Origin of the sequence: Ornithinimicrobium flavum (assembly GCF_004526345.1) — a bacterium.
Taxonomy (GTDB): domain Bacteria; phylum Actinomycetota; class Actinomycetes; order Actinomycetales; family Dermatophilaceae; genus Ornithinicoccus; species Ornithinicoccus flavus.
In genome coordinates, this window is the sequence record NZ_CP038213.1 from 2,438,405 (window position 1) to 2,887,939 (window position 449,535).

414 protein-coding genes, 7 tRNA genes, 3 rRNA genes, 1 other RNA gene, 25 pseudogenes and 1 riboswitch (1 of these 451 running past the window's edge) are annotated in these 449,535 nt (G+C 72.8%); of the genes and pseudogenes, 145 read left to right on the plus strand and 305 right to left on the minus strand.

Annotated features, from left to right (window positions below):
• Positions 1-93: 93 nt before the first annotated feature.
• From E3Z34_RS20300 to E3Z34_RS11400, 3 genes and pseudogenes are all read left to right on the plus strand, one after another.
• Positions 94-1,259 (plus strand): annotated as a pseudogene (locus tag E3Z34_RS20300) (pyridoxal phosphate-dependent aminotransferase).
• Positions 1,260-1,272: 13 nt separating this feature from the next.
• Positions 1,273-1,851, plus strand: coding sequence for an RDD family protein (locus E3Z34_RS11395; protein ID WP_134773689.1), 579 nt, complete (start codon positions 1,273-1,275; stop codon positions 1,849-1,851).
• Positions 1,848-2,756 (plus strand): tyrosine recombinase XerC, encoded by a 909-nt coding sequence (locus E3Z34_RS11400; protein WP_134773690.1) that lies wholly within the window; start codon positions 1,848-1,850, stop codon positions 2,754-2,756. The genes E3Z34_RS11395 and E3Z34_RS11400 overlap by 4 nt, the downstream gene beginning before the upstream one ends.
• A gap of 28 nt (positions 2,757-2,784) precedes the next feature.
• On the opposite strand, the gene E3Z34_RS11405 is transcribed toward E3Z34_RS11400, so the two are convergent.
• The 14 genes and pseudogenes from E3Z34_RS11405 to E3Z34_RS11470 all read right to left on the minus strand — a co-directional run bounded on the left by E3Z34_RS11405 (position 2,785) and on the right by E3Z34_RS11470 (position 14,078).
• Entirely contained in the window at positions 2,785-3,555 is a 771-nt protein-coding gene (locus tag E3Z34_RS11405) for a M23 family metallopeptidase (protein WP_134773691.1), read from the minus strand.
• The gene (gene dprA, locus E3Z34_RS11410) at positions 3,552-4,679 is read right to left on the minus strand and encodes a DNA-processing protein DprA (protein ID WP_134773692.1); all 1,128 of its coding nucleotides are present in this window, start codon (positions 4,677-4,679) and stop codon (positions 3,552-3,554) included. Before dprA ends, E3Z34_RS11405 begins: the two co-directional genes overlap by 4 nt.
• Complete coding sequence (locus E3Z34_RS11415) at positions 4,676-6,205, minus strand: YifB family Mg chelatase-like AAA ATPase (RefSeq protein WP_134773693.1); 1,530 nt, start codon at positions 6,203-6,205, stop codon at positions 4,676-4,678. The genes dprA and E3Z34_RS11415 overlap by 4 nt, the downstream gene beginning before the upstream one ends.
• Positions 6,205-6,567 (minus strand): YraN family protein, encoded by a 363-nt coding sequence (locus E3Z34_RS11420; protein ID WP_134773694.1) that lies wholly within the window; start codon positions 6,565-6,567, stop codon positions 6,205-6,207. The genes E3Z34_RS11415 and E3Z34_RS11420 overlap by 1 nt, the downstream gene beginning before the upstream one ends.
• A 152-nt stretch (positions 6,568-6,719) precedes the next feature.
• Positions 6,720-7,043: a DUF2469 domain-containing protein gene (locus E3Z34_RS11425; RefSeq protein ID WP_134773695.1), complete on the minus strand. Its 324-nt coding sequence runs from the start codon at positions 7,041-7,043 to the stop codon at positions 6,720-6,722.
• A gap of 1 nt (position 7,044) precedes the next feature.
• A complete protein-coding gene (locus E3Z34_RS11430) occupies positions 7,045-7,800 on the minus strand; it encodes a ribonuclease HII (RefSeq protein WP_134773696.1) in 756 nt (251 codons plus the stop codon).
• Positions 7,797-8,600, minus strand: a complete 804-nt coding sequence (gene lepB, locus E3Z34_RS11435; protein WP_238695135.1) for a signal peptidase I — start codon at positions 8,598-8,600, stop codon at positions 7,797-7,799. Before lepB ends, E3Z34_RS11430 begins: the two co-directional genes overlap by 4 nt.
• Before the next feature lie 142 nt (positions 8,601-8,742).
• Positions 8,743-9,141 carry a 50S ribosomal protein L19 gene (gene rplS, locus E3Z34_RS11440; RefSeq protein WP_134773697.1) on the minus strand — a complete coding sequence of 133 codons (399 nt, stop codon included), beginning with the start codon at positions 9,139-9,141 and terminating at the stop codon, positions 8,743-8,745.
• A 247-nt stretch (positions 9,142-9,388) separates the two neighbouring features.
• The gene (gene serB, locus E3Z34_RS11445) at positions 9,389-10,270 is read right to left on the minus strand and encodes a phosphoserine phosphatase SerB (RefSeq protein ID WP_134773698.1); all 882 of its coding nucleotides are present in this window, start codon (positions 10,268-10,270) and stop codon (positions 9,389-9,391) included.
• A 22-nt stretch (positions 10,271-10,292) separates the two neighbouring features.
• Positions 10,293-11,014 (minus strand): annotated as a pseudogene (gene trmD / locus E3Z34_RS11450) (tRNA (guanosine(37)-N1)-methyltransferase TrmD).
• 3 nt (positions 11,015-11,017) lie between these two features.
• Entirely contained in the window at positions 11,018-11,542 is a 525-nt protein-coding gene (gene rimM / locus E3Z34_RS11455) for a ribosome maturation factor RimM (protein ID WP_134773699.1), read from the minus strand.
• Positions 11,543-11,630: 88 nt separating this feature from the next.
• Positions 11,631-11,873 carry an RNA-binding protein gene (locus E3Z34_RS11460; RefSeq protein WP_134773700.1) on the minus strand — a complete coding sequence of 81 codons (243 nt, stop codon included), beginning with the start codon at positions 11,871-11,873 and terminating at the stop codon, positions 11,631-11,633.
• Positions 11,874-11,875: 2 nt separating this feature from the next.
• Positions 11,876-12,379 (minus strand): 30S ribosomal protein S16, encoded by a 504-nt coding sequence (gene rpsP / locus E3Z34_RS11465; protein ID WP_134773701.1) that lies wholly within the window; start codon positions 12,377-12,379, stop codon positions 11,876-11,878.
• Between the two features lie 157 nt (positions 12,380-12,536).
• A complete protein-coding gene (locus E3Z34_RS11470) occupies positions 12,537-14,078 on the minus strand; it encodes a helix-turn-helix transcriptional regulator (protein WP_134773702.1) in 1,542 nt (513 codons plus the stop codon).
• Positions 14,079-14,198: 120 nt separating this feature from the next.
• Here E3Z34_RS11470 and aceA point away from each other — a divergent pair, with 120 nt between their 5' ends.
• Both aceA and E3Z34_RS11480 read left to right on the plus strand, forming a co-directional pair.
• Positions 14,199-15,500, plus strand: coding sequence for an isocitrate lyase (gene aceA, locus E3Z34_RS11475; protein WP_134773703.1), 1,302 nt, complete (start codon positions 14,199-14,201; stop codon positions 15,498-15,500).
• A gap of 11 nt (positions 15,501-15,511) precedes the next feature.
• Entirely contained in the window at positions 15,512-17,167 is a 1,656-nt protein-coding gene (locus tag E3Z34_RS11480) for an aldolase/citrate lyase family protein (protein ID WP_134773704.1), read from the plus strand.
• A gap of 32 nt (positions 17,168-17,199) precedes the next feature.
• On the opposite strand, the gene E3Z34_RS11485 is transcribed toward E3Z34_RS11480, so the two are convergent.
• The gene (locus tag E3Z34_RS11485) at positions 17,200-18,282 is read right to left on the minus strand and encodes an amidohydrolase family protein (RefSeq protein WP_134773705.1); all 1,083 of its coding nucleotides are present in this window, start codon (positions 18,280-18,282) and stop codon (positions 17,200-17,202) included.
• A gap of 105 nt (positions 18,283-18,387) precedes the next feature.
• On the opposite strand from E3Z34_RS11485, the gene E3Z34_RS11490 reads away from it, so the two are divergent.
• Positions 18,388-19,188, plus strand: a complete 801-nt coding sequence (locus E3Z34_RS11490) for a maleylpyruvate isomerase family mycothiol-dependent enzyme (protein WP_134773706.1) — start codon at positions 18,388-18,390, stop codon at positions 19,186-19,188.
• A gap of 49 nt (positions 19,189-19,237) precedes the next feature.
• On the opposite strand, the gene E3Z34_RS11495 is transcribed toward E3Z34_RS11490, so the two are convergent.
• From E3Z34_RS11495 to ffh, 4 genes are all read right to left on the minus strand, one after another.
• Positions 19,238-19,843, minus strand: a complete 606-nt coding sequence (locus E3Z34_RS11495; protein WP_134773707.1) for a mismatch-specific DNA-glycosylase — start codon at positions 19,841-19,843, stop codon at positions 19,238-19,240.
• A complete protein-coding gene (locus E3Z34_RS11500) occupies positions 19,840-21,033 on the minus strand; it encodes a M4 family metallopeptidase (RefSeq protein WP_134773708.1) in 1,194 nt (397 codons plus the stop codon). The genes E3Z34_RS11495 and E3Z34_RS11500 overlap by 4 nt, the downstream gene beginning before the upstream one ends.
• 33 nt (positions 21,034-21,066) lie before the next feature.
• Positions 21,067-22,059: an LLM class flavin-dependent oxidoreductase gene (locus E3Z34_RS11505; RefSeq protein ID WP_134774872.1), complete on the minus strand. Its 993-nt coding sequence runs from the start codon at positions 22,057-22,059 to the stop codon at positions 21,067-21,069.
• A 107-nt stretch (positions 22,060-22,166) separates the two neighbouring features.
• Positions 22,167-23,795 carry a signal recognition particle protein gene (gene ffh, locus E3Z34_RS11510; RefSeq protein WP_134773709.1) on the minus strand — a complete coding sequence of 543 codons (1,629 nt, stop codon included), beginning with the start codon at positions 23,793-23,795 and terminating at the stop codon, positions 22,167-22,169.
• Positions 23,796-23,817: 22 nt separating this feature from the next.
• Here ffh and E3Z34_RS11515 point away from each other — a divergent pair, with 22 nt between their 5' ends.
• Positions 23,818-24,735: an oxygenase MpaB family protein gene (locus E3Z34_RS11515; RefSeq protein ID WP_134773710.1), complete on the plus strand. Its 918-nt coding sequence runs from the start codon at positions 23,818-23,820 to the stop codon at positions 24,733-24,735.
• A 166-nt stretch (positions 24,736-24,901) separates the two neighbouring features.
• Here the strand turns inward: E3Z34_RS11515 and ftsY are convergent, their stop codons facing one another.
• From ftsY to E3Z34_RS11540, 6 genes are all read right to left on the minus strand, one after another.
• A complete protein-coding gene (gene ftsY / locus E3Z34_RS11520) occupies positions 24,902-26,101 on the minus strand; it encodes a signal recognition particle-docking protein FtsY (protein ID WP_134773711.1) in 1,200 nt (399 codons plus the stop codon).
• A 60-nt stretch (positions 26,102-26,161) separates the two neighbouring features.
• A complete protein-coding gene (locus E3Z34_RS11525; protein WP_134773712.1) occupies positions 26,162-26,497 on the minus strand; it encodes a hypothetical protein in 336 nt (111 codons plus the stop codon).
• A gap of 83 nt (positions 26,498-26,580) precedes the next feature.
• Complete coding sequence (locus E3Z34_RS11530) at positions 26,581-26,889, minus strand: hypothetical protein (RefSeq protein ID WP_134773713.1); 309 nt, start codon at positions 26,887-26,889, stop codon at positions 26,581-26,583.
• Positions 26,890-27,103: 214 nt separating this feature from the next.
• Positions 27,104-28,174, minus strand: coding sequence for an AAA family ATPase (locus E3Z34_RS20305; protein WP_420818951.1), 1,071 nt, complete (start codon positions 28,172-28,174; stop codon positions 27,104-27,106).
• Positions 28,123-30,744, minus strand: coding sequence for a chromosome segregation protein SMC (smc, locus tag E3Z34_RS11535; protein WP_420818952.1), 2,622 nt, complete (start codon positions 30,742-30,744; stop codon positions 28,123-28,125). Before smc ends, E3Z34_RS20305 begins: the two co-directional genes overlap by 52 nt.
• Positions 30,745-30,853: 109 nt before the next feature.
• Positions 30,854-31,093: an acylphosphatase gene (locus tag E3Z34_RS11540; protein WP_238695136.1), complete on the minus strand. Its 240-nt coding sequence runs from the start codon at positions 31,091-31,093 to the stop codon at positions 30,854-30,856.
• Positions 31,094-31,190: 97 nt separating this feature from the next.
• Here E3Z34_RS11540 and E3Z34_RS11545 point away from each other — a divergent pair, with 97 nt between their 5' ends.
• Positions 31,191-32,228: a Gfo/Idh/MocA family protein gene (locus tag E3Z34_RS11545; RefSeq protein ID WP_134773715.1), complete on the plus strand. Its 1,038-nt coding sequence runs from the start codon at positions 31,191-31,193 to the stop codon at positions 32,226-32,228.
• A gap of 24 nt (positions 32,229-32,252) precedes the next feature.
• Here E3Z34_RS11545 and E3Z34_RS11550 read toward each other — a convergent pair whose 3' ends face one another.
• Positions 32,253-32,627 carry a VOC family protein gene (locus tag E3Z34_RS11550; protein ID WP_134773716.1) on the minus strand — a complete coding sequence of 125 codons (375 nt, stop codon included), beginning with the start codon at positions 32,625-32,627 and terminating at the stop codon, positions 32,253-32,255.
• Between the two features lie 35 nt (positions 32,628-32,662).
• On the opposite strand from E3Z34_RS11550, the gene E3Z34_RS11555 reads away from it, so the two are divergent.
• A complete protein-coding gene (locus E3Z34_RS11555) occupies positions 32,663-32,965 on the plus strand; it encodes a hypothetical protein (RefSeq protein ID WP_134773717.1) in 303 nt (100 codons plus the stop codon).
• A gap of 7 nt (positions 32,966-32,972) precedes the next feature.
• Here the strand turns inward: E3Z34_RS11555 and mutM are convergent, their stop codons facing one another.
• The 12 genes from mutM to E3Z34_RS11610 form a co-directional block, all read right to left on the minus strand.
• Positions 32,973-33,899, minus strand: coding sequence for a bifunctional DNA-formamidopyrimidine glycosylase/DNA-(apurinic or apyrimidinic site) lyase (mutM, locus tag E3Z34_RS11560; RefSeq protein ID WP_134773718.1), 927 nt, complete (start codon positions 33,897-33,899; stop codon positions 32,973-32,975).
• A complete protein-coding gene (gene rnc, locus E3Z34_RS11565; RefSeq protein ID WP_134773719.1) occupies positions 33,892-34,623 on the minus strand; it encodes a ribonuclease III in 732 nt (243 codons plus the stop codon). Before rnc ends, mutM begins: the two co-directional genes overlap by 8 nt.
• Before the next feature lie 14 nt (positions 34,624-34,637).
• Positions 34,638-34,832, minus strand: coding sequence for a 50S ribosomal protein L32 (gene rpmF, locus E3Z34_RS11570; RefSeq protein WP_134773720.1), 195 nt, complete (start codon positions 34,830-34,832; stop codon positions 34,638-34,640).
• Between the two features lies 1 nt (position 34,833).
• A complete protein-coding gene (locus E3Z34_RS11575; RefSeq protein ID WP_134773721.1) occupies positions 34,834-35,424 on the minus strand; it encodes a YceD family protein in 591 nt (196 codons plus the stop codon).
• A 107-nt stretch (positions 35,425-35,531) separates the two neighbouring features.
• Entirely contained in the window at positions 35,532-36,023 is a 492-nt protein-coding gene (gene coaD / locus E3Z34_RS11580) for a pantetheine-phosphate adenylyltransferase (protein ID WP_134773722.1), read from the minus strand.
• Between the two features lie 19 nt (positions 36,024-36,042).
• On the minus strand, positions 36,043-36,591 hold the full coding sequence (locus E3Z34_RS11585; RefSeq protein WP_134773723.1) for a hemerythrin domain-containing protein: 549 nt from the start codon (positions 36,589-36,591) through the stop codon (positions 36,043-36,045).
• Between the two features lie 46 nt (positions 36,592-36,637).
• Positions 36,638-37,528, minus strand: a complete 891-nt coding sequence (locus E3Z34_RS11590) for an NAD(P)H-hydrate dehydratase (RefSeq protein WP_134773724.1) — start codon at positions 37,526-37,528, stop codon at positions 36,638-36,640.
• The gene (locus E3Z34_RS11595; protein ID WP_134773725.1) at positions 37,525-38,301 is read right to left on the minus strand and encodes a histidine phosphatase family protein; all 777 of its coding nucleotides are present in this window, start codon (positions 38,299-38,301) and stop codon (positions 37,525-37,527) included. Before E3Z34_RS11595 ends, E3Z34_RS11590 begins: the two co-directional genes overlap by 4 nt.
• Before the next feature lie 54 nt (positions 38,302-38,355).
• Positions 38,356-38,937 (minus strand): 16S rRNA (guanine(966)-N(2))-methyltransferase RsmD, encoded by a 582-nt coding sequence (gene rsmD / locus E3Z34_RS11600; protein WP_134773726.1) that lies wholly within the window; start codon positions 38,935-38,937, stop codon positions 38,356-38,358.
• 7 nt (positions 38,938-38,944) lie between these two features.
• On the minus strand, positions 38,945-40,996 hold the full coding sequence (locus E3Z34_RS11605) for an ATP-dependent DNA helicase RecG (protein ID WP_238695137.1): 2,052 nt from the start codon (positions 40,994-40,996) through the stop codon (positions 38,945-38,947).
• Positions 40,948-41,271: a hypothetical protein gene (locus E3Z34_RS19020; RefSeq protein WP_238695138.1), complete on the minus strand. Its 324-nt coding sequence runs from the start codon at positions 41,269-41,271 to the stop codon at positions 40,948-40,950. The genes E3Z34_RS11605 and E3Z34_RS19020 overlap by 49 nt, the downstream gene beginning before the upstream one ends.
• Entirely contained in the window at positions 41,271-43,034 is a 1,764-nt protein-coding gene (locus E3Z34_RS11610) for a DAK2 domain-containing protein (protein ID WP_158288668.1), read from the minus strand. Before E3Z34_RS11610 ends, E3Z34_RS19020 begins: the two co-directional genes overlap by 1 nt.
• A gap of 211 nt (positions 43,035-43,245) precedes the next feature.
• Here E3Z34_RS11610 and rpmB point away from each other — a divergent pair, with 211 nt between their 5' ends.
• Entirely contained in the window at positions 43,246-43,431 is a 186-nt protein-coding gene (gene rpmB / locus E3Z34_RS11615; protein ID WP_084617151.1) for a 50S ribosomal protein L28, read from the plus strand.
• A gap of 59 nt (positions 43,432-43,490) precedes the next feature.
• Here the strand turns inward: rpmB and thiL are convergent, their stop codons facing one another.
• The gene (gene thiL, locus E3Z34_RS11620) at positions 43,491-44,513 is read right to left on the minus strand and encodes a thiamine-phosphate kinase (RefSeq protein WP_238695139.1); all 1,023 of its coding nucleotides are present in this window, start codon (positions 44,511-44,513) and stop codon (positions 43,491-43,493) included.
• A 48-nt stretch (positions 44,514-44,561) separates the two neighbouring features.
• On the opposite strand from thiL, the gene E3Z34_RS11625 reads away from it, so the two are divergent.
• The 4 genes from E3Z34_RS11625 (at position 44,562) to ygiD (ending at position 47,819) form a co-directional block, all read left to right on the plus strand.
• On the plus strand, positions 44,562-44,795 hold the full coding sequence (locus tag E3Z34_RS11625; protein WP_134773728.1) for an Lrp/AsnC ligand binding domain-containing protein: 234 nt from the start codon (positions 44,562-44,564) through the stop codon (positions 44,793-44,795).
• Positions 44,774-45,241: a DUF3515 family protein gene (locus tag E3Z34_RS11630; RefSeq protein WP_134773729.1), complete on the plus strand. Its 468-nt coding sequence runs from the start codon at positions 44,774-44,776 to the stop codon at positions 45,239-45,241. Before E3Z34_RS11625 ends, E3Z34_RS11630 begins: the two co-directional genes overlap by 22 nt.
• Positions 45,242-45,310: 69 nt before the next feature.
• Positions 45,311-46,906 carry an acyl--CoA ligase family protein gene (locus E3Z34_RS11635; RefSeq protein ID WP_134773730.1) on the plus strand — a complete coding sequence of 532 codons (1,596 nt, stop codon included), beginning with the start codon at positions 45,311-45,313 and terminating at the stop codon, positions 46,904-46,906.
• A 13-nt stretch (positions 46,907-46,919) separates the two neighbouring features.
• Complete coding sequence (gene ygiD, locus E3Z34_RS11640) at positions 46,920-47,819, plus strand: 4,5-DOPA-extradiol-dioxygenase (RefSeq protein WP_238695140.1); 900 nt, start codon at positions 46,920-46,922, stop codon at positions 47,817-47,819.
• 4 nt (positions 47,820-47,823) lie between these two features.
• Here ygiD and E3Z34_RS11645 read toward each other — a convergent pair whose 3' ends face one another.
• Together E3Z34_RS11645 and E3Z34_RS11650 are read right to left on the minus strand one after the other, a co-directional pair.
• Positions 47,824-50,181, minus strand: coding sequence for a cell wall-binding repeat-containing protein (locus E3Z34_RS11645; protein WP_134773731.1), 2,358 nt, complete (start codon positions 50,179-50,181; stop codon positions 47,824-47,826).
• Between the two features lie 175 nt (positions 50,182-50,356).
• Positions 50,357-51,508 (minus strand): D-alanine--D-alanine ligase family protein, encoded by a 1,152-nt coding sequence (locus tag E3Z34_RS11650; protein ID WP_134773732.1) that lies wholly within the window; start codon positions 51,506-51,508, stop codon positions 50,357-50,359.
• 117 nt (positions 51,509-51,625) lie between these two features.
• On the opposite strand from E3Z34_RS11650, the gene E3Z34_RS11655 reads away from it, so the two are divergent.
• Complete coding sequence (locus tag E3Z34_RS11655; protein WP_158288669.1) at positions 51,626-51,991, plus strand: DUF4342 domain-containing protein; 366 nt, start codon at positions 51,626-51,628, stop codon at positions 51,989-51,991.
• Between the two features lie 9 nt (positions 51,992-52,000).
• Here E3Z34_RS11655 and E3Z34_RS11660 read toward each other — a convergent pair whose 3' ends face one another.
• Together E3Z34_RS11660 and E3Z34_RS11665 are read right to left on the minus strand one after the other, a co-directional pair.
• Positions 52,001-53,002, minus strand: a complete 1,002-nt coding sequence (locus E3Z34_RS11660; protein ID WP_134773734.1) for an NAD(P)H-dependent glycerol-3-phosphate dehydrogenase — start codon at positions 53,000-53,002, stop codon at positions 52,001-52,003.
• Positions 52,999-53,772, minus strand: a complete 774-nt coding sequence (locus E3Z34_RS11665) for a lysophospholipid acyltransferase family protein (protein WP_238695141.1) — start codon at positions 53,770-53,772, stop codon at positions 52,999-53,001. Before E3Z34_RS11665 ends, E3Z34_RS11660 begins: the two co-directional genes overlap by 4 nt.
• Before the next feature lie 45 nt (positions 53,773-53,817).
• Here E3Z34_RS11665 and cofC point away from each other — a divergent pair, with 45 nt between their 5' ends.
• Both cofC and E3Z34_RS11675 read left to right on the plus strand, forming a co-directional pair.
• The gene (cofC, locus tag E3Z34_RS11670) at positions 53,818-54,480 is read left to right on the plus strand and encodes a 2-phospho-L-lactate guanylyltransferase (protein WP_238695142.1); all 663 of its coding nucleotides are present in this window, start codon (positions 53,818-53,820) and stop codon (positions 54,478-54,480) included.
• A 10-nt stretch (positions 54,481-54,490) separates the two neighbouring features.
• Positions 54,491-54,721 (plus strand): hypothetical protein, encoded by a 231-nt coding sequence (locus E3Z34_RS11675; RefSeq protein ID WP_134773736.1) that lies wholly within the window; start codon positions 54,491-54,493, stop codon positions 54,719-54,721.
• Between the two features lie 98 nt (positions 54,722-54,819).
• On the opposite strand, the gene E3Z34_RS19025 is transcribed toward E3Z34_RS11675, so the two are convergent.
• The 6 genes and pseudogenes from E3Z34_RS19025 to clpS all read right to left on the minus strand — a co-directional run bounded on the left by E3Z34_RS19025 (position 54,820) and on the right by clpS (position 58,666).
• Positions 54,820-55,707 (minus strand): HU family DNA-binding protein, encoded by an 888-nt coding sequence (locus tag E3Z34_RS19025; RefSeq protein ID WP_238695143.1) that lies wholly within the window; start codon positions 55,705-55,707, stop codon positions 54,820-54,822.
• A gap of 164 nt (positions 55,708-55,871) precedes the next feature.
• A tRNA-Glu gene (locus E3Z34_RS11685) sits at positions 55,872-55,944 on the minus strand.
• Positions 55,945-56,030: 86 nt separating this feature from the next.
• Positions 56,031-56,102, minus strand: a tRNA-Gln gene (locus tag E3Z34_RS11690).
• A gap of 85 nt (positions 56,103-56,187) precedes the next feature.
• Positions 56,188-57,741 (minus strand): glutamate--tRNA ligase, encoded by a 1,554-nt coding sequence (gltX, locus tag E3Z34_RS11695; RefSeq protein WP_134773737.1) that lies wholly within the window; start codon positions 57,739-57,741, stop codon positions 56,188-56,190.
• A 49-nt stretch (positions 57,742-57,790) separates the two neighbouring features.
• A pseudogene (locus E3Z34_RS11705) lies at positions 57,791-58,374 on the minus strand (DUF2017 family protein).
• A 31-nt stretch (positions 58,375-58,405) separates the two neighbouring features.
• Entirely contained in the window at positions 58,406-58,666 is a 261-nt protein-coding gene (gene clpS / locus E3Z34_RS11710) for an ATP-dependent Clp protease adapter ClpS (protein WP_134774876.1), read from the minus strand.
• A gap of 139 nt (positions 58,667-58,805) precedes the next feature.
• Here clpS and E3Z34_RS11715 point away from each other — a divergent pair, with 139 nt between their 5' ends.
• Positions 58,806-60,062, plus strand: a complete 1,257-nt coding sequence (locus E3Z34_RS11715; RefSeq protein WP_238695493.1) for a nicotinate phosphoribosyltransferase — start codon at positions 58,806-58,808, stop codon at positions 60,060-60,062.
• 122 nt (positions 60,063-60,184) lie between these two features.
• Here the strand turns inward: E3Z34_RS11715 and E3Z34_RS11720 are convergent, their stop codons facing one another.
• The 10 genes from E3Z34_RS11720 to E3Z34_RS11760 all read right to left on the minus strand — a co-directional run bounded on the left by E3Z34_RS11720 (position 60,185) and on the right by E3Z34_RS11760 (position 71,033).
• A complete protein-coding gene (locus tag E3Z34_RS11720) occupies positions 60,185-60,757 on the minus strand; it encodes an isochorismatase family protein (RefSeq protein ID WP_134773741.1) in 573 nt (190 codons plus the stop codon).
• A gap of 46 nt (positions 60,758-60,803) precedes the next feature.
• Complete coding sequence (locus E3Z34_RS17715) at positions 60,804-61,751, minus strand: RDD family protein (RefSeq protein ID WP_158288733.1); 948 nt, start codon at positions 61,749-61,751, stop codon at positions 60,804-60,806.
• An 82-nt stretch (positions 61,752-61,833) separates the two neighbouring features.
• Positions 61,834-62,457, minus strand: coding sequence for a hypothetical protein (locus E3Z34_RS17720; protein ID WP_158288670.1), 624 nt, complete (start codon positions 62,455-62,457; stop codon positions 61,834-61,836).
• 61 nt (positions 62,458-62,518) lie between these two features.
• Positions 62,519-64,384 carry an HNH endonuclease gene (locus E3Z34_RS11730; protein WP_158288671.1) on the minus strand — a complete coding sequence of 622 codons (1,866 nt, stop codon included), beginning with the start codon at positions 64,382-64,384 and terminating at the stop codon, positions 62,519-62,521.
• Positions 64,385-64,556: 172 nt separating this feature from the next.
• The gene (locus E3Z34_RS11735) at positions 64,557-66,062 is read right to left on the minus strand and encodes an ABC1 kinase family protein (RefSeq protein WP_134773744.1); all 1,506 of its coding nucleotides are present in this window, start codon (positions 66,060-66,062) and stop codon (positions 64,557-64,559) included.
• 286 nt (positions 66,063-66,348) lie between these two features.
• Entirely contained in the window at positions 66,349-68,103 is a 1,755-nt protein-coding gene (locus tag E3Z34_RS11740) for a DEAD/DEAH box helicase (RefSeq protein WP_134773745.1), read from the minus strand.
• A gap of 108 nt (positions 68,104-68,211) precedes the next feature.
• Positions 68,212-68,547, minus strand: a complete 336-nt coding sequence (locus E3Z34_RS11745; protein ID WP_134773746.1) for a DUF3039 domain-containing protein — start codon at positions 68,545-68,547, stop codon at positions 68,212-68,214.
• Positions 68,548-68,608: 61 nt separating this feature from the next.
• The gene (locus E3Z34_RS11750) at positions 68,609-69,199 is read right to left on the minus strand and encodes a YqgE/AlgH family protein (RefSeq protein ID WP_134773747.1); all 591 of its coding nucleotides are present in this window, start codon (positions 69,197-69,199) and stop codon (positions 68,609-68,611) included.
• Positions 69,199-69,534 carry a hypothetical protein gene (locus E3Z34_RS11755; protein WP_158288672.1) on the minus strand — a complete coding sequence of 112 codons (336 nt, stop codon included), beginning with the start codon at positions 69,532-69,534 and terminating at the stop codon, positions 69,199-69,201. Before E3Z34_RS11755 ends, E3Z34_RS11750 begins: the two co-directional genes overlap by 1 nt.
• 86 nt (positions 69,535-69,620) lie before the next feature.
• Positions 69,621-71,033 (minus strand): NAD-dependent malic enzyme, encoded by a 1,413-nt coding sequence (locus E3Z34_RS11760; RefSeq protein ID WP_134773749.1) that lies wholly within the window; start codon positions 71,031-71,033, stop codon positions 69,621-69,623.
• Between the two features lie 89 nt (positions 71,034-71,122).
• Between E3Z34_RS11760 and trxA the strand changes: the two genes are divergently transcribed.
• Positions 71,123-71,488 (plus strand): thioredoxin, encoded by a 366-nt coding sequence (gene trxA / locus E3Z34_RS11765; protein WP_134773750.1) that lies wholly within the window; start codon positions 71,123-71,125, stop codon positions 71,486-71,488.
• A 49-nt stretch (positions 71,489-71,537) separates the two neighbouring features.
• On the opposite strand, the gene E3Z34_RS17725 is transcribed toward trxA, so the two are convergent.
• A complete protein-coding gene (locus E3Z34_RS17725) occupies positions 71,538-71,714 on the minus strand; it encodes a hypothetical protein (protein WP_158288673.1) in 177 nt (58 codons plus the stop codon).
• 701 nt (positions 71,715-72,415) lie between these two features.
• On the opposite strand from E3Z34_RS17725, the gene E3Z34_RS11770 reads away from it, so the two are divergent.
• From E3Z34_RS11770 to E3Z34_RS11780, 3 genes are read left to right on the plus strand one after another with little or no spacing between them, the layout of a single operon-like run.
• Positions 72,416-72,847 carry a cyclic nucleotide-binding domain-containing protein gene (locus tag E3Z34_RS11770; protein WP_134773751.1) on the plus strand — a complete coding sequence of 144 codons (432 nt, stop codon included), beginning with the start codon at positions 72,416-72,418 and terminating at the stop codon, positions 72,845-72,847.
• Positions 72,828-74,576, plus strand: coding sequence for an adenylate/guanylate cyclase domain-containing protein (locus tag E3Z34_RS11775; RefSeq protein WP_134773752.1), 1,749 nt, complete (start codon positions 72,828-72,830; stop codon positions 74,574-74,576). Before E3Z34_RS11770 ends, E3Z34_RS11775 begins: the two co-directional genes overlap by 20 nt.
• Positions 74,549-75,445: a tetratricopeptide repeat protein gene (locus E3Z34_RS11780; RefSeq protein ID WP_134773753.1), complete on the plus strand. Its 897-nt coding sequence runs from the start codon at positions 74,549-74,551 to the stop codon at positions 75,443-75,445. Before E3Z34_RS11775 ends, E3Z34_RS11780 begins: the two co-directional genes overlap by 28 nt.
• 45 nt (positions 75,446-75,490) lie before the next feature.
• Here E3Z34_RS11780 and E3Z34_RS11785 read toward each other — a convergent pair whose 3' ends face one another.
• The 8 genes from E3Z34_RS11785 to E3Z34_RS11820 form a co-directional block, all read right to left on the minus strand.
• Entirely contained in the window at positions 75,491-79,231 is a 3,741-nt protein-coding gene (locus tag E3Z34_RS11785; RefSeq protein WP_134773754.1) for an ExeM/NucH family extracellular endonuclease, read from the minus strand.
• Positions 79,232-79,365: 134 nt separating this feature from the next.
• Positions 79,366-81,498 (minus strand): DEAD/DEAH box helicase, encoded by a 2,133-nt coding sequence (locus tag E3Z34_RS11790; protein ID WP_134773755.1) that lies wholly within the window; start codon positions 81,496-81,498, stop codon positions 79,366-79,368.
• 377 nt (positions 81,499-81,875) lie between these two features.
• Positions 81,876-82,196, minus strand: a complete 321-nt coding sequence (locus E3Z34_RS11795; RefSeq protein WP_134773756.1) for a HepT-like ribonuclease domain-containing protein — start codon at positions 82,194-82,196, stop codon at positions 81,876-81,878.
• Positions 82,193-82,513 (minus strand): nucleotidyltransferase family protein, encoded by a 321-nt coding sequence (locus tag E3Z34_RS11800; RefSeq protein WP_134773757.1) that lies wholly within the window; start codon positions 82,511-82,513, stop codon positions 82,193-82,195. The genes E3Z34_RS11795 and E3Z34_RS11800 overlap by 4 nt, the downstream gene beginning before the upstream one ends.
• A gap of 73 nt (positions 82,514-82,586) precedes the next feature.
• Positions 82,587-83,327: a hypothetical protein gene (locus tag E3Z34_RS11805; protein WP_134773758.1), complete on the minus strand. Its 741-nt coding sequence runs from the start codon at positions 83,325-83,327 to the stop codon at positions 82,587-82,589.
• Between the two features lie 168 nt (positions 83,328-83,495).
• Complete coding sequence (locus tag E3Z34_RS11810; protein WP_134773759.1) at positions 83,496-83,708, minus strand: hypothetical protein; 213 nt, start codon at positions 83,706-83,708, stop codon at positions 83,496-83,498.
• The gene (locus E3Z34_RS11815; protein ID WP_134773760.1) at positions 83,705-84,223 is read right to left on the minus strand and encodes a SigE family RNA polymerase sigma factor; all 519 of its coding nucleotides are present in this window, start codon (positions 84,221-84,223) and stop codon (positions 83,705-83,707) included. Before E3Z34_RS11815 ends, E3Z34_RS11810 begins: the two co-directional genes overlap by 4 nt.
• Before the next feature lie 137 nt (positions 84,224-84,360).
• Positions 84,361-84,864, minus strand: a complete 504-nt coding sequence (locus tag E3Z34_RS11820; protein ID WP_134773761.1) for a hypothetical protein — start codon at positions 84,862-84,864, stop codon at positions 84,361-84,363.
• A 389-nt stretch (positions 84,865-85,253) separates the two neighbouring features.
• Here E3Z34_RS11820 and E3Z34_RS11825 point away from each other — a divergent pair, with 389 nt between their 5' ends.
• The 4 genes from E3Z34_RS11825 (at position 85,254) to E3Z34_RS11840 (ending at position 88,470) form a co-directional block, all read left to right on the plus strand.
• Complete coding sequence (locus E3Z34_RS11825; protein WP_134773762.1) at positions 85,254-86,438, plus strand: IS110 family RNA-guided transposase; 1,185 nt, start codon at positions 85,254-85,256, stop codon at positions 86,436-86,438.
• 146 nt (positions 86,439-86,584) lie between these two features.
• Complete coding sequence (locus tag E3Z34_RS11830) at positions 86,585-86,815, plus strand: hypothetical protein (protein WP_134773763.1); 231 nt, start codon at positions 86,585-86,587, stop codon at positions 86,813-86,815.
• 164 nt (positions 86,816-86,979) lie between these two features.
• A complete protein-coding gene (locus tag E3Z34_RS11835) occupies positions 86,980-87,183 on the plus strand; it encodes a hypothetical protein (protein WP_134773764.1) in 204 nt (67 codons plus the stop codon).
• 927 nt (positions 87,184-88,110) lie between these two features.
• Entirely contained in the window at positions 88,111-88,470 is a 360-nt protein-coding gene (locus E3Z34_RS11840) for a hypothetical protein (RefSeq protein ID WP_134773765.1), read from the plus strand.
• 297 nt (positions 88,471-88,767) lie between these two features.
• Here E3Z34_RS11840 and ssrA read toward each other — a convergent pair.
• Together ssrA and smpB are read right to left on the minus strand one after the other, a co-directional pair.
• Positions 88,768-89,134: a transfer-messenger RNA gene (ssrA, locus tag E3Z34_RS11845) on the minus strand.
• A 113-nt stretch (positions 89,135-89,247) separates the two neighbouring features.
• Positions 89,248-89,724 carry an SsrA-binding protein SmpB gene (smpB, locus tag E3Z34_RS11850; protein ID WP_134773766.1) on the minus strand — a complete coding sequence of 159 codons (477 nt, stop codon included), beginning with the start codon at positions 89,722-89,724 and terminating at the stop codon, positions 89,248-89,250.
• A 141-nt stretch (positions 89,725-89,865) separates the two neighbouring features.
• Between smpB and E3Z34_RS11855 the strand changes: the two genes are divergently transcribed.
• Positions 89,866-90,285 (plus strand): CBS domain-containing protein, encoded by a 420-nt coding sequence (locus E3Z34_RS11855; protein WP_134773767.1) that lies wholly within the window; start codon positions 89,866-89,868, stop codon positions 90,283-90,285.
• Between the two features lie 27 nt (positions 90,286-90,312).
• Here the strand turns inward: E3Z34_RS11855 and E3Z34_RS11860 are convergent, their stop codons facing one another.
• Genes E3Z34_RS11860 through ftsE form a run of 3 tightly spaced genes read right to left on the minus strand, consistent with a single transcriptional unit; the run spans position 90,313 to position 93,597 of the window.
• Positions 90,313-91,971 (minus strand): M23 family metallopeptidase, encoded by a 1,659-nt coding sequence (locus E3Z34_RS11860; protein WP_134773768.1) that lies wholly within the window; start codon positions 91,969-91,971, stop codon positions 90,313-90,315.
• Positions 91,972-91,981: 10 nt separating this feature from the next.
• On the minus strand, positions 91,982-92,905 hold the full coding sequence (ftsX, locus tag E3Z34_RS11865) for a permease-like cell division protein FtsX (RefSeq protein ID WP_134773769.1): 924 nt from the start codon (positions 92,903-92,905) through the stop codon (positions 91,982-91,984).
• Positions 92,902-93,597, minus strand: coding sequence for a cell division ATP-binding protein FtsE (ftsE, locus tag E3Z34_RS11870; protein WP_134773770.1), 696 nt, complete (start codon positions 93,595-93,597; stop codon positions 92,902-92,904). Before ftsE ends, ftsX begins: the two co-directional genes overlap by 4 nt.
• A 256-nt stretch (positions 93,598-93,853) precedes the next feature.
• Between ftsE and E3Z34_RS11875 the strand changes: the two genes are divergently transcribed.
• Complete coding sequence (locus E3Z34_RS11875) at positions 93,854-95,395, plus strand: M28 family peptidase (RefSeq protein ID WP_134773771.1); 1,542 nt, start codon at positions 93,854-93,856, stop codon at positions 95,393-95,395.
• Positions 95,396-95,478: 83 nt separating this feature from the next.
• Here E3Z34_RS11875 and E3Z34_RS11880 read toward each other — a convergent pair whose 3' ends face one another.
• Together E3Z34_RS11880 and prfB are read right to left on the minus strand one after the other, a co-directional pair.
• Complete coding sequence (locus E3Z34_RS11880; RefSeq protein WP_134773772.1) at positions 95,479-96,942, minus strand: aldehyde dehydrogenase family protein; 1,464 nt, start codon at positions 96,940-96,942, stop codon at positions 95,479-95,481.
• A gap of 18 nt (positions 96,943-96,960) precedes the next feature.
• A complete protein-coding gene (prfB, locus tag E3Z34_RS11885; RefSeq protein ID WP_134773773.1) occupies positions 96,961-98,073 on the minus strand; it encodes a peptide chain release factor 2 in 1,113 nt (370 codons plus the stop codon).
• Positions 98,074-98,135: 62 nt separating this feature from the next.
• Between prfB and E3Z34_RS11890 the strand changes: the two genes are divergently transcribed.
• Positions 98,136-98,690, plus strand: coding sequence for a DinB family protein (locus E3Z34_RS11890; RefSeq protein WP_134773774.1), 555 nt, complete (start codon positions 98,136-98,138; stop codon positions 98,688-98,690).
• A 24-nt stretch (positions 98,691-98,714) separates the two neighbouring features.
• Here the strand turns inward: E3Z34_RS11890 and E3Z34_RS11895 are convergent, their stop codons facing one another.
• Positions 98,715-100,220 carry a beta/alpha barrel domain-containing protein gene (locus E3Z34_RS11895; protein WP_338043726.1) on the minus strand — a complete coding sequence of 502 codons (1,506 nt, stop codon included), beginning with the start codon at positions 100,218-100,220 and terminating at the stop codon, positions 98,715-98,717.
• Between the two features lie 196 nt (positions 100,221-100,416).
• Between E3Z34_RS11895 and E3Z34_RS11900 the strand changes: the two genes are divergently transcribed.
• Entirely contained in the window at positions 100,417-101,076 is a 660-nt protein-coding gene (locus E3Z34_RS11900; protein WP_134773775.1) for an arsenate-mycothiol transferase ArsC, read from the plus strand.
• Positions 101,077-101,093: 17 nt separating this feature from the next.
• Here E3Z34_RS11900 and E3Z34_RS11905 read toward each other — a convergent pair whose 3' ends face one another.
• Genes E3Z34_RS11905 through E3Z34_RS11940 form a run of 8 tightly spaced genes read right to left on the minus strand, consistent with a single transcriptional unit; the run spans position 101,094 to position 106,339 of the window.
• Positions 101,094-101,747, minus strand: a complete 654-nt coding sequence (locus tag E3Z34_RS11905; protein WP_238695144.1) for an HAD-IA family hydrolase — start codon at positions 101,745-101,747, stop codon at positions 101,094-101,096.
• A 19-nt stretch (positions 101,748-101,766) separates the two neighbouring features.
• Positions 101,767-102,258: a hypothetical protein gene (locus E3Z34_RS11910; RefSeq protein WP_134773776.1), complete on the minus strand. Its 492-nt coding sequence runs from the start codon at positions 102,256-102,258 to the stop codon at positions 101,767-101,769.
• Positions 102,255-102,707: a pilus assembly protein gene (locus E3Z34_RS11915; protein WP_134773777.1), complete on the minus strand. Its 453-nt coding sequence runs from the start codon at positions 102,705-102,707 to the stop codon at positions 102,255-102,257. Before E3Z34_RS11915 ends, E3Z34_RS11910 begins: the two co-directional genes overlap by 4 nt.
• Positions 102,707-103,099 (minus strand): TadE/TadG family type IV pilus assembly protein, encoded by a 393-nt coding sequence (locus E3Z34_RS11920; protein ID WP_238695145.1) that lies wholly within the window; start codon positions 103,097-103,099, stop codon positions 102,707-102,709. Before E3Z34_RS11920 ends, E3Z34_RS11915 begins: the two co-directional genes overlap by 1 nt.
• A complete protein-coding gene (locus tag E3Z34_RS11925; RefSeq protein ID WP_134773778.1) occupies positions 103,092-103,280 on the minus strand; it encodes a hypothetical protein in 189 nt (62 codons plus the stop codon). Before E3Z34_RS11925 ends, E3Z34_RS11920 begins: the two co-directional genes overlap by 8 nt.
• Positions 103,281-103,305: 25 nt before the next feature.
• Positions 103,306-104,241 (minus strand): type II secretion system F family protein, encoded by a 936-nt coding sequence (locus E3Z34_RS11930; RefSeq protein ID WP_238695146.1) that lies wholly within the window; start codon positions 104,239-104,241, stop codon positions 103,306-103,308.
• Entirely contained in the window at positions 104,238-105,107 is an 870-nt protein-coding gene (locus E3Z34_RS11935) for a type II secretion system F family protein (protein WP_134773779.1), read from the minus strand. The genes E3Z34_RS11930 and E3Z34_RS11935 overlap by 4 nt, the downstream gene beginning before the upstream one ends.
• The gene (locus E3Z34_RS11940) at positions 105,104-106,339 is read right to left on the minus strand and encodes a TadA family conjugal transfer-associated ATPase (protein ID WP_134773780.1); all 1,236 of its coding nucleotides are present in this window, start codon (positions 106,337-106,339) and stop codon (positions 105,104-105,106) included. Before E3Z34_RS11940 ends, E3Z34_RS11935 begins: the two co-directional genes overlap by 4 nt.
• A 222-nt stretch (positions 106,340-106,561) precedes the next feature.
• On the opposite strand from E3Z34_RS11940, the gene E3Z34_RS11945 reads away from it, so the two are divergent.
• From E3Z34_RS11945 to E3Z34_RS11955, 3 genes are read left to right on the plus strand one after another with little or no spacing between them, the layout of a single operon-like run.
• On the plus strand, positions 106,562-108,826 hold the full coding sequence (locus E3Z34_RS11945; RefSeq protein WP_134773781.1) for an FtsK/SpoIIIE domain-containing protein: 2,265 nt from the start codon (positions 106,562-106,564) through the stop codon (positions 108,824-108,826).
• A complete protein-coding gene (locus E3Z34_RS11950) occupies positions 108,823-109,851 on the plus strand; it encodes a hypothetical protein (RefSeq protein ID WP_134773782.1) in 1,029 nt (342 codons plus the stop codon). Before E3Z34_RS11945 ends, E3Z34_RS11950 begins: the two co-directional genes overlap by 4 nt.
• Complete coding sequence (locus E3Z34_RS11955) at positions 109,824-110,339, plus strand: P-loop NTPase family protein (RefSeq protein WP_134773783.1); 516 nt, start codon at positions 109,824-109,826, stop codon at positions 110,337-110,339. Before E3Z34_RS11950 ends, E3Z34_RS11955 begins: the two co-directional genes overlap by 28 nt.
• On the opposite strand, the gene E3Z34_RS11960 is transcribed toward E3Z34_RS11955, so the two are convergent.
• Positions 110,317-110,730 (minus strand): hypothetical protein, encoded by a 414-nt coding sequence (locus tag E3Z34_RS11960; RefSeq protein WP_134773784.1) that lies wholly within the window; start codon positions 110,728-110,730, stop codon positions 110,317-110,319. The two genes, E3Z34_RS11955 and E3Z34_RS11960, sit on opposite strands and share 23 nt — an antisense overlap.
• A gap of 43 nt (positions 110,731-110,773) precedes the next feature.
• A complete protein-coding gene (locus E3Z34_RS11965) occupies positions 110,774-111,565 on the minus strand; it encodes a GNAT family N-acetyltransferase (protein ID WP_134773785.1) in 792 nt (263 codons plus the stop codon).
• Positions 111,566-111,611: 46 nt separating this feature from the next.
• Between E3Z34_RS11965 and E3Z34_RS11970 the strand changes: the two genes are divergently transcribed.
• Positions 111,612-112,211 (plus strand): PGPGW domain-containing protein, encoded by a 600-nt coding sequence (locus tag E3Z34_RS11970; protein ID WP_134773786.1) that lies wholly within the window; start codon positions 111,612-111,614, stop codon positions 112,209-112,211.
• Positions 112,212-112,253: 42 nt separating this feature from the next.
• Here E3Z34_RS11970 and E3Z34_RS11975 read toward each other — a convergent pair whose 3' ends face one another.
• The 3 genes from E3Z34_RS11975 to E3Z34_RS11985 are packed head-to-tail and all read right to left on the minus strand — an operon-like array spanning position 112,254 to position 115,106.
• Entirely contained in the window at positions 112,254-112,811 is a 558-nt protein-coding gene (locus tag E3Z34_RS11975) for a P-loop NTPase family protein (RefSeq protein ID WP_134773787.1), read from the minus strand.
• A 7-nt stretch (positions 112,812-112,818) separates the two neighbouring features.
• The gene (miaB, locus tag E3Z34_RS11980) at positions 112,819-114,348 is read right to left on the minus strand and encodes a tRNA (N6-isopentenyl adenosine(37)-C2)-methylthiotransferase MiaB (RefSeq protein ID WP_134773788.1); all 1,530 of its coding nucleotides are present in this window, start codon (positions 114,346-114,348) and stop codon (positions 112,819-112,821) included.
• 8 nt (positions 114,349-114,356) lie between these two features.
• Positions 114,357-115,106, minus strand: coding sequence for a YoaK family protein (locus E3Z34_RS11985; protein WP_134773789.1), 750 nt, complete (start codon positions 115,104-115,106; stop codon positions 114,357-114,359).
• A gap of 139 nt (positions 115,107-115,245) precedes the next feature.
• On the opposite strand from E3Z34_RS11985, the gene E3Z34_RS11990 reads away from it, so the two are divergent.
• Complete coding sequence (locus E3Z34_RS11990) at positions 115,246-115,797, plus strand: DUF5709 domain-containing protein (RefSeq protein WP_194092410.1); 552 nt, start codon at positions 115,246-115,248, stop codon at positions 115,795-115,797.
• A gap of 39 nt (positions 115,798-115,836) precedes the next feature.
• On the opposite strand, the gene E3Z34_RS11995 is transcribed toward E3Z34_RS11990, so the two are convergent.
• From E3Z34_RS11995 to E3Z34_RS12005, 3 genes are all read right to left on the minus strand, one after another.
• Complete coding sequence (locus tag E3Z34_RS11995) at positions 115,837-116,418, minus strand: regulatory protein RecX (RefSeq protein WP_134773790.1); 582 nt, start codon at positions 116,416-116,418, stop codon at positions 115,837-115,839.
• The gene (gene recA / locus E3Z34_RS12000) at positions 116,418-117,515 is read right to left on the minus strand and encodes a recombinase RecA (protein ID WP_134773791.1); all 1,098 of its coding nucleotides are present in this window, start codon (positions 117,513-117,515) and stop codon (positions 116,418-116,420) included. The genes E3Z34_RS11995 and recA overlap by 1 nt, the downstream gene beginning before the upstream one ends.
• A 266-nt stretch (positions 117,516-117,781) precedes the next feature.
• Positions 117,782-118,924: an NYN domain-containing protein gene (locus E3Z34_RS12005; RefSeq protein ID WP_134773792.1), complete on the minus strand. Its 1,143-nt coding sequence runs from the start codon at positions 118,922-118,924 to the stop codon at positions 117,782-117,784.
• 303 nt (positions 118,925-119,227) lie between these two features.
• Between E3Z34_RS12005 and E3Z34_RS12010 the strand changes: the two genes are divergently transcribed.
• Together E3Z34_RS12010 and E3Z34_RS12015 are read left to right on the plus strand one after the other, a co-directional pair.
• Positions 119,228-120,499 (plus strand): aspartate kinase, encoded by a 1,272-nt coding sequence (locus E3Z34_RS12010; protein WP_134773793.1) that lies wholly within the window; start codon positions 119,228-119,230, stop codon positions 120,497-120,499.
• A 5-nt stretch (positions 120,500-120,504) separates the two neighbouring features.
• On the plus strand, positions 120,505-121,608 hold the full coding sequence (locus E3Z34_RS12015) for an aspartate-semialdehyde dehydrogenase (RefSeq protein ID WP_134774881.1): 1,104 nt from the start codon (positions 120,505-120,507) through the stop codon (positions 121,606-121,608).
• Positions 121,609-121,636: 28 nt separating this feature from the next.
• Here the strand turns inward: E3Z34_RS12015 and E3Z34_RS12020 are convergent, their stop codons facing one another.
• The 3 genes from E3Z34_RS12020 to E3Z34_RS12030 are packed head-to-tail and all read right to left on the minus strand — an operon-like array spanning position 121,637 to position 123,327.
• Positions 121,637-122,134 (minus strand): cyclin family protein, encoded by a 498-nt coding sequence (locus E3Z34_RS12020; protein WP_134773794.1) that lies wholly within the window; start codon positions 122,132-122,134, stop codon positions 121,637-121,639.
• Between the two features lie 42 nt (positions 122,135-122,176).
• Positions 122,177-122,392 carry a DUF3046 domain-containing protein gene (locus tag E3Z34_RS12025; RefSeq protein ID WP_134773795.1) on the minus strand — a complete coding sequence of 72 codons (216 nt, stop codon included), beginning with the start codon at positions 122,390-122,392 and terminating at the stop codon, positions 122,177-122,179.
• A 17-nt stretch (positions 122,393-122,409) separates the two neighbouring features.
• The gene (locus E3Z34_RS12030) at positions 122,410-123,327 is read right to left on the minus strand and encodes an AEC family transporter (RefSeq protein WP_238695495.1); all 918 of its coding nucleotides are present in this window, start codon (positions 123,325-123,327) and stop codon (positions 122,410-122,412) included.
• An 85-nt stretch (positions 123,328-123,412) separates the two neighbouring features.
• Here E3Z34_RS12030 and E3Z34_RS19030 point away from each other — a divergent pair.
• A pseudogene (locus E3Z34_RS19030) lies at positions 123,413-125,110 on the plus strand (carboxyl transferase domain-containing protein); the annotation flags it as partial.
• Between the two features lie 251 nt (positions 125,111-125,361).
• Here the strand turns inward: E3Z34_RS19030 and E3Z34_RS19035 are convergent.
• Together E3Z34_RS19035 and E3Z34_RS12045 are read right to left on the minus strand one after the other, a co-directional pair.
• Complete coding sequence (locus tag E3Z34_RS19035; RefSeq protein ID WP_238695147.1) at positions 125,362-127,308, minus strand: ABC transporter ATP-binding protein; 1,947 nt, start codon at positions 127,306-127,308, stop codon at positions 125,362-125,364.
• Positions 127,305-129,236 carry an ABC transporter transmembrane domain-containing protein gene (locus tag E3Z34_RS12045; RefSeq protein WP_134773798.1) on the minus strand — a complete coding sequence of 644 codons (1,932 nt, stop codon included), beginning with the start codon at positions 129,234-129,236 and terminating at the stop codon, positions 127,305-127,307. Before E3Z34_RS12045 ends, E3Z34_RS19035 begins: the two co-directional genes overlap by 4 nt.
• A gap of 151 nt (positions 129,237-129,387) precedes the next feature.
• Between E3Z34_RS12045 and E3Z34_RS12050 the strand changes: the two genes are divergently transcribed.
• The 3 genes and pseudogenes from E3Z34_RS12050 (at position 129,388) to E3Z34_RS12060 (ending at position 135,244) form a co-directional block, all read left to right on the plus strand.
• The gene (locus tag E3Z34_RS12050) at positions 129,388-129,588 is read left to right on the plus strand and encodes a hypothetical protein (protein ID WP_134773799.1); all 201 of its coding nucleotides are present in this window, start codon (positions 129,388-129,390) and stop codon (positions 129,586-129,588) included.
• Between the two features lie 95 nt (positions 129,589-129,683).
• Positions 129,684-134,767, plus strand: a pseudogene (locus E3Z34_RS20310) (Lhr family ATP-dependent helicase).
• A gap of 33 nt (positions 134,768-134,800) precedes the next feature.
• Positions 134,801-135,244 carry a PaaI family thioesterase gene (locus E3Z34_RS12060; protein ID WP_202976947.1) on the plus strand — a complete coding sequence of 148 codons (444 nt, stop codon included), beginning with the start codon at positions 134,801-134,803 and terminating at the stop codon, positions 135,242-135,244.
• A 61-nt stretch (positions 135,245-135,305) separates the two neighbouring features.
• Here E3Z34_RS12060 and E3Z34_RS12065 read toward each other — a convergent pair whose 3' ends face one another.
• The 4 genes from E3Z34_RS12065 to E3Z34_RS12080 form a co-directional block, all read right to left on the minus strand.
• Entirely contained in the window at positions 135,306-136,409 is a 1,104-nt protein-coding gene (locus E3Z34_RS12065; protein WP_134773800.1) for an ABC transporter ATP-binding protein, read from the minus strand.
• Between the two features lie 3 nt (positions 136,410-136,412).
• Positions 136,413-137,735, minus strand: coding sequence for an ABC transporter substrate-binding protein (locus E3Z34_RS12070; protein WP_134773801.1), 1,323 nt, complete (start codon positions 137,733-137,735; stop codon positions 136,413-136,415).
• Positions 137,736-137,839: 104 nt separating this feature from the next.
• Complete coding sequence (locus E3Z34_RS12075) at positions 137,840-138,694, minus strand: carbohydrate ABC transporter permease (RefSeq protein ID WP_238695148.1); 855 nt, start codon at positions 138,692-138,694, stop codon at positions 137,840-137,842.
• Complete coding sequence (locus E3Z34_RS12080) at positions 138,691-139,590, minus strand: carbohydrate ABC transporter permease (RefSeq protein WP_134773802.1); 900 nt, start codon at positions 139,588-139,590, stop codon at positions 138,691-138,693. The genes E3Z34_RS12075 and E3Z34_RS12080 overlap by 4 nt, the downstream gene beginning before the upstream one ends.
• Before the next feature lie 125 nt (positions 139,591-139,715).
• Between E3Z34_RS12080 and E3Z34_RS12085 the strand changes: the two genes are divergently transcribed.
• Genes E3Z34_RS12085 through E3Z34_RS12095 form a run of 3 tightly spaced genes read left to right on the plus strand, consistent with a single transcriptional unit; the run spans position 139,716 to position 142,041 of the window.
• Positions 139,716-140,657: a DMT family transporter gene (locus tag E3Z34_RS12085; RefSeq protein ID WP_238695149.1), complete on the plus strand. Its 942-nt coding sequence runs from the start codon at positions 139,716-139,718 to the stop codon at positions 140,655-140,657.
• A 10-nt stretch (positions 140,658-140,667) separates the two neighbouring features.
• Positions 140,668-141,246 (plus strand): peroxidase-related enzyme, encoded by a 579-nt coding sequence (locus tag E3Z34_RS12090; RefSeq protein ID WP_134773803.1) that lies wholly within the window; start codon positions 140,668-140,670, stop codon positions 141,244-141,246.
• 6 nt (positions 141,247-141,252) lie between these two features.
• Positions 141,253-142,041 (plus strand): DNA-formamidopyrimidine glycosylase family protein, encoded by a 789-nt coding sequence (locus tag E3Z34_RS12095; protein ID WP_134773804.1) that lies wholly within the window; start codon positions 141,253-141,255, stop codon positions 142,039-142,041.
• Positions 142,042-142,056: 15 nt separating this feature from the next.
• On the opposite strand, the gene E3Z34_RS12100 is transcribed toward E3Z34_RS12095, so the two are convergent.
• Genes E3Z34_RS12100 through E3Z34_RS12120 form a run of 5 tightly spaced genes read right to left on the minus strand, consistent with a single transcriptional unit; the run spans position 142,057 to position 147,832 of the window.
• Positions 142,057-142,395 (minus strand): helix-turn-helix domain-containing protein, encoded by a 339-nt coding sequence (locus E3Z34_RS12100; RefSeq protein ID WP_134773805.1) that lies wholly within the window; start codon positions 142,393-142,395, stop codon positions 142,057-142,059.
• Between the two features lie 12 nt (positions 142,396-142,407).
• A complete protein-coding gene (locus tag E3Z34_RS12105) occupies positions 142,408-142,980 on the minus strand; it encodes a CinA family protein (protein WP_134773806.1) in 573 nt (190 codons plus the stop codon).
• Positions 142,981-142,983: 3 nt separating this feature from the next.
• Positions 142,984-143,595 carry a CDP-diacylglycerol--glycerol-3-phosphate 3-phosphatidyltransferase gene (gene pgsA, locus E3Z34_RS12110; RefSeq protein WP_134773807.1) on the minus strand — a complete coding sequence of 204 codons (612 nt, stop codon included), beginning with the start codon at positions 143,593-143,595 and terminating at the stop codon, positions 142,984-142,986.
• Positions 143,592-145,124 (minus strand): 30S ribosomal protein S12 methylthiotransferase RimO, encoded by a 1,533-nt coding sequence (rimO, locus tag E3Z34_RS12115; RefSeq protein ID WP_134773808.1) that lies wholly within the window; start codon positions 145,122-145,124, stop codon positions 143,592-143,594. Before rimO ends, pgsA begins: the two co-directional genes overlap by 4 nt.
• A gap of 29 nt (positions 145,125-145,153) precedes the next feature.
• The gene (locus tag E3Z34_RS12120; RefSeq protein ID WP_134774886.1) at positions 145,154-147,832 is read right to left on the minus strand and encodes an FtsK/SpoIIIE family DNA translocase; all 2,679 of its coding nucleotides are present in this window, start codon (positions 147,830-147,832) and stop codon (positions 145,154-145,156) included.
• A gap of 341 nt (positions 147,833-148,173) precedes the next feature.
• Here E3Z34_RS12120 and E3Z34_RS12125 point away from each other — a divergent pair, with 341 nt between their 5' ends.
• Positions 148,174-148,548, plus strand: coding sequence for a 2TM domain-containing protein (locus E3Z34_RS12125; protein WP_134773809.1), 375 nt, complete (start codon positions 148,174-148,176; stop codon positions 148,546-148,548).
• Positions 148,549-148,569: 21 nt separating this feature from the next.
• Here the strand turns inward: E3Z34_RS12125 and E3Z34_RS12130 are convergent, their stop codons facing one another.
• Positions 148,570-150,255 (minus strand): ribonuclease J, encoded by a 1,686-nt coding sequence (locus E3Z34_RS12130; protein WP_134773810.1) that lies wholly within the window; start codon positions 150,253-150,255, stop codon positions 148,570-148,572.
• Positions 150,256-150,471: 216 nt separating this feature from the next.
• Between E3Z34_RS12130 and E3Z34_RS12135 the strand changes: the two genes are divergently transcribed.
• The 5 genes from E3Z34_RS12135 to E3Z34_RS12155 all read left to right on the plus strand — a co-directional run bounded on the left by E3Z34_RS12135 (position 150,472) and on the right by E3Z34_RS12155 (position 156,041).
• Complete coding sequence (locus tag E3Z34_RS12135; RefSeq protein ID WP_134773811.1) at positions 150,472-151,293, plus strand: thymidylate synthase; 822 nt, start codon at positions 150,472-150,474, stop codon at positions 151,291-151,293.
• Positions 151,290-152,273, plus strand: coding sequence for a dihydrofolate reductase (locus tag E3Z34_RS12140; protein WP_134773812.1), 984 nt, complete (start codon positions 151,290-151,292; stop codon positions 152,271-152,273). Before E3Z34_RS12135 ends, E3Z34_RS12140 begins: the two co-directional genes overlap by 4 nt.
• The gene (locus tag E3Z34_RS12145) at positions 152,270-152,728 is read left to right on the plus strand and encodes a hypothetical protein (RefSeq protein ID WP_134773813.1); all 459 of its coding nucleotides are present in this window, start codon (positions 152,270-152,272) and stop codon (positions 152,726-152,728) included. The genes E3Z34_RS12140 and E3Z34_RS12145 overlap by 4 nt, the downstream gene beginning before the upstream one ends.
• Before the next feature lie 66 nt (positions 152,729-152,794).
• Positions 152,795-154,747, plus strand: a complete 1,953-nt coding sequence (locus tag E3Z34_RS12150; protein ID WP_134773814.1) for an alpha/beta hydrolase family protein — start codon at positions 152,795-152,797, stop codon at positions 154,745-154,747.
• Positions 154,748-154,778: 31 nt separating this feature from the next.
• Positions 154,779-156,041 carry a threonine/serine exporter family protein gene (locus tag E3Z34_RS12155; RefSeq protein WP_158288676.1) on the plus strand — a complete coding sequence of 421 codons (1,263 nt, stop codon included), beginning with the start codon at positions 154,779-154,781 and terminating at the stop codon, positions 156,039-156,041.
• Positions 156,042-156,060: 19 nt separating this feature from the next.
• Here E3Z34_RS12155 and E3Z34_RS12160 read toward each other — a convergent pair.
• A pseudogene (locus E3Z34_RS12160) lies at positions 156,061-157,643 on the minus strand (acyl-CoA carboxylase subunit beta).
• A 23-nt stretch (positions 157,644-157,666) separates the two neighbouring features.
• The gene (locus tag E3Z34_RS12165; RefSeq protein WP_134774887.1) at positions 157,667-158,848 is read right to left on the minus strand and encodes an acyl-CoA dehydrogenase family protein; all 1,182 of its coding nucleotides are present in this window, start codon (positions 158,846-158,848) and stop codon (positions 157,667-157,669) included.
• Positions 158,849-158,975: 127 nt separating this feature from the next.
• Between E3Z34_RS12165 and E3Z34_RS12170 the strand changes: the two genes are divergently transcribed.
• Entirely contained in the window at positions 158,976-159,362 is a 387-nt protein-coding gene (locus E3Z34_RS12170) for a MerR family transcriptional regulator (protein ID WP_238695150.1), read from the plus strand.
• 43 nt (positions 159,363-159,405) lie between these two features.
• Positions 159,406-161,184 (plus strand): acetyl/propionyl/methylcrotonyl-CoA carboxylase subunit alpha, encoded by a 1,779-nt coding sequence (locus E3Z34_RS12175; RefSeq protein ID WP_134773816.1) that lies wholly within the window; start codon positions 159,406-159,408, stop codon positions 161,182-161,184.
• A gap of 485 nt (positions 161,185-161,669) precedes the next feature.
• Here E3Z34_RS12175 and E3Z34_RS12180 read toward each other — a convergent pair whose 3' ends face one another.
• Entirely contained in the window at positions 161,670-163,139 is a 1,470-nt protein-coding gene (locus E3Z34_RS12180; protein WP_134773817.1) for an NAD(P)H-quinone dehydrogenase, read from the minus strand.
• A 31-nt stretch (positions 163,140-163,170) separates the two neighbouring features.
• On the opposite strand from E3Z34_RS12180, the gene E3Z34_RS12185 reads away from it, so the two are divergent.
• From E3Z34_RS12185 to E3Z34_RS12230, 10 genes are all read left to right on the plus strand, one after another.
• On the plus strand, positions 163,171-164,004 hold the full coding sequence (locus tag E3Z34_RS12185) for a purine-nucleoside phosphorylase (protein ID WP_238695151.1): 834 nt from the start codon (positions 163,171-163,173) through the stop codon (positions 164,002-164,004).
• A gap of 13 nt (positions 164,005-164,017) precedes the next feature.
• The gene (locus E3Z34_RS12190; RefSeq protein WP_134773819.1) at positions 164,018-165,709 is read left to right on the plus strand and encodes a phospho-sugar mutase; all 1,692 of its coding nucleotides are present in this window, start codon (positions 164,018-164,020) and stop codon (positions 165,707-165,709) included.
• A complete protein-coding gene (locus E3Z34_RS12195; RefSeq protein WP_134773820.1) occupies positions 165,706-166,332 on the plus strand; it encodes a hypothetical protein in 627 nt (208 codons plus the stop codon). Before E3Z34_RS12190 ends, E3Z34_RS12195 begins: the two co-directional genes overlap by 4 nt.
• A complete protein-coding gene (locus tag E3Z34_RS12200) occupies positions 166,329-166,997 on the plus strand; it encodes a uridine kinase family protein (RefSeq protein WP_134773821.1) in 669 nt (222 codons plus the stop codon). Before E3Z34_RS12195 ends, E3Z34_RS12200 begins: the two co-directional genes overlap by 4 nt.
• Positions 166,994-168,175 (plus strand): DUF7847 domain-containing protein, encoded by a 1,182-nt coding sequence (locus tag E3Z34_RS12205; RefSeq protein ID WP_134773822.1) that lies wholly within the window; start codon positions 166,994-166,996, stop codon positions 168,173-168,175. Before E3Z34_RS12200 ends, E3Z34_RS12205 begins: the two co-directional genes overlap by 4 nt.
• A 7-nt stretch (positions 168,176-168,182) precedes the next feature.
• Positions 168,183-168,881: a DUF4129 domain-containing protein gene (locus tag E3Z34_RS12210; RefSeq protein WP_134773823.1), complete on the plus strand. Its 699-nt coding sequence runs from the start codon at positions 168,183-168,185 to the stop codon at positions 168,879-168,881.
• Positions 168,878-169,489, plus strand: coding sequence for a DUF4350 domain-containing protein (locus E3Z34_RS12215; RefSeq protein WP_134773824.1), 612 nt, complete (start codon positions 168,878-168,880; stop codon positions 169,487-169,489). Before E3Z34_RS12210 ends, E3Z34_RS12215 begins: the two co-directional genes overlap by 4 nt.
• Positions 169,477-170,040: a hypothetical protein gene (locus E3Z34_RS12220; RefSeq protein WP_134773825.1), complete on the plus strand. Its 564-nt coding sequence runs from the start codon at positions 169,477-169,479 to the stop codon at positions 170,038-170,040. The genes E3Z34_RS12215 and E3Z34_RS12220 overlap by 13 nt, the downstream gene beginning before the upstream one ends.
• 84 nt (positions 170,041-170,124) lie before the next feature.
• Entirely contained in the window at positions 170,125-171,087 is a 963-nt protein-coding gene (locus E3Z34_RS12225; protein ID WP_134773826.1) for an AAA family ATPase, read from the plus strand.
• A gap of 12 nt (positions 171,088-171,099) precedes the next feature.
• Complete coding sequence (locus E3Z34_RS12230) at positions 171,100-172,401, plus strand: DUF58 domain-containing protein (protein WP_134773827.1); 1,302 nt, start codon at positions 171,100-171,102, stop codon at positions 172,399-172,401.
• 97 nt (positions 172,402-172,498) lie between these two features.
• Here E3Z34_RS12230 and E3Z34_RS12235 read toward each other — a convergent pair whose 3' ends face one another.
• Complete coding sequence (locus E3Z34_RS12235) at positions 172,499-173,494, minus strand: stage II sporulation protein M (RefSeq protein ID WP_134773828.1); 996 nt, start codon at positions 173,492-173,494, stop codon at positions 172,499-172,501.
• 384 nt (positions 173,495-173,878) lie between these two features.
• Between E3Z34_RS12235 and E3Z34_RS12240 the strand changes: the two genes are divergently transcribed.
• On the plus strand, positions 173,879-174,697 hold the full coding sequence (locus E3Z34_RS12240; RefSeq protein ID WP_134773829.1) for an RDD family protein: 819 nt from the start codon (positions 173,879-173,881) through the stop codon (positions 174,695-174,697).
• Here the strand turns inward: E3Z34_RS12240 and E3Z34_RS12245 are convergent.
• Positions 174,688-175,830, minus strand: a complete 1,143-nt coding sequence (locus E3Z34_RS12245; protein ID WP_238695152.1) for an adenosine deaminase — start codon at positions 175,828-175,830, stop codon at positions 174,688-174,690. The genes E3Z34_RS12240 and E3Z34_RS12245 overlap by 10 nt on opposite strands.
• Complete coding sequence (locus E3Z34_RS12250; protein ID WP_134773830.1) at positions 175,827-176,195, minus strand: cupin domain-containing protein; 369 nt, start codon at positions 176,193-176,195, stop codon at positions 175,827-175,829. Before E3Z34_RS12250 ends, E3Z34_RS12245 begins: the two co-directional genes overlap by 4 nt.
• 23 nt (positions 176,196-176,218) lie before the next feature.
• On the opposite strand from E3Z34_RS12250, the gene deoC reads away from it, so the two are divergent.
• The gene (gene deoC / locus E3Z34_RS12255; protein WP_134773831.1) at positions 176,219-176,986 is read left to right on the plus strand and encodes a deoxyribose-phosphate aldolase; all 768 of its coding nucleotides are present in this window, start codon (positions 176,219-176,221) and stop codon (positions 176,984-176,986) included.
• Positions 176,987-177,019: 33 nt separating this feature from the next.
• Here deoC and E3Z34_RS12260 read toward each other — a convergent pair whose 3' ends face one another.
• Both E3Z34_RS12260 and E3Z34_RS12265 read right to left on the minus strand, forming a co-directional pair.
• Positions 177,020-178,309 (minus strand): thymidine phosphorylase, encoded by a 1,290-nt coding sequence (locus E3Z34_RS12260; protein WP_134773832.1) that lies wholly within the window; start codon positions 178,307-178,309, stop codon positions 177,020-177,022.
• Positions 178,302-178,958: a hypothetical protein gene (locus E3Z34_RS12265; RefSeq protein WP_134773833.1), complete on the minus strand. Its 657-nt coding sequence runs from the start codon at positions 178,956-178,958 to the stop codon at positions 178,302-178,304. Before E3Z34_RS12265 ends, E3Z34_RS12260 begins: the two co-directional genes overlap by 8 nt.
• A gap of 45 nt (positions 178,959-179,003) precedes the next feature.
• On the opposite strand from E3Z34_RS12265, the gene E3Z34_RS12270 reads away from it, so the two are divergent.
• A complete protein-coding gene (locus E3Z34_RS12270; RefSeq protein ID WP_134773834.1) occupies positions 179,004-179,657 on the plus strand; it encodes a hypothetical protein in 654 nt (217 codons plus the stop codon).
• A 1-nt stretch (position 179,658) separates the two neighbouring features.
• On the opposite strand, the gene E3Z34_RS12275 is transcribed toward E3Z34_RS12270, so the two are convergent.
• From E3Z34_RS12275 to E3Z34_RS12310, 8 genes are all read right to left on the minus strand, one after another.
• Positions 179,659-180,000: a cytidine deaminase gene (locus E3Z34_RS12275; protein ID WP_238695497.1), complete on the minus strand. Its 342-nt coding sequence runs from the start codon at positions 179,998-180,000 to the stop codon at positions 179,659-179,661.
• A gap of 64 nt (positions 180,001-180,064) precedes the next feature.
• Positions 180,065-181,351 (minus strand): ABC transporter permease, encoded by a 1,287-nt coding sequence (locus E3Z34_RS12280; protein WP_134773836.1) that lies wholly within the window; start codon positions 181,349-181,351, stop codon positions 180,065-180,067.
• Complete coding sequence (locus E3Z34_RS12285) at positions 181,348-182,700, minus strand: ABC transporter permease (RefSeq protein ID WP_238695153.1); 1,353 nt, start codon at positions 182,698-182,700, stop codon at positions 181,348-181,350. Before E3Z34_RS12285 ends, E3Z34_RS12280 begins: the two co-directional genes overlap by 4 nt.
• Positions 182,697-184,355 (minus strand): ABC transporter ATP-binding protein, encoded by a 1,659-nt coding sequence (locus tag E3Z34_RS12290; protein ID WP_134773837.1) that lies wholly within the window; start codon positions 184,353-184,355, stop codon positions 182,697-182,699. The genes E3Z34_RS12285 and E3Z34_RS12290 overlap by 4 nt, the downstream gene beginning before the upstream one ends.
• 152 nt (positions 184,356-184,507) lie before the next feature.
• The gene (locus tag E3Z34_RS12295; RefSeq protein WP_134773838.1) at positions 184,508-185,707 is read right to left on the minus strand and encodes a BMP family ABC transporter substrate-binding protein; all 1,200 of its coding nucleotides are present in this window, start codon (positions 185,705-185,707) and stop codon (positions 184,508-184,510) included.
• 144 nt (positions 185,708-185,851) lie between these two features.
• Positions 185,852-187,159: an amidohydrolase gene (locus tag E3Z34_RS12300; RefSeq protein ID WP_338043729.1), complete on the minus strand. Its 1,308-nt coding sequence runs from the start codon at positions 187,157-187,159 to the stop codon at positions 185,852-185,854.
• 91 nt (positions 187,160-187,250) lie between these two features.
• Positions 187,251-188,834 carry an acyl-CoA mutase large subunit family protein gene (locus E3Z34_RS12305; RefSeq protein WP_134773840.1) on the minus strand — a complete coding sequence of 528 codons (1,584 nt, stop codon included), beginning with the start codon at positions 188,832-188,834 and terminating at the stop codon, positions 187,251-187,253.
• 9 nt (positions 188,835-188,843) lie between these two features.
• Positions 188,844-189,971, minus strand: a complete 1,128-nt coding sequence (locus tag E3Z34_RS12310) for a quinone-dependent dihydroorotate dehydrogenase (RefSeq protein ID WP_134773841.1) — start codon at positions 189,969-189,971, stop codon at positions 188,844-188,846.
• 24 nt (positions 189,972-189,995) lie between these two features.
• Between E3Z34_RS12310 and E3Z34_RS12315 the strand changes: the two genes are divergently transcribed.
• The 3 genes from E3Z34_RS12315 (at position 189,996) to E3Z34_RS12325 (ending at position 192,976) form a co-directional block, all read left to right on the plus strand.
• Positions 189,996-191,108, plus strand: coding sequence for a mannose-1-phosphate guanylyltransferase (locus E3Z34_RS12315; RefSeq protein ID WP_238695154.1), 1,113 nt, complete (start codon positions 189,996-189,998; stop codon positions 191,106-191,108).
• A gap of 291 nt (positions 191,109-191,399) precedes the next feature.
• Positions 191,400-192,410 carry a glycosyltransferase family 4 protein gene (locus tag E3Z34_RS12320; RefSeq protein WP_338043731.1) on the plus strand — a complete coding sequence of 337 codons (1,011 nt, stop codon included), beginning with the start codon at positions 191,400-191,402 and terminating at the stop codon, positions 192,408-192,410.
• Positions 192,411-192,436: 26 nt separating this feature from the next.
• Complete coding sequence (locus E3Z34_RS12325; protein ID WP_170213013.1) at positions 192,437-192,976, plus strand: 2'-5' RNA ligase family protein; 540 nt, start codon at positions 192,437-192,439, stop codon at positions 192,974-192,976.
• 69 nt (positions 192,977-193,045) lie between these two features.
• On the opposite strand, the gene E3Z34_RS12330 is transcribed toward E3Z34_RS12325, so the two are convergent.
• Positions 193,046-193,396 (minus strand): LysM peptidoglycan-binding domain-containing protein, encoded by a 351-nt coding sequence (locus tag E3Z34_RS12330; protein ID WP_202976948.1) that lies wholly within the window; start codon positions 193,394-193,396, stop codon positions 193,046-193,048.
• A gap of 228 nt (positions 193,397-193,624) precedes the next feature.
• Between E3Z34_RS12330 and E3Z34_RS12335 the strand changes: the two genes are divergently transcribed.
• The gene (locus tag E3Z34_RS12335; RefSeq protein WP_134773844.1) at positions 193,625-194,611 is read left to right on the plus strand and encodes a malate dehydrogenase; all 987 of its coding nucleotides are present in this window, start codon (positions 193,625-193,627) and stop codon (positions 194,609-194,611) included.
• A gap of 45 nt (positions 194,612-194,656) precedes the next feature.
• On the opposite strand, the gene E3Z34_RS12340 is transcribed toward E3Z34_RS12335, so the two are convergent.
• From E3Z34_RS12340 to pcrA, 10 genes and pseudogenes are all read right to left on the minus strand, one after another.
• Entirely contained in the window at positions 194,657-194,965 is a 309-nt protein-coding gene (locus E3Z34_RS12340; protein ID WP_134773845.1) for a DUF3017 domain-containing protein, read from the minus strand.
• Positions 194,962-195,825, minus strand: a complete 864-nt coding sequence (locus E3Z34_RS12345; RefSeq protein ID WP_134773846.1) for a bifunctional methylenetetrahydrofolate dehydrogenase/methenyltetrahydrofolate cyclohydrolase — start codon at positions 195,823-195,825, stop codon at positions 194,962-194,964. Before E3Z34_RS12345 ends, E3Z34_RS12340 begins: the two co-directional genes overlap by 4 nt.
• 63 nt (positions 195,826-195,888) lie before the next feature.
• Entirely contained in the window at positions 195,889-196,434 is a 546-nt protein-coding gene (locus tag E3Z34_RS12350; protein WP_134773847.1) for a glycine cleavage system transcriptional repressor, read from the minus strand.
• Between the two features lie 61 nt (positions 196,435-196,495).
• Positions 196,496-198,079 carry a bifunctional phosphoribosylaminoimidazolecarboxamide formyltransferase/IMP cyclohydrolase gene (gene purH / locus E3Z34_RS12355; RefSeq protein ID WP_134773848.1) on the minus strand — a complete coding sequence of 528 codons (1,584 nt, stop codon included), beginning with the start codon at positions 198,077-198,079 and terminating at the stop codon, positions 196,496-196,498.
• Positions 198,080-198,104: 25 nt separating this feature from the next.
• A riboswitch (ZMP/ZTP riboswitch) is annotated at positions 198,105-198,182 on the minus strand.
• 1 nt (position 198,183) lies between these two features.
• Complete coding sequence (purN, locus tag E3Z34_RS12360) at positions 198,184-198,816, minus strand: phosphoribosylglycinamide formyltransferase (protein ID WP_202976949.1); 633 nt, start codon at positions 198,814-198,816, stop codon at positions 198,184-198,186.
• Between the two features lie 192 nt (positions 198,817-199,008).
• Entirely contained in the window at positions 199,009-200,352 is a 1,344-nt protein-coding gene (locus tag E3Z34_RS12365; protein ID WP_134773850.1) for a cell division protein PerM, read from the minus strand.
• A gap of 34 nt (positions 200,353-200,386) precedes the next feature.
• Entirely contained in the window at positions 200,387-201,277 is an 891-nt protein-coding gene (gene sucD / locus E3Z34_RS12370) for a succinate--CoA ligase subunit alpha (protein ID WP_134773851.1), read from the minus strand.
• Positions 201,278-201,315: 38 nt separating this feature from the next.
• Positions 201,316-202,496, minus strand: a pseudogene (gene sucC, locus E3Z34_RS12375) (ADP-forming succinate--CoA ligase subunit beta).
• A gap of 84 nt (positions 202,497-202,580) precedes the next feature.
• The gene (locus E3Z34_RS12380; RefSeq protein ID WP_134773852.1) at positions 202,581-202,982 is read right to left on the minus strand and encodes a coenzyme B12-dependent isobutyryl CoA mutase small subunit; all 402 of its coding nucleotides are present in this window, start codon (positions 202,980-202,982) and stop codon (positions 202,581-202,583) included.
• 62 nt (positions 202,983-203,044) lie between these two features.
• Positions 203,045-205,567: a DNA helicase PcrA gene (gene pcrA / locus E3Z34_RS12385; protein ID WP_134773853.1), complete on the minus strand. Its 2,523-nt coding sequence runs from the start codon at positions 205,565-205,567 to the stop codon at positions 203,045-203,047.
• A gap of 107 nt (positions 205,568-205,674) precedes the next feature.
• Here pcrA and E3Z34_RS12390 point away from each other — a divergent pair, with 107 nt between their 5' ends.
• Genes E3Z34_RS12390 through E3Z34_RS12400 form a run of 3 tightly spaced genes read left to right on the plus strand, consistent with a single transcriptional unit; the run spans position 205,675 to position 207,613 of the window.
• Positions 205,675-206,085, plus strand: a complete 411-nt coding sequence (locus tag E3Z34_RS12390) for a hypothetical protein (RefSeq protein WP_134773854.1) — start codon at positions 205,675-205,677, stop codon at positions 206,083-206,085.
• Entirely contained in the window at positions 206,082-206,522 is a 441-nt protein-coding gene (locus tag E3Z34_RS12395; protein WP_134773855.1) for a hypothetical protein, read from the plus strand. Before E3Z34_RS12390 ends, E3Z34_RS12395 begins: the two co-directional genes overlap by 4 nt.
• Positions 206,519-207,613, plus strand: coding sequence for a lysylphosphatidylglycerol synthase transmembrane domain-containing protein (locus tag E3Z34_RS12400; RefSeq protein ID WP_134773856.1), 1,095 nt, complete (start codon positions 206,519-206,521; stop codon positions 207,611-207,613). The genes E3Z34_RS12395 and E3Z34_RS12400 overlap by 4 nt, the downstream gene beginning before the upstream one ends.
• On the opposite strand, the gene E3Z34_RS12405 is transcribed toward E3Z34_RS12400, so the two are convergent.
• The 11 genes and pseudogenes from E3Z34_RS12405 to E3Z34_RS12455 all read right to left on the minus strand — a co-directional run bounded on the left by E3Z34_RS12405 (position 207,603) and on the right by E3Z34_RS12455 (position 218,151).
• The gene (locus tag E3Z34_RS12405) at positions 207,603-208,385 is read right to left on the minus strand and encodes a type 1 glutamine amidotransferase (RefSeq protein WP_134773857.1); all 783 of its coding nucleotides are present in this window, start codon (positions 208,383-208,385) and stop codon (positions 207,603-207,605) included. The two genes, E3Z34_RS12400 and E3Z34_RS12405, sit on opposite strands and share 11 nt — an antisense overlap.
• Positions 208,382-209,720: pseudogene (locus E3Z34_RS12410) on the minus strand (MurT ligase domain-containing protein). Before E3Z34_RS12410 ends, E3Z34_RS12405 begins: the two are co-directional and overlap by 4 nt.
• Positions 209,721-209,725: 5 nt before the next feature.
• A complete protein-coding gene (gene guaA / locus E3Z34_RS12415) occupies positions 209,726-211,339 on the minus strand; it encodes a glutamine-hydrolyzing GMP synthase (RefSeq protein WP_134773858.1) in 1,614 nt (537 codons plus the stop codon).
• On the minus strand, positions 211,336-211,680 hold the full coding sequence (locus E3Z34_RS12420) for a DUF3817 domain-containing protein (protein ID WP_134773859.1): 345 nt from the start codon (positions 211,678-211,680) through the stop codon (positions 211,336-211,338). The genes guaA and E3Z34_RS12420 overlap by 4 nt, the downstream gene beginning before the upstream one ends.
• Positions 211,677-212,438 carry an SURF1 family protein gene (locus E3Z34_RS12425; RefSeq protein ID WP_134773860.1) on the minus strand — a complete coding sequence of 254 codons (762 nt, stop codon included), beginning with the start codon at positions 212,436-212,438 and terminating at the stop codon, positions 211,677-211,679. The genes E3Z34_RS12420 and E3Z34_RS12425 overlap by 4 nt, the downstream gene beginning before the upstream one ends.
• Positions 212,439-212,455: 17 nt before the next feature.
• Positions 212,456-213,421: a YncE family protein gene (locus tag E3Z34_RS12430; RefSeq protein ID WP_134773861.1), complete on the minus strand. Its 966-nt coding sequence runs from the start codon at positions 213,419-213,421 to the stop codon at positions 212,456-212,458.
• Positions 213,382-213,804: a hypothetical protein gene (locus E3Z34_RS12435; RefSeq protein WP_134773862.1), complete on the minus strand. Its 423-nt coding sequence runs from the start codon at positions 213,802-213,804 to the stop codon at positions 213,382-213,384. The genes E3Z34_RS12430 and E3Z34_RS12435 overlap by 40 nt, the downstream gene beginning before the upstream one ends.
• Before the next feature lie 13 nt (positions 213,805-213,817).
• The gene (locus E3Z34_RS12440; protein ID WP_134773863.1) at positions 213,818-214,939 is read right to left on the minus strand and encodes a GuaB3 family IMP dehydrogenase-related protein; all 1,122 of its coding nucleotides are present in this window, start codon (positions 214,937-214,939) and stop codon (positions 213,818-213,820) included.
• 84 nt (positions 214,940-215,023) lie between these two features.
• A complete protein-coding gene (gene guaB, locus E3Z34_RS12445) occupies positions 215,024-216,541 on the minus strand; it encodes an IMP dehydrogenase (protein ID WP_134773864.1) in 1,518 nt (505 codons plus the stop codon).
• 9 nt (positions 216,542-216,550) lie between these two features.
• On the minus strand, positions 216,551-217,498 hold the full coding sequence (locus tag E3Z34_RS17730) for a hypothetical protein (RefSeq protein WP_158288677.1): 948 nt from the start codon (positions 217,496-217,498) through the stop codon (positions 216,551-216,553).
• Positions 217,495-218,151: a sigma-70 family RNA polymerase sigma factor gene (locus E3Z34_RS12455; RefSeq protein ID WP_238695155.1), complete on the minus strand. Its 657-nt coding sequence runs from the start codon at positions 218,149-218,151 to the stop codon at positions 217,495-217,497. The genes E3Z34_RS17730 and E3Z34_RS12455 overlap by 4 nt, the downstream gene beginning before the upstream one ends.
• Before the next feature lie 171 nt (positions 218,152-218,322).
• On the opposite strand from E3Z34_RS12455, the gene E3Z34_RS12460 reads away from it, so the two are divergent.
• A complete protein-coding gene (locus tag E3Z34_RS12460; protein ID WP_134773866.1) occupies positions 218,323-218,610 on the plus strand; it encodes a WhiB family transcriptional regulator in 288 nt (95 codons plus the stop codon).
• Between the two features lie 63 nt (positions 218,611-218,673).
• Here the strand turns inward: E3Z34_RS12460 and groL are convergent, their stop codons facing one another.
• From groL to E3Z34_RS12475, 3 genes are all read right to left on the minus strand, one after another.
• Complete coding sequence (gene groL / locus E3Z34_RS12465) at positions 218,674-220,287, minus strand: chaperonin GroEL (RefSeq protein WP_134773867.1); 1,614 nt, start codon at positions 220,285-220,287, stop codon at positions 218,674-218,676.
• A 107-nt stretch (positions 220,288-220,394) separates the two neighbouring features.
• Complete coding sequence (groES, locus tag E3Z34_RS12470; RefSeq protein WP_134773868.1) at positions 220,395-220,691, minus strand: co-chaperone GroES; 297 nt, start codon at positions 220,689-220,691, stop codon at positions 220,395-220,397.
• Between the two features lie 339 nt (positions 220,692-221,030).
• Complete coding sequence (locus E3Z34_RS12475; RefSeq protein ID WP_134773869.1) at positions 221,031-222,299, minus strand: phospholipase D-like domain-containing protein; 1,269 nt, start codon at positions 222,297-222,299, stop codon at positions 221,031-221,033.
• 51 nt (positions 222,300-222,350) lie between these two features.
• On the opposite strand from E3Z34_RS12475, the gene E3Z34_RS12480 reads away from it, so the two are divergent.
• Positions 222,351-223,613 carry a class I SAM-dependent methyltransferase gene (locus E3Z34_RS12480; protein WP_238695156.1) on the plus strand — a complete coding sequence of 421 codons (1,263 nt, stop codon included), beginning with the start codon at positions 222,351-222,353 and terminating at the stop codon, positions 223,611-223,613.
• Here the strand turns inward: E3Z34_RS12480 and tsaD are convergent, their stop codons facing one another.
• Genes tsaD through E3Z34_RS12510 form a run of 6 tightly spaced genes read right to left on the minus strand, consistent with a single transcriptional unit; the run spans position 223,614 to position 228,433 of the window.
• Complete coding sequence (gene tsaD / locus E3Z34_RS12485; protein ID WP_134773870.1) at positions 223,614-224,657, minus strand: tRNA (adenosine(37)-N6)-threonylcarbamoyltransferase complex transferase subunit TsaD; 1,044 nt, start codon at positions 224,655-224,657, stop codon at positions 223,614-223,616.
• On the minus strand, positions 224,650-225,135 hold the full coding sequence (gene rimI, locus E3Z34_RS12490) for a ribosomal protein S18-alanine N-acetyltransferase (RefSeq protein WP_238695157.1): 486 nt from the start codon (positions 225,133-225,135) through the stop codon (positions 224,650-224,652). The genes tsaD and rimI overlap by 8 nt, the downstream gene beginning before the upstream one ends.
• Entirely contained in the window at positions 225,132-225,812 is a 681-nt protein-coding gene (gene tsaB / locus E3Z34_RS12495; RefSeq protein ID WP_134773871.1) for a tRNA (adenosine(37)-N6)-threonylcarbamoyltransferase complex dimerization subunit type 1 TsaB, read from the minus strand. Before tsaB ends, rimI begins: the two co-directional genes overlap by 4 nt.
• A gap of 34 nt (positions 225,813-225,846) precedes the next feature.
• The gene (locus E3Z34_RS12500) at positions 225,847-227,079 is read right to left on the minus strand and encodes an HD-GYP domain-containing protein (protein WP_134773872.1); all 1,233 of its coding nucleotides are present in this window, start codon (positions 227,077-227,079) and stop codon (positions 225,847-225,849) included.
• Positions 227,076-228,068, minus strand: coding sequence for an HD-GYP domain-containing protein (locus tag E3Z34_RS12505; RefSeq protein ID WP_134773873.1), 993 nt, complete (start codon positions 228,066-228,068; stop codon positions 227,076-227,078). The genes E3Z34_RS12500 and E3Z34_RS12505 overlap by 4 nt, the downstream gene beginning before the upstream one ends.
• The gene (locus tag E3Z34_RS12510) at positions 228,029-228,433 is read right to left on the minus strand and encodes a hypothetical protein (RefSeq protein ID WP_134773874.1); all 405 of its coding nucleotides are present in this window, start codon (positions 228,431-228,433) and stop codon (positions 228,029-228,031) included. Before E3Z34_RS12510 ends, E3Z34_RS12505 begins: the two co-directional genes overlap by 40 nt.
• Positions 228,434-228,844: 411 nt before the next feature.
• Between E3Z34_RS12510 and E3Z34_RS20315 the strand changes: the two genes are divergently transcribed.
• On the plus strand, positions 228,845-228,919 hold the full coding sequence (locus tag E3Z34_RS20315) for a 50S ribosomal protein bL37 (protein ID WP_419866509.1): 75 nt from the start codon (positions 228,845-228,847) through the stop codon (positions 228,917-228,919).
• A 102-nt stretch (positions 228,920-229,021) separates the two neighbouring features.
• Here E3Z34_RS20315 and rsrA read toward each other — a convergent pair whose 3' ends face one another.
• From rsrA to E3Z34_RS12525, 3 genes are all read right to left on the minus strand, one after another.
• Positions 229,022-229,303 (minus strand): mycothiol system anti-sigma-R factor, encoded by a 282-nt coding sequence (gene rsrA / locus E3Z34_RS12515; RefSeq protein WP_134773875.1) that lies wholly within the window; start codon positions 229,301-229,303, stop codon positions 229,022-229,024.
• A complete protein-coding gene (locus E3Z34_RS12520) occupies positions 229,300-229,962 on the minus strand; it encodes a sigma-70 family RNA polymerase sigma factor (RefSeq protein WP_134774895.1) in 663 nt (220 codons plus the stop codon). The genes rsrA and E3Z34_RS12520 overlap by 4 nt, the downstream gene beginning before the upstream one ends.
• A 149-nt stretch (positions 229,963-230,111) precedes the next feature.
• A complete protein-coding gene (locus E3Z34_RS12525) occupies positions 230,112-230,972 on the minus strand; it encodes an SGNH/GDSL hydrolase family protein (RefSeq protein ID WP_134773876.1) in 861 nt (286 codons plus the stop codon).
• 101 nt (positions 230,973-231,073) lie between these two features.
• On the opposite strand from E3Z34_RS12525, the gene E3Z34_RS12530 reads away from it, so the two are divergent.
• From E3Z34_RS12530 to E3Z34_RS12555, 6 genes are read left to right on the plus strand one after another with little or no spacing between them, the layout of a single operon-like run.
• Positions 231,074-232,318 carry a pyridoxal phosphate-dependent aminotransferase gene (locus tag E3Z34_RS12530; RefSeq protein ID WP_134773877.1) on the plus strand — a complete coding sequence of 415 codons (1,245 nt, stop codon included), beginning with the start codon at positions 231,074-231,076 and terminating at the stop codon, positions 232,316-232,318.
• A gap of 7 nt (positions 232,319-232,325) precedes the next feature.
• Complete coding sequence (locus E3Z34_RS12535; RefSeq protein ID WP_134773878.1) at positions 232,326-233,162, plus strand: SOS response-associated peptidase; 837 nt, start codon at positions 232,326-232,328, stop codon at positions 233,160-233,162.
• Entirely contained in the window at positions 233,159-233,938 is a 780-nt protein-coding gene (locus E3Z34_RS12540; RefSeq protein ID WP_134773879.1) for an alpha/beta hydrolase family protein, read from the plus strand. Before E3Z34_RS12535 ends, E3Z34_RS12540 begins: the two co-directional genes overlap by 4 nt.
• 48 nt (positions 233,939-233,986) lie before the next feature.
• Positions 233,987-235,354: a 3-phosphoshikimate 1-carboxyvinyltransferase gene (gene aroA, locus E3Z34_RS12545; protein ID WP_134773880.1), complete on the plus strand. Its 1,368-nt coding sequence runs from the start codon at positions 233,987-233,989 to the stop codon at positions 235,352-235,354.
• Positions 235,351-236,376, plus strand: a complete 1,026-nt coding sequence (rsgA, locus tag E3Z34_RS12550; protein ID WP_134773881.1) for a ribosome small subunit-dependent GTPase A — start codon at positions 235,351-235,353, stop codon at positions 236,374-236,376. Before aroA ends, rsgA begins: the two co-directional genes overlap by 4 nt.
• Before the next feature lie 27 nt (positions 236,377-236,403).
• Positions 236,404-237,219: an inositol monophosphatase family protein gene (locus E3Z34_RS12555; protein ID WP_134773882.1), complete on the plus strand. Its 816-nt coding sequence runs from the start codon at positions 236,404-236,406 to the stop codon at positions 237,217-237,219.
• A gap of 9 nt (positions 237,220-237,228) precedes the next feature.
• Here the strand turns inward: E3Z34_RS12555 and E3Z34_RS17735 are convergent, their stop codons facing one another.
• The 5 genes from E3Z34_RS17735 to E3Z34_RS12575 form a co-directional block, all read right to left on the minus strand.
• On the minus strand, positions 237,229-237,834 hold the full coding sequence (locus E3Z34_RS17735) for a M16 family metallopeptidase (RefSeq protein ID WP_158288678.1): 606 nt from the start codon (positions 237,832-237,834) through the stop codon (positions 237,229-237,231).
• Entirely contained in the window at positions 237,816-238,616 is an 801-nt protein-coding gene (locus E3Z34_RS17740; protein ID WP_158288679.1) for a M16 family metallopeptidase, read from the minus strand. Before E3Z34_RS17740 ends, E3Z34_RS17735 begins: the two co-directional genes overlap by 19 nt.
• Positions 238,613-239,887: a M16 family metallopeptidase gene (locus tag E3Z34_RS12565; protein ID WP_134773884.1), complete on the minus strand. Its 1,275-nt coding sequence runs from the start codon at positions 239,885-239,887 to the stop codon at positions 238,613-238,615. Before E3Z34_RS12565 ends, E3Z34_RS17740 begins: the two co-directional genes overlap by 4 nt.
• Before the next feature lie 129 nt (positions 239,888-240,016).
• Positions 240,017-240,090, minus strand: a tRNA-Met gene (locus E3Z34_RS12570).
• Between the two features lie 64 nt (positions 240,091-240,154).
• Complete coding sequence (locus tag E3Z34_RS12575) at positions 240,155-243,319, minus strand: UPF0182 family membrane protein (protein WP_238695158.1); 3,165 nt, start codon at positions 243,317-243,319, stop codon at positions 240,155-240,157.
• A gap of 63 nt (positions 243,320-243,382) precedes the next feature.
• Here E3Z34_RS12575 and E3Z34_RS12580 point away from each other — a divergent pair, with 63 nt between their 5' ends.
• A complete protein-coding gene (locus tag E3Z34_RS12580) occupies positions 243,383-243,931 on the plus strand; it encodes a PPA1309 family protein (RefSeq protein WP_420818953.1) in 549 nt (182 codons plus the stop codon).
• A gap of 23 nt (positions 243,932-243,954) precedes the next feature.
• Here E3Z34_RS12580 and E3Z34_RS12585 read toward each other — a convergent pair whose 3' ends face one another.
• Positions 243,955-245,085 carry a YlbL family protein gene (locus tag E3Z34_RS12585; protein WP_134773885.1) on the minus strand — a complete coding sequence of 377 codons (1,131 nt, stop codon included), beginning with the start codon at positions 245,083-245,085 and terminating at the stop codon, positions 243,955-243,957.
• The gene (locus E3Z34_RS12590; RefSeq protein WP_338043732.1) at positions 245,082-245,510 is read right to left on the minus strand and encodes a molybdenum cofactor biosynthesis protein MoaE; all 429 of its coding nucleotides are present in this window, start codon (positions 245,508-245,510) and stop codon (positions 245,082-245,084) included. Before E3Z34_RS12590 ends, E3Z34_RS12585 begins: the two co-directional genes overlap by 4 nt.
• A gap of 207 nt (positions 245,511-245,717) precedes the next feature.
• Here E3Z34_RS12590 and E3Z34_RS12595 point away from each other — a divergent pair, with 207 nt between their 5' ends.
• On the plus strand, positions 245,718-247,103 hold the full coding sequence (locus E3Z34_RS12595) for a zinc-dependent metalloprotease (protein WP_134773887.1): 1,386 nt from the start codon (positions 245,718-245,720) through the stop codon (positions 247,101-247,103).
• A 71-nt stretch (positions 247,104-247,174) separates the two neighbouring features.
• Positions 247,175-247,888 carry a hypothetical protein gene (locus tag E3Z34_RS12600; RefSeq protein ID WP_134773888.1) on the plus strand — a complete coding sequence of 238 codons (714 nt, stop codon included), beginning with the start codon at positions 247,175-247,177 and terminating at the stop codon, positions 247,886-247,888.
• 5 nt (positions 247,889-247,893) lie between these two features.
• On the opposite strand, the gene E3Z34_RS12605 is transcribed toward E3Z34_RS12600, so the two are convergent.
• Together E3Z34_RS12605 and E3Z34_RS12610 are read right to left on the minus strand one after the other, a co-directional pair.
• Complete coding sequence (locus E3Z34_RS12605) at positions 247,894-248,145, minus strand: WhiB family transcriptional regulator (RefSeq protein WP_238695499.1); 252 nt, start codon at positions 248,143-248,145, stop codon at positions 247,894-247,896.
• 229 nt (positions 248,146-248,374) lie between these two features.
• Positions 248,375-248,581, minus strand: a complete 207-nt coding sequence (locus tag E3Z34_RS12610) for a hypothetical protein (RefSeq protein WP_134773890.1) — start codon at positions 248,579-248,581, stop codon at positions 248,375-248,377.
• 193 nt (positions 248,582-248,774) lie between these two features.
• On the opposite strand from E3Z34_RS12610, the gene E3Z34_RS12615 reads away from it, so the two are divergent.
• Positions 248,775-249,752: an SPFH domain-containing protein gene (locus tag E3Z34_RS12615; RefSeq protein ID WP_134773891.1), complete on the plus strand. Its 978-nt coding sequence runs from the start codon at positions 248,775-248,777 to the stop codon at positions 249,750-249,752.
• A 5-nt stretch (positions 249,753-249,757) separates the two neighbouring features.
• Positions 249,758-250,000: a type II toxin-antitoxin system antitoxin gene (locus E3Z34_RS12620; RefSeq protein ID WP_134773892.1), complete on the plus strand. Its 243-nt coding sequence runs from the start codon at positions 249,758-249,760 to the stop codon at positions 249,998-250,000.
• A 26-nt stretch (positions 250,001-250,026) separates the two neighbouring features.
• Here the strand turns inward: E3Z34_RS12620 and E3Z34_RS12625 are convergent, their stop codons facing one another.
• Both E3Z34_RS12625 and nudC read right to left on the minus strand, forming a co-directional pair.
• On the minus strand, positions 250,027-252,132 hold the full coding sequence (locus E3Z34_RS12625; RefSeq protein ID WP_170212974.1) for an ATP-dependent DNA helicase UvrD2: 2,106 nt from the start codon (positions 252,130-252,132) through the stop codon (positions 250,027-250,029).
• Positions 252,129-253,106 (minus strand): NAD(+) diphosphatase, encoded by a 978-nt coding sequence (gene nudC, locus E3Z34_RS12630; protein WP_134773894.1) that lies wholly within the window; start codon positions 253,104-253,106, stop codon positions 252,129-252,131. Before nudC ends, E3Z34_RS12625 begins: the two co-directional genes overlap by 4 nt.
• A gap of 92 nt (positions 253,107-253,198) precedes the next feature.
• Between nudC and E3Z34_RS18000 the strand changes: the two genes are divergently transcribed.
• Both E3Z34_RS18000 and E3Z34_RS18005 read left to right on the plus strand, forming a co-directional pair.
• On the plus strand, positions 253,199-254,428 hold the full coding sequence (locus tag E3Z34_RS18000; protein WP_238695501.1) for a phosphotransferase: 1,230 nt from the start codon (positions 253,199-253,201) through the stop codon (positions 254,426-254,428).
• A complete protein-coding gene (locus tag E3Z34_RS18005) occupies positions 254,377-254,814 on the plus strand; it encodes a hypothetical protein (protein WP_158288680.1) in 438 nt (145 codons plus the stop codon). The genes E3Z34_RS18000 and E3Z34_RS18005 overlap by 52 nt, the downstream gene beginning before the upstream one ends.
• A 105-nt stretch (positions 254,815-254,919) precedes the next feature.
• Here E3Z34_RS18005 and E3Z34_RS12645 read toward each other — a convergent pair whose 3' ends face one another.
• From E3Z34_RS12645 to E3Z34_RS20320, 3 genes and pseudogenes are all read right to left on the minus strand, one after another.
• Positions 254,920-258,216 (minus strand): ATP-dependent helicase, encoded by a 3,297-nt coding sequence (locus tag E3Z34_RS12645; protein WP_238695159.1) that lies wholly within the window; start codon positions 258,214-258,216, stop codon positions 254,920-254,922.
• Positions 258,213-259,463, minus strand: a complete 1,251-nt coding sequence (locus E3Z34_RS12650; protein WP_134773896.1) for a RecB family exonuclease — start codon at positions 259,461-259,463, stop codon at positions 258,213-258,215. The genes E3Z34_RS12645 and E3Z34_RS12650 overlap by 4 nt, the downstream gene beginning before the upstream one ends.
• Before the next feature lie 1,117 nt (positions 259,464-260,580).
• A pseudogene (locus E3Z34_RS20320) lies at positions 260,581-261,390 on the minus strand (UvrD-helicase domain-containing protein); the annotation flags it as partial.
• Positions 261,391-261,448: 58 nt separating this feature from the next.
• On the opposite strand from E3Z34_RS20320, the gene E3Z34_RS12660 reads away from it, so the two are divergent.
• From E3Z34_RS12660 to E3Z34_RS12675, 4 genes and pseudogenes are all read left to right on the plus strand, one after another.
• Positions 261,449-262,111, plus strand: coding sequence for a TetR/AcrR family transcriptional regulator (locus E3Z34_RS12660; RefSeq protein WP_134773897.1), 663 nt, complete (start codon positions 261,449-261,451; stop codon positions 262,109-262,111).
• 61 nt (positions 262,112-262,172) lie between these two features.
• A complete protein-coding gene (locus tag E3Z34_RS12665; RefSeq protein ID WP_134773898.1) occupies positions 262,173-262,400 on the plus strand; it encodes a DUF3107 domain-containing protein in 228 nt (75 codons plus the stop codon).
• Positions 262,401-262,578: 178 nt separating this feature from the next.
• The gene (locus E3Z34_RS12670; RefSeq protein WP_134773899.1) at positions 262,579-262,860 is read left to right on the plus strand and encodes a GlsB/YeaQ/YmgE family stress response membrane protein; all 282 of its coding nucleotides are present in this window, start codon (positions 262,579-262,581) and stop codon (positions 262,858-262,860) included.
• A gap of 254 nt (positions 262,861-263,114) precedes the next feature.
• A pseudogene (locus tag E3Z34_RS12675) lies at positions 263,115-264,636 on the plus strand (DEAD/DEAH box helicase).
• On the opposite strand, the gene E3Z34_RS12680 reads toward E3Z34_RS12675, so the two are convergent.
• Positions 264,609-265,406: a PHP domain-containing protein gene (locus E3Z34_RS12680; protein ID WP_338043733.1), complete on the minus strand. Its 798-nt coding sequence runs from the start codon at positions 265,404-265,406 to the stop codon at positions 264,609-264,611. The pseudogene E3Z34_RS12675 and the gene E3Z34_RS12680 overlap by 28 nt on opposite strands.
• Before the next feature lie 165 nt (positions 265,407-265,571).
• On the opposite strand from E3Z34_RS12680, the gene E3Z34_RS12685 reads away from it, so the two are divergent.
• Positions 265,572-266,288 (plus strand): DcrB/PsbP domain-containing protein, encoded by a 717-nt coding sequence (locus E3Z34_RS12685; RefSeq protein ID WP_134773900.1) that lies wholly within the window; start codon positions 265,572-265,574, stop codon positions 266,286-266,288.
• 22 nt (positions 266,289-266,310) lie between these two features.
• Here the strand turns inward: E3Z34_RS12685 and E3Z34_RS12690 are convergent, their stop codons facing one another.
• Positions 266,311-267,810: a threonine/serine exporter family protein gene (locus tag E3Z34_RS12690; protein WP_134773901.1), complete on the minus strand. Its 1,500-nt coding sequence runs from the start codon at positions 267,808-267,810 to the stop codon at positions 266,311-266,313.
• A 93-nt stretch (positions 267,811-267,903) separates the two neighbouring features.
• Between E3Z34_RS12690 and E3Z34_RS12695 the strand changes: the two are divergent.
• Positions 267,904-269,415 (plus strand): annotated as a pseudogene (locus E3Z34_RS12695) (aminopeptidase P family protein).
• A gap of 9 nt (positions 269,416-269,424) precedes the next feature.
• Here E3Z34_RS12695 and E3Z34_RS12700 read toward each other — a convergent pair.
• Positions 269,425-269,919 (minus strand): YflT domain-containing protein, encoded by a 495-nt coding sequence (locus E3Z34_RS12700; protein ID WP_134773902.1) that lies wholly within the window; start codon positions 269,917-269,919, stop codon positions 269,425-269,427.
• Positions 269,920-270,299: 380 nt separating this feature from the next.
• Between E3Z34_RS12700 and E3Z34_RS12705 the strand changes: the two are divergent.
• From E3Z34_RS12705 to E3Z34_RS12715, 3 genes and pseudogenes are all read left to right on the plus strand, one after another.
• A pseudogene (locus E3Z34_RS12705) lies at positions 270,300-271,600 on the plus strand (magnesium transporter MgtE N-terminal domain-containing protein).
• Complete coding sequence (locus E3Z34_RS12710; RefSeq protein WP_134773903.1) at positions 271,593-272,177, plus strand: DUF1003 domain-containing protein; 585 nt, start codon at positions 271,593-271,595, stop codon at positions 272,175-272,177. Before E3Z34_RS12705 ends, E3Z34_RS12710 begins: the two are co-directional and overlap by 8 nt.
• 72 nt (positions 272,178-272,249) lie before the next feature.
• A complete protein-coding gene (locus E3Z34_RS12715; RefSeq protein WP_134773904.1) occupies positions 272,250-273,392 on the plus strand; it encodes an Mrp/NBP35 family ATP-binding protein in 1,143 nt (380 codons plus the stop codon).
• 4 nt (positions 273,393-273,396) lie between these two features.
• On the opposite strand, the gene E3Z34_RS12720 is transcribed toward E3Z34_RS12715, so the two are convergent.
• From E3Z34_RS12720 to sigE, 3 genes are read right to left on the minus strand one after another with little or no spacing between them, the layout of a single operon-like run.
• Positions 273,397-273,807, minus strand: coding sequence for a twin-arginine translocase TatA/TatE family subunit (locus E3Z34_RS12720; protein ID WP_134773905.1), 411 nt, complete (start codon positions 273,805-273,807; stop codon positions 273,397-273,399).
• A 53-nt stretch (positions 273,808-273,860) separates the two neighbouring features.
• Positions 273,861-275,054 (minus strand): S1C family serine protease, encoded by a 1,194-nt coding sequence (locus tag E3Z34_RS12725; protein ID WP_134773906.1) that lies wholly within the window; start codon positions 275,052-275,054, stop codon positions 273,861-273,863.
• 43 nt (positions 275,055-275,097) lie between these two features.
• A complete protein-coding gene (gene sigE, locus E3Z34_RS12730; protein ID WP_134773907.1) occupies positions 275,098-275,682 on the minus strand; it encodes an RNA polymerase sigma factor SigE in 585 nt (194 codons plus the stop codon).
• A 65-nt stretch (positions 275,683-275,747) separates the two neighbouring features.
• Here sigE and E3Z34_RS12735 point away from each other — a divergent pair, with 65 nt between their 5' ends.
• Complete coding sequence (locus tag E3Z34_RS12735; protein ID WP_134773908.1) at positions 275,748-276,380, plus strand: O-methyltransferase; 633 nt, start codon at positions 275,748-275,750, stop codon at positions 276,378-276,380.
• A 67-nt stretch (positions 276,381-276,447) separates the two neighbouring features.
• On the opposite strand, the gene E3Z34_RS12740 is transcribed toward E3Z34_RS12735, so the two are convergent.
• Positions 276,448-276,615, minus strand: a complete 168-nt coding sequence (locus E3Z34_RS12740) for a DUF3117 domain-containing protein (protein ID WP_131105430.1) — start codon at positions 276,613-276,615, stop codon at positions 276,448-276,450.
• Positions 276,616-276,747: 132 nt separating this feature from the next.
• Between E3Z34_RS12740 and E3Z34_RS12745 the strand changes: the two genes are divergently transcribed.
• Positions 276,748-277,578 carry a PaaX family transcriptional regulator gene (locus E3Z34_RS12745; RefSeq protein WP_134773909.1) on the plus strand — a complete coding sequence of 277 codons (831 nt, stop codon included), beginning with the start codon at positions 276,748-276,750 and terminating at the stop codon, positions 277,576-277,578.
• A gap of 9 nt (positions 277,579-277,587) precedes the next feature.
• Positions 277,588-278,385 (plus strand): enoyl-CoA hydratase/isomerase family protein, encoded by a 798-nt coding sequence (locus E3Z34_RS12750; RefSeq protein WP_134773910.1) that lies wholly within the window; start codon positions 277,588-277,590, stop codon positions 278,383-278,385.
• Between the two features lie 41 nt (positions 278,386-278,426).
• Here the strand turns inward: E3Z34_RS12750 and E3Z34_RS12755 are convergent, their stop codons facing one another.
• The 12 genes and pseudogenes from E3Z34_RS12755 to E3Z34_RS12805 form a co-directional block, all read right to left on the minus strand.
• Positions 278,427-279,686 (minus strand): hypothetical protein, encoded by a 1,260-nt coding sequence (locus E3Z34_RS12755; protein WP_238695162.1) that lies wholly within the window; start codon positions 279,684-279,686, stop codon positions 278,427-278,429.
• A complete protein-coding gene (locus E3Z34_RS12760) occupies positions 279,683-280,324 on the minus strand; it encodes a DNA-3-methyladenine glycosylase I (protein WP_134773911.1) in 642 nt (213 codons plus the stop codon). Before E3Z34_RS12760 ends, E3Z34_RS12755 begins: the two co-directional genes overlap by 4 nt.
• Positions 280,321-280,668, minus strand: coding sequence for a DivIVA domain-containing protein (locus tag E3Z34_RS12765; protein WP_158288681.1), 348 nt, complete (start codon positions 280,666-280,668; stop codon positions 280,321-280,323). The genes E3Z34_RS12760 and E3Z34_RS12765 overlap by 4 nt, the downstream gene beginning before the upstream one ends.
• A complete protein-coding gene (locus tag E3Z34_RS12770) occupies positions 280,665-281,465 on the minus strand; it encodes an LOG family protein (RefSeq protein WP_134773913.1) in 801 nt (266 codons plus the stop codon). Before E3Z34_RS12770 ends, E3Z34_RS12765 begins: the two co-directional genes overlap by 4 nt.
• Positions 281,466-281,556: 91 nt before the next feature.
• The gene (locus E3Z34_RS12775) at positions 281,557-282,858 is read right to left on the minus strand and encodes a citrate synthase (protein ID WP_134773914.1); all 1,302 of its coding nucleotides are present in this window, start codon (positions 282,856-282,858) and stop codon (positions 281,557-281,559) included.
• Between the two features lie 40 nt (positions 282,859-282,898).
• Entirely contained in the window at positions 282,899-283,225 is a 327-nt protein-coding gene (fdxA, locus tag E3Z34_RS12780) for a ferredoxin (RefSeq protein WP_134773915.1), read from the minus strand.
• 90 nt (positions 283,226-283,315) lie between these two features.
• Positions 283,316-285,163 (minus strand): VanW family protein, encoded by a 1,848-nt coding sequence (locus E3Z34_RS12785; protein ID WP_134773916.1) that lies wholly within the window; start codon positions 285,161-285,163, stop codon positions 283,316-283,318.
• 77 nt (positions 285,164-285,240) lie between these two features.
• Positions 285,241-285,480 (minus strand): flavin reductase family protein, encoded by a 240-nt coding sequence (locus E3Z34_RS19520; protein ID WP_338043811.1) that lies wholly within the window; start codon positions 285,478-285,480, stop codon positions 285,241-285,243.
• 76 nt (positions 285,481-285,556) lie between these two features.
• Positions 285,557-285,697, minus strand: a pseudogene (locus E3Z34_RS19525) (flavin reductase); the annotation flags it as partial.
• A gap of 62 nt (positions 285,698-285,759) precedes the next feature.
• Positions 285,760-286,728 (minus strand): N-acetyl-1-D-myo-inositol-2-amino-2-deoxy-alpha-D-glucopyranoside deacetylase, encoded by a 969-nt coding sequence (gene mshB, locus E3Z34_RS12795; protein WP_238695163.1) that lies wholly within the window; start codon positions 286,726-286,728, stop codon positions 285,760-285,762.
• A 5-nt stretch (positions 286,729-286,733) separates the two neighbouring features.
• Positions 286,734-288,662, minus strand: coding sequence for a translational GTPase TypA (gene typA, locus E3Z34_RS12800; protein WP_134773917.1), 1,929 nt, complete (start codon positions 288,660-288,662; stop codon positions 286,734-286,736).
• A gap of 31 nt (positions 288,663-288,693) precedes the next feature.
• On the minus strand, positions 288,694-289,122 hold the full coding sequence (locus E3Z34_RS12805; protein WP_134773918.1) for a (deoxy)nucleoside triphosphate pyrophosphohydrolase: 429 nt from the start codon (positions 289,120-289,122) through the stop codon (positions 288,694-288,696).
• Between the two features lie 159 nt (positions 289,123-289,281).
• On the opposite strand from E3Z34_RS12805, the gene E3Z34_RS12810 reads away from it, so the two are divergent.
• The 6 genes and pseudogenes from E3Z34_RS12810 (at position 289,282) to E3Z34_RS12835 (ending at position 296,098) form a co-directional block, all read left to right on the plus strand.
• Entirely contained in the window at positions 289,282-290,988 is a 1,707-nt protein-coding gene (locus E3Z34_RS12810; RefSeq protein WP_134773919.1) for an ABC transporter substrate-binding protein, read from the plus strand.
• Between the two features lie 76 nt (positions 290,989-291,064).
• Positions 291,065-292,074 (plus strand): annotated as a pseudogene (locus E3Z34_RS12815) (ABC transporter permease).
• 10 nt (positions 292,075-292,084) lie between these two features.
• Entirely contained in the window at positions 292,085-293,110 is a 1,026-nt protein-coding gene (locus E3Z34_RS12820) for an ABC transporter permease (RefSeq protein WP_134773920.1), read from the plus strand.
• Positions 293,111-293,181: 71 nt separating this feature from the next.
• On the plus strand, positions 293,182-294,192 hold the full coding sequence (locus tag E3Z34_RS12825) for an ABC transporter ATP-binding protein (RefSeq protein ID WP_476703880.1): 1,011 nt from the start codon (positions 293,182-293,184) through the stop codon (positions 294,190-294,192).
• The gene (locus E3Z34_RS12830; RefSeq protein WP_134773922.1) at positions 294,189-295,403 is read left to right on the plus strand and encodes an ABC transporter ATP-binding protein; all 1,215 of its coding nucleotides are present in this window, start codon (positions 294,189-294,191) and stop codon (positions 295,401-295,403) included. Before E3Z34_RS12825 ends, E3Z34_RS12830 begins: the two co-directional genes overlap by 4 nt.
• Positions 295,400-296,098, plus strand: a complete 699-nt coding sequence (locus E3Z34_RS12835) for a type 1 glutamine amidotransferase (protein ID WP_134773923.1) — start codon at positions 295,400-295,402, stop codon at positions 296,096-296,098. The genes E3Z34_RS12830 and E3Z34_RS12835 overlap by 4 nt, the downstream gene beginning before the upstream one ends.
• Positions 296,099-296,114: 16 nt before the next feature.
• On the opposite strand, the gene E3Z34_RS12840 is transcribed toward E3Z34_RS12835, so the two are convergent.
• Complete coding sequence (locus tag E3Z34_RS12840; protein ID WP_158288682.1) at positions 296,115-297,008, minus strand: universal stress protein; 894 nt, start codon at positions 297,006-297,008, stop codon at positions 296,115-296,117.
• A gap of 103 nt (positions 297,009-297,111) precedes the next feature.
• On the opposite strand from E3Z34_RS12840, the gene E3Z34_RS12845 reads away from it, so the two are divergent.
• Together E3Z34_RS12845 and E3Z34_RS12850 are read left to right on the plus strand one after the other, a co-directional pair.
• The gene (locus tag E3Z34_RS12845; RefSeq protein WP_134773925.1) at positions 297,112-299,331 is read left to right on the plus strand and encodes an NADP-dependent isocitrate dehydrogenase; all 2,220 of its coding nucleotides are present in this window, start codon (positions 297,112-297,114) and stop codon (positions 299,329-299,331) included.
• Complete coding sequence (locus tag E3Z34_RS12850; protein ID WP_238695165.1) at positions 299,324-300,607, plus strand: MFS transporter; 1,284 nt, start codon at positions 299,324-299,326, stop codon at positions 300,605-300,607. The genes E3Z34_RS12845 and E3Z34_RS12850 overlap by 8 nt, the downstream gene beginning before the upstream one ends.
• Before the next feature lie 12 nt (positions 300,608-300,619).
• Here E3Z34_RS12850 and E3Z34_RS12855 read toward each other — a convergent pair whose 3' ends face one another.
• The 3 genes from E3Z34_RS12855 to E3Z34_RS12865 are packed head-to-tail and all read right to left on the minus strand — an operon-like array spanning position 300,620 to position 303,652.
• On the minus strand, positions 300,620-302,125 hold the full coding sequence (locus E3Z34_RS12855; RefSeq protein ID WP_134773926.1) for a tripartite tricarboxylate transporter permease: 1,506 nt from the start codon (positions 302,123-302,125) through the stop codon (positions 300,620-300,622).
• Positions 302,126-302,129: 4 nt separating this feature from the next.
• Entirely contained in the window at positions 302,130-302,645 is a 516-nt protein-coding gene (locus tag E3Z34_RS12860) for a tripartite tricarboxylate transporter TctB family protein (RefSeq protein WP_134773927.1), read from the minus strand.
• Complete coding sequence (locus E3Z34_RS12865; RefSeq protein ID WP_170213015.1) at positions 302,642-303,652, minus strand: tripartite tricarboxylate transporter substrate binding protein; 1,011 nt, start codon at positions 303,650-303,652, stop codon at positions 302,642-302,644. Before E3Z34_RS12865 ends, E3Z34_RS12860 begins: the two co-directional genes overlap by 4 nt.
• 104 nt (positions 303,653-303,756) lie before the next feature.
• Between E3Z34_RS12865 and E3Z34_RS12870 the strand changes: the two genes are divergently transcribed.
• Positions 303,757-304,110, plus strand: a complete 354-nt coding sequence (locus E3Z34_RS12870) for a universal stress protein (protein ID WP_134773928.1) — start codon at positions 303,757-303,759, stop codon at positions 304,108-304,110.
• Positions 304,111-304,137: 27 nt separating this feature from the next.
• Here the strand turns inward: E3Z34_RS12870 and ychF are convergent, their stop codons facing one another.
• From ychF to E3Z34_RS12925, 12 genes and pseudogenes are all read right to left on the minus strand, one after another.
• Complete coding sequence (gene ychF, locus E3Z34_RS12875; RefSeq protein WP_134773929.1) at positions 304,138-305,223, minus strand: redox-regulated ATPase YchF; 1,086 nt, start codon at positions 305,221-305,223, stop codon at positions 304,138-304,140.
• 73 nt (positions 305,224-305,296) lie between these two features.
• On the minus strand, positions 305,297-306,610 hold the full coding sequence (locus E3Z34_RS12880; RefSeq protein WP_338043812.1) for a GntP family permease: 1,314 nt from the start codon (positions 306,608-306,610) through the stop codon (positions 305,297-305,299).
• A gap of 192 nt (positions 306,611-306,802) precedes the next feature.
• Positions 306,803-307,738, minus strand: coding sequence for an alpha/beta hydrolase (locus E3Z34_RS12885; protein WP_238695166.1), 936 nt, complete (start codon positions 307,736-307,738; stop codon positions 306,803-306,805).
• A pseudogene (locus E3Z34_RS12890) lies at positions 307,735-308,389 on the minus strand (SDR family oxidoreductase). The gene E3Z34_RS12885 and the pseudogene E3Z34_RS12890 overlap by 4 nt, the downstream one beginning before the upstream one ends.
• 76 nt (positions 308,390-308,465) lie before the next feature.
• On the minus strand, positions 308,466-308,657 hold the full coding sequence (locus tag E3Z34_RS19045) for a hypothetical protein (protein WP_238695167.1): 192 nt from the start codon (positions 308,655-308,657) through the stop codon (positions 308,466-308,468).
• 4 nt (positions 308,658-308,661) lie between these two features.
• Positions 308,662-309,108, minus strand: a complete 447-nt coding sequence (locus E3Z34_RS12895) for a TetR/AcrR family transcriptional regulator (protein ID WP_238695168.1) — start codon at positions 309,106-309,108, stop codon at positions 308,662-308,664.
• A complete protein-coding gene (locus E3Z34_RS12900; protein WP_134773930.1) occupies positions 309,105-310,691 on the minus strand; it encodes a class I adenylate-forming enzyme family protein in 1,587 nt (528 codons plus the stop codon). Before E3Z34_RS12900 ends, E3Z34_RS12895 begins: the two co-directional genes overlap by 4 nt.
• A complete protein-coding gene (locus E3Z34_RS12905; protein WP_134773931.1) occupies positions 310,688-311,797 on the minus strand; it encodes a branched-chain amino acid ABC transporter permease in 1,110 nt (369 codons plus the stop codon). The genes E3Z34_RS12900 and E3Z34_RS12905 overlap by 4 nt, the downstream gene beginning before the upstream one ends.
• Positions 311,794-312,672 carry a branched-chain amino acid ABC transporter permease gene (locus E3Z34_RS12910; protein WP_134773932.1) on the minus strand — a complete coding sequence of 293 codons (879 nt, stop codon included), beginning with the start codon at positions 312,670-312,672 and terminating at the stop codon, positions 311,794-311,796. The genes E3Z34_RS12905 and E3Z34_RS12910 overlap by 4 nt, the downstream gene beginning before the upstream one ends.
• Positions 312,669-313,328 (minus strand): ABC transporter ATP-binding protein, encoded by a 660-nt coding sequence (locus E3Z34_RS12915; RefSeq protein ID WP_238695169.1) that lies wholly within the window; start codon positions 313,326-313,328, stop codon positions 312,669-312,671. The genes E3Z34_RS12910 and E3Z34_RS12915 overlap by 4 nt, the downstream gene beginning before the upstream one ends.
• A gap of 106 nt (positions 313,329-313,434) precedes the next feature.
• Positions 313,435-314,226 carry an ABC transporter ATP-binding protein gene (locus E3Z34_RS12920; protein ID WP_134773934.1) on the minus strand — a complete coding sequence of 264 codons (792 nt, stop codon included), beginning with the start codon at positions 314,224-314,226 and terminating at the stop codon, positions 313,435-313,437.
• The gene (locus tag E3Z34_RS12925) at positions 314,223-315,479 is read right to left on the minus strand and encodes a substrate-binding domain-containing protein (protein WP_134773935.1); all 1,257 of its coding nucleotides are present in this window, start codon (positions 315,477-315,479) and stop codon (positions 314,223-314,225) included. Before E3Z34_RS12925 ends, E3Z34_RS12920 begins: the two co-directional genes overlap by 4 nt.
• Before the next feature lie 181 nt (positions 315,480-315,660).
• Here E3Z34_RS12925 and E3Z34_RS12930 point away from each other — a divergent pair, with 181 nt between their 5' ends.
• Positions 315,661-316,890, plus strand: a complete 1,230-nt coding sequence (locus E3Z34_RS12930) for a DNA recombination protein RmuC (protein WP_134773936.1) — start codon at positions 315,661-315,663, stop codon at positions 316,888-316,890.
• 114 nt (positions 316,891-317,004) lie between these two features.
• Here the strand turns inward: E3Z34_RS12930 and E3Z34_RS12935 are convergent, their stop codons facing one another.
• The 3 genes from E3Z34_RS12935 to E3Z34_RS12945 all read right to left on the minus strand — a co-directional run bounded on the left by E3Z34_RS12935 (position 317,005) and on the right by E3Z34_RS12945 (position 319,955).
• Positions 317,005-318,084, minus strand: a complete 1,080-nt coding sequence (locus tag E3Z34_RS12935; protein WP_134773937.1) for a 4-hydroxy-3-methylbut-2-enyl diphosphate reductase — start codon at positions 318,082-318,084, stop codon at positions 317,005-317,007.
• Positions 318,085-318,311: 227 nt separating this feature from the next.
• The gene (locus tag E3Z34_RS12940; RefSeq protein WP_134773938.1) at positions 318,312-319,082 is read right to left on the minus strand and encodes an SDR family NAD(P)-dependent oxidoreductase; all 771 of its coding nucleotides are present in this window, start codon (positions 319,080-319,082) and stop codon (positions 318,312-318,314) included.
• A 105-nt stretch (positions 319,083-319,187) separates the two neighbouring features.
• Positions 319,188-319,955, minus strand: coding sequence for an alpha/beta fold hydrolase (locus E3Z34_RS12945; RefSeq protein ID WP_134773939.1), 768 nt, complete (start codon positions 319,953-319,955; stop codon positions 319,188-319,190).
• Positions 319,956-320,036: 81 nt separating this feature from the next.
• On the opposite strand from E3Z34_RS12945, the gene xseA reads away from it, so the two are divergent.
• Positions 320,037-321,269, plus strand: a complete 1,233-nt coding sequence (gene xseA / locus E3Z34_RS12950; RefSeq protein ID WP_134773940.1) for an exodeoxyribonuclease VII large subunit — start codon at positions 320,037-320,039, stop codon at positions 321,267-321,269.
• Positions 321,270-321,321: 52 nt separating this feature from the next.
• On the opposite strand, the gene E3Z34_RS12955 is transcribed toward xseA, so the two are convergent.
• Positions 321,322-321,663, minus strand: a complete 342-nt coding sequence (locus E3Z34_RS12955; RefSeq protein ID WP_134773941.1) for an exodeoxyribonuclease VII small subunit — start codon at positions 321,661-321,663, stop codon at positions 321,322-321,324.
• Between the two features lie 84 nt (positions 321,664-321,747).
• Positions 321,748-322,353 carry a DUF4245 family protein gene (locus tag E3Z34_RS12960; protein ID WP_134773942.1) on the minus strand — a complete coding sequence of 202 codons (606 nt, stop codon included), beginning with the start codon at positions 322,351-322,353 and terminating at the stop codon, positions 321,748-321,750.
• A gap of 66 nt (positions 322,354-322,419) precedes the next feature.
• On the opposite strand from E3Z34_RS12960, the gene glpX reads away from it, so the two are divergent.
• The 4 genes from glpX to E3Z34_RS12980 are packed head-to-tail and all read left to right on the plus strand — an operon-like array spanning position 322,420 to position 326,017.
• Positions 322,420-323,442 carry a class II fructose-bisphosphatase gene (gene glpX, locus E3Z34_RS12965; protein ID WP_134773943.1) on the plus strand — a complete coding sequence of 341 codons (1,023 nt, stop codon included), beginning with the start codon at positions 322,420-322,422 and terminating at the stop codon, positions 323,440-323,442.
• A gap of 10 nt (positions 323,443-323,452) precedes the next feature.
• Positions 323,453-324,382 (plus strand): carbohydrate kinase family protein, encoded by a 930-nt coding sequence (locus E3Z34_RS12970; protein ID WP_134773944.1) that lies wholly within the window; start codon positions 323,453-323,455, stop codon positions 324,380-324,382.
• A 32-nt stretch (positions 324,383-324,414) separates the two neighbouring features.
• Entirely contained in the window at positions 324,415-324,927 is a 513-nt protein-coding gene (locus E3Z34_RS12975) for a beta-class carbonic anhydrase (protein WP_134773945.1), read from the plus strand.
• Between the two features lie 31 nt (positions 324,928-324,958).
• Complete coding sequence (locus tag E3Z34_RS12980) at positions 324,959-326,017, plus strand: MauE/DoxX family redox-associated membrane protein (protein ID WP_134773946.1); 1,059 nt, start codon at positions 324,959-324,961, stop codon at positions 326,015-326,017.
• 12 nt (positions 326,018-326,029) lie between these two features.
• On the opposite strand, the gene glmM is transcribed toward E3Z34_RS12980, so the two are convergent.
• Positions 326,030-327,376, minus strand: a complete 1,347-nt coding sequence (glmM, locus tag E3Z34_RS12985) for a phosphoglucosamine mutase (RefSeq protein WP_134773947.1) — start codon at positions 327,374-327,376, stop codon at positions 326,030-326,032.
• Positions 327,377-327,629: 253 nt separating this feature from the next.
• On the opposite strand from glmM, the gene E3Z34_RS12990 reads away from it, so the two are divergent.
• Entirely contained in the window at positions 327,630-329,363 is a 1,734-nt protein-coding gene (locus E3Z34_RS12990; protein WP_202976950.1) for a S8 family serine peptidase, read from the plus strand.
• 95 nt (positions 329,364-329,458) lie between these two features.
• On the opposite strand, the gene rpsI is transcribed toward E3Z34_RS12990, so the two are convergent.
• Together rpsI and rplM are read right to left on the minus strand one after the other, a co-directional pair.
• Entirely contained in the window at positions 329,459-329,959 is a 501-nt protein-coding gene (gene rpsI, locus E3Z34_RS12995) for a 30S ribosomal protein S9 (protein ID WP_134773948.1), read from the minus strand.
• Positions 329,960-329,975: 16 nt separating this feature from the next.
• Positions 329,976-330,419, minus strand: a complete 444-nt coding sequence (gene rplM, locus E3Z34_RS13000) for a 50S ribosomal protein L13 (RefSeq protein WP_134773949.1) — start codon at positions 330,417-330,419, stop codon at positions 329,976-329,978.
• A gap of 201 nt (positions 330,420-330,620) precedes the next feature.
• Here rplM and E3Z34_RS13005 point away from each other — a divergent pair, with 201 nt between their 5' ends.
• Positions 330,621-331,796, plus strand: a complete 1,176-nt coding sequence (locus E3Z34_RS13005; RefSeq protein ID WP_134773950.1) for an AI-2E family transporter — start codon at positions 330,621-330,623, stop codon at positions 331,794-331,796.
• Position 331,797: 1 nt separating this feature from the next.
• The gene (locus tag E3Z34_RS13010) at positions 331,798-332,352 is read left to right on the plus strand and encodes a helix-turn-helix domain-containing protein (protein WP_134773951.1); all 555 of its coding nucleotides are present in this window, start codon (positions 331,798-331,800) and stop codon (positions 332,350-332,352) included.
• Between the two features lie 45 nt (positions 332,353-332,397).
• Here the strand turns inward: E3Z34_RS13010 and E3Z34_RS13015 are convergent, their stop codons facing one another.
• The 5 genes and pseudogenes from E3Z34_RS13015 to E3Z34_RS20325 all read right to left on the minus strand — a co-directional run.
• The gene (locus E3Z34_RS13015; RefSeq protein WP_134773952.1) at positions 332,398-333,591 is read right to left on the minus strand and encodes a S8 family peptidase; all 1,194 of its coding nucleotides are present in this window, start codon (positions 333,589-333,591) and stop codon (positions 332,398-332,400) included.
• A gap of 131 nt (positions 333,592-333,722) precedes the next feature.
• Complete coding sequence (gene pulA / locus E3Z34_RS13020; protein WP_158288683.1) at positions 333,723-336,410, minus strand: pullulanase-type alpha-1,6-glucosidase; 2,688 nt, start codon at positions 336,408-336,410, stop codon at positions 333,723-333,725.
• A complete protein-coding gene (locus E3Z34_RS13025) occupies positions 336,407-338,722 on the minus strand; it encodes a 6-phosphofructokinase (protein ID WP_238695170.1) in 2,316 nt (771 codons plus the stop codon). Before E3Z34_RS13025 ends, pulA (E3Z34_RS13020) begins: the two co-directional genes overlap by 4 nt.
• Before the next feature lie 85 nt (positions 338,723-338,807).
• Positions 338,808-342,419: a pullulanase-type alpha-1,6-glucosidase gene (gene pulA / locus E3Z34_RS19050; protein ID WP_420818954.1), complete on the minus strand. Its 3,612-nt coding sequence runs from the start codon at positions 342,417-342,419 to the stop codon at positions 338,808-338,810.
• Between the two features lie 449 nt (positions 342,420-342,868).
• A pseudogene (locus E3Z34_RS20325) lies at positions 342,869-344,545 on the minus strand (alpha-amylase family glycosyl hydrolase); the annotation flags it as partial.
• 200 nt (positions 344,546-344,745) lie between these two features.
• On the opposite strand from E3Z34_RS20325, the gene E3Z34_RS13035 reads away from it, so the two are divergent.
• The 6 genes from E3Z34_RS13035 to E3Z34_RS13060 are packed head-to-tail and all read left to right on the plus strand — an operon-like array spanning position 344,746 to position 351,820.
• Entirely contained in the window at positions 344,746-345,528 is a 783-nt protein-coding gene (locus tag E3Z34_RS13035) for an ABC transporter ATP-binding protein (RefSeq protein ID WP_134773955.1), read from the plus strand.
• Positions 345,525-346,334 carry an ABC transporter ATP-binding protein gene (locus E3Z34_RS13040; protein WP_238695172.1) on the plus strand — a complete coding sequence of 270 codons (810 nt, stop codon included), beginning with the start codon at positions 345,525-345,527 and terminating at the stop codon, positions 346,332-346,334. Before E3Z34_RS13035 ends, E3Z34_RS13040 begins: the two co-directional genes overlap by 4 nt.
• Positions 346,331-348,199: an AMP-dependent synthetase/ligase gene (locus E3Z34_RS13045; protein ID WP_134773957.1), complete on the plus strand. Its 1,869-nt coding sequence runs from the start codon at positions 346,331-346,333 to the stop codon at positions 348,197-348,199. The genes E3Z34_RS13040 and E3Z34_RS13045 overlap by 4 nt, the downstream gene beginning before the upstream one ends.
• Positions 348,196-349,113, plus strand: a complete 918-nt coding sequence (locus E3Z34_RS13050; RefSeq protein ID WP_202976951.1) for a branched-chain amino acid ABC transporter permease — start codon at positions 348,196-348,198, stop codon at positions 349,111-349,113. Before E3Z34_RS13045 ends, E3Z34_RS13050 begins: the two co-directional genes overlap by 4 nt.
• A complete protein-coding gene (locus tag E3Z34_RS13055; protein ID WP_134773959.1) occupies positions 349,110-350,339 on the plus strand; it encodes a branched-chain amino acid ABC transporter permease in 1,230 nt (409 codons plus the stop codon). The genes E3Z34_RS13050 and E3Z34_RS13055 overlap by 4 nt, the downstream gene beginning before the upstream one ends.
• A gap of 35 nt (positions 350,340-350,374) precedes the next feature.
• A complete protein-coding gene (locus tag E3Z34_RS13060) occupies positions 350,375-351,820 on the plus strand; it encodes an ABC transporter substrate-binding protein (RefSeq protein WP_134773960.1) in 1,446 nt (481 codons plus the stop codon).
• 30 nt (positions 351,821-351,850) lie between these two features.
• On the opposite strand, the gene E3Z34_RS13065 is transcribed toward E3Z34_RS13060, so the two are convergent.
• The 50 genes and pseudogenes from E3Z34_RS13065 to E3Z34_RS13310 form a co-directional block, all read right to left on the minus strand.
• On the minus strand, positions 351,851-352,957 hold the full coding sequence (locus E3Z34_RS13065) for an NADH:flavin oxidoreductase/NADH oxidase (protein WP_338043734.1): 1,107 nt from the start codon (positions 352,955-352,957) through the stop codon (positions 351,851-351,853).
• Positions 352,958-353,061: 104 nt separating this feature from the next.
• Positions 353,062-353,178 (minus strand): 5S ribosomal RNA (gene rrf / locus E3Z34_RS13070).
• A 106-nt stretch (positions 353,179-353,284) separates the two neighbouring features.
• Positions 353,285-356,420 (minus strand): 23S ribosomal RNA (locus tag E3Z34_RS13075).
• A gap of 399 nt (positions 356,421-356,819) precedes the next feature.
• A 16S ribosomal RNA gene (locus E3Z34_RS13080) occupies positions 356,820-358,342 on the minus strand.
• Together the 16S, 23S and 5S rRNA genes form the textbook arrangement of a ribosomal RNA operon.
• Before the next feature lie 424 nt (positions 358,343-358,766).
• Positions 358,767-359,738 carry a zinc-binding dehydrogenase gene (locus E3Z34_RS13085; RefSeq protein ID WP_134773962.1) on the minus strand — a complete coding sequence of 324 codons (972 nt, stop codon included), beginning with the start codon at positions 359,736-359,738 and terminating at the stop codon, positions 358,767-358,769.
• 9 nt (positions 359,739-359,747) lie between these two features.
• Positions 359,748-360,593, minus strand: coding sequence for a tRNA pseudouridine(38-40) synthase TruA (truA, locus tag E3Z34_RS13090; protein WP_134773963.1), 846 nt, complete (start codon positions 360,591-360,593; stop codon positions 359,748-359,750).
• A gap of 79 nt (positions 360,594-360,672) precedes the next feature.
• Positions 360,673-361,389, minus strand: a complete 717-nt coding sequence (rplQ, locus tag E3Z34_RS13095; protein ID WP_134773964.1) for a 50S ribosomal protein L17 — start codon at positions 361,387-361,389, stop codon at positions 360,673-360,675.
• Positions 361,390-361,392: 3 nt separating this feature from the next.
• Positions 361,393-362,415 carry a DNA-directed RNA polymerase subunit alpha gene (locus tag E3Z34_RS13100; RefSeq protein ID WP_134773965.1) on the minus strand — a complete coding sequence of 341 codons (1,023 nt, stop codon included), beginning with the start codon at positions 362,413-362,415 and terminating at the stop codon, positions 361,393-361,395.
• 257 nt (positions 362,416-362,672) lie between these two features.
• Complete coding sequence (gene rpsD, locus E3Z34_RS13105; RefSeq protein WP_134773966.1) at positions 362,673-363,281, minus strand: 30S ribosomal protein S4; 609 nt, start codon at positions 363,279-363,281, stop codon at positions 362,673-362,675.
• Between the two features lie 27 nt (positions 363,282-363,308).
• The gene (gene rpsK, locus E3Z34_RS13110) at positions 363,309-363,716 is read right to left on the minus strand and encodes a 30S ribosomal protein S11 (RefSeq protein ID WP_134773967.1); all 408 of its coding nucleotides are present in this window, start codon (positions 363,714-363,716) and stop codon (positions 363,309-363,311) included.
• Between the two features lie 208 nt (positions 363,717-363,924).
• A complete protein-coding gene (rpsM, locus tag E3Z34_RS13115) occupies positions 363,925-364,299 on the minus strand; it encodes a 30S ribosomal protein S13 (RefSeq protein WP_134773968.1) in 375 nt (124 codons plus the stop codon).
• A gap of 201 nt (positions 364,300-364,500) precedes the next feature.
• Entirely contained in the window at positions 364,501-364,614 is a 114-nt protein-coding gene (gene rpmJ / locus E3Z34_RS13120) for a 50S ribosomal protein L36 (protein WP_010148647.1), read from the minus strand.
• Between the two features lie 64 nt (positions 364,615-364,678).
• Positions 364,679-364,900, minus strand: a complete 222-nt coding sequence (gene infA, locus E3Z34_RS13125; RefSeq protein ID WP_134773969.1) for a translation initiation factor IF-1 — start codon at positions 364,898-364,900, stop codon at positions 364,679-364,681.
• Between the two features lie 102 nt (positions 364,901-365,002).
• The gene (gene map / locus E3Z34_RS13130; protein WP_134773970.1) at positions 365,003-365,878 is read right to left on the minus strand and encodes a type I methionyl aminopeptidase; all 876 of its coding nucleotides are present in this window, start codon (positions 365,876-365,878) and stop codon (positions 365,003-365,005) included.
• Positions 365,879-365,898: 20 nt separating this feature from the next.
• Positions 365,899-366,489: an adenylate kinase gene (locus E3Z34_RS13135; RefSeq protein ID WP_134773971.1), complete on the minus strand. Its 591-nt coding sequence runs from the start codon at positions 366,487-366,489 to the stop codon at positions 365,899-365,901.
• A complete protein-coding gene (gene secY, locus E3Z34_RS13140; protein ID WP_134773972.1) occupies positions 366,489-367,814 on the minus strand; it encodes a preprotein translocase subunit SecY in 1,326 nt (441 codons plus the stop codon). The genes E3Z34_RS13135 and secY overlap by 1 nt, the downstream gene beginning before the upstream one ends.
• A gap of 218 nt (positions 367,815-368,032) precedes the next feature.
• Positions 368,033-368,497 carry a 50S ribosomal protein L15 gene (gene rplO, locus E3Z34_RS13145; protein WP_134773973.1) on the minus strand — a complete coding sequence of 155 codons (465 nt, stop codon included), beginning with the start codon at positions 368,495-368,497 and terminating at the stop codon, positions 368,033-368,035.
• Between the two features lies 1 nt (position 368,498).
• Positions 368,499-368,681, minus strand: coding sequence for a 50S ribosomal protein L30 (gene rpmD / locus E3Z34_RS13150; RefSeq protein WP_131105548.1), 183 nt, complete (start codon positions 368,679-368,681; stop codon positions 368,499-368,501).
• Positions 368,681-369,337, minus strand: coding sequence for a 30S ribosomal protein S5 (rpsE, locus tag E3Z34_RS13155; protein ID WP_134773974.1), 657 nt, complete (start codon positions 369,335-369,337; stop codon positions 368,681-368,683). Before rpsE ends, rpmD begins: the two co-directional genes overlap by 1 nt.
• Before the next feature lie 32 nt (positions 369,338-369,369).
• The gene (gene rplR / locus E3Z34_RS13160) at positions 369,370-369,744 is read right to left on the minus strand and encodes a 50S ribosomal protein L18 (RefSeq protein ID WP_134773975.1); all 375 of its coding nucleotides are present in this window, start codon (positions 369,742-369,744) and stop codon (positions 369,370-369,372) included.
• Positions 369,745-369,747: 3 nt separating this feature from the next.
• Positions 369,748-370,287: a 50S ribosomal protein L6 gene (rplF, locus tag E3Z34_RS13165; RefSeq protein WP_134773976.1), complete on the minus strand. Its 540-nt coding sequence runs from the start codon at positions 370,285-370,287 to the stop codon at positions 369,748-369,750.
• A gap of 23 nt (positions 370,288-370,310) precedes the next feature.
• A complete protein-coding gene (rpsH, locus tag E3Z34_RS13170) occupies positions 370,311-370,709 on the minus strand; it encodes a 30S ribosomal protein S8 (protein ID WP_134773977.1) in 399 nt (132 codons plus the stop codon).
• 133 nt (positions 370,710-370,842) lie between these two features.
• On the minus strand, positions 370,843-371,028 hold the full coding sequence (locus tag E3Z34_RS13175; protein WP_134773978.1) for a type Z 30S ribosomal protein S14: 186 nt from the start codon (positions 371,026-371,028) through the stop codon (positions 370,843-370,845).
• 4 nt (positions 371,029-371,032) lie between these two features.
• Positions 371,033-371,620, minus strand: coding sequence for a 50S ribosomal protein L5 (rplE, locus tag E3Z34_RS13180; protein ID WP_134773979.1), 588 nt, complete (start codon positions 371,618-371,620; stop codon positions 371,033-371,035).
• A gap of 2 nt (positions 371,621-371,622) precedes the next feature.
• A pseudogene (rplX, locus tag E3Z34_RS13185) lies at positions 371,623-371,966 on the minus strand (50S ribosomal protein L24).
• Between the two features lie 4 nt (positions 371,967-371,970).
• On the minus strand, positions 371,971-372,339 hold the full coding sequence (gene rplN, locus E3Z34_RS13190; RefSeq protein WP_134773980.1) for a 50S ribosomal protein L14: 369 nt from the start codon (positions 372,337-372,339) through the stop codon (positions 371,971-371,973).
• Positions 372,340-372,447: 108 nt separating this feature from the next.
• The gene (gene rpsQ / locus E3Z34_RS19530) at positions 372,448-372,783 is read right to left on the minus strand and encodes a 30S ribosomal protein S17 (protein ID WP_275106661.1); all 336 of its coding nucleotides are present in this window, start codon (positions 372,781-372,783) and stop codon (positions 372,448-372,450) included.
• 2 nt (positions 372,784-372,785) lie between these two features.
• Positions 372,786-373,037 (minus strand): 50S ribosomal protein L29, encoded by a 252-nt coding sequence (gene rpmC / locus E3Z34_RS13200; protein ID WP_134773981.1) that lies wholly within the window; start codon positions 373,035-373,037, stop codon positions 372,786-372,788.
• Complete coding sequence (gene rplP / locus E3Z34_RS13205) at positions 373,037-373,399, minus strand: 50S ribosomal protein L16 (RefSeq protein ID WP_238695173.1); 363 nt, start codon at positions 373,397-373,399, stop codon at positions 373,037-373,039. Before rplP ends, rpmC begins: the two co-directional genes overlap by 1 nt.
• Positions 373,294-374,057, minus strand: a pseudogene (rpsC, locus tag E3Z34_RS13210) (30S ribosomal protein S3). Before rpsC ends, rplP begins: the two are co-directional and overlap by 106 nt.
• A 237-nt stretch (positions 374,058-374,294) precedes the next feature.
• A pseudogene (rplV, locus tag E3Z34_RS18275) lies at positions 374,295-374,661 on the minus strand (50S ribosomal protein L22).
• Positions 374,662-374,687: 26 nt separating this feature from the next.
• Positions 374,688-374,967 (minus strand): annotated as a pseudogene (gene rpsS / locus E3Z34_RS13220) (30S ribosomal protein S19).
• Positions 374,952-375,820 (minus strand): annotated as a pseudogene (rplB, locus tag E3Z34_RS13225) (50S ribosomal protein L2). Before rplB ends, rpsS begins: the two co-directional pseudogenes overlap by 16 nt.
• 36 nt (positions 375,821-375,856) lie before the next feature.
• A complete protein-coding gene (rplW, locus tag E3Z34_RS13230) occupies positions 375,857-376,165 on the minus strand; it encodes a 50S ribosomal protein L23 (RefSeq protein WP_134773982.1) in 309 nt (102 codons plus the stop codon).
• On the minus strand, positions 376,162-376,818 hold the full coding sequence (gene rplD / locus E3Z34_RS13235) for a 50S ribosomal protein L4, sunset domain variant (protein WP_134773983.1): 657 nt from the start codon (positions 376,816-376,818) through the stop codon (positions 376,162-376,164). The genes rplW and rplD overlap by 4 nt, the downstream gene beginning before the upstream one ends.
• Before the next feature lie 5 nt (positions 376,819-376,823).
• Positions 376,824-377,480 (minus strand): 50S ribosomal protein L3, encoded by a 657-nt coding sequence (gene rplC / locus E3Z34_RS13240; protein ID WP_194092412.1) that lies wholly within the window; start codon positions 377,478-377,480, stop codon positions 376,824-376,826.
• A gap of 13 nt (positions 377,481-377,493) precedes the next feature.
• Positions 377,494-377,802, minus strand: a complete 309-nt coding sequence (gene rpsJ / locus E3Z34_RS13245; protein ID WP_006946210.1) for a 30S ribosomal protein S10 — start codon at positions 377,800-377,802, stop codon at positions 377,494-377,496.
• 418 nt (positions 377,803-378,220) lie between these two features.
• Positions 378,221-379,414, minus strand: a complete 1,194-nt coding sequence (gene tuf / locus E3Z34_RS13250) for an elongation factor Tu (RefSeq protein ID WP_134773984.1) — start codon at positions 379,412-379,414, stop codon at positions 378,221-378,223.
• 124 nt (positions 379,415-379,538) lie between these two features.
• Positions 379,539-381,641, minus strand: a complete 2,103-nt coding sequence (gene fusA / locus E3Z34_RS13255) for an elongation factor G (protein WP_134773985.1) — start codon at positions 381,639-381,641, stop codon at positions 379,539-379,541.
• A 107-nt stretch (positions 381,642-381,748) separates the two neighbouring features.
• A complete protein-coding gene (gene rpsG / locus E3Z34_RS13260; RefSeq protein ID WP_134773986.1) occupies positions 381,749-382,219 on the minus strand; it encodes a 30S ribosomal protein S7 in 471 nt (156 codons plus the stop codon).
• Entirely contained in the window at positions 382,219-382,593 is a 375-nt protein-coding gene (gene rpsL / locus E3Z34_RS13265; RefSeq protein ID WP_134773987.1) for a 30S ribosomal protein S12, read from the minus strand. The genes rpsG and rpsL overlap by 1 nt, the downstream gene beginning before the upstream one ends.
• Before the next feature lie 384 nt (positions 382,594-382,977).
• Entirely contained in the window at positions 382,978-386,901 is a 3,924-nt protein-coding gene (locus E3Z34_RS13270) for a DNA-directed RNA polymerase subunit beta' (RefSeq protein WP_134773988.1), read from the minus strand.
• Between the two features lie 111 nt (positions 386,902-387,012).
• On the minus strand, positions 387,013-390,486 hold the full coding sequence (gene rpoB / locus E3Z34_RS13275; protein ID WP_134773989.1) for a DNA-directed RNA polymerase subunit beta: 3,474 nt from the start codon (positions 390,484-390,486) through the stop codon (positions 387,013-387,015).
• Positions 390,487-390,947: 461 nt separating this feature from the next.
• Positions 390,948-391,343 (minus strand): 50S ribosomal protein L7/L12, encoded by a 396-nt coding sequence (rplL, locus tag E3Z34_RS13280; RefSeq protein ID WP_134773990.1) that lies wholly within the window; start codon positions 391,341-391,343, stop codon positions 390,948-390,950.
• Positions 391,344-391,421: 78 nt separating this feature from the next.
• Entirely contained in the window at positions 391,422-392,039 is a 618-nt protein-coding gene (rplJ, locus tag E3Z34_RS13285) for a 50S ribosomal protein L10 (RefSeq protein ID WP_134773991.1), read from the minus strand.
• 369 nt (positions 392,040-392,408) lie between these two features.
• On the minus strand, positions 392,409-393,122 hold the full coding sequence (rplA, locus tag E3Z34_RS13290; RefSeq protein WP_134773992.1) for a 50S ribosomal protein L1: 714 nt from the start codon (positions 393,120-393,122) through the stop codon (positions 392,409-392,411).
• 109 nt (positions 393,123-393,231) lie between these two features.
• Complete coding sequence (rplK, locus tag E3Z34_RS13295) at positions 393,232-393,660, minus strand: 50S ribosomal protein L11 (protein ID WP_134773993.1); 429 nt, start codon at positions 393,658-393,660, stop codon at positions 393,232-393,234.
• A 147-nt stretch (positions 393,661-393,807) separates the two neighbouring features.
• Positions 393,808-394,671 (minus strand): transcription termination/antitermination protein NusG, encoded by an 864-nt coding sequence (gene nusG / locus E3Z34_RS13300; RefSeq protein ID WP_134773994.1) that lies wholly within the window; start codon positions 394,669-394,671, stop codon positions 393,808-393,810.
• 80 nt (positions 394,672-394,751) lie between these two features.
• Positions 394,752-394,997, minus strand: coding sequence for a preprotein translocase subunit SecE (gene secE / locus E3Z34_RS13305; RefSeq protein ID WP_420818955.1), 246 nt, complete (start codon positions 394,995-394,997; stop codon positions 394,752-394,754).
• A gap of 87 nt (positions 394,998-395,084) precedes the next feature.
• Positions 395,085-395,157: transfer RNA gene (locus tag E3Z34_RS13310), tRNA-Trp, on the minus strand.
• Positions 395,158-395,265: 108 nt separating this feature from the next.
• On the opposite strand from E3Z34_RS13310, the gene E3Z34_RS13315 reads away from it, so the two are divergent.
• Positions 395,266-396,480 carry a pyridoxal phosphate-dependent aminotransferase gene (locus tag E3Z34_RS13315; protein ID WP_158288684.1) on the plus strand — a complete coding sequence of 405 codons (1,215 nt, stop codon included), beginning with the start codon at positions 395,266-395,268 and terminating at the stop codon, positions 396,478-396,480.
• Positions 396,481-396,603: 123 nt separating this feature from the next.
• On the opposite strand, the gene argG is transcribed toward E3Z34_RS13315, so the two are convergent.
• From argG to E3Z34_RS13340, 5 genes are all read right to left on the minus strand, one after another.
• Positions 396,604-398,055 carry an argininosuccinate synthase gene (gene argG / locus E3Z34_RS13320; protein WP_134773996.1) on the minus strand — a complete coding sequence of 484 codons (1,452 nt, stop codon included), beginning with the start codon at positions 398,053-398,055 and terminating at the stop codon, positions 396,604-396,606.
• Between the two features lie 76 nt (positions 398,056-398,131).
• The gene (locus E3Z34_RS13325) at positions 398,132-398,839 is read right to left on the minus strand and encodes an ABC transporter permease (RefSeq protein WP_134773997.1); all 708 of its coding nucleotides are present in this window, start codon (positions 398,837-398,839) and stop codon (positions 398,132-398,134) included.
• Positions 398,836-399,759, minus strand: coding sequence for an ABC transporter ATP-binding protein (locus tag E3Z34_RS13330; RefSeq protein ID WP_134773998.1), 924 nt, complete (start codon positions 399,757-399,759; stop codon positions 398,836-398,838). The genes E3Z34_RS13325 and E3Z34_RS13330 overlap by 4 nt, the downstream gene beginning before the upstream one ends.
• Positions 399,756-400,637: an ABC transporter permease gene (locus tag E3Z34_RS13335; RefSeq protein ID WP_134773999.1), complete on the minus strand. Its 882-nt coding sequence runs from the start codon at positions 400,635-400,637 to the stop codon at positions 399,756-399,758. The genes E3Z34_RS13330 and E3Z34_RS13335 overlap by 4 nt, the downstream gene beginning before the upstream one ends.
• Positions 400,634-401,629: an ABC transporter ATP-binding protein gene (locus E3Z34_RS13340; protein ID WP_134774000.1), complete on the minus strand. Its 996-nt coding sequence runs from the start codon at positions 401,627-401,629 to the stop codon at positions 400,634-400,636. The genes E3Z34_RS13335 and E3Z34_RS13340 overlap by 4 nt, the downstream gene beginning before the upstream one ends.
• Positions 401,630-401,755: 126 nt before the next feature.
• Between E3Z34_RS13340 and E3Z34_RS13345 the strand changes: the two genes are divergently transcribed.
• Positions 401,756-402,826, plus strand: a complete 1,071-nt coding sequence (locus E3Z34_RS13345; RefSeq protein ID WP_134774001.1) for an adenosine deaminase — start codon at positions 401,756-401,758, stop codon at positions 402,824-402,826.
• 264 nt (positions 402,827-403,090) lie between these two features.
• Positions 403,091-403,597, plus strand: coding sequence for a helix-turn-helix domain-containing protein (locus E3Z34_RS13350; RefSeq protein WP_134774002.1), 507 nt, complete (start codon positions 403,091-403,093; stop codon positions 403,595-403,597).
• 72 nt (positions 403,598-403,669) lie between these two features.
• Here E3Z34_RS13350 and E3Z34_RS13355 read toward each other — a convergent pair whose 3' ends face one another.
• From E3Z34_RS13355 to E3Z34_RS13395, 9 genes are all read right to left on the minus strand, one after another.
• Positions 403,670-404,734 (minus strand): UDP-N-acetylmuramate dehydrogenase, encoded by a 1,065-nt coding sequence (locus E3Z34_RS13355; RefSeq protein WP_238695507.1) that lies wholly within the window; start codon positions 404,732-404,734, stop codon positions 403,670-403,672.
• A gap of 134 nt (positions 404,735-404,868) precedes the next feature.
• Positions 404,869-405,279 carry a MaoC/PaaZ C-terminal domain-containing protein gene (locus tag E3Z34_RS13360; RefSeq protein ID WP_134774004.1) on the minus strand — a complete coding sequence of 137 codons (411 nt, stop codon included), beginning with the start codon at positions 405,277-405,279 and terminating at the stop codon, positions 404,869-404,871.
• Positions 405,276-405,725 carry an FAS1-like dehydratase domain-containing protein gene (locus E3Z34_RS13365; protein WP_134774005.1) on the minus strand — a complete coding sequence of 150 codons (450 nt, stop codon included), beginning with the start codon at positions 405,723-405,725 and terminating at the stop codon, positions 405,276-405,278. Before E3Z34_RS13365 ends, E3Z34_RS13360 begins: the two co-directional genes overlap by 4 nt.
• A gap of 83 nt (positions 405,726-405,808) precedes the next feature.
• A complete protein-coding gene (gene rpmG, locus E3Z34_RS13370) occupies positions 405,809-405,976 on the minus strand; it encodes a 50S ribosomal protein L33 (RefSeq protein WP_134774006.1) in 168 nt (55 codons plus the stop codon).
• 42 nt (positions 405,977-406,018) lie between these two features.
• Positions 406,019-406,095: transfer RNA gene (locus E3Z34_RS13375), tRNA-Met, on the minus strand.
• Between the two features lie 33 nt (positions 406,096-406,128).
• Positions 406,129-406,201 (minus strand) — tRNA-Thr (locus E3Z34_RS13380).
• A gap of 105 nt (positions 406,202-406,306) precedes the next feature.
• Positions 406,307-407,230, minus strand: coding sequence for a MaoC/PaaZ C-terminal domain-containing protein (locus tag E3Z34_RS13385; protein ID WP_134774907.1), 924 nt, complete (start codon positions 407,228-407,230; stop codon positions 406,307-406,309).
• Positions 407,231-407,232: 2 nt separating this feature from the next.
• Positions 407,233-408,654: a 3-oxoacyl-ACP reductase gene (locus E3Z34_RS13390; RefSeq protein ID WP_134774007.1), complete on the minus strand. Its 1,422-nt coding sequence runs from the start codon at positions 408,652-408,654 to the stop codon at positions 407,233-407,235.
• A 2-nt stretch (positions 408,655-408,656) separates the two neighbouring features.
• Complete coding sequence (locus E3Z34_RS13395; RefSeq protein ID WP_134774008.1) at positions 408,657-409,946, minus strand: acetyl-CoA C-acetyltransferase; 1,290 nt, start codon at positions 409,944-409,946, stop codon at positions 408,657-408,659.
• A gap of 107 nt (positions 409,947-410,053) precedes the next feature.
• Between E3Z34_RS13395 and E3Z34_RS13400 the strand changes: the two genes are divergently transcribed.
• The 4 genes and pseudogenes from E3Z34_RS13400 (at position 410,054) to E3Z34_RS13410 (ending at position 412,780) form a co-directional block, all read left to right on the plus strand.
• Positions 410,054-410,422, plus strand: coding sequence for a TetR/AcrR family transcriptional regulator (locus E3Z34_RS13400; RefSeq protein ID WP_134774009.1), 369 nt, complete (start codon positions 410,054-410,056; stop codon positions 410,420-410,422).
• A gap of 58 nt (positions 410,423-410,480) precedes the next feature.
• Positions 410,481-410,762 (plus strand): annotated as a pseudogene (locus tag E3Z34_RS13405) (hypothetical protein); the annotation flags it as partial.
• Between the two features lie 204 nt (positions 410,763-410,966).
• On the plus strand, positions 410,967-411,476 hold the full coding sequence (locus E3Z34_RS19060) for an acyl-CoA dehydrogenase family protein (protein WP_238695174.1): 510 nt from the start codon (positions 410,967-410,969) through the stop codon (positions 411,474-411,476).
• On the plus strand, positions 411,371-412,780 hold the full coding sequence (locus E3Z34_RS13410; RefSeq protein ID WP_238695175.1) for an acyl-CoA dehydrogenase family protein: 1,410 nt from the start codon (positions 411,371-411,373) through the stop codon (positions 412,778-412,780). The genes E3Z34_RS19060 and E3Z34_RS13410 overlap by 106 nt, the downstream gene beginning before the upstream one ends.
• Positions 412,781-412,784: 4 nt before the next feature.
• On the opposite strand, the gene E3Z34_RS13415 is transcribed toward E3Z34_RS13410, so the two are convergent.
• Together E3Z34_RS13415 and E3Z34_RS13420 are read right to left on the minus strand one after the other, a co-directional pair.
• On the minus strand, positions 412,785-413,585 hold the full coding sequence (locus E3Z34_RS13415) for a sulfite exporter TauE/SafE family protein (protein WP_202976953.1): 801 nt from the start codon (positions 413,583-413,585) through the stop codon (positions 412,785-412,787).
• Positions 413,586-413,600: 15 nt separating this feature from the next.
• On the minus strand, positions 413,601-414,185 hold the full coding sequence (locus tag E3Z34_RS13420; protein ID WP_134774011.1) for a DinB family protein: 585 nt from the start codon (positions 414,183-414,185) through the stop codon (positions 413,601-413,603).
• A gap of 62 nt (positions 414,186-414,247) precedes the next feature.
• Between E3Z34_RS13420 and E3Z34_RS13425 the strand changes: the two genes are divergently transcribed.
• The gene (locus E3Z34_RS13425; RefSeq protein ID WP_134774012.1) at positions 414,248-415,201 is read left to right on the plus strand and encodes a helix-turn-helix transcriptional regulator; all 954 of its coding nucleotides are present in this window, start codon (positions 414,248-414,250) and stop codon (positions 415,199-415,201) included.
• Here E3Z34_RS13425 and rocD read toward each other — a convergent pair.
• From rocD to E3Z34_RS13440, 3 genes and pseudogenes are all read right to left on the minus strand, one after another.
• The gene (gene rocD / locus E3Z34_RS13430; RefSeq protein WP_134774013.1) at positions 415,179-416,402 is read right to left on the minus strand and encodes an ornithine--oxo-acid transaminase; all 1,224 of its coding nucleotides are present in this window, start codon (positions 416,400-416,402) and stop codon (positions 415,179-415,181) included. The two genes, E3Z34_RS13425 and rocD, sit on opposite strands and share 23 nt — an antisense overlap.
• Before the next feature lie 92 nt (positions 416,403-416,494).
• Positions 416,495-417,832 (minus strand): annotated as a pseudogene (locus tag E3Z34_RS13435) (MFS transporter).
• 37 nt (positions 417,833-417,869) lie between these two features.
• Positions 417,870-418,367 carry a YajQ family cyclic di-GMP-binding protein gene (locus tag E3Z34_RS13440; protein WP_134774014.1) on the minus strand — a complete coding sequence of 166 codons (498 nt, stop codon included), beginning with the start codon at positions 418,365-418,367 and terminating at the stop codon, positions 417,870-417,872.
• An 87-nt stretch (positions 418,368-418,454) separates the two neighbouring features.
• On the opposite strand from E3Z34_RS13440, the gene E3Z34_RS13445 reads away from it, so the two are divergent.
• The 3 genes from E3Z34_RS13445 (at position 418,455) to E3Z34_RS13455 (ending at position 420,801) form a co-directional block, all read left to right on the plus strand.
• Positions 418,455-418,537 (plus strand) — tRNA-Tyr (locus E3Z34_RS13445).
• 147 nt (positions 418,538-418,684) lie between these two features.
• A complete protein-coding gene (locus tag E3Z34_RS13450) occupies positions 418,685-419,227 on the plus strand; it encodes an RNA polymerase sigma factor (RefSeq protein ID WP_134774015.1) in 543 nt (180 codons plus the stop codon).
• Between the two features lie 74 nt (positions 419,228-419,301).
• The gene (locus tag E3Z34_RS13455) at positions 419,302-420,801 is read left to right on the plus strand and encodes a hypothetical protein (protein WP_134774016.1); all 1,500 of its coding nucleotides are present in this window, start codon (positions 419,302-419,304) and stop codon (positions 420,799-420,801) included.
• Positions 420,802-420,823: 22 nt separating this feature from the next.
• Here E3Z34_RS13455 and htpX read toward each other — a convergent pair.
• The 8 genes and pseudogenes from htpX to E3Z34_RS13500 form a co-directional block, all read right to left on the minus strand.
• Positions 420,824-421,698: pseudogene (gene htpX, locus E3Z34_RS13460) on the minus strand (zinc metalloprotease HtpX).
• Positions 421,699-421,754: 56 nt separating this feature from the next.
• On the minus strand, positions 421,755-423,272 hold the full coding sequence (locus E3Z34_RS13465; protein ID WP_134774017.1) for a proton-conducting transporter transmembrane domain-containing protein: 1,518 nt from the start codon (positions 423,270-423,272) through the stop codon (positions 421,755-421,757).
• Positions 423,269-424,317, minus strand: a pseudogene (locus E3Z34_RS19065) (complex I subunit 4 family protein). The gene E3Z34_RS13465 and the pseudogene E3Z34_RS19065 overlap by 4 nt, the downstream one beginning before the upstream one ends.
• A gap of 554 nt (positions 424,318-424,871) precedes the next feature.
• Positions 424,872-426,908, minus strand: a complete 2,037-nt coding sequence (locus tag E3Z34_RS13475; RefSeq protein ID WP_238695178.1) for an NADH-quinone oxidoreductase subunit 5 family protein — start codon at positions 426,906-426,908, stop codon at positions 424,872-424,874.
• Positions 426,905-427,864, minus strand: coding sequence for an NADH-quinone oxidoreductase subunit NuoK (gene nuoK, locus E3Z34_RS19900; protein ID WP_338043735.1), 960 nt, complete (start codon positions 427,862-427,864; stop codon positions 426,905-426,907). The genes E3Z34_RS13475 and nuoK overlap by 4 nt, the downstream gene beginning before the upstream one ends.
• Positions 427,851-428,483 (minus strand): 4Fe-4S binding protein, encoded by a 633-nt coding sequence (locus E3Z34_RS13490; protein WP_134774019.1) that lies wholly within the window; start codon positions 428,481-428,483, stop codon positions 427,851-427,853. Before E3Z34_RS13490 ends, nuoK begins: the two co-directional genes overlap by 14 nt.
• Positions 428,480-429,454: an NADH-quinone oxidoreductase subunit NuoH gene (gene nuoH / locus E3Z34_RS13495; RefSeq protein ID WP_134774020.1), complete on the minus strand. Its 975-nt coding sequence runs from the start codon at positions 429,452-429,454 to the stop codon at positions 428,480-428,482. The genes E3Z34_RS13490 and nuoH overlap by 4 nt, the downstream gene beginning before the upstream one ends.
• A gap of 63 nt (positions 429,455-429,517) precedes the next feature.
• A complete protein-coding gene (locus tag E3Z34_RS13500; RefSeq protein WP_134774021.1) occupies positions 429,518-429,928 on the minus strand; it encodes a VOC family protein in 411 nt (136 codons plus the stop codon).
• Positions 429,929-430,063: 135 nt separating this feature from the next.
• On the opposite strand from E3Z34_RS13500, the gene E3Z34_RS13505 reads away from it, so the two are divergent.
• Positions 430,064-430,870: an SDR family NAD(P)-dependent oxidoreductase gene (locus E3Z34_RS13505; protein WP_134774022.1), complete on the plus strand. Its 807-nt coding sequence runs from the start codon at positions 430,064-430,066 to the stop codon at positions 430,868-430,870.
• 32 nt (positions 430,871-430,902) lie between these two features.
• Here E3Z34_RS13505 and kce read toward each other — a convergent pair whose 3' ends face one another.
• Both kce and E3Z34_RS19905 read right to left on the minus strand, forming a co-directional pair.
• The gene (gene kce, locus E3Z34_RS13510; protein WP_134774023.1) at positions 430,903-431,835 is read right to left on the minus strand and encodes a 3,5-dioxohexanoate:acetyl-CoA acetone transferase; all 933 of its coding nucleotides are present in this window, start codon (positions 431,833-431,835) and stop codon (positions 430,903-430,905) included.
• An 18-nt stretch (positions 431,836-431,853) separates the two neighbouring features.
• Complete coding sequence (locus E3Z34_RS19905; protein ID WP_338043736.1) at positions 431,854-432,939, minus strand: DUF427 domain-containing protein; 1,086 nt, start codon at positions 432,937-432,939, stop codon at positions 431,854-431,856.
• 207 nt (positions 432,940-433,146) lie between these two features.
• Between E3Z34_RS19905 and E3Z34_RS13525 the strand changes: the two genes are divergently transcribed.
• On the plus strand, positions 433,147-435,288 hold the full coding sequence (locus tag E3Z34_RS13525; RefSeq protein WP_134774025.1) for a hypothetical protein: 2,142 nt from the start codon (positions 433,147-433,149) through the stop codon (positions 435,286-435,288).
• A gap of 52 nt (positions 435,289-435,340) precedes the next feature.
• Here the strand turns inward: E3Z34_RS13525 and E3Z34_RS13530 are convergent, their stop codons facing one another.
• Genes E3Z34_RS13530 through E3Z34_RS19080 form a run of 7 tightly spaced genes read right to left on the minus strand, consistent with a single transcriptional unit; the run spans position 435,341 to position 441,286 of the window.
• On the minus strand, positions 435,341-435,937 hold the full coding sequence (locus E3Z34_RS13530) for an NADH-quinone oxidoreductase subunit B (RefSeq protein WP_134774026.1): 597 nt from the start codon (positions 435,935-435,937) through the stop codon (positions 435,341-435,343).
• The gene (locus tag E3Z34_RS13535) at positions 435,937-436,293 is read right to left on the minus strand and encodes an NADH-quinone oxidoreductase subunit A (protein ID WP_134774027.1); all 357 of its coding nucleotides are present in this window, start codon (positions 436,291-436,293) and stop codon (positions 435,937-435,939) included. Before E3Z34_RS13535 ends, E3Z34_RS13530 begins: the two co-directional genes overlap by 1 nt.
• 54 nt (positions 436,294-436,347) lie before the next feature.
• Positions 436,348-437,619 carry a class I SAM-dependent methyltransferase gene (locus E3Z34_RS13540; protein ID WP_134774028.1) on the minus strand — a complete coding sequence of 424 codons (1,272 nt, stop codon included), beginning with the start codon at positions 437,617-437,619 and terminating at the stop codon, positions 436,348-436,350.
• Positions 437,616-439,013, minus strand: a complete 1,398-nt coding sequence (locus tag E3Z34_RS13545; protein ID WP_134774029.1) for an FAD-binding oxidoreductase — start codon at positions 439,011-439,013, stop codon at positions 437,616-437,618. The genes E3Z34_RS13540 and E3Z34_RS13545 overlap by 4 nt, the downstream gene beginning before the upstream one ends.
• Before the next feature lie 46 nt (positions 439,014-439,059).
• Positions 439,060-439,977 carry an amidohydrolase family protein gene (locus E3Z34_RS13550; RefSeq protein WP_134774030.1) on the minus strand — a complete coding sequence of 306 codons (918 nt, stop codon included), beginning with the start codon at positions 439,975-439,977 and terminating at the stop codon, positions 439,060-439,062.
• Positions 439,974-440,783, minus strand: a complete 810-nt coding sequence (locus E3Z34_RS19075; RefSeq protein WP_238695179.1) for a fructosamine kinase family protein — start codon at positions 440,781-440,783, stop codon at positions 439,974-439,976. The genes E3Z34_RS13550 and E3Z34_RS19075 overlap by 4 nt, the downstream gene beginning before the upstream one ends.
• Positions 440,780-441,286 carry a low molecular weight protein-tyrosine-phosphatase gene (locus tag E3Z34_RS19080; protein WP_238695180.1) on the minus strand — a complete coding sequence of 169 codons (507 nt, stop codon included), beginning with the start codon at positions 441,284-441,286 and terminating at the stop codon, positions 440,780-440,782. Before E3Z34_RS19080 ends, E3Z34_RS19075 begins: the two co-directional genes overlap by 4 nt.
• Positions 441,287-441,372: 86 nt before the next feature.
• Here E3Z34_RS19080 and E3Z34_RS13560 point away from each other — a divergent pair, with 86 nt between their 5' ends.
• From E3Z34_RS13560 to E3Z34_RS20465, 8 genes are all read left to right on the plus strand, one after another.
• Positions 441,373-441,696 (plus strand): TraR/DksA family transcriptional regulator, encoded by a 324-nt coding sequence (locus E3Z34_RS13560; protein ID WP_134774032.1) that lies wholly within the window; start codon positions 441,373-441,375, stop codon positions 441,694-441,696.
• Positions 441,697-441,769: 73 nt separating this feature from the next.
• Complete coding sequence (locus E3Z34_RS13565; RefSeq protein ID WP_134774033.1) at positions 441,770-443,668, plus strand: 2-oxoacid:acceptor oxidoreductase subunit alpha; 1,899 nt, start codon at positions 441,770-441,772, stop codon at positions 443,666-443,668.
• Entirely contained in the window at positions 443,665-444,864 is a 1,200-nt protein-coding gene (locus E3Z34_RS13570; protein ID WP_134774034.1) for a 2-oxoacid:ferredoxin oxidoreductase subunit beta, read from the plus strand. The genes E3Z34_RS13565 and E3Z34_RS13570 overlap by 4 nt, the downstream gene beginning before the upstream one ends.
• Before the next feature lie 13 nt (positions 444,865-444,877).
• Positions 444,878-445,909 (plus strand): EamA family transporter RarD, encoded by a 1,032-nt coding sequence (gene rarD / locus E3Z34_RS13575; protein WP_134774035.1) that lies wholly within the window; start codon positions 444,878-444,880, stop codon positions 445,907-445,909.
• A gap of 303 nt (positions 445,910-446,212) precedes the next feature.
• The gene (locus tag E3Z34_RS13580) at positions 446,213-446,848 is read left to right on the plus strand and encodes a TetR/AcrR family transcriptional regulator (RefSeq protein WP_134774036.1); all 636 of its coding nucleotides are present in this window, start codon (positions 446,213-446,215) and stop codon (positions 446,846-446,848) included.
• A gap of 17 nt (positions 446,849-446,865) precedes the next feature.
• Entirely contained in the window at positions 446,866-447,846 is a 981-nt protein-coding gene (locus E3Z34_RS20455; protein WP_238695181.1) for a hypothetical protein, read from the plus strand.
• Positions 447,843-448,808 (plus strand): MMPL family transporter, encoded by a 966-nt coding sequence (locus E3Z34_RS20460; protein WP_238695508.1) that lies wholly within the window; start codon positions 447,843-447,845, stop codon positions 448,806-448,808. Before E3Z34_RS20455 ends, E3Z34_RS20460 begins: the two co-directional genes overlap by 4 nt.
• A 38-nt stretch (positions 448,809-448,846) precedes the next feature.
• On the plus strand, positions 448,847-449,535 hold the 5' portion of the coding sequence (locus tag E3Z34_RS20465; RefSeq protein WP_238695182.1) for an MMPL family transporter. The gene runs 178 nt beyond the window's last position; 689 of the gene's 867 nt are visible here — the first part of the coding sequence; it begins with the start codon at positions 448,847-448,849; its stop codon lies off the right edge, out of view.

The following is a 449,535-nucleotide window of genomic DNA, read 5'->3' on the forward strand; positions in this document are numbered from 1 at the left end:
ACGTGCGCACCATCGTACGTCAGGGGGGACACCGCCCCGAAATCGCGGCCGGCCACGGTTCGCGGCGCAGGGCGCCTCGCTACCGTGGCACCCATGTCCTCGCCGCTGGTTCCCCGTATGCAGCCGTTCGGCACCTCGGTGTTCGCCGAGATGACCCAGCGCGCCCTGCGCTTCGACGCCGTCAACCTGGGTCAGGGCTTCCCGGACACCGACGGCCCGGAGGAGATGCTGCAGATCGCGGCCCGGGGGCTGCGGGAGGGCCTGAACCAGTACGCCCCCGCCCGCGGGATGCCGGTCCTGCGGGAGGCGGTGGCCGAGCACCAGGCCCGCTTCTACGGCATAGACCTGGACCCCGCGACGCAGGTGCTGGTGACCGTCGGGGCGACCGAGGGCATCGCGGCCGCCCTGCTCGCCCTCGTCGGGCCCGGTGACGAGGTCGTGGTCATCGAGCCGAGCTACGACTCCTACGACGCGGCGATCGCCCTGGCCGGGGCCACCCGTCGGGCGGTGCCCCTGCGCTTCCCCGACCTGCACCTCGACCTGGACGCGGTCCGGGAGGCGGTGACGGACCGGACCAGGGTGCTGCTGGTCAACACGCCGCACAACCCCACCGGCAAGGTATTCGACCGCAGCGAGCTCGAGGGCCTGGCCCGGATCGTCCGGGCGCGGGAGGACCTGTGGGTCCTGTCGGACGAGGTCTACGAGCACCTCGTCTTCGACGGGCTGACCCACGTCCCGTTCGCCACCCTGCCTGGATGGCGGAGCGGACGCTCACCGTGTCGTCGGTGGGCAAGACGTTCTCCCTGACCGGGTGGAAGACCGGCTGGGTCACGGGCCCGGCGCGGCTCGTCGACGCGGTCGCGGCCGTCAAGCAGTTCCTCACCTTCGTCGGTGTCACCCACGTGCAGCCGGCCGTGGCCCACGGCCTGCGGCTGCCCGAGGAGTTCTTCTCCGGCTTCGCCCGCGAGCTGCAGGGGAAGCGGGACGTGCTCGTGGAGGCCCTGGGCGACGTCGGCGTCCCCGTGTCCCCCTGCCAGGGGACCTACTTCGTCATCGCCGACCTCGCCCCCCACGGGGTGACCGACGCCGTGGACTTCTGCCGCCGGCTCCCGGAGGAGGTCGGGGTCGTCGGGGTGCCGGTGTCGGTCTTCGTCCAGGACCCGGCGCCGGTGGCCTCGCTCGTGCGCTTCGCCTTCTGCAAGAAGGAGGAGGTCCTGCGGGAGGCGGCGCGCCGTCTGCGATCGCTCGGGCGTGCGTGACACGGTGACGGGTATGCCGCCCGCCCCGCACGCTCCCTGGCGGCCCCGCCCCACGGCCCGGGTCCGCTCCTGGCTCGGGGACTGGGTGGTGGTGGCGCTGTGGCTCGCGATCCTGACGGTGGTCGGCCTGCTCGTCGGTCAGCGCCTCGCCGACGCGGCGGGACCGTCCTCGACCGGGGCCGTGCCGCTGCTCGCGGCGGACCTCGCGATCACGCTGGCCACCGTGGTCCCCTACGTGGTCTACCTGTCGGTGACCGAGTCCTCCACCCGGCGGGCGACGCTGGGCAAGCGCTGGTCGGGCCTCGTCGTCGCCGACGCCGAGGGAGGTGTCGCGCGGACGGGGCAGATCTGGCTGCGCAACGTCGTCAAGGCGTTGCCCTGGCAGCTCGCGCACCTGGGGGTGAGCCGGGCGATCCTGGAGGTCCAGCTGCCGCTGGCGACGACGCTCACCGTGGTGTCCCTCCTGCTGGCCGGTGCGTGCATGGCCCCGGCGCTGGTCGGCGGGCGGGGCCTGCACGACCGGCTGGCCGGCACCAGGGTGGAGCGGATCCCGGCTGAGCCCGCCGAGCCCGCGAAGGGGGCCGACCGGTGATCCGGGAGGAGGAGTCGCTCGAGGCCTTCGCCCAGCACCTCCGGGTCGAGAAGGGCCGGTCGGTGCACACGGTGCGCGCCTACCTCGGTGACCTGCGCAGCCTGCTGGCCCATCTCGAGCAGCAGGGCGTGGAGGCCCTGTCCGAGGTGCGGCTGGCGGACCTGCGCTCCTGGCTGGGGGCCCAGGGCGGCAGCGGGGTCTCCCGGTCCACCGTCTCCCGCCGGGCCGCGGCGGCCAGGACCTTCTTCCGGTGGCTCACCCGGACCGGTGCGGTGACCACGGACCCGTCCCTGCGTCTAGCCGCGCCCGGCAAGGACCACCACCTCCCCGGGGTCCTGCGGCAGCCGCAAGCCACGGAGCTCCTGGACCTGGCCGCCGTGGCCGCCGACGACGAGGACCCGGTGCACCTGCGCAACCGGGCGATGCTGGAGCTGCTCTACGCCTCCGGGATGCGGGTCGGCGAGCTGACCGGTCTGGACGTGGACGACCTCGAGCTGCAGACCCGCACGGCCAGGGTGCTCGGCAAGGGTGACCGCGAGCGCATCGTGCCCTTCGGGCAGCCTGCCGCGGACGCCCTGACGGCCTGGCTGGCCTCCGGACGCCCCCGGCTCACCACCGGGGACTCCGGGCCGGCTCTCTTCCTGGGTCGCCGTGGCCGACGGGTCGACCAGCGCCAGGTCCGCTCCTCCCTGCAGGACCTGCTCACCCACCTGCCCGACACACCGGCGATGGGTCCGCACGGCCTGCGGCACAGCGCCGCGACGCACCTGCTGGAGGGGGGCGCGGACCTGAGGACCGTGCAGGAGCTGCTGGGCCACGCCAGCCTGGCGACCACCCAGATCTACACCCACGTGTCGGTCGACCGGCTCCGGGCCGCCTACCAGCAGGCCCACCCGCGCGCCTGAGCCGAGGCATGGGCCAGGCGCAGGCCCCTCACGGTCCCACCGGCAGCAGCGTGAGCTCGACCCCCAGCAGGAGCGGCGTCGGGTCGACGTAGGTGTCCCGGTCCCGCACCGCCCCGAGGTGCAGGCAGACGCGGGGGGCGCAGTGGCTGCCCGACGCCTCGAGGCCACCGATGCGGGCGCCGCGCCGCACCCGCTGGCCGCGGTCCGGGGCCTCGGACACCGGCTGGTAGGTGCTCCGCAGACCGCTCGCGTGGGTCACGCTGACCACCCCGACACCTGCGACCTCCCCGCTGAAGGTCACCACACCGTCGGCCACCGCCAGCACGGCCTCCCCCTCGATCCCCGCCAGATCGATCCCCCGGTGGCCGGGCAGCCACCGACGCGCCGGGGGGTCGAACCCCCGGACGACCGACGGACGGCCTGCCAGGGGCCAGCCCCAGGCTGCGGTCTCCTCGCGCCCGGCAGGCCTGCTCACCGGCACCTGCTCCCGGATCCCGAGGAGCGTGGAGGCCCACACCCCGGCCCGCTGCTCGGCAGGACGGTCGGGACCGGCCACCGCCGTCCCCGGCAGCGCCCCGGCCAGCAGCTGCCCCACCACGACGGCTCCGCACGCCACCCAGCGGGTGAGCGCCCGCCGGGCCCGCTTCCCCCCGCCGAGCGGGGCCGGCCGGACCTCCACGGCGGCGCGTGGTGTCGACGCGTCCGGCGCCGGCCGCACCCCGTCCGGGGCCGGTCGCACCCCGTCCGGGGCCGGTCGCACCCCGCCCGGCGACCGAACCCCCGCCCCTCCCGGCCTCATCTCGCCGACCTCCGCCGCCAGCCGTCGAGCAGCTGCTCCGCCAGGCCCAGCTCCTCCAGCTCGCCCAGGGCGGACAGGACCTCCCGGACCGCCAGCCCGGAGCGGACCATCACCTCGTCCACGGAGGAGGAGGCCCGGGGCCGCAGCCACTGCCAGACCCGGCGCAGGTCCTCGGTCAGGTCGTCCTCGTCCCGGACCACCCCCCGCTTGAGGGGGGCGAGGTCGTCCCCGATCCGGCCGACCGCCTCGGCCACCTCGCCGGCGTCCGTCACCAGGGTGGCCCCCATCCGGATCTCGGCGTGGCACCCGGCCGACATGAGGCTGCTGACCGGCCCCGGCACCGCCAGGACGTGCCGGTCGAGCTCGCGTGCGTGCCTGACCGTCGTGCGGGCGCCCGAGCGCAGGGCGGCCTCGACCACCAGGGTGCCCGTGGTGAGGGCGGCGATGAGGCGGTTGCGGGCCAGGAAGCGCATCCGGGCCGGAGCGCCACCCGGCGGGGTCTCGCTCACCAACGCGCCGACCCGGCCGATCCGGGCGATCAGGTCGCTGTTGGCCCGGGGGTAGGGCACGTCGACACCGCCCGCCAGCACCCCGACCGTCCGGCCGTCCACGGCGAGGGCCGCCCGGTGCGCCGCCGCGTCGATGCCGTAGGCGGCTCCCGACACGACGACGAAGCCCTTCTCCGCCAGCTCCACGCAGATCTGGGCGGTCACGTGCTCGCCGTAGGCCGTGCAGGCCCGCGCCCCCACGACCGCCACGCTGCGCCCCGGCACCTCGTCCAGCCGCTGCGGTCCCCGCACCCACAGGCACCACGGCGGGGCCAGCAGCTGGTCGACCTCGACGGGCCACTCCTCGTCGCCCGGCACGAGCACCCGGGCCCCCAGGGACCGGGCGATGTGGGCGTCGTCCGCCTCCAGCGCCCGCTCCCTGCGCCCCACCAGCCGGTCCAGACGCACACCCTGCGGGGTGCGCCCGTCCCGCAGCGCGTAACCCACCAGGTCCTCGACCCCGTGCTCGGCCACCAGCGCCTGGACCCACTCGTCGTAGGGCTCGCCCATGCGGGCCAGCAGCAGCCGGGCCCGCCGCTCCCCCAGCGCCCCCTGGGCGCTGCCCGCCCGGCTCACGCGACCCTCACCGCCTCCGGCGTGCGCAGCAGCAGGGCGTGCTCCACGTCCGAGCGTCGCGGTCGGGCCTGCCCCTGGAGGTCCGCGACGGTCCAGGCCACCCGCAGCGCGCGGTCCAGGCCGCGCAGTGTGAGCTGGCCGAGGTCCATGGCGCGGTCCAACGGTGCCCGGACCGACCCGGGCAGGCGCCAGGGTCCCTCCCGCAGCACGGAGCCGGGGACCTGGGCGTTGAGCCGGTAGGGCAGGTCCCGCCACCGGGCGGCCTGGATCTCCCGGGCGGCCCGCACCCGGGCCGCGACGACGCTCGTCCCCTCCCCCCGCGGGAGGGTGAGGTCGGCGCGGGTGACGGCGCTCACCGCGAGCTTGACGTCGATGCGGTCCAGCAGCGGGCCGGAGAGCCGCGTGAGGTAGCCGTTGCGCCGGAACGGCGGGCAGACGCACCGCGCCCCACCGCTCCCGCAGGGGCACGGGTTGGCCGCGAGGACCAGCTGGAAGCGGGAGGGCAGGCGCACGTGCCGGTCGGCCCGGGCGATGACCACCTGGCCCGACTCCAGCGGCTGCCGCAGCCCGTCGAGGACGTCCCGGCGGAACTCGGGGGCCTCGTCGAGGAAGAGCACGCCGTGATGGGCCCGCGAGACCGCACCCGGGTGGATCGCGCGCGACCCGCCGCCGATGACGGACGCCGTCGAGGCGGTGTGGTGCGGTGCGACGAAGGGGGGACGGGTCACGAGCGCGCCGTCCTGGGGCAGCACCCCGAGCACGGAGTGGATGGCGGTCACCGCCAGCGCGTCCGGCTCCGCGAGCGCCGGCAGCAGTCCGGGCAGCCGCTCGGCCAGCATGGTCTTGCCCGCCCCCGGTGGACCCACGAGCATCAGGTGGTGCCCGCCGGCCGCGCAGATCTCCAGCGCCTCGCGGGCCACGGCCTGGCCGACGACCTCGGCCAGGTCCGGCACCGGCGCAGCGTGGGCCACCACGGGAGGAGGGTCGGCCAACCGGTAGGAGGCGCCGGCCGCCCGGGCCAGGTAGAACTCCCTCACCTCGCCCAGGGTGCGCACGGGATGCACCCGGACGCCGTCCACCAGGGCCGCCTCGCGGGCCGCGGCCGCCGCGACGAGGACCTCACGGACGCCACCCGCGGCGGCGGCCACCACCATGGGCAGCACCCCCGGGACGGGCCGGACCTCGCCGGCCAGACCCACCTCGCCCACGTGGCACACCGGGGCCACCACCGAGGCGGGGACGTGCTCGTCGGCCGCCATCATGGCCACGGCGATCGCGAGGTCGAGCCCGCTGCCGGCCTTCGGGATCCCCGCCGGGGACAGGTTGACGGTCCACCGGGCGGTGCTGACCGGCATCCCGCAGTTGCGCAGGGCCGGTCGCACCCGGTCGGGGGCCTGCCGGCAGGCGCTGTCGGCGAGCCCGGTGAGGATCGTGGCGGGCAGCCCGTCGGCCCACTGCGCCTCGACCGTCACCAGCTGACCCTCCACCCCCGCGAGCGTGACGGCGTACGTCCGGGCCAGGCCCATCACGCCACCCCCCGCAGGTGCTGGAGCCGCGGTGGGTCACCGGCCCGGCAGAGCACGCCGACGACGTCGATGCGGAAGCTCTCCCCACGCCGCCCGTGCTCGGCCAGCCAGGCCCACGCCAGCCGCCGCAGGCGCCGCGCCTTCGCGACCGTGACCGCCTCGGCGGGTGAGCCGAAGCGCTCGCTGCGGCGGGTCTTCACCTCGCAGAAGACCAGCAACCCGTCGTCGCGGGCCACCACGTCCAGCTCACCCTCCCGGCACCGCCAGTTGCGCTCGAGCACGTCCCACCCCAGCGCCACCAGGTGCCGGCAGGCGAGCTCCTCCCCGTGGTCGCCCACCGCCCGGGCGCGCGCCCACGGCATACCCCCAGCCCCCATGTCCCCTCCTCGGCTCCGCAGCGCCCCTGCGGTCGCCGCTCCCCCATGTCAGCCGAGGGGCCGGCGGCGGGCAAGAGGAGGTCGGGGGCCTGTGCACCGCCCGCGCGGCGGGGGGGACGGGTGTGGACGACGACGCCTCAGCGTCCGAAGCGCGCGTCCTTGGGGATCTCGATGTCGCTCTTGGACAGCTCCTCGACGTTCACGTCCTTGAAGGTGATGACCCGGGCCCGCTTGACGAACCGGGCCGGCCGGTAGACGTCCCACACCCACGCGTCGGCCATCGTCACCTCGAACCACGTCTCGCCGTTCCCGGTGCGCACCTCCACCTCGACCTCGTTCGCGAGGTAGAAGCGCCGCTCGGTCTCCACGACGTGGGTGAACAGCCCGACCACGTCGCGGTACTCGCGGTAGAGCGCGAGCTCCATGTCGGTCTCGTACTTCTCCAGGTCCTCCGCGCTCACCTCAGGCGCTCCCTTCCTCGTGCACGTCCGTCGTCGTCACCGCGGCGGTCCGCCCCGGCTCCCCGGCGCACCCCGCCAACCGCCAGCTGCGCCGGTGCCACCGGCTGGGCCCCCGCTCGCGCAGCGCCTCCTGGTGCTCCGGGGCGGCGTAGCCCTTGTTCTGGTCCCAGCCGTAGGGCCGGTACTCCTCCTGCGCCGCCGCCTGCACCATGAGCCGGTCCCGGGCCACCTTGGCCAGCACGGAGGCGGCGGCCACCGAGGAGCAGCGCAGGTCGGCCTTGATCATCGTGCGCACCGGGGGCGTCGGCGGAGCATCGCCGAGCAGCCCGAGCAGCCCGACCCGGGCGGGGTCGGTGAGCCAGTCGTGGTTGCCGTCGAGCAGCACCAGGTCGGGGCGCAGCCCCAGCTCGGCCAGGGCGCGCTCCCCCGCGAGCCGCAGCGCCGTCATGATGCCGAACGCGTCGATCTCCTCGGGCCAGGCGTGCCCGACCCCGGAGCCCAGGCACCACCGCCGGATCCGGGGCACCATCTGCTCGCGGGCCGCGGGAGCCAGCAGCTTGGAGTCACGCACCCCCTGGGGCGCGCTGCGGCAGCCGGCGTCGATGGCGACCACCCCGACGCTCACCGGGCCGGCGAGGGCCCCGCGCCCCACCTCGTCCATGCCCACGAGCACCGCATACCCTTCGCGCTGCAGCGTGCGCTCGACGCGCAGGCTGGGACGCCCCGAGGGGGCGCGACGGGTCGGGGTCGCCGTCACGGCGCCGAGTCCTCCGGGACGGAGGCGAAGGTGTCGGGGACGGTGAACCAGGTGAAGTGGTCGAAGGGGTAGAGCAGCACGAACGCCTGGCCCACGACGGCGTCCAGCGGTACTGACCCGGCCTGCCCCGTGCCGTCGTCGTTGGCGCGCGAGTCGCGGCTGTTGGAGCGGTGGTCCCCCATGAGCCACACCGAGTCCTCCGGGACGGTGATCTCGAACTCCGAGGTGCTCGGGACGTCGCCGGGGAAGAGGTAGGCCTCCTCGTCCAGCGGCTGGCCGTTGACCGTCAGCCGGCCCTCGGCGTCGCAGCAGACCACGGTGTCCCCCGGCATCCCGATGACCCGCTTGATGAGGTGGTTGCCCTGGCTGGCCGGCGCGACCCCGATGAACTCCAGGGCCCGCACCGCCGCCCCGACCACCGGCCCGCGGTCGACCTGCTGCGAGGGCGGGAGCCATCCGCCCGGGTCCTCGAAGACCACGACGTCCCCCCGGTCGACGGCCATCGGACCGGCCTGGATCTTGCTGACCATGACCCGGTCGCCGTAGACCAGCGTGTCCTCCATGCTGCCGGAGGGGATCCAGAAGGCCTGGGCCAGGAAGGTCTTGATGAGGAAGGAGATGACCAGCGCGGTCGCGGCGATCCCCAGCAGCTCCTTCAGGGCCGCCCAGGGGCCACCGCCCCTACGCCTGCGGCGCCCCTGCGGCGCCGACCCGGCACCGTCCTCCGGTGCGCCCGCGGACGCGTCGCGGGGACCGGTGGGGTGCCCGTGCACCGTCTCGTCCCGGGAGGGATCGCTCACCTGCTGCCGTCCTTGCTCGCTCGTCTGCCCCTGCTGACCCTAGCTCCCCGCGCCGGGGAAAGACCGATCCCCCGCCGAGCCGAGGTCGGGCGGGGGATCGGACGCCTCGGGGAGACCCCGGGGCGGAGGTATGCGGTGCCGCTCAGGCGTCCTGGGCGCTCGCCGGGGCGGCGGGCGCGGCCTTCTTCGCCGGGAGCGCGTCGCGGCGCTCGCGGATCTTGGCGGCCTTGCCGCGCAGGTCGCGCAGGTAGTAGAGCTTGGCGCGGCGGACGACGCCGCGGGAGACGACCTCGATCTTCTCCACGTTCGGGGAGTGCAGCGGGAAGGTGCGCTCGACACCGACGCCGAAGGACACCTTGCGCACGGTGTAGGTCTCGCCGATGCCCCCGCCGTGACGCCGGATCACGACGCCCTTGAAGACCTGGATCCGGGAGCGCGTGCCCTCGATGACCCTCACGTGCACGTCGACGGTGTCGCCGGCGCGGAAGTCGGGCATGTCGGTCCGCAGGCTGGCTGCGTCCAGGTCGCTGAGCTTGTGCATGTTGTCTCCTGCTGCTCGTGGGTGCCACAGGTCACCCGCGGCGGTTCGGTCCCCGGCCGGCGCGGGTGCGGCGGTGGGGGCTACGTCGTCGTGGTGCGGGCCCGGTGGTCCGTCGCCCAGGCGGAACCCCCTGTGGCAGGGGCGTGGGCGTGCGTGACGGGATCCTCGGGACGCGACGGTCAAGTCTGCCAGACGCCGACCCCGGCGGCCAAACCCGGGGCGGCGGGGCGGGCGCCGCCCCTGCGGCTCACGCCGGGTGGACGAGGTCGGCCTCGGCGTAGCCCTGCAGGAAGAGGGCGGCGGTGAGGTCGCCGTGGTTGACGCGGACGGGCACCTGGGCGCTGACGACCGGCTTGGAGTGCAGGGCCACCCCGGTGCCGGCGAGGCGCAGCATGGGCAGGTCGTTGGCGCCGTCGCCCACGGCGAGGACGTCCTGGTGGGCGTGCCCGAGCCGGGCCGCGATCTGCTCGAGGGCGGCGGCCTTGGCCTCCTGGCCCAGGACGGGCAGCACGACCCGGCCGGCGAGCCGACCGTCCTCGACCTCCAGGGTGTTGGCGCGGTGCTCGTCGAAGCCCAGGCGCCCCGCGACGACCCGGGTGAACTGCGTGAAGCCGCCGGACACCAGGGCGGTGTACGCCCCGTGGGCGCGCATCGTGGCCACCAGCACCTCGCCCCCCGGCGTGAAGGTGAGCCGGTCCCGGATCACCTCGTCCACGACCGTCTCCGGCAGCCCCCGCAGGAGGGCGACGCGCGCGTGGAGGGCCTCGGCGAAGTCGAGCTCGCCGTTCATCGCGCGCGCGGTGATGGCGGCGACCTGCTCCCCCGCCCCGGCGCGGGCGGCGAGTTCGTCCACGCACTCCTGCTCGATCATCGTCGAGTCCATGTCGGCCAGCAGGACCCGGCGGCGGCGCTCGCCGTCCGGCTGCACGACGACGTCCACGCCCAGCTCCTGCCACCGGGCCCACACCTGGTCGTCGACGGTGTCCGGCCCGTCCACGGGAGCCTCCACGGCGGCGCCCGGCGCCAGCCAGCGGATCTCCCCCACCCAGCGTCCGGCGGCGGCCTCCCGCACGGCGGCCTCGGTGAGATCGCGACGGGCGGGTGAGGAGAGGAGCGTGAGGACCGGCACGGCGCCGATCGTATGCGGTCGCTCAGGGCTGCGGGGCGTCGCCGTTCTCGTAGCGCTGCAGCAGGTCCGGCCGCCGGGCCCGGGTGCGGGCCAGGCGCTGCTCGTGCCGCCAGGCGGCGATCGCCCCGTGGTGGCCCGAGAGCAGCACGTCGGGGACGGCGTGCCCGCGCCAGGTGGCCGGCTTGGTGTAGACGGGGTACTCGAGCAGGCCGCCGGTGTGCGACTCCTCCTCCAGCGACGCCTCGTTGCCGATCACCCCCGGGAGCAGCCGCGCGACCGCCTCGGTCATGGCCAGGACCGCCACCTCGCCGCCGTTGAGCACGTAGTCGCCCAGCGACAGCACGGACAGCGGGTAGCGGCGCCCGAACTCCTCCGAGACGCGCTCGTCGATCCCCTCGTACCGTCCGCAGCAGAAGACCAGCCAGTCGTCCTCGGCCGCGATCCGTCCTGCCGTCTCCTGCGTGAACAGCTCACCCCCCGGCCCCGGCACGATGAGGTGCGGGGTCCGCCCGGGCAGGGCACCGCATACCTCGTCCAGGGCCTCGCCCCAGGGCTCGGGCCGCATGACCATGCCGGCACCTCCCCGTAGGGGGTGTCGTCGACGGTGCGGTGCCGGTCGTGCGTCCAGCTCCTCAGGTCGTGGACGTGCACCTCCAGGAGCCCGTCCTGCTGCGCCCGGCCCAGCAGGGACAGGCCCAGCGGCGCCAGGTAGTCCGGGAAGATCGTGATGACGTCGATGCGCACGCGCTACTCCCCCAGCTCAAGCAGCCCGGCCGGCGGGTCCACGACGACGGTGCGGCGCTCCTCGTCGACCTCGGGCACGAGCTCGGCCACGAAGGGGACCAGCACCGTGCGCCCCTCGAGGGTGCGGACCTCGAGCAGGTCCTGCACGTCCCGGACGTGCAGGGCGCTCACGGTGCCCAGGGGGGTGCCGTCCGGCAGCCGGACACCGAAGTCCAGCAGGTCCTCCTCGCGCCACCCCTCCTCGTCGTCGGCGGCCTCGTCCTCGTCGTCGACCAGCAGGCGGGTCCCCCTCAGGGCCTCGGCGGCCTCGCGGTCGGCGTGCCCCGTGAAGCCGAGTAGGTAGATCCCCTGGTGGACGCGGACGCTGGCCAGGGTCAGCGGGCCCCTCCCGGGCGGGTCGGTGTCGAACACCGCCCCCGGCACGAAGCGTGACTGCGGGTCGTCGGTGTGCACCTGCACGGTCACCTCGCCGCGCAGGCCGTGGGGCCTGCCCACGCGGGCCGCCACGAAGGCGTCGGGCTGGGTCATGGGTCCTCCTGGGTATGCCGTCCGCGACGCGCACGACCCGCCTCGCGCCGGGGCGCGGGGCGGGTCGGGACGGCGGTCGTGCTGGTGGTCAGCGCACGCGGTCGGTGTCGACGATGTCGACCCGGACCTTGCTGCCTCCGGCCAGGGCGCCGACCACGGTGCGCAGCGCGCTCGCCGTGCGGCCCCGTCGGCCGATGACCCGTCCGAGGTCGTCGGGGTGCACCCGGACCTCGAGGATGTCGCCGTTGCGGGAGCTCTTGGTGCGGACCGCGACGTCACCGTCGTGGTCCACGATGCCCTTCACGAGGTGCTCCAAGGCCTCCTCGAGCACGATCAGGCCTCGCCCTTGGTGTCACCCTCGGCGGCGGCGGTCTCCTCGGTGGGAGCCTCGGCGGCCGGAGCCTCGACGGGCGCCTCCGGAGCGGCCTCGGGGGCGGGTGCCTCGTCCTTGGCCTTCTTGCGACGGGTCTGCGGGGCGGAGCCGTCGTCCTCCTTGTCGGCGGCGGCGAGCGCGGCCTCGTAGAGGGAACGCTTGTCGGGCTTGGGCTCCTTGGTGCGCAGGGTGCCCTCGGCACCCGGCTCACCCTTGTGCTTCTGCCAGTCACCGGTGACCTTCAGCAGCGCGAGGACCTGCTCGGTCGGCTGGGCGCCGACCCCCAGCCAGTACTGCGCGCGCTCGGAGTCGATGTCGATGAGCGACGGCTCCTCGGTCGGGTGGTACTTGCCGATCTCCTCGATCGCCCGGCCGTCGCGCTTGGTGCGCGAGTCCATGACGACGACACGGTAGAACGGTGCACGGATCTTGCCCATGCGCTTCAGACGGATCTTGACTGCCACGGAAGTGGTGTCTCCTGCTTCTGTCTCGTGGGCACGGCAAGACCGCACGCGGATCGGTGCGGGGAGTCGTGGCCCGGTGTGTAGGCGTCCGGTCCAGCCGACGGCCGGACGGGTACAGCGATCCATTGTGCCACAGCGCCGGCCCGCCCCGGTCGGCTCAGGACCGCGCGGGGTCCTCGTCCGCCGGCTGCACGGGGGCGTGGCCCGCGACGAAGCGCAGCACCTCGGTCTCGTCCACGCCGGGGAACACCCCGGGCGGCATGACCGCGAGCAGGTGGGAGTGCGCCCGGGCGCTGGGCCAGACCCGTCCCTCCCACGCGCGGGCGAGCTCGGCCGGGGGACGCGTGCAGCACCGGGGGTCGGGGCAGCGGGACACCCGTCGGTGCGTGGTCTCCCGGCCCCGCATCCACCGGACCTGGTCGAAGGGCACCCCGAGGCTCACCGAGAAGCGCCCGGCCGAGGTCTGCTCCACCACGGACGTGCACCAGAAGGTGCCCCTGCCGGTGTCCGTGTACTGCGCGTAGACCTCCCCCGGCGGCCGGTCGAAGACGACCCGGGCCGTCCAGTGGCGGCAGACCCTCGCTCCCTCGATGGCTCCGGTGGCGTCCTTGGGGAAGCGGATCCCGTCGTTCTCGTAGGCCTTGTAGACGACCCCGTCGGAGGAGATGCGCAGGAAGTGCACGGGCAGGTCCAGGTGCCGCGTGGCCAGGTTGCAGAACCGGTGGGTGGCCGTCTCGTAGGAGACGCCGTAGGCGTCGCGCAGGTCCTCCAGCGCGATGTCGCGCTCCCCCTTGGCGCGCTGCAGGAAGGGGACGGCGCTGACCTCCGGCACCAGCACGGCCGCGGCGAAGTAGTTGATCTCCACCCGCTGGGCGAGGAACTCGGCGTAGTCGCGCGGCGGCTCGTGCCCCAGCACCACGTGCCCCAGGGCCTGCAGGGCCGCGGCCCTCGGGTCGTGCCGGCCGTGGGCGGGCAGGTAGATCCGGCGGTGGGCCAGGTCGGTGACCGAGCGCGTCGAGGCGGGCACGTCCGGGACGAGCTCGATGTCGAAGCCGATGTGCCGTGCCATGCGGTTGACGGCCTCCCTCGTCACGGGACCGTGCCGGTGCTCGACGATCCGCACCAGCTCGGCGGCCCGCGCCTCGATGTCCGGGAAGTAGTTGTCGGCCGACCGCATGAGCTGGCGCAGTTCGGCGTTGGCCAGCCGGGCGAACTCGGGGGTGGCCGCCCGCTGCTGCTGCAGCCCCGCCACCGTCTCGTAGAGCCCGACCAGCGCCTCGAGGGCCTCGTCGGGCAGGCCGGACCCGGCCCGCACCTGCGGGATGCCCAGGGTCTCGAAGCCGTCAGAGCGCTGCGCCCGCTCCCAGCGCATCTCCAGGGCCGCCCGCCGGGTCGGGGGGCCGCCGGTGAGCAGCGCGGTCACCTCGACCCCGAGGGCACGCGCCACCTCACCGAGGGTGGAGACCCGAGCCTCCCGACGGCCGTTCTCGATGAGCGAGAGCGCCGAGGCCGACAGCCCGACGCGGGCGGAGAGCGCGTCGAGGGTCAGCCCGGCCTGCTTGCGGTGGTGCCGGATCCGCCGACCCACGGCGAACGGGTCCTGCGCCCCGCCCACCGCCCCCCCGGAGGAGCCCGGCTCGGTGCCGTCGAGGCGGACCGACGGACGGAAAGGGAGCACCCGACCCTGGGGAGACGACATACCTCCACGATAGCGAAAGAAGCAGCGTTCTTGACACACCTTGGTCCTTCCCTGCCCCCGAAGGCGCCGCCAGAGTGGTCAACAACACCGAACCTCCTCCGACGACGAAAGGGGTCGATCATGACCACCACCACTCCCCGGACCACCCCCCTGGCGCAGCAGGCGCTCGACATCGAGCACGACTGGCAGACGAACCCGCGGTGGAAGGGCGTCCGGCGTCTCTACTCCGCCGAGGACGTCGTCCGCCTGCGCGGGTCGGTCGTGGAGGAGCACACGCTGGCGCGCCGCGGGGCGGAGCGCCTCTGGGAGGCCCTGGAGACCAGGAGCTTCACCCGCGCCCTGGGCGCCCTCACCGGCAACCAGGCCGTGCAGATGGTCAAGGGCGGGCTCGAGGCCATCTACCTCTCCGGGTGGCAGGTGGCCGCCGACGCCAACCTCGCCGGCCAGACCTACCCCGACCAGAGCCTCTACCCCGCCAACTCCGTGCCGGCCGTCGTCCGCCGTATCAACAACGCGCTGCAGCGGGCCGACCAGATCGCCTGGATGAACGGTGAGACCGACACCGACTACTTCGTGCCGATCGTCGCGGACGCCGAGGCCGGCTTCGGAGGCCCGCTCAACGTCTTCGAGCTGATGAAGTCGATGATCCAGGCCGGCGCGGCGGGGGTGCACTGGGAGGACCAGCTGGCGTCGGAGAAGAAGTGCGGCCACCTGGGCGGCAAGGTGCTCATCCCCACCGCCCAGCACGTCCGCACCCTCAGCTCGGCCCGCCTGGCCGCCGACGTCCTGGGGGTCCCCTCCGTCGTCATCGCCCGCACCGACGCGCTCGCGGCCGACCTGCTCACCAGCGACGTGGACCCGATCGACCAGCCCTTCACGACCGGGGAGCGCACCTCCGAGGGGTTCTTCCGGGTCCGGAACGGCATCGAGCCGGTCCTTGCCCGGGCCAAGGCCTACGCGCCCTACGCGGACCTCATCTGGGTCGAGACCGGCACCCCGGACCTGGGTCTGGCGCGCGAGTTCGCCCAGGAGCTGCACAAGGACTTCCCGGACCAGAAGCTGGCCTACAACTGCAGCCCCTCCTTCAACTGGAAGGCGGCCCTGTCCGACACCGAGATCGCGCAGTTCCAGGACCAGCTGGGCGAGCTGGGCTACGCCTTCCAGTTCATCACCCTGGCCGGCTTCCACGCGCTCAACCACTCGATGTTCAACCTGGCCCACGGCTACGCCCGCGAGGGCATGACCGCCTACGTGAGGCTGCAGGAGGCGGAGTTCGCCGACGCCGAGCTCGGCTACACGGCGGTCCGGCACCAGACGGAGGTCGGCACCGGGTACTTTGATGCCGTGAGCACCGCGGTCAACCCGGACTCGTCCACGACGGCCCTGTCCGGCTCCACGGAGTCCGAGCAGTTCCACTCCTGAGCGACACCGGGGTGATCGCACCCGGGTCCGCACCGGCCGTCTGCCGGACGCGGGCCCGGGTGCGGTGTCTCACCGACGACTTCGACGCAGCCGAGGACGAGGACATGGAGCAGTACCCGACCGCCCTGCTGGACGAGACCACCACGGAGCAGCTGCACGCCCTGGAGCGGGCCACCCGCGAGGAGCGTGCGGAGCTGCTGCGCGCCCGGCGTGAGCGCTCCCGGGCCGTGCGTGCCGGGGCCGAGCTGGAGGTCCCGGCGTCGACCCGCGCGGTCAGCGCCGACGACTCGTGGCGCGCCGAGCCGCACCCGGCCGACCTGACCCACCGTCAGGTCGAGCTGGCGACCCCGGCCACCCCGGAGCAGGCCAAGACCGCGCTGAGCTCCGGGGCCGACGTGTGGGTGGCGGACCTGGAGGACATGCTCGTCCCGTCCCGGTCCCGGTTGCTCGCGGCGCACCGGGTCATCGAGGAGGTGGCGGCCACGCGGACCGGTGACACCCGTCCGGGGGTGCCCACCCTCATGGTCCGCCCCCGGGGGCTGCACCTGGTCGAGGCCTACCTCACCGTCGACGACGCCCCCGTCAGCGCGCCGGTCGCCGACTCCTTCCTCTTCCTCGCGCGCTGCGCCCGCACCCTGCTCGACAACGGCACCGCCCCCTACCTCTACCTCCCCAAGCTGGAGACTGCGGCTGAGGCCCGCTGGTGGGACCGGATGATCGGGCAGGCCGAGGAGCTGCTGGGCCTGCCGCCCGGCTCGGTGCGGGTGAGCGTGCTGGTGGAGACGGTGCAGTCGATGTACGAGCTGGAGGAGATCGTCCACGACCTCCGGGAGCGGATCACCGGGCTCGCTGCCGGCCGCTGGGACTACGTCTTCTCCCACGTGCGCACCTACGGGCACCGTCCGGAGCACCTCCTGCCCGACCGTGACTCCTTCACGATGAACACCAAGTTCCTGCGGACCTACACCGACGTCATCGTGCGGATCGCGCAGCGCCGCGGCGTCCAGGCCATCGGTGGCCCCGTGGCCCTGGCCACCGGTGGGCTCTTCGACGAGTCGCTGGCGATGACCCAGGCCCAGATCGCCCGGGACAAGGCCCGGGAGGCCCGGCAGGGCTTCGACGGCGCCTGGGTCCTCCACCCGGGGCTGGTGCCCGTGGCCCGTGCCCCGTTCGCCGAGCGCGACCGCCGCCGGGCCCGCGGGGAGGAGCCGGAGCCCGCCCGCCCCTCCGGGGAGATCGACCCCGTGGCCCTGCGCGACGTGCGCTCGGTCTTCGGGTCGGCCACCATGACCGGGGTCCGCAACGCCATGCGGTCCTCCCTCACCTATCTCGCCGGGTGGCTCGCAGGCGAGGGGACGACGACCCTCGCCGGTCACATCGAGGACTTCGGCACCGTGGAGCTCGCCCGGATGCAGCTGTGGCAGTGGCTGTCCCACGGGGAGCGCCTGGCCGAGGGACCCCAGATGTCCCCGCTGCTGCTGCGGCGGATGATGGAGGACGAGGAGGCCCTGCTGCGCCGCCGCGGGGTCCGGGCGGACCTGCTCCAGCACGCCGTCCGGCTCTTCACCGAGGCCGTCGGTGCCGAGGACCCTCCCGCCTTCCTCTCCCAGAAGGCCTACGAGGTCCTGGTCGGCCTGGAGCAGGGGACCGACGCGCAGGTGGCCTGACCCGAGGGACCTCGGGGGGCGAGGGCCGGGGCTCAGACCACCCGTCCGCGCAGGATGATCCGGTGGGGGGCGGCGAGCACCCGGACGTCCTGTCGCGGGTCCTCCTGGTAGACCACCAGGTCCGCCGACTCCCCCTCGGCGATCCCGGGGCGGCCCAACCAGGCACGAGCTCCCCAGGTCGCCGCGTCCAGCGCCTCCAGCGGCGTGAGGCCGGCGCGGGTCAGCGCCTCGACCTCCGAGGCCACGAGCCCGTGCGGGAGCTGGCCGCCCGCGTCGGTCCCCACGTAGATCGGGACCCCCGCCTCGTGGGCCTTGGCCACCGTCTCGTGGCGCCGGTCGTACAGGTCCATCATGTGGTCGGCGTAGGTGGGGAACTTCCCTCGGCCGGCGTCGGCGAACTTCGGGAAGTTGTCGATGTTGACCAGGGTGGGGACGATGGCGATCCCCTGGGCGGCGAAGGTGTCGATCGTCCCGTCGAGCAGACCTGTCGCGTGCTCGATGCAGTCGGTGCCCGCGGCCGCGAAGTCGACGAGGGACTGCTCCCCGAAGCAGTGGGCCGTCACCCGAGCACCCTCCTCGTGCGCGGCGGCGATCGCGTCGGTGAGCACGTCGACGGGCCAGCAGGTCCCCAGGTCGCCGGTCTCCCGGTCGATCCAGTCGCCGACGAGCTTGACCCAGCCGTCGCCGTTGCGTGCCTCCTGGCGGACGTGGTCGACGAGGTCCTCGGGCTCGATCTCCCAGGCGAAGTTCTTCAGGTAGCGCCGGGTGCGCGCGATGTGACGGCCCGCCCGGATCAGCCGGGGCAGATCCTCGCGGTCCTGGACCCACCGGGTGTCCAGCGGCGATCCGGCGTCGCGCAGCAGCAGGGCCCCGGCCTCCCGGTCCGCGAGCGCATGCTCCTCGGCGCGCTCCCGTGAGACCGCGCCGTGGGCCTCCAGGCCCACGTGGCAGTGGGCGTCCACCAGCCCCGGCACGGCATACCCGGAGACCGTCTCGACCTCGCCCGACGCGGGCGGCGAGAGACTGATGAGCCCGTCGATCACCCAGACCTCGTCGAGCACCTCCTCCGGTCCCACCAGGACCGAGCCCCTGACGTGCAGCACCGGGTCGCTCATGTCGCCTCCTCGCGCGTGTGCGGTGGACCCAGGCTAGCGAGACCGGCACCACCGGGTGCGACGCGGCCCTCGACGCGCCCCACGCCCGGGTCTAGGTTGATCGGCATGGACCGAGAAGCCGTGATCCGTGCCGAGTCCGACCGCTTCGGCGAGGTGCTCGCCGGCACCGACCCGGCCGCGCCGGTCCCCACGTGCCCGGGCTGGAGCGCCCACGACCTGCTCGACCACCTCGTGCAGGTGCACGACTTCTGGGCAAGGGTCCTGGGTGAGGACGTGAGGGAGGAGCGGGACGTCGCGGCGCTCGAGGAGTCGGCTCCCCCACGGCCGGACAGCCTCCCGGAGCTCCTGGCGGCCAGGGAGGCGGCGACCACGGCCCTGCTCGCGCAGCTCGCGGTCCTCGAGGACCAGGAGCCCCGGTGGTCGTGGTGGCCGCCGGACCAGACCGTCGGTTTCACCCGCCGTATGCAGACGAGCGAGGCCACGATCCACCGGGTCGACGCCGAGCTCACCGCCGGCCTCGCCCCGACGCCCCTGACGCCGGAGGTCGCGGCAGGCGCGGTCGACCAGTGCGTCGACGTCATGTGGGGCTACGTGCCTGCGTGGGCGCAGGACGAGTCGACGGCCCTGGTCGAGCTCGTCGCCACCGACACGGCGGACCGGTGGACGGTCGACGTGGGCCGGTGGCACGGGACGGGCCCGGAGTCCGGCAACGCCTTCGACCTCGCCCGTGGTCGTCGTGCGCAGGGAGACAGCGCGGGGTCGCTCCCCACCGCCACGGCGACCGCCACCGCCCACGACCTGGCGCTGTGGGCCTGGGGCCGCGGACCGCGCTCGGCGGTCGGGATCACCGGCGACCCGGTCGCCGTCGCAGCGCTCGACCGGCTCGTCGAGCAGGGCATCCAGTAGTCCACCAGGTCGGTCAGGCCGGCCAGGCCGGCCAGGTCGGCCGGGTCGGTCACCCGGCGTCGGCCCCGGCCAGACCCGGGATGCCGGCCTCGGCGGCCGGTGCGGCGTAGGCCCGGGCCAGCGAGTCCACCGTCTCGTGCGCGTTGAGACCGCTGGGGTTCGGGACCACCCAGAGCACCGCTCCCTCCAGCGGGTGCGGCTGCCGCCCGGCCCCGGCCGCACGCACGCCGAAAGCGCTGCGGTAGGCGGTGATGCCGGCGACCGCGACCACCGCGGGCGCCACCCGCCGCACCGTGGCCCGCAGCCGCCGGGCGCCCTCGCGCAGCTCCTCGGCGGACAGCTCGTCGGCCCGCGCGGTCGCCCTGGGCACCAGGTTGGTGATCCCGATCCCCCGCCCCAGCAGGTGCTCACGGTCCTCGGGGCTCATGCCGGCGGCCGGATCGACCGGCCGCGTGATGATCCCGGCCCGGTGCAGCGCCGGGTAGAAGCGGTTGCCGGGGTGGGCGAAGTGCGCCTGCGTCGCGGCGGTCCACAGACCCGGGTTGATGCCGACGAAGAGCAGCCGCAGCCGCGTCCCCTCGCGGGGCAGCAGGTCGGGGACCACGGCGTCCCGGAAGGACTCCAGCTCCGCGCGGGAGAACCGGCGGGTCGTCACCGGGCGGGCGTCCCCGACCCGACCGGCAGACCCACCTGGTCCCAGGCGGCCCGGAGAGCCTCCTCGACCTCCGAGCCCGTGCCGTAGCGGCGGACCGCGGAACGGACGGTCGCCGTCGCGAAGCCGTCGAACTCCACGTCGCGCGGCACCAGACCGGGTGTCGTCATGGTGTCGTGCCACACCATCCCCGCCCGCTCCCACGAGAACCCGCCGAGGGACGTGGCGAAGAGGTGGAAGGCCCGGTTGGGGATGCCGGAGTTGATGTGCACGCCGCCGTTGTCGCTCTGCGCGTCGTGGGGCAGCCGCACGTAGTCGTCCATGTGCCCCGGCTGCGGGTCGCGGCCCAGCGCCGGGTCGTCGTAGGCCGTGCCGGGTGCGGCCATCGACCGGAGCGCGACCCCCTGCACGCGGTCGGTGAACAGCCCCGCCCCGATCAGCCAGTCCGCCTCCCGGGCCTGCTGCCCCAGGACCCACTGGCGCACCACGGCACCCCAGACGTCCGACACCGACTCGTTGAGGGCGCCGGACTGGCCGACGTAGGTCAGCCCCGCGGAGTACTGCGTCAGCCCGTGCGCGAGCTCGTGCGCGATGACGTCCACGTTGGCCGTGAACCGGTTGAAGTAGATGCCGTCCCCGTCACCGAAGACCATCTGGCGACCGTCCCAGAAGGCGTTGTCGTAGTCGCGGCCGTAGTGCACGCTCGCCACCAGCGGCAATCCCCGGCCGTCCAGGGAGTCCCTCCCGTAGATCCGCGCAAGCACCTCCCAGGTGGCGCCCAGCCCGTCGAAGGCCTCGCTCACCGACACGTCGGCGGTCTCGGGGTCGCCCTCCCCCCGCACGAACCGACCCGGCAGGACGCTGCCGTGCTCCGCGTCGTGCACCCTGCGGTCCGGCCCCGCCTCCTCCGGCAGCGGCTCGGGCCCGCTCACGTCCGGCTCGGACTGCCCGACCTGCGGCAGGGCCGACGACATCCGTCGCAGCAGGTCGCTGCGCCCCCCGGGCTCCGGCGGGTGCCCGCCCGGCCACCTCGTCGCCTGGATCTCGCGGCGGCCGCGGGTCACCTCCCCGTCGCGCACGGCGAACTCCAGCGCGGGCGCGAGGTCCGGCTCCGCCGTGGCCAGCCGCCGCAGCAGGTAGCCGGGCACGATGCCGCAGCGTGTCGTGGTCGTGGTCGGGGTCCCCGGGATCATGGGGACGACTCTGCCAGAGCCGCCCGACAGACCTCAGCCCTCGGCGAGCAGCTCACGGACCAGGGGGATCACCCGGGTCCCGTAGAGCTCGACCGACCTCATGAGCTGCGAGTGCGGCATGGGTCCGCTGGCGTACTTGAGGTCGAAGCGGTCCAGCCCCAGGGTGCGGACGGTCGCGGCGATCTTGCGCGCCACCGTCTCGGGCGACCCCACGTAGAGCGCCCCGTGGGTGATCTCGGAGTGGAACTCCTCCAGGCTCATCGGCCCCCAGCCCCGCTCGGCCCCGATGCGGTCGCGGTTGGCCTTGAAGTGCGGGTACAGCTCCTCGCGCGCCTGCTCGTCGGTCTCCGCGACGTGCCCCGGGGAGTGCACACCCACCGGCAGCGGCTCGGCCCCCAGCTCGGTCAGCGCCCGCCGGTAGAGGTCGGCAAACGGGGCGAACCGCTGCGCCGGGCCGCCGATGATCGCCAGCATGAGCGGCAGCCGGTAGGACGCGGCGCGGACGACCGACTGCGGCGAGCCGCCGACGGCGATCCACGCCGTGAGGCCGGCCTCGGTCCTGGGGAAGACCTCCTGGTCGCGCAGCGGCGGGCGCACCGTGCCCTCCCAGGTCACCGGCTGCTCGGTCAGCAACCTGCTGAAGAGGTCGAGCTTCTCGCTGAAGAGCCGTTCGTAGTCGCCCAGGTCCAGCCCGAAGAGGGGGAAGGACTCGGTGAAGGAGCCGCGGCCCAGGATGACCTCGCCGCGTCCGCCGCTGAGGGCGTCGATCGTCGCGAACCGCTGGAAGACCCGGATCGGGTCGTCCGAGCTGAGCACCGTGACGGCCGAGCCGAGCCGGATCCGCTCGGTGGCGGTGGCCAGCCCGGCCAGCACCACGTCGGGCGCGCTCACGGCGAAGTCCGGGCGGTGGTGCTCACCGATGCCGAGGAAGTCCACGCCCACCTGGTCGGCGAGCACCCCTTGCGCGACCAGGTCGCGGAGCACCTGCGCCCCGCTCCTCGGCGTCCCGTCGTCGCCGACGGTCATGTCCCCGAAGGTGTCCAGGCCCAGCTCCACGCTCACGTCATACTCCTCGTCCGGATGTAGTTGACCAGTCAACAACCGAGGGTGGGCCGTGTTCCCGGGGAGGTCGGTCACTTCCCCTTGGGGTCGAGGAACTTCTCGAAGCCCGGCGGCAGCTTCAGCCCGGACAGGTCGGCGTCCTGGCCCGAGGGCAGGCCGCTCCCCTGGTCCGCCCCTCCGCCGAAGGCGCTCTCGAAGGACGCCTCGCGCGCGGCCACGGCCTTCTGCTGCGCCTCACGCTCCTGCTGGGCGCGCTTGGCGGGGTTGCCGGACTTGCCCTTCTTGCGCTGCGGCGCCTTGCCCTTCTTGGCGCCGCCGCCCATGCCGGGCATGCCCGGCATCCCGCCCAGGCCGCCCTTCTTGAGCTGGCGCATCATCTTCTGGGCCTCGCCGAAGCGCTCGATCAGCTGGTTGACCTCGCCGACCGAGACGCCCGAACCGCGCGCGATACGGGCCCGTCGCGACCCGTTGATCTGCTTGGGGTGGTTGCGCTCGAACGGGGTCATGGAGCGCACCATCGCCTCGACCCGGTCGAACTCCCGCTCGTCCAGGGAGTCCAGCTGGGCCCGCATGCCCTGCATACCCGGCATCATGCCGAGCATCTGCTTCAGCGAGCCCATCCGCTTGATCGCGGCCATCTGGTCGAGGAAGTCGTCGAAGGTGAAGTCCTCGTCGGAGAGGAACTTGCGGGTCATCTCCCGCGCCTGCGCCTGGTCGAAGGCCTGCTCGGCCTGCTCGATCAGGGTCAGGACGTCCCCCATGTCCAGGATGCGCGAGGCCATCCGGTCGGGGTGGAAGAGCTCGACGTCCTTGACCCCCTCACCGGTGGAGGCGAAGAGGATGGGCTGACCGGTCACGGTGGCCACCGACAGCGCGGCACCACCGCGGGCGTCACCGTCCAGCTTGGTCAGCACCGACCCGGTGATGCCGACCCCGTCGGCAAAGGCCTTGGCGGTCTCCACCGCAGCCTGACCGATCATCGCGTCGATGACGAAGAGCACCTCGTGGGCGCCGGTCTCGATCCGGATGTCGCTGGCCTGACGCATCAGGTCCATGTCGACCGCGAGCCGACCCGCGGTGTCGATGATGACCACGTCGTGGCCCTTGGTGCGCGCCTGCTCCACACCGTCCACGGCCACGTCCACCGGGTCCCCGAAGGAACGTGTCCCCTCACCGGACTCCATGGCGGCGTCGTGGCCGAAGACGTTGCCCCGCTCCGGGGCGAAGACCGGCACCCCGGCCCGTTGCCCGACCACCTCGAGCTGGGTCACGGCGTTGGGGCGCTGCAGGTCCGCCGCCACGAGCAGGGGGGTGTGGCCCTGGTCGGCGAGCAGCTTGCCCAGCTTGCCCGCGAAGGTCGTCTTGCCCGAGCCCTGCAGGCCCGCCAGCATGATGACGGTCGGCGGGTTCTTGGCCAGGTTCAGCCGCCGGGTCTGCCCACCGAGGATCGAGACGAGCTCCTCGTTGACGATCTTGACGATCTGCTGGGCCGGGTTGAGGGCCTGGTGCACCTCCGCCCCCAGGCCGCGCTCGCGGATCCGGCCCGTGAACTCCTTGACGACCGGCAGGGCGACGTCCGCGTCGAGCAGCGCCAGGCGGATGTCGCGGATCGTCGCGTTGAGGTCGGACTCGGTGACGGTGCCCTTGCGCTTGAGGTTCTTGAACGTGTGCGCGAGCCGGTCGGAGAGGGAGTTGAACACCCGGCAAGGATACGTTGGACCCATGCCATCCCCGATCTCCACCGCCCGGCAGCGTCTCGCGCAGGCCCTGCGGGACCGGGTGGCCGGGCCGGACGCGGAGCGCAGGGCCCACGCCATCTGGCTGGCTCCCGGCGAGCGCCGGTTCGCCCCGGACGACCCCATCTGCCGGGTCCAGGGCCACGCGGCCATGTATGCCGGCGGCATCCGCGCGCTGCTCCTGCAGTCCCTCCACCCGCTCGCGATGGCCGGGGTCGGGGAGCACTCCGGCTACCGCGGCGACCCCTGGGGAAGGCTGCAGCGCACGAGCGAGTTCCTGGCGATGACGACCTTCGGCCCCGTGGAGTCCGCGGAGCGGGTGCTGGACCGCATCAACCGCGTGCACGAGACGGTCGTCGGCCAGGCCGCCGACGGCCGGCCCTACGCCGCCAGCGACCCGCACCTGCTGCGGTGGGTCCACGTCGCCGAGGTGGACAGCTTCCTCACGGCCCACCAGCGCTACGCCCGGACACCGCTGACCCCCGGGGAGGCCGACCGGTATGTCGATCAGGCCGCCTGGGCGGCCGGTCGGCTCGGGGTCCCGGACCCCCCGACGACCGTCGCCGAGCTGGAGGAGCAGCTCGGCTCCTACCTCCCCGAGCTCGAGGCCACCCCCGGCGCCCGGGACGTCGCCCGGTTCCTGCTCCACGAACCGCCGCTTCCCGTCCTCGCCCGACCCGGGTTCTGGATGCTCGCCGCGGGGGCGGTCGAGATGCTGCCCGGCTACGCCCGTGAGCTGCTCGACCTCCACCTGCCCGGACCGCTGAGGGCCCTGGACGGTGTGGCCCTGCGCACCGTCGCCGCCCCCCTGGGCCGGCTCGGCACGGCCGCGGTCGGGTGGGCCCTGGCGGACCCCCGCGACCCCCGCAACAGCCCGGCCAGCTCCCAGGTCAGCGCGCGGTAGCGGGTCCTCCCCGGCCTGTCAGCCGACACATCCCCCGTCGACTTCCGCGGCCGGGTCCGGTCCTCGCTCCGCTGCGGGTCCTCCCCGGCCTGTCAGCCGACACATTTCCCGTCGACTTCCGCGGCCGGGTCCGGCCCTCGCTCCGCTGCGGGTCCTCCCCGGCCTGTCAGCCGACGATCGCGTCGACGAAGGCCTCCGGGTCGAACGGCGCCAGGTCGTCCGGACCCTCACCCAGGCCGATGAGCTTGACCGGGACGCCCAGCTTGCGCTGGACGTTGACGACGATGCCGCCCTTGGCGGTGCCGTCCATCTTGGTGAGGACGATCCCGGTGATGGCGACCTCCCGCGCGAACTCCTCGGCCTGCCGCATACCGTTCTGGCCGGTGGTGGCGTCCAGCACCAGCAGGACCTCCCCGACGGGGGCCTGCTTCTCGATGACGCGCTTGATCTTGCCCAGCTCGTCCATCAACCCCTTCTTGGTGTGCAGCCGCCCGGCCGTGTCGATGATGACCACGTCGGACTCCAGCTCGACGCCGGCCTTGACCGCCTCGAAGGCCACCGAGGCCGGGTCCGCACCCTCCTGGTGCGAACGGACCGTGGGCACACCGACACGCTCGCCCCAGGTCGCCAGCTGGTCGGCCGCCGCGGCGCGGAAGGTGTCGGCGGCGCCGAACAGGACGTCCTTGTCCTCGGCGACCAGCACCCGTCCGAGCTTGCCGACGGTCGTGGTCTTGCCCGTCCCGTTGACGCCCACGACCAGGATGACCGCCGGGTGCCCGTCGGTGCGGGAGGCGGCGATCCGACGGTCCAGCGTCGGATCGACCAGCCTCAGGAGGTCGTCGTGCAGCCACTGCCTGACCTGGGACGGGTCGCTGGTGCCGTCCACCTTGACCTGGGTGCGCAGCGCGTCCACCAGCTCGGTGGTCGCCTCGACCCCGAGGTCGGAGGCGAGCAGGGTGTCCTCGACCAGCTCCCAGTCGGCCTCGTCCAGGCCGCCCCGGGAGAGCAGCGCCAGCAGGGCGTTGCCGATCGCGGAGTTCGACCGGGCGAGGCGGGCGCGCAGTCGCTGCAGCCGCCCCCGCGCCGAGGCCGGGCGTTCGAGGGTGGGAGCCTCCTCGACGACGGGCTCCTCGACCGCGACGCCGCCGCCGCGGTCATCGACCTCGACGTCGTCGCCCGGGCGCCGGTCGGCTTCGCGGTCGTCGGTGAGGACCTCGCCCTCCGGTCCCGGACGCCGGTCGGTCCGGGGCAGGGTGGTGGTGCCACCGCCGCGTCCACGGACCAGCGCGATCAGCGCAGCGAGGCCCGCGAGGACGACGACGCTGACGAGGGCAAGGATCTCCCAGAGTTCATTGATGGGTCCCACGCCGGTCAGTCTCCCAGATGGGCGCACCCGCCTCGTCAGGGGCGGGCCGCAGACCCGTCGTCAGCGGGCGGCGCGGTAGGGCGCGCCGGAGCCCCCGGCGTCGCCGTCCTGCTCCTCGACCCCGACGCTCGGACGCCCACCGGTCGCCGCGCGGGCGGTCCGGCGCTCGGGCAGGCGGGCAGCGAGGTCCTTGGTCACGCCCCCTGCGGAGCGGCCGATCCGCTCACCGCGCGCCCGGACCTTGGCGGTCGTGCGCCGGGCCCCGGCGATGAGCTCCTCCCCCTCGGGGGTCCAGAACTCCCCCCGACCCTCGCGCCGCGCCTCCACCATCACGTAGCCGACCACCCCGGCACCGAGGGCGACGCAGAGCAGCATGACGAGGACGAGTGCAAGCATGGCTCCAGTGTGCCCGTCCGACCCCTCGCGGGACGAACCGCGCGGCGGCGTGTGCGTGCCCGGACGCCCGATGGTGAGCAGTCTCACACGGCGGCCGGTCGCCCCTCCTCGCCCAGGGTCCGCTCGATCCGTCCCAGCAGCTCCCGCCCCGCCGCGGCCCCGTCCGGGTCGCCCGCCGACTCCCGGAGCGCCACCTCGCGGACCGTCTCGGCGCGCGCCTCGTGCGGGAGGCCCTGGTCGAGCAGGGCCTTGGCCCGCGCGTGGAGGACCGCGCCGAGGACCGTCGCGTCGTCACCGGCCAGCTCCTCGACGGCCGTGAGGAGCTCGTGGGCCTCGGGGTACTCCCCCGCCAGTGGTGGACCTGCGCCAACCGGACCGCGGCGGCCGACCACGAGGACGTGCCGGGCTCGGCCTCGGCGAGCCGTGCCTCGCCCGTCTCCAGCGCCGTGCCCAGCTCCCCCAGCATCCGCCAGAACGAGGGGGCGTGCGGGTCGTCCGGGACCTCCTGGAGCCACTCCAGGGTGTCCTCCTCCGAGAGGAGCTCCTCGCGCAGGGTGTCGGGGTCCACGATGTAGGCGGGGTAGGCACCACCTCCGTAGACGCGCATCAGACGGGAGCCTCCTCGGCCGTCGGGGACAGGGCCTCGGGAGCCGGGTCGGGGGCCACGTCACGCACGCGCTGGCTGATGACGGTGGTGACGCCGTTGCCCTGCATGGAGACGCCGTAGAGCGCGTCGGCGATCTCCATCGTTCGCTTCTGATGGGTGATGACGATGAGCTGGGAGGAGTCGCGCAGCTCCTCGAACAGCGTGATGAGCCGGCCCAGGTTGGTGTCGTCGAGGGCCGCCTCGACCTCGTCCATGATGTAGAAGGGGCTGGGCCGCGCCTTGAAGATGGCGACCAGCAGCGCGACCGCGGTGAGCGAGCGCTCACCGCCGGACAGCAACGAGAGCCGCTTGATCTTCTTCCCCGGCGGGCGCGCCTCGACCTCGATCCCGGTGGTGAGCATGTTGTCGGGGTCGGTGAGGGTGATGCGCCCCTCGCCCCCGGGGAAGAGCCGCGCGAACACCCGCTCGAACTGCGCGGCCGTGTCGTGGAACGCCTCGGCGAAGACGCGCTCGACCCGCTCGTCCACCTCCCGGACGATCTCGAGCAGGTCGGCCTTGGAGCGCCGCAGGTCCTCGACCTGCTCGGCCAGGAAGGTATGGCGTTCCTCCAGGGCGGCGAACTCCTCCAGCGCGAGGGGGTTGACCCGGCCGAGGGCGGTGAGCTGTCGCTCGGCCTTGCGCAGGCGCTTGTCCTGCTCCTCCCGCACGAAGGGCCGGGGCTCGGGGTGCTCGGCCTCGTCGACGGGGTCGTCCGGGCCGGGGATGAACGGCACCGGCAGGTGCGGGCCGTACTCCTCCACCAGCGTCTCGGGGTCGACCCCCAGCTCCTCGACCGCGCGGGTCTGCAGCGCCTCGATCCGCAGCCGCTGCTCGGCCCGGGCGATCTCGTCGGCGTGGACGGAGTCGGTCAGGTCGCGCAGCTCCGCGCCGAGGGTGCGGGCCCGGCTGCGGGCCTCGGCCAGCGCGCGGTCGCGGTCGGCCTGCTCGGCCTGGGACTGCGAGCGCTCCGCGGTGGCGGTCAGGAGCAGCTCCTCCGTGCGGGCCAGGACGTAGGCCGCGCCCGCGCCCACCGCCTCGGCGGTGGCCCGCTCCTGGGCCCGGCGGGCCCGACGCTCGGCGGCACGCTGCCGTGCCGCCAGCTCGTTGCGGGCGGCAGCCTCCAGCCCCTCGGCGCGGCCCGCGAGGGCCCGGGCCCGCTCCTCCTGCGTCCGCAGCGCCAGCCTCGCCTCGGTCTCGGCCGACCGCGCCCGGGCGGCCTGCTCGGCCAGCTGCTCGCGCCGGGAGGTGTCCGGCTCCTCGGTGCCCTCCTGCGAGGCCAGGGCCTCGGCGTCGGCGAGCCGTCCCTCCAGCTCGGCCAGCTCGGCCCGGTGGCGGCCAGGCCGTCCTCGGCGGCGGCGATGGCGGCGGTGGTGCGCTCGTGCTCGGCCTTGGCCGAGCGCAGGGTCTGGCCCAGCTGGGAGAGCTGCTCGGCCACCGCCGTCATCCGGGCGTCGGAGTCGTGGAGGGCGTCCAGCGCCTGCTCCGCGGCGTCGGTGGCCGACTCGAGGTCGGAGCGCGCCCCGGTGAGCGCGAACGTCGCGCTCTCGGCGCGGGCGGTGGCCCGGCGCACCCCCTCCTGCGCCTCCTGCAGGGCCGTCTGCAGCTCCAGCAGGCTGGGGGCCGACGATGACCCGCCCCGCACCCAGCCCGGCCCGTAGACGTCACCGTCCGGGGTGACGGCCGTGATCCCGGGGACGGCCCGCACGAGCAGCGCCGCGTCGTCCCCGTCGTCCACCAGCGCGACCCGGGCGAGCAGCCCGTGGACGGCGCCGGTGAGGCCGGGGTCGGAGGCACGGACCACGTCCGCCGCCCACACGGCATACCCCGGCAGTGCGGGCCAGCCCTCCCTGGTCGCGGCGGCCAGGCCGGGCACCAGCATCCCGGCGTGCCCCTGGTCCTGCTCCCGGAGCCAGGTCAGGGCCTGCCGCGCGGGGTCCAGGCCCTCCACCACGATCGCCTCGCCCGCCCAGCCGAGAGCGGCGGCGACCGCCGCCTCGCGCCCGGGCTCCACGGCCAGCTCACCGGTGAGGGTCCCGCGGATCCCCGGCAGGTCCGACCCCCCGGCCTCCAGGAGGGCGCTGGCGCCGTCCGAGCGCCGCAGGGAGAGCGACAGCGCCTCGACCCGGGCACCCATCGCCGCCTGCTCCGCCTGAGCCTCCCGCACCTCCGTCTCGAGCCGGGCCACCTGCTGGGCGGCCTCGGCGCGGCGCTCCTCCGCCTGCTCGTAGGAGGCGTCCAGCCCCTCCTCACCCTGCTCGACGTCGAGCACGGTCGCCTCGAGGGCGGCGAAGTCCCGCTCCGCGCTCTCCGCCCGGGCGACCACGGCCTGCGCGGCGGACCGCAGGCGCTCGATCTCGCCCTCCCCCGCCTCGATCCGTGAGCGTCGCGACCCCACCTGCCCCGCCAGCCGCGCCAGGCCCTCCCGCCGGTCGGCGGCGGCTCGGGCCAGCCGCTGCAGCCGGGCCTGCTCCTCGGCGTGCGCCGCCTCGGCGGCCCCCCGCTCCCGCTCCGCCCCGGCCAGGGACTCGGCGAGCTCGGCGACGCGGGCCAGCAGGGTGCTCTCCTCCGCCCGGACCTGCTCGGCCTGGGCCCGCAGCTGCTCGGGGTCGCGGGCCCCGGCGCCACGCCCACCCCCCGGCTGCTCGTCCTCCTCCACCCCCAGCAGGCGCACCCGCTCCGCGGCGAGATCACGCAGGGCACGCAGCCGCTCCAGCAGGGAGGACAGGGCGTACCACCGGTCCTGCAGCGCGGTCAGCGCGGGTGCGGCCTCGGCCCGCTCCGCCTCCAGCTCGGCGACCTGGGCCTCGGCGGCCTGCGCGGCCTGCTCCACCCGCGTCCGTCGCTCGACCAGGGCTCGCTCGTCGGCGAGCTCCTGCTCCAGCACGCTCGTCAGCTGGACGAGGTCGTCGGCCAGGATGCGCAGCCGGGCGTCGCGCACCTCCGCCTGGATCGTGGCGGCGCGGCGCGCCGTCGCGGCCTGGCGCCCCAGCGGGCCCAGCTGACGGCGGATCTCGGCGGTGAGGTCGGCCAGCCGGGTGAGGTTGCCCTCCATCGTCTCCAGCTTGCGCAGCGCCCGCTCCTTGCGCTTGCGGTGCTTGAGGACCCCTGCGGCCTCCTCGATGAAGCCGCGCCGCTCCTCGGGGGTCGCCCGCAGCACCGTGTCGAGCTGCCCCTGGCCCACGATGACGTGCATCTCCCGCCCGATCCCGCTGTCGGAGAGCAGCTCCTGGACGTCGAGCAGCCGGCACGAGGTGCCGTTGATGGCGTACTCGCTGCCGCCGGAGCGGAACATCGTCCGGGTGATCGTCACCTCGGTGTAGTCGATCGGCAGCGCCCCGTCGCCGTTGTCGATCGTCATCGACACCTCGGCCCGGCCCAGGGGGGCCCGGCCGGAGGTGCCGGCGAAGATGACGTCCTCCATCTTCCCGCCGCGCAGGCTCTTGGCCCCCTGCTCCCCCATCACCCAGGCCAGCGCGTCGACGACGTTGGACTTGCCCGAGCCGTTCGGCCCCACGATGCAGGTGATGCCCGGCTCGAGGCGCAAGGTCGTCGACGAGGCGAACGACTTGAACCCCTTGAGGGTCAGGCTCTTGACGTACACGTGAGGGCGGCTTCTCTTCTCGTCCGGACGCTGGTGCGGTCACGATACCCGCGGGGTCCGAGGCCGCCCGGGAGGCTGGCCCGTCCGCGACGGCCCGCCGCCGCGGCCCTCACCGCTCGGCGAAGCCTGTCAGGCCCTCCCGCGGCGCGTGCCGCTGCGTCGTCACCCCGTCGACGCGACCGGGGCGGCTGCGCGTGGACGGGTCCTCGCGCAGCAGCTCGACCAGCTGCCCGACCGCGGCCTCCTCCCCCTGCGCGCAGACCTCGACCCGTCCGTCGGCCAGGTTGCGGGCGTGCCCCACGAGGCCCAGCTCCAGGGCCCGCGCTCGGGTCCACCAGCGGAAGCCCACCCCCTGCACCCTCCCCGGACGAAGATCAGCGCGCGTTCCATCCGACCACCGTAGGCGGTGCCTGCCGCACCCCCCGACCCGGCACTACGGTGGGAGGGTGAGCGAGACCCACGGCACCCCCTACCCCCCGATCCCCGACCGGCCGGTCCGCTGGGGCCTGCTGGCCGCCGGCAGCATTGCCGGCGCGATGGCGCGGACCGTCCGCGACACCTCCGGCGGCGAGGTCGTCGCCGTCGCGGCCCGGGACGGCGCGCGTGCCGCCAGCTTCGCGCAGGAGCACGAGGTCCCCCGGTCCTACGGCTCCTACGCCGAGCTGCTGGCCGACCCCGACGTGGACATCGTCTACGTCTCCTCCACGCACCCCTTCCACGCCGAGCAGGCGATGGCCAGCCTGGAGGCGGGCAAGCACGTGCTCGTGGAGAAGCCCTTCGCCCTCACCGTCTCCGACACCGAGCGGGTCCTGGAGACCGCCCGGGGCCGGGGCCTGTTCGCGATGGAGGCGATGTGGACCCGCTGCCAGCCCCTCGTGCGCGAGCTGGTCGAGCGGGTCCGGGGAGGGGCCCTGGGCGACGTGCGCAGCTTCGCCGCCGCCTTCACGGTGCCGTTCGCCTACGACGAGGGCCACCGCCTCTTCGACCTGGCCAACGGTGGCGGCGCCCTGCTGGACATCGGGGTCTACCCCGTCACGCTGGCCCACCTGCTCCTCGGTCACCCCACGGACGTCCAGGTCCTCGGGGCCACCGTCCCCACGGGGGCGGACGCTCAGGTGGCGCTGCAGTGGCTCACGGCGGACGGCGCCGTGGCGCAGGTCCTGTGCGACTCCCGCAGCCACGGGTCCTCCCGCACCGTCGTCCGTGGCACCGAGGGCTGGATCGAGGTGCACGGCCCGGTCAACGACCCGGAGGGCTTCACCCTCCACCGGGGTGCCGACCCGGACGAGGGCGAGCACGTCACGGCCGACCGGCGAGGCCTGGCCCACCAGGTCGAGGAGGTGCACCGCTGCCTCAGGGAGGGGCTGCTGGAGTCGCCGCTGGTCCCGCACGCCGACACGGTGGCGATCATGACGATCCTGGAGTCGGCCCGCCGCGAGCTGGGGGTGCAGTACCCCCAGGAGGACGAGCCGCTGCACACCTGACCGTGGGGCGCCTGCCCCGGGCTGTCAGTCCTCGTGCAGCTGCAGGTGGTTGCCGCACCCGTCGTCGAAGACCGCCAGCGTGCCGCTGGGATCCGTGCGCGGCTCCACCCCGAAGACGAACCCGAGACCCCTGAGCCGCTCGTACTCCGCGCGGACGTCGGGGACACCGAGGACGAGGACCGGCAGCCCCTCGTCATACATGGTCCGTCGGTAGTGCCCCGCGGCCTCGTGGTCGCTGGGCTCCAGCAGCAGCCCCACCTCGGGGCTGTCGGGGGCCGCGACGATGAACAGGTCGGCCTCCGGCACGGCGAGCACGCCGGTGAAGCCGAGGCTGCCGGTGTAGACCTCGTAGGCCCGGGCCGGGTCGTGCACGTGGATGCTGCACATCTTGATCCGCATGACACGACCATAGGCCGGTGGGGCAGGCTAAGGGGATGACCCAGACGCTCGTCTTCCTGGCCGGTGCGGCGCTGGCCCTCATGCTGCTGGGCCACGCCTTCACCCCGCCTGCGGAACGACTGCCGCTGCGGCAGTGGACGCCGGTCTACCTCATGGACCGGGTCGGCCACGGTTTCCGGGCGCTGTGGGCGATCAGCCAGGCCCGGGGCGAGCGCTTCGAGGAGGTGCGCCGCGAGCAGCTGACGCAGGAGCAGCGGGACGCCGAGGACGAGCGACGGCGACGGCGGGGCCGCAGTCCGGAGGATCCCGAGGGGCCGCAGGACCCGGGCCGGCCCTAGGAGGCGGTCACCGACGCGGGGCGCGCACGACCCGCGGACGCACCTGGCACCGGGGGCAGAAGTGGGACGACCGGTTGGCGAACGCCTCCCGGCGGATGGGCGTGCCGCAGCGGGGGCATGGGCGGCCGGTCCGGCCGTAGGCCGAGAGGGACCGGTCGAAGTAGCCGCTGGCGCCGTTGACGTTGACGTAGAGCGCGTCGAAGCTGGTCCCACCCTGGACCAGCGCCTCCCGCATGACGTCCTCGGCGTGGCCCAGCAGGCGCCCGAGCGCGGGACGGGTCAGGGCGGAGGCAGGCCGGCGGCCGTGGATCCCGGCCCGCCACAGAGCCTCGTCGGCGTAGATGTTGCCGATCCCGCTGACCACGGTCTGGTCCAGCAGGACCCGCTTGACCTCGGTGTCCTTGCCCTTGATGCGCCGGGCGGCGAGCCCGCGGTCGAAGGCCGGCTCGAGAGGGTCGGGGGCGATGTGCGCCACGGGCTCCGGTATGCCGTGCGCGTGGGCCGGCGGGGCGTGCGGGCCCGGCGGCGGGGCGTGCGGGTCGGGGCGCAGGGTGGTGAGGGCGAGGCCGCCGAAGGTGCGCTGGTCGACGAACCGCAGCTGGGGCCCGTCGTCGGCGAAGTCGAAGGCGGCGTGCAGGTGCTTCTCCCGCGGCGCGTCGGCGGGCTCGACGAGCAGCTGCCCGCTCATCCCCAGGTGGACGACCAGGGCCTGGGGGTCGTCGTCGGGCGGGTCCAGGACCAGCCACAGGTACTTCCCCCGCCGGTCCGCGGCCCGGACGACCGCCCCCTCGACGCGGGCCATGAGATCCTCCGGGCCCGCCGGATGACGCCGGGCGACGCGGGCACCGGTGAGGACGGCCCGGGTCAGCGTCCGCCCGACGACGTGCGCGTGCAGGCCGCGGCGGACGACCTCGACCTCGGGGAGCTCAGGCACGGGGCGAGGGGGGAACCCCGACGACCTGGGCGGCCCGGTCGGTGAGCAGCGCCCAGCCCGCCTCGGCGGCGCGCTGCTCGGCGACCTTCTTGGACCGCCCCACGCCGGTGCCGACGACCTCGTCGGCCAGGACCACGCGGGCGGTGAAGGTCTTGTCGTGGTCGGGCCCCTCGTCGTCGACGAGGTAGGACGGGCTGCCCAGGTCGCCGGCCGTCGCGACCTCCTGCAGGCTCGTCTTCCAGTCCAGCGCCGCCCCGAGGGTGGCGCTGCGCGACATCAGGGGGTCGAGCAGGTGGTGCACGAAGGTGTCGGCCGCCGCCAGGCCCACGGAGACGTAGACGCAGCCGATGACCGCCTCCATGGCGTCGGCCAGGATCGAGTCCTTGTCGCGCCCGCCGGTGGCCGTCTCCCCCTTGCCCAGCAGGAGGTAGTCCCCCAGCGACATGCTGCGGGCGACCTCGGCGAGGGCACGGGAGTTGACGACGGCGGCCCGCAGCTTGGCCAGCTGACCCTCGGGCAGGTCCGGGTTGTCCCGGTAGAGGGTGTCGGTCACCACGAGCCCCAGCACCGAGTCGCCGAGGAACTCCAGGCGCTCGTTGTGCGGGGCACCGTCGTTCTCGTAGGAGAACGACCGGTGGGTCAGGGCACGCAGGAGCAGCGCCTCGTCGCAGCGCTCACCGACGACCTCGGCGAGGTGGTCGATGAGCTCGGCGACGGGGCGCATGCCGTGCGGGGTGCTCAGCCCTGGTGCTCGGTGCGCTCCGCGGCGGCGTAGTGCCGGCCCGCGTAGCTCCCGCAGGAGGGGCAGGCCTGGTGCGGCACGCGCACGGCCTGGCACTGCGGGCAGGTCGACAGCGCCAGGGGCGCAGCCTTCCACTGGGAGCGGCGGTGCCGGGTGTTGCTGCGGGACATCTTCCGCTTCGGGACGGCCACGTCAGGTCCTTCTCTCGTCGTTGTCGGTCGGGGTGACCAGGTCGGCCAGGGCCGACCATCGGGGGTCGATCACGTCGTGGTGGTGCTCCGGGTCGTCCGCCAGGCGCGCTCCGCACTCGGAGCACAGTCCCGGACAGTCGTCCTGGCACACCGGTTGGAAGGGTAGCGCGGTCACGACGGCGTCCCGGACGATCTCCTCGAGATCCATCAGGTCCTCGTCGAGCTCGCGCTGCTCCTCCTCGGTGTCCGGGTCCTTGCTGCCACCAGCCACCTTCTGGTGGTGGGCGGCCCGCTCGGGGTAGACGAACAGCTCCTGGAATCGGACGTCGAGGGGCTCCTCGACCTCGTCCAGGCAGCGGACGCACTCCCCGCTCGCCACGGCCCGGACCGTACCCGTCGCCAGGACCCCCTCGACGACCGACTCCATACGCACGTCCAGCTCGACCGGCTGACCGGTTCGGACGGCGATGACGTCGGTGCCGATCGGCTCCGTCGTGGTCACGACGCGGGTGACCTCACGCATGCTGCCGGGCCGTCGGACCAGTTCCCGGGTGTTGAGCACCCAGGGCTGTTCCGTCTGCTGGGCAGCCATGATGAGTTCCTCGTGTCGTGTCCGTGGTGGCGTCGGGTGCGGACCTCGACCGCGGGAGACGCGGAGGGACGCAGACCGACGCACCAGACTACCGGAGCGGGACCGCCTCACTCAAGTTCGCGCAGGGCCGCCAGGACCGGGGCGGGCACCAGGTCGGACACGTCCCCGCCGTAGCGGTGCACCTCCTTGACCAGCGAGCTCGAGACGTGCTCCAGGGTGGGGTCGCCGGGGAGGAAGACCGTCTCGATGCCGGTGAGGTGCCGGTTCATCAGCGCCATGGGCAGCTCGTAGGCGAAGTCGGTGCCACCGCGCAGGCCCTTGACCACGGCGTCGGCCCCCACCTCGCGGCACACATCGACGAGCAGCCGCTCGGCGAAGGCCTCGACCCGCACCCGGTCGGCGATCGGACCGGGCAGGGAGGAGCGGACGAGCTCGATGCGGACCGGCACCTCGAAGGTCCCCCGCTTGGCCGGGTTGTGCAGGATCGCCACGACGACCTCGTCGTAGAGCCGGGCGGCGCGCTCGAGCACGTCGAGGTGGCCGTTGGTGACCGGGTCGAAGGAGCCGGGGCACACGCAGCGTCGGGGAGCGGGCGTCATACCCGACGACCCTAGCGACTCACTCCTCGTCGGAGGCGGGCAGCAGCCCCTCCTTGTGGGCCTGCTCGACGAGCGCGCGCACCGTCTGGATCGTGACGCCCTCGTCCAGCAGCGCCCCGCGCACCTCCAGGAAGGCCGCCCCCAGGGTGGCGCGGTCCTGCTCCGACACCTCCTCGCGGGCGGGGTTGAGGATGCTCAGCTCCTCCTCGGTGAGGTGGTGCTGGAGGACCTCGTTCATCGTCTCCACGGCGTCGTCGAACTTCTGCGTGTCGGTGCCCTTGCACTCCAGGAGCGCGAGCAGCGCCTCGTTGATCTCGGCGTGCTCCTCCTCGCCGTGCTCCTGCTCCTCGGCGTCGATCGCGTCCTTGCGACGCAGCCGGGGGTAGACCTTCTGCTCCTCGGCCTCGCCGTGGGCGACCAGGGCGGCGGCGAACGCCTCCCGGGCGGCGGCCCGGTCGGAGGTGCTGTCGCGCATCTCGCGCATGAGGGTCTCGAAGAGGCGGTGGTCGTCGAGGATGAGGTCGACGACGTCACCAGACACGGGGCGGGGGATCGGGTATGTGGTCACGCGCCGATCCTCGCACCGTCACCTCCGCCCCGCTCGCCGGGGCCGGTCAGACCTCGAGCTCGGACAGGACCGAGGGCACCCGGTGCGCCAGCTCCCGGGCGAGGAACCCCGTGGGGCCCAGCTCGGCGGACAGCCGGTCCCCGGCGCTGCCGTGCAGGTGCGACCCCCAGACGGCGGCCTGGCACGGCTCGGCCCCGCGGCCGAGCAGTCCGGTGACCAGCCCGGCCTTGACGTCGCCGGACCCGGCGGTGCCCAGCCCGGGCCCGCCGACGGAGCCCTGCCAGGACCGGCCGTCCGGGGAGGCCGTCCAGGTGGTCGAGCCGCCCGAGGAGACGCACACCCCCGTCCGGGCCGCGAGCCGCAGGGCGGCCTCCCGCGGGTCGTCCTCGACCTTCGCGGGCTCCCAGCCCAGGGTGAGGGCCAGCTCGGAGAGGTTGGGGGTGAGCACCGCCCTCCCCTCCAGGTGGCTCAGGCAGGTGGGGTCCTCGGTCACCGCGGAGAGGGCGAGCGCGTCCAGGGCCACCGAGGTCGAGGGACCCACGCACGGGAGGGCCCGGGCGGTGAGCTCCTGCGCCGCCGCGACCGCGCCGATGCCGGGGCCGACGAGCAGCGCCTCGCACTCGGGGACCATCTCCTCGACCGCCTGCACCGCCTCCGTCGCGAGCTCGCCGTCGTCCCCCTCGGCGACGCCCCGGACGAGCACCTCGGGCAGCGCGACCGCCAGCTGCACGGCCGTGGAGCGGACGGTGACGAGCTGGACCTTGCCGGCGCCCACACGCAGCGCGGCCTCGGCCGCGAGCAGCACCCCTCCGGGGTTGTGCCGGCTGCCGCCCACGATGAGCACGCGCCCCCGGGACTCCTTGTCGTCCTGCAGCCGCGGCAACGGCCAGGCGGTGAGCAACCGGTGGGTGACGATCTCGGGCTGGGGGCGGCTCACGAGGCTCCCGTCTCCTCGGTCCCGTGCGAGGGCTCGTGGGTGACGGCCCCGCCGGCCCGGTCCACCGCGGTGGTGTCGCCGTAGCTGACCAGCTCCAGACCGTCGTCCCCCGGCCGGTAGATGGTCATCGAGCAGTTGGCCAGGGGTTGCTCGCGTCCTGCCGCGAGGACGTCCGCCTCCTGCATCCCCTCGATCGCGACTCGGAACGACATGATGGTGGCCTGGTGGGAAAAGATCCACAGCCGCTCCCCGGCATACCTCTCCTGCAGCTCCAGCAGCACCTGCCGCACGCGCAGGACGACGTCGCACCAGCTCTCGCCGCCCGGCGGCCGGTAGTAGAACTTGCCCACCCGCTGGCGGCGCGCGGACTCCTCGGGGAACTGCTGCTCGATGCCGATCCACGTCAGGCCGTCGAACGCCCCCAGGTCGCGCTCCCGCAGCCGTTCGTCCACGACCAGCGGCACGTCGACCCCCTCCAGGGCGATCTCCGCCGTCTGCCGCGCCCTCCGGTAGGGGGAGGTCACGACCACCGTGGGGCAGTCCTCGCCGGACAGGCCGGCGAGGTGCTCCCGGACCGCCCGGGCCTGCTCCCGGCCGGTCCCGGACAGCTCGACGTCCGCGTCGCGGACGTCGAGGTCCAGCGTCGGCTCGCGGGCCTCCAGCGCGGCCTCGTCGGCGAGGTTGCCCTCGCTCTGCCCGTGCCGGACCAGGACGAGCGCCGCGAGCCCCCGCTCCGAGGAGGCGCTGTGCAGAGATTCGCGTCGACGTGTCATGGCCCGATCCTGCCAACCCTCGCGGCGTCGTGGCGGCTGGGCCGCCACCTGCCCTCAGGGTGGGGGCTCGGCCAGGTGCAGGCTCGTCTCGCCGTAGGTGCGCGTGTCGAGGTGCTCCAGGCCTGCGGGCCACGTCGGACGCGGCGACCTCGCCCCGCGCTCGAGGACGACCAGCGCGTCGGGATGCAGCCACCGGTGGTCGACGAGGGCGGCGAGCACGGCCGTCAGGGCCTCCTCCTCGAGGGGGTAGGGAGGGTCGGCCAGCACCAGGTCGTAGGCCAGGTCCGGCGGGGTCGCTGCCGCGTCCCTCGCGCGCAGGACCTGCTCGACGGCCCCGGCCTCGACCTGGACCCGGTCCTCCAGCCCCAGCGCACGGGCGTTCTCCCGGACCAGGCGGGCTGTCGGCCCGTGCCGCTCCACGGCCAGGACGTGGCTCGCCCCCCGGGAGGCGGCCTCCAGCCCGAGCGCACCCGACCCGGCGTAGAGGTCGAGGACCCTCGCCCCGTCCAGGGTCAGCAACGCCTCCACCCGGGAGAACAACGCCTCCCGCACCCGGTCGGTCGTGGGTCGGGTGCCCTGCCCCCGGGGCGTCCGGATGGTGCGCCCTCCGACGGAGCCGGCGATGATCCTGGTCACGGGCGGTTCACCCCCGCTCCAGGAAGGCGGCGCTCGTGGCGTCGATCCGCCGCAGCTCCGCCTCCAGCTCGGGGTGCCGCTCCAGGTCGGGGTCGTGCTCGACCGTGGCCCACGCCGCGTCGTGGGCGGCCACGATGAGGGTCTCGTCGCGGGCCAGGCGCAGGAAGCGCAGGCCGCTGCGGCCCCCGCTCTGGCTGGCGCCCAGGACGTCACCCTCCCGCCGGGTCTCCAGGTCCAGCCGGGCCAGCTCGAAGCCGTCCGTCGTGGCGGCCACGTGCCCCAGCCGCTGCACCGCGCCGGGGTCGACACCCTCCCCCTGGGTGACGAGGAGGCAGAGACCGGGCTTTCCTCCACGACCGACCCGGCCGCGGAGCTGGTGCAGCTGCGAGATCCCGAACCGGTCAGCGTCCAGCACGACCATCATCGTCGCGCGGGGCACGTCCACACCCACCTCGATGACGGTGGTGGAGACGAGCACGTCGATCTCCCCCGCCCCGAAGGCCCGCATCACCGCCTCCTTCTCCTCGGCCGTCATCCGGCCGTGCAGCTCCCCCAGGACCAGGTCGCGGGTCGCCACCAACGAGCGCAGGGAGCGGGCCACCTGGTGCACGCCGTGCAGCTGCTGCCGGCCCCGCTCCCCCGCCGGGCCGTCGACCGGTCCCAGGGGCAGCTCCAACGGGTCGAAGCCGTCCTCGGCCGCCGCCGGCGGCGGGGCCTCCTGCGGGTCCGGGGGTATCGGCAGACCGGGTCCGTCGTCGTGGGCGCTCGGCAGGTCCGGGTCGTCGGGCTCGCCGATGCGTGGGCACACGACGTAGACCTGACCGCCGCCCTCCACCTCCTCGGCGACCCGCCGCCAGGTCCGCCGGACCCATCCCTCCCGCTGACCCTCGACGACGAAGGAGCTGATGGGCGCGCGACCCGCGGGGAGCTCGCGGAGCGTGGAGATGGCCATGTCCCCGTAGACCGTCATCGCGACCGTCCGCGGGATCGGGGTCGCCGTCATGACCAGCACGTGGGGCGACGCGCTGCCCGCCTTGGCCCGCAGGGCGTCCCGCTGCTCGACGCCGAAGCGGTGCTGCTCGTCGACGACCACCAGGCCGAGCTCGGCGAAGCTGACGTGCTCCTGGATGAGGGCGTGCGTGCCCACGACGATCCCGGCCTCCCCCGAGGCGGCCAGGAGCAGGTTGGACCGGCGGTCGGCCGCCGACTGGCCGCCGGTCAGCAGCGCCACCCGGGTGCCCCCGTCGGCGCCGCCGAGCAGCCCGCCCTCGGCGAGCGGCCCCAGCAGGGCGGTGATCGAGCGGTGGTGCTGGGCCGCGAGCACCTCCGTGGGGGCGAGCAGGGCTGCCTGGCCGCCCGCGTCGACGACGGCCAGCATCGCCAGCAGGGCCAGCACGGTCTTGCCCGAGCCGACCTCGCCCTGGAGCAGCCGGTGCATGGGGACCGGCCGGGCGAGGTCGCCGGTGATCTCCTCCAGCACCGCCCGCTGCCCCGTGGTCAGCTCGAAGGGCAGCTGCTCCCGGAGCCCCTGCACCAGGCCGCCGGTCCGCACGGGGCGCGGGACCGCCGGCACGGCGTCGGTCGAGCGTCGGGCCTGCGCCAGCCGCGCCTGGACCACGAACGCCTCCTGGAACTTCAGGCGCCACCGTCCGCGCCGCTGGTCCTCCTGCGTCGCGGGCCGGTGCACCAGGTGATAGGCCTCGCGGAGACCGGGCAGGCCGTGCTCCTCCCGGACGGAGACCGGCAGCGGGTCGGGGATCGGGGGCAGGCTGTGGAAGACCAGGTCGAGGCAGTCGCCGTGGACGATCGGGGACAGCCCCTTGGTGGCGGTGTAGACGGGCACCAGCCCGCCGAGGAGCCACTGCCCCGAGGTGGCACCCTGGCTGCCCAGCACCGCGTAGTCGGGATGGGTCAGCTGCAGGGTGCCGCGCCAGTCCCCGATCTGCCCCGAGCAGACGACCCGGGTGCCCGGGCGCAGGCGTTCCTCGTGCCCGAAGGGCTTGAAGAAGGTCAGCTGGAGGGTGCCGCCGGCGTCGTCCTCGACGTCCACGACGAGCATGCGTCCCCGGCGGCTGCGCATCTGGTGGGTGCGCGCGGAGCGCACCGTCCCACGACGACGACGTCCTCCCCGTGCGGCAGCGCGGTGAAGGCGTCGGGCCGGGCGGGGTCGAGGTAGGTCCGGGGCAGCCAGTCCAGCAGCTGACCCACGGTCCGGATGCCCCGGCCCTTCTCCAGCGGCCGGGCGCTGGTGCCCACGACGTCCCTGAGCTGGATGTCGAGCGGGTTGAGGTCACCCGGCGCCACCGCGCGCAGGTGGGGTCGCCCCGCCGCCATCACTCGACCCCGAGCAGCACGGGATAGGTCGGCTGGTCCCCCCGCAGCGTGACGATCTCGGGCCGGTCGGTGCAGGTCGCGGCCCGACGGCCCACCGCACCGGCGACCAGGGCCGAGACCCGTTCGTCGGCGTCCTGGCCCAGCAGCACGGTCACGACCTCGCACCCCTGCGCCCAGATGCCCTCGAGCACCGTGTCGGCCACGACGTCGAGGTCGTCGTCCACGGCCACGATCCCGTGCTCCAGGATGCCGAGCCACTGCCCCGGCCGGCACGCACCCACCGGGGTCTGCGCCGGGCGGTCGGCCCGGGTGAGGACGCCGGCCCGGACGCCTCCGGCGGCCTCGGTCATGGCCCTGACGACCTCGTCGTGGTCCCCCTCCGGGTCGAGCACCGCGACCGCGGCCAGACCCTCCACCAGCGTGCGGGTCGGCACCACGTCGACCCTGACCCCGGCGGCGCGGGCCTCGACGGCGGCGGCCCGGGCCACCATCACGGTGTCGGCGTCGTTGGGGAGCACGACGACCCGCTCGGCACCGCAGGCGCTCACCGCGGCGAGCAGCTGGCCGGCCGACGCGCGGTGCCGCGGGCCGCTGGAGACGACGGTGGCGCCGGCCGAGGAGAAGAGCTCGCTGACCCCCTCCCCCAGGGCGCACGCCACCACGGCCAGGCCACCGGCCGCGCACGAGGCGCCCACCTCCGCCCCCTCGGCTGCGACCTCCGCGCCGTCGGCCAGGGAGGTGACCCGCACCTGGGTCACCAGACCCGCCAGGCTCCCCGCCTCCACCGCGGCCCGCGGGTCGCGCAGGTGGACGTGGACGCTGAAGTCCTCCGGACCGCCACCGACCACGACGGAGGTCCCGAGCCGGGCCAGGTGGCTCCGCAGCCGGTCGGCGCGCTCACGGTCGCTGGCCGTCAGGAGGTACATCACCTCCACCTCGTCCGGGTCCCCGTCGGCCCCCTCGCACGTCGAGCCCCCCTGCCCGGCCACCGGGTCCTCTCCGGGCACCCGGTCGGATGCCTGCGCGGACCCGCCGGGGCCGCCCGTGCGGCGTGCACCGGGCAGCTCCCACCAGTCGGGCAGGTCCTGCCCGGCGCCCGGGGGACGGTCCTCCAGGATGGCCTGCAGGGCCTCCACGACCAGGACCAGCCCGGCACCGCCCGCGTCGACGACACCCGCGGCGTCGAGCTCGGGCAGCTGCTGGGGGGTGCGGGCCAGCGCCTCCTCGGCGGCGTCCAGGGCCTCGGTCACGACGTGACCCACCTCGAGGGGACCGTCACCGGCCGCGGGTCGGCCCCGACTCACCGCACCGCGGGCCCCCTCGGCGGCGGCGCGGGCGACCGTGAGGATGGTCCCTTCCACGGGGTCCGCGAGGGCGTCCCACGCGGTCCGCGCGGCGGACTCGAAGGCCTGCGCCACGTCCTCGGGCCCGGCCTCCTCCACCTCGGGGCCCACCGCGTCGGCGAGCCCACGCGTCAGCTGGGACAGGATCACCCCGGAGTTCCCCCGGGCCGACAGCAGCATGCCGCGGGAGATGAGCGCCAGGCCCTCCTGCAGGCGATCGGTCCCCGCCCCCAGCTCGAACTGGCCGCGCACGTAGTCCAGCGCCCCGTCCATCGTGAGGTACATGTTGGTGCCGGTGTCGCCGTCGGCCACGGGGAAGACGTTGAGCGCGTCGATCCGCTCGCGCGCGGCACCGAGCATCAGCCGTGCCGTCATCGCCCAGCGGCGGGCGGTGACGAGGTCGAGGACGGGACGGGGCACGTGGCCAACGCTAGCCTCTCCCCCGGACGGGCCCGGGGTCCGTCCCCAGGGGTCAGACCGGGGTCGGCCCAGGGGTGGCCCCGGACAATTTGGGTCACCCCCGGCGCGTCCGGTACTCTGGACCGGTTGCCTGAGCGCCCGGTGCACGCCTCGAGCTGCGCCCGGCGACCGGCGGAGAACCATCCCACTCATTCGACCTAGGAGTTACACCGTGGCTGCCACGTGCGACGTCTGCGGCAAGGGACCGAGCTTCGGTCACAGCATCTCTCACTCGCACCGTCGCACCAAGCGTCGGTGGAACCCGAACATCCAGCGGGTGCGCGCCATGGTGGGGGCCACCCCCAAGCGCCTCAACGTGTGCACCTCCTGCCTGAAGGCCGGCAAGGTCACCCGCTGACCTCGGCCTCCTCGGCCAGACCCGGGCCGGCGTCCACCTCACGGTGACGCCGGCTCTCGTCATCCCCCGAAGTGGTCCCAACCACCCTGCCGGGGGTCGACGAGCTCGCCCCGCCACCGCACGCCCGGGGTCCGGCCCTCCAGGACCTGGCCCAGCACCGTCCATCCCGGTGGCACCGCGCCGGCGGGGAGGCTGGCGAGCAGCTCGTGCTCCTCACCACCGCGCAGCACCGCGCCGAGCGCCGTCTGCTGCCCCGGTGCCCCGTCGTCGACCAGCCGGCGCGCGAGCCCGGTGACGACGTCCTCGTCCAGCTCCAGCACGACCCCGCTGGCCCGGGCGATCCGGTCGGCGTCCCGCAGCAACCCGTCCGACACGTCGATCATGGCCGTGGCGCCGGCCCTGGCGGCCAGCACGCCCTGCCCCAGGTCGGTCACCGGCCGCCGGTGGTGGTCGACGAGCGGGCCGCTGCGCCGACCCGCCCGCAGCAGCTCCAGCCCCGCGCCGGACCGGCCCAGGGGCCCGGAGACCGCCAGCACGTCCCCGGCCCTGGCCCCCGAGCGGAGCACGGGCTGCGCCACCCCCTCGCCCAGCTCCCCGAGCGCGGTGACCGAGACCGCGACGGTACCCTCGGGGGCGGCGCTCAGATCGCCGCCCAGGACGGGCACCCCGGTGCGGGAGGCCCCGGCGGCCAGCCCCTCGGTGAGCTCACGCGCCCAGGACAGCGGCAGGGACCGCTCGGCGACGAGGGTGAGGAGCAGACCGGTGCCCACCCCACCCATCGCGGCGAGGTCCGCGAGGTTCTGGGTCACGGCCTTCAGCCCCACGTCCCGGGCGGTCGACCACTCGTCGAGCCAGTCCTCCCCGCGGACCATCGTGTCCGTGGTGGCCAGCACCGCACCACGACCCACGGTCAGCAGCGCGGTGTCGTCCCCCGGGCCGACCACCACCCCCGCACCCGGAAGGTCCCGGAGCGCGGCGAAGACCTCGGTGAGCACCCCCCGCTCCCCCACCTCCCCCAGCCGCGGACCGCGTGCGGCGTCCTCGGCCGCGGCGCGCGGCATACCGTCCGACGTGGAGCTCACCCCGGCACGGTAACCTCCGAGGCACGCGATCGCCGATCGGAGGCTGCCATGATCAAGGCGTACATCCTCGTGCAGACCGAGGTCGGTGCCTCGGCCCAGGTCACCCGGTCGATCCGGGAGATCCCCGGCGTCGTCACGGCGGAGGACGTGGCCGGGCCCTACGACTGCATCGTCGAGGTCCAGGCCCCCACCGTGCAGGACCTGGGGCGCGAGGTCATCTCGCGGGTGCAGGCCGTCCCGCGCATCACCCGCACCACCACATGCACCGTCGTCGAGCTCTGAGGGCACCCCTCGCGCTGACCGTGCTCGCGCTCGTCGGCTGCGGGGAGCCGGCGGTCAGGGCCGTGCCCTTCGGCGGGTCCGACTCGATCCCCTGCCAGGCGGTGGCCGAGCGCTGGCCGGACACGATCGGCCCCTACGAGCCCCGGGTCACCGCCGTGGCCTCGGACGGGGTCGCGGCCTGGGGCGAGCCACCGATCGTGGCGCGCTGCGGCAAGGCCCCGCCTGGCCCCACCACCGACCCGTGCATCGACGTCAACGGCGTCGACTGGGTCGCCACCTCGCTCGACGACGGGGGCACCATGTTCACCACCTACGGCAGGGACCCCGCCGTCGAGGTGCTCGTCCCGGCGGCCTACGAGGCACCTCCTCTGCTCCTGCCACCCTTCGGGGAGGCGGTCGGCGCGATCCCGCAGAGCCTCGGGGAGTGCTCGTCGGTGGGCGACTGACCGGCCGGGTGCTGACGCGACGTCACCCCTAGACTGCAGCGCACGACCCGCACCTCCCGAGGAGCCTCGATGAGCACCAACGCCACCCAGCTGACACCCCTGTCCTTCCTCGAGCGCTCCTCGCAGGTGTGGGGCGGCACGGTCGCCGCGGTCCTGGACGACCGGCAGCTGACGTATGCCGAGCTCGCCGAGGAGGCCCAACGCCTCGCCCGGGCCCTGGAGGGCGCCGGCGTCGCGCGGGGCGACCGGGTGGCCTACCTCATGCCGAACGTGCCCGAGATGCTCGTGGCCCACTTCGGGGTGCCGTTGGTCGGCGGGGTCCTGGTGGCCGTGAACACCCGCCTGTCCGCGGACGAGATCGCCTACATCCTCCAGCACTCCGGCGCCAAGGTCCTCGTGGCCGACCCGCAGCTGGCCGAGCTCGGGCAGCGGGCGCTGGGCGGGTCCGGCACGGACGCCCCGCTCGTGGTCACCGGCCCGGCGGGCGAGGTGCCCGGGGGCGGCACGCCCTACGCCGACTTCCTCGCGGCCGGCAGCTCGACGGTCTTCGACTGGACCGTCCCGGACGAGCACGACCCGATCACCCTCAACTACACCTCGGGCACGACCGGTCGCCCGAAGGGCGTCCTCTACACCCACCGCGGGGCCTACCTCAACGCCCTGGGCGAGCTGCTCCACTCGCGGCACGGCACCGACTCGGTCTACCTGTGGACCTTGCCGATGTTCCACTGCAACGGCTGGTGCACGCCGTGGGCGATCACGGCGATCGGTGGCCGCCACGTCTGCCTGCGGGAGGTCAGGGGGGACCGGATCTGGGAGCTGGTCCGGGAGCAGGGCGTCACGCACCTCAACGCCGCGCCGACCGTGCTCACCGCGATCATGACCTCGCCGCTGGCGGCACCGCTGGACCACCCTGTCATCGTCACGACCGCCGGCGCGCCCCCCAGCCCGACCACCATCGCCCAGATGGAGGATTTGGGCTTCGACCTCGTCCACGTCTACGGGCTGACCGAGACCTACGGGCCCTACGCCGTGTGCGAGGTCCAGGCCGGCTGGAGCGGGCTGGAGGGCCCGGAGCGGGCCCGGCTCAAGGCGCGCCAGGGGGTCGGGATGATCCAGGCGGAGCGGCTGCGGGTCGTCGACGAGCAGATGCAGGACGTCCCGCGGGACGGGGAGACGATGGGCGAGATCGTCATGCGCGGCAACAACGTCATGGCCGGGTACTTCCGGGACGAGGAGGGCACGGCCGAGGCCTTCCGCGGCGGCTGGTTCCACTCCGGCGACCTGGGGGTCATGCACCCCGACGGCTACGTCGAGCTGCGGGACCGGGCCAAGGACGTCATCATCTCCGGCGGGGAGAACATCTCCACCGTGGAGGTGGAGCAGGCCCTCATGAGTCATCCCGACGTGCTGGAGGTCGCGGTCGTCGCCGTGCCCGACGAGCGCTGGGGCGAGCGTCCCAAGGGCTTCGTCGTCGTGCGCCCGGGCAGCACCCCCACCGGCGAGGAGCTCGTGCAGCACGTGCGTTCCCGGATCGCCCACTACAAGGCCCCCCGGGAGATCACGGTCGTGGAGGACCTGCCCAAGACCTCGACCGGCAAGATCCAGAAGTTCGTCCTCCGCGAGGCGGAGTGGCAGGGTCACGAGACCCGCATCCAGGGCTGAGGAAGGACCCGGCGTGAGCACGACCAGCACCCGCATGCCGGCGGCCTTCCTGGGCCACGGGAACCCGATGAACGCCCTGGAGCGCAACCGCTACACGCAGGCGTGGCAGCTCTTCGGGCGCTCGGTGCCGACGCCCCGGGCCATCCTGGTCATCTCGGCGCACTGGTACACCAACGCCACCGCCGTCACCTCCATGCCCCGCCCGCGCACCATCCACGACTTCTACGGGTTCCCCCAGCAGCTCTTCGACGTGCAGTACCCCGCGCCGGGGGCCCCCGACGTCGCCGAGCTCGTCGCCGACGTGGTCAGGCCGACCTGGGTCGGGCAGGACATCGACAGCTGGGGCATCGACCACGGCACGTGGTCGGTCCTGCTCCACGCCTTCCCCGACGCCTCGGTGCCGGTCGTCCAGCTGTCGCTCAACGCCTTCAAGGACTTCGACCACCACCTCGAGCTGGGCCGCAAGCTCGGGGCCCTGCGGGACGAGGGGGTGCTCATCGTCGGCAGCGGCAACATCGTGCACAACCTGCGCGCCGTCGACTTCTCGCGCCCCGACGAGGGCTACGACTGGGCCCGCCGGTTCGACGACGTGGCCCGGGAGACGCTGACGCAGGACCCGGCCGGGGTGGCGGCCCTGGACGGGCATGCCGACTTCGAGGCGGCCGTCCCGACCCCCGACCACTACCTGCCCCTGCTGTATGTCGCCGGCCTGGCTGACGGGGAGCCGCTGGACCTCTTGGTCGACGGGCACGCCGCGGGGTCGATCTCGATGGCGGCCTACACGCTGGGGATGGACCTCGACCAGGCCCGCCGGGCCGCCGCGGACGCGGACGGGGAGAGCGACGCGGCCGGCTCCGACGCCGGCGCGGCGGACCTCCCTCCTGGGTTCCCGGCCCTGGACAGCAACCTCTGAGAGCTCACCGGAGGTACTCCGAGAGCCGTGCGAGCGTCGCGTCGGTCACCCCTCCCGGTCCGCCCAGGACGAACATCGCCCACGGGTCCTGCCGGGTCAGCGCCGCTCCCGTGCTGCCGGGCACGCGCTCGTCGGCGGTGAGGACGACGGGCACCCCGCGCAGGCCGCCCGCGAGGGCTGCCGCCACCAGGGCGTCGGGGAAGTCCTCGCCGGAGGCGACGTAGGCGGGGGACCGACCGGCCGGGAACTGCTCCGCCACCCGGGCCATCGTCGCGTAGCGGTCGGCTCCGGAGAGCCGCCGGGACGACCCCCCGCTGTGCACGGCAGCCTGCTCGGCGACGGCGTCGGAGACCGCGGAGACGCCCCCGAGCACGACGACCTCCGTAGCGCCGAGACGGCGCAGCTGGGAGATGGTGGCCGCGTCGAGACGATCGCCGCGGGTGAGGAGCATGGGTGCCCGCTCGTGCGCCGCCAGGGCCGCCCCCGCCAGCGCGTCCGGGAAGTCCTCCCCGCTGGCGAGGTAGACGCGCGGGCGGCCTGCGGGGTAGTAGGAGGCCATGGCGGCCGCCGTCCCGTAGCGGTCCGCCCCGCTGACACGCGTGACGTCCCCGCTGGTGGTGTGCCCGCGCAGCTGCTCCGCCACGGCGGAGGACACCGCCCCGGGTCCCCCGACCACGACGATGCGCGTGGGAGCCAGCCGGCCGAGGGCGCTCACGGTCGCCGCGGGCAGGCTGTCGGGGCGCGTGAGCAGGACGGGCGCCTGGTAGACACCGGCGCGCGCCCCGGCCGCCACAGCGTCCGCGTGGTCCCGGCCGCTGGCGACGTAGACGACCTCCGTGCCCGCCCCCCACGACCGACTGACCTCCGCCGCCGTCGCGTAGCGGTCCTCCCCCGTGATGCGCTCCGCGGTCCGCTCCTGCACGACGGTGAAGTAGTGGGACGACAGACCGTTCGGGTTGCCCGGCCACGGGTTGGCCATCTGCAGGCCCCCGCCGGAGGCGTAGGCCCAGGTGTAGACCCCGTCCGCGGTGAACCCCTCCACGCGGGCGTCCAGGATCCGGCCGCCCCACTGGCCGTGACCGTCGCGGCGCAGGATCTGCAGACGCTCCACCCTGTGGATGCCGTAGCGCTGCTGGAGGTGGCCGGCCGACAGCTCGGCGGACCAGGAGCTGCGGGGGTTGCTCGCGACCGCGTCGTAGGGGTCGGGCCGGGCGACGAGGTAGCCGTGACCCGCGCCGCCGGTCGTGGTGTGCCCGCCGGTGGACGAGGAGTACATGGTCGTGGCCAGCTGCCGGGTCCCGCCGCCGAAGTCGTAGGTGAGGACCTGGCCGGACGTGGCGTCGACGGCTGCGGTGGTGCTGGCGTGCTCGTACCACGAGATCGTGCCGTCGGCCCTGCGCACCCCCAGGCCTCGGTAGGCCTGGCACGCGGTCGTGTCGCAGGTGTCGTAGTGGGCCGTGCCGCCGGCTCCCCGCAGCGCGTAGGTGCGGGCGGCCACGGCCTGGGCCCGCAGCGCGTGGGCGTGGAAGGTGACCGGCATCTCGGCCATGGTCACCGAGCGCAGGTAGTGCTGCATCGGGAGGTGGTTGACGGTGAGCAGGCTCGTCGTCCCGCGGAAGGTCGCGGTCAGCGTGTCGCGGTAGATGCGTCGTGAGCCGTCGGGCAGGACGAGGTCGACGGAGCCGTCCGTCGGGGAGCTGAACGAGACGGGGCACGACCGGGTCATCCCTGCCGGCCAGCCGGTGCGCCATACCCCCTCGGCGTCCAGACCCTCGAGCGTGCACCCGTCGGCCGAGGCAGCGGTGCTCCGGACGCGCCACTGGCTGTGGCCGGACGGCAGGGGGTAGGTGGTGGCGCCCGGCGCGCCGCTCACCACCAGCCCCGGCCGGTGGGCGACCTGGGTCACGCCGTCGTGGTCGAGCGTGATGCCAATCCGGATCGTGCCCGTGGGCCGTGTCTCCAGGACCGTCCCGGGGTAGTAGAAGTCCAGGATCTCCTCGTGGCCGAGACCCTGCGTCCCTGCGCCGTGCGCGCCGTACTGGGACATGCCGATGCCGTGGCCGAAGCCGCCGCCGACGAGGCGGTACACCCCGCTCTCCGGGAGGGGGTACACCTCTGCCCCCGGCTCGGGGGCAGGCAGGGACGTGATCCCGGGCTCGACGACCGCCTGGGGCCCGGTGAGCAGGTCGTCCCCGGCCTGCAGCAGACCGAAGCGCTGGTCCTGCTCCTGGACCGGTGCGTCGTGGTCGATCACCGGGGCCGTGGCAGGGCGAGCGCGCTCGCTCTCCTCGGCGGCGGCCACCGTGCCCGGTGCGAGGAGGAGAGTCAGGGCGGAGCAGAGGGCGATGACGCGACGGCGCACGAGGGCTACCTCCGGAGGGGTAGGCGAGTCGAGGGACAGATGTGACAGGTGTGACGAATGAGGCAAGAGTAGTCTTCTAACGGGTCACATCCGCGGACCCGGCACACCCGGGGCGTGCTCGCACCGAACGCCGGGAGTCACCACGACGGCGGCCCGAGGCCGCAGGACCAGGCGCTCAGCGCAGGCCGAGCGGCCGCTCCAGCGCCAGGGCCACCAGCTCGTCGACGAGCTCGGGGTAGCTCAGCCCCGAGGCGGCCCAGGCCTGGGGGTACATCGAGAACGGGGTGAAGCCGGGCATCGTGTTGATCTCGTTGAGCAGCACCTCGCCACGGTCGGTGACGAAGCAGTCGACCCGGGCCAACCCCTCGCAGCCGGCCACCTCGAAGGCCGTGCGCGCGATCTCCTGGACCCGCGCCCGGACCTCGTCGTCGATCTGCGCCGGGGCGGTGATCCGGACGCTGTCCTCGTCGAGGTACTTCGCCTCGAAGTCGTAGAACTCGTGCCCGCTGACCACCTCGATCTCGCCGCACTCGCTCACCCGCGGCGCATCGGTCCCCCGCCCCTGCAGGACACCGCACTCGATCTCCCGGCCCACGATCCCCTGCTCCACGAGCACCTTGGGGTCGTGGTCGCGAGCCTTGTCGATCGCGACCTCGAGGTCCTCGGGCCGGTCCACCTTGAACACGCCCACCGAGGACCCCGCCCTGGCGGGCTTGACGAAGACCGGGAAGCTCAGGGCTTTGGCGGCGTCCAGGGCGGCGGCGCGGTCACGGCGCCACTGCACGTCGGGGATGACGACGTAGGGCCCGACGGGCAGACCGGCGGAGGCGAAGACGACCTTCATGATGTGCTTGTCCATCATGGCCGCGGAGGCCAGCACACCGCACCCGACGTAGCGGATGTCCGCCAGCTCCAGCAGGCCCTGGATGGTGCCGTCCTCGCCGAAGGGCCCGTGCAGCAGCGGGAAGACGACGTCCACCTCACCGAGATCCTCCAGCCCGTCGGGTCCCACGGCCCGCCACACGGTCTCCACCCCGCCGAGCGGGACGATGACCGCGCGTCCGGTGTCCTCGACCTGCGGCAGCCGGCCGTCCCGGATCTCCAGCGCGTCCGGGTCGTCGGGGACGAGCACCCATGCCGACGGGCACCACGTCATTATGCCGACCCCGTCATACCGGGTCCGGTCGAGCGTGCGCAGGACGCTGGCCGCGGTGGCGCACGAGATCGCGTGCTCCTCCGAGCGGCCGCCGAAGACGACGGCGACCCGGATGCGACCGGATCGGGGCACGGGGTCGACGTCGGTCTGGGTGCGGGGCTGGCTGTCCATCGGGCCCGAGCCTAGTCGGGTGCCGGACGGTGCCCCGGTATGACGCGCCCCTCGGGCCGGTCAGGGGGCAGGGGTACCGTCGGGAGGACACGTATCCCGTCGTCGTCGGAGGAGAACATGACCAGGGAGCCCTGGACCCAGCGCATCGACGTGGCCGGCAACCAGCTCGTCGACCGCGTCAAGGAGATCGCCAAGGACGCCAACGCGCGCCGTGTCATCATCCGTGACCAGCACGGCACGCAGATCCTGACCGTCCCCCTCGGCTGGGGCGTCGCCGGCGGGGCCGTGGCCGTGATGGCGGCGCCGGTGCTCGCCGTGCTCGCCGCCGTGGGGGGCGCTGCGGCGAAGGTGCGCATCGAGGTGGAGCGCGTCGACCCCGGGCCCACCCCGTTCCCCGGCGGGGGCGAGGGCGGGACCGACGGTATGCCGGTCATCCGCACCGAGGCGCCGCGGTGGGAGTCGGCGCCCGACGACCGGCCCTGACCCCGCGGCTCAGCCGCGCTCGTGCTTGCGGGCCCGTGACATCAGGGCGGCCGTGAGCTGCTCCGGGGTGACCTGGCCCTCCACCACGCCGGTCACTCCCTGGCAGATCGGCATGTCGACCCCGTGCCGACGCGCCAGGTCCACCACGCTGCGGCACGACTTCACGCCCTCCGCGGTCTGGTGGGGCACGGCCAGGATCTGCTCGACCGTGGTCCCCTGCCCGAGCGCGACCCCCACCCGGTGGTTGCGCGACAGGGGGGACATGCACGTGGCGATGAGGTCGCCGACACCGGCCAGCCCCATGAGGGTGCTCGGGTCGGCCCCGAGCCGCTCGCCGAGGCGGGCGGTCTCGGCCAGCCCCCGGGTGATGAGGCTCGACTTGGTGTTGTCGCCGTAGCCCAGGCCCTCGGCCATTCCCACGGCGAGCGCGATGACGTTCTTGACCGCCCCGCCGATCTCGGCCCCGACCACGTCCGTCTGGGTGTAGGGCCGGAAGTAGGGGGTGGCCACGGCGCTCGCCACCTGCTCGGCGGTGGCGAGGTCGGCCCCCGCCACGACGGTCGCGGCCGGCTGCCGGGCGGCGATCTCCTTGGACAGGTTGGGCCCGGAGACGACGACGACCCGGGCGGGGTCCAGGCCCGAGGCGACCATGACCTCGCTCATCCGCAGGCCGGTCCCGAGCTCGATGCCCTTCATGAGCGAGACCACCGGCGCCCCGGCGGGGATGGCCCGGCCCCAGACCGCGAGGTTGTCCCGCAGGCTCTGCGAGGGGACCGCGAGGACGACGAGGTCGGCCCCGGCCGCGGCCTCCGTGGGGTCGGCGGTGGCGGTGATGGCCGGCGGGAGCTCGAGGTCCCCCAGGTAGTCGGGGTTGCGGTGCCCGTCGCGGATGGCTGCGGCGACCTCCTCCCGACGGGCCCAGAGGGTGACCCGCTCGGCCCCCGCGTCCGCGAGGACCTGGGCGAAGGCGGTGGCCCAGCTGCCGGCGCCGTAGATCGTGGCCCGGGTCATGAGTCGCGCTTCGAGCCCCGTCGGCGCCCGCCCGGCCTCGGCCTGGCCGAGCCGTCGCGCGCCATGTCGTAGGGCCGGGCCGGCGGGTCCTCCCCCCGGATCTGCGACAGCAGGTCGGTGATGGCCGCCATGACCCGGCGGGTCGCCTCGGCGTGGGCGCGGGGGTCGTCGGCGCGCTCGTAGAGGTCCGTGAGGTCGACGGGCGGCCCCACCCTCACGTGCTGCACCGGGCGCCGCAGCACGTTGCCGGGGCGACGCGCGTAGCGGTCCAGCACCTCCTGGGCCCCCCACTGCGCGAGCGGGATGACCGGCGCCCGCGAGGTGAGCGCCAGGCGACCCACCCCGGACTTGCCCTTCATCGGCCAGAGGTCCGGGTCCCGGGTCAGCGTGCCCTCCGGCGTGATCCCGATGACCTTCCCCTCCGCCAGGGCCGCCCGGGCGGCCTCGAGGGCGTCACCGGCCTGCGACGTCGCCCGGTAGACCGGCACCTGCTCCAGGTGCCGCAGCGCGTGCCCGAGACCGGGCACCTGGAAGAGGTTGGACTTGGCCAGGAAGAACGGAGGATGGCCGTGGTCGACGAGGAAGTGGGCCATGGTGAAGGGGTCGACCTCGGAGTAGTGGTTGGCCGCGACGATGAAGCCACCCTCCTCCGGCAGGTGCTCGCCGCCGGACCAGTCGCGCCGGGTCAGGCCCATGAGCATCGGGCGCAGGACCCCGATGACGGCGTGGTAGGACCAGGGCAGCGGATGACGGCTGGGGCGGCGCTTCACGTGGTCATCTTTGCATCCGGCGTGCGCGCTCGCGAGGATGCTCCGGTGAGCCCCGCGCCCCCCGATCGCCCCCTCCCGCCGGTGACGTGGCACCTCGTCGTGCCGGTCAAGGAGGCCGTGCGGGCCAAGAGCCGCCTGGAGGCCCCTCACCCGCTGTCGCGCCCGGTGCTCGCCCGGGCCGTCGCCGAGGACACCCTCGAGCAGGCATGCCGTGCCGTCCCGCCCTCGCAGGTGGTCGTGGTGACCTCGGACCCTCACGCGGGGCGCTTCGCCCGCGGGTCGGGCGCCGTCGTGGTGCCGGACCCCGGAACCGGCCTGAACGCCGCCGTGCGTGCTGGCCTGGCCTCGGCGGGCCCGGCCACCCCGACCCCCGGGGCGCGGGACGGGTGGGCGGTGCTGCTCGGGGACCTCCCCGCCCTGCGCGCCGAGGACCTGCTGGCCGCCCTGGCGAGGTGTGCCGCATACCCTGCCTGCGTCGTCCCTGACGCCGACGGCACGGGCACGGTGCTGCTCACCTCCACCGTCGGTCCGCCACGACCTCGATTCGGGTCCGGGTCGGCACGACGGCACGCACTGTCCGCGACGGTGCTCCCGCTGGACCTTCCGCACCTGCGCCGCGACGTGGACACCGCGGCCGACCTGAGGACCGCCGTGGCGCTGGGGGTCGGGCCGCGGACGGCCGCCGCCCTGGGCCTCTCCGACGCATAGGGTGGGGAGCATGCAGGCCAGCGTGCACTCCTTCGACCCGGAGACCGGGGCCGGCCAGGTGCTGCTCGACACCGGCCGGCTGCTGCCCTTCGACGGACAGGTCTTCGCGGCCAGCGAGCTGCGGCACCTGCGGTTGGGGCAGCGGGTGAGCGTGGAGGCGTCCGGCAACCCTGAGGAGGAGGGGACGGTGCTCACGCGCCTGTGGATCGTCGGGATCGGGGCGGGAGAGGTCATCCGGTAGGGCTCGCCCCTGCCGCCAGCAGAGCCTCACTCCGTCGACCCGGCTCGTCGGTCAGCCCGTTCCCGTCGACCGGGCTCGTCGTCCGACCCCGGCCCGGGTCAGCCCTTCTTTCCCTTCCTGCCGGTGCTGCCCTTGGTGCCGGTCCCCTTCCCGCGGCCGCTCCCGCCCTTCGCGCTCCCCTTGCCCTTGGTGCCCTTGGTGCCCTTGGTGCCCTTCGCGCGGTCCTTGCCCGGCGAGTCGGTCCTGTCCTTCTTCGTCCCGTGCTTCCGCGCCTTCTTCCCCCTCGCCCGCTCGTCCCGTGCCCTGGCCAGCTGCGCCTTCTTCGCCGAGATCATGCTCTGGGTGATGTCCTCACCGCCCACGAGCATGCGACCGGCTTCGTCCTTCCTCGCCGCAGGCTGCCCCGCCGGCGCTGCCTGCGCCGCGTCCGGCTCCGTCTGCGGCCCGGGAGGCGCCTTGCGCACGGTCTCCGGTGCCCCCGACGTCACCTCCCGGACCCGCCGGCCTCCCGGGCGGGGCCCGTCGGAGGGCCGGTGCGTGTCCGGGCCCGTCGCGTCCGCGGTGCTGCCGTCGCCCTCGCGTGAGGGGCGTCCACCCCGGGGCACCTCCCCCTCGGTCCCGGTGCGCCGGACCGTGGCCGGCGCGCCCGCGCGCTCGACCTCCTCGTGCGTGGCCACCCGGACCCCCGCCAGTCCCTCCTCGGGCAGGGTCGACGGGTCGGCCACGACCTGCTTGAAGTAGGTGGCCGGACGGAAGCGGGCGGACCGGGTCCCCGCGATGGGGACGGCCTCCCCCGTCCTCGGGTTGCGACCGGTGCGGGGTGCGCGTTCCACGCTCTCGAACACCCCGAAGCCGGTGATCCCGACCGTCCCCCCGGCCGCGACCTCCCTCAGGACGACGTCGACCAACGACTCGAGCGCCGCGGTGGCCTGCGCGCGGCCCCCCAGCCGGGGGGCCATGGCCTCGATGACATCAGCCTTGTTCACGACGTCCTCCTCGTGCTCCCCGACCCCTCGGGCGAGGGGTCGCGCGGTCCTCACACGCTACGCCCCGCCGCTGCTCGTCGTCCATGCGGCACAGCGCATCTCGGCACGAGCGGGCATGACGAAAGGCCTCCACCCCGCACGGGGTGGAGGCCTTTCACTCGACGTAGCCCCGACGGGATTCGAACCCGCGCTACCGCCTTGAGAGGGCGGCGTGCTAGGCCACTACACAACGGGGCCGAGTGCGCGGCGCGACCTGCGCGCCGAACGGAGACACTACCTCATGGGCCGTGCTCCTGCGAAATCACCAGAACCGGTGATCTGCGCTGGGGTACCAGGACTCGAACCTAGACTAACTGAACCAGAATCAGTCGTGCTGCCAATTACACCATACCCCAAGGGGTATCGCTGACCCCCGTTCCGGGGAGCGAACCGAGGCGTTACTCTACCCGCTACCGACGGCTTGCCCAAATCCCCTGGCGCTCACAGGGAGCCACGCAACCGGCGGAGCCGCTGCAGGGTCTCGTGCTTGCCGAGGATCTCCATCGACTCGAAGAGCGGCGGGCTGATCCGCTGCCCCGAGACCGCCGTGCGCAGGGGGCCGAACGCGAACCGGGGCTTGAGCCCGAGACCCTCGATCAGGGCTTCCCTCAGCACCTGTTCGATCCGTTCGGTCGTCCACTCCACGCCGCCACCCAGAGGCTGGGGGAAGGCCCCCGAGACCTGCTCCAGGGCGGAGACGGCCGCGTCGAGCACCGCGGGGGCGTCCTCCTTGAGCTGGGCCCGGGCGTCGTCGGCGACGACGAGGTCGTCGGCCGCGACGTAGAAGGGGGCGACCAGCGGCACGGCCTCCGAGAGCACCTGGATGCGCGTCTGGATGAGGTCGGCGACCTGCTCCAACCGGGCGAGCTCGCCCATGTCGGACTGCGGACCCAGCACCCCAGCACCGCGCAGGACGGGGAGGAGGCGGGCAGTGAACTCCGGCAGGGGCAGCCGGCGCAGGTGGTCGCCGTTGATCGACTCCGCCTTCTTCTGGTCCCACCGCGCCGGGTTGGGGTTGACGTCGCGCACGTCGAAGGCCTCGACCAGGTGCTCGGGGTCGAAGAGGTCACGGTCCGGCCCGATCGACCAGCCCAGGAGCGCGAGGTAGTTGATCATGCCCTCGCGCACGAAGCCGCGCTCCCGGTGCAGGAAGAGGTTGGACTCGGGGTCGCGCTTGGACAGCTTCTTGCTCCCCTCCCCGAGCACCAGCGGCAGGTGGGCGAAGGTCGGGACCCTCTCGGCCACCCCGATCTCCATGAGGGCGCGGTAGAGCGCGATCTGGCGGGGCGTGGAGGACAGGAGGTCCTCACCGCGGATGACGTGGGTGATGCGCATCATCGCGTCGTCGGTGGGGTTGGTCAGGGTGTAGAGGGGCTGCCCGTTGCCCCGGACGATGACGAAGTCCGGCACCGAGCCGGCGCGGAAGGTGACCTCCCCACGCACCAGGTCGTGGAAGGTGAGGTCCTCGTCCGGCATCCGCAGGCGCAGCACGGGGTCGCGACCCTCACGCCGGAAGGCCTCGCGCTGCTCGGGGGTCAGGTCGCGGTCGTGGTTGTCGTAGCCGAGCTTGACGTCCCGGCCGGCCGCGCGACGCCGCGCCTCGACCTCCTCCGACGTGCTGAACGACTCGTAGGCCAGGCCGGAGCGCAGGAGACGCTGCGCGACGTCGGCGTAGATCTCGCCCCGCTCGCTCTGCCGGTACGGGCCGTAGGGACCGCCCACGTCCGGGCCCTCCTGGTAGTCCAGCCCCAGCCAGTCGAGAGCCTCGACGATCTGGTCCATCGACTCCTGGGAGTCGCGGGCGGCGTCGGTGTCCTCCACGCGGAAGACCAGGGTGCCACCGTGATGGCGGGCGAAGGCCCAGTTGAACAGCGCGGTGCGCGCCAGTCCGACGTGGGGCGTGCCCGTCGGGCTGGGGCAGAAGCGGGCGCGGACGTCGCTGCCGGTGACCTCGTCGTGCTCGGTGGGGCTGGGCGGCGCGGAGTGAGTCGTCATGATGGCGGCCAGTCTAGGGACATCCCCCGGGGGACGGCCCCGACGGCCCTCAGCGCGACAGCATGGCGGTGGTGAGCGACTCCTGGACCCAGGAGAGGAAGTCGTAGTACGCCATCATCTGGGCGGCTCCCGGGTCCAGCTCCCGCTCGCCGGCGAGAGCCGCCTCGAGCTCCTCGTGCAGGCGTTCGGAGTCCTCGTCGGTCCGCATGCCCAGCCGTTCACCAGGATGAGCCGGGCGTCCGTCAGGCCGATCGCCAGCGCCCGTGCCTGGTCGAGGTCCAGGTCGACCCGGGGTGGGGAGGCCTCCTCGAGGGCGGCGATCGCGGTCGCCAGGGTGGCAGCCTTGCGCGAGCGCAGACCGTGCTCGGTCATCCTGCGGAAGTCGGCCGCCTGCTCCGGATCCTCGCGCGAGGCCGAGGGCAGCAGCCTGGCCAGGGCGGGATCCTCGGGCTCGGTGGGGTCGACCTCGTCTCCCAGGCCGGCCACGAGGTCGAGGAACGGGTCCCCCGTGTCCGGGCGCTCGGGCGCGACGAAGGCATGGGTGAGGCCGAGCACGTGCACGATCACCGCGATCTCCTCCTCGTCGAACCCCCCGACCAGGCGGGATCCCTTGCGGCGGAACGCTGTCGCCATACCTGTCCTTCCTCGTCAGGCCCGGGCCGGCTCAGCGGTCCTGCTGGAAGGTGGCCCACAGGCCGTAGCCGTGCATGGCCTCGGTGTCGGCCTCCATCTTCTCCCGCGTCCCGGTCGAGACGACCGCGCGGCCCTCGGTGTGCACGTCCATCATCAGCTTCTCCGCCTTGGCTCGGGAGTAGCCGAAATGGCTCTGGAACACCCAGGTGACGTAGCTCATGAGGTTGACCGGGTCGTTCCACACCAGGGTGACCCAGGGAGCGTCCTCGTCGGGGCGCTCGAGCAGGCCCACCGAGCTCTCCCTCCGGGGCGTCGTCCCGGGCCCGGCGGGTGGCGGGGGCGGCTCAGGCGTGTCGATCGGCACACCGCCACTCTAGGCTGACGGGGTGAACGCGAGCACCGCCCTGCTGACCGACCACTACGAGCTGACGATGATCCAGGCCGCCCTGGCCAGCGGGCACGCCGAGCGGCGGTGCGTCTTCGAGACCTTCGCCCGTCGGCTTCCGGACGGGCGCCGCTTCGGCGTCCTGGCCGGGACGGGGCGCTTCCTGCAGGCGCTGCGGGACTTCCGGTTCGCGGAGGAGGCGCTCGACTTCCTGGGCGCCCGGCGCGTGGTCGACGAGCGGACGTTGGCCTGGCTGGCGGACTTCCGCTTCAGCGGGGACATCTGGGGGTATGCCGAGGGCGAGATCTACTTCCCGGGGTCCCCGGTGCTGGTGGTCGAGTCGACCTTCGCCGAGGGTGTGGTCCTGGAGACGCTGGCGCTGTCGATCCTCAACCACGACTCCGCCGTCGCCTCGGCCGCCTCGCGCATGACCGCGGCCGCCGGTGACCGGCCGTGCATCGAGATGGGCTCACGGCGCACCCACGAGCAGTCCGCCGTGGCGGCCGCCCGGGCCGCCTACCTCGCCGGTTTCGCCTCCACGTCCAACCTCGAGGCCGGGCGCCGGCACGACATCCCGACGGCCGGCACGGCGGCGCACTCCTACACCCTCCTGCACGACCAGGAACGTGAGGCCTTCTCCAACCAGCTCGCCTCGCTCGGGCTGGACACGACCCTGCTCGTGGACACCTACGACGTGACCGCCGCGGTGGAGCTCGCGGTCGAGCTCGCCGGGGCCGGGCTCGGCGGGGTCCGTCTGGACTCCGGCGACCTGGTGGGTCAGGCCCACGAGGTCCGGGCCCAGCTGGACCGGCTGGGGGCCACGGACACCCGCATCGTGGTCACCTCCGACCTGGACGAGCACGCCATCGCCGCGCTCGCCGCCGCCCCCGTGGACGTCTACGGCGTGGGGACCAGCGTGGTGACCGGGTCGGGACACCCGGCCGCGGGGATGGTCTACAAGCTGGTCAGCAGGGAGAACGTCGGCGGGGAGATGGAGGGGGTGGCCAAGGCGAGCAAGGACAAGACCTCGGTCGGTGGCCGCAAGTACGCCCTGCGCCGCCGCGACGCGGACGGTCGCGCCCAGGCCGAGATCGTCGGCATCAACGAGCAGCCGCGGGACGACGGCGACGACCGCCAGCTCCTGGTCCCGCTCGTCCGCGGTGGCGAGGTCGTCGGGCCCACGGACGTCCGCACGGCCCGGGAGCACCACGCCATGGCCCGTGCCGAGCTGCCGCTGCGGGCTCTGAGGCTCTCGCACGGTGAGCCGGCGATCCCCACGACCTACCTGGACGACTGGGGCTGAGCGCCCACCCGGGTGGCTCGACCGTCGGTCAACGGCGTGACAGGCGCAGGTCTGCCGCCCGCTCGGGTCGGTCGCCCGTATGGCTCAGGCCGGCCACCCGCCCGTGTCGGTCGCCCGCGCCATCAGCCCACGTGCACGCCGGCGGCACGAAGCTCGGCGAGCGCGTCCTCGGTGGTCCGCGGGTCCACGCCCGCGCACAGGTCCAGGAGCACGGTGGTGTCCAACCCCTCCCGCCGGGCGTCCAGCGCGGTGGCCCGGACGCAGTGGTCGGTCGCGATGCCGCAGACGTCCACCTCGCTGATCCCCCGCTCACGCAGCCACTGCCCCAGACCGACGCGCGTGCCGTGCACGTCGGTGCTGCCCTCGAAGCCCGAGTATGCGGCCTCGTGCTCGCCCTTGCGGAACACCGCATGGACGTGCGCGAGAGCCGGGTCCAGCTCGGGACGAAAGTCCGCGCCCCGGGTGCCTACCCGGCAGTGCACCGGCCAGGAGGTGCGGTAGTCGGGCTGCTCCGACCAGTGCTCCCCGGGGTCGACGTGCCAGTCGGCCGTCGCGACGACGGCGGCATACTCCTGGCCGTGCTCGTCGACGTGCCGGCTGATGCCGGTGGCGACGGCCGTGCCACCGGCCACGGCCAGGCTCCCGCCCTCGCAGAAGTCGTGCTGGACGTCGACGATGATCAGCGCTCGGCTCATGCGTCGAGCATGCCACCATCTCGCGCTGAGGACGTCCTCCTGGGGGCTAGCGCTTGCGGACGACGTTGGTCTTGGCGACCTTGTCGTGCAGGGCCTGACGGTTCTTGTCCCACAGCGGCCACAGCACGTTGACCAGGGTGAACAGGCTGACGAAGCTCAGGGCCGGGTTGAGGTTCCCGAGGATTCCCGGGCCCTGGTAGACCAGGGCCCGCAGCAGGGACGGGAGCCAGCCGACGTTGCCAGGCTCGTCGCGCAGCCGCACGCGCAGCCCGGTGGCCAGCTTGCCCAGCGTCCCGCCCAGCAGGGTCACCAGGACGACCTCGTACGCCAGGCCCACGACGCCCACCAGCATCGTGAACATCGCCAGCCCGCGCGACAGCTCGGCCGGTGGAAGGGCGAAGGGATCGGTGCCGGTCTGGGTCAAGGACCAGTCGAGGTAGTCGGCGAAGAAGCCGGGCATCAGGAGGTTGCCGAGCACAAGACCCAGGATGGCCAGGACGATGCCGTCCAGGATGCGCGCGGCGACCCGGTGCCACCACCCGGCCAGCGGCTGACCGTCCGGCGTCGACGACCGCGGGTCGACCTGCGGCTGATAGCCGCCACCCGGCATCGGCGCCCCCTGCCACTGGCCCTGGTACGGGTTCTGGCCCGTCTGACCCGCGTAGGGGTTCTGGCCGCCCTGGCCGTACGGGTTGCCCTGGCCCTGCTGGCCGTACGGGTTGCCCTGGCCCTGCTGACCGTACGGGTTGCCCTGGCCCTGACCGCCGTACCCGGACTGGCCCCCATAATCCACAGGCCCCTGCGCCCCGCCGGCCTGGCCCGGCCCCGCCTGCTGGCCCCACCCCGAACCGGCGTCCCCCTGCTGCCCCTGGCCTGCCCGCTCCAGGCCGGGCTTCTGCTTGGGGGACGTGTGGTTGGTCCACTGGACGCCGTCCCAGTACCGGAGGTTGCTGTCGTCCTGTGGGTCGTCGTACCACCCTGCCTGCTGACTCATGGTCGTAAGCCTGCCACAGCGCACAGTGCTCCTTGGCCCACGCCACCCTGGCCACCCCGTGACACCCCACCCTGCCCCACCATCAGGTGGATGCCGTGACCTCACCACCCGCGATCCGCTGCAGCTCGGCGACGACCAGGTGCTGGTCGGCCCGGAAGATCTCGGCCGGAACGGGTGGGAGCAGCTCGTCCCAGTGCGAGAGGAAGGTCCCGCGCAGCTGGAGCATGCCGGTCGGCCGCGCGTAGAGCCACCAGTGCAGGTGCTCACCCCCGTCGCCCCACCGGGCCACCTGGATGCGGGGCACGGGGAGCACCGCGCAGGCGGCCTGCTCCACGGCGCTGAGCAGCTCACCCTGACGACGTGCCTCCTCGGTCGTGAGGTCCTGGAGGTCGGCATGCCGCCTGGGCATGAGGAACAGGGCGAAGGGCAGGGCCCGCGACTCGAGGGGCAGCCCGAGCATCCACTCGGAGTCGTGCCAGAGGACGTACCCGGGGTCGAGCGAGCGGGCCGACTCACACGTGCGGCAGTCCCGTCCCCCGGCACCCCCGCGTGGGGGCTCCTCGTCGGCCGGTGGGTCCAGCGGCTTGGCCCGCAGCTTCCCGGTCCAGGGCCACGACGACCAGGACTCCAGGTCGGCCTCGCGGTACCCGGAGGTGTCGATCGTGGACCTCGTCCGGGCGTACCACTCCTGAGGGGTCTCCGGCATGGCAGGACACTACCGGTCCGGGTGCACCACCAGGGGTGATCGGCCGGCCGGAGCGTCAGGGTCATTGATGCTCCGGATCCCCCTCGTCACCGTCCCGCCTGTCCTGGCCACCGGCAGGCGGACCTCCGGACCGCGACCTGGGGGCGACCGGGACGGCACGAGTCGCGGGCGGGACCGGAGTCGTCGCATGCGTCGGAGGTGGAGCTGCTGGTAGCTGTGGAGCCGCTGGTGGCTGTGGAGGGGTGGGTGGCGGTGGAGGGGTGGGTCGCGACCGCGACTCGGAGACCCCAGGAGGCGCGGGCAGCGAGGGAGCTGAGGGGATCGAGGGAGGTGCCGGGAGCGGGGGAAGAGCCGGGAGCAAGGGAAGAGCCGGGAGCAATGGAGGCGCCGGGAGGTAGTGGTCCGGCCCCGTCCTGAGGGCACGCGGACGTTCGCGCGCGAGGTTGCAGCGCTCGCACAGCCCTTGTCCGTTGTCGACGTCCGTGGGCCCTCCGTCGGCATGCCGGCGGATGTGGTCGACGGTCCTGATCGGGGCCCCGCACCACCGGTTGCGGCAGCTGCGGTCGCGGGCGACGACCAGCTCGCGCAGGGCATCGGTGAAGAAGCGCCGGCGCGGGTCCCGCTGGGTCAGGACACCGGTCACCGGATCGGTGTAGAGCCTGCGGATCCACACCCGGGCCGCGCGGAGCGCGGATCGTGCCGGCTCCTGCCGCGCGCCGTCGAGCTGGGCCTTGTCCGCCCCACCGGCCGACGCCACCGAGCCGGGCATCCCGGAGCCAGGATCTCCGTGGACGTGCGGGCACAGGGCGTCGGCGCAAGCCCCTCCGTCCGGGCAGCACGTCGGCGCCGTCCCTGTGCCGGCCGGGCCGGACGTCGGTCCCGCCCCCTCGCGGGCCGGGCCGGCCGTCGGTCCCGCCCCCTCGCCAGCCGGGCCGGACGTCGGTCCCGCCCCCTCGAGGGCCTGATCGGTGGTGGACGGCTCCGGCTCCTCCGCGGTGCCGGGATCGGCGAGCCGGGGTCGCAGAAGCTCACGGGCGTAGTCAGCGGGGACAGGACCGTGTCCGAGGAGCTCGGCCGGGTCGCTGGTGCCGGCAAGGAGCGCGGCGTCGGTGATGACCAGGCCCACCTCGACGTCCACCCCGTCCACCACGCGGCGGCCGGTCGCGCGCTCGAAGAGCTCGTCCGCCCGGAGCTGGTCGACCGTCCGGGGGTCGCCCGAGGCGCGCTTGGCCCGGGCGGCACCGTCCAGGCTCTGGTAGACGGCGATGGCCTGCGGGGCAGGCAGCCGAGCGGTGAGGATGCCCATCACGTCCGGGGCCGGTCGCACCGAGACACCTCGGTCCGAGGCGGCCCTGCGTGCCCGGGCCACGAACCCGGACGGGTCGACCTCGTAGACCAGAGCACGCACGGCCGCCTCCAGCTCACGGTTGGAGATGCCCGGCAGCCGCGGCTCCAACCGCTCGTCGATCTCGGCCCGGTGCTCGGGGTCGACGCACGTGGTGCCCTCGGCCACCAGCCGGGCCTGGTAGGGCGAGATCACACCGGCCACGAGAGCCCGAAGGGTGCGGGGCAGGTGCTCGCACAGGCCCTTGGCGGCCGTGAGGTCGCGCGAGCCCCAGTAGGGCGAGCACATGCGGGCCGTGGCCAGGTCGTCCGGCACCGCGCCGCCGGCTCGCCTCGGGGACACCCCGGCCTGCAGCTGCGCGCCGACCTGCGACGCGTGGAAGGCCACCTGCACCGTGGCCGAGACGGCCGCCAGCGTGCGGGTGAGCAGCTCGATCTGGTGCAGCAGCTCCAGACGTCCGTCGTCGGAGAGCCCACGCAGGTCCGCAGCGGGCAGCCCCTCCCGGAGGGCGACCACCCGTCGGATCACCTCGTCCGGCTGCGCGCCCTCGCGGGTGAGATCGGTGGCGGTATCGGTCGTCATCGGCCTCGAGGACCCGCCCGCCGGACCTCGGCCCTCGTCCCCCCGCCCTGACGGTCGCCGCATCGCCCCCACCCCCTCGGTGTCCCTCCGGCCGACCCACCTCGACCTCGTACACACATGCTAGACGGGGGCTCCGACATACCCCTTCGTCCGACACCACGCCTGCCCCTGGTCAGGGGCGACGGTCCCCCGGACGGACCGCGCGGCGGCGGGCGTCCTTGCGGTCGGTGACGACCACGTAGACCACCAGCGCCAGCCCGCCCACGGCGGCGAGGAGGAAGAAGACGATGGCGACCGCCGGATAACCGAGCAGCGTGTCGGCGGTCTCGACCTGCATGGTGAGAGCCGCGCCCACGATGATGGCGGAGAGCACCATGCCGACGACGACGCGGGTGGTCAGGTGCTGCGCCACCCGCAGGAGGCGCTCCTCGTCGAAGGCGTCGACCCGCAGGGTGAGCTCGCCGTCGCCGAGGGCGTCCATCAACCGGTTGGCCCGGCGCGGCAGCTGGGAGGCGAACTCCTTCGCCTCGATGGCCGAGGCCATCAGCCGGCCGGGCGCCAGGCTCAGCCCGCCCCGCAGGATCTGGTCGATGTTGCGCCGCACCGCCGCCGACGGCTCGAACGAGGGGTCGAGGTGGGTCGTCGCCTGGTCCAGGTTGAGCAACGCCTTGCCGATCATCGCCATCTCCGGCGGCGGACGCAGCCCGTGGGTCCCGGACAGCCGGGACAGCTCGAGCATGATCCCACCGGCCTCCAGGCCACCACCCGCGGCGACCGCCGAGGAGACGAGGTGCCCCACGTCGTCCCGGAAACGGGCGGCGTCGTAGTCGTCCAGCGGATGTCCCATCTCGGACAGCACCCGCGCGCTCTCCTCCCCGTCCCCGTCCGAGATCGCCAGGAGCAGCTTGACGATGTGCTCCTGGACCCGGCGGGGGACGGTGGCGACCATCCCCAGGTCGATGAGGGCCAGCCGGCCGTCAGGGGTGAGGATCATGTTCCCCGGGTGGGGATCGGCGTGGAGGACGCCGTCCTCGAGGATCATCACGAGGTAGGCCCGGAAGAGCTCCTCGCTGAGAGCCTGCCCGTCGACCTCGAGCATGCCCACCCCGCCGATGTCGGTGACCTTGCGACCCTCGACCCGCTCCATCGTCAGGATCCTGGAGGTGGAGTAGTCCTCCAGCGGCTGCGGGACGAACAGGTGGTCGTAGGCGGCGGTGAGCTCGCCGAAGGCGCGCAGGTTGCGGGCCTCCTGGACGTAGTCGAGCTCGCCGGTCAGCGACCGGCGGAACTGCTCCAGCAGGTCCCGCGCACCGAAGCGACGGCCCAGGTCGGTATGCCGGTCGGCCGCCCTGGCCAGCTTGCCCAGCACCTCCATGTCCTCGGCGATGGTCTCCCGCACCCCGGGCCGCTGCACCTTGACCACGACGTCCTTGCCGCTGCGCGTCCGGGCCCGGTGCACCTGGCCCAGGGAGGCGGCGGCCATGGGCGCGCGGTCGAACTCCGCGAACAGGTGGCGCAGGTCGCTGCCCAGCTCCTCCTCCACGATGGCCACGGCCTCGTCCCCATCGAAGGGCTCCACCTCGTCCTGCAGCCGACCGAGCGCCTCGGTGTAGGCGGACGGCAGCAGGTCGTGGCGGGTGGACAGCAGCTGGCCCAGCTTGATCCAGGTCGGGCCCATCTGCTCCAGGTCGGGCCAGCTCCGGTCGGCGGCCAGGTCGCCCGGGTGCCCGGCTCCGCCGCCGCCCCGGGGACGGCCGAGCCGTCCAGACCGATGCTGGAGACCAGGTCGGACCGGCCGTAGCGCACGAGCAGGCGCGCCAGGTCGGCGTAGCGGGTCAGGGAGCCCGCGGCAGGCTGGGTCACGGGGAACGCTCCTCGGAGACGTCGGGGACGGCGTCGGAAACGGCGTCGGAACGGCGACGGGACGCCAGCGTCAGACTACCGTCGGCGCCCCGGGGTGGCGCTCAACGGCGCCCGACGAACCAGTGACGGATGCGTTCGACCCGGGCCTGCACCTGCTCGGTCGTCGCCGTGGCCAGCTCGGGCCCGCCGCACACCCGACGCAGCTCCGCGTGGACGACGGCGTGGGGCTGCCCCTTCTTCTGCGCGTAGGCGGACACCAGCTTGTTGAGCTCCTTGCGCTGCTCGGCCAGGGCGCGGTGCGCCGAGACCGCCTCGGCACGCTCCTTGCCCCCGCCGCGGCCCACCTGCTTCTTCTGCCGCTCGCGCAGCACGTGCGCCACCTGGTCGGGCTCCAGCAGCCCCGGCAGGCCGAGGTAGTCCTCCTCGTCCTCGGACCCCGGCAGGCCGCCGAGGCCGAACTGCTCGGCGTCGAAGAGCACGTGGTCGAACTCGGCGGCCGAGTGCAGTGCCTCGAAGGATCCCTCGAGCTCGTCGGAGGCGGAGTCCGTGGCGTTGGCGGCCGCGAGGAGGCCGTCCTCCTCGGACCACAGCAGCTCCTCGTCATCACCTGTCGCCTTCTTGCTGAGGGCGTGGTCGCGCTCGGCCTCCATCGACCCCGCGTGGGCGAGCAGGAGCGAGACGTTGGGCAGGAAGATCGAGGCGGTCTCACCACGACGCCGGGCCCGCACGAAACGGCCGACCGCCTGCGCGAAGAAGAGGGGTGTCGAGGTGGACGTGGCGTAGACACCGACGCACAGCCGTGGCACGTCGACACCCTCGGACACCATCCGCACGGCCACCATCCAGCGGGAGGTGTCCTCGGCATACTCCTCGATCTTGGCCGAGGCGCCCGCGTCGTCGGACAGCACGACCGTCGGCCGTTCGCCCGTGATCTCGTGCAGCTGCCTGGCGTAGGCGCGGGCCGAGCGCTGGTCCGAGGCGATGACCAGCCCTCCGGCGTCCTCGACGTGCCGGCGCACCTCGGTGAGCCGCTTGTCGGCGGCCCGCAGCACGGAGGGCACCCACTCCCCCGCCGGGTCCAGGGCGGTGCGCCACGCCTGCTTGGTGACGTCCTTGGTCAACGGCTCCCCGAGCCTGGCCTCCAGCTCGTCGCCGACCTTGGTGCGCCAGCGCATCGTGCCGCCGTAGGACAGGAAGAGGACGGGGCGCACGACGCCGTCGCGCAGGGCGTCGGCGTAGCCGTAGGTGTAGTCGGCGGAGGACCGCAGGATGCCCTCGCCGTCCATCTCGTAGCGGACGAAGGGGATGGCCACGGTGTCGGAGCGGAACGGCGTGCCGGTGAGCGAGAGCCGCCGCTGCGCGGGCTCGAACGCCTCCCGGATGGCCTCCCCCCACGACAGGGCGTCGCCGCCGTGGTGGATCTCGTCGAGGATCACCAGGGTCCGCGCGGCCTCGGTGCGGGCGCGGTGCAGCAGCGGCTTGCTCGCGACACCGGCGTACGTGACGGCGATGCCGTCGTAGTCCCGGCCGTGCCTGCCCTGGGCATTGGCGAAGCGCGGGTCGATCCGGATGCCGACCTTGGCGGCCGCCTCGGCCCACTGGACCTTCAGGTGCTCGGTCGGGGCGACCACGGTGATGCGCTGCACCTCGCCGCGGTCGAGCAGCTCGGTCGCCACGCGCAGGGCGAAGGTCGTCTTGCCAGCCCCCGGCGTGGCCACGGCGAGGAAGTCGCGGGGCCGCTCGGCGAGGTAGCGCTCGAGCGCCGCGGCCTGCCAGGCACGCAGCTTCCCCGCCGTCCCCCAGGCTGCGCGTTCGGGATAGGCGGGCGAGAGATGGGAGGCGGCGGCTGTCGACATGGCCCGGTCAGTCTAGGTCGTCCCGCGGACAGACTCACCGCGCCTGACGCGCCCGGGCGGTCGGCCGACGGCGTGGTATGGCGTGTCGCCCCCGGCGCCGACGGGGTGTCAGCCCTGGCCGTCGCCGGGCCCCCCGGAGCCGCCGTCCTGAGGCTCGCGCAGCCCCTCGTAGATCTCCTTGCACATGGGGCAGACGGGGAACTTCTGGGGGTCGCGACCGGGGATCCAGACCTTGCCGCACAGGGCGATGACCGGGTTCCCGGTCATCGCCGACTCCATGATCTTCTCCTTGCGCACGTAGTGCGCGAAGCGTTCGTGGTCGCCCGGCTCCTGCAGGTCGGGCGAGACCCTCGTGTCCTCTCGCTCCAGCAGCGCCGTCTGCGTGGACGGGGCGGTCGGGGCCTCGGGCGCGTCGAGGGGCTGGTCGGACATCCGGCTGCTCATACCGCCAGTGTAGGCAGCGCGGGGTCGCCGCGCCCCCGGCCGGACGCCCGGCGGGTGCGGGTCAGTTGCGCTCGGGGTCCGCGGTCCAGGTGGTGGCGAAGGAGACCGCGGACCGCTGCCGCAGCAGGACCGCCCGCCACAGGTCGGTGGTGTCCTCCTGGAAGGGGTCGCGGGGCTCCCGCGGGAGGACGTACCAGGCGCCCTGGCGGATCTCCTCGTCGAGCTGCCCCGGGCCCCACCCGCTGTAGCCCACAAAGATGCGGAAGGCCCCGAGCTCCGGGACCACCAGCGGCGCGGGTGCGTCCAGGTCGACCAGACCGATCCCGCCGAAGAGCAGCTGGGTGCCGAGCGGGGCGTCGCCCGGGTCGTGCCCCGGCACGCTCACCAGGCCCATGGCGGTGTCCAGGCCCACCGGCCCGCCTCGGAAGAGCACACCGGGCTCGGTGACGAAGGGCTGCCACTGGGGCAGCACCACGTCGACCGAGGCGTCGAGCGGGGCGTTGAGGACCAGGCCGTGCGCGCCCTCCTCATCGTGGTGCAGCACGAGCACGACCGCCCGCTCGAACGGCTCCCCCGTGAGGGGCGTGGCCACCAGGAGCCGCCCGGAGACGTGCCCCGTCGGGGCCCACGGCCCTCGCTGGGTGCGGGCCATCACCTCTCCTGCGTTCCCGAAGGCATACCTCCATGATGACGTCTCGCACGGGCCGCCGCCGCCGCGAACGCCACCCCCAGGGCCAGGCCGAGCAGGTTGGCCAGGGTGTCGCGCCAGTCGGTCATCCGCTCTGGTGAGATGCGCTGCTGGACGGGCTCGCTGACCAGGGCGTGCACGACCATGGTCGCCACCCACCACCGGCCGCCGAGCCACCAGGCCAGCGCGGCCGGAGCACCGAACCCGATCAGGTGCCCGAGCTTGTCCGTCCCGGCGGGACCGGTCGTGGGCGGGGAGGGTGTGTAGAGGCCCCATACCTGGACCAGAAGGAGCACCACCAGCAGCGCCCAGCCGACCAGTCGAACGGGCCTCGGCCCCACCCGGCGACGCGGAGAACCGGAGGGAGCCCGGTCGTCGCGGACGGTCAGCTCCGCGCCCTCCGCGACAGGGCGGCCTGCTTGACCGCCTCGGCGACGGCGGTCGTCGCCTCGGGGTTGAAGACGCTCGGGATGATGTAGGTGGGGTTCAGCTCGTCGGGGGCCACCACGTCGGCGAGCGCGGACGCCGCCGCCAGCAGCATGTCGTCGTCGATGTGGTCGCTGGCGGCGTCGAGCAGGCCGCGGAACACACCGGGGAAGACGAGGACGTTGTTGATCTGGTTGGCGAAGTCGCTGCGCCCCGTGGCCACGACCGTGGCGTGCCGGCCCGCCTCGACCGGGTCGACCTCCGGCACCGGGTTGGCCATCGCGAAGACGATCGCCTCCTCGTTCATCTGCGCGATGTCCTCGCCGGTGAGGATGTTGCCGGCGGAGACGCCGACGAAGACGTCGGCGCCCACGAGCGCCTCCTTGAGGGTGCCGGTCTCCATCGCCCGGTTGGTCTGGCTGGCGATCCAGGCGAGGTTGCCGTTGTGGCCCGACATGACGTCGGGCCGACGGGCGTGGATGACCCCGTCGACGTCGGCGACGACCAGGTCGGTGGCGCCGGCGCGCAGCAGAAGGCGGATGATGGCCGAGCCGGCGGCCCCGGCGCCGGACATGACGATCTTGACGTCGTCGAGCTGCTTGCCGACGACGCGCAGGGCGTTCTTCAGCGCCGCGAGCGCGACGATCGCGGTGCCGTGCTGGTCGTCGTGGAAGACGGGGATGTCCAGCTCCTCGCGCAGCCGCTGCTCGATGTGGAAGCACCGCGGTGCGGAGATGTCCTCCAGGTTGATGCCGGCGAAACCGGGCGCCAGGGCCTTGACGATCCGGACGATCTCGTCGGCGTCGTGGGCGTCCAGGCAGATCGGGAAGGCGTCGATGTCGGCGAACCTCTTGAACAACGCGGCCTTGCCCTCCATGACTGGCAGCGCCGCGAGCGGGCCGATGTTGCCCAGGCCCAGGACGGCCGTGCCGTCGGTGACGACCGCCACCGTGTTGCGCTTGATGGTCAGGCTGCGGGCGTCCTCGGGGTTCTCGGCGATGGCCTGGCAGATCTTGGCCACGCCCGGGGTGTAGACGAGGGAGAGGTCGTCACGGTTGCGGATCGGCAGCTTGGACCTGACCTCGAGCTTGCCCCCCAGGTGCGCGAGGAAGGTGCGGTCGCTAACCCGACCGATCTCCACCCCCGCCACCTTGCCGATCGCGTCCACGACCTCGGCCGCGTGGTCGGTGCCCCGCGTGGCCACGGTGAGGTCGGCCTGGAGACGCTCGGTGCCCGACTCGCTGATGTCGACGGCCGTCACCATGCCCCCTACGTCCGAGACGGCGGTGGTGATCTCGGAGACGGCGGTGACCCGGGCCGGCAGCTCCAGCCGTACGGTGATCGAGTTGGACACGGAAGGCACGGGGCTCATGACCGACCATTCTCCCTCACGTCCCTGCGCGCCCCTCAGGTGCGTACCACCGGCGGAAGAGATCCCCGGGAATCGGTGTTGAACGCGCCATGAGCACCGTGAACCTGACCGCCGACACCTTCGAGCAGACCGTCACCGGCAACGACATCGTGCTGGTCGACTGGTGGGCCGAGTGGTGCGGGCCGTGCAAGATGTTCGCCCCGATCTACGACAAGCTGGCCGGGCAGCACGACGACGTCGTCTTCGGCAAGGTCGACACCGAGGACCAGCAGGCGCTGGCCGCCGGGGCCGGGATCACCTCGATCCCCACGATCATGGCGTTCAAGGACGGCATGCTCGTCTTCCGTCAGTCGGGCGCTCTGCCCGCGCGCGACCTGGAGTCGGTCATCACCCAGGTCAAGGCCCTGGACATGGACGACGTCCGCGCCAAGCTGGCGACGCAGCAGGAGGCCTGAGCCACCGCCCCCGCCGAGGTCAGGGAGCGCGCCTGCGGGTGGAGCAGCCTCAGGTGCGGTCCTGCTTGTTGCGCTCCGAGGTGATCCGGCGGCCCCCGCCGGCCCCGTCGTCCTCGCTCTCGTCGTCGTCGGCGGTGATGACCACCTGGACGTCCACGTCGTACACGCGCCGGATCTCGGCCAGGACGTCCTCGAGGGGGACGTCGTCGCTGATGGTGAAGGTCATCCCCGCAACCTAGGGCATCCCCGCCCCGCTGTCACCCGGTCCTGACACCTGCGTGCCCGACGCCGGGAAAGGTCTTCCCTTCCAGGTCAGGCGGTGCTTGACTGCCTCCATGCGTGCGCAGGGGCAGGCGATGACGGTCTCGTGGATCCCCTCGGCCTCGGTCGAGGGCTGGCTGAAGAGCGGGTTCGACGTGGGTCTGTCCCACTACGACGACCCGCCCACGGACGTGATCGCCGGGGCCGAGGACCTGCGCGCGCTGCGGGACGACGACAGGTTCCGCTTCGCGAACCTGCTGCAGGGGTGGGCCGAGTTCTCCCCGGAGGGCACCACGGGCGGGTATGCCGAGGGCTCGGACCTGCTCATGGGCAGCACGACCGTCCGGGTCGGGGTCGCCGCCGTGAGCTTCCTCGGCTACTCCCTGCCCGTGCTGCGCTCCGAGCCCGTGGTCGAGCAGGACCGGGTCGTGCTGCGGCAGACGGTGGGCGGCCGCACGGGGGTCCCGCTCCCCCGCCGGGTGAAGCACCCACCCTTCGTCCGCTGGCACGCCCCCCATCGTCTGGACGACGCTCCAGCTCACCCTCACCCGGGACGGGGAGCGGCTGGTCGAGCTGGTCGGGGCCTCCGCCTTCCCGCGGCACTGGGTCTACGACAGCGACGGCCGGCTGAGCCGCAAGAGCGGTCTGACCCAGCTGCAGGACTGGATGGACCACAGCTTCGGGGACCGCACGCCCTGGGGGGACCAGGACTCGACCGCCCTGACCGTGGCTGCGGAGTCGGGGGCGGAACGACGCCTGTCCGGGGTCATCATGGGCGGCCGGCCCGAGATCGTGCGTCTCGGCGAGGGCGTTGAGCTCCTACGCCAGGGCGAGGAGGGGACCGACGTCTTCCTCGTCCTCGACGGCGTCCTGGACGTGAGCGTGGACGGGGACGTCGTGGCCGAGGTGGGGCCCGGAGCGGTGCTCGGGGAGCGGGCGGCGCTGGAGCACGGTCGCCGGTCCGCGACGGTGACCACCCGGACCGCGGCGCGTCTGGCGCGGGTGCCCGCCTCCTCCCTCGAACCGGGCGGGCTCGGCGAGGTGGCGCAGGAGCACCGCCGCGAGGAGCAGGGGCCCGGTGGTGGGAACGGGGGCTGAGGACCCGGCCGGGGATCCGCGCGAGGCCCCTGGGGCCCTGCCGGACGGCACCCTGACGCTGCTCTTCACCGACATCCAGGGCTCGACCCTCCTGCTCGACCGGCTGGGGCTGGACTACCGGGAGGTGCTGAGCCGGCAGCGTCAGATCATGCGGCAGGCCATCGACGACCACGGCGGTCGGGAGATGGGGACCGAGGGTGACTCCTTCTTCGTCGTCTTCCGCACCGCCCCGGCCGCCGTGGCCGCCGCCGTCCAGGCGCAGGAACGGCTCGCGGCCACCGACTGGCCCGAGCAGGTCGACGTGCGCGTGCGGATGGGGATGCACACCGGATCACCGACGTTGCACGAGGACGGGTACGTCGGGATGGACGTCCACCTCGCGGCCCGGGTCGCCTCCACCGCGACCGGGGGCCAGGTGCTCCTCAGCGACGCCACCAGGGCGCTGCTGTCGGGGGACCCCGCGATCGAGCTCCGGGACCTGGGGCTGCACCGGCTCAAGGATGTGGCGACACCCGTGCGGCTGCACGAGGTGGTCCTCCCCGGCGTGCCCGAGCGCCGGCCGTCGGTGCGGTCCCTGGGCTCCCTGGCGGACCTGCCGGCGGTCCACGGAGGCCTGGTCGGCCGGGACGAGGAGGTGGAGCAGGTCCTGCGGTTGCTGACGCCGGGGCGGGTCGTCACGGTCGTGGGGCCCGGCGGGGTGGGCAAGTCGCGCCTGGCGATCGAGGTCGCCCGTCGTCGGGACGACCTGCCGGACGGTGTCTACTTCGTGCCGCTGGCCGGTGCGTCCACGCAGGAGGAGGTATGGGGCTCGCTCGCCGCGGCGGCCGGGCTCACCGCAGGCGCGGCCGCCTCGAGGGAGCAGGTCCTGGGCGGGCTCGCCGACCGCCGTCTGCTGCTGGTGCTGGACAACCTCGAGCACCTCCCCGGGGCCGCGGACGCCGTCGGCGCGATCGTGAGGTCCGCGACCCGGGCCGAGGTCCTGGTGACGTCCCGGTCGCCCCTGCGCCTCCAGACCGAACAGCTGCTGCCCCTGCAGCCCCTCGGGCGGGAGCACGCGAGCCGACTCTTCGTCGACCAGGTCCGCCGGCAACGGCCGGGGTGGACCCCTGCCCGGGAGGACCTGCAGGTCGTCGGTGACATCTGCGACCGCCTCGACGGGCTGCCCCTGGCCGTCGAGCTGGTCGCCGCCCGGAGCCGCCTGCTCACCCCCCGGGCGATGCTGGCGCACCTCGACGGCGCCCTCGACGTCAGCGGCCGCGCGACGGACCGCTCGGTGCGGCAGCACACCCTGCGCAGCACCCTGGACTGGAGCTGGCGGCTCCTCGCGCCCGACACCGCTCGGGCCCTGGCCCGGCTGGGGGTCTTCCGGGGCCCGTTCGGCATCGAGGCCGCCGCGGCCGTCATGGACCGCCCGGTAGACGACGCGGTCGACACCCTGCTCGACCTCGTCGACGCCAGCCTCGTCCAGGCCGACGAGTCCTCCGGTGACCCGAGGTTCCGCATCCTGCGGGTCGTCCGCAGCTACGCCCAGGAGCGGCTCGCAGAGCAGCGTGAGGAGGTCGCGGACGCCAGGACCCGGCACGCTGAGGTGGTCGCGGCGGTCGTCCGACGCGAGTGCCCCCGACTGCGCGGCACCCACCACGTGGCGGCGGTGGACGTGCTGGACGAGCAGCACGGCAACATCGCCCACGCTCTCGACTGGTGCCTGCGGGAGGGCTGCCGCAGCTGACCACCGGGATGGACCTGTGTCGGCTGCTGAGCTGGCACTGGCACACCTCCTGGCACCATCCGGAGGGCCTGCGCTGGCTGACCAGGGCGTGCGAGGTGGTCGGCGAGACGGAGGACCCGGCGGCGCTGGCCACCTGGCACGGACTCGGCATACTCCTGGACCAGCACGGCGAGCTCGACCGGGCTGCGGCCATCCTGCAGCGGTGCCTCGACGCGGCGGTGGCCCGCGGCGACCGGGTCGGGCAGGGGCGGGAGTCCAACAGCCTGGCGCTGGTCCAGATGCGTCGCGGCGACCCCGTGCGGGCGCGGGAGCTCTTCGTCGACGCGCACCGGCTGGCGCAGGAGGACGGCGACGAGGAGAGGATCTCGACGTCCCTGAGCAACCTGGCGATGCTCGAGCTGGACCTCGGCCACGGCGAGCGGGCCCTCGCCCTGCTGCAGGAGGTCCTGGGTATCGACCGGCGGCTGGGTGACGTCTGGGGCGAGGCCGTCGACCGGCTCAACCTGGCCCAGGCCCAGCTGGCGGTCGGAGACCTGGCCTCGGCCCACGGCACGCTTGTCGGCCGGGGAGGGGAGCTGCTGGCGCTCGCGGACGCCGAGGTCGACGCGGAGCTCCTGGAGCAGCTCGGCGTGCTGGCGACCGCCGGGGGTCATCATGAGACCGTGCCGGTCCTGCTGGGTGCCGCGGACGCTGTGCGCCTCGCCGCCGCCGTGCCGCGGGCCGACGCCTATGACCGTCGGCTGGAGGAGTCGACCCGCGAGGCCCGCGCCGCGCTCGGGGAGCAACGGTGGTCCGAGCTGCTCGCGCAGGGGGCGTCCGTCAGCCCGCAGGAGGCCTGGCGCACCTGCGCCGCACTGCTGCCGGCATGACGGAGCCCGACCCTGCCGGGAGGCAGGGCCGGGCTCAGCCGATGTTCAGCGGCGCTGGTTCAGGGTGCCGCCGGTGTTGAAGGTCTCCTCGAGCTGGGCCTCGACGGCCTCGCTGAGGGCGACCTCGCCACCGAGGATGAAGACCGCGGCGGGGCTGATGCCGACCATCGCGCTCAGGACACCGCTGGGCACGCTGTCCTGCCGGCTCAGCATGACCGGCACGTCCTGCGAGCCGGCGAGAGCCGACCCGGCCAGGGCGTCGGGGTAGTCCTCACCGGTCGCCACGTAGACGGCGTCGGCCGGGTTCTCCTCGGAGTAGCCGAAGCGCTCGGCCACGGCCACGGAGGTCAGGTACCGGTCCGCGCCCGCGAGCCGGTCGGTCGCGCCGAGCTCGTCGGCCACGTCCTCGCTGACCGCGACCTCGCCACCGAGGATGGTGACCGCGGGGTCGCCCAGGTGGGCGAGGACCTGGGTCACCGCGCCGGGGACGCTGTCACCACGGACCAGGAGCACCGGCACACCCTCGGAGCCGGCCAGGGCACCACCGGACAACGCGTCCGGGAAGTTCTCACCCTCGCCGGTGGCCACGTAGACGTGGTCCACCTCGCCGTACTGGGCAGCCAGCAGCGCGGCCGTGTGGTAGCGGTCCTTCCCGGCGATCCGGGTCACCGTGCCGTAGGCCTCCAGCTCGGCCTCGACAGCCTCGGAGACCGCGACCTCGCCACCGAGGATCACGATGTTCGAGGGGTCGATCGCCTCCAGGGCGGCCTCGGTCGCGCTCGGCAGGCTGCCGACGCGCGTCAGCAGGACGGGAGCCGGCGAGCCGTCGGGGGCGACGGTCATCTGCTCCATACCCGACCCGGCGGCACCGCTGGGCACGAGACCCTTGGCGGCCGGGGCCGCACCCGCGAGGGCGTCGGCGAACTGGTTACCGGTGGCGATGTAGACGGTGTCCACGTCGGTCGGGTACTCCATGGCGATCTTCGCCGCCGTGGCGTAACGGTCCTTGCCCGCGATCCGGTCCACGATGTCCGTGACTTCGGGGCCGCCCAGCGACAGACCCACGATGACGGGGTCGTGGTCGCTGGTCCGGTAGGCGTCGGCCTCGTAGAGCGGGAGCGCGTCGGACTCCCGCTCGAAGGCAGCCTCGCCGAGGTCGCGGATGTCGTCGTTGTAGTCGAACAGGGGCACCTCGTCGGCGTTGATCTTCCACCCGCCGGCACCGGTGACCTGCTCGGTGAGCGACGCGTTGGCCAGGGCGTGGTCGAGGTTGCCCAGGAGACCGTCGAAGAGGTAGCCGTAGAAGCCCGTGCCGGCGAAGGCTTCGAGCAGGTCCACGTACCCGGCGGCCTCGAGGGTGGTGATCGGGCGCTCCATGGAGTAGGAGTTGAGGTCCCCGATGACCAGGACGTCGGGGTCGCCGCTGCCCGTCGGGTCGCCGGCCAGGTAGTCCGCGAGGGCGGCGGCCGCCTCCGTGCGGGTGCCGTCGCAGTTGCCGGACCCGTCCTGCGGCGAGTCGTCGCCCTCGCCGCAGCCGGAGCCCTTGCTCTTGAGGTGGTTCACCGCGACGGTGAAGCGCTCGCCGGTGGCGATCTCGTCGAAGGACTGGACCAGGGCCGGACGGTTGCGGTCGTCGTCGAAGCGTGCGTCGACCGCCTCCGTCAGGAGGGCGAAGTCACCCACCGGCTCGACGGTCGTCGTGTCGTAGACGTAGGCCTGCTTGATGGCGTCGGTGCCGATGAAGCCCGTGTCGATGAAGTCGTACCGGCCCGGGGCCGTCGCGGCGTTGAGCGCGTCGACGATCTGCTGGGTGGCCTCACCCTCGTCGTTCTGGATCTCGATCAACCCGTAGACGTCGGCGTCGATCTCGGTCAGAGCTGCGGCGATCTTGGCCAGCTGACGCTCCCGCTCGACCTCGGAGTCGGCACCGCGGCAGTCCATGGTGCCGCTGGGACCGCAGGTCCCGACGTCGTTGGACGACGTGGTGTCGATCGTGGCGAAGTAGTTGAGCACGTTGAAGCTCGCGACCTGCAGGCGACCACCGACCTCGTCGGGGGTGGCAGGGCGCGGGTTGGCGGGCTCGAAGGTGTAGTCCAGGCCCGGCACCGGGCGCAGCTTCCAGGCGCCGAAGGAGTACTCCATGGCACCAGTGAGGTCGGTGATGGTGTCACCGCCGCGGAAGTAGTTGCCCGTGCTGAGGCCCGGCGTGGGGTAGTAGTACGGCTCGTTGTCCATCGGGCCGCTGGTCGCGTCGTTCTGGTCGTTGCTGTCGTCGTCCAGGACGATGCGACGGGTGGCCAGGTCGTCCAGGAACGCCTGGTACCCCTCGACGCTCGGCGCGTTGGTCTCGGTGTACTGGTACTCCCGCTCGTCCGCCGTGAGCACGATCTCGCCGTAGCGGGCGAGGTTGAAGTACTCGCTGACGGCGAGCGTGGTCGAGAACGTCGTGAGCATGCCCTCGACGGCCTCGAAGGTCGCGGGGTCCTCGGTCGAGGAGCCGGCCGGGAGTGTCACGACCGCGGCGGTCGGCAGTGCCAGGCCGCTCTCCACGACCTCGATCGACCCGCCGGTGGCGTTGATCTGCGTGTTGTCGAAGAACTCGTCGACCGTGCCGATGACTTCCACCAGGTCGCCCGACGACAGGTCGGCCGGGCAGGTCGAGCCGCAGAAGACGTAGACGCCCTCGGACGTGGCGGGATCGGCGTCAGCGTCCTCGTCCTCCTCCTGCACGTAGAAGCCGTTGAGCGCGTCGGCGGACGTGATGAGTGAGGTGACGACCGCCTCGACCTGCACCTCCTCACCGTCGAGCGGGGAGGACGCACCGGAGCCCTGCACGTCGGAGATCAGGGTCGGGGCCAGCGGCTCGGAGACGGTCACGGCGACGGTGCACGTGGCCTGGGCGCCGTCGTCGGACGTCGCGGTGATCTCCACCTGGTAGTCGCCGAGGGCGGTCGTGGGGGCGATCGTCAGCGTCGCGGTGGCCGCCACGCCCTCCGCCGTCGGAGCGGTGACGTCCTCGAGGGTGATCCCGTCGACGGGCTCGGAGGTGATGACCAGGGTCTCGATGCCGCTGTCCTGGTCGACGGCCGACAGCGGGGAGGTCGCTCCCTCACCCTGGGTGGCGCTGACAGCGGTCTGGCAGGACATCGTCGGCGGCAGCGGGTCCCCCGACGCCACGAACACCTGGTCGTTGTTGGTCGCACCGGGCGTCTCGACGGCCGGTGCCTGCCAGGTGAAGTCTCCGTAGGAGTCGCCGGTGCCGCTGAGCTGGAGGGAGTGACCAACCGGAGTAGTGTCGGGCTCCGAGACCCCGATGTCCGTGCTCGTCTGACCGTCGGCGGCCCCACCCACGGCATCGAATGTGCCCTCGTAGGAGAGGAACTGTACGAGGGAGTCCGAAGCATCGACCAGCGCGACGCCATCCGGTGAGCCGTTCTGCAGGACGATCGGCAACGAAAGGTATCCGAAGCCGGTGCCGCTGTCGTCCCCCAGCGTGCCGGACAGGGCCTCGGTGGCGTACACGGCTCCACCGTTGCCGTTGTAGAGGACGATCGACCAGCCGGTCAGGTCCGTTCCCGCCGGTCCGGCGACCTCGACGAACTCACCGACATCGGTGCCGACGTTGTCGTAGTGCAGCTCGTTGATGAAGACGGCGGAGTCGGGGGCGACGGCGGCCGCCGGTGGGACGACGGCGAGCATGCTGCCGAGCACCGCGAGGGATGCGCTGGCCGAGACGGCCGTCGAGGCCCGCCTGCGTCGTTGCAGGCGAGAGGGTAGAGCGGTCATGGGTGGTCCTTTGGATCGGGGAGGGATTTTCGCATGCTAGTCCGCCCCGATGGACCGTGGCCAGAGACACAACGACAACAGGGAGAACTCAACGGCAACAAGTCCCCTCGTGCCTGACCGGCGTCGGAGGCTCCTCAGGACGCCTGGAGGCTGAGCCGCTCCCCCAGGGCGTCCTCGAGGAGGGCGACGAGGGCCTCGAGCTGCACGTCGGAGGAGTCGGTGATCTCCTCGTCAGCGCCGTCGAGCGCCCGGGCGGCCAGCCCCGCCTTGGCGTCGATGAGCTCGGCGATCCGGGCGTCCATCGTCTGCGCGGCGATGATCCGCCACGCGGTGACCGGCTCCTCCTGCCCGATCCGGTGGACCCGGTCGATCGCCTGGGTCTGCTCGGCGTCCGTCCACGACAGCTCGGCGAGGACCATGTTGGAGGCGACCTGGAGGTTGATGCCGACGCCGGCGGCCGTCAACGAGCACACGGCGACGGCGACGTCGGGGTCGGAGGTAAACGCGTCGATGTTCTTCTGCCGGGCCGAGCTGGTCTGGTCGCCCCGGATGGAGGCGTAGCGAAGGCCCCGCTGGGCGAAGGTCGCCTCGGCGGCGTCCATGACGTCGATGTGCTTGGCGAAGAAGACGACCTTCCCGGCGCTGCGCGCGAGCTGTGCCGCGTAGTCGGCGGCGAGGCCGGCCTTGGCCTCCCCGATACGTCGCATCATCGTGAAGACGTTCTCGCCCGACTTCTTGGAGGCGGTGCTGGCCCGCTCCCGCGCGGCGACCTGACGCACGAGGTCGTGGTCGATGCCCTCGACGACCGCCCCCGTCCTCCGGGTCTCCAGCGCCTTCTCGTAGCGCGTGACGAGGCGACGGGCGAGCCTCTGCTCGGCGGCCCGGACCGACCGCCCGGCCTCGTCGTCGATCTCGACGGGGACGTCGGCCACCCTGCGCGCGGGCAGGTCGGCGGCCACGTCCACCTTGCGGCGCCGGACGATGCCTCGTTCGATGACCGCCGACCGGGCGGCGGCGGAGAAGCCGCGGTCCGCCGGCGTCAGCCCGGTCTCCTCGAGCGCGGTCATGAGCTCGCCGAGCGGCCTGGTCTCGTCGATCCAGCCGAGGAACTGCCAGATCGCCGTGAAGTCCTCGATGTCGTTGATCAGCGGTGTGCCCGTCAGCGCCATGAGCAGCGGGTCGGCGGTCCGCGTGCGGATGCGCTCGGACAGGCGCAGCACGTTCTGGGACCGCTGGGACTTCCGGTTCTTGATGTAGTGCGCCTCGTCGACGACCATCCCGCGCAGGCCCAGGTCGCCGAGCCAGCCCACGTGGCGGTCGAGGATCTCGTAGTTGACGACGATGATGTCCGCGAAACCGTCGATGGTGTCGCCGTCGCCGTGGACGACCGTCGCGGGGTGGTTCGGGGTCCAGAGACCGGCCTCGCGCGCCCAGTTCATCTTGACGACGTTGGGCACGACGACGAGCAGGGGGTAGGCGTCAGCCGCCTCGGCGGCGAGCAACGCCTGAGCCGTCTTGCCCAGGCCCGGCTCGTCGGCGAGCAGGAAGGTCCGGTGACCCTCGGCCGCGGCGGCGACCAGCCGCGCCTGGTGCGGCATGAGCTCCAGCGTCCCCGCGGCGCGGCGCGCGACCGGCTCCGGCAGCTCCATGCAGGACAGGGTGCCGCCGTCCTCGAAGGAGCGCAGGAGGGGCTCGATGAGCTCCCACCCGGCCAGGCGCCGGGGCTTGGCGTTGGCCCTGGCCACGGCGGAGTAGTCCGGCGGGAGAAAGGGGTTGGCGAGCTGGCGGGACACCACGGACCGGGGCACCACCCTGCGCTGGGCCTCGGCCGGGGCTTCGGCCGGCTCCTCAGGCTCCTGCGGCTCGTCCGGGACCTCGACGCCGGCGTCCTCGAGGAGCTCCCGGCGCAGCGACCGGGCACGGTCGGAGAGGACGGCGTCGTCGGCGAGCAGCCCGAGCAGCGAGCTGTCGCGGGCGGCCGTGGTGGCGAGGATGGTGGCGATGCCGTCGAGACGCTTGAGCTCCTCCGTGCGCCGCGCTGCCGAGATGGCCTCGTCGCTCCTGACGCGGGCGCGCTCCTCACGCATGAGCAGGGCGACCACCTGGAACTTCGTCCGGGTGGAGGGCACGGAGCGGCCGCGCTGCACCGCGGACTCGACCTCGCGGACCACCCTGGCGAGCACCGGGATGATGCCGTCGTTGTCCGGGCGGGGTCCCCGCCGGGTGCGCGTGCGTGCGCCGTGCTGGCGCTGGGCTCCTCGAGCCACGAACTCCTCCTCGGAGCGATCGGTTCTTCCCCGGCGGCGGGACGGGCCCGCACCGCACCAACAGCGGGCGACGACGAGGAGCAGCTCGGCTGCCCGACGTCCCCGGCGCCCAGGCTGGTCCGGCGGATCTGCAGGAGATCGACGCGTCGAACGGGTCCAGCCGCGATGGCCTCACCAGCGTACCTCCTGCTGGACCGCAGGGGGTACAGGACGTGCCGGGCGACAACGGCACAGCGTGAGACACGAGGGGCGGAGGTGGCGGGAATCTCCCCGCCAATGCGCTGAACAGCGTCTTCGCGCGATTCTGCTCACCTGTGTCAGTCCTGTGTCAGTTTCAGGTTGCCGGATTCCCGCACGCGGGACACGGGCGAGGTGCTTCAGAGCTGACGTAAGCGGTCGGCCAGGGGCCCGAGGTGGTTGTCGACGATGTCGAGGATCAACTCGGCATCCACACGGAAGTACTCGTGCACGACGACGTTGCGCAACCCCGCGATCGCTCCCCAGGGGACGTCTGGCGCGCGGTCGCGGGTCTCGCTGGGTAGCGCCCGGACCGCTTCCCCGATCACGGCCAAGTTGCGCAGCACCGCGTCGTAGGCCATCGCGCGGAACTCTTCGGAACCAAGATGCTGCGTGTAGTTCTGACAGCGCTCGATCGCGTGCAGGATGTCGGCGAAGCGTTCTCGCTCGGATCGGGTCACACCGGCACCGCATCGTTGAGCGCGGTAGTCGACACCTCATCGCGCAGAAGGGCCGTCGTCACCACATCGACGCGGCGTCCCACTACCTCGCTGAGCTCCTCGCTCATGCCTGCCACGCGCAACAGGGGGTTCCCAGCGTCGGGCAGCAGATCCACGAGAAGGTCGAGATCGCTGTCCGCGTCGGCGTCGCCTCGGGCGACCGAGCCAAACATTCTCGGATTCGTCGCGCCGTAACGCTTGAGGATCTCGTCGAGAGCGTCACGATGCGCGGCCACAACCGCTCGGAGGGCGGCGCTGTCGGACGTGACGGTGCTCATGGCTCAAGGGTAGAGGGCTGTCACCACGCACGAACCGGACTCGCCTCGCGGGAGATGCGCGCGTGTGGTCGGGTCAGGGCTGGATGACTGGCACCGGTCGCGGGTCGGTGTCCGTGTCGGTCACCCAGGCCAAGTCCGGCAGTGGCTCGTCGGGGGTCAGGCTCGCCAGGGTGACCAGGGCGGCGTGCAGCGTCGGTTCTCCCTCCTGGGCGTCCAGCCTGAGGGTCGTGAGCGTAGTGCCGTCCTGAAGGCGCAGTTCGCCGATGTCTTTGGGGAGCACCACCACGACCTCGACCCCGTCGGTGGTGTCGGTCGGGAAGGCGACGGCGTAGGGCTCGGCCGAGACGGGAAACGGTCCGTTCACCTTCCCGTCGCGCATGACCCACTGCTGCTCCTGCCGGTCCTGACCCACCCAGGTGTCCGTGATCCGGGCAGCAGGGTCGTGCCCCTGCCACACACGTGAGGTGATCCCTGCGCTCCAGGAGGTGTGGACCAGCCCGTCGGTGCCTCGCCAGACCTGGGCGAGGTCCTCACCATCGGGCCAGGAATCCTCGAAGACGACCGCGTCCAGGTTCGTCCCCGGGACCCGTACGGGACTGGTCGAGGGCGCCTCCACACTGTCCGGGCCTACGCGGACCAAGTCTGTCGCGCCGTGCGACAGCATGACCCCCGTGACCCGTCGACCGTCCGGAAGCTGCAGGCCGCTCCACCATGAGGACAACTCCTCCATGTGCGGGTCGACATCGTTGCCGAGGGCGCCCTGGACGGGCACGGTCGCGGGCAGTGCGTCGGCCGGCTCCGGGGTGGCAGACATGAGCAGAAGGTCACCTTCGGGACACCCCTGCGCCAGCCCGGCCACCACGGTGCTGCCGTCCCGCAGGGGGATGGCCACGTGCTCGAGGTCGGCGAGCTGAATGGCTCGCTCACCCGAGAGGGAACCGGAGATAGGACACCCCGACCACGGGGAGGCGGGCAGGGCACGCTACACCTCGCCTGGCAGCCAACCCCCGGCCCAGGCGACAGGTCCAAGAACTGCGAGGGAGGCCATACCTGCCACCAGGGCCTGGCCGGTGCGCCGGCGACGGTGGCTGCGAGAGGCGACCCGGGTCACCGCGTCGGCGTCGAGCCGCAGCCCGGCGGGGTCAGGGGCGCTCGCGAGGCTGGCGCGGACGCGCTGCTCGATGTCGGTGCTCACGGGTGGACCTCCTGTGTCGCGAGGTGTTCCCGCAGGCGGGCAAGCCCGCGGGAGGCCGCGCTCTTCACGGCCCCGGTGGAGATGCCGAGCTCGTCGGCGCACTGCTGCTCGGACAGGTCGCCGTAGCAGCGCAGCACCACGACCGTCCGTTGCCGCTCGGGCAGCAGGCGCAGGCCTCGCACCAGCCGGTCCTGCTCACCGGTGACCTCGGCGTGGTCCGGGGTGTGCGGCAGCAGGTCACCGGCGTCGGCGTCCGGGCGCACGCGGCCCCGGCCCTCACGCCGCCAGTCCTGACGGGTGAGGTTCAGCATGACGGTGCGGGTATAGGCGACTGCGCGGGGCGGGTCGACGCGGTGCCAGGCACGGTAGGTGCTCAGCAACGCACCCTGCACCAGGTCCTGGGCACGGTGCACGTCACCGGTGATGAACCAGGCGATGCGCAGCAGTTCCGGGCTCGCCTGCTCGACGAACTCGGTGAACTCCGCGTCGCGCTGACGCCGCCCGCGTGCTCCCACGCCAACCTCCTGTGTCGGACCTCACCCTCTCCTAGTCACCCACGGCGACAAAGGTTGCCTTCGGCTGAGCGGCACCCCTGAAGAACCGGTGCTGGCCGAAGTGACACCGTCGGTGACAGAAGAATGCGCCGTTGGGCTCAGTCAGCGAACGGCTCAGCCCAGTTGGGCAGAGTGCCTAGGTGTGCAAGGAGCACCCAGGGTCCTTCGATCGTGAGGTTGTACTCCTCGTCGTTGACCAGGAGTGTCCAGCGCGCTTCGACCGCCTTCTTGGGGCGCCACCAGGGACCGAGGTGCTGGGCACCTTGCAGCCGAAGGCCGGACACCGGCAAGTCCATCTCTGCCCAGCGGGGTGTAATCGTCAGCCGATCCCGGCGGACGGTGCCAAGTTGCGGTCCGAAGCTGGCCGCTGGCATTGCTGGTCCACCCCCGCCGACCAGGACGTGGCCATAGCTGTCGGAGTCGATGCGAGGGTCGATCTCGTCCTCGGTGGCAATGACACCAGCGCCTCCAGAGCCACCTGTCGCCACGGACTGCAGCAGGCCAAGAGCGGTGAAAAACCCCAGCTTCGCGGCCCGGTTCATCCCTAGACGTGGCACGTGCGACCAGGTAATCGTCTGCGACAACCGCGGAGCCCGGCTCATGGCCTGAGAGTAGGGCCCCAACTTCGATGAGGCGCTCCTGGAAGGACTGGAGTGTTAAGGCCGCAGCTACGCGGTACACCTCGAGAACGTGCGGAGGTGTCGACCACGACCGGCTCACCTGCCGTGCGGCGACTCGGCTCGAAGGAGCGCTCAGCGGCTACGTGTTTCATTGACGTCAGGATTGGGCCGGCCAGGCTCGGTTCTAGGTGACCGGGACGGTCGTTCTCTTTGCGGCTGCCCACGCTCCTGGCGTGAGGCTCACAATTGGCGTGCGTCGTCCCGGTCACCGCCAGGGCTGCGAGAGGCTCAAGAGGGGTATGCCCAGCCGTACGTAGCGGTGCCCTCCCAGCTCGACACCACCAGGGTTGGCACGAGCAAGGGAGCAGAGCATGGACGAGCAGGAGTCACCGCGGGTCGTGATCGGGATGGACCCGCACAAGCGCAGCGTCACGATCGAGGTCATGACCGCCGACGAGAGCATCGTCGGCGGGGGCCGGTTTCCCACCGACGCCGACGGGTACGGACGGCTGCTGGGGTACGCCCGCCAGTGGCCTGAGCGGGTCTGGGCGGTCGAGGGTTGCGCCGGCATCGGCAAGCACGTGGCCGACCGGCTGGTCGCCGACGGTGAGGACGTCGTGGACGTGCCGGCGAAGATGTCGGCGCGGGTGCGGATCTTCACCACCGGGCAGGGGCGTAAGACCGACGTCACCGACGCCCACTCCATCGCCCTGGTCGGGGTACGCATGTCCGGGCTGCGCCCGGTCATCAACGACGAGCAGCTGGAGGTGCTGCGGATGTGCGTGGACCGGCGCCGGTCCCTGGGCGAGGAGCACACCCGCAAGGTCTGCCAGCTGCACAAGCTCCTGCTCGAACTCATCCCCGGCGGGGCCAAGACGTTCCTGTCCGCGGCCCAGGCCAAGGAGCTGCTCAAGAAGGTCCGCCCCACCACGGCGGCCGGTAAGGTCCGCAAGGCCCACGCCCTGGAGCTGACAGCTGACCTGGCCACGATCTACGCCCGAACCAAGGCTGCCGACAAGGAGCTGAAGACGCTGGTGGAGGCGACCGGGTCCTCGCTGCTCGGCCTGCACGGCATCGGACCCTCCGGCGCCGCCCGACTCCTAGTGGAGGTCGGCGACATCACCCGCTTCCCCGACCGCAACCACTTCGCGTCCTGGACCGGCACCGCCCCGATCGACGCCTCCTCCGGCGAGCACGTCCGTCACCGCCTCTCCCGGGGCGGGAACCGTCAGATCAACCGGGTGCTGCACATCATGGCCATCGTTCAGCTGCGCACCAGGACCACCGAGGGCCGGGCCTACTACGACCGGAAGAAAGCCGCCGGCAAGACGTCCATGGAAGCGCTGCGCTGCCTGAAACGACGCCTGTCCGACCTGGTGTACAAGCAGATGCTCAACGACCTTGCCGGGCACACGGCGACGGGCCCGGGAGGGCACCTGGGCGACGACTCTGACTCCAGCGCGACCGGCTCACAACCCGACACCGGCTCTTCGGACAAGCCACTTCCCGGACCCGCCACCACCGAGCCTAGAACGACACTCCCGACGGCGTCTTGACATAGAGGGGTGCCAGATGCGCGTCTGGTGGGCCGCAACCGCCAAGTTGAACCGTCACGCGGTCAGGATCCAGTTGCCGTCGTCCACCATCCGGAGGAGACCGCTTGCTGCCACTCCTCTTCGGTCGGCACAAGCAGACCTGCATAGTGACCGTCTTCATCGTGGTCGAAGCCCACCGCAAAGCTGATCGGCTCATCCTCGAGTCCGACAAACTGAACGATGCAATGATTGCCTCCCGGGCCGTAGAACTTCTGGACGACGCCGGGGTGGTGGCGCACCAGAATGTGCCCACGCTGCAGCAGATCAGGGTCAGCAATTGCGAGGGTGTCCGCGGGCCCCGCGTACAACACGCGCTGCCCGACAGACACCTCGTCTGAATGCAAGAACCGCATGTCTCAGTCTGTCACCGAGAGCACGAAGATCGGCGGTACCGCGCGCCCTGATGGGGGGGGTACCTTCGGTGCCGGAGGTGTCGCCGCGATCGGCGCTGGACAGGAACCTCTGAGACGTGTCATACCTAAGGGGCGGTAAGGAGCACAGCATGAAGTTCCGCTTGGCCCCTAAAGGGGAGCACACGATCTACATCGAGCACGGCGTCTGGTACGACCATTCGACCAAGCACATCCACGTCACTGTTCACGGCGCCAAGGGCGCCCACTGGGCCTATGGCAAGTCCGATAAGCGCTACCTGCAGTACAAAGCGATGCTGCAGGAGGCCGGCCGCTGGCCGGAACGTATCGACTAGGGGGCGTTCAGGACGACACACCGGCCGCGGCACGGTCGGACGCTACGCGACCGCAGCGGCATAGGTGAGTCTCGCTCGTCGGACTCTTGACGCCGTGGTGTGCGGGGAGTATCGTCCCGCCTCACCGGAGCGTGGAATCTCGTGCACGTTCTACTTACGCAGGGGGGGCTATTGAGATGCGGGTGCAATCCTTCGTGGGCGCACCGAACAAGTCAGGGCAGTCCACCTACTCCTTCGGAAATCGGCAAACCACATCCTGGCCGGGCAATGCGGACATCTACGGTGACTTCACATTTCTGGGCGTGCACCAGGGTACGATGCCAGCATCTGGACTTCGAACACGACCACGGATTCCATCAAGGCGGCCTACTGGCACCCGCGTAGTGTTGACTCGCAATTGTGCGCTAGCGGCCGAAGCGCCACGAAGTGCCGCTATCACATCATCAGCATTGAAGGCACGGTGTGGCTGGGCGCCCCCCCCTTCCTGACGGAAGTCTGGCCGGTGACGATGATGAGATACCGCCCCGACCATGTCAACGACTCCTGTGACGGGTGGATAGGGGGCGACTCCGGGGGTGCGGTGTATTTCAGCCATTGGTCTGGCTCGGGTCGGGTGGCACACGGTCTCATCACAGGGTCCACAGACTCTTGCCCACCACTCTCCAAGAAGAATTATTACTCCTCAGAACTGTGGGGTGTCGGACGTTGGGGTGACACCGCCGGCAGGTCTGTAGGTATCCCCCTCGACGGTGGCGGCTATTCATGGTACTGACGCGCAGTGAAGCGGCCCTGCGACCGTCTCGCAAGCTAGGGGGCGCGGCCTGCCTTCGACTCCTCTTGATCGGCGTCGCCGGGGCTGCCCTCGCAGGGTGCGGAGACCGGAGCAGCCCCGAGCCCGCGGCTTGGACGCTCGACCCCACAGACGGCGTGATCTCCGCGGAGTCATTCACCGTTCCCGACCAGGTCGCGGCCGGTGACCAGTTCGACGTGACCTTCGAGGAGTCGGTGGACCGGGAGATGGTGTACGACCTCTACCACGACGACGCCGAGGTCTGGACGGCGCGCTACCAGCTGTTCCCCCCGGGATCCGGCTCCGGGTCGTCCGAACCGTCCTGGGTCGCTGCGGGCGAGGAGGTCAACATCGCCTCTGTCGGCCTGACAGGCACGGGCCCGGACCGCCTCGTCATCCCACAGGACGCAGATCCTGGACGCTACGTGCTGTGCGTCCGCGAGGCCGTCGACCCGCCCCGGACCCGGTGCGCACCGCTGGAGGTGGTGGCACCCTGAGGGGACGCGACCCCGAGCGATTGGGTCGTGCCCTGGTAGTCCATCCGGACCCGGTAGCGGCCCCTGAACCGGGCGATGCCACGAGGCAGGCGGGCCCCCGCGTCCTTCGCGCTCACGTCATCCCCCTCCGGGTCGAGCCAGGGTGTGTCAGCCCTGTGTCAGTTCTGTGTCAGTTTTTCTGCCAGCTTGAGGCTACTCCTGACCACCCGTGTCCAGACGCACGAAACCCCCAGATCCGCGTCCTGATGCGGCATTCTGGGGGTTGACGTGCGACAACTCGCACAGCGTGAGACACGTGGGTGGAGGTGGCGGGAATTGAACCCGCGTCCGTTACCGGGAAATCAGGGCTTCTCCGGGTGCAGTGCGCTAGGGATTTTCTCGGCCCCAGGGCTCGCGCGCACACGTTCCCTGACAGGCCCAGTCACGTAGGAGTCCCGCACCGTCCCGTGACCTGACGGTGAAGCAAGTCCTCTAGCTGATGCCAGACACTGAGTCGAGGACTAGCTCAGGCTGACAGACTTCGGGCTCGCTCAGGCGGCGAGGGCGAAGTCGCTGCGCTTGGAATTGGCAGCTATTGGTTTCGCAAGGAGCGTTGACGAGATGACCTTGCATCCTCGACCCGCTTCCCCTGAAGTGCCGTGCAACGTCGAAACCGATCACCCCCATGGGGGTGTCTCACGCTGTGCAGTTGTCAATCGACCCGCCTCGCAGGAGGCGGACGTCTCAGTCTAGTGCGTCAACGCCGTCCGGTCCACGACCATTCCCCGTGCGCGTGCCTCAGCCGTGCTGCTTGAGGTGGGCGGACATGGCCCGCTCCGCCTCGCGCCGGTCCTGGCGCTCGCGCAGGGTCTGTCGCTTGTCGTGCAGCTTCTTGCCCTTGGCCAGCGCGATCTCGACCTTGGCCCGCCCGTCCTTGAAGTAGAGGGACAGCGGCACGATGGTGTGGCCGGCCTGCTCGGCCTTGCTCACCAGCTTGTCGATCTGGTCACGGTGCAGGAGCAGCTTGCGCCGACGCCGGGCGGAGTGGTTGGTCCACGTCCCCTGGGAGTACTCCGGGATGTGCACCCCCTCCAGCCACAGCTCGTCCCCGTAGACGGTGGCGTAGCCGTCCACGAGCGAGGCCCTCCCCTGACGCAACGACTTCACCTCGGTCCCGGTCAGCACGAGGCCGGCCTCGACCGTGTCCTCGATGAGGTACTCGTGCCGGGCCTTCTTGTTGCTCGCGATGAGCTTGCGACCGGTTTCCTTGGGCATGACCGCCCCAGTCTACCGACCCGAGGTATGTCGTTCCTCCGGTTTGACCGGCGGCACCACCGTGGCCGTTGCGCTTGCCCGCCCTCCGGGGAGCGGGCAGGGTGAGGCGCACCGCATACCCCACCCCGAAGGAGAACCGCCATGACGACCGCCCGAGACATCATGAGCACCCAGGTCCGCACCGTCTCCGAGGACCAGTCCCTGGTGGACGCCGCAGTCCTCATGCGCGACCACAGCGTCGGGGCGGTGCCGGTGACCGCCGCCGACGGCCGCCTGGTCGGCATCGTCACCGACCGGGACATCGTCGTCTCCGGGGTGGCCAGCGGCCGGGACCTGGCCGCGACCGCCGCGGGCCAGCTGGCCCAGGGCATCGTGTCGACCGTCTCCCCCGACGAGGACATCGACCGCATCGTGGCCACGATGGGCGACCAGCAGATCAAGCGGCTCGTGGTGATGGAGGGCACCCAGCTGGTCGGCATGATCAGCGAGGCCGACCTGGCACGCCACGTCGCCGACGACAAGGTCGTGGACTTCGTGAAGATGGTCTACGGTCGCGGCTGAGCCTCCACAGCCCTGGGACCCGGGGGGCTAGAGCCAGGTGCGCGGGTTGACCGGCGTGCCGTTCTCCCGGGTCTCGAAGTGCAGGTGGCATCCCGTGGAGTTGCCGGTGGTGCCCACGTAGCCGATCACCTGGCCGCGGGAGACGCTCTGCCCCGACGACACCGCAAAACTCTCCAGGTGCAGGTAGCTCGTGGTCAGGTTGACCCCTCGCTGCACCCCGTGGTCGACGATGACGGTGTTGCCGCCCCCGCTGTCGAAGAACGTGCTAAAGACGACGCCGTCGGCCGCCGCCATGACCGGGGCACCGCACGGGGCACCGAAGTCCATCCCGGCGTGGAGCCGGTAGGTGCCGAGGATGGGGTGCAGCCGCATGCCGAACTCGCTGGTGACCGGACCGTTGACGGGGTAGGACAGGGTGAAGCCCACGGGCGGGGGCTCGGGCGCCGGGGCGGGTGGCTGCGGTGCCGGGGCGGGCGGCGGCGGCGGGGTGGGCTGGCTGCGCTCCTGCTGCCGGCTGGCCCGGGCCTGGTCCTCGCGGGCCTTGCGTGCCTCCTCCTCGGCGGCAGCCTCCCGGCGTCGCGCCTCCTCGGCCGCCTGCTCGTCCTGGCGCCGCTGAGCCTCCGCGGCGGCCTGACGCTGCCGCTCGGCCTCCCGCTCCGCGGCCCGGGCCCGGGCCGCGTCCTCCTCCGCCTTCTTCCGCGCCGCCTCCTCCGCGGCCTGCCGCCGGGCCTCCTCCTCAGCCCGGAGGCGGGCCTCCTCGGCGCGGATCCGCTCGATCTCGTCGGCCTCGGCCACCTGCAACCCGTGCTTGGTGCGGGCCAGCTCGGCCAGCTGCGTCTCCAGGTCCGTGGACAGCTGCTCCTCCGCCGCGAGGTCGGCCTCGACCTTGGCCTTCTCCTGCTCCAGGGCGGCCTTGTCCTGGGCCTGCTGCGCCTCGAGCGCCTCGAGCTCGCTCTTCGCCTCGTCGGCGGCCGCGCGGGCCTGGTCCTTGGCGACCACGACGGCTTCCGCCCGCGCCAGCAGGAAGGCGATGTCCGTGCGCACGCCGGCGAGCCGGTCCTGCTCGGCCACCTGCTCGGCCTCCTGGGTCGCCAGCGACCGGATCTGCTGGTCCTGCACCCGCAGGACGGTGCGGGCCATCGCCATCCGGTCCACCGCGTCGTCCTCGCCCGAGAGCAGCTCCAGGGTCGAGGCGAGTGTCCCCATACCTCCCTGCTTGTAGTTCTCCCGTGCGATCGCCCCCACCGTGCTCCGGCTGGTCTCCTGCTCCTGGGCGTTCACGGCCAGGGAGTCCTCGATCTGGGCCTCGTCGGCCCGGGCGAGCGCGAGCTCGGTGTCGATCCGGTCGGCCTCCGCCTCGGCGTCCGCCAGGTCGAGCTCGGCCTCCTGCAGGTCGATCCGGGCCTGGTCGACCCGTGCGGTGGTCTGCCTCAGCCGCTCGTCGGCGGCGACGAGCTCGGCCGTCGTGTGCTCAAGGTCCTCCCCCAGCTCGGCGCTGCGGCGCTCCGCGGCGGCCCGGTCCTGCGCCGTGCGTCCGGTCTGCTCCTCGACCTCGTCGATGCGGTCGCGGATCTCGTCGAGGTCCGCGGCCAGGGCCGGGGAGGACAGCCCGATCGCCCCGGCGAGGGCGAGGCTGACGGCGCGCCGGTATGAGGTGCGGCGGCGGGCGGCGGGTGGGACGGGCATCGGTATCTCCTTAGACCCTGACGTGGCGCCGCAGCGCCGACCAGGCGGTGACCACGGCCAGCAGCAGCGCGCCGCCGACCAGGACAGGGGTGATGAGCCACAGGTCGGTCGTCCCGACCAGGCTGATCAGGCCGCTCTCCCCCGCGAGCAGCTCGGACAGGAAGCCGCTGATCCCGAAGCGCACCGTGGCCCACAGCAGTCCGACCGCCAGGGCGGCGCCGACGAGGGTCGCGATGATGGTCTCCAGGATGAACGGCAGGTGGATGGAGAAGGCGGAGGCCCCGACCATCCGTTGGATCGCGGTCTCCCGGCGCCGGGTCCAGGCGGTGAGGCGGATCGTGGTCGAGATGAGCAGGACGGCGCAGACGACCATGGCGACGGCGAGGGCCAGCGCCCCCAGGCTCAGCACCTGCAGGAAGGTGAAGAGCTTGTCGACGACCTCGCGCTGGTCCTCCACCGAGTCGACGCCCGGGGCCTGCTCGAAGGCCGCGCGGATCACCTCGTACTTGCCCGGGTCCGACAGGTTGACGCGGAACGAGGCGGGGATGGACTCCTTCGGCACCGAGTCGATGACCGAGGAGTTGCGGAACTGCTCCTGGAAACGTTCGTAGGCCTGGTCGTTCGACTCGTAGTAGACGTCGGTGACCAGCGGTCGCAGCGCCTCGAGGTCCTGCTCGACCTGGGTGCGCTGCTCGGGCGTCACCGCGCCCTGCGTGCAGCCGGCGGCGTCGGTGGAGTCGGGCGTGCACAGGAAGATCGAGACCTGGACCCGGTCGTACCAGTAGCCCTTGGCGGTGCTCACCTGCTGCTGCGCGAGCAGGCCGATGCCCAGGAAGAAGAGCGAGACCATCGTCACCAGGACGACGGAGACGAACATCGCCCCGTTGCGCCGCAGGCCGTTGCCGACCTCGCCCAGCAGGAAGCCGGCCCTCACGGGGCGACCACCTCCCGGTAGCCACCCTCGGCCTGGTCCCGGACCACCCGGCCCTGGTGCAGCTGGACGACCCGCTTGCGGAACTGGTCAACGATCGTGGTGTCGTGCGTGGCCATGAGCACGGTGGTGCCGGCGCGGTTGATGCGCTCCAGGATGGCCACGATCTCCTGGGAGGTGTCCGGATCGAGGTTGCCGGTCGGCTCGTCGGCCAGCAGGATCGGTGGCTTGTTGACCATGGCCCGGGCGATCGCGACGCGCTGCTGCTCACCACCGGAGAGCTCGTGCGGCAGCCGGCGGCCCTTGTCCTCCAGCCCGACCAGGGCCAGGGTCTCGGGCACCCGCTGGCGGATCTCGTGCCGCTTGGCGCCCAGGACGTTCAGGACGTAGGCGACGTTCTGGTAGACGGTCTTGCCGGACAGCAGCCGGAAGTCCTGGAAGACGGTGCCGATCTGGCGACGCAGCAGGTGCACGCGGCGGTGCGGGAGGGCGCCGAGGTCGTGGCCGGCCACCAGGATCCGACCGGTGGTCGGCGCCTGCTCCAGGATGACCATCCGCAGCATGGAGCTCTTGCCCGAGCCGGACTGGCCGACGACGAAGCAGAACTCCCCGCGCGTCACGTCCAGGTCCACGTCCTGCAGCGCCCAGGGGTCACCCTTGGCGTAGCGGAGGCTGACGTGCTCCAGGGTGATCATGGGACGAGCTCCCGGGTGCGGCTAGAGGGACAGGTGCGGTGCAGGTGACGAGTGGGGCGGCTGGGATGGCCGGGCATCACCGTAACCGACCTACGGGGCACGGCCAAGGACCCACGCCGCCAGGCCCGGGGCCCGAAGGTCAGGCGCTGGTCAAGGGAGGGTAAAGAACGGGTAAGGAACGCGAGCGGACCCTTCCGAGCGGCGCCGGAGAGGCCTGTGGTGCGGCGGACCCCCCATCCGTCAAAGGAGACGACACATGCGCAACCCCCGTGCCGTGGCGGTGTCCGCCGCCACCGCCTTCGTGGTCGCCGGCCTCGCCAGCCCCGCCCTCGCCGGACCCGGCAAGGGCCCGGGCAACAACAACGGCAACCCCAACAACCCGACCAAGATGGCGCGGGCCATCCAGGTCGACAACGTCATGGCCCACCTCGAGGCGTTCCAGGAGATCGCCGACGCCAACGGCGGCAACCGCGCCGTCGGCACCCCGGGCTACCAGGCGAGCGCTGAGTATGTCGAGCAGGTGCTGGAGGCCGCCGGCTACACCCCGGAGCGGCAGTACTTCACCATCGACCTCTCACGCACCGAGTTCCAGCTGCTGCGGGAGAACTCTCCCGAGCAGCGGGAGATCACCCACCGCGCCATGAGCTACAGCCCCAGCACGCCCGAGGGCGGTGTGACGGCTGACCTCGCCGCTCCGTCGGTCGACGCGCAGGGCTGTGACGCCGACGCGTGGGGCGGCACGGACCTCACCGACAAGATCGCCCTGGTCAGCCGCGGCACCTGCGCCTTCGGCGTCAAGTCGCTGGTCGCGGGCAGCCTCGGCGCCGAGGGCGTCATCGTCTACAACAACACGGCGGGCATCCTCAACGGCACCCTGGGCGGGCTGGACGACGACCACGTGCCGGCCACGGGGATCACCCAGGCCGAGGGCCAGGTGCTGCTGGGCAAGATGGCGAACGGCGCGGTCAACGTCACGCTCGACATCCAGGCCTTCGCCGGTGAGGTGGAGACCTTCAACATCATCGCCGAGACCAGCAAGGGCCGCACCGACAACGTGGTCATGGCCGGTGCTCACCTCGACGGCGCCTTCGAGGGGGCCGGGATCAACGACAACGGCTCCGGCTCCGGCTCGATCCTCGAGGCGGCCGTGCAGCTGGCGAGGGTGAACACGCTCAACAACCAGGTGCGCTTCGTCTGGTGGGGCGCCGAGGAGAACGGTCTGCTCGGCTCCAACCACTACGTCGCCGACCTCGCGGCCAACGACCCGGACGAGCTGGACAACATCGCGACCTACCTCAACTTCGACATGGTCGCCTCGCCCAACTACATCATCGGGGTCTACGACGCCGACGAGTCGACGTATGACGCGAGCGTGCCCCCGCCCGCGGGGTCCATCGCCACGGAGAAGGTCCTCACCGACTGGTTCGACGCCACCGGTCAGCCCTGGGTCGACACCGCCTACTCGGGCCGCTCGGACTACCAGGCCTTCATCCTCAACGGGATCCCGGCCTCGGGCCTGTTCACCGGTGCCGACGGCACCAAGACCGCGGCGGAGGCCGAGCTCTTCGGCGGCACCGCGGGCATCACCTACGACCCGAACTACCACACCGCGCTCGACGACATCGACAACGTCGACGAGACGGCGCTGGAGATCATGTCCAAGGCGATCGGTGCGGCCGTGATCTCGCTCGCGCAGGACACCTCGGCCATCAACGGTGAGCGCAGCGCCGGCAAGTCCGGCAAGCCGCACCCCGGCGGCCCGGTGCCGGTCGAGGAGGAGGCTCCCGACGCGGCCTGACGGCACGCCGGGAGGCGCACGCCTGACGAGGGGCCCCACGCACCTGGTGCGTGGGGCCCTTCCCCGTCCGGGGGTGGGTCGGGCTAGCGCCTGCCGGTGACGCGCCGGAGGAGACCGCGGACCGGGCCGGGCAGCGCGGGCCGCTGCAGCGGCAGGGCGACCCGGCGGACGAGGGTCTGCTTCCAGGCCGGGTAGGGCGGGTAGACGACCCGCAGGGTGTCAGGCGTGGCCGGCTTGGTGAGGACGGAGCGGTGGTGGCTCAGCTCCTCCAGGGAGCGGCGGCCGTGGTAGCTGCCCATGCCGGAGGCGCCGACCCCGCCGAAGGGGAGCTCCGGGGTGGCGAGGTGCAGGAGCGGCACGCCGACCGCCATACCCCCCGAGGTGGTGCGCCGCTCGAAGGTGCGCCGCACCGCCTCGTCGTCGGAGAAGACGTAGAGCGCCAACGGGTGCTCCCGCTCGCGGACGAAGGCGGCGGCCGCCTCCGCGTCGGCGACGGTGACCACCGGCAGGACCGGGCCGAAGATCTCCTCGGTCATCAGCGGCGAGGCGAGGTCAGGGTCGACCACCACGGTGGGCGCGAGGTAGAACCGGTCGGCGGCGTCGTGCTCGCCGCCGAGGACCACCCGGCCGCCGTGACCGTCCAGCAGACCGACCAGCCGCTCGTGCTGGGCTGCGTCGATGACACGGCCCAGATCGGGGCTGAGCTGCGGGTCGGCCCCGAAGAGCTCCTCGACCGCCTCCCGCAGCGCGGCCAGCAGCGGCTCCCGGGCGCCGGGCGTGACCAGCACGTAGTCGGGCGCGACGCAGGTCTGACCGGCGTTCGTCAGCTTGCCCCACACCAGCCGGCGCGCCGAGACGCGCACGTCCATCGTCCCGTCGACGAAGGCCGGCGACTTGCCGCCGAGCTCCAGGGTCACGGGGGTGAGGTGCTCGGCGGCGGCCCGCATGACGATCCGGCCGACCCGGGTCGACCCGGTGAAGACGATGTGGTCGAAGCGCTCGGCGAGCAGGGCGGTCGTCTCCGGCACTCCCCCGGTGACCACGCGGGCCACCTCGGGCTCCAGGTGCTGCGGCGTCAGGCGGGCGAGCAGCTCGGAGAGGCGGGGCGTGAGCTCGCTGGGCTTGAGGACCACGGTGTTGCCGGCCGCGAGCGCGCCCGCGACCGGGGACAGGAGGAGCTGGAGGGGGTAGTTCCACGGGGCGATGACCAGCACCACACCCTTGGGCTGGAGGTGGATCTGCGCCGTCGCGGGCCGCAGGGCCAGCGGGACGCCGACCCGCCGCGGCGCGGTCCACTCCCCCAGGTGGGCCAGCAGCTCGTCGATCTCCTGGACGACGAAGGAGGTCTCGGTCGTCCGCACCTCGAGCGCGGGCTTGCCGACGTCGGCGGTGACCGCCGCGGTGATCTCCTCCTCGTGCTCGGTGACGAGGCGGCGCAGCGCGAGCAGCTGGGTGCGGCGCCAGTCCAGGTCCAGGGTGGCACCGGAGGTGACGGTGCCGCGCAGAGCGGCGAGGTCGAGGGCGAGGTCAGGGGTGGCCGACGGCATACCCCCTAGCGTATGAGGTCAGTCCTCCGCCTTCTCCAGCGACCGCTTCCAGCGGATGCCGGCGTCGATGAAGTCGTCGATGTCCCCGTCCAGCACCGCCGCCGTCGAGCCGACCTCGTGGTTGGTGCGCAGGTCCTTGACCATCTGGTAGGGGTGCAGCACGTAGGAGCGCATCTGGTCCCCCCAGCTGGCCTTGACGTCACCCGCCATCTCCTTGCGCTCGGCGGCCTCCTCGGCCTTCTTGAGCAGCAGCAGACGGGACTGCAGGACGCGCAGCGCCGCCGCCCGGTTCTGGATCTGCGACTTCTCGTTCTGCATGGAGACGACCGTCCCGGTCGGGATGTGCGTCATACGGACGGCCGAGTCGGTGGTGTTGACCGACTGCCCACCGGGGCCCGAGGACCGGAAGACGTCGATCTTCAGGTCGCTCTCCGGGATCTCGATGGAGTCGGTGCTCTCGATGAGTGGGATGACCTCCACGGCGGCGAAGCTGGTCTGGCGCCGGCCCTGGTTGTCGAAGGGGCTGATGCGCACGAGCCGGTGGGTGCCGGCCTCGACACCGAGCGTGCCGAAGGCGTAGGGCGCCTTGACCTCGAACGTGGCCGACTTCAGCCCGGCCTCCTCGGCGTAGGAGGTGTCCAGCACGGTGGTGGGGTAGCCGTGTCGCTCGGCCCAGCGCAGGTACATCCGCATGAGCATCTCGGCGAAGTCCGCCGCGTCGACCCCGCCCGCCCCGGCGCGGATCGTCACGACCGCCTCGCGCTCGTCGTACTCCCCGTTGAGCAGGGTGCGGACCTCGAGCATGGCGACGTCCTTGCGCAGCGTGGCCAGGTCGCGCTCCGCCTCCTCCAGGGTCGCGGCGTCGCCTTCCTCCACCCCCAGCTCGACCAGCGCCTCGAGGTCGTCGATGCGGACGTCCATCCCGACGACCTTGTCGTGCTCGGCCTTCGTGCGGGACAGCGTGGAGGTCACCTGCTGGGCCCGCTCGACGTCGTCCCACAGGTCGGGGGCGGAGGCCTGGGTCTCGAGCTCGGTGATCTGCTCCTGCAGCCGGTCGAGGTTGGTCACCTCGCGCACGGACGCCATGGTCGCGCGGAGGTTCTTGATCTCGGTCTCGAAGTCGACTGCCACGAGGGTCAAGCCTACGCGCTCGCAGCCGTCCGGAGGACCCACCAGGCCCTACCCTGGCCGGTATGCCGCAGCACAGCACCGACGAGCAGGGCCGGCCCGAGCCGCCGCTGGTGGCCGACGAGGCCGCCACGCTGGTCGGCTTCCTGGACTTCCAGCGGGCAACCCTGGAGTGGAAGACCCGGGGTCTGGACGAGGCGGGTCTGCGGCGCCGGCTCGACGCCCACCCGTCGGAGCTCACGCTGGCCGGGCTGCTGAGCCACCTCGCCTGGGTGGAGGACTTCTACCTCGCCTCCGGGGCCACCGGCTCGCCGATGCCCGCCGAGTGGGGATCCACCGACGACGGGTCGGACTTCGTCAGGGCCTGGACGTCGGCGGCGACGCTGCCGGCCGAGGAGGTCCGCCGGCGGTGGGAGGGCGCGGTGGCCCGGTCCCGGGCGGTGGTGGCGGAGCTGCTCGGGCACGGGCCGGACGCGCTGGACCTCACCTACCCCGCCTGGGACGGCCGGGAGCAGGTGACGCTGCGCTGGCTGCTCACCCACCTGGTGGAGGAGTACGCCCGGCACAACGGCCACGCCGACCTGCTGCGCGAGCTCGTGGACGGCCGGACCGGGGAGTGAGGTGCCGGAGCGGCCGACGACCGGTCAGGCGATCGCGACCAGGTGGGCCGACGCGCTGGCGGCGACGGCCTCCTGCAGGTAGGACAGTGCCTGCCTGGCGGTCCACCCCTCGGGGTGCCGCGCGATCAGCGCCTGAGCACCCTCGAGGTCCTGCCCCAGCGTGACCAGGGTGTCCTCGACGTAGCCGTCCTTGCGGTGCTGCTCCAGGCCGATGTTGGCCATCAGCCCGTTGCACAGGCACTTGCGCCCGACGGTGTCCTCCAGGTCGCCGCCCTTCTTGAGGTACATGTGCACCGGCTCGGAGGCGCAGCGGTAGCCGACCTCGCCGTCCTCGCGTTCGTAGGGCTGGCGCAGGTAGGACAGGTCGCACAGGCGCGGGCGCGCCTCATAAACCTCGACCTGGCTGGCCGTGCCCTCCAGCGTGGCAACCTTGAAGGGGAAGCCGGTCGGGCTGGCGCGGGGGTCGTTGCGCACCTCGAGGCCGCCGGCCCGGAGCCTGTCGAGCATCTGGGCCCTCATGCGGTCGGCGAGACCGGAGTCGCGGGACATGGCGAAGAGGGTGCCGACCTGGACACCGACGGCGCCGGCGGCCACGGCCTTGGCGACCCGCTCGGGCGTCCCGTAGGCACCGGCCAGCCAGAACGGCAGTCCCAGGGCGGCCATCTTCTCCAGGTTGGCCTCGTCGCGGGCACCGTAGACGGGGTCACCGTGCTCGTCGAGCTGCATCCTGCCGCGCGGAGGCGCGGAGTGGCCACCGGCCGGCGGCCGCTCCACGACGAAGCCGTCGGGGCGGATCTCGGGGTCGCGGTGCAGGTATGAGGCGAGCTGGTCGACCGAGACGATGGCCAGGAAGTCGGGGCGGACGAGGGCGGGCAGCTCCTCCCCCAGCAGGTCGACCGGGTCGACCTCGACGTAGCGGCGCAACCGTCCCCCGGCGACGTCGGCGCTGATCCGGCCGACGGTCCCGGCGGCCAGCGCGCGCAGCAGGGCGGGGATCTCCCGCGGGATGCCCGCGCCCATGAGCACGTAGTCGACACCGGCCAGCATCGCCCCGAACAGGGCCGTGGGGGTCGCCATCTGGACCTTCTCGAGGCAGTTGATGCCCACGACGCCGTCGTGGCCCTCCTTGGCCAGCCACACCTCGGCGAAGTTGCCGAGCACACCCAGCTCCTGGCCCGCGCGAGCGGTCTCCAGGGTCAGCTTGGGGATGGGCTTGTAGGGCGCGTCGGGGTGGCGCCCACCCTCGACGAAGTACTTCTCCAGCACCCGCTCGACCATGGCCGGCGACGGGAAGTGGGCCAGGGCCCGCCGGTAGTGCCCGCCCGGGTCCCCGTCCTGCAGCACCCGCGACAGCACGGCGTCCATGGCGGTCCCGGAGACGACCCCCAGGTGGCCCGCGGTGGAGACCTCGCGGGCCAGGCGCCAGCCGGAGACGGCCACCCCCATGCCGCCCTGGATGACCATGGGGCGGTGACGGACGGGGTGCCCGGGCGAGGGCGCGTGCTGGTGCTCGGTGGGGACAGCAGCCATACGAGGGGAGACCTCTCGTGTCGGGGGAACCTACGGACACGTAGGTTTCGCTTGCGTAAGTTACGGTAACGTAGGTTGGCCCTCCTGTCGCATCACGCAGGTCAGGCGCGTCGGCGCGCATCCGCACAACCCCGGGCGTACACTGGTTGTTCACCTGGCGTTCACCTAGGGTGGAGTTTGCAGGAGGAGCGCGACGATGAGGCTGCACAGCCGGATGTACGAGCAGACGGTGGGGCGTGTGCTGGAGGAGCTGACCGAACGCTTCTCCGACGGCTTCACCGCCGACGAGGTCGCGGCCGTCGTGGCCCGCGGCCGGGCCGAGCTCGAGGCCGGGAGGCACCCCGAGTTCATCCCCGCGCTGCTCGACCACTGGGCCCGTGACGAGCTGCTCCGCATCGCGCGGGAGGAGGGTCGGGCCCTGTCGCCGCTGCCCAAGATCCTCTTCGTGTGCGAGCGCAACGAGGGCCGCTCCCAGGTGGCGGCCGCGCTGGCCGAGCACCTCTCCGACTGCGGGGTGCTGACCCGTTCCGCAGGAGTGCATCCCACCGGCCGGCTCAACCCGCACGCCCGCACCGTCCTGGCCGAGCGTGGTATCGAGCTGCGCAACCCGCTGCCCTCGGAGGTGCAGGCGGACGCCCTCGACGCGGCGGACGTCCTCGTCCTCATCGGGTGCGGGTCGTGCGACCTGGCCGGTCGCCGGACCGTGCGCTGGGACGTGGAGGACCCTCACGCCCAGGACCTGGAGACGACCCGCCGGATCGCCGACGACCTCGAGGTGAGGGTGCGCGAGCTGCTGGCCGAGCTCGAGGTGCCGGTGGTGGACCGGCGGCCGGCGGCGCACCCCGTCGCCGGCTGAGCCAGGAAGCCCGGGTCTCAGACCGCGCGCACCCGGACGCCGGAGGCGACCGCCACCAGCTCCACGGCGGACAGGTCCGCCACGACCAGGTCGGCCAGCGGCACCAGCTGCGCGGCCCGGCTCGTCGTCGTGAGCGCCAGCGTGGCCGCCCCGGCGGCCCGCGCCGAGGCCAGCCCGGCCGGGGCGTCCTCCACCACCAGGCAGCGTGAGGGCTCCACCCCGAGCCGGTGAGCGGCGAGGAGGTAGGGCTCGGGGTCGGGCTTGCCGCGGGTGATGTCGTCGGCGGCGACCAGCACGGCGGGTGGCCGCAGCCCGGCGGCACCCAGGCGCAGCAGCGCCAGCTCGCGGGACGCGGAGGTCACCAGGGCCGCCCGCCCGCCCACCGCGGCGAGCGCGTCCGCCGCACCCGGCAGCGCGGCGACGCCGTCGAGGTCCGCGAGCTCGCGGGAGTCGATGTCGGCCGTGGCGGCGGTGACGTCCAGCTGCGGCGCCACCGCCCGGACGATGGAGCTGGTGGGCACCCCGTGGAAGGCGACGAGCACGGCCGGGTCGACCCCGTGGTCGACCGCCCACGCGACCCAGGAGCGCTCCACCGCTGCCCGGGAGTCGGTGAGGGTGCCGTCGTTGTCGAAGAGGACGGCGGCGAAGGTCCGGGTGGTCAGGTCGCTCACCCGGTCATCCTGGCAAGCCTCAGGGGAGGATCTCGGACCGGGCCGTCGAGGTGACCGTGATGTCCACTCCCCCGCCGAAGGCCGACAGGACGGGGGTCACGACCGGGATCCGGGCCGTGCCCGTCACCGTCACCACGGCGGTCCGACCGTCGGGCGTCCCCGCGCTCGCCACCGACCACCCGCTCAGGCGGCCCGGCAGGGGTCTGACCGCGAGGTGCTCCGTCGCGGCCCGGGCCACCGTGGCGTCGGTGACGGGCACCCCGGACCCCAGGCCCTCGGCATACGCACGTTGCTCGGCGAGGGCGTCGCTCGCGTCCAGGGCGGCGGCGTCCGCCGCGTCGAGCAGATGGATCCGGCTGAGCTGCACCGAGGTGGCGCCCACGATCCCCAGGACGATGCTGAGCGTGACCGAGACCAGCCCCACGAGCAGGACGCTGATCTGACCGCTGTCCGTCCGGTCCCGGACCGGGGAGCGGCGACCGGTGCGCCGTGCTCCGGCCGACGGTGTCACCTCGAGCCCCCCTCGCGGAAGGCGTCGACCGGCTCGAGGTGACGGGCGGTGAGGGTGACGGTCGCGGGCACCGCTGAGCGGACGAAGTCCGGGACGAGAGGGAGCGGGACGACGACCTGCGTGTCCACCTGCACGGTCGACCCGGGGGCCAGGCAGGGACCGCCGCACCCCACGGTGACCACGCCCTCGCCCCCATCGAAGCCGTGCGCGGCGTACACGAGGTCCGCGGCCACCCTGGCCCGCCCCGGTGCCAGGTCGGCCGAGTCGGCGGTCGCGAAGGCCCGACCCGCCTCCCGTGCGGCGGCGGTCACGGCGTACGCGCCGGCCTGGACCCGACCGAGGGTGCCGACCAGGTAGAACAGCGGGACCACGAGGAGAACCAGGAGGAAGGCCACCTCGACCGTCATGGACCCCCGGTCCAGGTGACGGAAGGACGCTCCGCCGGCCATCACTGGTCCTCGGCGAAGGCGTGACCGGTGACCGTCATGGCCTCGGCGGGACCGAAGGGGCCGAAGACGGGGAGACTGATGCGGGCGGTGACCTCGACCACCGCGATCCCGCCGACGGTCGACCGGCCTGCCTGCACCGCGACCCCACCGGACGAGGGCAGGCTCCCACCGAGCAGCTCGCGGGCCCGCTGTGCGCCTGCGGCCGGTGAGCTGTCGGCACGGGCTCCCAGGCGAGCCCCTTCGACGACGTGGGCCGTCGCCGTGTTGTGGACGTGCAGCGCGAACGCCAGCTGCATCGCGGCCAGCAGGATGACGCTGACCAGCCCGGCCAGCAGGGCGAACTCGGGTGCGGCGGCCCCCCGGTCGCTCCGCAGTCCTCGACCGCTAACCACCGACGCTGTTGATGGCGCTCGCGAACAGCGAGGTCAGCAGGGGCTCCGCGACGAGCCAGAGCGCGGCGACCAGACCGGCCGTCATGATCGTGATGAGCACCCAACCGGGCACGTCACCGCGGTCGGGCTCATCCAGCCAGGACTCGACCCGGCGACGCAGGACCGTGAGGCGTGGGGACATGATCGTTTCTCCTTCGTGGGGTGGTTCAGACAGTCAGGCGGAGCATCGTGACGCCGGGGTAGACGGCGAAGAGGACGGTGACGGGCAGCACGAGGAAGACGACGGGGACCATCATCGAGATCTCCTTCTTGCCGCCCTGCTCGATGAGGCTCTGACGCGCGGCCTCCCGGGCGTCGGCCGCCTGGGCGCGGAGGACCTCGCCCAGGGGTGTTCCCCGCTGGATGGCGATGACCAGGCCGTCGACGAATCGCACGAGCGGTGGCAGTCCGGTGCGGCGACTCATCCCCAGCAGCGCCTCGGGCAGGCTGGCTCCCGTCCTGGCCTCCGCAAGACAGAGGTCCAGCTCGGAGGACAGCTCCCCCCGGGACAGGCGGGCGACCCGCTCCAGGGCCTGGGCGGTCCCCTCACCGGCGGTGACCGACAGGGCGAGCAGCTCGGCGATCGAGGGGAACTCGGCCATGATCTGCGCCTCACGGCGCTCGGCCGCCCGCGTGAGAAGCATGTCGCGCAGCACCACCCCGCCGAGGAACGCGCACCCGACGAGGACGGCGAGCGCGACGACCGAGGCCCCCCTTGCCCACCACAGGACGGTGCCCGCCGCCAGGGCGAGGGTCGCCGTGCCGGTGCCCCAGAGCACCTGCTGGACGCGGAAGCTCTCCGGGTCCGGAGCAGCACCCGCCCGTTGCTGCCGGGTTCTCACCGACTCCGTGCCGCCCAGGACGCGGTCCAGGGCGGCGGCCAGCCTCCGGGTCAGAGGCGTGGCCAGGTCGGACAGGCGCCAGGGTGACGGGTCGTCCAGCGTCAGCAGCCGGGACCTGCGGGGAGCCCGATCCAGGTAGGGCTCGATCCGCTGGTCCAGGGCGACCTGCCGGTTCACCGGCAGCCCCTTCCACACCAGGACGAGACCGACCCCGAGCAGGAGGCCGAGCAGGGCGCCCCACCAGGGCGTCACCGCGGTCACCGCAGCACCCGTTGCTCGACGGGCAGCCGACCGAGGGTGAGCATGAGGCGGTAGGCGACGATGCTGACGGCACCGCCGATCCCGAGCACCAGGGCACCGGCGGGGGTGCCGTAGGCGTCCAGGGTGCTGCCGCGGGTGGCCAGGAGGAGCAGGACCGCCCACGGGGCCGCGAGAGCCAGACGCGCGGCGTTGACCGTCCACGACTGACGCGCCTCGAGCTCAGCCCTGGCCCTCGCGTCGTCACGCAGGAACCCCGACAGGGTGCGCAGGACCCGTCCCAGGTCCGTGCCCCCGACGTCCCGGGCGATCCGCAGGGCCTCGACGAGCCGGTCGGCGACCGGGTCGGAGAGCCTCTCCTTGAGCAGGTCCAGGCTCTCGGAGAAGCGGCCGGTCGCCCGGTAGTCGTGGGCGAACTCCTGGAAGGCCGGGCGGAGCTCGGCCGGGCCACGGTCCCCGAGCTGGACCAGCGCCTCCGGCAGAGCCAGCCCCGCGCGCACCGCCGAGCTGACGTGGTCGACCACGTCCGGCCAGACGTCACGCAGCCTGGTCCGCCGGCGGCGTGCCCGACCGCGCACCACGAGAACGGGCCCGCAGGCCGCCATGACGGCGAAGCACAGGCTGACCGTGAGGACCTGGGTGACGGCATACCCGAGCAGCAGCACCACGAGGGCCGCCAGCGCGGAGAAGCCGAGGAGGGTCCGTGCCCCGACGCCACGCAGGCCGGCCAGCACGATCTCGTCCTGCAGCTGGTCGATCCGACGCCGGCCCGTCGGGGCCGGTCCGGCGCCGCCCGCACGGGGCCAGAACGACCACCACACGGACGCGAGCCCCAGTCCCAGGACCAGACCCCAGCCCGCACCGCTCACCGGGCGACCGCCAGGAGCTGCGCGAGGTCGTGGCCCGCGCGCACGAACCGCTCCGGATGGGGCGGGAAGCCGTCGGCGCGGACGAGGTCGCCCGACTCGTCGCGGACGAAGAGGTCGGAGACCTCCACGACCTCACCCTCCGACCGCCCGGGGAGCCCGACGATCTCCCGGACCCTGCGGCTGCCGTCCGCCTCCAGGCCGAGGTGCACGACCAGGTCGATCGAGCTGGCCACGGTGGGCACCACGAAGCTGCTGGAGACGTTGGACCCCGCCAGCAGCGGAAGGGTGCACATCTTCGTGACCGCCTCGCGCGCGGAGTTGGCGTGCAGGGTGCACATGCCCGGAAGACCGCTGTTGAGGGCGATCAGCAGGTCGAGGCTCTCCTCCTGGCGGACCTCCCCCACGATGATGCGGCCCGGACGCATCCGCAGCGCCTCCTTCACGAGCCTGCGGAGCGGCACCTCGCCCGTTCCCTCCAGCGAGGGCTGCCGACACTGCATCGCGGCCACGTCCCGCAGGTTGATCTTCAGCTCGAAGACCTCCTCGCAGGTCACGACGCGCTCCTGGGCGGGGATGGCGGCCGCCAGGCAGTTGAGCATCGTCGTCTTGCCCGCCTGGGTCCCGCCCGCCACGAGGATGTTGAGGCCGGCGACCACCGCGGCCTGCAGGAAGTCCGCCGCCTGACGGGTGAGGCTCCCCATCCGCACGAGGTCGTCCAGCTCGTCGGCGGCGACGACGAACTTGCGGATGTTGACGGCCCAGTGGCGCCGCGTGATGTCGGGGATGGTCACGTGCAGCCGGCTCCCGTCCGGGAGGCTGGCGTCCACGAACGGGCTGCTCAGATCGACCCGTCGACCGGAGCTGCGCAGCATCCTCTCGACGAGGTCGTGAACCTGCTGCTCGGTGAGCAGGGTCGGGGTCAGCTCGGAGCGGCCGTGCCGGGCGACGAAGACCTTGGTCGGCTCGTTCACCCAGATCTCCTCGACCGTGGGGTCGTCGAGGTAGGGCTGGAGCGGGCCGAAACCGGCGACCGACTCCCGCAGCAGCCGTTCCGCCTCACCGCGGTCTGCCAGGGGCACGAGCCCACCCACCAGGGCGCGGTCGTCGTAGTCGTCGAGGACCTCGTCGATCAGGTCCCGGACCTGTGCCTCGTCACGGCTGGGGTCGAGGCGTCGTCGTCGGATGAGCTCCCGGACGTCCTCCTCGAGCAGCTGCAGCGCAGTCGTCTGCATACCCCCGGCCCTCCCCTGGTCGTCCGCCTGGTCCCCGGCTGATGTCCCTGACACCCGCCCCAGCACATGGAAGTCATCGCCCGGCCGCCGGTCAAGCGTCTTGGTCAAGTCCTTACCGAATGCTGACCAAATCTATGCCTGCAGCCTCGCCGGCCGGCCGGATCCCGGCGACCCCTGTGGACAACTCCGAGAGCTCGGGCCGGGCTGGGTCAGCATGTGGACATGAAGGTCATCGTCACGACCAGGCACGGGGGGGCCGAGCGCCACGTCGTGGTCGAGGGGCCTCCCGGGGTGAGCGTCGAAGAGGTGCTCAGCACGGTCGGGGCGAGGGCTGCGCACGCCCCTGGTCCGCGCCCGGCCCGCCCGGTCCTGCACGGGGACGACCTGGCGGTCGGCCGGGCGCGGGAGGCAGCCGGCGCGCCCCCGTGGATCGTCGCGGCCGACGGGCCGGACGCCGGGATGGTGACGTCCCTCCCCCCGGGGCGTTGGGTCAGCATCGGCAGGGACCCTGCGTGCGACCTCACGGTCGGGGACCCGAGCCTGTCGCGCCTCCACGTGCGGGTGCGGCTCGAGCGCTCCGGGGTGAGGGTCCAGGACATGGGCTCGACCAACGGCGTCGCCTGGGAGAGCGGTGCGGAGGGAGACGTCTGGGCCGCCGACGATCGGTTGCTCCTCGGGAGCACCTCGCTCGCCCTGGTGACCCGCCCTCCGGCGCCCGCTCGCACGACCGTCGCCGACGGTCGCGTCGAGATCGTCCCGTGGCCGCGGGAGCCGCGGACGATCGAGGAGGTCCGGCTGCACCGACCGCCCCACCCCGAACGGCGTCGGGTGCGACGCCCGAGCACCTGGTCCTGGGGCCTGCCGCTGGCCGTCGCCGTGGCGGTCGCCCTCGTGCTCCGTATGCCGTGGCTGCTGATGTTCGGTCTGCTCGGACCGGCCATGGTCCTGGGGCAGCACCTCGCCGAGCGGCGCGCCGCCCGGGAGGAGTTCGAGGAGGCCTGCCAGGACCACCGGGTCAGGACCCGGGCCGTCGAGGAGACCGCACGGTCCGCGCTCGCGGCCGAGCTGCGGGTGCGTCGCGACGCGGACGGCGGCCTCACGGGAGTGGCGGGGGCGCTGGTCTGCGGCGACCCGGCGTCGTCCACCGTCTGGGCGTGCCTGGAGGAGGTGCCGTCCCTCGTCGTGGGGACGGGCGCCGTCGCCTCAGGGGTGAGCCTGGACGGCGAGGTGCTGCGGCATTCCTGCGCACCCGTCGTGGTCCCCCTCGACGCGCCGCTCGCCGTCGCCGGGCCGAGGCCGCTGCGGGACGGCGTCATGCGCAGCCTGCTCCTGCAGCTCGCCAGCCGGCATCCCCCCGACCAGGTGACCGTCTCGGTGGACCCGGGGAGGTTCGGCGACCCCGGGCACGACCTGGGGGCGCTGCTGGCCTGGCTGCCGCACACCGTGACGGTCTCCGCGGCCGCCGCCCCCGGGCCGACCTCCCCCGAGCGGAGAACGATCGGCTGGGGCCACGACCTGCTGCTCGTCGAGGACCCCGCCGCGGTCCCGGCCGGAGCGACCCTGGTCGTGGTCCACTCCGCCACCCACGCGGCCGTGCACGGACCCGACGGCAGGGTCCGCACCTGCGCGCCGACTCTTCTCGGGCCGTCCGCGGCCAGGAGCATGGTCCGACGGCTCGCCCCGCTCCGGCTGGCCTCCGGCCACGACACGCCCGCGACACGGGAGGAGGGCCTCGACTCCCCCGACCTCCTGCGGTGGCCGGCGGACGTGGACGACGTCCTGGCGGGCTGGACGCGACCCGGCCTCGACGTGGTCCTGGGGGTGGATCCCGGCGGTGCGCCGGTGCGGATCGACCTGGTCCGGGACGGGCCGCACGCCCTCGTGGCCGGCACCACCGGCTCGGGCAAGTCCGAGCTGCTCCGCACCCTCGTGGCCGGGCTGGCGCTGCGCTGCTCCCCGGCCGACCTCGCCCTGCTGCTCGTCGACTACAAGGGCGGGTCGTCGCTGGGCGACTGCGCGCGGCTGCCCCACGTGACGGGACTGGTCACCGACCTCGACCCCCACCTGGCCGAGCGGGTCCTGATGTCGCTGCAGGCCGAGCTGACCCGCCGGGAGTCCGTCCTGCGGAGCGCGGGGGCCCGTGACGTCCGGGAGTACTCCGGCGGGGATCTCCCGCGGCTGGTGGTCGTCATCGACGAGTTCCGCGTCCTAGCGGAGGAGGTGCCGGAGGTCCTGACCCGGCTGGTCCGCCTCGCCGCGGTCGGTCGGAGCCTGGGTGTGCACCTGATCCTGGCGACGCAGCGGCCGGCGGGAGTCGTCAGCGCGGACCTGCGCGCCAACGTCAACCTCCGGATCGCCCTGCGGGTGCGGGACGTGGCGGACAGTCATGACGTCCTCGACTGCGGGACGCCGCCGCACTGCCGGAGGGCCGCCCGGGCCTGGCCCTCGTCCGGACGGGACCGGAGACACCCCGCCAGGTGCAGGTGACCAGGCTCACCCGGCCGGCGACCCCGACCGGCCCGGAGCACGCTGCGCCCCTCCGCGTCCGGGGGCACCGGGACATCTGGGCCGCGCGCGCGGACCTTGAGTCCGCCCCGGAGACCGCCGGCGAGGACGCGATCGGCGAGCTCGTCGCCCTGACGCAGGAGGCCGCGACGCGGGAAGCCCTGCGGCCACCCGTGGTCTGGCTGCCTCCGCTCCCCGACCGGCTGGACCATGCACAGGCCTCCGGCGCGGCCTGGGTGGTGCTGGACCGGCCGGCCGAGCAACGCCGGCAGGAGCTGGTCTGGCCGGTGACCCACCACCTCGGCGTCGTCGGCTCGGCGCGCAGCGGGAGGTCCACCGCGCTCCGGTCGGTGCTGAGCCGTCTCCAGGACTGCTGGACCGTCGTGCTCGACCTGGGTCAGGGGCTCGGCGACGAGGCCCTGCGTCGGTCCAGCGCCTGCTGCGCCTGGGTCGGACCCGACGAGGCCGCCCACGGGTTGCGGGTCCTCGACCTCCTGGAGGACCTGGTCCGACGACGGCAGACCGGGCAGGAGGACCGCTGGGCCCCCGTGGTGGTGGCGATCGACGGGTGGGACCGCCTCGTCGAGCAGTACGGCGAGGTCGAGCGCGGTCGCGGCGTCGACAAGGCGCTCCGGCTGCTGCGCGAGGGTCCGGCCGTCGGGGTCGTCGCGGTGGTGTCCGGGGACAGGTCGCTGCTCGTGGGCAGACTCGCCGCGCTGCTGCCCGAGACCTGGGCGCTGCCGCTCAACGACCCGTCCGACCTGCTCCTCACCGGGCTGCGCTCCGCCCAGGTCCGCGGGACCGTCCCCCCGGCCGCGTCGTGGGTGTCCGCGACGGCATCGTCGCGCAGGTGGTCCTGCCCGAGCCGGGTCGCGGACCCCGCCCCCCGGCCGGTATGGAGCCGCCCCTGCGGTGCGTCGCCCTCCCCCCACGGGTGGGCCCGGACGCCGGGCCCGGGTCGGACGACGTGGTCTGGGCGGTGGGAGGGGACGTCGCCGAGCCGGTGACCCCACCCGACGGCTCGGTGCTCGTGCTCGGGCCACCGGGGTCGGGACGGTCCTGGACGCTGCAGGTGCTGGCCTCCCTCCGCCAGGGCGCAACCCTGCGCGTCGACGGGCTCGACCCTCCTGACGTCGACGACCTCCGGGAGCGTCTGAAGGATCCTGCCTGCCTGTCCACCGTCGTCGTCGACGACGCGCACCTCCTCGCCGGCACCGCGGTCGAGGACCTCCTGCTCGACCACGCCACGAGCACCGGCGCCGACCTGCTCGTCGCGGCCGACCTCGAGTCCGCGGCCGGGAGCTTCCGCGGCCTGGTCCCGGCCACCGCCCGGGCCCGGTGCGCCGTTCTCCTCCAGCCGGAGGCACCGGCCCAGGGCGGGGTCGTGGGCGTCCAGCTGCCGGTGGGTGACCTGCGCGTCCCGGGGCGGGGCGTGCTCGTGCGCCGGGGGCGGTGCACCCGTGTGCAGGTGGTCAGTCCTCCAGCCGCCCCATGAGGAAGACCGCGGCGATGGTCGTCACGCCCAGGACGAGGATGCCGGCGGCGAGCCACCAGGGGGCGAACTGGAACATCGCGATGCCGAGCGGCACGAGGAGGAAGTTGAAGGCGATGGCGGGCGCCTGCGCTCGGGGGTGCCGCGCCAGCAGACCCTTGGCCGTGTAGGAGAGCCCGATGACGAAGACCACCATCGTCACGACGGACATGATCACCACCATGAGGTCCTGACCCTCACCGATCGCCAGCTCGTAGAGGTAGAAGACCGCGAAGCCCGCGATGATCACCGCCTCCAGCGCCACCAGGGCCGCGGCCGCCCTCCCGGTGCTCAGCTGGCGCGGCGTGGGGGCCACCCGGGAGGTCGTGACACGGGTCGGTTCCGGGCTGGGCATGACCTCATCGTAGGTCGCGCCGGGTCGGCTCCCCGGGGACCGGTCAGAGCTGTGCCGTCGGACCTGGGTCGTCCACGGCACGGGGCACCAGGGTGCGGGTGTGGAAGTGGTGGGCGGCGGCATACCCGAGCCGGTCGTAGAGCGAGACCGCCACGGCGTTGGAGGAGGAGACCCCCAGGGTGGCGACGCCGTGCCGGGAGACGGCCGCACGGGTCAGCTCGGCGGTGAGCGCGGCCCCCAGCCCGCTCCCCCGCCGGTCGGTGCGCACCACGATCCCGGCCAGGTGCGGCGCACCGGAGCCGAGCACGTGCAGTGCCCCCACCGCCGCCGGGCCGGTGGCGTCCCGGACCCCCAGCCAGAGGGAGGCGAGACCGTGGCCGGGGAAGCCCTCGAAGGCGGGGTTGTGCCCGCGGCCGAACGCCTCGATCTCCTCGGCGTCGGTCGTGTCGTCCAGCTCGACCAGCCCGGCCGGCCCCGGCGGCAGGTCGTCGACCCGGGTGGTCCACAGAAAGGCCCACCTGCCCTCACCCTGCACCTGCAGCCCGGCGGGCGCGCGCAGCTCCCGGTCCCCCACGGTCGAGAACCACTCGGGCACCACGCCTCGGGCGGCGGCCAGATGGGTGAGCTCCTGCAGTGCCTCGGACTCCGCCCCCCGGGGCGCGTCCGGGGCGACGACCGCACCCCCGCCCCAGTGGCCGTGGGGGCGCCAGCGCACCAGCACGGCCCAGCCGTGGGGCCCGGTGAGCGCCAGTGTGCCCGGTGGGGCGGCATACCGCACGAACGGGTCGGACGTGAGCTGCAGCAGCGCCGACGGCTCCACTCGTCCCCAGGTCACGACGGACAGGATCGCACCTGTCAGGTTGACGACCTACCCTGTCCCCATGCGCGACTTCGCCGCGGGGGCAGCCAAGCGCCTCTTCCTCGAGATCCTCGGGTGGACGGTGCTGGCCCTGGGCGTGCTCGCCCTCTTCCTGCCCGGTCCGGGCCTGATCCTCACGTTCGCGGGACTGGCCATCCTGTCCACGCAGTACACCTGGGCCCGGCGGGTCATGGAGCCGGTGCGCATCAAGGCGTGGCGGGGGGCCGCGGAGGGTGTCGAGACACCGCTGCGGATCGTCGTGTCGGCCGGAGCCGCGCTGACCGTCACCGCCACCGGGGTCCTGTGGCTGCTGCAGCCCCCAGCCCCCGGATGGTGGCCGCTGCGCGAGGAGTGGTGGCTCTTCGGCGGGCCGGCTGTCGGGATCACCCTCGTGGCCTCCAGCATCGTGGGCCTCGGCCTGCTGGCCTTCGCCGTCCACCGCTTCACCGGCAAGCCGGCGGCCGTCGAGGCCATCGACCGGATGGAGGAGCTGCACCGGGTGCGGGTGGCGGCGCGCAAGCGAGCCCACAGGCGGCTGAAGGCCATGAAGGCCGACCGGCGCGCCGAGCGGCGCGACGCCCGCCCGGTCGGGGCCGTCAGCCCCTCCAACGACGCGGCCTGAGGACTCCCTGGGCGAAGGACCGACCCCGAGGCCTGGACCGGCCTACCCCGCGGACAGCTCGCGCAGGACGCGGTCCAGCTCCCTCGGGTGGCGCACCACGAGCACCGGGACCCCGTCGGTGTCCGCCGCCCAGCCGCGGATCTGCTCGGTCTTGCGCCGGTAGGACCGGACGTGCCACACGAGGACCGAGTCGTGGGACAGCACCTTGCCCAGGGTCTCGACGTTGCCGTTGCAGACCCGCTCGCGGGTCGCCCACCGCCGCGCGGTGCGTCGCACCAGACGGCCCAGGCTGAGCCAGCGGGGGTAGTCCAGCCCCAGGACGACCTGCGCCCGCGGCACCACCACGTCCCGGAACGTCCCGTAGGCGGAATCCAGGACCCAGTCCTCACGCGCGACGATGCGGGCGGCGAGGGCCCGCTGCTCGTCGCCGTCGCGCTGCCGCCAGCCGGGCAGCCAGCCGATCTCCTCGTCGACCAGGTGCGCGGGCAGCCCCAGCCGCTCCCCCAGGGCGAGGGCCGCGGTGGACTTGCCCGAGCCGGTCACGCCGTAGACGAGCACCCGACGGGCGGCGGCCAGGTCGGCGACGGTGGCGCGGGGCACGCCCCGGTCAGTCCAGGACCCCGCACGCGGGGACGTCGGTCGTCCTCGGGGCGGGGGCGCCGACCGTGGGTATGCCGAGGCTCACCGCAGGCTTCCTCGTGGTCCCCGGGGTGCCCCCGTCCTGGAGGGCCGCCCAGGCGTCGCCACCCCGGGTGCGGCGCACGGCGTACGTGCCTCCGCGGACCCCGGAGTCGGCGATGAGGTGGTGGGGGGCGCCGTAGGTGACCTCGACGCTCACCTCGTCACCGGGGCGGGGCCGCTCCGCGCCGGCGGGCACGGCGAAGTGCACGAGCCGGTTGTCCTGGGCCCGGCCCGACAGCCGCTCGGTCTCGACGTCCTTGCGGCCCTCCCCCGGTGCGACCAGCACCTCGACCTCGCGGCCCTCGAGCTCGCGGTTGCCCGCCCAGGAGACCTCCTCCTGCACGGCGAGCAGGCGGTCGAAACGCTCCTGGACGACCGCCTTCGGGACCTGCTCGGGCATCGTCGCGGCGGGCGTGCCGGGGCGGATGGAGTACTGGAAGGTGAAGGCGCTGGAGAACCGGGAGGCCCGGACGACGTCGAGCGTGGCCTGGAAGTCCTCCTCGGTCTCACCCGGGAAGCCGACGATGAGGTCGGTCGTGATGGCCGCGTCGGGGATCTGCGCGCGGACCCGGTCGAGGATTCCGAGGAACTTCTCGGAGCGGTAGGAGCGGCGCATGGCCCGCAGCACCCGGTCCGAGCCGGACTGCAGCGGCATGTGCAGGCTCGGCATGACGTTGGGCGTCTGCGCCATCGCGGTGATGACGTCGTCGGTGAACGCCGCCGGGTGGGGGCTGGTGAAGCGCACGCGCTCCAGCCCGTTCACCTCTCCGCAGGCGCGGAGCAGCCTGCCGAAGGCCAGCCGGTCGCCGAACTCGACGCCGTAGGTGTTGACGTTCTGCCCCAGCAGGGTGATCTCCACGACCCCCTGGGCGACGAGCGCCTCGACCTCGGCGAGGATCTCTCCGGGGCGGCGGTCCTTCTCCTTGCCGCGCAGGGCCGGGACGATGCAGAAGGTGCAGGTGTTGTTGCAGCCGACGGAGATCGAGACCCAGGCGGAGTAGGCCGAGTCGCGTCGGGTCGGCAGGGTGGAGGGGAAGACGTCCAGGGCCTCGAGGATCTCCACCTCGGCGGCCCGGTTGTGCCGGGCCCGGTCCAGCAGCGCGGGCAGCGACCCGACGTTGTGGGTGCCGAAGACGACGTCGACCCAGGGGGCGCGCTCGACGATGGTCGAGCGATCCTTCTGCGCCAGGCACCCGCCGACGGCGATCTGCATGTCGGGGTTGGCCTGCTTGGCCGGACGCAGCTGGCCGAGGTTGCCGTAGAGCTTGTTGGCGGCGTTCTCGCGCACGGCGCAGGTGTTGAACACGACGACGTCGGCGACGTCGGGCCGCGCGGTCACGGGGAGACTCGCGAGGTCGACGTACCCGGCCGTCTCGAGGAGCCCGGCGAGCCGCTCGGAGTCGTGCACGTTCATCTGGCACCCGTGGGTGCGTACGTCATAGGTCCTGGTGCTCATGGCGCCTTCTAGGGTACGTGCTTCCACGGACGGTTCCCGCCCGCGAAGAGCGGCGGCACGGAGACCCCGAGCAGGAGGACGGCCGGCACCAGCAGGACGGGGAAGCCGAGCGCCAGGAACCCGAGGGCGCCCAGCACGCCGCCGACGAAGAAGAGCCCGACGATCGTGGCGAGCATGAGCAGCTTCGGCAGGTCGCCACGGACCGGGTCAGGGTCGGCGGGGCGTCGTGGATAGGCCATCTTGCCCAGCTCGATGCCGATGTCGGTGACCATCCCGGTCACGTGCGTCGTGCGGATCGTGGCGCCCGACACCTTCGTGATGAGGGCATTCTGCTGACCCATGACGAAGCCCAGCACGGCGACGATGAGCCACTCGCGATGGGCCCACGTGACGCTCTCCGCCAGCCCGCCCACGATGAGGACGAGCACGGCCTCCACGAGCAGGACGAGCGCGAACCGGTCGTGCCGCAGCCGGCGGCGTGCCCAGTTGAACTGCAGCGCGCAGGCCATGGCACCCAGGACGAAGGAGGTGATGGCGACCAGGCCCATGAGGACCACGGTCAGGCCGCCGAGCACCAGCCGGTCGGCGACGAGAGCGACCAGACCGGTCATGTGGGAGGTGTAGAAACCGACGGCGACGAACCCGACGGAGTTGAGCACGCCGGCGACCCAGGCCAGCAGGTAGGCGAGGTGCCGGTTGAGACGCTCGTCCCGGTCCCCCGCGGCGAGGTGCAGCAGGTGGGTGCCGCGAGAAGTCACGGGTCAAGGACTATCAGGTCGGTCACGATCCGGGCCGGCCGGTGGGTCGCCCAGGACACGTCGAGGCCTCGGCACCGGCGGGGGGGTGTCAGGCGTAAGGTGAGGACAGCAGTCCATCGCGAAGCAAAGGAGCGACGCCATGAGTGAGCAGACCGACCGAGAGACGATCGGCGACGACCTCGGCGTGTGGAGCGTGGACGCGGAGGACCAGCTGCAGCCCGAGGACACCCTGGACGGCGAGGGTGACGTGCTGGACCGGGGCTTCCGGGTGGGGGACGGCTACCGCGGGGTGACGGCCTTCGGCGTGACCGCCGAGGAGCAGTCGCACGAGGAGACCATCGACCAGCGCATCCGCCAGGAGGAGCCCGACCCCTGGTCCGCCTACGGCGCGCCGGACAACGAGTCCGGGTTGGAGGACGACGGCCTGATCGGCGGTGACGACCCGGACGCGATCCGGCCCGAGCTCGACTACTACGGCGGACCCAACCACCGGGTGGGTCGCATCATCGCCCCTGACGAGGGACGCTTCCCCGACCGTGAGTCACGGATGGTGGCGCGGGAGGGCCGGGCCACCAGCTGGGACTCCCCCGAGGAGTCGGCGATGCACTTCGTGGACGGCGACGAGGGGCTCGACGACCTTACCGAGGTCGAGTGGGAGCCGACGGACCGGTCAACCTCCGAGGAGGAGTGAGCGGCCGGGATCACCGCACCCGCTGACCGGTGCGCGGCGTCAGTCGCGCGCGTGCTCGGGCAGCCCGTCCAGCGCGTCCCGGATGACCTGGAGGGCGACGCCGGGACCGTAGCCCTTGCGGGCCAGGAAGCCCGCGAGACGACGGGTCTGCACCTCACGGTCCAGGCCCCTCATCGTCCTCAGCCGACGAGCCACCAGGGCCCTGGCCTGCTCCCTCTCCCGCTCCGGGTCGATCTCCTCCAGGGCGGCGTCGACGATGTCGTCCGCGACCCCTTTGTGCCGGAGCTCGTGACGCAGGGCGCCTGCGGCCAACCCCTTGGTCTCCTGGCGCGAACGCACGAACATCTCGGCATACGCCTCGTCGTCCACCAGCCCGACCTCACCCATCCGGTCCAGGACCCGGGCGGCGACGTCGGGCTCGCACCCTCGCTCGCGCAGCTTGTCCTCCAGCTGGCGACGGGTCCGGGGGCCCATCGCCAGCTGGCGCAGCACGATCCTGCGCGCGACCGAGTGGGGGTCCGGCTCCGCCTCCCGGGTGGGGCGCAGCCCGGAGGGGCTCGCTGCCGCCTCGGCCTCGGCCAGGGCATCCCGGGCCGCGGACAGGCGGTCCGCCGCCGCCATCAGAAGTCGACCGAGACCTCACCGGTGACCGGGTCGACCCCGGCCGGGAGGTCCTCGAGCGCCTCGACCGGCCGGGCGCCGATGCCGAGCTTCTCCTTGATCTTGCGGTCGATCTCGTCCGCGAGGTCAGGGTTGTCCTTGAGGAACTGCCGGGCGTTCTCCTTGCCCTGGCCCATCTGCTCGCCCTCGTAGGTGTACCAGGCGCCGGACTTGCGGACGAAGCCGTGCTCGACCCCCATGTCGATGAGGCCCCCCTCCCGCGAGATGCCCTGGCCGTAGAGGATGTCGAACTCGGCCTGCTTGAACGGCGGGGACACCTTGTTCTTGACGATCTTGGCGCGGGTGCGGTTGCCGACCGCGTCGGTGCCGTCCTTGAGCGTCTCGATGCGGCGGACGTCGATACGGACCGAGGCGTAGAACTTCAGCGCCTTGCCACCGGTCGTCGTCTCCGGGGAGCCGAACATCACGCCGATCTTCTCGCGCAGCTGGTTGATGAAGATCGCGGTCGTGCCGGTCGAGCTGAGGGCACCGGTGATCTTGCGCAGCGCCTGGCTCATGAGCCGCGCCTGCAGACCCACGTGGCTGTCACCCATCTCGCCCTCGATCTCGGCGCGGGGCACCAGCGCGGCCACGGAGTCGATGACGATGATGTCCAGGGCACCGGAGCGGATCAGCATGTCGGCGATCTCCAGCGCCTGCTCACCGGTGTCGGGCTGGCTCACCAGCAGGGCGTCGGTGTCGACCCCGAGCTTCTTCGCGTACTCCGGGTCGAGCGCGTGCTCGGCGTCGATGAAGGCGGCGATGCCGCCGGCCTTCTGGGCGTTGGCCACCGCGTGCAGCGCGACCGTGGTCTTGCCGCTGGACTCCGGGCCGTAGATCTCCACGACCCGCCCGCGGGGCAGTCCTCCGACCCCGAGGGCGACGTCGAGGGCGATGGAGCCGGTGGGGATGATCTGGATGGGAGGACGCTCCTCGTCACCCAGGCGCATCACCGAGCCCTTGCCGTGCTGCTTCTCGATCTGCGCCATGACGGTGTCGAGCGCCCGCAGCTTGTCGTTGCCCGCCGCCTGCGGGTTCCTCGTGGTGGTGTGTGCCATGTGCCCTGCTCCTTGGTCTCGTGGGTGAGCGCGCCTACCTGCGACCGGCCTGCTGGCGCCGTCCCCCTCGGGTGCGAGGGGCGCTTCACCGCCGTCCGGTCAGACGCTAGATGCCCGGACCGACAGACCCGGCCGACACACCCCTACCTGTGGACAACCAGGTCGGGACGAGGACACCTGTGAGCAGGATACTCGCACCTGTGTACGAGTCTTCGGCGACACGCCGCGGCGCAGGAGTGGACAGGTGAACGGACCCGCTGACCCGCTCACTCCTCGGCGTGGACGAGGTACCCGCCCTCCACCCGCTCCAGACGCACGACACCCTGGGCGGCCGCGCCCCGCACGAACTGCAGGAACGAGCCGTAGCCGAGGGACTTCTCCGAGAAGCCCTCGCGGCGCTGCCGGAGCTGGTCCTTCAGGCCTGACAGCGCGACGCCCTGGCCGTCCTCGTCCAGGTCCTCGACCGTCGACCGCAGCAGCGAGAACGCCCCGGGCCGCTCCCCCTCGGGGAGGGTCACCTCCGGATCACCCTTGGCGGGACCCTCGGTCAGCTCGATGATGCCTCGGTCCGCGAGGTGCTGCAGCAGCTCGCCGAAGGCCCGGAAGCCGTGCGCCGCCTCGGAGAAGGTGGAGTCCTTGCGCAGCAGGGTCCGCTTGAGGACGGAGGCGGTCACCGCTCCTCCGGAGCTGCGCTGCAGGCCCGAGACCGTCTGGGCGACCAGGACGTCCAGGGCCGGCTGCTCCTGCTCCGGCTCCCGACCCTGGTCCTCCTCGCTCTCCGGCACGACGGCCTCCGGCCCGGACCGCGCGCCGCCCGGCCGCTGGTCGCCCTGGCCGTCGGTCGTCCGCGCGCCGGTGCCCTCCTTGGCCGAACCGCCCCGACCCCCCTTGCGCGAGCGGCCGCGGGCCGCGGGTCCGCCGCTCTCCTCGGCCGGCACGACGCCGTCGAGGTCGTCGTAGTAGAGGAACTCGTCGCACGCCGGCGGCAGCATCGTGGAGGTCGAGTCCCGCACCCCGAAGCCGATGACCCGCTTGTTGAGCTCGCGCAGCTTGTGCACCAGCGGGGTGAAGTCACTGTCCCCGGTGCAGATCGCGAAGGTGGTGAGGTAGTCCCGCTCGTAGGCCAGCTCGATGGCGTCGACCGCCATCTTGATGTCCGCCGCGTTCTTGCGCGAGGCCCCCATCCGCTGGGTCATCTCGATGAGCTCGACGTGGTTGCGGGTGAGCATGCGCCTGTCCTCGTCGAAGTACGACCAGTCGGCGTAGGCCCGGCGGGTGACCACGCGCCCGCGCTCGGCCAGGGCGTCGGCGACCGGCCGCAGGTCGAAGGGGACCCCCAGGTGGTCCCGCGAGCCGAGCGCGAGGTTCTCGTAGTCGATGAGCAGCGCGATCCGGTCCTCGTCATCCATGTCCGCGAGCCTAGTCCGCGGGGTGAGGCACCCACGTCAACCGCCCCGGCAGGGCCTCGCCTCCGGCCCGCGCTGGGCCCGCTGCTCCTCGCCGCCTTCTGGCTCACGGGCTACCCGGCCCTTCTTCGTCACAGGCCCGGATCGGGGTGGGCGAGGTCGTCGCCACCGCGGTCGTCGCCGGCTCGGCGCTGTCATCCTCCGAGCACCGGCGGCCCGGGCGTCGGCGCCGGCCCCTAGACTGATCTTCCACGGGACCCGACGCCGACGTCTTCCCTTCCCCTGCACCTCCGGCAAGGAAGTCTCATGGCCCTGCTCGTGATGAAGTTCGGCGGTTCCTCCGTCAGCGACGCCGAGGCGATGCGCCGCGTCGCCCAGCGGGTGGTCGCCGCCCACCGCGCCGGTCATCGGGTCGCGGTCGTGGTGTCCGCCATGGGTGACACGACCGACGACCTGCTGGACCTCGCATCCCAGATCGCCCCCGGGACGCCGCCGCAGCGGGAGATGGACATGCTGCTCTCGGCCGGCGAGCGCATCTCCATGGCGCTGCTGGCGATGGCCATCCAGCAGCTCGGGGTCCCCGCCAAGAGCTACACCGGCGCGCAGGCCGGGATGCGCACGGACACCGCCCACGGCCGGGCCCGCCTCCTGGACGTGCAGCCCGACCGGGTCCGCGGGACGCTGGAGGACGGGGCGGTCGCGATCGTGGCCGGCTTCCAGGGCATCTCCACCGACGACGACATCACCACCCTGGGGCGGGGCGGCTCCGACACCACGGCCGTGGCCCTGGCCGCGGCCCTCGGAGCGGACGTGTGCGAGATCTACACCGACGTCGACGGGCTCTACACCGCCGACCCGCGCATCGTCCCCAGCGCCCGCCGGGTCACCCGGCTGACCATCGAGGAGACTCTCGAGATGGCGGCCCACGGGGCCAAGATCCTGCACCTGCGCGCTGTGGAGTACGCCCGCCGGTTCCACGTACCGCTCCACGTCCGCAGCAGCTTCTCCGACCAGGAGGGCACCTGGATCCTGGTCGGCCGACCCCTCACGGAGGACACCATGGAAGAACCCATCATCTCGGGCATCGCCCACGACCGTCATCTGGGCAAGGTGACGGCGGTCGGCATACCCGACCGTCCCGGCGCCGCGGCGGCCGTGGTCGGCGCCGTGTCCCGTGCCGGGGTCTCGATCGACATGATCGTCCAGAACGTCTCGACCTCCAACGCCGAGACCTCGGACATCTCCTTCACCCTCCCCGAGTCCGACGGCCTGGCCGCGGTGGCCGCCGTCCGGGAGCTGCAGGGCGAGATGGGCTTCGACGACGTCCTGTTCACCAGCCACGTCGGCAAGCTCTCCCTCGTGGGGGCCGGCATGCGCTCCAACCCCTCCGTCGCGGCGCGCCTCTTCTCGGCGCTGGCCGAGGCCGGGGTCAACATCGAGATGATCAGCACCTCCGAGATCCGGATCTCGGTCATCTGCGACCAGGCCGACCTCGAGGACGCCGTGCGTGCGGTGCACACCGCGTTCGACCTGGACGCCGAGGACGAGGCCGTCGTCTACGGCGGGACGGGGCGGTGAGCGGCATGACGGGGCAGCAGCGCCAGGTGCACGTCGCGGTCGTGGGGGCCACCGGTCAGGTGGGGGCCGTGCTGCGGCGTCTGCTCGCCGAGCGCGACTTCCCGGTGGCCTCGGTCCGCTACCTCGCGTCCGCCCGCTCGGCGGGCACCGAGCTGGCCTGGGAGGGATCGGCGCACGGTGCCCCCGGGTATGACGAGCCCCGCCAGGTCGTGGTCGAGGACGTCGGGACCGCGGACCTCACCGGCATCGAGGTGGCCCTCTTCTCCGCCGGCGGCGCGGCCAGCCGGGAGCACGCGACCCGGTTCGCCGAGGCCGGGGCCGTCGTGATCGACAACTCCTCCGCCTGGCGCACCGACGACCGGGTGCCGCTCGTGGTCAGCGACGTCAACCCCGACGACCTCGGTCTCGCGGTGCGCGAGGGCGGCCCGCGGATCGTCGCCAACCCCAACTGCACCACGATGGCCGCCATGCCGGTGCTGCGGCCCCTGCACGAGGAGGCCGGGCTGGAGCGGCTGCGGATCGCGACCTACCAGGCCGTCTCGGGGTCGGGCCTGGCCGGGGTCAGCGAGCTGGCCGACCAGGCGCGGGCCGCCCTCGGCGGGGAGGTGCCCGTCGAGGCCCTCACCCACGACGGGCACGCGGTCGCGATGCCCGCCCCGTCGGCCTACGTCGCGCCGATCGCCTTCAACGTCGTGGCGCTGGCCGGCGACCTGGTGGACGACGGGGAGACCTCCGAGGAGGTCAAGCTGCGGCAGGAGTCGCGCAAGATCCTCGGCATACCGGGGCTGGCGGTCTCGGGCACGTGCGTCCGGGTGCCGGTCTTCAGCGGGCACAGCCTGGCGGTGCACGCGGAGTTCGGCTCCCCGATCACGCCGGAGCGCGCCACCGCGCTGCTGCGGGAGGCTCCCGGGGTCGAGGTGGTCGACCTGCCCACCCCCCTGGACGCGGCCGGGCGCGACCCGTCCTTCGTCGGACGGATCCGGGTCGACCGTTCGGTCCCGGACGGGCGCGGCCTGGTGATGTTCGTCAGCAACGACAACCTGCGCAAGGGCGCGGCGCTCAACGCCGTGCAGATCGCCGAGGTCATGCTGGAGCGCGGCCTGGTCTGAGCCCGCAGGGCGAGGGCGGAGCCCCTGCTCAGCCGAGCGGCCCGGGCTGCGAGGGGCCGTCCGGCCCGGGAAGCTGGGGCGCCTCGGCGGAGGCTGCCGCCGGCCCACCACCGGCGAGCGCCTGCCGGATCGTGTCGATCACGGCCTGCTCCTCGGGGGCGACGCCGTCCGAGGCCGAGGCGACCTGGTCGGCGGCGGCCAGCACGACGTCCCGGAAACCCTGCACGTGCTCGGGGTCCTTGGCCTCCAGGACCTGCACGGCCTGCCTGAGGTCCTCGACGGTGGCCGCCTCGATCTGCTCCGGGCTGCCGGTCGGCGGGGTGGGGAACCCGCCGCCACGGAGCAGCTCCTGCACGCCGGCCGGGGCGGCGGCGAAGGCACGGGAGCCGGCCATGGACTCCTTGAACATCGAGAAGAAGCCGGGGTCGGCACGCGAGACGAGCGCGATCGCGCCGAAGGCGGACCGCTTGACAAGGGCCTGCTCGTCCTCGGTGAGGTCGGGGGCTGCGCTGGGGTGGTCGGTCATGCGGCGAGTCTGCCCGCCCCGCGCGGGTCTGTCCTGTCGAGGTCAGGCCCGGTGGTGCTGCAGGTGGTGGTGCTCGGGCGGGACCGGCATGTCGCGGCAGACCGCCTCCCACACCACCCGCACGCGCTCCCCGTCCTCGATCGCCTGGTCGGCCGTGCGCCCCTGCAGCGAGCCGAGCGACTGGGTGGAGGCGACGACGGCGGCATACCCCCGCCCGAACTCCTGCTCCATCAGCGCCCAGAACTCACTCACCCGCATCGTCCCAGGCTAGGTCATCAGGTGAGCAGGACCACCACGGCGAGCATCGCCGGCATCGCCAGGGCGGTGGTGACGAAGACCGCCTCCCTCGCCACCTGGACGCCCCGCCCGTAGGCGACCGCGAGGATGAAGACGTTCTGCGCCGTCGGCAGCGCGGCCAGGACGCCCGCGGCCAGGACCTCCCGGTCGCTCAGCCCGAGCACCGGCCCGGCCACCAGCACGGCGACCGCCGGCATGAGCAGGAGCTTGAGCGCCGCCGTGGCGAGCAGCTCGCCCCGCCCTCCGGCCCGTCCCGGCACCGGTGACAACCGCAGGGAGATGCCGAAGGCGATGAGCATGCAGGGGATGGCCAGCCCGCCGATGGTCTCGACCGGGTCCCGCACCAGCGGGGGCAGCGGCAGGCCGGCGAGGTTGACCGCCAGGCCCAGCAGGGTCCCGACGGTGAGCGGGTTGGTCAGGGGCGAGCGCAGCACCCGTCCCAACGAGACGCGCCCGCCCCCGCTGGCGTCCAGCGCCGCCAGCCAGACGGGCTGGAGCAGGACCAGCTGCAGCAGCAGGATGGGGGCGGCCCAGCCCGCGTCGCCCAGCACGTAGATCGCGATCGGGACGCCGAGGTTGTTGCTGTTGACGTAGCTGACGCTCATCCCGCCCATGAGCGAGTGCGTCCAGTCGCGCCTCCAGACCAGCCGGGCCAGGAGCAGGTAGCCGGCCGCCGTCACCACCACCGCCGCGAGGCTCGCGACCAGGAAGCCGGAGAAGACCACCGCCACGTCGGCGTCGGCGACGACGAGGAAGAGCAGGGCCGGCGAGCCCACCCGGAAGGTCAGCGTGCCCAGCATCTTCTGCTCGGCGGGCCCGAAGAGCCCGACGTGCGCCACCAGCCAGCCGACACCCACGACGACCGCGATGAGCGAGAAGCCCTGGAGCACTGCCATCACGAGCAGCCATGATGGCACCCCGGGCCGGGCCGGCCGCCGCCCGTGCCCGGACCTCCCCGCATCCGCTGCTACCGTTCCCGCCATGACCGAGTCCGGACCCGACGACGAGGACCTGACCCTCGACCCGTACGCCGACTACGTCACCGGTGACGGCGGGGTCACCACCGACCTCGTCGACCGGCGCCCCGTCCAGACGCGCACGGTCGCCGACCTCTACGAGGGCCGCCCCGGGCTGAACCCCACCCGCTGCATCTCGGCCTTCGTCGAGGCCGTCGGTCTGCAGGAGCGCTACGGCCACCTGCGCGTCGTCGACGACCTCGTCGGCCTCCAGCGGCGTGTCGGCGACCGGATCGAGCGGTACACCGACAAGCTCCGCAACGCCGAGGACCGCTCCGGCTCCACCGAGTCCGCGAAGTTCGGCATCGGGCACTTCCACGGGGAGCGCGCGGTCGTGTATGTCGTGGACTGGGCCTTCTTCGCGGGCTCGTTGGGCGAGGTGGCGGGCGAGAAGTTCGTCCAGGCCGCCGAGCTGGCCGAGCGGGAGCGCCTCCCGCTGGTGAGCATGGGGGCCTCCTCCGGCGTCCGGCAGCACGAGAACGTCCTGGGCCTGGTGCAGATGCAGCGCATGGCGGCGGCGGCCAACAAGTTCCAGCACACGACCAACCGGCCCTACATCTCCGTCCTCGCGGGGCAGGTCTGGGGCGGGATGTCGGCCAGCGCCGTGCCGGTCGCCGACCTCATCATCGCCCTTGAGGGGACGGACTACGGCTTCGCGGGCCGCCGGGTCATCGAGACCTTCGAGGGCCGTGAGGTCCCCAAGGGCCTGCAGAGCGCCGAGGCGAACCTGCTGGACCGCAACATCGACGTCCTCGTCAAGGACGTGGACGAGCTGATGGTCCTGCTGTCCCGGGTCTTCGCCTCCGGCCGCTCCCACTCCCGCCTCCGCGACCGGGCCCGGCCCGGGGGCCGCACGGCGCTGGAGCCCGGGTCGCGCCCGGTGACGGTGGGACCGGAGGGCTTCTCCGCCGCCCTGTGGGACCACCAGGAGGTCCGGGAGACGATCCAGGTGGCGCGGGACCGGCGGGACAAGGGCCAGCCCTCGACCCGCGAGGCGCTCATGGCGCGCTACAACGAGATCGCCGCCGGGTCGGGCCGGCTGGACACCGAGTTCTTCCTCCAGCACGTCTTCGACCACGCCGTGCCCCTCTACAACCACGTCCAGTTCGAGCAGGACAAGGTCTACCCCAACATCATCGGCGCGCTCGCCACGATCGGGGACCACTCCTTCATCGCCATCGGCGACCAGCCGTCCTACAAGGTGTCCTCCGGCTACGTCGGCAAGCGGCCGCCCAACCCGAGCCCCGAGGACTTCGAGTACGCCGTGCGCCTCATGGACGCCGCGGAGCGCTGGGAGCTGCCGATCGTCTTCTTCACCGACACCCTGGGCGCGCTGCCCACCATGGCGGCCGAGCGGCGCGGACAGTCCCGGGCGATCGCCCAGTCGATCAAGCGGGCCGCGTCGCACCCCTACCCGACCATCTCGGTCATCACCGGGGCGATGGGCTCGGGCGGTGGCCTGGCCACCACCCCCTTCGGCCGGGAGACGATCATGCTCGACTCGGCGCTCGGCTTCGTCTCCGAGCCCCGGTCGACGGCGACGATCCTCTACAACGAGTCCAACCCGAGCGTCGAGCAGGTCGCGATGACCCTGGAGACGATGAAGGCCTCGGCGACCGACCTGCGGGCCCAGGGCCTGGTCGACACGATCGTGCACGACGACGACGACCCGCAGGTCACCGCCCGGGAGCTGCGGCGGGCCATCGTCGAGGGTTACAACCGGCAGCAGGGCCTGTCCCCCCCCGGCTGCGCCAGCGCGCCAACGACCGCCTGCGTCCGCGCACCCTGGGGAGCTGGCGACCGACCAGCCGGCCAACGTCACCCAGATCGAGCCGGCCACCGCCGAGCCGACGGCCGCCGACCCGACCTAGCGGGACGCCGGGCCGGGCCGCCCGCCCGACGGCCCGGCCGGTCTCAGCTCGTCCACGCCCGCCACAGGGCGGCGTACTCCCCGTCGGCGGCCAGCAGCTCCTCGTGGCTCCCGAGCTCGACGATGCGGCCGTCCTGCACGACCGCGATCCGGTCGGCGTCGTGGGCGGTGTGCAGCCGGTGCGCGATCGCCACCACCGTCCTGCCGGTGAGCAGCGCGCTCATCGAGCCCTCCAGGTGCCGGGCGGTGCGCGGGTCGATGAGCGAGGTCGCCTCGTCCAGGACCAGGGTGTGGGGGTCGGCCAGGATGAGGCGGGCGAGCGCCACCTGCTGCGCCTGCGCAGGGGTCAGCTGGTGGTGCCCGGAGCCGAGCACCGTGTCCAGGCCGCGCGGCAGGGCCCGCACCCAGGCGTCGGCGTCGACCGTCGCCAGGGCACGCCATACCGACTCCTCGCCCGAGCCCTCCCGGGCGAGCTCGACGTTGTCGCGGACACTGCCGCGGAAGACGTGGTGCTCCTGGGTGACGAGGGCGACCTCGGCGCGCAGCCGCTCCAGGGGCAGCTCGACCAGCTCGACGCCGCCCAGGGTCACCGACCCGGCCCGCGGTCCGTGGATCCCGGACAGCAGCCGGCCGAGCGTGGACTTGCCGGACCCGGAGGGACCGACGACCGCCAGCCGCTCCCCCGGCCGCAGCGCGAGGTCCACACCGTGCAGGACGTCGTGGCCCTCCCGGTAGGCGTAGCGAAGGTCGCGCCCCACCAGCTCGGAGCCGGACGGCTCGGCGGTGCCGGCCACGCGGTCGGCGGGCACCTCGGCGATCCCCAGCAACCGGGTGGTCGAGGCGATGCCGACCTGGAGCCGGTCGATCGTGCCGATCAGCCGGTCGAAGGGGCCGTAGAAGGTCTCGATGTAGAGCATCGCGGCCGTCAGCTGCCCCAGCGTGACCTGGCCCTGGACGTAGAGGAGGGCCCCGAGGACCAGGGTGATGACCCGCGGCATGGAGAAGGCCATGTCCATCACCGCGAACAGGATGTTGCGCAGGAAGAGCCCGTAGCGCTCGGCCTGGGCCGACACCTCGATGTCGTCCGCCCCGGCCCGGCGGCGCCGCTCCTGCAGGCCGTAGGCCTCGACGGTGCGCACCCCCTCCACCGTCTCGGTGAGGGTGGAGTTGATCCGGGAGTAGGTCGCGCCCTCGAGCAGGTAGGCGGCCGGTGCCTGCTGCAGGTAGCGGCGCACCTGCAGCAGCGACAGCGAGGCGGTGAGCACCGTGGGGACGGCCAGCGCCCACGAGTTGAGCACCATCGCGACCACCGTGAGCAGCACGGTGACGATCCCGATGATGAACTCGGGGAGGGCCCAGCGCACCGCACCGCTCATCGAGCTGACGTCGCGGGTGACCCGGGTGACCAGGTCGCCGGTGCTGGCCGACTCCACCCGGCCCAGGGGCAGCCGGAGGACGGCCCGCACCACGTGCTCACGGGCCTCGGCGAGCACCCCGTGGCCCAGGACGGCCGCGAGCCACTTGGCGAGGAAGGTCAGGACCGCCTGCGCCACCAGCACCCCGGTGACGACCAGCACGAACGTCGTGATCGTCCCCGGGACGGGTCGGCCGGAGGACTCCACCATGGTGTCCACGAGACGACCCAGCAGCAGCGGCACGGCCAGCCCGGCGGCCGCCGCGAGCGCGTTGGCCAGGGTCACGGTGAGGACCAGGCCCGCGCGCCGGCGCAGCAGCCCGCGCAGGTAGTCGAGGACCGTGCGGCTGCTTGCGACCGGAAGACCCCGCCGGGGGTCGAGCGCCTCGGCGAGGTGGTCCTCCGCACGCTGCCGGCGCAGCGAGTGCCGCTCCCACAGCAGCCGGTGGCGCTCACGCCGGGTCACCGAGCCGGGTGCCGGCGGCCGGAGGGCCACGGGGACGGCCGGGGGCCGCTGCGGCTCCTGGCTCCAGGTGCGCGCCGAGTCGGCGCGCAGCCGCTCATCCAGCGAGCTCATGTCCTCACCTCCTCCGGGTGCAGGTCGTGCGGGGCAGGGGGTATGTCGTCAGGGCCGTCGTCGTCGCCGCGCAGCACGGTGGACCGGTAGCCGGCGTGGGTGGCCACGAGCTGGTCGTGGGTGCCGGTCGCGGCGACGCGTCCGTCCACGAGGTAGGCGACCTCGTCGGCGTGGTGCAGCAGCAGCGGCGAGGCGGTCATGACCACGGTGGTCCGGCCGCGGCGGTGGGCGGGCAGCCGGTCGGCGATGCGGGCCTCGGTGTGCGCGTCCACGGCCGAGGTGGGCTCCACGAGCACGAGGACGGGGGCCCGGGCGGACAGCGCCCGGGTCAGCACCAGTCGCTGGCGCTGGCCGCCGGACAGCCCGCGTCCACGCTCATCGAGGACGCCCTGCCACCCGCCCGGGAGGATGTCGTAGACGTCCTCCGCCGCCGCCGCGTGCAGGGCCGCCTCGGCCTCCTCGCGGGTCAGCCGCCCGTGCGGGTCGACGGCCTCCTGGAGGGTGCCGGCGAAGACGTGCGCCGCGGTGTCGCTCACCAGGATCAGCTGCCGGGTCTGCTCCAGCGGGAGGTCGGCGAGATCGACGCCGCCCAGCGTCACGCCCCAGGACCCGCCGGCCCGGGCCCGGTCGCGGGCGGCCAGCTCCCGGCGGGCGCGGTCACGGGCGAGCTGGGCGCGGCGGGCGGTCCGCCCGCTGGCCTCGTCGTCGCTCTCGTCGTCGGGCAGCGTGTCGCCCGCGGGGAGGTAGCGCCCGAGCCGGTCGGCGAGCGCGGCCGAGTCGTCCGGGACGGCACTGACGACCATCGTGAGCCGCCCGGCCCGCACGCGCAGCCCGGAGGCGTCGTCGACGAGGTCGCCCGCGGCCAGGAGCAGCAGGTCGGTGGTGGGCCGGGGCTCGGGCTGCGGCCAGGGGTCGGGCGTGCCGAGCACCCCGATCGTCTTGCGGGCCGAGACGACCGACCGGGTGATCTGCTGGAAGGACTCGAAGACCACGCGGATCGGCTGCACGAGAAAGAGGGCGTAGCCGAGGAAGGTCACCAGCTCACCGATGCGCGGCCCGCCCTGGCGCACCTGCTCCACGCCCATCGCCATGAGGGCGACGACGAACAGCCCGGAGAGCAGCACGCCCACCGCCTCGACGAAGGCCGCCCAGCCGCCTGCCTGCACCCCGGCGCGGCGGACCCGCTGGCTCTGGCCGGCGTAGTTGTCGCCGAAGATGCGCTCGCCCCCGATCCCGCGGAGGATGCGCAGCCCGGCCACGATGTCGGTGGCCAGCGAGGTCAGCTCGGAGTCGCGCGAGCGCTCCCGCGTCTGGGCTGCGGTGAGGGGGCGCAGCAGGACGCTCGAGAGCAGGACGAGCAGCGGGGCGACGAGGAGCACGACCAGCCCGAGCGGCACCGAGATCTGCAGCACGATCGCCGCGACGACCAGGTAGGCCACCAGGTTGCCCACGGTGCGGGAGACGATCTCGACGAAGTGGCCGAACTGCTCGCCGTCACCCCCGTTGACCGACAGGACCTCCCCGGTGGGCGCCCGCCGCGGCAGCACGTGCCCCAGGGCGGCCGCCTTGTGGGTGACCAGCCGGGTCTGTCCGTAGGCGGCCACGAGCCAGGACCGGACGACGACGGTGTGGTAGAACACGCCGCTGCCGGCACCGATCAGGGTGACGAGCAGCAGCACCCCGCTCCACAGGGCGATCTGCCCGGTGTCGCGCGGCAGGATCCCCTCGTCGATCGCCCGTCCCAGGACCCACGGGGTGAGGGCGGTCGGCAGCATCCAGGCCAGGCTGCACAGGCAGCCGATGACGACCAGGTCCGCCTGGCGGCCCAGCAGCCACAGCAGGTGCCGGCTGGGTGAGCGGGTGTCGGGCTCGTCGAGCGGCCCGGACCCAGGGGTCCAGGCGGTGACGGTGGGGGGGAAGTCGCGCATGGCGAGGAGCAACACTAGGCCCTCCCACCGACGGACCACGAACGGTTTTCGGGCGCGAGCGGCCCCGTCCGGCACCGTCCCCGGCCGGACCGGCAGCCTCGGGCGTGAGAGGATGACGGGCAGTACCCGTCATCCGCGCTCTGGAGGCATCGTGAGCACTCGTCCGGACCTCGCCTGGTGGCAGAAGCTGCTGGTCTTCCTCAAGATGTGGCGTCCTCCGCACCGCACGCTGCACCACGAGCTGCGCGAGGCCCAACCGCCGCCGGTGCCGCCGGTGACCGGGGCCCACGGCAACCGGGTCGACACCACCACCCGGCGTCGTCTGGTCCCTCAGCGCGCCGACCGCGACTGAGCCGCCGGCCCCTCCTCGCCGGAGCCGGCCGGGGACGCTGCCCGGCGGTGCTGTCGACCGGGACGTCTGTCACCGCCGGGTGACAGAGTGTGCCCGTGACCTCAGCGCACACCGCTCCGGCCCCGTCGACGGTCCTCGACCGGTTCTCGCCGGCGACCCGGGCCTGGTTCGACGCCTCCTTCCGCGAGCCCACCACCGCCCAGGTCGGCGCCTGGTCCGCGATCAGCCGGGGTGACCACACGCTGGTCGTGGCTCCGACGGGGTCGGGCAAGACGCTGTCCGCCTTCCTATGGGCGATCGACCGGATCGTCACCGACCCGCCCGCGCCCGCCGCGTCACGGCCCGCCAGGCCCAGGTCCGGCGAGCGCAGGTCCGACGGGCGCAGGTCCGACGGGCGCAGGCCCGCTGCGGGCACGGCGGGCACGGCTGATGGTGGCGGCCGCGCCGCCCGGTGCCGGGTCCTCTACGTCTCCCCGCTGAAGGCGCTGGCCGTGGACGTCGAGCGCAACCTGCGATCACCCCTGGTCGGCATCGCGCACGCCGCCACGCGCCTGGGCCTGCCCGCGCCGTCGGTCTCGGTGGCGGTGCGCTCCGGAGACACCCCCGCCGCGGACCGCCGCGCCTTCGCCCGTGACGGCGCCGAGATCCTCATCACGACCCCCGAGTCGCTCTTCCTCCTGCTCACCTCGCAGGCCCGCGAGGCCCTCAGCGGCGTCGAGTCGGTCATCGTGGACGAGGTCCACGCCGTCGCGGGCACCAAGCGCGGCGCGCACCTGGCGCTCACCCTGGACCGGCTGGACGCGCTGCTGGACCGACCGGCCCAGCGCATCGGCCTGTCGGCCACCGTGCGTCCGGTGGAGGAGGTGGCGCGCTACCTGACCGGCGGTCGTCCGGTCACCACGGTGCAACCGGCGTCCACCAAGGAGTGGGACCTCCGGGTCGCCGTCCCGATCCCCGACATGTCCGACCCGGGTGCCACCGAGCGTCCCACGGTCCCTGGCAGCAGCCCGGCGCAGCGCCGCACGGTCTCGGGCGGGCCCGACGGGGCCGGCGGGGTCGGGGCGGCAGCCGCGGACCGGTGGGTGGTCGGTGCCGACAGCACCGACCACCCCGCCGAGCCACCCGGTCGCGGCCCCGTCCTGCCCGACCTCGACGGCGACGGTGGCGGCGACGTCTGGGCCCCGGCCCAGGACCCCGAGGAGCGCGCCTCCATCTGGCCGCACATCGAGCGACGGGTGGTCGACCTGGTGGAGCAGCAGACCTCCACGCTGGTCTTCACCAACTCCCGTCGGGTGGCGGAGCGGTTCACCTCCCGGCTCAACGAGGAGTGGGCCGAGCGCCAGGCCCCGCCGGAGGAGGACGCCGGGGACGGCCCCGGCGGACCGCATACCCCGGGGCCCGCGGAGCGTCCGGCCGCCCAGGTCATGGCGCAGTCCGGGGCGAGCCAGGGCGCGCCCCCGGCCCTGGCCCGGGCCCACCACGGCTCGGTGAGCAAGGAGCAGCGCGCCGTGATCGAGGACGCGCTCAAGACCGGCCAGCTGCCGGCCGTGGTGGCGACCAGCAGCCTCGAGCTCGGCATCGACATGGGTGCCGTCGACCTCGTCGTCCAGGTCTCCAGCCCGCCCAGCGTCGCCTCGGGGCTGCAGCGCGTCGGGCGCGCCGGGCACCAGGTGGGGGCGGTCAGCCACGGTGTCTTCTTCCCCACCCACCGCGCCGACCTCGTGCAGACCGCCGTCGTCGTCGACCGGATGCGCGCCGGGATGATCGAGTCGCTCCACGTGCCGGCGAACCCGCTCGACGTCCTCGCCCAGCAGGTCGTGGCGATGGTCGCCATGGACGACTGGACCGTCGCCGACCTCCACGACCTCGTGCGCCGCTCGGCCCCCTACGCCGCCCTCCCCCGACCGCTGCTGGAGGCCGTGCTCGACATGCTGGCCGGACGGTACCCGGGTGAGGACTTCGCCGACCTGCGCCCCCGGATCGAGTGGGACCGTCTCACCGACACGCTCACCGCGCGCCGCGGCGCCCAGTTGCTGGCCGTCACTTCCGGCGGCACCATCCCCGACCGGGGGCTGTATGCCGTCATGCTCGCCACCGGGGACGGGCCGGGCCGGCGCGTCGGCGAGCTCGACGAGGAGATGGTCTACGAGTCCCGCGTCGGCGACGTCTTCACCCTGGGCACGACGAGCTGGCGGATCGAGGACATCACCCACGACCAGGTGCTGGTGACGCCCGCACCGGGCCAGATCGGGCGGCTGCCCTTCTGGAAGGGCGAGGCCCAGGGACGACCGGCCGAGCTGGGCGCCGCGGTCGGCGCCTTCGTCCGGGAGACGGCGGCCCTCCCCCGCGCGGAGGCGCTCGCCGCGCTCACCGGGCCCGGGCGGGGTCTGGACGCGTGGGCCGCCGACAACCTCGTGACCTACCTGGAGGAGCAGGCCCAGCACACCGGCGGGCACGTCCCTTCCGACCGGACGGTCGTGGTCGAGCGTTTCCGCGACGAGATCGGGGACTGGCGCGTGGTCGTCCACTCCCCCTGGGGTCGCCCGGTGCACGGGCCGTGGGCGCTGTGCCTGGCCGCACGGGCCCGCGAGCGGTACGGCACCGACGTCCAGGCTCTGGCCGCCGACGACGGGATCGTCCTGCGCCTGCCCGACCTGGGTGGCTGGGACGACGAGGGCGGGAACGAGCGGTCGCAGGGCGCGCGGCTCGACGCCGAGGTGGCCGAGCTGCTCACCCTCGACCCGGACGAGGTCGCCGACCTGGTGACCCAGGAGATCGGCGGGTCGGCGCTGTTCGCCTCCCGCTTCCGGGAGTGCGCGGCGAGGGCGCTGCTCCTGCCCCGGCGCAACCCGGGGCGACGCAGCCCCTGTGGCAGCAGCGCCAGCGCTCGGCGCAGCTGCTGGAGGTCGCCTCGCGCTACCCCACCTTCCCGATCGTGCTGGAGGCCGTCCGGGAGGTCGTCCAGGACGTCTACGACGTGGCGGCCCTGACCGACCTCATGCGGCGCATCGCCGCCCGGGAGGTCCAGGTCGTCACCGTCGCCAGCCAGAGCCCCTCACCCTTCGCCCGCTCTCTGCTCATGGGCTACATCGCCCAGTTCCTCTACGAGGGCGACTCCCCGCTGGCGGAGCGGCGGGCGGCCGCCCTCTCCCTCGACCCGGCCCTGCTCGCCGAGCTCCTCGGACGGGGCGAGGGAGCCGCGCTGCGCGACCTGCTCGACCCGCAGGTCGTGGCCCGGACGGAGGCGGAGCTGCAGCGGCTGACCCCCGAGCGGGCGGCGCGCGACCAGCAGGACGTCCTGGACCTGCTGCGGGTGCTGGGCCCGCTCAGCACCCCGGAGATCCTGGCCCGTGCGCAGGAGGAGGTGCGCGGGTCGGTCGCCGGCTGGCTCGCCGAGCTCGCGGCGGCCCGCAGGGTCATCGAGGTGAGGGTGGCCGGGGAGCAGCGGTGGGCCGACGCCCAGGACGCCGCCCGGCTGCGCGACGCCCTGGGCACCGCGATCCCGGTGGGGATCCCGGCCACCTACCTGGAGCCGGTGGACGACCCGCTGGGCGATCTCGTGGTCCGTTATGCCCGCACCCACACGCCGTTCACTCTGGCCGAGCTGGCCGGCCGGCTGGGTCTGGGGGCCGCGGTGGTGCGGGACGCCGCGCGGCGCCTCGTCTCCTCGGGCCGGCTCGCCGAGGGTGCGCTGGTGCCGCACGGCACCGGGCACGACGACCTGTGCGACGCCGAGGTCCTGCGGCTGCTGCGTCGCCGGTCCCTCGCCGCCCTGCGTCAGGAGGTCGAGCCGGTGCCCCAGCGCACGTACGCCCGCTTCCTCCCCCGGTGGCAGGCGGCGACCGGGCTCGGGTCCGGCGGTGGGGACCGAGCAGCAGCTGCGGGGCGGTGACGGTGTGCTGCGCGCGGTCGAGCAGCTCGCCGGGGCACGGCTGCCCGCCTCCGCGCTGGAGTCCCTCGTGCTGCCCGCCCGGGTCCGTGACTACACCCCCGCGCTGCTGGACGAGCTGATGACGGCCGGGGAGGTGCTCTGGCAGGGCCACGGCAGCATGCCCGGTGACGACGGATGGGTCTCGCTCCACCTGGCCGACGCGGCGCACCTCACCCTGGCCGGGCCGGAGCCGGTGGAGGAGGGTCCCGGGGCGCCGCTGCTCGAGCTGCTCGAGCGGGTCCCCGGCGGGCCTACCAGTTCCGGTCGCTGTCCGACGCCGTGGGCTCCACCGACGACCCGGGGCTCACCGCCGCCCTGTGGCAGCTGGTCTGGGGCGGGCGCGTCACGGCCGACACCTTCGCCCCGGTCCGGGCCCTGCTCGGGGGCGGCCGGACGGCCCACCGCGCGCGCCGGAGCCCGACGCGCTCGTCCCGGTGGTCCCGGTCCTCGGTGGCGCTGTCGCAGCGGGCGGCCCGGCCTGCCCTCCCGCTGCGGTCGGGCCCCCCGAGCACGGTCGGGCGCTGGTCGCTCCTGCCGCCGGTGGAGACCGACCCGACGGTCCGCGCCCTGGCCACGGCCGAGCAGCTGCTCGACCGCTACGGCGTGCTGACCCGCGGCTCCGTGGTCGCCGAGGGCATCGCCGGCGGGTATGCCGGGGTCTACCGGGTCCTGGCCGGCGCCGAGGAGGCGGGCCGCGTCCGGCGGGGGTATGTCGTGGAGGGTCTCGGCGCGGCGCAGTTCGGCTCCGCCGGGGCGATCGACCGTCTCCGCGCCCTGGACGGCCAGGCCCGGGACCAGGACGGCCAGGACCCCGAGGTGGTCCTCCTGGCCGCGACCGACCCTGCCAACCCCTACGGGGCGAGCGTGCCCTGGCCGGAGCGGGGCCCGGGCGAGGGCGACCCGGACCGTGACCCCGCCCGTGGCGCGCCCGACACCGGTGGCGCGCACCGGCCGGGGCGCAAGGCCGGTTCGATGGTCGCCCTGGTCGACGGGGCCCTGGCCCTCTACCTCGAGCGCGGCGGCCGCACCGCCCTGACCTTCCCCGTGCCCGAGCCGCAGGACGGGCACCAGGTGTGGACGACGGTCGCCCACACGCTGGCGGGAGCCGTGCGGTCTGGGTCGCTCGCCGGGCTGACGATCAGCAAGATCGACGGCGCGGGAGCCCTGGGGGCAGGCTCCCCCCTGGCCGCGGCGCTGGTGGAGGCCGGCTTCCACACCGCACCCCAGGGCCTGCGCCTGCGGCGCTGAGGGCCCGGCAGACACCACCGTCGAAGGAGCACCGTGAGCCCCCAGCGTCCCCACCACCCGCAGTTCGACGCGCTGGTCCGCGCGTCCTTCGAGCGTCAGGGCATCATGCGGACCCTCGGTGCCGACCTCACCCGGGTCCTGCCCGGCCAGGTCGACATCGCGGTCCCCTACCACGAGGGGCTGACCCAGCAGCACGGGTACTTCCACGCCGGCGTCGCGACAACCCTGGTGGACTCCGCCTGCGGCTACGCCGCCCTCACCCTCATGCCCGAGGGGTCGGAGGTCCTGTCGGTGGAGTTCAAGACCAACTTCCTGGCGCCCGCCCGGGGCGAGTTCCTTCGCGCCGAGGGCAGGGTGCTCCGCGCGGGCCGCACGATCACCGTCTGCCACGGCGACGTCTACGCCGTGGCGGACGGGGAGCAGACCCACTGCGCCACGATGATCGCGACGATGATCCGCGTCGACAGCACGGCCTGAGGCCGTCCCCGGGCGACGACGGACGTCACCGGCTACGTCGCCCGGGTCGGCGAGCTCGCTCCTACTCGTGCGGCACCCGGACGCCCTCGGCGTCGAAGACCAGCTCCTCCTCCGGGTGGACGCGCAGCCGGAGCCGGTCGCCCTGCGAGATCTGCTCCCGCTTGTCCAGGCGCACCACGAGGTGGTCCCCGCGGACGGACACACCCTCCGACACCTCCGGCGTGCCGAAGACGAAGGTCTCCGACCCCAGCCGCTCCAGCCGGTCGACGACGACGACCAGCTCGTCCCGGCCGGGCGAGCCCCCGGTCCCGACGACGTCGAAACCCTCCGGTCGCAGCCCGACCGTGACCGGCGAGGCGACCTCGGTCGGGCGCAGCGGGATGTCCAGGCCCGGGGCCAGCAGCGCGCGGCGCTCGCGCACCTGCACCCCGTCGAGGAAGTTGATCGCCGGTGAGCCGATGAAGCCGGCCACGAAGGCGTTGACCGGCCGCTCGTAGAGCTCGGTCGGTGAGCCCACCTGCTGCAGGACGCCGTCCCGCAGCACGCAGACCCGGTCGCCCATGGTCATCGCCTCCGTCTGGTCGTGGGTGACGTAGACGGTCGTCGTGCCGAGCCGGCGCTGCAGTTCCGCGATCTGGCCACGGGTCGACACCCGCAGCTTGGCGTCCAGGTTGGACAGCGGCTCATCCATGCAGAAGACCTTGGGCTGGCGCACGATCGCCCGGCCCATGGCCACCCGCTGGCGCTGACCGCCGGACATCTTGGCCGGCTTGCGGTCCAGCAGGTCCTCCAGCTGCAGGATGCGCGCCGCCTCCGCCACCCGCTCCCGGATCTCGGCCTTCGGGGTCCCGGTGTTGCGCAGGGCGAACGCCATGTTCTCGGCGGCCGTCATGTTCGGGTAGAGGGCGTAGCTCTGGAAGACCATGGCCACGTCCCTGTCCCGGGCGCGCACGCGGGTGACGTCCTCGTCGTCGATGAGCAGGCGCCCGGAGGTCACCGGCTCCAGGCCGGCGAGCATGCGCAGCGAGGTCGACTTGCCGCACCCCGACGGACCGACGAGGACGACGAACTCACCGTCCTCGATCTGCAGGTCGAGAGCGTCGACCGCCGGACGGTCCGCGCCCGGGAAGGTCCGGGTCGCCTGCTCGTAACTGACGCTGGCCATCGGTCAGCGCAGCTCGGGCTCGACGTCCCGCTCCACGACCTGCTGCAGCTCCTGGGCCAGCTCGGTGAAGACCTCCGTCACGTCCTCGCCACCGGTGGTGATCCGGTCCAGGGCGGCACCGATGCGGGCACCACCGCCGGGGACGAAGACGCGCGCGTAGTCCTGGGACTGGGTGTTGGGCAGCTGCTCCAGCGCGGTCTCGAAGTTGGGGTTCTCCTCGAGGTAGCCCTGGACCTCCTCGGTGTCGATGGCGTCCTTGCGGACGGGCACGTACCCCGTGGCCTGGCTGAAGGTCACCGTGTTCGCGGTGTTGGTGTACCAGTCGACGAACTCGGCCGCGGCCGCCTTGCGGGCCTCGGAGATGTTGTTGGAGACCGCCAGGCCGGCGCCACCGGTGGTCACGCCCGGCTGCGGGCCGGGGAGGAAGGCGGTGCCGAAGTCGAAGGTGGCGGTCTCGACCAGGCCGCCGAGCGAGCCGGTCGACTGGAGCAGGGCTGCCGCCTGACCGGCGGCGAAGTCGCTGTTCGGGTCGGTCGCGATGACGAAGTTGCCGGACTCGACCTGCTCCTGGAGGAACTCCCCGGCGGCGATCGACCCCTCCGAGGTGAGGACCGAGGTGTCCCACTCCTGCGAGTAGGCGCCGTCGAAGGTCCAGATCATGCCCTGGAAGTACCAGTCGAGGTAGTTGGAGCCGTCGGGGATGGTGAGGGCCGGCATACCCGGGTTGGCCTCACGCAGGTCGGTCGCCCACCCGGCGAACTCCTCCCACGTCTCGGGGCCGCGGTCCGGCAGTCCCGCCGCCTCCCACATGTCCTTGTTGTAGTAGAAGAGGGGGGTCGAGCGGGCGTAGGGGACGGCGTAGTGCTGGTCCTCGAAGACGTAGTCCTCACGCAGCGAGTCGACGTAGCTGCTCGTGTCCACGTCCGCGGCCTCCCACAGCTCGTCCAGCGGCGCGATGGCGTCGTTGAGCATCATCGGGAACCAGGTGACGTCCGAGGCGACGACCACGTCGGGCACGTCGCTGCCGGCCTGGGCGGCGTTGAAGCGGTTGGCGACCTCCTCGTAGTTGGCGCCGGCGGTCACCAGCTGGATGCTCACCCCGGTCTCCTCCTCGTAGGCGGCGATGAGCTCCTCCTCGGTCTCCTTGGACCCACCGGGGTGGTTGGACCAGAACACCAGGCTGGTGACCTCCTCGTCCGCGCCGCCGCCGGCGGCACCGGTGGCGCCGTCGTCCTCGTTCGTGCCGCCGCCACCGGTCCCGGCGCAGGCGGTCAGCAGGCTGGCGGTCAGGGCCAGGCCCAGGATCGTGGGGATGGGACGGGTCATGTTCTCTCCTCGGCAGGTGCCCGGCGGGCGGGCGCGGTGGTGGACGGGGTCGATGGGTGCGGGGTCGGTGGGTCGGGGGTGGACGGGTATGCGGTCATGGCGGCTCAGCCCTTGACCGCCCCGGCGGTCAGGCCCTTGATCATGTGACGCTGCAGCAGCAGGAAGACCAGCAGGATGGGCAGCATGGTCAGCACGGTGCCGGCCATCACCGGCCCCCAGTTCGTGAAGCCCTCGGCGTCCTGCAGCTGGGTCAGGCCGACCGGCAGCGGCGCGGTCGAGGCGTCGTCGGCCATGAGCAGGGGCCACAGGTACTGGTTCCACTCGTTGACGACGGTGATGAGCGTGAAGGCGATGACGGTGGGCCAGGACATCGGCAGCACCACCCGCCAGAGCAGGGTGAACGGGCCGGCGTGGTCCATCTCGGCGGCCTCGATGATCTCCCCGGGCAGGGAGATGAAGTGGTTGCGCATGAGGAAGGTCCCGAAGGCCACCCCGGCCAGCGGGATCATGATGCCCTGGAAGGTGTTGCGCCAGCCCAGCTCGGCCACGAGCGCGTAGTTGCTGATCCAGGTGATCTGGCTGGGGACCATGAGCGCCGCGATGATGAACAGCAGCGCCAGCGTGCGACCGGGGAAGCGCAGGAAGGACAGGGCGAAGGCCGACAGCACCCCGATGACCACCTGGACGATCGTGAGGGTGCCGGTGATGAAGACCGAGTTGCGCAGGTAGCTCAGGAACGGCACGCCCTGCCGGACGCCGTCGTAGTTCTCGAAGGTGACCGGGTCCGGGACCCACGTCACCGGGACCGAGTAGATGTCGCTGCGCTCCTTGAGGGAGGCCGCGAGGATCCAGTAGAGGGGCAGGGCCACCACGACCACGACCAGCACCATGGCCAGGTAGCCGCTGACGGCCGACACGGGGCTGCGCCGTTCGTGGGGCGCGATCTGGGCGGTGCTCACTTCTCCCGGCCCCTCTCCATGACCCACACCTGCATGAGGGTGATGACGAGCAGGGCGAGGAACATGACCGTGGCGACGGTGGCGCCGTACCCGGCCCGCAGGTTGACGAAAGTCTCCTGGTAGATCTGGTAGACCATCGTGGTCGTGCCGTTACCGAAGGGTCCGCCCCGGGTCATCGTGTGGATGACGTCGAAGACCTGGAAGCTGTTGAGCATCACGGTGATGAGCAGGAAGAAGGTCGCGCCCCGGAGCTGGGGCCAGATGACCATCCGGAAGCGCGTCCAGGCGGAGGCGGAGTCGATCTCGGCGGCCTCGTCCAGGTCGCGTCGCCGGGCCTGGAGGGCCGCCAGGTAGATGACGAAGGTGTACCCGAGGTTCTTCCACACGTAGGTGATGGTGACCATGAACAGCGCCCACCCGGCCGACTGGTAGAAGTTGGGCGGGGTGATGCCGATCGTGCGCAGCAGGTCGGGCACCAGGCCGAAGGTGGGGGTGAAGATGAACTGGAAGGCCACGCCGATGGCCGCGCCCGACAGCACGAACGGGGCGAAGACCAGCGACCTCACCCCACCACCGCGGCCGAAGAGCTTCTGGTCCAGGAGCAGGGCCAGCGCCAGGCCGATCACCATGGAGCCGATCACTGCGGCACCGGTGAAGATCAGCGTGTTCCACAGGACCGTCCGGCTCGAGTCGCTGGTGAAGAACTCGACGTAGTTGTCCCACCCGATGAAGGTGGACCGCGGGCTGCCGAGGTTCCACCGGAAGAAGCTGAGCCGGATGTTGTCGACGAGGGGCCGGTAGGTCCAGACCAGGAGCAGGAGGACGTTGGGCAGGAGCAACGCCGCGGCGAGCAGCGCCTCCTTGCCCCGTCCAGGTCGTTCCTCGATCCGGCTCACGCGGCGCGACGCTACTAGACCTTCGGCAACGATGCGCACCCGGGCCGGTGGACAGCAGGTGGCGCCCGCGTGTCCGCCGCGTGACCGGCTGCGTGACCCAGCCCGGGCCGTGGTCCAATCGGGCGGTGACGACCCGGCCCGCCCACGCAGCCCTGGCCGCCCTGGGGGCGGCGACGCTGTGGGGGACCACGGGGACGGCCCAGGCACTGGGGCCGCAGGGGACGGACCCGACGTCCGTGGGCGCTGCCCGGGTGGGCCTCGGTGCGGTGGTGCTGGTCCTGCTGGCCCTGGTCCACCGTCGGCGTCGTCCGGGCGGGCCCGACCGCCCCGCCGCGCTGCTGGGGGCGACGGGGGTGGCGGGCGGCCCGGTCGGCCGTGTCCCGGGCCCGGTGGTGCTGGTCGTCGGGGGGCTCGCCGTGGCGGCCTATCAGGCGTTCTTCTTCCTGGGGGTGGCACGGGCCGGCGTCGCGGTGGGCACGGTCGTGGCGCTCGGCGTCGCGCCCCTGGCGACGGGCTTGCTGGGGACGGGGCTGGGTGAGCGACCGACGGCCCGCTGGCTGGTCGCGACGGTGGGTGCCGTCGGGGGGATCGGCCTGCTCGTCAGCGGCTCCGCACCCGGCGGGGGTGACGTCGACCTTGTGGGGCTGGGCGCGGCCCTGGGTGCCGGGGTGTCCTACGCCGTCTACACCGTGGCTGCCCGCGCCCTGCTGGTGCGCGGCGCGGACGGGAGGAGCGTGGTGGCCGGCTTCTTCACGATCGCGGCGGTGCTGCTGGCCCCCGCCCTGGCCCTCGGCGACCTGGGCTGGCTGGCCACGGGCGCGGGCGCGCTCATGGTCCTGTGGCTGGGGGTGGCCGCCACCGGGGTGTCCTACGTGCTCTTCCAGCAGGGGCTGGCCGGGCTCCCCGCCGGGACCGTCGCCACCCTCTCCCTCGCCGAGCCTGTGACCGCGACCCTCCTCGGGGTCCTCCTGCTGCGCGAGGACGTCACCGGTCTCACGGCGGTAGGCATCCTGGTGGTCCTGGGCAGCCTGTCGGTCATGGCCGTGCGGCGGCGGACGCCGGGCTAGGGTGGCCACCATGAGCGAGCGCACCGACGCGTCCATCTCCGCCCTCCCGCTCCCCGCCGAGGAGGACGTGCCGGAGGGTGTGCAGCGGCTGTGGGCCAGGTCGCGCGAGGTCTTCGGCTTCGTGCCCAACGTCTTCGTGGCGCAGGCCTACAACCCCGAGCAGTTCCAGGCCTGGTGGGCCTACTTCAACCTGCTGGTCAACAAGCCGGGCCACCTGAGCAACGCCGAGCGTGAGCTCCTGGCCGTGGTGGTCAGCGGCGTCAACCGCTGCACCTACTGCGCCGTCTCGCACGGGGCGGCCCTGCGGCACCACAGCGGCGACCCCGTCACCTCCGACCTGGTCGCCGTCAATTGGCGGCAGGCCGACCTGCCCGAGCGGGAGGCGGCGCTGGCCGCCTACGCGGAGAAGCTCACCCTCACCCCCGCCGAGGTGACGCCCGAGGACCTCGACCCGCTGCGGGGCGTGGGGCTGGACGACCACGCCATCCTCGAGGCGATCCAGGTCATCGGCATGTTCAACATGACGAACCGGATCGCGACGGCCATCTCCATGGTGCCCAACGTCGAGTACCACTCCCAGGCCCGCTGAGCCCCGATGCCCGAGGGTGACGCCGTCTGGCGCACCGCCTCCCGTCTGCACGGGGCACTGGCCGGTGAGCTGATCGCCGGCTGCGACCTGCGTGTGCCGGCCCTGGCCACGAGCGACCTGTCGGGGAGGCGCACGCTGGAGGTGGTCCCCCGGGGCAAGCACCTCCTGCACCGTGTCGAGGGCGGTCTCACCCTGCACAGCCACCTGCGGATGGACGGCTCGTGGCGGGTGCAGCCGGCCGGTGCGAGGTATGCGGCGGCGCGCCGCCACACCACGCGCGCCCTGCTGTGGACCGCCGCGGTCGTGGCCGTCGGGGACAGGCTGGGGATGCTCGACCTGGTGCGGACGGTGGACGAGGGTCGGGTCGTGGGACACCTGGGGCCCGATCTCCTGGATCCGGGCTTTGACCTGGACCTGGCCGTGGCGAACCTGCTCGCCGAGCCCGGCCGGGGGGCCGCGGAGGCGCTGCTGGACCAGCAGAACCTGGCCGGGATCGGCACCATCTGGGCCAGCGAGCCCCTCCACCTGCACCGGATCTCCCCCGCCACGCCCGTCGGCGAGGTCGGGGCCGAGCGGCTGCGCGAGCTGCTCACCACGACCCGGCAGCTCATGGTGCGCAGCTGCCGGCTCCCCCGGACCACGACCACCGGGTCCACCACCCCCGGGGAGGAGACGTGGGTCTTCGGCCGGCCCGACCGACCCTGCCACCGGTGCGGGTCCCTCGTGCGGCAGCTCACGGTGGGGTCGGCCCCCCGGGAGCGGATCGTGAGCTATTGCCCCACCTGTCAGCGGTGAGCGACCGGACTCGGCTCAGGCGGCGGAGACGACGGCGCGGCGCCGGGTGGTGACCTCGCTGCGCCGGATCGGCTGGGCCAGCCCGTCGGTCAGGACCGCGGTCATCTGCTGCTGGGCGGCCTCGGCCAGGCTGACGCGGTCCGCGACGTCGGAGAGCATGTCGGACAGGGGCACGTCCAGGGCCCGGCAGATCGAGGCCAGCAGCTCGGAGGAGGCTTCCTTCTCACCGCGCTCGATCTCGGACAGGTAGCCGAGGGAGCACGAGGCCGAGGCGCTGACCTCCCGCAGCGTCCGACCCTGGGTCTGGCGGGTCTCGCGGAGGGCGTCGCCCAGCTCGCGTCGCAGCAGCACCATGGTCGTCCCTCCTCAGCAGCTCGTCGACCGGGCGGTCTCTCCCGGATGGTCTCCTACGGTACATCCCCGGTCCGACAGTGTCGGGGGGAGCGTGTCGTGCAGCAGCCGCAGCGCGGCGCTCACGCTGGCGGTGCGGATCTGCGCCCGGTCACCCTGCAGCCTCAACGCGCGGTGCGCGGTGATGTGTTCCCCGTCCCGGTGTCCGCAGACGGCCACGTGCACGGTGCCGACCGGTCGACCCTCGCTCGGGTCGGGGCCGGCCACCCCGGTCGTCGCGACGGCCCAGTCCGCGTGCAGCATCCTGCTCGCCCCGGCCGCCATGGCCTCGGCGCACTCGCGGGAGACGGTCCCGTGGCGGCGGACGACCTCGGCGGGCACGCCCAGCGCCTCGTGCTTGACCTCGGGGGCGTAGGCCACCACCCCTCCGCGCACCACGGTGCTGGCTCCGGGGACGCCCACGAGCGCCGCGCAGACCAGACCGCCGGTGAGGGACTCGGCCGTGGCCACGGTGGCGCCGAGGGCGCGCAACCTCCCCACCACCTCCGGGGCGCCCGGGACCGAGGCACGCGACCCGGCCGGCGTCATACCTCAGGCCCGTCGCGCGGCGCCGGGGGCGAGGGCCTGCCGGACGTAGTCGACGCCGGTGAGGACCGTGACCAGGACCGCGGCGTACATGACCCACAGGCCCAGGTCGCCCAGCCACCCCACCAACGGTGCCATCACCAGGGAGAGACCGACCGCCTGCAGGACGGTCTTGAGCTTGCCGCCCTTGCTGGCGGGGATCACCCCCCGCCGGATGACGACGAACCGCATGAGCGTGATGCCGACCTCCCGGACCAGGATGACCACCGTGACCCACCAGGGGAGCAGGTCGATGAGGGACAGTCCCACCAGGGCGGTGCCGATCAGCGCCTTGTCGGCGATGGGGTCCATGAGCTTGCCGAAGGCCGTGATGAGGCCCTGTCGTCGGGCGAGGTGACCGTCCACCCAGTCGGTGAGGATGGCGACGAGGAAGACCAGCAGCGCCCACCAGCGCATCGACGTGTCCTGCCCACCCTCGGTCAGCAGCAGCCACCCGAAGAGCGGGACCAGGAGGATCCGCAGGACGGTGAGGGCGTTGGGCAGGTTCCACGGCGAGGCCTGCGGGGTCTCCGGGGCCGTGGCGATCTCGGGGCCGTCGGGGTCGTGGGGACCGATCACAGGGGTCTGGCCTCCTGGGGGCGGGACGGGGCGGGCAGGAGCGGGACGGCCACGAGGTCGACCCCTTCGGTGGCCACCACCTCGGCGGTCACGATCGTGCCGGGGGCGAGGTCCGGTGCGGCCCCGTCGGGGGTGACCAGGTAGGTGACCCCGTCGACGTCGGGCCCCTGCTGCCCGGCCCGGCCGACGAGCCGGTCCTCGCCGCCGTCGGTCTCCACCCCCTCGACCAGGACCTCGACGAGGGTGCCGACGCGCTCCTCGGCACGCTGGGCGGTGAGCTCCTCGACCAGCGCGGTGACGGCCGCCACCCGCTCGGCGATGATCGCCTCGTCCAGCTTGCCGCCGAGGCCCTCGGCCTCGGTGCCGTCCTCGTCGGAGTAGCCGAAGACCCCGACCACGTCCAGCCGTGCCTCCTCCAGGAAGGCGGTCAGCTCGGCCAGGTCCTCCTCGGTCTCCCCGGGGAAGCCGACGATGACGTTGGTGCGGATGCCCGCCTCGGGCAGGCGCGTGCGGACCTGCTCCAGCAGCGTGAGGAACGAGGCCCGGTCGCCGAAGCGCCGCATCCGGCGCAGGAGCGGACCGCTGGCGTGCTGGAAGGAGATGTCGAAGTAGGGGACCACCCCGGGGGTGCTGGCCATGGCGTCCAGCAGGTCGGGGCGGATCTCCGCCGGCTGGAGGTAGGACACCCGGACCCGCTCGATGCCGGGGGTCGTCGTCAGCTCGGGCAGGAGCCGGTCGATGAGGCGCAGGTCCCCCAGGTCCTTGCCGTAGGAGGTGGTGTTCTCGCTGACGAGGAAGACCTCCCGGACGCCTCGCTCCCCCAGCCAGCGCGCCTCCTGCAGGATCTCCTCCGGGCGGCGGGAGACGAAGCTGCCCCGGAACATGGGGATGGCGCAGAAGGCGCACCGTCGGTCGCAGCCCGAGGCGATCTTCAGGGGCGCCCACGGCCGGTCGTCGAGCCGGGAGCGCACCACCCGCGGGCCGCTGGCGGGTGCGACGTCGGCCAGGGGGGTGCTGGGCTCGGGCGTCGGGGGCAGATCCGCGGGCGCCGTGGGCTGCTGGTGCCCCGGGAGCGCGACCGCCCCGGAGGCACCTCCCCGTGCCGCGGGGGCGAGCGGGAGCAGGGTGCGGCGGTCCCGCGGCACGTGGGACGCCGGGCGCTCCCCCGCCAGGATGCGCTGCAGGTGCCCCGACATGTCCGCGTAGGAGTCGAACCCGAGGACGGCGTCCGCCTCGGGCAGCTCCTCGGCCAACGAGCGACCGTAGCGCTCGGCCATGCACCCCACGGCCACGACCTTCTGGGTCCGCCCGGTGCGCTTGAGGTCGTTGGCCTCGAGCAGCGCGTCGATGGAGTCCTTCTTGGCCTGCTCCACGAACCCGCAGGTGTTCACCACCGCCACGTCGGCCTGGGCCGCGTCGTCGACGAGGGTCCACCCCTCGGCGGCCAGACGTCCGGCCAGCTCCTCGGAGTCGACCTCGTTGCGGGTGCAGCCGAGCGTGACGACGGCGACGGAGCGGGCCAGGGACATGACGGCCAGTCTACGGTGGCAGGCCGTGGTCAGTAGCGGTCGCGACCGCCGCGGTCGGTCAGCTCCCAGGCGTCCTCGGACTCCTCGTCGTCCTCCTCGACCACCCGGCTGCCGGAGACGGGGTCGTCGTCGTAGCGGCTGTCGCGCACAGCGGGGCGGATCTCCCCGGTCTCCCCGCCCTCGTCGGACAGCACCTCGTCCTCCTCGTCGACGACGACCACCTCGGCCGCGCCGGCGTCGAACGGCTCGCTGACCGTCTCCGGCTCGGGACGGGGGGCGGGCTCCTGGCCCTGGAGCAGCGAGAGCGTCTCCTCGAGGTCGTCGGGCTTGACGAGGACGTCGCGGGCCTTGGACCCCTCGGAGGGCCCCACGATCCCTCGTGACTCCATGAGGTCCATCAGCCGACCGGCCTTGGCGAAGCCGACCCGCAGCTTGCGCTGGAGCATGGACGTGGAGCCGAACTGCGTGGTGATGACCTGCTCGGCCGCCTGGAGCAGCAGGTCGAGGTCGTCGCCGATGTCCTCGTCGATCTGCTTCTTGGCGGGGGCCGCGACGACCTCCTCGACGTACTTCGGCTTGAGCTGACCGGTGACGTGGGCGACGACGTCGTGGATCTCCGACTCGCTCACCCACGCCCCCTGGACGCGCATGGGCTTGGAGGCCCCCATCGGCAGGAACAGGGCGTCGCCCTGGCCGATGAGCTTCTCGGCGCCGGGCTGGTCCAGGACGACCCGGCTGTCGGCGAGCGAGGAGGTGGCGAACGCCATCCGGGACGGGACGTTGGCCTTGATCAGGCCGGTGACCACGTCGACGGAGGGTCGCTGGGTCGCCAGGACCAGGTGGATGCCAGCGGCACGGGCCAGCTGGGTGATGCGCACCACCGACTCCTCGACGTCGCGCGGGGCGACCATCATGAGGTCCGCGAGCTCGTCGACGACGACGAGCAGGTAGGGGTAGGGCTGGATGACCCGCTCCGAGCCGGGGGGCGGGGTGACCTTGCCCGCGCGGACGGCCTTGTTGAAGTCGTCGAGGTGCTTGTAGCCGTACGCCGCCAGGTCGTCGTAGCGGTGGTCCATCTCCTTGACCACCCAGGCCAGCGCCTCGGCGGCCTTCTTCGGGTTGGTGATGATCGGGGTGATGAGGTGGGGGATGCCCTCGTAGGCGGTGAGCTCGACCCGCTTGGGGTCGACCAGGATCATCCGCACCTCGTCCGGGGTGGACCGCATGAGGATCGAGGTGATCATCGAGTTGACGAAGCTCGACTTGCCCGAGCCGGTGGCACCCGCGACCAGCAGGTGGGGCATCTTGGCGAGGTTGGCGATGACGTAGCCTCCCTCGACGTCCTTGCCGACGCCCATGACCATCGGATGGGTGTTGTTGCGCGCCGCCTGGCTGCGCAGGACGTCCCCGAGGTTGACGTTCTCCCGGTCGGTGTTGGGGATCTCGACGCCCACCGCGGACTTGCCCGGGATCGGCGAGAGGATGCGCACGTCGGCGGAGGCGACGGCGTAAGCGATGTTCTTGGACAGGGCGGTGATGCGCTCCACCTTCACCCCGGAGCCGAGCTCGACCTCGTAGCGCGTGACGGTCGGCCCGCGGGTGAAGTCGGTGACCTGCGCGTCGATGTTGAAGTCGTCGAGGACGCCCGTCAGTGCCTCGACCACCCGGACGTTGGCCTCCGAGCGCTCCTTGTGCGGGCTGCCGGGCCGCAGGATGGTGGAGTCCGGCAGCGTGTAGGTGACGTCGCCGGCCAGCTGCAGCTGCTCCACGCGCTGGGGCAGCTGCGCGGTCGGCGGCGCCTGCAGCTCGTTCTTGGCGGGCGTGGCCGCGGCCTCCCGGAGCTTGTCCACGGCGCTCTTGTCCTGCGGGCGCTTCTGGCCGGGACGCAGCGCGGGGATCTCCTCGGTCGAGTCCCCCGTCCCGGGCTCGGACGCCCGCGCGGCCGGTCGCGTCGACCGCCGCTCGGGCGCGGCCTCCGCCTCCGCCCCGGGCTGCTGGTCCGGCGCGGGGCGGGTGCGGCTGCGGGTGCGCGGGGACGAGGCCGCCCTGGCCCGCTCGACCTCCGCAGCCTGCTCGAACGCGACGTCACCGTGACGCTCGTCGAGGTCGGCAGCACGGCGGCGGGGCCGGCGCTGCCGTGGCAGCACCTCGCCGGTCACGGGGTCCACGTCGTCGAAGCGCGCGGAGTCGAAGAGGTGCTGCTCCACCTCACGGAGGCGGTCGGGGATGCGGTGGACGGGGGTCCGGGTGAGGACGAGGAAGCCGAAGACGCCCAGGAGGGACAGGACGATGTAGGCACCGGTGACGGTGATCGCGGACGCGGGGATCGAGGAGGCGATGAAGCCCAGGACTCCGCCGGAGGCCTGCATGGCCGCCGGTCCCTCCCCGTAGTCGGGGTTGCCGGTGGCCAGGTGCGTGATCCCGCTCGCGGCGACGAGCATGGCGGTGGTGCCGATGCTCATCCGGTTGGTGGCCTGCTGCTGGTCGGGGGCCCGGAAGAGCCGGACGGCGAAGAAGAGCAGGACGACGGGCAGCACGAGGGCCACGCGACCGAAGGTCCCGGCCGCGACGGCGTGGACCGCGTCGCCGAACATGCCGTCCAGGCCCCACCACTCCCGCAGCGCCACGACCAGGGCCAGGGCCAGCAGCAGGAAGCCGGCGCCGTCACGACGGTGCTCGGGCTCCAGGTCGCGGGCCGTGTCCGTCATCGCGCGCACGGTGCCCCCCGTGACACCGGCGATGCCGCGCGCGGCCCGGCCGGGCAGGGAGGGGCCGGGGTCCTTGGCGCCCTTGCCCCCGGCCCGCGCGGGGCGGGCGCCGCCTCCCGACCGTGCGCCGCCCGCGGACCGTCCCCCCGAGCGGTCGGCCGGTCGCGAGGACGACCCGCGGGTGCCGCCGGCGCGGGTGCTGGTCGAGGTCGTCGCAGTCTTGGCCACGGTGGCACGCTACCCAACGACCACGCCCGTCACACGTGTCCCACGCCGGTCCGGGCCGGACGGGGCCCGTGAGCCCCCTGCCGCGAGCAGGCCCGGGTCGCTAGATTGGCGGGATGACCGAGGACGACCCCCGCACCCCGCCGCCGCTCCCGGCCTACCAGCCGCCGACGGACCCGGCGACCCGCTCGGACCCGGCCGCCGACCCGGCCCTGCGCGCCAAGGCTCTCGAGCGGCTCGAGGCGGTCAAGGGCTTCCGGATCCACCTGACCGTCTACCTCGCGGTCATCGGCTTCCTCACGGCGATCTGGGTGGTCAGCGGCGGGGGCTTCTTCTGGCCGGTCTGGCCGGCCCTCGGGTGGGGGCTGGGCCTGGCCCTGCACCTGGCCTCCCTCACGTGGGACAAGGAGCCCACCGAGGCGCAGATCGAGGCCCAGGCGCGCCGGATGGCCAGGGACCGAACCCGGCCCCCCGGGGCCATCGAGGACTGAGTCGCGCCGGAGCCCTCCGCGTCAGGCGTCGATGACCAACGGGATGATCATGGGCCGACGGCGCAGCGTGCTGCCGACGAAGGACCCGACGGTGCGCCGCATGATCTGCTGCAGCTGGTAGGCGTCCTGCACCCCGTTGCGCTGCGCCTCCCGCAGCGCGTCCTCCAGCCGGGGCCGCACCCGCTCGAAGGCCTCCTCGCCCTCGGCGAACCCTCGCGTCTGGATCTCCGGACCGGCCGCGATCGCCCCGGTGGAGGAGTCCCGGACCACGATGATCGTCACGAAGCCCTCGTCGCGCAGGATGCGCCGGTCCTTGAGCAGCGTCTCGTCGGTGGCCCCGACCAGGGAGCCGTCGACGTAGACGTACCCGCAGTCGACGGCGCCCGCGATGCGCGCCACACCGTCGACCAGGTCGACCACCACCCCGTCCTCGGCGAGGACGACGTTCTCCCGCGGCACCCCGGTCGCGACCGCCAGGTCGCCGTTGGCCACGAGGTGACGCCACTCCCCGTGGACCGGCAGGACGTTGCGGGGGCGGACGATGTTGTAGCAGTAGAGCAGCTCGCCGGCGCTGGCGTGACCGGAGACGTGCACCAGGGCGTTCTCCTTGTGGACGACGACCGCACCGCGGCGGGTGAGCCCGTTGATGACGCGGTGGACGGCGTTCTCGTTGCCCGGGATGAGCGAGGAGGCCAGGAGCACGGTGTCGCCCTCCCCCACGTCGATCCGGTGGTCCCCGTTGGCCATCCTCGACAGGGCCGCCATCGGCTCCCCCTGGGATCCGGTGCAGATGAGGACCTGCTCGTCGTCCGGCAGCTGGGTGAGCCGTCCCAGGTCGACCAGGACGCCGTCGGGGACGTGCAGGTAGCCCAGGTCCGCCGCGATCCGCATGTTGCGGACCATGGACCGTCCGACCAGGGCGACCTTGCGCCCGGACCCGGTCGCGGCGTCGAGGACCTGCTGCACCCGGTGGACGTGCGAGGCGAAGGAGGCGACGATGATCCGTCGCCGGGCCTGGTGGAAGACCCGCTCGATGGCCGGGGTGATCTGCCGCTCGGGGGTCGTGAAACCGGGGACGTGGGCGTTCGTGGAGTCGGTCATGAACAGGTCGACCCCTTCCTCGCCGAACCGGGCGAAGGCGCGCAGGTCGGTGATCCGCCCGTCCAGGGGGAGCTGGTCCATCTTGAAGTCGCCGGTGTGCAGGATCGTGCCCCCCGAGGTGCGCACGAAGACCGCGAGCGCGTCCGGGATGGAGTGGTTGACGGCCACGAACTCGCAGTCGAAGGGACCCAGCTGCTCCCGGTCCCCCTCGCGCACCCCCAGCGTGAGGGGGGCGATCCGGTGCTCCTTCAGCTTGGCCTCGACCAGGGCCAGGGTCAGCTGCGACCCGACGACCGGGATGTCGGGCCGCAGCCGGAGCAGGTAGGGCACCGCCCCGATGTGGTCCTCGTGGCCGTGGGTGAGCACGACGGCGACGATGTCGTCCAGCCGGTCCTGGACGGGCCCGAAGTCCGGGAGGATCAGGTCCACCCCCGGGTGGTGCTCCTCCGGGAAGAGGACCCCGCAGTCGAGGACGAGCAGTTTGCCCAGGTGCTCCAGGACCGCCATGTTGCGCCCGATCTCACCCAGGCCCCCCAGCGGGATCACCCGGACCCCGCCGTCGACCAGGGGGGCGGGCTCGGCCAGCTCGGGGTGGGGGTGACTCATGGCCGCCAAGGATAGACACGTGCCCCCGACCGGACCGGAGAAGACCGCGCTGCTGCCCGCTCGGGGGGTCCGGGCAGCAGCGCGGTCAAGGGTTCTATCGGCCCCGGGCGAGGAATGTTACCGACCGGTCGTGTGATCTGGGTCACATCCCCCCGGGTCCGCGGGCACGACCGCGGGCCCCCGGTCGCACGCCGGACCGGCGTCTAGGCTGCTGCCATGCAGGCCTACCTCGACCTCCTCCGGCGGATCCGCACCGAGGGCGTGCGCAAGGACGACCGCACCGGCACCGGCACCCTGTCGGTGTTCGGGCACCAGATGCGCTTCGACCTCACCGCCGGCTTCCCCGTGCTCACGACCAAGCGGCTGCACCTGCGCTCGGTCGTCGGGGAGCTGCTGTGGTTCCTGCGCGGCGACACCAACGTGCGCTGGCTGCAGGAGCGCAGCATCCGGATCTGGGACGAGTGGGCGGACGAGTCCGGAGACCTGGGCCCCGTCTACGGGCACCAGTGGCGCTCGTGGCCCACGCCGGACGGGGGCACCGTGGACCAGATCGAGCGCCTCGTCGCCGGGCTGCGCACCAACCCTGATTCGCGGCGTCACATCGTGTCGGCGTGGAACGTCGCCGAGGTCGACCAGATGGCGCTCCCTCCGTGCCACACCCTGTTCCAGTTCTACGTGGCGCCGCCCGCCGCGGACGACGAGGACGGCCGGGGGTGGCTGTCCTGCCAGCTCTACCAGCGCAGCGCCGACACCTTCCTCGGGGTCCCCTTCAACATCGCGTCCTACGCCCTCCTCACGCACATGGTGGCCCAGGTCACCGACCTGCGGCCCAAGGACTTCGTGCACACCCTGGGCGACGCGCACCTCTACCTCAACCACCTCGAGCAGGCGGACGAGCAGCTGCGGCGCACGCCGGGTCCCCTCCCCACCCTGTGGCTGAACCCCCAGGTCCGGGAGATCGACGCCTTCGAGCTGGAGGACGTGGAGGTGCGCGACTACGTCGCCGCCCCGACCATCCCCGCCCCGATCGCGGTATGACGTCCCGCTTCCAGGTGGTCCCCGCCGCCTATCTCGCCCTGGTCCGGGACACAGGACCGGCGGGGCCGGAGGTGCTGCTCCAGCTGCGCCGGGGCACGGGCTACATGGACGGTCGCTGGGCGCACGGAGCGGCGGGGCACGTCGAGCTGGGCGAGAGCGTCCTGGACGCCGCGGCTCGGGAGGCGGCCGAGGAGCTCGGCGTGGTGGTCGGGCTCGGGGAGCTGCAGCACGTGGCCACGGGGCACCGCACCGTGGCCGCCCACGAGCCCTCGGAGGAGAGGATCGACGTCTTCCTCAGCACGACCAGCTGGAGCGGGGACCCGGTGGTCCGGGAGGTCGACAAGGTGGCCGAGCTGCGCTGGTGGCCGCTGGCCGCGCTCCCAGACGCGGTGGTGCCGCACGAACGCGGGGCCCTGGAGGAGCTGGCGCGGCGGCATACCCCGGGCCTGGCGGAGGGACCCGCGCGGCCGACGCCGGCGCTCCTGACGCGCGGCTTCCGCCAGAGGCTCACCCTGGTGGCCGCCGTCGGCCGCAACGGGGTCATCGGCGACGGGTCGACGATGCCGTGGCACCTTCCCGCCGACCTGCGCTTCTTCAAGGACACCACGATGGGCGGGACGATGCTCATGGGCCGGGGGACGTGGGACTCGATCGGGCGGGCTCTGCCGGGGCGGCGGACCATCGTCCTCACCCGGCGGGAGCACTGGCAGCCCGAGGGCGCCGACGTCGCCCGATCGGTGCCCGAGGCCCTGGCGCTGGCCGGTGACGGTGAGGTCTTCGTCGTCGGGGGTGGGCAGGTCTACGCCCTGACGATCGAGCACGCCTCCCGCCTCGTGGTCACCGAGGTCGACCTCGAGCCCGAGGGCCCGACCCGCTTCCCCCGCATCGACCCCGGTCGGTGGCACGTGGTCGACCGGGTGCCGGGCGAGGAGCCGGTCCGCGCCTGGGTGACCTACGAGCGGATCGCGGGGCGGGTATGAGGTCCCGCTACCTCGTCGCGTGCCTGCTGGCCGGTGTGGCGACCAGTGCCACCTACGGCGCCGTGGCCGGACTCGCCGGGTCGCTCACGGGCGGGGGCGATCAGGCCGGGCCCGTCCTGGGCGTGGCCTTCGGGGCGCTGCTCGGCGGGCTGATCATCGGCGCCGCCCTGGGTGCCCTGCTCGGCGGGCTCTCCGGTCTGGTGGCGACGGCCGTCGCCCGCGGCACCACGGACCCCCGCGCCGCGGCCGTCCGGGTGGGCGGCACGGTGCTGGTGACCTGGCTGCTGGCCCTCCTGGCCCTCTCCGGGGTCAGCGGGTCGGTCCTTGGAGGCGGGTCGAGCTGGGACCTGCCCGGCGGCGAGCGCTGGGTCGCGGTGGTCGTCCCCAGCGTGCTGGCGGCCGTCGTCTCGGGCTGGGCGGCCCGGTCCGTGGCCGACCTGCGCGACCCGGCCTGACCGCGCCGGTCGGGCCGGCGGCCACGGCAGGTCGCCGCCCGCGCCCCCTGGCGTAGGGTCGCGCAGGTGAAGCCGTCCGACCTCGCCCTGGTCCGCACCCTGTCCTCCCCCACCGTCCATCCGGACGGGCGGGACGTCGTCGTGGTGATGAAGCGCCCCGACGTCGACGAGAACCGCTACCGCACCAGCCTGTGGCGCCTGCCCCTGGGTGGCGACCCGGCGGGGGACCCCGGCGGGGCCGACCCCCGGCGACTGTCGCGGCTGACCCGCGACACCCGTGACTCCGCGCCCTGCTACTCCCCCGACGGCACCCTCATCGCCTTCCTGCGCGCTCCCGAGGACGGCCCGGCGCAGCTGCACGTGCTGCCCGCCGCAGGGGGTGAGCCGCGAAGGCTCACCGACCAGCCGCTGGGCGCAGGTGCCCCCGCGTGGTCCCCGGACGGCCGCCGAATCGCCTACGCCGCACGGGTGCCCGAGCAGGGCCGGTACGGCACCGACGAGGCGGTCAAGCCCGACCAGGAGGCCCCGCGGCTCATCGAGCACAGCCGCTACCTCGCCGACGGGCTCGGCTACGTGCTGGACCGGCCCTCGAAGATCTTCGTGGTCGACCTCGACACCCTCGGGGCGGACGACTCGGCGGAGGCCGAGACGGTGCCGGAGAGCCGGCAGCTGACCACGGGTCCGGGTGACGACTCCTCCCCCGCGTGGCTCGCGGCCGACCGGGTGGCGTTCGTCGCCTCCCGTGACCGGCGTGGGGCCTGGCGGCCCGACAGCCTGGTCTCCGACGTGTGCTCGGTGGACCTGCGCGGCAAGGGTTTCCGCCGGCACACCGACGGGACCGGCATGGTGGGGAGCCTCAGCACGGCCGCGGACGGCACGGTCGTCCACGGTGTGGCGGACCTCGGGCCGAGCGGGCAGGACTTCGTGGCACGGAACGCCGTGCTGCGCCGGCTGGGCGGGGACCCGCTCACCGACGCCGAGTCCGACCACCTCGCCTGCGCCCCGGCCCTGGGTGCCGGGGGCACGCTGGTGGCGGCTTTCGAGGTGCGCGGCGACACGGTCGTCCGGGACGTCGGCACCGGTCAGGTCCTCCTGGACGGCCAGGTGAGCGTCACCGACGTCGCCGTGGGCGGCGGGGTGGTCGTGGCGGTGGCCGGGACCCGCGACTCCTTCTCCGAGCTCTTCGTCGGACCCACGGGGGGCCGCCTGGTGCAGGTGACCGATGTCGGGCGGCACCTGAGGGAGGTGGCGGCGCCGATCGAGCCGGAGGAGCTGCGGACCACGGCGCACGACGGCTACCCGGTGCACGGCTGGTTGCTGCGCCCCCCGACCGGGCCGCGTCGCAAGGCCGGGCACCCGGTCGTCCTCATGATCCACGGCGGGCCCTACACGCAGTACTCCGGCAACCTCTTCGACGAGGCGCAGGTCCTGGCCCGCGCCGGCTACGCGGTGGTCATGGGCAACCCCCGGGGCGGGTCCGGCTACGGCGCCGCCCACGGCCGGGCGGTCAAGGAGGCCATCGGCACGGTGGACGTGGCCGACCTGACCGCCCTGCTCGACCACGCCCTCACCCTTCCGGGCCTCGACGGCTCCCGGGTCGGGGTGCAGGGCGGCTCCTACGGGGGCCTCATGACCACCTGGCTGGTCGCGCACAGCGACAGGTTTACCGCGGCCATCAGCGAGCGGGCCGTCAACGCCTGGGACTCCTTCGCCGGCACCTCCGACATCGGCTGGTTCTTCGCCGACGAGTACGCCGGGCAGTTCGCGCACCAGCAGTCCCCCCTCACGTGGGCCGACCGCATCCGGACCCCGACGCTGGTGATCCACTCCGAGCGTGACCTGCGCTGCCCGCTGGAGCAGGGCCAGCGGTTGTTCGCCCGGCTCCGCGCCAACGGCGTCCCCACCAGGCTGCTGGTCTTCCCCGGTGAGGGGCACGAGCTCTCGCGCACCGGCCAGCCGCGTCACCGGGTCCAGCGCTTCGAGCACATCCTGGCCTGGTGGGACGAGCACCTGCGGTGAGCCGCGGGCCCCGGCACGCAGGATGGTGCCCGTGCCAGGCGAGGTGACGCCGGAGCGTTCCCGCCAGCTGCTCGCCTGGCTGGGGGCCGGGCTGCTGGCGGGTGGGATGCCGACCCAGGAGGTCGAGGAGGACGTGCGGCAGGCGGCGCGCGCCCTCGGCCACCCCCGGGCCCAGGTCGCCTGCCTGCCCCGGGGGATCCACGTCGGCCTGGCCCCCGGGGACGCGGCCACCTTCGAGCAGGTCGACGGGGCGGTGCGGCTGGACCAGCTCGCGGACGTCTCGACCGTCCTGGCCGGCCTGCGCGCCGGGCGCCTGCCCGCGGACGAGGCGCTGTCGCGCCTGGGTGCCCTGCGCGCCGCGCCGCACCGGTATGCCGTCCCCGGGCTGGTCGTGGGCGGCGTGCTCTCCGGGGTCGGGATCGCGCTGGTCCTGGCCCCGGCGTGGCCCTCGGTGCTCTTCGCGGCGCTGGTCACCCCGCTGACGGTCCTGCTCATGCTGCTGGCCGGCCGCTACCGGACGGCCGCGACCCTGACCCCGTTCGTCGCGGGCTTCGTCGCCGCCCTGGCCGCCTTCTGGGCAGCGGACGCCGGGCTCGTCACCGCCCCGCTGTGGACCCTCGTGGCCCCGATCGCGGTGCTGCTGCCGGGGGCCACCCTCGTCACCGGCCTGGTGGAGCTGGCGGCGGGCTCGATGGTGGCCGGCACCTCCCGGCTGGGTCACGGCACGGTGCAGCTGCTGCTCTTCGCCCTCGGCGTGGGGGCGGCGGCGGCCCTGCTGGACGTGCCCCCCTCGCTGCTCGACCCCGCCCGCCCGGTCGGGTTCGGGTGGTGGGCCCCGTTGCTCGGGGTCGCGGTCGTCACCGTCGCGATCTCGCTCCTGGAGGGGTTGCGCCTGGCCCTGGTGCCCTGGGTGATGCTCACGGCGCTGATGACGTACCTCGCCCAGCTGCTGGGGCAGGGCGTCGTGGACGCCCGGTGGGCCGGGGCCTTCGTGGGCGCGGTCGTGGCGATCCTCGTGGCGACGCTCGTGGAGCTGGCGCGTCCGGCCCTGCCGAGGTCCGTGGTCTTCCTGCCGAGCTTCTGGCTGCTCGTGCCGGGATCCTTCGGCCTGGTGTCGGTCGCCCAGCTCGAGGTGGGACCGGAGGCGGCGATCGCCTCCGTCGCCTCGGTGACGCTGGTCCTGGCCGCGATCGCCCTGGGCGTGGTGGTCGGCGCCAGCCTGGCCCTCCCCCTGCGCCAGGTCGCCCGGCGCGCCGGCCTGGTGCACCTGCTGGCCCGCCTCCGCCGCCGCTGAGGCCGCGCCGAGGCCCTCCTCAGACCGGGGGGATCGAACGGTGCCGGGTGGAGAAGTGGCGGTCGCGACGCGCGGCATACCGGAGCCGGTGCTCGACCTCCGCCCGCAGCTCCTCGGGCTCGACCACGGCGTCGATGACCAGGTCGGCGGCGAGCCGCTCGAGGTCGACGTCCTCGAGGTACTCGGCGCGACGGGCCTCGACGAAGGCCGCCTGCTCCTGCGGGTCCTCGATCTGGGCGATCTTGTTGGCGTAGACGGCGTTGACCGCCGCCTCCGGGCCCATGACCGCGATCCGCGCGGTAGGCAGTGCGATGGTCGCGTCGGGGCCGAACCCCGGGCCACCCATCGCGTACAGGCCGGCGCCGTAGGCCTTGCGCACCACGACGCACAGCTGGGGGACGGTCGCCTCGGAGACGGCCGACACCATCTTGGCGCCGTGCCGGATGATGCCCCCCGCTCGACCTCCGACCCGATCATGAAGCCCGGCACGTCGGCCAGGTAGAGCAGGGGGATGCCGTAGGCGTCGCACAGCCAGATGAAGCGGGAGGCCTTGTCGGCGCTGTCGGTGAAGAGCACCCCACCCTTGACCGCGGAGTTGTTGGCCACGATGCCGACCGTCTGCCCCTCGACCCGCCCGAGCCCCACGACGAGCTCGGCGGCGAAGAGGGGCTTGATCTCGAAGAAGCTGTCGGCGTCGACGAGACCCTCGATGACGTCGTGGACGTCGAAGGGGACCGACTCGGCCTCCGGGACCGTGCTGCGGTCCAGGGGCGCGGCCGGAGGCTCGGGGGCGTAGTGCGGCAACGGGTCGTGCCAGGTCTCGGGCAGGTAGGAGAACAGGTGCTTGGCGAGCTCGATGGCCTCCTCGTCGTCGCCGGCGAGCAGGTCGCCCACGCCGGAGACGGTGCAGTGCATGCGGGCCCCGCCCATCTCCTCCAGGCTGACCTTCTCCCCCACGACCATCTCGGCCATGCGGGGGCTGCCGAGATACATCGACGCGTTCCCCTCGACCATGATGATGACGTCGGTGAAGCTGGGGATGTAGGCACCGCCGGCCGCGCTGGGGCCGAAGAGGCAGCAGATCTGGGGCACCTTGCCCGAGAGCGCGACCTGGTTGTGGAAGATCCGCCCGGCGCCGCGACGACCGGGGAAGAGGTCGACCTGGTCGGTGATGCGGGCGCCGGCGGAGTCGACGAACCAGAAGATCGGCAGCTCCTCGCGCAGCGCCGCCTCGGTGGCCCGGATGATCTTCTCCACGGTTCGCGCGCCCCAGGAGCCGGCCTTGACCGTGGGGTCGTTGGCGACGACGATCGCCGCCCGCCCGTCGACCTCGCCCCGGCCGGTGACCACCCCGTCGGCGGGCAGCCCCTGCGCCGTGGCGTTGGCGTAGCGACCGTCCTCGACGAAGGTGCCCTCGTCGAAGAGCAGGGCGATCCGGTCGCGGACGTACATCTTGCCCTGGGAGTCGAGCTTGGCCTTCGCCTTCTCCGGAGGACGTGCCGAGGCCGCGTGGGCCGCCTCGAGACGCTCCCGCAGGTTCTCCACGCGGGGGTCGGGGTGGGAGTTGCCCACCGACCCGGCTCCGGTGCCCGAGCTGCGCATACCTGTCATCGTGCCGGCCCCCGTCAGGAGGGGAGGCCCAGCCCTCGCGCGATGACCATCCGCTGCACCTCCGAGGTGCCCTCGCCGATCTCCAGGATCTTGGCGTCCCGGAAGAAGCGCGCCACGGGGTACTCCTCCATGAAGCCGTTGCCGCCGAAGACCTGGGTCGCGATGCGGGTCGCGGTGACCGCGGCCTCGGTGGAGTAGAGCTTGGCGATCGCCGCGGCCTGCTTGACCTCGGCCGCCGACCGGCGGCCCGCCTCCCGCTCGTCGTTGAGCCAGGCGGCCTTGTAGGTCAGCAGGCGGGCGGCCTCGACCATGACGGCCAGGTCGGAGATCTGGAAGGAGACGCCCTGGTTGACCGCGATCGGGCGACCGAAGGCGATCCGCTCCGCGGCGTAGGCCGTGCTCTCCTCGAGCATCCGCTGGGCGCAGCCGACGGCCAGCGCCGAGATGGCGATGCGGCCGTCGTCGAGGGTCTTGAGGAACTGCTTGAAGCCCTCGCCGCGGGCGCCCAGGAGGTTGCCCTCCGGCACGCGGCAGTCCTCGAAGGTCAGGCCGTGGGTGTCGGAGATGTGCCAGCCGAGCTTGCGGTAGGCCGGCTCGACGACGAAGCCCTCGGTGCCCGAGGGCACCATGATCGCGCTGATCTCGGGCCGCCCGTCGGCCGTCTCCCCCGTCCGGGCGGTGACGGTCACGACCGAGGTGATGTCGGTGCCCGAGTTGGTGATGAAGGCCTTGGCGCCGTTGACCACCCACGAGCCGTCCTCGAGCCGTGCGCGCGTCCTGGTCGCCCCGGCGTCGGAGCCGGCCTCCGGCTCGGTCAGGCCGAAGCCGGCGAGGGCGCGACCGGCGACCAGGTCGGGCAGGAACCTCTCCTTCTGCTCCTGGGAGCCGAAGGACAGGATCGGGTTGATCCCCAGACCCACACCGGCGGACAGGGTGATGCCGACGGACTGGTCGACCCGGCCCAGCTCCTCGATCGCCAGGCACAGGTAGGTGAACCCGCCCTCGTCCAACCCCGCCCCGCCGAACTCCTCGGGGGCGTTGAGGCCGAACAGCCCGAGCTCGCCCATCTTGGGCACCAGGTCGGTCGGGAAATGGGCCTCCCGGTCCCACTGCTCGACGTGGGGGGCCACTTCGGCCTCGGCGAAGTCGCGGACGAGGCGGCGGAAGTCTTCGTGGTCCTGGCTCAGCTCGAACATCGGTGTCCGGGTCCTCTTTCGGGCGGTGGTGAGGGGGCGTACGGGTCGCAGGAACATGGTGCTTGACCTTTGCGTCAACGTCAAGCACGATATGGCCCGACCCGACGTGCTTGACGTGAGGACAACCGTGACCGACCCCGACGCGACATGGACGATCGCCCAGACGGCCGCCGACTTCGACGTGACCCACCGTGCCCTGCGCCACTACGAGCACCTGGGCCTGCTGTCCCCCGAGCGCGTCGGGCAGCGTCGCGTCTACCACCGTCGCGACCGCACCCGGCTCGCCCTGATCCTGCGGGGACGGCGGCTGGGCTTCTCCCTCGAGCAGATCGCCACCATCCTGGACATGTACGACGACCAGCCGGGTGAGGTGGGTCAGCTGCGCTACCTGCTGTCCCAGATCGGGGAGCGGCGCCAGGACCTCGAGGGCCGGCGCAGGGACATCGAGGAGAGCCTGCGGGAGCTGGACGAGCTCGAGCGGCGGTGCGCCCAGGACCTGCGCCGGCTGGGGTGACCTTCCGCCGGGGCGGGGTGTGGCTGGGTCTAGGGTGTGCGCTATGCCGATCAGCAAGGTCCTCATCGCCAACCGCGGCGAGATCGCCGTCCGCATCGCCCGCGCCTGCAAGGACGCCGGCCTGGGGTCGGTGGCGGTCTACGCCGAGCCCGACCGTGACGCCCTGCACGTCACCGTGGCTGACGAGGCCTACGCGCTCGGCGGCACGACGCCCGGCGACTCCTACCTCGTGCAGGAGAAGCTGCTCGAAGTGGCCCGGCAGGCCGGTGCCGACGCGGTCCACCCCGGCTACGGCTTCCTGGCCGAGAACGCCTCCTTCGCCCAGGCCGTCCTCGACGCCGGGCTGGTCTGGATCGGCCCCGGGCCCGAGGCGATCGACGCGCTCGGCGACAAGGCGAAGGCCAAGCACATCGCCGTCCGGGCGGGCGCCCCGCTGGCCCCCGGCACCAAGGACCCCGTCCAGGACGCCGACGAGGTCGTCGCGCTGGCCGAGGAGTTCGGCCTCCCCGTGGCCATCAAGGCCGTCTACGGCGGTGGCGGTCGTGGCCTGAAGGTCGCCCGCACGATGGAGGAGATCCCCGAGCTCTACGAGTCCGCGGTCCGCGAGGCGGTCACCGCCTTCGGGCGCGGCGAGTGCCTGGTCGAGAAGTTCCTGGACCGCCCCCGCCACGTCGAGACCCAGTGCCTGGCCGACCAGCACGGCAACGTGGTGGTCGTCTCCACCCGCGACTGCTCGCTCCAGCGGCGCAACCAGAAGCTCGTCGAGGAGGCCCCGGCCCCGTTCCTCACGCAGGACCAGCGCGCCGAGCTCGTCCGGGCCTCCAAGGCCATCCTCAAGGAGGCCGGTTACGTCGGCGCCGGCACCTGCGAGTTCCTCGTGGCCCAGGACGGCACGATCTCCTTCCTCGAGGTCAACACCCGCCTGCAGGTGGAGCACCCGGTGACGGAGGAGGTCACCGGCGTCGACCTCGTGCGCGAGCAGTTCCGCATCGCCGACGGCGAGGAGATCGGGTATGACGACCCGACCCCGCACGGGCACTCCTTCGAGTTCCGGATCAACGGCGAGGACGCCGGCCGGGACTTCCTTCCCGCCCCCGGCACGGTCACCCGGATGGTGGTCCCCCACGGGCCGGGTGTCCGCTGGGACGCCGGGATCGTCGAGGGCGACACCGTCGCCGGCGCCTTCGACTCCATGATCGCCAAGCTCGTCGTCACCGGGCGCACCCGGCAGGAGGCCCTGGAACGCTCGCGCCGCGCGCTGGACGAGCTCGTGGTCGAGGGCATGCCCACCGTCCTGCCCTTCCACCGGGCCGTCGTCTCCGACCCGGCCTTCGCGCCCGAGGACCCCTCCGCGGGCTTCACGGTGCACACCCGGTGGATCGAGACGGAGTTCGACAACCAGATCGCCGCCTACTCCGGGCCGACGGCGGACGCGCCCGCGCAGGACGAGGGCCGCCAGACCGTGGTGGTCGAGGTCGGGGGCCAGCGCCTCGAGGTCTCGCTGCCCGCCGGGCTGTCCCTGGGCGGAGGCAACGGTGGCGCCGCCGGCGGCCGCAGGAAGGCGCCCAAGCGCTCCCGCGGGGGCGGCGGCGGGGCCGCGGCCTCCGGCGACGCGGTCACCGCGCCGATGCAGGGCACCATCGTCAAGATCGCGGTCGAGGAGGGCGCCGCCGTCGCCGAGGGCGACGTCGTGGTGGTGCTGGAGGCGATGAAGATGGAGCAGCCGATCAAGGCGCACAAGGCCGGCACCGTCACCGGCCTGTCCGCCACCGTCGGCGAGACCGTCTCCAACGGCGCGGTCCTCTGCGAGCTCAAGGGTTAACCGTCCCGACCCCCCTTCGCTCCCCTCCCCACCGACCGCGCCGCCTGGTTGCTCCTAGCCCCACCGACCGCGCCGCCTGGTTGCTCCTAGCCCCACCGACCGCGCCGCCTGGTTGCTACTAGCCCCACCGACCGCGCCGCCTAATTGTTCCTAGCGCCACCGAGCGCGCCGCCTGGTGCCGGCAGCGATGCGGGAGCAGCCACCCGACGCGTGCGGTGATCCTCATACCAACCACACCAGGCGGCCGGTCGGGTCAGAGGCAACCACACCAGGCGGCCGGTCGGGTCAGGAACAACCACACCAGGCGGCCGGTCGGGTCAGGAACAACCACACCAGGCGGCCGGTCGGGTCAGAGGCAACCACACCAGGCGGCCGGTCGGGTCAGAGGCAACCACACCAGGCGGCCGGTCGGGTCAGGAACAACCACACCGGGCGGCCGGTCGGGTCAGGGCCAACCACACCACGCGGCCGGTGGGGGTATGGGGTCAGTCGCCGAAGCCGTGCAGCTGCCGGGCGGCCTCGGAGAGCGACCCCGACAGCGACGGGTAGACCGTGAACGTCGAGGAGAACTGGTCGACGTTGAGGCGGTTCGCGACCGCCAGCGCGATCGGGAAGATCAGCTCGCTTGCCCGGGGCCCGACGACGACGCCCCCGACGATGGTGCTGCTCCCCCGCTTGGCGAAGAGCTTGACGAAACCGTCCTGGACGTTCTGCATCTTGGCCCGGGGGTTCTTCGACAGCGGCAGCATGACCGTGCGGGAGTCGCTGCGGCCCTCGTCGACGTCCGCCTGACCCACCCCGACGGTGGCGATCTCGGGGTCGGTGAAGATGTTGGAGCTCACCTTGCCCAGCGACAACGGCGCCACGGCGTCACCCAGCGCGTGCGCGACGGCGATGCGCCCCTGCATGGCGGCGATCGAGGCCAGGGGGAAGACTCCCGTGCAGTCGCCCGCGGCATACACCCCCTGGGCGCTGGTGCGGGACACCCGGTCGACGTCGACGTGCCCGGACGGCGTGACGGCGACCCCGGCCTCCTCCAGGCCCAGGTCCTCGGTGTTGGGCAGGGAGCCCACGGCGAGCAGGCAGTGCGAGCCCTCGACCTCCCGCCCGTCCTCCAGGGTGACGACGACCCCGTCCCCCTCCCGCCGCACGGCCGACATGCGGGAGCGGTTGAGGACGTTCATCCCCCGGCGGCGGAAGACCTCCTCCAGCACGTTCGCGGCATCCGGGTCCTCTCCCGGGAGCACCCGGTCACGGGAGGAGATCAGGGTGACCTCGCAGCCCAGCCCGAGGTAGGCGTGGGCCAGCTCGGCGCCGGTGACGCCGGACCCGACCACGACGAGGTGGGTGGGGAGCTCGGTGAGGTTCCAGATCTGCTGCCAGGTGAGGATTCGCTCCCCGTCCGGCATGGCCGTCGGCATCACGCGGGGCCGGGCCCCGGTCGCCAGCAGGACGAGGTCGGCGTCGACGACCCGGTGCCGGGTGCCCGGCGAGCGCTGCTCCTCGGAGTGCGGCGCGGGCGTCTCCCCCGACGGCACGTCACCCACCCCCTCGAGGATCTCGACCCGCCCCTGGCCGAGCAGCCGGCCCGCACCCTGCACGACCTGGACGCCGGCCGACTCCAGCCGCTCGCCGATGTCGCGGCTCTGGGCGACGGCGAGCTCCATGATCCGCTGGTTGACGTCAGCGATGTGGGCGGTCACGCCCTGGTCGCCGGGGACGTGCTCGCCCTCGAAGTGCACCCCGATCCGCTTGGCGGCGCTGAACCGGTCCATGAAGTCCGCGGTGGCGATGAGGGCCTTGCTCGGCACGCAGTCGGTCAGCACGGCGGCCCCGCCCAGCCCCGACCGCTCGGCGAGGACGACCTCCGCCCCCAGCTGTGCCGCGGCCAGGGCGGCCTCGTAGCCACCAGGGCCGCCACCGATGACGACGACGGACTTCCCTGCTGCACTCACGGCCCTATCCAACCATCGTTACCCTAGGCCCGTGACCCACGGTGCAGAGTTCGACCTCGCAGACCCCCGGACCGACCCCGCCGCGGTGGCCAGGGCCGCCGCCGACGTGCTGGCGCAGCGCACCGGCGCCGCCCGGCACGACATCGCGCTCGTCCTCGGCAGCGGCTGGAAGCCCGCCGCCGAGCTGCTCGGCGAGGCCGACGCCGAGATCGACAACACCGACGTGCCCGGCTTCGCCGCCGCAGCCGTCGAGGGGCACAGCGGGACCATCCGGTCCATCCCGCTGGCCGACGGCCGGCGGGTGCTGGTCTACGGCACGCGCACCCACTTCTACGAGGGCCGCGGTGTCCGCTCGGTGGTGCACGCCGTCCGGACGGCCGCCGCCGCGGGCTGCTCCACGATCGTGCTGACCAACGGCTGCGGCGGTCTGAGGCCCGAGTGGGCCCCCGGCACCCCGGTGCTCATCCGCGACCACATCAACCTCACGGCCACCTCCCCACTCGAGGGGGCGACCTTCGTGGACCTCACCGACGTCTACACCCCCCGTTTGCGGGACCTCGCGCGCGAGATCGACCCCTCCCTGGACGAGGGCGTCTACGTGCAGTTCCCCGGGCCGCACTACGAGACCCCGGCCGAGGTGCAGATGGCCAGGGTCATCGGCGGCGACCTCGTCGGCATGTCCACCACCCTGGAGGCGATCGCCGCCCGCGAGGCCGGGATGGACGTCCTGGGGATCTCGCTCGTGACCAACCCCGCCACCGGCATCAGCCCGACCCCGCTGGACCACCAGGAGGTGATCGAGGCCGGGCAGGCCGCGGCGCAGCGGTGCGGAGACCTCCTCGCCCGCATCGTGGACCGGATCTGAGCCAGGAGGCACGATGAGCGACAGCGACCGCACCCTCGTCGACCGGGCCCGCGCCTGGCTGACGGACGACCCCGACGACGCGACCCGGGCCGAGCTCGAGGACGTCCTGCGGCGAGCCGAGGACGGGGACGAGGCGGCGCAGGATGACCTGGCCGACCGCTTCTCCGGGTTCCTGGAGTTCGGCACGGCGGGGCTGCGCGGCGCGCTGGGCGCCGGTCCTCACCGGATGAACCGCGCGGTCGTCATCCGCACCGCCGCCGGGCTCACGGCATACCTCACGGAGCAGGCGCGGGCGCGCGGCGACCGCACCCCGGCCCCCGCCGTCGTCATCGGCTTCGACGCCCGGCACAACTCCGACGTCTTCGCGCGGGACACCGCCGCGGTCGTCACGGCGGCCGGGGGCCGGGCCATGGTCCTCCCGCGGCCCCTCCCCACCCCGGTCCTCGCGTTCGCGATCCGGCACCTGGGCGCCGACGCCGGGGTCATGGTGACGGCCAGCCACAACCCGCCCCAGGACAACGGCTACAAGGTCTACCTCGGCGACGGCAGCCAGATCGTGCCGCCGGCCGACAGCGACATCGCCGCCTGCATCGACGCGGTCGCCTCCGTCGCCGACGTCCCCCGCGCCGACGACGGCTGGGAGACCCTCGACGACACCGTGCTGCAGGCCTACCTCCGGTCGGCCGTCTCCGTGCTGGCGCCGGACGGCCCCCGGGACCTGTCCGTGGTCCACACGGCCCTGCACGGCGTGGGGTCGGAGGCAGTCCGTCAGGCCTTCGACCTGGCCGGCTTCCCGGCTCCGCGCCAGGTGGGCAGCCAGGCCGACCCGGACCCCGACTTCCCCACCGTCGCCTTCCCCAACCCCGAGGAGCCTGGGGCGATCGACGCCGCCCTGGCGCTGGCCGGGGAGGTGGGGCCGGACCTGGTCATCGCCAACGACCCCGACGCGGACCGGTGCGCCCTGGCGGTGCGGGACGGCCAGGAGTGGCGCATGCTGCGCGGGGACGAGGTCGGCGCCCTGCTCGGCCAGCACGTTCTCGACCGAGGTATGGCGAGCCCCGAGCGACGCGTGCTCGCCCGCTCGATCGTCTCGTCCCGGCTGCTGGGCGCGATGGCCCGGGCCGCGGGGCTGGAGGGGCAGGAGACCCTCACCGGCTTCAAGTGGATCGGTCGCGTGCCCGGGCTCCTTTACGGCTACGAGGAGGCGCTCGGCTACTGCGTCGACCCGGGGAACGTGCCGGACAAGGACGGTGTCACCGCCGCCCTCCTGGCCGCCGAGATGGCCGCCACCCTCAAGGCTGGCGGACGCACGCTCCTGGACGTGCTGGACGACCTCGCGGTCGCCCACGGGGTGCACCAGACTGACGCGTTCTCGGTGCGTGTCGACGACCTGGCGCAGATCGCCCCCGTCATGACCCGGCTGCGCGAGGACGGCCCGCAGGAGCTCGGCGGCGTGCGCGTCACCAGCACCGAGGACCTCTCCCTCGGCGACGGCGCCCTCCCGCCGACCGACGGGCTGCGCTTCCTGCTCGAGGACGACACCCGGATCATCGTGCGGCCCAGCGGCACCGAGCCGAAGCTCAAGGTCTACCTGGAGGCCGTGGTGCCGCTCGCGGGGCCGCAGGAGCTGGTCGCGGCCCGCGCGGAGGCCGCCCGACGGCTCGCCGCGGTCCGCGCCGGCATGGAGGAGCTCACCACCGTATGAGCGACGCCCCCTCCGGCCCGGCCCTCACCGGTGAGGTGATCGCCGACTACCGCACCCTGCCCGCCCGGATCATCGGGTGGTCCATGGTGGCCGGGGCGGTCGTGCTGGCCACGCTCACCGTGATCGACGTCTCGATGGGCCGGGACGAGGGGCTGCTCTTCCCCGTGGCACTGATCTGCGGGATCGCGGCGCTGTCCTGGGCGCTCTTCCTGCGCCCCAGGGTGCGGCTGCGCACGGACGGCGTGGAGCTCGACAACGTCGTGACCGACACCGTGGTGCCCTTCGGTGCCGTCGAGGAGGTGACCCACCGCTGGGCGCTGGAGCTGCACGACGGCGAGGGCCGGCGGCACAGCGCCTGGGCGGTCCCGGTCCGGCGGGAGCGCTCGCGCCGGGGCGCCCTCGACGACTTCGCCGAGACCACGCGTCGCCGGGGATCGGCCGGCACGACCGCCCAGGGGGTCGCCGACGAGGTCCAGCGGGCGCTGCAGCGGTGGCGGCTCGACGGCGGGCAGCTCGGAGAGCAGGACGCCTCCCGGACGCGTGCCGTGCAGACCGTCTCGTGGCCGGCGGTGACGGTGCTGTCGGTGGCGGTGGTCCTCAGCGTCCTGGCGGTCCTGGCGTGAGCCCGCGGGTCCTGGTGCTCGCCGGGCCGAGCGGTGCGGGCAAGTCCAGGCTGGCGCGTCGGCTCCATGCCCTGCACGGCTGGCCGGTGGTGCAGCTCGACGACTTCTACCGCGAGCTCGGCGACCCGGGGCTGCCGATGAGCCCGCTGGGCCTGCCCGACTGGGACGACGCCCGCTCGTGGAACCTCCCGGAGGCCCTGGACGCCCTCGAGCAGCTGTGCGCCACGGGCCGCGCCGAGGTGCCGGTCTACGACATCGCCACCTCCGCGGTCACCGGCCGCGCCGAGCTGGAGCTGGACGGGCACCCCGTCGTCGTGGCGGAGGGCATCTTCGCCGCCGAGAGCATCCCGGGGCTGCGGGAGCGGGGCCTGCTCGCGGAGGCCTGGTGCATCCGCAACAGCCCGTGGCTCACCTTCGGCCGCCGGCTCGCGCGGGACCTGTCCGAGCGACGCAAGCCGCCGGTGACGCTGTGGCGACGGGGGCACATCCTGCGCCGTGCCGAGCCGGGTATCGTGGCCGCGCAGGCCGCGCTCGGGGCCGTCCCGATGACGGTGCGGGAGGCCGAGGCCCGGGCGCACCGGCTCCTCGTGGGGTCCGGCCCGCAGGCTCCCGGCGCTCAGGCCGGACGCGACGAGCACGGGACGACGAGGGAAGCCGGGGGATGAGCGAGACACCGCAGCACGGCAGCTTCCCCCCGCCCGGGTCCGGCGCCCCGCAGCACGGGGGCTTCCCCCCGCCCGGGTCCGGCGCCCCGCGGCACGGGGGCTTCCCCCCACCCGGGTCCGGCGCCATCCAGCACGGCAGCTTCCCCCCACCCGGTCCCGGGGCCGCGTCAGGACCTCCCCCGGGTTCGCCGCCCGCCCTCCCCGGACCGCCCGGCTGGCACCGGCTGCCGCCCGAGCAGCTGGCGCGGCTGCACCAGCCCGGGGTCGTGCCGCTGCGTCCGCTCACCCTCGGGGACGTCTTCTCGGGCGCCCTGCAGACCCTGCGCCGCAACCCCGAGGCCACCATCGGGACCGGTCTGGTGGTCCTGGCCACCCTGCTGGTCCCGTCGCTGGTGATCTCGCTCCTGCTGACCCGGTGGCTGACCACCGTCGCCCCCACCGACCTGCAGTTGCTCACCACCGGGGTCAGTGCGCTGTCGGCCATGCTCGCCTCCGTCGCCCTCACCGGCATGATCGTGCACGTGGTCGGGGAGGCCGTCCTGGGCGATCGCGCGCGGCTGGCCGACACCTGGCGGGCGACCCGGGGACGGCTGCCGGCCCTCCTCGGCAACCTGGTGCTGCTCATCCTGCTCCTGCTGGCCTTCGTGGTCCTCGGGGTGCTGGCCGTCGTCGCCCTGGTCGCCGTCGCGGACGCGGGAGGGGTGACCTGGCTCGCCGTGGTCCTCGGCATCCTGCTCGTCCTGGGCATGGTCGTCGTGCTGACCTGGGCCGGGTGCCGGTTGTCCCTGGCACCGGCTGCGGTCGTGCTGGAACGCATGGGACCCCTGCGGTCGCTGGGCCGGGCCTGGTCCCTGACCCGCGGCGGCCAGGGGTGGCGGGTCACCGGCATCACCCTGCTGGCCGGTCTGGTCGCCAACATCTTCACCGCGATGGTGCAGACCCCGGTGATCTTCGCGGCCATGCTGCTGCTCGACCCGACGGGCCTGGTCGACAGCCCGGTCTCGCCCGCCCTGCTCGTCCTGGACCACCTCACGCAGCTGGTCGTCAACACCCTGGTCATCCCCTTCACCGCCGGGGTGGCCGCGCTGCTCTACCTCGACCAGCGGATGCGCCGCGAGGGCCTGGACGTCGTGCTGGTCCGCGCCGCGCAGGACCGCGCCGCCACGCGGTCCGGCTGAGGCCCCCATGGCCCGTCCCGCCGGACCGCCCGCCAGCGCCACCAGCCTCGGCGCTCCGCTGGACCCCGACCGCGACGAGGCCCGACGGCTGCTGCAGGAGGAGCTGGACTCCGGCACCTACCAGCTGCAGGAGTCGCTCGTCAGCCGGGTGTGGCGCTGGTTCACCGACCTCCTGCCGGACCTGGGCGCCCTCGGGCCGATGCCGCCCTGGGTCACCTGGGCCGTGCTCACCGGCGTCGTCGTGGCCGTCCTGGCGGTGCTGGCCTTCGCCGGCCGTGACCGCTGGCGCGCCGCCCGCCTGAGCGACCCGGCCAGCCCCGGTGCCGTGCTGGAGGGCCGGCGCCGCCCGGCCGCGGAGCACCGTGCCTCCGCCCGCGCGGCGCTGGCGGCGGGTGACGCCGGGACCGCCCTGCTCGAGGCCTACCGAGCCGTGGCCAGCGGTGCCGTCGAGCGCGCCCTGCTGGACGACCGCGCGGACAGCACCGCCCACGAGATCGCCCTCGCCCTGGCCCCCGTCTTCCCGGCCGAGGCCACGGCCCTGGCCGACGCCGCGGACGGTTTCGACGCGGTCCGCTACGGCGGGCGTCGTGCCTCGGAGGGCCGGGCCCGGGCCGTGGTCGACCTCGACGAGCGGTTGCAGCGGACCTCGCCCGCCCCCGCGACGGCCGCCCGGCCGCAGGGCCCGGCCTTCCCGGTGCCCCGATGAGGACGCGCGCGCGCCGGCTCGCCCCCTGGGTGCTGCTTCTCCTGGCGACGGCGGTCCTCGCCTCCCTCCTGGCCACCCCCCGCTCCGGCGAGCCCTTCGGGCCGACCAACCCCGGCCCCGACGGCGCGCAGGCGCTGGCGCGCGTGCTCGCGGGGCAGGGCGTCGACGTCGAGCTCGTGACCGGCTCGGCCCCGCTCGCGGAGGGCGAGGTGGTAGCCGGCCCGGGCACCACGGTCCTGCTCCCGCACACCTCATACCTGGGACCGCGCAGCGGCCCCGACCTGGTCTCCCGGCTCGCCGACGCCGACCGTCTGGTCGTGCTCGTCCCCGGGGCCGAGCAGGACCCCGGGCCCGTGCTCGGGCTCGACCTCGACGTGTCGTGGGGCAGCTCCACCACGGTCGCCGCGGACTGCGTCGACCCGGTGGTGCGGCCCGGCGACCTGATCACCCGCTGGGACGTGCTGCTCGCCGCCGGCGGGGAGGACCGTGCGACGGTGAGCGCCTGCTACCCGCCGGGGCTGGGGCACAACGCCGGCGGAGCCCGGGAGGGGCGCTGCTCACCTTTCCGGCGACCGCCGGGCGACCGGTCATCACGGTGGCCGGGCTGACGACCAGCTGGACGAACGAGGCCATCACCGAGGAGGCCAACGCGGCCCTCGCGCTGCGGCTGCTCGGCGGCTCCGAGCGCCTCCTCTGGGTGCTGCCCCAGCCCGGCGACGCCGAGCTGGACGCGGCGACCTCCCTGTGGGAGGTGCTCCCCCGCTTCCTGACCTCCTGGGTCTGGCTCCTCGGCACCGCCGTCGTGGTCCTGGCCTTGTGGCAGGGCCGACGACTGGGACCGGTCGTGACCGAGCCGCTCCCGGCCGTCGTGTCGGCCGCGGAGACCACCCGCAGCCGTGGGCGGCTCTACCGGCAGGCCAAGGACCGGGCGCACGCGCTGGCCGCGGCCCGCGCCGGCACCCGGCGTCGGCTCGCCCCCCGGCTCGGGCTACCCCGGTCCGGCGACCCGGACCTGCTCGTCACCGCCGTGGCCGACGCCACCGGGAGGCCGGCCCCGGAGGTGCGCGCCCTCCTGGTGACGGGGAGGGCCGACGACGACCAGACCCTGGTCGCGACCGTCCGCGCCCTGCGGTCCCTGGAGGACGAGCTGCAGGTCTAGGCGCCCGAGGCGTGCGAGGGACGGTCGTGGACGACGACTAGGGTGGGCCGCGGGGTTTCCGAGCACCGGCCGAGAGGATGCAGCATGACCGAGTCCGCCCAGGGGGCCCGCGACGCCCTGCACGCCGTCCGGCAGGAGGTCGCCAAGGCCGTCGTCGGGCAGGACCAGGCGGTCTCGGGTCTGATCGTCGCCCTCCTCGCCCGCGGTCACGTCCTGCTGGAGGGCGTGCCCGGGGTGGCCAAGACGCTGCTGGTCCGCTCCCTGGCGGCGGCGTTGTCCGTGGAGACCCGGCGCGTGCAGTTCACCCCCGACCTCATGCCCGGCGACGTCACCGGGTCGATGGTCTACGACAGCGGCCGCAGCGACTTCACCTTCCGTCCCGGGCCGGTCTTCACCCACCTCCTGCTCGCCGACGAGATCAACCGTACGCCGCCCAAGACCCAGTCCGCGCTCCTGGAGGCGATGGAGGAGCGGCAGGTCACCGTGGACGGCACCACCCACGCCCTCCCCTCGCCCTTCCTGGTCGCGGCGACCCAGAACCCCGTCGAGTACGAAGGCACCTACCCCCTCCCCGAGGCCCAGCTCGACCGCTTCCTCCTCAAGGTCACGCTCCCGCCGCCGCCCCGGGAGGACGAGATCCAGGTCCTCACCCGGCACGCGGAGGGGTTCGACCCCCGCGACCTTGTAGGCGCCGGGGTGCGGCCGGTGGCGACGCCGCAGGACCTCGCCGCCGGGTCGGCCGCGGTGCGCACCGTCCAGGTGTCACCGGAGCTCATCGGGTATGTCGTGGACCTGGCCGCCGCCACGCGCGTCACCCCCTCGCTGCAGCTGGGCGTGAGCCCCCGAGGCGCCACGGCCCTCATGAGCACCGCGCGCGCCTGGGCCTGGCTGCAGGGTCGCGACTATGTCACCCCCGACGACGTGAAGGCCCTGGCCCGGCCGACACTGGAGCACCGCGTGGCCCTCCGGCCGGAGGCCGAGCTCGAGGGCGTCACCGCAGCGTCTGTGCTCGAGTCGGTCCTGGCCGCCGTGCCCGTGCCCCGCTGAGGCTGCGCGACGATGATCGTGCGCGGCCCGGTCCTGGTCCTGGTGCTCCTGGGGCTGCTCCCCACCGCGCTCCTGCCGGACCGGGCGGGGGTGGTGGCCGCCTGGTGGGTGGCGGGCGTGGCCGTCCTGGTCGCCGCCGACGTGCTCCTGGCGGCCGCACCCCGGTCGTTGCAGGTCAGCCGCGGTGGGGTGCCCCAGGTGCGGCTCCACGAGGAGACCTCCAGCACCCTCACCCTGACCAACCCCGGGTCCCGCAGGGTGCGCGGCGTCGTGCGGGACGCCTGGGTGCCGTCCGCCGGGGCCGACGGGGTGCGGCATACCGTCGACCTGCCGGCGGGCGAGCGGCGTCGCCTGACCACCACGCTGCGCCCGACCAGGCGCGGCGACCGGCCCGCCACGGGCGTGACCGTCCGCACCCACGGCCCCCTGGGGCTGGCCGGCCGGCAAGCGACCCTCGAGGTGCCGGGGGCGGTGCGCTCGCTGCCCCCCTTCCGCTCGCGCCGGCACCTGCCCGGCGCGCTGGCCCGGTTGCGGCAGCTCGACGGCCGCTCGGCCGTGCGCACGCGCGGCCAGGGCACGGAGTTCGACTCGCTGCGCGACTACGTCGAGGGTGACGACGTGCGGTCGATCGACTGGCGCGCCACGGCCCGGCGGCAGCACGTCGTGGTCCGCACCTGGCAGCCGGAACGGGACCGTCGCGTCGTGCTGGTCCTGGACACCTCCCGGACCAGCGCGGCCCGCGTCGGTGACGAGCCCAGGCTGGACGCGGCGATGGACGCCGCCCTGCTCCTGGCCGCCCTCGCCTCACGTGCCGGTGACCGGGTCGACCTGATCGCCGGTGACCGGGTGGTGCGGGCCAGGGTGGGCGGCGGCAGCGACCGGGGCGCCCTCCTGCACCAGCTGGTCAGCGCCCTGGCCCCGCTGGAGCCGGTGCTCCTGGAGGCGGACTGGCGGCGGCTGGCCGGTGCGATCACGGCGATCACGCGGCGGCGCGCCCTCGTCGTGCTGCTCACCCCGCTGGACCCGGCGGCGGTCGAGGAGGGTCTGCTGCCGGTCCTGCCGTCGCTGACGGCCCACCACCGGGTGGTGGTGGCCTCGGTCGCCGACCCCGAGCTGGCCCGGCTGCGCACCGACCTCTCCGGGCTGGAGCAGGTGTACGACGCCACGGCCGCCGAGCGCACGGAGGAGCTGCGGCACCGCACGGCCCTGGGCCTGTCGCAGCTGGGGGTGACGGTGCTCGACGAGACCCCCGAGGACCTTCCGCTGGCGCTGGTCGACCACTACCTGGCGCTCAAGGCCCAGGGCCTGCTCTGACCGAGCCCGCTCCGACCGGCCTGCTCTGACCGGGCCGACTACGGCCGGCCCCGATCCCACCGGCCCGGGCCGACCGAGCCGGTTCCGACCGGCCCGGTCAGCCCGCTGTCGGCGCCGAGGCCGACTGCAGGTCCTCACCCACGTCGCCGGTGGCCCCCCGCCGCACCGCGCGCCGACCCAGCGTGAAGACGTAGACGAAGAACAGCGCGAGCGCGAGCACGCCGATCCCCACCCGGGCCCAGGTGGGCAGCGGGGACGGGGTGACGAAGCCCTCGATCACCCCGGACACCAGCAGCACCAGGACCAGACCGAGGGCGACCCCGGCGGCGGTCCGCCCCTCCTGGGCCAGGTTGGCCAGCCGCCCCCGCCGGCCGGGGGCGACCCAGGCCCAGAAGAGCCGCAGCCCCACGCCGGCGGCGACGAAGATGGCCATCAGCTCCAGCAGACCGTGCGGGGTGATGAGGCCCCAGAAGACCTCCGCCCGACCGTGCCGGTGCATGAGGGAGCCGATGACGGCGACGTTGGTGATGTTCTGCCACAGGACCCAGACGACGGGGAAGCCCAGCACCCCCATGCCGATGCACCGGGCGGCGACCCAGGCGTTGTTGACCCAGACCAGCGTCGAGAAGCTGCTGGCGGCGTTCTCGGAGTAGTAGGACTCGAACTGCACGTTGACCAGCGCCTGCACCTGCTCGGTCGACAGCAGCGACTGCTCCACCACCGGGTTGCGCACCAGCCACCACCCAAGCACCAGCCCGACCACGACGTTGACGAGGGCCGTGATCCCCCACCACCGGCGCAGGCGGTAGAGCGCGGCCGGGAAGTCCTCGGCGAGAAAGCGCCCGACGCCCGCCCAGCTCACCGTCGGCACCCGCGCCGCCCGGGCCCGGGCCCGCGTCACCAGGACCGACAGGTGCGTCACCACCCCGGCGTCGGGGGCACCGGAGCGCACGAGCGACAGGTCGGTGGCCGCGCGCTGGTAGCCGTCGAGGAGCTCGTCCGCCTCCGCCCCGGACAGCCGGCGCCGACGGGCGAGCGCGTCGAGGCGTGCCCACGCCCCTGAGCGACGTCCCACCAGCGCGTCCAGGTCCACGGCGCCACTGTATGCGGTGCGGCCGGCACGGCCCGGGCCCGGCCCGGTCCTGCACGGCCCGGTCGTCGGGGGACGCCGTCCGGGCCAGCCGTGGACGCCCGACGGGAGGGTCCGTCTGAGGGTGAGGGCCGAACCCCGGAGGGGTGATGCACGCTCGTGCACCACATACCCCGTCGTCGACCGTGCACGAGGTGCAGGAACGTGCATCCCAGCCGGCTCCACCGTGCATGAGGTGCAGGAACGTGCATCCCAGCCGGCTCGACCGTGCACGAGGTGCAGGAACGTGCATCCCAGCCGGCTCCACCGTGCATGAGGTGCGGAAGCGTGCATCCCGGTCGGCCCACCGCGTCGTCGGGCGACTGCGCTCCCGTTAGGCTCTCGATCATGGCGGGCGCACGGGGCATCTTCGACGCCGAGCGGTTCGTCACGAGCGAGGCCGTCGAGGTCGAGCTGCCGGCCGCCAGCCTGCCGCTGCGCATGGCCTCCGGACTCATCGACCTCCTGCTCCTGGCCGTCCTGGCCCTGCTCGCGGTGTGGCTGCTGCCGTTCGAGCTGCTCGCGGACGACCCGGCGCTGGGGCAGGCCGCCGTCATCGCCCTCATGGTCCTGGGGATGGCCGGGATCCCGATCGCCCTGGAGACGCTGACCCCGGGCCGCACGGTGGGCAAGATGGTCACCGGCCTGCGGGTGGTGCGGGACGACACGGGGCCGATCGGGCTGCGGCACGCGACGATCCGGGCGCTCGCCGGCACGGTCGAGCTGTGGCTGACCCTCGGCGGGCTGGCGGTGCTGGTCGCGGCCACCAACGAGCGCGGTCGACGGCTGGGGGACCTGCTGGCCGGCACCTACGTGGTGCGGGACCGCGTCCGGCTCCGGCTCACGCCCGCCCCGCAGGCGTCCCCGCGGCTCGAGGGCTGGGCCAGGGGGGCCGACCTCGGGGTGATGCCGGACGCCCTCGTCGTCGCCACCCGGCAGTTCCTCGCCCGGGCGGCCAGCCTGTCGCCCGACGCGCGGGTGCAGACCGGGACCGACCTCTACACCGCCCTGCTGTCCCGGGTGGCCCCCGCTCCCCCGGCGGGTGCGCACCCGGAGGAGGTCATGGCGACCGTGCTGGCCGAGCGCCGCCGCCGCGACGAGGAACGGCTGGAGCGCGAGGACGCCCTGCGGGCCCGCGTGCTGGGGGGCTCCGGCCCTCAGGAGTAGGCCGGCTTGAGGACCGTCTCGATGAGCGCCACGCGCTCCGGGTGCGGCAGGAAGGCCGACTTCATCGCGTTGATCGCCATCGTCCGCAGGTCGTGCCGGGTCCACCCGACCCGCTCGACCAGGAGCATCGCCTCCCGCGTCATCGAGGTCCCGCTCATGAGCCGGTTGTCGGTGTTGAGCGTCACCCGGACGTCGAGGTTCTTCAGCAGGGTGATGGCGTGCTCCTCGATCGACGGGGCGGCACCGGTCTGGACGTTGCTGCTGGGACACATCTCCAGGGCGATGCGGCGGTCGCGCACGTAGGAGGCGAGGGGCCCCAGGACGAAGGCACCCGGGTCCGAGCGGGAGAGCGCCACCGCGGCCCCGAGGTCCTCGGTGACCGGCCGTCCGTCCACCGTGACGTCGTCGACGAGACGGATCCCGTGGCCGAGCCGCTCCGCCCCGCACCACTGCACGGCCTCCCAGATGCTCGGCAGCCCGAAGGCCTCGCCCGCGTGGATCGTGAAGTGGGCGTTCTCGTGCCGGAGGTACTCGAAGGCGGCCAGGTGGCGGGTGGGGGGAAAACCGTCCTCCGCCCCCGCGATGTCGAAGCCGCAGACGTCGTCCCGGTGCCGCACCATGAGCTCGGCGATCTCCACGCTGCGGGCGGCGTGCCGCATGGCGGTGACCATCGAGCGGACCTGGATCCGGCCCCCGGCCCCGCGCACCTCGTCCTCGCCCTCACGCAGGCCGGCGTCGACCGCCTCGACGACCTCGTCCAGGCTCAGACCGCCCTCCAGGTGCTGCTCGGGGGCGTAGCGCACCTCGGCGTACACGACGCCGTCGGCGGCCAGGTCGAGCACGCACTCACGCGCGACGCGCCGCAGCGCCTCGGCGGTCTGCATCACCGCCACGGTGTGCGCGAAGGTCTCCAGGTAGCGCACCAGCGAGCCGCTGTCCGCGGCCTCCCGGAACCACGCACCCAGGATGTCGACGTCGTCCGCCGGCAGCCCGGCATACCCCTGCTCCTGCGCCAGCGCCAGCACCGTCGAGGGTCGCAGCCCCCCGTCGAGGTGGTCGTGCAGGAGCACCTTGGGCAGGGCGCGGACGTCCTCCTCGCCCAGGGCCGCCCGGGGACCGGCAGCCGCGCTCACGCGAGGTCGCCCGGGGAGCGGTCGATCCGCGCACCGTCGACGGTGAACGCCGGCGAGCAGACGGAGATGTAGTCGGCCCCGCTGTCCCCCACGGAGTAGCGGACCCACTCCCCCGCCCGGGCCAGGACGCACTCCCCGGCACCGACGCGGATCTCCCCACCCTCGTGCTCCACGCACATCTCGCCGGCCAGGACGTAGGTCACCTCGTCGAACTCGGGCCGCTGCCCGGGCTCGTCCCACCCCGGGGGCGCCGTCATCCGGGCGAGCGAGACGCCCTCGTGCCCCGAGCTGGCCGCCCCGGCGAACTCCTGGATGAGCTTGTCCCCGGCGCCGGGCACGCGGACCGGCTTCAGCATCGTCGGCATGGGATCGATCATAGAGTGGGGGTATGTCGAACACCTTCGCCCCCGGCGCGACGCTCACCGTACAGGACGTCGCCGACCTCATCGACCACGCGCTGCTCAAGCCCGAGCTGACCCCGGCCGAGGTGGAGGCCACCTGCCGGGAGCTCGCGACCGACGAGATCTGGTCGGTCTGCGTGCGTCCCTCGGACGTCGCGCTGGCCCGGGGCGCCGTCGAGGGCCACACGACCCGGGTGTGCACGGTGATCGGCTTCCCCCACGGCACGACCTCCACGGCGGCCAAGGTCGCCGAGTCCCGCCAGGCGCTCGAGGACGGGGCGACCGAGCTGGACATGGTCCTCAACATCGGCCGGCTCATCGGTGGTGACCTGGACGCGGTGCGGGAGGACATCGCGGCGGTGGTCGAGGTGGGGCACGGCGCCGGGGCGCTGGTCAAGGTGATCTTCGAGACCGCGCTGCTCGACGAGGACCAGAAGGTGGCGGCCTGCCGCGCCAGCGAGGAGGCGGGTGCCGACTTCGTCAAGACGTCCACCGGCTTCGCCGGCGGCGGTGCCACCCTGCCGGACGTGCGGCTCATGCGGGCCAACGTCGGGAGCGGCGTGCAGGTCAAGGCCTCCGGCGGCGTGCGCGACATCGACACCCTGCTGGCGATGGTGGCCGAGGGCGTCACCCGGATCGGGACCTCCTCCACGGGGGCCCTGCTCGCCGGGGCGCGCGAGCGCGAGGCTGCCGGGACGCTGGTCGTGCCCGAGCCCGGTCAGGACCTCGACAGCGCCGACGGCCAGGGGTACTGACCCTGGGTCGGCGTGCGCCGGACCCCGCTCAGGTCAGCCGACGCGGTCGAGAACGATCGAGTCGGCCGTCTGCACGTCCTGGGCCCCCCCGATCGACCAGCAGCCCTCCAGGGCGGCCAGCGAGCGGTCGAAGCGCTCGGGCGTGTCCGTGTGCAGCGTCATGAGCGGCTGACCCTTGCTCACCGCGTCGCCGGGCTTGGCGTGCAGCTCCACGCCGGCCGCCGCCTGCACGGGGTCCTCCTTGCGGCCGCGACCGGCACCGAGGCGCCACGCGGCGACCCCCACGGCGTAGGCGTCGAGCCGGGTCAGGGTGCCGTCGGCGTCCGCGACGACCTCCTGGGTCTCCTTCGCCGTCGGCAGCTCGGCGTCCGGGTCACCGCCCTGGGCCGAGATCATCGCGCGCCAGACGTCCATCGCCCGGCCGTCCTTCAGCGCCTCCGCGGGGTCGACGTCGGTGACGCCCGCACCCTCCAGCATCTCCCGGGCCAGCGCCACGGTGAGCTCCACGACGTCCTGCGGCCCACCGCCGGCCAGGACCTCGACCGACTCCCTCACCTCCAGGCCGTTGCCGGCCGTGAGGCCCAGCGGCGTGGACATGTCGGTGAGCAGGGCGACGGTGTGCACGCCGGCGCCCTGCCCCAGCGCGACCATGGTCTCGGCGAGCTCGCGCGCGTCCTCCTGCGTCTTCATGAACGCGCCGGACCCGACCTTGACGTCGAGCACCAGCACGCCCGTCCCCTCGGCGATCTTCTTGCTCATGATCGAGGACGCGATGAGCGGGATGGCCTCCACGGTGCCGGTGACGTCGCGCAGGGAGTAGAGCCGCTTGTCGGCCGGCGCCAGCCCGGAGCCGGCCGCGCAGATGACCGCGCCGACGTCCTCCAGCTGACGCAGCATGTCCTCGTTGGACAGGGCGGCCTGCCACCCCGGGATCGCCTCGAGCTTGTCCAGGGTGCCTCCGGTGTGGCCCAGCCCCCGGCCGGACAGCTGCGGCACGGCCACCCCGCACGCCGCCACGAGCGGGGCCAGCGGCAGGGTGATCTTGTCGCCGACGCCGCCGGTGGAGTGCTTGTCGGCGGTCGGGCGGGACAGGGAGGAGAAGTCCATCCGCTCGCCCGAGGCGATCATCGCGTTGGTCCAGTCACCGATCTCCCGGCGGTTCATCCCGTTGAGCAGGATCGCCATCGCCAGGGCCGACATCTGCTCGTCGGCCACGACCTCACGGGTGTAGGCGTCGATCACCCACGCGATCTCCTCGCTGCTCAGCTCCCCGCGGTCGCGCTTGGTCCGGATGATGTCAACGGCGTCGAAGGACTCACTCATGACGCCCAGTCTGGCCCATCGACGTCGCGCCCCGCACGACCTGGGCGACGCGCGGCCCCGGCGGGGTCTCCTCGAGCGCGGCCTCGGCCTCGCGCTGGAGCCGGCGCAGGCCCGCCCCGAACTCGCGCAGACCGGACCCCGGCCGGCCGCCCGCGCCGTCCACCATCGGCAGCAGCCGGGTGCCGACCTCGATGATCTCCCGCAACGTGCGCGCGACCTCGGCGTCGTCCCCCGCCCGGGCCGCCGCGTCCAGGTCCTGGGCGCACCGGGCCAGGGAGAGCTGCCCGAGGGAGACGACCGGGTCGGTGGCCGGGACGCCGCCGGCCGGGCCGGGCGGCGGCGGGGGCGGGTCCACAGGACCGGGGTGAGCGGTGCCCACCGAACCGGGGTAGCGGGGCACGTCGATCGTCGGCATACCGGGCTCCACCGCCGGGGGCGGCTGACCCGTGAGGACGGGGCCGCCGGAGGACGCCCCGGGCGGCGGGGTCACCGGGCGGCGCGCTCCCGGGCGAGGACGGCCCAGCACGCTCGCCAGGACGACCCCGATGACGATGAGCGGCAGGATGCTGACGTCCCGGTCCAGCAGGACGTTGAGGACGACGAAGGCCACGACGGCCCATCCGAACCACGGCAGCCTGGGCACCCTCACCTCGTCACCGTAGCCCGGCCGGGCACGTGTGACATCCTGTGCCCCGTGCGTATCGCTGAGATCATGGCCATGGTCGTCCCTCCGGTCACCGAGCTGGCGCGTCGCGCCCGCGACGTCCCGGGTGGGACGCAGGCGCGGCAGCCGATGTTCCCCACCCTGGTGGCCGTGCGCAACGACCGGGTGGTGGCCACGCTGAGTTCCCCGCGGGTCGGCACCACGCTCACCGGGGCGATCACGATGGCCGTCGGGCTGGCCCCGCAGGTGCTGGTGCTCGCGGCCGAGGGCACGGTGGACGGCCGAAGCGCCATCACCTACTCGCTCATGACCCGTGAGCTGAAGGCCGCCTGCGCGGTCCAGGACATCAACGAGGAGGACGGGCAGGTCACCTTCGGCGTCCCCCAGCAGGCAGGCGAGCTCGACCCGACGGCGCTGCGCGTGCTGGCCGACGCCCTGGCCCAGGAGCCGGTCGACGTCACCCGGGTGGCCCGCCAGGACATGGGCGGCACCTTCGGCGAGCGGACCTTCCTCCCGCCCGAGCAGGGCCGGGTGGTCGTGGACGCCGGGACGGTCAAGACCCTCCATGACCGCGTGGAGGGCATCGCCGGCCGGGCGCTCTACCTCGCCCGCAGCCAGGAGGCCGGCCAGCTCGCGCTGGAGGCCGGCCTGCCGCGCGCGTGCCTGCTGCAGCCGCAGGGCTGACTCAGACCAGGTTCTCCGGTCCGAAGGCCTGCGGCAGCACCGCGCTCAGCGGGAGGACCCCCTCCGGGGTCTGCAGCTGGCAGTCCGGCGCCCCGAACTCCCACAGCAGCTGCCGGCAGCGCCCGCACGGCATGAGGGTGCGTCCCTGCCCGTCGACGCACCAGACGGCGACCAGCCGGCCGCCGCCGGTGGCCGCGAGCTCGGAGACCATCCCGCACTCCGCGCACAGCCCGACGCCGTAGGAGGCGTTCTCCACGTTGCAGCCGCTGACCACCCGCCCGTCGTCGACCAGGCCGGCGACGCCGACCGGGTAGTGCGAGTAGGGCACGTAGGCCCGGCCCATGACCTCCGTCGCCCGCCGGCGCAGAGCCTCCCAGTCGACCTCGGGTGCGCTCACGTCATACCTCTCAGCTCTTGGTGTAGGGGATGCCCTCGGCCGCGGGCGGGCGGACCCGGCCGACGAAGCCGGCGACGGCCAGGATGGTGATGACGTAGGGCAGCATGAGCAGCAGCTCGGAGGGGATGCCGGCGCCGATCGTCGACATGACGTTGCCGAGGTTCCGGGAGAAGCCGAAGAGCAGCGCCGCGGCCACCGCACCCCAGGGGTTCCACTTGCCCAGGATCATCGCGGCGAGGGCGATGAAGCCGTTGCCAGCCGACATGTCGCGCCCGAAGGCCAGGCCGGACCCGACGGTGAAGAAGGCGCCGCCGAGGCCGGCGATCGCGCCGCCGAGGATGGTGTTCCACACCCGCCGCGGGTTGACCTTGATGCCCACCGTGTCGGCCGCCTTGGGGTGCTCTCCGACGGCGCGGGTGCGCAGGCCCCAGCGGCTGCGGAAGAGCATGAAGTTCAGCACGATGACGATGACGTACATCAGGTAGACCAGGATCGTCTGGTTGAAGAGCACCGGGCCGACGAGGGGGATCTCGGACAGCACCGGGACCTGGATGCGGGGCAGCGGGGCACGGGTGTTCCACACCTCCCGGTTCTGCGAGAGCACCGTGGAGAAGAGGAAGCCGGTCAACCCGATGATGAGGGTGTTGAGGACGACGCCGACGATGATCTGGTTGACCCGGTAGGCGACGGCGAACCAGGCCAGCACCGCGCCGACCAGCGCGCCGGCCAACGGTGCCGCGGCCAGGCCGGCGTAGCCGCTACCGACGGCGGAGCCGACCACCGCCGCCGCGAAGGCGCCGAAGAGCAGCTGGCCCTCGATCGCGATGTTGATGATGCCCGACCGCTCGCACACGACGCCGGAGAGGGCGCCGAAGACCAGCGGCACCGACAGGGTGAGCGCGCCGGCGAGCAGGGAGACCATCGGGATGAGCTTGCCGGCACCGATGAAGGTGAGGAAGGCCATGATGAAGGCCGTGCCGACGATGATGTGCAACCACCACGGGGGCCGGCGGCGCTGGCGCACCATCAGGAAGGACACGACCGCCGCGGCCGCCATCACCAGGGCGAGCACCACGATGATGAGCAGCGAGGGCACCTCGATGTTCGGGATGGTGACCCAGGCCTCGCGCGTGCCGAACTGGAAGGTGGTGGACTCGTCGGCGTTCGTGCCCCGCAGCAGCAGCAGCGAGAGGAGGGCGGCGAGCGCGTAGACGACCGGTGTCTTGAGACCGACCTTGGGACGGAGCAGGAGGTGGTCGCCCTCGACGGGGGTGGTGGGGCTGGTGACGGTGCTCACGCGGTCGCCTCCTTCGCTGTGGTGTTCCGAGGTCGCTGGCGGCGGGGCCGCGCGCCCGGGGCGGGCAGACGGAAGACCGAGCGCACCAGCGGCGGCGCCGCGATGAGGAGCACGATCAACGACTGGACGACCAGCACGATGTCGATGGGGGTGGAGGTCAGGGACTGCATGAGGAAGCCGCCGGACTTCAGGGCGCCGAAGAGCAGCCCGGCGAAGAACGTGCCCCACGGTCGGGAGCGGCCGAGCAGCGCCACCGTGATGGCGTCGAAGCCGAAGGACGCGGCGACCCCGGCGGTGAGGGCCCGCTCGGTCCCGAGCACCTGCCCCGAGGCGGCCAGGCCGGCCAGGGCGCCGGCGATGACCATGGTGATGACCGTCACCCTGCCCACCGACATGCCGGCCGTGCGGGCCGCCGCCGGGTTGGCCCCGGCCGCGCGGATCTGGAAGCCGATCGTGGAGCGCTCCAGGAGCCACCAGACGAAGACCGTGGCGAGGATGGCGACCACGAAGCCCCAGTGCAGCCGGAAGGTGTTGCCGGGGACCAGCCAGTCGGGGATGAGTGCCGGGAAGAGGGCGTTCTCCTCCACCGGCGGGCTCTTCTGACCGGTGCGCCCGAGGTTGAAGGCAGGCCGCTTGAGCATGTAGCCGATGAGGTTGACGGCCACGTAGTTGAGCATGATCGTGACGATCACCTCGTTGGCGCCGAACCGGGCCTTGAGGATGCCGGGGATGAAGGCCCAGACCGCGCCGCCTATCGCGCCGCCGAGGATGGCCGCGAGCAGGTGGATGACGGGCGGCAGGTCCCAGGCGAAGCCGACGTAGGCGGCCACGATGGCCCCGACGATGATCTGGCCCTGCGCACCGATGTTGAACAGGCCGGCCCGAAAGCCGACCGCGATGCCCAGACCGGCGAGGATCAGCGGGATCGCGAAAACCATCGACTCGGTGAGCGGCTTGATCATGCCCGCGAAGGTGGTCGCGCGCCAGTCGAGCACGGAGCCCCGGAACATCGCCACGTAGGCGTCGCTGACGGCGCTCCAGGCGGCGGCGAAGGTGTCGCCCGGCCGCGAGAAGAAGTAGCCGGTGGCCGCCCGGGTAGCCTCGTCGGCGAAGGCGATGAGCACCCCGCCGAGGACGAGGGCGAGCACCACCGCCAGCACCGACATCAGCGCGCTGCCGGACAAGATCTGGTGCAGGAGGGAGGCTGGCTCCTCGTCGCGGTGGGTCGGGCCGTCCCCGGTCGGCGCTCCGCCCTCGGTGCCGGTCTGCGCCGGCGGGGTGGCGGCGACGGACTGTTCGGAGCCGGCGTCGGTGCCGCGGGACTCGTTGTCGTGCGGCTTCTCGCTCACGGGTGCTCCTCGGTGCTCGCCGGGTCGGGGGTATGAGGTGCCGCCGGCTCCTGGTCGACGTCCGGGACGCCGTCGCCGTCGAGGTCCGCCATGCCGAGCACGGAGTGGTGCTCCGCGGCCTGGGCCCGGGCCTCGTCCATGGGCACCCCGGCCATCATCAGGCCCAACATGTCGCGGGACACACCCCCGCGGCCGGCCTCCTCGGCGACGTCCACGATGCCGACGATGCGGCCGCGGTACATCACCGCGATGCGGTCGGCGAGGTTCAGCACCTCGTCCAGCTCGGTGGACACCACGATCACGGGGGTGCCCTGGTCGCGCTCGGCGACGATCCGCTTGTGCACGAACTCGATCGAGCCGACGTCGAGACCACGGGTCGGCTGGGAGGCGACGAGCAGCCGCAGCGGCCGGGACATCTCCCGGGCCAGGACGACCTTCTGGGCGTTGCCGCCGGAGAGGGTGGAGATCGGGTCCTGGACCGAGGTGTACCGGACGTCGAACTCCTGGGTCCGCTGCTCGGCGTTGGCCGCGACCCGGGCGGGGCTCATGGAGATGCCGCGGGCGAAGGGCTCGGTGTCGAAGAGGTCGAGCACGAGGTTCTCCGCGATGGAGAAGCTGGCGACCACCCCGTCGGTGGACCGGTCCTCGGGCACGAAGCCGATGCCGGCCCGCAGCCGCTGCCGGACGCTGCGCCCGCGCAGGTCGGCGCCGTCCAGGACGAGGCGGCCGGCGTCGGCCTCCTCGAGCCCGAGAATGACCTCGGCCAGCTCGGTCTGGCCGTTGCCCTGCACCCCGGCGACGCAGAAGATCTCGCCGTGCCGGACGTCGAAGGAGATGTCGTCGACCAGCACGGTGCCGTTGGGCGCCACCACCGACAGCCCCTCGACGGTGAAGGCCGCCTCGCCGGGGGTGGCCGCGGCCTTGTCGACCGCCAGGTTGACCGAGCGCCCGACCATGAGCGAGGCCAGCTCGGTCTCGGTCGAGGTGGGGCTCGCCTCCCCCACGACCTTGCCGCGCCGGATGACCGTGATGCGGTCGGCGATGGCCCGGACCTCACGCAGCTTGTGGGTGATGAAGACGATGGAGGTGCCGGCCTCCTTGAGCTCCCCCATGATGCCGATGAGCTCGTCGGTCTCCTGCGGCGTCAGCACGGCCGTGGGCTCGTCCAGGATGAGGACGCTGGCGTCGCGGGAGAGAGCCTTGATGATCTCGACCCGCTGCTGGACGCCCACGGGCAGGTCCTCGACGAGCGCGTCCGGGTCGACGTGGAAGCCGAACCGCTCGGAGATCTCGGTCACCCGGCGGCGGGCCTCGTCGAGCTTGAGCACCCCGGCCGGCCCTGCGGGCTCGTAACCGAGCGCGACGGACTCCGCCACGGTGAAGACCGGGACGAGCATGAAGTGCTGGTGCACCATGCCGATGCCCGCGGCGACCGCGTCACCGGGCCCCTTGAAGGAGACCGGCCGGCCGTCGAGGAGGATCTGGCCGTCGTCGGGGTCGTAGAGGCCGTAGAGCACGTTCATCAGCGTGCTCTTCCCGGCGCCGTTCTCCCCGAGCAGGGCGTGGATCTCCCCCGGCTCGACGACCAGGTCGATGTGGTCGTTGGCCACGAGGGGACCGAACACCTTGGTGATGCCCTGGAGCTCCAGCTTCATCGCCGCTCCTGCCTGCGCGTCATTGCGTGCCTATCTCACGGGTCGTCCGAGGTCGTGGGACCACCTCGGGTGGACAGCGTAGCGGCCCGACCCTGGTGGGCCGGGCCGCTACGGAGGTGGGTCGTCAGCGGGGACGTGGACGACCCGTCAGCTCACTGCTGGGGCGAGTTCGGGGACTCGACGACCAGCTCGCCGGAGATGATCTGCTGGCGGTACTCCTCCAGCTTGTCCTTCAGCTCCTGCGGCACGTCGGCCTCCATGTCGTGGAACGGGGCCAGACCGACACCCTCGTTCTCCAGGGTGCCGACGTACGGCTCGTTGCTGAAGCCACCCTCGACGGTGTCCGTGATGGCGCCCTCCACGGCCGCGCCGATGCCCTTCATGACCGAGGTCAGCATGAGTGCCGAGTAGTCGGGGGCGGTGAGGAACCCGTCGGAGTCGACCCAGATGATCTTCACGTCGCCGGCGGACTCGGCGGCCGCGGCCGCACCCAGCCCGACCGGACCCGCGACGGGCATGACGATGTCGGCGCCCTGGGCGATGAACTGCTCGGTGAGCGTCTGGCCCTGCGCCTGGTCGTCGAAGCCGCCGGAGAAGGAGCCCTGCTGGGCCTCCTTGTCCCAGCCGAGCAGCTGGACCTCGGTGCCGTTGTCCTCGTTGTACTTGTCGATGCCGTCGGAGAAGCCGTCCATGAAGATCTGCACCGAGGGGATCGGCAGGCCGCCGAAGGTGGCCACGGTGCCCGACTCGCTCATGCCCGCGGCCAGGTAGCCGGCCAGGAAGGAGGCCTCGGCGGTGTTGAAGAGGATCGGCCGGGCGTTCTCCAGCTCGATGGGCGCGAAGTCGGCGTCGCTGAAGGCGGAGTCGACGAGGGCGAAGTTGGTGTCCGGGTTGGCCTCGGCAGCCTCCTGGATGGCGTCCTCGAGGAGGAAGCCGACGCCGATCGTCAGGTTGCACCCCTGGGAGACCAGGTTGTTGACGTTGTTGGCGTAGTCGGTGTCGGCCTGGGACTCGACCTCGACGGTCTCGATGCCCAGCGCGTCCTTGGCCGCGTCCATGCCCTCCTTGCCCGACTGGTTGAAGGACTGGTCGTCGAAGCCTCCGGCGTCGGAGACCATGCAGGCCTTGAAGTCGGCCGGGTCGACCGCGGCACCCGTGGTGCCCTCGTCGGTGGAGGCCGAGTCGTCGGTGGAGGCGGAGTCGTCCGTCGAGGCCGAGTCGTCGGTCGCCCCGGAGTCCTCGGTCTCGGCGGCGGTCGAGCCACTGTCGTTGTCGTCAGGGGCCTCGCCGCAGGCGGCGAGGAGGAGGGTGGCGGCCGCACCGGCGGTCGCGAGCTTAAGAACCCGGCGCACGGGATACTCCTTTGTCACAGGTGGGTTGACGGGCCCATGCTAACCCGCGCCGGTCCCCGGTGAGTACGCTGCGCGCCGCGGTGTGACCAAAGAGTGATCAACTCGTCATCGAAGGCTCCGAAGGACGACCCGCGGAGCCCTGTTTCACTGCAGGCCCTGCGGCCCCAGGGAGGTGAAGACCGAGGACGCCAGCAGGCTGGCGGCGACCAGCACCGCCTCCTCGTCGACGACCAGATCACCCTGGTGCAGCTCGTAGGTGGCCCCGCCGGGGACCCTCGTGCCGAGCCGGGCCATCGCCCCGGGCACCTCCTGGAGGTACCACCCCAGGTCCTCGCCCCCCATCGACTGCTTGGTGGGCTGCACGCCGGAGGTGCCGAGCAGCAGCATGGCCGCCCTCGACAGCGCGACGACGGAGGCGTTGTCGTTGTCCACGGGGGGCACCCCGCGGGTGTAGGTCACGGTGGCGGTGACGCCGTAGGGCCGCACCACGGACTCGACCACCTCGGTCACCACGGGACCCACCGTGTCCCAGGTGTCGGCGTCCAGCATGCGGAGGGTCCCCATCGCCTCACCCTTGCCCGGGATGACGTTGGGCGCCGACCCGGACCGCACGACACCCCAGACCAGCACCGCCGCCGCCCGCGGGTCCAGCCGGCGGGTGAGGGCGGCGGGCACCTCGGTGACCACCTTCGCGAGGGCGAAGGTCAGGTCCTGGGTGAGGTGGGGACGCGAGGTGTGGCCACCGCGGCCGGTGAGGGTCACGTGCACCATGTCGGACGCGGCGGTGATGGGCCCGACCCGCAGGCCGACCTGCCCCACGTCCACGGACGGGTCGCAGTGGACCGCCAGGACCCGGTCCAGACCCTCCAGCCCCCCGTGCTCCATCACGGCCAGCGCCCCGCCCGGGTGGGTCTCCTCGGCGGGCTGGAAGATCAGGCGCACCGCGGCTCCCCGGGCGGTCAGCTCGTCCTGCAGGTCCAGCAGCGCCAGCCCCGCCCCCAGCACGCCCACGGTGTGCACGTCGTGACCGCAGGCGTGGCAGACCCCCGGCTCCTGCGAGGCGTACGGCAGTCCCGTGAGCTCGTCGACCGGCAGGGCGTCCAGGTCGGCCCGCAGGCCGATGCGCACCCGGGGCTCCTCGTGGCCGATCTCGACCAGGGCGCCGGTGCCGGGGAGTCTCCGCACGCGTGCCCCGGCCTGCTCGAGGACGCCGGCGACGAGGTCGGTCGTCCGGTGCTCCTCCCACGACACCTCCGGGTGCTGGTGCACCTGCCGGCGCCAGGACAGCAGCTGCTCCCTCCGGCTCCCGACCGCCGCCCGCACCCGCTCCACCAGCTGGTCCACCGAGGCCTCCGCCCGGGGGGCGGTCGCGGTGGTGCCGTTCGCACCGCCACCGGGTGGCGGGGTGTGCGCCGCGGTGATCGGGAGGGCGGACGAGGTCTCAGGCGTCACAGGGGGGCTCCGGTCGAGGACAGGGACCATTCCAGGGTACGCGCCGCAGCAGAGGCGACCGACCCGCCACCCGTGGCGCGCACCGCAGGCCTCAGAATGTCTCGCGGGGCTCGTACCGGCCCCAGACCTCCCGCAGGGCGTCCGCCACCTCACCGCCGGTCGCCCGGGCCCGGTGCGCCTCCCGCATGGGGTAGAGCACGTTGTCCTGGCCCTCGGCCGCCCTCCGCAGCTCGTCCAGCCGCCGGGTGACCTCAGCCCGGTCGCGCCCGGCCCGCAGTCGTTCCAGACGCTCCGCCTGCTGGGCCTCGATCGCCGGGTCCACGCGCAGCGGCTCGTACCGCTCCTCCTCCTCGACGGTGTAGCGGTTCTGCCCCACCACCACGCGCTCGCCGGAGTCGATCTGCTGCGCCGTCAGGTAGGCGGAGCGCTCGATCTCCCCCTTCTGGAAGCCCTCCTCGATCGCGGCCACCGCTCCCCCGCGGTCGTCCACCGCCCGGATGAGCGCGAGCGAGGCCTCCTCGAGGTCGTCGGTGAGGCTCTCCATGACGTAGGACCCGGCGAAGGGGTCGACCGTCGCGGTGACGTCCGTCTCATAGGCCAGCACCTGCTGGGTGCGCAGCGCCAGCCGGGCCGCCTTGGCGGTCGGCAGCGCGATGGCCTCGTCGAAGGAGTTGGTGTGCAGGGACTGGGTGCCGCCCAGGACGGCCGCCAGACCCTGCACGGCGACCCGCACCAGGTTGACCTCCGGCTGCTGGGCGGTGAGCTGCACCCCGGCGGTCTGGGTGTGGAAGCGCAGCATCATCGACCTCGGGTCGCGGGCGCCGAACTCCTCCTTCATGATCCGGGCCCAGATCCGCCGGGCGGCCCGGAACTTGGCGATCTCCTCCAGCAGGGTGGTGCGCGCGACGAAGAAGAACGAGAGCCGGGGGGCGAAGTCGTCCACCGCCAGGCCGGCGTCGACGGCTGCCTGGACGTATGCCTTGGCGTTGGCCAGCGTGAAGGCCACCTCCTGCGCGGGCGTCGCCCCGGCCTCGGCCATGTGGTAGCCGGAGATGGAGATGGTGTTCCACCGCGGGATCTCGGCACGACAGTAGGCGAAGATGTTGGAGATCAGGCGCAGGGACTCCGCCGGCGGGTAGATGTAGGTGCCGCGGGCGATGTACTCCTTGAGCACGTCGTTCTGGATGGTGCCCGTCAGCCGGTCGGCCGCGATGCCGTTGCCCTCGGCCACGAGCTGGTACATCAGCAGCAACGAGGCCGCCGGGGCGTTGATCGTCATCGAGGTGGACACCTCGTCGAGCGGCAGCCCGTCGAAGAGGACCTGCATGTCCTCCACGGAGTCGATCGCGACGCCCACCTTGCCGACCTCGCCGGCGGCGAGGGCGTGGTCGGAGTCGTACCCCATCTGGGTGGGCAGGTCGAAGGCGACCGACAGACCACCGGTGCCGTTGGCGACGAGCTCGCGGTAGCGGGCGTTGGACTCGGCCGCGGTGCCGAAGCCCGCGTACTGCCGCATCGTCCACGGTCGACCGGTGTACATCGAGGGGTAGACCCCTCGGGTGAAGGGGTAGGCCCCCGGCTCCCCCAGCTGCGTCGCCGGGTCGAAGTCCACCAGGTCCTCGGGTCCGTAGACCGCCTTGAACGGCAGCCCCGACTCGCTCGTCGCCTCAGCCATGCGTGCAGCCTACTGCGGTCGGTCGGACACCGGTCCGGTGGCCGCGACCGCCTCGCCGACCAGGGCTGGACCGGCGTAGACCAGCCCGGTGTAGAGCTGCACCAGGTCGGCACCCGCGTCCACCAGGGCCCGGGCGTCCGCGCCGGTCATCACCCCGCCCACCCCCACGAGCGGCGCGTCGGTGAGGCGGCGCACCCTCCGCACGACGTCCCGCGCGCGCAGGGTCAGCGGGGCGCCCGACAACCCACCTGTCTCCGCCTCGGCCCGGACCCGCTCGGCGGGGTGCACGCCCTCCCGCGACAGGGTGGTGTTCGTCGCGACGAACCCGCTCGCCCCGCTCCCCAGCGCGACCCCCACCGCCTCCTCCAGCGCCTCGTCGCCGAGGTCGGGGGCCAGCTTGACGAGCACGGGGACCCCCGCGGCGGACCGCACCACCTCGCCGATCAGCTCCGCCAGGGGACCCGCGTCCTGCAGGGACCGCAGACCCGGGGTGTTGGGGCTGGACACGTTCACGGCGAGGTAGTCGGCAAGCCCGTCCAGCGCGCGGACGCAGGTCCGGTAGTCCTCGACGGCCCGCTCCACCGGGGTGTCCTTGTTCTTGCCGATACTGACCCCCACCGGGATCCGCACCAGGCCGGCCCGGCGCGCGGCGCGCAGCCGCCCCGCGAGCGCCTCGACACCCTCGTTGTTGAAACCCATCCGGTTGATGACGGCCCTGCTGGCCGGGAGGCGGACCAACCGGGGCCTGGGGTTGCCGGGCTGCGGGCGGGGTGTGACCGTGCCCAGCTCGACGTGCCCGAGGCCCAGGGCCGACCAGGTGGCGACGGCGCGACCGTCCTTGTCCATGCCGGCAGCCAGCCCGACCCGGTGCGGGAACCTCAGCCCGAGCAGATCCACAGCACCGTCATCCACGCCCCCCGGGACGACGGCATACCCCCCGAGGGCGGCGAGGCCGCGCGTGAGCGCCGTCCGCCCCAGCAGGTCGGCCGCCACCACGGTGCCGTGGTGGGCCCGCTCGGCGTCGACCCGCCACAGCACGGGACGCGCCACGGCCCGGTAGCCGACCCCCGCGGCCCGACGCAGGACCCGACGACCGTCGGTGCGTCGCGGACCGGGCGAGGAGTCGTGCGCCTGCATGTCCCCAACCCTAGACTGGCGCAGGTGAGCACCCGTGGCGACGACGAACCCGAGGAGGTCCCCGACCTCACCGTGGTGATCCCCGCCGGCGGCGCCGGCACCCGCCTGTGGCCGCTCTCGCGGCAGTCGTCGCCGAAGTTCCTCCACGACCTCACCGGCACGGGGCGCTCGCTGCTGCAGTCGACCGTCGACCGGTTGGCGCCGCTGGCCCCCGACCGGGTCCTGGTCGTCACCGGGGCGAGGCACGCGGACGCCGTGCGGCAGCAGCTCCCCGACCTGCCGCCCGAGCACCTGCTCGTCGAGCCCTCCCCCCGGGACTCCATGCCGGCCATCGGTCTGGCGGCCGCGGTCCTGGAGCGACGCGACCCCGGGGCGGTCCTGGGCTCGTTCGCCGCCGACCACGTGATCGGGGACGTGGCCGCCTTCCAGGAGAGCGTGCGCGAGGCGGTGGCCGCGGCCCGCCGGGGGTCGTTGGTGACGCTGGGCATCACCCCACCTCCCCCGCCACCGGCTTCGGCTACATCAAGGTGGGGAGAGCCCCTCTCGATGCCCGGGGCCCGCTCGGTCCGCCACGTGGAGGCGTTCGTCGAGAAGCCGGACGCCGCGCGCGCGGCGGAGTACGTGCAGGGCGGCTATCTCTGGAACGCCGGGATGTTCGTGGTGCAGGCGGGCGTCCTGCTGTCGCTCCTGGCCGAGGGGCACCCCGACATGGTCCGTACCCTGCGCCAGATCGCCGCGGACCCGGGGCAGACCGCCGCGCTCTGGCCCTCCCTGACCACGATCTCGATCGACCACGCCGTGGCCGAGCCCGCCGCCGCGGCCGGGCGGGTCGCCGTGGTGCCGGCCCGCTTCCCGTGGGACGACGTCGGTGACTTCGCCTCGCTGGCCAGCCTCCTGCAGGAGGAGTCCGACGACCCGGGGCTCCGGGTGCTGGGCCGCCGGGAGCTCGTGGTCAACGAGGGCTCCACCGGGATCGTCGCCGCCCACGGCGGTCGCACCGTCGTGACGCTGGGGATCGACGACGTCGTCGTGGTCGACACGCCCGACGCCCTCCTCGTGACCACCCGGGCGCACTGCCAGGACGTGAAGACGGTCGTGGCGACCCTGCAGCGCATCGGCCGGGAGGACCTGACCTGAGCACCCTCCCAGCCGCCCCCGGCCCCGCCAGGGGGGTCCGTCGCCGTCTGCGTGACGGCCTCGGTCACCCGCTCGTCACCCGCCGCTCACGCGACGCTCCCCCGCCCGTGGCCGTGCCCACACCGGCGGGCGGCAGGCTGGAGCACGTGAGGGTCGTCATCGTCACCGAGTCGTTCCTGCCCGCGCTCAACGGCGTGACCACCAGCGTCTGCAAGGTGCTCGAGAACCTGCGGGCCCGCGGCCACGGCCGCCCTGGTCGTCGCCCCGGGCACGAGCCCCTGGAGCCCGGTGATGACCCCGGAGTTCTACGCCGGCTTCCCCGTCCACGCCGTGACCAGCCTGCCGGTCCGGCAGTTCCGCGTCGGGCTGCCCTCCTACGAGATCGAGACGGTCCTGCACCGCTTCCGTCCGGACGTCATGCACGTCGCCTCGCCGTTCGTCCTGGGCGTGCGCGGGCTCACCGCCGCCCGGGCCCTGGGCATCCCCTCGGTCGCGGTCTACCAGACCGACATGCCCTCCTACATCCGTCAGCACGCCGGGCCGGCCGGCAATCTCACCGCCCGGGCCGCCTGGCGGTGGATCCGCCGGATCCACGAGCAGGCCGACCTCACGCTGGCGCCCTCCCGCGCCGCCCTGGCCGACCTCGCGGCCCACGACGTGCCCCGGATCGCGCTGTGGGGTCGGGGGGTCGACGCCGAGCTCTTCCACCCCGACCGGCGCGACGACCCGGCGGTGCATGCGTTGCGGGCCCGGCTCGCGCCGCACGGGGAGACCCTGCTGGGGTATGTGGGGAGGCTTGCTCCCGAGAAGGAGCTCCACCGCCTCACGGAGCTGGCCACGCGACCGGGCACGCGGCTGGTCCTCGTCGGCGAGGGCCCCAGCCGCGAGCTGCTGGAGACCCAGCTGCCGGGCGCGGCCTTCCTCGGGCGGCAGGAGGGGCGCGCGCTGGCGCAGGCCTACGCCGCGTTCGACGTCTTCGTCCACACCGGCACCCGGGAGACCTTCGGGCAGACCCTCCAGGAGGCGGCCGCCGCCGGGCTCCCGGTCGTCGCCCCCGCCCGCGGCGGACCGCTGGACCTCGTGGCGGACGGGCGCTCCGGACGGCTCTTCGACCCCGACCGTCCCGGTGCCCTGACCGCCGCGGTGGCTCCGCTCCTCGGACCGCAGGCGCAGGACCTCCGGGAGCGGATGGGCGCCGTCGGTCGGCAGCGCGTGGAGGACCGATCCTGGCCGGCCCTCGTCGACCAGCTGGTCGGCCACTACGCCTCCGCGATGAGCGGTGCGGCCGTCTCGGTGGCCTGAGGACCGGCCGCAGTAGGGTGGGCGGCGTGCCTGCAAGCCCCGAGCAGACGGTCGTGGGTGTCGCCCTGCCCGTCCCCCAGCCCTGGGGCGACCACGTCCAGCGGCTGCGCGTCCTCTACGGCGAGGACCGGGCCCAGCACATCCCCACCCACATCACGCTGCTGCCCCCCACCCCGGTGGCCAGGGGGGAGGTCGCGGCGCTGGTCGACCACCTGCACGAGGTGGGGCGTTCCCACGAGCCCTTCGACGTCATCCTGCGGGGGACGGGCACCTTCCGACCGGTCTCGGACGTCGTCTTCATCCAGGTGGCCCAAGGGGTGTCCAGCTGCGAGCAGCTGGAGCGGCACATCCGGTCGGGGCCGGTGGAGCGCGGGCTCGACTTCCCCTACCACCCGCACGTCACGGTGGCCCACGACATGCCGGGGCCGGTGCTGGACCGGGCGTTCGCCGACCTGGCCGGCTTCAGCTGCGCCTTCCGCGCCGAGGCGTTCCGGCTCTACACCCACAACGGTGACGGGGTGTGGCGGACGACCGACGACTTCCCGCTCGGCGAGCCCCGACCCTGACCCCCGTCCGCCCCGGGACGCGGACGGGCCCGCAGCGGTGAGCTGCGGGCCCGTGCGTCGCGCCGGTGCTCAGCCGTGGGGCAGCTTGAAGACCTGCCCGGGGTAGATGAGGTCCGGGTTGTCGAGGTTGTTGAGGGCGGCCATCTCCTGCCAGGACACACCGTGCTCCTCGGCGAGACCGGACAGGGTGTCCCCCGGCCTGACGGTGACGGTCCGGTATGCCGCAGCACCGGCCGCCGGCGCCTCGGACCCCTGCGTCCCACCGTCGGCCGGCTCCCCGGCCCCGGCCGGCGTGCCCGCCGACGGCGCCGCCGCCGCGTCGTCGCTCGTCACGGACCGGTCCGCGGTCCCCCGGTCGTCCTGGGCGGCCCGCCGCCTTCTCCTTCTCGGCACGCTCGGCGTCGGAGGAGGTGAGAGCATCCTTGACCTTGTCGAAGAATCCCATGAGCGTCTCCATTCCTGCGCGACCGGGTGGGCGACGGGCGCCGATGACGACCGGTTGCGCTCGCCCGGCAACATAGCCCGCCCCGGGCGTGACGGCCAGCGCAGGGCCCACCGGTCCGGGGTGCTAGCGTCGATCTCGGCGACGCCCGGACCCGCCCGCGGAGCTGGGGGCGCCCCCCATACCGTCGAGCGAAGGGTCCTTTCGTGAACACCCCCGTCAAGGTCGCCGTCACCGGAGCCGCCGGTCAGATCGGCTACAGCCTCCTCTTCCGCATCGCCTCCGGCGAGCTGCTCGGCAAGGACACCCCGGTGGAGCTGCGGCTGCTGGAGATCACCCCCGCGCTGAAGACCCTGGAGGGCGTCGTCATGGAGTTGGACGACTGCGCCTTCCCCGCGCTGGCTGGCATCGAGATCGGTGACGACCCGAACACCATCTTCGACGGGGCCAACGTCGCCCTGCTGGTGGGGGCCCGACCGCGCAGCAAGGGGATGGAGCGCGGCGACCTGCTCGAGGCCAACGGCGCAATCTTCACCGCCCAGGGCAAGGCCCTGAACGACCACGCCGCCGAGGACGTACGGGTGACGGTGACCGGCAACCCCGCCAACACCAACGCCCTCATCGCGATGTCCAACGCCCCCGACATCCCCACCGAGCGGTTCACCGCACTCACCCGTCTGGACCACAACCGGGCCATCGCCCAGCTGGCGGCGAAGGTGGGGGCCCCGGTCACCGACATCTCCCGGATGACGATCTGGGGCAACCACTCGGCCACGCAGTACCCCGACCTGTTCCACGCCCAGGTCGCGGGGCGGAACGCCGCCGAGGCCGTGGGCGACCAGGAGTGGCTGGAGAACACCTTCATCCCCACCGTCGCCAAGCGCGGGGCGGCCATCATCGAGGCCCGCGGGTCCTCCTCGGCCGCCTCGGCCGCGTCGGCCACGATCGACCACACCCGCGACTGGCTGCTCGGCTCGGCGCAGGACGACTGGGTCTCCATGGCCGTGCGTTCGGACGGCTCCTACGGCGTGGCCGAGGGCCTCATCAGCTCCTTCCCCGTCACCACCCGGGACGGTGGCTGGGAGATCGTCCAGGGCCTGGACATCGACGACTTCTCGCGCGGGCGGATCGACGCCTCGGTCGCCGAGCTGGACGAGGAGCGTCAGGCGGTCCGGGAGCTCGGTCTGATCTGAGCCGCGCGGCGGCCCGGCCGGGGCCGCCGCCGCCGTGCTCGCGGCCTAGCCCAGACGCAGGTAGGCCGCGAGCACGGCGACCGCCACCCCGAGACCCAGCATGGTGGCGGCGTCGAGCACCCGGCCCCGGACGGCCAGGCCGCCCGCCCGCTCCTCGGGTGCTACGAGGCGCACCACCGCCAGGACGACCAGCGTCCCCCCCAGCGCGTAGCCGTAGTGGCGCAGACCCCCGGTCACGAGCAGCACGGCCGCCGCGACCATCCCCACCACCGCCAGCCACCAGAGCCCGAGCCGCTGACCCGGGCGACCGGCCGTGAGCTCCTCGTCCAGGCCGTGGCCCGGGTCCGGGCTCACCCTCTCGCCGGTGCCATGCCGGCGGCGCGCTCCGCGGCCTCGACGACGTTCTGCAGCAGCATCGCCCGGGTCATCGGGCCGACCCCCCCGGGGTTCGGGGTGAGCCACCCGGCGACCTCCGCCACGTCCCGGTGCACGTCACCGGCGATCTTCCCGTCGCGTCGCGCCACGCCGACGTCGAGGACCGCGGCACCAGGACGGACCATGTCCGGCGTGATGATGTCCGGGACGCCCGCCGCGGCGACCACGACGTCGGCCGCCCTGGTGTGGGCGGCCAGGTCCCGGGTGCCGGTGTGGCACATCGTCACCGTGGCGTTCTCCGAGCGGCGGGTGAGGATGAGGCCCAGGGGGCGACCGACCGTCAGGCCCCGGCCCACGACGACCACCTCGGCGCCGTCCAGGGGGACGTCATACCGGCGCAGGAGCTCCACGCACCCCACCGGGGTGCACGGCAGCGGCGCCGCCTCGTTCATCACCAGCGAGCCCAGGTTGAACGGGTGCAGCCCGTCGACGTCCTTGCGGGGATCGACGCGGGAGAGGATCGCGAACTCGTCCAGCCCCGTGGGCTGCTGGACCAGGAAGGCGGTGACCTGAGGGTCGGCGTTGAGCTCGTCGACGACCGCCAGGACCTCCTCCTGGCTGGTGCCGGCGGGGAGGTCCTTGCGGATCGAGGTGATGCCGATCTCCGCGCAGTCCTTGTGCTTGGCCCCGACGTACCAGCTGCTCGCGGGGTCCTCCCCCACGAGGACGGTCGCCAGCCCCGGCACCACCCCCCGCTCGGCCAGGACCGCCAGGCGCACCCGGAGCTCGTCCTTGATCGTCCGCAGAACCGCCCTGCCGTCCAGCACCGTCGCGCTCATGCCGCCGAGTCTAGACGGCACGCTCGCGCCCGGAGCGGTACGGGCCGCGGCCTGTGTGGGGGGCTACTCCCAGACCGCCGCCTCCTCCCCCGGGTCCAGGGTCACGTCGACCTGCAGCTCCCGGGCGAGCTCCTCCAACGCCGACCTCAGGTGCATCAGGTCGGCGTCCTCGGGGGCGCGGAACACGGCCCTGGCCTCGAAGAGGCTCCCGCCGGCCTGCGGCGCCGGGACCACCCGGGTGTCGAGCCGTTCCACGGAGACCCCCTGCTGCGCCAGGACCCCGCTGACCTGCTGGACGATGCCCGGCTGGTCGTGGCCGACGAGGTCGAGGTGGAAGGTGGCGCCCTCCTCCGGACCACCCCCGCCGTCGAGGGTGCCGACCGCGCTGCGGACCGTCGTGTCGAGCCCCTCCAGGTCCCCCACGGCCCGGGCCAGGGCCTCGGCCCGGTCGCCGGGGACGTCGACCGTGACGATCCCGGCGAAGGTGCCGGCCAGCTGGGCCAGCTGGCTGCGACCCCAGCTGCCGCCGTGCGCGGCGACGACGTCGGCGAGCGAGGAGACGAGGCCGGGGCGGTCCTCGCCGAGGACGGTGATCACGAGAGTGGCCATGCCTGACCTTAGCGAGCCAGGACCCTCGGTGGGGAGGGCACGGACCGACCGGGGGGTCCGGTCAGTGCGCGAAGTGGCGGGTGCCGGTGAAGTACAGCGTCGCGCCGGCCCGGGCCGCGGCCGCCACGACCTCCTCGTCCCGGACCGACCCGCCAGGGGCGACGACGGCGCTGACGCCGGCGTCCAGGAGCACCTCCAGCCCGTCGGCGAAGGGGAAGAAGGCGTCCGAGGCCGCCACGGATCCCCTCGCCCGGTCCCCCGCCCGGTTGACCGCGAGGTGGCAGGAGTCCACCCGGTTGACCTGACCCATCCCGACCCCGACGGAGGCCCCGTCGCGGGCGAGCAGGATGGCGTTGGACCTGGTGGCCCGCACCGCGCGCCAGGCGAACTGCAGGTCGGCGAGGACGGCCGGGTCCGCGGCGTTCCCGGCCACCAGGCGCCACCGTGAGGCGTCGTCCCCACCCCCGTCGACCTCGGCGTCGACCGTGTCGACCGACTGCATGAGCAGGCCGCCGGAGACGGGGCGGGTCTCGACCCCGCCGCGGGCGGGCGGGGCCACCCGGAGCAGCCGCAGGTTGCTCCTGCTCCGCAGGATCTCCAGCGCCTCGGGCTCGAAGTCGGGGGCGAGCACCACCTCGGTGAAGACCTCCTTGACCTGCTCTGCCATCTCGGCGGTCACGGGGCGGTTCGCCGCGATGATCCCCCCGAAGGCCGAAAGCGGGTCGCACGCATGGGCCTTGCGGTGCGCCTCGGCGATGTCCGCCCCGACCGCGATCCCGCACGGGTTGGCGTGCTTGATGACGGCCACCGTGGGCTGGTCGCCGTGGTCGTGGGCGGCCCGCAGCGCGGCGTCGGCGTCGAGGTAGTTGTTGTAGGACATCTCCTTGCCGCCGAGCTGCTCCGCCTGGGCCAGCCCGGGCGAGGTGGAGAACCCGTCGGTGTAGAGGGCGGCCCGCTGGTGCGGGTTCTCGCCGTAGCGCAGCACGGCCTTGCGGTCCCAGGTGGCCCCCACCCACGCGGGGAAGCCGGTGCCGTCGCTCGTGTCCGTCACGACGTTGCCCATCCAGGAGGCGACGTGCACGTCGTAGGTGGCGGTACGCACGAACGCCTCCGCCGCCAGCTGCCGCCGCTCGTCGAGGGTGAATCCCCCGGCCCGGGCGGCGTCGAGGACCCGCGGGTAGGCGGTGGGGGTGGTCACCACGGCCACGCTGCGGTGGTTCTTGGCCGCCGCCCGGACCATGGACGGGCCGCCGATGTCGATCTGCTCCACGCACTCGTCCTGACCGGCGCCGGAGCGCACCGTGTTGGTGAAGGGATAGAGGTTGACCACGACCAGGTCGAACGCCTCGATCCCCAGATCCTCCAGCTGGGCCAGGTGCTCCGGTCTGGTCGTGTCGGCGAGGATGCCGGCGTGCACCCGCGGGTGGAGCGTCTTGACGCGGCCGTCCAGGCACTCCGGGAAGCCCGTGAGGTCCTCCACCCGGGTCACGGGGACGCCGGCGCCCTCGATCCGCCCGGCGGTGGACCCGGTGGAGACGATGCTCACGCCGGCCTCGTGCAGCCCCAGGGCCAGGTCCTCCAGACCGGTCTTGTCGTGCACGGAGACGAGGGCACGGCGCAGGGGACGGCGGTGGGTGTCGGTCACGGGGGCTCCTGAGGTCGCAGCGTGGGGCGGGCACCCAGGCGGGCGATGCCCACGATCCTCACTCCCCGGTGGTGTCCCACCCGCGCCAGTCGTGTGCCACCAGTCTAGTGCGCGACGTGCCCGCCGTGCCGACCCCCCGGTCGGTCCTGCGCAGGCCTCCCGACCAGGCGGGGCAGGTGCTCGACGAGCATCTCGCGCTCGGCCACCTTGATCCGCTCGTGCAGGCTCTCCTCCGTGTCGCCGTCGTGCACCGCCACGGTGCGCTGCGCGAGGACCGGGCCGGTGTCCACCCCGGCGTCGACCTGGTGCAGGGTGCACCCCGTCACCTCGACCCCGGCGGCCAGGGCGTCCCGGACCGCGTGCGCCCCGGGGAAGCTGGGCAGGAGGGCGGGGTGGGTGTTGACGATCCGGAAGCGCTCGAGCACGGGCTCGCCCAGGATCTTCAGGAACCCCGCGGACAGCACCAGGTCGGGCGCGTATGACGCAATGGCCGTGGCGAGCTCCCGGTCCCAGGCGGTGCGGTCCGGGTGGTCGCCGAGGCGCACCACGAACGTGGGTATGCCGAACCGCCGCGCCCGGACGAGTCCCTCGATGCCCTCCCGGTCCGCCCCGACGGCGACCACCTGCAGCCCGTAGTCGTCGTCCTGGCAGGCGTCCAGGAGGGCCTGCAGCAGGGTCCCGCTGCCGGAGACGAGCACGACGACCCGCGCAGGGGCCGGCGTGTCAGTGGTACTCACGGTGCGCAGTCTAGGGGCCGCGCCCGGCAGCCCGCGGGGGCAACCACGCGGGGCGGTCGGTGGGCCTCAGGGCAACCACGCGGGGCGGTCGGTGGGCCTCAGGGCAACCACGCGGGGCGGTCGGTGGGCCTCAGGGCGGCCAGACGGGGCGGCCGGTGGGGTGGTGTGGAGGGTTGGGGGGGTGGGGGGTGGTCAGAGGCGGCGGGCCCGCAGGTGGAGCACGCTCACGACGAGCAGTCCCCCGGCGGCGAGCTCCGCGAGCAGCAGGCCGGCGACGTTCCACGGCTCGACACCCACCGTGCCGAGGAGGCCGGGGGTGAGGCCCCCGGTCGACAGCCACGCCAGGACGAGCACCGTGGCGGACACCGCCGCGCACGAGGCCAGGGTGATCTGGACCTTGGTCCACCACGAGCTCAGGCGTGAGGCCGATCCGGCGCACCGGTAGCCGATCCACCCTCCGGCCACGAGCGGCACCAGGGCCATGGCCCACAGGCCCGGCGGCAGCGCACCGGGCTCGGGGAGCGCACCCAGGACGGGCAGGAGGGGAAGGTCGCCGGGGGTCGTGGCGACCCAGTCGACGTGGACCGTGCCCACGGTGACGCCCGCCCCGGACAGCCAGCCGAGCGCCCACACCATGAGGTTGGGCAGCGCCGCCAGCTGGGCCAGCGTCAGGGTGAGGGTCCCGACCAGGCCGGCGTCCAGGGCGTCGTAGAGCGTCAGGATCCGCTCCCCGCGGACCAGCAGCAGACCCAGGACGAGCAGGAAGCAGACGGCCGCCAGCGCGACGAGAGCCTCGACCGCCGGAGCCAGGGCACGCCGCAGCAGCACGGGGATGCGGTCGCGCACCCAGCTGAGCGCCACGTCGACGCTCGGGTGCTGCTCGCGCCGGTGCTCGGACCACCAGACCACCGCCACGGCGGCCACGGGAACGAGCAGCGCGCCGGGCACGAGGCTGGGCAGGACGACCTGCGCGATGCCGAGGCCGGCGACATAGCTCACCGCCAGGCCGGTCGCGAGGTAGGCCAGGGCGAAGGCCGTCACGTCGGACCCGCCCAGGGCGTGCCAGGCGGGGCGCCAGCTGGTGACGGTGGCGCCGCGGGCGAGCAGATGGGGGCGGGCCAGGACGATCTGACGCACGGCGTACCAGCACAGGGCGAAGGGGATCGCCGTCAGCAGCAGGGGGGCCAGCACGACCGAGGCGGCCGGGGTGTCGACCTGGGCGCGGTGAGCCAGCGCCCACAGGTCGACGGAGACGCCGAGGGTCTGCCACAGGCCGGCCGAGCTGCGCTCGTCGGCCACCCAGGCCAGCAGCGTCGGCACGGCAACGGCGACCACCCCCAGCAGCACGCACAGCGCGCCGGCCAGACCGGCCCCCAGGACCTCGGCGACCCGACGCGGGGACAGAGCGGGGGCCCGCCGCGGCGGCGGCTCCTCGCTGAGGGGATCTCGGCACGGTCCAGGACGGTCATCGCGCTCATCGTCACCGACCGGGCAGGGGCAGCGTGGGAGGCGCGCCGACGACGGACGGGCGGCCACCCCCGAGGGGTGCCGCCCGTCCGCTCCGGCCCGCTCAGCCGAGGTTCGCGACGATCTCCCGCATCAGGGTGGCCGTCTCCGACGGGGTCTTGCCGACCTTGACCCCGGCGGCCTCGAGGGCCTCCTTCTTGGCCTGGGCGGTCCCGGAGGAGCCGGAGACGATGGCACCGGCGTGGCCCATCGTCTTGCCCTCCGGCGCGGTGAAGCCCGCGACGTACCCCACGACCGGCTTGGTCACGTTGGCCTTGATGTACTCGGCCGCCCGCTCCTCGGCGTCGCCGCCGATCTCGCCGATCATGACGATGGCGTCGGTCTCCGGGTCGTCCTGGAAGGCCTGGAGGCAGTCGATGTGGGTGGTCCCGATGATCGGGTCCCCGCCGATGCCGACCGCGGTGGAGAAGCCGATGTCCCGCAGCTCGTACATCATCTGGTAGGTCAGCGTGCCCGACTTGGACACCAGGCCGATCCGGCCCGGACCGGCGATGTCCGCCGGGATGATGCCCGCGTTGGACTTCCCGGGGCTGATCAGGCCGGGGCAGTTCGGGCCGACGATCCGGGTCGTGCCCTTGTCCCGGGCGTAGGCCCAGAACTCAGCCGTGTCGCGCACGGCGATGCCCTCGGTGATGACCACGAGCAGCGGCATGGCGGCGTCGACGGCCTCGATGACCGCGTCCTTCGCGAACTTCGGCGGGACGAAGACGACCGACACGTTCGCGCCGGTGGCCTCCATCGCCTCGGCCACGGAGCCGAAGACCGGGACGGTCGTGCCGCCCTCGAAGCCGACCTCGGTGCCGGCCTTGCGGGGGTTGACCCCGCCGACCACCTGGGTGCCGGAGCTGAGCATCCGCTGGGTGTGCTTCATACCCTCGGAGCCGGTCATGCCCTGGACGATGACCTTGGAGCTGTCGTCGAGAAAGATTGCCATAGGAGTCAGTGGTCCTTCGTTGTCGGTCTCGTCGGGGCTTACTTGGCGGCCAGCTCGGCGGCCTTGCGGGCGGCGCCGTCCATCGTGTCCTCGATGCTCACGAGGGGGTGGGCGGCCTCGGCGAGGATGCGGCGCCCCTCCTCCACGTTGTTGCCGTCGAGCCGGACCACGAGCGGCTTGGTCTCCTCGTCACCCAGGATCTCCAGCGCCTTGACGATGCCGTTGGCGACCGCGTCGCAGGCGGTGATGCCGCCGAAGACGTTGACGAACACCGATTTCACCTGCTCGTCGCCGAGGATGACGTGCAGGCCGTTGGCCATGACCTCGGCCGAGGCGCCGCCGCCGATGTCGAGGAAGTTCGCGGGCCTGGCGACCCCACCGGTGAACTCCTCCCCTGCGTAGGCCACGACGTCCAGGGTGGACATGACCAGCCCCGCCCCGTTGCCGATGATGCCGACGTTGCCGTCGAGCTTGACGTAGTTGAGGTCCAGCTCCTTGGCCTGCGCCTCGAGCGGGTCGGTGGAGGCCTTGTCCTCCAGCTCGGCGTGGTGCGGCTGGCGGAAGTCGGCGTTGGCGTCGAGGGTCACCTTGCCGTCGAGGGCGACGATGTCACCGTCCTCGGTCCTCACCAGGGGGTTGACCTCCACCAGCGTGGCGTCCTCGTCGCGGTAGACCGCCCACAGCTTCTGCAGGACGGGGACGATCTTCTCCCCGGTCCCGGCGTCGAAGCCGGCCTGCTCGACGATCTCGCGGGCCTTGGCCTCGTCGATCCCGGTGTTGGCGTCCACCTCGACCCGGGCCAGCGCCTCGGGGCGCTCGACCGCCAGCTGCTCGATCTCCATACCGCCCTCCTTGGAGCACATGGCGAGCAGCGAGCGGTTGGCGCGGTCCAGCAGCACGGAGAAGTAGTACTCCTCCGCGATCCTGGCGCCCTGCGCGATCATCACGCGGTGGACGGTGTGGCCCTTGATGTCCATGCCGAGGATCGCGGCGGCGTGCTGCTCGGCCTCCTCGGCGGACTTCGCCACCTTGACACCGCCCGCCTTGCCTCGTCCACCGGTCTTGACCTGGGCCTTGACCACGGTGACGCCACCGGACTCCGCGCCACCCGCTCGGCGGCCGCGCGCGCCTCCTCCGGGGTGTCCGCGGTGGCGCCGGCCAGCACGGGGACGCCGTGCTTCTCGAACATGTCACGTGCCTGGTACTCGAACAGATCCACGAGTCGCTTCGCCTTCGCTCTCTGGGTAGGGGGACGGTGGGCTGGAACGGAACGGGTCCGGCGCCCCGGCGCCGGACCCGAGGATCAGTGGGCGGCCAGGTGCTCCCGCACCCACCGGGTGATCTCGGAGGTGGTCGTGCCCGGGGTGAAGACCTCGGCGACGCCCATCTCCTTCAGGAGGGGGATGTCGTCCTGGGGGATGATGCCCCCGCCGAAGACGACCACGTCGGACGCGTCCCTCTCGGCCAGCAGGTCCACGACCCGCCGGAAGAGGGTCAGGTGCGCCCCCGAGAGGACCGACATCCCGATCGCGTCGGCGTCCTCCGCCACCGCCGCCTCGACGATCTGCTCCGGGGTCTGGTGCAGCCCGGTGTAGATCACCTCGACGCCGGCGTCCCGCAGGGCCCGGGCCACGACCTTGGCTCCGCGGTCGTGCCCGTCCAGACCTGGCTTGGCCACGACCACGCGCAGCGGGGATGAGGTCATGGCGCGCAGGATATCGCAGGCCCCACCGCCGCACCGAGGCAGGCTGGCGGTCGCGGACGCGCCTAAAGCCGCACCAGCGGGGCCACCCGGACCAGAAGCCTCTTGACCCCGGCCTCACCGAAGTCCACGTGCGCCATCGTGTGCCTGCCGGTCCCCTCGACCCGGACGACGGTCCCCAGCCCGAAGGAGTCGTGGCTGACCCGGTCGCCCGGGGACAGGGCCTCCAGGTCGGCCGTCTCGGCGTCCGTGCGCTCGCGCCGTGCCGCGCTGCCGCGCGGGTCGAGGCGGACGACGGGTGCACGGCCGGGACCCGTCGACCCCCACCCCCGGCCCGGACCGGACGATCCCTGGCCCCAGGTGCCGAGCCCCATACCCTCGGCCGCCGACCGGCGACCCGTCATGCTCATGCGGTCGGCGTCCGTGCGCTCCCACGTGACCAGGTCGTCGGGGATCTCGTCCAGGAACCGGCTGGGCGGGAACCACTGGGGCGCCCCGAAGGAGGCCCGGCTGCCGGCCCGGGAGAGGTGCAGGCGCTCCCTGGCCCGGGTGATGCCGACGTAGGCCAGCCGTCGCTCCTCCTCCAGCTCCCGGGGGTCGTCCAGGCTCCGCTGGTGCGGGAACGTGCCGTCCTCCAGCCCGGTGAGGAAGACGACGGGGAATTCCAGCCCCTTGGCGGTGTGCAGGGTCATCAGGGTCACCACGCCACCGCCCCCCTCCTCCTGGGGGATCTCGTCGGCGTCGGCCACGAGCGAGACCTGCTCGAGGAAGTCCACCAGCCCACCCTCGGGGTAGTTGTCGTCGAACTCGCGCGCCACGGTGATCAGCTCGGTGAGGTTCTCCACCCGGGTCTCGTCCTGGGGGTCGGTGCTCGCCCGGAGCTCGGCGAGGTAGCCGGTGCGCTCCAGGACGGCCTCGAGCAGGCCCCCGATCCCGCTGGAGCCGTCGGCCGCGAGATCGCCCAGCTCCTCCAGCAGGGTGGTGAAGCCCCTGATCGCGGCCACCGAACGGCTGGCGATCCCCGGCGCGTCCTCGGCCCGGCCCAGCGCCGCGACGAAGGGGATGCGCTCTCGCTCGGACAGGGCACCCACCGCGGAGACCGCCCGGTCGCCGATCCCCCGTTTGGGCGTGTTGAGGATGCGCCGCAGGTTGACGTCGTCGGCGGGGTTCGCGAGGACCCGCAGGTAGGCGAGGGCGTCCTTGATCTCGCGCCGCTCGTAGAAGCGGGTGCCCCCGACCACCTTGTAGGGCAGCCCGGTGCGGACGAGCACCTCCTCCAGCGCGCGCGACTGGGCGTTGGTGCGGTAGAACACCGCCACGTCCCCGGGCCGCACACCGTGCCGGTCGCCCAGCTCGTCGATGGTGCGCGCCACGAAGGAGGCCTCGTCGTGCTCGCTGTCGGCGACGTAGCCGACGATCCCCACCCCCGCGTCCGCCTCGGTCCACAGCCGCTTGTCCCGACGGCCGGGGTTGCGGGCGATCACGGCGTTGGCGGCCGTCAGGATCGTCGACGTCGAGCGGTAGTTCTGCTCCAGCAGGATGGTCCGGGCGTCGGGGTAGTCCTGCTCGAACTCGACGATGTTGCGGATCGTCGCCCCCCGGAAGGCGTAGATCGACTGGTCGGCATCACCGACGACGCACAGCTCCGCGGGGGGCAGGACCCGGTCCTGGCCGTCCACGACGTCCCCGGCCACGCCGACCAGCTCCTTCACCAGCACGTACTGGGCGTGGTTGGTGTCCTGGTACTCGTCCACCATGACGTGCCGGAAGCGGCGCCGGTAGTGCTCGCGCACCGCGGGGAAGGCCTGCAGCAGGTGGACGGTCGTGGTGATGATGTCGTCGAAGTCCAGGGCGTTGGCGGCGCGCAGCCGCCGCTGGTACAGCGTGTAGGCCTCCGCCACCTTCTGCTCGTAGGTGTTGCCACCCACGGCGGCGGCGAAGGCCTCCTCGTCCACCAGCTCGTTCTTCGCCGAGGAGATCTTGGCCAGGAAGGCCCGCGCCGGGTAGCGCTTGGGGTCCAGGTCGAGGTCGCGGACCACCATCCCCATCAGCCGCTGGCTGTCGGCCGCGTCGTAGATCGAGAAGGAGGACTTCAGCCCGGCCGTGGCCGCCTCCCGCCGCAGGATCCGCACGCAGGCCGAGTGGAACGTCGAGACCCACATCACCCGCGCACGAGGCCCGACCAGGGAGGTCACGCGCTCGCGCATCTCGGCCGCCGCCTTGTTGGTGAAGGTGATCGCCAGGATCTGCCCCGGGTGCACGTGCCTCTTCGCCAGCAGGTAGGCGATGCGGGAGGTGAGCACCCGGGTCTTGCCGCAGCCCGCACCGGCCACGATGAGCAACGGGCTGCCCTCGTGCGTCACCGCCTCGCGCTGCGGTCCGTTGAGCCCTGCGAGCAGCTGCTCGACCGAGGGCCCCCGGTCCCCCGGGTCCTCGACGCGCCGGCCGGACCCGCCCGGCTCCACCGCCCACGCGGGCACGCCGCGGTCGTCGACGGCACCGGCCTCGGAGGCGTGGCCGCTCGCGGCCGACGGGGTCATGGAGGGGACCGGCTGGTCGAAGGGCAGGTGGTCGAACAGTCCGCTCATCGGGTCCATCCTAGGTCGGCGCGCCGACCGGGCCGGTCCGTCGTGCACAGCGGGGCCACCTACCCTGGGAACGTGCGCTCCCCCTGTCTGCTGCCCGGTGCCCGCCCGTGACCGGAGCCTCCTCGTCCTACCTCGACGCCCCCACCCTGGTCATCCTCGTGGGGGGTCTGGTCGTGGCCCTCGTCTGCCTCGTGAGCGGGCTCAACGGCCGGCCGCCGGGCCGGGGAACGGTCACCCTCACCTGGGTCCTGCAGGTCGCGGTGGTGGGCTACGCCGGCATCTACCTGGGCCGGCAGCTCACGGGTGCCGCCCCCCAGGGGCCCACCTGGGAGCTGTGGGCCTACCTCGTCACCATCGTCTTCCTGCCGGGCCTGGCGCTGCTGTGGGCGCGGGAGGAACCGACGCGGTGGAGCACCTTCGTCCTGGCGGTGGCCGCGTTCACGGCCGCGGTGATGGCCGCCCGGACCGCACAGATCTGGGCCGGCGTGGGCATGATGCCCGCGGGGCCGGCCTCGTGAGGCGCCCCACGGCGGACGCCGGCGACCGACGCCACGGGCCGGGCCGCGTCATCCTCGCCCTCTACCTCGTCTTCGTCATCGGCACCGTGTCGCGCTCCGCCGCCCAGATCTCCACGCGCTGGGACCAGGCACCCCTGGCCTACGGCCTGTCCGCGTTCGCGGCCGCCGTCTACGTGGTGGCGCTCGTCTCCCTCTCCCTCCGCGGCCGGGCCGCCTGGTGGGTGAGCCTGGTGGCGCTGGGCGTGGAACTGACCGGCGTCGTGCTGGTCGGCGCCTGGAGCTACCTTGCCCCGGAGCGGTTCCCGGACGCGACCGTCTGGAGCCACTTCGGCCGTGGCTACCTCTACATCCCCCTCGTCCTGCCGGTCGTCGGTCTCTGGTGGCTCCTGTCCGAGCGCGGCGCCCGGGCCCGTGGCGACCAGGGGCGGTCCGGGTGAGCACCGACCCGCCGGCCGAGCCCGAGGCCATCGGCCGCCGGCTCACCTGGAGGGACGCCGTCAGCTCGGTGCTGGGCCTGGCAGTCAGCGGCGTCCTCATCGTCTACGGGATGCCCCTCGTCCTCGACACCACGTGGGCCGAGATCGGCACCCAGCTGGCCCGCGTCCGTCCCGGCAGCGCCGCCCTCATGGCCCTGCTGCTCGTGGCCGGTCTCTTCTGCTACACCTGGGTCCTCATGGGCTCCCTGCCCGGGCTCAGCCACCTGCAGGCCCTCAAGGGCAACGCCGTGACCTCGCTCATCGGTAACCTCATCCCGCTGGGCGCGGCGGTCGGGGTCGCCGTCTGGGTCATGATGACCCGCAGCTGGGGCTTCCCCCGCCGCGCGGTCTCCGCGTCCCTGCTGGTCACGAGCCTGTGGAACCTCCTGGCCCGCATCGCGCTGCCGGTGATCGGGTGCCTGCTGCTCGTGGCCGGACCCGTGGATGCGCCCCAGCTCCTGGTGCGCGGGGCCGTCATCGCCGGGGCCGTCGGCACCGCGGCGATCGGCATCACCTCCGCGATGGTCCTGTCCGACACGGTCGCCAGGGGGGTCGTGCTGGGCCTGGACCGGGTCGCCGGGCTGCTGCGGCGCAGCGGCACCCGGGTCCGCCGGCTCGAGACCCTCATGACCGACCAGCGGGCCCGGGTCCGGGACCTCGTCCGGGGAGGCTTCTGGCCGATGACCCTCGGGATGACCGGTCAGTTCACCCTGCTCTTCTGCCTCTACTGGACCGCCGCCCGCACCGTCGGCGTCGACCTGCCCCTGGTCGGGCTGATCTGCGCCTACGCCTTCCGCCAGCTGCTGACGGTCTTCGCCGTGACCCCGGGTGGCCTGGGCGTCACAGAGGTGGGGACGGCCGGGATGCTGGTGCTGCTCGGCGCCGGTGCCGGGGCCGCGTCAGCGACCGCCCTGCTGTATGCCGTCTACGCCCACCTGGTCGTGGTGCCCTTCGGGCTCGCGGCCCTCGGCAGCTGGTGGTACGGCTCCGGCCCGGGAGGTCGGGGCAGCGACCCCGCCGGACGGGTGACCGGGTCCCCCGTCAGCTCCTGAGGAGCCGCCGGATCTGACGGCCCTGCGCCTCGAGCGCGAGGGTGTCGTCGACCGTGCCGGGCGCCCAGCCCCCCGTCGCCCGCCGGGCGGCGAGGGACAGCAGGCCGTCCGCGAGGGCGGGGTTGGCGGGCAGCACGGGCCCGTGCAGGTAGGACCCGACGACGTTGTGGGTCCGGGCCCCCTCGGTGCCGTCGGTCCCGTTGTTGCCGCTGCCGTGGCGCACCCGGCCGAAGGGAGCCTGACCGGCGCCGAGCTCGGTGGAGCCCGAGTGGTTCTCGTAGCCGACGACGGGGCCGAACCCGGTCTCCAGGACCACCGGGCCGATCATCCGGGTCCGGTTGCCGCGGGTCGTGACGCCCAGGATGCCGAGACCGGGCAGCCGGACCCCCTCCACGGTGATGAAGGCCTCGCCGAAGAGCTGGTACATCCCGCAGATCATGAGCATCGGCACCCCCTCGGCCGCCAGCTCCCGCAGGCGGTCGGCCTGGACGGCGAGGTCGTGCTGGACGCGCACCTGCCCGCTGTCCTGGCCGCCCCCACCCACGACCAGGTCGACGCGCCGTGGGAAGGGTGCGCCGGGGTGGTGGTCGTGGACGACCGGGCTGTAGCCGTGCCAGCGCAGCCGGGCCGCGAGGCACCGGGTGTTGCCCAGGTCCCCGTAGATGCTCATCTCCCGCGGGTAGAGGTGCACCACGTGGACCTCGCCCTTGTCGGCGGGCACCCCGGCCAGGGCCGCCACGTCGACGGGCAGGGTCGGCGACGACGTGCTCATGCGGCCGGGTCCTCCCCGAAGCGGGCCAGTCCGTAGCGGTCGGCCAGCCGGCGCCGCAGGTGCATCATGGCCGTGTAGGTGCAGAAGATGCGGGCCGGCTCCCCCTTGTGCTCGGCGAGGAAGCGGTCGAGCGCGAGGTCCAGGTCGGTCTCGACCTGCCCGACCTCCACCCCGTCGTAGCGCAGCCGCAGGGCCATGTCCCAGCCGCGCACGCCGGAGGTGATGGCCACCCCCTTGTGGCGCAGGGACTCGAAGGACACGTCGTACAGCCAGGACACGTCCCGGCCGTTCGGCGTAGTTGTCGTTGATGGCGATCATCGTCGCGACCGGTTCGGCGCCGTAGGTGCCGAGGGCGACGGTGAAGCCCGCGGGGTTCTTGACCAGCACCAGCTCCAGCGGCGCGCCGCCGGCGTCGATCACCTCGCCCCGGCCGAAGGGCGGGTGCACGGCGGCCAGCGCCGCGGCCGCGACGGACGGCGAAAAGTCCTCCCCCAGCAGCTGCCGTGCCATGCAGGTGGCGGCGGTGGCGTTGATCATCGCGGCCAGGCCGCGCTGGCGCAGGGTCACCGGGCCGACGTCGTGACCACCGGGGAACCGGACGGTGAAGGCCCGGCCGTCGTCGTCGGGGAGCAGCAGGGCGTCCCCGCCGCCCCCCGTCAGCTCCGGTCTGCCCTCGTCCTCGTCGAAGCGGACGTCCGCCTCCTGCAGCTCGGGCAACCGGTCGGCGACGGAGGGGTCGACCCCGAACCAGCGCACCTGCACGTCGGCGGCCAGGGCGTCCCGGATGCGGGAGACGAAGGAGTCGTCGGCGTTCAGCACGACGCTGCCCGAGGTCTGCTCGGCCAGCCGGGTGAGCAGCCCCGCGGTCGCGTCGATCTCGGCGAACCGGTCCAGCTGGTCGCGGGCGACGTTGAGCAGGAGCGCGTGGGTCGGCGGCACCTGGGCGGCGAAGTGCAGCGCGTGGGCCTCGTCCAGCTCGACGACGGCGACGTCGGCGTCGAGCCTGCCCCCCAGCCCGACCTCACCCAGCAGGGAGGAGATGACCCCCCGGGTGAAGTTGGACCCCGTGGGGTTGGTGAACACGCGCAGGCCGTGCTCGCGCAGGACCGCGACGAGCATCTTCGTCGTGGTGGTCTTGCCGTTGGTCCCCGAGACGACGACGACCCCCCGCGGCAGCGACCCGAGGGTATGCCGCAGCACGGCGGGGTCGATCCGCTCGGTCACCAGACCGGGCAGGGCCGAGCCGCCGCCCCGGAGGCGGGAGACCGCACGGGCGGCCTTCCCGGCCGCCAGCGCCGCGCTGGTCCGGGTCCGCCCGAGCGGGCCGCGCGGCATACCCCTCACTCCCACTCGATGGTCCCCGGGGGCTTGGAGGTGATGTCCAGCACCACCCGGTTGACGTCCTCCACCTCGTTGGTGATGCGGGAGGAGATCCGGGCCAGGACGTCGTAGGGCACGCGCGTCCAGTCGGCGGTCATCGCGTCCTCGCTCGAGACCGGGCGCAGCACCACCGGGTGCCCGTAGGTGCGGCCGTCGCCCTGGACGCCGACCGAACGGACGTCGGCGAGCAGCACGACGGGGCACTGCCAGATGTCCCGGTCCAGACGGGCCGCGGTGAGCTCCTCCCGGGCGATGGCGTCCGCCCGACGCAGGATGTCCAGCCGCTCGGCGGTGACCTCGCCCACGATGCGGATCCCCAGACCCGGGCCGGGGAAGGGCTGGCGCCACACGATGGCCTCGGGGACGCCGAGCTCCAGCCCCACCTGGCGGACCTCGTCCTTGAAGAGGGTGCGCAGCGGCTCGATGAGCTCGAACTGCAGGTCCTCCGGGAGACCGCCGACGTTGTGGTGGCTCTTGATGTTCGCCGTCCCGGTGCCGCCCCCGCTCTCGACCACGTCGGGGTAGAGGGTGCCCTGGACCAGCCACCGGACAGGATGATCGTGCTGACCGTCACCGTCCTGGCCCGTGCCCTCGTGGGCGTGCACGATGTCACGGGCGGCCTGCTCGAAGACCCGGATGAACTCCCGGCCGATGATCTTGCGCTTCTCCTCCGGGTCGCTCACCCCCGCCAGGGCCGACAGGAAACGCTCCCGCGCGTCGACCACGACCAGGTCGACACCGGTCGCCTCGACGAAGTCCTGCTCCACCTGCTCGGCCTCACCCTGACGCAGCAGGCCGTGGTCGACGAAGACGCAGGTGAGCTGGTCGCCGACGGCGCGGTTGACGAGGGCGGCCGCCACCGAGGAATCCACCCCGCCCGACAGACCGCAGATGACGCGGTCCTCGCCGACCTGGGCCCGGATCTGGTCCACGAGCTCCTCGGCGACGTTCTCGCTGGTCCACGACGGGCGGATGCCGGCCCCGCGCGTGAGGAAGTTCACCAGGACCTGCTGCCCGTGGGCCGAGTGCAGCACCTCGGGGTGCCACTGCACGCCGTAGAGCCGACGCTCGTCGTCCTCGAACGCAGCCACCGGGGCCCCGGGCGTGTCCGCCGTGACCGTGCACCCCTCCGGCGCCTCGAGGACGGCGTCGCCGTGCGACATCCAGACCACCTGCTCGGGGGGCTGACCGTCGAAGAGCGTGCTCCCGTCCACCCGCACCCGGGCCGTGGTCTGGCCGTACTCTCGCCGTCCGGTGCGCTCCACGCTCCCGCCCAGGGCCCGGGCCATCACCTGGAAGCCGTAGCAGATGCCCAGCACCGGGACACCTGCCGTGACGACGGCCTCCTCCAGCGCGGGGGCGCCGTCCGCGTAGACCGAGGACGGGCCGCCGGAGAGGATGATCGCCGCGGGCTGCCGGGCCAGCATGTCCTCCGCCGACATGGTGTGGGGGACGATCTCGCTGTAGCAGTCGGCCTCGCGCACACGACGGGCGATGAGCTGGGCGTACTGCGCCCCGAAGTCGACGACGAGGACGCCGCCGGGACGGGACGTGGGAGGGACGGGCTCGGTCACGCGGTCAGCCTACCTGCGGCGACCTCCCGGACCTCGCGGGCCGCGAGCTCGTCGCGGGCCTGCGCGCTGACCCTGTGCTCGACCCAGAACGACAGGAAGGGCACGCAGCCGGCGAGCATGACGCCGACCATCTTCCCCAGACCCCACCGGAGCTCGAAGCCGAGCAGCGCGGTGGCGACGAGGTAGATCATGTAGAACCAGCCGTGGGGCGCCGGCCACCAAGCCAGGACGTCGTTGTCGAAGCCGTAGCGCAGCACCATGTGGGTCGCCAGGACGAGCAGGAAGATGCCCACCAGGAAGGCCATCACGCGGAAGAACGTGAGCTTGGCACGGGGCGTCATACGGGCTCTCCTTGTCGGGTAGGGGCGGCCGCGGAGCGGTCCCGCTCGGTCGCGTCCTTGAGGAAGCGGTAGTACATGTAGCAGGCGAAGGCGGCGAAGACGAACCACTGGATGCCGTAGCCGAAGTTGCGCCAGACGATGCCGGACTCGCCGAACACCGGTGGGGGCACCCGCTCCACGACCCCCGCGGTGAGGCTGGGTGCCTCCTCGACGAGGAAGACGAAGCCGTTGTAGACCGGGTCGGTCCAGTCGTTGACCAGGTCGGCGGTGTCGATCGCGCCGCGCTGGCCCTCCGGCAGGTCGCCGGACACGGGTGACTCGGCGGGCGCGAGGGTCCCCACCAGGGTCACCGGGGTCGCCGCCGGGGCGTCCGCGGAGGCCGGGTCGGTCACGAACCCGCGCACGACCGGGAGCAGGCCCGCCGGAACGTCCCCGCTGGTGCGCAGCGGGGTCACCACCCAGTACCCCTCCCGCCCCTGCAGCAGGCGGTCAGGCACCAGGAACTGCAGCTCCGCGACGTAGGTGCCCCGGGCCCGGACCGACAGCCCGGCACCGTCCTGCGGGAACGCCTGCTGCGGTGCCATGACCTGGCCCAGCGGCTCGGTCGGGCGCGCGGCCTGAGCCTGCGCGTGCTCCCGGGACGCCTCGTTGGAGCTCACGCCGAGCTGCCACATCCCGAGCTGGTAGAAGGACACGAGGATCACCACGAGCAACGCCAGCAGGAGCAGCCAGGTCGGCTTGAGGGCGGTGCGGATCACCCCCTCAGGGTAGGCGATCAGCCTGCGTCGGCCAGCAGCGTGCTCTGGTCGTCGAAGACGTAGATGGATCCTCCGTAGCAGGCCACCCAGACGGTGTTGGTCACCGGGTCGTAGTCGATGCCGATCGGGCTGGCGTCGACCTGGACCGTGTCGATGACCTCCATGTCGGAGGTCCGGATCTTGGCGACGGACGCCTCGTCGTAGTTGACGACGTACAGCGCCGACTCGTCCGGGGACATCGCCACGGACCGCGGCTCCAGCCCCGGCGTGCCCTGGTCGACGATCTCCTCGGTGGCGGTGTCGACCTTGTAGACCGTGTTGGCCCCGCTGACCGTCAGGTACATCGTCGAGCCGTCCTCGGTGAGGTTCAGGTGACGGGGGCGCGAGCCGATGTTCATCACCACCTCCGAGCTGCGGCCCGGGATGTCGATCCGGTAGAGCTCGTCGGCGTACATCGCCACCGAGTAGGCCGTGGTGTTGTCCGGCATGATGACGATCCCGCGCGGGGCCGCGTCCATGGGGACCACGCCCACCTCCTCCCCCTTCTCGGTGTCCACGACCGACAGGGTGGCGTCGCACCAGTTGCTCACCAGCAGCGTGCTCTGGTCCGGGCTCAGGGCGACGTACTTGGGCACGGCCCCCACCTTGATGACCTGGTCCCAGGCCATCTCCTGGGCGTCGAAGCGGTAGACGAAGGAGGGTCCGACGCCGCTGTCGACGGTGCACGCGTCGAAGCCCGCGACCCCGAAGTTCTCGCCGTACATCGTGTACTGGGAGACGTAGGCGTACCGCCCGTCGTCGGTCCACACCGCCTCGACCGGGGACCCCTGGGAGATCCCGGGGTGCCCCTCGACGCCGAAGGCCTCGAGGTCGACCGAGTCCTCGAGCACGGCGACCTGCTCACGGGTGACGACGTCGAAGACGGTCGAGGTGTGGGAGTACATCATGTTGTTGGCGATGGCCAGGCCGTGCCCGGAGGCCATGACCGACTGGGGGTCAGCCCGCCGGTGAGGTAGTCGATCTGCTCCATCGCCGTGCTGTCGCTGGGGTGCTCGGCCTCCGCGGGCGTCCGCTGCCACGGCTCGTCGCCCTGGTCGGCCTCCTCCGGCTCCGCCTGAGAGGTGGCCGCGGCGTCCTGGTCGGGCGCGGCGGCGTCCGCGGTCTCCTCCTGCCCGTCCGGCGGCGGCGCGGGGGCGGCGCTCGGCGCGGTGCTCTCGCCAGGGCCGGTCTCCGTCGGGGCCTGGGCACCGGGCTCGTCGTCCGAGCCGAGCAGGGCGCCCGCACCGCACCCCCCGAGCAGCAGCGTGAGCGCCAGCCCGGCCGCCGTGACCCGCCGGCGTCGGACGTGGACCGGGTTCCTGCTCATCCTCATCCTGGGCTCAGCGCTCCCCGTACGGTGCCACGACCACTTCCACTCGCTGGAACTCCTTGACGTCGGTGTAGCCCGTCGTCGCCATCGCGCGGCGCAGGGCGCCCATCATGTTCGTCGTGCCGTCCGCCGTGCGGCCCGGGCCCAGCAGGATCTCCTCCAGCGTGCCGACGGTCCCGACGTGGACCTTCTCGCCGCGCGGCAGCACGGGATGGTGCGCCTCCGGCCCCCAGTGATAGCCCCCGCCCGGCGCCTCCTGGGCGCGCGCCAGGGCGGAGCCGAGCATCACGGCGTCGGCGCCGCACGCGACCGCCTTGACCACCTCGCCGGACACGCTGATGCCGCCGTCGGCGATGACGTGGACGTAGCGACCGCCGGACTCGTCGAGGTAGTCCCGACGGGCTGCGGCCACGTCCGCGATGGCCGTCGCCGCGGGTGCGTGGATGCCCAGGGCCGCGCGGGTGCGGTGGGTGGACCCGCCCCCGAACCCCACGAGGACGCCCGCCGCGCCGGTGCGCATCAGGTGCAGGGCCGCGGTGTAGGTGCCGGCGCCGCCGACGATGACGGGGACGTCCAGCTCGTAGATGAACCGCTTCAGGTTGAGCGGCTCGGCCTGGCTGGAGACGTGCTCGGCGGACACCGTGGTGCCGCGGATGACGAAGAGGTCGACACCGGCGTCGACCACGTGCCGCCACAGCTGCTGGGTCCGCTGCGGGGACAACGAGCCGGCCACGGTGACCCCGGCGTCCCGGATCTCCCGCAGCCTGGCGGCGATCAGCTCCGGGCGGACGGGCGCCGCGTAGAGCTCGCGCATCCGGGCGATCGCCGGCTCCGGATCGAGACCTGCCACCTCCTCCAGGGCCGGTCCGGGATCGTCGTAGCGCGTCCACAGACCCTCGAGGTCCAGGACGCCCAGACCCCCCAGACGGCCGATCTGGATGGCGGTGCGGGGCGAGACGACGGAGTCCATCGGGGCCGCGAGGATGGGCAGGTCGAAGTGGTAGGCGTCGATCTGCCAGCTGACGGAGACGTCCTCGGGGTCCCTCGTCCGCCGTGACGGCACCACTGCGACGTCGTCGAACCCGTAGGCCCGACGACCGCGTTTCCCGCGTCCGATCTCGATCTCGCTCACCGGTTCAGGCTACCTACCGCCGAGCCGTGCTCCGGTCACCGCCACGCTCCCGATGCCGCGAGCGGGGCCGACCGGCCCTGCCGGTCAGCCGTAGTTGGGCGCCTTGGTGGTCATCTCGATGTCGTGGGGGTGCGACTCCTGCAGGCTGGCCTGGGTGATGCGCACGAACTGCCCCTTCTCCTGCAGCTCGGGCACGGTCCGGGCCCCGACGTAGAACATGGACTGCCGCAGGCCCCCCACCATCTGGTGCACGACGGCACTGACCGCGCCGCGGTAGGCGACCTTGCCCTCCACGCCCTCCGGGACGAGCTGGTCGTCGCTGGCGACCTCGGCCTGGAAGTAGCGGTCCTTGGAGAACGACTGCTTGCCGCGCGAGCTCATCGCCGCCAGGGAACCCATGCCGCGGTAGGCCTTGAACTGCTTGCCGTTGACGAAGATCAGCTCGCCGGGGCTCTCCTCGCAGCCGGCGAGCATCGAGCCCATCATCACCGTCTCGGCCCCCGCCACCAGCGCCTTGGCGATGTCACCGGAGTACTTCAGCCCGCCGTCGGCGATGACCGGGACACCCGCCGCCCGAGCCACCTGGGCGGCCTCGTGGACCGCGGTCAGCTGCGGCGCCCCCACCCCGGTGACCACCCGGGTGGTGCAGATCGCCCCCGGGCCGACGCCGACCTTGACCGCGTCGGCCCCGGCCTCGACGAAGGCTCGGGCCCCCGCGCCGGTGGCGACGTTGCCCCCCACCACCTGGACGTGCCGGGTGGCCGGGTCGGTCTTGAGCCGTCGGACCATGTCGATGAGCAGCCGCACGTGGCCGTGGGCCGTGTCCGCGACGAGGACGTCGACACCGGCGTCGACGAGAGTGGTCGCCCGCTCCCACGCGTCGCCGAAGTAGCCGATGGCCGCACCGACCAGCAGCCGGCCCTGGTCGTCCTTGGAGGCCCGCGGGAACTGCTCGCTCTTGACGAAGTCCTTGACGGTGATGAGGCCCTGCAGCCGGCCCTGGTCGTCGACGAGCGGCAGGCGCTCGCGCTTGTGCGCCCGCAGGATCGCGGTCGCCTCGTCGTGGCTGACGTCGGCGGGGGCCGTGACGAGGGGCGTCGGGGTCATGATGTCCCGGACCAGGGTGCGCTCCCACTCGGCCACGGGGGTGAAGCGCAGGTCACGGTTGGTGCAGATGCCCAGGAGCAGCCCGTCCGGGGCCACGACCGGCAGGCCGGACACGCGGTACTGCCCGCAGACGTTGTCGAGCTCCTCGAGGGTCGCGTCCGGACCGATGGTGATGGGGTTGGTGATGCGTCCGGTCTGGGTCCGCTTGACCAGGTCCACCTGGTAGGCCTGGTCCGCGGTCGACAGGTTGCGGTGCAGGATGCCGATCCCGCCCTGCCGGGCCATGGCGATGGCCATCCGGGCCTCGGTCACGGTGTCCATGGCGGCCGACACGAGCGGCACCCGGACCGACAGCTCACGGGTCAGCCGCGAGGTCGTGTCGATCTGGTCCGGCGCCAGGTCGGTCTCCCCGGGCAGCAGCAGGACGTCGTCGTAGGTCAGGCCGACACGGGCGAACGCGGGAGGCAGGTCGGGCACGTCGTCGCCAGGGATCATGCCGCGATTCTACGGCTGGGCCGTCGGAGGGGCGGGCACGGGAGGCGGGGCGGAGGTGGACCCCGGGGGCGCGGTCGGGATGGGCGGGGCCGGTGAGCTCGGGGGCGGTGGTGCGGGCGTCGGCGGGGTCGGGACGGGAGGTGCCGCCGGCGGACGGGTCGGGACGGGAGGTGCCGTCGGCGGACGGGTCGGGACGGGAGGTGCCGTCGGCGAACGGGTCGGGACGGGAGGTGCCGCCGGCGGGTGGGTCGGGTGCGGGGGGACGGCCGGGTGCGTGCCCGGCCCGGGGGCACGCGTGGGACCGGGCTGCGGCGGAGCCTCGCCGGGCGGGCCACCGGCAGGCGGGGGGCCGCTCCGGGTGGTCGGTGCGGACCCCCCTGGCCCGGAGCCCGGCCGGGCGACCTCGTTCACGACGGTGGCCGCGGGCGTGGCGGTGTCCTGTCCTGCCGAGGGCGAGGACGCGGGCGTGACCGCCCTCGACTGCGTCGACGGGACGGTGGTCCGGGACGGTTCCGCTCCTCGACCCTCGGACGGGTCCGGGACCGCCAGGGCGCCGCCCGGCCCCGGATCCGTGCCACGACCGGGTTGCGGCCCCAGGGGGAGGACGTCGCCGGCCGGTGGCCGCACCGACTCCGGCAGCAGGTGCACGAGGGCCCCGCCCACCGAGGAGACCACCGGCACCTGGGCAGCGGTCAGGGCGGCCGCCACGGACGACCCGGTCATGAGGGCCACCACGAGCATCCCACCCGCGGCGAGCCTGCCCCGGGAGCGCGCGGCCGGCGACCCCGGGCTGCGGGCGGGCCGGGCCGCGCCCTCCGAGGTCGGCCCGTCGACCTCGGCCGCCCAGACCGCCAGGGCCAGCACGAGCGGGTCCGGGTCGGCCGCGGGAAGGGGACGGCGAGCCGCGACCAGGTCCAGGAGGCGGTCGGAGTCGTGGAGCGGGCCCAGGTCGTTCACAGTCCCTCCCTCGCCCAGCGCTCGCGCAGTTCACGCAGGGCCCGGTGCTGCGCCACCCGGACCGCCCCGGCCGACATCCCCAGCGCGTCGGCCGTCTCCTGCGCGGAGAGCCCCACCCCCACCCGGAGCACCAGGATCTCCCGCAGCCGGGACGGCAGTGAGGAGAGCATCGACCAGGCCCGCGCCGCCTGGTCACCCTCGACGACGGTGCGCTCCGCGCTCTCGGCCACCGAGTCGAGGAGGTCGGACCGGTGGTGGTCCACCGGCACCGGTTGACGGGCCTGGGTGCGCCCGGCGTCGGCCACCTTGTGCGCCGCGATGCGGTAGACGAACGCCTCGAACGGCACCCCGCGGTCCTCGTAGCGGGGCAGTGCCGTCATGACGGCCATGCACACCTCCTGCGCCACGTCGGCCGCCAGCTCGGCCGCCGCGGGGTAGGTCCCCAGCCGCGCCCGGGCATACCGGTGGGCCATCCGGTGGACACCCTCGAAGAGATCCCGTCGGGCGTCCTCCTCCCCCGCCCGCGCCAGGTGCACCAGGGGGGCGAGCCCGCCCGCGGCCGGCCCGCCGGTCTCCGCGACGAGTCCGGCGAGGGGCGCGGCGGTCCGCGCATCCCCCTCGGGCCCCCAGGACGCTAGTTCGGGCAGCCCCACGTGGCCCACCTCCCTCGAGTCCTCCGCCACGGCTGATCGGCCCCACGATAGCGACCCTACGGCCCGGCGGGGAGGAGACACAGATCACACCGCGAGCCCCACCCCCGCCCCCGGCCACGCGGTAGACATGGCGGGTGAGCACTACCGCTGCGCCCGAGCAGCCCTGAGACCGTGGTCGAGACCGCCCGGCAGCCGGGACCGGTGGCCGACCTGTGGGAGTGGCAGTTCCAGGGTGCCTGCCGCACCACCAGCCCCGAGGTGTTCTTCCACCCCGAGGGTGAGCGAGGGCCGGCACGCCGGCACCGGGACGAGCGCGCGAAGCAGGTGTGCGCCTCCTGCCCCGTCCTGGAGCAGTGCCGTGCCCACGCCCTCAGCGCGCGGGAGCCCTACGGCGTGTGGGGCGGGATGACCGAGGACGAACGGCTGGCGTACTACGCGGCCACCGACCCCCCGGGCTGAGGACGCCGGAGGGCCCCGGACAGCCGTGCTGTCCGAGGCCCTCCTGGATGCCCGTGCGAGGGGTCAGTGGCTGTGACCGTGCCCGTGGGCGTGGTCGTCCTCGTCCTCCTCGGGCTTGTCCACGACGAGGGTGTCCGTGGTCAGCACCATCGAGGCGATGGAGGCCGCGTTGCGCAGGGCCGAGCGGGTGACCTTCACCGGGTCGATGACCCCGGCCTGCAGGAGGTCGCCGTACTCCCCCGTCGCCGCGTTCAGGCCCTGACCCGCGGACATCTCGGCGACCTTGGCGGTCGCCACGTAGCCCTGGAGACCGGCGTTCTCGGCGATCCAGCGCAACGGCTCCACGGCCGCCTTGCGGACGATCGCGGCACCAACGGCCTCGTCACCGGACAGGTCGAGCTCGTCGACCGCCACGGAGGCGTGGATGAGGGCCGAGCCGCCACCGGCGACGATGCCCTCCTCGATCGCGGCGCGCGTCGCGGACACGGCGTCCTCGATGCGGTGCTTCTTCTCCTTCAGCTCCACCTCGGTGTGCGCACCGACCTTGATGACGCAGACACCGCCGGCCAGCTTGGCGATGCGCTCCTGCAGCTTCTCCCGGTCCCAGTCGGAGTCGCTGGCCGACGCCTCGGCCTGCAGCTGCGCCACGCGGTCCTGGACCGCGGCGTGGTCCCCGCCGCCTTCGACGATCGTCGTCGCGTCCTTGGTGCACACGACCCGACGCGCGGAGCCCAGCACCTCGAGGCCGACGGTCTCCAGGGACAGCCCGACCTCCTCGGCGACGACCTGGCCACCGGTGAGGATCGCCATGTCCTGCAGCATCGCCTTGCGGCGGTCCCCGAAGCCGGGGGCCTTGAGGGCCACCGCGTTGAAGGTGCCGCGGATCTTGTTGACGACGAGGGTCGAGAGAGCCTCACCCTCCACGTCCTCGGCGATGATGACCAGCGGCTTGCCCGCGCCGACGACCTTCTCCAGCAGCGGGAGCAGGTCGGCGACCTTGGAGACCTTGCCCTGGTGCAGCAGGATCAGCGCGTCCTCGAGGACGGCCTCCATCCGCTCGGTGTCGGTGACGAAGTAGGGCGAGAGGTAGCCCTTGTCGAACTGCATACCCTCGGTGAAGTCCAGCTCCATCGCGGTCGTGGAGGACTCCTCGACCGTGATGACGCCGTCCTTGCCCACCTTGTCGAAGGCGTCGCCGATGAGCTCGCCGACCGTGGTGTCCTGAGCCGACAGGCTCGCGACCTGGGCGATCTCGTCGCGACCCTCGATCTCCCGGGCGGTCTCCAGCAGGCGCGCGGAGATCGCCTCGACGGCGCGGTCCATGCCCCGCTTCAGGCTGCCGGGGGCGGCCCCGGCGGCGACGTTGCGCAGGCCCTCCTTGACCATCGCCTGGGCCAGCACGGTCGCGGTCGTCGTGCCGTCACCCGCGACGTCGTTGGTCTTGGTCGCGACCTCCTTGGCCAGCTGGGCACCGAGGTTCTCGTACGGGTCGTCCAGCTCGACCTCACGGGCGATGGTCACGCCGTCGTTGGTGATCGTGGGGGCGCCCCACTTCTTGTCGAGCACGACGTTGCGGCCCTTGGGGCCCAGCGTCACCTTGACGGCGTTGGCCAGGGCGTCGACGCCCCGCTCCAGCGCCTTGCGGGCGTCGTCGTTGAACTGCAGCTGCTTCGCCATGGGCAAACAGCTCCTTTCACAGGTATGGGGTGGGAAGCGCGAGCGCCCCGCCGCACCACGCCCGTGGGGCGGGTGTGGCGGGGCCGCTCACCGGTGCTGAGAGGTCGTCAGCCGACGATCGCGAGGACGTCGCGCGCGCTCAGGATCAGGTACTCCTGGCCGCTGTGCTTGATCTCGGTGCCGCCGTACTTGCTGTAGATGACGCGGTCGCCGACCTTGACGTCCATGGGGACGCGCTCGTCGCCGTCCTCGTTCCAGCGACCCGGGCCGACCGCCAGGACCTCGCCCTCCTGGGGCTTCTCCTTGGCGGTGTCCGGGATGACCAGGCCGGAGGCGGTGGTCTGCTCGGCCTCGACGGCCTGGACGACGATGCGGTCCTCGAGCGGCTTGATGGAAACCGACACGGTTACCTTCCCTTTCGTGGGGTCGGCCGGTGGGTGGTCCACCGGCCCTGTGGTCTGGTGCGTGAACACCACTCCCTCCGCTCCCGCCCACCGCCGTCGCGGGGATCGGTCGGCGCTCGCGGCTGGCACTTGCGTGCCGGGAGTGCTAAGTCGAATCTAGGCACGGATTAGCACTCGGTCAAGCCGAGTGCCAACAGGCGGGGGGCTCCGCCCCCCGACCACCCCCCGACACCCACCAGCAGTCGGGGGGCTCCGCCCCCCCGACGACCCCCCGACACCCACCAGCAGTCGGGGGGCTCCGCCCCCCGACCACCCCCCGACACCCACCAACAGTCGGGGCTAAAGCAGCACCTGCAGCGGACGGAGGAACCGGCCGATCGCCTTGCGCGGCCAGGGGCGGTCCTCCCAGTCCTCGAGCAGCACCTCGTCACAGTTCTCCAGGTCGGTGCGGAAGATGTCCTCCATGACCGCGGCCTGGTCGGGGTCGGTGACCTCCAGGTTGATCTCGTAGTTGCCCTGCAGCGAGAGCCGGTCGATGTTGGCGGTGCCGATCGTGGCCCACCGGCCGTCGACGGTCATCGTCTTGGCGTGGACCATGACGTCGCGGTAGAGGTGCAGGTGCACTCCCCCCTCGAGCAGCTCGGAGTAGTAGGAGTGGGACACGACGTCGGCCAGCACGTGGTTGGAGCGCGCGGGCATGATGACCCGGACGTCCACCCCCCGGTTGGCCGCGGCCAGCAGCGCACCCTTGATCTCACGGTCCGGGATGAAGTAGCCCTGCGTGATCCAGACCCGGTGCCGGGCCCGGTCGATGGCCTCCAGGTAGAGCGCGCGCACGGGGTAGATGACGCGGCTCGGCTCGTTGCGGGCGGCCACGATGGAGGGGTCCCACACGTCGGTGCCGCTGTCGGGAAGGATCGGGCCGTGGCCCCTGGCCCGGTGCCGGTTCCAGAAGTCGACGAAGGCGTTCTCGAGCTCCCACACCGCCTGCCCGGTGACCCGGACGTGCGTGTCCCGCCAGCTGTCCGCATACGTCGACCCGATGTTGTAGCCGCCGACGAAGCCGACCCGCCCGTCCACCACCAGGATCTTGCGGTGGTCGCGGCCGGTGCTGCGGATGTCGATGATCGGCAGCCAGGTGCGCATGACGGGGAAGCGCAGGACGTGCACCCCCTCGGGGAACTTCTGGAAGGCGCGCGGCACGACCAGGTTGGCGAAAGCGTCGTAGACCACGCACACGAGCACGCCCCGCTCGGCGGCCCGCACGACGGCGTCCTTGATGGTCTGCCCGACCTCGTCGCCCTTCCAGATGTAGGACGCGAGGTAGACGAAGTCCTGGGCGGCGTCGATGGCCTCGACCATGTCGTCGTACAGGTGCTGCCCGAAGGTGTAGGTCCTGAGCTCGTTGTCCTCGACCCGGGCGGTCTGCGGAGCGTGCTCCGGCACGAGGTGGGGATCTACCTCGCGCCTCTTGCGCAACGCGTCCGCCGCCACGATCCCCGCGGCCAGCGTCAACTGACCGGCCAGCGTCGCCGCCGCCACCCGCAGCGCCGCGGTGCGGCTGCGCCGGATGGCTCGGTGGACCTCGGGCGAGAGCAGACGGGGCATGACGCCAATCTAGTGGTCGGCCGCGGCCGACCCGCACCGCACAATGGACCGGTGAGCCCTGACGCCCTGACACCGGCCGCCGAGCTGATGCGCCGGCTGCGGGACGGCCCGGCCCGCACCCTCCTGGACACGCTGCCGCCCTACGACCCCGACGAGGTGCTGAGGCTGACGTCCAGGCTGCGGGCGGAGGGCCACGACACCGAGCTGGTCGCGGCCGTGCTGACCCAGTCCCGCCTCCGGACCCGCGCCGCCGCGCGTCTCGGGCCGCTCGCGCGAGGGCTGCTCCTCACGGCCGACGGTCTGGAGCAGGCCACCCGACCCGCCGTGGCCGCGCGTCACGCGGCACGTCTGCGGGCGGCAGGTGTCGCCCACGTGTGGGACCTGGGCGCCGGGCTCGGGCTGGACGCCGTCGCGCTGGCCGACGCCGGCCTGGCCGTGACCGCGGTGGAGCGGGACCCCGAGGTGGCCGAGGCGGCCGCCGCCAACCTCTCCGCCTTCCCCCGGGCCCGGGTCGTCCGCGCCGACGTGGCGGACGTCCCGGTCGGCCCCGAGGACGGCGCGTGGCTCGACCCGGCGCGCCGGACGCCGGGGGTCGCCGACAGCACGGGACGGACCCGGCGCCTCTTCCGGCTCGACGACCTGTCCCCCTCGTGGCAGGACGTGCAGGCGGTGGCCGCGACGGCCGCGGCCACCGGCGCCAAGCTCTCCCCCGGGTTCTCGGCCTCCGACCTCCCTCCGGGGGCGGAGGCGGAGTGGGTCTCGATCGACGGCGACGTCGTGGAGTGCGCGGTCTGGTGGGGCCGCGCGGTGCGCGCCCCGGGTGTGAGCGCCGTCGTGGGCACCTCCGCCCCGGACGGCTCGAGCTGGGTCACCGTCGCGCCGGTCGACGACCCACCTCCCCCGCTGGCCGCGGGTGCAGCGGTGATGCCGTGGCTGGCGGAGCCGGACCGGGCCGTGCTGGCGGCCGGCCTTCCGGCCAGCCTCGCAGCCCTGGTGTCGGGGCAGGAGCTCGACCCCGGCGTCGGGTATGTCGCCGCACCGGAGGTCCTCGACGTCCCGTGGGCGCGGTGGTATGCGGTGGAGGAGGTCCTGCCCCTGCACGCGCGGACCGTCGGGGCCTGGCTGCGCGCCCGTGGGGTCGGCCGGGTCACCCTCAAGAAGCGGGGGGTGCCGACGCGACCCGACCGCTTCCGTGCCGACCTGCGCCTGCGGGCGGGCCGGTCCGCGGCCGAGGCGACGATCGTCCTGACCCGGGTCGGCGGCACCCCCTCCGCCCTCGTCGTCCGCCCGGTCGGGACACCCGGGGACGGGTGATCAGGCGCTGACCTGCGTGACCGGCTGGGAGGAGTCGGCGGGGAGGTCGAGCCTGGACGCCTCCCGGCCCCGCAGGACCATCTCGGCCCCGAGGGCGGCCACCATGGCCCCGTTGTCGGTGCACAGGCCCGGACGTGGCACCCGCAGGCGGATGCCGGCGGCGTCGCAGCGTTCCTGGGCGAGGGCCCGGAGGCGGGAGTTGGCGGCGACCCCGCCTCCGATGAGCAGGTCGTCCACGCCGTGCTCCGTGCACGCCAGCACGGCCTTGCGGGTGAGGACGTCGACCACGGCCTCCTGGAAGCTCGCGGCGACGTCGGCGACCGGCACCGGCTCCCCGCTGCGCTCCCGGGCCTGGACCCAGCGGGCCACCGCGGTCTTGAGCCCGGAGAAGGAGTAGTCGAAGCGGTGCCGCTCCATGTCGCGGCCGCCCGTCAGCCCCCGCGGGAAGTCGATGGCGACCTGGTTGCCCTCGCGGGCCATCCGGTCGACGTGGGGCCCGCCGGGGAAGGGGAGCCCCAGGAGCCGGGCGACCTTGTCGAAGGCCTCTCCCGCGGCGTCGTCGATGGTGGCGCCCAGGGACCGGATGTCGTGGGTGACGTCGGGGACCAGGAGCAGGTTGGAGTGCCCGCCGCTGACCAGCAGCCCCATGGTGGGCTCCGGCAGCGGGCCGTGCTCCACGATGTCCACGGCGACGTGGGCGGCCAGGTGGTTCACGCCGTAGATGGGGACTCCCAGGCCGACCGCGAGCGCCTTGGCCGCCGCGACACCGACGAGCAGGGCCCCGGCCAGTCCGGGTCCGGCGGTCACCGCGACGGCGTCGACGTCCTGCAGCCGCACGCCCGCCTCCCGGCAGGCGCGGTCGATCGTCGGCACCATGGCCTCCAGGTGGGCGCGGCTCGCGACCTCCGGCACGACCCCCCCGAACCGCGCGTGCTCGTCGACGCTGCTGGCGATCGCGTCGAAGAGCAGGGTGCCACCTCTGACGAGGCCGACGCCCGTCTCGTCGCAGCTGGTCTCGATGCCCAGCACCAGGGGTTCACTCATGACCGACCAGCTCCTTGCGCAGGACGAGGGCGTCGACGGGTGGTGCCCCGGTCGACCGGTAGTAGCCGGGGCGGGTACGCACGGGGCGGTACCCGTGCCGCCGGTAGAGCCCGAGAGCAGCCCCGTTGTCCGCCCTGACCTCCAGCATCACGCTGTCTGCTCCCGAGGCGAGGGCCCGTGCGTGGAGGGCGTCGAGGAGGCGGGCCCCCACCCCACGCCCCCGCGCCGCGGCGTCCACCGCGACCGTCATGATGTCGGCGACGTCACCGGCCAGGTCGAGGCCGGCCTGACCCAGCAGATGGTCCGGGTCCTCGGACCCGTCGGTCACGGCCACGACGTAGGACCGTCGCGGTCGCTGCGCCAGCTCGGCCCAGAACGTCGCCTCCGGCCACGGGTCCTCGGGGAAGGCGGCCCGTTCCAGGCGGGCCATGGCCGGTATGTCGCGCCAGTGGGCGTCCCGCAGCACGACGGCGCTCACCGAGCCGGCCCCGTCGGCCGCGCGACGGCGTCGGGCCGCCGGAGGTAGAGGGGCTCGGGCGGGAGCAGGCCGCCCGGCGCGTCCGGATGGCTGCCCTCGCGGAGGGCGACGGCCAGCGCGGCCAGGACGCCCGGGGAGACGTCCACCGGCCCGTCCGGGAGCGGGGTGGCCAACGCCTCGGGATACAGGGCCGGCCCCCGACCCACGGTGGGCAGGTCCCGCACCGCCCGGGGCAGGTCGGCCGCTCGGGAGACGTCCGGGCCCTCGAGCCGGCGAGCCCCGTGGGCAGCGACGGCATACCGGGCCCAGTAGACCTCCTTGCGCCGGGCGTCGGTGGCGACCAGCAGCTCGCCCTCGTGCCGGCCCACCACCGCGTGGGCGAGGGCGTCCAGGGAGCACACGCCGTCCGGGGTGGGCAGGTCGAGGCTGCGCGCCAGCACCAGAGCGGTCACCACGCCGACCCGCAGGCCGGTGAACGGCCCGGGACCGACCCCGCAGACCACCGCCGTCAGGTCGTGACGGTCCACGCCCGCCCAGGTCAGGGCCTCGACGACCGCCGGGGCGAGCAGCTCCCCGTGGCGCCGAGCGTCCTCCCGCACCACCTCGGCCAGCACCCTCCGGCCGTCGTGGACGGCTGCGCCGATGGTGGAGGTGGACGTGTCGATCGCGAGCAGCACCCGCCCAGGCTAACGGGCCTGGTGCCACCTCACCTCAGACCCGCAGCCCGCCCCTGGAGGAGGCGGGCAGGTCACCCCGTCGCTCCAGCAGCTGGATGAGCGCCTCGACGACGCGAGGGTCGTAGTCGTGCGGGGTGTTGCGGACGAGCCGGTCGACCGCCTGGGCGGGGCCGTCCGCCCCGGCGAGCCGCACCGCCCGCCCGGTGAGGTCGTCGTAGGCCGAGGCCACCCGCACGACTCTCGCCGCCAGCGAGACGTCACCCCGCTCCTCGGCCCGGTGGTGGGGGACGCCGACGTCGGCGACGACCGCGGCCAGCCTCGACAGGTCGGCCGTGCGGGCCAGGATCGCCGCGCCGGTGCCCGCGATCCGACGCTGGTCCCGGGCGGACACCTCGACGGTCGCCCCGCCGGGGATGGGCCGGGTCAGACCCACCTGCCCGATGTCGTGGAGGAGGGCGGCCGCCTCCACGTCCGGCAGGTCGGTCTCGTGGACACCGACCTCGCGGGCCAGGGGTACGGCCAGGGCAGCCACCCGGTCGCTGTGCCCGAGGCTCGTCAACCCAGCCTCCTCGGTGAGCCGCGCCAGGGCGACGATGGTCTGCCGCTGGGCCAGCCGGATGCGCCGCTGCCGTTCGACCGCCGGTTGCAGCAGGAGCAGCGGGACGAGGAAGAGCACCAGGGAGAGCGGCCCCAGGAGCTCCAGGCTCAGGGCCATGACGGTCGCGGTCGTCGCGGTCGCCAGGGCCAGAGGGCCGTGCCGGCCGACGTCCTCGCCGAGCTGGATGCGCAGGTGGGCCCGTGCCCTCACCGACCGCAGGACCGACCTGGTGACCAGCGGCGTGGCCACGGCCAGGACGGCGGCAGCCAGCATGAGCGCCGCCACGAGCACCGGACGACCGGGGTCGTGCAGCGCCCGGTGGAGGACGGTGTCACCACCGGGCAGCGGGAGGCGGACGAGGACCCCGGCCACGAGCATCACCGCGAGGAGGCGGACGAGGTCGGGGACGATGTGCGAGAAGTCACGACGCACACCGCTGGCGACCAGCACCGCGGTCACGGCCACCAGCACCGGGCCCAGCAGACCGGTCAGGGAGTCCTCGGGGCCCCGCACCGGCCAGGACCACCCGGTGGCCATGGCCAGCGCCAGGGCGGTCGCCTTCGACAGGGGGGCGTCCCGCACCAGGGCCGGGGTCGACATCCGCCACACCTCACCCGCGACCATGGCGACCAGGGCCACCGCGGCGACCACGATCTGGTCGGGGCTCACGCGCGTCGTCCGCTCGCCTCGGGCTGCCAGTGCGCGAACGCGTCGCTGACCTCCGGGAGGTCGTGGTTGGGCAGGGTGGGGCGCCCCGGGATGTCCACCATCTCGGCCCGGCGGCGTGGCTCCGAGTCCTCGTGCCTGGGCCGGGCGGCGCCGCGCCACCGGGCCACGACGACCGCCAGGGATCTGACGACGTCGGGGTCCAGGTGCGTACCCTCCCGCGACTGCAGCTGACCGAGGGCCTCGGAGGGGTCCAGTCCCGGACCGTCGGGCGCCTCGGTCAGGGCGTCGAAGGCGTCCGCCACGGCGATGATGCGCGCCGCACGCGGGATGTCCTCGCCCACCAGACCGGCGGGGTACCCGTGCCCGTCCCACCGCTCGTGGTGGTGGGCGATCGCCGGCAGCGCACCGGCCAGGAAGTCCAGGCCGCGCAGGGCGGTGACCCCGGCCTGGGGGTGGGAGCTCACCGTGCTCAGGTAGCTCACCTCCCCCACCTCGGACGCGGTGAGCAGCTCGGTCCGGACCGCCACGAACCCGATGTCGTGGAGGAGAGCCGCATACCTCAGCTCCTCGGCGGCCTGGCCGCCCAGCCCCAGGACGCTGCCCATGGACTCCGAGAGGGCGGCCACGCGAGCGCTGTGCCCGACCGACGAGGGGTCGGCCTCCTCCAGGGCCGCCACGAAGCTGGTCACCGTCTCCTGGTGCTCGTGGAAGGCCAGGCCGGCCCGGCCGATCGTCCAGTGCGCCACCAGCAGAGGCCCGACGACGAAGACGGCCGCCACCGGCCCGAGACCCACCGGACCCCAGAGGACGACGAAGAGGAACCCGATGACGACGTGCGCCAGGTAGCCCCACCCCACGCTCCGCAGCGCCTGGGCCATGACGGTCCAGACCCGGGTGCGACGCACGGCGACGGACATCAGGCTGACGAAGAGGGCGTTGGCCAGGGTCATCACGCCGTACGCGCCCAGCAGCGGCAGGCCGACCTCCACGAGCAGGCCCGGTGCGTCCTCGGCGGCCGCGCTGACGTGGAGACCGCCCAGCAGCTTGTAGGTGACTCCCCGATGGCGCCGACAGCACCGGTCATGGCCCCGTTGAACAGGCGCGCCCGCCAGGTGCGGGCCCGCACGTCCACGAGGAAGGAGATGGCCCCGATCAGGGACGCCCCCGTCGGACCGGCGAGCGGGATGGCCGCGGCCAGGACGACGGTGACGACGGTGACCGCGAGGTGGGGGCTGAGCCGTCGCTCCCGGAGGAGGACCCCTGCGCCCCCGAGGATCGTCAGCGGGACGAGCGCCCGGGCCTCCAGAGGCACCGGCTCCCCGACCCAGCGCCACCCGATGTAGGCGACCACCACCGCGGTGCACCCCAGACCAGCGATGAGGAGGAAGACGGGGGTATGCGAGAGGCGCGGGCCCGCCGGACCCGCGCCTCTGGCCTCATCGGCAGCGGACGTCAGTCCTCCCACATGATGATGTCGATGACGGCGGACAGCGCGTCGAGGGCGCCGGTGGTCAGAATGTCGGAGAGCAGCTGCAGCATGGGCGGATCCTTTGCTCGGTCGGGCCCCCAGGGCTGGGGCCGGCGCCGGGGACGGGGGGCCGGCGCGCTTCGTCCAGCGTGTCACACGGGCACCGCGACTGCCAGCCCGGAGCCCGGCGTGCGGCGCTTCTTGAACAAGTCTTTACCATTGGTGTGGCGTGGGTCACATTCTCTCCCTGTGAGAGACTTGTCGCGAGCACCGTCCCACGACACGAGGAGGATCCTGATGAGCAAGCGAGGCCGCAAGCGCCGCGACCGCAAGAAGAAGGCCGCCAACCACGGCCGCAAGCCCAACGCCTGAGCGAAGGGTTCGCCGCCGACGCGACAGGGCCGACCGGGGATCCGGTCGGCCCTGTCGCGTCCCTGGGTGCGTTCGTCGCCGGTGGCGTCCGGGACCGCGCTCTCAGTCCTGCTCTCGACGGACCACGGTGACACCCGTGATCCGCGTGAGGATCTGCGCCCGCAGCTGGGGCGGGGCGGCCTGCCGGGCACAGGCCCGACGCACGAGCGCCTTGAGCAGCAGGTCACGTTCGTACTCGGCCAGGCAGGACCCGCAGTCGTCCAGGTGCGCCTGGATCCGGTCGCGGTCCAGCGGCCCGGTCTCGTTGTCGACGAACTCGAACAACCGCAGCACGACGTCGGAGCAGTCTGCGGGCCGGTCCTGCCCGCTCTCGCCGAAGGTCACCGCTGCACCTCCTCGGGCCGGACGAAGCCGCGCTCGGCGGCGTAGTCGGTGAGCAGCTCACGCAGCTGCTTGCGGCCCCGGTGGAGCCTGGACATGACCGTGCCGATCGGGGTGTCCATGATCTCGGCGATCTCCTTGTAGGAGAAGCCTTCGACGTCCGCGAGGTAGACCGCCAGCCGGAAATCCTCCCCGATGCTGGCCAGGGCCCTGGTGACGTCGCTGTCCGGGAGGTGGTCCAGCGCCTCGGTCTCGGCCGAGCGCAGTCCCCGGGACGTGTGGGAGGCGGCCCGGGCCAGCTGGTAGTCCTCGACCTCCGCCGCGTCGGACTCCAGGGGCTGGCGCTGCTTCTTGCGGTAGATGTTGATGTACGTGTTGGTGAGGATGCGGTACATCCACGCCTTGAGGTTGGTCCCCGGGCGGTACTGGTGGAAGGCCGCGAACGCCTTGGCGTACGTCTCCTGGACCAGGTCCTCGGCGTCGGTGGGATTCCGGGTCGTCCGTAGGGCCGCGCTGTACATCTGGTCCAGCAGGGGCATGGCCTCGCGCTCGAAGCGGGCGGCCCGTTGGGAAGGGGTCTCGGTCTCCACCTCGACCGAGGCGTCCGCCAGGGCCTGGGCCTCGGCCTCGAGCTCGTCGAGCGTCGGGTTGTCGGTGTTCATCACCGACCAGCCTAGCCCGTGGTCGCCGACGAGGGCTGCGACGCCGGCGCGCTCGGCCGGGACGAGGGTGCTGCTGAGCACGGAGCCTCCTTGGGTGAGGGACGCCTGCGTCAACGCGAGCAGGTCCGGCAGGCATTCCCTACCGGGACTCAGGGCGCCTCGAGGGCGTCCCCGACGACCTCGGCCCACAGTGCCGAGCCCTCGTCGTTGGGGTGGACCGCGTCCGTCAGCAGCGTCTCAGGCTCCCCCTGGGACAGGAACCGCTCGGCGACGTCGATCGTCGCCAGCCCCTCCTGCTGCGCCCAGCGGGCGACGGCCGCACGCACCTCGGCGTTCTGGTCACCGGCCTGGGGCTGCTGGAGGGTCACCAGGACGGGCACCTCGTCCCCGACCCGCGAGCGCAGCGCGTCCACCGTGTCCTGCAGCTCGTCGGCGACGTCCCCGACCTCGTTGTTGTGGCCGAGGTTGAGGATGACCAGGTCGGGCACCTCCGGCGCCAGGAGCTCCATCCTGGTGGCGGCATACCCCGCCCGAGCACCCGTCTGGGACCCGGAGAGCACCAGGACCTCGCCCAGTCCCGGGTCGCCCGTCCCCTCGCCCGAGAGCACCTCCGCCTCGACGTAGCCGTCCTCGGTCCACTCGTTCCAGGGCGCGATGGCGGTGGGGCGCGAGCCCGCGAGCGCCTCGGCCCAGCGGTAGGTCCACTCGCCCCGGTCGTTGCCGGTGGAGTCACCCAGGACGAGCACGACGGTGCGGTCCTGCCGGTCCAGCACCGAGCGTGCCCGGAGCAACGGGTCCGTCGCCGTCGGGCTCTGCGTCACGGCCCCGGCGGCGCTCGGGGCGGCCGGCCGGGTGGTGGCGCCCGCCTCGTCCGGGATGCCGGCACCCAGGTCCGCGGCGATCATCGGTGCGGCGGCGGGGACGACGTCCAGCGCCCGGAACGCCGTCCACACCAGCGCCGCCGTGCTCAGCGCGAGCAGCACCAGCCCGACGTCCTGCCATCTGCGCACCGCTGGGACCTCCTGACGTCGCCTACCGAGGGGCCCGACGCCGCCGCGCCGCGTGCGGGACCCGGTCGAGGGTACCTCCCCGCAGGTGCGACGATGGTCGGGTGACTCCCTCGCCCAGCGGCCCGACCCTGCGGCCCCTGACCCAGCCGGTCAAGCTGCAGAACGTCCTCTACGAGATCAGGGGGCCGGTGGCAGCCCGCGCGGCCCAGCTGGAGGCCGAGGGCCACCGGATCCTCAAGCTCAACATCGGCAACCCCGCGCCGTTCGGGTTCGAGGCACCGGACTCCATCGTCCACGACATGATCGCCGCGCTCCCCCACGCCCAGGGCTACTCCGACTCCAAGGGCATCCTGCCGGCACGTCGGGCGATCGTCTCCCGCTACCAGGACGTGCCGGGCTTCCCCGAGCTCGAGGTGGACGACGTCTACCTGGGCAACGGCGTCTCCGAGCTCATCATGATGGTGCTGCAGGCCCTGCTGGACCCCGGTGACGAGGTCCTGGTCCCCGCCCCGGACTACCCGCTGTGGACGGCCGCGACCAGTCTCGGCGGCGGCATCCCCGTCCACTACCTGTGCGACGAGACCGACGGGTGGAACCCCTCGGTGGAGGACATCCGGTCCCGGATCACCCCCCGCACCAAGGCGTTGGTCATCATCAACCCGAACAACCCGACCGGTGCCGTCTACAGCAGGGAGGTGCTGGAGCAGTTGGTGGAGATCGCCCGGGAGCACTCCCTGCTGCTGCTCGCCGACGAGATCTACGACCGCATCCTCTACGACGGGGCGGAGCACCACTCGATCGCCGCGCTGGCCCCCGACCTGCTGTGCCTCACCTTCAACGGCCTGTCCAAGACCTACCGGGTCGCCGGCTACCGGGCCGGCTGGGTGGCGATCTCCGGTCCCCGGAGCCATGCGAAGGGCTTCCTGGAGGGCGTCGAGCTGCTGGCCTCGACCCGGTTGTGCCCCAACGTCCCCGCCCAGCACGCCATCCAGGTCTCTCTCACGGGCCACCAGAGCATCGAGCCCCTCATCGTACCCGGCGGCCGTCTGGCCGAGCAGCGGGACATCGCCTGGTCGATGCTCAACGCCATGGACGGGGTGAGCTGCGTGCAGCCCCGCGGGGCGCTCTACGTCTTCCCCCGGCTCGATCCCGAGGTCCACGAGATCCACGACGACATGCAGCTGTGCCTGGACCTGCTGGAGCGGGAGAAGATCCTCGTCGTGCACGGGACCGGCTTCAACTGGCCGACGCCGGACCACCTGCGCATCGTCACCCTGCCGTGGGGGGCCGACCTGCGCGCGGCCCTGGAGCGGATGGGCAACTTCCTGTCCTCCTACCGTCAGTGAACGGCTGATGTGCGGACGGTATGCGGCGAGCGCGCACCCCGACGAGCTGGTCGAGGCCTACGAGGTCGAGGTCGACGCGACGGGTGAACGCTCCCGCAGCGTGCTGCAGAGTCCGCAGAGCCCGCCCGCCGGGGAGCCGGACTACAACGTGGCTCCCAGCAAGCAGGCGCACGTGGTGCTGACCCGGGCGCTGCGCGACGGTGCGGGGGGACCGCCCCTGCGCCAGCTGCGGCTGCTCACCTGGGGGCTGGTCCCCTCGTGGGCCAAGGACCCTTCCGTCGGTGCCCGGATGACGAACGCCCGCGAGGAGACCGTGCTCGACAAGCCGGCCTTCACCCGTGCGGCGCTGTCCCGACGGTGCCTGGTCCCGGTCGACGGGTGGTACGAGTGGCAGGCCAGCCCGGTGGCGGTGGACGGCCGCGGCAGGGCGCGCAAGCAGCCGTTCTTCGTCTCCCGCGCCGACGGTGCACCCCTGGCGCTGGCCGGTCTCTACGAGTTCTGGAAGGACCCGGCCGGGCCGCCGGACGACCCGTCGTCCTGGGTCGTCTCCTACACGATCCTCACGACGGCGGCGGAGGACGGCCTGGACCGCATCCACGACCGTCAGCCGGTGGCGGTCGAGCCGTCCGCCTGGGCCGACTGGCTGGACCCCGGGCTCACGGCACCGGACGACGTCCGCTCCCTCCTGGCGGGGGCGCGCGTCCCCGGTCGCTTCCAGGCCTGGCCCGTGACGCCGGCCGTGGGGTCGACACGGAACAACGGGCCCGGGCTCGTGGAGCCCCTGCCCGTCGCGCAGCTGGTGGGGGTCGTCGACCCCGGGACGGGCGAGGTCGTGGGCGGGTGACGGACGGTGCGGCCACGAGCCCCGTCCGCCAGGAGATCGCCACCGCCGAGGGGCCGGCGCAGGTGCGTGTGCTCCGTCCCGGCGGCGGGCCGGCGGGTGCGGAGGGTGCGGACTCCGGGGGGGCGGGCACCCAGGGGGCGGGTGCGGAGGGGGTCGGGACGCTGCTGCTCGGCCACGGCGCCGGCGGCCAGCGGGACGCGGCCGACGTCCTGGCGCTCACCGCGCTGACCGCTCAGGGATGGAGCGTCGTGCTGGTTGACCAACCCTGGCGGGTGGCCGGTCGCCGGGTGGCGACCCCGGCCCCGCGTCTGGACCGAGCCTGGCTGGACGTGGTCGCCGCGCTCTCCGGTGCCTCCGCCGGGGGGGACGGGGCAGGCCGGGCCCCGGACGGGACCGCCCTGCCCCGGCCCTGGGTCTACGGCGGTCGCAGCGCCGGCGCCCGCGTCGCGGCACGCACCAGCGTCGGGCCGGACGGGTCACCCGTGCCGGGCGTCGTCGGGGTGCTGTGCCTGGCCTTCCCGCTGCACCCCCCCGGCCGGCCCGAGCGGAGCCGGGGCCCCGAGCTGCTCCGCCCGCTCGACGGTGGCCTGCCCGTCCTGGTGGTGCAGGGCCACCGTGATCCCATGGGCACCCCGGAGCAGATCCGCGCCGTCGCCCGGGACCCCCGGCTCTCGGTCGTGTCCGTGACGGGCACGCACTCCCCGAGCCGGTACCTCGATGCCGTCACGGGGGCGGCTGCCGCCTTCCTGGCCGGCCTGAGCGCAGGCGCACGCTAGCGTGGGGGCGCCGCAGGACCCCGCCACGAGCAGGAGGAACACGTCGTCATGACCGAGGTCGCAACCTGGTCGGCCCCGGTCGCCGGCAGCCCCGTCGAGGCCACCGTCCGGGTGCCCGGGAGCAAGTCCCTCACCAACCGGTGGCTGGTGCTGGCCGCGCTCGCCGACGCGCCCTGCACGCTGCGGCACCCGTTGCGCTCCCGCGACACCGAGCACATGGTGGAGGCCCTGCGCTCCCTCGGCGTCGAGGTGCGCACCGACGACGAGGACGCGTGGGTGGTGGGAGCGGGCCGCGAGGGAGGCGACGACCGGCCGACCTTGAGGGGGGACGTGAGGGTGGACTGCGGTCAGGCCGGCACCGTCATGCGCTTCGTTCCACCGCTCGCGGCGCTGGCTGACGGGCCGGTCCGCTTCGAGGGCCACCCCTCCGCCCTGGCCCGACCGGTCGGGCCCGTGCTCGAGGCGCTGCGGGACCTCGGGGTCCGGGTGGAGGACGAGGGCCGTGGCACTCTTCCCTTCACGGTGCAGGGCCCGCCGATCCGGTCCACCTCGGGGACGACGGTGCGCATGGACGCCTCCGCGAGCTCGCAGTTCGTGAGTGCGCTGCTGCTGGTCGGTGCCGCCCTGCCCGACGGCGTGACGGTGGAGCACACCGGGGACCGCCTGCCCAGCCTGCCGCACATCACGATGACCCTGGACGTCCTGGCCAGGGTGGGGGTGCAGGTCGACCGCCCCTCCCCCACCTCCTGGGTGGTGCACCCTGCCCGGATCCCGGGCTTCGAGGTGACGGTGGAGCCCGACCTGTCCTCCGCCGCCCCCTTCCTCGCCCTCGCGGCCGTGACGGGGGGGACGGTCCGGGTGCCGGACTGGCCCGCCGCCACCACCCAGCCCGGCGCGCGCATGCGTGAGGTGCTCACCTCCTTCGGCGCCCGCACCGAGCTGGTGGACGGTGACCTCGTCGCCCGCGGCGCTGAGGACGGCGGGCTGTCCGGGGTGGACCTCGACCTGGGCGAGGTCGGCGAGCTGACCCCGGTCGTGGCGGCACTGGCCACCCTGGCCCGGGGGCCGAGCCGGCTGCGGGGCGTCGGGCACCTGCGGGGCCACGAGACCGATCGGCTGGCCGCCATCGCCACGGAGGTCCGCCGGCTCGGTGCGGGTGCCGAGGAGACCGACGACGGCCTGGAGATCCGGCCGGCCGCGCTGCGACCGGCCACCCTGGAGACCTACCACGACCACCGGATGGCCATGTTCGCGGCCGTGGTGGGGTCCCGCCTCCCCGGGACCCTGGTCCACGACGTCGGCACCGCGGCCAAGACGTTCCCCGGCTTCCACCTCGTCTGGGAGGCTGCGGTCAGGACGGCCGGCGAGTCCTCCGGCGACGCCGCCGTCCCCTCCGGCACCGGGTCCGGGGCATGACCGGCCGCTACGACCACCTGGACGAGTCCGCGGTCCGCACGCGGCCGTCCCGGAGGGGCAACCGCCCCCGGACCAAGGAGCGCCCTGCGCACGAGGACGCCGTGGTCGGCACGGTCGTGGCCGTGGACCGCGGCCGCTGCACGGCGCGCGTGGGGGACGCCGTCGTCGTGGCCATGCGGGCGCGGGAGCTGGGCCGGACCCGCATCGTCGTCGGGGACCGGGTGGCGATGGTGGGTGACACCTCCGGCGCTCCCGACACCCTGGCCAGGATCGTCCGCGTCGAGGACCGCCGCACCGTGCTGCGGCGCAGCGCCGACGACAGCGACACGGTCGAGCGGGTCATCGTGGCCAACGCCGACCAGCTCGTGGTGGTCACCGCCCTCGCCGACCCCGAGCCGCGCGAGCGCATGGTGGACCGATGCCTCGTCGCCGCCTACGACGCCGGTCTGGACCCGCTCCTGGTCCTCACCAAGGCCGACCTGGCGGACCCTGCCGACTTCCTGCGCCACTACACCGCGCTGGACGTCCCCCACGTCGTGACCCGTTCGGCAGGGTCCGTCCACGGCGGGCTGGACGCCCGAGGCGTGGAGGAGGTGCGGTCCCACCTGGTGGGACGCACCAGCGTGCTGGTCGGGCACTCCGGCGTGGGCAAGTCGACCCTCGTCAACGCCCTGGTGCCCGATGCCGACCGGGCGACCGGCATCGTCAACGCGGTGACCGGGCGGGGGCGGCACACCTCGACCTCCGCCGTGGCCCTGGAGCTCCCGGGGGGCGGGTGGGTCGTGGACACACCCGGGGTGCGTTCCTTCGGGCTGGGGCACGTGGACCCGGCCACCTTCGTCGAGCACTTCGACGACCTGGCCCCGGGCACCGCCGGTTGTCCCCGCGGGTGCAGCCACGACGAGCCGGACTGCGCCCTGGACGCCTACGTCGCCGACGGGCACGCCGGCCCGTCGGGACCCGCCCGGCTCGAGTCGCTGCGGCGGCTGCTGCGCAGCCGCACCGGCGAGGAGCGCGGCTGAGCGACGGCCGCGGGTTACGGTGAGGCCGTGCCAGGCTTCGACGACGACCTCCGTCTCGCCCACGTCCTCGCGGACGCGGTCGAGCGCACCGCCCTCGACCTCTTCGGCTCCCTCGGCGCCGGCACGAGCATCGACCCGCACGGGGTGCTCACCACCGACGCGAGCGCCCGGGTCGAGGAGCTGCTGCGGCACCAGCTGCACCGGACCCGCCCCCGTGACCGGGTGGAGGGACGGGTCGGTGAGGCCACGGGCCACGGAGACCGCCGGTGGGTGCTGGACGGTCTCGACGGCACCGCCAACTACGTCCGTGGCGTCCCGGTCTGGGCCACGCTCATCGCGCTGGTGGTCGAGGACGAGGCGGTCCTGGGCCTGGTCGCCGCCCCCTCCCTCTCGCGGCGGTGGTGGGCCGGTCGCGGGTCCGGCGCGTGGACCGGCCGCACTCTCTCCCGGGCCCGCCGGGTCCACGTCTCGGGGACGGCGGTGCTCGACCACGCGTCGGTGTCCGCCGACGATCTCGGGCGGTGGCAGGACGGCCCGCTGGGTGCGGGCTTCGCGGAGGTGGCCCGTCGGTCGTGGCGCACCCGGGCGTTCGGGGACTTCTGGAGCCACTGCCTGGTGGCCGAGGGAGCGGCCGACGTGGCCCTGGCTGCCCCGGTCGACGCCTTGCAGCTGGCGGCTCTCGCCCCGGTCGTGGAGGAGGCGGGCGGACGGTTGACCGACGTGCGGGGACGACCGGTCCCCCTGGCGGCCGGCGGCGGGGCCGAGGCTGTGGTCACGAGCAACGGGGTCCTGCACCACGAGGTGCTGGAGGTTCTCGCCGGGGCTCCGGCGCGGCTGGGCTGAGCGACGACCTCAGCCCTGGGCCCGCGCCACCTGCACCGGCCCCAGCCCCAGGGCCTCCAGTCCTCCCGCGTGCTCCGGGTCCCCCACGGCGACCACGGTCCACCCCGGCCCGGTGCGGACCTCGTCCCAGGCGGCCGCTGCGCGCTCGGCGCTCAGGTCCTGCAGCTCGGCGAGGGTGCGGGTGACGGTGGGGGCCGGGTCCAGCCCGTCGCTGACCAGCGAGACGATCTCGTCCGCCACGGCGTCCGCGGTGAGGTAGCGCCCGGGAGCCGTGCGCGCCACGAAGTCCGCAGCCGCCCGCACCTCCTCGACCTCCAATTCCGAGCCGGGGGTCCGCAGGATCTCCAGCAGCTCGGTGAGCGCGGGGACGGTGACGTCGGCACGGACGGACCCGCCCACCACGCACAGACCACCCACGGCGCGCGGTCGGAACCCGGCCCGGATGCCGTAGGTGTAGCCGCGCTCCTCCCGCAGCACACGGTCGATCCGCGCATGGGGCGACCCACCCAGCAGCATCGACAGCGCCTGGTAGGTGCCCCAGCCGTGCGGGGTCCGACGGTCCGGCCCCGGGCGCCCGAGGTAGAGCTCGGTCTGGGTCAGGCCCGGCCGGGGCACGAGGGTGACACCGGCGGCGTCCGGACGCCGCCGGGCCGGCCCGGGCACCCCGCCGGTGCTGTCGACCCCGCCCAGCCGCCCAGGGACCCCGCGACCAGGCCCACCGGGTCGGGGACGGTGGACAGGTCGCCGACGAGCACGACCGTGCCGCCTGACGGGCCGAGCTGGGCGTGCCGGGCCCGTAGGTGCTCGGGCGTGAGCCGCCGGACCGTCTCGAGCGTCCCGCCCAGCGGCCGGTGCGGGCGGTCCCGCTGGTCGTAGTAGGTCCCGATGAACTCCAGGGACGCGCGGACGCCGGGGTCCGCCGCCTCGTGGGCGATGTCGGTCATCCGGTGCCGGACGAGGCGGGCCACCTGGGGGGCGGGGAACGCGGGCTCGGCCAGGCACTCCGTCACCAGCTCCAGGGCGACCCGCAGGTGGCGGGCCGTGACCTCCGCCCCGATGTGGACACCTCTCTCGCCCGCGCCGGCCCCGAGGGCGACGCCGTGCCGCTCGAGCAGGTCGGCGAGCTCCTCGTCGGTATGCTGCTCGGTCCCCTCGTCGAGCGCCCTGACCATGAGCAGGGTCGAGCCCTCGGTGCCGCGCTCCTCCTGGGAGACCGGGGTCGCCAGCGCCACGCGCAGCGAGAGGACGTGCTGCCCGGGCAGGTCGACGGTGAGCAGCCGCAGCCCGTTGGGCAGCAGGGTGTCCGAGGGGGTCGGGAAGCTCCAGGGGCGCGGCGGGCCGACGGTGGGTCGCGCGGTCACGCGGGGCGCGCGGACGGGGGTGGGTGGCGTGGTCACGAGGACTCCTGGGCGCGGTAGAGCAGCGTCGCGGCGCACCCGGGGAGCAGCCAGCGTCGGGCGGCCCCGGCCACGTCCTCCCCGGTCACCGCACCGACGTCGTCGAGGTGACGGTTCACCTGGTGAGCGTCGGCGTAGGTGAGCACGGCCCGGCCGAGCAGGTCGGCGCGGTCGTCATACCCCGCCAGGGCCTCCAGCCACGACCGCTCCGTCTCGGCCCGGGAGGCCTCGAGCTCAGGCTCGGTCGGTCCCTGGTCGGCGAAGGTGCTCAGCTCCTGGGCCACCGTCAGCTCCACGTCCTCGGGCGCCACCCCCTCGGTGACGTCGAGGACGAGCAGACCGACGGAGGTGCCGTCCCTCAGGCCCAGGGCCGAGGCCGAGCACCCGCTGGCCGTCTCGTCCTGACGCAGCAGCCTTCGGTGCAGCCGGGAGACGCTGAGGCCGGCCAGGGCGTCCAGGGCCAGCGCGCAGGGGAGGAACTCGGGGTCGGTCACCGCCGGCAGCCGGAAGGCGAGGTAGAGGCGGTCGGACGGGACGTCCCCGGTGACGACCTCCCGGACCGCACCGGGCAGGGGACCCAGCGGGGCCGCCGACCCCGGGCGCGGGGCGGTGGTGTCCTCCAGGTGCCCCAGGTAGCGGGCGGCCAGGTCGAAACCCTCCTCCGGGGAGATGTCGCCCACCAGGGACAGGACGGTGGTCGAGGGCCCGTAGTGCGCGCGGTAGAAGTCGTGGACGTCCTGCAGGGTGGCCGCGGCGAGATCCTCCATCGAGCCGATGGTCGTGTGGTGGTAGGGGTGACCCTCCGGGAACACGGTCCGGCACAGCCGCTCCAGGGCGTCCCCGTAGGGCACGGTGTCGTAGCGCTGGTGCTTCTCCTCCACGACCACGTCGCGCTGCACGTCGAGACTCTCCTGCGTCAGGGCCGGGAGCAGGTGGCCGTGGCGGTCCCCCTCCAGCCACAGCGCCAGCTCCAGCGCCCCGGTGGGCACCGACTCGACGTAGGCGGTGCGGTCGAAGCTCGTCGTGGCGTTGGCCCGCCCGCCGTGGGCCATGAGCGAGGCCATGTGCTCGCCCTCGGCGACCAGCTCGCTGCCCTCGAACATGAGGTGCTCGAAGAGGTGGGCCAGGCCGGTGCGGCCCGGCTGCTCGTGCCTGGAGCCCACGTCGACCCACAGGCTGACGGAGACGGTGGGCACGGCGCGGTCCTCGCTGACGACGACCCGCAGCCCGTTGTCGAGCGTCGTGGTGGAGATGGGGTAGTCCAGCGGCATAGGCGCACCAGCATAGGTGGCCCGAGGGGCCCCCTCTGCCCGGTCCGGTCCGCGGGATGGGACCGGCACGCACGACGAAGACCCGGACCGTGCGGTCCGGGCCTTCGCCTCGCGCTGACGCGATCTGTGTAGCGGGGGCAGGATTTGAACCTGCGACCTCCGGGTTATGAGCCCGGCGAGCTACCGAGCTGCTCCACCCCGCGTCGTTGCGACTCGTCTACCTTACGTCACGGGGTGGGGAGCCTCCAAATCCGGCCGGGTCCGGGCTCACGGCTCCTGCGTCTGGGTGGCCCCGTCGGTGCCGCCGCCCACGTCGACCGACCCACCACCGGGGCTGGCCTCCACGGCCCGCTCGATGGCCTGCTGCAGCTGCTCCTGGGCCTGCCCGTAGGCCTCCCAGTCTCCGCTCTCCAGCGCCCGCTGCCCGGCGTCGTAGGCCTCCTGGACCTCCGCGATCGCCTCCGCCAGCTCGGTCTCGGGGTCGGCGGGTTCCGTCGGGTCAGCCGCGCCGTCGGCGCCCGGCTCGCCGGCATCGCCCGCGTCCCCGGCCGTCGCCCCCGAGTCACCGCCGAAGAGCTCGTCGAGTGCGCCGTCCAGGGTGTCGGACCAGGCCAGCTCGTTGCCGAAGGCGACGACGACCACGCGCTGGAGGGGGTAGGCCGAGCCGCTGCGGGCCTGGACGTAGATGGGCTCGACGTAGAGCAGGCCGTCCCCGACCGGCAGCGTGAGCAGGTTGCCGACGATCACGTCCGAGCCCTGCTGCCGGTTGAGCGACAGGAACTGCGACAGCGTCTGCTGGAAGGCCTGCGAGCTCTCCGGCGAGGACTCGATGTCGTTCTGGAACTGGCCGGGACCACGGACCGTGGTGTCGCGCGGCAGGGCCAGCATCCGCAGCGTGCCGTACCCCTCCCTGCGCTCCCCCGCCTGATCACCGGCGTTGGCGTCGACGGCGAGGTAGCCGGTGAGGTTCTGCCGGCCTGTGCCGCGCGGGATGTAGGTGGTGGTGAGGCTGAACTGCGGGTCATCCTGACCGGGCATCGCGATCGAGAGGTAGAACGGCGGCATGTCCGGTGGGGGGTCGCCGGCAGCGCCCGGGTCCTCGGAGGTGCGCCAGAAGTCCTGCCCGGTGAAGAAGGCCGTCGCGTCCTGGACGTGGTAGCGCGACAGGATCTCCCGCTGCACCTTGAACAGGTCCTCGGGGTAGCGCAGGTGGGACATCAGCTCCGCGCTGATCTCGGACATCGGCTCCAGGCTCTGGTCGAAGGCCTGCGCCCACGCCCGGAGCACGGGGTCCTCCTCGTCCCAGGTGTAGAGACGCACCGTGCCGTCGGCGGCGTCGACCGTGGCCTTGACGGAGTTGCGGATGTAGTTGACCCGACCGCCACCGATGGTCTGGATGTTCTGAGCCGTCTGCAGCGAGTCGAAGGTGGCCTCCCCGAGGTCCTCCATCTGGCTGTACGGGTATCGGTCGCTCACGGTGTAGCCGTCGACGATCCACTGGACCCGGCCGTCGACGACGGCGGGGTAGGGGTTGCCGTCCAGCCGCAGCCACGGCGCCACCCGCTCGACCCGCTCCCGCGGGTTGCGGTGGTCCAGGATGACCGACTCGGGGTTGACGGAGTCCGACAGCAGGATGTTCACCTCGCGGTACTTCAGCGCGTAGGCGAGCCGGCGCAGCGGGCTGCCCATGGGCACCCCACCCTCCCCGGCGTAGGTGTTGCGCACCTCGCCGGTGCCGCTGCCCGAGGCGGGGTAGTCGAGCTCGCGATCGTCCCCGGGGCCACCGACGATGGAGTACTCGGGCGAGTTCTCGCCGAAGTAGATACGCGGCTCGTACTCCCCCAGCCCACCCACGGGCGGGATGTTGCGCTCGTAGAAGATGGGCTCGCCCTCGCCGGAGCGGCGGTTGCCGTAGGCGGCGACGACACCGAAGCCGTGGGTGTAGACCGTGTGGTCGTTGACCCAGTTGCGCTGGTCGTCCGGGATGCCGTCCAGGTTCAGCTCGCGCACCGCGATGACGGTGTCCACCATCTCGCCGTCCACCTCATAGCTGCCCACGTCGAGGGCCTCGGGGAACTGGTAGTAGCCCCTGACGCCCTGGAGCTGGCGGAAGGTCGGGGAGACCACGGACGGGTCGACGATGCGGATGCCGGGGATGGTGGCGGCGTCGGCGCGGAGCTGGCCCGGCTCGACCTCGATCCGGGGGTCGTAGTCGATCTTCTCCATCGCGTCGAGCCCGTAGGCGCTCAGCGTGCTGTCGATGGCGCGCTGGATGAAGGGGGTCTCCAGCTGGGCCTCCGACGGCCGCACGCGCAGCGACTGGACCAGCGAGGGGTAGGCACCACCGAGGAGCAGGGCCACGACCACGAGGCCGACGAGCCCGATGACGGGCAGCCGGAAGGAGCGGGTCCAGATCGTGGCCAGGAAGAAGGCCGCGCACAGCAGGGCCGCGACGGCCAGGATGCTGCGGGTGGGGAGCAGCGCGTTGACGTCGGTGTACGTCATGCCCGTGATGCGCTGGTGCTGGGTCATCGACAGGGTGTACCGCTCCACCCAGTAGCCGGCGGCGCGGACCACGAGCAGGAGGGCCAGCAGGACCGACAGGTGGATCCGGGCCGCGGTGGTGGTGCGCGCGCCACGCGTCTGCGCCTGCAGCTGGAGACCGCCGTAGATGTAGTGCGTGAGCAGGGCACCGATCAGGCTCAGGCCCAGGACCAGGGTGGCGAAGGAGACGAGCATCTGCCAGAACGGCAGGCTGAAGACGAAGAACCCGATGTCGATGCCGAAGTGGGGGTCGACCTGCCCGAAGGGCTGCCGGTTGAGGAAGAGGAGCACGGTCTGCCACTGCGCCGCCGCAGCGGTCCCGGCGAACAGGCCCAGGACGGCCGGCACGGCGATGAAGACCAGCTTGCGCACGGGGTCGAGGGCGCTGCGGTAGCGGTCGAGCGCCGCCTGCTCCGGCGTGCTGGGGGCGTAGATCGGCCGGTGCCTCCAGGCCAGCCAGAGGCCTGACCAGACGACGAGGCCGGTCAGGAGGGCGGCACCGGCGAACAGCGCGGTCTGCGCCAGCAGCCGGGTGACGAGCACGGAGCGGAAGTCGAGGGAGTCGTACCAGAGGAACTCGGTCCACAGGGTCGCGCCCCAGGCCAGCAGACTGAGCAGGACGCCGACCACGACCAGGGTGGGGATCAGCCGGCCCCGCGGCACCCCACCGCCGGGACGGCCCGGGCCGCCGGTGCGGGAGGCGCCCCGGCCCGGACCACCGGGGCCACGGCCCGCTCCCTGCCCGCCGAACGGGCCGCCCGCCCCGAACGGGCCGAACGGCCCGGCGCCACCGCCTCCACCCCGCGCGGGACCCCCAGCGCCCTCTCCCCCCTGGGGAGTGCCGGACTCGTCCGGGTCGGGGCGGGGGTCGGGGTCGCGGTCACTCACCGTGCCAGCCTAACCGGCGGGACTGGATGGTCCGACCCTCGCCCCGGGTGGCAGCATGGGGCGGTGCCCGAGACGCCAGACCCGACCGATGCCACCGCACCCTCCGCCGACGACCCGTTCCTGCGGGCGGCCGTCGACACCGAGCAGCACGTCGCTCGCGCCGGATGGGACCAGCCCCCTCGACTCTTCGCCCTGGTCCGGACCGCCCGGCTCCGCGAGCGCGAGCCCGGCCTGGTCGGGGACCTCGGCTCCGGTGACGGCTACACGGCGATCGAGCAGGAGGGTCTGCCCCCGACCTCCGACCTGGAGTCCCTCCTGGGCCGGATGGCCTGGCCGGAGGAGGTGGACGGCGTGGCGCTCGCGGTCGAACGGATCGTCGTGCCGCCCGAGGCCGAGCGGGAGCTGCCGGACGACCCGCGCGAGGCGACCGACCGGTTGGCGGCCCACCCCCTGCGCAAGGACGTCCGCCTGCTGGCAGCCTGCCTGCGCGACGGGCGGAGCACGTGCCTGCTGCGCCAGCGTGACCACGACAGCGACGACGCGGTGGCCGTGGGGCAGGACATCGCCCCGGGCCTGACGCACGCGCTGGCCCTGACGCTGGTCGGGGACTAGCTCCTAGGCCCTGCGCCGAGCCGTCAGCCGGTGCTGGTCGCCCCGTCCTCCAGGACCTGCTCGCAGGTCGGCAGGTCCGCGCCCGTGAGGTCGTCGGTGCTCGCCGCCAGCTCCAGGACCTCCACGGCCTGCTCGAAGGTGCTCACCGCGGCGACCGGCAGACCCCGGGGAGCGGCGTCCACGACCTCGCCGCAGTTGTCGCTCGGGGCGAGGAAGAGGGAGGCCCCGGCCTCGTGGGCGGCATACATCTTCTGCGTGATGCCGCCGATGCCCCCCACCGAGCCCGAGCCCGAGATGGTGCCCGTGCCGGCGACGGACAGCCCCCCGGTGAGGGGCCCCGGGGTCACCTGGTCGTAGACGGCCAGGGAGAACATGAGGCCGGCGCTGGGCCCGCCGACGTTGCCGGCGTCGATCGAGACCTCGTAGGGCAGGTCGTAGCGGGGGGCCAGGTAGACGCCGACGATGGTGCGTCCGGTGTCCTCGTCCTCGGTCGTCGGCACCTCGATGGTCAGCTCCTCCTCCTCGCGCAGGAGGGTCATCGGCACGCTCTCGCCCGGCTCCACCTCCTGGAGGCGGTCCTGGACGGCCCGGGCGTCCGCCATGGGCTCGCCGTCGATCCGCAGGATCTGGTCGTCGACGTGCAGGACCCCGTCCGCCGGGGCGTCCACGATGACCTGGGCCACGACGATGTCCTCGGGGATCTCGATGCCGGTGGCCCGGAGCGCGACGACCGCGGCGTCCTGCTGGGAGTGCTGCATGAGCTCGGTGTTCTGCTCGCGCACCTGCTCGGCCGTGACGTCCTCCGGGAAGACCTCCTCGCGAGGGACGACGGTGGACGCGGGGTCCAGCTCCGCACGCAGCCACTCCCAGGCGCTCAGGTCGTCACCCGGACCGCCGTCCAGGTTGATCGTGGTGAACCACAGGTGGCCCTCCGTCGGGTAGGTCTCCAGCTCCTCGTCGAGGCTGACGATGCGACGTTCCTCGCCGATCTCCCCCAGGGTGTCGTAGACCGGGCCCGGCTTGTAGACGACCCGGTCGACGGAGACCAGCTCCAGGGCGGACCCCGCGAGCAGCGCGACGGCCACGGTCGCCAGCACCGCGCCGGTACGGACGCCGATCCGCGTGTGCGGGGGCCTGACGCGGCGCTCGGTCACAGGCCCACCCACTGGGCCTCGCCGTCGCTGAACGCCTGGTGCTTCCAGATGGGCACCTGCGCCTTGAGCTCCTCGATCAGCCGGCGGGCGGCCGCGAAGGCCTCGGCCCGGTGCTCGGCCGAGACCGCACAGACCACGGCGAGATCACCGACGGCCAGGTCCCCGACGCGGTGCACGGCATACACCCCGTGGACCTCGTCCTCGCGGGAGACCGACTGCGCGATCCGCTCCAGCTGCGCGGAGGCCTCGGGGTGCGCGGAGTAGGTGAGCCGGGTCACGCCCTCCCGCTCGCCGTCGTGCTCCCGCACGGTGCCGACGAAGAGCGCCACCGCACCGGCCCGGGGGTGCTGCACGGCGGCCAGGGCCTCGTCCACCGACAGCGGACGATCGCGGACGTCGACGACGATCGGCTGGGGCTCGCTCACCGCGACATCATGCCCCATCCCCGCTGGGAACCGGCTGGGACACTCCTTGGCCCCGGCCCCTGAGGCCCGAGTGCGTTCCACCGGCGCCGGCCCGCTCGACGGCTCCCGGAACGCACGGGGCTCCGCCGTTGTTGTCCCGGGGGAAGATCCCTGTGCCCACCTCGTGGGAGGCTGGGACCCCACCGCCCGACCTGGAAGGAAGACCTCGTGCCAGATCAGCAGCCCGCCGAGCGCCCCGACGAGCCGGACCCGCTGGAGGCCCTCTTCGGAGGCCCGGTGCCACCGCAGATGCGCGAGGCCCTGGAGGCCATGGGGCTGGGATCGCTCGACCCCGCCCAGCTGTCGGCGGTGCGCGCACAGATGGAGATGCTCATGGGCGGCGGGGGCGACGACGGGCCGGTCAACGCCGAGCTCGCGTCCGACGTGGCCCGCCAGGTCGTGGCCGCCACCGGGGACACCTCGCTCGGGGAGTCGACCCGCCGGGACGTCGACCAGGTGGTCCAGGTCGCCTCGCTCTGGCTCGACCAGGTGACCGACCTGCCCCGGCAGGACGGGGCCGGGGTGGCCCTGAGCCGGGCAGAGTGGGTGGAGCGCACACTGCCCCTGTGGGTGCGGCTGACGACCCCCGTCGCCGAGGGCCTGCAGACCGCCATGAGCCAGGCCATCGGGCAGCAGATCTCCGCGCTCGGCGAGGAGGGTGCACCGGCCATCCCCGGTCTCCCGCCGGGGATGAACCCCGCCGCGCTCATCGGGCAGATGGAGCCGATGGTGCGCCGGATGTCCGCCAGCATGTTCGGCGGTCAGCTGGGTCAGGCCGTCGGGGCCCTGGCCGGGGAGATCGTCTCGGGCACGGAGGTCGGTCTGCCCATCCTGGCCGGGGAGTCCGTGGTGCTGCTCCCGAGCAACGTCGCCTCCTTCGCCGAGGGCCTGGAGGTCGACGCCGGCGAGGTGCACCTCTACCTGGCCGTGCGGGAGGCCGCCCGCGTCCGCCTCTTCGCCGGGGTGCCGTGGCTGGGTCCGCAGCTGCTCACCGCCGTCGAGGACTACGCCCGCGACATCCGCATCAACACCGAGCGCATCGAGGAGGCCGTCCGGCAGGTCGACCCCCAGGACCCGGAGGCGATGCAGGAGCTGCTGGGTGACAACCTCTTCTCCCCCGACCCCAGCCCCGCCCAGCAGGCTGCCCTGTCCCGCCTCGAGACCCTGCTGGCCCTCGTCGAGGGATGGGTGGACGTCGTCAGCGCCCAGGCCGCGAGCGACCACCTGCCCCACGCGGAGGCCCTCTCCGAGGCGGTCCGGCGTCGCCGCGCCAGCGGCGGGCCGGCGGAGAAGACCTTCGCCTCGCTGGTCGGGCTGGAGCTGCGACCGCGTCGGATGCGCGACGCCGCCAACCTCTGGGCCGCGCTGGAGGACCGGCACGGACGGAGCACGCGCGACGAGGCGTGGGGTCACCCTGACGTGGCGCCCTCCGGCGCCGACCTGGACGACCCGCTGGGGTATGTCGAGAGGTACGGCACCGCGTCGACGGACGCCACCGTGACCGACGAGGAGATCGAGCGTCTGCTCAGCGGCGACGGGACCGGTCAGGGCTGACGCCGGCGGGCGCACTCGGAGGCCTGTGGACAACCCTCGGGCGGGCGCCGTGGCGGTGGCAGGCTCGGGGGATGACTCCTCCCAGCCGCGGACCCGGTGGGCCGAGCCCGCTGCGCCGGCCCGACGGCCTGGTGCAGCTCGGGCTGGGGCCGGGTGCCTGGCTGGTCCAGGGGTGGGACCCGGACACCTGCGGTCCCCACGACCCCGCCACGGACCTGCTCCGGGGCCTGGTCGTGCGACCTCCGGTCCCGGACGCCCGAGTTCCCTGGACCGTCCTGGGGGACGGCGAGCTGGCCCGTCGCCTCCGCGGTGACTCCCCGGCGGAGGAGCATGGCCCGGTCGCACCCGGGGACCCTCCGCCGGTGGTGCTGGTGAGCGACTACCTGGTCCCGGTGGGCAGCCTGCGCCGTGCCGACCTCGCCGGGCGGGCCGTGCTGCCGGTGGTGGTGCAGCCGGCCCGGATCGTCGTGGGTCCGTGGACCGGGCCGGGCCCAGGTCCCTGCCTGCACTGTCTCGACCTGCACCGTCGCGACCGCGACGCCTCCTGGCCGGCCCTGGCCGCGGCCTTCGAGGACCCCCGTCGCACCGACGAACCCCCGGTGCACGACCCGGTCGTCCTGGACCTGGCCTGCGCGCTCACCCGGCTGCTGGTGTCTGCCGCGGTCGTCGACGTGCCGCTCGCTGCGGGTCTCTCCTACGAGGTCGGCGCGCAGTCCCCCCACCTGGTGACCCGCAGGTGGCCCGTCCACCCGGCCTGCCCCTGGCACAGGTCGGGTGGACGGTGAGGGCCCTACGCGGCGACCTCGTCCTTGCGAGGTCTCCCGCGGGGTCTCTTGCGCGGCACGACGACGCCCTGCAGCACCAGCTGCCCGCCCCATACCCCCCACGGCTCACCCCGCTCGAGGGCACCGGCCAGGCAGGACTCGCGCACGGGGCAGCCCAGGCACAGGCTCTTGGCCGTCTCCACGTCCTGGGGGAGCTCGGCGAACCACAGGTCGGCGGGGTGCTCCTGACAGGGGGTGTCGCGCACGCTCGGGAGCACGCCGAGAAGGGCGGAGAGGGTCGGGACGGGCCGGCTGCCGACGGGCTGCACGGCGCCTCCTTCCGGAAGAGGTCGTCGCTCGGTGGGATGGTCGTGACGGACGGTCGTCATGGGCGGTCTGGCTCCTGGGGGAAGCGGATCCGCAGGTCGGACCGGTGCCGCCGGAGGGGCAACGAGAACGGCCGCGGATCCTCGGACGAGGACTCGCGGCCTGGGGCGGGCGGTAGGTCTACCGCCGCCCGGCGGGAGTTCCGTCCAGGGTCGGGTCGAAGAAGGGTGCGGGCCGGGCTTCGGCGTCGAGGCCTGACCGACCCCGACGGCGGGGGCCGTCTCCCGTCGGGGCGCCGAAGGCGCCCACCGAGGGCTCCAGGGGGGTGGGCAGGCTCGAGCGGTCGTACCCGTGGGCGGCACCGCCGATGACGATCGTCGTCTCCATGGTCTTCCACCCTCCTCTCGTGCCTGTACGACCCCACGGACAGGAGCCGTGAGCTGGACGTCGCCACTCTATGCCCGCCCCGCAGGACACCGCAACGCCTTTTTCCGGGATCGTGATCCGGCGCCGCCTCCGTCACCGGAACCAGCCGTAAATCTGAGATCATCTTGATCTCAGACTAGAGAAGGGGTCTCTCATGAGTACCGTCCGCACCACCGACGCTCCAGACGTCGACCGTTCCACCGGTGGCGATCCCGCCGGGCGCCCCGTCGGGGCGGCCGGGACGCGGGTCGACATCACCGAACGGGCCGCCTGGTCCATCGACGGCTTCCTGGCGCTCGTCGTCTCCCTGGCCGTCCTGGGGGTGGCGGCACGGCTCCTCGTCGTCGGGGGGATCGCCGCCGACGCCGGCGAGGGGGGCGCGTCGGCCCTCGTGGGCGGCGGCGTCCTGGGGCTGGCGGGCCTGCTGCTCCTGGCCTCGCTCACCATCGTCGCCCCGGGCCAGACCAAGGTCATCCAGTTCTTCGGGCGCTACTTCGGCACCGTGCGTCGGCCGGGCCTACGGATGGTGGTCCCGCTGAGCACGCGCCGGAACGTCTCCGTCCGGGTGCACAACTTCGAGACCAACGAGCTTAAGGTCAACGACGCCGACGGCAACCCCATCAACATCGCCGCCATCGTGGTCTGGCAGGTGGCCGACACCGCCAAGGCGACGTTCGCGGTGGAGGAGTACGAGGACTTTGTGGCCGTGCAGGCCGAGTCCGCCCTCCGTCACGTGGCGATGAGCCACCCCTACGACAACGACGCTACTGAGGTGACCCTGCGGGGCGACACCGACGTCATCTCCGCCGAGCTCGCCACCGAGGTCGCCGAGCGCATCGTGCTGGCCGGCCTGGAGGTGATCGAGGTGAGGATCTCGGCCCTGGCCTACGCCCCGGAGATCGCCCAGGCCATGCTGCAGCGCCAGCAGGCCTCCGCGATCATCGCCGCCCGGGAGAAGATCGTCGACGGGGCGGTCGGGATGGTGGACAGCGCCCTGCGGCAGCTCGAGAGCCAGGACATCGTGGAGCTGGACGACGAGCGCAAGGCCGCGATGGTCTCCAACCTGCTCGTGGTGCTCTGCTCGGAGCGGGGGACGACCCCGGTCGTCAACACGGGGTCCCTCTACACCTGATCGCGATGGACGAGACCTCCGAGGAGCCCCGCGGGCGGCGGACGGCCGCACAGCGCAAGTCCGTCCTGCTGCGCCTGGACCCCGCCGTCCACGCCGCGCTGCAGCGCTGGGCCGCCGACGAGCTCCGCAGCGTCAACGCGCAGATGGAGATCGTTCTTCGGGACGCCCTGCGCTCGGCGGGGCGTGCGCCTCACGAGGCCGGGCCGCTGCCTCGGCGGGGACGACCGAGGAAGGGCGGGGACGGGTAGCCCCGCGGCGGGGTGCGCGGACCTGGTCAGTCCCCCGAGGGCCGGTGCCGGTCCAGGATCCGCAGCACGTCCGGGCCGTACTTCTCCAGCTTGCGCGCCCCCACCCCCGAGATCTGCTGCAGGGCAACGAGGTCGGGGGGCTCGGTCTCGGCGATGGCGATGAGCGTCGCGTCGGTAAAGACGACGTAGGCGGGCACGGACGCCTCGATCGCGGTCGTGCTGCGCCACTGCCGCAGGGCCTCGAAGGTCTCCTCGTCGTAGGTCGCGGGACAGCTCGAGCATCGTCCGATCTTGCGCTCCTGCGCGGTGCTGAGTGCTGTCCCGCAGGTGCGGCACGGGCGGGGTGCCCGCGGGGAGGGACGGCGCCGTGTACGCCGGCCCCCCGTGACCCCGCCCGCGCCCGCGTCGGGGCCCAGGACGTCGGCCGCCGGTGCGAGGAACCGGGACACGCTGCGGGTGGACCTGGCCCCCGGGGAACGGGCCTGGGCCCAGCTGATCGTCAGCCGGTCCCGGGCCCGGGTGACGCCGACGTAGAGCAGCCGGCGTTCCTCCTCCACCCGCTCCGGGGTGTCGGCGAGCGTGATGGGCAGGAGCCCTTCGCTGCACCCCACGAGGAAGACCGCGTCCCACTCCAGCCCCTTGGCGGCGTGCAGGGACGCGAGCGTGATCCCCTCGACCGTCGGGGCGTGCTGCTCCTGCGCGCGGCGGTCCAGCTCCACGACCAGGTCCCCCAGGCGCGCGGCCGGTGACTGGGTCGCGAGCTGGTCGGCCAGGACCGCGAGCGCCTGCAGGCTCTCCCAGCGTTCCCGGGCCGCACCGCCGTCCGGCGGGGACGGCGACCAGCCCGCACCCGCGAGCACGTCCCTCACCAGCTCACCCAGGGGGGCGCTCCCGTCGTCACCGCGCACGGCGCCCCGCAGCAGGACCAGCGCCGACCGCACCTCCGGACGCGAGAAGAAGCGCTCCCCCCCGCGGACGAGGTAGGGGATCCCAGCCCGGGACAGCGCCGACTCCAGGACCTGGGACTGACCGTTGGTGCGGAACAGCACCGCGATCTCACTGGCCGCGACACCGTCGGCGAGCGCGGCGGCCACCCCCGCCGCGACCCCCTCGGCCTCGGCCTCGTCGTCCGCGTACGAGGTGAGCACGGGCGTCGGGCCGTCTCGTCTCTGGGCCACCAGGGTGCCTGCCCCCCGCCTCGACGGCGCCTGCCCGGCACCACCCAGCACGAGGTTGGCCAGACCGACCACCTGCGGGGTGCTGCGGTAGTTGCGCACGAGACGGACGGTGCGGGTCCCCTCATGACGGGTGGCGAAGGTGAGCAGGTGCTCGGCCGAGGCGCCGGTGAAGGAGTAGATCGACTGCGCCGGGTCCCCCACCACGCACAGGTCGGCGCGGGGGCCCAGCCAGAGGTCGAGCAGCTTCTGCTGCAGGGGGTTGACGTCCTGGTACTCGTCGACGACGAAGTGGCGGTACTGCTCGCGCACCTGCGCCGCCACGGCCTCGTGCTCGGCCAGGACACCGACCGTCAGCAGCAGGACGTCCTCGAAGTCGATGACGTGACGCTCGGCGCACACCTCGTGGTAGGTCTCCATCAACCGCGACACCGCGGTCGCGTCCAGGTCGGCCACGGCCCGCCCCTCCCGCCTGGCGCGGGCGGCGTAGGTCTGGGGGGTGAGCATGGACACCTTGGCCCACTCGACCTCCGCGGCGACGTCGCGCAGGGCCGTCCGGTCCAGGCCCAGGCGGAGCCGGCCGGCCGCCTCGGCGATGGCCGGCACCTTCTGCGCCACGACGGAGGGCGGGGCGCCGCCCACGGCCTGCGGCCAGAAGTACTGCAGCTGGCGCAGCGCGGCGGAGTGGAAGGTGCGGGCCTGGACGCCCTGCACTCCGAGGCCGCGCAGCCTCGTCCGCATCTCCCCGGCCGCCCGGGCCGTGAAGGTGACGGCAAGCACCTGACGGGCGCTGTAGGCCCCGCTCGCGACGCCGTAGGCGATCCGGGAGGTGATGGCGCGGGTCTTTCCCGTCCCCGCGCCCGCGAGCACCGCCATCGGCCCCAGCGGGGCGGACGCCACCTCCCGCTGCTCGGGGTCCAGGGAGTCGAGGATGCGGCCGGGATCCGGCACGGTCACCGGTTGGGCACCTCGGGCTCGGGGACCGGACCGCCGAACCACTCCTCGATGAGCCGACGAGCGATGGACACCTTCGTCGGCAGGGTCAGGCGCCCGGCGGTCACGGCCTCCCCCAGCTCCGCCTGGGTGTACCAGCCCGCCGACCGCAGCTCTCCCGGGTCGAGCACCAGCTCGGTGCGCTCGACCCGGGCGCGGTAGCCGACCATCAGGGAGGCGGGGAACGGCCAGGGCTGGTTGCCGCGGTACGAGACCGCGGAGACGGTCAGGCCAGCCTCCTCCTTGACCTCGCGGGCGACCGCCGCCTCCAGCGACTCCCCCGCCTCCACGAAGCCCGCGAGGACGGAGACCCTCCCCTCGGGCCAGTGCACACCGGTCGCGAGCAGCAGCCGGTTGGCCGGGTCGGTGACCGCCATGATGACGGCCGGGTCGGTCCGAGGGTGGTGCTCGGAGCCGTCGACCGGACACCGACGGACCCATCCGCCCTGCTCGATGGTCGTCCGGGACCCGCACCGCGGGCAGTGGCCGTGCCGACGGTGCCACTCGGCCAGCGCCGTCGCGGTGGTGAGCAGACCCGCGTCCGTGTCGTCCAGCTCGGCGCCGACCTCGCGCAGCGACTGCCACGTGACCTGGACCCCGTCGTCGGTGGTCCCGTGCGCACCGGTCGCGGCCGGACCCGACTCGTCGGGACTCGCCTCGGACGCCGTCTGGTCCACCGCGAGGTAGGTGACCCCCTCGCGCACGCCCAGCAGCCAGGGCGTGAGGCTCTCGTCCCCGGGGCGGGGAGGGCGGAGGTCCAGCCGGGGCGGCGGCCCCGGGCGGACCGGGGCCGCACCGTCCCGCAGCGGCAGGACGCGCGCGGATCCGTCGGCCAGGGCGGTGGCCACCGCGCCACCGTCGGCACGCAGCGCGGCCGAGCGGTCCACGGTCGACCGGGACAGCGCCAGGTCCAGGAAGGTCTCGTCGGTGCGGCTCACCCTGCCACTGTAGGCGGCCCCACCGACACGAAGCCCGTCCCCGGGGCCTCCTGCGGCGTGCGGGTGGGGCGAGCGCTTACGGTGGACGCGTGATGCGCAGCGACCTGGCCCTGGCCGCCCTGGCGAGCGCCGCCGTGCCGGGCATGAAACCGGTGGCCGTCGCCGGGGTCGTCCGGACCGACGACCCCGATCACCAGCAGGCGGTGGTCGAGGATGCGACCGGCCGGCGGTGGCTGGTCCGCTCCCCCCTGACCCCTGTCGCGGGGGCCCGGCTGCGCAGGGGTGACGAGCTGGTGCGTCAGCTGTCCCGGCACGTCCCGTTCAAGGTGCCCGCCCCCGTCGGGTACGCCTCGGTCGGGCAGGACGGCCACGCCGTCGTCTACCCCCACGTCGAGGGGTTCCCGCTCGACCTCACCCACCTGCCCGCCGGGACCGGACTGGCCAGTGCCGTGGGCCGGACCGTGGCCGCCATCCACAACATCCCCCGCGGGGTGTTCGAGGAGCAGGACGTCCCGGTCTTCGACAGCGCCGGCTGCCGGCAGCGCCTCATCGCGGACGTCGACCGCGCTGCCGAGACCGGGAGGGTGCCCACCGGTCTGCTCGCCCGCTGGGAGGAGGCCTTCGACGCCGCCCCGCTCTGGCAGTTCGCGACGGTGCCCGTGCACGGGGCCTTCCGGGGGGCCACGGTCCTGGTGGCCTTCGGGGACGAGGACGCCGCGAGCGGCCGGGTGGTGGCCGTCACCGACTGGGAGGACGCGATGGTGGCCGATCCGGCGATCGACCTCGCGGAGCTCTACGCCAACGCCTCACCCGCTGCGTGGGAGTCGGTGCTGGACGCCTACGCCCTCGCGCGGGCGCAGCGCCCCGACGCCTACCTGCACGCCCGCGCCCGCCTGGTGGCCGAGACGAGCCGGCTCCGCGGGCTGGCTCGGGCGGTCACCGAGCAGGACGAGCACCTGAGCCGCCGGATCGTGGAGTCTCTCCGCCGGATGGACCGGCTCACGGAGGACGACGACTCCCTCGTGCCGGTGACCGCCCGCGGCGCCGGGAGCGTGCGAGGCGCGAGGCCCTCCGCCGGCCTGCCGGACGCCGGGGTGGTCGACGGGCCGGTCCCTCAGGGTGACGCGCCGGGCTCACCCTGCACGAAGGTGGGGAGCCCGGCTGGGCGGGTGACGGGCAGGCCGAGCAGGCTGATCGTGTCGGAGCCGCCGAGGACGAGGGGGTTGTCGAGGTTGGCGGGGGCGCCCCCGAGGGGACCGACCGTCCCGAGGTGGCGGTGGACGAGGACCGGACGGCCGAGGTGCCCGTGGTCGGTGCCCTGACCGACCTTCCGGACCGCCCGACCGGGATGACCGAGGACGCCGTCCCTGATCTCGGCGAGCCCGTGGAGGATGGCACGGGCACGACGTCGGCGGAGGTGGTCGACGACCCCTCGGACCCTGCGCAGTCCTCGGACCTCCCGCACCCCTCGGACCCTGCGCAGTCCCCGGACCTCGTGCACTCCCCGGACCTTTCCCCGTCCCCGGACCTCGCGGTGCCGGCAGAAGCGGAGGACCGACCTCACAGCGGCGATGGGGAGGACCGCCCGGCCGACGAGGCCGCGACGCAGCAGGTGTCCGGCGCGTCCGGCGACGACCTCGCCGGGGACCAGCAGGAGAGGCTCCAGGAGCTCTACGGCATGCCGACCCCGGAACCCGACGACCGCTGACCCGGCGCGGCCCGGGGCCGGGCTGCCCATGGTCCAGATCGGGCCGGCGACCAACCCCCACCCACCCGCGCGCCCGCTGACGCGTCCGGGCGTGCCCCGGACGCGTCAGCCCTCCTCGTCGTGGCCCCCGACGACCTCAGTCACCAGCGCCTCGAGCTCCTCGTCGTCCGGCAGGTCGGGTCGGACCGTCTGCCCGGTGCGCGCGTAGAAGAAGGCGGCGCGTACCAGGGCGGGATCGCGCCCGGTCAGCCGGGCGTAGGCGAGCCGGTAGACCGCCAGCTGCCAGGACCTGGTCCGTTGCTGCTGGGGAGTGCCCGGCGCACCCGTCTTCCAGTCGACCACGGTGACACCGCCGTCGGGGTCGGGGAAGACGGCGTCGATCCGCCCCCGCACGGTCCGCCCGGCGAGCGTCGTCTCGAGGGCGACCTCGACCTCGAGCGGGGTCCGGTCCGCCCACTCGCTGTCGAGGAAGGCCTGCTGCAGCCGCTCCATGTCCGCGGTGGCCTCCCACCCGTCGGCGCCGTCCACCTCGTGCAGGTCGACGAGGCTCGCGGAGGAGTAGTGGGCCTCGACCCAGGCGTGGAACGCCGTGCCGGTGCGGGCGTGCGGCGCCGGGGCGGAGGGCAGGGGACGGCGCAACCGTCGCCGGAAGGACACCGGGTCGGCCGCGAGCTCGACGAGCGCCGAGGTCGACAGGTGCTCCGGGATGTCAGGGTCCCGAGGGACCCGGCGTCGCTCCTCCCGCTCGGCGAGCAGGAGCTCGAGGGTCCGGTCCCAGGGATCGAGCGCGAGGGGCAGCGCGACCTGACCCTCCGGCGCCGCCACCCCCGACGTCAGGAGTGCCGCGGCCACACCGCGCACGGCCTCACGCCGGGCCCCCGGCTCCAGGGGCCAGTCCGCGCTCGCCGCGTCCGCAGCGCGCGGGTTGACGCACTGGTCGGGCTCGTCAGGGTCGGGCATCGGCACCCAGACGCCCTCGTCGACGGCTCCGGACCCGAGCGCCTCCAGGAGGAACCTCGACGTCACCCGGGGCCTGAGGCCCGTGGACCACACCGGGACGGTCAGCAGCACCCGGTCGCGGGCGCGGGTGAAGGCGACGTAGGCCAACCGGCGCTCCTCCTGCACCGAGAACCGCCCCCGTTCGAGAGCGACCTCCTCCAGCTCGCTGCGCAGCCGACGGGTGTCCGGCACGGTCCACCACGCCACGTCGGGACGTCCCAGACGGTCGCCGCGCAGCTCGGTGGGCAGCTTCCCCACCCCGGCCAGCCAGCCCCTCTCGGCCGGTTCGGGGACCTGCCACCCGCCCTCCACCGCCTTGGCCACCGCACGCACGGAGGGAAAGGTCCCCTCGGCGAGCCCCGGCACCGCGACGGCGTCCCACTCCAGGCCCTTGGCCGCGTGCACGGTGAGCACCTGGACGGCACCGCGGTCGACGTCGACGGCCGCGAGCTCGGGGACCTCGTGGGGGGCGTCCTCCAACCCGCGCTCGTGCTCCCGCGCCGCGTCCAGCCAGCTCAGGAAGCCGCCCAGCGTGGGACGGTCGGCGCCGGAGGAGAACCCGGCGGCGACCTCCGCCAGCGCGTCGAGGGGTGCCCGACCCCAGGCGGGGTGCAGGTCCGGGTCGGACGCGACCTCGATGTCGAGGCCGAGCATGCGCTCGGTCTCGACGACCAGGTCGGCGAGCGGAAGCCCGGTCAGGGACCGGACGCGGCGCACGACCCGGGCCAGCCAGGCCACCCGGTTTGCGACGACCGGGGACACGACCTGCCCCTCGCGACCGACCCAGCCACGGGGCGGGAGGTGGTCGAGCACCTCGGCCAGGACCGCGGCATGCTCGTGCTCGGTGGGGGTGCCGTCCCGCGGGTCCCGCGCCTGCTCACGGGCCCAGGCCCAGAGGGCGTCCACGTCGGCGGCGCCCAGCCGGCAGACGGGGCCGGTGAGCAACCGCATCACCTGGTCACCGCGGGTGGGCTCCTGGGCGACCCACATCACCGCCACGAGGTCGAGGATCTCCGGGGTGTCGAGCAGCCCCCCGAGGCCGACGACCTCCACGGGCAGGCCCCGCCTGCGCAACGCCTCCACGATCACCGGGAACTGCGCGCGGGCCCGGCACAGGACGGCGGCCGTCCGGACCCGAGGGTCCTGCCACTGGTGGTGCACCCACTCGGCGACGTGCTCGGCCTCCTCGCCGGTGTCGAGCAACCTCGCCGCCTCCACCGATCCCTGCCCGGCGTCCGGTCGGGGGCGCAGGGTGGACACCGGCACCAGCGTCGCCTCCCGCAGCGGTGCGGCCACGGCGTTGGCCGCCTCGAGGACCCGCTGAGTGTTGCGCCAGGAGGTGCTCAGCTGCAGCACCGGTGCGGTGGCGCCGTCGACGGCGAACTCCTGGGGGAACCTGGTGAGCGTGGTGGCGCTGGCACCGCGCCAGCCGTAGATGGACTGGTGCGGGTCCCCGACGGCCGTCACCGGCAGCGGGTGGCCGCCGAACAGCGACGTCAGCAGCACCATCTGAGCCTCGGAGGTGTCCTGGAACTCGTCCAGGAGCACCGCCCGGAAACGCGTGCGCTCCCCTGTCCCCACGTCCGGGACGTCGCGGGCCAGTCGGGCGGCGAGCGCCATCTGGTCGCCGAAGTCGAGGGCTCCGCGGGCGGCCTTGGCCTGCCGGTAGCGCTCGACGAGGGGGTAGACCAGGGTCTGGACCCGCAGGTCCTCCGCCGTCGCGGCCCCCACCTTCAACGGGCGCCCCTCGTGGGGAAGGTCCTCCAGGCGGTCAGCCAGGCGGGAGAGGTAGGCGACGGCCTCGGACGGCTCGACCAGGTGCTCCCCCAGCTCACCGGACAACGCCAGCACCGCCCTGACCACCGTGCTGGCGGCCGCCGTCATCCCTGGCATCTCCCCCTCGTAGGAGTGCACCACGTCGTGGGCGATCTGCCAGCAGGCCGCCTCGGAGAGCAGCACGGCGTCCGGCTCCACCCCGAGGCGCAGGCCGTGCTCGGCCACCAGCCGCCCGGCGTAGGCGTGGTAGGTCGAGATCGTCGGGAGGTCGAAGGCGTCGGAGCGGCCGGCGTCGCCCTCCTCGCGGCCTGCCGACACCACGCCCGCGTCCCGCAGCTGGCGCAGCTTGCCCGTCAACCGGGCCCCCAGCTCCAGCGCGGCCTTGCGGGTGAAGGTCAGCCCGAGCACGTCCTGCGGCTCGACGAAGCCGTTGGCCACCAGCCAGATCACCCGTGCGGCCATCGTCTCGGTCTTGCCCGAACCGGCCCCCGCCACGACGACGGCTGGCATCGGCGCGGCCTCGATGACGAGTCGTTGCTCCTCGGTGGGGGTGGGGGTGCCCAGGAGCGCCGACAGCTCGACCGCGGAGTGACGGGGCTCTGGCCACCGCGCCGGCACGGCGCTCACCGCTGGCCCCCCTCGGCGGCGACGGGGCAGCTGAACCGCGCGGGACAGGTGCGGCACGACCGCCCCATGTCCCGCGCGACGAACCGGCCCGCCCCCATACCCGCGCCGGCCTCCAGCAGCACGGTGCGGGCCCACGCGGGGTCCGGCGCCTCGGCGAGCGGCGCCTGGGCCTGCACGACCGACCCCCTCCCCCCGAGCTGGGCCAGGAGCGCGCCCCCGCTGCCGGCGGCCCCGAAGGCCCCCGCCTCCACGGCCACCTGGTAGGCCGCCAGCTGCGGGTGGTCCCGCACCTCGTCCGCGGACGGCTTGGTCTTACCGGTCTTCAGGTCGACCACGACCAGTCGGCCGTCGCCGTCCCGCTCCAGCCGGTCGACGGTGCCGACGAGGCGGACGCCGTGCCCGTGCTCGGGCGTCTCCGGGGGGACCGACACCGCCAGGTCGAGCTCGGTCCCGACGAGCTCCCGACCCTCGAGCCGGGCCTGCTCGCTGTAGGCGACGTAGCGGGTCAGCATCTCCTGCGCGCGGCGCCGCTCCCCGTCGGCGACCCACCCCGCGGGCAGCCCGAGGTCCGGCCAGCGCAGGTCCAGCTGGGCGGTCAGCTCGGCCAGCGAGGCCGAGGGGTGGTCGGCGACGATGTCGTGCACCAGGGTGCCGAGCTCGGCCGCCCCCGCTCCTCCGCCCGGATCGGCTCCGCGCGAGGTGAGGAACCACCGGAGCGGGCACTCGAGGAACGTCTGCACCCGGGACGGCGAGACCCGGACCGGCCGGTCGGCGGTGACCGGTCGGTCGGAGGAGACCTCGCGGGCGTCCCACCAGGACGACGGGTCGGCGCCGGGCACCTCCTCCTGGGCGAGCCGCCGCAGGAGCTGGACCGCACGGTCCCGTGCGGGCCGGTCCCCCGCCCGGTGCGCACCCACGGCGGCACGCCGCAGCTCGCCCACGAGACCGCGCAGCGTCAGCGGGGGCTCGGCGTCGGCCGGTGGACGGTCGCGGAAGCCGGGGTCCACCAGGTCCAGCACGGCGGAGGGTTGCTCGTCGGTGCTGGAGACGGCCGTCACCAGCAGCCGGTCGCGGGCCCTGGTGACCGCGACGTGGAACTGGCGCAGCTCGTCGTCGCGCACCTGGGCCTGTGCGGCGCGCCAGGCCTCGGGCCCACCCACCGCGCGCCCCTGGCAGGCGGCCACCAGCGCCTCCGCCCCGAGGAGGGTGTCCCGCAGCCGCAGGTCCGGCCACACGCCGTCCTGCACACCGACGACGGCGACGCGCTCCCACCGACGGCCGGCGGCGGCGGCGGCGTGAGCACCTCGACGGCCTCCTGCGCCCGTGCCCCGACCACGAGGGTGTCGGCCGCGATCTCCTCGCTGCGGACGTGCTCCAGGAAGCTCGGGGGCGGGCGCCGGGCAGGCGCTCGACGAAGGACTCGGCCGCCCCGAAGAGGACCAGGACGGCGTCCAGGTCCCGGTCCGCCCGGCCGCCCACCGCTCCCCCGGCCCAGGCCTGGTCCGACCACTCCTGGGCCAGGCCGCTGGCGTCCCACAGCGCCCACAGGATCTCCTCGGCGGACCCGCGAGTCCCGGCCGTGCCCTCGTGGGCCGTCAAGCCGGCGTCGAGGACGCGACCGACACGGACCAGGGGCGCCAGGTCGACGGGGACGTCGGCGGGGGACGCCAGACGCAGGCCCGGGTCGGTCACCGCCCCGGCGAGCAGCTCGTCGGCACCACGTGCACCGCCCCGGCCAAGCTCCTCCACCCGCAGCCGCCGCCGCAGACGTCGCAGGCCGACGGGGTCGACCCCGCCCAGGGGCCCGGTCAGCAGCTCGACCGCCTCGGCGGGGGTGAGGACCCACCCGGGACCGTCGACCGGGCGCGTCACCACGTCGAAGGCCAGCAGCAACGGCACGACGGCCGGGTCCTGGCCCAGCACGACCCCGGCGCGGTCGACGTGCACCGGCACCCCGCCCATCGCCAGCGCACGGCGCACGAGGTCCTGCTGCCGACCGCTGCGGGCGATCACCGCCAGCTCCCCCCAGGGGATCCCGTCCAGGAGGTGGGACCGCCGCAGCCACCCGGCGACCAGGCTCGTCTCCTGGGCAGCGCTGCGCGCGAGCGCCACCGAGGCCCGGCCACCCGGACCGGCCGCCACCGCCGTGCGGTGCGCCTGGGAGCCCGCCACCCCGATCCTCGAGGCGACGGTGGCCGACACGCCGGAGACCTCGACGCTGGTGCCGTGCCGGTGCCCCAGCACCACGGTCCCCCCTTCCGGCTCTTCCGTCAGGTGGGCGGTCTCGGCCCGCCTCCAGCTGCGGGCGAGGTCGACGAAGAGGTCGGGCACCGCTCCGCGGAAGCCCTGGACGGTGCCGTCCGGGTCGCCCAGCAGCACGGCTGGACATCCCGGTGGCCGGGCCGCGTCGAGCAGACGGGCCGCCGAGGCGGTGAGCTCGTGCGCGTCGTCCATGACGACCAGGCGCACCCTGCGGTGCACCTGCGCCCGCAGCGCGTCGTCGTCCTCGAGGGCGTCGGCCGCAGCGGTGCAGATCCAGGCGGGGTCGTAGCTGCCCGGATCGGACAGGGCGGTCACCTGGTCGTACTCCTCCAGGACGTCGGCCGCGCAGGCCCACTCGGGGCGTTCGTGCCGGGCGGCGAGGCCGCGCAGGTCGTCCGGCTCCAGACCCCGCTCGACGGCGCGCATGAGGAGGTCCCGCAGCTGGGCGCGGAAACCCCGGGTGGCGCGCGCAGGGGTGAGGTGCTCGGGCCAGGCGGGGCCGGTGCCGTTCTCCTCGTGCCCGGCGAGGAGCTCGCGGAGCACGGCGTCCTGCTCCGCCCCCGAGATGAGGCGCGGCATCGGCTCCCCGTCGCGGGAGGCCGCCAGACGCAGCACCGCGAAGGCTAGGGAGGCGGGGGTCCGGGCCAGCGGCTCGGTGTGCGTGTGCCCGAGGCCGGCCCCGATGCTGACGCGCAGCCGGGCTGCGGCCGTCCGCGTGGGTGCCAGGACCAGGCAGGCGTCCGGCGGCACGCCGTCGGCGATCCGGGACCTCACCAGCCGCACCGCCGTCCGCGTCTTGCCCGTCCCCGGGGCCCCGAGCACCAGGAGGGCGCCCCCACCGTGCCCGAGCACGGCACGCTGGGCGGGGTCCGGGGCGCCGTCCACGGACCCGTGGTGCGGGAGAGGCTGCATACGCCCATCACATCATCCGACGGCGACACACCCGCCGGCACCGACCCGCAGCCCTAGGATGAGGACGCTCGTCCACCGAGGAGGTCCGGTCACCCTGTCCGCCCCGTCAGGTCCCCCCACCCGGCTGCCCCGCGCGCAGCGCCGGGTCCTGCTGATCGACGCCGCCCGGGCCGCCTTCACCGAGGGCGGCTACCACGCGACGGCGATGGACGACATCGCCGAACGCGCCGGGGTGAGCAAGCCCGTGCTCTACCAACACTTCGACAGCAAGCTCGACCTCTACCTGGCCATCACCCGGGACGTCGCGGGCGAGATCGTCAGCACGGTCGAGAGCGCTCTGGCCTCCACCGACGACAACGCCGCCCGGATCGTGGCGTGTCTCACCAGCTTCTTCTCCTCCATCGACCAGCCCGGTTCCGGCTACCCCCTGCTCCTGCGCTCGGACCTGATCCACGAGCCCACGGTGGCCGAGCTGCTGGACGACACCCGGCGCGCCTGCGGCGAGGCGATCGGACGGGTGCTGGCGGCCGACACCGACCTGAGCTGGCAGGAGTGCGTGCTCGTCGGCACCACGGTGGCCGGCCTGGCCCAGACCGCGGCGCAGCACTGGTTCGACCACCAGGACGAGCTCACGCGTGAGCACGCCATCGAGCTCACGACCCGGCTGGTATGGCGCGGGCTGGGGGGCGTGCCCGCGAGGGGCGGAGCGGCCGCGGGCTAGGCTGTGGTCCTTCCCCCCGGGCGCTCCGCCCGGAACCACGTCAATCTGCAGGAGGTAACCCGTGGAGGTCCGCATCGGCATCCGGGACGTCGCCCGAGAGGTGGCCTTCGAGTCCGCCCAGACCCCCTCGCAGGTCCGCTCGGCCGTGGCCGACGCCCTCGCGTCGGGCACGGCGATGCTCGAGCTCGAGGACGACAAGGGTCGTACCGTGCTGGTCCCCACCTCCGCGCTCGGCTACATCGAGATCGGCGCCCAGGAGAAGGGACGCGTCGGCTTCGGCTCGCACTGACGACACCGGCAGGAGCCTGCCCGCAGCCCCGGACACGCCGTTGCAGGCCGTCCTGGTTGGCGTCCGGGCCCCCGTGCGACTAGCGTGACAGGTGTTGTACGAGGGTGCCCGGACGTTCTGGACGGGTGCCGGGCGGAGGGGTGTCCCTCCGTCACCACATACGTGAAAGGTCACGCACATGCTCTGGACCATCATTGTCGCCCTCATCGTGGGCTGCATCGTCGGCCCCCTGGCTCGCCTGATCCTCCCCGGCGACCAGAACCTCTCGATCCCGATGACCATCCTGCTGGGTGCCGTCGGATCCCTGGTCGGCGCCTGGGTCGGTAGCGAGTTCCTCGGCACCTCCGGCGACCAGTTCAGCTTCTGGGGTCTGATCCTCGGCACGATCTTCGCGATCGTCGCCGTGGCGGCCTACATCGCGATCACCCGCCGTGGCGGGAACCGCGCAGTCACCCGCTGACCGAGTCCCACCCTCACGTGCCGACGGCGCGTCCTCCTCGGAGGGCGCGCCGTCGCTCGTTCCCGGCGGGCCCGTCGGGCCCTCGGGTACGCTGGAGGGGTTCACCGGTGCCCGGTCGGCCGTCTGCCACGTCTGGCAGCGGTTGCTGAGGGTCGGGCGTGTCGCCCGACCCACCCCCAGGAAGTCCCCGATCGGCCCGGACCGTCGCCGAGCCACGTGTCCCGGCGTCGTCCCACGATCGAGGAAGTTCCCCCATGCACGAGACCCGTTCCTTCGCCGACTTCGGCCTGCACCCCGACCTCGTCGCCGCCCTGGCGGACGGCGGCATCACCCACCCGTTCCCCATCCAGTCGATGACCCTTCCGGTCGCCATGTCCCGCACGACATCATCGGCCAGGCCAAGACGGGGACCGGCAAGACCCTCGGCTTCGGGCTGCCGCTGCTGCACAACGTCGTCGCCCCCTCGGACGAGGGGTATGCCGCGCTGGAGCGCCCGGGCGCCCCGCAGGCCCTCGTCGTCGCCCCCACCCGTGAGCTGGCCGTCCAGGTCGCCGGCGACCTCGCCAAGGCCGGCGCCCGGCGCGGGATCCGGGTGCTGACGGTCTACGGCGGGCGGGCCTACGAGCCCCAGATCGAGGCGCTGGAGCGAGGCGTGGAGGTCGTCGTGGGGACCCCGGCCGGTTGATCGACCTGGCCGGCCGCGGCCACCTGACCCTGGCCCACGCCCGGACCGTCGTCCTCGACGAGGCCGACGAGATGCTGGACCGGGCTTCCTGCCGGACGTCGAGAAGCTGCTCTCGCTCACCCCCGCGGGCCGTCACACCATGCTCTTCTCCGCCACCATGCCGGGCGCGGTGGTCGCGATGGCCCGCTCCTACATGATGCAGCCGACCCACATCCGGGCGATGAGCGAGGACGGCGACGACCGCCAGACCGTGGCCGCCGTCGAGCAGTTCGCCTACCGGGCGCACGCCATGGACAAGGTCGAGATGCTCGCCCGGATGCTCCAGGCGGAGGGTCGGGGGCTCACCATCGTCTTCACGCGGACCAAGCGCACCGCGGCCAAGGTCGCCGACGAGCTCTCCGACCGCGGTTTCGCCGCGGCCGCGATCCACGGCGACCTGGGTCAGGGCGCCCGCGAGCAGGCCCTGCGGGCCTTCCGCTCCGGCAAGGTGGACGTGCTGGTCGCCACCGACGTGGCCGCCCGCGGCATCGACGTCGAGGACGTCACCCACGTCATCAACTACCAGTGCCCCGAGGACGAGAAGACCTACCTGCACCGCATCGGCCGCACCGGTCGGGCCGGCCACGGGCGTGGCCGTGACCTTCGTGGACTGGGACGACCTGCACCGCTGGGCGATGATCAACAAGGCGCTCGACCTGGGCTACCCGGAGCCGGAGGAGACCTACTCCTCCAGCCCCCACTTCTTCGAGCAGCTGGGGATCCCGGAGGGCACCCGCGGCACGCTGCCGAAGTCGGCCCGCACCCGGGAGGGGCTCTCCGGGGAGACGCTCGAGGACCTCGGTGACCCGGCGGACCGGCGGTCCGCCGGCGGGCGGGGCGGATCGGGTCGGGGCCGCTCAGGTGGTGGCCGGGACCGCCAGGGCCGGTCCGGTGGCCGGGACCGTTCGGGCGGGTCCGACGGCCGGGGGCGCCAGGGCGGCGCCGCCGAGCCCCGTCGGGAGGGCAGCTCCGAGCAGGGTGCCGACGCGCGCCCCCGCCGCCGGCGGCGCACCACCCGCACCGGTCAGGGAGAGGCTCCCAGCAGCCGGTGACCGCTCGCGTGCCGGAGCAGCTGCTCCAGCACGGCGGGCGGGGTGGTGAACTCCCCCAGCCGGTTGGGCTTGCCGGACCCGTGGTAGTCGCTGGACCCGGTCGCCAGGAGCCCGAGCCGTCGGGCCAGGGCGTCCGCGCGGTCCCGCGCCGCCCGGTCGTGGTCGCGGTGGTCCACCTCCAGGCCCACCATCCCGGCCTCGGCCATCTGCGCGACGACGTCCTCGCCCACCACCAGCCCCCGGCCGCTCGCGAACGGGTGGGCCAGGACGGCGGCCCCGCCCGCGGCCACGACCAGCTCCACCGCCTGCACCGGGTCCGGGGCGTGGTGGGTGACGTAGTAGGGGCCGGAGCTGGACAGGGCGTCCGCGAAGGCCTCCTCGCGCGAGCGGTAGCGCCCGCGTGCGACGAGCACGTCCGCGACGTGGGGTCGCCCCAGCGTGGCCTCGTCCCCCGCGCCGGCGACCACCTCCTCATAGGACACCGGGAAGCCGTCCGCCTCGAGCAGCTCGACCATCCGCGCGATCCGGGTGACCCGGCTGAGCCGGACCCGCTCCAGCTCCTCCCCCAGGGCGCGGTCCCCGGGGTCGGGCAGGTAGGCCAGCAGGTGCACGGAGGCGCGCCGCCAGCTGCACGAGACCTCGATGCCGGGGACGACCGTGATCCCGGACTCCTGCCCGGCGGTGTCCGCCTCCGCCCACCCGGTGACCACGTCGTGGTCGGTCAGGGCGACCACGTCCAGACCGGCGCGTGCCGCCTCCTGCACCACCACCGCCGGGCTCTCGCTGCCGTCGCAACCAGGAGTGGGTGTGCAGGTCGATCCGGGCGTGGGGCGGCAGCGACGGCATACGGACACCGTATGCGGTGCTTTCACGCGTCATACTGGGGGTTGCCCTGCGGCGCCCCGGTGCGTCGCGCACCCCACCCGAGGAGCACCATGACCTCCACCCGTCGAACCCTGCGCACCCTGGGGGCGACCGCCCTGCTGGCCGCCGTCGTGCTGACGGGGTGCGCGAACGAGGAGCCGTTGGACAGCGCTCCCCCGAGCACCCCGGTCTCCCCCACCGTCCCCGACGACGAGGCACGCACGACGACCCCTGACGCGGTGTCCGTCACCTCGCCCGCCCCGGACGAGCAGGAGGCCACCAGCGCGCCCGAGGAGGCGAGCCAGACCTCCGAGGCTCCCCGCGTGGAGACGGTCGAGGCCTCGGACGGCACCTTCGAGGTGGAGATCCCGGAGGGCTGGGAACAGGCGCTCGACCTGGCCCGGCAGAACGTCGCGGAGGAGCAGCGCGAGGCGATCGTGCTGGCCGCCAAGGACCGCGAGCGGCGCGACGAGTTCTTCACCAACGTGGTGGTCACGCGCGAGGAGTACGTCGGCAGCCTCACCTCCGCCGTGGAGGACACCGCCGAGCAGCTGGCCGGCGAGGACGGGGAGTACGAGCTCCTGGACCCGGTGGAGGTGGACGGGAACCAGGCACCGGGCTACACGGTGGTCCGGGAGGTCAACGACACGACCATCCACCAGACCCAGCGCTGGATCTCCCACGACGGGACCCTCTACTCGGTGACCCTGTCGGTGGTCGACAGCCAGGTCGGGGACACCGCAGACCTCCTGGACGAGATGCTCTCCACCTGGCGCTGGCTGGACTGACCCGGCGGCACGGACCGGATCCTCACCCGGCCACCAGGTTGCCCCCGGACCGTCGGCGGGCCCGCTGCCCCGCGAGGTCCAGCCCCATCCGGCGACGGGCGAAGAAGCTCCCGATCGCCAGTCCGGCGGCCAGGGCGATGCCCGTCGAGACGGCACCGACGAAGTAGACGACCGCCTGGGGCACGGTGGCGGCCGTGTTCTGCATGATCTGGTAGAGGGCGCGGTAGACGGCGAGCCCGGGCAGCAGGGCCACGATGCTCGCCGTGGCCACCGCCGACTCCGGGACCCGCAGCCGCCGGTAGGCGGCGTAGGCCAGGGCCCCGACCAGGGCGGCGGCCGCCGCGACGGCTCCCGGGGAGGACAGACCCAGCTGCAGCCCGACCTCGAAGAGGAGCCACGCCAGGGCCGAGGTGATCATGCTGACGACCGTGGTCCGCAGCCCGGAGTAGGTGGACAGGCAGAAACCGAGGGCGATGAGGACCGCCCCCACGGTGCTGACGAGGGGGGACCCACCCAGCGCCACCACGGCGCTGGCCTGCATGGGGACCCCGAAGGCGTTGCCGATGCCGATGACGACGGCGACGCCCACGGCGATGCCCAGGGTCATGAGCACGACCTCCAGCCCCCGGGCCCCCGCCGTGACGTAGTACCCGTCCAGCGCGTCCTGGGCGGCACCCAGGACGCCCAGCCCGGCGAGCAGCACGACGATCCCCGAGATGACCACGACCGAGGGCACGAAGTCGCCCTCGACCGCGAAGAGCACCAGCGCCAGGGTGGCCGGGATGGCCGCGCTGGCGGCCTGGGTGAAGAACGCGGCGACCCCGAGCCCGTAGAGAAGGCGCTGCACCCGGTCCACGGTGGCCGCCGACAGCGCGGCCACCAGGCACATGACCGGGCCGGCGCCGAAGAGCAGCACCACGCCCACCGACATGACGGCCGAGCCCAGGGTGACCACCCAGCGCCGGTAGGGGTGCGGCGAGGCCAGGACGGCCAGCAGGCGCTCCCGGGCGGTGAGGACGTCCAGCGTCGCGCCTCCGGCCCCGGCGGAGCCGACGATGTCGTCGATGAGCTTCTGGACGCCCTCCAGCCGGGTGTAGTCGGGGGACCGGGTCGGGATGACCCGCATGACCGTGAGCGAGTCCTCCTCCAGCCCGCGGTGGATGGAGACCGAGATGGAGGTGTAGGTGACGTCGACGTGGACCGAGCCGATCCCGTAGGCACCAGCGAGCCGCAGCACGGTCGCGACGCTGTCGGCGGCCGAGGCGCCGGTGGAGAGCATCGCCTCGCCGACCCGCAGGGCGAGGTCGATGACGGCGCGGGCATGCTGCTGGGAGACGTCGACGTCCCCCTCCGAGCGCACGCCGAGGGCCACCGTGGGCGGTGAGTCGGTGCGGACCACGTGGATGGCCGCGTCCCGCAGGTGCCGCCCGAGACCGGAGGCCGGAGCGAGCTGCCGACGGGAGATGCGCTGGGGGCCGGTGACCTCGCTGCGCGGAGGCGTCCGGGGTGGGTGCTCGGTCATCCCCACCAGGGTAGGGCGAAACCTGGGCGGCCGGTCCCAGGTGTCCGTGATCGGGGTGCGGGGGCCGGCGCGGCACCGCCTACCATGGGCCGGATGAGCGAGAAGCAGCACAAGGCCGAGCACCGCAGCCGACCCGCCGGAGCCGCCTTCATGGCCTTCATGCGCGAGGACTGGGCCCCCCGCGACCCGGCGTTGCCCGAGCTCACGGAGGCGGCCCGGTATGCCGCAGCCCGGCGGGAGGCGCTCTCCGCCGCCTTCCCCGGCGAGCGTCTGGTGGTGCCGGCCGGTGGCCTGAAGATCCGTTCCAACGACACCGACTACGTCTTCCGTCCCCACAGCGCGTTCGCCCACCTGACGGGACTGGGTGCCGACCGGGAGCCGGACGCCGTGCTGGTCCTCGAGCCGGCGCAGGAGGGCCCGGGCCACGAGTCCGTCCTGTACTTCCTGCCCCTCGCCGACCGCGACAGCGAGGAGTTCTTCGCCGACTCCCGGGTGGGTGAGTTCTGGGTCGGCACCCGTCCCACCCTGGCCTCCGCCGCGGCCGAGCTGGGGGTGAGCACGCGTCACCTGTCCGAGCTGGAGGGGGCCCTGGCCAAGGACGTCGGACCGGGCGGGCTGTCGCTGCGGGTCGTGCGCGACGCGGACCGGGAGACCACCCAGCTCGTGGACCGTGTGCGCGAGCAGGGCGGTCTCACCGGGCAGGAGGCGGTGCGGACCGCCGAGGAGCAGGACCTGGCCCTGGCCCGCACCCTGTCCACCAGCCGGTTGGTCAAGGACGAGTGGGAGGTGCGTCAGATGGAGGAGGCGGTCGCGGCGACCGCCACCGCCTTCGACGCCGTCGTCGAGCAGCTCCCCGAGGCGGTCCGCCGCGGTCGCGGCGAGCGCTGGGTCGAGGGGGTCTTCGGGCTCCACGCCCGCCACGCCGGCAACGGCGTCGGCTACGACTCGATCTGCGCCTCCGGCGAGCACGCGACGACGCTGCACTGGATCCGCAACACGGGTGAGATCCGGGAGGGCGAGCTGCTGCTGCTCGACGCCGGCGTCGAGACCGACTCGCTCTACACGGCCGACGTGACCCGGACGATCCCCGTCTCCGGGACCTTCTCCCCCGCCCAGCGGCGGGTCTACGACGTCGTGCTCGAGGCCCAGGAGGCCGGGATCGCGGCGGCCCGGCCGGGTCAGCGGTTCAAGGACATCCACGCCGCCGCGATCGAGGTCATCGCCCGTCGCCTGCTGGAGTGGGGCCTGCTGCCCGAGGGGGTCACGCTCGAGCAGACCCTGGACGCGGAGGAGGGGCAGTTCCACCGCCGTGGATGGTGCACGGCACGAGCCACCACCTCGCATCGACGTCCACGACTGCGCCCTGGCCCTGCGGGAGGACTACCTCGACGCGGAGCTGCGCGAGGGGATGGTCCTGACGGTCGAGCCGGGCCTGTACTTCAAGTCCGACGACCTCCGCGTCCCCGAGGAGCTGCGCGGGATCGGCGTGAGGATCGAGGACGACGTCGTCATCACGGCCGACGGCGCGCGCAACCTCTCGGACATGCTGCCGCGGACCGCCGACGACGTGGGGCGTGGGTCCGCGCCGCCGGGCGCCGGGGCTGACCCCGCTCCTCAGCGCTGGTCGAGCAGCTCTCGCGCCTGCTCCGCGTACTTGTGCTCGGTGAGCACCTCGAACCGGGTCGCCACCACCTGCCGCACCGAGGTGAAGTCGCGCCGGCCCCGGGTGAAGGCATACCCGATGAGCGCCCAGACCAGGCCGAAGAAGGCGCCGAACAGCGAGGACCAGAGCACCGTCATGAGGGCGTCGCTCGGCCGGGCGAAGAGGGCGAAGACCAGGCCCACGAACAGACCGAGCCACACGCCCGACAGCGCCCCGCCCAGGGCCGCACGGCCCGTGGTCAAGCGACCGGTGACCCGCTCCAGCGCCTTGAGCTCGGTCCCCACGATGAGGCAGTGCTCCACGGGGAACTGGCGGTCCGACAGGTGGTCGACGGCCGCCTGGGCATCCTCGTACCGGTCGAAGACGCCCAGGCTCATGGGGTAGTCGAGGGTGAGGGAGGGACCGAACGGCCCGCGGCGAGAGGCAGGTTGGCTCACGCGCCCCATTGTGCCAGCCGGCCCCCGGGCCGCGACCTCACGCGCCCCGCTGCAGCAAGAGACCCCCGGGCCGGATCGGCGCGGGGGTCTGAGGCGGTGCTGCGTCGGGTCAGCGACGCAGGAAACGACGGCGTGCGCGCACGGGGCGCTTCGCGACGTCCTCGGCGAGGGTGTGGCGGAAGGCACGTCCGGCGGAGGGGACGTAGACGATCGTGGGGCCCATGGTGGTGGGGTGGTCCTTTCTGGCCTGGGTGGAAACGGGGCCCGCGGCCTTGCGGGGTGAAGATAGATGACTCTTCACCTTCATGATACGCCCTGGTGACGCCCGGTATTCCCCCGGGGCGGCACGGCGGGGCGGAGCCGGTCGCGGCCCTCGCTATCCTGCCGGGGTGAGCTCCCGCCGTGTCTTCGTCGCTCGCCTCAACGGGCTGAGCGTCTTCGACCCCCTCGGTGACGAGGTGGGGCGGGTCCGCGACGTGGTCGTCACCCTCTCCGCACGCACCGGAGGGCCCGGCGCGGGCCCCCGGTCATCGGGATCGTCGTGGAGGTGCCCGGTCGACGCCGCGTCTTCGTCCCGATCACCCGGGTGACCTCCATCGACGCCGGACAGGTGATCACCACGGGTCTGGTCAACATGCGCCGCTTCGAGCAGCGTCCCGGAGAGACGCTGGTCGTCGGCGAGCTCTTCGACCGGCAGGTCTCGGTGCGCGACGGTGAGGACGGCTTCCTCGCCGTCGTGGAGGACGTCGCCATGGAGCTGCAGCGCAGCGGCGACTGGCGGCTCAGCAGCGTCTTCGTGCGCAAGGGCCGGGACGGTGCCCCGCCGCGCCGGCAGGCCCTCCTGGGGCGTCGCCGCGGCGAGACCGTCCTGGTCGACGTCCACGACGTGCAGGGCCTCCACGAGGCCGGGCCGGCGCAGGCGGCGACCGCCCTGCTCGAGGCCTACGAGAACCTCAAGCCCCAGGACCTGGCGGAGGCGATCCAGGACCTGTCCCCCAAGCGGCGCTCCGAGGTGGCCGACGCCCTCGACGACGAGACGCTGGCCGACGTCCTGGAGGAGCTGCCCGACGACGACCGGCTCGGGATCCTCACCCGGCTCCCCTCCGAGCGCGCCGCCGACATCCTGGAGGCGATGCAGCCCGACGACGCCACCGACCTCATCTCGGACCTGCCCGAGGAGGCGCAGGAGCGGCTCCTGCAGCTCATGGAGCCGGACGAGGCCGCCGACATCCGCCGGCTCCTCACCTACGACGAGGACACCGCCGGCGGCCTGATGACGACCGAGCCGGTGATCCTCGGCCCGGAGGCCAGCATCGCCGAGGCGCTGGCCATGGTCCGCCGGGAGGAGCTGCACCCCGCGACCGCCTCCATGGTCTACGTCACCCGGCCTCCGCACGAGACCCCGACCGGTCGCCTGCTCGGCAGCGTCCACCTCCAGCGGCTGCTGCGCGAGCCCCCCCACCAGCCGCTGGGCTCCGTCCTGGACGCCGACGTCGACCCCGTCCGCCCGCAGGCCCTGCTCGGCGAGGTCACCCGGGCCCTGGCCACCTACAACCTGGTCGCGCTCCCGGTCACCGACGAGGCCGGCCGGCTCCTGGGGGCCGTCACGGTGGACGACGTCCTGGACCACATCCTCCCGGACGACTGGCGCGAGGAGCGGGGACGCGAGGGAGAGGCCACCCATGTCTGAGCACGCAGGACCGGCCCGTCGGCGCGGGGCGCGCCGCACCGACCCGCCGGCCGGGCAGCAGGGCCTGGACCAGCCGATGGCCAAGCGCACCCGGCTGATGCCCCAGACGAGGATGGACCCGGAGAGCTTCGGCGCCTTCGCCGAGCGCTTCGCCCGGTTCATGGGCACCGCACGCTTCCTGGTCTGGATGACGGTGTTCGTGCTGGTGTGGATCCTCTGGAACGCCCTGACGACCGACGCCCTCGCCTTCGACCCCTTCCCCTACATCTTCCTGACGCTCATGCTGAGCCTGCAGGCCTCCTACGCCGCGCCGCTCATCCTGCTCGCGACCAACCGGCAGGACGACCGCGACAAGGTCCAGATGGAGCAGGACCGGGCCCGCGACGAGCAGAACCTCGCCGACACCGAGTTCCTCACCCGGGAGGTGGCAGCCCTGAGGATCGCGATGCGCGAGGTCGCCACCCGTGACTTCCTGCGCTCCGAGCTGCGGGACCTGCTGCAGGAGCTGGAGGAGCGGGACGGACGGGAGCCCGCGCAGCGGGAGCGCCCGGGCGAGGGCGGCCCGCGCACCCCGTAGGTCTCGCGTCCCGCCGACCCGGTCAGCCGGGGGCGGGCGAAGCACCCGCCGGGCCGACCTACGATGGACCTCATGCCCGCCCCCAGCACCGAGTCCCTGCACGCTGCCCTCGCCACCGTCAACGACCCGGAAATCCGCAAGCCGATCACCGAGCTCGGGATGGTCGAGGCCGTCGACACGACGCAGGACGGACACGTCCAGGTGACGGTCCTGCTCACGGTCGCCGGCTGTCCCATGAAGGACACCATCACCCGCGACGTCACGGCGGCCGTCTCGGGCGTCCCCGGGGTGACGGGGGTCGACGTCCGGCTCGGCGTGATGAGCGACGAGCAGCGAGGCGCCCTGCGCAACCAGCTGCGCGGGGGCCAGGCCGAGCGCGAGATCCCCTTCGCGCGGCCGGACTCCCTGACCACGGTGTATGCCGTGGCCTCCGGCAAGGGCGGTGTCGGCAAGTCCTCGGTCACCGTCAACCTCGCGGTGGCGCTCGCCGAGGAGGGCCTGCGGGTCGGCGTCGTGGACGCGGACATCTACGGCTTCTCCGTCCCGCGGATGCTCGGGGTGACCCAGCCCCCGACCCAGGTCGACGACATGATCCTGCCGCCGATCGCCGAGCCGAGCGGGGTGAAGGTCATCTCCATCGGGATGTTCGTCCCCGGCAACCAGCCGGTCGTCTGGCGGGGCCCCATGCTGCACCGGGCCATCCAGCAGTTCCTCGGGGACGTCTACTGGGGTGACCTGGACGTGCTGCTGCTGGACCTGCCGCCCGGCACGGGCGACATCGCGATCAGCGTCGCCCAGCTGCTCCCCAGCAGCGAGCTGATCGTCGTGACCACGCCCCAGCAGGCCGCGGCCGAGGTGGCCGAGCGGGCCGGGTCGATCGCGCTGCAGACCCATCAGCGGATCGCCGGGGTCATCGAGAACATGTCCTGGCTGGAGCTGCCGGACGGCAGCCGGCAGGAGCTCTTCGGCGCCGGCGGCGGTCAGACCGTTGTCGACTCCCTGTCGCGGGCGACCGGCGCCCCCGTGACCCTGCTGGGTCAGGTGCCGCTGGACATGCAGCTGCGCGAGGGGGGCGACACCGGCCGTCCCGTGGTCGTGGCCGCACCAGACTCCCCCGCGGCGACGGCGTTGCGAGGGGTCGCCCGTCAGCTCGCGCGGCGCGGCCGCGGCCTGGCCGGACGCAAGCTCGGCATCACCCCTACCCTGCAGCGCTGACCGGTCAGGTGGCGTCGACGTCGAAGGGCGTCGGCAGGTCGGGGTCGTGCCAGCGCACCCGGCTGCCCACCGGCCCCCGGTCCACCCGACCGCCGCGGGCGTCCTGCCGGGCGGCCGGGCCACCTGCCCCTCCGCCCGGCGAGGACGAGGTGGAGGAGGGTGGCGTCGCGAGGGCCTCCCGCACGATCCGGCGCGGGTCGTACTGCCGCGGGTCGAGCTGACGCCAGTCGACGTCCTCGAAGCCCGGGCCGAGCTCCTCCTTGATCTGCCCCTTGGCGCCCTCGGCGAGGTCCCGGAGCCAGCGCACGCCGTGCGCCAGCCGGGCGGCGTACTCGGGCAACCTCGAGGGACCGAGGATGACGACCGCGGCGAGGACGAGTAGGACGATCTCCCACCCGTGCAGCGTCCCGATCATCCTGCTCCTGTCGGCCCGGTCGACCCGTGGCGGGCCGTTCGGGCCCAGCCTACCTAGTCGCCGGACCCGGCCAGGGTGATGCTCACCGTGCGCTCCGCGCCGGAACGATCGCGCAGGACCATCTCCACGGTGTCCCCGACGGCGTAGGACCGCAGGACGACGAGCAGCTGCCTCGAGTCGCGGATCCGGGTGTCGTCGACGGACACGATGACGTCGCCCGGCCGCACCCCGGCCTGCTCCGCGGGCCCGCCCGGGATGACCGGCGAGGCGCCGTTGCGGGCGTCCGTCAGGACGCGGGCGCCGTCCCCGGTGTACTCGAGGTCGATGTGCACCCCCATGACGGGGTGCTGGCTCGCGCCGGTCTCGATGAGCTGGGTCGCCGTGCGCTCGGCCTGCTCCGCCGGGATCGCGAACCCCAGGCCGATGCTCCCCGCCGGCCCCCCGAAGGTGCCCGAGGGCAGCTGGGCGATGGCGGAGTTGACCCCCACCACCTGACCCGCCAGGTCCAGCAGCGGCCCGCCGGAGTTGCCGGGGTTGATGGCCGCGTCGGTCTGGATGGCGTTGATGTAGCTCAGGCTCGCCGGGTCGTTGCCGGCCACGACCGGACGGTCCAGCGCGGAGACGATCCCGCTGGTCACCGTGTTGTCCAGACCGAGGGGGGCCCCGACCGCGATGACGCTCTGGCCCACCTGCACCTGGTCGGAGTCCGCGAAGGTCAGGGGGACCAGGTCGGTGCGGTCCACCTTGAGGACCGCGATGTCGTAGGCGGCGTCGGAGCCGACGACCTCGGCAGGCAGCGGCTCGTGGCCCGGCAGCTGGACGGTGACCTGCTCCCCCTCGCCGGCCGCGTCGATGACGTGGTGGTTGGTGAGGACGTAGCCGTCGGCGCGGATGACGAACCCCGAACCCTGCCCGGTGGCCCCGTCCTCGCCGACCGAGATCAGCGCGACGCTGGGCAGGACCGCGCGGGACAACGCCGGGATGGACGCCTGACCCTCCGCGGCCGCCGGCGCGACCACGGGGGTCGCCTCCCGCACCACCGGGGCCTGCGGCTCCTCGGCGGTGAGCTGCTGGGCCAGCACCCCGCCCCCCAGGCCACCCAGCAGGCCGGCCAGCCCGGCGGCGGCGACGACCGGCAGCATCCGCGGTCGGCGGCCGGCCCGCGTCGTGGTCGGCGGGGGCGCGGGGGACGACCACGGCACGGGCTCGGTGCGGTCGAGGGGCAGGCCCTGGGTGGGATCGGTCATGGGGTCAGATTCTGCCAAGCCGGGGCAGGTGGGGTGCCACCGGTCACCCGAGGACGGGCGAGGGCCGGCGCATCGGGGCGGAGGCCCCGGTGGGCCGGGGCTGCGGGCGCCGGTGCTCGAGCGAGGAGCGCAGCATGGCCCGGCCACGGTGGATCCGGGAGCGGACGGTCCCCATCTTCACCCCGAGGGTCTGCGCGACCTCCTGGTAGGAGTAGCCCTCGATGTCGGCCAGCACGACGGCGGCGCGGAACTGCGGCGGCAGGGCTGCGAGCGCGTCCTGGACGTCCTGGTCCAGGTGCGTCATCGCGTAGACCGCCTCGGGATCGCTCCAGGGGGCCCGCAGCGGGAGCCGGGCGGCGAGCTCGTCGGTGAGGGCGTCGAACCGGATCCGCTGGCGGCGGCGCATCTTGTCCAGGAAGAGGTTGGTGGTGATGCGGTGCAGCCACCCCTCGAACGTGCCGGGACGGTAGCTGTCGATCGAGCGGAAGACGCGCACGAAGACGTCCTGGGTGAGGTCCTCGGCCTCGTGCGGGTCCCCGGTGAGCCGGTAGGCGAGCCGGTAGACGCGCGGCGAGTGCTCCCGGACGATCTCCTCCCACGTGGGCGGGACCCACTCCTGCTCGGTCATGGCGACCACCCTGGCAGGTCTGACTGGGAGCAGGCTGGGCCGCGGCAGGGCGATAGGCTGACGACATGCCAGCACCCAAGGCCTCCTCGCTGTCCTACGCCGAGGACTTCATCACCCCGCACCCCGTCATCGAGCAGGCCCAGCGCCGCGGCGAGGAGCTGGGCGCCTCGCCGGTGGGCAACGGCGCCGGCGCGGTGCTGCGGATGCTCGCCGCCGCCATCTCGGCCCGGCACGTGGTCGAGGTGGGCACGGGGGCGGGCAGCTCGGGCCTCTGGCTGTTGCAGGGGATGCCCCGCGACGGCATCCTCACCACGATCGACGCGGACCCCGAGCACCAGCGCGCGGCGCGGGAGGCCTACGCCGCGGCGGGCATCCCCACCCAGCGGACCAGGGTGATCAGCGGGGACGCCGCGTCGGTGCTGGGGCGGCTCACCGACGGCGCCTACGACATGGTCGTCGTGGACGCGGACAAGGAGTCCTACCCCGTCTACGTCCGCGAGGCCGTGCGTCTCCTGCGTCCCGGTGGCGTCCTGGCGCTGGACAACATGCTGTGGCACGACCGCGTCGCCGACCCCGCGGCCCGCGACGAGACGACGACGCTGCTGCGCGACCTGGGCAAGGAGCTGCGCGACGACGACCGCCTCGTCCCGGCGCTGCTGCCGACCGGTGACGGGCTGCTCCTCGCCGTCCGTCGCTGACCCGGGACGCGAGAAGCCCCCCGGGCCGACGGCCAGGGGGGCTTCGCGCACGAGGGAGGCACCTCGCTCAGCCGAGGCACTCCTTGATAGCGTCGCCCAGGGCGCCCGCCTCCTCGGCGTTCATCTCGACGACGAGACGTCCACCACCCTCGAGCGGCATGCGCAGGACGATGCCGCGCCCTTCCTTGGTGACTTCCAGCGGACCGTCACCGGTGCGAGGCTTCATTGCTGCCATGGGTTGCCCTTCCGTGTGGCGCGGCCAAGACCGCTTCCTGCCACGGTCGTGGCAGGCGTAACTCCCGCAATTATCCCCCACCCGGGGGGTGCTCGCACAATCGGGTAGAGCCGGCTCGGGCAGACTGGGCACGTGCACGCCCGCTCCGCCGTCGTCGACCTCTACGGCGACCACCTGCGCCGACGCGGGTGGTGGGCCCCGGTGTCGGCGGTGGTGGCGCTGTCGGCCACCGTGGGCGTCCGTCCGCCCGCGGCACGGACCGCGATCAGCCGCCTGGTGGCCCAGGGCTGGCTGACGGCCGACCCCCGGGCCGCCGGGCGCGGGTATGCCGCGAGCGCGGCGGCGCAGGACCGCTGGGACCTGGCCCACGCCCGCGTCTACGCGGCCGGTCCGGGCCCCTGGGACGGCCGGTGGCACGTCGTCCACGTCGACGCGGGCGGGGAGCGCCGGCGGCGGGACCAGGTGGGCACCACCCTGTCCTACCTGGGGTACGGCCGGCTGGGTGGTGGCACGTGGGTGAGTCCCCGGCCCAGCCCGGAGCTCGCGGCCTCGCTGGACCGGCTCGGGGCCCGGTGGACCGCCGTCCACGGCGCCCTGGACGCCCCGTCCGAGGCTCCCGCCCTGGCGGCCCAGGTGTGGGACCTGTCCTCGCTGGGTTCCGCCTACGCCCGCTTCGAGGACCTGGGGGTCCGGGCGGCGGACGAGGGTGCCGCCGACGCGAGGAGCGCCTACGCGGCCCGCACCCGCCTGGTGCACGAGTGGCGCCGGTTCCTCTTCCTGGACCCTGACCTGCCGGCCGCGGTCCTGCCCTCCGACTGGGCCGGGCACCGGGCCCGCCAGGTCTTCCTCGCCACGGCGGCGACCCTCGCGCCGGCCGCGGACCGCTTCGTCGAGCTCACCCTCGCCGCCTCCGCCCCGGCGCCAGGGCGGAGCTCCTCCGCCACCTCTGCGCGGCTGGACTAGATTCGCCCCATGAGCCCTGAGACCGACCCCGTCCTCGTCGACCGTGCCGCGGGTGTGGCCACCGTGACGTTCAACCGTCCCGAGGCCATGAACGCCCTCGACGTGGCGACCAAGGAGGCGCTGCTCGCCGCCCTGCGCGACGTCGCCGCCGACCCCGAGGTGCGGTGCGTGGTGCTCACCGGCACCGGTCGTGCCTTCTGCGTCGGTCAGGACCTCAAGGAGCACATCGGGCTGCTCGCCGAGGACGCCGAGGCCCTGTGGCGGACGGTGGCCGAGCACTACAACCCGGTCGTCGAGCTCATCGCGACGATGGACAAGCCCGTCGTGGCCGCGCTCAACGGCGTGGCGGCGGGGGCGGGGGCCGCGTTCGCCTTCGCCGCCGACCTGCGCTACCTGGCCGACACGGCCGGGGTCAACCTCGCCTTCACCGGGATCGCCCTGTCCTGCGACTCCGGGACGTCCTGGTCCCTCCCCCGGCTGGTTGGGACGGCCAAGGCCAAGGAGCTGCTGCTCTTCCCCCGCACCGTCCGCGCGCAGGAGTGCCTGGAGCTGGGCCTGGCCACGGAGGTCGTGCCGGCGGACCAGCTCGCCGACCGGGTCGCGGAGGTGGCCCGGTCGCTGGCCGAGGGTCCCACCGCCGCCTACGGGTCGGTCCGGCGCGCCGTGGCCTTCGCGGCCGGGCACGGTCTGGCCGACGCCCTGGACCTGGAGGAGGAGCTGATGACCCGGACGGGGACCAGCCAGGACCACCGCATCGCGGTCGACGCCTTCCTCGCCAAGGAGCGCCCGAGGTTCACCGGTCGGTGACCTCGGTCAGGCCGGGACAGGGGGCGTGTGCCCCCTCCCGGTCACGGCGGGTAGTCGCTCGGGGGCACGAACATGAAGAGGTACCAGCTCCACCACACCTGCCAGGCGATCATCAGGGCGGCGAGCACCACCGTGCGCGTCGTGAGCAGCCATCCGGGCTGGTCACCGCCGGGCCTGGTGCCGGGCCGCCAGCCGCCCCCGACCATGAGCACGTAGAGCGGGAACAGCAGCATGAGGTAGCGGTAGATGCTCGTCCACGGGTCGAGGGCCGCGAAGAGGTAGAGGGCGTAGCCCAGGCACCAGGTGCGCATCGCGGTGCCCAGACCGGCTGCCCACGGTCCGACCACGGCGGCGACCAGCAGCAGCAACGACAGGGCCAGCACGACGGGGCCGGTGACGTCCCCCCACAGCCACTGGGCCCGCTCGATCGAGGGCAGGAAGGGCCGGACCTCCTCGCCGTTCCGCCACGCCGACATGGTGAGGGTGTAGGCGTCGGGCACGCCGGTGCGCCACCAGGCGATGGCCGGCCACACCAGCCCGGCCAGGCCGCAGCCGACCAGGGAGGCGAGCATGCCGGCCGTCTCTGCGGGCCGGAGCGGGTCGCTCCGCCGCCGACGCCAGCGCGCGACCACGCACACCAGCGCCACCAGCCCGAGCGGGAGCGCGACCGGACGCGCGAGCCCCGTCAGCAGCGCCACCGCGCCCGCGGCGAACCATCGCTCACGCACGAGCAGCCACAGCACGGCGGCCAGGAGCAGCAGGGCCAGCGACTCGGTGTAGGCGACCTGGAAGGTCGGCGAGCTGGGGAAGCTCCCCAGCAGCGCGACGCCGCCGAGGGCCGCCGCGGTGCCGACCTTCTCCCGCAGCAGGCCGGCGACCAGCACCGCGGCGGCATACCCCAGGACGACGGCGACCAGGGTGCCGGCGACCGAGAACGGCCACCCCGTGAGGGCCATGACCCCCCGGGCGAGCATCGGGAAGATCGGGTAGAAGGCCCAGGGGTTCTGCCGGACCTGCCCGTCGGGGCCGGTGGGGAGCTCCTGGGGGTACCCCTGCGTCGCGATCCGCTCGTACCACTGCCCGTCCCAGAGCGTCGCGAACTGGAAGTACACGGGCACGTCGGGCTCGTCGTAGACCACCGGGTCCTGGTGGTGGGAGGCCAGCTGCTGCAGGATGACCGCGCTCACGGCACGCAGGAGGGTCCACAGCAGCAGGACCGCGAGCACGAACCGACCGTCGAGCACCCGACGGGCGGCGGGGGCGGACGGGCGGGGGCGAGCGGTGACGGCGGGGGCCGTCATGAGGTGAGGCGGACGCCGGCCACCCTCGCGCCGGACCGCGAGGCCCCCGCGCGGAAGCAGCCGACCAGGTGGTCGTCGACCAGACCGCACGCCTGCATCGCGGCATACATGGTGGTGGGTCCGACCTGCACGAAGCCTGCCTTGCGCAGCCGCTTGGAGAGCAGCTCGGACTCCGGGGTCTGGCTCGGGACGTCGGTGAAACGGTGCGGACGGGGGGTGGGGTCGGGCGCGTGCGTCCAGAGGAGCTCCTCCAGGCCGCCCGCGTCGCGCAGCGCCAGGGTGGCCCGGGCGTTCTGGATCGTCGCCTCGATCTTGCGACGGTTGCGGACGATGGACTCGTCCTCCACGAGGCGCTCGACGTCGGCGAGCGTGAACTCGGCCACCGACTCGGGGTCGAAGCCGGCGAAGGCCTGCCGGAAGGCCGGCCGCTTGCGCAGGATGACGAGCCAGGACAGGCCCGCCTGGAACCCCTCCAGGCACAGCCGCTCGAACAGGGCCGCCTCGCCGTGCACCGGCTTGCCCCACTCGCGGTCGTGGTAGTCGCGGTAGTCGGCGTGGGCCAGGCCGGGCCAGGCGCACCGGGCGACACCGTCCGGGCCCACCACCAGGTCGGGGTGGTGCGGGGTGGTGCTCGTCATCGACCGCCTCCTCCCACGCTCCCGACGCGCGGGGAGGGAGCGGTCCCCGGGGGGACGTCCGGCCCCGGCTCCTGCCGCAGGCGCGCGATCTCCGCGTCCCGTGCGGACAGCTCGTCGGCGAGCCGGGCCAGGGCCAGGTCGACCTGCTCCATCCGGTAGCCGCGGACGGCCTGGTCGAACCGGAGGTCGTGCACCTGGTCGGCACCGACGGGGCCCTCGGCCAGCGGCTGCGCCGACTGGGTGCCGACCGGGGCGGCCACACCGGGCACGTCGAGGCGCGCCACGGCCCAGGCCGCGACGGCACCGAGCAGCAGCACGGCGAGCGCCACACCGAGGATGATCACGGCTCCGATCCTCGCACGTGGTCCTCGCCGGACGAAGCCCGACCCACCGGGCCTGGACCCTCCCCCGCCCTCGCCTCGCGGTGCGCGCGGATCCAGGCGACCGCCTCCTCCACGTCGTCGGTGACCCGCAGCAGGTCGACGTCGTCGGGTCCGATCATCCCCTCGGCCACCAGCGTCTCCCTCACCCAGCCGAGCAACGGGCCCCAGAAGTCCCGTCCGAGCAGGGCGATGGGGAAGTGGGTGATCTTCCCGGTCTGGATGAGGGTGACCGCCTCGAAGAGCTCGTCCAGGGTGCCGACCCCACCGGGCAGCACCACGAATCCCTCGGCGTACTTGACGAACATCGTCTTGCGCACGAAGAAGTAGCGGAAGTCGATCCCGAGCGTGACGTGCGGGTTCAGCCCGCTCTCGAAGGGCAGCTCGATCCCCAGGCCCACCGACACCCCGCCCGCCTCGGCGGCGCCCTTGTTGGCGGCCTCCATCACACCCGGCCCGCCGCCGGTGATCACGGCGTACCCACTCTCCACCAGGGCGCGGCCCACCGCCTCGGCCTGGGCGTAGACCGGGTGGCCGGGCGCCGTGCGTGCCGAGCCGAAGACCGAGACGGCCGGACCGAGCTCGGCCAGCGCGCCGAAGCCCTCGACGAACTCGGCCTGGATGCGCATGACCCGCCAGGGGTCGGAGTGCACCCAGTCGCTCGGACCGCGCCGGTCCAGGAGCCGCTGGTCGGTCGTGGTGCGCGGGACCTGCGCCCCGCGGAGGGTGACGGGGCCCTGGTGGTGGGTGGGTCGGCTCACGGGGCGACCTTACGTGAGGGTGCCGGGAACGCCGAACGGCCAGGGGCCGGGACCCCTGGCCGTCCCGGGTGTCCGGCCCTGCCGCCCGGTCTCAGGCGCGCTGGGCGACGGGGGTGTAGTCGCGGGCCTCGGAGCCGGTGTAGATCTGACGCGGCCGGCCGATCTTGGTCACGGGGTCGGTGATCATCTCGCGGTACTGCGCGATCCATCCCGGCAGCCGGCCCAGCGCGAAGAGCACCGTGAACATGTCGGAGGGGAAGCCCAGCGACTCGTAGATGAGGCCGGTGTAGAAGTCGACGTTGGGGTAGAGCTTGCGCTCCACGAAGTAGTCGTCCTCGAGGGCGTGCTCCTCGAGCTGCATCGCCAGCTCGAGCAGCTCGTTGGAGCCGGCCTTCTCGAACATCTCGTGGGCCGTCTTCTTGACGATGGCCGCACGCGGGTCGTAGTTCTTGTAGACCCGGTGGCCGAAGCCCATGAGCTTGACGCCGTCCTCCTTGTCCTTGACCTTGCGGACGAACTCCTTGACGTCACCGCCCTCGGCCCGGATCTTCTCCAGCATGGCCAGGACGGCGCTGTTGGCGCCGCCGTGCAGCGGGCCGGAGAGCGCGTGGATCCCGGCCGAGATGGCCGCGAACATGTTGGCCTCGGAGGAGCCCACGAGGCGCACGGTCGAGGTCGAGCAGTTCTGCTCGTGGTCGGCGTGCAGGATGAACAGCTGGTCCAGGGCGCGGGCCACGGCCGGGTCGAGCTCGAAGTCCTCCGTGGGCTGACCGAAGGTCATCCACAGGAAGTTCTCGACCAGGTTGTAGTCGTTGTTGGGGTAGAGCAGCGACTTGCCCTGGCTCTTGCGGAAGGCGTAGGAGGCGATGGTGGGCAGCTTGGCCATGAGCCGGACCGTGCTCAGGTCGCGCGCCGCGGCGTCATGCGGGTTGAGGTTGTCCTGGTAGAAGGTGCCGAGCGCGGAGACCGCGGAGGCCAGGACGGACATCGGGTGGGCGTCGCGGTGGAAGCCGTCGAAGAACTGCTTCATGTCCTCCACGAGCAGGGTGTGCCGCCGCAACGTCTGGTCGAACTCCTCGAGCTCGGTCGCCGAGGGCAGCTCCCCGTGGATGAGCAGGTAGCTGGTCTCCAGGAAGGTCGAGTGCTCGGCCAGCTGCTCGATGGGGTAGCCGCGGTAGCGCAGGATCCCGGCGTCGCCGTCGATGTAGGTGATCTCCGAGGAGCAGGAGGCGGTGTTGACGAAGCCCACATCGAGGGTGACGTCCCCCGTGGACTTCAGCAGGGAGCTGATGTCCAGGCCGTCGTTGCCCTCGACGGCAGGGACCACCGGCAGGGACAGCTCGGTGTCCTTGTGCGTGAGGGTGGCAGCGGCGGTCTGGTTCGTGTCTGTCATCAGCTGGGTCCTCCGGGGATGTGGGGGGCGGGCGGGCGGATCACTCGTCGTGCGACTGCGGTGGCAGCGCGGCCACGATGGGGTGGTCCTTGGGGATCATGCCCATCTTGGCGGCGCCACCGGGGCTGCCGAGGTCATCGAAGAACTCGACGTTCGCCTTGTAGTACTCCGCCCACTCCTCCGGGACGTCGTCCTCGTAGTAGATCGCCTCCACCGGGCACACCGGCTCGCAGGCACCGCAGTCGACGCACTCGTCGGGGTGGATGTAGAGCGAGCGCTCACCCTCGTAGATGCAGTCGACCGGACACTCCTCGATGCAGGCCTTGTCCTTGAGGTCCACACAGGGCTGGGCGATCACGTACGTCATGAGCACAGAGTATGCGCCAGCGGGGCGATCGTCCGCACCGGGTGGGGCGGGCGGACCGGCCCGTCCGGCCGCCCGCGCAGGTCGGCCCGGTCAGGGACCCTGGGCCTCGGGGTGCGTGCAGGTGATCTCGTCCGACGGCTTGTAGGTGGTGGTGAACTCGTCCCGCCCCACCTCGACGCCGCCCTGGAGCAGGATGCGCACGTTGGTGATGGTGAAGCCGTCCTGGGGGGTCTGCGGCACGCAGTCGGGGCTGTCGTCCTCGGCCGCCTCCTCGGTCGTGACGTCCCGGCGCTCCCCGTCGTAGGTCTGCACGTCGTACTGCCGCTGCCCGAGGAAGGTCGCGTTCAGGGTGTCGCCCTCCACCCACGAGCGCACCACGATGGGCGTGCTCGTGTCGTTGGTCCACAGGTTGTCGATGACCGGGACCGCGATCGTCGCCTCCCGCCCGGCGGGGTAGCGGGGGATGTAGAAGGAGTGCGGGGTGTGGGCGTCCAGCTGCACCCCGGAGAACCAGGCGGCATTAAAGACCACCGTGGAGATCTGCGACAGGCCCCCGCCGAGGCCCTGCACGAGGCGGCCGTCGATGATGACCGGCGCCTCGACATACCCGCTCTCCTCGCTGATCTCGCCGAGGGCGGCGGCCAGGCTGAACTGCTCGCCCGGCATGACCACCGTGCCGTCGATGTTGGCGGCGCCGGCCGTGAGGTTGGCGGTCCTGGCCTCGTTGCCGGGGTAGGTGGGGAAGACGGAGGAGAAGGTGGCCATGGGGCTGAAGGACCAGCCCTGCGCCACGGACGTGGGGATCTCCGGCTCCACGGTGGTGACCTCGACCTCGACCGTGCGCCCCTCCCCCTCGGCCGCGAGCGCCGCCTCCACCGCCTCGGCGAGCCCGTCGGTCTCCACGGCGTGCCCGACGCGCGAGGGCACGATCTCCACCCGGTCGCCGTCGAGCCGGACGGTGGCGTCGCGGGGACCGGCCTCCAGCTGCCCCAGGTCCTGGCGGACCCGGCTGACGAGCGCCTCCCCGTCCAGGGTCAGGGACAGGGTGTGGTCCGGCCCCACCTCGACGTCGAGCAGCTCGCGCAGGTCACGCTCCCCCAGCTCCGCGGTGGCGCTCCGCTCGTCCTCCCCCTCGCCCCGCGTCGCGGTCACCAGGACCGGCTCCGCCAGCGCAGGCTCCAGCTCCTCGCCCGTGAACCGGTCGATCTCCGCGGCCGTCAGCAGCGGCGGCACGCTCGTGGCGGCGCCGGTCACCTCCCGCTCCCGGGGTGCGGACTCCTGCTCGTCCCAGACCTGGTCGGCCCAGGCCCCGGCCACCTCCTCGGCCGTCGTCGCGACGTCCAGCCGGCGACCCTCGAGCGAGTCGACGACCTGCACCCCCTCGTCGGTGAGGCTGACCTCCCCCTCGACCGGATCGGTGTCGTAGTCCTCGGCGAGCGCCGCGAGCGCAGCCTCCAGGCCCGGACGGTCCACGGACCCGATGACGGGCAGCTCGCGCGGCGTCCCGGCGACGTGCGACCAGAGCACCCGCGGGTCGAAGGACAGCCCGGTGGTGCCGTCGAGCGTGGCCTCCAGGTCCAGACCCAGACCGGCCTGCTCCGGCACGAGCTCCAGGCGGGACGGTGCGGCCTCCTCCTCCTGCTGCTCCCGGTCGTCGGCGGGGGTCGGGGCGACCACCACGAGAAGGGGATCGCTCGTGCGCCCAGCGAGCTCGCGGGCCAGCTCCGCGGTGGCGGCCTCCCGGGTGAGTCCCCCGACGTCGACCCCGGCGACGCTCAGACCGGCGGGCGGGCGGTCCTGGAAGTAGAACGCGACGAGCACGTAGGCGGCGCCCAGGACGAGGACGGCGACCACCATCCGGAGCAGGGCCGACCCCCAGCCGGTGCCGGCGCGCGGCTCCTCCGGCAGCCCGGACGAGCGACCCGCGGCATCGGTCATCGGCAGTCCTTCCTCGTCCTTCCGGTGCTGGGGCGCGGCCTCGACGGCACCCGGACCCGAGCGTCCCTGCCGGCCCGTCAGCGCAGCTCCTCGAACCGCCCACGGTAGTGCACGAGGGCGGGTTCCTCCGTGGGAAACGCCCGCAGCCCGACGACCTCACCGAGCACCAGGACGTGGTCGCCCGCCTCCTGCAGCGACCAGGGTCGGCACTCGAAGGTGGCCAGGGCCCCGTCGACGAGGGCGACGCCCGTGACGGGGCCCGGGGCGTGCGGGACGTTGGCCAGCTGCCCGTGGAGGGGGCGGCCGTGCTCGGCCAGCCAGGTCGCGACCCCCCCGCTGCCGGGCGGTCAGCACGCTGATGCCCAGCGGCCCACCCTCCTGGACCCCCTCCAGCACCCGGGCCTCGGCGTGCAGGCTCACCAGCAGCAGGAGCGGGTCGAGGGAGATGCTGGTCAGCGAGTCGACCGTCATGGCGACGTCCTGGCCGCGGAGGCGGGACGAGGCGACGGCGACGCCGGAGGCGAACCGACCCATCGCCTGCCGGTAGGCCGCGGGGTCCACCTCGGGCGGGTCGTCCGCCCGCTCGCTGCCGGTGCTCACGGTGCGGGCACCCCCTGGGCGTGGACGAGCTGCTCGCGGACGTCGGGCCACCGGGCGTAGCCCTCCCGACCGGACAGCCGGGCAGCGACGTCGTTGGACAGGGCGTACCAGCCGTCGTGCACGGTCACCTGGGTGGGGTGCTCCCGCAGCGCCCGCACCTGCCGGTCCCGGGCGGCCGGGTCCAGCACCGCGTGGGTGACCAGTGCGTCGTCGACCACGCTCGGGGGGTAGGGCGCGTCCGGCGCAGGGACCGTGGCCACGCCGCCGGCCGGGCCGACCGTGCCGGGGGCCACGTGCTGACGCAGCCAGCTCCGGTCCTCCTCCGCCCAGGAACGCGGGGTGAGGGCGACGAAGAGGGCCGTGCCGCCTCCCAGCAGCTCCACGGCGGCGGCGGTGACCCGGTGGGCCTGCACGTGGTCGGGATGCCCGTAACCACCCCACGGGTCGTAGGTGATCACCACGTCGGGGTCGAGGTCCGCGAGCAGCCCGGCCAGGACGGCCGCGGCCTCCGCCACCGGCGCCGCGGCGAACGCGCGGGGGTGGCCGGCGGCCCGTGACCCGGCCATGCCGCTGTCCCGCCAGCGCGGCACCGTCCCGCCGAGGAAGTGGTGGTGCACGCCGAGCGCGGCGGTCGCCGCGGCCAGCTCACCGCGGCGGTGGCCTGCCAGGGCCTCGGTCCCCTCCAGGTGGGCGAGCCCGGGCGTGATCACCTCGCCCTCCTCCCCCAGCGTGCAGGTGACGACGTGCACCTCGTCGCCGGCCTCGACGTGGTGGGCCAGCGCGACCCCGGTGGCCAGCGTCTCGTCGTCGGGGTGGGCGTGGACGGCGACCAGACGCAGCGGCCGCCGGTCCGGGATCGTCAGGCCGTCGCGCAGGCCGGGCCGCGCCGGGCGCGACCCGGTCCCACTGGACCTGCCCCCGGCGGACCCGGTCACGTCGCGCCCGCGCGCGCTCGTCCCGACCACGCCGCCTACCCCTGGTTCTTGGCCCGCGACGCCGCCCTCGCCCGCAGGTTCTGGTCCAGGATCACCTTGCGCACACGCACCGCCTCGGGGGTGACCTCGACGCACTCGTCCTCGCGGCAGAACTCCAGGCTCTGCTCGAGGGAGAGCAGGCGCGGCGGCACGAGCCGCTCCAGGACGTCGGCCCCGGCGGACCGGACGTTCGTGAGCTTGCGCTCCCGGGTGATGTTGACGTCCATGTCGTCGGCCCGGGAGTTCTCGCCGACGATCATGCCCTCGTAGACCTCGGTCGCGGGCTCCACGAAGAGGGTGCCCCGCTCCTGCAGATTGAACATGGCGTAGGACGTCGCCACCCCGGTGCGGTCGGAGACCAGCGATCCGGACTGCCGGGTGCGGATCTCCCCGAACCACGGGGCGTAGCCGTCGAAGACGTGGTGGGCGATGCCGGTGCCCCGGGTCTCGGTGAGGAACTCGGTCCGGAAGCCGATGAGCCCGCGGGAGGGCACGACATACTCCATCCGCACCCAGCCCGTGCCGTGGTTGGTCATCTGCTCCATGCGGCCCTTGCGGGCGGCCATGAGCTGGGTGATCGTGCCGAGGTGCTCCTCGGGCGCGTCGATCGTCAGCCGCTCGACCGGCTCCTGGACCTTGCCGTCGACCTCCTTGGTGACGACCTGGGGCTTGCCGACGGTGAGCTCAAAGCCCTCGCGCCGCATCTGCTCCACGAGGATGGCCAGCGCCAGCTCGCCACGACCCTGGACCTCCCAGGCGTCGGGACGCTCGGTCGGCAGGACCCGCAACGAGACGTTGCCGACCAGCTCCTTGTCCAGCCGGTCCTTGACCAGCCGGGCCGTGACCTTGGTGCCCTTCGCCCGCCCCGCGAGCGGGCTGGTGTTGGTCCCGATGGTCATCGAGATGGCGGGCTCGTCGACGGTGATGAGGGGCAGCGGCACGGGGGTCTCGGGGTCGGCGAGGGTCTCGCCGATGGTGATCTCGGGGATGCCGGCGATCGCGATGATGTCACCGGGCCCGGCCACCTCGGCCGGCTGGCGCTCCAGCGCCTCGGTCAGCAGCAGCTCGGTGATCTTGACCCGCTGCACCGAGCCGTCACGTCGGCACCACGCCACCTGCTGGCCCTTGCGGATCTCGCCCTCGTGCACCCGGCACAGGGCCAGCCGCCCGAGGAAGGGGCTGGAGTCGAGGTTCGTGACGTGAGCCTGCAGGGGTGCGCCCGGGGTGTAGACGGGTGCGGGCACCGTCTGCAGGATCGTGGCGAAGAGCGGCTCGAGGTCGGGGTGGTCAGGCATCCCCCCGTCGGTCGGGGGGGTCAGGCTGGCGCGGCCGGCCTTGGCCGAGGCGTAGACGACCGGGAAGTCCAGGGCCTCCTCGACCCGCTCGGGGTCGTGGTCGTCCAGCAGGTCCATGAACAGCGCGTAGACCTCGTCCACGACCTCGGCGATCCGGCTGTCGGGACGGTCCACCTTGTTGATGCAGAGCACGACGGGCTTGTGCGCGGCCAGCGCCTTGCGCAGGACGAAGCGGGTCTGCGGGAGCGGACCCTCGGAGGCGTCCACGAGCAGGACCACCCCGTCGACCATGGACAGGCCTCGCTCGACCTCGCCGCCGAAGTCGGCGTGACCGGGGGTGTCGATGATGTTGATCGTCATCCCGTCGGCCGGGGCGTGCGCGCCGGCGTAGTGGATGGCCGTGTTCTTGGCGAGGATCGTGATCCCCTTCTCACGCTCCAGGTCGCCGGAGTCCATGACGCGCTCGACCTCGGTGCCCTCCTTCTGGTGGCCGGCAAAGGCGCCGCCCTGGGTGAGCATGGCGTCGACGAGGGTGGTCTTGCCGTGGTCGACGTGGGCGACGATCGCCACGTTACGGATGTCCTCGCGGCGGGCGGTGGGCACGCCGGAGGCGGTGTCGTTCGAAGGCATAACCTCCAGTGTCGCAGGTGCGGGGCGATGCTCAGGTATGCAGCAGCCCGCGCAGGTGCTCCACGATCGGGAGGTCGGCGCTCAGCCAGGGGACCTCGGACAGCTCCGGTGCCGCCAGCCAGCGCAGCAGGTCGTGGTCCTCCAGGGGCTTCGGCTCCGGCTGCCCGGGCAGGGCGACCGCCCACCACAGGTGCATGACGGCGGCGCCGGACAACGGCCAGGGCCCCCCGACCCGCTCCCCCAGCTCGACCTCGACCCCCAGCTCCTCGCGGACCTCGCGCACGGCCGCCGCCGCCGGCTCCTCCCCCGGCTCGACCTTGCCCCCGGGGAACTCCCAGCCCCCGGCCACCGACGGCGGCTCGGTGCGGCGGGCGGACAGGACCCTGGTGGGGCGGTCGAGGTCGTCGACGAGGGCCACGGCGGCGACGACCACCGGTGCGGGAGGCTGCGGGTGCTGCATGCCCCCATCCTGCCCGGAGAGACGCGTGGACCTCCCTGTCGTCGCAGATCACGGTCCCGTCACGACTTGGCGCGCCCTCTTCCCATCCGGCCCGCCGTGTGGTGGGCTTCCTCCGTGCCGGACCGACCTGCCGTCCGGCGACCACCTGTAGGAGGCACGATGAAGAACCGCAAGGTCGGAGCGCTGGCGACCGCCGCCGCGCTCGCCCTGGTCCTCACGTCCTGCGCCAACTCGGCGCGTGACACGGACGACCCGGCTGAGGCCGACAACGGCGGCGACGCCACCCAGACCGAGGGTGCCGGTGACGAGGCACCCGCCGGCGACGCCACCTTCGTCTTCGGCGCCGCGGGCGCCCCGACGACGTTCGACCCGTTCTACGCCAGTGACGGTGAGACCTTCCGCGTCACCCGCCAGATCTTCCAGAACCTCATCGGCATCGAGGAGGGCGGCACCGAGGCCGTCCCCGAGCTCGCCACCAGCTGGGAGAGCGAGGACGGCCTGACCTGGACCTTCGAGCTCCAGGAGGGCGTCACCTTCCACGACGGCACCCCCATGGACGCCGAGGCCGTGTGCGCCAACTTCGAGCGCTGGGCCGACCAGAACGAGGCGGGCCAGAGCCCGTCCGGCGCCTACTACTACGGCAACGACTTCGGCTTCGGCGAGGACTCGCTCTACGAGTCCTGCGAGGCCACCGACGACCTCACCGCCGAGATCGTCGTCAGCCGCGTGACCGGCAAGTTCCCCATGGTCCTGTCGCAGTCCTCCTACGCGATCCAGTCCCCCACGGCGATGGAGGAGTACGACGCCAACGGCATCGCGCTGGAGGGTGAGGCCTTCGTCTTCCCGGAGTATGCCCAGGAGCACCCCACCGGCACGGGCCCGTTCAAGTTCGAGGCCTACGACAACGCCGGCGGCACCGTGACGCTGACGCGCAACGACGACTTCTGGGGTGACGCCGCGGGCGTGTCCGAGCTGGTCTTCAAGATCATCCCGGACGAGAACGCCCGTCGTCAGGAGCTCGAGGCCGGCACCATCCAGGGCTACGACCTCCCGAACCCCGTCGACTGGCAGGCGCTGGAGGACAACGGCAACCAGGTCCTCATCCGGGACCCGTTCAACATCCTCTACCTGGCGCTCAACCCGGTCGCCGACCCGCAGCTCGAGGATCCGCTGGTGCGCCAGGCGCTCTACCACGCGCTGAACCGCGACCAGTTCGTCTCCACCCAGCTGCCCGAGGGTGCTGAGGTCGCCACCCAGTTCATGCCGAGCACCGTGAGCGGTTACGACGAGTCGATCGAGGCCTACGAGTACGACGTGGACAAGGCGAAGCAGCTGCTGGAGGAGGCCGGCAAGTCCGACCTCACCATCGAGCTGTGGTACCCCTCGGAGGTCACCCGGCCCTACATGCCGGACCCGCAGCGCGTCTACGACGCGGTCAAGGCCGACTGGGAGGCCGCCGGCATCACCGTCGAGACCATCACCCAGCCGTGGGCCGGTGGCTACATCGACAACACGCAGGCCAGCCGCGCCCCGGCCTTCTTCCTGGGCTGGACCGGTGACCTGAACTCCGCGGACAACTTCCTCTGCGCCTTCTTCTGCGGTGACGACAACCAGTTCGGCACCTCGGCCTACGACTGGCACGGCGAGCTGCAGGACGCCATCGCGGCGGCCGACGCCGAGGCCGACGAGGACGCCCGTGAGGAGCTGTACAAGGAGCTCAACGCCAACATCATGAGCCCGGAGTGGCTGCCCGGCCTGCCCATCTCGCACAGCCCGCCGGCGATCGTCGTCGGTCCGAACGTGCAGGGTCTGGTGCAGAGCCCGCTGACGGCGGAGGACTTCTCCACCGTCACCATCTCGGAGTGACCCCCAGGGGCCTCGCCCTCCCCGGCACGTCCGGGGAGGGCGGGGCCCTCTGCCCTGACCTGGAGAGGACCGCGACGTGCTGAGGTTCATCATCCGCCGCTCGCTGCAGGCGCTGCTGGCGCTCTTCGTGCTGAGCGTGCTGCTCTTCGCCTGGCTGCGCTCGCTGCCCGGCGGCACGGTCAGCGCCCTCCTCGGTGAGCGCGCCACCCCCGAGAACGCCGCCCGGCTGCGCCAGCAGCTCGGGCTCGACGACCCGTTGCCGGTGCAGTACTGGCGCTTCCTGCAGCGGGTGCTGCAGGGGGACTTCGGGGTGTCCAACGGCGTCTACCGTGGCGAGCCCGCCCTCGACGTCTTCCTCCAGCGCTTCCCGCCACGGTGGAGCTCAGCCTGGTCGCCATGCTCTTCGCCCTGGTCGTGGCCATCCCGCTGGGGTACATCGCCGCCCGCCGCCGTGGCGGTCCGCTCGACACCGGCAGCGTCATCTTCTCCCTGGTCGGTGTCGCCGTCCCGGTGTTCTTCCTCGCCTACGTGCTGAAGTACATCTTCGCCGTGCAGCTGGGCTGGCTGCCCCCCTCGGGCCGGCAGAGCGTGGGCATCAACGCCACCCACATCACCAACATGTACATCCTGGACGGCCTGCTCACGCGGGAGTGGGACGCCGCCTGGGACGCCTTCAAGCACGTCCTGCTCCCGGCGCTGGCCCTGTCCTCGATCCCGTTCGCGATCATCTTCCGGATCACCCGGGCCGCCGTGATCGACGTCATGGACGAGGACTACGTGCGCACCGCCCGGGCCAAGGGCCTGACGCCCGGCACCATCCGGGTGCGGCACATCATGCGCAACGCGCTCATCCCCGTGGTGACCGTCGTCGGCCTGCAGATCGGCGCCCTCCTGGCGGGAGCGATCCTCACCGAGAAGGTCTTCGCCTTCCAGGGGATCGGGCAGGCGCTGGCGATCGGCTTCGAGCGGCGCGACTACCCCGTCCTCCAGGTCGTCATCCTCATGGCCGCCCTGATCTACATCGTCGTCAACCTGCTGGTCGACATCGCCTACGCGATCATCGACCCGCGCGTCCGGACCCGTTGAGGAGCGCGGCATGACCGACCTGTCACCCGGTGACCACCCGACCACCGACCGTCCCGCCTCCGACCGCCCGCCGACGGAGCGTCCGGGCGACCAGCGGTCCCGGCTGGGAGCCCGGCGCAAGGAGCGCATCGACCGCCTCGCGGAGGCCGGCACCCTCACGGACGAGGAGGGGGTGAGCCTGTGGAAGAGCGCGTGGCGCCGCCTGCGGCGTGACCCCGTCTTCGTTCTCGGCGCGGTCATCATCGCCGCCTTCGTGCTCCTGGCGATCCTCGCCCCGTGGATCGCGCCGCACGACCCGGCCGCCCGCCTGCTCATCGACCAGCGCACGACGTCCAACCCCATACCGGGACCGCAGCCCGGTCATCCGCTGGGGGCCGACGACGCCGGTCGGGACATGCTCTCCCGGCTCATCGTGGGGTCGCGTCAGACCCTCATCGTCGGGGTCGTGGCCACGATGCTGGGGCTCACCGGAGGCGTCGTGCTCGGCACCCTCGCGGGCGGCATCGGCGGGTGGATGGACGCCGTCGTGATGCGCATCGTCGACGTCATGCTCTCGATCCCCTCGCTGCTTCTCGCCTTCTCCCTGGCGGCGCTCTTCGCCCGGCCCAACCAGTGGACGGTGATCATCGCGATCGCGACCATCCAGGTCCCGGTCTTCGCCCGCCTGCTGCGCGGGTCGATGATGGCCCAGCGGCACAGCGACCACGTCCTCGCGGCACGCTCGCTCGGGGTGCGGGCCCCGGCCATCGTCTTCCGCCACATGCTGCCCAACTCCATCGGCCCCGTCATCGTCCAGGGCACGCTGGTCCTGGCCGTGGCGATCATCGACGCGGCCGCGCTGTCCTTCCTGGGCCTGGGCAAGGCGGACGACACCGACCCCGAGTGGGGTCAGATGCTGGGCCGCGCGCAGCAGTACTTCAACACCCACCCCGAGGTCGCCGTCTACCCCGCCCTGTGCATCATCGTGGTCGCCCTCGGCTTCACGCTCATGGGCGAGTCGCTGCGCGAGGCCCTCGATCCCAAGTCCCGCCGCTGAGGAGGCACCAGTGACCGCCCAGCCCACCACCACCACCCCGCACCCCCGGGTCGCGCGAGGGGGAGCCCCTGCTGTCCGTGCGCGACCTCAGCGTGACCTTCGGTCGGGGGCGCACGTCCTTCCGTGCGGTCGACGGGGTCGACTTCGACGTCTACCCCGGGCAGACGGTCGGCCTGGTCGGCGAGTCCGGCTGCGGGAAGTCCGTGACGTCGCTGGCCATCATGGGGCTCCTGCCGGCACGGGGAAACACCGTCGGCGGCAGCGCCACCTTCGCCGGCGAGGACCTGCTCGCGATGTCCGCCGACCAGCTGCGCGACCGTCGGGGCCGCGACCTGGCCATGATCTTCCAGGACCCGCTGTCCTCCCTCAACCCCGTGGTGCCCCTGGGGGTGCAGGTCGCGGAGGTCATCCAGCGGCACAAGGGACGCAACCGCGCGGACGCCCAGCGCGAGGCGGGCATCATGCTGAGGAAGGTGGGGATCCCCGACCCCACCCGCCGTCTCAAGGAGTACCCCCACCAGCTGTCCGGCGGGATGCGCCAGCGCGCGCTCATCGCCATGGCCCTGGCCTGCGAGCCCCGGCTGCTCATCGCCGACGAGCCCACCACCGCGCTCGACGTCACCATCCAGGCCCAGATCCTGGCCCTGCTGCGCGAGCTGGTCCAGGAGTCGGGCACGGCCCTGATCATGATCACGCACGACCTGGGCGTGGTCGCCGGTCTGTGCGACGAGGTCAACGTCCTCTACGCCGGGCGCATCGTGGAGCGGGCGCAGCGGCACGACCTCTTCGCCCGTCCCCGCCACCCGTACACCGGGGGCCTGCTGGCCTCCATCCCCCGGCTGCACGAGGAGCGGGGACGACGGCTCACCCCCGTGCCCGGGTCGGTGTCGGACAACATCCCGTGGAGCGGCGGCTGCGCCTTCGCCCCCCGGTGCGCCTCGGAGATCGCCGTCTGCCGCGAGCGGACGCCCGAGCTGGTGCCGGACGCCGGCACCGCCGACGAGGGCCGCCTGCTGCGCTGCCACAACCCGCTCCCGACCGGGTCGGCCGACCCCGGTCGCGTCGAGGAGGAGACCCCATGAGCACACCGGACCAAACGCCGTCACCGGCCGGGACCGCCGCCACGGCAGCCGGGGGCACCGGCGACGCCGGGGCGGTCACCGACCCGGAGGTGCTGCTGGACGTGCGCGGCCTGAAGGTGCACTTCCCGATCAAGAAGGGGCTGGTCTTCGACCGCACCGTCGGGCACGTCTACGCCGTGGACGGGATGGACCTGCAGATCCGCAGGGGCGAGACGTACGGCCTGGTCGGCGAGTCCGGCTGCGGCAAGTCCACCTTCGGCCGGGCGATCCTGCGCCTGGAGGAGCTGACCGAGGGCCAGGTGGTCTTCGAGGGCACGGACCTGGCCTCGCTCAAGGGCGAGAAGCTGCGGACCCAGCGCCGGCACATGCAGATGGTCTTCCAGGACCCCCTCGGCAGCCTCGACCCGCGGCAGACTGTGGAGCAGCTGCTGCTGGAGGGGATGCGCGCGCACGGCCTCACCAAGGGCGGGGAGGCCCGCGAGCGCCTCACCGACCTGCTGCACGAGGTGGGCCTGCCCCCCTCGGCGCTGAGCAAGTACCCCCACGAGTTCTCGGGAGGGCAGCGCCAGCGCGTGGGCATCGCCCGGGCCCTGTCGGTCGACCCGCAGCTCATCGTCGCGGACGAGCCCGTCAGCGCCCTCGACGTCTCGGTCCAGGCGCAGGTGATCAACCTGCTGGCCGACCTGCAGAAGGAGCTCGGCCTCACCTATCTCATCATCGCGCACGACCTGGCCGTGGTGCGCCACATCAGCGACCGGGTGGGCGTCATGTACCTCGGGTCGCTGGTCGAGGAGTCGGACGCGGACGACCTCTACGAGTCGCCGCTGCACCCCTACACCCGCGCGCTGCTGTCCGCGGTGCCGGTGCCGGACCCCGAGATCGAGGACACGCGTGAGCAGATCCTGCTCGTCGGCGACCTGCCCTCGCCCGCGAACCCGCCGTCGGGGTGCCGGTTCCACACCCGCTGCCCCTGGCGGCAGGAGACCCGCTGCGACACCGAGCGGCCGCAGCTGCGCACCGTGGCCGTCGAGGGGGTCCCCGCCAGCCACCGGGTGGCCTGCCACTGGGCCGAGCAGATCGCCAGCGGTGAGCTCCGGCCGCACAGCGTCTCGGTGACCGACGTCACGGACCCCTCCGCGACCGCGCACGACGAGGACGCCTCCCTGGGGGCGAAGGACGTCGCCTACCCCGGCGTCGGCGACGGGGCGTGAGCACGACCGTCCTCGTCCTGCAGCACGAGCGGGACTGCCCTCCGGCGATGATCGTCCCCTGGCTCGCCGCGGCCGGCCTCAGGTGCGAGGTGCGGGCCGCCGACGAGGGCGCGGCGGTGCCGTCGGAGCTCGGCGAGCACGCGGGTCTCCTCGTCCTGGGAGGCCGCATGGGCGCCGGTGACGACCACGCCCACCCCCACCTCATCTCGACCAAGCAGCTCCTCGTGAGCACGGTGGGTCAGGGTCGGCCCGTCCTGGGCGTCTGCCTCGGCCACCAGCTCACCGCGGTGGCGCTCGGCGGGGAGGTGAGGCGCAACCCGCGGGGCCGGACGGTGGGCCTGCAGCCCTGGGCCCCGACCCACGAGGGGAGGTCGGACCCGCTGACCGGCGCCCTGGCGGCCGGCACCCCGGTCCTGCACTGGAACGACGACGTCGTGACCCGGCTGCCTCCCGGTGCCGTCCCGCTCGGCCGGTCCCGGGACGGCGACGTGCAGGCGGCCCGGTTCGGGCCGCGGGCCTGGGGCGTGCAGTTCCACCCCGAGGTCACCCCCGCCGTCGTGGAGCAATGGCGCGACGACCGGGAGCCCGAGCGCGAGCAGGCGGCCCTCACGGCGGTGCAGGAGCGACAGGCGGAGCTGCACCGCGCCTGGGAGCAGCTCCTCGGCCGCTTCGCGCAGGTCGTGCTCGCCGGCTGAGCGACGCCTCCGGACCTCAGCCCACGCGCGCCACGATCACCGGGCAGGGAGCCGAGCGCATGAGCCGCTGGCTCACCGACCCGAGCAGCCGGCCCTGCACGCCGCCGAGCCCACGGCTCCCGACGACGATCGCGTCCCAGTCGGCCGCCGCCTGCTTGACGGTGGGCACGATCGGGCCGCGCCGCACCTCGACGCTCACCTCCACCTCGGGGTGATGCTCGCGGGCCTGCGCCAGGGTGGCCTCCACCATGGCCGTCCGCTCCGCCTCGAGCCGGGCCCACTCGGGGCTGTCCGGCTCAGTCACGACATACCCGCCGACCATCTCGAGGTACCACGTGGTCAGGGCCGTCACCGAGGAGTCGGTCAGCGCGGCGTAGGCGAACGCCGCCCGCGCCGCCCGCGCGCTGTCGGCGCTGCCGTCCACGGCGACCCCGACCCGGCCGTGCGTCAGCGACGACAGGTCGACGCCCGGGTTGATCACCGCGACCGGCGTCCGCGAGTGGGCCGCCACCCCGAGGGAGGTGCTCCCGAGGATGAACTCCTCGAGCGCCCCCTTGCGACCGGTGCCCACGACCAGCAGCGCGGCCTCCTCCTGGTGGTCCAGGAGGGCGTTGACCGGAGACCCGCGCCGGGTCTCCACGCGGGCCGCGATGCCGAGCTCGGCCGCCAGCTGCCCGACGTGCTGCCGGAGCCCGGCGACGGTCTCCTCCTCGGCCTCGAGCACCGCGCTGACCGCGACGATCTCGGCCCCGGCCATCCTGGCCGCGACCGACTCCGGGTCGCTGGCGTGGACAACGACCAGCTCGGCCCCGGTGCGGGCGGCCATCCGCGCGGCCCAGGTCAGCGGCAGATCCCCCGCGCCGGGCCCGGCCACTCCCACGACGATCGGACGCTCCAGCCTGTGCGACACCGCCATCACCTCCATGTGCGCGGAACCGTGGGTCCAGTCTATCGACCCCGCTCCGTAGACTGGGGGGCGCCCTGACCGAGACCAGACCGGGAGACCTCACCAGATGTCCACCATCATCTACACCCGCACCGACGAGGCGCCGCTGCTGGCGACCTACTCGCTCAAGCCGATCATCGAGGCCTTCGCGGGCGCGGCCGGCATCGAGGTGGAGACCCGCGACATCTCTCTGGCCGGGCGGATCCTGGCGCAGTTCCCCGACCGGCTCACCGCCGAGCAGCGGCAGGGCGACGCCCTCGCCGAGCTGGGTGAGCTGGCGACCACCCCCGAGGCCAACATCATCAAGCTGCCCAACATCTCGGCCTCGACCCCTCAGCTGCGCGCGGCGATCACCGAGCTCCAGGGGCAGGGTTACGACGTGCCCGACTACCCGGAGGACCCCCGCACCGAGGAGGAGCACGCCATCCGGGCGGCCTACGACAAGGTGAAGGGGTCGGCGGTCAACCCGGTCCTGCGGGAGGGCAACTCCGACCGCCGCGCCCCCGACGCGGTGAAGAACTACGCCCGCTCGCGGCCGCACTCGATGGGTGCCTGGAGCGCCGACTCGCGCACGCGGGTGGCAACCATGGACGAGGGCGACTTCGCCCACAACGAGCAGTCCGTGGTCCTCGACGCCCCCGACACCCTCACCATCCAGCACGTGGGCCCCGACGGTGAGGTCACGGTGCTCAAGGAGGGGCTGGCGGTCACGGCCGGCGAGGTCGTCGACGCGACCTTCATGGACGTCCGGGCGCTGCGGTCCTTCCTCACCGAGCAGGTGGGTGCCGCCGCCGCGGAGGACGTCCTCTACTCGCTGCACCTCAAGGCCACGATGATGAAGGTCTCCGACCCCATCATCTTCGGGCACGCGGTGGAGACCTTCTTCGCCGACGTCTTCGCCGAGCACGGCGAGCTGCTGGCCTCCGCCGGGCTCTCCTCCCGCGACGGGCTGGGAGGGATCCTGGCCGGCCTGGACGCCCTGGGTGAGCGGGCCGAGGACGTGCGGGGCGCCTTCGAGGCCCGGCTGGCCGAGCTGCCGCGGCTGTCGATGGTGAACTCCGACAAGGGCATCACCAACCTGCACGTGCCCAGCGACGTCATCGTGGACGCGTCCATGCCGGCCATGATCCGCAACGGCGGCAAGCTCTGGGGCCCGAGCGGGGAGGAGGACGACACCCTCGCCGTCATCCCGGACTCGTCGTACGCCGGGATCTACCAGGTCGTCATCGACGACTGCAAGGCCCACGGGGCCTACGACCCGACGACGATGGGGTCGGTGCCCAACGTGGGCCTGATGGCCCAGAAGGCCGAGGAGTACGGCTCCCACGACAAGACGTTCGAGATCGCCGCCGACGGCGCGGTCCAGGTCCTGAGCTCCTCCGGCGAGGTCCTCCTGGACCACCAGGTCGCGGCCGGGGACATCTGGCGGGCCTGCCAGACCAAGGACGAGCCGATCCGCGACTGGGTCAAGCTGGCCGTGACCCGGGCCCGGGCCACCGGTGACCCCGCGATCTTCTGGCTCGACGAGGCACGGGCCCACGACGCCAACCTCATCGCCAAGGTGCGGACCTACCTGCAGGACCACGACACCGAGGGGCTGGACCTGCAGATCCTCTCCCCCGTCGAGGCCACGCGCGTCTCGGTCGACCGGCTGCGCCGGGGCGAGAACACCATCTCGGTCACCGGCAACGTGCTGCGCGACTACAACACCGACCTCTTCCCGATCCTCGAGCTGGGCACGAGCGCCAAGATGCTCTCGGTCGTCCCGCTCATGAACGGCGGCGGCCTGTTCGAGACCGGCGCCGGGGGGTCGGCCCCCAAGCACGTCCAGCAGCTCCAGGCCGAGAACTACCTGCGCTGGGACTCCCTGGGCGAGTTCCTGGCACTCGCCGAGTCCCTGCGTCACCTGGCCGCCCGCGACGACAACCCGCGGGCCGGGGTCCTGGGGGACGCCCTGGACCGGGCGACCGAGAGGGTGCTCACCGAGGGTCGGTCCCCCGCCCGCCGGCTGGGTCAGATCGACAACCGCGGCAGCCACTTCTACCTCGCCCTCTACTGGGCCCAGGAGCTCGCCGGGCAGAGCGAGGACGCCGAGCTCGCCGAGCGGTTCGCGCCGGTCGCGGCCCAGCTGGGCGAGCAGGAGGAGCAGATCGCCTCCGAGCTGCTCGGCGTCCAGGGCAGCCCGGTCGACCTCGGCGGCTACTACCACCCGGACGACGCCAGGGCCGCCGCCGCCATGCGCCCCTCGGCCACCTTCAACGCGGTCATCGACGCGTTGCGTGGCTGACCAGCTCCCCGAGCAGGAGCGGCGGGGCGGGCCCGACCGGGTCCGCCCCGCCGCGTCCGACTCGCCGGAGGGGTCCCCGCGCTACGTGGCGCCCCCGCTCCTCGCCGCCGCGGCGATCGTGCTCCTCTCGGTCAACCTGCGGCCGGGCGCCTCCTCGGTGGGCCCGGTGCTGGAGGAGCTGCGCTCCTCCCTGGGCATGGGCGGGACCGTCGCCGGGCTGATGACCGCCCTCCCGGGGCTCTGCTTCGGCGCGATCGGGCTGCTGGCGGTCGGGCTGGCCCGCCGCATCGGCGTCACCACCGGCATCTTCCTCGGCATCGTGGCGGTCGCCGGAGGGCTGCTGGGGCGGGTGCTCACCGGCTCGGTCCCCGTCTTCCTGGCCATGACCGCGCTCGCCCTCGGGGGCATGGCCGTCTGCAACGTGCTCACCCCCGCCTGGATCAAGCGGCACAGCTCGGACGGCGGCGTGGTCCTGATGACCATCTACGGCGCCGGCCTCACCCTGGGCGGGGCCCTGGGGTCTCTGCTCGCCGCGCCGATCGCCTCCGCCTACGCCGCCACGTGGGGCTGGCGTGCCGCCCTCGGGGTATGGGGTGCCGTCGCCGTCCTCGCCCTCCTGCCCTGGCTCCCGGCCCTGGTGGGAGAGCGCCGGGCACGGCGTGGCCGGCTGCCCCTCCCCCGGGCGCGGCAGGCGCACATCTCCACCTCACCCACCGCGCTGGCCCTGACGCTGCTCTTCGGGATCCAGGCCATGAACGCCTACGTGCAGTTCGGCTGGCTGCCCCAGATCTACCGGGACGCGGGGCTGTCGGCCGTGCACGCGGGGGCCCTCATCGCCCTGCTCACCACCCTCGGGATCCTCGGTGGCCTCCTCATGCCCACCGTGATCGCGCGGTCTCGCACCCTCACGCCGTGGATGCTCGCCATGGGTGCCCTGTGCGTGGCCGGGTACGCCGGCCTCCTCCTGGCCCCGGCCACGGTCCCCTGGCTCTGGGCCGTCCTGCTCGGACTGGCGGGCTTCGCCTTCCCGACCACCATCGCGCTGATCACGGCGCGCACCCGGGACCCGCAGGTCACGGCCCGCCTGTCCGGGTTCGTCCAGCCGGTCGGTTACGTCCTGGCCGCCGTCGGGCCCATGGCGGTGGGCATGATCCACGGCGCCACGGGCGACTGGACCCTGGTCCTGCTCCTCCTCATGGCCAGCGGGGTCGCGCTGGGTCTGGCCGGCCTGCGGGTGGCCCGCCCGGTCTACGTCGACGACGAGCTGGCCGCCTGAGCGTCAGCGGACTCAGACGTCCCGGCGGGTGCGGGTCGTGACCCGGGACCGGACGACCAGGGCGATGACGACCAGCAGCAGGGCGTAGATGACCACCGCGATGGGGCTCTGCACGAAGACCGACCAGTCGCCACCGGAGCCGAGCAGCGCGTCGCGCATCGAGGTCTCCGCCAGGGGACCCAGCACCATACCGATCATCAAGGGGGCCAGCGGCACACCGTGGCGGCGCATGAGGAAGCCCGCCACCCCGATGGCCAGGAGGAGCAGCAGGTCGAAGCGCGCGCCCGAGGTGGCGTAGACGCCCAGCCCGCAGAAGACGGTGATGCCGGCGTAGAGGTAGGGCGCCGGGATGAGGATGAGCTTGGCCCACAGCTGGGCGAACGGCAGGTTGATCACGAGCAGCACCACCAGCGCCACGAAGAAGCTGGCGATGAGGCTCCAGACCAGGTCCGGGGCCCGGTCGAACAGGAGCGGTCCCGGCTGGAGGCCGTACTGCCGGAACGCCCCGAGCATGATGGCCGCGGTCGCCGAGACGGGCAGCCCGAGGGCGAGCAGGGCGCCCATGGCCGTCCCGGTCGTGGCGTTGCCGGCTGCCTCCGGGGCTGCCAGCCCCCGGATGGCGCCCTGACCGAACTGCGGCCGGGCGCGTCGGCGGTCCAGACGTCTCTCGAGGTCGTAGGCCATGAAGGTCGGGACCTCCGACCCACCGACCGGGATGACGCCGAAGGGCAGCCCGATCCCTGTGCCGCGCAGCCACGCCGGAGCCGCCTCACGCACCTCGGCCGCCGACAGGAACGGCCGGCCGGAGACCCGGAACTGCTTGGCCTCGGGGTCACGACGGATCCGCGAGGCGACGTGGAAGACCTCACCGAGGGCCAGCACCGCGACCGTCACGGTGACGATGGAGATGCCGTCGAACAGGGCCGGGACCCCCGCGGTGTACCGCTCGGTGCCGGTGAAGGCATCGATGCCGATCACCGCGATCATCAGCCCGAGCACGAGGGACCCCAGGCCCTTCAGCACCGAGTCGGCCACGATCGAGGACGTCGCGACGAAGGCGAACAGGGAGAGCGCCATGAACTCGGCCGGTCCGAAGTTCGCCGACCAGCTCGCCAGCTGGGGCGCCAGGAAGACCACGACCACCGAGGCGGTGAGACCGCCGATGAAGGCACCGATGGCTGCGGTCGCCAGCGCCTGCGGGGCCCGTCCGTCCCGGGCCATCGCATGGCCCTCGAAGGTGGAGGCGATGGCCGAGGCCTGGCCGGGGGTGTTCATGAGGATGGCCATGGTCGAGTCCCCGAAGAGGCCACCGAAGTAGACCCCGGCGAACATGATGAAGGCGGCCGTGGGGTCGAGGGCGAAGGTCATCGGCAGCAGGAGGGCCACCGCCATGGACGAGCCGAGGCCCGGGAGCACCCCGACGGCGGTGCCGAGCAGGCACCCCGCGACCACGAAGATGAGGTTGGTGAGGGTCAGCGCCTGGGCGAAGCCCTGCCCGAGCAGACCGAGGGAGTCCATCTGCTCACCACCCGCCCAGCACACCGGAGGGCAGCGGCAGGCTGAGCCCCACGGCGAAGATGAGGTAGACCGCGCTGGACACCAGCAGCGCGGCGCTGACATCCAGCAACGGCCTTCGGCTGCCCATCCCCCGGGCGACGCCCCAGAACAGGAGAGCCCCGGCGAGGATCCAACCCAGCGGCTGCAGGAGCAGGGCGAAGGCCAGGAAGCCCCCCACGCACCAGGCGATGCTTACCCAGTCGGTGAACCAGGCGTAGGACCGCTCCGAGTGCTGCTCAGGGTGCTCCGGGTGGCGCAGGTAGTGCCGGACCAGGAGGAGGGACAGCACGTAGCCGGCCACGGCGAGCAGCCCAGGGTAGAAGCGGGGGCCCGGGAAGTCCGCGCCCTCGGGCACCTCCATCCGCAGGTTGCCCACGAGGATCCAGGTCGAGGCCGCGGCGAGGAGCAGGGGGAAGAGCAACCCACTGCGCCCGGCGAGGGCGTCACCGCGGGGCGGGGAGAGGTCGGTGTGGGTGCTCATCCCAGGAGCTCCACGAGCTCGGCGATCTGGACCTGCTGCTCGGCGAACCACGCGTCGAAGTCGGGTCCGGTGAGGAAGACGTCGGACCACCTGTTGCGCTGGATCGCGTCCTGCCACTCGGGGGTCTGCGTGGCCTCCGTGAGCAGCTCGACCAGGTCCGTCTTCTCCTCCCCGGTGATGCCCGCGGGTGCGGCCACCACCCGGAAGTTGGCGAGCGTCACCTCATACCCCTGCTCGGTGAGGGTCGGTATGTCGACGCCGTCCAGCGGGGCGGGCGCCGCCAGGCCGAGGGCCCGCAGGCGACCGGCCTCGATCTGGTCGGAGACGTCCATGTAGCCGGAGGTGGCGGCCTGGGCGGTGTCGGTGACCAGGGCCTGCACCGCCTCACCCCCGCCCGACTTGGGGATGTAGGTCAGGTCGGAGGGCTCGATGCCCGCCTCGATGGCCAGGGCCGTCATGACCAGCTGGTCGAAGGTGCCACCCCCGGTCCACGCGATGCCCCCGGGATCGGCCCGCCAGGCCTCGACGAGCTCCTCCAGGGTCTCGTAGGGCGAGTCGGCCGGGACCACCACCACGTCGTACTCCTCCACGACGCGCCCGAGCATCGTCACGTCGTCGTGGGTGACGGGGGAGCCCGTCTGCTCCACGCCGGCGACCAGCCCGGCCCCGCTCACCATCATGACGTTCGCCTGGCCGTCCATCGTCGACAGCCTCCCCAGACCGATGGTGCCGGCCGCGCCGGGGATGTTGACGACCTGGACGTTCCCCACCAGGCTGTTCGTGCGCATGGCCTGCTGCTGCTCGCGCATGAACGTGTCCCACCCTCCCCCGGCGCCGGCCGGCGCGGTCAGGGTCATCGAGGAACGGACGTCCGTGCCCTGGTCACCCCGGGCCACCGACTGCCAGACCGCGGTCCCGATGACGAGGGCGGCGACAACGGTGTAGACGATCAGCCCGATCCCCCGTCGGTCGCGGCCCGGTGTCGGACGTGCTGGGGTGGCGCTCATGACCCTCCTCCCGGCGCGCCCGGCACACGGCGCCCCGTGAGCGGGGAGTCTAGTCACGTCCAGGCCGGGGGGATAGGGTTTCCGCCACAGGAGAGGAGGGCCCCATGACGATCCTGCTGGCAGGAGCCTCGAGCGAGGAGGGGGCCGCAGCCGCCCGCGTCGCCGGCCAGGAGGCCAGGCTGCGTGGCGATGACGTCCTGGTCTTCCACCTGGAGGACGGGGTGCCCGAGGACCATCCGGACCTGCAGGGGCTGCAGGTGCGGCACGCACGCCCGGACGCCCGGGCCCGCGACGTCGTGGGCGAGCTCATCGACGCCGCCAACTCCGGTGACATCAGCCTGGTGGTCGTGGGGCTGCGGCGGCGATCCCCCGTCGGCAAGCTGCTGCTCGGCAGCGCGGCCCAGACCGTCCTGCTGGAGGCGCTCCCGCCCGTGCTGGCCGTCAAGCCCGCCGGGTGACCGACCGCCCGCAGCTCCTGGTCGTCCTCAGACGTTGAAGCGGAACTCCACGACGTCGCCGTCGTTCATGACGTAGTCCTTGCCCTCGATCCGGACCCGCCCGGCCTCCTTGGCCCGGGCCATCGACCCGGCCGCGTCCAGGTCGGCGAAGGAGACGACCTCGGCCTTGATGAAGCCTCGCTCGAAGTCGGTGTGGATGACGCCCGCGGCCTGCGGGGCGGTCCAGCCCTTGCGGATCGTCCAGGCCCGCGACTCCTTGGGGCCGGCCGTGAGGTACGTCTGCAGGCCCAGGGTGTCGAAGCCGACCCGGGCCAGCTGGTCCAGGCCGGGCTCCTCCACGCCCACCGACTCCAGGAGCTCCCGGGCCTCCTCGTCGTCGAGCTCGGCGAGGTCGGACTCCAGCTTGGCGTTGAGGTAGATCGCCTCGGCGGGCGCCACGAGCTCCGCCAGCTCGGCGTGGAGGGCCTCGTCGGTGAGTCCGTCCTCGTCCAGGTTGAAGACGTAGAGGAAGGGCTTGGTGGTGAGCAGCCCGAGCGACCGTGCGATGGCGAGGTCCACACCGGCCGCCTCGCCCGCCGCATACAGGGTGTCCCCGGTCTCGAGGACCTTCTGGGCCGCCCGCGCGGTGTCCAGGACCTCCTGGTCGGCCCGCTTGCCCTTGACCTCCTTCTCCAGGCGCGGGACGGCGTTCTCCAGCGTCTGCAGGTCGGCCAGCACCAGCTCGGTGTTGATCGTCTCGATGTCGTCGCGCGGGCTGACCCTGCCGTCGACGTGGACGACGTCGTCGTCGCGGAAGGCGCGCACCACCTGGCAGATGGCGTCGGCCTCGCGGATGTTGGCCAGGAACTTGTTGCCCAGCCCCTCCCCCTCGCTGGCGCCGCGGACGATGCCGGCGATGTCGACGAAGCTCACGGTCGCGGGCAGGATCCGGGCGGAGCCGTGGATCTCGGCCAGCCGTGCCAGCCGGTCGTCCTTGAGCGGGACGACACCGATGTTGGGCTCGATCGTCGCGAAGGGGTAGTTCGCGGCGAGCACGGAGTTCTTGGTCAGGGCGTTGAAGAGGGTCGACTTGCCGACGTTGGGCAGGCCGACGATACCGATGGTGAGTGCCACAAGAAGGGGAGTCTAGCCCGGGTATGCCGTGCCGCCGGCCCTCCGCCGGGCGGGGGCCGGTGGCCGCCCCGGCTCAGAAGCTGCCGAGGACGGAGCCGAGGACGACGACCGTCACCAGCGCGGCGACGGGGATGACCACGGCGACCATGCCGACGTCCTTGTAGGACTGGCGGTGCGTCAGCCCACAGATGGCCAGCAGGGTGATGACGGCCCCGTTGTGCGGGAGGGCGTCCATGCCGCCCGAGGCGAGGGCGGTGACCCGGTGCATGAGCTCCAGGTCGATGCCGGCGGTGGCGGCCTGCGCGACGAAGTCGTCGCCGAGCGCCTCGAGGGCGATGCTCATCCCGCCCGACGCCGAGCCGGTGATGCCGGCCAGCACGCTGACCGCGACGGCGATGTTGGCCACCGGGTTGTCCGTGGCACCCATGATGAAGTCGCGCACCAGGACGAAGGCCGCGAGCGAGGCGATGACCGCGCCGTAGCCGACCTCGCTGGCCGTGTTCATGATCGGCAGGAAGGAGGCGGTCGTCCCCTTGTTGAAGGTCTTCTTGGGACTGGCGAGGCGACGTCGGTTGAGCACGAAGACCAGGACGACCGCGCTCGCCAGCGCCACGATGAGGCCCCAGTTGCCGACGACCTCGGACAGCTCCACGCCGCCGAACTGCTCCTCGGCGAGGTAGGAGGTGTCGATGTTGGGGAAGACCAGGCGCAGCAGGGCGAGGTTGCCGAGGATGACGACGGCCACCGGCAGCAGCGCCACCCACAGCGGGGGCAGGTCCCGCTCCTCCTCGGCGACCGCGACCCCGCCCTCCTGCTGGGTCGCGACGGTGCCGTCGGGGGTGCCGGTGCTCGTCGAGCCGGCGTCGGCCCGCCGCGGCCCGTCGTCCTCGCCGAGGTCGATGGTCAGCGCCGCCGGGTCGGCCCCCTCACGCATGAGGGGCCCGTCGTCATACCCCTCCCCCGCCGCGCGGGCCTGCCGGGCGCGGAAGGACAGCCAGGCGACGCCGCCGCCGAACATGATGAGCGCGGCGATGACCCCCAGGCCCGGTGCGGCGAAGCCGTCGGTGCCGAAGTAGGGGTTGGGGATGGCGTTCTGGATGGCCGGCGTGCCGGGCAGCGCCGTCATGGTGAAGGTGAACGCACCCAGGGCGATCGCCCCGGGGATGAGCCGCTTGGGCACGTCCGCCTCCCGGAAGAGCGCGGCGGCGATGGGGAACATCGCGAAGGCGACGACGAAGAGCGAGACCCCGCCGTAGGTGAAGATGCCGCAGGCGAGCACCACCGCGAGGATCGCGCGGGCACCGCCGACCTTGTCGACGACCCAGCGGGCGATCCGCAGGGCCGAGCCCGAGTCCGCTATGACCTTGCCGAAGAGCGCGCCCAGCAGGAAGAGGGGGGAACCGGATGACGTGGTTGCCCAGCGCCGGCATGAAGACCTGGGTGTAGGTCGCCAGCACCGGCGCCCCGGCGAAGAGGACGGCCACGGTGGCCATGATCGGGGCCAGGACGATGACGTTGAACCCTCGGTAGGCGAGGAGGATGAGCAGGGCCAGGGACAGCAGGATCCCGACGAGACCGATCATCGGAGCATTGCTTCCAGGTGGGGCAGGAGCTGGTCGACGCCGCGGCGGAGCATCACGATCGTGTAGTGGTTGACGTCCGGGACGTGCACCAGGCGCAGCTGGGGCAGCTGCGCCGCCCACCGGTCGACCGCGGACTCAGGGTAGAGGGGAGGAACCTCGTCCATCAGCCCCCGTGGGGCGACGAACCAGGTGGCCGGGTGACGCAGGTGGTCCAGGGCGTGCACGACCGAGCTCCCGTCGACGAGCTCGCGGATGTCCTCCTCCAGCGCCCGCACCCGGGTGGAGGGGTGCATGGCCCCGGCGTTCCCGACCAGGTCGTAGTCCACGTAGGCCCCGGTCAGGTCGGTCCACTCCGGCCCCAGGGCGGGGTGCTGCGCCCAGAAGTCCCGGTATGCCGCCCGGTCGGGGAAGGTCATGCGCAGCCGCTCCGCGGCCGGGCCCAGCACCGCCATCGACATCGCCTCCGGCTCCACGCCCGGGGGCGGGACGAGCGGCATACCCCCGTCGACCAGGGCCAGGGCGGTGACCAGGTCGGGGTGGCGGTCGGCCAGGACCAGGCTCACGAAGGCGCCCATGGAGTGACCGACGACGCCGACCCGTCCCAGGTCCAGGGCCTCGACGACGGCGGCGACGTCGTCCGCGTGCGTCGGCATGCCGTAGGGCCCGGGCAGGTCCCGGGACCGGCCCCGACCGCGAAGGTCGGGGGCCACCAGCCGCACGTGGGGCAGGGCCGCGGCCAGCTCGGCCCAGCTGACGTGGGAGGCCGTGATCCCGTGGATCAGCACCAGCGAGGGCACGGGCCCGGGCGCGGGCGCGGCAGGCTCCCACACGCCGACGTGCAGGTCTCCCCCGCGGACGGGCACCTCCACCGAGCGGTAGCGCGGCCCCAGGACGGCCGAGACGGACTCCGGCAGGGTCGTGGTGGTGCTCACTGGGCGGTCCACCCGCCGTCCATGGTGTAGGACGCCCCCGTGACCATCCCCGCCTCCTCCGAGACCAGGAACGCCACCAGCGCCGCCACCTCCTCCGGCTCGATCAACCGCCGCACCGCCGCCTTCGTCAGCATGATCTTCTCCAGCACCTCATCAGCCCCGATCCCGTGCGACCGCGCCTGATCCGCCACCTGCGCCTCCACCAACGGCGTCCGCACATACCCCGGGTTCACACAGTTGCTCGTCACCCCCCGCCCCGCACCCTCCAGCGCCACCACCTTCGACAACCCCTCCAACCCGTGCTTGGCCGACACGTACGCCGACTTGAACGCCGAGGCCCGCAACCCGTGCGCCGAGCTCACGTTCACCCCCCGACCCACCCCTGCGCATACATGTGCGGAACGCCGCCCGCACCAGCAGGAACGGCGCCTCCAGCATCAACCGGTGGATCAACCGGAAGTCCTCTGGGTCGAACTCCTCCACCGGCGCCACCCGCTGCACCCCCGCGTTGTTCACCAGCACGTCACACTCCAGCCGCACCTCCTCCAACGCCGCCGTGTCCGACAGGTCCACCACCCACGTGCTGCCTCCCACCGCCGCAGCCACCCGCTCCGCCGCCTCACCGTCCCGGTCCGCCACCACGACACTCATCCCGTCGGCAGCCAGACGCCGCGCGACGGCGGCACCGATGCCGCTGCCTCCGCCGGTGACATCAGGGCCTTGCGTGTCATGCTCTGTCCTCTCGGTCGTGGTGGTCGGCGCCACGGTCGTGGCGCGGGGCGAGCGCGCCCTCGATGATGTCCATCAGGCCGGCGTAGACGGCGGGGTCGATCTGGCGGGCCCGGTCCCACAGCACCCACCGCATACCGATCAGCTCCCCGGCCCCCATGAGCGCCCAGGCGGCGACGGTCGGGTCCACGTCGTCACGGATCTCCCCGGCCTCCTGGGCGCGGCTGAGACCGGCGACGTACCCCCGCGCAGATCGCGTCGTAGTGCGCCCTCATCGTCTCCGGCGAGACGAACTCGGCCTGGCGGATGATCCGGTAGAGCGCGGGTTGTTCCGCGGTGAAGCGGAAGAAGGCCTCGAAGCCGAGGCGCTCGGCCTCGATGCGGTCGGCGGCGCCGCTGGCCCCCTCGGTCATGGCCTGCCGCACCCGCCTGGACAGGTCGAGCACGACCTCGTCGAAGATCTCCTTCTTGCCGGGGAAGTGCACGTAGAAGGTGCCCAGGGCAACGCCGGCCTGCTCGGTGATCCGGACGATCGAGGCCTCGTGGTAGCCGACGGTCGCGAAGACGTCCTCGGCGGCCTCGAGCAGCCGGGCGCGGGTGCGTGCCCCGCGTGGCGTCCGCGGCAGCGCCCGGGCCGTCACGGGGTCACCTGCTCACCGGCGGGGTCGAGCCCGCGGACCATCTCGCGCACGCGGGAACGGTCCAGCTTGCCGATCCCCGCGCTCGGGATCTCGGGGACCAGGTGGATGCGGACGGGCACCTTGAAGGGAGCCAGCTCACGGCGGCAGTGCTCCAGCAGGTCGGGCTCGTCGGTGGGGACCCCCGTGCGGGGCACGACGAGGGCGACTCCCGCCTCGCCCCACCGGGGATGCGGCACCCCGGTCACCGCGGCCTCGGCGACGGCCGGGTGCCGACGCAGCGCGGCCTCCACCTCGGCGGGTGCGACGTTCTCACCGCCGGAGATGTAGATGTTGCGGATCCGGTCGACGATCCGCAGGTAGCCGTGCTCGTCCCGGGTGGCGATGTCCCCGGTCCACAGCCAGCCGTCCCGCAGGACCTGGTCCGTCGCGTCCGGGTCGCGGAAGTAGCCCGAGAACAGGCCCGGGCCGCTCACGAGCAGCTCCCCGGTCGCCGGGCCCTCCAGCCGCTCCCCCGTCGCCGGGTCGGCCAGGGCCACGTCGACGTGGGGGTAGGGGACCCCGGCCCACCCGGCCCGCTCGGCCGCCTCGGACGGCGGCAGGCACAGGACGTTGGGTCCCGCCTCGGTGAGGCCGTACCCCTGGGTCAGCGCGACCCCCCGTGAGTGGAAGGTGCGCAGCAGCGGTGCCGGCATGGGGGCACCGCCGACCACGGCGTTGCGCAGGCTGCTGAGGTCGGCCCGGGAGAAGGCCGGGTGCTCGGCCATGAGGAGGTAATGGGTCGGGACGCCCATCATCGTGCTGACCCGACGCTCGCCGATGAGGCTGAGCACGCGGCCGGCGTCGAAGGTGCGCTCGAGCACGACGGTCGCGCCCGTCCACCAGGCCAGCAGCGGCTGGATGTTCCAGCCCCCGGCGTGGAACTGCGGGAGGACGGAGAGGACCACGTCCTGGTCGGACAGCGTCACGGTCCTGGACAGGGACAGGTTGGTCCAGTAGCAGGTGCGGTGGGACAGGACCACGGCCTTGGGCGAGCTGCCGGTGCCGGAGGTGAAGACGACAAGGAGCGGGTCCTCGTCCTGCACCGCTCCGGCCGGCGTCGCCGGCGTCGAGGCCCGTGCCGGTGCCCGACCGACGGCGTCCAGGCCGCCCGGAAGCTCCAGGGCGCCCAGGTGCGCCGACGGCACCGGCTGCACCAGCCGTCGACGCAGCTCCTGCACGGCGGCGTGCGTCTCGTCCTCCTCGACCAGGAGCACCGGGTCGAGGAGCTCGACCTGCCGGGCCAGCTCCCCCGCGGACAGCCGCCACGACAGGGGCGCCAGCGCCGCCCCCACCCGGGCGCACGCGAAGAACAGCACGACGTGGCCGGTGCTGTTACCCACCAGCGTCGCGACCCGGTCGCCGCGCCCGATCCCGGCGCCGCGCAGGGCGGTGGCCAGACGCTCCACGCGCTCGGCCAGCTCGGCGTAGGTCACCTCCACCCCCCGGTCGACCACGGCGACCCGGGCGGGCGCCAGCCGGGCCCGGTCGGCGGGCCACCGGCCCAGGGTGTGCAGCCCCTCGCCGGTGGTCTGGGTCGGCGTCATCGCAGACCTGCGCCCTCGGTGCTGGTCTCCTCCACGCTCTCCAGCCTGTCACGAGCATCCTCGAGCGGGCCGTCGGCGTCCTGGCGGCCGCGACCGCCACGCAGTCGTCCCACCGTGCCGGCGAGCCCGCCGGGCAGGAAGAGGACGACCAGGACGAAGAGGGTCCCTAGGATGAACATGGGCTCGGAGAGCGGGATGTGCAGCACGGCCGGGAGGTCGTCGATCCAGGCCGACTGCGCCAGCACCGTGAGCCGCTGGCTGAGCAGCACGTAGAGCACCGCGCCGACGATGGCGCCCCACTTCGAGCCCACGCCCCCGATGACCACCATGAGCACGAGCGAGATCGTGAGCTCCGCGCTGACGATGTGCGGCACGGCGCCGGAGTTGAGCATCAGGTGGACCATCCCCATGAGGACGGCGATGAACGACGCGGAGACGAAGATGGCCAGCTTGACCAGGAAGGGCCGCATACCGAGCACCCGGACCCGCAGCTCGTTCTCGCGGATCGCCTGGGCCACGTGCCCGGCCCGGCTGCTCTGGACCCACGTGACGAGCACGAAGGCGAGGACAAGGGCGGCGAGCGCCAGCCAGTAGACGTTGCGGGTGTTGAGCACGCCCACGAAGAAGTCGGGGACGAACTCCGTCGGCAGGCGCAGCCCCTCCTCCCCGCCGGTGACCCGCAGCTGGTCACGGCGGACCAGCACCGAGCCGGCCTGGGCGAAGGCCAGCGTGACCATCGCGAAGGGGATGCCGGTGACCTGCAGGCTGACGGCTCCCAGGACGGTCGCCATGAGGACGCCCACCACCATGACGAGCAGCGCCGCGGGCAGCAGCCCCAGCTCCAGCTCCCGCATGAGGATGCCGAGCAGGTAGGCCCCGGCCCCGAAGTAGAGCGCGTGCCCGAAGGAGAGCAGGCCGGCCACGCCCAGCAGCAGGTGGTAGGACAGCGCCAGCCCCGCCATGACCATGGCCAGCGAGAGCAGGTGCAGCGTCCCGGGGGTGTAGGTCGCCCCCGGCAGGACACCGGGCAGGGAGAGGTTCAGCAGCGGCAGGAGGGCCAGGAGGACGACCAGAGCCAGCGGCCAGAGACGACGGACCGTGCTCATGCGACCTTCCTTCCCAGGAGGCCCGAGGGCCGGGTGAGCAGGACGACCGCCAGCAGGATGACGACGGCGACGTCGCCGGTGCCCCGGAGGTGGTAGTTGGCGAACTGCTGGAGCAGGGCCACCAGGACCGAGGCCACGGCGGCACCGGTCAGGGAGCCAAGCCCCCCGATGACGGTGACGATGAAGGCGAAGATGAGCAGCGTCTGGCCCAGCAGCGGGGAGACGTAGCCGAAGTAGTGGCTGGCGAGCACCCCTCCCAGGCCGGCGGCGAACCCGCCGATGGTGAAGACCAGGGTGAAGGCCGTGCGCACGTCGATGCCCAGGGCGGTGACCATGGACCGGTTCTCGACGCCGGCGCGGATGATCATGCCGTAGCGCGTCCGGTGCAGGAAGAGCACCATGCCGACCAGGACCAGGACCGCGACGACGATCGCGACGAAGACGTCGTTGGGCACCTGGGCCCCGAGGATCGAGGTGGTGCGGTCCATCCACGCGGGGCTGCTGATGAACCGGGGGTCGGTCCCCCAGACGCCCTCGAAGAGGGCCACGACCGCCAGGGCCAGACCCACGGTGATCAGCACCTGCTCGATGTGCCGCTCGTAGAGCCGCTGCACGAGGAAGCGCTCGGTGAGCGCGGCGAAGAGCGCCCCCGCCAGACCACCGACCAGCAGCGAGACCGCGAAGCTCGTCCACGTGGCGGCACCGATGCGGTTGGCGATCTCGAAGCCCAGGAAGGCGCCGAGGGACAGGAAGACACCGTGCGCGAAGTTCAGCACGTGCATGAGCCCGTAGATGAGGGACAGCCCGGAGGCGACCAGGAAGTAGATGGCCCCCAGCCCGATCCCGGTGAGGAGGAGGAGCACGTTGGTGCTCATACGGCACCGTCCTTCCCGCCGTGCACGCCCAGGAGGCGTTGCGTGGCGTCCGGGTCGTCGAGGAAGTCGGCGGCAGGACCGTGGTGGACGCTGCGTCCGTCGGTGAGCACCACGACCTGCCGGGCGAGGTCGCGGACGACCTGCAGGTTCTGCTCCACGAGCAGCACCGGCACCACCTCGGCCGCCCGGGCCAGCACCCGGCTGACCTCCTGGACCAGGCGTGGCGCCAGACCCTTGGTGGGCTCGTCGACGAGGAGCACCCGGTTGTCGTTGAGCAGCGCGCGGGCCAGGGAGACCATCTGCTGCTGACCGCCGGACAGGGTGCCGGCCACCTGGGCGCCGCGCTGCTCCAGCTCGGGGAAGAGGTCGTAGACGAGGTCGTAGCGGTGCTGCTGCCCCGCGCGCTCGGCGATCCGCAGGTTGTCCGAGACGCTCAGACCGGCGAAGACCTCACGGTCCTCCGGGACGTAGCCGACCCCGCGCCGGGCGATCCGGAAGGTCGGCAGGGCGACGAGGTCCTGACCGTCGAGCTCGATCGTGCCGGTCCGCTCGTACAGGCCCATGATGGCCTTGATGGTCGAGGTCTTCCCCACGCCGTTGCGACCCAGCAGGGCGGTGACGCCGGTCGGCGCCACGTCCAGGTCGACGTGCTCCACGACCTGCTGCGACCCGACGGAGGCCCGCAGGTCCCGGACCCGCAGGACGGGTGCGCCGGCCTCGGGGGGGGGGCCGGGGTGGGGCCGGCGTGCTCAGCTGCCTGACTCATGCACTCTCCCCCAGGTAGGCGGACTGGACCGTCGGGTCGTTCATGACGGACTCCGGGGTGTCGATGGCCAGCAGGTGGCCGAAGTGGAGGACGGCCACGCGCTCGACCAGCCCCAGGAGGACCTCCATGTGGTGCTCGACCATGAGCACGGTGCAGCCGTGGTCGCGGTGCAGGCTGCGGATGACCGCGGTGAGCTCCGGGACGTCACCGGAGGCGACGCCCGCCATCGGCTCGTCCAGGAGGACCACCTGGGGGTCGGTGGCGAGCAGCATCGCGATCTCGAGCTTGCGTTTGTCCCCGTGGGGCAGGTCGCCCGCGCGGACCCCCAGGCGTCGACCCAGGCCCACCTCGCCCAGCAGCTCGCGGGCCCGCCCGGTCGCGGCGTCGGAGGACCGGGGGAAGCGGAAGAGCGAGATGGCGCCGCCCTCGGTGACCTGCGCGGCCAGCCGCACGTTCTCGGCCACCGTGAGACCGGGGAAGACCGAGGAGGTCTGGAAGGTGCGGCCGAGCCCGGCCACGGCCCGCTGGGTGATCGACCGGGAGGTCACGTCCCGACCGGAGAGGAGCACCCGGCCGGACGTGGGCTGGTGGACGCCCGAGACCAGGTTGAACAACGTGGTCTTGCCGGCGCCGTTGGGGCCGATCACGCCCACGATCTCGCCCGCGGGCACGGCGAAGCTGATGTCCTCCAGGATCGTCGCGCCACCGATCTTCAGCGACAGGTCCTGGACCTCCAGGGCGGGGGCGGCCGAGGTCGCCCCCGCACCGGGACGGGTCCCCTGGGTCACCGCCCGGACGCCTCCGGCGGCGCGACCTGGTCGGCGGGGATGGTGTCGAGCAGCTCGGGCACCCACGCCTCGCCGTCCTGGTTGAGCTGGACGGTGAACATCGGCTGCAGGAGCGCGTGGTCGCCCTCGCGGATCGTCAGGGTCCCCTTCGGGCCCTCGAACTCCCAGCCCTCCAGCGCCTCGATCATGGCGTTGACGTCCTCGCCACCGCCCTCACCGACGGCCTGGACGATCATCTGGCCCATGACGAAGCCGTCGTTGGTGAACAGGTCGGGGGTGCCGCCGGCTGCCTCGACGTGCTCGACCAGGGCGGTGTTGGCCTCGTTGTCGGTGGCACCGGGGAAGTAGTGGTTGAGGAAGGAGATCTTGTCGGCCACCGGGCCGTACGCCCCGAAGGTGGCGCTGTCGCCCAGGCCGGTGACGACCGGGGCCACGTCGAAGACGCTCTGCTGCTCCAGGGACTGCCACATGTTGCCGGCGCTGGCCCCGGCCCAGGCGACGAAGATGAGGTCGGGCTCGGCGTCGATGACCTGGCGGGCGAAGCTGGTGAACTCGGTGGCGTCCTCGGGCACCAGGACGCTGGTGACCTCGTCGCCGTCGGCGCCGAGCACGGCCTGGACCGCGGCGAAGTTGCCCTGGCCGAAGGCGTTGTCCTGGGCCAGCACGACGATCTTGTTGTCGCCCTCGTCGGGGAGGAAGGCGGCGGCGGTGGCCACGTCCTGCAGGCTCTGGCGGCCGGAGCGGAAGGTGTACTCGTTGGCGCCGGTGGTCTGGTCGGTCGCGGCGGGGCCGGAGATGTAGAGGACCTGGTTCTGCTCGGCCTGCTCGGCCATGGCGACCGCGATCCCGGAGACCACGGTGCCACCCATGATCTTGTACTCCTGGCCGATGAGGTCCTTGGCTGCCGCGACCGCGGTGTCCGGGTTGCCCGCGTCGTCGCGGTAGGTCAGCTCGATCTGGGTGCCGTCGACCTCGCCCGTGCCGTCGGTGGCGTAGTCCAGACCGGCCTCGAGGCCTTCCTTGAACTGCTGGCCGTAGGCGGCGAGCGGGCCGGTCTCGGAGTAGATGATGCCGACCTTGACGCTGCCGGCGGCCTCCTCGCCACCGGCGGCGTCCCCGGTGGCGGTGGTGTCACTGTCGGAGTCGGAGCCGGCGTTGCTGCCGGTCCCGCTCTGGGACGGGGCGCAGCCGGCGACGGCGAGCGCACCGGCGGCGAGGACGAGAGCGAACAGACGGGTGGGGCGTGCGGTCACCGGGGACTCCTTCAAGCACTGGAGGTGAACATGAAAGGTGATTCATGTTTCGTTCCGGACCGTAGAGCACCCGCCTCCCCTCTGTCAACGACCGTGACCACTTCGTGACCATCGCCTCTGCCCGCCGCCAGCCGCAGCCCGCCGTAGCCGGTCTGTCGGAGCCTGCTGGCAGGGTGCGGGTATGGAGCTCCCCACCCCGCTGCTCGTGCTCGCCGGACTCGCCCTGCTGCTGCTCGGGATGTCGTGGGGCTGGCTGCTGGCCCGCGGGCACGCGGCCGCGGCCCGGGTCGAGCGCGACCTGGCCCGTAGCGAGGCGACCGGCCTGCGGCGCGAGGTGGAGGCCGCCCTCGAGGCCCGGGCGGAGGACGACCGGACGGCCGCGGAGCTGGCTCCCCTGCGCGCCTCCTTGGAGCGGGTGGAGCGGCAGGTGCGCACGCTGGAGCGGGACCGCTCCGAGCAGTTCGGCCAGGTCGGGGAGCACCTGGCCCAGGTCGCCGCCCACACCCGGGCGCTGCAGCAGCAGACCGCGGCCCTGTCCGGGGCCCTGTCCTCCTCCGGGACCCGGGGCACCTGGGGCGAGGTGCAGCTGCGCCGGGTCCTGGAGCACGCCGGGATGCTGTCGCACGTGGACTTCGACGAGCAGGTCACCGGCCTCAGCCGGCACGAGGCCAGGGTCCGCCCGGACGCGGTGGTGCGGCTGCCCGGGGGCAAGGCCCTGGTCATCGACAGCAAGGCCCCGCTCTCGTCCTTCCTGCGGGCGCAGGGTGACGACGTCCCTCCGGAGGAGGGCGCGCGCTTGCTGCGCGAGCACTCCCGCGCGCTCCGGGGCCACGCGGAGACCCTCGCGGGCAAGGACTACTGGAGCGCCTTCGCCACCTCCCCCGAGCTGGTCGTGTGCTTCGTCCCCTCGGACGCCGTGCTCGCCGCCGCGCTGCGGGCCGAGCCGGACCTCTACGACCACGCGCAGTCGCGCAAGGTCGTGCTCGCCTCACCGGCGACGCTGCTCGCCGTGCTGCGGGCGACCGCGCTCGCCTGGCAGCAGGATGCGCTCACCAGCAACGCCCGGGAGCTGCTGGCCCTCGGCGGCGAGCTGCACCAGAGGCTCGGCACCGTGGGTCGGCACCTCTCGGCGATGGGTGGTGCCCTACGGCGGTCGGTCGAGACCTACAACCAGCTGGTCGGCACGCTGGAGTCACGCGTCCTGGTCACCGCGCGCAGGATGCACGACCTGGGCCTGGCGGAGACAGCGCCGGAGGTGCCCGCGCCGGTCGAGGCTGCCCCTCGCCCGCTGACCAGCGCGGAGCTGCTCGCCGCAGAGCTGGAGCGTGGTCTTCCGGGGCGTGGCCCCGAGGCCCACCTGCTGAGCGAGCGACGCGAGGCCGACCCGCTAGGTGACCGCGCCGTGGGCTGAGCGACGGCCGACCGCGACTGGTCGGACGAGGCGGCCGCACGAGGTGGTCGGACGACTGCTCGGCGCGGGACGGCCGGCGCCGGGCCGTCGGGACGGCCCGTCACACAGGGGGCGTCAGTGCAGGACGTCGACACCCTGGCGCGCACCCGGGACGCTGCCGGGGTCATGCCGGACCTTGGCCGCCTCCTGACCGGCCGCCTTGAGGTCCTTGCGCAGCTCGGTGGGCAGGGCGAACAGCAAGGACTCCTCGGCCGCGGTGACGGCGGAGACGTCACCGTAGCCGCGCTCGGCGAGCCAGTCGAGCACGTCGCGCACCAGCACCTCGGGGACGCTGGCGCCGCTGGTGACGCCGACGGTCCGCACCCCGTCGAGCCAGGCCTCGTCGATCTCGTCGGCGTAGTCGACCAGGTGCCCGTCGCGGGTGCCGTACTCGAGCGCGACCTCGACCAGCCGCTTGGAGTTGGAGGAGTTCTGGGAGCCGACGACGATCATGAGGTCGCACTCGGCCGCCATCTGCTTGACCGCGACCTGGCGGTTCTGGGTGGCGTAGCAGATGTCGTCGCTCGGCGGGTCCTGGATGTGCGGGAAGCGCTCGCGCAGCACCGCGACGGTCTGCATCGTCTCGTCGACCGACAGGGTCGTCTGGGACAGCCAGATCAGGCGCTCGGGGTCCGGCACCTCGACGACGGCCGCCTGCTCGGGGCTCTCGACGAGGATCGTGTGGTCCGGCGCCTCCCCGGCCGTGCCCTCGACCTCCTCGTGCCCGTCGTGCCCGATGAGCAGGATCGTGTAGTCCTCCCCCGCGAAGCGGACGGCCTCACGGTGCACCTTGGTCACCAGGGGGCAGGTGGCGTCGATGGTCCGCAGGCTGAGCTGACGGGCCTCCTCGTGCACGGCCGGGCTCACGCCGTGGGCCGAGAAGATGACCCGTGCCCCTTCGGGGACCTCCTGCGTCTGGTCGACGAAGATGGCGCCCCGCCGCTCCAGGGTCCGCACGACGTGCTTGTTGTGCACGATCTCCTTGCGGACGTAGACCGGAGGGCCGTACAGCTCCAGCGCCTTCTCCACGGTGACGACGGCGCGGTCGACGCCGGCGCAGTAGCCGCGTGGCGCGGCGAGCAGAACTCTCTTGCCGTCCTGCCCGGGCGGGACGACGACGTCGGTCGGGCGGGTGGCCGGCGTGGGGGAAGTCACCCCCCCAGTCTACGAGGCGCGGCTGGACCGAGCCTGGACGGTGCCGTCCGGGTCTCGGACCCGCGCTCCGCGCGTCATGCACCGTCGTGGTCGTCCGGCGCCGCGGTAGGCAAGGCTGTGCACGACAGACGCCGCTGCCGACGTCGCATCGGGTGCACAGCCTCGTCCCGCACGCGTGGGGCCCCGGCGCCTCGGGGTGGTGCCGGACCACCCCGCCGCGGGCCAGGTCACGGGGCCGTGTAGCCCCCGTCCACGAGGTGGTAGCTGCCCGTGATGAAGGACGCGTCGTCCGAGAGCAGGAAGGTGGTCAGCGCCGCCACCTCCTCGGCCCGGCCGAGGCGGCCGATGGGGTGCGCCGCCACGAGGGCCTGGCGCACCTGGTCGTCGAGCCCGGCCAGCAGGGGGGTGTCGATGTAGGCGGGGCCGACGGCGTTGACCCGCACGCCCCGCCTGCCGTAGTCCACGGCGGTCTGCTTGGTCAGTCCCACGACGCCGTGCTTGCTCGTCGTGTAGGCCGGCGCCCCGAGCCCGGTGGCGACGGTGCCGTGGATGGAGGCCATGTTGACGATGGCCCCGCCGCCGGCCGCCTCGATGGCGGGCAGCTGGTAGCGCAGGCCGTACAGGACGCCGTTGAGGTTGACGTTGATGACCTGCAGCCAGTCGTCCACCGAGATCTCCCCGGCCACGTCGTGGCTGCCGCTGATCCCGGCGTTGTTGACGGCGAGGTGCAGCGCCCCGTAGGTCTCGACCGCGCGGGTCACGGCGGCCTCGCTCGCCCCGGGGCTCGAGGTGTCGTGCTCCATCGCCGCGGCCGTCCCGCCGGCGTCCGTGATCGCGTCCACGACCTCCTGGGCGGCCTCGAGCCTGATGTCGGTGACGAGCACCGAGGCGCCCTGGCGGGCCAGGTCCTCCGCGCACGCCCTGCCGATCCCCGATCCGCCTCCGGTCACGATGGCGACCTTGCCCTCGAAGCCCGCGTAGGTGGTGCGCTCGACCATGGTGCTCCCTCTCGACCGGGTGCCGTCCGTACGGCAGCTGACCCGTTCTCATCCTGGCACGTGACCTACCTCCTCGGGGGCCCTCCGGACCGGGTGCGAGCGAGGTCACACGGGGGCGTCCGGCTCCTGCGGCCGCGCGAGGGCCAGGGCCAGTCGCAGGACCTCGGCGAGCTGCTCGGGGTGGGTGGCGGGCAGCAGGTGGGTCGCCCGGGGGATGGTCACGACGTGGGGGTCCCGGGCGTGCGCCGCGAACCGGCGGACGTGCAGCCGCATCTGGTCGAGCTGACCGTTCACCAGGACGACGGGGCAGCGCACCTCCTCGAGCAGCCGGGGACCGGCCTCCGCGATGACGAGGTCCCAGGCCGCCGGGAGGGAGGCGTAGGCAGCTCCGCCGGGCAGGACGTCGGCGTGCTCCCCCCGGGCGCCGAGCAGGCGCATGAGGGCGTTCATCCGGCGGGCGGTCCGCTCCGCGTCGAGGTGGGGCATGACCCGGGCGAAGGCGCGGTAGAGGCCGGTCAGGGGGCCCGCCGGGTCGGCGGTGGCCCCGATCAGGACCAGCGCCCCCAGGGCGTCCGGGTGCTCGGCGGCCCACAGGGCGGCCAGGTAGCCCCCGAGGCTGTGCCCGGCCACGACCGGGCGCGGGCCGGCCTGCGCGACCGCGTCCGCCACGGTGCGTAGCGCGGCCTGACGGGTGAACTCCTCGGCCACGCGATCCCCGTGCCCCGGCAGGTCGACGCTGACGACCTCGGTCCCCGGCAGGAGCGGTAGGTAGGGACCCCACTGCGCCCGGCTCATCCGGGTGCCGTGCAGCAGGACCAGCCCGGCCGGCGGCAGCACGCCCCCCTGCGGCTCGGTCCGGGGAGAGAGGTCCACGCCCCCATCGTGCCTCCCTGCCCCGCCCGCCTCGCGCCCGGCCCGGGCTCGCCCGGCCGGCCCACCGCATACCCTGGCCCCGTGCCGTCCCCGCTGCCCCCCACCGCCCGCGAGACCACCGCGTCCGCCGCCTGGCCGGTGCGCGTGCTGTCGATGAAGATCAGCGACTACGTGGACAAGATGTCACCGTTGTGGGTGGAGGGGCAGATCGTCGAGCTCAACCGCCGACCGGGCATGAGGAGAGCCTTCCTCACCCTGCGGGACACCGACGTGGACATGTCGTTGTCGGTCTCCATCCCCACCGGGGCGCTGGACGCGATGCCGAGCCCGCCGCAGACCGGGGCGCGGGTGGTGGTCCACGCCCGACCCACGTTCTGGACCAAGCGCGGGACCCTGCAGCTGGACGCGCGTCAGATGAGGCACGTGGGCGTGGGCGAGCTGCTCGCCCGCCTGGAGCACCTCAAGCAGCTGCTGCGCAGCGAGGGCCTGTTCGACCCCGCACGCAAACGACCCCTGCCCTTCCTGCCGCGCGGCATCGGTCTGGTCACCGGCCGCGCCACGGCGGCCGAGCACGACGTCCTCGCGGGGCTGCGCCGACGCTGGCCCGCCGCCCGGGTGGAGGTGCGGCAGGTGGCGGTCCAGGGAGCCGACACGGTCCCGCAGGTCACCGCCGCCCTGCGCGAGCTGGACGGGCTCGAGCACGTGGAGGTCATCATCGTCGCCCGCGGCGGTGGTGCCTTCGAGGACCTGCTGCCGTTCTCCAACGAGACCCTCGTGCGCGCGGTCGCGACGACCCGGACCCCCGTCGTGTCGGCGATCGGCCACGAGACGGACACCCCCCTCCTGGACTTCGTCGCCGACCTGCGGGCCTCCACCCCCACGCACGCGGCGGCGGCGGTGGTCCCCGACGTCGCCGACGAGCTGCGCGGCCTGGCGACGGTCCGGGCGCGGGCGCGGCGCTCCCTCGCGCTGCGCCTGACCCGGGAGCGGGAGCGGATCGCGCAGCTCATGGCCCGGCCGGTCATGGCCGACCGCGCGGCCATCATCGAGCAGCACCAGCAGGAGGTGCTGGCCCTGCGCGCGCGGGGCCGGGCCCGGCTCGGGGAGCGGCTGACCCGTGAGCAGGACCGCGCCGAGCAGCTGCTGCGGCACCTGCGTGCGGTCTCCCCCCAGCACACGCTGGAGCGGGGGTATGCCGTGGTGCGGCACAGCGACGGCACGATCGTGCGCGACCGCGCCGAGGTCGAGGCCGACGAGCTGCTGCGGGTCACGGTCGCCCGCGGCGACTTCGCGGTGCGCCCGGTCACCGCCTGAGCCGCACCCGGTCGGTTCTCGCCGCGCCGAGCCGGCCCGCCGCCCGCAAGCCTCAGGCGGTCGGCCCGTCCGGGTCGTCGCGGGCCTCGTCGTCGGCCCCGACGCGCGTGCCGTCCTCGTCCCCTGCCGGCGTGCCCGGACCCTCCCCGGTCCCGACCGTGACCTGCTCCCCCTGGCCCGTCGCCCGGTCCAGCGTGTCCTGGGCGGCGTCCAGCTTGGCCTGGCAGTGGGCGGCGAGCTGCTCACCGCGCTCCCAGAGCGCCATCGCCTCCTCCAGCGGCACCTGCCCGGACTCGATCCGGGACACGAGCCGGACCAGCTCGTCGCGGGCCTGCTCGTAGGAGAGGTCGGCGACGGGGGTCGGGTCCTGATCGGCGGGATCTGGGGTGCTCACGCGGCCACCCTAACGGGACCGGGGTGCCGGGCCGCGTCCTCCTCCCGCACGGACCTGTCGCCCGGCGGGTCCTCCGCAGCCGCGTCAGTCGCGGATCTCGACCGCGTCCAGGAAGAGCTCGAGCTCGGTCGGGGGCAGGTCGTCGGTCGCGGTGACCACCACCGTCGACCCTCCGGTGACCTCCGGCCCCAGCACCCAGGCCTCCTCGGCGTTGCTCGGTCGCGGCCCCTCGAAGGTCTGCCAGGTCTGGTCCCCGAGCGGGCCGCCCAGGGTCTGCTCCCCCGTCCCGCTGCCCCCGCCGAGCACCTCCTCGGTCCACGCCGGGGTGATGTCGGAGGCCTGGTGCAGGGCGAGGTACTCCCCCGCGGGCGTCTGGAAGGACACGTGCCAGGTCCACACCCCCTCCACCTGGTCGTCGAACCGGGCAACGGTCGGTCGCCACCCCTCGCCGGGCTCCGGCACCCACACGGGGAAGTCCGCCCGGTCGACGGCGTAGGCCGCGGCGGGCGCCACCTCGGCGGGACGGGTCTGCTGCTCCTGGGGGTTGTAGGTGAGCGACCACCAGGCCAGCGCGAGCCCGGCCACGGGCAGCACGGAGTAGATCATGTTGCGGACGGTGTAGGAGGCCAGCCGCTTGCGCCGCTTGTCAGCGGGCCGCTGCGGGGCCTGCGCGGTGGGGGAACTGCTCACCGGTCCATGGTCGCACGGGGATAGGCTGGGTCGGCCGCACGTTTCCGGACGAAGGAGTCGCACGAGATGGCCACCGATCGCGCACCCGCCACCGACCAGGTCCTCCCCGACCGCAACCTCGCCCTCGAGCTGGTCCGGGTGACCGAGGCGGCGGCGCTGGCCGCCGGACGGTGGGTGGGGCGCGGGGACAAGAACCTCGCCGACAACGCCGCGGTCGAGGCGATGCGCAAGGTCATCTCCTCCGTCGCGATGACCGGCGTCGTGGTCATCGGCGAGGGCGAGAAGGACGAGGCGCCGATGCTCTACAACGGGGAGCACGTCGGCGACGGCACCGGCCCGCAGGTCGACGTCGCGGTGGACCCCGTCGAGGGCACGACGCCGACCGCGAAGGGGATGGACAACGCGATCTCGGTGATCGCGGTGTCCGAGCGCGGCACCATGTACGACCCCTCTGCCGTGTTCTACATGGACAAGCTCGTCGTGGGACCGGACGTCGCGGACCGGGTCGACATCCGGCTGCCCATCCGGGAGAACCTGCGCCGGGTCGCCCGGGCGAAGAAGAAGTTCGTCGACGACGTCACGGTCGTCATGCTCGACCGCCCCCGCCACGCCGACTACGTGGAGGAGGTCCGTCGCGCCGGCGCGCGGCTGCGGTTCATCAGCGACGGCGACGTGGCCGGTGCCCTCTCGGCGGCCCGCGAGGAGGGCTCCGCGGACATCCTGCTGGGGATCGGCGGCACCCCGGAGGGGATCATCACGGCGTGCGCCATGAAGGCCCTGGGCGGCGTCATCCAGGGCAGGCTGTGGCCGCGGGACGACGAGGAGCGGCAGAAGGCGATCGACGCGGGCCACGACCTGGACCGGGTGCTCATGACCGACGACCTGGTCACCGGCGACAACTGCTTCTTCGCCGCCACCGGCATCACGAGCGGTCAGCTGCTGCGCGGGGTGCGCTACGGCTCCGGCACCGCCGTCACCCAGTCCCTCATCATGCGCTCGCGCTCGGGCACCATCCGCGAGGTCGTGTCCCACCACCGCCTGGACAAGGTGGCCCGGATCGCCGACGCGTACGCGCCGGACGCCGTCTGAGGGTGCCGGGATGAGCGGACCGGCCGTGCTCACCGTCGGTGAGGCCCTCGTCGACGTGGTCGTGCCGGCCGGGGGCGGGGCGAGCACCGAGCACGTCGGCGGCTCACCGGCCAACGTGGCCATCGGGCTGGCCGCCCTCGGTCACGCCAGCCGGCTCACGGCGCACCTGGGCACCGACCCGTACGGTGACCGGGTTGCGGCCCACCTCAGCCGGTACGGCGTCGAGCTGACGCCGGGGTCCCGGACCGCCCGGCGCACCTCGACGGCGACCGCCCGGCTGGACGAGGACGGGGTGGCCACCTACGACTTCGACCTCACGTGGCGGGTCGGTCCCCAGGACCTCGAGGGGGTCGGCCACCTGCACACGGGCTCGGTCGCGGCGACCCTGGAGCCCGGAGGGACCGCCGTGGTGGACCTGCTGGCCCGCGCGCGCACGCACGACGACGCGACCGTGTCCTACGACCCCAACGCCCGCCCCACGATCATGGGCGAACCGCGGGACGCCCGGCAGCGCATCGAGGAGTGCGTCGGGCGCTCCGACGTGGTCAAGGCCTCCCTCGAGGACGTCGAGTGGCTCTACCCCGGGGCGGAGGTCGAGGCGGTCGTCCGTGAGTGGGGACGGCTCGGGCCGCTCCTGGTCGTCGTGACCCGCGGGGGCGACGGGCCCCTGGTGCACCGCCCGGCCTCCGGGGAGGTCCTGGACCTGCCCGCCCGCGACGTGCCGGTCGTCGACACGGTCGGGGCCGGCGACTCCTTCATGGCCGGGCTGCTCTCGGGTCTGCTGGACGCCGGGCTCCTCGGCTCGGCGCGGGCCCGGGACCGGCTGCGGGTCGCCGACAAGGACGCCGTCCTGGCGGCCGTGGACCGTGCCGTCGCCACCGCCAGCTGGACGGTGGGGCGGGCCGGCGCGGCCGCACCCACCCGGACCGACCTGTCCTGATCGCGCGCGGCCACGGCACTAGGCTGTGGCCCATGGTGACCCCCTCCCCCCGCAGCGACTTCGACGACCTGCTGGAGGCCAACCGGAGCTACGCCAAGGGCTTCGCCCTCGGCGGTTTCGACGGCGTGGCCCGTGCCGGTGTGGCCGTGGTGACGTGCATGGACTCCCGGATCCAGCCGCTGAAGATGCTGGGTCTCAAGCACGGCGACGCCAAGATCTTCCGCAACCCCGGTGGCCGCATCACCGACGCCGCCCTCGAGGCGATCGTCCTGGGCGTCCACCTGCTCAACGTCAGCCGGGTGCTCATCGTCCCGCACACGCGGTGCGCCATGACGAAGATGAGCGAGAACGAGCTGCGCGAGAAGATCTCCGAGGTGTCCGGCCAGGACGCGTGGTGGCAGCACTTCCACGTGGTGCCCGACCAGCGGGCAGCGCTCGTCGAGGACGTGCACCGGGTCACCAGCCACCCCCTGGTCCAGGGGCGCGTCCAGGTCGGGGGTTTCCTCTACGACGTCGACACGGGCCTGCTCGAGCAGCTCGTCTGAGGCTGCTGACGCGTCACGTAGTCTGATCGTCATGTCTCCCGCCCTCGCGCTCGCGCCCCTCACCCTGGCGGCCGTGCTGGTCCTCAGCGGGCTCGCCAAACGGCCCGACCCGTCCTCCACGCACAGCATGATGCGGCTGCTGCGGCTGCCGGCGCCGGTGGCCACGATGCCCACCGCACGGGCGTTGCCCTGGGGCGAGATCGGGACGGCCGCGCTGCTCCTCACACCCTGGCGGTGGACGTACGCCCTGGGGGCGCTCGCCGCCCTGGGCCTCTTCCTCACGTTCTGGGTGGTCATCGCCCGGGCCATGACCTTCGACCCGCGCCCCACCTGCGGCTGCTTCGGACGGGTCGGTGACCACCGGATCAACGGCCGGACGGTGACCCGCAACACCGTCCTGGTCGGGCTGGCGCTGATCGCTGGTTGGATCGCCCTGCAGGGCCGATCCGCGACCGGCCTGCTGGCCGACTTCTCGACCGACGACTGGCTGTGGCTGGCTCTCGCCGTGGCCCTGGCTGCAGTGACCTTCCTCGTGCTCGGCGGAGCGCCGACCGGTCAACGGCCCGCGCGGGCCGGTCGGCGGGCCCGCCAGGACCAGGCGACCCCGTCGTCGCAGGAGGAGACGGCGGAGCTGGAGTACGTGCGGACGCCCATCCCGCGCGGGGTGCTCGTCGACCGCGACCACCAGACCGTCTCCCTGCACGCGCTGGCCCGCCAGCAGGCCCAGCTGGTCGTCCTCGCCAACTGCTGGTGCGGCAGCACCGTCGCGGCGATCGACCGGTTGCCCGCCTGGCGGGATCGGCTCCCCCAGCTGGGCGTCCAGCTCGTCCACACCCTCCGCCCCTTCGACGAGCCGCGGCTGGCCACCACGACGGGCGTGTGGTGGGACCCGGGGGCCACCGTCTACGAGACCCTTCGGGCGGGCGCGAGCCCCGCCGCCGTCCTGCTCGGGGCCGACGGTCTGCTGGCGGGAGGGCCCGTCAACGGCGTCGAGCAGATCGAGGAGTTCGTCGCCGACATCGCCGCGGAGCTGGCCCCCACGGGTCCCGAGCCGCCCGCCGAGACGGGCGCCGCCCACCCCCAGACCTGAGCCGGCCCCCTCCTACAGGGCCAGGCGCTCGCTGACCACCCCGGCGAGGCGGTCGGCATACCCCTGGGCCCGCTCCTGCGCGTCGGCCTCGACCATGACCCGCACGAGCGGCTCGGTGCCGGACTTGCGCAGCAGCACGCGCCCGCTGCTCCCGAGCTCGGCCTCGACGGCGGCGACCGCGTCCAGGACCCCCGCGTCGGACCCGACGCGGTCCTTGTCCACCCCCCTGACGTTCACGAGCACCTGCGGCAGCCGCGTCATCACCGCGGCGAGCTCCTGCAGGGGGCGCCCGGAGCTGACCACCCGCTGGGCGAGGGACAGGGCGGTGAGGACCCCGTCGCCGGTCGTGCCGTGGTCGAGCATGATGACGTGGCCCGACTGCTCCCCGCCCAGGGAGTACCCGTGGGACCGCATCTCCTCCAGCACGTAGCGGTCCCCGACCGCGGTCTGCACCACGCGGACACCCTCGCGCTCCATGGCCTGGAGCAGTCCGAGGTTGCTCATCACGGTGGCCACCAGGGTGTCGTCCCGGAGCCGGCCACCCTCGTGCATCGACACCGCCAGGATGGCCATGATCTGGTCGCCGTCCACCTGACCTCCGCGGGCGTCCACGGCCAGGCAGCGGTCGGCGTCCCCGTCGAAGGCCACGCCCATGTCGGCCCCGCGCAGACGCACCGCCTCCTGCAGCCGACCCAGGTGGGTGGACCCGTAGCCGTCGTTGATGTTGAGCCCGTCCGGCTCCCCGCCGATGAGGTCGACGGTGGCGCCGGCACGGCGGAAGACCTCCGGCCCCACGTGCGAGGCCGCGCCGTGGGCGGCGTCCAGCACGATCCGCAACCCGTCGAGCCGGCCCGGCACCGCCTGCTGCAGGTGGCTCATGTAGAACTCGGCGCCCTCGGGGAAGGGGCGGATCCGGCCGACGGCGGCGCCCGTCGGCCGCTCCCACTCGTCGCCGACCCGGTCGGAGATGCGGTCCTCGATCTCGTCGGCGAGCTTGTGCCCGCCGCGGGCGAAGAACTTCAGGCCGTTGTCCGGCATCGCGTTGTGCGACGCCGACAGCATGGCCCCCATCTCGGCGTTCATCCGCTGGGTGAGGTAGGCGATCGCGGGCGTGGGCAGGACCCCCGCGTCGAGCACGTCCACGCCGGCCGAGGCCAGCCCCGCCATGACCGCGCTGGACAGGAACTCACCGGAAGCCCGCGGGTCGCGGCCCACCACCGCGCTGGCCCGGGCGCCGCCGAAGACGCTCTGACCGCCCAGCTCGTGGGCGACCGCGACGGACAGGTCCATCGCCAGCTCGGCGGTGATGTCCTTGTTCGCCAGCCCTCGCACGCCGTCGGTGCCGAAGAGTCGTGCCATCGTCGTCCGTCCTCCGTCGTCCAGTCCTCGACCCGGTGGGGCCGACAGGCAGTGTATGCCGCCCGCGGCCTCCCGTCGGTGCCGCTGCACGCCGCAGGTATGGAGGGGGTCAAGAACAGGTCAACGGATCCCCAAGGACCGGTCAGAATTCGGTACAGATCTCTCGTGGCCACTGGCGTGGCGGGACGTCCGGCAGCACGCTGATCCGGTGCCGCCGCACCGGCGCGGCGGCCCGGTCCCTCAAGGAGTCCTCATGCACCTCTCTCGGCACCGCACGATGGTCGCGCTCGTCGCGGCCGCGGCCCTCCCGCTCGCCAACGGCCTCCCGGCAGCCTCGGCGCAGGCCAGGCCCGACACCCCGGCCCCGCTCGTCGAGGCCACGGGCGAGGCCGTGGCCGGGTCCTACATCGTCATGCTCGACGTCCCTCAGGCCTCGACGAAGGGGCCTGACGCCCGCGCCTCCGACCGGGCCCGCACGGCCGTGAAGGCGGCGACCGAGCGCAAGGTCGCCCAGGCCCGGGGCCAGGGCATCGGCGTGAGCAGGAGCTACACCGCCCTGGGCGGTTACGCCGCCACGCTCACCCCCGCGCAGCTCGCGGAGCTGCGCTCCGACCCCGACGTCGCCTTCATCGAGGAGGACCAGGTCGTCACCATCGACGCGACGCAGCACAACGCGACCTGGGGTCTGGACCGCATCGACCAGCGCACCCTGCCGCTGAACGGCACCTACACCTACACCAGCACCGGCCAGGGGGTCCGCAGCTACATCATCGACACCGGCATCCTCACCTCCCACAGCGAGTTCTCCGGCCGTACGGCCCCGGGCTACTCCGCCATCAGCGACGGCCGCGGCACGACCGACTGCAACGGCCACGGCACGCACGTCGCGGGCACGGTGGGCGGCTCCACCTACGGCGTGGCCAAGGGCACCACCCTCGTCCCCGTCCGGGTGCTCAACTGCCAGGGCAGCGGGACCAACTCCGGGGTCATCGCCGGCATGGACTGGGTCGCCAGCAACGCGGTCCGCCCGGCCGTCGCCAACATGAGCCTGGGCGGAGGGGCGTCCACGAGCACCGACGCCGCGGTGGACCGCATGGTGGCCAGCGGCGTCCCGGTCGTCGTGGCCGCGGGCAACGAGAACCAGAACGCCTGCAACGTCTCCCCCGCCCGGGCCGCCTCCGCCATCACGGTCGGGTCGACGACCAGCTCGGACGCCCGCTCCAGCTTCTCCAACTTCGGCTCCTGCCTGGACGTCTTCGCCCCCGGCAGCAGCATCACGGCGGCGTGGCACACCTCGACCACCGCGACCAACACCATCTCGGGCACCTCGATGGCCAGCCCGCACGTGGCGGGCGCCGTGGCGCTCTACCTGCAGGGCAACCCCTCGGCCTCCCCCTCCCAGGTGGCCTCCGCGGTGACCGGCACGGCGACGACCGGCCGCGTCATCGGAGCCGGCTCGGGCTCGCCCAACCGGCTCCTCTACACGCCCGACCTGCAGGGCGGTGGCAGCACCCCGACCCCCGACCCCGACCCGGAGCCCACCCCCGGCACCGGAGTCACCAACGGTGGCTTCGAGAGCGGGGCGACCGGGTGGAGCGGTGACACCGGCACGATCGGGACCGGTGGGTACGCCGCACGCTCGGGCAGCTACAAGGCGTGGCTCGGCGGCTACGGCACCACGCGCACCGAGGCGATCACCCAGCAGGTCACCGTGCCCTCCTCCGGCGCGACGCTCGACTTCTGGCTGCGGGTCGTGACCCGCGAGGGCACCCGGACCGCCTACGACCGCATGCAGGTCCAGGCCATCTCGGGTGGCTCCACGACCGTGCTGGGCACCTGGTCCAACCGGGACGCCTCGAGCAGCTACGTCCAGCGCTCGGTGAGCCTGAACTCCTTCGCCGGGAGGACCATCACCCTGCGCTTCGTGTCCTCCGAGGACTACACGCTGGCGACCTCCTTCCTCGTCGACGACGTCGCGATGCGCTGACCGTCCCCGGACGCCACGACGGGCGCGACACCCAAGGGTGTCGCGCCCGTCGTGGTGCGCGGTCGGTGGGCGGCGCGTGGCCGCCCACCACCGGGTCAGCGCTTGCTGTACTGCGGCGCCTTGCGGGCCTTCTTCAGACCAGCCTTCTTGCGCTCGGGGACGCGGGCGTCACGCGTGAGCAGGCCGGCCTTCTTCAGGGCCGGGCGGTTCAGCTCGGCGTCCACGCCGTTGAGCGAGCGGGCCACGCCGAGGCGCACCGCACCGGCCTGGCCGGAGGGGCCGCCGCCGTGCACGCGGACGAGCACGTCGTACGCACCGTCCAGCTCGAGCAGGGTCAGCGGCTCGTTGGCGATCTGCTGGTGCACCTTGTTGGGGAAGTACTCCTGCAGGGTGCGGCCGTTGATCTTCCACTCGCCGGTGCCCGGGACGATCCGGACCCGGGCGACGGCCTGCTTGCGGCGGCCGGTGGCGGCACCGGGGGCGGACGCGCTGGGACGCGCGGCGGCCTCGGTGGGCGCGGAGGACTCCGTGGTGTACTCGGAGATCGCGTTCTCGTCGAACTCGTCGTTCTCGACGTCGGGGGTGATGTCGGTCATGTCTGGTCCCTGTTCCTTACTGCGCGACCTGGGAGAGCTCGAACGGCACGGGCTGCTGCGCCGCGTGCGGGTGGCTGTCGCCGGCGTAGACCTTGAGCTTGCTCAGCATCTGACGGCCCAGCGAGTTCTTCGGAAGCATGCCGCTGACGGCCTTCTCTACGGCGCGGGTCGGGTGCTTCTCCAGCAGCTGCTGGTAGGTCTCCGCCTTCAGGCCACCGGGGTAGCCGGAGTGGCGGTAGGCCTTCTTCTGCTCCAGCTTGGCGCCGGTGAGGGCGATCTTGTCGGCGTTGATGATGATGACGAAGTCACCGGTGTCCACGTGCGGGGCGAAGATGGTCTTGTGCTTGCCGCGCAGCAGGATCGCGGTCTGGGACGCCAGGCGACCCAGGACGACGTCCGTGGCGTCGATGACGTGCCAGGCGCGGGTGACCTCGCTGGCCTTGGGGGTGTAGGTACGCATCTGCCTTACCTTCAGTCTGAGTGATGGGGCAACCGTTCAAGTCTACCGGCGCTCCCGGCCCCACCCAAACCGGACGAAGCCGCAGGTCAGGACGCATGCTGGCACCGTCGGTCGAGCTTGTGCACAGCGACTGTGCACAACAAGTGTGCATGATGGGACGACCACGCGTATGCTGCCGTCGACACGAAAGGGGGACCACCCGTGCCCGTCCTGCCCCTGCTCCGCCGCGGTCGCCGAGCCGCCCCGCCCGCCGAGGCGACGCCGGCCCCGGCCGCCGATCCGCCGACCCCGCCCGTGCGGGTCCTGCCCCGGGCCGTGGTCGTCCTGCTGGGTCTGGCGCTGGCCTTCGGCGTCCTCCTCGGGCTCAACCAGCTCAAGGACTACGTCGGCCCCATCTTCCTCGCCCTCAACCTCGTGCTGGCCGCCGCCCCGCTGCAGAGCTGGCTGGTCCGGCGCGGGGTGCCCCGGGGCCTGGCGGCCGCGATCTCCGGCGCCGCCGTCTTCACCTTCCTGCTGGGCTTCTTCTACGCCCTGGGGTGGTCGATCGCCGCCATGGTCGAGGAGCTGTCGGGCTCCACCTACCGCACGCGCTACAACGAGCTCTACGGCCAGCTGCAGGACCTGCTGACCCGCTTCGGGGTGGAGCAGGAGCAGGTCCTGGACCAGCTGCGGAACGCCTTCAACCCGGAGGCGATCATCGGGGCCCTGGGCGGCGTGCTGGGGAACGTCACCGGCATCCTCGGCCTGCTCATGACGACCGTCATCGTCATCTTCTTCCTGCTCATCGACTCGACGAGCGCCGGGCAGCGGATCGGGCTGGTCCGCGAGCAGCACCCGCGTCTGGCGGAGGCCCTGGTGACCTTCGGCGACGGGGTGCGCCGCTACTGGGTGGTCACCACGATCTTCGGGCTCATCGTCGCGGTCCTCGACGTCGTCGCCCTGGTCATCCTCGGGGTGCCGCTCGCCCTCGCCTGGGGCGTCCTGGCCTTCCTGACCAACTACATCCCCAACATCGGCTTCGTCATCGGCCTGGTCCCCCCTGCGCTCATGGCGCTGCTGGCCAACGGCCCCACCAACGCCCTGCTCGTCGTGGTCGTCTACAGCCTGCTCAACTTCGTGGTGCAGTCGCTGATCCAGCCCAAGTTCACCGGCGACGCGGTCGGGGTCACCCCGACGGTCACCTTCATCTCCCTCATCGTGTGGGCCTGGGTGCTGGGCCCGCTCGGAGCGCTCCTGGCCCTCCCGGCGACGCTGCTGCTGAAGGCGGTGCTGGTGGACGCCGACCCCCAGGCCCGGTGGGCCAACGCCTTCCTGGCCAGCAAGCCGGAGACCGCCCGGGCGGACTCCACCCGTGAGGCCGTCCACCAGGGGACCTGAGATGGCCACCGGACCCGAGCGGTCGGCGCTGAGGGCGCTGGCCCATCCCCTGCGCAGCCGGATCCTGGCCGAGCTGCGCGTGCACGGGGACGCCACGGCCACCGACCTCGCGCAGGCCCTGGACACCCACACGGGGGCGACGTCCTACCACCTGCGCCGGCTCGCCGAGGTCGGGCTCGTGGAGGACACGGGCACGGGGACCGGGCGACGCCGGGTATGGCGCGCCGCCGGGGAGATCCTCCCCCGCACCGTGGCGGAGGAGCCGCTGGACGAGGACGACGCCCAGGCGGCCGACTGGCTGGCGCTGGACTACCTGGCCCACTTCGGCGAACGCGCGCAGGGCTGGCTGGTCGAGCAGCGCGGCTGGGAGCCGGTCTGGCAGGAGCTCTGCGGGCTGGAGGACCACACGGTGCAGGTCACGGCCGAGCAGCTGGCCGCCCTGCGGGCCGAGCTGGGAGAGGTCCTCGACCGTTACCGCCGGCTGGGCCAGGGCAACCCGCAGGCGAAACGGGTCGTCGTCTACACCTGTCCGCTGCCGGTCGACCGGCAGCGCTGACGCCCGTGGCCGGCGGACCCGCGTCCGCCGGCCACGTCGCCCACGTCAGCCCGTGTGAAGCATCAGGTTCGGGGAGCCCTGGACGTCGACCACCGTGTCCGGTGTCGCCCCGGACACCAGGGCGGAGGCCACCTGCGCCGGGCTCGCGCCCGGGGCGCCCTGCAGGTGGAGGGCCGCCGCGCCGGCCACGTGGGGGCTGGCCATCGAGGTGCCGCTGATCGTGCTCAGCTGGGTGTCGGAGCGGTACCAGGCCGACGTGATGCTGACGCCCGGGGCGAACAGGTCCACGCACGATCCGTAGTTGGAGAAGCCGGCCCGCACGTCGGCCGCGTCGGTCGCCCCCACGGTGATGGCGCTGGTCGCCCGGGCCGGGGAGACGTTGCACGCGTCCTGGTCCTCGTTCCCGGCGGCGACCACCGTCGTCACTCCTGCACCGGTCAGCCGGGAGACGGCGTCGTCCACGGCCTTGCTGGCGCCGCCGCCCAGGCTCATGTTCACGACGGACGGGCCGGAGGCGTGACCGACGACCCAGTCCATGCCCGCGATCACCCCCGAGTTGGTCCCGCTGCCCCGGCAGTCCAGCACCCTCACCGGCACGAGGGTCGTCTCCTTGGCGACGCCGTAGGTGGCACCGCCGACGGTGCCTGCGACGTGGGTGCCGTGACCGTTGCAGTCCTCCGTCGTGTTCTTGCCCCGGGCGAAGTTGGCACCGGGGGCGACCCGCCCGGCCAGCTCCGCGTGGGTGGACCGGATGCCGGTGTCGACGATGTAGGAGGTGACACCCAGCCCCGTCGCGGAGTAGCGGTAGACGCCGTCCAGCGGCAGGGCGGGCTGGTCGATGCGGTCCAGGCCCCAGGTCGCGTCCTGCTGGTCCGCCGAGAGGGACACCACGGCGTCCGGCTCGACGTAGGCGACGGTGGGGTCGGACCGCACCGCCTGCAGCTGGGACGGCGTCAGGACGGCCGCGTAGCCGCCCAGGGACCGGTACGCACGCTCCACCGCGATGCCGCGTCCGGTCGCGGACGCCACCGCCCGGTCCGTGGCCGCCGCGCTCCGCGCCTGCGCCTGGGTGGGGGCGAGCCCCCCGGACCAGGCGTCCTCACCTGCCTCCAGCATGACGATGTACCGGCCGCCGGGGGTGGTCGAGCCGGCCGACGTGGCCTGGGTCGCCGCGTGGCCCACCGTGGGGACGGCGGCCAGTGCGAGGGCTGCGAGCAGGGAGAGCGTGCGTCGGGACATGGGTGCTCCTCGGGATCAGGGACGGGGGCCGCCGCAGGGGTCAGGCGGAGGCCACATCGTGAAGGGCGGCCCGGGAGGCCGACAAGAGGTCCCGGGGAACCTTTAACCGATCTTTACCCTCCGGCGACGGCTCAGCGACGCACGAGCACGACGGCCGACAACGCCGGGACGTGCACGCGACCGTGCACGAGGTCCCACCGGGTGGGCTTGACGACCTCGTCCGCACCGTCGCGCTGGACCGGGGACAGCTCCCACCGCTCCCCCGCCAGGCCGGGCACGACCACCTCCCGGTCGTGGGTGGCGGCGTTGAGCACCACGAGGAGACCGGACCCGTCCGCCGCCGCCGTCACCGGACCAAGGCGGCGGCCGTCGACCAGCATCACCACCAGGTCGGCCGCGCCGTAGGGGGTGCCGGACACCGGGAAGGTCACGGCCTCCCGGATGGCCTGCGCCGACCCCAGCCGCAGGAGCGGGTGGCGACGACGCAGCCGCAGCAGGTCCAGGACGCAGTCCCGGGCGAGGGTCATGTCCGCCGTCGTCGGCACGAGCGCAGGGTCCGCGAGCAGTGGTCGCATCAGGTGCCAGCGTGGGCCGTTGTCCCCCTCCGGCGGCAGCCCCCGGGCGAAGCCGTTGTCCCGCAGCGAGAGGTCGAGGTGGTTGAACCAGTCGCCGGAGGCGTAGCTGTTGCGGTCCAGGCTCTTGCTGCGCAGGATCTCCGCGCCCGCGTGGAGGAAGGCCACACCCTGCGACAGCAGGACGGTCGCCAGGGCCAGGGTGTTGCGGCGGACCCGCTCGGCCATCGAGGTGTCCTGCGGCAGCTTGAGCAGGAGGGTGTCCCACAGCGTCTCGTTGTCGTGGGCGTCGACGTAGTTGACGACCTCCTCCGGCGAGGAGGCGTACCCGGCGGAACTGCCGGCGTAGTCGATCTGCGCGCCGGTCACCTCCTCCCCGGTCCGCTGGGAGCGGAGCCGCAGCTGCGCCAGACCCCCGGCCAGACCCACCTGGAGCAGGTCGACGTCGCCCGGGTCGGCACCACCGGTCGCGAAGCCCAGCCCGGTCCGGGGGTCCTCGTCGTGGACCCGACCGCCGCGCACGGCGTCCCGCAGCCGGTCGTTGAAGGTCCCGATGCCCGTGCCGCCCAGCTGTCCCTGCACCGCCTGGCGGAACCGCGCACCCCCGGCGACGGAGCCGAAGTCCCAGCCCTCGCCGTAGAGGTGCACCGCGCGACCGTCGACCCCGTCGTCCTCGACCGTCAGGCCGTCGAGCGCCTCCCGGACCGCCACCAGGTTGGCCCGGGTGTGGTGGCCCATGAGGTCGAAGCGGAACCCGTCGACGCGGTAGTGGCGCACCCAGAGCACGCATCCGTCGACCATGAGCTTCTCGGCCATGGCGTGCTCGGTCGCGAGGTCCTGGCAGCACGTCGTGGTCTCCACGGCCCCCTCGGGCGAGAGCCGGTGGTAGTAGCCCGGGACGACCCGGTCCAGCACCGAGGCCCGGTGCAGACCGGAGTCGGTGGTGTGGTTGTAGACCTGGTCGAGCACGACCCGCAGCCCCAGCTCGTGCAGCGCGCCCACCATGGAGCGGAACTCCGCGACCCGTCGCCCCCCGTGTGCCGCTCCTCCGCAGGAGGTGTAGGACCCCTCGGGGGCGAGGAAGTGCCAGGGGTCGTACCCCCAGTTGAACGCGTCCCGGACCGCGTCGGCCCGGACCCGCAGCTGCTGCTCGGGACTGTCGGGCGGCAGCGCGGCGAGCGCGGCACGGTCGGGACGGGACTGCTCCGCGGGATCCTCGGGCACCGAGGTCAGGTCGAAGGTGGGGAGCAGGTGGACGGTGGTCAGCCCGGCCTCGGCCAGCGCCCCCAGGTGCTTCCTCCCGTGCCCGTGCTCCCCGAAGGCCAGGTAGGACCCGCGGAGGTCGGCCGGCACCTGCTCGTCGTCGCGGGAGAAGTCGCGGACGTGGAGCTCGTAGACGACCTGGTCCACCGCGCGGATCGCGGCCGGAGCCGGGGTGTCGGACCAGACCCGCGGCGCGTGGCGCGGATCCTCGAGATCGACCAGGACCGAGTGGCTGGAGTCCACCGCGAGACCGACCGACCACGGGTCCGTCGACCGCACGGTGCGCAGCGTCCCGGTGCGGGGCAGGACGTGCACGAGCTGGAGCTGGTAGCAGCGGTCCGTCCAGGCAGGCGTGCCGACCACGCTCCAGGCCCCGTCGTCGGTGCGGGTCATGGGCACGACCATGGGCTCCCCCGCCGGGGACCAGGCCCGGTCGGCGAGCGGGTCCGGGGCACCCTCCCAGAGCAGCAGGTCCACCTGGTGCGCGGTGGGTGCCCACACGGTGACGGTCGGCACGCGGTGCCCGTCCTCGTCGAGCTCCCAGGCCGGGCCGTAGGAGCGACGGACCGCCCGCTCCGCGTAGACGTCGTCCAGCACCCCCGGCACCTGCACGGAGGTCGCGACGCGCAGCCCGGAGTCGTCGCGCCCGAGCAGGGCGACCTGACCGGTGAGCAGGGTCTCCGCGCGAGCGGCGTCCTGCGGGGAGAGGTGGAGGGGGTGGCAGGCCGCCAGGTGCGGGAAGGCGTCGGCGACCGGATGCGGCAGCGCGCCGGGGGCCAGCCGCAGCGCCAGCTCCTCCACCGACGGCCCGTCCGGCCGCCCCCGGTCCAGCTGCTCGAGGTCGATCCCGCCGGTGGGGGCCACGGCGAGGCTCCACGCCAGGTCCTCCGCCGCCTGCCCCGCGGGCAGGGCCCACGCCGGCACGGCGAGCAGGTCGCGGGTCAGCCAGTGGGCCCGGGCCCCCAGGAGGTCCAGGGCGCTCACGCGTCGACCACCGCGGTCAGCGGGGCGACCGGCCCCTGCGCGTGGCGGTCCCCCACGACGGACCCGACGGGTCGCAGGCCCAGCCACCACTGGTCCCGGGGCCGGTCGGACCCCTCGGCCATCTCCTCGGCGTACCGCTCGATGGGGGTCACCCGCGGCTCCCCCTGCACCTCGCCCAGGTAGACGACCGACGAGGTGCCGTCCGGGGACCCGAGCTGCCGGTCGATCTCGGCCAGGGCCGCGCGGGCCAGCCGCGTCGCGAGGAGCCGGTCGAACGGGGTCGGCGCGCCCCCCGTCTGCACGTGGCCCAGCACCAACGAGCGCACGTCGAACCGGTCACCGCCCTCCTCCTCGAAGACGCGGCGCAGCAGGTCGCTGCTGTAGTGCTCCGAGGCCTCCTGGCCCCGGATGGCGAGCCACAGCTGGCGTCCCTCCTCGAAGGTCCGGGTCATCCGGGCGGCGTCCTCGGCCACGTCCGCGATGCCGACGTGCTCCTCGGGCAGGTAGACCCGCTCGGCCCCCGCGGCGATCCCGGCCATCATCGGCAGGTAGCCGCACGGCCCGCCCATGGTCTCCACGACGAAGGCGCGCCGGGTCGCCGAGGCGGAGGTCCGCACCTTGTCCAGGGCGTCGACGATGGTGTTGAGCGCGGTGTCGGCGCCGATCGACAGCTCGGCACCGGGCAGGTTGTTGTCGATGCTCGCCGGCACGCAGGTCACGGGGATGCGCAGGGCGGGGTGCCGCTCCCGCGCCCGGTGCAGCTCCACCGCGGTGAGGTAGGCCTCCGTGCCGCCCACGAGGACCAGCGCGTCGACCTCCTGCTCCTCGACCACCCGCGCGACCGCCTCGAGCTGCGCCGCGTCCGGGACCCGGCGACGGGTCCCGAGCGCGGCCCCGCCGCGGCCGACCCAGTCGTCGACCTCGACCCAGCCCAGCTCCCGCAGGCGCCCCTCGGCCAGGCCGGCCACCGACCCCTCGACCCCCAGCACCACGTCGCCGTCGGCGGCGGCGGACCGCACGAGGGCCCACACCGCGGTGTCCATGCCCGGCGCGAGCCCGCCGACGTGGAGGACGGCGATGCGACGTGCAGGACGCTGCCCGGCCGCGCGCTCGGTCGCGGGCGGCACGCAGAAGGCGTCGACGACCCGGCTCAGCTGCGCGAAGGACCGTCCGCGGGCCTCCCGGGCCCGGGCGAAGTCGCCGGACCGGAGGGCGTCGGCGACCTCCACGGTGGCTCCGACGGTCTGCTCCAGGTGCAGCAGGACGATCCGGTTGTGGCGCACGCCGATGACCCGCGCGGGGGCGTCCTGGGCGTGCAGCACCTCCTGGACCGCGGTGTAGCCGAGCAGGGTCGACATCCACCGGTCGTAGGCCGAGGGTCGCCCGCCCCGCTGGACGTGCCCCAGGATGGTGACCCTGGCCCCCTCTCCCCCGAGGCGCTGGGTCACCAGGGCGCCCACCTCGGCGCTGGTGATGGGCCGCCCGTGCCGGTCGGCCGCCCCCTCGGCCACGACGATGATGAGGTCGCGGCTGCCGGCGGCCCGGGAGGCCTGGAGCCGCTCCACCAGGTCGTCCTGCCACCCGTCGTCCGGCGGGTCCTCCGGCACCAGGACGGCGTCGGCGCCGCCGGCCACCCCGGCCATGAGCGCGAGGTAGCCGCAGTGGCGGCCCATGACCTCCACGACGAAGGTCCGCTGGTGGCTGGCGGCGGTCGAGCGCAGAGCGTCGACGGCCTCGCCGATGCGGTGCAGCGCCGTGTCGGCCCCGATGGTCATGTCGGTGCCGACGAGGTCGTTGTCGATCGAGCCCACCAGGCCCGCCACGGCCAGCCGCGGGTGGGCCTCGGCCACCTCCGGGGTCAGCTCTCCCGCCTCGACGAGCTCTCCGAGCAGCGAGGACCACTGCCGGCGGAACTCCTCGGTGCCCCGCAACGAGCCGTCACCACCGATGACGACCAGTCGGTCGATCCCATGCTCCAGCAGGTTGCGCGCGGCCGCCAGCATCCCCTCGCGCGTGCGGAACTCCGGGCACCGCGCCGTGCCGAGGACCGTCCCGCCCCGGTGCAGGATGCCCCCGACGTCGTCCCAGCCCAGGGGCCGGATGCGCGCGCCCCCGGCGACCGCCCCGGACCACCCCTCGTGGACGGCGTACGGCTGCCCACCCAGGCGCAGGGTCGTGCGCACCACCGCACGGACCGCAGCGTTCATCCCCTGCGAGTCACCGCCGGAGGTCAGGATCCCGATCCGTGGGCCGGTGCTGCAGGGGGTCGGGCCCCCGGGGGGCGAGGTCTGTCCTGGCTGGGAGGAGGTCACCCCACCCATCTTGCCAACGACGGGGCCGGTATGCCGACCTGCCCCCGCCCGCGATCGCGCGGCGGGGGCAGGTCGGTCGGCGTCGTCAGGGCTGGACGAAGACCGCCACGGTCTGGGCCGGCACGTGCGCCGTCCCGCTCGCGGCGTCCCACGTGGCCGTCTTGACGACCTCGTCGGCACCGTCGGCCTGCACCGGGGACAGCTCCAGGGCCGCTCCCTCCAGGCCGGGGACGGCCTGGTCGACCGCCTCGGCGCTGGCGTTGAAGACGACGACCAGCCCGTCCAGCGCCGGGTCGACGTCGGTGCCGGCGGTGTCGTCGATCCGCATGACGATGACCTGCGGGTCGCCATGCTCGGTGCCCGAGACCGGGAAGGAGACCTTGGCCTCGATCTGGGCCGGGTCGCCGAGGCGGAACAGCTCGGTGGAGAACCGCAGCCGCAGCAGGTCCTGGGCCATGGCCGAGGCCAGCTCGATGTCCGCCGGCGCCGGCTTGAGCGAGGCGTCGGCCAGCAGGGGCCGGATAATCCCCCACTTGTCACCGTTGTCGCCCTCCGGCGGCAGGCCCCGGCCGAACCCGTTGTCGGTCATCGTGAAGTCGAGCAGGTTGAACCAGTCGCCGCTGTTGTAGGAGTTGCGGTCCAGGCTCTTGCTGCGCAGCATGTCCGCTCCGGCGTGCCAGAAGCTGATGGACTGTGACAGCGCCGTGGTGGACAGGGCCACGGTGTTGAGCCGGACCCGCTGGTCCATCGGGGTGTCCTGCGGCAGCTTGAAGGTCAGGTTGTCGAAGAGCGTCTCGTTGTCGTGGGCGTCCACGTAGTTGACGACCTCGTCAGGGTCCTCGGCGTAGGCCGCCGGGGAGCCGTTGTAGGAAATCCCGGTGCCCGCGAGGACCTCTCCGGTCTCCTGGCTGCGCAACTGGAAGTCGCGCAGGTTGCCGGCCAGCCCGATCTGGACCAGGTCGGTGTCGTTGGCGCTGGTCCCGCCCGAGGCGAAGCCCTTGTCGGTCGTCGGGTCCTCGTCGAAGGGCCCGCCGCCGCGCACGCCGTCGCGCAGCCGGTCGTTGAAGGTCGCGATCGAGGTGCCGTCCAGCTGGCCCTGGGTCGCCTGGTAGAAGCGCGCGTTGTCGGCGACCTCGCCGAAGTTCCAGCCCTCGCCGTAGAGGGTGACCGCCGAGCCGTCCACCCCGTCCCTCTTCAGGGTCAGCGCGTCCAGGGCGGCGCGCACGGCTTCCATGTTCTCGCGGCTGTGGTGACCCATGAGGTCGAACCGGAAGCCGTCGACCTTGTAGTCGCGGGCCCAGATCACCACGGCGTCGACCATGAGCTTCTCGGCCATCTCGTGCTCGGTCGCCACGTTCTCACAGCAGGTCGAGGTCTCGACCTGGCCGACGGCGTTGAGCCGGTGGTAGTAGCCGGGCACGATCCGGTCCAGCACCGACTTCTCGCTCTGGCCGGACTGGGCGGTGTGGTTGAACACCTTGTCCAGCACCACGCGCATACCCGAGTCGTGCAGCCCGCCCACCATGGTGCGGAACTCCTTGACCCGCTCACCGCCGTGGGCGGCCTGCGCGGTCGAGGCGTAGGAGCCCTCCGGCGCCATGAAGTGCCACGGGTCGTAGCCCCAGTTGAAGGCGTCGGTGTCGGCCTGAGCCATGACGCAGGCCTGCTGCTCCTCGCTGGCCGGGGCGAACGACTCCAGGTCACAGTCCGGGGTCGTCTGCGCGGCAGGGTCCTCCTCGATGCTGGCGATGTCGAAGGTCGGCAGCAGGTGGACGGTGTTCATCCCCGCCTCGGCCAGAGTCTCCAGGTGCCGCCGGCCGTAGCCGTCCTCGGCGAAGGCCAGGTAGGACCCGCGCAGCTCCTCCGGGACGTCCGGGTCGGCCATCGAGAAATCGCGCACGTGCAGCTCGTAGATCGTCTGGTCGACCTCGTCCTCCAGGACCGGGGCCTTCGCGGTGCGCCAGATCTCCGGCGCCCACCTCGGGGCGTCCAGGTCGACGATCACCGACCGCTGGCTGTTGAGGGTCAGCGCCACCGAGTAGGGGTCGGTGACGAGGTTGGTCTCCACCTGCCCCGTCGAGGGCACGTAGACGTCCACCTCGTAGAGGTACTCCATACCGGTCCACTGCTTCTTGCCGCGCGCGGTCCAGGAGCCGTCCCCGGCACGCTTCATCTCCACCCGCTGGGGGTCACCGGTGCCGCCCTCGGGCCACAGCAGCAGGTCGACGTCCTTGGCGGTGGGCGCCCAGAGGGTCAGCTGCGGGTTGGGCCCGTTCCAGGAGACGCCGTAGGCGGTCTTCCTCGCCTTCTCGGCGTAGAGGGCGTCGAGGACGCCGGGGATCTGGACCCCGGTGGCGTCCTGGAGCCGGCCGAGGTCGTCGTACCGTGCCACGGCGACCTGACCCTGGAGGATCTCCCCGGCCTGCTTCACGGTCTTCCTGTCGAGCCGCAGGGCGAGATACCCCTCGAGGTGCGGGAAGTCCGCCACGACGGAGTCCGGCAGACCGGCCGGGTCGTAGGTCAGCGGGGCCGAGGAGCCGCCGGTGACGTCCTCGGCGTCCACCGCCAGGCCGCCGTCCGGGGACCAGTGCAGTCGCCAGTCGGTCAGCTCGGGCGCCTCGACACCGTCGGCCGGCCACGCGATCAGGTCGGGGGCGAGCCAGTGGGCCCTGGCCGACCTCAGGTCGGGGGCGATCCCGGCCTCGCTCGTGGTGACGGAGATCTCGTGCGTCTCGAGCACGTAGCTGATCGTGGTGACGATGCCGTCGCGCGGGACGGAGAAGCCGACGTTGGAGCCTCCCCGCGCGCCGCCGGCACCGTAGTCCTCGTCCCAGGACAGACCGTGGGCGACCTTGAGCTCGTAGTTGCCCGCCGGGACCTGGGTGCTCGACCACGTGTACGTGCCGTCACCGTCCGGGTCGATGAGCCAGGGCAGCATGCAGGAGGGGTCCCAGTCGCCCGGGCAGCCCAGCTCGGACTGCATCGAGCCCGGGGCCGTGATGATCGGCCCCTCGGCGTCCGAGGTCACGTAGTGGCGGGCGTGCTCGTAGTAGAAGGAGACGTTGCCTGCGGAGGGGAGGGTATAGGTGATGTTGGGCCCACCCGGCTCGCCCCCGGCACCGTAGTTCTCGTCCCAGGAGCGGTCGATCGCCGCCTTGTACTCCCAGCTGCCGGCGGGGATGTCGTACGTCCCCTTCCAGACCGTGTCCTTGCCGTCGAGGGACAGCTGCGCCTGCTCGCACGCCGGCTGCCAGTCGCCCTCGCACCCCATCTCGGTGTTGTGCGACCCGGGGACGGAGACCGCCTCCGGCTGCTCGACGGGTCCGACCGGGTCGCTCCCGCCGCCGCCTCCGCCACCGGGGGCGGGGTCACCCACGATCCCGTAGGTCGAGGACGCCGACAGGTTGCCCGAGGCGTCCTTGAGCACGGCGCGGTACTCCAGCAGCGTGCCGTGCGGCATACCGGTGACGTCGTGGAAGACCCGGTAGGGCGCGTTGTCGTCGGTCCCCAGGACCGTCCAGTCCTGCCCGCCGACCGGTCGGTAGGCGAAGGTGACCTGGGCGAAGACGTTCTCCGGGACGGAGGCGCCGATCTCGGCCCGCCCGCCGACGACGCCACCCGCGGACGGCGAGTCGAGGTAGACCGCCGGGGCCTCCTGGCGGGGCGTGAGCGCCTTGCCGGCGCGGTAGACCTCCACGGACAGGGGCGCCACCTCGACGTCGAGGCGCGCGTCGGTGCCGGACCGGATACGGCCGCTGTCGCCGTAGACCGCGGTGAACTGTGTGCGCTCGCTGTAGGTCGGGACCGACACGCTGGCGCTCTCGGTCGAGTTGTTGGCGACCACGACGTACTCGACCAGCTCGTCGGCGTCGATCCGGGAGAAGGCGTAGACCCGGCGTCCGCGCTGGCGTAGCGGTGGATCTGCGCCCCGTCGGCGAGCGCCGGGTGCTCCTGGGTGAGGGCGCCCAGCGTGGCGATCTGCTGGTAGAGGGGGTGCGTGGTGTCGTAGCGGTCCATCGACCCGGACGGGGCACCGATGACCGGCTCGCTGGCGTAGCTGTCCACCTGCGTGGCGAACATGTCCTGCCGGGCGTCCTTGTCACCGGCCGACCCGATGAAGCCCTGCTCGTCGCCGTAGTAGACGACCGGCTGGCCGCGGGTGAGGAACATCAGCTCGTTCGTGAGCTCGACCCGCTCCTGCAGCTCGTCGCCGGAGAAGTCCTTGGCGAGCATCATGGCCGCCCGGCCCATGTCGTGGTTGCCCGTGAAGGTCGGCAGCTGGTAGGCGTTGGAGTCCGCGTCGGTGTAGTAGTCGTCCTGTGCGTAGAAGGTGCGCAGGTCGGTCGTGGGGCGGCCCTTGGCGAAGTCGATCGACCGGCCCTGGAAGCCGAAGTCGATGACGGCCTGGAGCTGGCCCTCGGTGGTGAAGGTCGACAGATACTCGGGGTTGCCGTCGTAGACCTCGCCGAACATGAAGAAGTCGTCGTTCTCGGCGCGCGCGGCCTCGAGGACGCGCGGGCTGAACTCCTGCCAGAACTCCAGGTTGACGTGCTTGACCGTGTCGATCCGGAAGCCGTCGATCCCCATGTCGGCCCAGGTGGAGTAGATGTCGACCATCCCGTCGACGACCTCGGTGCGCTCGGTGAACAGGTCGTCCAGGCCGACGAAGTCCCCGTAGGTGCTGGACTCCCCGGCGAAGGTGGAGTCACCCCGGTTGTGGTACATCGTCGGGTCGTTGAGCCAGTCCGGCACCTTGACCGTCTCGTCCGCCTCGGTGCGGAAGACCGGGGTGTAGGGGAAGGAAATCTCGGGGTCCAGGAGCGGGAACGGCTTGCCGATGTAGTCGCGGTCGTCGAAGGCGTTGCCCGCTGCGTCGCGGTAGGGCTCGGTCTCCTTGTCGATGTAGCCGTACTCACCCTCCTCGTAGTCGATGACGTCGGCGGTGTGGTTGGTGATGATGTCGAAGTAGACCTTCATCCCCCGCGAGTGCGCCTCGTCGACGAGCTCGCTCATCTCCTCGTTCGTGCCCAGGTGCGGGTCGATCTGGGTGAAGTCGGTGATCCAGTAGCCGTGGTACCCGGCGCTCGCGTTCTCCTCGCTGCCCTGGACGGGGCGGTTCTTGAAGCTGGGCGTCAGCCAGATCGCGGTCGTCCCCAGGCCCTGGATGTAGTCGAGCCGGTCCATGATCCCGGCCAGGTCTCCACCGTGGAAGAAGCCCTTGTCGGTGGGGTCGAAGCCGTGGTCCAGCCGGTCCCCCGCGATCCCGGCCGTGTCGTTGGTCGGGTCGCCGTTGGCGAACCGGTCGGCCATCACGAAGTAGAACTGCTCGCGGGTCACCGGCTGCCGCAGGCTGTCCCTCGCCAGGTCCTCGTCCGCAGGCGTGGCCGGCCCCTCCAGCTCGGTCGGGGCCACGCCCACCCGGTCGGTCTCGTCGTCGAAGGTGAACTCCAGCGAGGCCGGCCCCTCCAGCACCAGCGGCAGGTCGGCGGCAGGGTGGGACTCGGCCAACCCGCCGTCCAGGGCGACCTTGAAGGCCCAGGTCCCCTCCGGCACCTCGAAGACGCCCCGGTATGTCGTCCCGCTCCCCTCGACGGGGTCCAGCACGGTGGCCTCGCAGGCGGGGTCCCAGTCCTCCGCGCAGCCCAGCTCGTCCTGCAGGGAGCCGACGAGGGTGACCGTGCGCGGCGTGGCGGCGGTCGGCAGACTCGCGGTCGACGCCACCGGGCCGACGGGGCCCGCGGTGGCGGACGGCGTGGCGACGCCGGGCGCTGCGCCCGCGAGGAGCGCGGCCACGAGGGCACCGGACAGGACGGGACGCTTCATCGCGGCTCCTGGAGGGGATGGGAGGACGGTCAGCCACCCAGGCTAGAGCCTCCGCGTCAGGCTCACAACATTTCCTGCAAGATTTTGCACAATCCTTACCCTGGCGAGGCACATATTACGGTTGAGTAACGAACGCCCCGGCGGGCTCCCCCGGCCTTCTCGGCTGCCACTACGGTCTGCTCAGACGCAAGGGAGCGACGATGCTGGCAGTGCACAACCTCGAGGTGGTGTACGAGGACGTCATGCTCGCGGTACGGGGCGCGAGCCTGTCCGTGGGGCCCGACCGGATCGTGGCGCTGCTCGGCGCCAACGGCGCCGGCAAGACCACCCTCCTGCGCGCCATGACCGGCCTGCTCGACGTCCACCGCGGGAAGATCACCCGCGGTCACGTCAGCATCGACGGAGCCCGGGTCGACACGCGCAGCCCCGCCGGTGTGGTGCGCGCCGGCGTCGGGCAGGTGATGGAGGGTCGTCGCGTCTTCGTCGAGTTCACCGTGGAGGAGAACCTGCGCGTCGGCGGCCACACCAGCGCCGCCCGCGGCCTGCAGGACAAGCTGGACCGGATCTACTCCATGTTCCCCGTGCTCGCCGACCGGCGCCGTTCGCAGGCCGGCTACCTCTCCGGCGGCGAGCAGCAGATGCTCGCGATCGGCCGGGCCATGATGGCCGACCCGAGATACCTCCTCCTCGACGAGCCCAGCCTGGGGCTGGCCCCGCAGATGGTGGAGCGCATCCGCGACCTCATCGTCGAGATCAACAGCGGGGGCACGGGGATCCTGCTGATCGAGCAGAACGCCGCCATGGCGCTGTCGGTGGCCCACCACGGCTACGTCATGGAGAACGGCCTCACCGTCATGGACGCCCCGGCCGACCGGCTCCGGGCCGACGCCGACATCCAGGAGTTCTACCTGGGGTTGGGCTCGGAGGGGTCCTCGTTGCGCGACGTCAAGCACTACAAGCGACGCAAGCGGTGGCTGTCGTGACCTCCGAGGCCCTGCTGCAGGTCGAGGACCTGACGCTCCGCTTCGGTGGCAACACCGCGCTCGAGGGCGTGGGTTTCGACGTCCACCCCGGGGAGCTCCTGGCCATCATCGGCCCGAACGGCGCCGGCAAGACCTCGACGTTCAACTGCATCTCGGGGGTCTACCGTCCGCAGAGCGGGGACGTCCGGTTCCGGGGGGAGTCGGTCCTGGGGCTGCGACCGGACCGGATCGCCGCCCGGGGCATCGCCCGCACCTTCCAGAACATCGAGCTCTTCGACAACCTGACGGTGCTGGAGAACCTCCTGCTCGGGCGGCACCACCTCCTGCGGTCCCCCTGGTGGCAGGCGATGGCCTGGTTGCCGTCCACGCGGAGGGAGGAACGGTCCGCGCGGCTCGAGATCGAGCACCTGGTGGAGTTCCTCGACCTCACCGCGGTGCGCCGGCACCCGGTGGGCATCCTGCCCTACGGCATCAAGAAGCGCATCGAGCTGGGCCGGGCCCTGGCGATGCAGCCCGAGCTGCTCCTGCTCGACGAGCCGGTCGCGGGGATGAACACCGAGGAGACCGAGGACATGGCCCGGTTCATCCTCGACGTCCGTGCCGAGCTCGGCCTGGCGATGATCATGGTCGAGCACGACATGCGGCTGGTCATGGACCTCGCCGACCGGGTCCTGGTCATCGACTTCGGCCGACCCATCGCCCTCGGGACCCCCGGGGAGGTCCAGCGTGACCCAGCCGTCATCGCCGCCTACCTGGGCGGGGCCGACGACGAGGTCCGCGCGGCCGTGAGCGAGGAGCGGCCGTGAGCCAGGTCCAGCACCTCCCCGACCTCCTGCGCCGGGCCGCGGCGGAGACACCCGACACGGTCGCCCTGCGGGAGAAGCGGTACGGCCTGTGGCAGGACATCACCTGGGCGGACTACCTGGCCAACACCGAGGACGTCGCCTACGGCCTGGCCGCCCTGGGCGTGGGCGCCGGTGACCGGGTGGCCGTCCAGTCCGAGAACCGGCCGGAGTGGCTCTACACCGACCTGGCGTGCGGGATGCTCCGGGCCGTCGTGGTCGGCTTCTACCCGACCAACCCGGTGGCAGAGGTCCGCTACCTCCTGCTCGACTCCGGGGCCCGGGTCCTGGTGGCCGAGGACCAGGAGCAGGTGGACAAGGCGGTGGAGCTGCTCGACGAGGTCCCGTCGCTGGAGTGGGTGGTCTACCTGGACGGGCGCGGCCTGGCCGACGACGCCCACCCTCGGCTGCTGTCGGTCGACGAGCTGGTGAGGCGCGGCGCGGTCCTGCGGGAGCAGGACCCGGGCCTGCTGTCCAGGATCGACGCCGACCGCACCCCCGAGGACCTGGTGACGCTGATCTACACCTCGGGCACGACCGGCCCACCCAAGGGGGCCATGCTCGACGCCCGCAACGTCGACTTCGGGGCCGCGACCTTCGCCCGTGCCCCGGGCATGTTCGGCCCGGACGGCCTGGGCCGGCAGGACGTGCTGGTGTCCTACCTCCCGCTGTCGCACGTCGTCGAGCGGGCGATCAGCACCTGGGGCGGGGTGCGCAACCGGCCGCTGGTCCACTTCGCCGAGTCGATCGAGACCGTCGTCAGCGACCTCGCGGAGGTCCAGCCCACCATCCTGTTCGCCGTCCCCCGGATCTGGGAGAAGATCCAGGCCACGGTCGCGATCAGGATGGCCAACGCCTCCCCCCTCAAGCGCGCCGCCTACCGCGTCGGGCACGGCCTGGGTGCCCGGGCCGCCCGGCAGCAGCTCGCCGGCGGGCGCCCCGACCTGCTCGCGCGCGCCCTGGCCTTCCTCGCGTGGGTCCTGGTGCACCGCAAGCTGCGCCGGCACCTGGGCCTGGCCCGGGTGCGGCACGCGTTGTCCGGCGCCGCCCCCATCTCCCCCGAGGTGCTGGAGTTCTTCCTCGCCATGGGGGTCACGATCCACGAGGCCTACGGCATGACGGAGAACACCGCGGTGGCGACCGCGACGATGCCCGGCCGCGTCCGTTTCGGGACGGTCGGTGAACCGCAGCCGGGGATCGAGCTCGCCCTGGACGAGGACACCGGAGAGGTGCTCACCCGTCATCCGGGCACCTTCGTCGGCTACTGGCGCAAGCCGGAGGCGACCGCGGAGGTGATCGACACGCAGGGGTGGCTGCATACCGGTGACGTCGGGAGGTGGGTCGACGGCACGCACCTGCAGATCGTGGACCGGATCAAGGACATCATCATCACGGCCGGCGGCAAGAACATCTCGCCCAGCGAGCTGGAGAACGCTCTCAAGGCCTCCCCCTACATCCGGGAGGCCGTCGTGATCGGTGACCGACGTCCCTACCTGACCGCGCTCATCGGGATCGAGTTCGACACCGTCGCGGACTGGGCCTCGCGCCACCGGATCGAGTACACCACCTACAAGGACCTGTCGACCAAGCCGGAGACGGTCGAGCTCATCGCCGGGGTGGTCCGCGACGTCAACAGCCGCGTCGCCCGGGTCGAGGCGGTCCGCAAGTTCCGCATGCTGCACAAGCAGCTCGACCACGAGGACGGCGAGCTGACCGCCACCCAGAAGCTGAAGCGTGCGGCCTTCGCGGCCACGGTCCCGCACCTCGTCGACGACATGTACGCCGGCACCAGCGACCATGCCGGTGCCGACCTGGGACGGAGCGGATGATGGCGGCCTTCCTCACCGCGGTGCTGGCGGGGATCGGGGACGGGGCGGTCTACGCCCTCATCGCCGTGAGCTTCGTGCTCATCTACCGGGCGACGGGCGTGCTCAACTTCGCCCAGCCCGGGCTGCTCATCCTCGGGACCTGGGTGACCTCGGTCCTGGTGGTCGACCGAGGCCTGCCCTTCTGGGTCGCGGTCGTCCTGGCCGTCGTTGCCGTGGCCGTGGTCTCGATGGGTGTCGAGCGGGTCGCGATCCGCCCGATGATCGGCAGGCCGGTCTTCTCGACCGCGCTGGTGACGGTCGGGCTCTTCATCGTCCTGCTCGTGCTGGCCTTCCGCCTCTTCGCCGCCCGCGCCCGCACCATCGGTGACCCCTGGCAGCTGGAGCGGTGGTGCCTGGTCGAGGGGGAGGTCACCTGTGCCGTCTCGCTCTACCAGCACCATGCCGGCAAGGTCGCGGTCACGGCGGTCGTGCTGACCGTCCTCGGCCTGTGGCTGGGCCGCTCCCGCATCGGCCTCGCGATGCGCGCCACCTCCCTGGACCAGGAGGCGGCGATGGCCCAGGGCATCAACGTGGGCCGGATGTTCTCGCTCTCCTGGGCGCTCGGTGGGGGGCTGGCCGCGCTCGGGGGCGTCCTGCTGGCGGCCGACGGGTCGGTCGTGCAGGCCAATGACGCGCTCTTCGCCCTGGTCGCCCTGCCCGCCCTCATCCTCGGTGGCATCGACTCCTTCCGCGGGGCCGTCGTCGGCGGGATCGTCATGGGTCTCGTCTCCGGCGTCGCCCGGGTCTACCAACCGGTCCACGCACCCTGGCTGGGGCCGAACTTCGAGAACGTCGCGCCGTACCTCGTCATGATCCTGGTCCTGCTCGTCCGCCCCTACGGGCTCTTCGGCACCAAGGAGGTGCAGCGGGTATGACGTCCGCCACCGGCACCGGCGAGGACCGGGCGCAGGCCCGGGGCACCGCTCGCCTGACGGGCCGTTCCCGGACGCTGCGCAGCGGGACCCGGCGCGGCCGGGTCCCGCGCAGCGCCCGCCGGGGTCGACCTCGCCTCTACACGAGCTACGACGCGGACTCGGCCCTGCTCAACACCCCGGCCAAGAGGTGGTGGACGCTGGCCGTGGTGCTGCTGGCGCTGGTCGCACCCTTCCTGCTCAGCCGCGACCTCACCCACCTGCTCTCCGTCGCCGCCGTCATGGCGATCGCCGGGATCGGGCTGAACCTGCTGACGGGGTACGCCGGCCAGATCTCGCTGGGTCACCCCTTCTTCATGGCGCTGGGCGCCTACACCGGTGCGGTCGTCGCCGGCGCGCCGGGGTCGATCGTTCTCGGCTGGGAGCTCGACCTGTCCCTCGCGCTGGTCCTGGCGGCCGTGGTCCCCGGTGCCATCGGCCTGCTCGTGGCGCCGTTGGCCACCCGGGTCCGAGGGTTGTACCTCGCCGTGCTGACCCTCGGCCTGCTCATGCTCGGCGAGCAGGTCTTCAAGCAGTGGGCCGCGCTCACCGGCGGGTCCGGTGTCGGCCGGGCCGGGGCGCTCCCCGTCCTCTTCGGCAATGACCTCACCCGCACCTACGCCGTCGGGCCCCTCCTGCTCCCCCCGCACGTCTCGCTCTACCTGGTGTGCGTGGTGCTGCTCGCCGGGCTCGGTGTCGCCGCCCGCAACCTGGCCCGCTCCCGGAGCGGCCGGGCCTTCGCCGCCGTGCGGGACCGGGACATCGCCGCGGAGATCATGGGCGTCAACCTGCTCCGCACCAAGACCCTGGCCTTCGCCCTCTCCAGCGCGTACGCCGGCGTCGCGGGATGCCTCTACGCCGTGCTGATCGGGCGCGTCGCACCCGAGCAGTGGAACATCCTGATGGCGATCAACCTGCTCGCCATCGTCGTCATCGGCGGGGTCGCGACGATCAGCGGGACCCTGCTCGGGGCCGCCTTCGTCGTCCTGCTCCCCCGGCTCCTGGAGTGGCTGGCTCCCTGGCTGCCGTTCGTGTCCACCGGCAGCGGTGGCCTCATCACCATCTTCCAGCTGCAGTCGATCCTGTTCGGCACGCTCATCGTGCTCTTCCTGATCCTGGAGCCTCGCGGCCTCTTCGGCCTGTGGCACCGGGTTCGGACGTACTTCACCACCTGGCCCTTCAGCTACTGACCCACCACCCATCCCCACCGCACGAAGGAGTGCAGATGTCCATCAACACCACCTCCCGACGATGGTTCGCCGTCGCCGCGGCCGCGGCCCTGCTGACCGCGAGCTGCACGGCTGTCGACGACGAGCCGGAGCCCGCCGCCACCCAGGACGACAGCACGTCCGAGGAGACCGGGAGCAACGACGAGACCGAGACGGAGACCGAGACCGACGACAGCGCCGCCGACACCGGCGCGGCGACCGAGACCGACGACGCCACGGCGGGCGGTGAGATCGACTTCGCCGAGGGAGTGACGCAGGAGGCCTGCCCCGACGCCGTCAACCCCGACAACGGCTGCATCTACCTGGGTGTGCTCTCCGACCTCACCGAGGGACCGTTCGCGGCGCTCGCCGTGCCGATCACCGATGCCCAGCGCGCCTACTGGGCCCAGGTGAACGAGGACGGGGGCATCGGTGGCTTCGACGTGGACATCGACACCTACACCCGCGACACCAAGTACCAGCCGGCCGAGCACGCTGCCGCCTACCAGCAGATCGAGCCCAACATCCTCGCCCTCGCGCAGACGCTCGGCACCGTCAACACCGAGTCGGTGCTGGGAGACATGGACGCCAACGACGTGGTCGCGGTGCCCGCCTCCTGGTGGTCCGGCTACTCGTTCCAGGAGAACGACCAGGGCCTCATCATGGAGTTCGGCTACTCCTACTGCGTCGAGTCCATGGTCGGCCTCGACTGGTATGCCGAGAACCACGGCGAGGTCACCTCGGTCGCCGCGGTGGGGTATCCCGGTGACTACGGCGGCGACTCGGCAGCCGGCGCCCAGATGTGGGCCGAGGCCAACGGGGTCTCCGACGTCACGGTCGTGCCCACCGGACCCAACCAGGTCACGGGTGGGCAGGACGCGGTCGTCAGCGCCGTCCTGGCGGCCCAGCCGGACGTCGTGATCCTGGCCGTCGGCCCGGCCGAGGCCGGCGAGATCGTCGGCAAGCTCGCGGGCGGGGGCTTCACCGGCCGCTTCCTCGGCTCCCTGCCGACGTGGAACCCCGCGCTGCTGCAGAGCGCGGCTGCCCCGGCCCTGACCGCGCTCTACAACCACCTGTCGCCGATCGAGCAGTGGGACGGGACGAGCGAGGGCAACGCGGCCATGAAGGAGTCCCTGGGCGGTGAGGAGCCGGTCAACGCCGGCTACATCATCGGCTGGGCGATGAGCTACCCGATGCACGCCCTGCTGGAGAAGGCCGCGGGCGAGGGCGACCTCACCCGTGCCGGGCTGCGTGCGGCCGTCGACGGCCTCGAGGTCGACTTCGCGGGGATGGCCGAGACCATCACCTACGGAGGCGACGGAGCGGACGTGGCGGTGAGCGGACTCATCGTGGGCACGCCGTCGGCGGAGGCCCCGCTCGGCATCGAGACCACCGACGACTTCTACCAGGGCTCGACCTTCGAGGGTCTGGACTACACCCAGGCCTGCTCCGCCAGCAGCTGATCCCCCTCCCGGTGTCCTGGACCGGCTCGTCTAGTAGACGTGCCGGTCCAGGACGCGGGCGTACTGCGGGACCCACGGCAGGTCGTGCCCCAGCTGGTGGGCCGCGCGGTGCCACCACCGTGGGTCGGCCAGGAGCGCCCGGGCCATCATCACCACGTCCGCCTGGCCGGTCGCCAGCACCAGCTCCGCCTGGCGGGGCTGGGTGATCATCCCCACCGTGCTCACCGGCACGTCGACCTCCTCACGCACCCGCGCCGCGAAGCGCGTCTGGTAGCCGGGGCCCACGGGGATCTGCGGGTCGGGAAGGTTGCCCCCGCTGGAGACGTCCACGAGGTCGGCCCCGCGCTCGGCCAGCCAGCGGGCCACCTGCACGGTCCGCTCGACATCGCCGGCGACCCCGCCCGGCGTGTGCGGCGACCAGTCCGTGGCCGACACCCGCACCAGAACCGGCATGCTGTCGGGCACCACCTGCCGCACCGCCTCCACGGACTCGAGGAGCAGGCGCGCCCGGGCCTGGTCGGACCCCCCGTAGCCGTCCTGCCGCTCGTTCACCAGCGGGCTCAGGAACTGCGCCAGGAGGTAGCCGTGGGCCGCGTGGAGCTCCACCGCGTCGAAGCCGGCGACGACCGCCCGGCGCGCAGCCGCCGCGAACGCCCCGGGCACGGCGGCGACCTCCTCGGTGGTCATGGCGCGCGGCGAGGCGTACGCCCCGAAGGGTGCCTCCCCGGCCCCCACGGTCGCCCATCCCCCGTCGTCCTCGCCCACCGACCCGCTCTCAGGGTGAAAGGGTGCGTAGGTCGACCCCTTGCGCCCGGCGTGCGCCAGCTGGATCCCGATGCGGGACCCGGTGGCGTGCACCAAGGAGACGATCCGCTCCCACGGCCCGATCTGGTGCTCCCCCCACAGTCCGGCGTCCCACGGGGAGATCCGTCCCTCGGCGGTGACCGCGCTGGCCTCCGTGAGGATCATGGGCGCCCCGCCGGCCGCGAACGCCTGCAGGTGCGCCAGGTGCCAGTCACCCACGACACCAGGGCTCTCGAGTGAGCAGGAGTACTGGCACATCGGCGAGACCCAGGCACGACCGGGGACGGTGAGCCCGCGCAGCGTGAGGGGCTCGAAGAGGAGGGAGGAGGCCATGGCTGGCATCGTGCCACGCCGGCTCGTGGACGCCCCCCGCGGGGTCGTTTCCGGGCATGCGAAAGGCCCGCTCGGATTGCTCCGAGCGGGCCTTTCAAGAAGAAGTCCGGCGGTGTCCTACTCTCCCACACCGTTCCCGGTGCAGTACCATCGGCGCTGTCAGGCTTAGCTTCCGGGTTCGGAATGTGACCGGGCGTTTCCCTGACGCTATGACCGCCGTAACACTATCAACCTCTATCAACCGACCAGGGGTTGGTTGTGGGTCGGGAACCGTACAGTGGACGCGTGTTTATCTGGGGGGCCACGGGGGGCGAAGCCCACCGTGGGTTTGTTAAGTTGTCGGCTTATTAGTACCGGTCAGCTCCGCACATTACTGTGCTTCCACATCCGGCCTATCAACCCAGTAGTCTAGCTGGGAGCCTCTCACACCCGAGGGTGCATGGAAACCTCATCTTGAAGTGTGCTTCCCGCTTAGATGCTTTCAGCGGTTATCACGTCCGAACGTAGCTAATCAGCGGTGCCCTTGGCAGGACAACTGACACACCAGAGGTTCGTCCATCCCGGTCCTCTCGTACTAGGGACAGCTCTTCTCAAGTTTCCTCCGCGCGCAGCGGATAGGGACCGAACTGTCTCACGACGTTCTAAACCCAGCTCGCGTACCGCTTTAATGGGCGAACAGCCCAACCCTTGGGACCGACTCCAGCCCCAGGATGCGACGAGCCGACATCGAGGTGCCAAACCATGCCGTCGATATGAGCTCTTGGGCAGGATCAGCCTGTTATCCCCGGGGTACCTTTTATCCGTTGAGCGACGGCGCTTCCACAAGCCACCGTCGGGTCACTAGTCCCGACTTTCGTCTCTGCTCGACATGTCTGTCTCACAGTCAAGCTCCCTTGTGCACTTACACTCGACACCTGATTACCAACCAGGCTGAGGGAACCTTTGGGCGCCTCCGTTACCTTTTAGGAGGCAACCGCCCCAGTTAAACTACCCACCAGGCACTGTCCCTGATCCGGATCACGGACCGAGGTTAGATATCCAGAACGACCAGAGTGGTATTTCAACGATGACTCCACGACCACTGGCGTGGCCGCTTCACAGTCTCCCACCTATCCTACACAAGCCGTACCGAACACCAATACCAAGCTATAGTAAAGGTCCCGGGGTCTTTCCGTCCTGCTGCGCGTAACGAGCATCTTTACTCGTAGTGCAATTTCGCCGAGTTCGTGGTTGAGACAGTGGAGAAGTCGTTACGCCATTCGTGCAGGTCGGAACTTACCCGACAAGGAATTTCGCTACCTTAGGATGGTTATAGTTACCACCGCCGTTTACTGGCGCTTAAGTTCAGAGCTTCGCCGTGAGGCTAACCCGTCCCCTTAACGTTCCAGCACCGGGCAGGCGTCAGTCCGTATACATCGTCTTGCGACTTCGCACGGACCTGTGTTTTTAGTAAACAGTCGCTTCTCCCTGGTCTCTGCGGCCATCAGCGCTAACCCGCAAGGGGTTTCACGCGTCCGGCCCCCCTTCTCCCGAAGTTACGGGGGCATTTTGCCGAGTTCCTTAACCACGATTCACTCGATCGCCTTAGTATTCTCTACCTGACCACCTGAGTCGGTTTGGGGTACGGGCGGCTAGAACCTCGCTAGGAACTTTTCTTGGCAGCATAGGATCACCCTGCTTCCCGCATACGCGGTCACGGTCAAGCCTCGGGCACTGATGGGGCGGATTTACCACTCCCCGGCCCTGCGCTCTTCAACGTGGACAACCATCGCCACGCGGGGCTACCTTCCTGCGTCCTTCCATCGCTTACCTACTACCAGCTCGGGTCACGCGCTCACTCCCGACCGGGAACCCCACCCGAAGGTAGGACTCCGTCTGCCGGAAGCTCGGGCGCTTAGCATCACAAGATTCGGTACTGGGCGGTTCTTCGCCGGTTCCGGAATATCAACCGGATGTCCATCGACTACGCCTGTCGGCCTCGCCTTAGGTCCCGACTTACCCAGGGCAGATTAGCTTGACCCTGGAAACCTTGGTCATTCGGCGGAAGAGTTTCTCGCTCTTCTTTCGCTACTCATGCCTGCATTCTCACTCGTGCCGGATCCACACCTCGATCACTCGGATGCTTCACTCCCGGCACGACGCTCCCCTACCCACCAACACGCCTGGACCCACCCCACGAGGGGACGGGCCGAGCAAAATGTCAGTGCCACAGCTTCGGTGGTGTGCTTGAGCCCCGCTACATTGTCGGCGCGGAATCACTTGACCAGTGAGCTATTACGCACTCTTTCAAGGGTGGCTGCTTCTAAGCCAACCTCCTGGTTGTCTTCGCAACTCCACATCCTTTCCCACTTAGCACACGCTTAGGGACCTTAGCTGGTGATCTGGGCTGTTTCCCTCTCGACTACGAAGCTTATCCCCCGCAGTCTCACTGCCATGCTCTCACTTACCGGCATTCGGAGTTTGGCTGACGTCAGTAACCTGGTGAGGCCCATCAGCCATCCAGTAGCTCTACCTCCGGCAAGAAACACATGACGCTGCACCTAAATGCATTTCGGGGAGAACCAGCTATCACGGAGTTTGATTGGCCTTTCACCCCTACCCACAGCTCATCCCCTCAGTTTTCAACCTAAGTGGGTTCGGGCCTCCACGCGGTCTTACCCGCGCTTCACCCTGGCCATGGGTAGATCACTCCGCTTCGGGTCTAGACCCAGCGACTATGATCGCCCTGTTCGGACTCGCTTTCGCTACGGCTACCCCACACGGGTTAACCTCGCCACTGAGCACTAACTCGCAGGCTCATTCTTCAAAAGGCACGCCGTCACCAGACCGCAGCCCGGCTCCGACGGATTGTAGGCACACGGTTTCAGGAACTATTTCACTCCCCTCCCGGGGTACTTTTCACCTTTCCCTCACGGTACTTGTCCGCTATCGGTCACTAGGGAATATTTAGGCTTAGCAGGTGGTCCTGCCAGATTCGTACGGGATTTCTCGGGCCCCGTACTACTCGGGTGGCACGCAACACAGTCCACGATGTTTCGGCTACCGGGGTCTCACCGTCTACGCCAGGCCTTTCCAGACCCTTCACCTACACCGCGAATTTCTTACTGTGCACCAGACCGGTAGACCTGGTACGCGCACTCCCACAACCCCGCCCCTGCAACCCCTACCGGGTATCACACAGAAACGGTTTAGCCTCATCCGCTTTCGCTCGCCACTACTCACGGAATCACATGTTGTTTTCTCTTCCTGTGGGTACTGAGATGTTTCACTTCCCCACGTTCCCTCCACACACCCTATATATTCAGGTGCGGGTGACCAGTGATGAAACTGGCCGGGTTTCCCCATTCGGACACCCTCGGATCACAGTCTGGTTATCGACTCCCCGAGGCTTATCGCAGATTCCTACGTCCTTCTTCGGTTCCTAGTGCCAAGGCATCCACCGTGCGCCCTTAAAAACTTAACAAGCCACAAAGATGCTCGCGTCCACTGTACAGTTCTCAACCAACAACCAGGACAACCACCCACCCCACCACCAGACACCCACCCGCACACCAGAGGTGAACGCGATGAGCCGGTCCGGTGAGACCGACGGCCCCAGCCAAGACACCCGACACCCCCACCAACCGGTAGGGGAAGCCCGATCCCTCAGGACCCAACAGCGTGCCAGCACCACCCACCCGTCGACCAGGCACCCTTTCCACACCCCACGAAGAGGCCGTACTCGAACCACCCGACCAACCAGCCGGCAGCGACAGTCCATCGATGTTCCACCCGTAGCAAAACCCCGGGCACCACGAACGGGTGCACCACGAGGCCGCAGGCCCCGACCCCCAAAGGGGCCAGAACCGTTGATGCTCCTTAGAAAGGAGGTGATCCAGCCGCACCTTCCGGTACGGCTACCTTGTTACGACTTAGTCCCAATCACCAGTCCCACCTTCGACAGCTCCCTCCCACAAGGGGTTGGGCCACCGGCTTCGGGTGTTACCGACTTTCGTGACTTGACGGGCGGTGTGTACAAGGCCCGGGAACGTATTCACCGCAGCGTTGCTGATCTGCGATTACTAGCGACTCCGACTTCATGGGGTCGAGTTGCAGACCCCAATCCGAACTGAGACCGGCTTTCTGGGATTCGCTCCCCCTCACGGGATCGCAGCCCTTTGTACCGGCCATTGTAGCATGCGTGAAGCCCAAGACGTAAGGGGCATGATGATTTGACGTCATCCCCACCTTCCTCCGAGTTGACCCCGGCAGTCTCCTATGAGTCCCCGGCCGAACCGCTGGCAACATAGAACGAGGGTTGCGCTCGTTGCGGGACTTAACCCAACATCTCACGACACGAGCTGACGACAACCATGCACCACCTGTACACCAGCCACAAAGGGGGCTCCCATCTCTGGAAGTTTCCGGTGTATGTCAAGCCTTGGTAAGGTTCTTCGCGTTGCATCGAATTAATCCGCATGCTCCGCCGCTTGTGCGGGCCCCCGTCAATTCCTTTGAGTTTTAGCCTTGCGGCCGTACTCCCCAGGCGGGGCGCTTAATGCGTTAGCTGCGGCACGGACCCCGTGGAATGGGACCCACACCTAGCGCCCAACGTTTACGGCGTGGACTACCAGGGTATCTAATCCTGTTCGCTCCCCACGCTTTCGCTTCTCAGCGTCAGTAATGGCCCAGAGACCTGCCTTCGCCATCGGTGTTCCTCCTGATATCTGCGCATTCCACCGCTACACCAGGAATTCCAGTCTCCCCTACCACACTCTAGCCTGCCCGTACCCACTGCAGACCCAGGGTTAAGCCCCGGGCTTTCACAGCAGACGCGACAAACCGCCTACAAGCTCTTTACGCCCAATAATTCCGGACAACGCTCGCACCCTACGTATTACCGCGGCTGCTGGCACGTAGTTAGCCGGTGCTTCTTCTGTAGGTACCGTCACAAAAGCTTCGTCCCTACTGAAAGCGGTTTACAACCCGAAGGCCGTCATCCCGCACGCGGCGTCGCTGCATCAGGCTTCCGCCCATTGTGCAATATTCCCCACTGCTGCCTCCCGTAGGAGTCTGGGCCGTGTCTCAGTCCCAGTGTGGCCGGTCACCCTCTCAGGCCGGCTACCCGTCGTCGCCTTGGTAGGCCATTACCCCACCAACAAGCTGATAGGCCGCGAGTCCATCCTCCACCGATAAATCTTTCCACCCCCACCCATGCAGGCAGGAGTCCTATCCAGTATTAGCACCGGTTTCCCGGAGTTATCCCAGAGTGAAGGGCAGGTTACTCACGTGTTACTCACCCGTTCGCCACTCATCCACCCAGCAAGCTGGGCTTCAGCGTTCGACTTGCATGTGTTAAGCACGCCGCCAGCGTTCGTCCTGAGCCAGGATCAAACTCTCCGATAAAAACCAAAACTCTTATCCAGAGCCGATCACCAGCAAACACCCTGCCACCCACGGGGGTGGACGACACGGTGCAAAACCACACCACCCCACAAAAAAGGCGGTGCAGCAACAAACAATTGGCATCAATAAACTGACACGCTGTTGAGTTCTCAAGAATCGGACACACACCCGCGGCCGGCTCGTTTTCCGAGCTTCCCGCGTGGGGCAACCTCTCTACCTTACCTCAGCCCGGCGCCGCTGTCCAAATCCGAGGATCGGATGCGGGGAGTAGCCGGAGGCTGTGGGGGTGATGCTCGCCTTCGCTCTCGCGTCGGCAGCGAGGTGAAACACTACACCCGTCGCGGGCTCGGGCCAAATCCGTGCGGAGCGGGCGACATCGTCGCTGGTCAGCCCCCGTCTTGAGACCGACGAGGCGGCACCAGGGTCAGGGGGTGATGCCGATCTTGCCGACGAGCTCGCCACTCTCCATCTTCGCCAGCGCCTCCCGGGCCCGGGTCAGGGGGTAGGTGCTGTCGATGCGAGGCCGCAGGCCGGTCGTCGAGACGAACGAGCAGAGAGCTCGCAGCTCCTCCTTCGTCCCCATCGTGGACCCCACCACGCGGAGCTGGCGGAAGAAGATCTTGGTCAGCTCGGCCTTCGCGGGGGCGTCGCCCGAGGTCGCGCCGCAGATCACGATGGTCCCCCCGGGGCGGAGCACGTTGACCGAGTGGGACCAGGTCGCGGCCCCGACGGTCTCGAGGACGGCGTCGACCTTCTCCGGCAGGCGGGCCCCGGCCTCGAAACCCCGCTCCGCCCCCAGCTCGCGCGCCCGCTCGAGCTTGGTCTCGTCCCGGCTGGTGACCCACACCCTCAGGCCGGCGGCCGAGGCGAGCTGGATCAGGGCCGTCGCCACCCCGCCCCCGGCCCCCTGCACGAGGACCAGGTCCCCGGGACGGACGTCGGCGTTGCGGAAGAGCATGCGGTAGGCGGTGAGCCAGGCCGTGGACAGGGCGGCCGCCTCCACCGCGCTCAGGTGGTCCGGCTTGGCGACCCAGGATCCCTCGGGCACGCTCACCTGCTCGGCCAGGGTGCCCTGGTGGAGCTCGGACAGCAACGAGCGGCGGGGGTCCAGGGTGATGTCACCCGTCCATCCCGGGGTGCCGGGAATGACCGGGAGGAGCACCACCTCCCCCTCCTCCGGGTGCCGGACCACCGCGTCGCACCCCAGGATCATCGGCAGCTGCTCAGGCCGGAGGCCCACGCCGCGCAGCGACCACAGGTCGTGATGGTTGAGACCGGCCGCCACGACCGGGAGGCTGACCCAGCCCTCCTGGGCCGCCGGGGCCGGCCGTTCCCCCACCTCCAGCGCGTCCAGCGGCCGGTCGGGGGAGAAGCGGGCGGCGTAGGCGGCGAGCATGGCCCGACCCTACCGGCCGCGGTCCGGCAGCACCCTCACGGCCCGGGCCCCGGCCGCGCGCCGCGCGAGCTCGTCCTCGCCCGAGGGGTAGACGACCTCCTCCAGGCACAGCCCGTGGGCGGGCATGACCTGGACCCCGGGGTCGCGCTGCCGGCCCGCCAGGACGGCGGCGGGCCAGTCCGCAGGACGCCGCCCCTCCCCCACCGGCACCACGGCTCCGACGAGAGCCCGGACCATGCTGTGGCAGAACGCGTCGGCCTCGACCGTCCCCACGACGGTTCCGTCCTCCTCCCGGGCCCAGCCGTAGGACAGCAGGGTCCGCACCGTCGTCGCCCCCTCGCGTCGACGGCAGAAGGCGGCGAAGTCGTGCAGGCCGACCAGGCTCCGGGCGGCCGCGTCCATCGCAATGACGTCGAGGGGTCGCCGGGTGACCACGGTGTCCCGCCGGCGCAACGGGTCCAGGAGATGGGGCCGGTCGCACAGCCGGTAGGTGTAGCGCCGACGCAGGGCGCCGAACCGGGCGTCGAAGGCGTCCGGCACCACGGCGGCCCCCCTGACGACGACGTCCTCGGGCAGCACGCCGCGCAGCCGGGTGACGAGGGCCTGCCCCGGGTCGCGGTCGGACCGACCGGGGAGGGAGCGCCATACCTCCTCGGGGACGTCGAGGTGGCACACCGCCCCCCGGGCGTGCACCCCCGCGTCCGTCCTCCCCCCGACGGTCAGGGTCGGTGGCTCGGTGCGCAGCACCGTGGCCAGGCCCGCGGCCAGCACCTGCTCCACCGTCCGCAGACCCGGTTGCCGGGCCCAGCCGGAGAAGTCGGTGCCGTCGTAGGCGAAGTCGAGCCGGATCCTCACCCGACCAGTGTGCGGGACGGGGCACGCGGAACGGGCCGCCACCCCGAGGGGGTGACGGCCCGTGCGTGTGTCCGAGGGGTCAGCTCTTGTCGGTCTGCGAACCCTCGGCGTCGGTGGCGTCGTCGGCGCCCGCCGAGGTCATGGCGGCCTCGGTGGTGTCCTCGGCCGGCTCGTTCTCGGCGACCTCGACGACCTCGCCCTCGGAGGCGACGGACGCCCCCTGCTCCGCGGCCGCGTCGGCGGCCTCGACCTCGGCCTGGGCCTGGTCGACCTCCGCCGGCTCGTCGGTGGTGGGCTGCTCGGCCTCGAGCTCGGCGTCGGTGATCGGCGCGGGGGCCGGCTCGTCCTTCTTCGCGTCCTTGGCCGCCCGCCGGGTGGCGCCCTCGGCCTGGGTCACGACCGCCTTCTTCGCGACCGGCTCCCGGACCAGCTCGATCACGGCCATGGGGGCGTTGTCGCCCTTGCGCGGCGCGATCTTGGTGATGCGGGTGTAGCCGCCCTCGCGCTCGGCCATGTCGGGCGCGATCTCGGTGAAGAGACGGTGCACGGCGCCCTTGTCCCGGACGATGGCCAGGACCTTGCGACGGTTGTGCAGGTCACCGCGCTTGGCGAAGGTCACCAGGCGCTCGGCCAGCGGGCGCAGGCGCTTGGCCTTGGCCTCGGTGGTGGTGATGCGGTCGTGCTCGAACAGCGCGGTCGCCAGGTTCGACAGGATCAGACGCTCGTGCGCCGGACCGCCGCCGAGGCGCGGACCTTCTTGGGTGCAGGCATGGGTTCTCCTTAGGGCTTTCGTCAGGTCTCAGTACTGCTCGTCCTCGGCGAAGGCGGCGTCGCCCTCGTCCTCGTCCGAGGTGTCGTCGTAGGCAGCGGCACCCTCGAACCCGGGCGGGCTGTCCTTGAGGGCCAGGCCCATCTCGGCGAGCTTGTCCTTCACCTCGTCGATGGACTTCGCGCCGAAGTTGCGGATGTCCAGCAGGTCCGCCTCGCTGCGCCCGACGAGCTCACCCACGCTGTGGATGCCCTCGCGCTTGAGGCAGTTGTAGGAGCGGACCGTGAGGTCGAGCTCCTCGATCGGCAGGGCCAGGTCGGAGGCCAGGGCCCCGTCGCCGGCGGAGGGGCCGATCTCGATGCCCTCGGCCTCGACGTTGAGCTCACGGGCGAGGCCGAACAGCTCGACCAGGGTGCGGCCGGCCGAGGCGACGGCGTCGCGGGGGGAGATGGAGCTCTTGGTCTCGACGTCGATGACCAGGCGGTCGAAGTCGGTGCGCTGCTCGACACGGGTGGCCTCGACCTTGTAGGTCACGGACAGCACCGGGGAGTAGATGGAGTCGACCGGGATGCGCCCGATCTCCTGCTCGCCGGACTTGTTCTGGGCCGCGGAGACGTAGCCACGGCCACGCTCGACCGTCATCTCCATCTCGATCTTGCCCGACTCCCCCAGCGTGGCCAGGTGCAGGTCGGGGTTGTGGATCTCGACGCCCGCCGGGGGCGCGATGTCGGCGGCGGTGACCGCACCAGCGCCCTGCTTGCGCAGGTACATCACCACGGGCTCGTCGTGCTCGCTGGAGACGACGAGGCGCTTGAGGTTGAGGATGATCTCGGTGACGTCCTCCTTGACCCCGGGGATCGTGGAGAACTCGTGCAGCACGCCGTCGATGCGGATGCTGGTGAGCGAGGCGCCGGGGATGCTGGACAGCAGGGTCCGGCGCATGGAGTTGCCCAGGGTGTAGCCGAAGCCGGGCTCCAGGGGCTCGAGGACGAACCGGGAGCGGTTGTCGGCGACAACCTCCTCGGACAGGACGGGACGCTGTGCGATGAGCACTGTTTTCTTTCCTTTCAGTGGGCGACCGCTATATGACGCCCACACCGGCCGACGGCCGGTTCTGCGTGGTCACCTCTGTCCATGACCGCGCCTGGTGAGCTGCGGGTACGGCGTGCGTGACGCCATACCGTGCAGCTCGCGAGAGCGAGCCCGGGAAACCGCCGAGCGGAGCGAGGCCTGGTTTCCCGGAACGACCAGGAGCTCGCGAGCGGAGCGAGCCCCTGGCCGTGGGGGTCTGGGGGCAGAGCCCCCAGGGATCAGTTCTTCGAGTAGAGCTCGACGATGAGCTGCTCGGTGAGGATCGTGTCGATCTGCTCACGGGTCGGCAGCTGGTGGATGAGGATCTTCAGCGAGCCGGGGACGACCTTCATCCAGGCCGGGACCGGCCGGTCGCCGAAGGTCTGACGGGCCAGCTCGATCGGGAAGGTCTGGACCGACTGCGGGCGGACCTCGATGATGTCGTACTGCTCCACGCGGTACGACGGCACGTCGACGCGCCGACCGTTGACCATGAAGTGGCCGTGCGTGACCAGCTGGCGCGCGGCCCGGCGGGTGCGGGCCAGGCCGGCGCGGTAGACGACGTTGTCCAGACGGGACTCGAGGATGATGAGCAGGTTCGCGCCGGTCTTGCCGGGGCGACGGGCCGCCTCGGCGTAGTAGCGGCGGAACTGCTTCTCCATGACGCCGTAGGTGAAGCGGGCCTTCTGCTTCTCCTGGAGCTGGGTGAGGTACTCCTTCTCCTGGCTGCGGCGGCGGCCGTGCTGCCCCGGGGGGAAGGGGCGCAGGTCGAAGTACTTGTCGCCACCGACGAGGTCGACCTTGAGCCGGCGGGACTTCTTGGTGATGGGTCCGGTGTAACGGGCCATGTCTGTTTACCTAGTTCCTTCCGGGCTTCAGTTCCGACGCTTCTTGGGCGGGCGGACGCCGTTGTGCGCCTGGGGCGTCACGTCGCTGATCGCGCCGACCTCGAGGCCGGCGGCGGTCAGGGAGCGGATCGCGGTCTCACGACCGGACCCGGGGCCCTTGACGAAGACGTCGACCTTGCGCATGCCGTGGTCCATGGCGCGGCGGGCGACCGACTCGGCGGCCATCTGCGCCGCGTAGGGGGTCGACTTGCGCGAGCCCTTGAACCCGACCTGGCCCGAGGAGGACCAGGCGATGACGGCACCGGTGGGGTCGGTGATGCTGATGATGGTGTTGCTGAACGTGCTCTTGATGTGAGCCTGCCCGAAGGCGACGTTCTTCTTCTCCTTGCGGCGCACCTTGCGCGCACCGCTGGCCTGACGGCTCTTGGGGGGCATGTGGTTTCTCCTGACGAGGTATGCAGTGCTGGGCCGGCGTTCTGGGCCGAGTACCCGGGGTCTGGGGCGGAGCCCCAGCGAGGGAACCCGGAGGCCGAGTGCCCGGGGTCTGGGGCGGAGCCCCAGCGAGGGAACCCGGAGGCCGAGTGCCCGGGGTCTGGGGCGGAGCCCCAGCGGGGGTACACGGGGGCGAAGCCCCCGTGCGTGATTACTTGGCCTTCTTCTTGCCGGCGACGGTGCGCTTGGGGCCCTTGCGGGTCCTGGCGTTGGTCTTGGTGCGCTGACCGTGCACCGGGAGGCCGCGGCGGTGCCGCAGACCCTGGTAGCTGCCGATCTCGACCTTGCGGCGGATGTCGGCGGCGACCTCACGGCGAAGGTCACCCTCGAGGCGGTAGCTGCCCTCGAGGTGGTCACGCAGGGCGACCAGCTGCTCCTCGGTCAGGTCCTTGACGCGGACGGACGGGTCGACACCCGCGGCCGTCAGCGTCTGCTCGGCGCGGGTGCGTCCCACGCCGAAGATGTAGGTGAGTGCGACCTCGATGCGCTTGTCGCGCGGGAGGTCGACACCGATGAGTCGTGCCATCTGGTGGTGCTCCTTGGCTGATGCGAGAGTGTGGTGCAACACCGGTCCGCATCCTCTGTGGTGGGCCTGTGCCCGCGGTCCTCGGCTCTCGCGGCCGAGGGTGACGTCCCGCGTCGACGGGGGTCGGGTGCTGCTGCTGTCGTGTTCAGTTGTGCTTCAGTCTCGTCGTCGAAGTCGGCGACGCGTGCTCGGTGGCTGTGCTCAGCCCTGGCGCTGCTTGTGGCGCAGGTTCTCGCAGATCACCATGACCCGGCCGTGACGGCGGATCACCTTGCACTTGTCGCAGATCTTCTTCACGCTCGGCTGAACCTTCATGGCTGCCTGCCTTTGGATCGATCTGTGGGGGGTGGTGCGTGCGTGCGGCCCCGGGGGGCCACGGTCAGCGGTAGCGGAAGACGATACGTCCGCGGGTCAGGTCGTACGGGCTGAGCTCCACGACGACCCGGTCCTCGGGGAGGATCCGGATGTAGTGCTGACGCATCTTTCCCGAGATGTGAGCGAGCACCACGTGACCGTTGGTGAGCTCGACCCGGAAGTTTGCGTTCGGAAGGGCTTCGACAATCGTGCCCTCGATCTCAATGACGCCGTCCTTCTTCGCCATGTCCTCCACTTTTCGCGTGACTGCACTGCTATCGGCCCACGTGGGCCGACGCACCATCCTACGCGAGGATCAACCCGGGACGCCAATCGCGCCCGGCGGCCTTCAGTCGGCGAGCGGCGCGACGTACACCCCGCGGGCGCGCAGCTGCTCCTGGCCGCCGTCGTGGGCGGTGAGGACCCACAGTCCGCGCTCGGTGACCGCGACGGTGTGCTCCCAGTGGGCTGCGTGGCTGCCGTCGGTGGTGACCACGGTCCAGTCGTCGTCCAGCGTGCGGGTCTCGATGGTCCCCAGGGTCACCATCGGCTCCACCGCGAAGGTCGCGCCGCCGGGCACCTCCGGCCCCCGGGAGCTGACGGCGTAGTTCGGGACGTGCGGGTCCATGTGCATCTCCCGCCCGATGCCGTGCCCCACGAACTCCTCGAGGATGCCGTACTCCTCCACCCCCGGCACCGCCTCCCGACGACGACGCTCCAGCGCCGCGTCGACCGAGGCCTCCACGGCCTCCCCCACGGCGTAGAGCCGGCCACCGGCCCGCAGCGCGGCCAGCCCGTCCCACAGCGAGACCTCGGTGTCGTCCATGAGGGCGAGATCCGCGGCGCTGCCGTGCTCGCGGCCGCCGACGACGAGGGTGATGGCGGCGTCCCCGTGCCACCCCTGCACGATGGCACCGCAGTCGATCGACACCAGGTCGCCGGGCTGCAGGACCCGGTCCCCCGGCACCCCGTGCACCACCTCGTCGTTGACGGAGATGCACAGGCTCCCGGAGAAGCCGTGGTAGCCCAGGAAGCTGGGCGTGGCCCCGGCGCTGCGGATCGCGTCCTCCGCGAGCGCGTCGAGCTCGCGGGTGGTGCGACCGGGCACGGCCTCCGCCCGGGCCAGCGCCAGGGTGTCGGCCACGACGAGCCCCGCGCGCCGCATGGCGATCAGCTGCTCGTCGGTCTTGGCCTCGATCCGCGGGCCGCGACGGAAGATCGACATGGGAGTGCCTCGCCCGTCGCTCAGCGCGAGCCGGAGGCGTCACCCGGGGCGACGTCCAGCACCGCCGCGATCCGGGCGGTGACGTCCTCGACCGACCCCATACCGTCGACCCGGTGCAGCAGGCCGCGGTCGGCGTAGACGGCGGCCAGCGGCGCGGTCTCCTCCGCGTAGAGGCGCATCCGCTCGCGGATGACGTCCTCGGTGTCGTCGGCCCGACCCTGCTCCTGGGCGCGGGCGAGCAGGCGCTGGACCACCTCGTCGGTGTCGACCGTCAGCTCGATGACCGCGTCGAGGGCGTGCCCGGTGTCGCCGAGCATCTCGTCGAGCGCCTCGACCTGGCCGGTGGTCCGCGGGTAGCCGTCCAGCAGGAAGCCCGCCGCGGCGTCGTCCTGGGCCAGCCGGTCCCGCACGATCGCGTTGGTGATCTCGTCCGGGACGTAGCCGCCGGTGGCGGTGATCTCCTTGACGCGCAGACCCAGGGGGGTCTGGCCCTTGATGTTGGCCCGGAAGATGTCGCCCGTGGAGATCGCGGGGACCCCGTGGGCCGCGGAGACGAGGGCGGCCTGCGTGCCCTTGCCGGCACCGGGGGGACCGAGAAGAATCAGTCGCATCAGCGGAGGAACCCTTCGTAGTCGTGCTGCTGGAGCTGGGACTCGATCTGCTTGACCGTCTGCAGACCGACGCCGACGATGATGATGATCGACGCCCCGCCGAGCGGGAAGTCTGCAACCTGCAGGGCGTTGAAGGCGATGAGCGGGATGAGCGCCAGCCCGGCCAGGTAGAGCGAGCCCGGGGTGGTGATCCGGTTGATGACGTACTCCAGGTACTCCGCCGTCGGGCGGCCCGCCCGGATGCCGGGGATGAAACCGCCGTACCGCTTCATGTTGTCCGCCACCTCCGTCGGGTTGAACGTCACCGAGGTGTAGAAGAAGGCGAAGAAGATGATGAGGACGGTGTAGACCAGCATGTAGACCCAGTGGGTCCCCTGCCCGCTCAGCCCCATCGACAGGTAGCGGTCGATGAAGGTCACCCAGCCGGGCGCCACCTCGCCCGTCTGCGTCGGCCGGTTGAAGTTGGCCACCAGCGAGGGAAGCAGGAGGATCGAGCTGGCGAAGATGATCGGGATGACGTTGGCCATGTTGAGCTTGAGCGGGATGTAGGTCGAGGTCCCGCCGTACTGGCGGCGGCCGATCATCCGCTTGGCGTACTGCACCGGGATGCGCCGCTGGCACTGCTCCACGTAGACGACGAGGGTCATGACGGCCAGGCCCAGCAGCATCACCAGCACGAAGGTGGTGACCGAGCGGGAGTAGATCTGGCTCAGGGCCGCCGGGAAGCTTGCGGCGATCGAGACGAAGATGAGCAGCGACATACCGTTGCCGACACCCTTCTCGGTGATCAGCTCGCCGAGCCACATGATCAGGCCCGTGCCGGCGGTCATGGTGAGGACCATGAGGACCAGGTGCGGCCAGCTGTCGTCCGGCATGACCGTGGCGCAGGTGCCGCCGAACAGCCGCGCGGGCTCGCGCGCGATCGTCACCAGCGTCGAGGCCTGCAGGACCGCCAGGCCGATGGTGAGGTAGCGCGTGTACTGCGTCATCTTCGTCTGCCCGGCCTGCCCCTCCTTCTTCAGCTGCTCGAAGCGCGGGATGACGACGGTCAGCAACTGCACGATGATCGCGGCCGTGATGTAGGGCATGATCCCCAGCGCGAACACCGACAGCTGGACCATCGCCCCGCCGGAGAAGAGGTTGATCATGCCCAGCACGTTGCCGGACAGCTCGGCGTTGTCCAGGCACTGCTGGACGAGCTGGTAGTCGACGCCGGGGGACGGGACGTGCGTCCCGAACCGGTAGATCGCCATGATCGCGAGCGTGAAGAGGATCTTCTTGCGAAGATCGGGCGTCTTGAACGCACGCACGAAGGCGGAGAGCATGCAGGTCCTCCTGTGGGTCCCCTGGCCCGGCGGCCCCGCGCGAGGGCGGGCGCCGCGCGACGAGGAGCGGGCATCGATCCGGATGACGATAACACCCGGGGCTGCGGCCGGCGAAGGGCCGACCCCGGACGGGTGCGGGAGTACCGCTGGCACGCGTCAGGCCCCGGGCCGCGTGCGCGACCCGGGGCCTGACGGCGGTGCGTGAGGCGTGAGGCCGCTCAGGCCTCGGTGACGGTGCCGCCCGCCGCCTCGATCTTCTCCTTGGCGGAGCTCGAGAAGCGGGTGGCGGTGACGTCGACCTTGACGGAGATCTCGCCGTTGCCCAGGACCTTGACCGGCTGGCCCTTACGGACCGCGCCCCTGGCCACCAGGTCCTCCACACCCACGGTGCCGCCCTCGGGGAAGAGGGTCGACAGGGTGTCGAGGTTGACGACCTGGTAGGTCACCTTGAACGGGTTCTTGAAGCCACGCAGCTTGGGCAGCCGCATGTGCATCGGGGTCTGGCCGCCCTCGAAGGTCGCGGGGACCTGGTAGCGGGCCTTCGTGCCCTTCGTGCCACGCCCCGCGCTCTTGCCCTTGGAGCCCTCACCACGACCCACGCGGGTCTTGGCGGTCTTGGCCCCGGGGGCAGGACGCAGGTGGTGGACCTTCAGCGCGTGCTCGCGCGCCTTGGAATCGGACATGTCAGTCGACCTCCTCCACGGTCACCAGGTGGGCGACCGTACGGACCATCCCGCGAAACTCGGGGCGGTCCTCCTTGATGACGGTGTCACCGATGCGCTTCAGGCCCAGGCTCCGCACGGTCTCGCGGTGCATGTGCTTGGTACCGACGGTGGACTTGATCTGGGTCACCTTCAGCTTGGCCATCAGGCACCTGCCTTCGCCTCGGCGGCCGCGGTGGCGCGGGCGCGAAGCATCGCGGCGGGGGCCACGTCCTCCACGGACTTGCCGCGGCGGGCGGCGACGGCCTCCGGCTGCTCCAGACCCTTGAGGGCGGCCACGGTGGCGTGGACGATGTTGATCGAGTTGTCCGAGCCGAGCGACTTGCTCAGCACGTCGTGGACGCCCGCGCACTCCAGGACGGCGCGCACCGGACCACCGGCGATGACACCGGTACCGGGGCTGGCCGGCTTCAGGAGCACGACACCGGCCGCCGCCTCACCCTGGATGGGGTGAGGGATGGTGCCGCCGATGCGGGGGACGCGGAAGAAGTTCTTCTTCGCCTCCTCCACGCCCTTGGCGATGGCGGCGGGCACCTCCTTGGCCTTGCCGTAGCCGACGCCCACGGTGCCGTCGCCGTCGCCCACCACGACGAGCGCGGTGAAGCTGAAGCGGCGGCCACCCTTGACGACCTTGGCCACGCGGTTGATGGTGACGACCCGCTCCAGGTACTGGTTGCGGTCGTCCTCGCGGCCGCCACGGCGGTCGCGGTTGTCACGGTTGTCGCGGTTGCCCCGACGGTTGTCGCGGGCGTCACCGGTGCTGCTGTCACCGGAGCCGCGGCGCTGGAAGTCACCAGCCATAGGAAGGTTCCTCTTTCCTTTGTCTGTCGGGGTCAGAGCGACAGGCCGCCCTCGCGGGCGCCCTCCGCGATCGCGGCCACACGGCCGGCGTAGCGGTTGCCACCCCGGTCGAACACGGCGGACTCGACGCCCAGGGCCTTGGCGCGCTCGGCGAGCAGCTCGCCGACCCGCCGGGCCTTGGCGGTCTTGTCACCCTCGAGCGAGCGCAGGTCGGCCTCCATGGTGGACGCGGACGCGATCGTGGTGCTCCGGGTGTCGTCGACCATCTGGACGAAGACGTGGCGCGAGGACCGGTTGACGACGATGCGCGGACGCTCGGCCGTCCCGGTGATCCGCTTGCGCAGGCGGGCGTGGCGCCGGGAACGGGCCGCACCCTTGGTCTTGGAGCGCTTGATGATCTGTGCCATGGCTTACTTACCAGCCTTTCCGACCTTGCGGCGGATGTGCTCGCCCTCGTAGCGCACACCCTTGCCCTTGTACGGGTCGGGCTTGCGGAGCTTGCGGATGTTCGCCGCCACCTCGCCGACCAGCTGCTTGTCGATGCCCGTGACCGAGAACCGGGTGGGGTTCTCGACCTGGAAGGTGATGCCCTCCGGGGCCTTGATGAGGATCGGGTGGCTGTAGCCGAGCGCGAACTCCAGGTCGCTGCCCTTGGCCACCACGCGGTAACCGGTGCCGTGGATCTCGAGCTTCTTGGTGTAACCGTTGGTCACACCCTCGACCATGTTGGCGATCAGGCTGCGGGTGAGGCCGTGCCGCGAGCGGGAGTCCCGCTCGTCGTTCGGCCGGGACACCTCGATGCTGCCGTCCTCACCCCGGGCGACGGTGATGGGCTCGACCACGTCGAGCGCGAGCTCACCCTTGGGGCCCTTCACGGTCAGGTTCGAGCCGTCGATGGCGACGTCGACCCCGGAGGGGATGGTGACGGGAAGTCGTCCGATACGAGACATTGTGTTCTTTCTCCTTCCTCAGGTCACCAGACGTAGGCGAGCACTTCGCCGCCGACGCCCTGCTGGGCTGCCTGACGGTCGGTGAGCAGGCCGGAGGACGTGGAGATGATCGCCACGCCCAGGCCGCCCAGCACGCGGGGCAGGTTGGTGGACTTCGCGTAGACGCGCAGACCGGGCTTGGACACCCGGCGCACCCCCGCGATGGAACGCTCACGGTTCGGGCCGTACTTGAGCTCGATGGTCAGCGTCTTGCCGACCTCCGCGTCCTCGGAGGACCAGGAGGCGATGTAGCCCTCGGCCTTGAGGATGTCGGCGATGGTCGCCTTGAGCTTGGAGTACGGCATGGAAACCTGGTCCTTGTGCGCCGAGTTGGCGTTCCGGATCCGGGTCAGCATGTCCGCGATCGGGTCGGTCATGGTCATGGGGCTTCATGCCCTTTCTCATCGCGGTTTCCCCCGGTGCCGGCGTGCTGCCGGTGCGGGCGACCTTCGATGTTCAAGGTTGGTCGAGGCTGGTCGAACAGAGGTATGCGGTGCGCTGCGGTCCGGCCGCGGCTCACCAGGAGGACTTCGTCACGCCGGGGAGCTCGCCCCGGTGCGCCATCTCCCGCAGGCAGATCCGGCACAGGCCGAACTTCTTGTAGACCGAGTGGGGACGGCCGCACCGCTGGCAGCGGGTGTAGGCGCGCACCTTGAACTTGGGCTTGCGGTTGGCCTTGTTGATCAGAGCGGTCTTCGCCATCGGCTCAGTTCTCCTTGAACGGGAAGCCCAGGTGCTTGAGCAGCGCCCGACCCTCGTCGTCGTTCTTCGCGGTGGTGACGACCGTGATGTCCATGCCGCGGACGCGGTCGATCCTGTCCTGGTCGATCTCGTGGAACATCGACTGCTCCGTGAGACCGAAGGTGTAGTTGCCATTGCCGTCGAACTGCCGCGGCGACAGGCCGCGGAAGTCACGGATGCGGGGCAGCGCCAGGGCCAGCAGCCGGTCCAGGAACTCCCACATGCGGTCGCCGCGCAGCGTGACGTGCGCGCCGATCGGCATGCCCTCGCGCAGCTTGAACTGCGCGATCGACTTGCGGGCCATGGTCACCGACGGCTTCTGGCCGGTGATGGTGGCCAGGTCGCGGACGGCGCCCTCGATCAGCTTGCTGTCGCGGGCGGCGTCACCGACGCCCATGTTGACCACGATCTTGGTCAGGCCGGGCACCTGCATCGGGTTGGCGTAGCCGAACTCCGAGGTCAGCGCGGGCACGATCTGCTCGCGGTAACGGGTCTTCATCCGCGGGGGCACCTTGGTGCCCTCGCTGCGGGTCTGCTCGATGGTGTCGGTCATGCTCACAGGTCCTTACCGGAGCGCACCGCGACGCGGGTGCGCACCGTCTTGTTGCGGCCCTCGCGCTCGACGGTCTCGACGCGGGTCTTGATCCGGGTCGGCTTCTTGGTCTCGGGGTCGACCACCATCACGTTGGACACGTGGATGGGGGCCTCCTGGACCTGGATGCCACCGGTGTTGACGCCACGCTGGCCACCGGCACGGGTGTGCTTGGTGATCCGGTTGACGCCCCCACCAGGACCCGACCGGTCTCGGTGTAGACGGCGATGACGCGGCCCTGGAGGCCCTTGTCCTTGCCGGCGATGACCTGCACGAGGTCGTTCTTCTTGATCTTCATCCGGGCCATGGGCTCAGATCACCTCCGGCGCGAGCGAGACGATCTTCATGAATCGCTTGTCGCGCAGCTCGCGGCCCACGGGGCCGAAGATTCGGGTGCCGCGGGGGTCCCCGTCAGCCTTGAGGATGACCGCGGCGTTCTCGTCGAAACGGATGTAGCTGCCGTCGGGGCGACGGCGCTCCTTCTTGGTGCGCACGATGACCGCCTTGACGACGTCGCCCTTCTTGACGTTGCCGCCGGGGATGGCGTCCTTGACGGTCGCCACGATGGTGTCACCGATGCCCGCGTAGCGACGGCCCGAGCCGCCGAGCACGCGGATGCACAGGATCTCCTTGGCACCGGTGTTGTCGGCGACGCGCAGTCGCGACTCCTGCTGGATCACTGTTCGTTCTCCTACTGCCGGCTGGTTCTCACGATCTCTCGTGAGCCTGGCCGAACGTCGTGGATTTTCGGGGGGTCCACGGGGGGCGGACCCCCCGTGCGGAATGTCTTACTTGGCCTTCTCGAGGATCTCCACCAGGCGCCACCGCTTGGTCGCGGACAGCGGGCGGGTCTCCATGATCAGGACGCGGTCGCCGATGCCGGCGGTGTTCTGCTCGTCGTGCACCTTGATCTTCTCGCTGCGGCGCAGGACCTTGCCGTAGAGCGCGTGCTTGACGCGGTCCTCGACGACGACGACGACGGTCTTGTCCATCTTGTCGCTCACCACGTAACCCTGGCGGGTCTTGCGGTAGTTGCGGTCACCGCCGTGGCCCAGGGCCGACTCGCTCGGCTCGTGCGCCTCGACGGCCTGCTCGGCCTGGGCGGTCTGCGGGGTCTCGCTCATGCTCAGCCCACCTTCTCGTTGTCGTCGGCGGCCGCGCGCCCGATGCCGAGCTCGCGCTCACGCATCTCGGTGTAGATACGCGCGATGTCCTTCTTGACCGCACGCAGGCGGCCGTGGCTCTCCAGCTGCCCGGTGGCGGACTGGAAGCGCAGGTTGAACAGCTCCTTCTTGGCCTCGGCCAGAGCATCGGCCAGGGGGCCGTCCTCCAGCCCGCGCAGCTGCTCGGGCGTCAGGTTGTCAGAACCGACTGCCATCAGATGTCACCACCCTCACGGGAGACGAAGCGGGTCTTCATGGGGAGCTTGTGCATCGCCAGACGCAGCGCCTCACGGGCGACGTCCTCGCTCACGCCGGACAGCTCGAACAGGACGCGGCCGGGCTTGACGTTGGCGATCCACCACTCCGGGGAGCCCTTACCGGAACCCATGCGGGTCTCGGCAGGCTTCTTGGTCAGCGGACGGTCCGGGTAGATGTTGATCCACACCTTGCCGCCACGCTTGATGTAGCGGGTCATGGCGATACGCGCGGACTCGATCTGCCGGTTGGTGACGTAGGCGGGGGCCAGGGCCTGGATGCCGTAGTCACCGAAGGCGAGCGTGGTGCCACCCTTGGCCATGCCGGAGCGGCCGGGGTGGTGCTGCTTGCGGTGCTTGACTCGACGGGAATCAACATCAGGATGCTCTCCTCGCTGCTGGCGGGAGCCTCGGCGGCCGGGGCTGCCGGCGCCTCGGCGCTGCTGGCCGCGTCGTCCCGACGCGGCGCACGGCCACGACGCTCGCCGCCGCGGTCACCGCGGTCGCTGCGCGGACCACGGCCACGGCCACGGTCGCCACGTCCGGCGGGGCCGGCGGCGGCCTCCTCGCGGGCGAGCTCCTTGGCGGTGAGGTCACCCTTGTAGATCCAGACCTTCACGCCGATGCGGCCGAAGGTGGTCTTGGCCTCGTAGAAGCCGTAGTCGATGTTCGCGCGGAGGGTGTGCAGCGGCACACGCCCTCGCGGTAGAACTCCGAGCGCGACATCTCGGCGCCACCCAGGCGGCCCGAGCACTGGATCCGGATGCCCTTGGCGCCGGCGCGCATGGAGGACTGCATCCCCTTGCGCATCGCACGACGGAAGGTCACGCGGGCAGCCAGCTGCTCGGCGATGCCCTGGGCGACGAGCTGGGCGTCGATCTCGGGGTTCTTCACCTCGAGGATGTTGAGCTGGACCTGCTTGCCGGTGAGCTTCTCCAGCGCACCGCGCAGGCGGTCCGCCTCCGCGCCGCGCCGGCCGATGACGAGCCCGGACGGGCGGTGTGGATGTCGACCCGCACGCGGTCACGGGTGCGCTCGATCTCGACCTTGGAGATGCCGGCCGGTCCATGCCCTCGGAGAGCAGGGCGCGGATGGCGACGTCTTCCTTCACGTAGTCGCGGTAGCGCTGACCCTCCTTGGTGGAGTCGGCGAACCAGCGGCTGCGGTGGTCGGTGGTGATGCCCAGGCGGTAGCCGTTCGGGTTGATCTTCTGCCCCATCAGCGGGCACCTCCCTTGGTGGTACGAGGACCGACGAGCACGGTGATGTGGCTCGTCCGCTTGTTGATGCGGCTGGCGCGGCCCTGGGCGCGCGGCCGGACCGCTTCATGGTCGGGCCTCGTCGACGAAGGCGGCCGTCACGACGAGGGAACCCTCGTCGAACGCCGTGCCGTTTCTGGTCGGCGGCGAACCGGGCGTTGGCGACCGCGCTGTCGAGGACCTTCAGCACGGCTCGCTGGCGGCCTGCGGGGCGAACCGCATGAGCGCCTGAGCCTCCGGGACGGACTTGCCCCGGATGGGTCCACGACACGGCGGGCCTTCATGGGGCGTCACGCGGACGTACCGCGCCACGGCCTTGGCTTCCATGGTGTTTCCTTCGGTCTGGGTGGTCATCAGCGACGCCGACCCTTCTTGTCTCCTTCTCGTGACCCTTGAACGTGCGGGTCGGAGCGAACTCACCGAGCTTGTGACCGACCATCGACTCGGTCACGAAGACGCGGACGTGCTTGCGGCCGTCGTGGGACCGCCAGGGTGTGGCCGAGCATGTCGGGGTGACATCGACCGGCGGGACCAGGTCTTGATGACGTTCTTGGTTCCGGCCTCGTTCTGCGCGTCCACCTTCTTGGCGAGGTGGTCGTCGACGAACGGGCCCTTCTTCAGGCTGCGAGGCATTGTTGTCTAACTCCCTGCTCAGCGCTTCTTGCCGGTCGGCGACGACGCACGATGAGCTTGTCGCTGGGCTTGTTGGGCTTACGGGTACGACCCTCGGGCTGACCCCAGGGCTGACCGGGTGGCGACCGCCGGAGGTCCGGCCCTCACCGCCACCGTGCGGGTGGTCGACCGGGTTCATGACGACACCACGGACGGTCGGGCGCTTGCCCTTCCACCGCATACGGCCGGCCTTGCCCCAGTTGATGTTGCTCTGCTCGGCGTTGCCGACCTCGCCGACGGTCGCGCGGCAGCGCGCGTCGACGTTGCGGATCTCGCCGGAGGGCATGCGCAGCTGAGCCATCGCGCCCTCCTTGGCGACCAGCTGGACGCGGGCGCCGGCGGAGCGGGCGATCTTGGCCCCGCCACCGGGACGGAGCTCGATGGCGTGGACGACGGTACCGACCGGGATGTTGCGCAGCGGAAGGTTGTTGCCGACCTTGATGTCCGCCGACGGCCCGTTCTCGATGACGTCGCCCTGCTTGAGCTTGTTCGGCGCGATGATGTAGCGCTTCTCGCCGTCGGTGTAGTGCAGCAGCGCGATGCGCGCGGTGCGGTTGGGGTCGTACTCGATGTGCGCGACCTTGGCGTTCACACCGTCCTTGTCGGCCCGGCGGAAGTCGATGACGCGGTAGGCCCGCTTGTGCCCCCCGCCGATGTGGCGGGTGGTGATGCGGCCCGAGGCGTTACGCCCACCGGACTTGGACAGCGGCTTGACGAGCGACTTCTCCGGGGTGGTGCGGGTCACCTCGACGAAGTCGGCCACGCTGGAGCCGCGACGCCCGGGCGTCGTCGGCTTGTACTTGCGGATAGCCATTCTCTAGATCCTCTTCGCTTCTCGTCCTCGGCCGGCTCAGAGCGTGCCGAAGATGTCGATGGTGCCCTCACGCAGCGTGACGATCGCGCGCTTGGTGTCCTTGCGCTTGCCGGTGCCGAACCGGGTCCGGCGGGTCTTGCCCGAGCGGTTCAGGGTGCTGACCGAGGCGACCTTGACGCCGAAGATCGACTCCACGGCCTTCTTGATCTCGGACTTGTTCGACCGGGGGTCCACCACGAAGGTGTACTTGCCCTGGTCGAGCAGCGCGTAGGACTTCTCGGAGACGACCGGCGACAGCAGGATGTCGCGGGGGTCCTTCTGGTTGTTGAAGGCGGGGGTGCTCACTTGCTCTCCTCCTGTGCCTGGCGAGCCTTGCTCACGCCGGAGACGTAGGCGTCGAGGGCGGCCTGGGTGAAGACCACGTCGTCGGCGCAGAGCACGTCGTAGGTGTTGAGCTGGTCGGCGAAGAGCACGTGGACCTCGGGGAGGTTGCGCAGGCTCTTCAGGCCCACCTCGTCCGCGCGGTCCAGGACCACGAGGAAGTTGGGGCGTCCGGACAGACCCGAGATCGCGGCCCAGGCGGTCCGGGTGGACGGGGTGTCCCCCTCCACCAGCGCGCTCAGCACGTGGATGCGGCCGTGGCGCGCGCGGTCCGAGAGGGCCCCGCGCAGGGCGGCGGCCTTCATCTTCTTGGGCGTCCGCTGGCTGTAGTCGCGCGGCTGGGGGCCGTGCACGACGCCACCGCCGGCGAACTGCGGCGCGCGGGTCGAGCCCTGACGGGCGCGACCGGTGCCCTTCTGGCGGTACGGCTTGCGGCCACCGCCGCGGACCTCGCCGCGGGTCTTGGTCGCGTGCGTACCCTGGCGGGCCGCGGCCAGCTGGGCCACGACGACCTGGTGGATCAGCGGGATGTTGGTCTGCACCTCGAAGATCTCGGCGGGCAGGTCCACGGTCCCGGCGTCACCGCCGGACGGCGTGGTGATGGTGATGGTGGTCATGCGGCTCACGCACCCTTCGCGGCCGTGCGCACGAGGACGACGCCGCCACGGGGGCCGGGAACGGCACCCTTGATGAGCAGCAGCCCCCTCTCGGCGTCCACGGCGTGGACGGTCAGGTTCGGGGTGGTCTGGCGCACGCCGCCCATACGGCCGGCCATGCGCAGACCCTTGAAGACGCGGCCCGGGGTGGACGCGCCACCGATCGAGCCGGGCTTGCGGTGGTTGCGGTGCGCACCGTGGGAGGCCCCGACGCCGGAGAAGCCGTGACGCTTCATGACACCGGCGAAGCCCTTGCCCTTGGTGGTGCCCGTGACATCCACGGTCTGCCCGCTCTCGAAGGTCTGCGCGGTCAGCTCCTGGCCGAGCTCGTAGTCGGCGGCGTCGGAGGTGCGCAGCTCCACCAGGTGGCGACGGGGGGTGACCCCGGCCCTGGCGAAGTGGCCCTTCATCGGCTGGGTGACCTTGCGGGGGTCGATGGCGCCGTAGGCGATCTGGACCGCGTTGTACCCGTCGGTCTCAGCGTTGCGTACCTGGGTCACCACGGCCGGCCCGGCCTTGATCACGGTCACGGGCACGAGGCGGTTCTCCTCGTCCCAGACCTGGGTCATGCCGAGCTTCTCGCCGAGGATGCCCTTGACGCTGCGCTCTGTCGTAGCAGTCATTGGTCCTTGGTCCTTACAGCTTGATCTCGATGTTGACGTCCGCCGGCAGGTCGAGACGCATCAACGAGTCGACCGCCTTGGGCGTGGGGTCGACGATGTCGATCAGGCGCTTGTGCGTGCGCATCTCGAAGTGCTCGCGGCTGTCCTTGTACTTGTGAGGCGACCGGATGACGCAGAAGACGTTCTTCTCCGTCGGGAGCGGCACCGGGCCGACCACGGTGGCTCCGGCACGGGTCACCGTGTCAACGATCTTGCGCGCCGAGCTGTCGATGACCTCGTGGTCGTACGACTTAAGCCGGATGCGGATCTTCTGTCCCGCCATCGCTTGTCAGACTCTCTCTCGTCGTCCTGCTGGAACATTCCTGGCCGGTCCGGCCTGGGCACGTGCGCCGACCCCCGCGGTCGGGCGTGTCGCGCCCTCCGCGGACGCGACCCCACGAGGAGGTCGCATCGATGTCGGTGTCCGTGCCCGGTCCGGGCCGGGGCTTGCGCTGCCATCGCCCGCACCACCGGACCATGGAGATCGGGACGACCTCCACCACCGTGCGGTGCGTGCCAGACGGCCGGCGATGCGCACTTGGGTGCGCACCACGCGTCAAGCAACCTCCCTAGTGTGCCACGGCCGGCCGCCTCACCCCAAATCGAGGTGCGGACCACCGGTGCTGCGGTCGCCCCGGGCACGACGAGGCCCCCGCCACCGATCGGTGACGGGGGCCTCGGGAGCCGCGGGGCGGGTCAGATCACTTGAGGATCTTGGTGACCCGGCCGGCGCCGACGGTGCGGCCACCCTCGCGGATGTTGAACATCAGGCCCTCCTCCATGGCGATCGGCTGGATCAGCTCGACGCGCATGTCGGTGTTGTCGCCCGGCATGACCATCTCGGTGCCCTCGGGGAGGTGCACGACGCCGGTGACGTCGGTCGTCCGGAAGTAGAACTGCGGGCGGTAGTTGTCGTAGAACGGGGTGTGACGGCCACCCTCGTCCTTGGACAGGATGTAGGACTGGGCCTCGAACTCCGTGTGCGGGGTGATCGAGCCCGGCTTGACGATGACCTGGCCGCGCTCGACGTCCTCGCGCTTGGTGCCACGCAGCAGCAGACCGACGTTCTCGCCCGCACGACCCTCGTCGAGCAGCTTGCGGAACATCTCGATGCCGGTGACGATCGTCTTGGAGGACTGCTCGCGGATACCCACGATCTCGACCTCCTCGTTGACCTTGAGGATGCCGCGCTCGATGCGACCGGTGACGACGGTGCCACGACCGGTGATCGTGAAGACGTCCTCGACGGGCATCATGAACGGCTTGTCCAGGTCGCGCTCCGGCTCCGGGATGTACTCGTCCACGGTGTCCATGAGCTCGGCCACGGTCGCGGCCCACTTCTCGTCGCCCTCGAGCGCCTTCAGCGCCGAGACGCGGACGACCGGCAGGTCGTCACCCGGGAACTCGTAGGAGGTCAGCAGCTCGCGGACCTCCATCTCGACGAGCTCCATGATCTCCTCGTCGTCCACCATGTCGGCCTTGTTGAGGGCCACCACGATGTAGGGGACGCCGACCTGGCGGGCCAGGAGGACGTGCTCCTTGGTCTGCGGCATCGGGCCGTCGGTGGCGGCGACCACGAGGATCGCGCCGTCCATCTGGGCCGCACCGGTGATCATGTTCTTCACGTAGTCGGCGTGCCCCGGGCAGTCGACGTGCGCGTAGTGCCGCTTCTCGGTCTGGTACTCGATGTGCGCGATCGAGATGGTGATACCGCGCTGCCGCTCCTCGGGAGCCTTGTCGATCGAGTCGAACGGCGACGCCTCGTTCAGGTCCGGGTACTTGTCGTGCAGCACCTTGGAGATGGCAGCCGTCAGCGTGGTCTTGCCGTGGTCGATGTGACCGATCGTGCCGATGTTGACGTGCGGCTTGCTCCGCTCGAACTTGGCCTTAGCCACTGGGGTCCTCCTGTTGGACGGTGTTGTGCGATCGTCGCCAGCTGGGTGCCGGGACGACAACTATGGGATGAAAAGGTGGTGCTTGCAGGTCCATCACTCGCCGGTCAGGGCGGAGTGGGTCAGCTCACTCGCCGCGGACCTTCTTGATGATCTCCTCGGCCACGTTCCGGGGAACCTCGGCGTAGGAGTCGAACTGCATCGTGTAGTTGGCGCGACCCTGGGTCTTGGACCGGAGGTCACCAACGTACCCGAACATCTCCGACAGCGGCACGGTGGCCCGGACGATCTTGGCCCCGCTGATGTCCTCCATCGCCTGGATGTGCCCACGGCGGGAGTTGAGGTCGCCGATGACGTCGCCCATGTAGTCCTCGGGCGTGCGCACCTCGACGGCCATGACCGGCTCCAGCAGGACCGGGTCGGCCTTGCGGGCGGCCTCCTTGAAGGCCATGGACCCGGCGATCTTGAACGCCATCTCCGAGGAGTCGACGTCGTGGTAGGCGCCGTCGATGAGGGTCGCCTTGACGCCCACGACGGGGTAGCCGGCCAGGATGCCCAGCTGCATCGCGTCCTGGATGCCGTGGTCGACCGAGGGGATGTACTCCTTCGGCACGCGACCGCCGGTCACCACGTTGTCGAAGGCGTAGAGCTCGCCCTCGCTGGTGTCCATGGGCTCCAGGCTGATCTGGATCTTCGCGAACTGGCCCGACCCACCCGTCTGCTTCTTGTGGGTGTAGTCGTACTTGTCCACAGCACGGCGGATCGTCTCACGGTAGGCGACCTGGGGGGCGCCCACGTTGGCCTCGACCTTGAACTCGCGCTTCATCCGGTCGACCAGGATGTCGAGGTGCAGCTCGCCCATGCCGCCGATGACGGTCTGGCCGGTCTCGTCGTCCAGGCGGACGGTGAAGGTGGGGTCCTCCTGCGCCAGCTTCTGGATCGCCGTGCCCAGCTTCTCCTGGTCACCCTTGGTCTTGGGCTCGATCGCCACGTGGATGACCGGCTCCGGGAAGGTCATCGACTCCAGGATGATCTGCTGCGACATGTCGCACAGGGTGTCCCCCGTGGTGGTGTCCTTCAGACCGATGACGGCGTAGATGTGACCCGCGGAGACCTTCTCGACCGGGTTCTCCTTGTTGGCGTGCATCTGGAACAGCTTGCCCAGACGCTCGCGCTTGCCCTTGGTGGCGTTCATGACCGGCTGGCCGGCCGAGATCTCACCGGAGTAGACCCGGATGTAGGTCAGGGTCCCGAAGAACGGGTGGGTGGCGATCTTGAAGGCGAGCGCGGCGAAGGGCTCGTCGGTGCTCGCGGCGCGGGTGATCACCGTCTCCTCGTCGCCCGGCTTGAGCCCCTCGGTCGGGGGCAGGTCCAGGGGCGAGGGCAGGTAGTCGACGACGGCGTCCAGCAGCGGCTGCACGCCCTTGTTCTTGAACGCGGTGCCGCAGAAGACGGGGTTGACCTCGCCGGCGAGCGTGAGGGTGCGGACGCCCTTCTTGATCTCGTCCTCGGTCAGCTCCTCGCCGCCGAGGTACTTCTCGAGCAGCTCCTCGTCGGCCTCGGCGACCCGCTCCACGAGCAGGTTGCGGTACTCGTCCGCCTTCTCCTGCAGGTCGGCCGGGATGTCCAGGACCTCGTAGTCCTCACCCAGGGCGGTCTCCTTGGGCCAGACGAGCGCCTTCATGGAGACGAGGTCGACCATGCCGATGAAGTCGGACTCGGAGCCGATGGGCAGCTGCATGACCAGCGGCGTGGCGCCGAGGCGGTCCACCATGGTCTGCACCGAGAAGTAGAAGTCGGCGCCCATCTTGTCCATCTTGTTGATGAAGCACATGCGGGGCACGCCGTACTTGTCGGCCTGCCGCCAGACCGTCTCGGACTGCGGCTCGACACCCTCCTTGCCGTCGAAGACGGCGACCGCGCCGTCCAGGACGCGCAGGTTGCGCTCCACCTCGACGGTGAAATCGACGTGGCCGGGCGTGTCGATCAGGTTGATCTGGGTGCCCTTCCAGAAGCTGGTGACGGCCGCGGAGGTGATGGTGATCCCCCGCTCCTTCTCCTGCTCCATCCAGTCGGTCGTCGACGCGCCGTCGTGCGTCTCGCCCATCTTGTGCTTGACACCCGTGTAGAACAGGATGCGCTCGGTGGTCGTCGTCTTGCCGGCATCGATGTGCGCCATGATGCCGATGTTGCGGACCTTGTGCAGGTCCGTCAGGACGTCCTGTGCCACAGTCTCTTCTCTCTTGTGGGACTACGTAGGTAACGGTGCGGTGGCCGGTGGTCGGGAGGGGAGGCGCGGCACCGGCGGACCGGGCTGCTGCCTCCCCTCCCGGGGGTTCACCAGCGGTAGTGGGCGAACGCCTTGTTGGCCTCGGCCATCTTGTGGGTGTCCTCGCGACGCTTGACCGCGGCACCCAGGCCGTTGCTCGCGTCGAGGATCTCGTTCATCAGACGCTCGGTCATGGTCTTCTCACGACGCTGGCGGGCGTAGCCGCTCATCCAGCGCAGCGCGAGGGTGGTGGAGCGACCGGGCTTGACCTCGATCGGCACCTGGTACGTGGCGCCACCGACGCGGCGGGACTTGACCTCGAGCGAGGGCTTGATGTTGTCCAGCGCCCGCTTGAGCGTCTGCACGGGGTCGGTGCCGGTCTTCTCGCGGCAGCCCTCGAGGGCGCCGTAGACGATGCGCTCGGCGGTGGACTTCTTGCCGTCGACGAGGATCTTGTTGACCAGCTGGGTCACGAGCTGCGAGCCGTAGACCGGGTCCTGGATGAGGGGGCGCTTGGGAGCGGGGCCCTTGCGAGGCATTACTTCTTCTCCTTCTTGGCGCCGTAGCGGGAGCGGGCCTGGTTGCGGCCCTTGACGCCCTGGGTGTCCAGGGAGCCGCGGATGATCTTGTAGCGGACGCCGGGGAGGTCCTTCACCCGGCCGCCGCGGACGAGCACGATGGAGTGCTCCTGCAGGTTGTGACCCACGCCCGGGATGTAGGCCGTGACCTCGACACCGCTGGTCAGGCGCACACGGGCGACCTTGCGCAGGGCGGAGTTGGGCTTCTTCGGGGTGGTCGTGTAGACACGGGTGCAGACGCCACGGCGCTGCGGGTTGCCCTTGAGGGCGGGCGAGTTGGACTTCTTGACCTTGTCCGCCCGGCCCTTGCGGACAAGCTGGTTGATCGTAGGCACTGATTCTCTCTCAGTCGTCGTCGTGGTCCGTGCTGCCGCGGCTCTCACCGCGGGCGGCACTCCTTGCGTTGCGCCTGCCCGCGCCCGGGTCGGGCGGTCGGGCACGCTGCTCCCCCCTGCACTTCCCGGCCGGCCCGGCCGTGCTGCACGATGCGCGTCACGGGAGGGGCCGGGCGGACTGCCCGGCGAGAGGTGGGGTGCGGGCGGCGAGCCGCCCGCGCGCACGCAGGACCTAGCCCACGCACAGTTCTCCAGACTACCGGGAACGGGCGGATGCGGCCAAATCACGGCCGCTCCCCCGCTTCCGCTCCCGACCCCCTCGGACGCCGCGAGGGCGGGTATGCCGCGCGAACGGCATACCCGCCCTCGGCGGGACGGACCGGGTCAGTACCGGTCGGTGTCCATCGGCAGGTCGTCGAGGCGGACCGCCTCGCCCGAACCCTGGCCGAACGCCCCGGCGTAGTCGAAGTCCTCGTAGTCGGGGACGGCGTAGGCCGCGGCCTTGGCCTCCTCGGTCGGCTCGACCGTGAGGTTGCGGTAGCGGGGCAGACCGGTCCCGGCCGGGATGAGCTTGCCGAGGATGACGTTCTCCTTCAGGCCCAGCAGCGGGTCGCTCTTGGCCTCCATCGCGGCCTCGGTGAGCACCCGGGTGGTCTCCTGGAAGGAGGCCGCCGAGAGCCACGAGTCGGTCGCGAGCGAGGCCTTGGTGATGCCCATGAGCTCCGGACGTCCGGAGGCGGGACGACCGCCCTCGGCCACGACGCGGCGGTTCTCGGTCTCGAACCGCCCACGCTCGGCGAGGGTGCCGGGCAGCAGCTCGGTGTCGCCGGCCTCGATGATCGTCACCCGGCGCAGCATCTGCCGGACGATGACCTCGATGTGCTTGTCGTGGATCGACACACCCTGCTGCCGGTAGACGCCCTGCACCTGGTCGACCAGGTGCTGCTGGGTCGACCGGGGACCGAGGATGCGCAGGACCTGCTTGGGGTCGATCGCGCCGACCACCATCTGCGTGCCGACCTCGACGTGGTCGCCGTCGGAGACCAGCAGGCGGGACCGCTTGCTGACCGGGTAGGCCTGCTCGTCCGAGCCGTCGTCCGGGGTGAGGACGATCCGACGGGTCTTGTCGGTGTCCTCCACCTGGATGCGACCGGTCGCCTCGGCGATCGGGGCGACCGCCTTGGGCGTCCGCGCCTCGAAGAGCTCGACCACACGCGGCAGACCCTGCGTGATGTCGTCACCCGCCACACCACCGGTGTGGAAGGTCCGCATCGTCAGCTGGGTGCCGGGCTCGCCGATCGACTGGGCCGCGATAATGCCGACCGCCTCACCGATGTCCACGAGCTTGCCGGTCGCCAGCGAGCGGCCGTAGCACTTGGCGCAGGTGCCGACCAGCGACTCGCAGGTCAGGACCGAACGGACCTTGACCTCCTCGACGCCGGCGGCGACGAGCCGGTCGATGACCACGTCGCCCAGGTCCATGCCCGCCTCGGCGAGCACCTCCCCGTCGCGCTCGATGGTCGCGGCCAGGCTGCGGGCGTAGACCGCGGTCTCGACCTCGTCGTGTTCGCGCAGGGTGCCGTCGGCGGCCCGCTGGGCGATCGGCATGACGAAGCCGCGCTCGGTCCCGCAGTCGTGCTCGCGGATGATGACGTCCTGCGACACGTCGACGAGGCGACGGGTGAGGTAGCCCGAGTCGGCCGTCCGCAGCGCGGTGTCGGCCAGACCCTTGCGCGCGCCGTGGGTGGAGATGAAGAACTCCAGGACCGACAGGCCCTCGCGGAAGTTCGACTTGATCGGACGCGGGATGATCTCGCCCTTGGGGTTGGCCATGAGGCCACGCATACCGGCGATCTGACGCAGCTGGAACCAGTTGCCTCGAGCGCCCGAGGTCACCATCCGGTAGATGGTGTTGTCCTTGGGCATCGAGCTCTCCAGCTCCTTGGCGACCTCGTTGGTGGCCTGGGTCCAGATCTCGATGAGCTCCTGACGACGCTCGTCGTCGGTGATGAGACCGCGCTCGTACTGGAGCTGGACCTTGGCCGCCTTGGCCTCGTAGGAGGTGAGGATCTCGGCCTTGCGGTCCGGGGTCTGCACGTCCGAGACGGCCACCGTGGTGCCCGAGCGGGTCGCCCAGTGGAAGCCGGCGTCCTTGAGCGCGTCCAGGCTGGCCGCGACCTGCACCTTGGTGTAGCGCTCGGCGAGGTCGTTGACGATCCCCGACAGCCGCTTCTTGTCCACCACGTCGTTGACGTAGGGGTAGTTCACCGGCAGCGCGTCGTTGAACAGCGCACGGCCCAGCGTGGTCTCCAGCACGAAGCTGGACACGACGCCGTCCTGCGTCACCTCGGCGTCCGGGTCGACCTCGTGGCCGACCGGCGCCGCGGTCTCGGTGAGCCGCAGCCGGATGGGGGTGCCCAGCCCGATCTGGTGGGCGTCGAAGGCCATCCGGGCCTCGGCCACCGAGCCGAAGGACCGCAGCCGGCGGCCGCCGTCCTCGTCGACGAGGTAGGCCGTCTCCGGCTCCTCGAAGGCGTCGGAGGTGAGGTGGAACAGGCCGATGATCATGTCCTGGGTGGGCATGGTCACCGGGCGGCCGTCCGCCGGCTTGAGGATGTTGTTGCTCGACAGCATGAGGATCCGGGCCTCGGCCTGGGCCTCCGCCGACAGCGGCAGGTGCACCGCCATCTGGTCACCGTCGAAGTCGGCGTTGAAGGCGGTGCAGACCAGCGGGTGGATCTGGATCGCCTTGCCCTCGACCAGCTGCGGCTCGAAGGCCTGGATGCCGAGGCGGTGCAGGGTGGGTGCGCGGTTGAGCAGCACGGGGTGGTCGGTGATGACCTCCTCCAGCACGTCCAAGACGACGCTGCGCCCACGCTCCACCATCCGCTTGGCGGACTTGATGTTCTGCGCGTGGTCCAGGTCGACCAGCCGCTTCATGACGAAGGGCTTGAACAGCTCCAGGGCCATCTGCTTGGGCAGGCCGCACTGGTGCAGGCGCAGCTGCGGGCCGACGACGATGACCGAACGGCCCGAGTAGTCGACGCGCTTGCCCAGCAGGTTCTGCCGGAACCGGCCCTGCTTGCCCTTGAGCATGTCGGACAGCGACTTCAGCGGACGGTTGCCCGGCCCGGTGACCGCACGCCCGCGGCGGCCGTTGTCGAACAGCGAGTCCACGGCCTCCTGGAGCATCCGCTTCTCGTTGTTGACGATGATCTCCGGCGCGCCCAGGTCCAGCAGCCGCTTGAGGCGGTTGTTGCGGTTGATGACGCGGCGGTAGAGGTCGTTGAGGTCGGAGGTCGCGAAGCGTCCACCGTCCAGCTGCACCATCGGACGCAGGTCCGGGGGGATGACCGGGACGCAGTCCAGGACCATGCCGGCGGGCTCGTTCTTGGTCTGCTGGAAGCTGGTGACGACCTTCAGACGCTTGATCGCGCGCGTCTTGCGCTGACCCTTGCCGGTGGCGATGATCTCGCGCAGCATCTCGTTCTCGGCCTCGAGGTCGAAGGTCTGCAGGCGCTTCTGCAGCGCCGCGGCCCCCATGCCACCCTCGAAGTACATGCCGAAGCGGTCACGCATCTCGCGGTAGAGGATCTCGTCACCCTCGAGGTCCTGGACCTTGAGGTTGCGGAACCGGTCCCAGACCTGCTCCAGGCGCTCGATCTGCTGGTCGGCGCGGCGGCGGATCTGGTTCATCTCCCGCTCGGCCCCGTCGCGGACCTTGCGCTTGGCGTCCGCCTTGGCACCCTCGGCCTCGAGCTCGGCCAGGTCGCTCTCGAGCTTCCTGGCCCGCTCCTCGACCTCGGAGTCGCGGCGGTTCTCCAACTGCTTCTTCTCGGTCTGGATCTGCGCCTCGAGCGAGGGCAGGTCCTGGTGGCGGGCCTCCTCGTCGACGCTGGTGATCATGTAGGCCGCGAAGTAGATGACCTTCTCCAGATCCTTCGGCGCCAGGTCGAGCAGGTAGCCAAGGCGGGAGGGCACGCCCTTGAAGTACCAGATGTGGGTGACGGGGGCGGCGAGCTCGATGTGGCCCATGCGCTCCCGGCGCACGCCCGCACGGGTCACCTCGACGCCGCAGCGCTCGCAGATGATGCCCTTGAAGCGGACGCGCTTGTACTTGCCGCAGTAGCACTCCCAGTCCCGGGTGGGGCCGAAGATCTTCTCGCAGAAGAGCCCGTCCTTCTCCGGCTTCAGGGTGCGGTAGTTGATGGTCTCGGGCTTCTTGACCTCGCCGTAGGACCAGGTCCGGATGTCGTCCGCGGTGGCCAGGCCGATACGCAGCTCGTCAAAGACGTTGACGTCGAGCACGTGGTTCCTTCTCTCGTGAATCTGAGGAAAAGTGAGTTAAAGGCTGAAGACTGACGTGGAGGCTCCCGCAGGACCGGCGCGCTCGCGCGGAGCCGGCCCTGCGGGCATACCTCAGACTTCCTCGACGGACGAGGGCTCGCGGCGGGACAGGTCGATGCCGAGCTCCTCGGCGGCCCGGAACACCTCGGTGTCGGACTCGCGCAGGTCGACCTGCGTGCCGTCGGCGGAGAGCACCTCGACGTTCAGGCACAGCGACTGCATCTCCTTGATGAGCACCTTGAAGGACTCGGGGATGCCGGGCTCGGGGACGTTGTCACCCTTGACGATGGACTCGTAGACCTTCACGCGGCCCGTGACGTCGTCGGACTTGATCGTCAGCAGCTCCTGCAGGGCGTAGGCGGCGCCGTAGGCCTCCAGCGCCCAGACCTCCATCTCGCCGAACCGCTGACCGCCGAACTGCGCCTTACCGCCCAGCGGCTGCTGGGTGATCATGGAGTAGGGGCCGGTGCTGCGCGCGTGGATCTTGTCGTCCACGAGGTGGTGCAGCTTGAGGACGTACATGTAGCCGACCGAGATCTCCTCCGGGAACGGCTCGCCGGAACGACCGTCGAAGAGCTTGGTCTTGCCCGAGGAGTCGATGAGCCGCTTGCCGTCCCGCGTGGGGCTGGTCGAGTCGAGCAGACCGGCGATCTCCTCCTCACGCGCACCGTCGAAGACCGGGCTGGCCACGCGGGTGCGCGGACCGGCCTCGCGGGCGTCGGCCGGGATGAGCTCGGCCCACTCCGGGTCGCCGTCGATCTTCCAGCCCTGCGCCGCGGCCCAGCCGAGGTGCAGCTCGAGGATCTGGCCGATGTTCATCCGGCCGGGCACGCCCAGCGGGTTGAGGATGACGTCCACGGGGGTGCCGTCCTCGAGGAAGGGCATGTCTTCCACCGGCAGGATGCGGGAGATGACGCCCTTGTTGCCGTGCCGGCCGGCGAGCTTGTCGCCGTCGGTGATCTTGCGCTTGTTCGCGACGTAGACGCGCACCAGCTGGTTGACGCCGGGCGGGAGCTCGTCGCCGTCCTCGCGGTCGAAGACCTTCACGCCGATGACGGTGCCGGTCTCGCCGTGGGGCACCTTCATCGAGGTGTCGCGCACCTCGCGCGCCTTCTCGCCGAAGATGGCGCGCAGCAGGCGCTCCTCCGGGGTCAGCTCGGTCTCCCCCTTCGGGGTGACCTTCCCGACCAGCAGGTCGCCGTCGCGGACCTCGGCACCGATGCGGATGATGCCCCGCTCGTCCAGGTCGGCCAGCACCTCGTCGGAGACGTTCGGGATGTCCCGGGTGATCTCCTCGGGGCCCAGCTTGGTGTCGCGGGCGTCGATCTCGTGCTCCTCGATGTGGATCGAGCTGAGCACGTCGTCCTGCACCAGACGCTGGGAGAGGATGATCGCGTCCTCGTAGTTGTAACCCTCCCACGGCATGAACGCCACGAGCAGGTTGCGGCCCAGGGCCATCTCGCCGCCGTCGGTCGCGGGACCGTCGGCGATCAGCTCCCCGGCCTCGACGCGGTCACCGACGTCGACCCGGACCTGCTGGTTGTAGCAGTTGCCCTGGTTGGAGCGGGTGAACTTGTCGATCTTGTAGGACTGGTAGGTGCCGTCGTCGTTGGCCACGGTGACCAGGTCGGCCGAGACCTCCTGCACGGCGCCCGGCTTGAGCGCACGCACCACGTCGCCGGAGTCCAGCGCGGCGCGGTGCTCCATACCGGTGCCCACCAGCGGAGCCTCGGCGCGCACCAGCGGCACGGCCTGACGCTGCATGTTGGCGCCCATGAGCGCACGGTTGGCGTCGTCGTGCTCCAGGAAGGGGATCATCGCGGTCGCGGCCGACACCATCTGGCGCGCCGAGACGTCCATGTACTCGACCTCACCGGCGGGGACGTCCACGGCCTCGCCCTCACGGGCCCGGACCAGCACGCGCTCGTCCAGGAAGGTGCCGTCGTCGGCCAGGCTCGCGTTGGCCTGGGCGATGACGAAACGGTCCTCCTCGTCGGCGGAGAGGTAGTCGACCTCGTCGGTCACCTTGCCGTCGACGACGCGGCGGTAGGGGGTCTCGACGAAACCGAAGGGGTTGATCCGGCCGTAGGAGGCCAGCGACCCGATAAGACCGATGTTGGGACCCTCGGGGGTCTCGATCGGGCACATGCGGCCGTAGTGCGAGGGGTGGACGTCACGGACCTCCATGCCCGCACGGTCACGGGACAGACCACCGGGGCCCAGGGCCGACAGACGACGCTTGTGCGTCAGGCCCGCGAGCGGGTTGTTCTGGTCCATGAACTGCGAGAGCTGGCTGGTGCCGAAGAACTCCTTGATGGAGGCCACGACCGGCCGGATGTTGATCAGCGTCTGCGGCGTGATCGCCTCGACGTCCTGGGTGGTCATCCGCTCGCGCACGACGCGCTCCATCCGGGACAGGCCGGTGCGGACCTGGTTCTGGATGAGCTCGCCGACGCTGCGCAGACGACGGTTGCCGAAGTGGTCGATGTCGTCCACCTCGACCAGGACGTCCCCGGCCGGCATCGGCAGGGAGGTCTCGCCGGCGTGCAGCGCGACGAGGTACTTGATCGTGGCGACGACGTCGTCGATGCGCAGCACCGACTCCTCCAGCCCGGCCTGCAGACCCAGCTTCTTGTTCACCTTGTAGCGACCGACCTTGGCCAGGTCGTAGCGCTTGGTGTTGAAGTACAGGTTGTCCAGCAGGGTCTGGGCCGCCTCCTTGGTCGGGGGCTCCCCCGGACGCAGCTTGCGGTAGATGTCGAGCAGCGCCTCGTCCTGGTTGGTGGTGTGGTCCTTCTCCAGGGTGAGCCGCATCGACTCGTAGTCGCCGAACTCCTCCAGGATGCGGTCGTTGCTCCACCCGAGGGCCTTGAGCAGGACCGTGACGCTCTGCTTGCGCTTGCGGTCGACGCGCACGCCCACCTGGTCACGCTTGTCGATCTCGAACTCCAGCCACGCACCCCGGCTCGGGATGACCTTGGCGGAGAAGACGTCCTTGTCGGAGGTCTTGTCCAGGCTGCGCTCGAAGTAGACGCCAGGGGAGCGGACGAGCTGGGAGACGACGACCCGCTCGGTGCCGTTGACGATGAAGGTGCCGCGGGGGGTCATGAGCGGGAAGTCGCCCATGAAGACCGTCTGGCTCTTGATCTCACCGGTCTGGTTGTTGATGAACTCCGCCGTGACGAACAGCGGGGCGGAGTAGGTCATGTCCTTCTCCTGGCACTCCTCCACGGAGTACTTCTGCTCCTCGAACCGGTGGTCCCGGAAGCTGAGGGACATGGAGCCGGAGAAATCCTCGATCGGGGAGATCTCCTCGAAGATCTCCTCCAGACCGGAGGCGGTGGGGATGTCGTTGCGACCCTCGGCCTGGGCGGCGGCGACCCGCGCCTGCCAGGCCTCGTTGCCGAGGAGCCAGTCGAAGCTCTCCGTCTGGAGGGCCAGGAGGTCAGGGACCTCCAGGGGCTCCCGGATCTTAGCGAAGCTCAACCGGCCGGAGGCGGTCTGAGCAGTGGACACCGTCTTCTTCGCAGTGCGCGAGGCAGCCAAGGATTGGTCCTTCCACGGGCCTTAATGTGTGCAGCGGTCAAGCGGGACCCGGACCTGCGTCGCGCCCCGATGCACCGCGGCAGCACGATCCGGACGGGAGGATCGGCGAGCTCGGCGGGTGGATGGGGGGTTGGGGGCAAGTGCAGGGTAGCGCAAAGATACACCTTACACGCTGAAACACCCGTCGTCCAACTTCGGTCACGACGGGTCGCCGCGGACGTCGGGGCCGGCGTCGGGAGCGGCCGCGCTCCCGGTGTGTCCCGGCTCCGTCCAGGGACGGATGCGTGAGTCGATGGTGCGCCCTGACCAGGCCCCCCGTCAAGCCGGAGCGCCGTGCGGCGCGCCGGACGGCACCGCATACCGGCCCCGGACGCGGACGAGGGCGGGGCCGGCACCTCGCGGTGCGGCCCCGCCCTCGGCGGAGCGTCCGGTCGGCGTCCGAGGACGCCGACCGGCGCGGCTCACTTGAGCGTGACGGTGGCGCCAGCGCCCTCGAGCTGCTCCTTGGCCTTGTTGGCGGTGTCCTTGTCGACCTTCTCCAGGACCGGCTTGGGAGCGCCGTCGACGAGGTCCTTGGCCTCCTTCAGACCGAGGGAGGTCAGCGCGCGGACCTCCTTGATGACCTGGATCTTCTTGTCACCGGCGGCCTCGAGGACGACGTCGAACTCGTCCTGCTCCTCCGCAGCGGCGCCGGCGTCGCCACCGGCGGCGGCCGGGGCGCCCGCAGCCGCGACGGCGACCGGGGCGGCGGCGGTGACCTCGAAGGTGTCCTCGAAGGCCTTGACGAACTCGGACAGCTCGATGAGGGTCATCTCCTTGAACTGGTCAAGGAGCTCCTCGGTGCTCAGCTTTGCCATGATGGCGTCCTTTCTACTTCTTGCCGTGAGTGGCGTGTCGGGGTTGTACCGACCGGTGGGTGCGAGGCACCCGCGCGGTCAGCTGTCGTCGCCACCCTCGGCGGCGTCAGGGGTGGCCTCGGCGTCAGCCTCGGCCGGTGCGGCGTCGGCGGATGCCTCGGCCACGGGGGCGGGACCGCCCTGCTCCTCCACCTTCGCGCGCAGCGCGTCGACGACCCGGGCGGTCTGCGACAGCGGGGCGGCGAAGAGGTAGACAGCCTTGCTCAGGTTCGCCTTCATGGCGCCGGCGAGCTTGGCCAGCAGGACCTCGCGGGACTCGAGGTCCGCGAGCGTGGTGATCTCGGTGGGCGACAACGGCTTGCCGTCGAGCACACCACCCTTGATGACCAGGGCCGGGTTGGCCTTGGCGAAGTCACGCAGACCCTTGGCCGCCTCGACCGGGTCACCGGTGACGAAGGCGATGGCCGTGGGGCCGACCAGGTGCTCGTCGAGGCCTTCGATGCCGGCCTCGGCAGCAGCACGCTTGGTCAGCGTGTTCTTCACCACGGCGTAGGTGGCGTGCTCACGCATGGAGTTGCGCAGGGTGGTGATCTGAGCCACCGACAGTCCGCGGTACTCCGTGAGCACGGCCGCACCGGAGCTGCGGAACTTCTCCGTCAGCTCGGCGATGGCAGCTGCCTTCTCGGGCGTCGCCATGCTGGCCTCCTTCACGTCGTGGTGCCGGCTACCCTCCGGGCCCGACACGAAAAAGCCCCGGCGCAGGCGCACCGGGGCTCGACTCTGCGCATCCAAGGATGCGGGGTCTGGCTGGTCCTCCTGCGCTGGTCGCCCCCTCGTGGGAACCTTCGGCCGGCGCTCCCCGTGCTCTCTCGAACGCGGGCACGCCGACAACCGGCGGTCTTGGGTATGCAGCAAGGCTACGCCATCGCGGCCCTCCACCCAAATCGCTGCGCGGGCCCGCGATCCCGCGCAGGCACCGCGCACCCGCCGCGGGGCCCACGCACGAAGGCCCCCGACCGCGGCGGTCGGGGGCCCTCGTCATACCTCACGTGGTGAGGCGGGTGCTCACTCGGCGGCGGTGTCCGCGACGCTGCCCACGCGGGCCGGGTCCACCGGGATGCCGGGGCCCATCGTCGTGGCGATCGTCGCCTTGGTGACGTAGCGACCCTTGGAGGCCGACGGCTTGAGCCGCAGGACCTCGTCGATCGCGGCCCCGTAGTTCTCCACCAGCTTGGCCTCGTCGAAGGAGGCCTTGCCGATGATGAAGTGGAGGTTGCCGTGCTTGTCGACACGGAACTCGATCTTGCCGCCCTTGATGTCGGTGACCGCCTTGGCGGTGTCCATCGTGACGGTCCCGGTCTTCGGGTTCGGCATCAGGCCGCGGGGGCCGAGCACCTTGCCGAGCCGGCCGACCTTGCCCATGAGGTCCGGGGTGGCCACGACCGCGTCGAAGTCGGTCCAGCCACCGCCGATCTTCTCGATCAGGTCGTCGGACCCGACGTGGTCGGCGCCGGCCTCGCGGGCCGCCTCGGCCTTGTCGCCGTTGGCCAGCACGACCACCCGGGCGGTCTTGCCGGTGCCGTTGGGCAGGTTGACGGTGCCGCGGACCAGCTGGTCGGCCTTGCGGGGGTCGACGCCGAGGCGCAGGGCGACCTCCAGCGTCGAGTCGTACTTCGTGCTCGCGGTCTCCTTGGCCAGACGGACGGCCTCACGGGGGGTGTAGAGGCGGCCCTCCTCGATCTTCTCGGCCGCGGCGCGGTACGCCTTGCTGCGCTTCATCAGAACTCCTTGCGGTGCGTGGTACGTGGAGCTGTGGTCGGACGGGCCAGCGCAGGCCCTGCCACAGGTGAGGCGTGCCGCCCCCTCGCGGGGCGGCATACCTCGGGCGTCACTGGACGGTGATGCCCATCGAACGAGCAGTGCCGGCGATGATCCGCTTGGCCATGTCGACGTCGTTCGCGTTGAGGTCCTGCATCTTCATCTCGGCGATCTCGGTCAGCTGCGCGTCGGTCAGCGTGGCGACCTTGGTCTTGTGGGGCTCGCCGGAGCCCTTCTGCACACCAGCGGCCTTCTTGATGAGCTCGGCAGCCGGCGGGGTCTTGGTGACGAAGGTGAACGAGCGGTCCTCGTAGACCGTGATCTCGACCGGGATGACGTTGCCACGCTGGGACTCGGTCGCGGCGTTGTAGGCCTTGACGAACTCCATGATGTTGACACCGTGCTGACCCAGCGCGGGACCGACCGGCGGCGCGGGGGTGGCCGCACCGGCCTGGATCTGCAGCTTGATGAAGCCGGAGACCTTCTTCTTGGGGGGCATGTGCCTCTCCTTGGGGGTTGTGGGCCGACGCCGTGGGCGATGACCCGGTTGCATCACGAGGACGGAGCCCTCGTGATCCGGGGCCGTCCACGGCCCCGAAGTCTGTATGAGGTGGTGCGGCGGAGCCGCTCCTCGCCGCGCGGCGCCCTAGAGCTTCGCGACCTGGTTGAACGACAGCTCGACGGGGGTCTCGCGGCCGAAGATCGAGACGAGCACCTTGAGCTTGTGGCTCTCGGGGATGATCTCGGAGATGGTGGCGGGCAGGGTCTCGAAGGGACCCTCCATGACGGTGACCGACTCCCCGACCTCGAAGTCGACCTGCGGGGCGCTCGCGCCGCCGCCACCGCCCGCGGCAGCCTGGTCACCCTTGCCGGCGGCGGGGGCCGGGGCGGCGAAGGTGGGCGCCAGCATGGAGACGACCTCGTCGATCGACAGCGGCACCGGCTGGTGGGCGTTGCCGACGAAGCCGGTGACACCCGGCGTGTGGCGGACGGCGCCCCAGGACTCGTCGGACAGCTCCATACGGACCAGCACGTAGCCGGGCATGCGCACGCGACGCACCTGCTTGCGCTGGCCGTTCTTGATCTCGGTCACCTCCTCCATGGGGACCTCCACCTCGAAGATGTAGTCCTCCATGTTGAGGCTGGTGATGCGGGTCTCCAGGTTGTGCTTGACCCGGTTCTCGTAGCCCGCGTAGGAGTGGATGACGTACCAGTCGCCGTACTTGCCGCGCAGCACGGACTTGAACTCCTCGAGCGGGTCGACGACCTCGGCCTCGGCGTCCGCGTCAGCGGCGACCTCGTCCCCGGAGGTCTCATCGGCGGCCGGGGAGGAGGGGACGGGCTCGGTGGTGACCTCGTCGGTGTCGGCGAGAGCGTCCTCGGGGGTGCCGGGGTCGGCGGCGTCGGGCTGGTCGTCGGCGTCGTCGAAGCGCTGGGCGGCCTCGAGGTCGGCAGCCTGCACGGTCTGCTCGGCCGTGACCTCGTCGTGGTCAGGGGTCTGATCGGACATGCCCTACTTCCTCGTTCGTGCTCGGGTCGGGCGGCGCGGGGCGCCACCTCGGGATCAGAGGGGTCAGCCTCCGAGGACGGTCAGTCCCCGAAGATGAAGCCGACGACCCCCTGGAACAGTTGGTCCAGGCCGAAGATGTAGGCCATCATCACGCACACGAAGACGAAGACGACGATCGTGTAGGTGATCAGCTCCTGCCGCGTCGGCTGGACGACCTTGCGCAGCTCGGCCATGACCTGCGCCACGAAGGTCGCCGGGCGGGGCGGCTGGCCGGAGCCAGGCTGGCTGCTGCGAGCCACACCCTCGGTGTCGGCGGAGTTCGCCACGGGGAGCCTTCCTTACGCTGGTCACTTGGTCTCGACTGGCGCGGCGGGCCGGGGCAGGAAGCCTGCCGCCCGTCCGACGCCGGTGCGCAGGGCAAGAGGGACTCGAACCCCCAACCGCCGGTTTTGGAGACCGGTGCTCTACCAATTGAGCTATTGCCCTCCGGATGCTCACGCGTCCACCAGCCGTTGGGAGGCAGGCTCACGCACGGTGCGAACACCCGAACGGTCAGTCTACGGGACGCCCGGGGCAGGTGCAAAGATGGGCCCTGTGAGCGAGCAGACGACACAGACCAGGCCCCGGATCTCTCGCCGGATCGGCGCCATCGCCGAGTCCGCCACCCTGGCGGTCGACGCCAGGGCCAAGGCGCTCAAGGCGCAGGGGCGGCCGGTCATCGGCTTCGGCGCCGGCGAGCCCGACTTCCCCACGCCCGACTACATCGTCGAGGCTGCGGTGGCGGCCGCCCGCAACCCGGTGAACCACCGCTACTCCCCCGCCGGCGGGCTCCCCGACCTCAAGGCCGCGATCGCCGCCAAGACGCAGCGCGACTCGGGGTATGCCGTGGAGCCGGCCAACGTCATGGTGACCAACGGCGGCAAGCAGGCGGTCTACAACACCTTCGCCGCGCTCCTCGACCCCGGTGACGAGGTCATCCTGCCCACGCCCTACTGGACGACCTACCCGGAGGCCATCCGGCTGGCCGGAGGGGTGCCCGTCGAGGTCTTCGCCGGCGCCGACGCGGCATACCTCGTGAGCGTGGACCAGCTGGAGGCCGCCCGGACGCCGGCGACCAAGGTGCTCCTGTTCTGCTCCCCCTCCAACCCCACCGGGGCGGTCTACCCGCCCGAGCAGGTGGAGGCCATCGGCCGGTGGGCGCTGGAGCACGGCATCTGGGTGGTCACCGACGAGATCTACGAGCACCTCCTCTACGACGGTGCCCGGGCCCCGTCGATGCCGGTCCTCGTCCCCGAGCTCGCCGACACCTGCGTGGTCCTCAACGGTGTGGCCAAGACCTACGCCATGACCGGGTGGCGGGTGGGCTGGATGATCGGCCCGACGGACGTCGTCAAGGCCGCGACCAACCTGCAGAGCCACGCCACCTCCAACGTCGCCAACGTCTCCCAGTGGGCCGCGATCGCCGCGCTGGAGGGGTCGCTGGAGGCGGTGGACGAGATGCGGGCGGCCTTCGACCGCCGCCGGCGGCTCATCGTCGACATGCTCAACGCGATCGAGGGCGTGCACTGCCCGGTCCCCCAGGGCGCCTTCTACGCCTACCCCTCCGTCGAGGGCGTGCTGGGCCGCTCGATCCGCGGCCGCACCCCGCAGACCTCCGCCGAGCTGGCCGAGCTCATCCTCGACGAGGTCGAGGTCGCCGTCGTGCCGGGCGAGGCCTTCGGCCCCAGCGGCTACCTCCGCCTCAGCTACGCCCTGGGCGACGAGGACCTCACCGAGGGCGTCACCCGCATCCAGACCCTGCTCGGCTGACCCCACCCCCCTGCACTACCGACCGGACGCGCGTTCCTGACGCTTTTCCACAGGTATGGGGCTCCACGCCCTGTGGACATCTGTCAGGAACGCGCGTCCGGTGTGGCAGGAACGCGCGTCCGGTCAGTCGGTGCCGAACTCCATCGCGGCCCAGTCCAGGGCCTCCTCCTCGTCCTCGGTGGGGCCGACCCCGTCGGCGATCCGGTCGGCGCCGCCGGGGGTGAGCTCACCCACGAGCGAGGTCGTCGCGAGCCCCATGGCCGAGGCCGCGGCACCGCCGGAGCCGAGGAGGCCCATGGCGACGTACTGCTCCAGCCGGGAGCGGGAGTCGGCGATGTCGAGGTTGCGCATCGTCAGCTGACCGATCCGGTCGGTCGGGCCGAAGGCGGCGTTGCTCACCCGCTCCATGGACAGCTTGTCGGGGTGGTAGGAGAACGCCGGGCCGTCGGTGCTGACGATCGTGTAGTCCTCCCCGCGGCGCAGCCGCAGGGTCACTACGCCGGTCACGGCCGAGGCCACCCAGCGCTGCAGGGACTCGCGGATCATCAGGGCCTGGGGGTCCAGCCAGCGCCCCTCGTAGAGCAGCCGCCCGAGCGCCCGACCCTGGGTGTGGTACGCCTCGATCGTGTCCTCGTTGTGGATCGCGTTGACGAGCCGCTCGTAGACGATGTGCAGCAGGGCGATGCCCGGGGCCTCGTAGATGCCACGGGACTTCGCCTCGATGATCCGGTTCTCGATCTGGTCGGCCATGCCCAGGCCGTGGCGGCCACCGATCTCGTTGGCCCGCATGACCAGGCGCACCGGGTCGCCGTCGAAGTCGTCGCCGTTGATGGCGACCGGGCGCCCGTGCTCGAAGCTCACCGAGACCGTCTCCGGCGCGATGTGCACCGACTCGTCCCAGAAGGGCACCCCCATGATGGGCTCGACGATCTCCATCGAGGTGTCGAGGTGCTCGAGCTTCTTGGCCTCGTGGGTGGCGCCCCAGATGTTGGCGTCGGTGGAGTAGGCCTTCTCCTGGCTGGCGCGGTAGGGCAGGTCGCGCTGCGTGAGCCACTGGCTCATCTCGTCCCGGCCGCCGAGCTCGTCGACGAAGGCCTCGTCCAGCCAGGGCTTGTAGATCCGCAGCTTGGAGTTGGCCAGGAGCCCGTAGCGGTAGAACCGCTCGATGTCGTTGCCCTTGAAGGTGGAGCCGTCGCCCCAGATGTTGACGCCGTCCTCCTTCATGGCGCGGATGAGCATGGTGCCGGTGACCGCACGCCCGAGGGGGGTGGTGTTGAAGTAGGTGCGTCCGCCGGAGCGCAGGTGGAAGGCGCCGCAGGCCAGGGCGACGAGCCCCTCCTCGACGAGCTCGGCCCGGCAGTCGACCAGGCGGGCGATGGCGGCGCCGTACTCCTGGGCCCGCCCGGGGACGGTGTCGATCTCGGGCTCGTCGTACTGCCCGATGTCGGCCGTGTAGGTGCAGGGCACGGCGCCCTTCTCACGCATCCACGCCACCGCGACAGAGGTGTCGAGACCGCCGGAGAAGGCGATCCCGACACGTTCACCGACAGGGATGCTCGTCAAGACCTTGGACATGCAAATGAGTGTATGCGGTGATCCGCATAGATATGCAATCTGCAGGTGGGACGGGGTATGACGCGCGCCGGCGCCGCTACTCGTCGCCCCTGAGCTGGAAGCGCTGGAGCCGCCAGCCGGCCGCGAGCACGCCCAGGACGAGGACCAGGCCCGCCGCGACGACGGCATACCCCAGGCCCATGTCCACCGGCATCTCGACGTCGGCCACCACCTCGGTGACGCGCTGGGTGAAGGACTGGACCGAGACGTAGCGCAGGCCGGTGAGCAGGCTCCCGAGGCCGCGCTCGATGAGCAGGATGTAGACCAGGCCCGCGATCATCCCGTGCCGGGTCGCCGACGACATGGCGGTGAACAGGGCGGTGTAGAGGACCGCCCCGACCGCACCGGCGACGGCGGACGCGAGGATCCAGCGGCCGCTGACACCGCCGGCCCAGGCGGCAGCCGCCAGGCCCACGGCGCTGAGCACCACGGACACCCCCGCCGCGGCCGCCCACTTGCTCGCCGCCACCGAGTAGCGGGACACCGGGGTGGACAGCAGGTAGACGACCGAGCCGTCGTCGACCTCCGGGCCGAGCACGCCGTTGGCAGCCAGCAGGGCGACCAGGGGGACGACGAGCGCCAGGCCGACCTCGACGAGGACCCCCCGCGCGCTGATCGCCTCGCCGGTGAGCAGGCGCACCGCGACCGCGAGCAGGACCAGGACCAGCGGCAGGGCCACGAGCACCAGTCCCCGCCGCTGCCCACCGAGGGCGCGCAGCGCGAGACGGCTGATGGTGGGGTTCATGACTGCACCAGGTAGGTGAAGACCGACTCCAACGACTCGTCGGTGGGCACCAGCTCGCGGACGGTGATCCCGGCGTCCCGGGACAGCGACGGCAGGGCGCGGGCGAACTCGCCCATGTCGGTGACCTCCACCTGGACCTCCTCGGTGCCCCCCGGTGCGGCCAGGGCGACCGAGCGCACGCTGGGCTGGCGCATGAGGACGGCGGCCAGCGCGCGGTCGTCGCTGCTGCGGACGGTGTAGTGGGTCGGCCGGTCGGTCATGAGCCGGCGGATCGCCCCGAAGTCACCGCTGGCGGCGTGCCGCCCCGAGACCACGACCTCGACGTGCCGGGCGATGTGCTCGACCTCCTCCAGGATGTGGCTGGAGAACAGGACGGTCCGTCCCTGCTCGCCCATCCGGGTCAGCAGCTCCATGAGGTGCAGGCGCTGCCGCGGGTCGACACCGTTGAAGGGCTCGTCCAGGAGCAGCACCTGCGGCTCGTGCACGAGGGCGCTGGCCAGCTTGACGCGCTGCCGCATGCCCTTGGAGTAGGTGCTGATCGGCCGGTCCGCGGCGTCGAGCAGGTCGACCTCCTCGACGGCGTGCCGGGTCGCCGCCCGGGGGTCAGGCAGCCGATGCAGCTCGGCGCTGGCCTGCACGAACTGCCGCCCGGTGAGGTAGGAGAAGCTCACCTCGCGCTCGGGCACCAGGCCGAGCTGGCGGTATGCGGCCACGTGGCGCCAGACCGCCTCTCCCCCGAGCGTGACCTCGCCGGCGGAGGGCTCGAGGAAGCCCGACATCATGGCGATGAGCGTGGACTTGCCGGCGCCGTTGGGGCCCAGCAGACCGGTCACGCCGGGGCGGATGGTCATCGAGACGTCGTTGACCGCGACGACGTTGCCGTACCACCGGCTCACGTTGGACAGGACCAGTTCGGTCATCGCGACCCCCTCGTGCGGTAGCGACGCACGAGCAGCAGGATCGCGAGGCCCGCCAGTCCGAGAGCGACCAGCAGCAGCAGCGCGGCGGTGAGGGGATCGTCCGGCGGGGTCTCGAACGAGCTGGTGGCCCCGCCCAGCCCGTGCTGCACCGAGTCGACGAGCACGAAGGGCGACAGCAGGCTCAACCAGGTGGCCGCCTCCTCCTGACCCTGCTCGCGGCCGATCTCCTGCAGGATGGCGGTGGCACCCAGCCCCAGGATGAGCACGACGATCGTGCCGCCGACAGCGAGCCCCCGCCTCATCGTCAGGCTGGAGACGGTGGCCCCGATCGTGGCCAGGAGCACGGCCAGGAGCACCGCCCCGCCGAGGGCCACGAGGACCTTGGGCAGCTCCTCCCGGAACGACGTCCCCGCCCCCAGGCCCCCCAGGAACATCACGAGCAGCGGGGTGATGACGAAGGCGAGGATCGCCAGCACGAGCGAGGCCCAGCGCACCAGCGCGAAGGTCGTGGGCCCCAGCGGGCGGGCCAGGTAGAGGCTGATCGCCCCCGAGCGCAGGTCGCGGGTGAACAGCACCGGCGCCTGGGCGGCGACGAAGAGGGAGACGAACCCGGAGGTGACCTGCTGGTAGCCGGCGTAGTTGAGCAGCTCGGCGTCGAGCCCGATGAAGCTGACGATGCCGACGAAGACGACGGCCGGGACCAGGGTGACGACGAGCAGCCCGAAGGGCAGCACCTTGGACCGTGCGGAGCGGCCGAAGCCGAAGGTCGACAGGGCGCCGTGGCGAAGCAGGCCGCGCACGATCCCCCACCCACCCTCCCGCGGGCCGGTGTAGGGGCGGTAGCCGATGTCGTGGATGACTCCGGTGCGCTCGCTCACGCCGGCACCTCGTCCCGGAAGACGTCCTCGAGGCGGCCGGTCTGGGGCTGCACCCGGACCAGGCCCAGACCGAGCTCGGCCGCGGTGTCACGGATGAGGTCGCGCAGCCTGTCGTAGGCCTCCGCCTGCGCGGCCGGTCCCCGCCCACCGGACTGCTCCTCCCCGGCGCCGAGCGGTGAGGGCTCCACGGCCACGAACGCCCCCAGCGGTCGGCACCCGACACCGCGTGCCGCCAGGGCCTCCCCCATCCGCGTCTGGGCGTCCCGCCCGTCGGCGTCGCGCTCCCCCAGCACCTCGACGAGCACCACGCCGGTGTCGGCGAGGAAGGACTGCGTGGCCTCGGACCGGAGGAGACGGCCGGCGTCGAGGACCACCACGTGGTCGCTGATCCTTTCCAGCTCCCCCAGCAGGTGGGAGGTGACCAGCACGGGGATGCCGAAGTCGTGGCCGATCCGGCGCACGAGGGCGAGCATGTCGTCCCGGGCGGCCGGGTCCAGACCGTTTGTCGGCTCGTCCAGGAGCACGAGCCGCGGGTCGTGGACGAGCGCCTGCGCGAGCTTGGCGCGCTGCTTCATCCCCGTGGAGTAGCCGCCCATCAGCCGGTAGCGCTCCTCGGCCAGGCCCACGTGCCGCAGCACGTCGGCGGCGCGCTCCCGCGCCGCGGCCGGCGGCAGACCGGACACGCGGCCCATGTGGACGACGAAGTCGATCGCCCGCATGTCCGGGGGGAGGCAGTCGTGCTCGGGCATGTACCCGACCGCCCGGCGGATCGCGGGGCCCTCGGCCCGGATGTCGTGCCCCAGCACCTCCGCCTCACCGGCCGTCGGGGTGAGCAGGCCCAGGAGGATCTTGATGAGCGTGGACTTGCCGGCCCCGTTCGCCCCCACCAGACCGGTCACACCCTCGCCCACGTCGACGCTCAGCTCGTCCAGGGCGGCGACCTGAGCGGTGCCGTACCGCTTGGTGAGCCCTCGGGTGCGGATGACGGTCACGAGGGGTGACCCTATCGGTGCCTCCTGGGTGGTGGCTGGGCCGTGGTGGTTCCCGGGCGCCCGGTCCCGGCTCCTGCACGCCCGGCTCCCTCAAGCTCCGGTCGACGCAGGTATACATGGACCACCATGACCGTGCCTGCCCCGGGTCGCTCGCTGACCGCCCTGCCCAAGGCCCACCTGCACCTGCACTTCACCGGGTCGATGCGGGTGGGGACGGTCCGGGACCTGGCCGAGAGGCACGGTATGCGGTTGCCGTCGGCGTTCACCACGCGGTGGCCGCCCGAGCTCTCCGGCGCGGACGAGCGCGGGTGGTTCCGCTTCCAGCGCCTCTACGACGCGGCTCGCGCCTGCGTGCGCGGCGAGGCGGACATGAGGCGCATCGTCCGGGAGGCGGCGGAGGACGACGCGGCCGAGGGCTCCCGGTGGCTCGAGATCCAGGTGGACCCCACCTCGTACGCGCCCTTCGTGGGCGGCCTGACCCCCGCGCTGGAGATCGTGCTGGACGAGGCGCGCGCGGCCAGCGCGGCGACCGGCACGCTGGTGGCGGTCGTGGTGGCCGCGAGCCGGATGCGGCACCCTCTGGAGGCGCGCACGCTCGCTCGGCTGGCGGCCAGGTACGCCGGGGACGGCGCCGGGACGGTCGTGGGCTTCGGCCTGTCCAACGACGAGCGCCGCGGCAGGACCAGCGACTTCGCCCCAGCCTTCCGGATCGCCACCCGGGCCGGGCTGGCGAGCGTGCCGCACGCCGGGGAGCTGCTCGGGGCCGACCACGTGCACGTCGCGCTGGAGCACCTGGTCCCCGCCCGGCTGGGCCACGGGGTCCGCACGGTCGAGGACCCCTCGGTCCTCGACCGTGTCGTCCGGGACGAGGTCACCCTCGAGGTGTGCCCGACCAGCAACGTCGCCCTCGGCGTCTACCCCGACCTCGCCTCGGTCCCGGTGCGCGCCCTGCTGCGGTCCGGCGCCCGGGTGGCCCTCGGCGCGGACGACCCGCTCCTGTTCGGCAGCCGCCTGCTGGACCAGTACCAGAGCGCCCGGACCGACCAGGGGCTCGACGACGAGGATCTCGCGGCGCTGGCCCGGCACTCCGTCCAGGGCTCGCTGGCCCCCACCACCGTCAAGACCGACCTCCTGCGCCGGATCGACGCCTGGCTCGCCTCCGCCGACCAGGTCACCCTCGACGGCTGGTCCCCCTGACCCGAGCCGGAGGACCACCCCAGCGAGCCCCCCGCCCCTGCCGCGACCGACGTGACACCGGTTCGTCACACGAACCAAGGGGTCGCCCGGGTCGCCCGACGACCCACCTGACCTCTTGGGTCACCGAGCGATCCAAGAGGTCAGGTGGGTCGTCATGTCGGCCGGTGTCACCTGTGTCCACAGGAGGGTGGGCAGCGTGGTCCGCCGTCCCCAGGGACGGTGGTCGGCTAGATCGAGGTGGAGGCCGCAGGGCAGGGTCGGGCCATGGAGGGCGGGAAGAGGGGGCCGGAGGGGCGGTCGATGGCGGAGCTGGGGGTCGCGCGGGAGGTGGGGCTGGCGCTGCGCGCTCACAGGCGTGAGCGGGGGCAGAGTCAACGGGCGTACGCCGCGGCACGGCGGCTGAGCAGGGAGATGCTGGCCAGGGTCGAGGTCGATGCCGGGGCGGCGTCGCTCGAGACGGTCAGGGCACTGCTGGAGGGCACGGGGTATGAGGTGGCGGTCGTCCCGGTCGGTGTGGACCGACCCCTGCCGCAGTGGGACGACACGGACCTCAGGGCGAGGACCCGCTCGGGCAGCCGCTTCCCCGCCCACCGGACGGTGCGCGGGACGGACGGACCGCTGTGGTGGTGGTACCACGAGTACCTCGGCTCCCGGCCCTACCGGAAACCACCGGACTGGACCGCGGAGGGCTTCACCCCGCCCGAGGGGACGCGCTACGGGAAGAGGCCGAGACCTCGCGAGGAGGGTGAGGGACCGCGCTGGCCCTACTGACGGTCCGCCGGGACCGCGCCGGCCTCCTGACCGTCCGGCAGGACTCCGCAATCCTCTCCGGGCCTGGCGCCGTCAGAGCTGGAGGCCGACCAGCACCGGTTCGTTGACCAGGCGCACGCCGAAGACCTGCTCGACCCCGTCGCGGACCTCACGTGCGACGTCGAGCACGTCCTGCGCCCGGGCCGCTCCGCGGTTCGTCACCGCCAGGGTGTGCTTGGTCGACAGGCCCGCAGGACGGCCCTGGAGGGTGGCGTAGCCCTTGCCGAAGCCGGCCTTGTCGATGAGCCAGGCGGCCGAGGTCTTCACGTGCTCGTCGTCGCCCGCCGGGAACTCCGGTGGCGGCGGGGCGTCGGGGCCGAGGTGCGCCGCGGCGCGGTCACGGACGGCGGCCATGGCCTCGCGCGACAGGATCGGGTTGGTGAAGAAGGAGCCGCACGACCACGTGTCGTGATCGTCGGCGTCGAGCACCATCCCGCGTGCGCGGCGTTGCTCGAGCACCGCCTCACGGGCCGCGGACAACGGCACACGGGTGCCGAGGTCGACACCGAGACCGGTGGCGAGCGCGGCATACCCGACCGGTTGCGACAGGTCCGTGGGCCGCAGCGAGAACGTCACGGTGAGGACGACGAAGCGCGGGGTCACCTCACCGGCGCTGACCATGGAGTCCTTGAGCAGCGAGTGGCGGTACGAGAACTGGAGGTCGCCGGCGAACATCGTCCGCACCCGGCCTTCGAGCCGGTCCCACACGCGCACCTGGGCGATCGTCTGGGCGACCTCCTGCCCGTAGGCGCCGACGTTCTGGACCGGTGTGGCCCCGGTCGCCCCGGGGATGCCGGAGAGCGCCTCGATGCCGGACCACCCCTGCTCCACGGCGTGGGCCACGACGTCGTCCCACACCTCCCCCGCGGCGACGGTCGCGCTGACCCCGCCGCAGGCACTCTCGTGCGGCACCTCGATCCCCCTGGTCCGCACCAGGACGACCGTCCCCGGGAAACCCTCGTCGGCGACGAGCAGGTTGGAGCCGCCGCCCACGACGAGCAGCCGCTCCTGCGCGGCGTCGGCCTCCCGGACGGCCTCGATCAACTCGGCCTCCGTGGTCGCGGTGACGAGCCGTCGCGCGGGGCCCCCCACCCGCATGGTCGTGAGCTCGGCCAGCGGGTGCGAGGAGGTGGCGCCCCCGGGTGAGGAATGAGGACGGGGGTCCACGGGGGCGGGGCCCCCGGGTGGCGAATCAGGACGGGGGTCCACGGGGGCGGAGCCCCCGTGCGAGGTCATGCGCGGACCACGGCCTGGCAGCGACCCAGGACCTTCTCGCCCCCGCACGACGCGGTGACCTCGATCGTCTGCGTCCCGGCCACCTCGTCCGTCTTCTTCACCACGCCCTCCACGTGCAGCTCGACGACCGCACCCTCCGGGACCACCACCATGCCGGTGAAGCGGGTCGTGCAGGACAGGACACGACCGGGATCCCCCCCGACGTAGGCGGTGACGACGTCCAGCGCAGCGCCCATCGTCCACATCCCGTGCGCGATGACGTCCGGCAGCCCCACCGAGCGGGCGACCCCGGCGTCCTGGTGGATCGGGTTCTGGTCCCCCGAGGCGTTCGCGTAGGCGACCAGCCGGGCGCGGTCGACGGGAACGACCCTGGACAGGGCCCGCGGGTCGGTGACAGGACCGCTCACGACCCCTCCCCCCTCACGACGATGGTCGAGGTGACCGTGGTGACCGGTGCACCGTCGGCGTCGGTCAGCTCGACGCGCGTGCTCACCATGCCGTGACCTCCGGCCTCCCTGATGCGGTCGACGTGGAGCACCCCGGTGAGGACGTCTCCGGCGACGATCGGCCGGTGGTGGGTGAAGGCCTCCTCACCGTGCACGACCCGGGCGAAGTCGATCCCTGCCCCCGGGTCCCGGACCACCTGGGCCTCGCACTGCTGCGCCAGGCGCACGGCGAAGGTCGGGGGTGCGACGACGTCGGCATACCCCAGCTGCTGAGCCGCCCCCGCGTCCCGGTGGGCTGCGCTGGTCGAGCCGAGCGCGTCGGCGAAGGCGGCGATCTCCTCGCGGGTGACCCGGAAGGGGCCGGCCGGCGGGTACTCCCGCCCGGCGTAGTCAGGGTTGACGGGCATGCGCGTCAGCCTAGTGTCCGCCGCGGGGGTATGACGAAGGCCGCCACCCCGGCAAGGGTGACGGCCTCGTACGGAGACTGCGGTCAGCGGGTCTCGCGGTGCGCGGTGTGCTTGCCGCAGCTCGGGCAGAACTTCGCCATCTCGAGCCGGTCGGGGTTGTTCCGACGGTTCTTCTTGGTGATGTAGTTGCGCTCCTTGCACTCCGTGCACGCCAAGGTGATCTTGGGGCGGATGTCGGTGCTCTTGGCCACGGTGCAACCTGCTCTCGAAACGTCGGTGTGGTGCTGTCGGGGTGGTAGCGGGAGCGGGGCTCGATCCCGCGACCTCACGATTATGAGTCGTGCGCTCTAACCAGCTGAGCTATCCCGCCTCGGGAGGCGACCCGGGAGGGCCTGCCTGCCAGAGCCCCCAAACGGAATCGAACCGTTGACCTTCTCCTTACCATGGAGACGCTCTACCGACTGAGCTATAGGGGCGGGCTGTGAATCCTGCCGGGCCGGGGCCCGCAGGCAGCGAGAAGCAACTTTACACGGGCCTGCGCACGGTCTCCAAATCGGTGACGGAGGCCTGCCGGAGGCGGCTCATCGGGCGTCCACCCGCATCGTCATGTGGACCTTCGCACCGTCCCGGGACGTGACCGCGAGAGCACCTCCACCCTGGTCCAGGTGACCCCGCAGCACGACGGTGGAGGGCAGCAGCACGGGCTTGACGAACTGCGCGTCCAGCGTGAACGCCGCGGGGAGACGGGGCTGGACCGCGGCGAGCGCCCGGGCGTGGGTCCACATCCCGTGCGCGATGGCGCGGGGGAAGCCGAGGGCCTTGGCGGTGACGCCGGTGAGGTGGATGGGGTTGGCGTCCCCCGACACCCTGGCGTAGCGCCGGCCGAGGTCCTTGGGGAGCCGCCAGGTGGCGAGCTCGGTGACCGGGAGCGGGGGTGCGTCCACCTCGACGAGAGCGCCGGGACGCCCGGCCTGCCGCTCCTCCCCGGGGCCGGCCTCGTCCACGACGCCGGCACCGGCCTCGCCCGACGGGCCCCGCACGAGGTAGGTGGACTGTCCGGTCCAGACGACCTCCTCACCCACCCGCGCCTCGCCGTGCAGCTCCACCGTGGAGCCCTTGCGGTGGGGGGCCAGGTGGTCCGCCCAGGTGGACAGGGTCAGCTCCTCCCCCACGCCGACCGGACGGTGCTGGGTCATGACGTTGGCCACGTGCACCATCCCGACCATGGGGAAGGGGAAGTCCCTGGCCGCCATGAGCTCGACCTGCAGGGGGAAGGTCAGGACGTGAAGCCAGGTGGCGGGCAGCCGGTCGGACAGCACCCCGCCCGTGACCTCGGCGTAGGCAGCCAGGCGGCCCACGTCCTGCTCGACCCCGCGCAGCATGAGCCGTCGCTGCGGGAGATGTCCCCGGGCACCGGCTCGCCCACGGCTGGTGACGACCGCCCTCGCCAGGAGCGGGGCGATGCTCGGCGGGGCGTCCAGCAGCCGGACCTCGAGGTCGTCCATCCTCACGCCCCCAGCTGGGACTGGCCGCACACGCGCAGCACCTGCCCGGTGACGGCCGCCGAGGCGGGCTCGGCGAGGTAGGCGATGGTCTCGGCCACGTCGACGGGACGGCCGCCCTGCTGCAGGGAGTTGATCCGGCGCCCGACCTCGCGGGTCGCCAGCGGGATCCTGGCCGTCATCTCCGTCTCGATGAAGCCCGGCGCCACGGCGTTGACGGTGATGCCCCGCTCCGCCAGGCGGGGGTCGGCACCCATCGCACGCACCAAGCCGATGACGCCGGCCTTGGAGGCCGCGTAGTTGGTCTGGCCGCGGTTGCCGGCGATCCCGGAGGTGGAGGCGACGCCGACGATGCGTCCTGCCTCGTCCAGCCCACCGGGGAGCGCCGGGTCGAGGAGGACCTCGTTGATCCGGATCTGCGCGGCGAGGTTGACCTCGAGCACGCTGCCCCACCGCTCCTCGTCGGTGTTGGCGAGGAGCTTGTCGCGGGTGATCCCGGCGTTGTGCACGATCGTGTGAATGCGGCCGGCGTCGCCGAACCGCTGGGCGACATGAGCCGCGATCCGGCGGCCGGCGTCCGGCGTGGTGATGTCGAGCTGCAGGGCGGTGCCACCGATCCGGTTGGCGACCCTGGCCAGGCCCTCACCCGCGGCGGGGACGTCGACGGCGACCACGAGGGCACCGTCCCGGGCGAAGGTCTCGGCGATCGCCGCGCCGATGCCACGGCCGGCCCCGGTGACCACGACGACCTGACCCTCGAAGGGTCGGGCGTTGCCGATCTCGACGACCCGGGCGGGGTCGGCGTGCCCCACGTGCAGCACCTGGCCGGACACGTAGGCCGAGCGGCCCTCCAGCAGGAAAGACAACGTCGAGGCGAGGTCCGTCGCCGTGGTCGGCTCCTCGGTCAGCAGGTCGACCCGCACGAGGTTGGCGGTGGCGCCGGCGCGCAGCTCCTTGCCGACGCTGCGGACGATCCCCTCCAGGGCCTGCTGGGTCGCGACGGCCGTGGGAGCGCCGGCGGTCTCCGGCTCCACCCCGACGACGACGACCCGCCCGGACGGCTCGAGCCCCTTCATGGCGGGGCGCAGCAGGCCGCGCACGGTCTCCAGGTCGGCCACGGACGTGACCTGGGTGGCGTCCACCAGGAGCGCACCGATCTTCCCGGGGTACGGCGTGGGCACCTCCCTGGTGCGTCCCTTGTCGTCGGTCTGCGTCGTGCGGGTCTCCGGCGTGTCGACGAGGGCGTCCTCCGGCTGCACCCCGAGGAGCTCCAGGGAGCTCCGGACGAGGGAGGAGGTGCCGCCGGCGAGCCCGAGGACGACGGGGCCCGCGGGCAGCTCGCGTCCCCGGCGCAGGCGCGTGGCCTGCGGGACGCCGAGCTGCTTGGCGAGGGGGTTGGTGGTCAGCAGCTGCACGAGGTCGGCCATGGTCAGCACCCTTCCAGGATCGCGACGACACCCTGGCCGCCGGCGGCGCAGATGGACACCAGGCCACGGGAGCCGGGGCCCTTCTGGGACAGCATCTTGGCCAGACCCGCCACGATCCGGCCGCCGGTCGCGGCGAACGGGTGGCCGGCGGCCAGCGAGGAGCCGTGCACGTTGAGCCGGTCGCGGTCGACGGCGCCCAGCGGGGCGTCCAGTCCGAGCCGGTCGCGGCAGAACTCCTCCGACTCCCAGGCGGCCAGCGTGGCCAGCACGGTGGAGGCGAAGGCCTCGTGGATCTCGTAGTAGTCGAAGTCCTGCAGGGTCAGGCCCTGCCGGGCCAGGAGCCGGGGCACGGCATACGCGGGCGCCATGAGCAGCCCCTCCTCCCCGGAGACGTAGTCGACGGCGGCGACCTCGGCGTCCACGAGGCGGGCCAGGACCGGCAGCGAACGTTCCTGCGCCCACTCGCGGGAGGACAGGAGCACGAGGGCGGCGCCGTCCGACAGCGGGGTGGAGTTGCCGGCCGTCATCGTGGCGCCCTCCCCGGTGCCGAAGACCGGCTTCAGGGTGGCGAGCTTCTCGACGGAGGTGTCGGCGCGCAGCCCCTGGTCGCGGGAGAGCTTGAGGAACCCGGTGGCGAGGTCGTCGAAGAAGCCGGAGTCCCACGCGCGGGCCAGGTTGTGGTGGCTGGCGGCGGCCAGCTCGTCCTGCGCCTCACGGGTGATGCCCCACTCCCGGGCGGTCCGGGCCTGGTGCTCGCCCATCGACAGGCCCGTCCGCGGCTCGGAGTTGCGCGGCGTCTCCGGCGCGAGGTCACCGGGGCGGATGCCGGCGAGCGCCTTGACCCGCTGCATCGGGGTCTTCGCCGAGCTCGCCCGCAACAACGCCTTGCGCAGCCCCTCGCCCACGGCGATCGGGGCGTCGCTGGCGGAGTCCACACCCCCCGCGATGCCGGAGTCGATCTGGCCCAGGCGGATCTTGTGCGACACCTGGATGACGGTCTCCAGCCCGGTCCCGCAGGCCTGCTGCAGGTCGTAGGCGGGGGTGGTCGGGGCCAGCGCCGAGCCCAGGACCGCCTCGCGGGTGAGGTTGAAGTCGCGGGAGTGCTTGAGGACGGCACCGGCGGCGACCTCCCCGACCTGCTCACCGGCCAGCCCGAAGCGCGCGACGAGCCCGTCCAGGGCCGCCGTCAGCATCGACTGGTTGGAGGCCGAGGCGTACGCCCCGCCCGCCTTGCCGAAGGGGATGCGGTTGCCGCCCACGATGACGGCGTCGCGCAGGGTCTGGTCGGACATGGCTCTCCTGGAGGGTCGCTGCGGGGGTCCGGGGACTCGGACGGGTATCCGTACCGACTGTAGCCGATACGACGAGTACACGGTACTCTGGCGGGCATGAGCTCACCGTGCCAGGCCGCAGCCGGCTGCCGAACGGCGCTCGCGACGGGCGTGACGCCCGCTGGGAGGCGCACCGCACCAAGCGCCGTCGCCAGCTGGTCGAGGCCGCGCTCAAGGCGATTCAGCGCCACGGCGCCGGTGTCGGCATGGACGAGGTCGCCGCCACGGCCGGCACCAGCAAGACGGTCCTCTACCGTCACCTGGGCGACCGGGCGGGCCTCTACCGGGCGGTCGTCGAGGCCGTGGACGAGACGATCCTCGCCGACCTCGCCGCCGCGCGGGCCAGCGGCGACGACGTCGTGAGCGGATCGCGGCCATGGTGCGCTCCTACCTGTTCATGGTCGAGCGCGACCCGGAGATCTACCGCTTCGTCATGACGCGGCCGCTGGAGACCACGGAGTTCGACCCCAACGACCGGTCGGTGAGCTCACCGGCCGGATCGGCGAGCAGCTGACCGAGGTCGTGCGTGAGCATCTGGTCGCCGAGGGCCGGACCCACGAGGCCGACCTGCTGGCCCCGGTCTGGGCGCACGGCATCGTCGGGCTGGTCCGGGCCGCCGCCGACCACTGGCTGCTCACCAACGGGACCACCCGTGCGGGCCACGAGCCCTCGGTCGACGACGTCACCCGGGCCGTCGTCGCCCTCATCCGCCCGGCACTGGCCGGGCCCGTGCCCACCTACCCGATCACCCCACGCGAACCAGGAGAGCGCCGATGACGACGACCTGCCGTCCGACCGCGACCACGAGGTGCGGGCCACCGCGGCCCCCACCGTTCCCCAGGAGGAGGTGAGCGAGCTGGGTGCCGCCCTGCGGCATACCCTCGACGGCACCTGGCGGGAGGTGCGCGAGAGCTACCGCGCCGAGCTCGACCCGGCCTTCACCCACCGACCGGTCGGCCAGGGGCTGCAGGAGGCCCGGGCGTGGACCGACGCGCGGCTGGCCGAGCTCGCCGCGCTGGGGTACGCCTCCAGCGGCTTCCGGAGGCGTTCGGAGGCCTCGGTGACACGGGGCGCTCCATCGTCGACTTTGAGCAGTCGGCCCTGTGCGACCTGTCGGTGACCGTCAAGAGCGGCGTCCACTTCGGGCTCTTCGCGCGGGCGGTCCTCTACCTCGGGACGGAGTCCCACCACGAGCGGTTCCTGCCCGGCGTCATCGACCTCACGCTCCCCGGCTGCTACGCCATGACCGAGCTGGGCCACGGCTCCGACGTCGCATCCCTGGAGACGACCCTGACCTACGACGCCGCCACCGACGAGATCGTGGTCCACTCCCCCACCCCCAGCTCCACCAAGGCCTACATCGCGGCGCGGCCCAGACCGCCCGGATGGCCTCCGTCTTCGGCCAGCTCGTCGTCGACGGGGTCGGTCACGGGGTGCACTGCGTCCTCGTGCCCGTGCGCGACGAGGCCGGCCGGGTGCTGCCCGGTGTGACGATCGAGGACCACGGGCCCAAGGGTGGTCTGGCCGGCGTCGACAACGGCATGATCCGCTTCGACCAGGTGCGGGTCGGTCGCGACATGCTGCTCAACCGCTACGCGGACATCGACGACGAGGGCCGCTACGTCTCGGCGATCGAGAGCGACAGCCGGCGCTTCTTCACCATGCTCGGCGCGCTGGTGCGCGGCCGCATCTGCGTGGGCGGGGGCGCGTCGATGGCCACCCGCAAGGCGGTGAGCATCGCCACCCGGTATGCCCTCCGCCGCCGCCAGTTCGCGGCGCCCGGCCAGGACGCCGGCGAGGTGGTGCTCCTGGACTACCTCGCCCACCAGCGCAAGCTGCTCCCGGCCATGGCCACCCTCTACGCCTTCGGCGCGGCGCAGGACGAGATCACCGTGCGCGTCGCCGAGCTGTCGGCGACCGCGGACGCGCCGGTCGAGGACGTGCGGGAGCTGGAGACCCGCGCCGCCGGGCTCAAGGCGGTCCAGACCCGCTTCGCCAACGACACCATCCAGGTCTGCCGCGAGGCGTGCGGCGGGGCGGGGTACATGGCCGAGAACGGCCTGACCCTGCTGCGCCAGGACGCCGACGTCTTCGCGACCTTCGAGGGCGACAACACCGTGCTTCTGCAGCTGGTCGCCAAGGGGCTGCTGACGTCCTACAAGGAGCTCTTCGGCGACCTCGACTGGCGCGGCATGGTGCAGTTCGCCGCCCGCAGCTTCGGCGGCACGGTGCTCGAGCGGACCAACGCCCGCCCCCTCGTCGACCGGCTGGTCGCCGCCGCGGCACGCCGGCCGGAGTCGGAGACCCTGCTGGACCGCGGGTGGCAGCTGGCCATGTTCCAGGAGCGGGAGCGGCACGTGCTCGAGACCCTGGCCGGGCGCCTGCGCAAGGCCGGCCGCGGCGGTGCCACCGAGGCCTTCGACACCTTCAACGCCGCCCAGGACCACGTCCTGGCCGCCGCCCGCACCCACATCGACCGGATGGTGCTCGAGGCCTTCGTCGGGATGGTCGACGGCTGCCGGGACGAGGAGGCCCGGGTCGTGCTCGACCGGCTCTGCGACCTCTACGCCCTGACGGTCATCGAGGCGGACTCCGGCTGGTTCCAGCAGCACAACCGGATCAACTCGGCCCGGCTCAAGCACGTCCACCGGGCGATCAACGACCTGTGCCGCCAGCTGCGGCCCGACGCCCTCGCGCTGGTGGAGGGTCTGGGCGTGCCGGAGGCCTGGTTGGGCTCGAGCATGCTGGCGGAGCAGGAGATCGACCGGTGGACGCCTGGGGCGCGCACCGCCTGAGCGGTCAGAGGACGAAGGTGCTCAGCGCGGTGTAGCCGGAGACGAGGACCAGCATGGCCGCGAAGGCGCGCTGAGACCAGGTCGGGTCGAGGCGACGGCCGATCCGGCCGCCCACGAGGCTGCCTCCGACCGCCGCCGCGGTGAAGACCGCGATGAGCGACCAGTCCAGCTGCAGGTCCGTCCCGAGCCGGCCGGCCACGCCGGTGACCGAGTTGATGGTGATGACCAGCAGCGACGTGCCCACGGCCAGGGGCATCGACATCCCCATGATGAGCGTCAGCGCGGGAACGATGGCGAAGCCGCCGCCGACGCCGAAGAACCCGGTGAGCACCCCCGAGCCGGACGCGACGGCCAGCACGACGAGGCCCCGGCGCAGGTCGAGCGAGAAGGGCCGCCAGGTGAGCCAGGTCGACCCCCCGTCCTCCTCGGGGTCCGTCCGGCTCTGGACCCCGGACCGGCGCCACATCACCCCGGCGGTGATGAGCAGCAGGGCGGCGAACAGGCCCATGGTCCAGGTGGGGTCGGCCACCGCGCCCACCCGCGCGCCGAGCACGGCTCCCCCGGCCCCCAGCACGCCGAAGGCCAGGCCGTCGGCCCACCGCACCCTGCCGCCCCGGGCGTGCTGGGCGACGGCGGCCACGCCGGTGATCCCCACGATGACCAGGGAGGTGGTCGTGGCGACCGCCGGCGGCTGGTGCAGGAGGTAGACGAGGGCCGGCACGGTGATGATGCCGCCGCCACCGCCGAGTGCCCCCATGACCAGGCCCACGAGCAGACCGATGCCGATCTCCAGGGCGATGTCCACCGCCCCATTGTGCCGTCAGCGGGCTCCGTTGGCCCACAGGTCACGCAGGAGGGCGGCCTCGGCGAGGTGGTGGATCGTCTCGCGGTTGATGTGCAGCACCAGGGTGAGCATCGGGGCCTGCGCCCAGGCACCCTCGGCCGGGCCCACCGCGGCGGCGAGCGTCTCCGGCGTCAACGAGCGCACCCCGGCCGACCACGCGGCATACGCCTCGTCGAGCTGGCGGAGGGCCTCGTCGGCGCTGCCGGCGTAGGCGAACGACTCGTCGCTCGCCTCCGGGCCCCCGAAGTGGCTGTGCGCCCGCGCGCCGAGGACGCCGACGCCCACGTGGGCCACGCGCCACGCGATGGTGGTGACGGGGACCGGCTGCGGTTCCGGGATCCCGACGTCGACGAGCCAGTCGCCGGACCCCACCCGGTGGGTGACCGTCGACGGGCTCGGCTCGTCGCGCCGGCGCACGCCCCAGGCGCCGGGGGTCGGCTCCCAGTGCAGCTCCTCGTCGGTGAGGCCGTGCAGCCGCGGCCGGGCCTGCCCCTGCCAGTGCCAGTCGAGCTGCTCGTGCAGGGCGCGGACGAGATCGAGGGTGTCGCGTGCGTTCTCCATGGTCGCCAGCGAACCACCCTCGACGGACACATCCTGTCCGCGGTGCGTGCCAGAGTGACGTCATGACGGACCCGACGACGCGTGCCCTGCGCCTCCTGGGCCTCTTCCAGACCCGGGCCCTGTGGACCTCGGAGGAGCTCGCCGCGCGCCTGGGGGTGACGACCCGCAGCATCCGCCGGGACGTGGAGCGCCTGCGCGAGCTCGGATACCCGGTCCGGGCCAGCAGCGGCGTCGGCGGTGGCTACCAGCTGGGAGCCGGTGGGTCGCTCCCCCCGTTGCTGCTCGCGCAGGACGAGGCGGTCGCGATCGCGGTCTGCCTGCGGCTGGCGGCCGGCGGGACCGTGGCCGGGGTGAGCGAGTCCGCCGTGCGCACCCTCGCCAAGCTGGACCAGGTCCTGCCGGCGGGGGCACGCGAGCAGGTGGCGGCCATCCACAGCACGACGGTCACGGTGGGTGCTGCCCGTGCCGTCGTCGACCCGGAGGTCCTCATGGCCACCTCCCGGGCCTGCCGCGACCGGGTGCACGCCACGATCGACTACGTCGACCGGCAGGGTCGAGGGTCGCAGCGGCGGGTCGAGCCCCACGCCCTGGTGGCGGTGACCGACCGGTGGTACCTCCTGGCCTTCGACCTCGACAGGGACGACTGGCGCAGCTTCCGCCTGGACCGGGTGCGCCGGGTCACCGTCGGCACCCTGCGCAACCAGCCCCGCGAGGTCCCCGACCCAGCGTCGTACATCACCCGCTCGGTCTCCCAGTCGCCCTACCGCTACGTGGCGACCGCTCGCGTCCGCGCCTCGGGCGACCGGGTGCGGGAGCGGGTCCCACCCCTCGCCGGGGACGTCACCGACCTGGGGGACGGATGGTGCCGCCTGGTGACGGGCGGGGAGACCCTGGACCACCTCGCGGCGGAGCTGGTGATGCTGGGCACCGACGTCGAGGTGCTCGACCCGCCGGAGCTGGTCGAGCACCTCGAGGTGGTGAAGCGGCGGCTGCTCAGCCCTGCCGGGCCTCGCTGACGACCTCGCTGAGCGCGTCGGTGATGATCTTCAGCTCCTCGGCGGTGATGGTCAGCGGCGGGGCCAGGCGGATGGTCGAGCCGTGCGTGTCCTTGGCCAGCACGCCCTTCTTCGCGAGCTGCTTGCACGCCTCCTTGCCCGTCATCAGGTCCGGGGAGATGTCGACCCCTGCCCACAGGCCCCGCACCCGCACCTCGTCCACGCCCTGGCCGACGAGCGCCTCGAGCGCCTCCCGGAACTGACCCTCGAGGTTCGCGGCGTTCGCCTGGTACTCCCCGCCCTCCAGCAGCTCGCACACCGCCAGCCCGACGGCGGCCGCCAGCGGGTTACCGCCGAAGGTGGACCCGTGGGTGCCGGGGGTGATGACCCCCATGACCTGGGCGTCGGCCGCGACGGCCGAGACCGGGACGATCCCTCCTCCGAGCGCCTTGCCCAGGGTGTAGATGTCGGCCTCGACACCTTCGTACTGGCAGGCCAGGGTCGTGCCGACCCGACCCAGACCGGCCTGGATCTCGTCGGCGATCATCAGCACGTTCCTGCTGGTGCACAGCTCCCGCAGCCCGGGCAGGAAGCCCTCCTTCGGGATCTTCACGCCCTGCTCGCCCTGGATCGGCTCGACCAGGACGGCCACGGTGTTCTCGTGGATCGCGTCCTCGATCGCGGCCAGGTCGCCGTACGGCACCGACACGAAGCCCGAGGTGTACGGGCCGTAGTGGTCGCGAGCCTCCGCGTCGTCGGAGAAGGAGATGATCGTGGTGGTGCGGCCGTGGAAGTTGCCGTCCATGACGATGATCTCGGCCCGGTCCTGCTCCACCCCCTTGACGAGGTAGCCCCACTTGCGCGCGATCTTCAGCGCGGTCTCGACCGCCTCGGCGCCGGTGTTCATCGGCAGGATCATGTCCTTGCCCACCAGCCCGGCCAGCTTGGCGCAGAAGGGGCCGAGCTGGTCGTTGTGGAAGGCCCGGCTGGTCAGCGTCGCCTTGTCCAGCTGGTCCTTGGCGGCCTGGACCAGACCCGGGTGGCGGTGCCCGAAGTTGAGGGCTGAGTAGCCCGAGAGCGCGTCGAGGTAGCGATGCCCCTCGACGTCGGTCACCCAGATGCCCTCGGCGTGCTCGACGACGACCGGCAGCGGGCTGTAGTTGTGCGCGGCGACCTTGTCCTCGAGGTCGATGAAGTCCTGGTTGGTGGACAGCTCAGTCATGCAGGTCATCCTAGGGGTGAGGGGGTCCAGGGTCGGCGACGGGAGGTCCGGCTACTCATGCAGTCGACAGCATAAGTATGCAGCATCCTCGGTCAGGTCGTGTCCAGCGCGTCCCCCGCCTGCTCGGGCAGGAGCAGCAGGGCCGCGACGGCACCGACTCCGAAGGCGAGGGCGAAGAGGACGAACAGGGCCGGGCTGCCCCACGCGGCCAGGACCACGGGCACCAGCAGCGGCGCGACGATGGAGGCGATGCGGCCGAAACCGGCCGCCGCCCCCGCCCCCGAGGCCCGCACCGACGTGGGGTAGATCTCCGGGGTGAGGGCGTAGAGGGCTCCCCAGGCGCCGAGGTTGAAGAAGCTCATGGCGCAGCCGGCCGCGATGATCTGCCACACCTCCCCCGACAGGCCGAAGAGCACGGCGGAGGCGGCCGAGCCGAGCAGGAAGGTCGCGAGCGTGGGCCGGCGTCCCCACGTCTCGACCAGGACGGCGGCCACGGCATACCCCGGCAGCTGGGCCAGGGTGATGATCAGGGTGTAGCCGAAGGACCGGACCAGGTCGAAGCCCTGGGCGAAGAGCAGGGTGGGCAGCCAGATGAAGGCGCCGTAGTAGGAGAAGTTGACCATGAACCACACGAGCCAGATGCCGAGGGTCCGCCTCCGGTAGGTGGGCGACCACAGCTGGCCGGGGGTCCGCGGCCGGCTCGGCGGCAGCGGCCCGCTCACCGGGGAGGGGACCCCCGCCGAGCGCTCGAAGGAGCGCACGACCTCCTCGGCCTCCTCGGTGCGCCCCCGACGCTCGAGGAAGAGGGGCGACTCGGGCAGGCCCCACCGGACGACCACGGCGTAGACGGCCGGGACCATGCCCAGGGCGAAGGCCCAGCGCCAGCCCTGCTCCGAGGCCGGCACGACGAAGTAGCCCACGAGGGCGGCCAGGATCCCCCACCGCCCAGAACGACTCGAGGACGACGACCAGCCGCCCCCGGATCCGGGTGGGTGACAGCTCGCTCACCAGGGTGGAGGCCACCGGCAGCTCGGCCCCAGGCCCAGGCCCACGAGGAAGCGCAGCACGAGCAGCGCCGCCAGCCCGGTGACCAGGGCCGACGCGCCGGTGGCCAGCCCGTAGACCAGGAGCGTGAGCGCGAAGACGGTGCGCCGGCCGTACCGGTCGGCCAGCATCCCGCCGAAGGTCGCCCCGATCGCCATACCGACGAAACCGATCGACAGCAGCCAGGACTGCTCGGTGCGGGACAGCTCCCACTGCTGGGCGATCGCCAGCCCGACGAAGCTGATCAGCCCGACGTCCATGGCGTCCAGGGCCCAGCCGGTGCCGGACCCGAGCAGGACGCGGGTGTGCTTGCGGGTGTACGGCAGCCGACCCATCCGCTCCGGACGGGTCGGCAGCGCCGGTGCGACGCTCTCCTCGGTCGGCATGACCAGCGATGCTATGCGGTCCGACCGGGGGCCTGCGTCAGCGGTAGTTCGTGAACTGGATGGCGAAGTCCAGATCCTTGGTCTTGAGCAGCCGCTGGACCTCCTGCAGGTCGTCGCGGGACTTGGAGGTCACCCGCAGCTCGTCGCCCTGGATCTGGGGCTTGACGCTCTTGGGCCCCTCGTCCCGGATGATCTTGGAGATCTTCTTGGCGTTCTCGCTGGAGATGCCCTCGGTCAGGGCGGCGTCGAGCTTGTACTCCTTGCCCGAGGCGCGGGGCTCACCGTCGTTGCTGTAGTCGAGGTGCTTGAGGGAGACGCCCCGCTTGACGAGCTTGGTCTGGAGCACGTCCAGGACGGCCTTGCAGCGCTCCTCGCTGTTCGCGGTCATCCTGATCGTGTCGCCGCTCAGCTCGACCGAGGCGCCGATGTTCTTGAAGTCGTAGCGCTGGCTGATCTCCTTGGCGGCCTGGTTGACGGCGTTGGCGACCTCCTGGCGGTCGACCTTGCTGACGATGTCGAAGGACGAGTCGGCCATGGCGGCATACCTCCTGTGCTCGGGTTCGGTCCTGCATGTCTCGGCTGTTATCCTTTCATCCGCGCACGGCCCCGTGCCGCGCGCACCGGCAGGTTGTCCGAGCGGCCAATGGAAGCGGACTGTAAATCCGTCGGCGTATGCCTACGCAGGTTCGAATCCTGCACCTGCCACCGGCGAGAACGGCTGGTCACCCACCGGGTGACCAGCCGTTCGTCGTGTGCGGCGCGACGCGTCGCTGCAACACCGGGGCGGGGAGGACATAGTGCCGGTATGACGCCGCACAGGTCGTCACACTCACCGCAGGAGAGGGAGGGGCGATGACACTTCGTCTCGCCGGCAGCGACGCCGGCACCGGGACCGTGGCGGACCCGCGCGACGCCAGCTGGTTCGACGCGTTCTTCGCGCAGCACGCGACCTCGATCCACCGCTACTTCGTCCGCCGGGCCGCCCACGTGGACGTGGAGGACCTGACGGCCGAGGTCTTCGCCACCGCCTGGCGACGCCGCGAGAAGGTGCCGGACGGGTTCGAGCTGCCGTGGTTGTACAAGACGGCCTCCTACGTCCTGGCCAACCACCGCCGCAAGCCGACCCTGACGCTGATGTCGGACTACGGGAGCGGCGAGCAGCAGCAGCCCGCCCGCAGCGTCGACCCGGCCGACCTGGTCATGGCCGACGACGAGGTCCGCCGGGCGCTGGCCCGGCTCAGCACGCGCGACCGCTCGGTGCTCATGCTCCACGCCTGGGAGGGCCTGGACGGCGAGGGCATGGCCCAGGCGCTCGGTCTCACCCGCGGCGGCGCGGCCGCCGCCCTGTCCCGGGCCCGGGCCCGGCTCCGCGACGCCTGGGACGAGGACCACTGAGCCGATCGGCCCGGTCCCTCCCGCGTCCACCACGACCTCCCCGACCCACGCTCAGCACAAGGAGACGAACGACCATGGTCGAGCACGACGACGAAGCCATCCACCGCCTGCGCGCCAGCGACCCCGCCACCGGGTCGCACCCCGACCTGCACCGGCTGCGCAGCCTCATCGCGCAGAAGGCCCCGGCCAGCCAGGGCGCCGACCGCGCCACCGCCGTGGACGACGAGCTGCTGCGCGGGCCACGCCTGCGCACCCCGTGGATCGCGGCGGCGGCTGTCGCGGCCCTCGGCCTCGGGGCGGGGGGCTACGCCCTGGGTGCGCAGCAGGCCGACACCGTCCCGCCGACGGCGGACGGCACCACCCGGCAGGTGGGACCTGCCGCCCAGGGTGATGACTCCGCCCCCGGCGCGGACGCGTCCGGCCCGGCGTCCGACCTCTCCGAGGAGGGCGTGTCCGAGCAGGGGCTGGCCGAGCCCGGCCTTCAGGACCCCGGCGTCATGACGGGGGTCGGCGACACGGACGCCGCCATGGGTGGGAGCGCAGGGTACTCCGGCCCCTCCTGGGACCCCGGCCCGGTCCGACTCACCGCGGGCGAGGGCCTGCCCGGCTCCCCGGGGACCGCCGAGGTGCGGGTCCGGCAGAGCGAGCAGACCCCGCAGGAGTTCATCGACGCGTATGCCGCCGCCACCGGGTTCGAGGGTCAGCCGCTGCCGGACACGGCGGGCGAGTACGGACCCGGTTACGTCGGCACGGGCCTGATCGACACCGACGACGGTCTGGTCATCTCGGCCAACGCCGAGGGCGGGGCGCTGTACTTCAACTACGAGGACATCTACGGCAACCAGTACTGCGCCCAGATGTACGAGGGCGTCCCGGACGAAGACCTCCAGACGATGCGCGAGGACTGGGCCCGCAGCTACGGCCCGGACCTGCCCTTCCCCACCCCGGAGAACTGCCGGGAGGTCACCGGTGAGGCCCCGACCGAGGAGGCGGCCAAGGCGGTCGCCAGCGAGTTCTTCGTCCAGGCCGGGGTGGACGTCAGCGAGTTCACCTTCTCCGCCTGGACCGACGAGTACGACGGGGCGGCGATGGTCATGATCGACGCCCAGCCCACCGACATGGCCGGCGCAGGCGACATGATGCTCTCGGCCACCGTCGGCCCGGAGGGGCTCGTCAACGCCTACGGCAGCATCGGCGAGCTGGTCTCGCTCGGCGACTACCCCGTCATCTCGGCGGCGGAGGCGGTCGAGCGGTTCGGCACCCGCGAGTTCAGCATGGAGTACGGCGTGAGCATCGCCGACGACACCGCGCTGATGAGCCCCGAGGACTGGGAGACCTTCGAGATGCCGGAGTGGACCCTGCCGGAGTCCCGGCCCCTCCAGGCCGGTGACAGGATCCCCATGCTCCTCAAGGACAAGCTCGTGACCGGCGCCGAGCTGGTGCGCGGGACCCTCTGGTCCCAGACGGCCGGCTCGGTCGAGGTCCCGGTGTGGAAGCTGACGACCGAGGACGGCATGTACTACCCGGTCCTGGCCCTGGCCGAGGAGGCCATCGAGTTCCAGACCTGGGAGTAGGTCGACCGGCCCCGGCCGACGGTCAGTAGCGGGTGATCCCCGGCTGCTGACCGTCGGCCATCCGCTGCAGCCGGGCGATCCGCTGGTCCATCGGGGGGTGGGTGGCGAACATCCGGGTCACGTCCTTGGCCCGGAACGGGTTGGCGATCATCATGTGGCTCGCGTTGACGACGTTCGGCTCGGGCGCGAGGGGGGCGCGGGCGGTGCCCACCTCCAGCTTGCGCAGGGCGGAGGCGAGGGCGAGCGGGTCCTCGGTCAGCCGGGCCCCGTCCTCGTCCGCGTCGTACTCCCGGGTCCTGCTGATCGCCAGCTGGATCACCGAGGCGGCGAACGGCGCCAGGAGAGCCATCGCGAGCAGGACGAGGGGGTTGGCGCCCTGGCCCCGGTTGCCCCCGCCGAAGAAGAGCATCATCTGGGCCACGGAGGTGATGACGCCGGCGATGGCCGCCGCCACCGAGCTGAGCAGGATGTCCCGGTTGTAGACGTGCATGAGCTCGTGGCCCAGCACCCCCCGCAGCTCGCGCTCGTCGAGCAGGTGCAGGATCCCCTCGGTGCAGCACACGGCCGCGTTCTTCGGGTTGCGGCCGGTCGCGAAGGCGTTGGGCGCCGCCGTCGGGCTGACGTAGAGGCGCGGCATCGGCTTGCCGGCCTTCTCGGAGAGCTCGTGCACGATGCGGTACATCGCCGGCTGCTCCTGCGGCGTCACGGGCCGGGCCCGCATGGCGCGGATCGCGAGCTTGTCGGAGTTCCAGTAGCTCCAGAAGGTGGTGCCGACACGATCAGTGCGAAGACCCAGATGAACCGTCCACCCTGGACCAGCGCGCCCATCCCGAGGAAGAGGGCCCAGATGGCGCCGAAGAGCAGCGTCGTCTTGAGCCCGTTGAAGTGCGAGTGCATGCCCCGTCAACGACGACCTGTCGTGCCGATGTTCCCACCGGCACGGGGGCGGGGGCTCAGACGATCCCCAGGGGCATGACGCTGCCCGCCACGAGCACGGCCGTGAGCAGGCCCACGAGCACGGCCACCGGGACCGGGGTATGCCGTGCCTCCCCGGCGTCGGGGTCCCCCTGCGTGTCCCCGTCACCCCGGCGGCCGACCGCCGCGGGGGCACCGACGACGACGGCGAGCCAGCGCAGGTAGACGGCGATGCCGAGGGCGATGTTGCCGGCGGCGACCAGGGCCAGCCACAGCCACTCCGACCCACCACCGAGGACCGGCCGGAGCGCGACGATCTTGGCGACCACCCCGGCGATGCCGGGCGGCAGGCCCGCCAGGGTCAGCAGGGCCAGGGCCAGCGGGAGGGCCAGCAGCGGGCGCGACCGCAGCAGGCCGCGGTGCTCCTCCAGGGCCGTGCCGCCGCTCCCGCGGGACCGTGCGACCGCCGCGACGACCACGAAGGCCAGCAACGTCGCCACGACGTAGACCAGCAGGTAGGACCCGGCGGCGTGCGCGGCCCGGGAGGACAGCGAGACCAGCGGGAGCAGCACCCACCCGGCCTGCGCCACCGTCGACCAGGCCAGCAGCCGGACGGTGTCGCTCTGGGTGAGGGCGACCAGGTTGCCGAGCGTCATCGAGGCGGCTGCCAGGACGGCCACGGCGACCAGGGTCGTCCCGTCGACGGCGCCCAGCGCCCGGACCACGACCACCAGGGCCCCGAGCGCCGCCACCTTGGACACGGTCGCGAGGTAGGCGGTGACGGGCAGCGGCGCGGCCGCATACGTCACCGGGGTCCAGGCGTGGAACGGGACGGCCGAGACCTTGAAGGCCAGCCCGGCGACGAGCAGGACCGCGGCCAGGACCAGCAGGGGCGGGTGGTCGACGGACCCGGCGGCCCCTCCGGCGGCACCGAGGAGGGCGGTGCCCGTGGCGGCGACCCAGAGCGCCGCGCCGAGGGCGAGAAGGGCGAAGGACACCAGGGAGGTCGTCAGCAGGGCGACCGCACCCTCCACCGCCCGGGCCCGGCGTTCGTCGGCCCACGTGGTGCGGACCAGGGCGACCAGCGCCACGGTCGGCAGGGTCGCCAGCTCGAGGGAGACCAGCAGCGTCCCGAGGTCCCCGGCCGCGGGGACGGCGACGACGCCGCCCGTGGCCCCCAGCAGCAGCGCGGCCACGACCGGGGTGCGTCCGGTCCGGTCCGACCCGTCCCCGGGGTCCGCCCAGTCGCGCCAGGTGAGGACCAGGACGACGAGCGCGGCCAGCAGCGCCGCCAGCTGGAGCGTGGAGGTCAGCCGGTCCGCGACGTAGAGGCACGGGCCGCCGTCCGGCAGGCACAGGGCGCCGCGGACGTCGCCGGCTCCGAGGCCCAGACCGGGAACCGTGCCCAGGGCCCCTGCCACCAGGCCGCCGGCGGCGACGGTGAGGTGACCGTCGCGGCCGCCGGGGACGGCGGCATCGAGCAGCAGCACCAGCACCGCCGCGACGAGGGGGGCCAGGACGGGCAGCACCGCCACGAGGTTCAGATCGAGAGTCACCGGGCGATCACCGCCTCGGTCCACGGGGCCGTCACGGTGAGCAGGAGTGCGGGGTGGACCCCGACCGCAAGGATGAGGGTGCTCAGCACGCCGAGCGCGACCCGCTCGGTCCGGATCGCGTCGGGGGTGCGCGGCTCCGCCCGGTCCCCCGACCAGACCTCGTGCAGGACCCGGGCCGCGTAGGCGACGGCGAGCACGGCGCCCAGGGCCCCCGCGACGACGAACGCCCGGAACCATTCCTCCGGCCGGTCCGGGGCCGGGGTCCACGCGCCCAGCAGCGCACCGGTCTCGCCCCAGAAGCCGGCCAGGCCCGGCAGCCCCATGGACGCCGCCATCCCGAGCACGAGGGCCGCGCCGAGCCGGGGGTTGACCTCGCGCAGGGCGGCCCGCGCGACCGAGAGGTCGGCGGAGCCCCAGCGGTGCTTGAGCCCGCCGACGACGACGAAGAGCAGGGCGGAGATCAGGCCGTGCGCAACGTTGCCGAACAGCGCCGCCTGCATCCCGGTCGCCGTGCCCGAGGCCAGGCCGAGCACGACGAAACCCAGGTGCGCGATCGAGGACCACGCGACGAGGCGCTTCAGGTCCCGCTCGACCAGGCACGCCAGACCGGCCCAGACCACCCCGACCACCCCCAGCCCGCCCAGCAGGGGGGCCCAGGTGGCGAACCCCTCGGGCACCACCGGCACGACCAGCCTGGCGATGCCGTAGGTCCCCAGCTTCAGCAGCACCGCGGCCAGCAGGACCGAGCCGGCGGTGGGGGCCGTCGCGTGGACCCAGGGAGCCAGGTGTGCAGCGGGAACACCGGGATCTTGAGGGCCAGACCGAGCAGCAGGACGGCGGCGACGACCACCTGGGTGCTCCGGTCCAGCCCGGTGGCGCCGGTGGCCGCCCACCGGGCCAGGTCGGTGGTGCCGGTGGCGGTGGCGAGCAGGAGCAGGCCGACCAGCAGGAGCGAGGAGCCGACCACGGTGACGACGAGAAAGCGCAGGGCCGCACCCTCACGGTCGCTGCCGGGGTCGCCGTACCGCCCCACGAGCACCCACATCGGGACCAGGACCAGCTCGAAGCCGATGAAGAACAGGAGCGCGTCCCCCGCGAGGAAGGTGATGAGCGCCCCGAGCAGGACCAGCAGGAGGCACGCGTGGTAGGTCGCCAGGCCGGGGACGTCGGTGCCCCGCAGGACGGGGATGGGCGCGGTCGGGCTCGTGCCCTGCAGGTCGGGCTCGGCAGGTCGCGGCGGCGGGGGGACGTGCAGGTGCAGTGACACGGCGACGACCCCGACGACGGCGGTGAGCAGCAGCAGCGGGGCGCTGAGGTCGTCCGGGACCAGACGCAGCCAGACGCCGAGGCTCGGGATCCAGGGCGCCTCGAGCTCCGGCCGGTGCAGGGCGACCCCGAGCACCGCGACGGCCGAGACGACCGCCGCGGCCAGCGACGTCAGGTGGACGGTCCGCCGGCCCGGCGGGGTCGGCCACCGCCCGGCGGCGAGCAGGGTCACCGCCGCCAGCAGCAGCGGGGCGAGGGCCAGCACGAGCCAGCCCGTGCCCAGGTCGGGCACCAGTGCGGTGGCGTCGTCGACGACCGAACGGAGGGTGGAGCTCACGAGGTCATCACCCCGATCGCCGCCAGGACGAGCACGCCGGCCAGCACCATCGCCAGGCCGGGGGTCGCGCGCCGCGGGCTGGTGAGGTCGCCGACCTGACCCAGCAGGCGGGCCCCGGCACCGGCGCCGCGCACCCACGCGTCCAGGACCTCCCGGTCGAACCAGGTGACCCCCCGGGCCAGGGCCAGGACCGGCCCGGCGACGACGAGGCGGTAGACGTGGTCGGCACCGAGGCCGCGTTCGGCGGCGAGACTCAGACCGGCGGGCACCCGGGCTGCGGCGTCCCGCGTCCGCACGCCCTGCGCCGCGAGCCGGACCAGGACGGCGCTGACGACCATGAGGAGCAGGGTCGCGGCCAGCAGCTGCAGGTCCAGGTGGACGTCGGAGCGCCACACCGGCAGCAGGACCAGCAGCCCCCCGAGCACCGTCATGAGGGTGAGGAAGGAGGTGCCGAGGCGGGCGGTCGAGCTGATCGCGGCCTCGGCCCGCTCGAGCCCCTCGGCCTCCTGGACGACCTGGGGCTCGTCGAAGAAGTCGTCGATCCGCTGCACCGGGCCGTGCACGTAGGCGGCCGCCAGGTCCTGGGCCTGGGTGGGCCGGGCCAGGACGAGCCAGGCCCGCATGCAGTAGGCGGCCGTGAGCGGGGCCGCGGCACCCACCGCGCCCAGGACGAGCACGGACGCCATACCTCCCCCGCCGGCGGCACCGACCTCGGCGGTGCCGAGGATGAGCTCCTTGGAGAAGAACCCGACGAAGGGCGGCACGCCGGCGAGCGCGAGCAGCCCCCACGCGAACCTGCGCCGCAGCACGCGGTAGCGACGCGCCCCCGAGGCGACCACCGCCATCGCGGTGCCGCCGACCAGGACCCCGAGCCAGCCGGCCGCCAGGAAGAGCAGGGCCTTGAACCAGGCATGGGCGGTGAGGTGCTGGAGGGCGGCGTCGGGGCCGGTGGCGGGGGTGGCCGCGGCGAGCACGGCGAGCATCAGCGCCACCTGGCTGACCGTCGACCAGGCCAGCAGCCGTTTGAGGTCGCCCTGGGCGAAGGCCAGCACCGCCGCGCCCAGCATGGTCACGGTCGCGAGGACCGCGAGCAGGAGCCGGGCCGGGCCGGTCACGGCGAGCAGGTCGAAGAGCTGGGTGAGCACCACGGTGCCGGCGGCCACCATCGTGGCCGCGTGGATGAGCGCGGAGGCGGGCGCCGGGCCCTCCATCGCGTCCGGCAGCCAGTCCTGGAAGGGGAAGAGCGCCGACTTGCCGGCCACGCCGACGACGAGCAGGCAGACCGCCACGGTGTGCCACCCGCCCGGTCCCCCGTGGGCGAGCGCCAGGTCGCCCCAGTGGCTCACGATCTCCCGCATCGCGGTGGTGCCCGCCCCGGCGGCGAGAATGACCAGACCGACCACGAACGCCGCGTCCGCGGTGCGGGTCACGAGCAGGGCCTTGCGGGCGGCCCGTCGGGCGCCGGCCTTGGCGGAGTGGTGGCCGATGAGCAGGTAGGAGCACCACCCCATCACCTCCCAGCCGACGAGGGTGAGCAGCACGTCGTCGGACAGGACCGTGAGCAGCATGGCGCCCGTGAACAGCGAGACCGTCGCCGCGAAGACGCGGTAGCGGGGGTCGTACCAGAGGTACCACCGCGCGTACCCCTGCACGATGACGGCCACGGTCGCCACCGTCCACGCCACCCAGGCCAGCGGCCAGGTCGCCAGCAGCTGCAGGGGCGCCTCGAGCTCGCCCAGCGGCAGGGCGCCCAGGGTGCCCGAGCGCCTCGTCCCGTCCTCGGAGCGGGCGAGCGTGTAGAGCTGCCAGGTCGCCGCAGCCCAGGTGGCCAGCCCGCCTCCCACGCCGATCCAGGCGCCCAGCCGGTTGGAGCGGCCGGCAAGGGTCAGCCCGGCCAGCGCGGCGAGAGCCGGGAGGAGCACCATCCACTGCGCCGGGCTCCCCCACAGGTCGGGCACCGGCAGGCTCGGGACCGGAATCGAGGGCAGCTGCAGGTCGCCCCAGCTCACGTCGGGCAGGTCCGGAAGGTTCATGCGACCTCCCCGTCCTGCGCCGGCGGGCGGTCCCGGTCCCGCGGGCGGTCCCGGTCCCGCGGATGCTCGGCGAGCGGCGCGTGCAGGTCGACGTGACCCCGGGCTCGGAAGAGGGCGAGCAGGATCGCCAGGGCGAGGACCACCTCGGCGGCGGCGATCGTGATGACGAAGAGGGTCAGGACCTGGGCGGAGGCGTGCGGGTCGGTCGCGGCGAGGCCGGTCTGCCCGACGGTGACCAGCAGCAGCCCGGCCGCCCCGAGGAGCAGCTCGACGCCGACGAGGACGAGCACCGCGTGCCGACGGGCCAGGATGCCGTAGACACCCAGACCGGCCAGCGCCGCCACGAGGAAGAGTAGGGCAGGGCGGGGCGGATCACGACGCTCCGCCCGCGTCGCCGCCGTCGCCCTGGACCGCCTCGACCTCGGCGGGGGCGTCCGGTCGCCGGCTGGCGTCGTCGGCACCACCGACGGGCGCCCGCGCCACCGCGACGCGACCGCGGCCACCAGGGCCAGGAGCAGCAGCGCGGACAGCAGCTCGAAGGGCCACACGTAGGTGCCGAAGATCCCGGTCGCCACCTCGGCGTTGTCAGGACCGGCGACCTCCACCGAGCCCCACCCGAAGGCGGCGAGGAGCGCACCGCCGAGCACCACGGTGGTGCCGGCGCCGACGAGCGCGGACGCCACGCGCTGCGGCACCGAGGTCACCACCGGCACCCCGCCCTGCCGCGTCAGCATGAGCGCGAAGAGCACGAGGACCACGACCGCCCCGACGTAGACGAGCAGCTGGACCAGGGCCACCAGCTCCGCGCCCAGCACCAGGTAGCAACCGGCAAGCCCGCCGAGGGCCACGACGAGCCACAGCGCGGCATGCAGGACGTGCCGGGAGGTCACCGCGAGAAGGCCGGCCCCACCCGTGAGGAGGCCGACCGCGACGAAGAGCACGTCAAGACCGCTCATCGGGCTCCTCCCCCGCAGTCGCCTCGTCCTTCGTCTCCGCCTCGTCCTTCGTCTCCGCCGCCACGGCCGAGTCGCCCGGCACCGCCGCCGCGGCCCGGGCCTCGACCTGCTCGCTCGCGAGCTGCCCCGCCGGCGCGACCGGGGTGTCCTGCTGCCCCTCATACCCCTCCGGCCACGTCGACTCCGGCACCCGTCGCATCCAGGTGCCCAGCCGCTCCTTGTCGTGGAGCAGGTTGCGGATGTCACCCTCGGCGTAGGCGAAGTCGGGGGCCCAGAAGAGCGCGTCGAAGGGGCAGACCTCCACGCAGATGCCGCAGTACATGCACAGCGAGTAGTCGATGTCGAAGCGGTCCAGGACGTTCTTCTGCCGCGCGCGACCACCGCTGCCCGGTGGCGGTTCCACGGTCTCCTTGTGCGAGTCGATCGTGATGCACCAGTCGGGGCACTCCCGCGCGCAGAGCATGCAGGACGTGCAGTTCTCCTCCAGCAGGGCGATCACGCCCCGGCTGCGCTCGGGCAGGTCCGGGGAGGTATGGGGGTACTGCGCCGTGTGCGCACCCGCCCGGAGGGTGCGGGCCGTGGTGCGCAGCCCCGCGAGCAGACCCTTGACCGACCTCATCCGAGCATCACCACCACGACGCCGGTGAGGGCCAGCTGGGCCAGCGCGACGGGGAGGAGCACCAGCCAGGCGAAGCGCTGCAGCTGGTCCTCCCTCACGCGCGGCCAGGCCACCCGCAGCCACAGCAGCAGGACGCCGACCAGCGAGGCCTTGAGCAGGGTCCAGAGGACCCCGACCACCGCGACGTCCCCGAAGGGGCCCCGCCAGCCGCCGAGGAAGAGCACGGCGAAGAGCAGGGACATCACGACCATGCCGGCGTACTCGGCGAGCAGGAAGAAGGCGAAGCGGAGGCCGGTGTACTCGGTCAGCGGGCCGAAGACGATCTCACCGTCGGCGACCGGCGCGTCGAACGGCGTCCGCTGCAGCTCGGCCACGGCCGCGGTCAGGAAGACGAAGGCCGCGGGCGCCTGCCACAGCAGCCACCACCACGACCACTCCTGGACGATGCCGGTGAGCGACAGGGTGCCGGCCGCCATCGCGACGCTCGCCGCCGCGAGCAGCAGGGGCAGCTCGTAGGAGACGAGCTGGGCGCCCGCACGCAGACCCCCCAGGAGGGAGTACTTGTTGCCGGACCCCCAGCCGGCCATGAGGGTGCCGATCACCCCGACGCTCGTGGCGGCCAGCACGAGCAGCAGGCTGGCCGGCACGTCGGCGGCGACCCAGGTCGCGCCCCAGGGGATCGCGGCCAGCGCGACGAGGTAGGGGACGAGGGCGACGGCGGGCGCGAGGCGGAAGACCGGCCGGTCCGCCGCCGCCGGGGTCACGTCCTCCTTCTGCGCGAACTTGATGCCGTCGGCGACCAGCTGGAGGATGCCGTGCGGCCCGGCCTCCATCGGGCCGAGCCGGCCCTGCATGTGCCCCATCATCTTGTGCTCGAGCTGACCCAGGGCCAGGGGCAGCGTGAGGAAGGCCGCCATCACGACGACGGCCTTCAGCGCGACCTCGAGGGCCAGCGGGAGTTCAGCGAGCATCGCCCGCCACCCTAGCCAAGACCGCCCCCTTGCCGTGGCCCCCGCGCCGGACGCCCCCTGGCCTCACCCGGTGAACAGGCAGAACGGGTGCCCGTCCGGGTCGACCATGACCCGGACGTCCTGCTGCGGCTGGTGGGGGTGGGTCGAGGCGCCGCACGCGAGCGCCCAGGCCTGCGCCTGCTCCAGGTCGTCCACCGCGAGGTCCAGGTGCGCCTGCGGCTGCTGCTCCCCCGGCGTGCTGGGCCAGACCGGCCGCACGAAGTGGGGGTCCCACTCCAGGTTGATGGTCATCCCGGTGGCGCCCGCCGCCGCTCGCAGCTGGGCCCAGCCGGCCTCGGCCGGCTCACCCTCGCGCGGGCCCTCGCTGCGCGCCACCTCCACCCCGAGCAGGTCGGCGTAGAACCGCGCGAGCCGCCGCGGGTGCGGCGTGCTGAGGCTGACCGAGGTGGCCTGGATCCGGGGGCGAGACGGCATACCCCATCCTCACCCGACGCACGACCCTCAGCCACCCCCGTCGCCGGCGCGGCCGCGGTGTGAACTCTCCCGGCCCCTCGCGCAACGTCGACCCACTCGCTTGCGCCCCATGGGGAGGCGGGGCACGATCCGCGTATGCCGCTGCCCTCCCCCTCCGCCCTGTTCTCCCTCCAGGGCCGCCGTGCCCTGGTCACCGGCGCCGGCCGGGGGATCGGCCGTGCGATCGCCCTCGGGCTGGCCGGTGCGGGCGCCCAGGTGGCCCTGGTCGCCCGCTCCGCGTCCGAGCTGGACGAGGTCGCGGCGCGGGTGCGGGAAGGTGGCTCGCCGGGGAGGACAGCCGCTACCCCCGGCGTCGTCACCGTGCCCGCCGACCTCGCCGACACGGCGGCGCTCGAGGACCTCGCCGAGACGGTGAGCCGCCGTCTCGGTGGCGTCATCGACGTGGTGGTGCACGCGGCCGGCGTCCAGGCCCGCGGTCGGGCCACCGAGCTGACCGACGCCGACTTCGCCCGGGTGCTCACGGTGAACCTCACCGCGCCGTGGCGGCTGAGCACCGAGGTCGCGCGTCGGCAGCTGGCCGCGGGCGTCGGGGGCAGCCACGTGATGGTCGCCTCCATGCTGGCGGTGACGTCGCGCCCCGAGGTCTCCCCCTATGTCGCCAGCAAGACCGGGCTCCTGGGCACCGTGAGGGCGCTGAGCACCGAGTGGGCGCCGCACGGCATCCGCGTCAACGCCCTGGCACCGGGGTACGTCGCGACGGCTCTGACGAGCCCGATGTTCGAGCAGCCGGACTGGCGGCAGGAGACGCTGCGGCGGGTGCCGCTGGGACGCTTCGGCCAGCCGGAGGACCTGGTCGGTCCGGCACTCCTGCTGGCCTCCGACGCCGGCAGCTACATCACCGGCCACCTGCTGACGGTCGACGGGGGCTGGACCTCGTCCTGACCCCGCCGACCCTGGCCTGCGGCGAGCTCCTCCTAGAACCCGACCTTGTCCCGACCCTTGAGACCGAGCATCTCGCGGGCCTCGTCGGGGGTCGCGATCTCGTAGCTGAGGTCCTCCAGCGCGGACCGGATCTTGGCGACCTGGGCCGCGTTGGAGGTGGCGAGCTCCTTGGGCTCGATCCACAGCGAGTCCTCGAGCCCGACCCGGACGTGCGAGCCCATCTGCGCCCCCATGACGGCCAGCGGCATCTGGTTCCGGCCGGCGCCCAGGATCGACCACTCGTAGTCGTCCCCGAGGAGACGGTTCGCGGTGCGGCGCATGTGCATGAGGTCCTCTGGGTGGCCCCCGATGCCGCCGAGGATGCCGAAGACGGACTGGACGAAGAGCCTGCCGCGGGTGAGACCGCGGGCATGCATGTGCTGCAGGTTGTAAAGGTGGGAGATGTCGTAGCACTCGAACTCGAAACGGGTGTCGTTCTGCGCCCCGATCTCCAGGACGGTCTCGATGTCCTTGAAGGTGTTGCGGAAGACGACGTCGCGGGTCGCCTCGAGCACCTGCGGCTCCCAGTCGTGCTGGAAGTCGGTGAACCGGTCGAGCATCGGGTAGAGGCCGAAGTTCATCGAGCCCATGTTGAGCGAGGCCAGCTCGGGCTTGAACTCGCGCACCGGGCGCAGCCGCTCCTCGACGGTCATCGTGGGGTTGCCCCCGGTCGTGATGTTGAGGACGGCGTCGGTGTTGCCGCTCACCTTCTCCAGGATGGGTGCGAAGTGGGCGGGGTCCTGCGAGGGACGACCGTCCTTCGGATCGCGGGTGTGCAGGTGCACGATCGCCGCGCCCGCCTCCGCGGCGCCGATCGCCGCGTCGGCGATCTCGTCGGGGTTGGCGGGCAGGTGGGGCGACATGGACGGGGTGTGGATACCGCCGGTGACGGCAGCGGTGATGATGACCTTGCGGATCGTGGCCACGGACTCTCCTCTGTCGGGTTACCAGCCCATCGTCCCAGGCTCACCCTTGAACGGACCCACCACCCGGGAGGTGATCCAGCCGCCGTAGAAGCCGCCCGGCTGGGGCAGCACCTCCTCCCCGTCGACCAGGCAGCGGTCCATGCGCCCGGGGTAGAGCGCCACGTGGCCCTTGAGCTCGGCGAACGGTCGGGTCGGCTTCGGGTAGTGCCAGGCTGCCCGCTCCTCGACGCGGTCCCCCGCCACGACGTCGAGGTAGGACGCGCGGCCCTTCCACTCGCAGAACGAGCTGCCGGCGGCCGGACGCAGCACACCGGGCGCGACGTCCTCCACCGGTAGGTAGTAGGTCGGGGGGTGACTGGTCTCCAGCACCCGCAGGGCCCGGGTCGTCCGCACGATGGTGCGCCCGCCCAGCTCGACCTCGACGAGCTCGTCGGTCCGCTCCAGCCGCGGGGGCCGGGGGTAGTCCCACACCGACTCCTGGCCGGGGCCGGGCTCCTGACGTCTCGGGCGCGCGCGCATCCTGCCGGCTCCTACCGCGGTCCCCAGGACGGGTCCGGGACGCCCGGGGGCAGCAGCCGTCGGCGGGACGGGGACCGGCGTGCCGACGCCCCCCCCCTCACCCGGCTCCTTGGCGCCGGGCCACGGCTTGGACGCCCTGGCCCCCAGCACGAACTCCTTGCGCAGGGGCGTCCCCTCGAAGCCGTCGGGCAGCAGGAGGGGCCGGAGCCCCATACCCGTCCCGTCGTCGAAGTCCTCGAAGCCGATGCCGAACATCTCGGCGGTCTCCCGCTCGTGCCAGGCAGCGCCCGCGAAGACGTCGGTCACCGAGCGCACGCCCTGACCGTCCGGCACCCTCGTCAGCAGCAGGACGCGCCGCAGGCCGGAGCCCCCGCCCGCACCGCGCACGTCGATGAGGTGGCAGACGATGTCGAAGCCCGGCTCGGGCAGGCTGTCCTCCGCCACCACCCCGGACGCCTCGGCCCCACCGTCGGTCTGGTCGACGGCGGACAACCAGTCGAAGTAGGCGTAGCCCTCGTCACGGGCGGCACGGACCGCGTCGTGCCACCCCTGGCGCTCGACCCGGCGCTGCTCCACCTGAGACATGGACCTCAGCCTACCCACGCGTCGCAGGCGGGGGACGATCTTCCTCGCCCCGCCTCTTGCGGCGTGCGTGCAGGCCTGCTAGCGTGAGTTTACGAACACATGTTCGAACCATCAGGTGGGGCTGAGGGGAGGGGGAGGCTCGTGGACGCGGTCGGGACGGAACCCGTGGGACAGGGCTCGGACCCTGCTCCCGCCCCGGTGCTGGGGGTGGTGCGAACCCTCGCGACCGCCCGAGGCGGGCTGGAGGCGAGGTTGCTCGAGGCCGCCCGTGTCGTCGTCGCGGCCTGCTGCGACGAGCTGCTGGTCCGCAAGGGGTTCACCAGCGTGGAGGAGCTCACTCCCGCCCAGCGGCGTCGCTGGCGGGCGGAGGGCAAGGCGGCCGCCGTGGACGAGCTGGTGAGCTGCCTGGGTGTCACGACGAGCGAGGCCCGCGATCTCGTGGGCGTCTCGCTGGCGGGCGGCCGGGTGCCGGCCCTGGTGATCCGCGCCCTGGAGGAGGGCCGGGCCAGCTGGTGGCAGGTGCGCATGTTCTGGTCGCGGTGCAGGGCCATGGAGCTGGAGTCGGCGGAGCTGGTGGCGCTCGCGCTCCTCGGCACAGACCCTTCCCTGGCCCACCCCGACCGGCTCGATCCCGACGGCGGCCTGGCCGACGGTCCGTGGGAGCACCATGGCTACCGGGCCGCCCTGGCCGCGGAGGCGACCCGGGTCGACGGCAAGGACCCCGCTGCCGAGCGTGCGCGACGGCGAGCGGCGCACGAGGCTCGCCACGCCATGCTGGTCGCCCACGATGACGGGACCGCCTCGCTGACCCTCACGGGCGATCTCATCGCGCTGGTCGGTGCCTACACACGCATCGACACGATCTCGCGGTTGATGCGCAAGCACGGGGACGGTCGGACCCTGAGCCAGCTGTCCTTCGACGTGGCGGCAGCCTTCCTGGTGCACGGCATCATCCCCGTCCTCGACAAGGACCCGGACGATCTGACCACCGAGGACCTGGAGCTGCTCGCCCGCGTCGCCACCGCGCAGCCCCAGGTGTCCCTGGAGGTCGTCGTCCCGTTCGACACCCTCACCGGGTCCCCCGCCTGCCCCTCGTGCGGCCACGGCTACCCCGGACCTCACGACGACGGGCAGACGAGCGAGACGGTAGGACGTGGGTCGGACGCCCACGAGCCGGAAGGACCTGGGTCGGACGAGCACGAGAGGGAGGGACACGGGTCGGAGGACCAAGGGACGGAACGACGCAGGTCGGACGACCACGAGACGGAGGTCCAGCAGGGCGCCGCGCACCACGGCTGGGCACCACCCCGTCCTGGGGGCGTGGCACAACTTGCCGGGGCGCACCCCACCTTCCTGACGGGTGCACACGCACGCGAGCTGGCCTGCCGTCCCGGCACCACGATCCATCGCCTACTCACCGACGTCCACGACGGCCGGCTCGTCGAGCGGACGCAGACGACCTACCGCCCGGACGCGGCCATGCGTGCTCAGGTGCGGGCCGCTGATCGTCACTGCCGAGGGCCCGGCATCGCGTCCCGGCGGCCGGCGCCGGCCTGCGAGATCGATCACGTCGTCCCCTACGCCGTCGGTGACGACGGAAAGCCGGCCGGAGGCCCCACGGCGCTGCGCAACCTCGTCCTGCTGGCTCAGCACCCGCACCACCGCAAGACGCGGGACGAGCTCGTGGTCGCGATCAACGCGCGCCGGGACCTCACCTGGACCACGTTGCTGGCCCGGACGGTCAGCACCCGGTCCTTCGACTACCGACAGTTCTACGACGCAGTGCGGGCTGAGCTGGGCCCGGACGACGTGAGCGACGGCACACTGGTCCGGCGCTTTCGTTCCGAGATCGCCAGCACGTGTCGCGCCGCCGCCGTCGAGCGCCTGCGCGAGCACCGCGGGAGGCCACCCCGGGACGGGATCCCGTCGGGCGAGGAACGGAGCGAGGGCGAGGGTGATCGGGACTTCCTGCAGGACCTCGCCGCGCGGGCCCTCTACGCCGCGCTGGTCCACCGCGGCCCTGACGCCCTGCTGGCCGATCCGGACGACGAGCCCGGCGCGACCGAGCATGGCGGACCGCTGGCCGGATGGATGTACGTGAGCCGGGCAGGGACGGTCACCGGGCGCAGCGACGGCCAGCCGACACCGGAGCAGGTCCTGAACCTTCCGGAAGGGGAGATCCTCGGGCGGACCGGCCCCGACGACGAGCACCGGCAGGAGCAGGACCGGTACTCCGACCAAGGCCCCCACCGGCATCGCGACGAGCGCCAGGATCTGGCCCAGCGCGATGACGGGGGGCCGCGCGATGACCGGGGCTGGGGCCATGACAGCTCGCCGCCGCCGTTCTGAGCACCGGCGGTCACGTGACCTCTCCCGCCAGGAGCCCTACTGCGTCGTGGAGCTACTGCGTCGTGGAGCTCGGACCCGTCGCAGGCGGCGCGACCAGGCCCCGGGTGACCTCAGCGGCGGTGACCGGCCGGTCGGCATACCTGGCGCCGTGCCGGCCTCGCGCCCGCCCTGGCACCTCGGCGGCGATCTGGTCCTGCAGCTGGACGATCCCGGCGAGCAGCGCCTCGGGCCGGGGCGGGCAGCCGGGCACGTAGACGTCGACGGGGATGAGCTGGTCCACGCCCTTGGTCACGCAGTAGGAGTCCCAGTAGGGGCCACCGGAGTTGGCGCAGGCGCCGAAGGAGATGACGTACTTGGGCTCGGGCATCTGGTCGTAGAGCCGCCGGATCGACGGCGCCATCTTGTCCGTCACCGTGCCGGACACGACCATGAGGTCCGACTGGCGAGGGCCCGGGGCGAAGGGGATGACCCCCAGCCGGATGAAGTCGTGGCGGGCCATGGAGGCACTGATGAACTCGATGGCGCAGCAGGCCAGGCCGAAGTTGAAGACCCACAGGGAGTATTTGCGCCCCCAGTTGAGCACGACCTGGACGGCGCGTGGGGCCCGCTCGACAGGGGCACCGACCCGGGGGGTGGGCAGGTCGGTCATCACCACCACCTCAGCAGGCCACGACGCCAGACGTGCAGCAGGGCCACCACCAGGACGCCCAGGAAGATCGCCATCTCGACGAGAGAGGCCAGGCCCAGCTCGGTCCGCAGGACCAGGGCCCAGGGGTAGAGGTAGACCGCGTCCACGGCGAAGATGACGTAGAGCAGCGTGTAGACCAGATAGCGGACGCTCCCCTGCTCCCAGCCGGTGCCCACCGGGTCCACCCCGGACTCGTAGGTCGTGAGCTTGGCCGGGTGGGGGTCGGCCGGCGCGAGCAGGCGGCGAGCGCCCATGGCCGCGGCCACCAGGGCCACGCCGGCCAGGACGACCGCGGCGACGACGAGGTACTCACGCATCGTCGATCACCCTAGCCCTCCCCCGCCCGCCGGCGGGGACCCGAGGGGCGCCGGTCAGGCAAAGGTCGGACGCAGGGGGTAGCCCGCCTCCCCCTCCACGCTCGTCCGGGTGGCCAGCACCTGGTGCAGCTGGATGGCGTTGCGCTCGAAGTTGTAGCGCGACCCGGCCAGGTAGAGACCCCAGACCCGTGCCGTGGGCAGGCCCGTCTCGGCGACACACTCCTCCCAGTGGCGGGAGAGGTTCTCGGACCACGCGGCACAGGTGCGCGCGTAGTGCTGACGGAGGTTCTCGTGATGGTGCACCTCCAGACCCACCCGCTCCATCTCGGTGACGATCCGGCCCGAGGAGGCCAGCTCGCCGTCGGGAAAGACGTACCGCGCGATGAAGTCGGTGCGGCGCATCGGGACGTGGTCGGGGCTGCGCCAGGTGATGCAGTGGTTCAGCAGCCGGCCGCCGTCGCGGAGCCGGTCCCGCAGGAAGGTGAAGTAGGCCCCGTAGCGGCGCACCCCGATGTGCTCGGTCAGCCCGATCGAGGACACCGCGTCGAAGCCGCGCTCGGTCACGTCGCGGTAGTCGGCGTGCCGGACCTCCGCGCCGGTCAGGCCCTCGGCCGCGATCCGCTCCTGCGCCCAGGTCGCCTGGGCGCGGGACAGGGTCACGCCGAGAGCACTCACCCCGTGGTGACGGACGGCGTGACGCACCATCCCGCCCCACCCGCAGCCGACGTCGAGGAGCCGCATACCGGGCTGCAGACCCAGCTTGCGGCACACCAGCTCGTACTTCTCCTCCTGCGCCTCCTCGAGGCTGGCGTCCGGGCGCGGGTAGACGGCGCAGGTGTAGGTCATCGACGGACCGAGCAACAGCTCGTAGAACCGGTTGGAGACGTCGTAGTGGTGCTGGACGGCCTCGGCGTCCCGTCGCCGACCGTGCCGTATGCCGTGCGCCAGCTTGCGCAGCTCGCCCGGGGTCTCCAGGTCGGGCAGCGGCGGCGGCGCCAGGCTCACCCCGGAACGGCGCACGGCCTGCACCAGCTCGGGCAGCTCGCGCAGCGGGGGCATCCGGACGGTGAACCCCTCCATGAGGCGGAGCTCGTCGTAGGGGCAGGCCTCGTCCATGCCGTCGATCGACAGGTCCCCCTGGAGGTAGGCGCGGGCGAACCCGAGCTGGCCGGGGTGGCCGGCGATGTAGCTGAGCGCCCGCGGGGTGCGCAGCCGCATCACCGTGCCGGTGAGGTCCCCCGCCGTCGACCCGTCGTGCGCCACCACCCCCACCCCCGGCGCATCCCCCAGCAGGGAGTGGATGGCCTGGGCCACGCTGCGTGTCATCGTGCTCGCACCGCCTTGTCGTAGAGGGTGGGGAAACGACCGTCGGGGTCGTACCGGCGCTTGACGGCGTCCAGGTGCTCACCGCCGTAGAGCTCGCGGAAGGTCGGCTCATCGTAGAAGGCCTCGGAGTAGAGGCCCTTGTGCCCGCCCAGCTCGGTGACCGTCGCCTCGATCGCCCGGTTGGTGTCACCGGGGCGGCCGTCGGGCGGGATGTCCACGGCCGACCAGAAACCGAGGTTGACGTAGTCCTCACCGATGCGCATCGGGTAGAGCGGCCACGGCGGCCCGCCGTCCGGTGCGGGTGCGTCCGCCCGGAGCCGGACCGGGCAGAGCCACACCGGCTCGATCGGGACCTCCCGCAGAAACCAGCGCAGGAAGTCGCCGGTCCGCCCCAGCGGGATCTCCACGTCCTGGACGACCCGCTCCTGGGGCGGCCGACCGCGGCGGCGCTGGAGTGCGGCATACCAACCCCGCTGCTGCTCCAGCCGCATGATCCGCCAGTAGACGTCGCTGCGCAGCAGGCGACGCGGCCAGACCCTGCGGACGAGGGGGTGCTGGGCGCCGAACGCGCGTGAGCACCAGAACCAGTCAGTGTCCCAGCGCCACAGGTAGTCCTCGGCGGTCAGCACGTCCCGTCGACGGTGCTGGAGGGAGCGGTAGTAGGGCTCGGGACCGGTGTAGTCGCCCGGCACCAGACCCTCGGTCGTGCCCGACCACCGGCCCAGCGTGAGGTAAGCCTCGTCCGCGGAGAAGACGACCCCGTCGAGGAAGTCGACCTCCCGGCCACCGTGGGCCCGGTGCGCCATCACCTCGCCGATCGTCGCCACCAGCTCGTCGAGGTCGCCGAAGCGGTGGTGCTCCACCACGACCCACCGGCTGGTGCGCTCGAGCTCGACGACGAGGCCGAGGGTGTAGCCGAGGGTGCCGTAGGAGTTGGGCAGCGAACGGAAGAGGTCCGCGTGCTCGCCGTCCGGGGTGGCGGTCACGACCTCCCCGGTCCCGGTCAGCACGTCGACCTCGACGACCGACTCGTGCGGGAGCCCGCTGCGGAAGGAGGTGGACTCGATCCCCAGACCGACGACGGCCCCGCCCACGGTGATGGTCCGCAGCTGCGGGACCACCAGGGGCATCACCCCGTGCGGCAGCAGCTCGTCGACGGCCCGCTCGTAGGTCGTGAGGCCGCCAACGCGCGCCAGGCCCGCGCCGAGGTCGACGTCGAAGACCCCCTGGCACGCGGAGAGGTCGAGTCCCGGCCCCCCGGTCCCCGGTCGGTTGCGGAAGAGGTTGGAGGTCCGTTTGGCCAGCCGGACCGGCGCGCGCAGGGCGAGCGCGGCGAAGGACTCCCTCGCGGAGCTCACCGCCGCCTCGTAGGCGGGCGTGGGGGCCGGACCCATGACCCTCATTCTGGCCGAGGGCCGGCCCGGTGCGCATCCGTCCGGGTCAGCCGGGCGCGACCCTCTCGGCGAGCAGCCGCTGCCCGTTGTGCCACAGGACGTCCCGCAGCCAGTCCGCGCCCAGACCCCAGCGGTCCAGGGCCTGGAGCTGGTGGGCGTAGGGGTAAGGGATGTTGGGGAAGTCCGAGCCCAGCACCACCCGCTCGCGCAGCTCGCCGAGACGCCCCACGTGGGCGGGAGGCATCGGCGCCAGCCGCTCCATGAAGTCGGTGCCGGCCATGGTCGTGTCCAGGTGCACCCGCGGGTACCGCTCGACGAGGTCGGCGAACGCGGCATACTCCGGCAGGCCCAGGTGCGCGACGACCAGCGTGAGGTCGGGGTGGGTGGCCAGCAGGCGCCCCACCGCCTCCGGGCCGGTGTGAGCGGCGCTGCGACCCACGACCCGCGGTCCCGACCCGGCGTGGATGACGACGGGGATGCGGGCCGCGGCCAGCAGCTCCCAGGACCCGCCGAGGAGGTCGTCGTCCGGGGCGAGGTCGCTCACCGACACGTGCACCTTCACCAGCTGCAGCCCGTCGTCGATCGCGGCCCGCACCTGCTCGGTCATGCCCGGCTCCGGGTAGAGCGTGGCGCAGCGCAACACCTGGGGGTGCCGCTCGGCGAAGTCGGCGCACCACGCGTTGAGCGAGGCGACCATCCCCGCCTTGTGGGCATAGGTCAGCGCGGGCACCCGGTGCACCCCGATCGCCGCGAGGGTGTCGAGCCGCTCCTGGGTCGAGGTGCGGTAGTGGATCGGCCAGGCGGTGCCGTAGTGATGCTCGCCCTCGTCGAAGAAGGACCAGATCCGCTCCATCAGGCGGTCGGGGTGGAAGTGCACGTGCAGGTCGGCGAGGCCGGGCAGGCCCAGGGCGGCCAGGTAGGCGGGGATCTCGGCATCGGTGCGCGGCGCCCGCGGGGTGCTCATCGGACCGCCGCCCGGAGGGCGTCCCCGGCCTGCACGCCGTAGGCGCCGCCGAAGAGGATCGCGTGGACCAGCAGGGGGACGCTCTGGTAGACGGCGACCCGGTCCTGCCACCCGGGCGCGAGCGGGTGCGCCTCCACGTAGGCGGCCAGGGCCCGGCCGCTGAACCCCCCGAAGAGCTGCATCATCGCCAGGTCCACCTCCCGGTGGCCGCGGTGCGCGCACGGGTCGACCAGCCAGCTGCGACCGCGGTCATCGACGAGCCGGTTGCCGCCCCACAGGTCTCCGTGCACGAGGGTCGGCGGCTCCACCGGCCCCAGCCGGTCGGCGTCGACCTGCTCGGCGAGGGCGGCGGTCCGCGCGTCCAGGCGCCCCTCGTCGCAGGCGCGCCGGGCGAGCGGTGCGAGCCGACGCTCGACCCAGGACTCGTGCCAGGTGCGGGTCGGGGTGAGGTCGACCGGGCAGGCGCCGAGGTATGCCGTGGGCTCGCCGTCCACGGCGCCGTACCTGACACCGGGGCCCGGCCCGGCCTCCTGCGCGGTGCTGCGGTGCAGGTCGGCGAGCTCCTGCCCGAAGCGCTCCTCCGAGGCGGCGGTGCGGTGGCCGCCCTGCTCCACGAAGCCGAGGACGATCGAGGTGTCGGACACCTCCACGACCTCCGGGACGCGGGCACCGGCCGCCCGCAGCGCCCGGAGTCCGACGGCCTCGCGGGAGAAGAACAGGGGTGGGGCGTCCGGCAGGGACTTGGTGAAGACCTTCCGCCCGTCGGCCCGGACGCCGGTGGCTGTGGTGCTGGTGGGTCCCGTCACCGGGCCGCACCGTGCCGGGCCAGCACCTCGTCGACGGTCCCGTCCTGCAGGGCCCGCACCAGCCCGTCCACCGCGTCCTCGATCTGGTCGTACATCGCGGTGTAGGCCTCGGCCGGATGCCCCCAGGGGTCCGGGACGTCCCGGACACCGTCCTCCGCGTCCGGGGCGAACGCCCCGAGCCGGACGACCTTGGCGCGGTCCTCCGGCGAGCGCACCAGGGCCAGGAGGTCGGCCTCGTTGTCGGCGTCCATCGCCAGGACGAGGTCGGCGTCGTCGAAGTGGACGTCCTCGAACTGGATGCCCCGCGTGCTGAAGGCATACCCCCGGCGCTCCCCCTCGGCGACCGACAGCTCGTGCGGTCGCTCCCCGACGTGGTAGTCGGCCGTCCCGGCGGAGCTCACCCGCACGTGGTGCAGGCCCGCCTCCGCGAGCCTCTGCTGCAGCACCGACTCGGCCGCGGGTGACCGGCAGATGTTGCCCAGGCAGACCGTCATGATGCGCATGACCCCACTGTGTCAGAGGACGGTGCCGCGCCGGTCCGCGGTGCCGCTGCACCAACCGGGCCCGGGGCGGGTGCCATGCTGGGCGGATGCAGGACGAGACGATCAGGGCGACGCTCGAGGCCAGGGAGGCCGAGCTCGTCGAGCAGATGGCCGTGCTGACCCGCCCGATCCAGGACCAGGGGAGCATCTCCTTCGGCAAGCGGGTGGGTGACGGCACGGCGATGGCGGTGGACCGTCTCACCGCCGTCACCGCGCACGACAACCTCCAGGGCCTGCTCGACGACGTCCGTTCGGCGCTCGCGGCGATGGACGCGGGGACCTACGGCCGGTGCGCGGTGTGCGGCGAGCCGATCCCCGCCGGCCGGCTCGAGGCCCGGCCGTGGGCCACGACCTGCGTCCGGCACGGGTAGCCGCGCGCTGCATACCGCTGCGACCTCGACGTGTGCGGAGTTCCCGGACGACAGGCGTAGGCTGGTCCGTGACATGTCTAGTAACACCCCTCTGCGCCAGCTCGAGAGAGTCGTCATCCGCTTCGCCGGAGATTCCGGCGACGGGATGCAGCTGACCGGCGACCGCTTCACCAGCGACACCGCCGCCCTCGGCAACGACCTCTCGACCCTCCCCAACTTCCCCGCCGAGATCCGGGCGCCGCAGGGGACCCTGCCCGGGGTCAGCTCCTTCCAGGTCCACTTCGCCGACCACGACATCGCCACCCCCGGGGACGCCCCCGACGTGCTGGTCGCGATGAACCCGGCCGCGCTGAAGGCCAACCTCGCGGACCTGCCGCGAGGAGCGACGATCATCGCCAACAGCGACGAGTTCACCAAGCGCAACCTGGCCAAGGTCGGGTATGCCGCGAACCCGCTCGAGGACGACTCCCTCACCGACGGCGGCTACCACCTGCACGCCCTGCCCCTCACCTCCATGACGGTGGAGGCCCTGAGCGACTTCGCCGGCCTCACCCGCAAGGAGAAGGAGCGGGCCAAGAACATGCTGGCCCTGGGCCTGCTGTCCTGGCTCTACTCCCGCGACACCGAGTCCACCGAGGCCTTCCTGCGGGCGAAGTTCGCCTCCGCGCCGGAGGTCCTGGCCGCCAACCTCGCCGCGCTGCGGACCGGGCACGCCTACGGCGAGACGACCGAGGACTTCGCCGTCCGCTATCAGGTCGCCCCCGCCCCGATGCCTCCGGGCACCTACCGCACGATCACCGGCAACCAGGCGCTGGCCCTGGGGCTGGTGGCCGCGGCGGAGCGCACCGGCCTGCCGCTCGTCCTCGGTTCCTACCCGATCACCCCGGCCTCGGACATCCTCCACCAGCTGGCCTCCTTCAAGCGGCTGGGCGTGACCACGCTCCAGGCCGAGGACGAGATCGCCGCCGTGGGGATGGCGCTGGGTGCCAGCTTCGGCGGCGCGCTCGGCGTCACGACCACCTCCGGCCCGGGCCTGGCGCTGAAGTCGGAGACGATCGGGCTCGCGGTCTCCACCGAGCTGCCGCTCGTCGTCATCGACATCCAGCGGGGTGGTCCGTCCACCGGCCTGCCGACCAAGACCGAGCAGGCGGACCTGCTCCAGGCCATGTACGGCCGCAACGGGGAGTCGCCGGTGGCGGTCCTGGCGGCGAGGTCGCCCACCGACTGCTTCGACGCGGCGCTGGAGGCGGTGCGGATCGCGACGACCTACCGGACCCCCGTCGTCCTGCTCTCCGACGGCTACCTCGGCAACGGCTCCGAGCCGTGGCGGGTCCCGGCCGCCGCCGACCTGCCCGACCTCACCGTGGAGCTGACGACCGGGCCGAACGACGTCGACGACGCCGGCACCCCGGTGTTCCACCCCTACCTGCGCGACGAGGACACTCTGGCCCGACCCTGGGCCGTCCCCGGCACACCGGGTCTGGAGCACCGCATCGGCGGGATCGAGAAGGCCGACGTCACCGGTCACATCTCCTACGACCCGGCGAACCACGACACGATGGTCCGGCTGCGCCAGGCCAAGATCGACCGCATCGCGGACTCGCTGCCGCCGCTGGAGGTCGACGACCCCGGCGGGGAGGCGCGCCTGCTGGTGCTCGGGTGGGGCTCCACCTACGGCCCGATCGCCGCCGCCACCCGCCTGGTGCGGGCGACCGGCGCCAAGGTGGCCCGGGCCCACCTGCGCCACCTGGCCCCCTTCCCGGCCGACCTCGGCGAGGTCCTGCACCGCTACGACCGCGTCCTGCTGCCGGAGATGAACCTCGGCCAGCTCGCGCTGCTCCTGCGCGGCCGGTACCTCGTGGACGTCCGCAGCCACACCGCTGTCCGCGGCCTGCCCTTCACCGCGGGCGAGCTGGCCCAGGTGATCCACGAGCACCTGATGGCCACCCAGGGACAGGAGGTCCTGCCATGAGCGTCGATCTCGGTCTCCCCTCCCCCCTGGGCACCGCCGGTGTGCCCCGGCTGCCCGAGGGGCAGACCCAGGGCAAGAAGGACTTCACCTCCGACCAGGAGGTGCGCTGGTGCCCCGGCTGCGGCGACTACGCCGTGCTGGCCGCCGTGCAGGGCTTCCTGCCCGACCTCGGTCTGCGGCGCGAGAACATCGTCTTCGTGTCGGGGATCGGCTGCTCCAGCCGGTTCCCCTACTACCTGGACACCTACGGGATGCACTCCATCCACGGACGCGCCCCCGCGATCGCCACCGGTCTGGCCACGGCCCGCGAGGACCTGTCGGTCTGGGTGATCACCGGTGACGGCGACGCCCTGTCGATCGGCGGCAACCACCTCATCCACGCGATGCGGCGCAACGTCAACCTGACGATCCTGCTCTTCAACAACAAGATCTACGGTCTGACCAAGGGGCAGTACTCCCCCACCTCGGACGTCGGTGCGGTCACCAAGTCCACCCCCGCCGGCTCGGTGGACCACCCGTTCAACCCGGTCTCGCTGGCCCTGGGCGCCGAGGCGAGCTTCGTGGCCCGGACCATGGACAGCGACCGCAAGCACCTCACCGAGGTGCTCTCGGCCGCCGCCGCCCACCGGGGCACCTCGCTGGTCGAGATCTACCAGAACTGCCCGATCTTCAACGACGGCGCCTTCCAGCTGCTCAAGGACCGGGACGAGGCCACCGCCCGGATCGCCCACCTGCGTGCGGGCGAGCCCGTCCGCATAGGGGCCGAGGGCAGCCCGGAGGCCCGCGTGGTGGTGCGGGACGACCAGGGCCGGCTGCGCGTCGTGCCCGAGGGGGAGGCGGACCCCGCCTCCGTGCTCGTCCACGACCCGGGCCAGGAGGACCCCTCGGTCGCCTTCGCGCTGTCCCGGCTGGACGACCCGTCGATGCAGCAGGTGCCCATGGGCATCTTCCGCCAGGTGCAGCGCCCGACCTACGACGACGCCGTCCGCGCGCAGGTGCGGGAGGCCGTCGAGGAGGGCGGGAGCGCAGGACCGGAGGGGCTGGACGCGCTGCTGCGCGGACGCGACACGTGGACGGTGGACGGCACCGTCCCGGGCCAGGTCGAGCAGACCCTGGAGGGCGAGCAGACCGAGGGTCCGACCCCGGCGGCGGGCGACGCGCTCGTCGACGAGGGTGCCGAGGTCTTCGAGGAGTGACCGGAGCGCACGGGTGAGCCCCCTGGAGGCGCGGCGGCGCCGGGAGGGCACGGTCTACGGGTTCTTCGCCTACCTGATCTGGGGAGCCTTCCCGCTCTACTTCACCACGCTGCGCCCCGCCGGCCCCTGGGAGGTCGTGGCGCACCGGATCGTGTGGACGCTGCTGATCTGCGCGGCGGTGCTGCTGCTGACCCGCGACGTGCGCTGGCTGGTGGACCTCGCCCGACGGCCCCGCCGGCTCACGGGCGTGGCGCTGGCCGGGGTCCTCATCGCGACCAACTGGGGGATCTACACCTACGCCGTCCTGTCGGGGCACGTCACCGAGGCGGCCCTCGGCTACTTCCTCAACCCGCTGGTGACCGTCGCGCTCGGGGTGGTCGTGCTGCGCGAGAAGCTGCGCCGGATGCAGTGGGTCGCCGTCGCCATCGGTGCCGTGGCCGGTCTCTACCTGACGATCGACTACGGCTCCCCGCCGTGGATCTCCCTGGCGCTGGCGGTGTCCTTCGCCCTCTACGGCCTGCTCAAGAACCGGCTGGGCGTCTCGCTCACCCCGCTGCGCTCGCTCACCGGGGAGAGCCTGACCATCCTGCCGATCGCCGTGGTCCTGCTGCTCTGGCTGGACCGCACGGGCGCCACCACCTTCGGCGGGCACGGCACCGGCCACGCGCTGCTGCTCATGTCCACCGGCGTCGCGACGGCGGTGCCGCTCCTGCTCTTCGCGGCCGCGGCCAGCCGGGTCCCGCTGTCGACGATCGGCCTGCTGCAGTTCCTCACCCCGTTCCTGCAGCTCGGGGCCGGTCTGCTCCTCGGCGAGACGATGCCCGCCTCGCGCTGGCTCGGCTTCGCCCTGGTGTGGGTCGCCCTCGTCGTCCTCAGCGTCGACATGGTGCGCCAGGTCCGACGCAGCCGACGCCCGCCTGCGCAGCGACCTCGAGGACCCCGCCCCCTGACCCCTCCCCGACCGGACGTGCGTTCCTGCCGCACCGGACGGGCGTTCCTGCCGCACCGGACGCGCGTTCCTGCCGCACCGGACGCGCGTTCGTGACAGTTGTCCACAGGCTCGGTGCGGGTATGCGGTCAGGCAGGCCGCGGGTCCGTGGTCGGGATCGCCGTGGGTCCGTGTCGGGATCGCCGTGGGTCCGTGGTCCCCGCACGGGCGAGGCCCGGCGAGGGTCTCGTGCCCCGCCCGGCGTCGTCGGCACTGGTGGCAGACAGGGGCCATGTCGACTCCTTCGTCGGTGTGGGGCGACCCTAGCGGACCGTGGCAACGGGTGGCGTGACCTACGCCACTGTCCGTGCACGCTATGCAATTTTGCATGGCGTGCAAGCTCGGGCGTACCGTGGAGCGGTGAGCGTCTCCACCGCCCTCGGCCGCCGAGAGGCCAACAAGGTCCGCACCCGCGAGGCGGTCGTGGAGGCGCTGCACGCCCTCGTGCGCACCACCCCGGTGGAGGAGATCACCGTGGACCGGCTCGCCGAGGACGCGGGCATCTCGCGGCGCACCTTCTTCAACTACTACGCCGGCATCCCGGCCGTCCTGGTCGAGGTCTTCTCCGCGCACGCGGAGCAGATGGTGGGCGGGATCGACACGGACCTGCTGCCGCGCGACCCGCTGCAGGCGCTGCGCCGGCTCGTGGCCGAGGGCGGCGTCGACCGGGACTTCCTGGGCTGGATGGCCGCCCTCAACGGCCACGGCACCACCGGAGAGGGTGCCGTCCTCATCGAGCGGGCGGTCTGGACCGAGCTGGGTGCGTGGCTGGAGACCCGGCTGCGCGACCTCTTCCCGCAGGGCACCGACACGCTCTACCTCACCACCCTGGCCGCCAGCGTCATGCACGCCTTCGCCGCCGCCGAGCAGGAGTGGATCGCCAGCCTCACCGACCCCTCCCGCCTGACCGACGCGGACCTGACCTCCTTCGCCGACCACCTCGACCGCGCCCTGGGCCACCTGGCCCGCGGGTGGCGGCCGACCCCCCGCTCCTGACCGAAAGGACCACGACCGTGGCCGTCCTTCTCAACCGTCTTGGCCGTTGGTGCGCCCGTCACCGGTGGGGCGTCGTCGCCGCCTGGGTGGCGCTGCTGGCGATCGTCGCCACCGGCGCCCTCACCCTGATGAAGCCGCTCAACAACAACATCTCCATCCCGGGCAGCCGGTTCGAGACCGTGCTCGAGACGTTGCGCGAGGAGATCCCCGAGGCGTCCGGCACGACCGGCACCGTCGTCTTCACGGCGGACGAGCCGTTCACCGACGCGCAGCGCGAGGCGGTCGCCGGGGTCGTCGAGCAGTGGAACGCGATGTCCGGGGTCGAGGCCATCGACCCCTTCGCGAGCCAGGCCCAGGTGGACGCCACCTCCGGCGACCTGGCCGCGGGCCGCGCCGAGCTCGAGGAGGGTCGGGCGGAGCTGGAGCAGGGGGAGGCGGACCTCGCCGACGCCCGTGAGCAGGTGGAGACCGGGCGCACGGAGCTGGAGGACGGGCGGGAGCAGCTCGAGGCCGGCCGCGCCGAGCTGGAGGCCGGGCGGACCGAGCTGGAGGCCGGCCAGGCCGAGCTCGACGCGCAGGCCCAGCAGCTGGACGCCGCGCAGGCCGAGCTCGACGCGCGCAGCGCCGAGCTCGAGGGTGGGGTCGCCGCGGGTCTCGTGCCGCCGGCGCAGGCCGAGGCCGCCCGCGCCGAGATCGCCGCGGGCCAGGCCCAGATCGACGGCGGGCGCCAGCAGCTGGCCGCCGGGCAGCAGCAGATCGACGCCGGGCTCGCGGAGATCGAGGCCGGCGAGGCCCAGCTGACCGCCGGCGAGGCCGAGCTGGTGGCGGCCGAGGAGCAGCTCGACGAGGCGCGCAGCAGATCGTCGACGGGGAGGCCGAGCTCGAGGCGGGACGCGCCGAGCTCGCGGACGGCGAGGCCCAGCTGGAGGCCGGCGAGCGCCTGGCCGCGCTCACCGACGGGCTGCGGGTCGTCAACGAGGCCGGCACCGTGGCGATGACCCAGGTGTCGGTGACCGGCGGCTCGGCCCAGGCCATCACGCCCGAGGTGGCCGACGAGATCCAGCGGATCGGCGACGCCATCGAGGACGGAAGCGGGGTGGAGGTGGACTTCTCCGCCGAGTTCGCGCTGGATCTCAACAGCGTCTTCGGCCCGGGCGAGGCGGTCGGCCTGGCCGTGGCCGGCCTGGTGCTGATCGTCATGCTGGGCAGCCTGGTCGCAGCGGGTCTCCCGATCCTCATGGCGCTGGTCGGGGTGGGGGTCGGGGTCGCCGGCTCCCTCGCGCTCTCGCCGCTCATCGAGATGCAGTCGATCACCCCGGTCCTGGCGCTCATGCTCGGCCTGGCCGTCGGGATCGACTACTCGCTCTTCCTCATCAACCGGCACCGCCAGCAGCTCCGGCACGGCATGCCGGTCCAGGAGTCGATCGCGCTGGCCGTGGGCACCTCGGGCAACGCCGTGACCTTCGCCGGGCTGACCGTCATCATCGCGCTGTCGGCCCTGGTGCTGACCGGTATGCCGTTCCTCGGCACCATGGGCCTCGTCGCCGCGGCCACCGTGGCCCTGTCGGTGCTCGTGGCCATCACCCTGACCCCGGCGCTGCTGTCCGTGATGGGCCTGCGGGTCCTGCCGAAGAAGGAGCGGGGGGCGATCGCGGCCGGCGACCACGATCTCGCCGACGCCGACGACGCGCGGGAGGCCGACACCACCCGCGGCTGGGCCGCGGTGGTGCAGCGCCGTCCCTGGTTGGCCATCCTGGGCGTGATCGCGATCGTGGCGGCCCTGGGCTACCCCACGGGCCAGCTGCGGCTCGGCCTGCCGGACAGCAGCTCGGAGCCGCTGGGCTCGACCGCCTACACCACCTACGACACCGTGCGCAGCGAGTTCGGCGCCGGGCCGCCGGGCCCATCCTGGCCGTCGCCGAGCTCGACGAGCCGATCGCCGAGGGTGAGGTCGCGCTGATCGACAAGCAGGCCGACATCGCCGAGGACCTGGCCGCCGTGGAAGGCGTGGAGCGGGTGCTGCCCGCAGGCGTCAACGACGCCCGCGACGTGCTCGCCTTCCAGTTGCAGCCGGCCGGTGGACCCACGGAGGAGTCGACGGTCGCGCTGGTCGACCGCCTCGACGCCGACCTGGGCTCCCTCGGCGAGGAGCACGGCGCCAGCATCGACATCACGGGCCAGACCGTCGCGAACATCGACATCTCGGAGCAGCTCTCCGACGCGCTGCCGATCTACCTGCTGGTCGTCGTGGGCCTGTCGCTGATCCTCATGATGCTGGTCTTCCGGTCCATCTGGGTGCCGCTGCTGGCCACCGCCGGCTTCCTGCTGTCGATCGTCGCCGCCTTCGGCGCGGTCGTGGCCGTCTACCAGCTGGGGCACCTCGGCCCGGTCTTCGGGGTGCACGAGCCGGGGCCGGTGCTGTCCTTCCTGCCCATCCTGCTCATCGGCATCCTCTTCGGGCTGGCGATGGACTACCAGGTCTTCCTCGTCTCGGCGATGCGCGAGGATCACGTGCACGGACGCGACGCGCGGACCGCGGTCGTCACCGGCTTCAACCACAGCGCCCGGGTCGTCACCGCGGCGGCGATCATCATGATCTCCGTCTTCGCCGGCTTCGTGTGGGCCCACCTGACGATGGTCCGGCCCATCGGCCTGGGCCTGGCCCTGGGTGTGCTGGTCGACGCCTT

Excerpts from the sequence above, each read along its gene's own strand:
- E3Z34_RS12435 (WP_134773862.1), bottom strand. The coding sequence starts at position 213,804 with ATGAGCAGGAACCCGGTCCACGTCCGACGCCGGCGGGTCACGGCGGCC.
- rpmD (WP_131105548.1), bottom strand. The coding sequence starts at position 368,681 with ATGGCCAAGCTGAAGGTGACCCAGATCAAGTCCACCGTCGGTACCAAG.
- E3Z34_RS12980 (WP_134773946.1), top strand. The coding sequence starts at position 324,959 with ATGTCTCCCGCCCTCGCGCTCGCGCCCCTCACCCTGGCGGCCGTGCTG.
- rpsE (WP_134773974.1), bottom strand. The coding sequence starts at position 369,337 with ATGGCTGGTGACTTCCAGCGCCGCGGCTCCGGTGACAGCAGCACCGGT.
- E3Z34_RS11800 (WP_134773757.1), bottom strand. The coding sequence starts at position 82,513 with ATGAGCACCGTCACGTCCGACAGCGCCGCCCTCCGAGCGGTTGTGGCC.
- E3Z34_RS13500 (WP_134774021.1), bottom strand. The coding sequence starts at position 429,928 with ATGCCGTCTCGCCCCCGGATCCAGGCCACCTCGGTCAGCCTCAGCACG.
- rimM (WP_134773699.1), bottom strand. The coding sequence starts at position 11,542 with ATGACCCAGCCCGACGCCTTCGTGGCGGCCCGCGTGGGCAGGCCCCAC.
- E3Z34_RS12190 (WP_134773819.1), top strand. The coding sequence starts at position 164,018 with ATGAGCGACAGCGACCGCACCCTCGTCGACCGGGCCCGCGCCTGGCTG.
- E3Z34_RS11675 (WP_134773736.1), top strand. The coding sequence starts at position 54,491 with ATGCAGGCCAGCGTGCACTCCTTCGACCCGGAGACCGGGGCCGGCCAG.
- rpmJ (WP_010148647.1), bottom strand. The coding sequence starts at position 364,614 with ATGAAGGTTCAGCCGAGCGTGAAGAAGATCTGCGACAAGTGCAAGGTG.
- E3Z34_RS12720 (WP_134773905.1), bottom strand. The coding sequence starts at position 273,807 with ATGATCGGGACGCTGCACGGGTGGGAGATCGTCCTACTCGTCCTCGCC.
- E3Z34_RS11550 (WP_134773716.1), bottom strand. The coding sequence starts at position 32,627 with ATGCGGATCAAGATGTGCAGCATCCACGTGCACGACCCGGCCCGGGCC.
- rplA (WP_134773992.1), bottom strand. The coding sequence starts at position 393,122 with ATGAAGCGCAGCAAGGCGTACCGCGCCGCGGCCGAGAAGATCGAGGAG.
- E3Z34_RS12380 (WP_134773852.1), bottom strand. The coding sequence starts at position 202,982 with ATGACCTCATCCCCGCTGCGCGTGGTCGTGGCCAAGCCAGGTCTGGAC.
- E3Z34_RS11945 (WP_134773781.1), top strand. The coding sequence starts at position 106,562 with ATGAAGGTCATCGTCACGACCAGGCACGGGGGGGCCGAGCGCCACGTC.
- E3Z34_RS12685 (WP_134773900.1), top strand. The coding sequence starts at position 265,572 with ATGACCTCCACCCGTCGAACCCTGCGCACCCTGGGGGCGACCGCCCTG.
- E3Z34_RS11630 (WP_134773729.1), top strand. The coding sequence starts at position 44,774 with ATGCACCGTCGTCGAGCTCTGAGGGCACCCCTCGCGCTGACCGTGCTC.
- recA (WP_134773791.1), bottom strand. The coding sequence starts at position 117,515 with ATGGCACACACCACCACGAGGAACCCGCAGGCGGCGGGCAACGACAAG.
- E3Z34_RS13535 (WP_134774027.1), bottom strand. The coding sequence starts at position 436,293 with ATGCGTGAGTACCTCGTCGTCGCCGCGGTCGTCCTGGCCGGCGTGGCC.
- E3Z34_RS11890 (WP_134773774.1), top strand. The coding sequence starts at position 98,136 with ATGCCGCAGCACAGCACCGACGAGCAGGGCCGGCCCGAGCCGCCGCTG.
- E3Z34_RS12775 (WP_134773914.1), bottom strand. The coding sequence starts at position 282,858 with ATGACAGACACGAACCAGACCGCCGCTGCCACCCTCACGCACAAGGAC.
- E3Z34_RS13545 (WP_134774029.1), bottom strand. The coding sequence starts at position 439,013 with ATGGGTCCGGCCCCCACGCCCGCCTACGAGGCGGCGGTGAGCTCCGCG.
- groL (WP_134773867.1), bottom strand. The coding sequence starts at position 220,287 with ATGGCGAAGCAGCTGCAGTTCAACGACGACGCCCGCAAGGCGCTGGAG.
- E3Z34_RS13570 (WP_134774034.1), top strand. The coding sequence starts at position 443,665 with ATGAGCGTCGATCTCGGTCTCCCCTCCCCCCTGGGCACCGCCGGTGTG.
- argG (WP_134773996.1), bottom strand. The coding sequence starts at position 398,055 with ATGTCCAAGGTCTTGACGAGCATCCCTGTCGGTGAACGTGTCGGGATC.
- E3Z34_RS11860 (WP_134773768.1), bottom strand. The coding sequence starts at position 91,971 with ATGCCCGTCCCACCCGCCGCCCGCCGCCGCACCTCATACCGGCGCGCC.
- E3Z34_RS12785 (WP_134773916.1), bottom strand. The coding sequence starts at position 285,163 with ATGACCGATGCCGCGGGTCGCTCGTCCGGGCTGCCGGAGGAGCCGCGC.
- E3Z34_RS13420 (WP_134774011.1), bottom strand. The coding sequence starts at position 414,185 with ATGGAGAACGCACGCGACACCCTCGATCTCGTCCGCGCCCTGCACGAG.
- E3Z34_RS12905 (WP_134773931.1), bottom strand. The coding sequence starts at position 311,797 with ATGAGCACGGTCCGTCGTCTCTGGCCGCTGGCTCTGGTCGTCCTCCTG.
- E3Z34_RS12610 (WP_134773890.1), bottom strand. The coding sequence starts at position 248,581 with ATGGAGACGACGATCGTCATCGGCGGTGCCGCCCACGGGTACGACCGC.
- E3Z34_RS12120 (WP_134774886.1), bottom strand. The coding sequence starts at position 147,832 with ATGACGGACACGGCCCGCGACCTGGAGCCCGAGCACCGTCGTGACGGC.
- E3Z34_RS11395 (WP_134773689.1), top strand. The coding sequence starts at position 1,273 with ATGCCGCCCGCCCCGCACGCTCCCTGGCGGCCCCGCCCCACGGCCCGG.
- E3Z34_RS13065 (WP_338043734.1), bottom strand. The coding sequence starts at position 352,957 with ATGGCCTCCTCCCTCCTCTTCGAGCCCCTCACGCTGCGCGGGCTCACC.
- E3Z34_RS12045 (WP_134773798.1), bottom strand. The coding sequence starts at position 129,236 with ATGCGCGACTTCCCCCCCACCGTCACCGCCTGGACCCCTGGGTCCGGG.
- E3Z34_RS11485 (WP_134773705.1), bottom strand. The coding sequence starts at position 18,282 with ATGAGCGACCCGGTGCTGCACGTCAGGGGCTCGGTCCTGGTGGGACCG.
- E3Z34_RS11515 (WP_134773710.1), top strand. The coding sequence starts at position 23,818 with ATGCCATCCCCGATCTCCACCGCCCGGCAGCGTCTCGCGCAGGCCCTG.
- rsgA (WP_134773881.1), top strand. The coding sequence starts at position 235,351 with ATGACCGGCCGCTACGACCACCTGGACGAGTCCGCGGTCCGCACGCGG.
- rpsQ (WP_275106661.1), bottom strand. The coding sequence starts at position 372,783 with ATGAGCGAGACCCCGCAGACCGCCCAGGCCGAGCAGGCCGTCGAGGCG.
- E3Z34_RS12100 (WP_134773805.1), bottom strand. The coding sequence starts at position 142,395 with ATGGTGCTGCTGCGACGCGAGCTGGGCGACGCCCTCCGCGAGACCCGC.
- E3Z34_RS13355 (WP_238695507.1), bottom strand. The coding sequence starts at position 404,734 with ATGCGGGTGGGGGGCCCCGCGCGACGGCTCGTCACCGCGACCACGGAG.
- E3Z34_RS13455 (WP_134774016.1), top strand. The coding sequence starts at position 419,302 with ATGGTCGAGCACGACGACGAAGCCATCCACCGCCTGCGCGCCAGCGAC.
- E3Z34_RS12615 (WP_134773891.1), top strand. The coding sequence starts at position 248,775 with ATGAGTACCGTCCGCACCACCGACGCTCCAGACGTCGACCGTTCCACC.
- E3Z34_RS11735 (WP_134773744.1), bottom strand. The coding sequence starts at position 66,062 with ATGGGCCCGACCTGGATCAAGCTGGGCCAGCTGCTGTCCACCCGCCAC.
- E3Z34_RS12240 (WP_134773829.1), top strand. The coding sequence starts at position 173,879 with ATGGCGGGCGCACGGGGCATCTTCGACGCCGAGCGGTTCGTCACGAGC.
- rplM (WP_134773949.1), bottom strand. The coding sequence starts at position 330,419 with ATGCGTACCTACACCCCCAAGGCCAGCGAGGTCACCCGCGCCTGGCAC.
- E3Z34_RS13450 (WP_134774015.1), top strand. The coding sequence starts at position 418,685 with ATGACACTTCGTCTCGCCGGCAGCGACGCCGGCACCGGGACCGTGGCG.
- E3Z34_RS12250 (WP_134773830.1), bottom strand. The coding sequence starts at position 176,195 with ATGCCGACGATGCTGAAGCCGGTCCGCGTGCCCGGCGCCGGGGACAAG.
- E3Z34_RS11555 (WP_134773717.1), top strand. The coding sequence starts at position 32,663 with ATGACCCAGACGCTCGTCTTCCTGGCCGGTGCGGCGCTGGCCCTCATG.
- E3Z34_RS19035 (WP_238695147.1), bottom strand. The coding sequence starts at position 127,308 with ATGAGCTCGCTGGATGAGCGGCTGCGCGCCGACTCGGCGCGCACCTGG.
- E3Z34_RS11805 (WP_134773758.1), bottom strand. The coding sequence starts at position 83,327 with ATGTCTGCCACCCCGGAGCCGGCCGACGCACTGCCCGCGACCGTGCCC.
- rnc (WP_134773719.1), bottom strand. The coding sequence starts at position 34,623 with ATGCGCCCCGTCGCCGAGCTCATCGACCACCTCGCCGAGGTCGTCGGT.
- rpsK (WP_134773967.1), bottom strand. The coding sequence starts at position 363,716 with ATGCCCCCCAAGAGCCGTCAGGCCAGCGGTGCGCGCAAGGTGCGCCGC.
- rpsH (WP_134773977.1), bottom strand. The coding sequence starts at position 370,709 with ATGACCATGACCGACCCGATCGCGGACATGCTGACCCGGATCCGGAAC.
- E3Z34_RS12005 (WP_134773792.1), bottom strand. The coding sequence starts at position 118,924 with ATGGATGACGAGGACCGGATCGCGCTGCTCATCGACTACGAGAACCTC.
- E3Z34_RS12320 (WP_338043731.1), top strand. The coding sequence starts at position 191,400 with ATGACCCCGGAGTTCTACGCCGGCTTCCCCGTCCACGCCGTGACCAGC.
- E3Z34_RS12760 (WP_134773911.1), bottom strand. The coding sequence starts at position 280,324 with ATGACGAGCACCACCCCGCACCACCCCGACCTGGTGGTGGGCCCGGAC.
- nuoH (WP_134774020.1), bottom strand. The coding sequence starts at position 429,454 with ATGCTCGCTGAACTCCCGCTGGCCCTCGAGGTCGCGCTGAAGGCCGTC.
- E3Z34_RS12670 (WP_134773899.1), top strand. The coding sequence starts at position 262,579 with ATGCTCTGGACCATCATTGTCGCCCTCATCGTGGGCTGCATCGTCGGC.
- E3Z34_RS12310 (WP_134773841.1), bottom strand. The coding sequence starts at position 189,971 with ATGCAGGCGCACGACTCCTCGCCCGGTCCGCGACGCACCGACGGTCGT.
- E3Z34_RS11820 (WP_134773761.1), bottom strand. The coding sequence starts at position 84,864 with ATGAGCCGGGCTCCGCGGTTGTCGCAGACGATTACCTGGTCGCACGTG.
- E3Z34_RS13060 (WP_134773960.1), top strand. The coding sequence starts at position 350,375 with ATGTCCATCAACACCACCTCCCGACGATGGTTCGCCGTCGCCGCGGCC.
- E3Z34_RS11925 (WP_134773778.1), bottom strand. The coding sequence starts at position 103,280 with ATGTCCCCACGCCTCACGGTCCTGCGTCGCCGGGTCGAGTCCTGGCTG.
- aceA (WP_134773703.1), top strand. The coding sequence starts at position 14,199 with ATGACCACCACCACTCCCCGGACCACCCCCCTGGCGCAGCAGGCGCTC.
- E3Z34_RS13490 (WP_134774019.1), bottom strand. The coding sequence starts at position 428,483 with ATGAGGTCGGTCAAGGGTCTGCTCGCGGGGCTGCGCACCACGGCCCGC.
- E3Z34_RS12430 (WP_134773861.1), bottom strand. The coding sequence starts at position 213,421 with ATGGCCTCCGGGCACGGCCTGGCCATCGCCAACAACATGATGTACTCC.
- pcrA (WP_134773853.1), bottom strand. The coding sequence starts at position 205,567 with ATGAGCGGACTGTTCGACCACCTGCCCTTCGACCAGCCGGTCCCCTCC.
- E3Z34_RS13365 (WP_134774005.1), bottom strand. The coding sequence starts at position 405,725 with ATGCCCGTCAACCCTGACTACGCCGGGCGGGAGTACCCGCCGGCCGGC.
- secY (WP_134773972.1), bottom strand. The coding sequence starts at position 367,814 with ATGCTCTCCGCCTTCGTGCGTGCGTTCAAGACGCCCGATCTTCGCAAG.
- rplF (WP_134773976.1), bottom strand. The coding sequence starts at position 370,287 with ATGTCTCGTATCGGACGACTTCCCGTCACCATCCCCTCCGGGGTCGAC.
- E3Z34_RS12165 (WP_134774887.1), bottom strand. The coding sequence starts at position 158,848 with ATGTTCGAGCTGAGCCAGGACCACGAAGACTTCCGCCGCCTCGTCCGC.
- E3Z34_RS12910 (WP_134773932.1), bottom strand. The coding sequence starts at position 312,672 with ATGAGCACCAACGTGCTCCTCCTCCTCACCGGGATCGGGCTGGGGGCC.
- E3Z34_RS13395 (WP_134774008.1), bottom strand. The coding sequence starts at position 409,946 with ATGTCCGACCAGACCCTGCGCGACGCCGTCATCGTGGGCGGCAACCGC.
- E3Z34_RS11875 (WP_134773771.1), top strand. The coding sequence starts at position 93,854 with ATGCGCAACCCCCGTGCCGTGGCGGTGTCCGCCGCCACCGCCTTCGTG.
- E3Z34_RS13035 (WP_134773955.1), top strand. The coding sequence starts at position 344,746 with ATGCTGGCAGTGCACAACCTCGAGGTGGTGTACGAGGACGTCATGCTC.
- E3Z34_RS20460 (WP_238695508.1), top strand. The coding sequence starts at position 447,843 with ATGACCCAGGTGTCGGTGACCGGCGGCTCGGCCCAGGCCATCACGCCC.
- E3Z34_RS12990 (WP_202976950.1), top strand. The coding sequence starts at position 327,630 with ATGCACCTCTCTCGGCACCGCACGATGGTCGCGCTCGTCGCGGCCGCG.
- E3Z34_RS13010 (WP_134773951.1), top strand. The coding sequence starts at position 331,798 with ATGGCCACCGGACCCGAGCGGTCGGCGCTGAGGGCGCTGGCCCATCCC.
- E3Z34_RS13385 (WP_134774907.1), bottom strand. The coding sequence starts at position 407,230 with ATGGACGACCTCGAGGTCCGGCTGCTGGACGCCCCGCCGAGCATCGCC.
- E3Z34_RS12010 (WP_134773793.1), top strand. The coding sequence starts at position 119,228 with ATGGCCCTGCTCGTGATGAAGTTCGGCGGTTCCTCCGTCAGCGACGCC.
- rpsI (WP_134773948.1), bottom strand. The coding sequence starts at position 329,959 with ATGACCGACATCACCCCCGACGTCGAGAACGACGAGTTCGACGAGAAC.
- E3Z34_RS13390 (WP_134774007.1), bottom strand. The coding sequence starts at position 408,654 with ATGGCCGACCTCGTGCAGCTGCTGACCACCAACCCCCTCGCCAAGCAG.
- smpB (WP_134773766.1), bottom strand. The coding sequence starts at position 89,724 with ATGCCCAAGGAAACCGGTCGCAAGCTCATCGCGAGCAACAAGAAGGCC.
- coaD (WP_134773722.1), bottom strand. The coding sequence starts at position 36,023 with ATGACGCCCGCTCCCCGACGCTGCGTGTGCCCCGGCTCCTTCGACCCG.
- E3Z34_RS13050 (WP_202976951.1), top strand. The coding sequence starts at position 348,196 with ATGATGGCGGCCTTCCTCACCGCGGTGCTGGCGGGGATCGGGGACGGG.
- E3Z34_RS11415 (WP_134773693.1), bottom strand. The coding sequence starts at position 6,205 with ATGGGCCTGGCCCGGACGTACGCCGTCACGCTCGCGGGGGTGGAGGGT.
- E3Z34_RS17715 (WP_158288733.1), bottom strand. The coding sequence starts at position 61,751 with ATGAGTCAGCAGGCAGGGTGGTACGACGACCCACAGGACGACAGCAAC.
- E3Z34_RS17720 (WP_158288670.1), bottom strand. The coding sequence starts at position 62,457 with ATGCCGGAGACCCCTCAGGAGTGGTACGCCCGGACGAGGTCCACGATC.
- map (WP_134773970.1), bottom strand. The coding sequence starts at position 365,878 with ATGTCGATCTTCCGTCGCGGCCCGCGGATCGAGGCCAAGACCGACGAG.
- E3Z34_RS11915 (WP_134773777.1), bottom strand. The coding sequence starts at position 102,707 with ATGGCCGGCGGAGCGTCCTTCCGTCACCTGGACCGGGGGTCCATGACG.
- E3Z34_RS12620 (WP_134773892.1), top strand. The coding sequence starts at position 249,758 with ATGGACGAGACCTCCGAGGAGCCCCGCGGGCGGCGGACGGCCGCACAG.
- E3Z34_RS11995 (WP_134773790.1), bottom strand. The coding sequence starts at position 116,418 with ATGGCGGCGGCGGACCGCCTGTCCGCGGCCCGGGATGCCCTGGCCGAG.
- E3Z34_RS12215 (WP_134773824.1), top strand. The coding sequence starts at position 168,878 with ATGAGGACGCGCGCGCGCCGGCTCGCCCCCTGGGTGCTGCTTCTCCTG.
- E3Z34_RS12205 (WP_134773822.1), top strand. The coding sequence starts at position 166,994 with ATGAGCGAGACACCGCAGCACGGCAGCTTCCCCCCGCCCGGGTCCGGC.
- E3Z34_RS11720 (WP_134773741.1), bottom strand. The coding sequence starts at position 60,757 with ATGAGCCGAGCGCTGATCATCGTCGACGTCCAGCACGACTTCTGCGAG.
- E3Z34_RS11635 (WP_134773730.1), top strand. The coding sequence starts at position 45,311 with ATGAGCACCAACGCCACCCAGCTGACACCCCTGTCCTTCCTCGAGCGC.
- E3Z34_RS13345 (WP_134774001.1), top strand. The coding sequence starts at position 401,756 with ATGACCGTGCCTGCCCCGGGTCGCTCGCTGACCGCCCTGCCCAAGGCC.
- E3Z34_RS12900 (WP_134773930.1), bottom strand. The coding sequence starts at position 310,691 with ATGACGCCGACCCAGACCACCGGCGAGGGGCTGCACACCCTGGGCCGG.
- E3Z34_RS12535 (WP_134773878.1), top strand. The coding sequence starts at position 232,326 with ATGTGCGGACGGTATGCGGCGAGCGCGCACCCCGACGAGCTGGTCGAG.
- E3Z34_RS12860 (WP_134773927.1), bottom strand. The coding sequence starts at position 302,645 with ATGAGCACCCACACCGACCTCTCCCCGCCCCGCGGTGACGCCCTCGCC.
- E3Z34_RS12715 (WP_134773904.1), top strand. The coding sequence starts at position 272,250 with ATGCCCGCCCCCAGCACCGAGTCCCTGCACGCTGCCCTCGCCACCGTC.
- E3Z34_RS12690 (WP_134773901.1), bottom strand. The coding sequence starts at position 267,810 with ATGACCGAGCACCCACCCCGGACGCCTCCGCGCAGCGAGGTCACCGGC.
- E3Z34_RS12970 (WP_134773944.1), top strand. The coding sequence starts at position 323,453 with ATGAGCGGACCGGCCGTGCTCACCGTCGGTGAGGCCCTCGTCGACGTG.
- E3Z34_RS12810 (WP_134773919.1), top strand. The coding sequence starts at position 289,282 with ATGAAGAACCGCAAGGTCGGAGCGCTGGCGACCGCCGCCGCGCTCGCC.
- E3Z34_RS13550 (WP_134774030.1), bottom strand. The coding sequence starts at position 439,977 with ATGAGCACCCCGCGGGCGCCGCGCACCGATGCCGAGATCCCCGCCTAC.
- E3Z34_RS12210 (WP_134773823.1), top strand. The coding sequence starts at position 168,183 with ATGGCCCGTCCCGCCGGACCGCCCGCCAGCGCCACCAGCCTCGGCGCT.
- rplK (WP_134773993.1), bottom strand. The coding sequence starts at position 393,660 with ATGCCCCCCAAGAAGAAGGTCTCCGGCTTCATCAAGCTGCAGATCCAG.
- E3Z34_RS12975 (WP_134773945.1), top strand. The coding sequence starts at position 324,415 with ATGGTGACCCCCTCCCCCCGCAGCGACTTCGACGACCTGCTGGAGGCC.
- E3Z34_RS12025 (WP_134773795.1), bottom strand. The coding sequence starts at position 122,392 with ATGCGGGTGAGTGAGTTCTGGGCGCTGATGGAGCAGGAGTTCGGGCGG.
- E3Z34_RS13350 (WP_134774002.1), top strand. The coding sequence starts at position 403,091 with ATGGAGGGCGGGAAGAGGGGGCCGGAGGGGCGGTCGATGGCGGAGCTG.
- ftsE (WP_134773770.1), bottom strand. The coding sequence starts at position 93,597 with ATGATCACCCTGGAGCACGTCAGCCTCCGCTACGCCAAGGGTGACCCC.
- E3Z34_RS12020 (WP_134773794.1), bottom strand. The coding sequence starts at position 122,134 with ATGACCGACCACCCCAGCGCAGCCCCCGACCTCACCGAGGACGAGCAG.
- E3Z34_RS12725 (WP_134773906.1), bottom strand. The coding sequence starts at position 275,054 with ATGACCGATCCCACCCAGGGCCTGCCCCTCGACCGCACCGAGCCCGTG.
- E3Z34_RS12090 (WP_134773803.1), top strand. The coding sequence starts at position 140,668 with ATGAGCGAGCGCACCGACGCGTCCATCTCCGCCCTCCCGCTCCCCGCC.
- E3Z34_RS11405 (WP_134773691.1), bottom strand. The coding sequence starts at position 3,555 with ATGAGGCCGGGAGGGGCGGGGGTTCGGTCGCCGGGCGGGGTGCGACCG.
- typA (WP_134773917.1), bottom strand. The coding sequence starts at position 288,662 with ATGCCTTCGAACGACACCGCCTCCGGCGTGCCCACCGCCCGCCGCGAG.
- rpsD (WP_134773966.1), bottom strand. The coding sequence starts at position 363,281 with ATGGCCCGTTACACCGGACCCATCACCAAGAAGTCCCGCCGGCTCAAG.
- E3Z34_RS12420 (WP_134773859.1), bottom strand. The coding sequence starts at position 211,680 with ATGACGCCCCGTGCCAAGCTCACGTTCTTCCGCGTGATGGCCTTCCTG.
- E3Z34_RS13565 (WP_134774033.1), top strand. The coding sequence starts at position 441,770 with ATGTCTAGTAACACCCCTCTGCGCCAGCTCGAGAGAGTCGTCATCCGC.
- E3Z34_RS11745 (WP_134773746.1), bottom strand. The coding sequence starts at position 68,547 with ATGAGCAGCCGGATGTCCGACCAGCCCCTCGACGCGCCCGAGGCCCCG.
- rplS (WP_134773697.1), bottom strand. The coding sequence starts at position 9,141 with ATGCACAAGCTCAGCGACCTGGACGCAGCCAGCCTGCGGACCGACATG.
- E3Z34_RS12330 (WP_202976948.1), bottom strand. The coding sequence starts at position 193,396 with ATGCTCTCACCTCCTCCGACGCCGAGCGTGCCGAGAAGGAGAAGGCGG.
- E3Z34_RS12105 (WP_134773806.1), bottom strand. The coding sequence starts at position 142,980 with ATGACGCCGGCCGGGTCGCGTGCCTCGGTCCCGGGCGCCCCGGAGGTG.
- E3Z34_RS12660 (WP_134773897.1), top strand. The coding sequence starts at position 261,449 with ATGAGGACGCTCGTCCACCGAGGAGGTCCGGTCACCCTGTCCGCCCCG.
- rplL (WP_134773990.1), bottom strand. The coding sequence starts at position 391,343 with ATGGCAAAGCTGAGCACCGAGGAGCTCCTTGACCAGTTCAAGGAGATG.
- E3Z34_RS12735 (WP_134773908.1), top strand. The coding sequence starts at position 275,748 with ATGCCAGCACCCAAGGCCTCCTCGCTGTCCTACGCCGAGGACTTCATC.
- tsaD (WP_134773870.1), bottom strand. The coding sequence starts at position 224,657 with ATGAGTGAACCCCTGGTGCTGGGCATCGAGACCAGCTGCGACGAGACG.
- sucD (WP_134773851.1), bottom strand. The coding sequence starts at position 201,277 with ATGGCAATCTTTCTCGACGACAGCTCCAAGGTCATCGTCCAGGGCATG.
- E3Z34_RS12030 (WP_238695495.1), bottom strand. The coding sequence starts at position 123,327 with ATGGCAGTGCTCCAGGGCTTCTCGCTCATCGCGGTCGTCGTGGGTGTC.
- E3Z34_RS11940 (WP_134773780.1), bottom strand. The coding sequence starts at position 106,339 with ATGCAGACGACTGCGCTGCAGCTGCTCGAGGAGGACGTCCGGGAGCTC.
- E3Z34_RS12865 (WP_170213015.1), bottom strand. The coding sequence starts at position 303,652 with ATGAGCGCCACCCCAGCACGTCCGACACCGGGCCGCGACCGACGGGGG.
- E3Z34_RS11500 (WP_134773708.1), bottom strand. The coding sequence starts at position 21,033 with ATGATCCCGGGGACCCCGACCACGACCACGACACGCTGCGGCATCGTG.
- E3Z34_RS11525 (WP_134773712.1), bottom strand. The coding sequence starts at position 26,497 with ATGCTTGCACTCGTCCTCGTCATGCTGCTCTGCGTCGCCCTCGGTGCC.
- E3Z34_RS11595 (WP_134773725.1), bottom strand. The coding sequence starts at position 38,301 with ATGACACGTCGACGCGAATCTCTGCACAGCGCCTCCTCGGAGCGGGGG.
- rimO (WP_134773808.1), bottom strand. The coding sequence starts at position 145,124 with ATGTCCCTGGCCCGCTCCGTCGCCGTCGTCACGCTCGGCTGCACCCGC.
- E3Z34_RS13330 (WP_134773998.1), bottom strand. The coding sequence starts at position 399,759 with ATGACCGAACTGGTCCTGTCCAACGTGAGCCGGTGGTACGGCAACGTC.
- rplE (WP_134773979.1), bottom strand. The coding sequence starts at position 371,620 with ATGACCGACACCATCGAGCAGACCCGCAGCGAGGGCACCAAGGTGCCC.
- E3Z34_RS12830 (WP_134773922.1), top strand. The coding sequence starts at position 294,189 with ATGAGCACACCGGACCAAACGCCGTCACCGGCCGGGACCGCCGCCACG.
- E3Z34_RS12095 (WP_134773804.1), top strand. The coding sequence starts at position 141,253 with ATGCCCGAGGGTGACGCCGTCTGGCGCACCGCCTCCCGTCTGCACGGG.
- miaB (WP_134773788.1), bottom strand. The coding sequence starts at position 114,348 with ATGAGCACCAGGACCTATGACGTACGCACCCACGGGTGCCAGATGAAC.
- glmM (WP_134773947.1), bottom strand. The coding sequence starts at position 327,376 with ATGGCACGACTCTTCGGCACCGACGGCGTGCGAGGGCTGGCGAACAAG.
- E3Z34_RS11785 (WP_134773754.1), bottom strand. The coding sequence starts at position 79,231 with ATGACCGCTCTACCCTCTCGCCTGCAACGACGCAGGCGGGCCTCGACG.
- E3Z34_RS12175 (WP_134773816.1), top strand. The coding sequence starts at position 159,406 with ATGCCGATCAGCAAGGTCCTCATCGCCAACCGCGGCGAGATCGCCGTC.
- E3Z34_RS19080 (WP_238695180.1), bottom strand. The coding sequence starts at position 441,286 with ATGCGCATCATGACGGTCTGCCTGGGCAACATCTGCCGGTCACCCGCG.
- E3Z34_RS13540 (WP_134774028.1), bottom strand. The coding sequence starts at position 437,619 with ATGACACGCAGCGTGGCCCAGGCCATCCACTCCCTGCTGGGGGATGCG.
- E3Z34_RS12710 (WP_134773903.1), top strand. The coding sequence starts at position 271,593 with ATGTCTGAGCACGCAGGACCGGCCCGTCGGCGCGGGGCGCGCCGCACC.
- rpmC (WP_134773981.1), bottom strand. The coding sequence starts at position 373,037 with ATGGCAGTCGGTTCTGACAACCTGACGCCCGAGCAGCTGCGCGGGCTG.
- E3Z34_RS12275 (WP_238695497.1), bottom strand. The coding sequence starts at position 180,000 with ATGGGCCGGGCCTACGTGCCCTACTCGCACTACCCGGTCGGCGTCGCC.
- E3Z34_RS12930 (WP_134773936.1), top strand. The coding sequence starts at position 315,661 with ATGGAGCTCCCCACCCCGCTGCTCGTGCTCGCCGGACTCGCCCTGCTG.
- E3Z34_RS11960 (WP_134773784.1), bottom strand. The coding sequence starts at position 110,730 with ATGCCCAGCCCGGAACCGACCCGTGTCACGACCTCCCGGGTGGCCCCC.
- E3Z34_RS11900 (WP_134773775.1), top strand. The coding sequence starts at position 100,417 with ATGAGGCTGCACAGCCGGATGTACGAGCAGACGGTGGGGCGTGTGCTG.
- E3Z34_RS12600 (WP_134773888.1), top strand. The coding sequence starts at position 247,175 with ATGACTCCTCCCAGCCGCGGACCCGGTGGGCCGAGCCCGCTGCGCCGG.
- rplC (WP_194092412.1), bottom strand. The coding sequence starts at position 377,480 with ATGACTGCTACGACAGAGCGCAGCGTCAAGGGCATCCTCGGCGAGAAG.
- E3Z34_RS12065 (WP_134773800.1), bottom strand. The coding sequence starts at position 136,409 with ATGGCCAGCGTCAGTTACGAGCAGGCGACCCGGACCTTCCCGGGCGCG.
- glpX (WP_134773943.1), top strand. The coding sequence starts at position 322,420 with ATGGCCACCGATCGCGCACCCGCCACCGACCAGGTCCTCCCCGACCGC.
- E3Z34_RS12070 (WP_134773801.1), bottom strand. The coding sequence starts at position 137,735 with ATGACCCGTCCCATCCCCACGATCCTGGGCCTGGCCCTGACCGCCAGC.
- E3Z34_RS11835 (WP_134773764.1), top strand. The coding sequence starts at position 86,980 with ATGAAGTTCCGCTTGGCCCCTAAAGGGGAGCACACGATCTACATCGAG.
- E3Z34_RS12195 (WP_134773820.1), top strand. The coding sequence starts at position 165,706 with ATGAGCGACGCCCCCTCCGGCCCGGCCCTCACCGGTGAGGTGATCGCC.
- E3Z34_RS13175 (WP_134773978.1), bottom strand. The coding sequence starts at position 371,028 with ATGGCGAAGACCGCTCTGATCAACAAGGCCAACCGCAAGCCCAAGTTC.
- infA (WP_134773969.1), bottom strand. The coding sequence starts at position 364,900 with ATGGCGAAGAAGGACGGCGTCATTGAGATCGAGGGCACGATTGTCGAA.
- sigE (WP_134773907.1), bottom strand. The coding sequence starts at position 275,682 with ATGACCGAGCAGGAGTGGGTCCCGCCCACGTGGGAGGAGATCGTCCGG.
- E3Z34_RS12755 (WP_238695162.1), bottom strand. The coding sequence starts at position 279,686 with ATGACGGCCCCCGCCGTCACCGCTCGCCCCCGCCCGTCCGCCCCCGCC.
- E3Z34_RS12145 (WP_134773813.1), top strand. The coding sequence starts at position 152,270 with ATGAGGTCCCGCTACCTCGTCGCGTGCCTGCTGGCCGGTGTGGCGACC.
- E3Z34_RS12260 (WP_134773832.1), bottom strand. The coding sequence starts at position 178,309 with ATGAGTGAGTCCTTCGACGCCGTTGACATCATCCGGACCAAGCGCGAC.
- rplJ (WP_134773991.1), bottom strand. The coding sequence starts at position 392,039 with ATGGCGACGCCCGAGAAGGCAGCTGCCATCGCCGAGCTGACGGAGAAG.
- guaB (WP_134773864.1), bottom strand. The coding sequence starts at position 216,541 with ATGATCCCTGGCGACGACGTGCCCGACCTGCCTCCCGCGTTCGCCCGT.
- E3Z34_RS12230 (WP_134773827.1), top strand. The coding sequence starts at position 171,100 with ATGATCGTGCGCGGCCCGGTCCTGGTCCTGGTGCTCCTGGGGCTGCTC.
- E3Z34_RS12855 (WP_134773926.1), bottom strand. The coding sequence starts at position 302,125 with ATGGACTCCCTCGGTCTGCTCGGGCAGGGCTTCGCCCAGGCGCTGACC.
- E3Z34_RS13440 (WP_134774014.1), bottom strand. The coding sequence starts at position 418,367 with ATGGCCGACTCGTCCTTCGACATCGTCAGCAAGGTCGACCGCCAGGAG.
- E3Z34_RS12820 (WP_134773920.1), top strand. The coding sequence starts at position 292,085 with ATGACCGACCTGTCACCCGGTGACCACCCGACCACCGACCGTCCCGCC.
- E3Z34_RS11420 (WP_134773694.1), bottom strand. The coding sequence starts at position 6,567 with ATGCCGTGGGCGCGCGCCCGGGCGGTGGGCGACCACGGGGAGGAGCTC.
- rocD (WP_134774013.1), bottom strand. The coding sequence starts at position 416,402 with ATGACTGAGCTGTCCACCAACCAGGACTTCATCGACCTCGAGGACAAG.
- E3Z34_RS12520 (WP_134774895.1), bottom strand. The coding sequence starts at position 229,962 with ATGAACACCGACAACCCGACGCTCGACGAGCTCGAGGCCGAGGCCCAG.
- E3Z34_RS11730 (WP_158288671.1), bottom strand. The coding sequence starts at position 64,384 with ATGACGACCGATACCGCCACCGATCTCACCCGCGAGGGCGCGCAGCCG.
- E3Z34_RS12135 (WP_134773811.1), top strand. The coding sequence starts at position 150,472 with ATGCAGGCCTACCTCGACCTCCTCCGGCGGATCCGCACCGAGGGCGTG.
- E3Z34_RS11505 (WP_134774872.1), bottom strand. The coding sequence starts at position 22,059 with ATGACCGTCGGCGACGACGGGACGCCGAGGAGCGGGGCGCAGGTGCTC.
- E3Z34_RS11605 (WP_238695137.1), bottom strand. The coding sequence starts at position 40,996 with ATGCTCGTCGTGGACGTCGAGGACGACGCCGGCGGCACCCTCCAGCTG.
- E3Z34_RS11470 (WP_134773702.1), bottom strand. The coding sequence starts at position 14,078 with ATGTCGTCTCCCCAGGGTCGGGTGCTCCCTTTCCGTCCGTCGGTCCGC.
- rpsG (WP_134773986.1), bottom strand. The coding sequence starts at position 382,219 with ATGCCTCGCAAGGGCCCCGCTCCCAAGCGCCCCCTCATCCAGGACCCG.
- E3Z34_RS13530 (WP_134774026.1), bottom strand. The coding sequence starts at position 435,937 with ATGACCGACCTGCCCACCCCCCGGGTCGGTGCCCCTGTCGAGCGGGCC.
- E3Z34_RS12940 (WP_134773938.1), bottom strand. The coding sequence starts at position 319,082 with ATGGTCGAGCGCACCACCTACGCGGGCTTCGAGGGCAAGGTCGCCATC.
- E3Z34_RS13055 (WP_134773959.1), top strand. The coding sequence starts at position 349,110 with ATGACGTCCGCCACCGGCACCGGCGAGGACCGGGCGCAGGCCCGGGGC.
- E3Z34_RS13475 (WP_238695178.1), bottom strand. The coding sequence starts at position 426,908 with ATGAACCTTCCGGACCTGCCCGACGTGAGCTGGGGCGACCTGCAGCTG.
- E3Z34_RS12290 (WP_134773837.1), bottom strand. The coding sequence starts at position 184,355 with ATGAAGCTGGAGCTCCAGGGCATCACCAAGGTGTTCGGTCCCCTCGTG.
- nusG (WP_134773994.1), bottom strand. The coding sequence starts at position 394,671 with ATGTCCGATCAGACCCCTGACCACGACGAGGTCACGGCCGAGCAGACC.
- E3Z34_RS11660 (WP_134773734.1), bottom strand. The coding sequence starts at position 53,002 with ATGACCCGGGCCACGATCTACGGCGCCGGCAGCTGGGCCACCGCCTTC.
- E3Z34_RS11760 (WP_134773749.1), bottom strand. The coding sequence starts at position 71,033 with ATGAGCCCCGTGCCTTCCGTGTCCAACTCGATCACCGTACGGCTGGAG.
- rplD (WP_134773983.1), bottom strand. The coding sequence starts at position 376,818 with ATGACCACCATCACCATCACCACGCCGTCCGGCGGTGACGCCGGGACC.
- E3Z34_RS19020 (WP_238695138.1), bottom strand. The coding sequence starts at position 41,271 with ATGGCGGCGGGGCGACCCCACCTGCGCGCGGTGGCGCCGGGTGACCTC.
- E3Z34_RS12750 (WP_134773910.1), top strand. The coding sequence starts at position 277,588 with ATGAGCCCTGAGACCGACCCCGTCCTCGTCGACCGTGCCGCGGGTGTG.
- E3Z34_RS11750 (WP_134773747.1), bottom strand. The coding sequence starts at position 69,199 with ATGGCCCGCACCCAGCGAGGGCCGTGGGCCCCGACGGGGCACGTCTCC.
- E3Z34_RS11970 (WP_134773786.1), top strand. The coding sequence starts at position 111,612 with ATGCGCGACTTCGCCGCGGGGGCAGCCAAGCGCCTCTTCCTCGAGATC.
- E3Z34_RS11855 (WP_134773767.1), top strand. The coding sequence starts at position 89,866 with ATGACGACCGCCCGAGACATCATGAGCACCCAGGTCCGCACCGTCTCC.
- fdxA (WP_134773915.1), bottom strand. The coding sequence starts at position 283,225 with ATGACGTACGTGATCGCCCAGCCCTGTGTGGACCTCAAGGACAAGGCC.
- E3Z34_RS12740 (WP_131105430.1), bottom strand. The coding sequence starts at position 276,615 with ATGGCAGCAATGAAGCCTCGCACCGGTGACGGTCCGCTGGAAGTCACC.
- E3Z34_RS12845 (WP_134773925.1), top strand. The coding sequence starts at position 297,112 with ATGTCCACCATCATCTACACCCGCACCGACGAGGCGCCGCTGCTGGCG.
- rpsJ (WP_006946210.1), bottom strand. The coding sequence starts at position 377,802 with ATGGCGGGACAGAAGATCCGCATCCGGCTTAAGTCGTACGACCACGAG.
- E3Z34_RS11880 (WP_134773772.1), bottom strand. The coding sequence starts at position 96,942 with ATGCCGTCGGCCACCCCTGACCTCGCCCTCGACCTCGCCGCTCTGCGC.
- E3Z34_RS12700 (WP_134773902.1), bottom strand. The coding sequence starts at position 269,919 with ATGGGGCGCGTGAGCCAACCTGCCTCTCGCCGCGGGCCGTTCGGTCCC.
- E3Z34_RS12140 (WP_134773812.1), top strand. The coding sequence starts at position 151,290 with ATGACGTCCCGCTTCCAGGTGGTCCCCGCCGCCTATCTCGCCCTGGTC.
- aroA (WP_134773880.1), top strand. The coding sequence starts at position 233,987 with ATGACCGAGGTCGCAACCTGGTCGGCCCCGGTCGCCGGCAGCCCCGTC.
- E3Z34_RS18000 (WP_238695501.1), top strand. The coding sequence starts at position 253,199 with ATGCGCAGCGACCTGGCCCTGGCCGCCCTGGCGAGCGCCGCCGTGCCG.
- E3Z34_RS11490 (WP_134773706.1), top strand. The coding sequence starts at position 18,388 with ATGGACCGAGAAGCCGTGATCCGTGCCGAGTCCGACCGCTTCGGCGAG.
- E3Z34_RS11715 (WP_238695493.1), top strand. The coding sequence starts at position 58,806 with ATGATCCAGGCCGCCCTGGCCAGCGGGCACGCCGAGCGGCGGTGCGTC.
- E3Z34_RS11990 (WP_194092410.1), top strand. The coding sequence starts at position 115,246 with ATGAGTGAGCAGACCGACCGAGAGACGATCGGCGACGACCTCGGCGTG.
- E3Z34_RS12125 (WP_134773809.1), top strand. The coding sequence starts at position 148,174 with ATGACCGAGGACGACCCCCGCACCCCGCCGCCGCTCCCGGCCTACCAG.
- E3Z34_RS11650 (WP_134773732.1), bottom strand. The coding sequence starts at position 51,508 with ATGGACAGCCAGCCCCGCACCCAGACCGACGTCGACCCCGTGCCCCGA.
- E3Z34_RS13410 (WP_238695175.1), top strand. The coding sequence starts at position 411,371 with ATGGCCTCCGTCTTCGGCCAGCTCGTCGTCGACGGGGTCGGTCACGGG.
- E3Z34_RS11655 (WP_158288669.1), top strand. The coding sequence starts at position 51,626 with ATGACCAGGGAGCCCTGGACCCAGCGCATCGACGTGGCCGGCAACCAG.
- gltX (WP_134773737.1), bottom strand. The coding sequence starts at position 57,741 with ATGACGACTCACTCCGCGCCGCCCAGCCCCACCGAGCACGACGAGGTC.
- rplR (WP_134773975.1), bottom strand. The coding sequence starts at position 369,744 with ATGGCACAGATCATCAAGCGCTCCAAGACCAAGGGTGCGGCCCGTTCC.
- E3Z34_RS13560 (WP_134774032.1), top strand. The coding sequence starts at position 441,373 with ATGCAGGACGAGACGATCAGGGCGACGCTCGAGGCCAGGGAGGCCGAG.
- E3Z34_RS17725 (WP_158288673.1), bottom strand. The coding sequence starts at position 71,714 with ATGACCTTCACCATCAGCGACGACGTCCCCCTCGAGGACGTCCTGGCC.
- E3Z34_RS12805 (WP_134773918.1), bottom strand. The coding sequence starts at position 289,122 with ATGCAGCACCCGCAGCCTCCCGCACCGGTGGTCGTCGCCGCCGTGGCC.
- E3Z34_RS12305 (WP_134773840.1), bottom strand. The coding sequence starts at position 188,834 with ATGGCTGAGGCGACGAGCGAGTCGGGGCTGCCGTTCAAGGCGGTCTAC.
- trxA (WP_134773750.1), top strand. The coding sequence starts at position 71,123 with ATGAGCACCGTGAACCTGACCGCCGACACCTTCGAGCAGACCGTCACC.
- rpsM (WP_134773968.1), bottom strand. The coding sequence starts at position 364,299 with ATGGCACGACTCATCGGTGTCGACCTCCCGCGCGACAAGCGCATCGAG.
- E3Z34_RS12130 (WP_134773810.1), bottom strand. The coding sequence starts at position 150,255 with ATGAGTCACCCCCACCCCGAGCTGGCCGAGCCCGCCCCCCTGGTCGAC.
- E3Z34_RS11575 (WP_134773721.1), bottom strand. The coding sequence starts at position 35,424 with ATGGCTGCCCAGCAGACGGAACAGCCCTGGGTGCTCAACACCCGGGAA.
- E3Z34_RS11825 (WP_134773762.1), top strand. The coding sequence starts at position 85,254 with ATGGACGAGCAGGAGTCACCGCGGGTCGTGATCGGGATGGACCCGCAC.
- E3Z34_RS11740 (WP_134773745.1), bottom strand. The coding sequence starts at position 68,103 with ATGTCGACAGCCGCCGCCTCCCATCTCTCGCCCGCCTATCCCGAACGC.
- nuoK (WP_338043735.1), bottom strand. The coding sequence starts at position 427,864 with ATGAGCGGTCTTGACGTGCTCTTCGTCGCGGTCGGCCTCCTCACGGGT.
- E3Z34_RS13015 (WP_134773952.1), bottom strand. The coding sequence starts at position 333,591 with ATGTCCCGACGCACGCTCTCCCTGCTCGCAGCCCTCGCACTGGCCGCC.
- E3Z34_RS12870 (WP_134773928.1), top strand. The coding sequence starts at position 303,757 with ATGACGATCCTGCTGGCAGGAGCCTCGAGCGAGGAGGGGGCCGCAGCC.
- deoC (WP_134773831.1), top strand. The coding sequence starts at position 176,219 with ATGTCGAACACCTTCGCCCCCGGCGCGACGCTCACCGTACAGGACGTC.
- E3Z34_RS11625 (WP_134773728.1), top strand. The coding sequence starts at position 44,562 with ATGATCAAGGCGTACATCCTCGTGCAGACCGAGGTCGGTGCCTCGGCC.
- E3Z34_RS11895 (WP_338043726.1), bottom strand. The coding sequence starts at position 100,220 with ATGGCTGCTGTCCCCACCGAGCACCAGCACGCGCCCTCGCCCGGGCAC.
- E3Z34_RS13425 (WP_134774012.1), top strand. The coding sequence starts at position 414,248 with ATGACGGACCCGACGACGCGTGCCCTGCGCCTCCTGGGCCTCTTCCAG.
- E3Z34_RS12405 (WP_134773857.1), bottom strand. The coding sequence starts at position 208,385 with ATGAGCACGTCGTCGCCGACCCTGCCCGTCGACGTGGCGGCCCTGGCC.
- E3Z34_RS13135 (WP_134773971.1), bottom strand. The coding sequence starts at position 366,489 with ATGCGACTGATTCTTCTCGGTCCCCCCGGTGCCGGCAAGGGCACGCAG.
- E3Z34_RS12225 (WP_134773826.1), top strand. The coding sequence starts at position 170,125 with ATGACCGAGTCCGCCCAGGGGGCCCGCGACGCCCTGCACGCCGTCCGG.
- E3Z34_RS12475 (WP_134773869.1), bottom strand. The coding sequence starts at position 222,299 with ATGCCCCGTCTGCTCTCGCCCGAGGTCCACCGAGCCATCCGGCGCAGC.
- E3Z34_RS13505 (WP_134774022.1), top strand. The coding sequence starts at position 430,064 with ATGCCGCTGCCCTCCCCCTCCGCCCTGTTCTCCCTCCAGGGCCGCCGT.
- E3Z34_RS12350 (WP_134773847.1), bottom strand. The coding sequence starts at position 196,434 with ATGGCCACTCTCGTGATCACCGTCCTCGGCGAGGACCGCCCCGGCCTC.
- E3Z34_RS13085 (WP_134773962.1), bottom strand. The coding sequence starts at position 359,738 with ATGCTCGCCGCCTACGCCGCCCGCTTCTCCCCCGACCGGCCGCTGGAC.
- E3Z34_RS12015 (WP_134774881.1), top strand. The coding sequence starts at position 120,505 with ATGACGGGGCAGCAGCGCCAGGTGCACGTCGCGGTCGTGGGGGCCACC.
- E3Z34_RS12565 (WP_134773884.1), bottom strand. The coding sequence starts at position 239,887 with ATGCCGCTGGACTACCCCATCTCCACCACGACGCTCGACAACGGGCTG.
- E3Z34_RS19905 (WP_338043736.1), bottom strand. The coding sequence starts at position 432,939 with ATGTCTCAGGTGGAGCAGCGCCGGGTCGAGCGCCAGGGGTGGCACGAC.
- E3Z34_RS13325 (WP_134773997.1), bottom strand. The coding sequence starts at position 398,839 with ATGAACCCCACCATCAGCCGTCTCGCGCTGCGCGCCCTCGGTGGGCAG.
- rplP (WP_238695173.1), bottom strand. The coding sequence starts at position 373,399 with ATGGCCAAGGGTGGCACCACGCTCGCCTTCGGTGACTACGGCATCCAG.
- E3Z34_RS12345 (WP_134773846.1), bottom strand. The coding sequence starts at position 195,825 with ATGAGCGCGACGGTGCTGGACGGCAGGGCGGTTCTGCGGACGATCAAG.
- rplO (WP_134773973.1), bottom strand. The coding sequence starts at position 368,497 with ATGTCCGATTCCAAGGCGCGCGAGCACGCGCTGAAGGTCCACCACCTG.
- E3Z34_RS11770 (WP_134773751.1), top strand. The coding sequence starts at position 72,416 with ATGGACCACAGCTTCGGGGACCGCACGCCCTGGGGGGACCAGGACTCG.